The following is a 461,373-nucleotide window of genomic DNA, read 5'->3' as shown; positions in this document are numbered from 1 at the left end:
GAGCATCCAACAGCAACTGGCGGTCGCGTTCACGAATTCTCTGGGGTTGGGACGCGGCGTAGACAGGCCGCCCTAGGCGCGCGCCCGGCGCGTGTGGATCGCCCAGTTCGCTCAAGATTGCCGCCTCGGTTCCCAGCACCACGTAACGCTTCATCAGGTTCTCGAGCTCCCGCACATTTCCCGGCCAGAAATAGTCCTTCATCTGCGTCACGCAAGACTGCGAAACCGGGGGCATGGACCGCAAAAATTCAGTGTTATAGAGGCCCACAAAGTAGTTCATCAGCAGTTCGAGATCCTCAAGACGCTCTCGCAGAGGGGGAAGCTGGAGCACCAGTCCCGTCATGCGGAAGTAGAGGTCCTGGCGAAAACGCCCCTGCTCAATCTCTGGTTGTAACTGCTGGCTGGTAGAGCAAACTACTCGAACTTGAACTGCTCTTGCGTCTGGCGCGTCAAGCGGCCGGAATTCTCCGCTTTGCAGCACCTGAAGGAGCCGGAACTGGAGGGCAAGATTCAGCTCCGCGACTTCATCGACGAACAGAGTACCACTCTCTTCGCGCTGCGCAGCCCCACTCTTTTGCGGGCTTTCCTCAAGCACGGAGCCGCCATTCCCGGCGAACAATTCGCTCTCCAGCCGCGTGCCTGCCAACGCCGGACAGCTCACCTTCACGAACGGCCCTGCAGCCCACCGTGAATGCCGGTGCAGGTAACGGCAGATCAGTTCTTTTCCGGTGCCGCTTTCGCCGGTGATCAACACCGGGATGTTTGTGTCCGCAACAGTGAGAAGGCTCTGCCGTATGACGTCCATCCGCTCTGTACGCCCGAATAGAACGGACTCCGGCGGCGTCTTCTCCCGTGCCAGCAGCGAGTTTGTGCCCGAGTCGCTCATAGCCAACCCGATGAATGCAATTCAGCCGCCATCCGCGCGGGGCACAACCGCCACACCGAACTAAAAACTAACCTGCGGAGAATCAATAGCTTGTTCAGGATTGCCCCCATCGCCGCCACCTCGCCGTCCCGAAGAGGGAACTTCATTTCACTGTTGGGAACGACTTTTCCGTTCCAAGGCTCTGCAAAATGGAAAGTAATTTCCATTCGATTACCAAGGTTCGTTCCTGTAGTTCGATATCTATTGGCTACTTTTCTGCATCGAATGAGAATAAGAGCACGTTTACACTCCGCCCATTCGGCCACGGGCTCCTTGATAGATCGGGCATTCAATAAAGAGGTACTATGTCCTGCTTTTTGCTGATCGATGACGACCCGGCCACGCAGCGGCACCTTCACAGCCTGCTGGAACCTCGCGGTCACCTGCTCCGCGTGGCCCAGACTCTGGAAGAGATTTCGGATCGGTTGCGCGATCCCGCCAGCCTTGATCTTGCGCTGCTTTCTCTGGCAGGCCACGGCTTTGACGCACTGAACGTGCTCGCCCGCCTGCGCGACACAGCGCCGGCGTTGAAGGTCTATTTGCTGGCCTCCCCGGCCGACTCCGCGCTCGTGGTAGAGGCGATCAAGCTGGGAGCTAGTGGCTTTGTTATGAAGCCATTACAGGACGATCAGATACTGGCCTCACTGCAGGATGCACTGGCCGGAACCGCCCCGCTCGAGGAGCCGCAGATTGTGGAGGAGCTGGATGACGAGAGCTTCTTTCTGGCCGCATCGCCCGCCATGCGCAGCGTCTTCGAGCAGGTGCAGCGTATCGCCCGCGTCGACATCCCGGTGCTGATCACCGGCGAGAGTGGCACCGGAAAAGAAGTGATTGCCAAGCTGCTCCACCAGCACTCCCCGCGATCCAACAAGCGCTTCCTCAAGGTGAACTGTGCGGCCATCCCCGATGAACTGCTGGAGAGCGAGCTGTTCGGTTACGAGGCCGGAGCCTTCACCGGAGCGAGCACAAGCAAGCCCGGCTACTTTGAGCAGTGCAACCACGGCACAATTCTGCTGGATGAAATTGGCGAAATGGCCCCCCGCTTGCAAGCTAAGCTCTTGCAGGTGCTCCAGGACCAGGTGTTTTTCCGCCTGGGAGGCCGGAGTCCCGTGGCGGTTGACGTTCGCGTGCTGGCCGCAACGAACGTGAACGTCAAGCAGGCGATTGCTGAGGGCAAGCTGCGTTTGGACCTTTATTACCGTCTGAACGCGCTGGCCGTTGCGCTGCCGCCGTTGCGCGAACGGAAGGAGGAGATTCTTCCTCTGTTCGAGCAGTTCAGCCGCCGCATGGCCCTCACCTATCGCCAGGCAATGCGTTCGCTCACCCCGGCGATGACGGAGTCCCTGCTTGCCTACGGCTGGCCGGGGAACCTGCGCGAGTTGCAGAACACGGCCAAGAGGTATTTGATCCTGGGCGAAGAGGCCCTCACGACAGGGCGGCGTCCGGAGCCGGTTGCAAAGCCCGCGGGAATTCATCGCGAGTTTCGGCCCTCCGGTGGTACCCTGAAGCAAATTTTGCGGGAGCTGAAGAAGAAGGCTGAAGCAGAGGCCATCCGCAACGCGCTGGAGCAGACGCACGGCCAATGCAAGGAAGCCGCCGATATGCTCGGCATCTGCTATAAGGCCTTGATGTATAAGTCCCGCCAGTATGGAATACTGGCCCCCTCCAACCGCGCGCGGAAGCATGTACGCTCGGCGGCGGTGGAGATCACGGGCAGAAAGTTGTATGAGGCCCCGGCTCGAACCATCGCGGGAGGCAGCCGCATCGCGGCCCTCAAGCCGATGGAGTAATTGCTGCCGGCAGGCTGGCACCGCCGCCTGCGGCCAGAGGTGTGGTCATGCGCAAGACTATTTTGATCCTGTCCTGTCTGTGCCTTGGGCTCCTTGCGGTATTGGGCGTAAAGATCTGGCATCGCTGGCAGGTAGAGGTTCTCAACATACAGCCGCCCAAAATGCAGTTCCGCGCGGCCCGGCAGACCTTCCAGTTCTCGGTCATCCCCGGCGGCCTCATGGATACGCAGGAGCTGGCCGACTCCATGAAGCAGGACCCCGTGGTGCGCGAGCACTACAAGGACATTCAGTTGACCGGCATGTACTTCATGCGCCTGCAGAAGCCGATGATGGCCTATGTCTCCTGGCGCAAGGACAAGCACGTTGGCTGGACCTCGCACCCGGTCATACTGCCGGCCAACGAACTGGTGCTCACCGACGGCAAGAAGATGATCCGCGCCCGCTGCGGCAACCGCATTGAGATCAAGAAGCCGGAGCCGTTGCCGACCAAGGTGGTTCCGCCCGAGGTGCCGCCGCCGGACGTTGCAATTGAGACGAGCCTGCCCGCGCTGGCTCCTCCGACCTTCACCGCCGCACCGCCGCCGGGCACGCAGATTGCCTCGCTGGCCAAGCCCACCGACCGCATTGCCACGCCGCCCACCACATGGTGCTGCAGCCTGGTGGAAACTCCGTCGAACGTGCCGGAGCCGGGCTCCATCGTGCTCGTGGGCGCCGGGTTGCTCGGCCTGTTGCTGCTGGGACGCAACCGCCTGTTCTAGTTTTTTCTGAAGCGCAAAAGGAAACGCCGGACTTCGGTCCGGCGTTTTTGCGTCTGCGATATTTGATTCGCCGCGCCTGCTACTTCTTTACCGGCGTGATGCGCAGGATGTCGTACTTCACCTCGACCTCTCGGCCGGGGAAGTGCTGGTGTATGTGCTCGGTCAGGGCCGGAATGCTGAGGCGGCCCTCTTCGCCGTTGAGCGCGTGCGCGTCGTCCATCAGCACCACGTGGTCGGGACGGTCGGAGAGGATGGCCTCGAATTCGGCCGCCAGCCGCGACTTGTCGGGATTCAGATTCGACCAGCCGTAGTAGCCGGCGTCGAGCCAGAACAGCACCGGCCCGGTGAGCTGCTTGAGAATCTCCGGCACCATCACTTTGCTGTCGCCCTCGTAAACATGCACGTTCGGATAGGCTGCAAAGCGCTTGCGCGCCAGCGCCGCCAGGTTCGGCATGTATTCCACGGTATAGATGGCTTCAAAGCGGAGCTTTTGCGCGCTGACCATCTCGCCGTAATAGGTGCCGGTCTCCACCAGCGTGGTCATGCCATAGCGCTCGGCATATTCGGTGACGGTACGCTGCTTCTGCAGGTGGGGTGTGCGCTTGGGCTTTCCGCGCAGCAGCCAGTACCAGTAGTCCGGATACCAGCCGAGTTCTTTCCATTGAGCGTAAAACGGCGTGCGTTTGAGCAGGTTGCGTGCGGCTTTCACAGGATTCGACATGAGTGCAGTACCGCTATTCAGGGTATCAGAGCGGGAGCGGGGTTTCGAAAGGTTTCGGCGGGATTCGGAAAAGCCGTGTGAGTGAGAGCAGGGATTTCGATTTCCAGTTTCGAGTTTTAGGTTTCGAGTTTCGAGACACGACCGGGTGCCCCAGGTTCGCCGAGCGGAGCGAGGCTAACCTGGGATGGCGTTCGCATCCCACGTTTTGACCCTGTGCACCGAACGTGTGGTGCACGCCCCCCAGACTTTACACGAAACTTGAAACCTGCAACTCGAAACTGAAGGCTTGAAACTTATCCCTTTGCCGCCTGCACCAGTAACCACACGTTCAGCACGGCGATCAGGATGGCGGCGGCCCAGCTCACCAGCTTCAGCAGCGGCCCGTTGACGAACTCGCCCATCTTGGCGCGGCTGCTGGTGAAGGCCACCAGCGGAAAGACCGCGAAGCTCAACTGCATGCTCAGCACCACCTGGCTGAAGATGAGCAGCCTGGCCGTGCCGTGCTCGCCGGAGATGGCCGTGACGATGACGGCCGGAATGATGGCGATCAGCCGCGTGACCAGCCGGCGCACCCAAGGCCGCAGGCGCATGTTGATGAAGCCTTCCATCACAATCTGCCCGGCGAGCGTGCCGGTCAGCGTCGAGTTCTGTCCGCTGGCCAGCAGCGCCACGGCGAACAGGAGGCTGGCGGCCTTCACTCCGAGCAGCGGTGAAATAAGCTGGTAGGCCTGCTGAATCTCCGAGACATCGTGCTGTCCGCTGCGATAGAAGACGGCGGCGGCCACCATCAGGATGGCGGCGTTGATGAACAGCGCCACCGTCAGGGCAAAGGCCGAATCGATGTTGCAGAAGCGCAGCGCCTCGCGGCGGCCTTCGGGCGTGCGGTCGTAGTCGCGCGTCTGCACAATGGCCGAGTGCAGATAGAGATTGTGCGGCATCACCGTGGCGCCCAGGATGCCCACGGCAATGTAAAGCATGCCAACGTCGCTGAAGGTGCCGCTGGCTGGCACCACAAGGCTCTTGAGCGCCAGCGCGTAATCCGGACGCGAGAACAGGATCTCCAGCCCGAAGCAGACGGCGATGGTGGCGGTGAAGGCAATAACGATGCGTTCGATGTAGCGGAAGCCGCGGTTCTCCAGCAGCAGAAGCAGAATGACGTCAAAGCCCGTAATGCCGACTCCGACCACCAGTGGCAAGCCGAAGAGCAGTTGCAGCGCAATGGCCGAGCCGATGACCTCCGCCAGATCGCAGGCGGCGATGGCAATTTCAGCCAGAATCCACAGGAACCACGCAACGGGCAGGGGGAAGCTGTCTCGGCAGGCCTGTGCCAGGTCTCGTCCGCTGACCACGCCGAGCTTGATGGAGAGGCTTTGCAGCAGGATTGCCAGCAGGTTGCTGAGGGTGATGACCCACAGCAGCGAGTAGTTGTAGCGCGCCCCGGCGGCAATGTCCGTAGCCCAGTTGCCGGGGTCCATGTAGCCGACCGCCACCAGAAAGCCGGGGCCGGCAAAGGCCATGAGCTTGCCCAGGAACCCCGGTTTGCGGGGTACCGGCAGGCTGGAGTGTATCTCCGGCAGAGACGGATTATCGGCGATGCTTCGCCAGCCGTTCGTTTCGCTGCTCATGATGAATCCAGGCCGTGCGCGAAACTTTCTCGCGCCATCAGACTAGCACGCAGGCCGCGTCTTTGGCCTGCCGCAGCCGCCCTTGGGAGGCCAAAATGAGAACACTCCGCGCCTTCCGTTGACATTGCACCCCGCAAAAACATACCCTTTGCCCATTATGAAAGTTTTGGTTTTTGGCGGCGGTGGCCGCGAGCATGCCTTGGTTTGGAAGTTGAAGCAGTCGCCCCGCGTCACCGAGGTGATCTGCGCCCCCGGCAACGCCGGCATCGCGCAGGAGGCGACCTGCGTGCCCTGCGACCTGACGAGCCTGGACGCGATGGTTGAAGTGGCCAACCGCTTCCGCCCCGATCTGACCGTGGTTGGCCCCGAAGCGCCGCTGATGCTTGGCGTGGTGGACGAGTTCCGCCGCCGCGGCTTCCGCATCTTTGGCCCCACGCAGGCAGCCGCGCAGCTTGAATCGAGCAAGAGCTTTGCCAAGGCCTTCATGCAGCGCTTCCGCATACCGTCAGCGCGCTATGCCGTGTGCAAGTCGGCGGCTGAGCTGAAGAGCTCGCTCGACTACTTCCACCCGCCCATCGTGGTGAAGGCCGATGGTCTCGCCGCAGGCAAGGGCGTCGTCATCGCCAAGACGAAGGAAGAAGCCTTGGCGGCCGGAACCGAGATGCTGCAGGGCAAAATGGTAGGCGACGCCGGACGCACCGTGGTGCTCGAAGAGTTCCTGAAGGGCGAGGAGGTTTCCTTCCTCGTGCTCAGTGACGGCGAACGTGTGGTGCCGCTGGTGGCCGCGCAGGACCACAAGTGCGTCTTTGATGGCGACACCGGCCCGAACACGGGCGGTATGGGCGCCTACTGCACGCCCACGCTTCTGGACGAGAAGATGCCCGAGTGGCTCGTCGCGCGCATTGCCAAGCCTGTCATCGACGGCATGCGCGATGAAGGCATGCCGTACAGCGGCATCCTTTATTGCGGCCTGATGATGACCGCCAAAGGGCCGCAGGTGCTCGAGTTCAATTGCCGCTTTGGCGACCCGGAGACACAGCCGATCCTGATGCGGCTCGACAGCGACCTGGTCGACGCCTTCGAGGCCGCCATCGACGGCCGCCTCAGCGAGGGTGTCATGCGCTGGTCGGAGGATTCGACCGCCTGCGTCGTCATGGCCAGTGGCGGCTACCCCGGACACTACGAGACGGGCAAGCCGATCATCGGATTGGACGAAGCCGCGAAGGTCGAGGGCGCCAAGGTCTTCCACGCCGGCACGGCCGAGCAGGATGGCCAGATCGTCACCGCCGGAGGGCGAGTGCTGGGTGTGACCGCCCGTGGCGCTACGTTGCGCGATGCCGTCGACCGCGCTTATCAGGCCGTCGACGCCATTAAGTTCGAGGGCGCGCACTTCCGCAAGGACATTGCGCACCGCGGGCTGAAGCACTAGGCACGCGGGGCGCACAGCGTCCGGCTCGCCGTGCTGTTGCAAGAATTGCAGCCGGAGCGGGAATCAGGGACTCCAATAGAGAAGAGGCGCTTTCAGCGCCGCCAACCATGCGGGCTATAGATTGTGCGCCCGCAGCCTGACGTGCAAGAGCAAGCACCCGGTGGAGGGCAAAGGTCCGTAGAGGGTTTCTGCGGACGCCATCTTGCCATTGAGATTGAAAATAGCGCCGCACTCCGCCACGGCGTCATTTTCCAACTTCTGGAGAAGAGTCTGTAAATGAGCAATCCGCAAGTCCTCATCCTGATGGGAAGCGACAGCGACTTTGAGATCATGCGCGAAGTCGGCGTGGCGCTTGACCAGTTCGGCATCGCCTATGAGATGGAAGTGGCTTCGGCGCACCGTTCGCCGCAGCGCACCTCCAAGCTGACGCGGGAAGCGCTCGGCCGCGGCATCAAGTGCATTGTGGCTGGAGCCGGTGGCGCCGCGCACCTGGCAGGTGTCATCGCCGCAGAAACCACGCTGCCGGTCATTGCTGTGCCCATTGCCAGCACGCCGCTGAACGGTCTGGATTCGCTGCTGGCCATGGTGCAAATGCCTTCGGGCATTCCGGTGGCCACGGTCGCCATCGGCAAGGCCGGAGCCACCAACGCCGGCATCCTTGCCGCGCAGATCATCGGCCTCGGCGATGCAAAGGTAGCTGCCAAGCTGGTGGCTCACAAGGAAAAGCTCGCCGCTGGCGTTGAGGCAAAGTCGAAGAAGCTTCAGGAGAAGCTGAAGCAGTAGCGCAGAAAATCTTTTGGAATTGAAAATCCCGGCCGAGGCCGGGATTTTTCTTGTGCGATGGTTTTGTCCTCCCAGGTTAGCCACGCCAACAGCAGGCCTGCCGAACCTGGGGCACCCGGCATCGCAGCGATGCCCCTTCATTGCGGCGTCATCCTGAGCGCAGCGAAGGATCTGCTGTTCAGCGCCATGGGATGAAGCTTGGTGCCCTCCGTGGTGGAGTCAACCGGAACCAGCCAGCCCTACGCGCGGCGGCGATAGTAGACAGCGAACTCGAAGCCCGTCGGGGCCGGGAACAGCGCGGAGATCTTCCGCAGGCGTTCGGCCAGCGCCGAGGGCGCCAGCAGCGGATAATCGCGCTCGCGCAGTTCGTAGTAATCCACGTCGAGATAAATCGACAGAAGATAGATGGCGATGGCGTCAGCGAAGGTGGCCTCAAAGTACTCGTGCTTGGCTTTGTCGGCGTCAGGCATGGAGGAGGTGGCGATCTTGCGCAACTCGTGCGCGTCCAGCGAGGTCTCGCCCTTGGCCTTGTCCGTCACCTGCTTCCACACCAGATCGGCAAACTCCGCCGAGAAGCCCGCATGCTCCACGAACGCGTGCGCCACGTTAATGAAGAATTCAAAGGCCAGCGAGAAGCGCTCGTCCATCAGGCGGGTGGAGATGAAGATGCACTGCGCGTCGCCCAGCGTCAGCTCGCGATGGCAGACCGCCTGGTCGCTCAGCGCCACGTCGTAGCGGTCGGCAAGGATGATCTCCTCGCCGCGCGCCACCGTGAGCGGCACAAAGTAGAAGGCCTTGCGCTTGAGCGCGTCGGCAATGGCCGTCGGCACGGCCGACACCATGTGCTCCAGGTCTTTGGCGGAAAGGTTGATCTCGCCGGTGCTGGCGTAGCAGATGCCATTGGCGGCCTGCTGCACCTGGGCGAGCCGGGTCACTTCGGCGGGCGTGTACGTGGTTGCGTGTGCGGTCTGCTGCATAAGGACACCTTATTTTAGTGCAGCCCCGGTTTTACCGCCTTTGAATTCGCTCGCGCACCACGCTCGGCAACCTGAGAGCTTCCCGCCGCGGTTTACAATGGGCCGGTGATCGCTCATCTTCACGGCCAGCTTCTGGAAATGCACGTGGGCACCTACCCCACGGCCATCGTTGACTGCCACGGCGTCGGCTACGAGGTGGCACTCTCCGCGCTCGACTACGGCCTGCTGCCCAAAATCGGCGCGGAGGTTTCGCTGCACATCCACACCCATGTGCGCGAAGACCAGTTCGCGCTTTACGGCTTTCTGGAGCCGATGGCCAAGGCGCTGTTCCTCAAACTCATCAACGTCACCGGCGTTGGCCCAAAGGCGGCTATGGACATGATGAGCAGCATGACCGTCACCGAAATTGTGGCGGCGCTGCGCGGCAATGACCTGGCACGGCTGGTGAAGTTGAAGGGCGTGGGCAAGAAGACCGCCGAGCGGCTGGTGCTGGAGCTTCGCGGCAAACTCGATGAGTTTGGCGTGGCCGCTGCCGTCGCGCCGAAGGCTTCTCCGCTGGAGGAAGACGTGCTCTCCGCGCTGGTGAACCTTGGCTATCAGCGTCCGGCGGCGGAGAAGGCGTTGGAGCGCGTGAAGAGCGACGTGCCCAATGGCGGCTTTGAAGCGCTGTTCCGCCGCACGCTTGAGATGCTCTCGCGCGCCTGAGCACAACACATAGGATTCAAGGATTTTTCCGCCTGCGACCGGAGCAGACGCGATGCGGCGCGTCTATCGCGGGCGCAATGACCGTTCCACCCTGCCCAGCACCTCGACGCAACCTGCGATATCTAGGTCTTCCTTCACGTTGGCCTTCAGCAGGCGCTCCCAGAACGCGCGATGCTGCTCAAGGTTTTTCTCGGCCTTCTCTGTCACGTAGAGCTGCATGCTGCGGCGGTCCTGCGGATCGGGTTCCACGCGCAGCAGTCCGCGGCTGCGCAGGTTGCGCAGCGCCACGCTGAAGTTGCTGCGCTTGAGATCAAGCGTTTCCGCCACCTCTTTGGGCATGCTCCCGGGATGGAAGGTGACAAAGCGCAAAATGTTGATCTCCGTCGCCGCGAGGCGTAGCAGCTTGTTGTCGCGATCGGCGCGCAGCGTGATCTCACGCGCAATGCTGAGCACGATCTCCGCCAGATCCGCGAGGGGCCGGGACGGTTCTTTCCGTGCGGCGCGGCGATGATGAGAAGCAGCGGATACAGAGGTCGGATTCATACTTGCCCGGCTTTCTAACTTCTTATGAATTGGTATTGCGACAGCGAAGGACCGGTCCCACGGATATAGTACGCGCCGCGCGGAAGGCCGCGCCAGAATTGGAGTAAGCGCGCTGCCTGCGTACACCGCTGCCATGCGGCACGGCGGATTTCCATACAGGCTGGCGCCGGCTGGAACGCCTGAGTCCACGCCCGGAGCCTGTGTTGCGGTTCGGCAGAACGGCAGGGAAAGAAAGAGCGCCACGATGCTCCGTGGCGCTCCGATGTGCAGGTTGCGAATTACGGCAGATAGAAACGGATGGTCGAGTAGCCAACCACGTCGTTACCCGTCGGAGCCGTGCCATTGCCGCTCCACAGCGAGCGGTGGAAATACACAATCTGGTTGCCGTACTGCAGGGTTCCGAACGGACCCTTGAAGAAGCGGTACCAGAAGCCGCCGGTGAACTCATAGATGTCCCGGTTGGAGCCGGAGCAGGAGTTCATCGTCACTTCGCTGGCGGAGTTGCAGGCCGTCGCGTAGGGGGCCAGGCGCGTGCCGTAGCCAGCGCCCGTGGTGGAGGTTGGAACCAGCGAGCTCAGGTCGTAGCGCCAGGTGTATTCGTTGCCGCCGTAGGCGTAAATGTCCAGCTTGGGCGACGGGTGGGTTTCAATACCGGCCATGAAGTGCGCCGCGCGCAGCGGCAGCAGCTTCGCCGTCAGCGGGTTCACAGTCACGTCCGCCATGCTGCCCGTGGCGTAGCGGCCAATGCCGCGTCCGTACAGGCCTTCCACGACAATATCCACCTTCTTGGGAGCCACCGGCAGGATGGCGCCGAAGCCGATACCGCCGCCGTAGCTGACGTTGGTGCTGCCCGCCGTGGTGGCCGTGGCTGCAACGCGGTCACGGAAGATGCGGCCGATGGCCTTGATTTCATAGTGGCCGAACTTCGGATCGAAGGCCACTTTGCCAATCAGGTCAGGCGCGATGTTGGTGGAGTTGCCCGCGCTGTATCCGGCAAGGTAGTTGGACATCAGCACGCCGCTGACTGCGTTCGGGCTGCTGGCCAGTCCCTGCACGTTCGCCGGCATGTAAGCCGCCGCGTAGGTCTGTTCGGAGTTGGCGATTTCAAACGCCGCGGTGACCGTCGGATTGAACTTCTTGGTCACGCGCAGAGCGGTCTGGCGCACGAAGTTGAAGCCCACTTCGTAGTTGCCATCCGAGACGTTCGGAATGAACTCGCCGCGCAGGGCGATGCCCTTGCGGTTGGTGGTCAGCAGCGTCCAGAACTGGCCGGCGGAAATCGTCCAGCCGCCGGGCAGCTCGGCCTGGCCCCACGCCTGACGCAGACGCGGCAGGAAGGCGTTGGTTTGCGCCTGGTTCGAGGTCGGGCCGGCGCCGAGGAAGTCCATCTCGTAGTAACCGCTCCAGCCGATCTTGCCAGCCTTGCCGGTGGCCAGCAGGGTCATGCGCGAAGCGCGTGCCGTGCCGCGGAACTCGGTAAGGTTGGAGTTGCTGGTGCCGTTGAGCGGCGCGCCACCGTAGCTGTTGGCCACGTCGGCGTTCTCGTTGCGGCTGCGGGCGATGAAGGTGGTCTCAAAGAATCCGCCCGGCTGCAGCGTGATGCCCTTGAAGCGGATCGCCGTCGGGTTCTCCAGGTCCTTCATGCGCTTTTCGGTGGCCTTGGTGGTCTCCGTGGTGGTGGCCACAAGGGTCTTGACGTTGGCCAGCTCGTTGCTGGTCTGCGCAGCCTGCTCCTTGGCCGTGTCGGCCTTGGTGGTCGCGGTCTGCACGTCGGCCTTCTGCGTCTGAATGGCGTCAATGCTCTGCTTCAGCATCTGCTGGAGCTGGTCAATCTGGTTCTGCTGCTTGTCGATCTTGTTTTCAGCGGCAGCCAGCTGGTCTTTCAACGCCTTCACTTCTTCGGCTTTCACCGTCTGCTCGACCTTGACGGCCTTCTTGACGGGCTTCTTCTTCGCTGCGCCTTCGGCGCCAAACGCAAGCGAGGCCGTCAGAGTCAGCACCATGAACAATACGAGTGCTTTGATCTTCATGAATCCTCCTGCATGAATCTTTTTTCTGTATGAATTCCGTTTGCCCTGCGTATGTATATCGTCCGGATCAGTTCCGATGTTTATTCACCGGGGATGTTGAGCTTCCAAAGCTTGTGGCAGCCGGCGCACATCACTTCGGCCGAGGCATGCGCGTGGTGACAGCTGGTGCACGCGATGTCCGAGCCGTAGTGCGAGGCATGCGGGTTGCGCTTCGGGAACTCCTTGTTGGCGGACTTTTCCGCCAGCTTCTCGATCGGGCCGTGGCACGACAGGCAGCGCGCGTTCTCGACGTTGGCGTCGGAAACCGGCGCTTCCTTGGCGTGGCAACCGGCACAGTCCACCTTCGCCTTGAAGTGCATGTTGTCGGTGAACTTCGAGGTGCCCCAGGAAGTCATCTTGTCCTTCATCAGCGTGAGGTCGTCCTTGCTGACCGGGCCCCAGTTGGCAGAGGTGCCAATCAGGCCGAAGCTCTTGCCGGGTTCCACCGTATGGCAGGTGGTGCACTCCAGCTTCTGCTCGACCGCGTGACGCTGGTGAATGGCGGTGGAGAACCCGTTGGGCTTGGCCTCCCCGCCTTGTCCGATGTTGTGGCAGGCGACGCACTGCTGCAATCCGCCCTGCACGGCCGCGTGGTTCTTCGGCAGTACCTTGGTGAAGTCCTGGTGGCAGCCCGCGCACGGATCCGCCGCGGCCGCCATCATCGTCCCGCACAAAGCCAGCACGAACCAGAGGGAGAGAAGAACGACAGAAAATCTCTTCATAGTCTCAAATCCAATTCCGGCGGGACCGGCCCCCGTGATGAGCCGGCCACGCACGCAAGAGTGACTGCTATCAATCCGCGGAAGGACGCATCTGAAAAGAGGCGCTGCGTGTGGGCGCAGCGCCCCTCAGCAGGAGGTCAACCGTGGATTTACCCTCAGTCAACAGCTAGCTCTGGACCGGCTCCTTGGCGGCGTTGGTGCCGGCCACGCGGCCAAACACCGTGGCGTCGATGACAGCGTTGCCGCCGAGGCGGTTGGCGCCGTGGATGCCGCCGGTGATTTCGCCGGCCGCGTAGAAGCGCGGAATCGGTTTCGACCAGATGTCCAGCACCTGGGCCTTGGCGTTGATGCGAACGCCGCCCATGGTGTGGTGAACAGCAGGCCACTGCGGAATGCCGTAGAACGGACCCTGCTCGATCGGGATCATGACCTTGGTGAAGTTGCGGCCGAAATCGGGATCCTTGCCGTCCTTCATGTACTGGTTGTGGGTCTTGATCGTTTCCTGCAGAGTGTCGGCAGGGAGGCCCAGCTGGTTGGCCAGCTCGGCCAGGGTGTCCGCCTTCTTGATGCGGCCGCGCTGCACGCCCGCCTCGACTTCTTCCTTCAAGCCCATGTGCGGAACCATGGCTTCGCAGAAGATCGAGAAGGTCGGCTTCATGCCGGTGTTCAGTTCGGCGCGGGAAACCACGTCGCGGCGCTCCATCTCATTGACGAAACGCTTGGCCTTCTTGTCCACGTAGACGATGCCGAAGCCGGGTCCACGGAACGGGTACACAGCCGTCGAATCCAGCATGCCGGTCTCCGGCTCAGCGTACGGATAGAGCTGGATGAAGGCCATCTGGATGGCTTCGGCGCCCACAGCCTGCGCGTAGCGCATGGTTTCGCCGGTCGCGCCCGGGTGGTTGGTGGAGCTGTAGCCCGGACCCAGCGACGGGTTGTAGATCATGCGCATCGGAACGTCGCGGCTGAAGCCGCCCGAGGCCAGAACCAGGGCACGGGAGGCCTTGATGTTCAGGACCTTCTTGCCGCGCTTCACTTCCACGCCAAGCACCGGGCTGGTCGGCTCGGAGTCGGCACGATAGATCCAGGTGATGGTGGTGTTCAGGGCAATCTTGGCGCCGCGCTTTTCGGCAATCTTGCGCAGAGCTTCCGTGTAGCCACGGCCCACGCCCTCCACGCAGGTGTGCGTGCGGTACTTGGAGTGGCCGCCGGTGCGGTTGACCAGGTTGCGCAGCTTCAGGCCGCCTTCGTCGATCATCCAGTTCAGCGCCGGGGTGGCGCCTTCGGTCATGATCTTCACCAGCTCAGGGTTGCCGTAGAAGTCGCCGCCCTTGAGCGTGTCGGCCGTGTGAATGTCGGCGCTGTCATCGCCCAGGTTCAGCTTCTGGCGGAGATGGAACTCATCGTCCCAGGAGTTGTACTCGCCGCCGTTGATGATCGAGTTGCCGCCGTAGACCGGCATCTTCTCGAGCACGACAACCTTGGCGCCGGCGCCCGCAGCTTCTGCCGCCGCGGCCAGTCCTGCAAAACCGGAACCCACCACCACCACATCCCACGTCTCGTCCCACTTGGTCGGCAGCTTGCGCGATTCGGCCTGCGCAATGCCGGGAACAGCCAGGTTCAACGCCAGTCCACCACCCACGGCGGCTGCGCCTACTGCCAGCGACTTCAATACCGAACGACGGCTCACTTCATGAGAATTATTAGACATGTATTCCTCTCCATATAAATCCGAATACCCCGGGAGCCCGGGTTGGCCCTTACTACCTGGCCACGGGTACCACAGGATTCGGCAAAACCTGACAAATACCCGAGCACAAGCCTACCCGCCGTTTCCTCAAGCACAGAGATGAAACATTGGTGCCTTTTCGGGTATTGCGAAGTACCCGATATGTGCCAATCTATAATTTTGTATCGATCTGTTTTTGGTGTAGCTTATTGCGTAGGCAAAGGGTTAAACCTTGCCGGAATGCTTTATGTAGGCATAAATACCCTATCCAGATCTCTCCGGCTGGTTGGCGGAACTTTGCACTCGCTGCCGGAAGAACTGGAAACTGCAGTACTTTTTTAACGGCCCCGGGCAGGGCCGCGGTCTGATGCAGGGATTGTGGGGACGTTGCGCTCTGGCGCAGCGGCGTTTGGAACCTGACTTCTGTGTTTTGCAAAGACTAGCTCTTGAGCAACTCAGAGGTGGGTATGAGCAACGCTGTGATGCCGGCCGTAGGCACCCGTCATTCGTCTGTCTTCGAGCGAGCTTTCGATTCGTTGATGGATGCTCTATTGATCTGCGACAGCCACGGGTCCATCCTACGGACCAATCAGCGGGCGGAACGCCTGTTTCCGAATCAATCCGCCATCGGCAGACCCTTCTGGAATACCCTCGAGCTGAAATGCTTTGACCTTGAGGGCGCGCGCACGCAGCTTGCCAACGACAGCCTCGCGCCCGGCTCCACGGAAAGAACCTACACCTGCAAGTCGACAAATCTTCTGTTCGACATACGCCTGGTTGAACTTGGAACGGCCGGCGAGGATGGCGAAGGCTACCTGATCATCCTCCACGACATCACGTACCTCTCAACCTACCGTGCCCGTCTGGAACGCCACATACAGGAACGCACCGAGGGGCTGGAGCGCTCGCAAAAGCTGCTGCAAACCGTTTTTCAGGGCGTGGGCAAAGGCATTGTGCTGGTGGACGAAGACCTCGAGATCGTCGAATCCAACCAGAAGGCCTGCGAGATTTTCGGGCGCAATGAGAACAATCTGGTGGGCGCCAATATACTGTCTCTGTGCGGCGAGGGCGAACAGCGGTTGCTGGGCGATCTGCTTGAAAACCTGACCGAGTACCAGATCAGCAGCAAGGAGCTGACCGGCGTCTACTTCGACAAGAGCGCCTTCCCCGCCGTGTTTACGGTCAGCGCCATCACGCATCACGAGAAGAAGTTCTGGATTGTGATCACCGAGGACATCTCCGAACAGAAGCGGCTGGAACAGCAACTATTGACGGAAAAGGTCCTGACCGAGGAAGCTAATATAACGCTACGTAACGTCTTGAAAAACATTCAGACCGAGCAGAGCGACCTGACCGGGCGGATTTCGCGGGCCATCGTCAACGACATCATCCCGGCGCTGCACAAACTGGAATGTGATTTCCGGAGCGAGTCGAATGCCAACTCGCTGCGTTATATAGAAGGGCTGCTTGTCTCGCTGACGCACGGAACCGAGAATGAAATTTCTCCGGCCGTGCTCCGGTTGAGCAAGACAGAGCTTAAGGTATGTAAGTTCATCCAAGCCGGTCTCGGCAGCAAGGAGATATGCTCGGAGATGAATTTGTCGTTTGACACCATACAGACGCACCGGAGAAACATCCGCAAGAAGCTCGGCCTCTCCGGCGCACGCGACGTCAGCCTGTATGGCTTTCTGGCGACTTGCAATCTTTGATGGTCATGTGGAATTTAGTGGGCGAGAGGGTGGTTCAGCGTGTTTGACGAAGAGTACGACGTAATCGTGATCGGATCCGGGTTTGCCGGCTTGTCTGCTGCGATTGAAGCACGGCGTGCGGGCTGCAAGGTCGTCGTCATCGAAAAAATGGGCGTTCCCGGCGGAAACTCCGCCATCAGTGCCGGTATGACGGCCGTGGCCGACTCCCCTCTGCAGGCCGCCCTGAATATCGTCGACTCGCCGGTGCGGCTGGCCAATGACATGTTTGCCGCCGGCAAGGGACTGAATGACCCGTCGCTCGTGAAGGTGGTCACCGAAGAGTCCTGCGGCGCCCTGCTCTGGATGCAGGATTATCTGGGCATCACCTTCAACAACACGCTTCTGCATGGCGGCGGACACTCCGTGCCGCGCACGTATAACATCGCTTCCAGCCTCGGCGGCGGCGCAACCATTGTGCAGGCCATGCTGGTGAAGTGCCGCGAGCTTGGCATCACGGTGCGCATGCGTTGCGCCTTGAAGAGCCTGGTGCGCGACGAGCACGACCGTGTCATCGGCGTTGACGTCGCCGACGACTACATCTTCCCCAACAGCGACTCCGGTGAGCGGCGCACGTTGAAGGCTGTCAAAGGCGTCATCCTCGCCTGCGGCGGCTTCCTGCGCGATGTGGCATTCCGCCTCACCCAGGACCCGCGCCTGAGCACCGACTTCGACACCACGAACCATCCGGGCGCAACTTCAGAGGCATTGATTCTGGCGCTCAAAGCCGGTGCAACTCCCGTCCATCTTTCGTGGATCCAGCTTGGCCCGTGGACTTCGCCGGATGAGAAGGGCTTTGGCGTAGGCGCATTGTTCGGTGTTTGCATCGGCTTCCCGCACGGCATCCTGGTGGACGCCGCAACCGGCAAGCGCTTCATCAACGAGTTGACCGACCGCCTGTCCCGCACGCAGCACATGTCCATGGCCGGGCGCATTCCCATCCTGATCGTCGGTGGCGAGGCCGCGCAGCAGTACCGCTATCTGCGGCAGGGAATCAAGCGGAATGTGATCCGGCAGTACGGCTCGCTGGACGAGCTTGTGCAAGCACAGTCCGTCTGCAAAGAGAGCTTGCAGCGCACTATCGAGGCTTACAACCAGTCCGTGCTGAGCGGTACGGACGCCGAGATGGGCAAGCCCCTGACCTCGCGGCAGCGCTATACGATTGCGCCGCCCTTCTACGTCATGCGCCTTCGCCCGAAGCTGCATTACTGCAACGGCGGCATCCAGACCAATACACAGGCACAAGTGCTCGACATTGAGACCCATGAGCCAATCCCCGGCCTCTACGCGGCGGGCGAGATGGCCGGTGGCATCAACGGCGCGTGCCGCGTGGCTGGCATGGCAACCACCGAATGCGTCGTCTTCGGACGCATTGCCGGAGCCAACGCCGCAAAGGAAAACTGAGGATTCCCCGCCGAACGGGCGCCTCACGGGTCGCAGTGACCATCCAAGAACCCCTATCCGCGAGCCCAAGCACGCAATACTGGCTCTGATCTCACCCTGCGTCCGTGCCGGATCCCCCAGCCCAAGATTATTTTCCGATGCAGAAGGTTGAGAAGATCAGGTTCAAGATGTCGTCAGCGGTGGTGGCGCCGGTCAGCTCGTCGAGAGCGTGCAGCGCGTTGTAGAGGTCAAGCAGCAGCATCTCATGCGGAATGCTGGCCGCGGCGGCAGCAGTTGCGGCGTCGAGTGCGGCAAGCGTTTTGTTGAGCTGGTCGTGCTGACGCGCGTTGGTGACAAACCCCGCCTCCGGCTGCGAGCCGCCCGGCCCGGCCACGCGCGCCACAATCGCACGGCGCAGCTCGGCAATACCTTCGCCGGTCAGCGCCGAGGTGTGAACCACGGGGAGCTTCTGGACAAGATCGACGGTTGTCGATTCTTCCGTCGAGGCGGAGTCGGCTAGGTCGCTCTTGTTGAGCACCACGATGGCCGCGCGCGCGGCAACGTCATGCAGCAACTCGCGGTCACGGGCATCCGGCGTGGTTGAGCCGTCGAGCACCACCAGCACCAGGTCGGCGTCGGCAAGCGCCTCCATGGATTTACGAATGCCAATATTCTCCGCCTCATCGATGGCCTGCCGCAGACCGGCGGTATCCACCAGCCGCAACGGAATGCCCTCGATCGCGATGCTCTCCGAAACAAGGTCGCGCGTGGTGCCGGGCGTAGCGGTGACGATGGCGCGTTCGCTCTGCACGAGCTGATTAAACAAGCTGCTTTTGCCCACGTTCGGCCGCCCGACAATGGCAAGCGTGACGCCCTGCTGCACCAAACGCCCGAAAGCGAAGCTCTCCGCCAGCCTGGCCAGCGGCGCGCGCAACTCCGCAATGCGCCGCGTGATCTCCTCGCCGGGCATCACCGCCACGTCATCATCGGCAAAGTCGATGCCAGCCTCAAGCGCCGCCACCAGTTCCACCAACTGATGCTTGGGCTGCTGCAAGCGGTGCGAGAGCGCACCCTGCAACTGTTGCGCCGCCACCTTGGCCTGGTAGACGGTCTGCGCGTCGATCAGGTCGCGCACCGCCTCGGCCTGTGTCAGGTCCATACGCCCGTTGAGGAAGGCGCGCATGGTGTACTCGCCCGGATCCGCCATGCGGGCACCCGCCGCCAGTGCCAGTTCGAGCACGCGTTGCAGCACGACAGGAGAGCCGTGGCAACTGATCTCAACAATGTCGTCGGTGGTGTAGGAGTGCGGTTTGGCAAAATAGGTGGCCACCACTTCGTCGAGCCGCTCGCCCGATGCACCTTCGCGCAATTCGCAGAAGACGGCACGGTTCGCTGTGAGCACGACCGGCTGCGGCGTGCACGCATCCGTCTGCCCGGAGCGCTGGGGAGCAAACAGTATGCCGCGTGCAATGGCCACGGCTTCCGGCCCCGCTAGGCGCACCACGCCAATACCTCCGCGACCGGGCGGCGTGGCTACCGCAATGATGGTGTCATCGAGGTTCATACAAGACGCATTGTAAGGGAATCGGAATGGCGATGCGGTCTACTTCACCGGCGCAGAGCCGAGAAAGTCCGGGATCACTGCGACCGACTCCTGCGGGTTATGCGGGTTGTAGCGAACCTCAATGCTTGCTCCGCCCGGCAGAACGCGTTGAACATCGTCTTCGCTGCGGATGGTGGCTGATTTCTCCACTGGCATCTCTCCCGAGAAGTACTCGCCACTCACCTGGTAGGCATAGCGCATGGTCGTGATGCCGTGGCCCTGTTCCTCCAACCGCGCATAGCTGTGGACTGTGCCCCAAACCGTTGGCCAGTGAACCGAGCGTGACAGAGCAAGCCGCCGCGCAAACCAACTCAGGAACGCCAGCAGACAGACAAACGCGAGCTTTTCGGCGAGTGGAAGGAATGGCTTCACAAACTCAAGGTCTGGAGACATTGGTGCACTATACCAGCGCAAAAAGGAAGGAGCCATGAACTCTGCCTGAATTCATGGCTCCCTCGAAAGTTGATTTGTATCGGCCTATCGCCGTCCGCGTCCACGCGGGCCACGACGATCTCCGTGCCCGCCACGATCGCCATCGCGGCGAGGACCGCGATCGCGCCCACCGCCGCCGCCGCGTCCACCACGGCGAGGCACGGTCGGCTCGGGCAACTTGCCCTTGAAGTCCTTGGGCACCACCACCAGGTGGCGAGACGGGCCTTCGCCGGTGCTCTCCGTGCGCAGGTCGTCGGCGTCACGCAGCGCCAGATGCACAATGCGGCGCTCGCGGCTGCTCATGGGGGCGAACGGGTAGGGCACGCCGGTCTTGCGGACCTTCTCGGCGGCCACTTCGGCGGCCATCTTCAGCTCGTCAAAGCGGGCGGCGCGGAAGCCCATGGCGTCGAAGGCGATCTTCTCGTGGTCGTCGATGCCGACCTTGACGGCCTCGAGCGCGATGGTCTCCAGCGCGCGCAGCAACTCACCGCCGCGCTCCAGCAGCATGCCGGCATCGGAGCCGCTGAAGTCCACGAGGATGACCGGCTTCTCCCAGTCCTGGTCGTGCGCCTGTGCCGGCGGGTCAACCGTGATCTTGTACTTCAGCTTGAAGCCGCCGAGCTTGATGATGCTGGTCAGCAGTTCGTGGATGCGCTTTGCTTTTTCGATCTTGTCCTGAATGGCCATACGCTCTCCCTCTCGCGGTTCCGGGGACTTCTTAATTCTCATCGGTGCCGCCGCCGGCCCTGCAGCCGACGGCGGTCCGGACTGCTAATTCTTACCCTTGCCCTGCTGCTTGCGCACGCGCTTTTCGGCGATGGCACGCATCTCCTTGCCCAGTGCGCTGTGGTTCATGATGTACTGCTGCCCGATGCCGACGATGGTGCCGGTGACCCAGTACAGTGCCAGGCCGCTCGGGTAAGCGTAGCTCATGGAGCCGAAGATAATCGGCATCATGAAGTTCATCATGCGCTGCTGTTCGGCGCTCATGCCCGTATTCGGCGTCATGCGCTGCATCAGGAACATGCTGGCCACAATCAGCACCGGCAACACAAAGAAGCGGTCCGGCTGGGAAAGATCGTTGAGCCAGTAGAAGTTGGCCTGGCGCATTTCAAACGCGTTGGCCAGCATGCCGTAGAAGGCGAACAGGAACGGCATCTGGATGAGCAGCGGCAGGCAGCCTGCAGCAGGGTTGATGTTGTGCTCGGCGTAGATGGCGTTGATCTCCTGCGTCATCTCCGCCCGCCGCGGATCATTCAGCTTGAACTGCTTGTACTTCTGCTGAATCTGCTGGATGTGCGGCGAGACCTTCTGCATCTCCAGGGCTGAGCGCATGCTCTTCCAACGCAGCGGCATCAGCACCAGGTTGATGATGACGGTCAGGACAATGATGGTCCAGCCCCAGTTGGGGATGAACTTCTTCTCCGTCCAGCGCGCCCAGGCAAACAGCGGCTTGGCAATCAGCGACCAGAAGCCGAAATCCTGCACGGCCTCAATGCTGTTGCCCGAAGCGGTCTTCACCGAGGCGAGCACGTCGACCGACTTCGGTCCGACGTAGAGGCGCTGGCTGACCGGGCCGCCAATGCTGCCCACGGCCGTGCCGAGCAGATCAACATCCACCTTGTCGGCCGTCGGCTTCGACGGGTCCTTGGGAACCTGGAGTCCGTTGCGCAACTGCACCAGGGTCGCCGACTGCGGCGTCACCGGCATAAAGACGGCGGCAAAGTACTGGTCGCTGGAGGCGGCCCACTCAAACGGACCATTCAGCACGTGACCGGTGCCAATGTCCTTGCCCTTGCGGTCGGCCTTCAGGCGTTCAAGCTTGCTGCCGGTGAAGTAGTCGATGTGCTGGTTGACGTAGCTGGCGGCCTGCGTCATGTCGCCAAGGCCGGAGGGCCAGGCAACCAGCGCGGTCTCATAGTGGCCGTTGCGCTGCACGCTGGTGTCAATCTTCACGACGTAGGTGTCGTCGAAGCTGAACGTCTTCTTCACCACCAGGCCGCCTTCCGAGAACTGGAAGGTCAGCGAGCGCGGCAGCGGGCCGCTGCCATCGGTGGAGGCAACGTAGAGCGCCGAGTTCAACTGCGTGGTCAGCGCCGTGTCCCAACTCCAGAAGGAGAGCGGGGAGCCGTACTGCGCCGAAGCCGCATGAACCAGTTCGAGCGGCTTGCCGGCTTCATCCTTGTGTTGCTTGAGCTGCCAGCTCTTTACCAGGCCGCCGCGGTTGGTGAACGTAATGCGGTAAACGCTGTTCTCCACCACCGTTTCGGCTTCACTGGAGGCCTGCACCGTGGCCACAGGTGCCGCAGGCGCGGTGGCTGCCGCCTGCTGCATGCTGGCCGGAGCCTGGGACGGTTGCTGCGTCTGCTGCGCCGCGGCTTTCTGCGCCTGCTCCGCCGGCTTCTGCGAGCGGAACATCTGCTGCATCAGCAGCAGGGCGACAAACAGGACAACAAAGGAGACAAGGAGCCGCTTTTCGGCTCCGGGTTCATTCTGCGGGTTGCGATACTCGGTCAAGGGATTGCCTATCCTTTTGCCAATCTTGTGTCACAGCCGCCGTCGTGCTGGTGGGCGCGCGGAGGCACCGGGTCATAGCCATGTCCGCCGAACGGATGGCAGCGGAGAATGCGTTTCAATGCGAGCCAGCTTCCGGCCAGCGCGCCGTGCTCGGTAATGGCCTCGGCGGCATACTCCGAACAGGTCGGCGTATAGCGGCAGGCGGGCGGCAGCGCGGGGGAAAGCCAGCGCTTATAGATACGCAGAAGAGCCAGCAGAAGATCGGCCATCATCGGCGGACCTGCCTTTTCTCACGCGGCAGCCGTGGACGCGCCGGAGCGCCGCCACGGTCGAGCACAACACGGAAAGCGCGCTCCACCTCCGCCGTAATTCCGGCAAAGTCGGTGGTCAGCGCGCTCCGCTTGGGGTTGATGACAATGTCGACCGGCTCAGTGAGCGGGGCCAGCATGGCCAGATGAAAGCGTACAGCTTCGCGCAGGCGCCGCCGTATACGGTTGCGCTCCACGCTGTTGCCGACCGCTTTGGGCACCGTGAAACCGACGCGCACGGCGGAAACAGCTCCGCCCGGCTGCGCGCAGCCCGCCTCCGCTTCGCCACTGGGCGAGATGACGGGGGCCGGCTGGTTTCGCAGATAAAAGACGTTCATATTCCCGGAGAAGTGACGCTTGCCTTGCTGATAGACGCGTTGAAAGTCCGCGCGTTTGAGCAGGTGCGACGATTTCGGGAACTTGCCTTTCGGTGTGCCGCTCACAAGTGATGTTCCGCCTCAGAGGCCGCCTGAGCGGCCCGCTGAAAATCTGGTGCATCTGGCATCAAGCCCGCCGGTCGCACCGCTCGCGGAACCTGGCTAGTCGCGGTAGCCCGGGTTTACCGAGACGCGCTTGCGTCCCTTGGCACGACGCCGGGAAAGGACCGCCTGGCCGCTCTTGGTCTTCATACGCTGCCGGAATCCGTGCACCTTGGCGCGTTTGCGGCGATTAGGTTGAAATGTGCGCTTGGGCATGACTGGTTACTGCGCTCCTACCTACTGGAAATGACTTGAGACAAAGGGAAAGTATACAGGATGAACCGTCATCACGCCAAACCGGGGGCGCTTCACGCTTCCTCCGGCATTCCCGTCGCCATGCTGACGGTGCGGCAACAGGCTCACACACAACAAAAGTTGGCGCGGCGGAAAGATTTTTTTCGTGGCCTTCGGCGACGCTGGTGGACGCGGTTTCGCACAGGCATGGGTGCAATTTCCTGAGCGGCGGAGCACGAAAGACGCGGATGAAAAGATTTATGCACCATGCGTGCGACAGTTAGCAACTCAGCACTTGACACATCGCCCGCCGGAGCGCAAAACATTTCAATCGTCGTTCATGTTTGTTCGTGGCTCGCGTCCCCCGGCCCCACGAATTCGTGCTAGCATTCGATACGGTCGTACGAGTTCCGGCCCGCATTCCCCGTAAGTGTTGCCTCGTAGCGGAAAGTCTCGAGTCCCCGGGTGTGCCTGCGCGATTGCTTCGAATTTTGACGACGACATTTTGATAACTGGTTCCATGCTGGGCCACGCTCCGGGCTGTGCATTTCCGCCCGGATTTTCATGCTCGCGAAACCAGTCTTTGGGTTCTGAAAATTCATGTCCACTTTGTACGCATCTGCGCCTAATCCCTGGACTCGCATCCTGGACGCGCTGGAAAAGAAGGTCAACCGCCACTCTTACGACGTGTGGCTGAAGCCCACCCGCTTCTCGCACTCTGCCGATAACAAGCTGTTCGTGCAGGTGCCCAACGCCGAGTTCCAACAAATTGGCGAGCGTTATAACGATCTGATTCTGGAAGCCATCGACGACCTGGGACTTGAGTTCCAGGACGTGGAGTTCGTGCTGCCTCCGGCGGAGGACCCGGCGGCCACCGCCGTGGTGCACAACGGCGGGCTGAACGCCCCGGCGGCTGCCGGCGCGCGTCCGGCGCAGTCGCGCTTTGACTTTGACGGAGCCTCGCAGCTCAACCAGCGTTACACCTTCGATGCCTTCGTCATCGGCAGTGGCAACCAGTTTGCCCATGCCGCTGCACAGGCCGCCGCCGAGCGGCCCGGCAAGGCTTACAACCCTCTGTTCCTGTATGGCGGTGTCGGCATGGGCAAAACCCACCTGATGCAGGCCATTGGACACGAGGTGAAGCGCCGCCAGCCGGACGCGGCCATCTACTACTGCTCGACCGAGAAGTTCACCAACGAGATGATCAACTCGATCAAGCACGACAAGATGGTGAGCTTCCGCGACCGCTTCCGCGGTGTGGACGTGCTGCTGATCGACGACATCCAGTTCCTGGCCCAGAAGGAGCGCACGCAGGAGGAGTTCTTCCACACCTTCAATGCGCTGCATGACGCCAACAAACAGATCGTCATCGCCAGCGACCGTCCGCCGAAAGAGCTGGCCGAGATCGAGGACCGCCTGCGCTCGCGCTTTGAGTGGGGCCTCATCGCCGACATTCAGCCGCCCGACCTCGAAACCAAGATCGCCATTTTGCAGAAGAAGGCCGAGACCGAGCACGTGGTGCTGCCCGACGATTGCGCGCAGTTCATCGCCAGCAACATCCGCAGCAACGTGCGCGAGCTGGAAGGCGCACTGATTCGCCTGGTCGCCTACGCTTCGCTGACCGGCGTCAGCATCAGCCTGCAGACGGCGCAGCAGGTGCTCAAGAACTTTATCGACCAGCAGAGCCGCAAGGTCTCCATCGAGGCCATCCAGAAGACGGTGAGCGAGCAGTTCGGCCTGCGCGTGCCGGAGATCAAGGCGAAGAACAACTCGCGGCAGATTGTCTTCCCGCGCCAGATCGCCATGTATCTGGCCAAGCACCTGACCGAGGCTTCGCTGCCGGAAATTGGACGCCAGTTCGGCGGCAAGCACCACACCACCGTGCTGCACTCCATTGAGAAGATTGAGAACCAGCGCAAGGACGACAAGGACCTGAACCGGCTGCTCAACAAGCTGACCGAGACGCTCAGCAACTAGACTTGCTTGGCAGAAATTCCACGGGGCGCGGCTACGGTCGCGCCCCTTCGCATTTGCGCATGAACGAGCGGGTGCCCCAGGTTCGGCTCGCGCAGCGAGGCTAACCTGGGATGCGATTCCTTCCCACCGTCGAATGACGGATTCCCGCTCAACAGATCACGGCATCCCAGGTTAACGCCCGACAACTGGGCGTGAACCTGGGGCACCCGGGGCAACTTGCCTCTCATACTGATCTGTCATGGTGAGCGAAGCGCGCGCCCCGCTCGGGCGCACGCGGAGTCGAACCACCCTGTGTTTGCCCGGCGCTTCCGCAGAAGAGCAACACACAGGGGTCCTCCGCTCCGCGCCTGTAACGCTCCGGTCGGAATGACATTTCCGGAGCATCCGGGGCAACCCGGCCCGGAAACGCATGTTTTCCGCGTCAATTGCGGTTCTGCACCACTATCTGCAGTTTCTGACAGCTTTTGCACGCCTTTTCCAGAGGACCTTTTGTTAATACTGGTCTTTCAGGATTTTCTTTTGATATAAGTGCAAGCGTAAGAATGCCGTAGAATCTTTGGAAGCGATTTTGCGGGCATTTTCCACCGCCTGATCCAGGCGGGCTAGAGAGGGCGGAGAACAATGGCTGAGACAGCGATCGCACAGGGGACTGCTATGGAGATTACGGTCAGCAAGTTTGATCTGCTGAAGGAACTCACCGCGACCCAGGGCGTGGTGGAACGCAAGACGACGATTCCGATTCTCTCCAACTTCCTCTTTGAGGCCATCGAAGGCGCGCTGACCATCACCGCCACCGACCTTGACCTGAGCCTGCGCACCTCGTGCGCGGCCAACGTCAAGAAGGCCGGCTCCTGCACTATCCCCGCGCGCAAGCTCTACGACTACGTAAAACTGCTCGGCGACGGCGACATCTCGCTCAAGCTGCTGGAGAACCACTGGGTCAACATCCGCAGCGGCCGCTCCAACACCAAGATGGTCGGCATGGCGCGCTCCAACTTCCCCAGCGTGCCGCAGTTCCCGGAAAACGACGCCGTCAAGATTCCGGCCGACGTGCTGCACAACATGATCGCCAAGACGATCTTCGCCATCTCCAACGAGGAGAGCCGCTACACGCTGAACGGCGCGCTGCTGCTGTTGAAGCCCGAGTCGATCACGATGGTGGCCACCGACGGACACCGCCTGGCCCACGTGGTGAAGGAAGGCGTTGAATTCGCCGTGCAGGGTGAGCAGAAGACGCTGGTGCCGCGCAAGGCCATGAGCGAGCTGATGTCGCTCATCAACGCCAGCGACGAAGAGTTCATCGAGTTCGCCAAGGACGACTCCACGCTGTTCTTCCGCGTGGGTTCTCGCCTGCTGACCTCACGCCAGCTCACCGGCCAGTTCCCGAACTACGAGGCCGTTCTTCCCAAGGACAACCCGCGCTCCATCACGGTCAGCGCCGCCGAACTGGCTTCAGCCATTCAGCGCGTGGCGCAGTTCGCCGACGAGCGCTCGGGCGCCATCAAGGTTCGCCTGGAAAGGAACGAGCTGCGCATCTCCTCGAGCTCGACCGAAACCGGCGAGTCCGAGGATTCAATCGAGACGCCGTACGATGGCGAGGCCATGACCATCGGCTTCAACTCGCATTACCTGCTCGACTTCCTCAAGTCCTCCGAGACGCCCGAGGTCCGCATCGAGTTCAAGGACGCGCAGTCGGCCGGTCAGCTCCGCCCCGGCGAAGGCGACGACTACAAGTACCGCTACGTCGTCATGCCCATGCGCATCTGAGGCCAGAAGATTATGAGAAACCCAAAGTGGACGAAGGACGAGCTGATATTGGCGTTGAATCTCTACTTTGAAGTGCCGCGGTCACAGATCAACGCAGGCAACCCAAAAGTCGTTGAGCTTAGCGAGATTCTCAACAAGCTGCGTGCAGCTACACCTGATGACGAGTTGAAATACAGAAACCCTAACGGCGTAGCGATGAAGCTCCACAATTTCAGCAGATGGGATTCGTCGATTCATGGTTCTGGACTCTCTCATGGCAACAAGCTAGAGAAGGTTGTTTGGGAAGAGTTTTCTCAGAGTAGATCGGCACTTGCAGAGCTTGCCGCGACACTGAGTTCAAAAGTATCGCAGGCAAGTTAGTCCTACGGTTTGTAGGTTAAAAGGCGCTCCCCGTAAGCGCCTTTTCTATTTTGCCGGTTGACGCCTCACTGAGGACTGCCTAGACTTCCGCGCATGATCCGCCCGGCGATTTTTGCAGCACTTTTCAGTTTGCTCCTTTCGACCACAGGCCTTTCGGCGCAGTCATCCACTGCAGTATCCCCTGCCTCTGAGACCCTGGAGTTATTCATAGGCTGCTACAGCGAGAAGCCGCCTACTCCGGTTCTCACACTGGAAAAGATAACGGCAACGGGTGCCGGGTTGAAGAGGTTGACGGCTCTCCCCGCGGAAACAGCGCTCGATTATGTGGTGTTGTTCGACGTCAGCTCGTCGGCAAAGCAGGTGTTGGGCGTGCAGGATGCGATTGCGGCAAGCCTTCTCCATTCGATCGTTCGCGCGGGACGCGATCGTGGGACGATCGTATTCATCCAGTCGACTCCGCTGGCGGCCAGTGGCTTTACCACGGATCCTGAGTTGATCTTGAAGGCTCTGCATTCGGCAGGGGCGCAGGATGGCACCGCCTTTTACGAAGCGCTTTCCCTGGCTGCCGACAAGTTGATGGCCCTCCCCTCCCCGGGCCCGCGCTTCGTCTTTGCCGCCACCGACGGTGAGGACACCTGGAGCAAACTGTCGCTGGAGGAGATCACAAAGAAGCTGATGACGGCCGGAATTCATGTCATCGCCGTTTCCCCCTCAGACTCGCCAGCGGGCTCGCGGGGTGAAAGAGTTCTGCGCGAACTCACTACAAAGACCGGCGGATTTTACTTTTCTGCTGGAGGAGCAGCCTCGGAGGAAAAGCTGAAGAAGTCCTCTCAAAAGGAACTTGCCCAGCTCACCTCGCTCTTCCAGCACTGGTACAGGTTGGAAGTCGAACGCCCGGCTCCAGCAGGTAGCGCACACAAACTCGGCCTGAAGGAGAAGGCCGGGTGCAAGCTGGTCGCGCCAGCGGTGTTGCCTGCCAACTAACTTGAGAAATTCTTCTGTACTGTCATGGTGAGCGGAGCGCGCGCCTCACCAGGCGCACGCGGAGCCGAACCACCTTGTGTTTGTTGCGCTCTTTCGCAAAAGAGCAACACACAAGGTTCCTCCACTCCGCGCCTGCGGCGCTGCGGTCGGAATGACATTCCGCGAGAGGGATGCGCAGTGTCAGGCGTGCAGTCTGTGCAGGAATTCAGCGGCAATTGCAACGGCCTTACACTTTCCCTGTTGCGCTCTGCGCGCGTGACCGTTACTCTTTCGCCATCGCATTGGGGACGCTGCTTACGCACCTCAGGAGGGTCGGATGCTCAAGGGATTTCGTGATTTCATCATGCGCGGCAACGTGGTGGACCTGGCGGTCGGCGTCGTGATCGGCGCGGCCTTCGGAGCCGTGGTCACCTCGTTCACCAAGGACCTGCTGACGCCGGCCATCGCGGCCATTGTCGGCAAACCGGACTTCTCCGCCGTGGCCATTACGCTGAACGGCAGCAAGCTGATGGTGGGTAACTTCCTGAACGCGCTGATCAGCTTCCTGCTGGTGGCGGGCGCCGTCTACTTTGCCGTAGTGGTGCCGATGAACGCCTTTATGAAGCGCTTTGCCGCCGCTCCCGAGGCCGCACCCGCTACGAAGAAGTGTCCTGAGTGCGCCATGGAGATTGCGGTGGAAGCGCGCCGCTGCCCGCACTGCACCAGCCAAATCGGGTAGTACAGCGTCCCAGGTTAGCGCCAACAACAGGCGCGAACCTGGGGCACCCGAAGGCGCATTCAATCCCGCCAGGCTGTCATGGTGAGCGAAGCACGCGCCTCGCAGAGATCCGCGCGGAGTCGAACCATCTTGTGTTTTTCCGCCGCGGCCACACAGACCACCCGAACACAAGGTTCCTCCACTCCGCGCCTGCGGCGCTCCGGTCGGAATGACATTCCAAGGCGAAACGCAACCGAGGATAAGCGGAATTGAGCGCGAATTTAGATGCGCCTTTTCTTCGCCTGTCATCCTCTCGGCGCAACCTCTGTCAACAAAACCTGGACGCCCTGTTTCGACCACCCGTAAGCTATTGTTCCCCATATATTTATGAGCTTTCGGCAGAGACCGAAATATGGTAGAATTGTTGTGGAAAATAAATGTCTTCAAAGCCTGCAAACTCTGTCGGAAAAGAGAACAACAACATCGTGGAAGAAACCAAGAAGAACAACGGAACCAACGGTGAGAACGGCTACACAGCCGACTCGATCAAAGTTCTGGGCGGCATGGAAGCTGTGCGTAAGCGCCCGGCCATGTACATCGGTTCGACCGGTGAAATGGGCCTGCACCACCTTGTCTATGAAGTCGTAGACAACTCGGTGGACGAGGCGCTGGCCGGCTTTGCCTCCAAGATTTCCGTCACCATCCACGACGACAACTCCATCACCGTGGACGACGATGGACGCGGCATTCCGGTTGGTCCGATGGAGCACGACGGCGAGATGGTTCCGGCCGTGCAGGTGGTGCTCACCGTGCTGCACGCGGGCGGCAAGTTCGATAGCTCCACCTACAAGGTTTCCGGCGGTCTGCACGGCGTCGGCGTCAGCTGCGTCAACGCGCTGAGCGACGAATTCAACGTGGAGATCTGGCGTCCGGATGAGAAGGGCGAAGGCCCCTACGTGTGGACGCAGGATTACTCGCGCGGCGTGCCGCAGACGAAGCTGAAGCGCGGCGGCGCCACCAAGAAGACCGGCACGCGCATTCATTTCCATCCCGACCCGGAGATCTTCACGGTCACCGAGTACAGCTTTGACACGCTGGCCAACCGCCTGCGCGAACTCGCCTTTCTGAATAAGGGCCTCATCATCACGCTGACCGACGAGCGCACGATGGACGCCAAGACCGGCGAGGCCAAGCACGCCGAGTTCAAGTACATGGGCGGCATCGCCGAGTTCATCAAGCACCTGAACCGCGGCAAGAATGTGCTGCATGAAAAGCCGATCTACATGGAAGCCGAGCGCGACGGCGTGGCCATGGAAATCGCCATGCAGTACAACGACGCTTACAGCGAAACGGTCTTCAGCTTCGCCAACAACATCAACACCATTGACGGTGGCACGCACCTCTCCGGCTTCCGCACCTCGCTGACGCGCACCATCAACGCCGCCGGCCAGTCGCTGGGGCTGTTCAAGGACGTGAAGGAAAACCTCTCGGGCGATGATGTTCGCGAGGGCCTGGTGGCGGTGGTCAGCGTGAAGCTGCCGCAGCCGCAGTTTGAAGGCCAGACCAAGGGTAAGCTCAACTCCGACATCGCCGGCATTGTGCAGGCGTTCGTGAATGAGCGGCTGGGCGCGTTCTTTGAGCAGAACCCGACGGTGGCCCGCAAGATCATCAACAAGGCGATTGAAGCCAGCCGCGCGCGCGAAGCTGCACGCAAGGCCCGCGACCTCACGCGCCGCAAGGGCGCGCTCGACGGCGGCGGACTGCCGGGCAAACTGGCCGATTGCAGCGAACGCGACCCGCAGCGCTGCGAAGTCTACCTGGTCGAGGGCGAGAGCGCAGGCGGCACCGCCAAGCAGGGCCGCGACCGCCGCTTCCAGGCCATTCTGCCGCTGCGCGGCAAAATCCTGAACGTGGAGAAGGCGCGCTACGACAAAATGCTGGGCCACGAGGAAATCCGCTCGATGATCACCGCCTTTGGCGCGGGCATCGGCAAGGAAGACTTCGATGTTGCCAAGCTGCGCTACGGCAAAATCATCCTGATGACCGATGCCGACGTCGACGGCTCGCACATCCGCACGCTGCTGCTGACGTTCTTCTTCCGCCACATGACGGAGCTGATCAAGCGCGGCAACGTCTACATTGCGCAGCCGCCGCTCTACCGCATCAAGAAGGGCAAATTCGAGCAGTACATCAAGAACGAAGGCGAGTTTGTGAAAGTGATGGTCAAGCGCGCCTCCGAGGGCATCATTGTCCGCTACGGAGAAGGCGCGGCCAAGCTGGAAGGTGCGGCGCTGGCTTCGTTCATGACCAGCCTGAACGAGTACCTGGCCTTCTACGAGAAGGTGAACAAGCGCGTCCGCAACGAGATCATCACCGAGATGCTGCCTGAACTCGGCCTGACGAAGAAGGAAGACTTCAGCGGCACGGCCGACGCGGCTCCGGAAAAGATCCTGAAGCTGGAAGCCGAGGTGCAGAAGCTGGAGAAGCAGTTCGAGTTCCTGTCGAAGCCGGAGAAGTACTTTGACGAGGAGCACGAGTTGTGGGGCGTGCGCTTTGTGAACGCGCAGGGCTCCGAGCATAAGCTGAACTGGGAGCTGTGCGCTTCGCCCGAGTACCGGCAGATGATGCACAAGTTCGACAAGATCAAACAGTACATGCAGGCTCCGTATGTGGTGGAGACCGTGGGCAAGGCCGCCAAGGAGAACCACGACGAGGAGCTGAGCGACGCCGAGAAGGCCGATCTGGCCAAGGCCGAGGCGAAGAACATCCGCGCCCCGCGCCGCAAGTCGGGCGAGCCGGAGATCGTCGAGAAGCAGACGGTGCGCGAGCTGTTCGAGTACGTACTCGGCGAAGGCAAGAAGGAGTACAGCGTGCAGCGCTACAAAGGGCTGGGCGAAATGACCGCCGAGCAACTGTGGCAGACCACGATGGACCCCGAACGCCGCACGCTGCTGGAAGTGAAGCTCGAGGACCTGACCGAAACGGAGAACATCTTCTCCACGCTGATGGGCGAAGACGTGGAATCACGCCGCAAGTTCATCGAGGAGAATGCGCTCGAGGTCAAGAACCTGGATATCTAACCCGAGTCTGTTTGCAGAAGTTGGAGACGGCCGCCGCACACGCAGCGGCCGTTTTCTATTGCAGGCTTTTCTCTCCGCAAAGAGCCGTTGGGAATGCTTGCACTCGCCGCGAAACCGGTGCGGTATAGTGGGCCGTATGGCAGCCCTGGGGCCGCGGGAGATAGTCAGCGAGCATTCGGAGCCGGTGCATGCAGCCCCGGCCGCACCGCGCCATGCCGTGCTGACATGGATGTTTGCCGCGTTTGCAATTCAGGCGATGGTGCTTGTGGCGTTGCTTCTGCTGCCCGGCGCAGCCAGGGCGCTGGCGGAGCACCTCAGCTTTGGCCTCGACTATCGCGACTTTTATCTGGCAGCCGAAGACTACAGTAAAGGGATCGATCCGTATTTGCGCGGGCGATTGTTTTCGCCGCCGTTTTCCTTCCTGCCGGGTTTCCTCTTCCAGTGGGCAACGCTGCAATGGGCGGTGCGGCTGTTCGCGGTGGTCAACCTGGCGCTCGTGGTTGGCTCCGCCCATTGGTTAGGCCGCCATTTTCAACTGAGCCGCTGGAACCTGTATCTACTCGACGGCGTGGTGCTGCTGTTCTACCCGCTTCATTTTCTGGTGGAGCGCGGAAACACCGATGGCATCGTGCTGGCTCTGCTGAGCGGGTTTCTCATCGCGCGCCGCCCCGTCGTCCGCGCACTTCTGCTGGGACTGAGCGTTGCAGTGAAAATCTACAGCGCGCTGTTTGTTGCGGTGCTGCTGTGGAGAAGGCAATGGAAGTCAGCGCTGATTTCCATGACAACGCTCGTTGTGGTGCAGCTTCCGTTCGCATGGCTGCTGCCATCGTTTGCGCACGCGGTTCTGGGGCGCTCAGGCGTATGGCGCGCGGATGAGAATCTGAGCCCGGCGGTTTATTTCTCGCTGCTTTTTGGCGGACAGCCGCCGTGGAAGATGGTGTACGGTGCGGTGTGGATCGCTGCTGCTCTCTTTGTGCTGGTCCGTACACGCGTTGCCGCTGAAAAATTCGATTGGACGCGATTCCTCCCGCTCATGATCTCCTTTCCGGCGCTGGTGTACAGCTATTCGGCCGTGGTGACGTTGCCGCTTCTGGTAAAGATTGCCGCCAACTGCCAGCAGCGTAGAGCAACGGATGCCGAACGCCTGATGGTTGCAGGATTTCTCCTGCTGGGCTTCCAGGAAGTGCCCTGGTTCAGCTGCCTCTCGGTTCTGACGCCGCTTGCCGCGATCACACATCTTGCTTGCCCGCTTGGGACGTTGTTGCTGTTGGCGGGTGTTTGCCGCATGCGCGAAGAAGATGTGCCAGGCGCCGTTCTGTCGGCTGCGAGTGCGCGCTGAACTTTTCTCCGCCACCGGCCGTATCAGCCATCAGCCTCGCTAAGTACAGCCTGAAACACTTTCGGGGCCGGCGAACGACATAGGCGCCGCGCCCCGTTTTCGCGCGCCTGCGAGTATGGCGCGAGCGGATGGCCGTTTGTGCGTGGCATCACCCTAGGTTAGGTTTCCATGCGCCGCAGAAGTTCTGCGTCAGCGCGGCGCAATCGTGGCATGGTTCCGGCGCGGGCTTTGTTGTAGGCTGTTGGCATGACACCCTCCGACGCAGCCGCCGTGCGCCAGCCGAGCTGGTTCGTGCGCTTTCTGATGGCGCTGGTTCGCATCCTGTTCCTCACCGTTTTGTTCGCCGCCCTGGGCATGGCTCTCGGGTTGGCCACCGGCATCTTCCTCACCATCTTCGGCGCGGCCATTCACGGCTCGCAGCCGGACATGCGGCAGGCCTACCTGCGCTTCGCCATTCCGTTCGCCTCTGTCTGCGGCGGAGCCACGTTCCTGTTCCAGGTGGTGAACACCTTGCGCCGGGCGGGGAAGCGATAGCCGTGGCCAGCTACCTGACGCAAGCGCCCAAGGGTATGTTCCGCGTGCTGACCACGGAGGACGGCCAGCAACTTCTGCTGGGCGATTTTGGCGGCTTCCGCGAAGCCTGCCTGGCGGCCGCCCGCAAAATGGACAGCCCTCAGGACGCCGCTCGGGTCTACGACGATGAGGGCCGCGAGGTGGGAAGGCTCGGGCAGTAAAGGAGTTAACCCGCTTGAAACGGGCTGCGGGTTGCGCGTGCGGGGCAAAACACGGTATCATCAGATGTTTGCACCAGAGGTTCGAATAGACATGAAAGCAGCGATTCACCCCAATTATCACGAGGTTAAGGTGGTTTGCGCGTGTGGCAACACGTTTGTGACGCGCTCTACCAACCCGGAAGATCTCCACGTTGAAATCTGCTCTGCCTGCCACCCGTTCTTTACGGGCAAGCAGAAGATGCTCGACACCGCTGGCCGTATCGAGCGCTTCCGCCGCAAGTACGCGAAGAAAGAGCAGAAGTAACGCCCAAGGGCGGCGGCCAATTTGGCTGCCCGGCCCCGTTGTGGATGAGACGAGAGTTGTAGTTGGCATGCAGGGCGCTGGGCGCGCCTTGTCCTAACCGTGCAGCCCAGCTGCCGCAACAAAGATCAAAGCCTCCGCTTGGCGGAGGCTTTTCTGTTTTGCGTCTGCTTTTGGGGAGGACGAGAAGTTATCGCAGGTCGAGCGGATGGATGACGCTCTCTTCCGGCTTTTTGACACCGAGCGCGATCGGCCGCGGCGGCCCCTGTTTCGGTACCGTGGCCAGCACCCAGAGCTGCTCGTCGCGATGCTCACGAAGCGGGTCTTTGGCGGTGTCAGGAATGAAGTAGAGCACCGGGGCGCGAAGATACAGCTCGTAGCTTCCTGGGCGGTAGATGGCCTCAAAGCGCAGGTGTTCCGGGCAATTCCACTGCTTATCGCTCACAACGTCGGCGATGGGCTGTGCGTAAGACCGGGGAACATTGAGGTCGCCACATTTTGTCTCGGATGTGAACTGAAGCTGGACATCCTGTTTTCTCACCGACTTCAACATCCGCTCGGTTTCGGCGGCGATCACTTCCTGCGGACGAGGATCGTTGACTTCGAGTTGCAGGCTCAGGTAGCGGCCCCGTATGGGCAGGTCGGGGTCGAACTGGCGCGCCTTGAACCAGGTGCGCGGGCAGTGCTGGCGGTCATAGAGCAGCTTGGCACCGACCGACGCCACGAGCAGCACATGGATGAGCGCCACGGCCACGGCCTTCGTCATCGGACTCATCTTGGAGAGCTTCATCGCGCTACCTCCCGCGTCTTTGCCGTCAGCTTGCGGCGGAACTGTTCGAGCTTCCAGCCGCCGAGCAGGAACAGCAGGCCGAACGCAATCAGCGAGGCTGAGCGCCCGAGCTTGTCCATGACCGTGGAGAAGTAGAAGGCGCAGATGGTGATGGCGAAGCCGGCCACGCCAAGGTTGATGCGCTCATTGCGCGCCTCTCGCACGCCCCAGTAGACCAGCGCAATGGAGCCGAGGGCGCACCAGGCGTAGGCGAACAGGTCGGAAAAGACGTCATCTTTCGGCACCTGCGCCATCACCAGCACCCACACTGCAAAACCAATTGGCCAGATGGCTGACTTCCGGCGCAGGAGCCACACCAGGCCAAGCGGCAGCAGGTACGCGCACAGGTATCCGAAGAAGAGCATTGCCGGTGAGAGTGGCCGGCTCATTCGCCAGTAGTAAGACTCACCTCGCCAAACCGCGAGCCAGATGGTGGCAGGCAGCAAAGCAATGGTTCCGATGACGTTCAGCGATCGGCGGAACGAACTGTTCTCTCCGGGGAGCACGGCGCCCATGTAGACAAGGGCCAGCACGGTAAGAAACTGCGTGATGAGTGCTTCTTCCTTTGGGGAGTGGAGGGCGCGCTGCGACCACTCGGAGATCATCCAGGCAGGGAAGAGCAGCGCGGCGATGGTTGACTGCACTACGTCGCGAAGAATTGCCCACGCAATGAGCGCCCCGATGGCCCACATCAGTACCGCGTTGGGCCAGTGCTCCTGCATGTTGAAGATCTGCCCGGCGAGAAAGATTCCAGCACCAAGCGTTGCGGTTCCGACGCCGTGCAGCGCCGTGGCCAGCAGCTTCATGCGGTCGGCAACGGCTCCAGCCGCCAGGTGGAAGGCTGCGGTCAGAATGATGACCAGGGTAAAGCGCTGACCGGGCGAAAGCTCGTCCCAGTGCGCGGCCACGAAGAGCAGCACGCCGGCGGCGACCATGATGGCTCCAAAGGTGATGGCCAGCCATACCTGCCAGCGTGCGGTTCCGTGCGTCTCGGCCTCTTCGTAGGCACGAATCCGCGCGGCTGTGGCTTCATCAATGACTGCCGCCTGCTGCCAGCTTGCGAGTTTCTGTTCGAGAGAATGAGAGATGGGCATAGGTAATGTGCGCTTGCGCGCGGCCGGGGGTGCGTTTGCGCAGGTGGATCATTCTCGCACCGGGCGGAGAAGCAGACGAATGAAATCTCACCGTTCGCGCTTGTCACACCCGGCTGTGATTTCCTGGCGTGCTCCACGGTAGAATAGAAGCGTGCATAAGTACTTCACCGAGCCCGTTGGGTTGACCGCGCCGCCCGAAGCGCGTGTGCCCGCAGAGTTCCACATTGGCGGCGTGCGCATTGCTCCGGCCACCGTGCTGGCGCCCATGGCGGGCGTTACCGACACGGTCTTCCGCCGGTTCATCCGCGAGATGGGCGGCTGCGGACTGCTGATGACCGAGTTCACCTCGGCCGACGGCTTTGTGCGCCGCCGCAACAAGCAGAAGGAACGATACCTGCACTTCTCCGAAGACGAGCGGCCGATCTCCGCGCAGTTGTTCGGCAGCAAGCCGGAGACGTTGGGCGAAGCCGCACGGTTGATTGAGGCCCTTGGCTTTGACCTGGTGGACTTGAACCTCGGCTGCCCGGCCAAGAAGGTTGTGAAGTGCAACGGCGGCAGTGGACTGCTGCGCGATCTGCCGCTGATCCAGAAGATTTTTGAGACGGTGCGCGCCTCGGTCAAAATCCCCTTCACCGTGAAGTTCCGCGCCGGCTGGAGCGAGAACGAGCTGGTCTTCCGCGAGCTGGCAAAGATGGCCGAAGGTTGCGGGCTGAACGCCGTGGCCATGCACGCGCGCACGCGTGAGCAGGGTTACAGCGGACAGGCGCAGTGGCAGTGGATTGCCGAGCTGAAGGCGCAGGTGAAGATTCCGGTGATCGGCAATGGCGACGTGCGCACGCCCGAGGACGCCGCCGCGATGGTGGCGCACACCGGTTGCGACGCCGTCATGATCGGGCGGGCTGCCGCGTCGAACCCGTGGCTCTTCCGCCAGATTGAGCAATACACGGCCAGCGGCCGTTACGAGCTGCCCACGGAAGAAGACCGCTACAAGATGATTCGCCGCTACTTCAGCATGCTGCTGGAAGGTGAGTACTACGACGTCTCGGGCAAGATGAAGCAGTTTGCCTCGTGGTTCACGCATGGCGTTGTGGGCGGCAGTCATCTGCGCAAGGCCATTTATGAGGCCAAGGAAGCACCCTCGATCCTGAACGCTGTCGACGAGTTCTTTACCCGCTCACTGGGAGATCGTCAGGCACCGTAACCCTCGACTACCGGTTCGTGTGGTTACTTTCGATTTGCGCACAGGCCTCTGTTTTCCCCGCTTGAGTTGTTTACGGCAAGTGCTGCGCGATAGCATGGCTCTCATCCTTCCGTAAACGTACCTGGGACTCAGATGGAACCGTTCTCTCCTCAGTGGAATTCGCCTCGGCGCTTTACGCGCTTCGCCATTGATCTGCGCGTGGTGCTCGTGTTGTCCGGGCCGGATAGGAAACGGGTATCCGTGCGCGGTACCGATATCTCCGAGGGAGGAATCGGACTGCTGTCTCCTTCCGACTTGCCGTTGGACACGCTGGCCGCGTTGGAATTTGCGTTGCCCGGTTCGAACGTGCCGGTGAAAGTCTCTGGACGAATCTGCAACCGCAACGGTTTTCGCTTCGGCGTGGAGTTCATTCCTCGACTGTGCGAAGAGGGCATGAAAGCTGTGCGGCGTTACTGCGGATTGGCGCAGGTGTCACGGTAGCAGCAAATCCGGCTGTTCACCGGGGTGCGTGCGCCTGCATACCACCGGCTCCGTTGTTATGCACAGGACAGGACCTTTCGTGACCTCCAAGGTTGTACTTCCTCGCAAGCTTCCACAAGGCAATGGGTCGTAGACTAGGCGCGGACGTTTCGCTGGGCAGCGTGGCGGCAAATTGCCGCGCGTGACCGGTGAGAGCGTGGTTCGCGGGCTGGGCTTGGCAGTTGAGATCTCCCGGGCAATGGATTCTCCTTGGAATCCGCGGCTCTTCTGGTATCCTTCCGTCGCGTTCAGCTGGGCGAACTAGATTGATGGAAATCGATGGAGTTGGGCCATGAATTCCCCCAAACCGGTCCGGCGTTATGTTCGTCATCGCGCGGATTTCCGCGTGAAGCTCTTCTTCCGCGAAGACGGCACCATGCAGTCGGCTGTCGTCCGCACCTATGAGCTGAGTGCGGGAGGACTATCGGTTTACGCCCCCGTAGAGTTGCCTTCCGACGAAGAAGTGTTGCTGGAGTTCGCATTGCCCGGCGTGGAGGAGACGATTCGCGTCGGTGCCTCTGTGCGCAACCGCATGGGATTCCGCTATGGAATGCAGTTCGAGTCGCTGACGATTGCGCAACGGGCAACGATTGAACAGTTCTGCGAGGGGCTCCCAACGGAATAGAACCGGCTGCAGTGGGCGAACCGTTCCGGAGATGCCTAAGTGGGCAGGGCTCGCAATTCTTCGCTTATTCTTCCCTTTTTGTCTGCTGCCCGGCGTCTTCCCTACATCCCAGATGAGCTTCAACGCATCTCAAGATATAATGCTGCGCGTACCCGGGGCGAGGAATGGCCCGCCATTCGCTACGCGCAGGGACCAAGGAGAAGATTGAGGATGATGAAGCGGATTTTCGCCATGATGGTGCTTGCGTCGGTCAGCCTGTGGGCCCAGGCCAATACGCCGGCCCCCGAAAACAAACCGGCCGATGGCCAGAAGCCGATGTGCAGCAAGATGGCGCACGAGAAGGGCAAGGCCGACGGCAAGATGGCCTGCTGCAAGAAGCACAAGGACGGCAAGGAGTCCAAAGAGTGCTGCGGCAAGTGCTCGAAGATGAAGCACGACCACGAGAAGATGGGCGATGGAAAGATGGGCGAAGAGAAGAAGAGCTAGTTCGCCCTTAATTGCAATAGAAAGGCGCGCCACGCGGCGCGCCTTTTACTTTAGGGAGCGATGCGGAGACCGCATGTTTATTGGGTTAAATAATATAGCGATACATGTCGATATAAAGAGAACCCTATTTACCTGCGCTCAGCACTTCCAGCACACGATCGAAATCTTCGAGCGACTTGTACTGGATGACGATCTTACCCTTCCCCTTCTTGTCCTCTATCTGCACCTTCACGCCCAGTGAGCGCTCCAGCTCCTTTTCGGCTTCGCGGACATTGGGATCGACCACGCGCTCGGCCTTTTCATCCTTCGGCTCCGGGTTCATTAGGTTCTGAACCGCACTTTCAACCTGGCGGACGGAAAGATTGAGGGCCACGGTGCGCTGCGCCAGCTTCAACATGGCATCCTGAGAGTCGAGGCCCATCAGGGCCTTGGCGTGGCCGAAGCTCAGCTTTTCGGTCTCCACCATCTGCTGCACACCGGCTGGCAGCTTGAGCAGGCGCAGGAAGTTTGAGACCGACGAGCGATCCTTGCCCGTGCGCTGCGCCATCTGCTCCTGAGTCAGGCCGAACTCGCGCCCGAGGCGCTCATAGGCGCGTGCCTGCTCCATCGCGTTCAGGTCTTCGCGTTGCAGGTTCTCGACGATGGTGATCTCCATCGCCTTTTCGTCCGTGACCTGACGAACGATGGCCGGAACCGTGGTCTTCCCTGCCTTCTGGGAAGCCAACCAGCGCCGCTCGCCGGCAATCAACTGGAAACGCCCATTGGCGCCGGGACGAACCATGATCGGCTGCAAGACGCCACTCGCCTTGATGGACTCGGCAAGCTCCGCCAGAGCCGTCTCGTCGAACTTCATGCGCGTCTGGTAGGGGTTGCGGTCAATGTGGCCGACAGGAACCTCGCGAACCGTGTCGCCGGGCTGGTGCTGCGCGGGTGCCGTGGCGGATCCGCTGCGCGCTCCGGGCAGCAGGCTGTCGAGTCCCCGACCTAAAACCTTTTTCTTATCAATATGTTGGCTCATTATTTCGTTTCCATATCCTGGGCGGCTGGCTGGTTATGAACGGCCTTCGCCAGTTTCTCTCCGGCAGCTTCGCGACGGGTGTGACGGTCCATGATCTCCTTGGCCAGGCGAATATAGGACTCGGCGCCGCGGGATTTCGGGTCGTACATCAGTACGGGGCGTCCGTGGCTCGGTGCTTCTGCCAGTCGTACATTGCGCGGGATTGCCGTCTCTAGAAAAAGCTCGCCAAAGAAGCTCTTAAGTTCGGTGACCACGCTCTGGGCAAGGTTCGTGCGGTCATCGAACATGGTCATCACGACGCCTTCGACGACCAGACTGGGATTCAGGTTCTCGCGGATGCGGTCGATGGTGTCGAGCAGTTCGCTGACTCCCTCGAGGGCGAAGTACTCGGCCTGCATCGGCACCAGGACGCTATCGCAAGCGACCAGGGCGTTCAGCGTGAGGAAGTCGAGAGCCGGCGGGCAGTCCAGCACGATGTACTCGAACTGGTCACGAACCTCGGCCAAGGCGTTTCGTAGCCGGAATTCCCTCTCTTCGGCCTGAATCAGCTCGAGATTGGCTCCGATTAGGTTCTTGGTGGCGGCAATGACCGAGAGATTTTCCATTTCCGTCGGGTGAATGACCTCGGCGGCCGACACTTCTCCCATCAAAACCTGGTAGGTTCCCAGGCGCGTTGGGTCTTTCGGCAATCCGACACCGCTGGAACTGTTGGATTGCGGATCACAATCCACGAGCAAAGTCGGGACCTCGGCGGCAGCGAAGCTGGCGGCAAGGTTGATGGCAGTTGTGGTTTTGCCAACTCCACCCTTCTGGTTGGCAATGGCGATAACCCGGGCCATGATTTCTCCCGCGGGCGATGTACAACCCGCAATGCTGTTTCACCGGATGCGATGACCGCAGCAAACTCAGCGTAGACGAGCGAATGAGGTGGGGCAAGTGTGACTTTGTGTGCAAGGCTGTGGAAAGGGTGGATAAGCGGGTTCGGAAGATGAATTTTCTGTTCGAGGGAGAGTTTTCCGAGAAGATTCGGTTCTTATGCCGCGTTTGTTCCACGTGGAACATTTCTTTCGAGCGCTGCTCGATGTTCCACGTGGAACATTATGAAACTAGAAAGGATTTGAGAACTCGATTGGTTCAACACGCACGCGAAGCTCTTCACATTCGAGTACGCCGCCAAGCCCGGACTCACCTTCGATCTCAAGACTCCAGACCGCAATATCCCCCACCCGGCTCCTGCCGACCGTCAGGCTCCGCAAAAAATTCTGCTCGGCAAAGCCATTCAGCGATACCCTCCGTACCTTGCGCAACCAGAACTCCACTGTGGCCGACGATCCTGCGGGGTAAAGGCGAAGTTGCGCTTCCCCTTTTCGTGCAAGGTTCAGGTAGATAATCTCGGCAGCCTCAAAACACGGCCACCCTCCGAACCACTTGCTCACCGTCTCGTTACCACTGATCTCCGGAATCCCATTCTCCAACGCCGTCATTCCAATCTCCCAACAATCACGCCTGGCCAGCCCTAGCCGGCAACAATTCCTCTCGCGGCTGCGCTCTTTGCAACCAGCACTACCCTCGACTCGGCCTTGGGCATCTGCGAAACTTCAACGCTGAAACCCTCGAGCAGAAGCTTCGCCCGCTCCACCTGTCCCGCACCAATCAGTAATCCCAAGCGTCCGCCCGCAGCGCATAGACTCCTGGCGACAGCGAGTGCCCCTTCAAACTTCTCAACCGCCCGCATGGTCACCAATTCTGCCTGCTGTCCAAGTGCCTCGCCGCGCACATGCGCCACTTCGGCACCGTCCATGTCTAGCGCCCGAATCACCTCGCGGAGGAAGGTCACCTTCTTATTTTGCGATTCGACCAGCGTCAGATGAACTCCACGCGCCCAAATCTTCAGAGGAAGCCCGGGAAAACCGGCACCTGAGCCAAGGTCGATTACACTCTCCGTAGAATCGCGCGCCAGCAGTACTTGTGCGGCAAACAGCGATTCGCCAAAGTGACGCTGCACCATCTCGCGAGCGTCGCGCACCGCGGTAAGGTTGGTGCGCTCATTCCAGCGGATCAATATATCGATATATGTCGATATACTATCCAAGACTGCATGATTGGCGGTCCAAAACACATCCGGTGCGCCACTCATATCGAGGTATGGCGCAAGCAAGTCCTGAATTTCCGAGTGCTCCATTCTTCCCTTTCAGAATAGCCCAGCGAGCACCACCCGCGTCAAAAGCAAAACGTGAGCCATTCCTCTCAAAAGTACCCCACCGTTCGGGTACGGGGCACTCGCGCAAAACACAACAGCGGAGTCCGAAGACTCCGCTGTTAACTTTTCTTTCGACGGCACTGTTACTCGGCCGCAGGCGCGGGCTGGTTCCCTTGTGCCGCCTGGCCAATCAATTCCATGTACACATTGTCAGGCACGCGCGTTTGCCATTGTCCCCGCAGCTTGGCATAACCAACCATTCCACAGAACAACACAATCAGAACTGCGGCAACCAGCACCGGCTTCAAACGACGACCGCCCCACCGCTCCGCCACACTGCTTCCCTGTTTTGCTGGCAGTGCGAACTGCAACGCACCTTCCACCTTGCAAGACGCTACGCACTCCATACACGCTGTGCACTCCGCCGACCGCACCTGCACCAACTGCGAGACTGGCAATTTCTGAGGACACGCCTTTGAGCAGCTACCACAACTGCTGCACGCTTCCACATCGCGGCGGATCTTCGCCGGACTCACAAGAGAAACCAAGCCCATCAGCGCGCCATACGGGCAAGCGTACCGGCACCAGAAATTCCGGATCAACACGGAACCCAGCGCGAGCACGCCGAAAATAGCCAGCGCCGTCGTGCTCATGTGGCGGAAGAAGTACAACATCTTCACATCCGCCAGAATGCCGTCCGGCTGCATCATGAACTCCTGCAGCATCGGGCCGCTCATCGTTACGCCGACGAAGAAGACAAAGAACGCAAGCAGCAGGTACTTCACGCCGCGCAGCGCCAGATCCAACCAGCGCGGCAGCTCCAGGTTTCTCCCCAGCAGCCGTTTTCCAACTTTCCACAAGTTTTCCGAAAGCAGCCCCACCGGGCACAGCCAGGAACAGAATGCCTTCTTCAGCAGTACACTGATGGCAACAAACAGAACGAACAGGAAAAATGCCGCTGGATGAATCTTCGGGATCAGTCCCGTCACCAACACGTACTTCACGTTGATCAGTCCCGCGATCGGCAGCCATCCATCCACACCTGCCGGCCTGGAAACATGAGTACCCTGCCCACCCTGCTCAAACCAACGCACCCACAGATAGAACTGCGCACAGAGCAGAACATTCAGCGCAGCAAAGCTCCACTGAACAATCTTCCGAACCTTCTGTGAATTGTCTGCTTCCTGGCGCTTCACGGACTTCCGCTTAACGGGTTCCTCCGGCATAAGTTCGGAGTTACCGCTTTCCACCAAATCCACACCCATAAGACTGCCAACCCCTTATTAAATAAATACTTCCTTACTGATTACAGTAAACGTGCAAATTTCCAACGGCTATGACATCGGTCACAATTCCGCGCCGGCTATTGCAACTGTTTCCACCACGATGCTGCTGACTTCTGCTTCTAAAAGAATTTAAAAACCTAATTACTCACAGTCGTAACCGCAGGGCCCGTGGAAAAGTGAAAAACACGGTACTAATTGTGCATTTTCAGTCAGTTACAACTTCAACAGCCGAGCAATACTGGTCCCGATTTCAGTCGACGAGATACCAAAACGCGGTACAAACTGAAAAACCTCCCTGGTCTTAGACGTGTGTCCACAGAGATTCCACACTTGGCCTGGAGAAAACTCAGGCTTTTGGTGGAAAAAACGGCTAACTGCAATTCGGTCACACGGCTGGAACCGTCAACCGGTTGAGGAGCGTCTGTGCGAAAAATGGTTTGAACCGTATTTTCAACAGGATTTACAACTGGGAAGCTTGCGAGCGGCGGCGCGACTGAATCTCAATGTAGACATTGACGAGCGAAACAGCCGCTGGAGTCACGCCGGGGATCCGGCTCGCCTGGCCAATCGTTCGCGGACGCACGCGCGTGAGTTTCTCCCGCATCTCCCGCGAGAGACCACTGACGGCGGTGTAGTCGAACCACTCAGGGATTGTGCGTTCCTCGGATTTCTTCAAGCGCTCGATGGCCTTCTGTTGCTGGCCGAGGTAGCCGGAGTACTTCACCTCTGTCTCCACCGACTTCAATTCGTTGCGAACCTCAATCGGAAGAGAAGATTTACACAACAAATCATCAGTTGTGGATTCTACTGAGCCAGTTGCGTTTGAGCTAGTAAACATGCGGTCTTCATGCATGAAGAACTGTGGAAAGAGTGTGGAAAGCTCGCCGATCAACTGCTCGATTGCGAACTCCGGACGCCGTAAGAGTTGCGCAAGTGTCTGCCCGGCGACCGGCCCCAACTTCTCCAGCAACGCATCTGTCAGCGTGACTGTACGCGGTGTGGAATCGTTCGCGGCAGGCTCCGGAGTTTTCCTTATTTCCACATAATCATCCACAGCCCCGGTGCCCTGCTCCACATCCATGCGTTCGGAAGGAGCTGCATTCCGTGCTCCAGCGACGCGCGTGTTCTCGATGATCGAGCGCAGGCGCTCCATGCGCTGCTGCTTGGCCTCAAACTCCGCCCACGCCTCATCGCTGATAAGGCCAACGCGGCGGCCGTAGGGCGTCAGGCGGCGGTCGGCGTTGTCGATTCGCAGATGCAGGCGAAATTCTGCCCGCGAGGTGAACATGCGATAAGGCTCGTCGGTTCCCTTGCTGATGAGGTCGTCGATGAGGATGCCGGTATAGGCTTCGGTGCGGTCGAGCGTCAGCGGTGGCTCGTCCTTGACGGCCAGCGCCGCGTTGATGCCGGCCATCAGGCCCTGGCATCCGGCTTCTTCGTAGCCGCTGGTGCCGTTGATCTGCCCGGCAAGGAAGAGGCGAGCAATCTGCTTGGTCTCCAGCGTGCGCTCCAGCTCGCGCGGGTCCACCGAGTCGTACTCGATGGCGTAGCCCGGCCGCAGCATCTCGGCATTCTCAAGGCCGGGCAGCGAGGCAATCATTGCCGCCTGCACGTCCACCGGCAGCGAGGTGCTCATGCCGTTGAGGTAGATCTCGTGCGTGTGCAGGCCCTCCGGCTCCAGGTAGAGCTGGTGCGTCTCCTTGTCTGGAAACTTCACAATCTTGTCTTCAATCGACGGACAGTAGCGTGGACCGATCGATTTGATCTGTCCGCTATACATCGGCGAGCGGTGCACGTTCTCGCGGATAATGCGGTGCGTCTCCGGCGTGGTGTTCACGATGTAGCAGCAGATCTGTGGCTGCGTGATGCGCCGCGTGCGGAAGCTGAACGGTGTTGGCTCGGCGTCGCCGGGCTGCTGCTGGAAACGCGAAAAGTCGATGGTGCGTCCGTCGAGGCGCGCTGGCGTACCGGTCTTCAGACGGCAGGTGCGCAGGCCGAGCGCGCGAAGCTGCTCACCAAGCAATACGGACGCAGGCTCACCATTGCGGCCGGCGGGGTACTGCTGCTCGCCGCAGTGGATGAGGCCGTTCAAAAATGTTCCGGTCGTGACGATGACGGCTTCAGCGTGAACCGTTCGGCCGTCGCGCAGGCGGACGCCACGGATGACGCGGCGCGGTGTGGCGGAATCTTCAGGCGTATCGCTGACGAGAGGCGCGTATTCGTTCGCGCCGTCGCCGTGAGCGCAGGCGTCACCGTGCTCGTGCTCGCCGCAGGAGCGAGCAGCGCAGGCGCAGATACCTTCCGGCTTCAAACCCATGAGGGCGGCAAAAGCCTCATGCGGAGGAATTGGGGAGGCCTGCTCATCCTGCCCGGTGCCGACAGCAGATCCTTCGCTGCGCTCAGGATGATGCGCCGTTGAAGCTGCAAAGGACGGGCGCGGCGCAATCTCCTCGATGATCAGCTCGGCAACTTCCGCCTGCTTGAGCGCCAGGTTCGGCTGCGACTCAAGGACCTCGCGCATCTTGGCGCGGTAGGCGGCCTTGTCGCACTGCGCACGCGGAGACCAGACGGCCGGGCCGCGCGAGGTGTTGAGCAGTCGGAACTGAATGCCGACGGCGTCGGTGACCTCGCCCATGATGCCGCCGAGGGCGTCGATCTCGCGGACGAGGTGCCCCTTGGCAATGCCGCCGATGGCGGGGTTGCAGGACATCTGCGCGATCAGGTCAAGGTTCAGGGTGTAGAGCGCGGTGCGCAGGCCCATGCGCGCGGCGGCCATGGCGGCCTCGCAACCAGCGTGTCCGGCGCCGACCACAACAACGTCGTAATGTTCGGTGAAGCGCTCCATCCCCGTAGTTAGATTCTACCAAGGAGAGGGCGGTGCAGCGGTGCCGAATGGCGTGCGAGGACGCCGATTGGCAGGGCGCAGACAGGAAACAGGGGCAGATCACAAAACGTCATGCAGAGAGGGCGCAGCCTCCATGCCCTGTGCATGAAAATGCCGGAGGCCGCTCGCGAGGAGCAGCCGTCCGGCTTTCGGAGAGAAACTGCTACTTGATCACCTTCTCGCCGTGGAACTGCTCCTCCTCCGTAGAGCCGGTGAGCGCGGTGGTGCTGCTGGCTCCGGCGGCGATCACCTGCGTGACTTCGTCGAAATAGCCGGTGCCGACAAAGGCCTGATGCTTGACGGCGCGGTAGCCGACTGCCTCGTCGCGGAACTCCTTCTCCTGTAGCTCGGCGTAGGCGCTCATACCGCTCTTGGCGTAGCCCCGAGCGAGGTCAAAGATGCTGTAGTTGAGCGCGTGCCAACCCGCCAGGGTGATGAACTGGAACTTGTAGCCCATGGCGCCGAGTTCGCGCTGGAAGCGGGCGATGTCGGTGTCGCTGAGCTTCTTCTTCCAGTTGAACGAGGGCGAGCAGTTGTAGGCCAGGCGTTTGCCGGGGAACTGCTTGTGGATAGCCTCGGCGAAGCGACGTGCTTCGTCCATGTTGGGCTCGCTGGTCTCGCACCAGATCATGTCGGCATAGGGCGCGTAGGCCAGGCCGCGCGCAATCGCCGTGTCGAGCCCGCTCTTGATGCGGTAGAAGCCCTCGCTGGTGCGCGGCTCGCCGGTCAGGAACGGGTGGTCGCGCTCGTCGCAATCGCTGGTGAGCAGCTTGGCGCCGTTGGCGTCGGTGCGGGCGATGAGGATGGTGGGCACACCGCAGACGTCGGCAGCCAGGCGGGCGGCCACCAGCTTTTGAATGGCCTCCTGCGTGGAAACGAGCACCTTGCCACCCATGTGTCCGCACTTTTTGGCCGAGGAGAGCTGGTCCTCAAAGTGCACGGCGGCGGCGCCGGCTTCGATCATGGCCTTCATCAGCTCAAAGGCGTTGAGCGTGCCGCCAAAACCGGCTTCGGCGTCGGCGACGAGCGGGGCCATCCAGTAGCGCGAGTTCCTGCCCTCCTGCTTCCATATCTGGTCGGCGCGGAGAAGCGCGTTGTTGATGCGGCGAACCATGGAGGGAACGCTGTCGACGGGGTAGAGGCTCTGGTCGGGATAGACCTGCCCGGCGGTGTTGGCGTCACCGGCAACCTGCCAGCCGCTGACGTAGATGGCTTGCAGCCCGGCCTCAACCATCTCCATGGCCTGGTTGCCGGTCATGGCGCCGAGGGCGTTGACGTAGCCTTCGGTGCCGGTCAGCTCCCAGAGGCGTTCGGCGCCAAGGCGCGCCAGGGAATGTTCGATGTAGACGGTACCGCGCAGACGGTCAACGTCAGCGGGCGTGTAGGGACGTTCAATGCCGCTCCAACGCGCATCGGTCTTCCAGGTTTCGGTGATGTCGTAAGGGTGTTTGCTGGCAGTCACTGTCGTCAAGGTCCTTTCGCAAAGGGTGAACGTTGCGCTCCCGGCTGTTGTCCAGGACGCGATGAGGGGCCCGGCGTTTACATGGATGCCGCTATGAGTTCGGGACCGTGCGAAAGGGCAGAGCGCACAGAACGCCTTGCGCACAGCAAGGCTGCACGCAGGCCGCGAAGGCCAGGTTCTGAGTTCCCTGAAAGACGCGGCGCTGGTTGGCGCCGGTTCGCCATTGGCCTGCTATCCCTGAGGCCGAAGGGTTGTGCCGCTGGCAGGGTCCGACCGGTTGCCATTTCCGGCGCGGAGTCCCCCACACTGTACCCCACACGGATGCGGTCCGCGGACGGGAACCGCTCCGTACTAGTGCGCGGTACAGTACATCGGCATAAGATTTCCGCACAAGCCGGAAGGTTGTACTTTTTTTGTAAAGGCGCCGAAGTGGAACCAGCCAATGGGGGACCGGCCAGTGCCGGAGTATGCTTTCCGAGGGTTTTCAACGATTCCCACAGCTTGTGCACAGGCCCGGGGCGCCAGGCACTTGCGCAGGAGGGGCGGAGAGGGCAGAGTCAAGGTATGGCAAACGTGGACGAAAACGGCTTTGCGCCCGAACGGAAGCCGGAAGGCGATCCGGCATGCAAGATCTGCAGCGGCACCGGCTGGCAGCAGGTAAAGGAATTCCGCAACGGCCGCGCCGTCACCAGCTCAACGCGCTGTGAGTGCGTACGTCGGCTGAAGACCGGCAAGTTGCTGGAGCAGGCGCGCATTCCGGCGCGCTATGAGCATTGCGAGCTCTCCAACTTTGAGCATGAAGGGCCGCTGAAATCGGTGGCCTCGGCCTATCTGGCGGCAACGCGCTTTGTCGCGGAATATCCCGTGGAGAGCGCTGGGCTGATGCTGATTGGGCCGATTGGCGTGGGCAAAACGCACTTGGCAGTGGGCATCCTGCGCGAGCTGATTACGCAGAAGGGCGCGCAGTGTCTCTTCTACGACTACCGCGAGCTGCTGAAGGAAATCCAGAACTCCTGGAACCCGCAGGTGCAGGTGACGGAGATGGAAGTGCTGCGCCCGGTCTTTGAGGCCGAGGTGCTGGTGCTGGACGAGTTGGGCGCAGTGCGGCCGAGCGAGTGGGTGTGGGACACGGTTTCGCACATTCTGAACACGCGCTACAACGACCGCCGCACCACCATCATCACCACCAACCACCAGGACCTGGCGCCGGGCGGCACGGTCATCAAGAGCAACGAGGGCGGCAACCGCCGGGAGGACACGCTGGGCGACCGCATTGGCGAGCGCATGCGCTCCCGCCTGCATGAAATGTGCCGCATCATCAGCGTGCAGGGTGAAGACTTCCGTATGAAGTACAGCAGCGCCAACCCGCGTTAGAAATTGCGCTGGCGCAGAAACGACAAAGCCGGGCCGAGGCCCGGCTTTTCCATTGCAGCGAAGATTGTGGCAAAAGAAAACGCCAGCCACAGAGAGGCTGGCGCAAGGAGGTCGTGTTCATGAGAGAGAACTGGTGCGCGCCAATTGCGCGCGAAACTGTTTATGCGGCGGCGCCGGTAAAGCGGCGCAGTTGCAGCATGGCCGGCACATGTCCACGGCGCGCGGCGCGCTCATACCAGAGCTGCGCTTCCACCTCGTCATCGGCCGCGTCATAGGCGCTGGCAACGAGGAACTCTGCGCGGGGATGTCCGCTGATGGCGGCGACGGCAAGCGCCATACACTCTTCTTCCGGCAGCTCCAGCCGGTAGAAGCCCGTCAAGAACTGCACCAGGTACTTGAGAGACGAAACGAACGACGCGTGGCTTTCCGGCTGGTTCTGACTCAGATGCACGCAATCGGCGGAAGTCATCAGGAACATTCTCCTCACTCCTTGTACGATCCTGCATACAAGGTGCCTGTCATTTAGACGCCGCGCAGTGACCAGTGTGTGCAGAGAAATGTTCGTTGTGTCACAAATATTCTGCAACCACGCCGCGTCTGCCAGTTTGCGAGTTTGAGATTTCCGCAGCGAATGAGCCGCACTCGTCGCGGCCGCTTGCGATGCGGTACATTAGGGCGACCATGCTTGCAACGCTGCTCCATGACGAACTCGCCTTCGACCCCATGGCTTCGGCCGAGACCGAAGAAGCGTTCTTTGCCGCGCTGCCAGCGGCTTCGGCGGTCTTCCTGCTGGAGCCGAACGCGGAGGACGCCGAGCCGTATGTGGCCAAGAGCAGCAACCTGCGCCGACGCATGCAGAGGCTGCTTGCAAAGCCCGAGGGCCTGACTCGCAAGCTCAACCTGCGCGAGCGCGTGGCGCGCGTGCGCTACCAGCGGGTGGGTTCCGACTTTGAAGCGCAGCTTGTGCTCTACCGCGTGCTGCGCCAGGTCTTCCCCAAGAGCTATGAGAAGCGTCTGCGCCTGCGCGCCGCGCCGCTGGTGCGGATGCTGATGGAGAACCCATACCCACGCGTGGCGGTGACCACTCGCATCGCCAGCCTCCGCGGAGAGGGCCGCTACTATGGGCCATTTCCCACGCGAGCGGCAGCCGAGGAGTTCACCAACGATGCGCTCGATTTCTTCAAGCTCCGCCGCTGTACCGACGAACTTGCGCCCGACCCGGCCTTCCCCGGTTGCATCTACTCGGAGATGAAGATGTGCATGGCGCCGTGCTTCAAGGGTTGTACGGACGCCGAGTACGCCGCCGAGGCTCTGCGCGTGGAGCAGTTCTTCTCCACCGGCGGCCACTCGTTGGAGCTGGAGTTGACGCGGGCGCGCGATGAAGCCAGTGAGCAATTGGATTTTGAGCGCGCCGCGGCTGTGCATACCGCAGTGGAAAAGTTGAAAAAGCTGCGCGCGCAACTGCCGGAGATTGTGCGCCGGATCGACCTGCTGGACGGCGTGATGGTGCAGCCCTCGCACCTGCCTGAGTCGGTCACGCTGATCCGCGTGCGCTGGGGACGCCTGTGCGCGCCGGTGCAACTGAGCCTCGCGAGCAAGCTCGTGGTGGGCGAAGTGAAGACGCCATCCTCGATGGAGGCGCGCATCAGCGCCGCGCTGGAGCTGGCGCCCGCGCCCGAGGTGGGCTCGGCGCAGGAGGCAATGGAGCACCTCGCGCTGCTCAAGCGCTGGTACTACCGCACGGCCAAGGTCGGTGAGATCTTCTTCGCCGATGAGAAGGGCGAGTTGCCCATGCGTCGCGTGGTGCGCGGCGTCTCGCGGGTCTACAAAGGCGAGAAGCCACAGGCCGACCTGAGCGAGACGGCCGGTGAGTACTGGGCCTTCCGCGCCAAAGAGCGAGGGATTGAGTGACAAGGCCTTCGCCGAGAATCCGGTAATTTCGGCTAAGTCACACGTCCCAGGTTAGACGCCAAAAGATGGCGGGAACCTGGGGCACCCGGCATACCCCCTTCTTCATATCATCGTTCTTACGTGTGATCGTCTACTTCACAAGGTCGGCGGGGCGCTTGCGGAAGATGACGCGCACCCCGTCGCGCCAGTGCTCGTCAAGGCCGATGAGCTGCCAGTCAATTTCCGGCGATAGGTAGCGCAGCACGGTGGCCGTGGCCGGATGTACGTGCAGCGAAGGCGCTGCCAGGATCAACAGCGGATCGCGTGGGGAGAGCTCGCGTCCGGGGAAGTAGCCGTGTTGCTGCAACTCTCCGCGGCGGTGGTGCCAGCGCACGCGCGCCCAGTAGTCCAGCCCTTGGATTGGCAAATGTAAATCTTCTTCCGCCTTCAGCTCGATGACGGCAAGGCGGCCGTCGCGTGTGACGCCGAGCAGGTCGATCATGGCGCGGTCTCCGGCGGCAAAGGCGGGCACCTGCTCGTAAACGCAGCTCGGGTCGAGCCGCTCGTCGAGCAGACTGACGTCTCGGCGCGCGATGGACTCCAGCCAGCGCTCGCTGGCCATGCGGTAGAACGGGTGGTTGCGCTGGCGGTAGGTGCGCGTTTCAACCAGCCGCGCCACAAGCTGGCGCAGCAGCGGCGCGGTCTCCGGCGTCAGCTCGTCTTCGGCGGGCGCGGCGCCAAAGACAATGGTTTCGCCAGGGCGGAAGTTGTTGCCGGCCACGCCGAGGCTGGCACGCGCAAACTCCAAACCTTCAATCCGGAACGCTACCTCGCTGGTGGACACAACAACACTTTGCGCTCGCGGGGCCAGCTCCTTCATCCTCGCAATGGAGGCAGCAAAGCGCTCGCGGGTGCGCGCCTCGTCGGGAGAGTGCACGAGGCGGGTGGCAAGGTTTGCCGGCGGCGCCAGGTCGCACTCGAGCGCGGACTCCGAATGCGCATCCACCTCGAACAAGCGCCACTTCGCAGCCTGTGGGTTCAGATGTGCCAGCCGAAGCACCAGTGCGGAAGCCCGGCCCTGCGGTGCAAAGACGGCGACGCCCTCGACATGTCCTTTGTCGGCGAGGCGCTCGCGGCAACGCTCAAGCCACAGCACGGCCACCGTGGCCAGGCCCTCGATGACGGGCTGCTGCTCGGTGTGCGCCGCGCCAACCACGGCGAAGTAACGCCGCCCGACGTGCACGATGCCGCGCGCATAGGCCGGGCCGAAGGAATGCTCAAGATCGGCGGCGCTGTTCACGCGCTCCACCGTCCAGCCAGGAAATTCCTTGCGACAGAGTCTCTGCATCAGCCCCGCGAACTGCGCGCGGGCTGCCTTCTTTGCCGAGGGCGACTGCCCTTCGGGGCGCTCACAGAGTTCGAGGAGCGCGGGCTTGGTTTGACCGAAGCGCACGACGCTCAGGCGCAGTGTACCGGACTTGAGTTGCGCGCCGACGATGCGGCGCACGATGTTGCGCTCCTCGGACCACACCTGCAGCACGCAGCGCTCGCGCTCCGGCGTGAGGCTGTAACGCGCGCCGCCCTCGGGTCCGAAGTAGAACGCAGCCTGCCCATCCTCGATCAGCATTGCGTGCGTGTGCTCGGCAAGGTACTCGCTGATCTGCGCGGCAAGGGCCTCGGCGTTGACGGCGGATTGTGGCGGCGCGGCCATGGAAGGACGCATTCTACCCGCGTGCTCAGCGGCGGCAAACAGAAATGCGGATGAAATTCGCGGCGCGCTCTTACTTCACGGGGCGCACGATCGGCGGGCCGGGAGGAAGTGCTTCAAGAAGCTGACGCACGGTGCGGTGCAGCGCAGGATGCAGCACGTCGGGCGCAATCTCCGCCAGCGGCGCCAGCACAAAGCGTCGCTCGTGCATCGCCGGATGCGGGATGGTCAGCTCGGCGGTCTCGACAATGGAGTTGCCGAAGAGAAGGATGTCGAGGTCGATGATGCGCGGGCCTTTGGCGATGATGCGCCGGCGGCCCATCTCGCGCTCAATGGCCAGGCATGCGGCCAGCAGCGCACGCGGCATCTTCTCCGTCTGCAGTTCGGCCGCGCAGTTCAGGAACCACGGTTGGTCCAGGTAGTCGACCGGCTCGGTCTCGTAGAAGGAGCTGACACGCGTGAGTTCGCCGAGCGTTGCAAGCTGCATGAGCGCCGCGCGCAGATTCGCTTCGCGGTCTCCGAGGTTGCTTCCGAGCGAGAGATAAACGGTCTTGCGCATGGTTGCCGGTGGCCTTCCAGGCTGAAGAATGATTGTATTCGCGGGCCGGAAGAAGGCGCAAAGCCGCATGTTTGGCGGCTGAAAAGCCTACTACGGATTGTGGTCACAAAGCCCCATGAATTGAGAAGCACAATGGGTAGTGGCCACCGGGTGCGCGAAAGGGGCATAAACAGCCGACGGAAACGACCCCATCTGTGGAAAACCCGCGAAAAAACTGGCGAAAATGCTTGTGCGGGTTCCGGCCTTTTGATTAATATGTGCCCAACTGAATGTGCAAGCGTTGTACGTTCAGACCTTCAAGGAGGAATATTCCAATGGCAGCTGGCTTGACGAAGACCGCTCTGGTGCGTCTCCTGGCGGAGAAGCTGGAACTCACCAACAAGCAGTCGGCCGCATTCCTGGCCACCTTGGCCGAAGTGGCCGTGAAAGAGACGAAGAAGAACGGCGTGTTCGTTCTGCCCGGACTGGGCCGTCTGAAGAAGTCTGCCCGCAAGGCTCGTGTGGGCCGCAACCCGCAGACCGGCGCCCCCATCAAGATCCCGGCGAAGACCGTGGTGAAGTTCTACGTGGCTAAGGCCGTGAAGGACGCCATCGCGCCCAAGAAGTAAGTTTCCCCCTCGGGAAGTGCGAAGGCCGGCGATAAGCCGGCCTTTTGCTTTGCCTTGAATCTTGCAGGCGAACCGCAACTGCGGCGTCACCTCAGTCGTTCAGCTTCTTCACCAGCTCGGCCACGTTGGCGGCAAAGTGGCGCACGGTCTGCACGCCCTCTTCGTCATTCATGGCGTCGCCGGGCAGGCGGCCAAACACCATGTTCCAGTAGCTGGAGCCGGGCACGATCATGTCGTTAATCAGGTAGAACATCAGCATCTCCTGCAGCGTGAGCGTCTGTCCGCCTCGGCGAGCCACCGCCACCGGGCCGCCCACCTTGCCCGCCAGATAATTGTCCGAGTTGCGCGAGACGTAGCCGATGCGCTGCAGGGCACACATTACGTCTCCGCGCGCGGTGCCGAAGTAGACCGGCGTGCCCACGATGAAGCCATCGGATTCGCGCAGCTTGGCGATGATCTCGTTCAGGCCGTCATTGAGTCCGCACTTGCCTGTCTTCTTGCAGTGCAGGCAGCCGATGCACGATTCAATCTTGTGTCCGGCGAGCGAAAGCACCTCGGCCTCCACGCCGCGCTCCTCAATCACCTTGGCGCACTCGTTCATCAACTGCATGGTGTTGCCGTCCTTCTTCGGACTGCCGCTGATCAAAAGAACCTTCATGAGTTAAGACTCCCGTTGGAATGATGACGCTCTCAGCTTACTCCGCAATACTCTGATCTTCGTGGCGCGGCTTTGCGATTGGCGCGGCCTGCAAGCCCCGCTCACTCGATGGGCAGGTGGTGCATCTTGAGGAAGCTAAGCTTGTCCCAGTAGCCGCGCTGGAAGGCGATGAGCCCGTTGCGCACGGTAAAGAAGCCGCAGCCGCGTAGCCCGAGCGGATCGCGCCACTCCAAGATGGCGACCTCGCCATCCTCATACATGGCTTCGACGATGCAGACCATGTTGGCGGCGGCGAACTCGCGGCGGAACATCTCGTGGATGGCGGCGCGGCCGGCGATTGGCTCCTGCGTGACCTGGTGGTTCACGGCGTCTTCGGCGTACAAGGCGGCCAGCGCGTCGGCGTCGGCGTGGTTGAAGGCCTCCACCCACGTTTGCAGCACCTGCTTCGGCGTTGCGCTCATTGGGTTGCTCCCGCCCGCATGGTTTGCGGGTGGCGGCATTATGCCATAGGGGCGGCGTGTGCCTGCGCGGAGGTGATGAGGCAGGCAATCCAAAGCCCGGCATGCGGCGCGCAAACAACAATCCCCACTTCGGAAGCGAAGTGGGGACACAAGTTGAGCGCTCGCATGGCGTTCACGCTACTTTTTCTTCGACGCCGACTTGGACTGCATGTGGGCCTTGTTGGCGTCGCCCTTGTGCTTGCGGTTGTGGCGCTCCAGGGCCTTGGCAATTTCCTCGGCGCTCAAATCCGTGTGGTGTTCCCCTTGTAAAACGTCACCTGCAAGATTCTCTGACATAAACCCTCCTAGGTTCGCGCGAGCTTGCGCAGCCGGCTTTGGCACAGGTCTTCACCCATGAGCGGCGGAGGTTTTGGGGCGGGCCAGGCGGGAGCCTGGGGCGCTCAGAGCCGTGGCCGCTGAGCAGCATCGCCACTTATTACGATAGTCCTTTTTCACCGGCCCGGCGCAGGCAATCACAATTTGCAACAGCCCTGCGTACCGCGTGCGTGACGCCAAGGCCCCGGATGAAGCAAACTAGAAGTATCATGGCCGATCACACCTCCGCACCGCTCACCCCTATTCACGGCGTCATCTTCGACTACGGCAAAGTGCTCTCGCTGCCTCCAACGGCAGAGGACTGGAAGCGGCTGGCTGCCGCCTGCTGCATCGCGCCGGTCGAGCGCTTTGAACAGCTCTACTGGGAGTTCCGCGACGGCTACGATGTGAACGAGTGCGACGGCGCGGGCTACTGGCAGCAGGTGGGCGCCGCCGGCGGCGTAAAGCCCACGGACTACCAGCGCTACCCCACGGCCGCCGACGCGCATGTGGGCAGCGGCCCGTATGACGCGGTGCGCATCAAGCACATCATCGCGCTCGATAACGTGCAGTGGACGCGCCCGAACGACAGCATGATCGAGCTGGCGCGCCGCCTGCGCAGCGCCGGGCTGAAGACCGCCGTGCTCAGCAACATTCAGTGGGACATGCTCTCGGTGATGCGCGCCAAGTTTCCCTGGCTCGACGAGTTTGCCACGCGCACCTACACCTGCGAGGTGCTGATGGTGAAGCCCGCCGCCGAGGTCTACCTGATGACCTGCCGCAACATGGGATTGAAGCCGGAGAACGTGCTGTTCATCGACGACAAGCAGGTCAACATCGACGGCGCGCTGCGCGCCGGCCTGCAAGGCTGCCTGTTCGATTCCCCCGCCCGCCAGAGCGAGGTCGAGAGCTACCTGAAGGAGAGAGGGTTCAGGGAGTAGAACGCCTCTCGAATAAGTTTTCCCGGATTTTCGTTGTGCGTCCAAGATGTAAAGTCCCCACGTCTGCCAATAACGGGCAGACCTGGGGCACGGAGTGCGGAACCCATCCATTTTCATAAAGCCAGCGAACTCTCTGAGAACCTGGAACTGAGAACTGGGAACATGCCGTTATACAATCAGCGGCATGAAAGCCATTGTGGTTACCGCAACCAGCGGGCCTGAGGGCCTTGCTCTGCAGAATGTTCCCGAGCCGGCTCCGCGCGCGGGCGAAGTCGTCGTCAACGTGGAAGCCGTGGGCATCAACTTTGCCGACGCGCTCGGTGCCAAGGGCCGCTACCCCGGCGGGCCCAAGCCTCCCTACATTTGCGGACGCGAATTTGCCGGCACCATTGCCGGAACCAACGAGCGCGTGATGGGCTACTGCCAGTACGGCGCCTGCGCCGAGCGCGTGGCCATTGCCCGCGACGCGCTGTGGCCGCAGTATGAAGGCTGGTCGTCGTCGCAGTCGGCGGCCTTCCCCGTCAACTTCTTGACCGCGTGGCTGCTCTACTGGAAGGCTGGACTGGCTAAGGCTCCGGCTGACCTTCCCGCCGATCCCAGCCCAACGGGGCACGCCGGACGCAGGCCGCGCGCGCTCATCCATGCCGCCGCCGGTGGCGTAGGCACGGCTGCCGTGCAGGTGGGCCGCCTGCTCGGCGTGGAGACCTTCGGTACCGCCAGCAGCGATGAGAAGCTAGCCAAGCTCGCCGACCTTGGGCTGAACCACGCCATCAACTACACGCGCGACGACTACGAAGAACGCATCCTGGCCGCCACGCGCGGCGAAGGCGTGGACGCCGTCTTTGACAGCCTGGGCGGCGAGCACACGGCCAAGAGCCTGCGCTGCTGCGCCTTCCTCGGGCGCGTCATCCTGTTCGGCACCGCCACCGGCGAGCGCCCAAAGTTTGATACGCTCGCGCTCTATAACAAGGGCGCCAGCGCGCACGGCCTGTGGCTGAGCCGCCTGGCGGAGAACAAGCCGCTGATTGCCGCGGCGCTCAAGGCCATGGAGCCGTGGGTGCTCGAAGGAAAGCTGAAGCCCGTCATCGGCGCCAAGTTCCCGCTGGCCTCCACGGCCGACGCCTTCAAACTGCTGCTCGAGCGCAAGAGCTTCGGCAAGCTGGTGGTGACGATCTAAATCGCAGGGGGTAGGGATTAGGGGCCAGGGATTAGAACATCGATGGTGGTCGAACTCTCGCTGCAAAATCACAACCCCACGCTCATCGGGCGTGGGGTTTTCCTCTGTCTGAGGAAATGGTGTGGAAAGCGCGGAGGGCTAGGCGGTCCAGCGCCCGTTGGTCAGCGAAGCGGCCCAGCGGCGCAGGCGGTCGGCCTCGGCGCGCAGCAAGGAGGCGGCTGCGGCGTCATTCTGCTCTTCGGCAAACTGCTCGCACTCGGAGGCCTTGACCTCAAGCTCGGCCACCGTGGGCAGCGGAGAAACAAAGCGGTGATTCATGGTGATCTTGTCCCCGGCTTCTATTTTACCTTGAGGTTCAGGAAGCGGAAGTCGGGCTGCGCCTGGTTCCAGTCCATGGAGACGTGCTCAACGGTGAGGCGGATGGTGGCGCTTTTGCCCGGTGCGATGGGCGAGCGCGCCAGCTCCTGCTGGTCGTCATAGCCGCCCAGCGGGTTCTTGACCATGGCGCGCATGGGGAAGACTTCCTTCTGCACAATTTCGCCGAGGGTGTTGCGGAAGGTGGCCTCGACGAGACCGCCCATCAGCTTCTTGGAGCCGGTGTTGGTGAGCGTGAAGTCGACGTAGGTGACGGTGGCGCCGACAAAGTTATCGGCGGAGCTCATGCGCGAGTCGCTCACCTGGAGGTATTGCGCGTAAGGGTCGGCCTGCGCGGGCGCCGACTGGCGCGTGCGGCTGAAGACGGCCAGCCCGATCACCACCACAATCACCAGCGCCAGACCCACCACGGTGGGCACCCAGTTGCGGCCATCCGGTTCGCGCGCGGGCGCACCGGCGCTGAACAAGGGCTCGGGTGTGGAGGGCGTCTGCGGAGTGGGGGTCGTCTCTGCCATAGGGGTCAATTGTAGACCAGGTGGGCAAGCGCGGGCAGAGGGGCGGAGCTAAATCGAAGTCAGCGAGAATTCAGTTGACCCTTCACTACGCAAGACTAGACTTGCGTAGTTTCAACTGAATAACTTTTGGGAGGCATCTGCATGAAGAGGGCAGCTTGGGCAGCTATGTCGCTGCTATTTCTAGCCGGGATTTATTTGTTTGGACAGTCACAACCGACCACTCCAGCTCCGGAGCAGAAACCGTATGTATTCATTACGGACAGCCAGTCTTGGGAAACGCGCGGCGGCGGCGGCGGATCCAATGGCAGTTGGGGGGCAGCCTCAACAGGCGGTGCGCGTCCTCAGACTGCGGAGATCATCAAGACCTTTGGAGAGCGTTGCCCAAACGTGACTGTGAACAACATCTCAACAAGGGCCGACTATATCGTGGAGCTTGATCACGAGGGCGGAAAGGGATTGCTGCAACACAAGAACAAAGTCGCAGTGTTCGAGCGCATCGCCGGAGACATTGTTGTCAGCAAATCGACCCTGTCGTTAGGGGGCTCAGTGCAAGAAGCCTGCGACGCGATCTCGAAGCACTGGACAAGCAATGCTGCACGGATGCGCGCAGCTGCGGAGAAGGCCGCCGTACCCGCGACCGGAACTCCCGTGCCACCCGCCTCGGTTGCTGCTCCGATTGCACCATCCATCTCCGTGGCCTCTATTCCGGAGGGAGCCGATATCGAAATTGACGGCGCATTCGTAGGCAACACGCCGTCAAACGTCGAGGTCACGCCAGGTGAGCACGTGGTTGTGATCAGTAAGAAAGGGTTCAAACCCTGGCAGCGGAAACTGAAGGTCTCGGGTGGGCAGATCAAGTTGAGTGCAGAACTTGAAGCTAACGCACAGTAGGGCGGAGAGTGCGACATTCACCAAGCCGGGCACTGTGCCCGGCTTTCTCTTTGCGGGAATCTGCACCTTGGCGATACATTCATTCCTCCAGCATGTCATGGTGAGCGGAGCGCGGGCCTCGACGAGGCACGCGCGGAATCGAACCACCTTTTGTTTTCCCTTCCACGCAAGGTCAGAACAAAAGGTTCCTCGACTGCGCCTGTACGCGCGGTGCGCCCATAGGCTGTGCTCGGAATGACAGTCGTGGAATTGTGAGGGACTCCGCAACCTAGGTTAGCTTCGCTGGAACGCGCCGAACCCTCGGCAGGCTCAGGATAGGCGCGGGGCACCGAAGCGGCTATCGCGTCGGGCGCAAGAAAAAGGGAGGCGCGAAGCCTCCCTTTCTGATTGCAACCGAGAACCGCTCTTATTCGCCTGCGACGGTCATGCCCTCGATGCGGAGGGTGGGGCAGGCGATGGAGCCGCGCCACTCGAGGTCGTTGCCGATCTCGCTGATGTTGGAGAACATGTCGCCGAGGTTGCCGGCGACGGTGATCTCCTCGACCGGGAAGGCCAGCTCACCGTTCTCAATCCACATGCCGCTGGCACCGCGAGAGAAGTCGCCCGTCACCAGGTTCACGCCAAAGCCGAGGAACTCGGTGACCAGCAGCCCCTGCTTCACTTCGCGGATCATCTCCTCGGGCGTCTTTGTGCCCGGCTCCAGGTAGAAGTTTCCATTCGAGATGCCGGGCGTTCCGGCCAGTCCTCGGGCGGCGTTGCCGGTGGTGGCCAAGCCGAGCTTGCGGGCGGTGTAGGTGTTCAGCAGGTAGCTCTTCAGCTCGCCGTTCTCAAGGATGGTGGTGCGCCGCGTGGGCACGCCCTCGCCGTCAAACGGGCTGGAGCCGAAACCGCCGACCATGGTTCCGTCGTCGATGACGGTGATGTTCGCGCCGGCCACCTTCTGCCCGAGCTTGCCGGCCAGGTACGAGGCGTGGCGGTAGACGGCGTCGCCGTTAATGGCCTCGGCAATGTGGTCGAGCAGCGCCTTCGAGGTCTGGCGGTCGAAGAGGATGGGCACCTTCTGCGTTTTGACCTTGCGCGCGCCCAAACGGCGTAGCGTGCGCTCGGCGGCAATGCGCCCCACTTCCTCGGGAGACTCGAGCGTCTTCAGCGTGCGCGAGACCGAGTACCAGTAGTCGCGCTGCATGTTGCCCTGCTCGTCCTGCGCAATGGGCACGGCGGAAATCGAACAATAGCTGCGCTGAAACTCGCCGACAAAGCCGTGCGAATTGGCCAGCACCTTGCGCCCGGTGGCGCAGTCAAAGGTGCCTCCCTCGCTGTTCTTGATGCGCGGATCGCCGGAGGTTGCGGCCTTCTCCGCGCGGCGCGCCCAGTCAATGCGCTCGGCGGTGGGCAGCGAGTTTACGTCGTCATAATAAAGATCGAGATCAGTCGATATTTGTCCCAGCAGCTCCGGCTCGGGGATGCCCGCGTGCGGGTCCTCGCTGGTGAGCCGCGCCAGCTCGCAGGCCGAGCGCACCATCTGCTCAATGCCCTGCGGAGATAGATCGCTGGTCATGGTGGAGGCCGAACGCTTGCCGAAAAAGACACGCACGCCCAGCGCCTTGCTGCCGGATTCCTTCAGGGTCTCGACCTCGCCGAGACGGACGACCGTAGAGAACTCGTCGCCATCGCGCACCACGCACTCGGCGCTGGTAGCTCCCTGCTTCATTGCCTGCGCCACCACGCCGGTGGCAATTTCCTTCAGGTCAATCTGTGTCGCTGTCGTCGCCATTACTCTGCACCTCCGGTGCCGCCGACGGTCAGCCGGTCCACCTTCAGGGTGGGGATGCCGACGCCGACCGGAACGCTCTGTCCGTCCTTGCCGCAGGTGCCCACGCCCTCGTCGAGCTTCAAATCATTGCCCACCATGCTCACGCGGGTGAGCACGTCAGGGCCGTTGCCGATCAGGGTTGCGTCCTTGAGCGGCGCGGTGATGCGTCCGTCCTCGATCAGGTAGGCCTCGCTGGCGGCAAAGACGAACTTGCCGTTGGTGATGTCCACCTGCCCGCCGCCGAAGTTGACGGCGTACAGGCCACGCTTGACCGAGCGGATGATGTCTTCGGGCGAATCCTCGCCGGCCAGCATGTAGGTGTTCGTCATGCGCGGCATGGGGATGTGCTCGTAGCTCTCGCGGCGTCCGTTGCCGGTGTTGGGCAGGCCCATCAGGTGCGCGGAGAGCTTGTCGCTCATGTAGTTCTTCAGGATGCCCTTTTCAATCAGCACCGTGTTGTTGGTCGCGTTGCCCTCGTCATCCACGTTGATGGAGCCGCGGCGTCCGGGCATGGTTCCGTTATCGACCACCGTGCACTTGTCGCTGGCCACGCGCTTGTTCAGCAGCTCGCTGAAAGCCGAGGTCTTCTTGCGGTTGAAGTCCGCCTCCAGGCCGTGGCCGATGGCTTCATGCAACAGAATTCCGGGCCAGCCAGGGCCGAGCACAACCTCCATCTCGCCGGCCGGGGCGGGGCGCGCATCCAACTGAATGATGGCCTGCCGCACAGCCTCTTCGGCAAAGTGCTCCGGTGTCTTCTCGGTCAGGAAGATGTCGAACGAGTGGCGTCCGCCGCCACCAGCCGAGCCGCGCGAACTGGTGCCATCGTCTTTGCGGGCGATGACCGAAACGTTCAACCGCGCGAGCGGCTGCACGTCCTCGGCAAAGCTGCCGTCGCTGCCAATCACAAGCACGCGGCGCAGTTCGTCGGCATAGCTGGCGCGCACTTCCTTAATGCGCGGATCGTGGGCGCGGGCAAAGCGGTCGGCGCGGCGCAGCAGCTCCACCTTGGCGTCAAGCTCGGTGTCGCTGGCGGCAGCCGGGTACAGGTCGTGCGCGCGATGGTCCTTCAGGTCCACCACCGGCGTTTTGGCCGGGCCGCTGGCAATCAGCGCGGCGGTGCGCGCGGCATTCAAAATCTTTTCGGGCGCAAGGTCGTCGGTGTAGGCGTAGCCGGTGCGCTCGCCGGTAACAACGCGCACGCCGCATCCGGCCGAGATGCCCTGCGAGGCCGACTTGATCATCGACTCGTCGAGGCTCAGCCCGGTCGAGGTGACGTACTCGAAGTAGAGGTCGGCGTAGTCGCCGCCAGCCGACAGCGCGGCGCCAAGATACTTCTCCAGGTCCGCGGACGTCAGCCCGTATTTCTGGAAGAAGAACTGCTTTTCGTAGCTCTGCAACGTAGCGTTTTGCATGGAATTCTTCACACTCTATTGGATGCCCGCCGGTCGGTGAGGACTCGGCACAGGGCTCCAGAGGGTGATTATTCCACACCTGAGGAAAGCAAGTGCAAAACAGGGAAGGAGTTAGTCGGCGACCGGTTCCAGTTCGGCAGGCGAGGCGTCGAGCGTGGTCAACTCGGCCAGCGTCTGGTCCTTGAGCAGGCGCTGCACCAAGGCGGCGTGCATGGCGTGTCCGGCGCGTTCGGCTACCACACGGCCCAGCATGTGCCGCCCCAGCAGGGCCAGATCGCCGATCAGGTCCAGCACCTTGTGGCGCACAAATTCGTCGGGGAAGCGCAACGGCGGATTGACGATCTCCTGCCGCTCTCGGCTGAGGATAACGGCGTTCTGCTCCGAGCAGCCGCGGATGAGGCCCATGTTGCGCAGCGTCTTCTCGTCCTCGACAAAGCCAAAGGTGCGGGCCGGGGCAATCTGGTCGAGGTAGGTGGCATCGCCGATCTTGATCTCAATCGACTGCTCGCCGATCGGTGGCGGGAACGTGATGTGGTAGCTGACCGAGTAGTTTTCCGCCGGATAGACGGCGATGAACTTGTCGCCCTCGCGGATTTCGACCTCGCGCAGCACGCGCAGGTAGGTGCGGCGGCGGCGTTGGCGGCGCAACCCGGCGCGCAGAATCTCCTCCACCACGAGCTTGGCCGAGCCGTCGAGAATCGGAACTTCCAGCGCGTTGACCTCGACGACTGCGTTGTCCAACCCCACGCCCATGAAGGCCGAGAGCACATGCTCAGTGGTGGAGATGAGCACGCCCTTCTTCATCAGACTGGTGGCGTAGCTCACCTTGGCCACATTGCGGCCGTTGGCTTCGATCACAAAATCATCGAGGTCCGTGCGGCGGAATTGAATGCCGGTGCCGACCGGAGCGGGCAGCACACGCATGGTGGTGGGCACGCCGCTATGCAGCCCCACGCCGGTGAATTCAATGGCCGAACGGATTGTGTTCTCGAAACTCATGCAATCAAGATCCTGCAAACTAAATAGCCTACAAGTCTGAGGCGGGGATTTCCTGTGGCATTCTTGCCACTTGCGTTGTAAATATCAATTTCTCGATTGAAAACTGCTGGTGTTGTATTTTTGCAACATTTGTTACGACAAGCAAACCGCGCGGAAAATATCGATAAGAAGACTCTGGAGCGCCCGGGCAAGGAAGCGCATCTCTTTGTAATATAGGAGCATAGCTTCCAGGGGCTGTGTTATATACTGCACCGTACTTTTTTCCGTCCGCAAGCGGAGCATGCGGAGGGAGTTGTGCAGTAGGGCACGATCATTCAGCAAGCTGGAACTGCTCCGCTTTCTTTAATGGAAGTAGTGCCGTGGGCAGGAAAGCAACTGCCTTCCGGTTGGAGGACATGCTTGGATCTCATCATCATACGGGTCTTATTCGTCTTTGCCGTTGCCATGATCTGCGCCACCCTGCACCCGTTCGGGATGCGGAATCCGGCGCTGGAAGCGGCGGCGGGCACCATCATCGGCCTTGCCGTTATCGTCTTTGAAATCCGTCTGCGCCGCATTACCCTGCGGCGGCTGATCGGCGCCTTGCTGGGGAGCATTTCAGGCATCGTTGGCGCCTACATGTTCAGCCTGGTGATCCGCAGCAGCATTGAGAACGAGGCGTTGCGGAACTTCCTCCAGCTCTTCGTGATCATGCTGATGGCCTACATCGGCCTGATTGTGGGCGCGGCCAAGGGCGACCTGCTGAACCTGAACGCCCTGGGCGGCATCTTCGGCGGCGAGAAGCAGAGTAAGCGCACCTACAAGCTGCTGGATACCTCGGTCATCATCGACGGCCGCATTGCGGACATTGCCGAGACCGGCTTCCTTGACGGCGTGCTTACCATTCCGTCGTTTGTGCTGCGCGAGCTGCAACTGGTGGCCGATTCGGCCGACTCGCTCAAGCGCAACCGCGGCCGCCGCGGCCTCGACATTCTGCAGCGCATCCAGAAGATCACCACATTGCAGGTGCAGATCGTTGAAGACGATTTCCCGGCCATCCGCGAAGTCGACATGAAGTTGATCGAGCTGGCCAAGCTGTACGAGGCCAAGATCGTCACCAACGATTTCAACCTGAACAAGGTGGCGCAACTGCACGGCGTCGACGTGCTGAACATCAACGAGTTGGCCAACGCGCTGAAGCCGATCGTGCTGCCCGGCGAAATCATGAAGGTCTTTATCCTGAAGGAAGGCAAGGAATACAACCAGGGCGTTGCCTATCTGGATGACGGAACCATGGTAGTGGTGGACAACGCGCGCAAGATGATCGGCAAGACGATCGAGATCAGCGTAACGAGCGTGCTGCAGACCACGGCCGGCAAAATGATTTTCGGCAAGTTCGACGAGCGCGGGCAGACCGGCATGGCCAAGCCTGAAACGCGTCCGCCCGACCACCGCAAGAGCAATCCGCAGCCGGCCATGCTGCCGGAGAACGGCAACCCGCACAACAACAAGCCCGAAGGGCAGGGTCCGAGCCAGCACTAACCGATACGGAACTCATCTCTGATACGAAGGCCCATCCATTTGGATGGGCCTTTGATTTTTCCCGCTGTTTGCGGCGTGCAGGCGAAGAGGATGCTGGCGGCCGGCAGCATTCTCCTCGCTGGGTGTTGCAGGCACGGGGAGGCTGCGGCTTGACAGAAGGGCGGAGAGGGGCGTAGTTTTTCTATGTTTTGAACATGAATTTCAATTTCATTTTCAATTACAAATAAACTTCAGGAGTACCCCACGCCGTATGCCCCATCGTCGCCCCAGGCTCTCCCCTGCCGTTCTGCTCGTGCTGCTCTTCCTTCTGCTTCCCTCCGCGGTGTTCGCCGTCACGGGCGAACCTGCTGCCTCCGCAGCCGTCGCCGTCACAGAGGCTCCGGCTGCGGAGCCTCCCGACAGCGTTTGCCGCGTTGACGCCGATGCTGCTGAAGTTCATCTCAGCGGACAGATTTCCGATCCCAGGGGCGCTGCTGTATCGGGAGCCTTTCTTGCGCTCTCCTGCAATCGTACTCAATTTCGCGCCGTAACCGGGCCGGACGGGCGTTATCGCATTAGCGTCCCAGCCGGCATCTATCAGTTGACTGCCAGCTCGCCGGGCCTCGCGTTGCCAGCCTCGCATGTGGAGCTGCGCGGCGCGGAGGTGACGCGAGATCTCACGCTGCAACTCAATCATGTCCTCAGTGAAGTGACCGTGACCGACACGGACAGCTTCGTGGCCGTGGAGGCGCAGTCGGCCAACAAGACCGACACGCCGCTGCTGGAGACGCCGCAGATGGTCTCGGTCATCACCAATGACCAGATGACTGCGCAGGGCGTGCACGCCGTCAGTGACGCGCTACGTTACACACCGGGCGTGAACGCAGAGCCTTACGGCAACGACCCGCGCTACGACTGGATGTTGATCCGCGGCTTCACCGAGGGCGCCTATGGCGTCTTTCTCGACGGCATGAACTGGGCTGGCGGCAGCATGGGCGGCCGTTATGAACCGTATGGCCTTGAACAGATCGACGTGTTGAAGGGACCGAGTTCGGTGCTCTACGGTCAGAATGCGCCGGGCGGACTAGTGAACATGACCACCAAGCGTCCACAGGCGCTGCGCATGAACGAGCTGGGTATGGAGTTCGGCAGCTTCGACCGCAAGCAGTTGACGGGTGACTTCATGGGCGCGCTCGACGCGAAGAACCGGCTGCTCTACCGCGTGACCGGCCTTGCCCGCCTCAGCAACACACAGGTGCGTCACGTACCGGATGACCGCCTGTTCATTGCGCCGGCACTGACCTGGAACCCGACGGCGAGGACCTCCATCACCTTGCTCGGGAGCTACCAGAAGGACCGCACCAACTGGGAGCAGTTCATGCCCGCCTACGGCACGCTGCTGCCGAACCCCAATGGCAAGGTTCCGGTGGACGCCTTCTATGGCGAGCCGGGCTGGGACAACTTCCACCGCAAGTCCTCCACCATCGGTTACCTGGCGACGCACCGTTTTAATTCGGTGTGGACCGTGCGGCAGAATTTCCGCAAGACGCATGCGGCGTGGGACGGCAACGTGACCTACGGCTACAACCTCGAGAACGACATGCGCACCTTCGACCGGCTCGCTGACCACAGCCTCTACAAGCTTGACCTCTACACCCTCGACAATCAGGCGCAGGCGAGCTTTGCCACCGGACGCGTGCGCCACAATGCTCTCTTCGGCGTGGACTACACGAACTCCACCACCAACCAGGGTTATGCCTATAACCTCGGCTCGCCCATCGACTTGTTCAACCCAGTCTATGGAAATATCGTCAGCAACCTTCCGTATTCCTCGTTGACGGAGACTTCCACGCACCAGACAGGCTTCTACGTGCAGGACCAGGTGAAGCTCACTTCGCGGCTGATTGTGACCGCCGCCGGGCGCTATGACACGGCGCACACCGACCCGCTTACCATGGGCGTGGGCCACCAGGTGCACGACGACCACAAGCTGACCGGCAAGATCGGCGCGAGCTATGTGACCTCCGTTGGGCTTGCTCCGTATTTCAGCGTGGCCACGTCGTTTCTGCCAACCGATGGCGTCAACGCAACAAACACGCCCTTCAAGCCGACGACCGGCATCCAGTACGAAGCGGGTGTGAAGTACCAGCCGCGTGGCATGAACAGCTTTGTCACGGTCTCGTTCTTCAACCTGCGGCAGCAGAACGTGGTGACCAGCGATCCGGCGAATCCAACGCTCCAGCGGCAGACGGGCGAGACGCGCTCGCGCGGCGTGGAGCTGGAAGGAACGCTTGCGCTCAGCAGAGCGTTCAAGCTACGCGGAGCCTACACCTTCGACGACGTGGCGGTGACGAAGAGCGATGATGCCTCGGAGATTGGCAAGCGCCCGACTCTGGTGCCGGAAAATACTGCTTCGCTGTGGGCGGAGTATTCGCAGCCGCGCGGGCGGCTGGCGGGGCTGGGTGTGAACGCGGGCGTGCGCTTCACGGGCATCATGGCCGGCAGCGATAACAACTCCTTCTGGGTGCCTTCGCATGGGCTGGTGGATGCCGCGCTGTTCTACGAGTGGCGCAATTACCGGCTGGCGGTGAATACCGCCAATCTGTTCGACCGTACCTACGTTGGAAGCTGTCTGAGCCTGAGCTACTGCAATTATGGATACGGACGCAACGTGACCGGCAGTCTTCGCTACCGCTGGGGTGGCGAGGCCGAGCAGAAATAATGGCCGAGACGCACTGGCTTGCAACCTACTGGAAGGAACCCCGTCGCACGTGGCTGCGGCGGGCGGCCTTCCAGGTGCATCTGTGGGCGGGGCTGATCATCGGACTCTATGCGCTGGCCATTGGCGTCAGCGGCAGTGTGCTGGTCTTTCAGAATGAGTTGCACGCGTGGGCGGAGCCTGCGGTCTATCGCGTAGAGGCTGCTTCTACACAAGCCTCACTGGATGCAATGGTGCGCAACACCGCCGCAAGTGTGCAGGGCTATCGCGTTGGAGGCTTCGAGTTCCCCAGTGAGCCGGGCGAAGCCATCCATGCCTGGACATTGCCGGTCAAAACGTCCAAGCACCCCTACGGCCCGAATGTCTACCTGAACCAGTACACGGGGACGGTGCTTGGAGTGCGCGCCCCATACGCAGGTGTGATTGGCTGGATGGCGCGGCTGCACTATTTCCTCCTTGCGGGCGAGACCGGTGAGAAGGTCAACGGTGCGCTGGCGGCAGTGCTGCTGCTGCTGTGCATGACGGGAGTGATCGCATGGTGGCCGGGCCGCGCGCATTGGCGTCGCGGACTGACCATGAAATTGCGCGCGCGATGGAAGCGTGTGAATTACGACCTGCACACCACGTGCGGCTTCTGGCTGGCAGGGGTGTTACTGGCCATGAGCTTTACCGGGGTGTTCTTTGTCTACCCGGTGCCGATGGCGGCGGCCTTGGCCACGCTCACGCGCACGCCCATGCAGCGGCTGACCTGGCTGCTGAACTATCCTCCGTCGAAGGCCAGTGGAGGAAAGCCGGTTGCGATCGATGCGGCCTTTGCCAGTGCCCGCGCGCAAATGTGCTCCGATTGCCGCCCCAAGTACCTCATCCTTCCGCCGGACGCAAAAGGCTCCATCACGCTCGTGGCCGAACACACCGGCTGGGCGCTGCTCGCCGGACGCGTGCAAATCCATGTGGATCAGTACACAGGCGACGTTCTGAAGGTGGTTGACTCCCGCGACCAAGGCGCGCTGGCCGCCACCATCCTTGCCTTTTACCCCCTGCACTTTGGCCAGTGGGGAGCCTTGCCCGTGAAACTGGTGTGGGTGCTCCTGGGCCTGACGCCGGGCGTGCTGTTCGCTACCGGCTTTGTGATGTGGTGGAACCGCGTGCTGCGGAAGCGGCTGAAAGCAAGCTCTATGACATGCAATCATTCCGCTGCGTTCTTCTCTGGGCGCTGACGCCTTTCGGTTTACAACGCTCGTGTTACCTCCGGAATTTGGAAAATCTGGCCCTGCCGCTCTATACTGACAAGCCCTTATGAAAGTATTTGTCATCATTCCTGCGGCTGGCCTTGGGACGCGCATGAGCGGCGTCTCGAAACCGACGGGCGCTTTGCGCTCCAAGCAGTTTCTGGAGCTGGCGGGCGTGCCCATCCTGATCCACACGCTGCGCAAGTTTGCTTCCTGCGCGGCGGTCGACTCCATCACCGTTGCCATGCGCAAGAGTGAGGCAGAGGCCTTTGCGCCCGAGCTGGAGAAGGCCAAGCTAGGCAAGCCGGTGAAGGTTGTGGAAGGCGGCGAGCACCGCCAGCAGTCGGTGGCCAACGCGCTCGATTCGCTCCAGGCCGAGGCCGACGACGTGGTGCTGGTGCATGACGCGGTGCGTCCGTTCATTGAGCCCGCCACCATCGACGGCGTGGTTGAAGCAGTGAAGCGCTACGGCGCGGCCATTGCGGGCGTACCGGCTGTCGATACCATCAAGCGCGTGGAGCGCACACAGGACGGCGCAATCATCCGCACCACCATTCCCCGCGAGCAGGTGGTGCAGGCGCAGACGCCGCAGGGCTTCCATTACGGAGAGCTGAAGCAGGTGTTTGACGATGCCCGCGCCGAAGGCTTCCAGGGTACCGATGAAGCCAGCCTCTTCGAGCGCGCCGGCAAGGCCGTGCACGTGGTGATGGGCAGCGCACGGAATATCAAGATCACCACTCCGGCCGATCTCGAACTGGCCGAGTTCCTGATGAAAGGAAGCAGGGCTTAGAGGCCTCGGTTCAGGGATGCAACCTCAGCGTTGATGCTGCATTTGATTTCCCTGATCCCCGACCGCTAATCCCCAGCCCCCGCGTTTCATGATTCGCATTGGCTACGGATTCGACTCGCACTCTTTTGCGCCGGACATTCCGCTGAAGATTGGCGGCGTGGAGCTGCCGCACACGCACGGCCTGGCCGGGCACAGCGACGGCGACGTGCTGCTGCACGCGCTGACCGACGCGCTGCTGGGCGCCATCGCCGCCGGTGACATTGGCGGCTACTTCCCTCCGAGCGACCCGAAGTGGAAGGGCGCGAACTCCGTGACCTTCATTGAGGAAGCCATGCGTCAGGTGAGCAAGGCGGGCTTCCAGGTGGTGAACGTGGACGCCACGCTGATTCTGGAGCGTCCGAAGATTGGCCCGCATGCGCTGCGGATTCGCCAGAGTGTGGCCGAGTTGCTGCATGTGGAGGTGGGCGCCGTGAGCGTGAAGGCCAAGACGCCCGAAGGCATGAACCTGGAGAACGCCGCACTGGCGCATGCCGTGGTGCTGCTGGAGAACAGTTCAGACCCGGAAGCCGTGGAGCGCGAGTGGGAGGCCATGCAGGAACTGCTGGTCTGAGCAGAGGGCAAAAAGTAAAGACTTCGCATGAGGCGGGCGCAAGGGCGTCCGCCTTTCTGTTTATAGTTGTTGGCACTGGTCCTGGAGGGTATGGAATGAAGCGAGTGTTGTTGGCTGTGGCGGTGGTTGGGACGTTGGTTACAGGTGCGTGGGCGCAGGCGCTGCCCAACGCGGAGCTGCTGGCGCAGCCTCCGCAGGTGGCTTCGGCCGCGACCTGCCCGAAGCTGGATGCATGGTCGACTCCGGCGGAGCAGAGCTGCTACCGCACTACGCCGCGTTATGACGAAACGCGCGCCTTCGCCGAACGGCTGGTGAAGGCCGCACCCAAACAGGTGAAGCTGGAAGCGTGGGGCCGCACCGGCGAAGGCCGCGAACTGTATGCTCTCATCGTTTCGCGCGACGGCCAGTTTGACCCGGCAAAGCTGCACGCCGCCAAACGCCCCATCGTCTACATACAGAATTCGATTCACGCAGGCGAAATGGACGGTAAGGACGCTTCGCTCGCGCTGATCCGCGACATCGTCGTCAACAAGACGCAGGCAAAGCTTATCGACCGCGCCGTGCTGGTGGTCACGCTCATCTATAACGCCGACGGGCATGAGCACTTCGGCCCCTACAACCGCATCAACCAGAACGGACCGGAGCAGATGGGCTGGCGCACCAACGCACGCCAGCAGAACCTGAACCGCGATTACATGAAGGCCGAGGCGTCGGAGACGCGCGCCTTCCTTGCCTACTGGAACAAGTGGCTGCCCGATTTCTTTGTTGATGACCATGTGACCGACGGCGCCGATTATCAGGCCGACGTGACCTACTTTGCCGACACCGACCTGAGCACCTACCCGCCGTTGGCAAAGTGGATGGATGAGGTGCTGTCGCCTGAGCTGGAGCGGCAGGTGAACGCCAGCGGCCACGTTGCCTCGCCTTATATCGACTTTAACGGACGCACGCCCGACACCGGCATCAGCAAGGGACAGAGCACGCCACGCTTCTCCACCGGCTACGTGAATTTGCAGAACCGCCCCGCCGTGCTGATTGAGATGCACATGCTCAAGGACTACCGCACGCGCGTGACCGGCAACTACGAGGCGCTGAAGGCGATGCTGGCGGTGGTGAACCGCGACGCGGACACGCTCGTGGAGATGAACCGCGGGGCCGATTCAGAAACGGATGCCTACATGAAGTCGGCATTCAAACTGCCTCTGCGCGAGGAGTGGACGGGCCAGTCGGTGCCGATGGAGTTCAAGGGCTTCAAGTGGACGGTGGAGAAGAGCGCGATCAGCGGCGGAGAATGGATTCAGTATCACGAGGACCAGCCGATGACGATGACCGTGCAGCGCGCCGTGGGGCTGAAGCCGACTCTCACGGTGACAGCGCCTGCGGGCTACATTGTTCCCGCCGAGTGGACGCCGGTCATCCACGTGCTGGAGGCGCATGGGCTGCAGTTGGAGCGCACCACGCGCCCGTGGACGGCGAAGGTCGGCGTCTACCGCTGCCAGTCACCACAGTGGGCGCAGCAGCCTTTTGAAGGACATCATGTGGCGGGCTGGGGAGCGGAGCGTCGTGAATCCGGCGCGCCGCAGGCGGGCGACGCGAAGACCGCCGAGCGTGCCTGCCGACTGAGCGAAGAGGAAGTGACCTTCCCGGCAGGTTCGGTGGTGGTGCCGGCGGCGCAGCGGGCCTTCAAGGTTGCCATGCACTGGCTGGAGCCGGAGGCGCCGGATTCGGCGTTGCAGTGGGGATACTTCGATTCCATCTTCGAGCAGAAGGAATATGGCGAGGGCTACGTGCTGGAGCGGCTGGCGCACAAGCTTGCCGAAGCCGACCCAAAGCTGAAGGCTGAGTTCGACGCAAAGGTCGCCGCCGATGCAAAGTTTGCAGCCAACTCCTACGCGCGCTTGAACTGGTGGTACCAGCATTCTCCGTGGTGGGACGCGCGAATCGGTCTGTACCCGGTTGGCCGCCTGCAGTCGCTCGAAGACGTGCCGGTGAAGTAGCGGCTTCCAGCATTAAAGCCTCGTTCTCTCCGCCATAGGCGGGGAAAACATGCAGGAGCACAACCCCTGACAGGCGTCTGACGATGGCGCTTGTCAGGGGAGTGCAACATCCGTTGCCCGCCAAAACACTTCCGCTGCACCTCCACGCCGATAGACTTCCACCTTTTGATGGCCGCTGCATTGGTTACTCTGGCACGCGGCGTGTGACGCTTTTCACACTGCGCGCGGCGGTTTCCGGGTATCATTCCTAGACTAGTTTCACGAAACGAGCAGTCCGCGCCGCTGCCGGGGTTCTCTGCCTGGCGGAAATTCGCGGTCTGCGTTTGTTCGGAAACGGCTCGAATCGCGACTTCATGACCCGAGTCTTCAGTTTCGTTGCCTTGCTGCTGGTTGCCGCGGCGGTGCTGTATTTGTACAGCGCGCAGATCCGCAGTTTCTCACCAGCCGGCCCGGCCACGCCCAAGGAAGCTGCAGAGCTGACCGGCGTGCGCTCCGACCTGATTCAATTCCAGAAAATTGAGCAGCAGCACCTGGCCAGCGACGGTCATTACCTGACGCTGGACCAGATGCATGAGGCCAACGATGAGGGGCTTCCGCCCGCGCAGCGCGGCAACTACCGCTATGACGTGACGGTGGAAGACGGCCGTTTCACGGCCACGGCGAGTTATGTGGGAACTCCGCCGGAAGGCACGCCGCGTGCGCTGCACATTGGACCCGAGGGCATGTTGTCGCAGGAGTAGACTGATTCGCGCGCACAGGGCCATCGATGTAGGATGAGGGGCGCGCGATTCGCAAGTGGGGCTCAGTTATGTCAACAACTTCAACCAACGGAAACGTGAGCAACACGGGCCGCCCGGCGATCAAGGTATTCGTCGCCACCACGGTCATGCTCAGTTTCATCAGCTTCTGGCGTGCGGCAGCCATCGTGCTGTCCGACCTGGCTTCGTCGGCCTACTACGTGGGCGGCGACGCGGAAAAGGTCATTGGAAAGAGCGCGCCCTGGTTCGTGCTGGCGGTCATGCTGTTCAGCTACGCGGTGCGGGCCATCTATATCGAATCCAGCGCGATGTTCGTGCGCGGCGGCGTTTACCGCGTGGTCAAAGAGGCCATGGGCGGCACGTTGGCCAAGCTCTCGGTTTCCGCGCTGCTGTTCGACTACATCCTGACCGGCCCAATCAGTTCGGTTTCCGCCGGCCAGTACCTTGCCGGACTGATCGTCGACCTCTGCAACCGCCTCGGCTTCCGTGTGCATCCGACGGACGCGCAGGAGGGCTACTTTGCGGCAGCCTTCGCCGTCTGCGTCACGTTGTACTTCTGGCACAAGAACACGCAGGGTATTCACGAATCGAGTGAGAAGGCGCTTTCGATCATGAAGATCACTACCGTGATGGTGGTGGTGTTGCTGGTCTGGTGCTTCATCACGGTCATTCACAACGGCGCGCACCTGCCGCCGATGCCGACGCGCGACGCCATCCTGGTGGCGAACCAGGCCAATCACGGCGAGACGCTCGGCTGGCTCGCGCACTTCAGCTGGCTCACGCAGTTGCCCTTCATCCTGATGATCGTCGGCTTCGGCCACTCCGTGCTGGCCATGAGCGGCGAGGAATCGCTGGCGCAGGTCAACCGCGAAATCGAGCACCCGAAGTTGAAGAACCTGGAGAAGGCCGGACTGGTCATCTTCATCTACAGCCTTCTGTTTACGGCGCTGGTTTCGTTCTTCGCCGTGATGATCATTCCGGACGGCGTGCGTTCGCAGTACTTCGCCAACCTCATCAGCGGACTGGCCATGAACCTGGTTGGCCCCTACACGTTGCGCCTGTTCTTCCAGGCCTTCGTGGTGATGGTGGGCGTGCTGATCCTTTCGGGCGCGGTAAACACGGCCATTGTGGGCGCCAACGGCGTGCTCAACCGCATCAGTGAAGACGGCGTGCTGACCCCCTGGTTCCGCAAGCCGCACGCGCGCTACGGCACCAGCTACCGGCTCATCAACCTGATTGTCGGCCTGCAACTGCTGACCATCATCCTCTCGCGCGGCGACGTGTACCTGCTGGCTTCGCTCTACGCCTTCGGTGTCATCTGGAGCTTCGCCTTCAACGGCCTCTCGGTCACGGTGCTGCGCTTTACCGAGCCGCAGAAGCGCGAGTTCAAGGTGCCGGGCAACCTGCGCATCGGCAAGATCGAGCTGCCGATCGGCCTCGGCCTGATCACGATCTTCCTGTTCACGATCGCCATCCTCAACCTGTTCACCAAACCGCTGGCGACCAAGTCCGGACTGGCATTCTCGGCAATCTTCCTCGTCATCTTCTACATCAGCGAACGGCGCACGCACCGAGCGATGGCCGGCAAGACGGAGATGAAGGAAGAGTTCCGCGTGGCCGCGCAGCCGCTCATCAGCCGTGAGGAGATGGCGGTGCGTCCGGGCAATACGCTGGTCGCCATTCGCGACCCGCGCAACCTGTATTACCTCAAGGACATTCTGAAGGGCACCGACACCACGCGCACCGACGTGGTGGTGATGACCGCCCGCATCTATCATCGCGAGTACGCCTTCAGCGGCAACGCCCGGTATGACACCGACGAGCTGTTCGAGGAATACGAGCAGGAGCTGTTCACCAAGGTTGTCGAGATGGCCGAGAAGGAGGGCAAGACCGTCAAGCTGATGGTGGTGCCCACGGCCAACGTCTTTGACGCCATTATTCAGACGGCGCAACGGCTGGAGTCGCGCCTGATCGTCTGCGGCCTGAGCAACAAGCTCACGCTCGACGAGCAGGGCAAGCTGACGGGCGATGCCTGGGAGCGCGCGCCGGAGCCGCGTCCGCGTCTGCGGTTGCAGATCCACGCGCCCGACGGCACGGTGCAACAGTACCGGCTGGGCCCGCACTCTCCGCGGTTGCGTCCGCAGGACCTGGCGCTGCTGCATGAGATGTGGCTGGAGATCACGACCGATCCGGAGTTCGCCACGCTGCACCACTACCACATCGTGGGCGCGTCGCTGGAGCGGCTGAAGCAGATCATGCACTCCGACCCTGAGGGGCGGAAACGCGTGCTCCAGTTGCTGCGCGAGGAGATGAAGCGTCCCAACCAGCTTCCTCCGGGGCAGCAGGAATAAGCGGGACTGGCAACTTCGCGGTAAACGATGAGGGCGGCGCTGGATGCGCCGCCCTTTTCTGTTATGTGTGATTGGTTGAGGCCGCTTGCGAGCGTGGGCCCGAACTGCGGTTGGTTGGTTCAGTTCAGGTGAGTTGACGACTCGGGCGTAACAAACGTGTGCGTCATGCGGTCATGCCAGCAGAGCAGGTCCTCGTCAACCAGCGCCCAGAGGAAGCCCATGCCCATGGAGGCCGCCGAGAGCAGCGTGGCCAGCGCGCGGCGGCGGCGTGCGCCACGGCGTACCGGCTCGCCATCAAAGCTGCCCAGCCGCAGACGCAGCAGGCTCATGCCGGGCGTCTGCCCGGACCAAGTCATAAAAACGTACTCGTAGGCCGCCCACATCAGCGCGGGCAGCGCGCCGAGCGCCGACCAGAAATACTTGGTGTGCGGCGCCGTCAGCAGAATCTCGCGGTTCAACGCAGCGAACAGCGCGCTTGAAACCGCCACCAGCAGCACGTCCACCACTGCGGCCGCGCAGCGCGGGCCGATGAACGCCACCGGGATCGGAACCTCGATACGCGCCTGGTCGCTGAGCGGTGCGTCGCCGGCGTCGATATGAACCTCGGTAAATAGGGGGCCATCGACAGTGGGCACAACGTCTTCGGGCACGTCGAGAATGCGCGGAATCCGCGTGATGTTCTCCGCCAGCTCGTCGCGCGCCGGAGGCTCCACAATGGGGGGCTGCACCAGCGGCCGCGGAAACACAATCACCTTGGGCCGCACCGGCTCGGGTTCCGGTTCCGGCACAGGCGCAAAGGTGATCACCTGCGGCTGCGGCATCGCCTGCGGGGCGATTGGTTCAGGCTCCGGTTCCGGAACAGCCTCACGCTCAAAGGCGAAAGCCGGGTCCAGCTCCGGCTGCGGCAGCGCCGAAGGACTCGCGCACAGCTCCACGGCAGGGCTTGCAGGCTCGGCCGGAGGCGGTGCCAGAAGCTCTTCCGGCGCATGGAAAACCGGCTTGGGTGCAAAGCTCTCGTGGTTGGCGCGACGGTAATAGTCGGTATCGCAAACCTGCGGCGTGGTCACCGGCGGCTCCGGCTCGGGTTCCACCGGAAGCTGCGGTGCGGCGGCGCCGTCGAAGTTCAGGCTCATGGAGCCTTCCGAGCGGCGACGCTTGCGCGCGCGGTAGCGGTTGACGCGCGAGGTCATCTCATCGCGCCACATTTCGGGTTCCGAAGATGAATCGTAAGGTTCGTAAGACATTTGGGCCCTGCACTCACTGCTGAAACTGGGGACACGGCAGGCGTCGTCGACGCCGCCGGTCGCTTCGTCCTGTGGGGGAAGAGAGGACGCGACCGAAGCTGGCACGGAGCACATGCAATGCGTACCGCAAAGCAGGCAAGCCATTCCGGATTGTGAGAATGCCGAGAGCCACGGGACTGACGGTAGCGCAGCGGTTGCCAGGACTTTGTGAAGCAGGTTGCCGCGTGCTACCTTCGCATGAGGCGATCTGCCCGCAGGAGTCCGGGCCGCTTTCGCGAACCATGAGTTCCCGTATTCGAAGAATTAACACACTCGCGCTGGCAAGTCACCTGTTTCTGGTGATTCTGCTGTTGGCAATGCGAATGCCCGCCCAGGTTGCGGAGGGCAGCGCCCTCTCCACGCCCATCGTCACAGCCTCAGCCCCCGCAAATGATGAGGCCGTCATCAAGGCCCGCCATCAGGAAAAGCAGGGCAACCTCTATCAGCTCGATGGCGATGTCGAGATCGAGTACCAGGGCTACACGCTGCGCGCCGAGCACGTCACTTATGACGCGGAGACCGGCGCCTCGCTGGCCACTGGATCCGTAGTGCTCGATGGCGGCCCGCACGACGCCCACCTGGAAGCCGCCCGCGCCAACTACAACGTCAAGACCGAAACCGGCACGTTCTATGACGTGGTCGGCTCGTTCGGTGCGCTGGTCAAGGGCCGCAACGTGGTGCTGACCTCGGACAACCCGTTCATGGTCACCGGACGCGAGGTGCAGAAGACCGGGCGTAACCGTTACATCGTGCTGCACGGCACCATCACCAGTTGCAACCTTCCCAGCCCTGACTGGACGTTCAACGCCGAAAAGATCGACGTCGAGGCCGGCGAGGACGCCAAGGTCTACCACGCCACCTTCCGCCTGCGGAAGATTCCGCTCTTCTACTTTCCTTACATGCAGCACCCGGCGGACACCCTGGGACGGCAGACCGGCTTCCTGATTCCTTCGTTCGGACAGAGTTCGAGCAAGGGCTTCATCTTCGGAGATTCGCTCTACTGGGCCATCAACCGCAGCATGGATGCCACCATTGGCGCCGAGTACTGGTCCAAACGCGGCTGGTCGCAGCATGGCGAATTCCGCTCGCGTCCGAGCCAAAATTCTTCCTTGAATGTCCACTATTTTGGCGTGCTCGACCGTGGCCTACCCAGCAGTGGTCAGGACCAGAGCGGCCAGGAAGTGAAGCTGGACGGCGCACTCACGCGCGGCAGCTGGCGCGCGGTCGCCGACATCGATTACCTCTCCAGCTTCCTGTTCCGCGAGGCCTTTGCCGAAAGCTACACGCAGGCCGTGAACTCGGAGGTGACCTCGGTGGCGTTCGTCACGCGCAACCGCAAGGGTCTCTCCTGGAACCTGATGGGCGAGCGGTACCAGAACTTCAGCATCACGCAGAGCTCGAACTCGGTGAAGATCATGCACGAGCCGGCGTTCGAAGTCAGCTCAATCGACCGCTACCTCGGGCGCACGCCTTTCACGGGCAGCTTTGACGTTTCATTGACCGGCCTGTCGCGCCATCAGGGAGGCTTTGCCACAGACCGCGTCGTCGGCCGGTTTGACGTTGCGCCGCGTGTGGCCCTGCCTATGGAGTGGAAGGGCTTCTCGGTGCGCCCGGAGCTGACGCTGCGCAACACCTATTACACGCAGGAGCAGAGCGCGGCAACCACTACGGCGGACGGCGTGCCGCTCTCTTCGGCCATCAACCGCCGCTCGCTGGAGGCCAGCGTTGAGGTGCATCCTCCGTCGCTGGAGCGCGTCTTTAAGACCGAAGTGCGCGGACGCATGATCAAGCACGTACTTGAGCCGCGCGTGGAGTACCACTTCGTCACCGGCATCGACCGCTTCCTGAACGTCATACGCTTTGACGAGCGCGACATCCTCTCCAACACCAACCATGTGGAGTACGGCCTGACGCAGCGACTTTACGCGCGCCGCCGCGACGCGCAGCGCGATCCTCGGTGCGATGTGCAGGCGGCGGGAACCCGCACGGCGCAGCCCGGCTCATCCCTGCCCGGCACCAGCGCAACTCCGGTGCGCTGCGACGCGCCAGGCGCCAATACGCGCGAGATCCTGACCTGGGAAATAGTGCAGCGCTACTACGCCGATACGACCTTCGGCGGGGCGGTGCTCAATGGCCGCCGCAACGTGGTGGCTGCCAGCGAGGACTTGACGGGCATCGCCTTCCTGAGCGGCGAACGCCACTTTTCACCCATCATTTCGCGCCTGCGCGTCTCCACCACGGTCAACACCGACGTGCAGTGGCAGCTCGATTACGACACGCAGAAGGGACGCATCAACAGCTCCACGGCGTTGCTCGATTACCGCATCGGCCCGATCTTCGTGGGCGCCAGCCATGCCTTCCTGCGCATGCCGGAAGATGTGACCACGCTGGCCACCACGGCGCCGACGGTCTTCAACCAGTTCCGCGGCCTGCTCGGCTACGGGCACCCCAACAAACGCGGATTGAGCGCGGGCGTCAGCATCGGCTATGACCAGCACTTCGACTACGTGCAGTACGGAGCCGTGCAGAGCAGCTACAACTGGGACTGCTGCGGTGTGAACGTGGAGTACCGGCGCTTTGCGCTGCCGGGCGTGCGTAATGAGAACAGCTTCCGCTTTGCCTTCACACTGGCCAACTTCGGAACCTTCGGCAACCTGCGCCGCCAGGAGCGGATCTACTAGGACGGGCACGCACGCTTGGCTGGCGGGAACTTATCTGCAGGTCCACGTCGAAGAGTCCCGGGACGTCTGGTTCCAGACAATACAACGGACAAAAGAAAACCCGCGGCGTGTGGCCGCGGGTTTTATCTTGCGCTGAGCGCCAGTTACTTCTTGTGGCACTCCATGCACTTCTGCGGACCCTTGCCCGACGCCTTGTGGCAGTCGATGCAATTCTTGTGGAAGGCGGTCTTGGCGTCGCTCTTCATCGGAGCCGCGGCAGCCTTGGTGTGGCAGTCGGTGCACTTCTGGAACTTGCCGGACATCGCCTTCTCAGGCTTCGAAGCGTGGTGGCAAGCATCGCACTTGTGGCCCTTCATGTGAGCGGCGTGATCGAAGGTGACAGCGCCCGGAGCGGCAGCCAGCGTGACCTTCTCCGGCGGCTTCTGGGCGAACGCAGCGCTGCTCATCATCGCCACAACGGCGACGAGCAACACGAGAATGAGAGTACGAGAAACTTTCACATTGCCTCCTGCAAAAAATGAAACAGAATTTACCGCAACCGCAACTTACGCGAGGGTCGATTATAAGGAAGCTCCGCACGCCGGAATGTGACCGGCAACCAGCAGAAAAGTGACAAACGTGACTTTGGGGAGACCTGCGTCTCGTTTGGGAAACAAATCTGGAGCCGATGGCCCACGTTCATATTGAATCTTGAGCGAAGCCTCCATTTGTACACTGATTGCTGCAGGCGCAGGGCAGAAGAAAGGCCGCATCCGGAGACGCGGCCTCAAGTGTGAGCGTCAGACCTTATCAGTAGTCGAAGCCGCCGTTGATGGTGCTGAGCGTGTCGGCATAGGCATTGAGCAGGGCACGCTTGGGCGCATCCTTCATCGGGCCGAGCGGCACCTTGGCGTGCTGTGTGCTGTTGCCGATCAGCGTCATCAACCCCAGCCGCCGCAGCTTGCCATCGGCAAACTCCAGGTAGACCGGCACGGCGTTCTTGAAGCTCTTGCTGACCCGCGACTGTGTCACCGTCAGGTCCATGACGACGTCACTGCCCTCGCGGGCGAATTTGGCATCGATGGTGTAGTCGGGAATCTCCGTGCCGTAGACCCAGTTGTTGAAGAACCAGTCCATGGTGTGGTTGCCGTCCAGATTCATCTGCGGCGTCATGTGTTTTTCCACCATGTGCTTAAAGTCCTCGGTGGAAGCCGGGTGGTTGGCGTAGGTCTTGGCGAAGTCGTGCATCATCGCCTTGAAGCGCTCGTCGTTATTGTCAGTGTTCATCATCAGCATGCGCAGCATGTGAAGCACGTAGCCGCCCTTCGGGTAGATGAGCTGCCGGGTAATCCAGTCGCCGGTGCGCGAGTTGCTCAGCCGGTAGCCCATCACCAGAGGGCCCGCGTCGATGGCGCGCACGCCGAATTCATTCTTCTCCAGCATCATTCGCCGTTGATCGCGCCAGATCTTCAAGAACTCCTTCGGATCGCGGCGCACAATCTGCACGTAGAGCGATGCGGAAAACTCGGCGAAACCTTCGCTCATCCATTGGTCGCGATAGCTGCTCCAGCCGACGGTGTGTCCCCACCACTCGTGCGCGACTTCGTGGGGTTCCACCGTGCGGAAGTAAGGGATGTTTTCATTCCAATTGAACGCATGGCGCTGCGTGGTGTCCATGAAGTAGAGCAGGGGCAGGTAAACCAGCCCGGGCCACGCCTGCCCGGAGGTGCCTGTGTTCTGCTGCGTCAGGAAGACACTCTTGTAGGCCAGCGGTCCGTAATAGCTGCTGTAGAGGCTGATCGCCATCTCCGCCTCGGCCAGTGCCTTCTTGGCGTAGGGTGCGGTGGAGAGGCTCTGCAGCATCGTGGCTTCCATGCTTTGGGTGTGGCTGCCGTTCAGTGGTTGTGGCTGCTGTGTATCCACCTCCACCTGTGCAGCCCTTAGCCAGTCGGGCAGTTCCTGATTTGCATAAGCCTTTACTTCAAGACCTAGCTTGTCGAGCTTTCCGGACTCCTCGCGGAAATTCCCGAAGTTAAAGCCCGCCACGGCCAGTGGCACCTCCGATTTCCAGACCGTTGTGTTCCGGCCGTTCTCGGTCTTATTGGAGACCAGCGTTCCGGTGGCGGCCATGATGTTGCCCTTCGGGATGTGAAAGGTCAGGTCGTAATTGGCGTATGCCCAATGGTGGACATTGGGATACCAGGTGGAGCGCGCCACAGGCATGTAGTTGCCAACGCCCTCGTGGCGAACAGCGTCTTTGCCGCTGTAGGTGGTTGTCAGCGTGAACGCCTGCCCCTTCTTGAGCGGCTGCGGAAGAACGACGAAGAAATCCGGGTCCTCATCCTTGCCCTCCTGTATCCAGCTCAACGCCGTGCCATGTGCATCCACCACCTTCTGCACGCGCAGCGTGGGGAACAGATCGAGCGGAAGCACGCGGATGCCATCGGCGCGCGCGGTGAAGGTTGCCGTTGCGACGCCGTCGAGCGTGGCGTTCTTAGCCAGGCTCGCCTCGATGTTGTACGAAAAAGGCATGAGGTAGCCATTCTCGTGGTTTGCCGGCAGCTTTGCGGAAGCCTCACGCAGCAGGTGCTGGGCGTACCAGACTCCGTAATTGTTGTCCTGGTCGGTAAACAGCGCCACCTCTTCCGGCGCGACATCGCCAAACTTCACGCCGAGCGGGTCAATGAAGAAATAGAGGCGGTCGCTGAAGTGGCGTCCGCGGATGGCGGCGAAGAACAATCCATCGGGCGCGCCAGCCAGCACGGGTTGCAGCAGGCGTCCGTGAAGGTTGTAGTGCAAACGGTCCTTGAGCTGCTTCTGCAGGTCGTCGAGCAGTCCGGCTTCGCAGGTGCCGCCCGGCTTGACCGAAGGGCTTTTGCGAACCTCATCGGGCGTCGCATCGGCAAAGCGCAGCACCAGCCTGTCAAAGTCTTCCCTCATCGGCTGGTTCTTGGTCAGGCGCGCCAGTTGACCGAGTTCAATCGCGTCACGCGTGGTCAGTTCAAAGCTGCCTGACCCCTTAAAGACCGCGCCGGTTACCATGCCATTGACCGGCTCCAGCAGGCAGATTGTGCCGCTGGCAAGCGTGAAGGTGCCGACGTCGCGCTTGAGTACCAGGTTGCTGACCTCAAAGGCCTCGCCCGAGACCTTGACATGGCGTAGCGCTTGGTAGGTTGGGTCGGTGTTGGCGGCCGGCGTCTGCGCCACAGAAAATGCTGTCAGTATGCCAATAAGGAAGAATGCGGCACAGACCGATCCGATACATCGCGAAAGATTCATGAGGGCCCCTTGAGCGGAGTTCCGCCGTGTTTGCATGGCGGGGGTTGGTGAAAATACAACCGTTGCCGCCCAACATTCTGAGCATGCCACTGTAAAAACGCGAATGAATTTTCGTGGCGGAAATCGCTACGCGCCTTCCGTTGCTTGCGGCTCGCGGGGGCCGGGTGCAATCTGATAGGCTGAATCGCGGAACCATGCAGATGAAGACACCACGTTTACTGCTTCTGGGCGCGGCCTGTGCGCTGATGGCGCTGGCTGGCTGCGCCAGTCCGGGCGCTCCGCAGCCGCCCTCGCTGAACCTGCCCAAACAGGTCAACGATCTCACCGCCGTCCGCAAGGGAGACCGCGTGGTGCTGACGTGGGCCCCGCCCTCGAGCACCACCGACCGCGGCCCCATCCGTCATGCGGGTGTCACGCGCATTTGCCGGGTGGTGAACCAGTTCCCCATGGCGAGCTGCGAGTATGTGGTGAAGGAGCTGCGCCCATCGGATCTGCCATCGGCATCGCCCGAGGCGCGCACGCCGCGCGTGGTGTTTGAAGATGTGCTGCCGGCACGGCTGCTGGCGGCAAGCGCGCAGGCCACCTACGCGGTGGAAGTGCTGAATCCGCGCGGACGCAGTGCCGGACTCTCCAACCAGGTGATTGTGCCGCTGGCTGCTTCGCTGGCGCCTCCGGCGGAAGTGCAGGGCGTGGTGGGCGCGCAGGGCGTGACCATCACCTGGAGCGCGGTGGCTCCGGCGCCCGCACCGGCTGGCATCAGCTATCGCTATACACTGTGGCGTCGCGCGCAGGGCACCAATGAGTACTCGGAGATTGAACGCGTGCCGCTGAACGGCGAGCGCAGCGTGCAGGACCCGAGCTTTGAGTGGGAGCACATCTACGAGTACAAGGTATCGGCCATCACGGTGATTGCCCAGCCGGGCCACGCACCGCTGGAAGTGGCGGGCGACGACTCGCCGGTGATCAGGGTCTACGCGCATGACACATTCCCGCCGGAGCGTCCGTCGGGCCTGCAGGCAGTCTTCAGCAGCGTGGGCCAGAAGCCGTTTGTGGACCTGAGCTGGGAGCCGAACATGGAGGCCGACCTCGCCGGGTACGATGTGTACCGCCGCGCTCCGGGCGAGGCCGAGCACAAACTGAACCGTGAGCTGCTGAAGGCCCCAAGCTTCCGCGATGAAAACGTCGCGGCCGGAACCACCTACACTTACAGCGTCGAGGCTGTGGACGCGCGCGGCAACCGCAGCCCGCGTTCTGACAACTCGACCGAGAGCATTCCGAAATAAGATGAAATTCTGCCGATATGCCGCTCCTGAAGGCACCCGTTATGGACTGGTTGAAACCGTCGACGGGCGCGAGATGATCACCCGCGAAATCAGCGGACCGCAATTGCAGGTCTCGCAGGCGGGCGTGCCGCAGCGCATTGTGATGCCGAAGCCCGAGGAAGCCACGCCGCTCGCGCAGCCGCTGCCCCTCGATGAAGCCAAGGTGCTGACGCCGCTGCCGCTGCTGAGCAAGGTGATGTGCGTGGGCAAGAACTACGCCGCGCATGTGAAGGAGTTCGACGGCGAGGTGCCCAAGGAGCCGATCATCTTCAGCAAGCCGCCCTCGGCGCTGCTCTCGCATGGCGGCATTATTGTGCGGCCCAAGATCAGCGAGCGCGTCGACTACGAAGGCGAGCTGGCAATCGTGATCGGGCGCACCTGCCGCGATTTAAAAGAGACGGACAATGCGCGCGACTACATTCTGGGCTACACCTGCCTGAATGACGTGACCGCGCGCGACCTGCAACGCAAGGACGGCCAGTGGACGCGTGCCAAGGGCTTCGATACCTTCTGCCCCGTCGGCCCGGTCATCCAGACCGAGCTCGATCCGTGGGCCGGTGTGACGGTGGAGACGCGCGTTAACGGTGAGGTGAAGCAGAAGGGCAACACGCGAGACATGATCTTTGCGCTCGACCGCGTGCTGCGCCACATCTCGCAGTTCTGCACCCTGCTGCCCGGCGACGTGATCGCCACTGGAACACCCGAAGGCGTGGGTCCGCTCGTGGATGGCGATTTCGTGGAAGTCACCGTTGAGGGCGTTGGCACGCTGCGCAACAACGTGATGGACCAGTTCTGGGACTAACAGAAATCGCACAATCAATTGCGGAACGCGCAGTGTGCCGGAGACGGCGGCTGCGCGTTTTTCCTGCGTGTAGCAAGGGCGGCATGTGCAGCGGACGCGCGGCTCGGTGTATCGTTAAAAGAGTAGAAATCTAAAACAGGTTCGTGCTGGAAACAATGCAAGGCTTGAAAGTCTTTTCACTGGTCATGGGGGGTGGAGTTGCTGCGGTGATCGTGCTGGCCACGGTCTGGACGCGCTCGCGCCACAAAAACGATGGCCAGCAGGAACGCGAACGCTGCGAGCGCATCGAGTCTACCGGCCGTATCACCGATGGCACCGTCATCAACGTGCAGGAGCTGGAAGACGCCGCAGGGCAGCAGTCGCAACTGGTCGTCTATACCTATGACGTCGCGGGCGTGCAGTACGAGTGCTCGCAGGACGTGACGCGCCTGCGCCACCTGGTCGACATCCAGAGCTGCAAGCTCGGCCTGCCCACCAATATCAAGTACGATCCGCAGAACCCCGGCAACTCTATCGTGGTCTCCCGCCGTTGGAACGGCCTGCGCCGCTAAGGCAGACTCTTCTCTTCCAAAATTACTGTCTCTAGCTTTTCCGCTGATAGAAGCTCAACGCTGAGTCGCCCTGCGCGAGCGTGCGGTAGCGCGCCAGTTGCGCAGGGCCGTCGCCGGGGTCGAAGCGCTTTTCGTGCTCGGCCACCACAATGCCGCCGGGCACCAGCAGCGCGGGTGCGCCGCTCTCTGTGGAGCGCGAGATGTTCTCCGAAACAAAGCGCAGCAGCTGCTCGTAGGCACCCTGCAACTTGTAAGGCGGATCGAGGAAGATGATGTGGAAGCTCTGCCCCTGTTGTGCAAGCCGGCGCAGCGCGTCGCTCACATCGCTTTCCAGCAGTTCGGTTTTGCTGGCTGCAATGCCGAGCGTAGCCAGGTTCTGGCGGATGACCTTCGCCGCCCGGCGGTTGCTCTCCACCAGCACGGCACGCGCAGCGCCACGGCTCAGGGCCTCAATCGCGACCGAGCCGGTGCCGGCGTAGAGGTCGAGGAATGCGGCGCCCTCCACGGTTCCGGCCGCGCCGAGCACGTTGAACAGCGTCTCTTTCAGGCGGTCGTAAGTGGGACGCGTCTGCTGGCCTTCGAGCGAAACCAGGTTACGACTGCGAAACTTTCCTGCAATGACTCTCATCCAAATTTCCAACCTGTCACACGGGCTGCAAAGTCGCGCAAACTCGCGTAGTGTAGTAGTAGCAGCGCCCGTGGGGCGGCCGCAAGAGCACGCATGAGAACCTGGTCAATTTCCGCCGGACACATCTTCGGCATCGAGCTGCGCATCCACTTCACCTTCCCGGTGATGCTCATCTTCATCTGGCTGATGGAGTCGGAAAAGCTCGGCTCGCAGGCGGGCTGGCGCGCCGTGGCCCTTACGCTGCTGCTGTTTGTCAGCGTGCTGGGGCATGAGCTGGCGCACGCCATGGTGGGCGCGGCCAACGGGTTGCATGTGCGCTCCATTCTGCTGCTGCCCATCGGCGGCATGACCAACGTGGAAGACGACGTGTACCGCAGTCCCAACCCGCAACGCGACCTGCGCGTAGCGTTGGCTGGGCCGCTCGTCAATTTGCTCATCGCCGTTTTTGCCGGAAGCGCTCTTCTGCTGTTTGCGCCGCAGGTGCAGTTGTTCCATCAGCCGTGGCTCAGCATCACTAACCTGCCGCGCAGCTTTGTGTGGGGCAACTTCTTCCTCGGTGCGTTCAACCTGCTGCCCGCCTATCCGCTCGACGGCGGACGCATTCTGCGCGCATGGTGGGCGGCCAAGAGCAATTACGCCTACGCCACGCGGCGCGCCGTCATCGTCGGTCAGGTTATCGCCATGGGCCTCATTCTGGCTGGCGCGCTTGGCGACCACTGGCTGCTGCTGCTGGGCTGCATCATCTTCGTGGGCGCGCAGATGGAGGACCGCAACGCCGTCTTCCAGAACGTGCTCGAAAGCATCCGCATGGATGAGGTGATGCTGACGGATTTCTCCACGCTTTCCCCGGCAGACACGCTGGAGGACGCGCTGCACAAGGCCGTGCACACGCTGCAGGAAGATTTTCCTGTCGTGCGCGGCTGCGACATGGTCGGCATCATTTCCCGGCAGAACATTGTGGAAGCGCTGCGCGCCGACGGCAACGGCTACGTGCAGGGTGCCATGAACCGCCTCTTCCAGGTGGCGCATCGCACGGAGACCCTCGCGAGCGTGCTGCGCCGCGTGGGCCGCAGCGGCATGGCTCTGGTCCCGGTGGTGGACAATGAACGCCTGGTTGGCATTGTCACCCTGCAGAACCTGATGCACAGCATTGCCACGCTGGCGGAAACCCGCCGCCTGCGCCAGATGAACGCCGAAGAGTAATCCACTCCTTTCTGTTCATTTTTCCCACAATTGATTTGCAGTGGCCTCGTGGTGCAAGTTTGTTTTCCACCGCGCCGGCCGCAAGCCCCGCACTCCCTTGGCAGCGTGATTGCATCAGAAATCATTCGTCGTGCGCGTTCGCGCACGGTAAGATGCCAGCGTCACGAAAGAGGACGAATGAAAGCGGAAGAGAAGCTCTGCGGCGTGGTACTGTCCGCAGGGGCGTCATCGCGCATGGGGCGCACCAAGGCGCTGCTGCCGTGGCCCGCGGGCAACGCGGACGGCCGCACCATGCTGAGCGAAGCCGTGCGCACATTGCGCGCCGTGGCGCAGGAGGTCGTCGTGGTTGCCGGACACAACCGCGAGGAGCTTGCGCCGTTCATCGCCGAGTGCGGTGCACACCTTGTCCATAACCCGGAGCCTGAGCGCGGACACTTCAGCTCCATGCAGCTTGGCTTGGCCGCTGTTGCGCAGGTTGGCTGTGACACTGCGTTGCTTACTCCGGTGGACCGTCCGCCGATGCACGCGGAAAACCTCGCGCTGCTTTGCCGCGTCTGGCGTGAGTCGGATGAGAGTGTGTGGGGATTGGTGCCAACCTACAAAGGCCATCGCGGGCATCCGCTGATCGCCGGGCCGCAGCTCATTGCGCGCATGCTGCGCGAGCCGGTGGAGAGCAACGCCCACATGGTGCTCACCTCCTGCGCGGCGCACCTGCGCACGCTTGCCCTCGACGACGCCTCCGTCACGCTCAACGTGAATACCCCTGAAGAGTACGAGCAACTCTCGAAGATGCAGAACTGGGAGTAGTTTCAACCGCACGAAAAAGGGCCACCGTCCGGTGAGGCGGTGGCCTGAGTGTTGGGCGCGGCAACAACAACTGCTGCGGAATCGCGAAGTCTCCGGCGTGGCGGCGCGTGGGTTGCAGACGCGCCCCCGGCCGAAGACTCTGTGCGACTCCGGCTTACTTCTTCTTGAAGTAGTCGGCGTTGATCTGCGCGAACTGCTTGAACTCTTCCGGCAGTTCCTCGATGGCGAAGATCGCCTTGTATTCACAGACCGCGATGCAATCACCGCAGCTCAGGCACTTCTTCGGGTTAATGTAGAGCTGGGGCACGCTGGCGTAGTCCGGATCGCTCTCGCGCGGGCGGATGGCCTTGCGCTGACAAACCTGCACGCACTTGTTGTCCTTCTTGCAACGGTCGGTGATAACGCTATAGCTGGGCATAATTCCTATTGGCTCCTCTAATCAGTCAAAAGTCGGTGTTACGGTTACGAACCATTCCTAGCGATCCGTGCAGGAATAGCAGGGATCGATGGAAGCTTGGATCAACGGCACGTCGGCGAGGCGAGCGCCTTTGACCATGTAGCGGACCGACGGCATGTTGGCGTAGGTCGGGGTGCGCACATGGACGCGTGCCGGGTTGTACTCCTCCTCCTGCCAGAGCACGGTGTAGAAGACCTCGCCGCGAGGGGCCTCGATGCGGCTGAAGCCGCGGCCCTCGGGGAACTCGAAGTCCTCGCTGCCCGTGTTGATTTCGCCGGGAGGAAGCTTGCTGAGAGCCTGGCGCAGGATGCGGCAGCTCTCCAGAATTTCCAGCGCGCGCACCAGCAGACGGGCGCGAACGTCACCGGCGGTCTCCACCGGAACGTCGAACTCCATCTCCGCGTACGCCGCGTAGGGAGCGGACTTACGGATGTCCTGCGCAAGTCCGGAGGCGCGGGCCGTGGGGCCGACTGCACCGCAGGCCAGCGCCTGCTCGCGGGTCAGCACACCAACGCCGGTGCAGCGCGAGAGCGCGCTGCGGCTGGTGGTAAAGACCGGGATGATGGTTTTCACCATGCCCTGCTCCAGCTCTTCCACCATCTTGAGAATGGCCGCCGGGTCTGCGATGTCGCGGTTGACGCCGCCCACGCGGTTCATGGCGTAGTTGACGCGGTTGCCGCTGATGGCCTGCAGCACGTCCATCACCTGTTCGCGCACGGCAAAGCAGGTCATGAACATCGTCTTGAAGCCGATCAGCTTGCCGGCCACGCCCGCCCACAGCACGTGCGAGTGCAGGCGCTCCAGCTCGGCCATGATGGTGCGGATGTAGAGCGCGCGCGGCGGAACTTCCAGCCCGAGCACGTTCTCCATGGCCTGACAGATCGAGAGCGTGTGAATGTTCGAGCAGATGCCGCAGACGCGCTCCATCAGTGCCACAACCTGAATGAAGTTGCGTCCTTCGGCCAGTTGCTCAATGCCGCGGAAGTTGAAGCCGATATTCAGCTTCGCGTCGCGGACCTCCTCGCCCTCGCAAACCAGGTCCAGCTTGTAGGGTTCCTCCAGCGCGGGGTGGTAAGGCCCCATGGGAATGCGGTAGCTCATTAGTCCTCCTCGCGCAGGTTCACGCCGGTCTTGAACCCTTGGCGCAGCAACAGCGGCTCGTAGTCGCGGCCGGTGAAATTGATTTCGTATTGCTCGTGAATTTCACGCTCGTGCCAGTCGGCTCCCTCGCACAGGTCCACAATGCTGGCCATCGTCTTGTCCACCACGGGGATCTCGAAGGTGAGCAGCTTGTCTTCGAGGTCCCAGTGATAGTCGATGACGATGTCCTCCTCACCGGGCACCTGGATGGCGGTCAGCGCGATCAGCCGCGCGTGGTGCGCCATCATGATTTCGGTAAGCTTGCGGGGGTCGATGGCGTCAGAGGCGAGCCACTCGGAGCCGCCTTTCTGCTCAAACGCCTCTTCCAGCCCAAGCTCGTTCGGAATTGTTGCCAGTGTGCTCATTACGCTCCTCCTTCAACGGTCTTGGGTTTCTTCTCCTTACGGGCCGAAGTGTGCGTGACCTTCAGCTCGCCCGGATGGAAGTAGATGGGCGGGCACTGCTCCTCCTGCGAGAGCGCGTGGTCCTCGCAGCCGTCAACGCAGCGTCCGCAGTAGGTGCACTGCCCCGGCTCGTAGCTCCAGGTGTACTGCGTGCGCGAGTTGCGGAAGTCGATGGCGCGCGACGTACAGCGGAAGGCGCACATGCCGCAGCCCGTGCACTTCTCCGGGTCATAAATCACCAGGCCGCGGTAGCCGGGGGCCACCGCCGGACGCTCCGGAAAGCGTAGCGTCACGGCCTTGCTGGAAAGGTTGCTAAACAACAGACCAAAGATGTTCATAGCTTCATCCTCACGAGCAGGGCCGAGGCCACACCAATCACGAGCAGCACCAGGGCGGCGTTCACGTAGAAGCTGACCGAGGAATCAAGCGCCAGTCGCGCCGTGCCGGCCGCCACCGCCGAAAGTGCGAAGACCACCGCCAGCGAAATGGCGAAGAAGACCACGGCCGCCACCAGCGGATTAGCAATTGCCGGAGCCAGCAGCACTGCCACCAGTCCGGTCACCGCCACCCACTCCAGCCCATGCGCCAACTCGAACATTGCCAGCTCGGCGCCGACGTATTCGGTGGTTGCGCCGGCATAGATTTCCTGCTCGGCGTTGGCCACGGAGAACGGATTCAGGTGCAGCTTGGCGGGCAGGCAGATCAGGATGGCCACCACGCCAATCCAGCGCATCGGAGTGAACGGCGCTTTGGCCAGCTCCTGCAGGCTGAAGGTGTGCTGTGCCACCGCGACGCCGACCACGGCCATCAGGAAGACGACGCTGTAAGCGACGCTCATGGTGGCCTCACGCGCCGAACCCAGCTCGCCCCACAGCGAACGCGTGGAGAAGCCGGCGGCGATGAGGAACATCGACGGCAGCTCCAGCAGCGTCAGCAGCAGGATGAGGTCTCCGTTGAAGCCCGTGTCGGTGTGAATGGCCGGCAGCAGGCCGCAGGCGCCGATGGCGGAGGCGACCGACAGAATCGGCCACATACGCATCAGCAAGCCGCCAAGGCCCGGACGCTCGGGAACCTCTTTGCCCATCAGCTTGAAGAAGTCGAACATCGGCTGCATGAACGGAGGCCCGATGCGTTGCTGCATGCGCGCCACCGCCTTGCGCTCCATCCACACGTAGAACCACGCGGCTGGAACCGCAAAGACCACGCCGGGGAAGATGAGGAAACGGAACAACAGACTTGTCAGGTTCATTACGCCTGCACCTCCTCGGAGGATTTTTCCGGCTCCGGCATGGGGGCATGCTCGCCCTTTTCGGCGCGCTCGGCCAAGATGGCTGCGGCCTTGGCAACGCCTTCCAGAATCGCGTCCGGCCGCGGCGGACAGCCGGGCACAAAGACGTCGACCGGAATGTGCTTGTGCAGAGGACCCACCAGAACGCGTGAATCAATGAAGACGTTGGTCGAGGCCGGGCACGATCCGATGGCCACCACGGCCTTCGGATGCGGCACCTGGCCGTAGACGGTCTTCACTGCGTCGACCGCCGTCTGCGTCACCGGACCGGAGATGCAGATGATGTCGGCGTGGCGCGGGCTGGGCTCCAGCTTGACGCCCAACTGCTCGGCGTCATAGCGCGGCGTCAGGCCCGCAATGATCTCAATGTCACAACCGTTACAGCTTCCCGAGTTCATGTGGAACAGCCACGGGCTCTTGCGGCGTCCGAGGCACATCAGTTTCTTCCAAAGACTCACCGCACACCTCCAAGCGTGTTGAGCAGGCTGGGCCAGAAGCCGCATGCCAGAATCAGAACCACCAGAACCACAATCACCGCCTTCACCGCCACAGGCTCCGTGCCCTTGGTTGCACCTTCCGGCGCCGGTCCCCACCAGAAGCGGGTCAACGCCAGGATGTAGGTGATCAACGCGAAGGCCGAACCGATGGCGAAGGCCGCCAGCACCCACGGACCAAAGTTCGCGGCGACTTCATAGAGGCGCCAGCGTCCCAGGTAGCCCATGGTCGGCGGAACGCCCAGCACGGTCAGCATGCCGAAGACGAAGCCGAAGCCGCTGACCGGATACCGCGCGGTCAGCCCGGTGCTCTCGGTGCTCAGCGCGCCGTCGGCCTCGGGCGAGCTGAGGCAGATGAACAGCAGTGCCTTGGCCAGCGAGTGGGCCACGGCGCCAAGCAGCGCGCCGCTCAGGCCGATGGTGTCAACCGCAACCAGTCCCAGCATCAGGAAGCCGATGTCCTCGACCGTGGAGAGCACCAGGATGTGCTTGAGTGCTTTCTGCGAGAGCATCAGCAGGCCGCTGAGGAAGACCGTGACGGCAGCGAAGCCGACCCAGAGTGCGACCGGCGATGCCAGCCATGGCATGGCTTCCACGTGCGAGGCCAGTTCGCCGAAAGCGGCGATATCGACCACGGCGATGATGACGCCGAGCACCGTGGCGGGCAACTCATCGGCCAGCTTCAGCAGCCACACAAAGCAGGGCACCACGGCCAGCTTCACGCACAGGCTGGTGAACAGCAGCGCGCGAGCCGTGTCGAGGTCGCCCTTGCCGAGCATGAAGTCGGCACCCACCAGCGTGGCAGCCGAAATCACCACCACCGCCAGGTAAGCGAGGCGAACCTGCAACTGCTTCGACGCCTGCCACACCAGAGCCAGCGCAAAGACCGCACCCAGCTCCAGCAGGCCCGTGCGGGCCGTTGCGCCCGGCACGGCCATGCCGGCCACCGAAGCGGCAACCGACAACAGGATCAGCGTTGAGTAGCGGCGCGTGTTGGCCGAGGCCAGCGACGCCAGCAGCAGCGCCACGCCTGCAATTGCGCAGGCGGCGAACACAAGGAGAGAAATGTGCTCGCCGTTCCCTGCGGCACCGGCGGTCGCGGCCGGAGCAAGCGTGCGGACAGCACCGAAGATCGCGGCGGCAAACACTACGGTCCACAACGCAGCCTGGTTCTTGAACGCGGTGAAGACGCGATCAAGCGCGGATGAAATGCCGCGCAGCACGCCCCACACCGCAAGGTAGTAGTCGTCCACATTGGAGTACTTGAAGAACGTGCTCCAGTTGTGCGAGATCAGGTGCGAGAAGTCGTGGGCTTCCAAGCGCCCCGGCCCGGAGAGCGGTTCGCCGCCGGTGAAAACGCCGGTGCCGCCACCCTGTACCACAACGGCGCTGGTGGCCATCGGGCGTCCCAAGCCCGCCATGGCATAAACCAGCACGCCGAAGATCAATGAAATTACGGCCAGCACAAGGCCCCAGGTGGTGAACCAGCTTCCGGCCGAAGCCGTCATGCCGAACCAGGAAACCTCAACGCCCGTACCGAGGCCGAGCGTGGCCAGCACCGGATTCAGGAAGTAGTTCACCGCAAGCTGCGGCGCCACGCCCAGAACCACGCTGCCCAGCGCGATCAACCCAAGACCAAGCTGCATGGTGAACGGAGCCTCATGCGCGTGCTCGGTGGCTTCGGTGGTCGAGCCGAGGAAGACCGTGTCGGTGGCCTTCACGCAGGAGAAGACCGTGCCCAGGCTGACGATCCAGGCGGCCAGCGCCGGAATGACCCAGCCCGCCTGCAACGCTGCCGTGTAGAGCAGCCACTTGCTGGCAAAGCCGCTCATCAGCGGAATGCCCATCATGCTGCCCACGCTGATCATCCAGGCCAGCGTGGTGCGCGGCATCCGCGAGGCCAACCCGCCCAGCTTGTTCATGTCGCGCGTGCCGCATGCATGCTGCACGCTTCCGGCGGAGAGGAACAGCCCGCCCTTGAAGAAGCCGTGGTTCAGGCAGTGCAGCAAACCGGCGGTCACGGCCAGCGGCGTTCCAATGCCAATGCCGGTGATCATGTAGCCGATCTGGCTGACGGTGTGGAAGGCCAGCATGCGCTTCAGGTCGGTCTGCACCATGGCGTACATCACGCCGATCACCATGGTCACGGTGCCGATCCAGACAACGAGTGCGGTGCCGTGCGCCGGGAAGGCGCCAAAGCTATAGAGTCGCGCGGCGAGGTAGACGCCAGCCTTCACGTAACAGGCGGCGTGCAGCAGCGCGCTGACCGGAGTCGGCGCCGCCATCGCCTCGGGGATCCAGGTGTGCAACGGGAACTGCACCGACTTGGCCACCAGCGAGACCACCATCAGCACGAACAAGCCGCCGGTGAGCGCGTGCGCCACCTTCGGGTCCGTCCACAGAGCGCTGCCCGCACGGTGGTAGAGCACGATGATGGCGGCCAGCAGGCCGTAGCCCGCCAAGTGGGTCATCATCAGAACTTTTCGTGCGCCGCGTACCGCCTCGGGGTTGGTGTACCAGAAGCCGACTAAGCCAAAGGAGCACAAGCCGACCAATTCCCAGAAGAAATAGAGAAGGAAGAGGTTGGCGCTGTAAACCAGTCCGACGAAGCCCCCGATGAAAACCATCATGATGGCGTAGAAGCGGGTAGCGGCCGGGTCTTCAGCCATGTAGCCAATGGAATACAGCAACACGATGCCACCCAGCGCCGTGCCCATGAAGGCGAACAGCGCGCTGAGCGCGTCCACGTGGATCACCAGTGCGAGTGGTCCGTCCCAAGGCACCAGCGTGAGGTCAATTGGTGTTCCGCCCATGACCTTGGGGATAAGAAGTAAGACAGAGGCCAAGGCGGGCACACAGCAAAGAACTGCAAGCACACCCTTCCCTCGCGGAGCCAGAACGCGGGCCAGCAGAAGCTGGAGCACGGCCCCGGCAAGGAGCAGGCAAGGCGCAAGTAGTAAGACCGTTGCGTATGTCATGCCCTTTGGCCGTGCAAATCAGTAGCCAAAATTTGGCAGGCCAATTGCTGCTCAATAATGGGACACATCGCGGACTGCCGTGATATGCATCCTTGTTCTGGCTGTGCATTCAGTGGATAATCCCGGTCAGGTGTAGTTCAGACCGCAGGAGCAAGTTCATGTCGCAGCACCTACTGTCGCTCGGGAAGAAAGCTTGGGAACTCTTTCTGAGCCAACAGATCCTCGATAAACGCCTGGTGCGTACCGAGGTCGCCGAATCCTGGCAGCGATGTCTTGACCTGAAGGTCAATCCTGAACAAGCACAAGAACTTACCGAAGTTTCCAGCGCCTACCTCGAAGAGCGCTTCTACCAGAAACAGCAGCTCATCCGCATCGCACGGCCTTTCATGGCCGACCTCCATCGCTTCTTCAGCGGCTCGGAATTTCAGGTGGTTCTTACGGATGAGAGCGGCGTGTTGCTGGAGGTGGTTGGCGACCGCCAGATTGTTTCCCGGGCGCGCGAGGTGCATCTTTGCCCCGGCGGCGACTGGAGCGAGAAGAGCGTTGGAACCAACGCCATCGGCACCGCGCTGGTGGAGAGCGCCCCGGTTCAAATTTTTGCCTGGGAACACTTTTGCGAGCGCAATCAGTTCCTGACCTGCGCCGCCGCCCCCATCCGCGATCCGGAAGGCAACGTCATTGGCTGCATAGATTTAAGTGGTGACCACAAGCAGGCCAACCCGCACACCATGGCCATGGTGGTGGCGGCCGTGCGCGCCATTGAGTATCAGCTCCGGCTGGAGCAGGCCACCCATAAGCTCTACATGGCGTCGCGCTTCTCGAATGCGGTCTCTCACGGCATCGCAGAGGGTCTGGTGGCCATCAATCGTGATGGCATGGTCACGGACATGAATGCCCGTGGCGGAGAGATTTTCGGCGTCAACCCGGCGCTGGTGAAGGGCAAGGCTTACACGCTGTTCGGCAACAAGAACGCGCCAATTCTCAATGTCTTGCGCGACGGCAAAGAGTACGAGAATCAGGAGATACTGGTCGACCGCCTGGGCAAGCGCATCCGCAGTTCGGCCTCTCCCATCCGTGACGAATCGGGCGACATTGTTGGTGCCATTGCCTTCTTCCATGAGATTACCGAGCGCGGCATCAAGCCGACGCCGATGGTGGTCACCCACCGCCATACGCTCGACGATATCTGCGGTGACAGCTCGGCCATGAAGGTTGCCAAGGAATGGGCGCTGCTGGCCACTACGTGCAGCTCTACGGTGCTGATTACGGGCGAGAGCGGTACGGGTAAAGAGTTGTTTGCCAACGCGATACACAACGGAAGCCCGCGCGCGCGCGGCCCGTTCATCGCCATCAACTGCGCAGCGATTCCTGAAACGCTGATTGAAAGCGAACTGTTCGGCTACGTCGATGGCTCATTCACCGGTGCCAGAAAAGGCGGGCAGCCGGGCAAGTTCGAGATGGCCGGCGGCGGCAGTATCTTCCTCGATGAGATCGGCGAAATGTCATTGAGCGTGCAGGCAAAGCTGCTGCGCGTGCTGCAGCAGCGCACGATCATGCGCATCGGCTCGTCGAAGGAAATCGACGTTGATCTGCGCATCATCGCCGCTACGCACCGTGACCTGGCAAAAGAAGTGGAGGCCGGCCGTTTCCGCGAGGACCTTTATTACCGGCTGGCCGTGCTGGAAGTGAAGGTGCCGCCGCTGCGTGAGCGCCGTCAGGATATTCCAGCGCTGGTCAACACGCTGATTACAAAGATCTCCGCGCGTCTGCACAAGCCGCGCGTCACGATCGACGACGAATGTATGCACCGCATCTGCGGACATAGCTGGCCGGGCAATGTACGCGCTTTGGAGAACGTTCTCGAGCGCGGATTGGTCTGCATGGGAGATTCGCGCATTCTCCGCCTGGAACACATCCACCTGGGTTTGCCCATGGACGTCTCCGCCCCGGTTCCAGCAATCTCGCCGCTGGCACCGCCCCACGAGCGTGCGCGTGGTGAGGCTTCCATTCGCTCTCTTCGCGACATCGAGCGCGACGCCATTGCCGAGGCCCTGAGCCTCTGTGGCGGAAACATCAAGAAGGCTGCTTCTCGCCTCGGCATCGCGCGCAATACCCTCTATCGCAAGATGGAAGAGTACAGCCTGATGTCGGAAGGCCACGCTGCGGATTCGGCTCCTGCCGAATAGTTCAATTTTTGATCTCCCTTTTACACATGTTCCAACATTGAGCACGCGTTTGTGCTCCATTCCTGAACAACTAAATTTCCTGCCTTCCACGCTTGTTGCTACGTTCTCATTCCAGCGCGCGTGAAGTGCTGTCGTGCGTACCGAACAGCCGGGTTGTGAAGATTCGCAGCGTTGCAGGCTGCCAGCAGCCACCTCGGTGTTGCGCGTAATGCGCCGTCGATCGCCGTGGCAGCGCGATTGCAGCATCCGCTTCCGAAGTGATCACGAGGAACCCGGGAGTGCCCGCTCTGCGGAACCAGCGAAGACGGGCACTCTTTACCTCACACGCCAACGGCGCGCCGTTGCGGAGAGGAGGGGCACCTTGCGGAGGAAGAGGAATGATCCCCTACATAAATGAGAAGCAGACGGCCCCCTGGCGCTCGCGTTTTCTGGCAGTGGCGATGATGTTCGCGCTGTTGCTGCTTGTCTGCGGCTCGTCCACTCCGGCCCATGCACAGGCACTGGGCTGGGAAGGTGAAACTGGTGTGTTCGTGACGCCGCTGGCGTACACGGCGGGCGTACCGAACAAGAAGATTCACGCGGTTGCGGCGTATCACTACTTCAACGCCGGCTCTGTGATCGGCGATTTCCACGAGACGTCGATTGAAGTTGCGGTTGGCAAGCGTGTGGAGTTTGGCTACACGCACGAGTTCCACAACCTGGGCGGCGATGCGCAGCTGAGCCGTCTGTGGCAGAACGGCTTTGACATCTTCAACGGCAAAGTGAACGTGGTGCCGGAGAACTACAACAAGCAGAACTGGGTACCGGCGATCTCGGTGGGCTTCATTGCGCGCACCGGCGTCCGCAACGTTGGCAACTATGTGGAATGGGACCCGACGACGAATAACGGCAAGTCGAACGGCGACATCTACCTCGTGGGTTCCAAGACGGTTCCGGTGAAGAACGCGGGACCGCTGGCGGCTCTGCTTCTGACGGCGGGCGTTCGCGGCACCAATGCCGAGCTGTGGGGCATGGGCGGCAACGCGCCGGACTGGCAGGCGCACGCGTTTGGATCGGCGGCGCTGGTATTCAAGGGACCGGGCAAGACGATGTTCGCGTTGGCCTCGGAAGCGGCGCACCAGCCGCATCATCCGGAGAACTTCCCGGGATTGAACATTCCGACGACGCTGACCTATTGCGCACGTCTGATCCCGAGCCCGAAGCACAACCTGAACTTTGACTTCGGCATCGCGCAGGTGGCCGGGCAGGTGGCGCCTGGCGTCAACCTCAAGGCTCGCCACACCTACGGCTTCCAGATGTCCTACGGCTTCTAACGACAACAAACGAGACGGACGCAAACGATTCGCAGGGTAAACGGGGCCGTTTTGCAAGACGGCCAGCAAGCTTCGCCCAAAAGCCTGAAGTTGCAACCCATGTTTGAAGCTGGCCGGACGCGAAGCCAGCCGGAGGAAGAAAGGAAAAGGTCTAGTTCATGCTGAAGAGAAATCTGAATGTGAACGGTGTGGATCGCACCGTCATTATCGATCCGGAGAAGAGCCTCGCGACAGTGCTGCGCGAGCAGCTTCTGATGACGGGCTGCAAGGAATGCTGCAGTGAGGGCCAGTGCGGAACCTGCACGGTCATCATGGACGGCGAGCCCGTACGCGCCTGTATGGTCATGATGGAGGACGTCGAACCGGCGGCCAAAATCTCCACCATCGAAAGCCTTGGAACGCCTGAGAACCTGCATCCGCTGCAGGTGGCCTGGATGGCGCACGGTGCCGCGCAGTGCGGCGTCTGCACCCCCGGCTTCCTGATGTCGGCCAAGGTTCTGCTTGACCAGAACAACAACCCGACGCGCGAGGAAGTGCGCGACTGGTTCCAAGCCAACAAGAATGCCTGCCGCTGCACCGGCTACAAGCCGCTGGTGGACTCCGTGATGGATGCCGCCGCTGTGCTGCGTGGCGAAAAGAAGAAGGAAGACCTGCTGTGGGAGCCGCCGGAAAACGGTTCCATCCTTGGCTCCAGCTATCGCCGTCCGTCGGCCGTGGCGAAGGTCACCGGCCAGTGGGACTTCGGTGCCGACGTTGCCCTGCACATGCCGCCTGACACGCTGCGTCTGGCTCTGGTGCAGGCGGAAGTTTCGCACGCCAACATCAAGGGCATCGACACCAGCGCGGCGGAGAAGATGCCGGGCGTGGCGAAGGTTGTGACCTGGAAGGACGTGAAAGGCAAGAACGCCATCACCGGCCTCATCACCTTCCCGACCAACAAGGGCGACGGCTGGGACCGTCCGATTCTGTGCAAGGACAAGGTCTTCCAGTTTGGCGACGCCATCGCCATCGTTTGCGCTGACACCGTTGAGCATGCGCGCGCCGCAGCCGCCGAGGTGAAGGTTGACCTCGAAGTGCTGCCCGCCTACATGAGCGGCGATGCTGCCATGGCTCCCGACGCCATCGAGATTCACCCGGGAACCCCCAACGTGTACTTTGAGCAGGGCGTGAAGAAGGGCGAGGAAACTGGCCCGATCATGGCCAAGGCCGACTACACGGTGGAAATGGAAGCCTATTGCAGCCGCCAGCCGCACCTCCACCTGGAGCCGGATTGCGGCGAAGCGTATCTGGACGATGAAGGCCGCCTGACGATTCTCTCCAAGAGCATTGGCCTGCACCTGCATCACGCCATGATCTGCCCCGGCATTGGCATTGCGCCGGAAAAACTGCGCATCATCCAGAACGGCACCGGCGGTACGTTCGGCTATAAGTTCAGCCCGACGATGGAAGCTCTGCTCGGCGTGGCCTGCCTGGCTACCCAGCGCCCGGTTTCGCTGGTCTACACGCAGTTCCAGAACATCACCTACACCGGCAAGCGTTCGCCGGTGAACAACAAGGTGAAGCTCGGCGCCGACAAGAACGGCAAGCTGCTGGCGATGGAGCTGGAGTGGTGGATGGATCACGGCCCGTACTCCGAGTTCGGCGACTTGGTCACCTCGCGTCAGGGCCAGTACACCGGCTCCGGCTACGAGATCGACAACATCCGCGGCCACGGCGTGACGGTTTGCACCAACCACGCCTGGGGTTCGGCGTTCCGCGCTTTCGGCTCTCCGCAGTCGTTCCTGGCCTCCGAAATCGCCATGGACATGCTGGCCGAGAAGATGGGTGTGGATCCGTTCGACCTGCGTTACAAGAACATCAACCGCCCGGGTTCGACCTTCCCGTTCGGACAAGAACTGGACGTCTATTGCCTGGAGAGCATGTTCGACAAGCTGCGCCCGAAGTACGAAGAGGCGAAGAAGCGCTGCAAGCAGCTCTCGACGCCGAAGAAGAAGCGCGGCGTGGGCATTGCCCTTGGCCTGTACGGTTGCGGCCTTGACGGTCCAGACGGTTCGGAAGCTGCCATCGAGATGACGCCGGACGGCGTGCTGGTGCTCAACTCCTGGCAGGATCACGGTCAGGGTTCCGATCTGTCGGCGCTGACCATCACTCACGAAGTGCTGCGTCCGACGGGCATCAAGCCGGAGCAGATCAAGCTGCGCATGAACGATACCGACCTGCCGAACAGCGGTCCTTCGGGCGGCAGCCGCTCCAACGTGTTCACCGGCAACGCGACCAAGATCGCCGCGGAAATGCTGCTGAACGCCATGCGCAAGAAGGATGGCACCTACCGCACGTACGCCGAGATGGTGGCGGAGAAGATTCCGCTGCACTACGACGGCAAGTGGGTGGCTACCGACTGCACGGCCTGCGACCCGGATACCTGCCAGGGCAAGCCGTTCCCGGTCTACATGTACGAACTGTTCATGCCGGAAGTGGAAGTCGATATGGAAACCGGCAAGGTGACCTGCGTGAAGTTCACCACGGTGGTCGACGTGGGCACGCTGATCAACCGCACGACGGTGGAAGGCCAGGTTTACGGCGGTCTGGCGCAGGGCATCGGCCTGGCGCTGACCGAAGACTTCGACGATCTGAAGAAGCACACCTCGTTGAAGAACTGCGGTCTGCCGTACATCAAGGACATTCCAGACGATATGGAGATCATCTTCCAGGAAACTCCTCGTCCTCTGGGACCGTTCGGCGCGGCGGGCGTCGGCGAAGCACCGCTAACCGCTCCGCACCCGGCCATCATGAACGCGATCCACAACGCCTGCGGCGTCTGGATCACCCGCATCCCGGCTCTGCCGGAAATCGTCAAGGCGGCAATCGACGCCAAGGCGAAGGAAGCGGTGCACGCATAGCCTGAGTTGAGGAGGCGGCCGGAATTGTAAACGCAGTTCCGGCCGCCTTTTCTACCTCCCCCAAACGGTGGGTTGTCACGCGGAACGATCGGGCGGGCGTGTACACCTCCGTCAGGTCTCTTCCTGCGGACAGGGCTGATGTGCAACGTAAAACGAGTGTTGTGAAGCAGTCATTCTCGTGTAGTGGAGGAAACGCGGTACATGAAACCTCTCGTTGCGCTAAGCATTTCCCTGGCAATCCTAGCTGCAGTTGCAACCTGGATCAGCCTTACGGTGGGTCTGTCGGTGTGGGCCGTATTTGTGGCCTGGGCCAGCTTCTTCCATTGTGGCGGCGATACAGGAGCACTCAAGAACTCCATCATCAACAACCTGTTCGGCATCGTCTGCGGCTGGGTCGCAGCCATGCTGATCGTTTCCATTCCCGCACCCGGACTGGTGCTGCGGGCTGCTCTCGTGGTGGGTGTCACGGTGTTCGTGCTGGTTTCGGCCGCCAACATCAAGTTGCTCAGTGCCATTCCCGCGGGCTTTTACGGTTATGCCGCAACCTTCGCCTTCCTGCTGATGACCAAGGATGCGCTGACGGCTTCGGCCATGACAAAGATCAACATGCAGAACGGCTTGATCGCAGTGGCAGTGGCGATGATTCTCGGCAACATCTTCGGCATCGTCTCCGCCAAGTTCTCAGCCGTGTTGCAGCCCGCGCCCAAACAGGCGTAGGCAATAGCTCGCCGGAGCAGGAGTTGCTCCGCGCCCGGCGAAACGATGTGGGCCCAGGTTCCAGGTTCTTGCTGTAAGGTGGCAGAGCTGACCGGGGCGGCTGGAAGATGAAGAACCGTCTTTCAACCGCTCCCTCAAGACGGACAACTGGGGCCGCACCATGTGTGAGTTGAGAAGGACTGAACTCTATGGAAGGCGACCGCGTCAGGCAATGGGAAGCGCAATGTATTGAGGAGCAGCCACCCGCGTGCAATGCCGCCTGCCCCGTGCATGTGGATGCGCGCAAGATGGCGCAGTCCATCGGCAAGGGCAACTTCTCCGCGGCTCTCAAGACATTCCAGCGTGTGATTCCGCTGCCGCGCATTATTGCGCACGCCTGCGACCGTCCCTGCCAGAAGGTCTGCCGCCGCAGCGAAGCCGGTGACGCACTCAAGCTCGGCGCACTGGAACTGGCAACCATTCGTTATGGTGGCGCCATCGCCACCCCGCGCAAGTTTGGCTCGCGCGAACACAAGATCATCATCGCCGGTGGCGGCCTGCGCGGCGTTACCGCAGCCATCGACCTCGCCACCAAGGGATATCAGGTTTCACTCTACGAAGCTTCTCCGGAACTGCTGCCGCATGTGCGCCAGTTTCCGCCGAGTCTGCTTCCGCCGGAAGCCATCGAGCAGGATCTCGCGGTGCTCGACGCGCTGGGTGTCGAAGTCTACGGCGCCGCGCACATTGGCCGCGAGGAATTGCTCAGCCTGCTGAATGACTGCGATGCGCTGTACGTCGCCTTTGGCGATGCAGCCACGCTGGCCAGCTATTTTGGCGGCGAGTTTACTGTCGATCCGCTGACCTGCACCACGAGCGTTCCGAAGCTCTTTGCGGGCCGCACGCCGCGCGATGTCGCGCAGCCATATTCGCCCATAACTTCGTTACACGATGGTCGCAGCGCGGCAACCTCTATCGATCGCAGTTTGCAGGGTGCAAAGATTGAGGTAGGGCGTGAAGGCCAGGGGCCGCAGCAGTCTCGCCTTTATACCAACACTTCCGTCTTTGAGCCGCTGCCGCAGGTGCTGCCCGCGGATGCCATCGCAGGGTACACGCGCGAGGAGGCGCAGCAGGAGGCCGCGCGCTGTTTCCCGTGCTCCTGCATGGAGTGCGTCAAAGTCTGCCAGTACCTCGAGGACTACAAGGGCTATCCTAAACGCTACGCCCGGGAGATTTACAACAACCTGTGCATCGTAATGGGCACGCGGAACCTGAACCGCATGATCAATTCGTGCACCCTGTGCGGGTTGTGTGAGACCGTCTGCCCCGAGAAGATGAGCATGGCGGACGTTTGCATGGACGCGCGGCAGACCATGGTGGCCACGCGCAAAATGCCGGTCTCCGCGCATGATTTTGCCCTGCGCGATATGGCGTTCAGTACCAGCGAGGCGTGTGCGATGGCCAAACACCAGCCCGGCCACCAGAAGAGCAAATACCTGTTCTTCCCCGGTTGCCAGCTCGCGGCTTCTTCTCCCGAGCATGTTCAATCCTGTTATGAATTTCTCTGCAAACAGTACACGGGCGGTGTGGGGCTGCTGTTGAATTGCTGCGGTGCGCCGGCACTGTGGGCCGGACGCAATGACCTGTTCGCGAAGAACCAGGAGGCGCTGCGGCGGACCTGGAATGAGATGGGCCAGCCGACGATCATCACGGCCTGCTCCTCGTGCTTCCGCACGTTGAAGGAACAGTTGCCGGAGCTGGCCGTCGAGTCATTGTGGCCGCACATGAACACCGCCGAAGCGCAGCAGCGCAGCGCCGTGCTGGGCGGCCGCGCGTATGCCATTCACGATCCCTGCTCGACGCGCGCCTATCCCGAAGTGGAAGACGCAGTGCGGAACCTTCTGCAGAACATGGGGGTCCACGCCGCCGAGCTGAATCCGCGCGGGGAAACCACCTGCTGCGGCTACGGTGGCCTGGCCAGCTTCGTCAATCCCGAACTGGAGGCAAAGTCCGTACAACGCCGCGCCGCCGAAAGTGATGCCGACTACATCACCTACTGCGCCATGTGCCGGGACAACTTTGCCAAGCAGGGCAAGCGCGCCGTGCACGTGCTGGATCTGCTCTTCGACGATGAAAAGGGAAAGGCGGCTGAGCGACCCGACCCCGGCTTCTCGCGACGACAGGACAACCGCGCGCACCTGAAGTCGAAGATGCTGCGGCTCTGGGGCGAAGATCGTCCGGCGGCCGAGCGCATGACGCTGGCCATCAGCGCCGAGGTTCGCAAGGTGCTGGAGACCCGCATGATTCTTGAAGAGGACATACGCAAGACGCTGGCGGCGGCCGAAGACGGCGGCAACAAATTCCTGATGCCCAACGGACACTTGCTGGCTACGCACTGCCCGGGCTGCGTCACCTATTGGGTGGAATACACGCCCGCCGAGCGCGGCTTCACTGTCCATAACGCGTACTCGCACAGAATGCAGGTGCAATGATGCAGCTTCCGGAAATTGGCAACGAATCTCCACTCGTCTGCTGCCGGTGCAACCAGCCGTTCGTGAAGGGCAAGGTCATGGCCTCGTATCTCGGCAACGCCTTCCCGGTGGAGTTGTGGAAGTGCCCCGGCTGCGGCGTGGTCTATATCTCGGAGTCTCTGGCGCTGGGCAAAATGCTGCGCGTGGAGCAGGCGCTGGAGGACAAATGAGCTGTGCCAGGCCACATCATGCGGGCGCCTACGCCACGGGCTACCTGCGCTCGGGCTGCCGCATCGCGCATCCGGGCGGTGAGGGCCTGACGATTCGTGCGCTGCAACTGGCGGAGGTGCAGCCACCGGCGCGCGTGCTCGACCTTGGGTGTGGTGCCGGAGAGACCGTGCAGTTATTGCGCGGCCTTGGCTTTGACGCCTACGGCGTGGACCCGGCCCGGGCGGAACGTGCCTGTGATGAGCCGTACATCATGACCGCTTTTGCCGACGAGTTGCCGTTCGCCACGGCGTCGTTCGATGCTGTGATCGCCGAGTGCAGCCTGTCGTTGATGCCACGGCAGCCGAAGGTGCTGGGCGAATGCGCGCGCATCGTGCGTCCCGGCGGCAGCCTGATGCTGTGCGATTTATACGCACGCAATCCGGAAGCCATCGGCGTGGTGCGGCGGCTGGCCGATACCTGCGTCTCCGGCCTTCTGGTGCAGGAGGAGTTGGAAGCCTGGTTGCAACAGGAAGGGTTCGAGGTGACCTGCTTCGAGGACCACTCGCGGGCGCTGCGCGAATCGCTCGCACGCTTCCTCTTTGAGCAGGAGACGGCCGAGCCGCTCTGGGGCGGAGAAGATGCCGAGGCGAGCCAACGCATCGACGATGCCATGCGCCAGGCGCGCGCGGGATATTTCATGTTAACGGCTGTTCGCACTGACGAGTGGCCCGGAGAGGAAACGGACGACCATGGCAGATGAAACCTTCCGCATCATGGAACTTGCGATGCAGGGCTTCAAGTGCAGCCAGATTCTTGCCCTGATGGCGCTGGAAGCGCAGGGGCATGAGAATCCCGAGCTGGTGAAGGCCATGACCGGACTGCTTGCCGGTTGCGGCTGCGGCAAAACCTGCGGCGCACTCACCGGCGGCTGCTGCGTGCTCGGCATGTATGCCGGCAAAGGCAGCGCGGAAACCAACGCCGATCCCCGGCTGCAAACCATGCTGCGCCAGTTTGTGGAGTGGTTTGAGGTCGAATACACCAAGCGCTTCGGCGGCATCAATTGCGCGGAGATCGTGCAGGATGATCCGCGCGCACAGATGACGCGCTGCTCGCTCATCATCATTGAGAGCGTTGAGAAGCTCCGTGAAATTCTGGCGGAAAACGATTTTGACTGGAACGGCGAGCCGCAGGAAGCCTGACCGCAAGCCCGGCAATGACGACGTATGCAGAACCGACGGCAACCCGAGACACGTGCCAATTTTCAACCGCACCTGCCTGAGCGCTACAAGGGCGAAGGTGGGGAAGTCCTCAGCTACACCGAGAGCGTCTGCCCGGTCTGCCTGCTGCGGCTGAGCGCCGCACGCGTGCGCCGTGGCGAAGATATTTACCTCTGCAAGAACTGTCCTGAGCACGGCGAATTCGAGACCATCGTGTGGCGTGGTTTTGACCTCTATCAGGACTGGTCGAAGAAGCGCATCATGCCCTCGCAGCCACCGGCCTGCTCCGGCGGCGTGCAGCGTGGCTGCCCCTATGATTGCGGACTCTGCACCGACCATCGCCAGCACACCTGCTGCGTGGTGCTGGAGGTGACGCAGCGCTGCAACCTGCATTGCCCCGTCTGCTTTGCCAGCGCGAACTCTTACGCTGGCGGCGCCGAGCCGAGCCTGAGTGAAATCGACGCCTGGTGCTGCGCGCTACTGGAGCGTGGCGGCCCGTTCAACATACAACTTTCCGGCGGCGAGCCCACCATGCGCGAAGACCTCGAAGACGTCATACGCATCGTTCGAGGCCGCGGTTTTCCGTTCCAGCAGCTCAACACCAACGGCCTGCGCCTGGCGGCGGAGCCGGACTATGCGGCGCGTCTGCGCGAGGCCGGGCTGGGCTGCGCGTTCCTGCAATTCGATGGCGTCACCGACAACGTCTACCGTCAGATACGCGGCCGCGACCTGTTGGAGATCAAGCTGCGGGCAATAGAGAACTGCGCGCATGGCGGCCTTGGCGTGGTACTGGTGCCAACCCTTGTGCCCGGCGTGAACACCAGCGAAATCGGCGATTTGTTGCGCCTGGCGCTGGCGCACGCGCCCGTGGTGCGTGCCGTGCACTTCCAGCCGGTCAGCTATTTTGGACGCTACCCGGAGCCGCCGCGCGACAAGGATCGCATCACCATTCCGGAAGTGATGCAGCAGATCGAGCGGCAAACCGAAGGGCTCTTCCATGTGAAGGATTTCTATCCGGCATCTGGCGAGAACGCCTTCTGCGAATTTCATGGCAAGTTCTGGATACGGCCATCGGGCGTGGTCGAGGCAGCGCCGCGCCCGGTGAGCACCTGTTGTGCGCCTCCGCCCGATGCAGGGTTGGTGCAGCTTGGCGCAGCGATGGGGCATGGCGAGGGCGCACGCGCCGCGCGCAAGTTCGTGGCGCAGAACTGGTCGCTGCCACGGCCGCAGCCGGAGACCTTCGCCGACGATCCGTCGCTCGATCTCAGCAGCCTCGATACGTTTCTGGCGCAGAAGGGCGAATCGTTCTGCATCTCGGGCATGGCCTTTCAGGACGCATGGAACCTCGACCTCGACCGCCTGCGCGAGTGCTTCCTGCATGTGCTTTCACCGTCGCAGAAGCTGGTGCCGCTGTGTGCCTACAACCTGTCGTCCTCAACGGGACACACGTTGTATCGCCCGGAGCCGGCACGCAGGAAAGGGGCACACGCATGATTGCCGAACTGGCCACCGTGCCCATGACGCCGCTGCATGACTGGATTGCCGCGCGTGTCGGCCTGCGCGCCGGACACCTGCGCCGCTCGGACATTACACTCCACCAGTTGCATGCGTTGCGTGAAACCATCCGCCGCGTGCAGCAGCACAGCACCTTCTACGCCGAACATCTTGCAGGCGTCGACGTTGATGACATTCGTACGCTCGACGACCTAGCGCACATACCGTTCACCACGCCGCAACAACTCGCCGAGTACTCGGCCGGAATGCTCTGTGTCTCGCAGGAGCAAGTGAACCGCGTGGTAACGCTCTCCAGCAGCGGCACCAGCGGCCCGCCCAAGCGCCTGTTTTTCAGCGCCGCCGATCAACAGTCTTCCCTTGAATTCTTCGAGCATGGTGTGGCCACGCTCACACAGCCGGGTGACCGCATGCTGATTGCTTTGCCCTGTGAGCGCGAAGGAAGCGTAGGCCGGCTGCTTGGCGAAGGCATTGAGCGCGCTGGCGTGCACGCAATTCCGTTCGGGCTCATCGGCGTGCCGGAGCGTGCGTTGGAAGCCATGCTGCGCGAGCGTGCCACCAGCATCATCGGCTTCCCGGTGCAACTGGCGCAGTTGTTTGCCCTGCGCGGAGAGCGTGCAGATGAGGCATTCGCGCGGCTCACCAGCATTGTGTTGTGCAGCGACTATGTTTCTCCCGCGCTCATTGAGCGCCTGCGCAGCCGCGCCGGGTGTGAGGTCTTCCAGCATTACGGCATGACCGAAACCGGCCTTGGCGGCGGTGTGGATTGCCGCGCGCATGAGGGTTACCACCTGCGCGAGTGCGACCTGCTGTTTGAAATTATTGATCCGCAGAGCGGGGTTCCTCTGCCCGATGGCGAGACCGGTGAGTTGGTCTTTTCGACGCTCACGCGCGAAGCCATGCCGCTCATCCGCTACCGTACCGGAGACCTCGCCAGCTTTGCGGCCACGCCGTGCGCGTGCGGCACCTGTCTGCGCACGCTGCGCTACCTGCGCGGACGCGTGGGCGGCGGAGTCGAGCTCGGCGCAGGCAACCGGCTCACGCTCGCGGACATTGAAGATGCGCTCTACACGCTGCCGGAAGTCTGCGACCTGCAGTGCAAGCTTGTTCGCGGCAAGGTGGACCAACTGGAAGTGCTGGTGGGCTGCGCCGCAGGAGACGAGCGTGCGCTGCCCTCTCGGGCGCGCCGGCAATTGCTCGAAGTTCCGGCCATCCTGAACGCATGCGGCGGTGGGCGCCTAGCAATTCAAGTTACAGCGACTGCGGAACGCGCAGCCTTCACCGGCGCCAAGCGGCGGCTGGAGGTGTGTGCGCGATGAAGACGACGTTCCTTTATCTCGTGCGCCACGGGGCCATCATCGAGGTCAACGGCAAGCGCTATATTGGCCAGACGGAAGCTCCGCTGAGCGAGGCAGGCGTGGAGCAGGCATGGGCGTTGCGAGACTGGCTGCAGGAGGTGCCGTTCCAGCGCGTGCTGTGCAGCGACCTGACGCGCTCGGTGCGGACCACGCAGATCATTCTCGGTGCGCGTGGCCTGGTGCCGGAGCCGCATCGCGAATTGCGCGAGATTCATCTCGGAAGCTGGGAGGGTTATGCCTTCCGCGAGATCCGCGAGAAGTTTCCGGAGCAATTTGCCGCGCGCGGTGCGGATATTGAAAACTGGCGTCCGCCGGAGGGCGAGAGCTTTGCCGACTGCCGCACGCGCGTGTGGAACTTCCTGCATCCGGTTCTGGAAGAGACCGAAGGCCACCTGCTGCTGGTGGGCCACGCGGGCGTCAACCGCACCATCCTCTGCGAGGCCCTTGGCCTGCCGACCGCGCAACTGATGCACATCGGGCAGACTTACGGCTGCCTTAACATTATCGAGTTCAACGAGCGCCGCGCCCGCGTGCACCTGCTGAACTTCACTCCTGGTGGCCCTTCAAGTGCAGTCCTGCATGAGGGTACCGGCATTCCCGGCACTCCCCCGGAAACAACGGTGAGGCGCCATGATCTACCTCGACAATAACGGAACCACCCCTCTGCTGCCGGAAGTGCGCGATGCCATGCTGCCGTACTTCATTGAGCAGTTCGGCAACGCATCTTCCATGCATGAATCCGGCCGCCGCGCCCTGGCTGCGCTCAAGCAGGCGCGCAGTACAGTGGCGGAGTTCCTTGGCTGCAAGCCCAGCGAAGTGCTGTTCACCAGTGGCGGCACCGAGGGTGACAACAACGCCCTGGTGGGCATGGTGCAGCCCGGCGACCACATCATCACCAGCGCCATTGAGCACAGCGCCATCCTGCAGACGTGCTTGTATTTAAAGCACCTCGGCTGCGAAGTGACGCGGGTGGGCGTCAATGGGCGCGGCGAAGTAGTGCCGGAGGAAGTTCGTCGCGCCCTGCGTCCCAACACCAAACTGATCTCGATCATGATGGCCAACAACGAGACCGGCGTGCTGCAACCGGTCGAAGAGATTGGCCGCATCGCCCGCGAAGCCGACGTCTGGTTCCACACCGACGCCGTGCAGGCCGCCGGCAAGGTTCCCATCGACGTCAACCGCATCGGCTGCGACCTGCTGACCATCACCGCGCACAAAATCCATGGCCCGCAAGGCACCGGTGCGCTGTTCATCCGGCGCGGAACGCCGCTGAAGGCTCTACTCCACGGCGGACACCAGGAGACCGGGCGCCGACCAGGCACGGAGAACGTCCCCGGCATCGTCGGGCTGGCCAAGGCCTGCGAGATTGCGCAAAAGGGTCTGACCGACGGTTCTGTGGATCGCCTGCGCCAGTGGCGCGACAGACTGGAAGCCGCCGTGCTTACCAAGATTCCGGAGACCGGAGTCAACGGCCGGGAAGCCGTCCGCGTGGCCAACACCTCCAACATTTACTTTGATCGCGTTGGAGGCGATGCCCTGGTGCTGGCGCTCGATGAGCGCGGCATTGCGGTGTCACGCGGGGCGGCCTGCAACGCCGGAGAGGCCGAACCATCGAGCATCTTGATGGCGATGGGCCTCAGCGGCGAGCGTTCCCGTTCAAGCGTGCGCTTCAGCCTCGGCAAGGCGAACACCGAGAAGGAGATCGACGAGGTGATTGCCGTGCTGCCCGAGGTGGTGGCAAAGCTGAGGGAACGGCTGGGCGCGGCCCGCGAGCAGTGGGAAGCGGCAGGCTCAAAGCACTGATCCGGCTCCACATAGAGGACTTAGTCATGGATGTGTATCAGGAGATTTGCAATCTTCAGCGCCAGGGACGGCGCGCCGCCCTTGCCACCATCGTCAATGTTCGCGGCTCCATCCCCTCGGCCAAGGCGGCCAAGATGCTGATTCGCGACGATGGAACGATTCTCGGCACCATCGGCGGCGGCTGCGTGGAGAACGAAGTCCGCAAGGGGGCCATGCAGGTTATGAGCGAAGAAAAGCCCAACACGTTGCACTTCAACCTGGACCAGAACCCGGACGATGACACCGGGCTGGTCTGCGGTGGATCGCTCGAAGTCTTTGTAGAACCAGTGATTCCCGCGCCCCTGCTATACATCTTCGGCGCCGGGCACGTGGGCCTGAATATCTACAAGGTCGGCATGCTGGCCGGTTTCCAGACCATCGTTGCCGATGATCGCGACATCTACGCCAACCGCGAGCGCTTCCCAGAGGCCCTCGACGTGCTAAGTGGAGATATGGATCAGATCATGGCCGAGCTGGATCCGCCCGACAGCGCCTACATCGCGATTGTCACCCGCGGACACCGCCACGACCTGAAGGTTCTGCGCTGGGCCATTGAGACCCGCGCGCGTTACATCGGCATGATTGGCTCGGCCCGTAAGGTGTTGACGCTCTACGAACAACTGGAGCGCGAAGGGTTCGACCGCAGTCTGCTGGAAAAGGTTTACGCGCCTATCGGCTTGCAGTTGAACGCGGTGACCCCCGAGGAGATTGCGGTCTCCGTGGTGGCGGAGCTGATCGGCCTGCGGCGGCATACGGAAGCAGCGCTACCGCATTCGGCCAACCGGGTCCGCAAGGTCCTGAATAAGCCAAAGCCGGAGCCGGCGGCGGAGACTGTGGCCGCCAGCTAGATCGAGACAAGGCGTCCGGGTTGCAAGACAGAACACTGCTCCGAAATTGAGCACAATTTGTGCGCAACTATGGAACATATCGGTGCCAACACGAGTTCATCCTCCCGCTTCGGCGGTTTCTCCTGTGCGCGCAGGTCCGGAGATCCAGCTCTGGGCCTGCATTTTTTAAGGAGCATGTTGGACCGGTTGGTTCCCCGCAAATCGGCACCGCCTGCCGTAGTGGCAGCCCACGGAAAACCGATTGCAAAGCTATCAGTGCTGAACTGCCCATCTGAAGGAGGCAAAGTGACACCCACTGCCAATCCACTGCACTTTGCCTCCGTTTTTTGGGGAGAGCACGTCCCGTTCTCTCCCGCGCAGCGCCGCCTGCGCATGCTGCGCCTTTCCATCACGGATAAGTGCAACTTCCGTTGCTGCTATTGCAGCCCGGAAGACGGCGTGAAGCGCGCGCAGCATGACGACCTGCTCCGGCTGGAGCGGCTGGCGGAGATGGTCCGCTGGCTGACGCAGGAGACCGGCATCCATCGCGTGCGGCTGACCGGCGGCGAGCCTCTGCTGCGCCGCGGCGTGGTGGAGCTGGTGCAGACGCTCTCCGGGTTTCCGCAGATTGATGAAGTGACGTTGACGACCAACGGCGCGTTGCTGGCGGAGATGGCCCCGGCGCTGAAGGCCGCCGGGCTTGGCCGCGTCAACGTCTCTCTCGACTCGCTCGACGAGCAGCGCTTTGAGGTCATCACGCGCGGCGGCAAGCTGCGCAAAACGCTCGACGGAATTGATGCGGCGCTGCGCTACGGCCTCGGCCCGGTCAAGATCAACGCCGTGCTCCAGCGCAGTTCGTGGGAGCGCGATGTTCCGCGCCTGCTCGACTACGCGCTTACCCGCCAGCTTGAGGTGCGCTTCATTGAACTTATGCGTACCGGTACCGAGCGCGCCTGGTGCGACTCGGAATTTATCTCCGCCGAAGAGGTGCGCGCGGGGCTGCGCCTGGAGAGCTTTGACGCCGAGACCCCGACGAACTCCTCCGCGCAGCGCCTGCTGGTCGGCTGGCGCGGTGCGCTGCTCACCACCGGATGGATTACACCGCGCTCGCACCCGTTCTGCGCGCGCTGTGAACGGCTCCGCATGGACGCGCGCGGACGCGTGCGCCGCTGCCTGATGGACGACACGACGCTCGACCTCCACGGCGTGCTGGCCACCCAGGGGCAATTGGCCGCCGAGCGGCAGTTCCGCTGCTTCATGGCCGGCAAGCGTCCGCCACGCGCCATGGATAACATCATTCCCATGAGCCAGGTCGGCGGGTAAGCCCCCCGCCGACAGCCCCACCTTCCTTCCTTTCATTCCAAGCACAATTCATTCGCGCCAGACGGCCCCGGCGGTTAGTCTGTTGCGCATAAGGCATGGCGCCCCCCACATTTGCGAACACCGCGCAAATGTGGGCCACCCGCGGGAGTCTCCAAGATAAGAGGCGGGTGGCCCGGACACCATTTTGCTCGTTGTCCGGGGCAGTTGAGCGGCTATGCTGCGGCACCCGAAGAACTATGAACGATGAGTACAAGGCGAAAGGGTGCGCCGCCCGCCGGGTAGCAGATTGTGTGCTGGGGCAGGTAAGGTAGATCCTCGCGCTACAAGGTGTTTACGAAGTCTTTGTGGAGGCCGGAGTACTGAATGTCGAGGACAGAAAAAAGGTTGTTCTCCAGAAATATTAATTATATTCGTGATCTATTTCTTGTTTGGCAATTCGTGCTTTTCTCGATCATCAGTGTGGCTAATATCGATAATGTCGCGAATAGGTATCTGGTTATCAGATGCTCCATCGGAGCAATAATCTCGCTCCTGTTAGCGCGTGAAAGAGTGATCCTGGTGTTCTGCTCGCTTGGATTTGTCGCTACGCAGAGCGCGATTGCTCTGGTCCTTTATTCGTGGGATTGGAAAACGTTTGTAGTTGGCGCTGTATCATGCTGCGTGTTTCTATGCGGACAGCATCGATTGAATAAATCCGATCTGGCTTATGAACTGCCTGATGACATCGGAGCTATTGATATGCTGATCAGTGTCGTGTCGTTTGCGGGATTTGGGACGTTGTTGCACTGGTTTAGTCAGGGTAGGTGAAATGGGCGGCGTTTCGTTCAACTTGATCCGCTGTTGGGCTGGAGTGGAATTGTTTGTCGCAGGGCGGGTGGCGCAGTCTTTCGGAAATGAATGATTCGGGTGCCCCATCCTTCTCGCGGAATGAGAGGGTGGGGGAGTTAGCTGTTTCGCTGGTAACGTAGATTTTGTGATCGACAAGATCGGTGGCCTGAACACCTTTCCGGGCGCTGTCAGGGGTAGTTGAATGGCTATGCCGCTGGTTTCCCGCTCGCGAGAATTGCTCACGGCATTGCAACAGCGGTGTGTGCATCCCCAATGCCGCTCTGTAATATGGGCCACAACGTAACCAAGCAAGACCCAGACTTGCTGAAATTCGCCACCAGCATCAACGTCCTGTCTTAACGAAAGTGATGAAGTCCCTGTTAAAGAATTCCGGCCTCATGCAGGAGCCTCTCGTCACGCAGAAGTTTCTCAATAGGAGCATCGCGCGCGATGCGGCCAGAATTCAGCAGGATCGCGCGTGAGGCGACTGCCGCTGCAAACGCGAGGTCGTGGGTGGCAACGAGCAAGGTTATGGGAAGGCTCAAAAGAGTCTGCTTCAATTCGCGCGTTGAGCGTCCATCGAGTTCCGCCGTCGGCTCATCGAGCAGGAGCATTTCCGGGCTCTGCACAAGAGCCGCAGCAATGGCGGCACGCTTGCGCTGTCCCACACTGAGTTTCCGAGCTGGCCGGTCAGAGCACGCGGCAAGCCCCACCTTATCCAATAGCTCGGTGGCAATGGAACGTGCCGGTTGTTCCGGCAAGTCACGATTGACCTGAGGGAGGATCAGGTCCTCTTCGATCGTTGGCATGAATAGTTGGTCTTCCGGATTCTGAAACAGCAAGCCGATCTTTCCGTGTGCCAGCCGTGGCTCCTGACCGAAGATGCTCATGCGGCCTTGCGCCGGGTGAAGTCCGGCGAGACACCAGAGAAGCGTGCTCTTTCCTGCGCCATTTCCACCAAGCAGGGCAACGCGCTCACCGGCTTCGACGCGGAAGCTGATGTGATCGAGAGCCCGCTGCTCACGCTCATATCCGAAACTCAGATCACGGACCTCCAGAGCCAGCGTCAAGCGTCGAGCCCTTTCAGGCACTGCGCCGCATAGAAGTTCTCTGCGCGTGTCAACGACCTTTGCAGGGTGGACGCCAGCGCGAAACTGAGACTACGGAACCCTCCATTTGAATACAGGCGCGGCGCGGCAACTTTGCGCGCAATCAGCAGGCGCTCGGTTTCTCCAAGAAGAATCTGCGCAAAGTGACGAAGAAAGTGGAGAAATAGAAAGAACCTGAACAGCAGACGATTGCGCGGAATTGGAGTAGCTCCCTGCAGGCAGAGCCGTGCACCCATCAGCGTGCCTAGATAGATGAATAGAATGCGGAGTAGAAACCGCACATCCCACGCCGCCGCATACCCGCGAAGAACGTAGGCAGTACCCGCAAACAGAAGAACAGGAATATTCCGCATTGCCACGAGCCGCAGGCTGCGAAGCTGCCGGATTTGCGCTCCAAACAGCAATACGATCAACGCGAGCAAAACTGACGTGGGCAGGATTGGGCAACCCAGCGCCACAACCGTCACGATTGCGACCATGGCCAATATTCGAATTGGAAAGCTCACAGAATGCCCTTCTCTACTTTGACTTGTGCGCCGCGCCACTTGAAGTGCCTTCGCCGGTTTTTTCCGCCATCACGAAGTACCAGCCAGCGTGTTCCTGTGCCTCCAGCACGGTGAGTCCCGCCGTCGAGAGCAGCTTGCAGAGGGCTAGTGCCGAAGGCAGGTGATCGTGCGCAACCGGTCCCGTGAGAGCACCGTGAAAAGTATTCAACTCGTCGCTGCTCATCAGGTGCCCGATGGCGATGCGCCCGCCAGCCTGCAGCAGCTTTGCGCAACGTGCGAGCGCCCGCGAGACATCGAAATGCGGCAATGCGTTGAAGCAGAGGATGAGATCGAAGGTATCCGGCGCCAGGTCGCAGGACTCGATGGCCCCACAGAGGTACTCGACACTATGGTTGCCGTGCTTACTGCGGTTCACCTCCAGCATCGCCATGGAAAAGTCCATCTCCGTCAGCCGCGCATTTGGGCAAACGGAGCGCACAAACGGCACCAGAACACCCGTGCCGCAACCAAGGTCGAGGATGCGCGCCGGTTGATGTTGTGTGGCGCGCAATATGTAGATGCGCTGCTTTTCGGCTGCGTCGGCGGGGCCGGGAAAGCCGTCCCACTGCGCGGCAATGCTGTCAAAGTATTCGCGCTTGTCATTCATCATCGGTTCCAAATAGCAGACTCTTTCTCTTGTGGAGGCTCTTCAACACCAGCGGAATGACCACCAGTTGCAATGCAATCCCCGGCATTCCGTGAACGAAGGTTGCAACTGCCACTACGCGCGGCGGGAGATGGAAATACGTGGACATCGCATACATCATCACGAACGCTGTCAGGCGGTCTGCGAGGATACCCGCGATCAGAGCAGGAGCAACATGCTTGCTGGCGCGGCGTACCAGAGCCACAGCCAGCACCATCGCCATCGCCTCCCCACTCATTACCAACGCAACCGGCGGATAGACTGGCGGCATGCCGGTGGTGAATGCGGAGATCCACGGCACCAGAATCGCGGTCAAAGCTGCCCAGCCTACCGTGGACAGCAATGCATTCAACAGCAGCGGCAGGAGCATAGGGAGGAAGTGGCTCCCCAGCCCGACGGCGTGAAAAACCATGGGCAGCACGATGGCCAGCGCTCCCAACGCGGCGCTGACCACCATGGAACGAAGTTGATGATTCTGTGCAGCCATCAGAAGCGGATCGAGAGGCCGCCCGCTCCATTGACCTTTGGCATCGGGTAGCCGGACAGGACCTGGTAGTCACGGTTCAGCAGGTTGTCGACCGTAGCAAAAACGCTGACGTTTTGCTGAATCGGAACGCTGAGCTTCATCGTGGCTACTGCGTAGCCAGCAAGCTCCGTGGTGTGTGCACTGCTGGTGTAACGGCGGCCAATGCACTGCACGCCTGCGTAGAGCATCGCCTTCTTCAGGTCCACATCCATCGTCAGCGTTATCTTGTTTCGCGGCACCAGCGGTTGCAGGTTGGAAGAATGCAGGTATGCATAGCCTGCCGTGCCCGAGATGCGTCGCTGGATCTTCCAGCGGAGAGACGTCTCCACGCCGCGGTTGTTGGCTTTGCCTTGGTTGACTACGAGCATGTTGGGCCAGTAGCCGGTCGTTGCCATCTGGTTGCGCAGGTGCGCGTAATAGAACGTGGTGGAGGCACCCAGGCTCGAGGAGACGCGGTACTGCAGGGAGGTTTCACCGCTCCACATGCGAACGGGCTTCAGGTCCGGGTTCGGACCGGGAAACAGGTAGAGTTCGCGAAGCGTCGGATTGCGGAAGCCTTCGCCGCCGGAGACGGAGCATGTCAGGCGGTTGGTCACCATCCAGCTCAGCCCTGCTTCCGGCACCGCCAAGTCTCCAAACTGCGAGTTTGACTGGTAGCGAATGCCTGCGTTGAGCATGACGCCCGAAACAGGCACCCAACGCCCGCGCACGAAACCTGCAGCATCCGTAATCTGGTGGTCGCCGCCATAGGCGTCCGGATTGGTTGCGGTTCGCGCTGTGCCGCCGTAGTTCACAACGTCGGTGCCGAAGTCCACGCTCACATTCTTCGGCAACAGCAGTGACTGGTAGACACGCCCACCGGTGATGCGATCCACCGAACGGAATCCATCTGAGATGAAGTTGTGCCCATACGTGGAATAGACGCGCGTGTAGCCGTTGAGTCGATTCGTCGCGTTTGCCAGATCGACGCTGAAGCCCCCGCGGCCAACCGCGGCGTAGCTGCCACGGAGCGGCGCTGTGATAGGGCCGGGATCGTCGACCATGAAGTGCCCGTAGTTGCCGTCGAGCGAAAGCTTCCACAGGTTGTTAAGCGTGTAGCTGGTGCCAAGCGAAACATTCTGCGAGCGGAAGCCCGACTGTGTGCGGTCACCATTCGTGTGGTTGACGCTGGCAGCAAGGTTATAGACGCCGCGCCCTTCACGGATTCCCGCCGAGAAGCGATGCTGTCCTGTCGTGTAAGAACCGAGGCTTGAGGTCAACTCGAACTCATGCGCCTTGGCCGGCGTACGAGGCTCAATCTCCACCACACCGCCCATGGCGTTGGTGCCATAAAGCACCGAGGAGGGGCCCTCAATCACGCGAATGCTGCCGACACCCGACAGGTCATAGAAATCCGGAAGCGGATGCCCCATTTCGCCCTGATAGTCCGGTCGGCCGTTCATCACGATGAGAACATCCGTGTTCGGCGAACCGGAGATTCCACGGATGCTCACTCCGCCGGTTCCGTTGGTGGAAATGCCATAGCCCATCACCCCGCGCCGCGTGACATAGACGCTGGGGGAAAGATCTTCCACCGCATCGAAGACGGTTCTTGCCGCGGTGCGGTCAATCTCCGTCGCGGTGGAACTGGCTGTCGCCGTGGTCGCCACGCCCGGGTCGGTGAGAACCACGTTCAGCGTGGTGTGAACGGTTGCCGGCGCAAGCTTCAACACCAGCGGAGAGGAGCAATTTTCTACGGAGACCGATTGCGACTCGAAACCAATGACACTGACAATCAGGCGGGCGCCGGGCTGGCACTGCCAAGCATACTGCCCTGTCTGGTCGGTGCGAATGGACTGGACAGATTTACCGCTGCGAATCTCAATGCTGGCGTTGGCGATGGGGATACCGGAAGAGTCTTGCACGCGCAGCGGAACCTGCTGAGCCGCGGCGTTCACTCCGAGAAGAATGCAGAATGCAGAAAACAACAGGACAGAACGGGACAACGCAACCTCCTTGGGGAACGGCTATGTCCACGAAATGAAGTGGAGTAATGGTAGCACGAAATATAAAATCGTGTTATCTAGTTTTGACGCGCTTTTCCATCCAGGAGCTCTGCCACCCGCCGCTCGAAACTACCGCCGTGCTTCGCTACAATGCAGAGGGCAAAGGAGACGATCATGGCGGAGCTGGTTCGAACAGGCGTTTCACTGGAAGAAGATCTGCTGGAGAAGTTCGACGCGCTGATTGAACGGCGCGGCTATGGAAATCGCTCGGAGGCCATTCGAGACCTGATTCGCGATGCGCTGGTGGCCGAGGAAGCCAGCAGTAACAGCCCTGTGGTCGCCACACTCTCCATGATCTATGACCACCATCGCCCCGAGCTTTCACGCAAGCTTACGGACGCCCAGCACCATCACCATGGCAACATCCTTGCGGCAACCCACATCCACTTGGACGAAAAGAACTGCTTCGAGGTGGTCATCATGCGCGGCCCTGCCGGCGAGGTGAAGCACCTGGCCGACCACATGCTCAGTATGAAGGGCGTCAAGCACGGCAAGTTTGTGATGACCTCCACCGGGAAGAACCTCTAGCGCGTTCGCCGCCTGAAGCAGCCAGAAAAAATGGCCGGGGACGCTGAATCCCCGGCTCCGCACAGGTTGCACAAAGAAGCAGTTCGTCGATCCGTCCTTACTTGTTCAGGCCGAAAACATAGTGCAATCCGAATCGCACCTGGAAGGGTTCCACGGGATGCGAGACGTTGGAGAATACTGACGTTGTGCCCGGCGTAATCCGCGATTCATAGGCGTAGGTGATGTCGTCATCGCGGCGGTTCAACAGGTTCAGGAACTCGGCGGAGATGCGCCACGCCTTGTTGATTCGATACCCCAGTTCTCCATTGAGTAACGCCGTAGTCTTGGAGCGGAAGAGTCCGTCCGAGGTCAGATCGCGCGGGCCGAAGTAGCGCAAACGCAAGCTCCCGGAAAAGCGATGGAGATCATGCAGTGTCACGCCCGAGGCAATGACCAATCCCACCGCTTCGGGAACTCGCCGCCCACCGTTACTGTTTGGTGCCGCATCATCGCCATCAATAGAAGTGAACAGCGCTTTGGAATTCGCCAGGTCAAAGTCAAAAGCCAGGTGTTGCGTCGGCGTGTAATAGTTTGCCCACTCCACGCCGTAGCGGTCGCTCGGCTGCCGGGAAGCCGTCGTGCCGCCCGTGTCGCCCGACTGCTGCAGTTCGGAGGCGCTGTGGAGATACCAAATGGAGACCGTGCTTTGCAGGTGCGGAATGGACAGGGTGCGCACACCAACTTCCGCGCCCTTGGTGGGGATCATGGGCGGAATCTTATTGGCTGGCGTGTTGGGATAGGGGTTCTCCCCCGAGACCGGCTCCACCATCTGCGTTGTGCCGCGCCCGTCGTTGCTGTGGAAGCTGGCTCCGCCCTGAATATAGAACTCCGTGTTGGCCCACGGGCCAAAGATCAAACTTGCCTTCGGGCTGGGAAGCATCTTGCTGGCCGTACCGCTGTTGGCTGCGGTCACCAGGCTGGTGACGCCGAAGCGTTGCACGTCACCGCGCAGCGCCACCACAGAGCGGAATTTGGGAGCCCACTGGATTTTGTCCTCCGCATAAAGACCCACCTGCGTATCGGTAAAGTGATCCGCTTGCGTCACCGCCGGCAGAGTCATGCCAGTGTCAACATCCGTCTTATCGACACGCACGCGGTTCTCCACCTGGTAAAGGCCGTTGTGAATCCAGTCATTGCGCAATTGCACGCCGAAGGTGTTTTCCATCTTGCGGCCAAACCAATCGCTGAAGATCGTGTGGCGCGCGTCCATCCCTCCCACCCAGCGCTTGTCTGCCTGCTCAAACTGATCGCCCTTCACGGGGTCATCCAGGTAGTAGGTGAAATCAGAAAATAGATCGAGATCGTAATAGAAGCCGTAGGCCATGATCTTCGTCAGGGAGCTTGCCCCCTGTCGATGCCACTCTGACTGCAGGCTATAGCGCTGTGAATGGCCGCCATCGGTCGGATTCAGCGTGCCGTAATATCCCACGAGGGATTGGGCCGGCACGGGGATCTGGTCGCTCGAGTGCCAGTTTCCGTGGTACCCACGGGCCGTGATGCTGAAGCCATTGGCGATACCGCCCCGGCTGTAATTAAGAAATCCATTGAACTTGTAGTAGTTGTCAGGATGCGTCCAGGGGCCGTCGTCGTGGTATGCCTCGCCGCCATACAGCAGGTTGCCATTGCCGAGTTTCTGCGATATGCCGAAAACCGCCCGGCCAAATCCATACATACCGCCTTCGACCGTGAAGAAGTTCTTCGGCAGCGTTTTGAAGAACACCAGATGCGCATTTCCCGCCGAGCCATAGTTCCCTACGTCCGCGGAATACGGACCCTTCTGAAAGTCCACCCGCTCCACAAACTCCGGAATGACAGTGTTCATGTCCGAGTAGCCTTCCCCGTGCGCGTGCGACGGCAGGTTCAGCGGCATTCCGTCGAGGAAGATGGCAAAGTCCGTGCCGTGGTCGAGACTGAAGCCCCGCAGGAAGTACTGGTTTGCCTTTCCGCCACCGGCATGCTGCGTAATGATGACGCCGGGCACCATCTCCAAGACTTCTCCCGAGCGAAGGATGGGACGGCTCTGAATCTGCGCTGCACCCACCGTTCCCTGCGTTGCGGATTGGGCAATTCCAATCAGGCTATCTTCTCGCCCTTGGACATTCACAGTGGTGCTCACCGAGCCCACCGCCAGGGAGATACGTAGCGGGGACAGCGGCTTGCTATTTCCGAGGCTGACAGAGATCTCCTTGGTTTCAAACCCAGGATTTGACACAACGAGGCGGTAAACTCCTGCCGGAACTCCGGCAATCATGAACGAACCGTTCGTGTCCGCCTCAGCCGACTTTTGCACTGCGCCGTTCGCATTCAGAAGCTGAACAGTCGCCCCGGAGATCATCGCGCCGGAAGCATCCACAACCGTTCCGGACAACTGAGTGCTTCCTTGCCCGAACAACAGACAGGGAACGAGCACCAGCAACCCAATCCCATAAACCAATTTCATTGCGACAACACTCTCCTGCGGACGCAACGTGCAACCGGACTTCAGATTCCACCCGGAATGCCCCTGCAACCCGAGGAAGATGAATCGGCGCAGCGGGAACACAGCATTGACGTCACAGGAAAGATTGTTGCATTGGTAGCACGTTTTTGTAAATCGTATGTACCAGAGAAGCAGTTCAACGCATGATGCACGGCGCTATTTCTCAAAGATGCCGCTCGTAGCAGGAGGCTCCCAGCAAGCGAATTTCTGATTCACACCAACGGAGGAGCCATCCAGCGCTTCTCCCATACCGCGTGTGAACTCGTAACGTCTTGCGGCGCCGAGGACCAGTTTGGCTTTATCACGGATGAGTCGGTTGGGCCAGTTGGATCAAAGCGTTGTTTGGCTCCGGCAGTGAGAGTGCGATGTAGATGAAATTGTGCTGGTCAAAGCACTCAAGCACAACATGCCCCAATAGCGTTCACACGTATCAGCACATCATGTCGGGAATGAATGTGATGGAAGCTGGCCAATCCAGGGAGCTTAGCGAAAATGCCGGAATGCAATCCGAGGCCAGGGTCGGCATTTCACATCTTCCCGTGCCTCACAAATCCTTCCTTCAATTCCAAGCACAATTCATTCGCGTTGAAATTGCTGTTGCACTACGCTGTGAGGATGCCGCAGAGGCCAACACAGTGTGTGAACGTGTACCCATTGCAGGGCGCGAGCAGTTCCCCGCTCAAGCTATAAGAGGCCTGAACGGGCTACCCGCCAGCTTTCGACATTATGCGACAGAGATTGATGGAGTAGTTGAGATCGAATGGGAGTGGATGGCGAGGCGAAGAGAACGGATGGGTTTCGTGCTTTGTGATCGTGAGGTCCCCCCCCCCTCTCGCTTCGCGAGAAGGGTAGGGCACCCGAGGAATTATGAACGATGAGTACAAACCGAAAGGGTGCGCCACCCGCCAAGACAGCCCCGCTCAAGCCATAAATGGCTTGAACGGGCCACCCGCCTATGCGCGTACAGAGATTCTGGTACCACTGGAATGAGAAATCACCATGTCCTCATTGCAAAAAATAACGACGATCGCAGCACTGTTGATGCTTGTCGGCTGTACTTCTCGGCCTGTCCTTCGTGGAGATCATCCCGCTGAACTCGTGGGGACTTGGCGACTCTTTATGGGGAAGGATTGTGCCGGATACGGGATTGCATCGGATGTTTTGGTTTTGCAAGCAAATGGGACACTGGAACAACACGTCGTTTCGAAGAGTGGTCAACAGTTCAACTCGAGTGATCAAACGTGGAGATATCTGAGCCCCAATTCGATTGCACTAAATGCGCGATTCAATTTCTTCACATCGCAAGTACAGAGCAGGCTAATTGGCGTGCCGGAAACTGAGGTGCTTCTGCTAGAGAGACGATTGCCTCTTCGAATACTGCTGAACCCAGATAGCGATTGCCTCTATGAGAGAGAATGAAACCTGATTCAACGTGGGCAGTACGGTGATGTTGCCTATAATCCTGTTCATGTAGCTCCGCTGTTACGGCGGGTGGCGCAGTCTTTCGGAAATGAATGATTCGGGTGCCCCATCCTTCCGCCTCCTATTGGAAGAGGAGGTGGCTGCCAGGCTGTCTGTGCGCTTGGCGCCCGGCGTGGCCTATAATCCTTCGCATGAGCATCAGCGAGCAAGTACAGAAAGACATGATTGCGGCGATGAAGGCCAAGGCCGAGCTGCCGCTCTCCACCCTGCGCATGGTCAAGAGTGCGCTCAAGAACAAAGAGATCGACAAGCGCGCGCCGCTCGACGAGAAGGAGGAGATGCAGGTGCTCTCCACCATGATCAAGCAGCGCAAGGATTCGGCCGAGCAGTTCACCAACGGCAACCGCCCCGAGCTGGCCAAGAAGGAGCTTGAGGAGATCACGATCATCGAGGGCTATTTGCCGAAGGCCGTGGGCGAGGCCGAAATTGCCGAGGCTGTTGCCGCCACCATCGCGGAGATGGGTTCGCCGACCATGAAGGACATGGGCCACGTGATGAAGGCCGCCATGGCGAAGTTCACCGGCGCGCGCGTGGACGGCAAGCTGGTGAGCGAGGCCGTCAAGAAGGCGCTCAGCAAGTAGGTCTAGAACAGATTGCCGCCGAAGTTGGTGGAGATGAGCGTGGCTGAAGCGCGCTCAGACAAAAGGTGGTTCGACTGAAACGCCCCGGCCATGGCCGGGGCGTTTCGCTCACCATGACATTCTGCTCGTGATGAGCTAATCCTTCCTTGCCGGGCGCACGTAGACGAAGATGCCGTCGGGCAGTGCTTCGCCGGTGAACTCCACGCGGCCGTTGCTGACAAAGCCGCGCACTTCCTTCAACGCTTCAGGCGCGTTCTGTGCGGGGCGGGTGGATGCCGCCGTCACGCTTGCCGGGCGCAGGCCCACGGCAGGCATGCCCGCCGGAGGCTTGGCGTAGGCATCGGCGCGGTCGGTGCGCAGGCCCTTGGTGCCACGGTCCATCGCCTCGTTCGCCAGCCGGTCGGCGTCCTTGTTCATGTGGCGAAGTACGTGTTTGATCTGGAAGGCGTCGAGCTTGCGGATGAGCGCCGTGGCCTCCTGGTAGATCGCCAGCAGGCTCTCACTGCGAACCTTGTAAAAGCCCTTGATCTGCTTCACCAGCAGTTCGCTGTCGCTGATGATGCGGACGGCGCGGTAGCCGTGCGCCACGGCGTACTCCAGGGCCGCGACCAGGCCGGAGTACTCGGCAAAGTTGTTGGTCTGCGAGCCGAGGAACTCGCTCAGCTCGGCCAGCACCTTTCCATCCTGATCCTGTATGTAGGCGCCAAAGCCCGAGGGGCCGGGGTTGCCGCGCGCGCCGCCATCGATATGCGCCACCATGTGCTCGGCGGGAAAGTCTGTGACCTCCGAGCGGGACTCGAATAGGGATGCGGCGGTGGTGGGGCGGAACTTCGGACGATAAGGCATGGGGAAAGTCTACCGAATCCCGCGCCTCACCGCCGTGGAGATTTCTGTGGAGAACTGCGGAGCGGCCACGGAGATCGCACTGAGGCGCGAAGCGGGGCGTCGAATTTTCTCGCCTCACGCCTGCTGTGCGGTACCGCAGGCTTACGTCAATTTCTGACGATACTTGGGAATGTTCTATCGGCCTTCGGCCAGCCGCAGCGCCAGCCGGTCGGGCAGCCCGGCGGAGATGATCTTCTGCTGCGCTAGATCGAGGTTGTACCTGACGCGGAAGAATTCAATGGTCGCGGTGCCAGAGTCGTAGAGGGCGAAGGAGGCGCGCCAGTCTCCGTCGCGCGGCTGGCCCACTGAGCCGGGGTTCACCAAATAGCGAATTCCAGGCTGCATCGCGTGGAGCCACCGGCTTGCACCTCTGCCTTCGGTATGGCGTGGCGAGAGGTGATTCACAAGGCTTCCATCGAGCGTGAACGCGCCCTGTATGTGCGTATGTCCGAAGAAGGTGAGCTGTGCTTCCGTCTGCTCCAGTACCGCACGTGCGGAATGTTGGTGGAGGACGTACTCATCCTCGTTGAGCGGCGAACCGTGCACGAACTGCACGCCTGCAAGCTCCGGCAGTGATACGGGGCCGATGGGCAGGGCGGCCAGCCACTGACGCTGCTCCTCCGTCAGGTGCTCGCGCGTCCAGCGGGCGGCGCGGGCAGCCATTGGATTGAAGCCCCAGGCCGTCTCCTCTTCGCCGCTGCAGATGCGGTCATGATTGCCACGTACGAACACCGTACCCAGGGGGCGCAATCGCTTCAGCACCTCGCCGGGCGAGGCGCCGTAGCCGACAATATCGCCCAGCACGGCCACCGCATCAAACGGCGACGCAGCGTTCAGGCAGGCATCCAGCGCTTCCAGATTGGAGTGGACATCACTGAGGAGAAGGACTCGCACCCGTGGCCCCCGAAAGGCTGCATTCTAACGCGAAGTGGCGAACCCCGGTGTTAAGAAATACGCAAGTCATCAGGAACCACACCGGTTGGCTACGGGTGAGCAGCTAGGTTCCCGCCCGGTGCGCTCGTGCGGGTTTCAGTCTAGAGTAGTGCCATGCGCACCGCCACACGCTCCGTCCTCTTCTGTTTCGCCTGCCTTCTGCTGACCGGCGTACTGGCCGCGCAATCGGCCCCAGCGCAGTTGCCGCCGCAACCAGCGGCCGCAGCCAACCCTCCGGGCCTCGACTTCGCCGCACTACTGGCGCAGGAATTCGGTCCGGACTTCACGCTGTCGAAGAAGTATTCGCCGCTGGTGGCTGACCTGGATCACGACGGACGAGAAGACCTGATTCTCGTTGCCAACAGCTCCAGCAGCCCGTTGGGACTCTCGGAAAAGATGCACTACACGGTGCAGGACCCGTACGGCAAATACTTCGGCTTCTCCAATCCTTCCATGAGCCTGGGGTATGGCAGCATCGATCCGAAATTTGTTCCGACGTATCTGCTCATCATCCACAACTGGCGCAGCAAGCCCATGGGCAATAAGTATGTGCTCATCAACATTCCGTTCGATCGCATCAAGATCGGCTACAGCCTGTTGAAGAAGAAGACCGTGCAGGTCATCGAGACGGAAGATGAGATCGGCGTGCAGGCCGCCATCTACTGGGATGGCAAACGCTATCGCTGGGAAGCGACCGCGATGAACCAGATGAAGTAGCACGGCAAGGAGCTTTCAGCGGAATTCATCGAGTGCTTCGTTGTATGCCCCTGCGTGCACTGGTAGGATGCAAGCCATGCAGATCAGCTACCAGATGACGGAACAGGATTTCCGCGACGGACTCAGTGTTCATCAGAACCGCAGTTTTTTCTCACGCTGGTCGCGCCGTTACATTCTGGCCATTCTGGCATTCGTTCTGGTGTTGTCAATTGCACTGCTTATACACGACCCCTCGTCAAATACCATACGGCAGGTGTGGCCGGTCTTTGGACTTGCCGCAATTTGGGGGCTGTTGTTTGTTGTGCTGCCACGCTGGGCCGCGCGCAAGCAGTATGAGTCGCAACCCGCCGCGCATAGCACGCAATTCTTGGAGATAACCGACATAGGTCTCCGCTCCAAGTGCGACGTGATCTCCTCGGAATCGGCTTGGGGAGCCTACACGCACTGGCGGGAAGGCAATCGGATTTTTGTGCTCTACACCTCGAACGTCAAGCTCAGCATTATTCCCAAGCGCGCCTTCACCGGAGAGCAACTGGCGGAGTTTCGTGCGTTGCTGACGGAGAAGGTTCCGCACAAATAGCAGATAACCGCAGGCTCTGGCGGAGTCTCTGCAATCGCTCAAAATCCCTCGAATTCACAGGCGCGAAATCTTGCCTGCACGGCACAATTGTCGCTTGGTGCAAGCAACACTCACCGATATAATTTCCCGCCATGAACCTGGAACAAAAACTTGCCGAACTGAAGCGTAGGGATGAGCTGGCCGAGGCCGGGGGTGGCCCCGAGCGTCGCGCCCGCGAACACAAACTGGGCAAAATGACCGCCCGCGAACGCATTGAATTCCTGCTCGACGAAGGCACCTTCGAAGAGACCGACAAGTTTGTCACCCATCGCACCACGGAATTCGGCATGGCCGACCAGGTGATCTATGGCGATGGGTTCGTCACCGGCTACGGCCGCATCGAAGGCCGTCTGGTCTTCGTCTTCGCGCAGGATTTCACCGTCTTTGGCGGCTCGCTGTCGGAGACCAACGCCGCCAAGATCGTCAAAATGATGGATATGGCCGCAAAGGTCGGCGCGCCGGTGATCGGGCTGAATGATTCGGGCGGTGCGCGCATTCAGGAAGGCGTGCGCTCGTTGGCGGGTTACGCCGATATCTTCCTCCGCAATGTTCTGTCGTCGGGCGTGGTGCCGCAGATCTCCGCTATCCTTGGTCCCTGCGCCGGTGGCGCGGTCTATTCCCCGGCCATGACCGACTTCATCCTCATGGTTGATAAGACCAGTTACATGTTCATCACTGGCCCGGACGTCATCAAGGCCGTGACGCATGAAGAGGTCAGCAAGGACGAGCTGGGCGGCGCCGAGGCCCACAACATGAAGAGCGGCGTGGCGCACTTCCTCGCCCATGACGATGCCGAGTGCCTCTCCATGGTGCGCGAGCTGCTGAGCTTCATTCCGTCGAACAACCTTGAGGAGCCTCCGCGGAAGCCCTGTACCGACCCGGTGGACCGCGCCGACGCCGAGCTGGATACGGTGGTTCCAAACGAGAGCAATATTCCGTATGACATCAAGGACGTCATCACCCGCGTGGTTGACGATGGCTACTTCTTTGAGGTGCAAGAGCATTACGCCAAGAACATCGTCATCGGCTTTGCCCGCATGAATGGCCGCCCGGTCGGCATCGTGGCCAATCAGCCGAACTTCCTGGCCGGTGTGCTCGACATCAATTCGTCCATCAAGGGCGCTCGCTTCGTGCGCTTCTGCGACTGCTTCAACATCCCGCTGATTACGTTTGAGGATGTGCCCGGCTTCCTGCCCGGCGTGCAGCAGGAGCATGGCGGCATCATCATGCACGGCGCCAAGCTGCTGTTCGCCTTCGCGGAAGCCACCGTGCCGAAGATCACGGTGATTACCCGCAAGGCTTATGGCGGTGCCTACTGCGTCATGGCCAGCAAGCACATTCGCGCGGACGTGAACTACGCCTGGCCGACGGCGGAGATCGCCGTCATGGGGCCGGAAGGCGCGGTGAACATCGTCTACAAGCGCGAACTGGAGGCAGCCACCAAGGCGGGCGAAAACGTGGAAGGCGTCCGCAAGGAGAAGATCGACGAATTCCGTGACAAGTTCGCCAACCCGTACGTAGCGGCCGAGCGCGGATATGTCGATGCCGTCATCAAGCCGCGTGAGACGCGCCGCAGGATCATTCAGGCGCTGGAGATGCTGGACACAAAACGAGAGAAGCTGCCGGCCAAGAAGCACGGTAACATTCCGCTTTAAGCGGGGTTGGTCGTCCGATCGGACAGCCCCGGTCACGTCCGGGGCTGTCCTTTTGCGCTGAATCGTAACCGGGTGGATTCAGCATCAATATGGCAAGTGTGGATGGTTGCACATACGGTAAACTTGCTGCACACTCAATCAACGAATTCAGAGTGCAGTTGATTCTGCGGGGCGGTATGTCTTTGCCCCAACCCAAGGTGAGGTTTCCGTGAGCGAAGTACCAGAGCAATTTGAGCCACGGCCCCCGGAGAGTGAAGTCCCCCAAGCTCTGCCAGCGGACCCCTATGCGGTCGAACGCGCCCGGCAGGAGCGCAAACTGAAGCGCTTTGTTCTGACGTTTGCCGTGACGATTGTGGTGATTTCAGGGCTGCTGTTCGTCACGTTCCTGCGGCAGAGCAATCGCATCAAAACGCCTCCGATGAATGACGGAGCCAAAGGAAAGCCGGCACCGGAGTTCACCTTGAAGGATACTTCCGGCAAAGTGGTGCGGCTCTCCGACTTCCGCGGTAAAGCCGTGGTGCTGAACTTCTGGGCGACATGGTGCGCGCCCTGCCGTGAAGAGATGCCTTGGTTCGTTGAGATGCAGAACCGGTACGGCACCGACGGGCTGGCGGTGATTGGTGTCTCAATGGATGACGACCTGCCTCCAGCCAAGGTCGCCGAGTTTGTCCAGCAGAAGGGCATCAATTACACCATTCTGATGGGAAACGATGAGACCGCCAAGCGCTATGGCGGCATCGACGGCCTGCCCACCACGTTTTATATTGATCGTCGCGGCAATATCCTGGACGCCATTGAGGGCCTGCCCGAACGCAGCGAGATGGAACTGCATGTGAAGCAGGTGCTCGCCGTGGGGCGCTCGCCAATCTCCAGCGATGTACGCATGCCACACTTTTAGAAGGAGCTTGATCGCAATGATGCGGCGTTACAGGCGGCTGATTCTGGCCGCCATCGTTTTTTGTTCCTCCGTCACGCTGGCTCAGAGCCGTCCGGTGACTGTTTCTCCGATTGCGCCGGTGCGCGTGGCGCGCGGCAAGAGCGCGACCGTTACCGTCGAAGTGCATATCCCCGCCGGAATGCACATCAATAGCCACGAGGTGACCAGCGAGCTGTTGCGTCCCACGGAGTTGAAGCTGCAGCCGCCCACGGAACTGATGACCGGCTACGTGCAATACCCCGCCGGGGAGGATTACATTTCACCCGCCATGCCGGACGAAAAACTGAATGTGTATTCAGGCACTGTGCGGTTACAGGCGATGGTGCGAGCCATGAACAACGCTTCGACCGGCACCTTCCGCATCCACGGCGAGCTTCGCTACCAGGCGTGCAGCGACCGCCAGTGCCTCCCCCCGCGCAGCGTTCCCATACAGTTTGACGCGCACGTTACGCGCTGAGCACGCGGCCCTGTGTGCGAGTTTGTCTGCTGATTGATTGGTTCGAACGAAAGATGGTTGGCGTGGGACGGAAGAATTTGGGCTGGAAATAGATTCTCCCGGAGGCCCCCCACAGGCGCTCCGGGAGATAATCCACAGCACGAGTCTACGTGCCTCGAGAACATAGATATTCCGAGGCTCGCTTGCGATTCAGAAAAAATTAAGATCTTACGGTTTCGGGATGCCGTGCTTTTCGAGGAACGGATCCAGGGCGACGATAGAGCGCGTAATGGTGCCGCGGCCCAGCTCCGTTTTACCCTCGTGAGCGATCACCTTCATGGTGATAAAGCGGCCATCCACCTCGGAGACCACGGCCTCGGCGCGAACCAGCGAATTCATCCCGGCCGGGGCGCGATGCTCCACATGGACCGCGGTTCCGACGGAGATCTCGCCGGGCTCGCAGAAGGGTTGCAGGGCGGTAAAGCCCGCCGACTCCATCAGCCGTATCATGTCCGGCGTGGAATAGATGGGTGGAAGAGAGTGATGATGAGCCTTGAGCGTGTTCTCAAACTTCACCCGCTCTTCGGCCATACCTTTGGCACCAATGGAGACCGTTTTTGCCATAGCGGGACAATGTACCCGCACGGCCGTATCTAGGCAAGTGAGTTATGTCACTGGAGTGGGTGCGCTGCGGACAAAGTCCGGGTGCCGCCGGAAAGGACGAATATGAACCGTTCCCAGAGGGTGTTTCTGCTCGGAGTTTTCTTCTTTTTCGCCCTCACCGCCTGGGCGCAGGAGCCGTCCGGAGCCGTCACCGGAGCGGCCAACGCGTCCCACAACGCCGCCAGCAGCGCGGATGAGACCGCAATTCGCCAAGTGATTGACCGCCAGGTGGAGGCGTGGAACCGGGGAGATCTGGTGGGCTACATGGATGGCTACTGGAAGAGCGAGGAGCTGACCTTCTCCTCCGGCGTTACGGAAACCCACGGCTGGCAGACCACGCTGCAGCGCTACCGCGCCAGCTACCAGAAGAATCCTCGTGGCATGGGGCGGCTTACCATCGACCATGCGCGGGTGGAGATGCTCGGCCCGGTGGCGGCGCTGGTGCGCGCCGAGTGGCGGCTGCGTATGGCTGACAAAAGCTCTCCCCACGGCGTTACCACGCTCATCTTCCGCAAGCTTCCGGAAGGCTGGCGCATCATCCACGACCACTCCTCGGGCGAGTGAGCCGGATCGTCGGATTGTTGAATTTCAGAATTTGAACATTTGGGCGACACTAGCCCGCCCGGCGAGGCTGATTCCTCAAGACCTGCCCACGCTCGAAGGCGTCATTCTGAGGAGCCTGCCATGCGGGCGACGAAGAATCGGCTTCTCTCCCCCTGCCACAAAGCCAACTGCGTGCCATGCCGAACAGCAGATCCTTCGCTGCGCTCAGGATGACGCCTGCGCGGGGCCGGAGGGACGCAAGACGACCAGGGAACGTGCTCGCGCCGGGGGCTAGCTGGGGAAGTGGAAGTGCACGTCCTGGCGGGAGGCGACTGAGACGCCGTCAACCTTGGCGGGGGTGAAGCGCCATTGAAGCAGGGTGGCGCGCACGGTCTCTTCCAGTCCGTAGCCGACGGTCTGGAGCACGCGCGTCTCGGTCACCTTGCCCTGCTCGTCGATGGTGACCTCCACAATGACGTCGCCGCGAATCCACTCCGGCAGCTTGTTGCGGAGGATTGGCGGGTCGGGCGAATAAACCGGCAGCGCAATTCTTACATCATGGTCATTGGCATAGCCGCTGGCCAGCGAGCCAAGCATATAGCCGGGCATTCCGGGGCGGAGTGACTGCTGCGCGGCGGCGGGCATGGGTGCCGGTTCCGAAACAGGCGCGGTCTTCTGCCGTGATTTCTTCGACAATTCGGATTTCAGCAGTTCGCGCGGAGCGGCCTTTTCCTGCGGCACCACACTGGCGCCCGGGGCGATTAGAGCCGTTAACGTGGAGCCTCCGCCATTGCCGCGCAGCGAGCCGGAAGGCCGCAGGATGGGTGGCTCGGGCCGGTAAAGCAGCGCGCCAAGCACCGCCGCGTGCAGCGCCACCGAGCAAACCAGCCAGAGCGGTCTGCGGGAGGCGGCGGGTTGGAGCGGCGCGAACATGCGGCTGATTCTACCGCGCGGAGCCTGACCGGCGCGCGGCTGGTACGGTTACAGACGCGGAACCCCTCGGGCCGGAAGCGGAAAATTATTGGATTAACCGATATGGATCATGAACTGGTGCCGGGTGGGAATGTCCTGTCCGTTCATGTTGGCCGGAACAAAGCGCCACTGCAGAATAGCTTGGATGAGCTGTTGCTCAATGGCGGTGCCAGCCGGCTCCAGCACCTTCACGTCGCTGACCCGGCCATCGGTGCCGATGGTGAACTCCACCATCACGTGCCCGTTAGCTTCCGGCGGCAGCTTGCCTTTCAGCTCCGGCGGCAGGGGACTGTAGATGGCCTGAGGGTCGTGGATCTGGTGATGCTGCTTCATGTAGGCGATCATGGCCGACATGTCTGGCATGGCGGGCGCGGGCCGGGCCATGGGCGTTCCTTCGTAACTTTGTGTCTGAGCAGCCTCGGTGGCGGCAGGCTTCGGTTCCTCGGGCTTGGGGGATACTTCCTTGGCAGGCTCCGGAAGCGGTTGCTGCTCGGCGTCCTTGGCGGGCGCGGGCAGCGGATCGTCCTTGGGGGCCGGAGCGGGAGCGGACAGGGCGTGGGAACTCAACTCCGGAGGCATGTACACGTCCATGGAGTTCATCATCTCCGGAGACATCATGTGCACGGCCGAGCGACCGTGCATGGATAGGCCGAAGAGCAGGATCACTCCGCCAAGGATGTGCACCAGCAGGGAGCCGAAGTAAGCAGCCGGATTGTTGTGACGCGATTCAGGTCCAACGTGCGTAAACATATTCACAACCAGCGAGCCGGATCTCAGGTTGGGCAATACTGCCGTGGGGAATCCACAGAGATGCGCGCGGAAACCTCCGCTACAGCCGCACTGCGGCGCAGCCCACATTAAGAATACCGCGTTTTTTGTAGCGATCGTAAGCCGCAGGCACCTTCCCTGAGAGCAAAAATGACTGCGGAGATCCGCTTTGCGCGTTATCTAAACTGTTGAATCTACATCCAGATCAATCGCTACGCTCCCAGCCGTAGCGATCATGCAGCAGGCGGTAAAGCCGCGGACGATAGAGCAGGTTCCAAGCCAGTTCCTTGCCGGGAAACATCGCCAGTGCCGCCGTGCGGGCGTCGGTGACCATGCCGGTCGCCTGCTCCAGCGTCAGCTCGGGGTCCTGCGCAATTACGGACATCACAAGATCCACCATGATCTGCAGACGCCGCAATCTGCGAGCTTCTTCCAGGCGCTCGTCAGGCCGTGCTCCGGGATTTCCCGCTTCGTTCGCCATCCCTCCAGATTCGATGCCGGCGGGGAAGGGGCAGGACGCGAAAATCTACAGACGGCCGAGCAATGCATTCCCGCCGCGCGCCGCCGGGAGTATGATTCATCGTTCCCCGGGAGAGGCGCCGCCGGTGGCGGAGCCGTCACCTGGGCGAGGAGGAGCCATGGCCCTGAAAGAGAAAGACACGCTGGTTGCGGTGTTCGATACGGAGCAGGAGTCGGAGGCAATGGTGGTGCAGGGCTTGCTCGAAAGCGCCGGCATCGAGTCGCTTGTGCGCTCGCTCGACGCACCTCAGGACGTGCTGCCAGTGGGCGGCGTGGAGGTGCTGGTGGCCCCGGCGAACGAAGAGGAAGCACGCCAGATCATTGCCGAGTCCATGACTGCGCGTGAAGCTGAGTCCGAGGGAAACGATGAAGACGAGGAGGAGACCTCCGCGTAATCAGCTCATTCGCTCACGAACTGCTTTCATTGTGGCTGCGGCTGGTAGTGCACGCCGTCAGCCCCGAGTATGAACGTCACCGGACCGAGCAGATCGGTCCGGTACGTCTTTATGTGGGCTTCTTCAAGCCGCTCCAGAACCTCCGGGCGCGGGTGCTTGTAGCTGTTGTGGCGTCCGGAGGAGACGACGGCAAAGCCGGGCCGCACGGCTGCGAGAAATTCTTCTGTGGTCGAGGTCTTGGAGCCGTGGTGCGGCACTTTCAGCAAATCCGCCTTGAGCGGTTCGTGGCTGGCAATCAGAGCCAACTCAATCTTCTTGTGAATGTCGCCGGGAAACAGCGCGTTCGCCCCGGCGTAGGAGGCTCGCAGCACGAGCGAATTGTCGTCCTGCACCTTGGGGTTGGGCGCAATCTCCGGCAGGGGCGTGAGCGCCTGGAACTCGACCGAGCCAAACTGCCAGCGGTCTCCGGCATGGCGCAGCACGGCCCCGGTGTGCGCCTCCGTGGCGGCGTTCATCAACTTCAGGAACTCGTGCGTCGGCAGGTTCGGTGCCAGCCACAGTTCAGGCGGGCGGAAGTTGTGCACCACGGCGCTCATGCCGCCGACGTGGTCTGAGTGCGCGTGGCTGAAGGCGACGGCGTCGAGATGATCGATGCCGCGCGACCACAGGTAGGGCGAGACTACCTCCTCCCCTACATCAAACTCCGAGTGCGAGAAGCCCGATGGCCCGCCGGAGTCGAGCAGCAGCGTGCGTCCTTCGGGCGAGATCATCAGCAGTGAATCGCCCTGGCCGATATCGATGGCCGTGACCTCCAGCTTGCCAGGCGCGTGCATGAGTGGGCGGTGCCACGCCACCGACGCCCACGCCGATAGCGCCAGCAACGCAATCCCAACGCCGCACAGCCAGCGGTTCCGCCACGCCAACAGCAACGCCACGGCAAAGGCCGCAAAGACGAATGCCACCGCTCCGGCGGCGGGCATGGCCACGCGCACATCGCGAACCGTGTGGCCGCCCATCAGGTGGACTGTACCGGTAATGCCTCCCAGCGACCACGCGGCCATCACTGCGAGCGGCTTGGCCAGCCCAACCCACAAATAGCTGAGGGTGACGGCCAGCACCGCCGAGGGCATAAAGACCGAGGTCAGCGGAATGACCACGAGGTTGGCCCACACGCCGTGCACGGCCACCCGGTGGAAGTACCACGCAGTCGGCAGCGCCATCGCCAACTGCATCAGCACGGAGACCACTGCGAGTTCATACAGCCCAAAGGCGGCGCGCAGCGACCACGGAATGGCGCGGTAAGCGACGGCTTCCGGCAGCAGGCGTGCCAGCTTCTTCGAGAGCAGGCGGATATCGAGCCGGTACTGCGCGATGGCCGGGGGCAGCGTGGGATCGATGCCGGTGACCCAGAGTTGGTCGAGCGCGCGATGACGCTCGAGCGAGGTGCGCTCCAGAATTGGGATTGCCAAACCGCTGATGACCACGACGGCGAGAAACGTCAGTTGGAAGCTGGCGTCGAAAAGCGGGCGCGTCTCCCAGGCCAGCAGCGCGAGCGCCGCCAGGCCAACGCCATTGAGCGCGTGGCGTTCGCGGTAGAAGAGGCTGGCCAGTTGCGAGGCGGCGATCATCAGCACGGAACGCAGGATGGGCGCGCCAAGGTCGGTGAGCCACGCATAACCGGCGGTGATGAGCAGCGTAAGCAGCACAGCCCACTCCATGCGCGCGCGCATGCGCCGGAAGAGCCAGAACAGAAACGCAGCGAAGATTGAAACGTTCATCCCGCTGACGACGAGCAGATGAAACGTGCTGCTGCGCTGGAATTCGACAAGCCGCTCGCGGTTCACCAGACCGTGCTCGCCCAGCAGCATGGCATCAAAGAGCGCAGCCTCTCGGTCGGCCCACAGGCGGTGTATGTGCGCGAAGACCGAATTGCGGGCGCGGCTGCGCAGGCGGCCGAGCCGCGTGCCGCCAGTCCCGGGCAATATATTGACATCTGTCGATTTTGCGGAGCCGAGGACGGAGACGCCCTGCTGATGCAGGTAGGCGATGTAGTCCATGCTGCCCGCGTTGCGGTAGTTGAGTGGCTCGTGCAGCTTGGCCGTCAGCTTCAGCCGTTCGCCATAGCGGTAGCCGCGGAAGGTTCCGGTCGCGGGCGCATCGTTTTCCTCAAAGTACTCAGCCACCTCCGGCGGAGGGCCGGAGCGTGAAGGCTGGTAAAGCGTGAGGCGCACAGTGTCATGGAGTGCAACCGGCGCTTCGCCGGCGCGCGCCACCTGTTCCACCCTCAGGTCCAGCGACTCGCGCGGGTCCTGCGTGGCGGAGCGGCGCAAGGAGCCATCGCGCACGACCCAGCCGGTCAGCTCCACGGTGCCGGTGTCAGCGTAGGTGAGCAGTGGCCGCGGAGGCTCTGGCTGCGCCTGCTGCAACTGCGCGCAGAAAGCTCCAGCCAAGGCGAATACCGCCAGCGTGGTTGCGCGCGCGATCAGCGGCCTGCGGTGCAACAGGAACCATGCGGCGCAGCCGAGTGCGAGCATGGCCGCGCACCACGCCCACGGCGGATGCCACAGCCATCGCGCGGCCAAAATGCCCGCACCAAAAGCGACGGCGGCGTGGAACATCGGCGCCGCCGGGCGTACAAGTTTGAATTCCGGGGGAAACGGCGACACTTCGGCTGCGGCGTGCGTGGGGCCCGCCGCGGGTGTCGCCGATGGGGTCATTTGAGAGTGTCGAGACCGTCCTTGCCGATCACCACGTTCCAGCGCACCAGCTCGTAATTGGCCAGTCCAAGCTGCCAGAACGGGTCGCCGTCGCGCAGCCGCTCCAGGGCCGCGTTGGCATCCTCATCGGGCACGCGGTACAGCAGCACGCCGCCCGAGCGCGGGTCCATGGGGCCGCTGGCCACGAGCATGCCCTGCTCCTTCAACTGGCGCAGGTAGGCGCGGTGCTGGTCGGTCGCCTTGGCGACCTCCTCCAATGGAACCCGATAGCGCAGAATGGCCAATGCGTACATAACAACTCCTGGGGGATGGATTGCCGCGTGGTCGCGCGCGCAAGCTCAGCCGCGCACGAGGTGGAGCACGCTCTCCATGTGGAAGGTCTGGGGGAACAGGTCCACCATGGCGGCGCGCTCAACGCGGAAGCCCAATTCTAGCAGCACACGCAAGTCGCGGGAGAGCGTCGAGGGATCGCAGGAGACATACACAATGCGCGGTGTGCGCAGCGCGCCCAGCGCCCGCGCCGTGCGTTCGCCAAGCCCTGCGCGTGGCGGATCCACCACCACGAGGTCGTAGGCGTCCTTGGCTGATTGCAGGAAAGACATGACATCACGCCCGAGGGCCTTGATGTTGCTCTTCTCCACGTTGGCGCGCAGGTCGGCGCCGCTGAAGGGCGAGGACTCGACGGCCGTAACTCGCTGGAAGCGCGGGGCCAGCGCCAGCGAGAACAAGCCGGTGCCGGCAAACAGATCAAGCACGTTCTGGCCCGTGTAATCGGCGGTCACGGCCTGCACCAGCCGCTCCCCAAGAAAGCGGTTGGTCTGGAAGAAGGCTCCGGCGGAGACCCGGTAAGCGTGCTCGCCCACGGTGTAGCGCAGGGAGCGTTCGCCAAAGGTGCAAACCACGCGGCTGCGCGCGGCCTGGAGCTGTTCGTCCTCTTCTCCGCGCGACGCATAGTACTGGAAGACCGTAAGCCCGGCCAGTTCGGGCAGAGCCGTGTTCAAGGCGCGGTGCAGCAGGGCAAACAGCGATCCGTTTCCGGCGCGCTCGGCGTAGAGTTCCAGCATCAACTGGCTGTCGTCGTGATTGGCGAACAACTGCACTTCGCGCACGGGAGGCACGCGGGCAAAGTCCTTTGCGCAGGACCACAGCGCGGCAATGGCGCGGTTGATCACTGGCGAGCTGATGGGGCACTCGTGCACCGGCAGCAACTCATGCGAGGCGTTGCGGAAATATCCGACGGCAAATTCCGGCTCCGTCTGCAACTTGAGCCGCGCGCGGTTGCGGAACTGCCACGGCTCGCCGGAGATAACCTCCAGCTCGCACGGCAGCTCGAGTTTTGCCGTGCGCCGCAGCGTTTCCAGCAGGATCTGCTTCTTCGCCGCCAACTGATGCGCATAATCCGTGTGCTGATAATGGCAGCCGCCACAGTTGCCGAAGTGCTGGCAGCGCGGTGCAACACGCTCAGGCGAAGGCGTGACGACTTTGAGGGCGCGAGCGCGGGCAAAGCCCGGGCGCTCCTCGGTCAGTTCCGCTTCGATCTCTTCTCCGGCAAGCACAAAAGGAACGAAGACGGCCTTGCCTTTGCCGCTCGCGTCGGGCGCCAGGCGAGCCAGCCCGTCACCGCCATAGATAAGTTTTTCAATGGTTATCCGCACAATCCAAGGATACAGGAGTGGGCAAATCCGGGCACCATCACTGTCGGCTACAGCATGTAGTAGAGGCTCAGGCGTGGCAGGGCGTAGAACTCAATCAGCTTCTTGTTGGTGTACTGCTTCAGAAGCTGGTCAATCTGCGCGGCGTTCATTTTGCCGCGGTAGGGCGACAGTTCACGCTCGGCCTGCGCACGAATGGTGAGCAACTGTTCGTCACCGGTGGAGGTCAGCAGCGCCGCGAAGAGCTTCTCTTCCATCACGGTCATGCGCATCTCAAGCTCTTCGAGCGAATCGGCGGCGCCACCGGCTGCTTCGGGCGCGGAGAACTTTGCGGCCAGTTCGCGCAAGACGCGCGCATCGTCGGCGAGCAGCGTGTGCACGGCCTCTGGGGATTTGGCGGCGGCCTTCTCGAATTGCTCGGCGTTGCGTGTGAAATACGCGGCGAGCCGGTCGCGCTCCAGGCCGCTGTCATGCTGCGGACGCGCCGAGCCCACGGCGGCCTCATTCATCTCCTCGGCGGCGGCCAGCACTTCCTGCGAGCACCAGCCGAGGCCGTTGATCTTGCGCGATTTGTGCGGACGCCGTTCCCAGCGGTCAAAGGCCGCGTCAATGCCGCGGAGCACTGCCTCCAGCGGAATGCCCGCATCCTTCCAGCTCTCGATCAGCGACCAGTCGAGCGTGGAGAGCAGCAGCAGAGTGCCGCGCCGCCGCTGAAAGTGTTCCTCGATTTCCGTGAAGTAGTTGAAATAGCTTTCCACTGCCATGCCTTCTGCGCACAGGTTAGCAGAACAGGCGCTGTGGAAGCAGTGAGGAAGGGCGGGAGCAGGGGCTAGGGATTAGGGACTAGAGACCAGAGATCAGGAGGGTGGTTGGCAGAGGAAGGAGCGAGTCGCGGGACTCGCTCCTTCCTCATGTTCACAGCCGTTGCCGAAGCTTAGGCTTTGGGTTTGGCTTCGGCGGCCTTGTGAAGCTCGGCCTTGCGGCGCAGGTGCTGCGCGTTGCGATCCCAGATGATGCGCATGCCTTCGAGCGTCAGCAACTCGTCAATGTGGTTGATAAAGCGCGAGCCGCCGCCGATGAGCGAAGCCAGCCCTCCGGTGGCCACCACCTGCTGCGCTCCCAACTCGGCCGTCATGCGCTCCAGAATGCCATCCACCAGCCCGATGTAGCCGTGGAAGAGTCCGCTTTGCACGCTGGCTACAGTGTTGGTGCCGATGACCTTCGCGGTCTTGCGGATATCGACCTTGGGCAGCCGTGCCGTGCGCGTGTAAAGCGCTTCCGCCGAGATGCCAAGGCCCGGCGCAATGACCCCGCCCATGTATTCGCCCTTGGCGCTGACGGCGTCAAAGATGGTGGCGGTGCCGAAATCGACGACCACGCAGGGGCCGCCGAATTTCTCAAAGGCGCCCACGGCGTTGACAATGCGGTCGGCGCCAACCTCCGACGGATTGTCGTAGTGAATGGGCATGCCGGTTTTTACGCCGGGCTCGATGAACAGCGGGCGGGTGTGGAAGTAGCGCTCGCAGACCTCGCGCAGTGTGCTGTCCATGGGCGGCACCACGGAGCTGATGATGATGCCGCGGATAGCCGAAAAATCAATGTCGTTCATCGCAAACAGATTGCGGAACAACACGCCGTATTCATCCACAGTCTGCGTGCGTGCGCTGCTCACGCTCCAGTGGGCCGCCAGCGGGCCGCTGCTGAGGGCGGGAACGTGGTCGTTGACGGCAGTGTCCGGCTCCTCCGCCGTGGGGAAAACGCCAAGATGAGTATCAGTATTGCCAACGTCGAGAACGAAGAGCATAAGAGCCTTCCTTGGCCCGTTGCAGCCGCAATCTGCCGCGTGCCGCCGGGCCACCGGCTATTGTAGCGGCGGGCCTCCAACGGGGCGAGCGTTTTCCGTGCTCCCATCGGAGGCCTCCCCCGGCAGCTTCTGTTTCGGCTGGTAGCTCTTGTGGCGGACGTAGATCAGCTTGTCGACCTCGGCCACCACCTCGCCCTCAAGGTCGCGGATAAAGACCGTGAAGGTGCGCTCGCACTTGCCGAACTCCGCGACGGTGGCACGCACGTCGTCAATCTGCTCCTGATGCAGCCGGAACTCGGCACGCACGGTGCCGCGTCCCGGTTTGCGGAAGCGTATGGTGGCGGCCTTGTCCCACACGATGTAGTCGCGCCCAAGGTTCTCCATCAGCAACAGCATGTAGAAGGCGTCACTCATCGCGAACAGAGAGCCGCCGAAGTGCGCTCCCACGTAATTGCGATTCCAGAAGCGCAGGCGCATCTCCACGTCGGCCTCGCGGAAGTCCTCGGAGATTCGGTGGACGCGGATGCCGGCGCCCAGGAAGGGCGGCCACAGGTTGACGAACGGCAGCAGACGGCGTTTCAGGGCACGGCCCATGGTGAGTCGGAGGCTCCTTGCGGTGGTGTCGACTATTGGATGATGCGACCGCCCTCAACGGCTCGCACGCCGCCACTGAGCACTGTGCGCAGGCCCTCGGCAGTGCGCACGCGCAGGAAGCCGCGCTCGTCGAGACCCTCGGTGACGCCCTGGTAGCCACCATCCTCGGGCACATGCACGTGTTTGCCTGTGGCGAAGCTGGAGTGCTGCTCAAAGCGGCGCAGGATGGAGGCGCGAGCCTCGGAGGGCGCGTCCACCAGCGCGCGGTATTCGCGATGCAGCGCGCGCAGCAATGCTCCGGCCAGCAGCACGCGCGACTGCGTCTCCCCGGTGCCCAGGCATAGCGACGTTGCGAGCGAAGCAATTGGCTCGGGGAACTCCACGTGGTTCACGTTGATGCCGATGCCGATGACGACGTAGCGCACGCGTGTGACTTCGGCGTTCAACTCAATCAGGATGCCGCAGATTTTGCGGTCGCCGAGCATGACGTCATTGGGCCAGCGCAAGTCGGCCCCGAGGCCGGTGGTCTCCTGCACCGCTGCATGCACGGCCAGCCCCGTGGCCAGCGAGAGGATGATGACGTCTGTGGGCGGCAGCTCCGGACGCAACAGCGTGGAGAGATACAGTCCCTGGCTCGGCGGAGAGGTCCAGTCGTGTCCGCCGCGCCCACGGCCCGCAGTCTGGCTCTCGGCGACGAACACCGCACCGCCGGGCTCGCCCTCGGCCCCGGCCTGCATGGCCGCGTTGTTGGTGGAGTCCGTGCGGAAGTAATGATGGATATGTTCAGCGAACACGGTGCCGCGCACCAGCGGCGCCAGTGCCTCGGGCAGCAGCAGGTCCGGCACGGTTTCAAGCTGGTAGCCGGTGGAGGGGTGCCCGGCAATGTCGACGCCGAGCTGACGCAGTTGCTCAATGTCGCGCCAGACCTCGCTGCGGCTGACGCCGACTTCTTCGGCGATGCGCGAGCCGCTGACGATCAGCATGGGCGTGGAGGCCAGCAGCCGCACAATGCGGCGCAACCGCTCTTCCGTGGCGGAGAAGCCGCTGAGGGCATGCTCTTTCATGCCGAGTATTGTACCGGGAGTGTAAAGCGCAGGGGGTCAGGAGAGCGAGATCGGCTCGAAGTGGGGCGTCACACCGCCGAGAGCTTCCAGGGCTTCCGCCTCAGTGTGCACCACGTGAATGCCGGTGCGCCGGGCATCACTGATGAGTTCAAACATGCGCGCCAGACCATACATGTGCTGGGAGCCGGCAATGATGGCTCGAATGGCCCCTTGGGGAAATATCGGATCACTGTGGGCGAGCATCTGCACGGTCGCGGGCGTCAGATTGATGGACGTGGCATGAGTGAAGTCCATGATGCCGTACTGTGGTTTCAAGATCTGGTATAGCTTGCGGCCACGTTCGTAGGCGGCGTGGATGGCATCGTCATTCACCTCGCCGTGCCAGCGCACCATCAGGATGGCATGGCCATAGTCAAACTCGACGGAGTATGGAAGCACCTCGCCGGGGTCTCCGCTCATCGGAAGTTCACTCATGGCCGTATCCTTGCCTAAGAACCCTCATTCCACTTTTAGCATCTGTGTTCAAGCCCGTGAATAGGTGGCTCTGCAGGTTTGCACTTTTTAACACTTCTCGTATTTCCAGTTCCGGCCCTTGTTTTCCGCAATCCACTCAATTGCCGTGGCCAGGCGCCGCTCCCGCGTCGCGGTGGTCTTTGCCTCGGTCAGCCACTCCACGTAATCCTTCTGCTTGCTGTAGGTGAACGCCTTGAAGTTGGCGGCAGCCTGCTTGTTCCTGCGGAGCGCGCCGGTGAGATCCGCCGGCACTTCCAGCGTGCGTTCCTCTTTCGGGCGGGGACGGCGCGGCGGAGCCTTGATGCCTTCATCGTGCATCTTGACGGCTTTCCGCACCAGCGCCAGCAACTGCTTCTTCGGCGGCAGGTCTTTGAGCGAGGTGATGCGGCCGAATTGGCCCATAGCCTCGCCGGAGCCGCCACCTTCTCCCATTACCAGTGTGCCCTTCCAGAAGCCGAAGCCGCAGTGCTGCTTAAAGGCCGACATGAAGCAGAGAATGCCCTTGTACTCAAAGCAGGGGAAACTCCACTTGATCGTCTCGGTCACTTCGGGACAGCCCTCATGCACCACATCGCGCAGGTATTCAAGGATGGGGCGGGCGAACTCCGCCGACTTGGCAATGTAGGCATCAACGCGCGAGTCGTGGGAGGCAGGAAAACCCATGCGCCGATGGTGAACGGAGTCGCGCTCCGGCGCAAGCCAAAAAACAAAACGGGCGCAGCCGCAGCCGCGCCCTGTCTCGAAAACGATACAGTCCTTACTTCGTCTGGTTTGCTTCCACGTCGAGTTCGATATTGATCTGCTTGGACACGCCCATGCCGGTCGGGTCATAGCTGACGTGGTATTCCGTGCGGTCGATGGAGAAGTGCGCTTCCACGCCGATCATCGGGCCACCCTTCATGTTCTTGCCCTGCGCAAGCGTAAACGGAATCTCAACCTGCTTGGTTACGTCCTTGATGGTCAGGTTGCCGATGGCAACGTACTGGTTGGCGCCGGTCTTGCGCACGCTGGTGCTCTGGAACTTCAGTTCCGGATACTTGGCGGTGTCGAAGAAGTCGGGGCTCGAGAGGTGCTTGTCGCGCATCGAGTTGTCGGTGTTCACGCTGGCCGCCTTGATGATTGCGGTGACCGACGACTTGGCCGGGTTAGCCGGGTCGAACAGAATCGTGCCGCTGACTTCCGAGAAGCGGCCGCGCACGGTCGAAACCGACAGGTGCTTGACGGTGAAGTTGGCCGACGAGTGAGCGCCGTCAATGGTGTAGGTGTCGGCGGCGAAGGCTCCGAGCGAAAGAGCCAGAACAGCGGTGAGAACCAGCAGGTGCTTGCGCATTTCAAATCTCCTTTTGCAGCGGATATGGCGGCCGGTCCGCCTTCAACGATATCCGTTGTAACAAGTAATTCGACGCGCGCACCCCGCCGGACGATTCAGAAATTTCCTGTGGCGAAAGATCTTCTTTCTGGCAGGTTCCCGCCCGTGAGGCGCACCGAGTGTCCGGTCGTTTGCGGGCTTGCGGCTGAGGGAATACGGGAACAGGCAGATGCCGCAAAAGCAAAAGTCCGGAAGCAGAGTTCCGGACTTTCAGCGAAGCGTAACGCTCTTCTTACTCAGCCAGTGGCTGAATGCGCATGCTGAGGTCGACGGCCTTGGCCGAGTGTGTGAGCGCGCCAACCGAGATGAAGTCGACGCCCGCATCGGCGTATTGCCGCACGTTCTCCAGCGTGATGCCTCCGGAGGACTCGATGGACATATGGCGCGAGTGGGCGCGGATGCGTTTGACGGCCTCTCGCGTGTCCTCTGGCGTGTAGTTGTCCAGCAGGATGGCCTCGGCGCCGTAACGCAACGCATCCTCCAGCTCCTGCGCGTTGCGCACCTCAACCTCAATGGGTTGCGTGCCGCGGCGGTTCATCAGCGCGCGCGCCAGCGCCTGCTCCACGCCGCCCGAAAGGTCGATGTGGTTGTTCTTGATCAGGATGCCGTCGGCAAGGTCGAGCCGATGGTTCTTGCCGCCGCCGCAGCTTACCGAGTACTTGTCCAGCAGGCGCAGGCCCGGCACGGTCTTCCGCGTATCGAGGATGTGCGTGTTGGTGCCGGCAATGGCGTCCACGTACCTGCGTGTCTCGGTGGCAATGCCGCTCATGCGCTGCAGCAGGTTCAGAATCACACGCTCGCAACTGAGCAGCACGCGCGCGTTGTGCTGGATGGTGGCGATGGCCTGGCCCTTGCGCAGCCGCACGCCGTCGAAGATCTCCGGGTGTGTGGTGACCTCCGGATGTGCGCTCACCGTGCCGTCGAGTTCGGCGAAGACCTCGAAGATACGCTGTACGCAGCCAATGCCGGCCAGCACGCAATCCTGCTTGGCCAGAACCGTGGCCATGGCGCGCTGCCGCGGCGGAATGCAGGCATAGGTGGTTGCATCGCTCGTCGCGTGGTCCTCGTTCAGGGCCGTCTCAAGGATCGCGGTAATGCGTCGGCTAGTCCAGTCCATGATGTCCTCGTGGTTACTTCCCGGCGAGCGCCTCCAGCGCGGCATTCGCCTTTTCCAGCAAAGCCTTCACTTCCACCTGGCGCGACTTCAAGCCCTCCACAACCTTGGCCGGGGCCTTGGCCAGGAAGTTCTCATTGCCCAACTGCTTCTGACCACGTTCCTGCTCGCCCTTGAGCTTGTCGATCTCCTTGGTCAGGCGCTCGCGTTCGGCGGCCACGTCAATCTTCAACTCGTAGACCACGCGCACGTCGAAGCGTGCCGTGGAACGCGAGTTCGATTCCTTCGCCAGCGAGCGGTCCACAAACTCAAAGCTGCTGACGTTGGCCAGCCGCGTGATGGCCGCCGCGTTGCTCTCCAGCAGCGTGCGGATTTCGGCGTCGCAGTGAATTTCGATGGCCAGCGGCTCCTTGGGCGAAACCTTGATCTCGGCGCGCACGTTGCGCACGGCCACAATCAGGTCCTGCACAATGGCCATCTCGCGCTCGGCCTCGTCGGAGAGCTGCGCGGCGTCGGCGGTCGGGTACTTGGCCAGCGCAATCGACTTCAGCGCGGGCTTGCCGTCGAAGACCGCGTGCCAGATCTCCTCGGTGATGAACGGCATGAACGGCGCCAGCAGGCGCAGCGAGCCTTCAAAGATCAAGCCCACGTTGGTGAAGGCCGTGCGCGCTTCGTCGCGGTTCTCCGAGGCCAGCCGCGCCTTCATCAGCTCGATGTACCAGTCGCAGAACTCGCCCCAGAAGAAGTGGTAGACCACATGCGCCGCCTCATGGAAGCGGTACTCGGCCAGCGACTCGGAGACCTGCTGCGCCACGCGGTTGAAGCGCGAAAGAATCCAGCGGTCCTCGAGCGTTGCCGGCGTAAAGCCCGCGAGGCCAGCGGCGTCAGAGGGCTTCAGCTCGCTGAGCGACCAGACGCCCTTCTCCTCGGCCTGATCCACGTTCATGAAGATGAAGCGCGAGGCGTTCCAGATCTTGTTGGCAAAGGCCCGGTAGCTTTCGGTGCGGCTGTCGCTGAAGGCGATGTCCGTGCCGGGCGCGGCCATGGAGGCCAGCGTGAAGCGCACCGCGTCGGTGCCGTACTTCTCCAGCACCTCAATCGGGTCCACCACGTTGCCCTTGGTCTTGGACATCTTCTGGCGCTCAGCGTCACGCACCAGCGAGTGTATGTAGACCTCTTTGAACGGCACGATGCCCTGCGGATGGTCGGCCATGAAGTGGCAGCCCATCATGATCATGCGCGCTACCCAGAAGAACAGGATGTCAAAGGCCGTCAGCAGCAGCGAGGTCGGGTAGAAAGCTTCAAGGTCTTTGGTCTTGTCCGGCCAGCCGAGCGAGGTGAACGGCAGCAGGCCCGAGCTGAACCAGGTGTCGAGCACGTCGGTGTCCTGCTCAATCTTTGTGGAACCGCAGTGCGCGCACTTCTCCGGAGTCTCGCGGGCGACGGTGTCTTTGCCGCACTCGGCGCAATGCCAGGCCGGAATGCGGTGTCCCCACCAGAGCTGGCGCGAGATGCACCAGTCGTGGATGTTCTCCATCCACTGCAGGTAGATGTGCTTGTAGTTGTCCGGGGTGAAGCGGATGCGTCCGTCTTCCACCACTTCGCGCGCCACCTGCGCCAGCGACGGACGTCCGTCGTTGGTCGCCTTGTTGACGGCCAGGAACCACTGCTCGGAGAGGCGCGGCTCCACAATGGTCTTGCAACGGTCGCACTTGCCGAGCGGCACCACGTAATCCTTGATGGCGACGAGGAAGCCCTGAGCTTCCAGGTCGGCCACAATCTTTTCGCGCGCCTCGTAACGGTCCAGGCCCGCGTATGCGCCGGCCTCTTCGTTCATGTGCGCGTGCTCGTCCATCACCGTAATCTGCGGCAGGTTGTGGCGCTGGCCGGCAAGGAAGTCGTTGGGGTCGTGCGCCGGAGTCACCTTGACGGCGCCGGTGCCGAACTCGGGCTGTGCCAGCTCGTCGAGGATGAGCGGGATCTCGCGGCCCACCAGCGGCAGCTTCAGCATCTTGCCGTGCAAGTGCTTGTAGCGCTCGTCGCGCGGGTTCACGGCCACGGCCGTATCGCCCAGCATCGTTTCCGGGCGCGTGGTGGCCACGGTAATGTACTCGTCGGTGCCGATGACGGGATAGCGGATCTCCCACAGCTTGCCCTGCGTCTCCTCGTGAACAACCTCGAGGTCGCTGAGCGCCGTAAGGCAGCGCGGACACCAGTTGACGATGTACTTGCCGCGATAGATCAGCCCTTCTTCATAGAAGCGCACGAAGGCTTCGCGCACCGCGCGAGAGAGACCGTCGTTCATGGTGAAGTACTCGCGGCCCCAGTCCACCGAGTCGCCAATGCGGCGCATCTGCGAGGTGATGGCTCCGCCGTACTGCTCCTTCCACTCCCACACGCGTTCCTGGAACTTTTCGCGGCCCAGCTCAAGGCGCTTCTTGCCTTCCTTGGCCAGCTGGCGCTCCACCATCATCTGGGTGGCGATGCCGGCGTGGTCCGTGCCCGGTACCCACACGGTCGTCTTCCCCAACATGCGCTGCCAGCGGATGATGATGTCCATCTCCGTGTGGTTGAGCATGTGTCCCATGTGCAGGCGGCCGGTTACGTTGGGCGGCGGCAGCAGCAGCGAGTAGGCGGAAGCAGGGGACGTGGTGGGCGTGTCGACGTGGAACAGCTTTTCGCCGACCCAGTATTCGGCCCAGCGTTGTTCAATCTCGCTCGGGTCGTAAGCTTTGGGCAGATCGTGCGGCATGGTTGTCTGTTGTCCTGCGTGAAAATAGGTCTAAATATTGAGTTTAGCACCGGACGGCCGTGGCCGGAGCGAGGGTGTCTCCCTCGCGTACCCGCCACGGGCAGAGCAAAGGCTGAGCTGCACACCCGTGGCGTACCCGTCGCCAACCAGCAAAGCTCCCGGGTAGCACCGGGCTTCAGCCCGGTGAATCGCGGCACCACGAAACGCGGGGCTTCAGCCCCTGAGGAAGCTACATGCAGAACGGCCCGGCAGCGTGTGCCACCGGGCCGGAATGGATGAGCGTGCGCTCTGCTACCGCTGGCGCTCGGCCAGTTCGCGCACAATGTCCGAGATGATCTGCGCCTTGTAGCGCTCAAAGACCGCGTTGACGATGTTGGCGACCATAGTGGAGTCCACCGACAAGGGCGTAGCGGCCTCAACCGGGGCGGCAGACGCCACAGGGTGCTCGTTCAGCTCCAGCGGCTCCAGAAACTCCGGCGTGGTCTCGCCGTTGTTCTCCAGCGGCTCCAGCGTGACATCGCTCGACGGAATCTGCTCGGGGACAATGTTCTCCGCATCGCGCACGCGCTCCAGAATTTCCGGCGTTGCGGCGATGAACTCATGTCCGGAGGCCAGCGCCGGGTCCGGCGCAACCATTCTGGGGACCTCGACGGTCTCGAAGTGCTCGGCAGGGATTTCGCCGATCACCAGCGGCTCTGGCGAGGCATCCTCAAGAGGGCTGATCTCCGAGTTCGGCTGAAATTCGGGAACCGCCAGCGGAATTTCTGCTGCGGCCTCAAGAGCCGATGGCATAGGTTCCGGGGTCACGGGCGTCTCCGGAAGCTCGAGGTCGAAGATTGGGCTTTCGGAGGGCTCAAAGGCTGGCATCTCAGAGGCGGCCATCGCCGGGGGCGCGGGTTCCTCAGCGGCAGGCTCCGGTTCCGCTGGCAACTCGACTTGTGTGGAAAGGTCAAGCAGAGGGTCCATTGCCGGGGCAACTTCGGCGGCAGGAGTCTCAACCGTGGGCATGGGAATGGCGGGCAGTTCCAGCTCTGCCAGCGGCTCGGGCGCAACGGTTTCCGCCGCAGCGGCCTCTTCTGCCGGAGCCGGTTCGGCACCCCAGGAGAGAGGCACCGCCGGAGTCGGCACATTGCGGTCTGTCAGGCCGGGTATGGGGGTGTCAGCCGCCGGTGCCAGATTGAAGACTGGCAGCTCGGAGTCCACCGCCGGTATTGCGGCGGTTTCCGGCTCAGGGGCTGGTGCCGGAGTTAGTTCGGCCGGAGGTGCTGCTTCCACCCCCTGGGAGAGCATGGCGAAATCGTCATCGGTCAGGGGCGGCAGTTCGCCAATATCCATAACCGGAATTGCGGGCTGCGCCGCCGGGGGTTCCGCAGCAGCGGAAGCCTGAGAGGTCTCCACCATCTCCGGTTCCTGGTGCGAGTAGTAATCAACCTGGCTTCCGTGGGCGGCTGGCTCCGGTGCAGCGGGCTGTCCCTGGAGCAGGAACGCCATGTCTTCCTCAGAAATTTCAGCCGGGGCCGCAGGTGCCGGAGGTTCCGGCGCGGCGGCAACCGCAACGGCAGGAGCAACTTCCGGGGCAACCGGGGCGACCGCCGGGGTGGGCGCGGTTTCGTGGTGCTCAGCGAGCTTCCGCACCGTGTTGATCAGGTCGGTAGCTTCGAACGGCTTCACGATGACGCCGGAGGCCTGAACGCGGTCGCCATCCTGCTGGTCGTAAGGCTCCAGCTTGCCCACGGTGAGCAGCACGGGGATTGCCTTGTCGGTCGCCCGGACGCGCTCGCACACCTCCAACCCGTTGTATCCGGGCATGTAGATATCCAGGATGAGGATGTCGGGGCGGACCTCGGCGAACTTCTTCATGGCGGCGGCCCCATTGCTTACCGCCGTAACGTCAAAGCCCGCGTCGGCAAGAATCTTGCGGCCCATATTCTGGGCGGTCATGCTGTCGTCAGCTAACAGGACTCGCAGCGCCAATGTGTACGCACCCTTCTGGGGAGTTTAATGCTGGAACGTTAACGCGTTCGCCGCGTAAGGTCAACGTGGCGAAGGGACAGTCTCCAGACAATGGCCCGATGGTGCGTTTCTGGTCACAAACAAAACCCCCGCCTGTAACAGGCGGGGTGGGTGAAACCGGAAAGAGTGCTCTAGAAAATCACCAGCTTCTTTTTCTTCTTCTTGCTGGTGGAAGCTTCCTTGTCCTTTTTGGCAGGCTTGGCGCCGACGTCGTCCGTCTTGTGGCCGGAGGCTTCATTGATCTGCTCCGGAGCCTCTGCAGGCTTTTCGTCGTTGGCGGCCTGGTTGGTATCCGAGCGCGGCGGAGCCTGTATCTTGGGAGGCTCGTTGCCGGTAACCTGCTCAGCTTTCACGCTGCCCGTGCCGCCGCTTCGTCCTTCCATATCAGCCTTCACGGCCTCGTTGACGCCACGGACGAGCGCGGAAGCATCGGTCCGCGGCGGGTCCGTCAACTGCGGCTCGCCGACCTTGGTCGCCGGGGCAAAGTCCGGGTGGCGCACAAGGTTCAGCTTCACGCGGCCCCAACGGCTGGTGGTGCCACGGCTGGCCAGTTCGCGCTTGTTCAACTCGACGGCTTCCGGAGTCGGCTGCGGCACCTGGCGCTCGAGCGCGGCCAGGCGTGCGCGTGCGTCGTTGTAGCGCGGCATCGCCGGATAGCGGGTCACAATCTTCGAGTAGGCTTCCGCCGCTTCGTCGGAGTACTTCTTTACCAGCTTCTGCTTCAGGCTGTCGGGAGCCTTGCTCTCACGCAGCAGATCCATCTGCCGCTCGTGGCACTGGCCCAGCATGTAGAGCGCTTCGTCGGCCTTGCTGTAGAGCGGGTAGGTGTCGGTCAGGGTCTTCAGGCGGGCGTTGGCCGCCATCCACGAGCCGCGCAGGTAGTAGAAGCGCCCGATGCGGTACTCGCGTTCGGCCAGCACTTCCTGCACCTCCAGCAGACGCAGGCGGGCTTTTTCCGCCAGCTTGCTGTCGGGGTACTGCGTCAGCATGGTGCGGTATTCGTCTTCGGCGCGCTTGGCGTGCGTGTAGTCGCGGTCAGCCTTTTCAATCTGCTGGTAATGGATGTCGGCGATCTTCAACTGCGCTTCGGCCGCTTCCGCCATGTTGGGGAAGAAGGTGATGAAGTCGCGGTATTCGCTTTCGGCCTGGGCCAGCGCGGTGGAGCCGCCTTCGGCGTACCAGGAGTCGCCGACCGACAGCTTGGCGCGGGCCACGAACTCGGAATCCGGGTAGGTGTTGATCAGCGTTTGGAGCGTCAGGCGGGCCACGTCATACTTGCGCTCGCGCATGGCCTTCATGGCGCGGTCATAGAGCACCTTGTCGGGCTGCTTGGAGTCGACGTGGGCGATCGGGTTCTTGACCTTGTGGTTTGTGCAGCCGACGCCGGCCAGCAGGGCAACGCCCGCCACCAGCACCACCGCAGTGCGACGCAGCATGCGCGGCATGCGCACCAGACCTGGATTCGTAATCTGATTCATGAAGACCTTTTCCGAAGCAGCGGCCTTACGCCCTCTGCAAAGTGGCCGACTGCGCGGCTGCCAACAGTTGCTGCACGTTCTGGCGGATGTCTCCGCGGCCAAAGACCGCGTTGCCCGCCACCAGGACCTCGGCCCCGGCGCGCACGATCTCCGCAATGGTGTCCATGGCAACGCCGCCATCAACCTCAATGCGGAAGTTCAAATGGCGCTCCTCGCGCAGCGTCACCAGCCGGCGGAGCTTGTCGAGCGAGCGGGGAATGAACTTCTGCCCGCCAAAGCCCGGGTTCACCGACATGATGAGCACAAAATCCAGCATGTCGAGCACGTCGGTCAGCACATCAACCGGCGTTGCCGGGTTCAGCACCACGCCCGCCAGCGCTCCGTGGGACTTGATGAGCGACAGCGTGCGGTGCAGATGCACGCAGGCTTCCTGGTGCACGGAAATCCAGTTCGCGCCCGCCTCGGCAAAGGCCGGAATGTACAGGTCAGGCTGCTCGATCATCAGGTGAACGTCGAGCGGCACACGGCCCTGCACGGCCTTGTTCAGAGACTTCACGACCGGCGGGCCGATGGTCAGGTTCGGGACGAAGTGTCCGTCCATGACGTCAACATGCAGCACCGTCGCCCCGGCCTCGATGGCAGGCAGCACCTGCTCGGCCAGGCGGGCAAAGTCAGCGGACAAAATGGAAGGCGCAATTTCGATCAAAACCGGTTCTCTCAGCCTGAGGAAATCCTGCCCGATTCTAGCACGCGCCCCCCTGCAAATGCCTCAAAAGCGAGCTGGTTGGAGCCGTTCGCCGATACCTCCGCCCGGAGGGCCATGAAACAGAAGCCAGTTGCCGGCAGCGCGGGCCTCTGAATTTGCATTTCACAGTTCCGCCGAGCCTCTCCCGAAGCTGAAGGAGAGGTATTCCGACCCGCTTCCGCGCCGCGTGCCGTTGAATTTCCCGGCCGGCAAACGTAGTCTCCTAACATGCCGCTGCTGGAAGCCGAACATCTGGTGAAGGTCTACGACGGAGGAACGCGTGCCGTCGATGACGTTTCGCTCTCCATTGAGCCGGGCGAGACGCTTGGGCTGGTGGGCGAAAGCGGCAGCGGCAAGAGCACGCTGGGGCGGCTGCTGCTGCGGCTGATTGAGCCAACCGGCGGGAGCATACGCTTTGACGGCCGCGAGCTGACCACGCTCCCCGCGCGCGAGCTGCGCCATGCCCGCCGCGACATGCAGATCATTTTTCAGGACCCGTTCGGCTCGCTCGACCCACGCTTCACCGTCGAGCAGGTGATCGCCGAGCCGCTGGTCATCCACGGCGAGGATGGCCGGAAACTCACGCGGGCCGAGCTGCACACGCGCTCGGCGGAATTGCTGCGTGCGGTCGGGCTTGATGGCTCGGCCCTGGCGCGGTATCCGCACGAATTCAGCGGAGGCCAGCGCCAGCGCATCGGCATTGCCAGGGCCCTCGCGCTGCGGCCACGCTTCATCGTCGCCGACGAGCCGGTCTCGGCGCTCGACGTCAGCGTGGGAGCGCAGATCATCAACCTGCTGCGTCAGCTTCAGCGCGACTTCTCGCTGACCTACCTGTTCATCTCGCACTCCATGCCCGTGGTGCGCTACCTGGCCACGCGCATCGCCGTGATGCAGAAGGGGCGCATTCTTGAAGTCGGCGCGGCCGAGCAGATCTGCTCGCATCCCGCGCATCCCTACACGCAGGCGCTGATGGCCGCCACGCCCGTGCTGCGGGCATAGAACGACACGGGTTTTTGGGCAGGTCTCCGTCTCATCCATCCATCGTTACCGCGCGCTGATTCCTGCCGGAGAAGTTCCACGAATATTACCCGTGCGCAATCAAGCGTGCGTGCTACACTCCCGCTAATTTCATTCCGAGGAATTGCATGAGCACTCCTGAAATTGCACCGCCGCCGATGGCTCCCGAGCCACAGGGTATGAGCGAGTTCGACCGCCTTAGCTCCACGTTCTTTGCGCCTTCGCGCACCATGGAAGACATTGCACGCAACAGCAGTTGGTGGGTGCCGTGGCTGGTCACCGCCATCATCAGCCTGTGCTTTGTGTTGGCCATTGGCCAGCGCGTTACCTGGGAGACGGCGATTGAAACCCAGATGCGCGCCGACCCGGCCGCGGCCGAAAAGCTCGACAAGATGCCTCCCGAGCAGCGCGACAAAATTGTCGGCATGTCGGTCGCTGTCGGCAAAGGGCTTGCCTACGCCACGCCGGTCACGGGCCTGGTGGCTGGCGCCATCGTTGCCGGAGTTCTACTGGGCATCTTCAATTTCGGCTTTGGAGCACAACTGCGTTTTGCCCAGGCCATGGCCATCTATTTCTACGCTACCCTGATCTCCTGCGTGAAGGCCCTCCTGGCGGTCGTCACCATGTACCTGACCGAGCCGGATGCGTTCAACATCAAGAACCCCGTGGCATCCAACCTCGGGGCGCTTGTCGATCCGGCGAGCAAGTACCTCTACCGCTTTGCGTCGGCCTTCGACATCTTCACCATCTGGATGCTTGCGGTGATCGCCATTGGCATCAGCCGCAACAGCAAGGTCAAGTGGACGCCAGCGTTCGTGACCATGTTTCTTCTCACCATGTTGTTGAAGCTGAGCGGCATGGTATAAGCGCGCATCGTTCCAACAGGAAGAGCAAAGCCCCGGAGTGTTCCGGGGCTTTTGTCTTTTCCGTAATTCCAGAAGCTTCAGGATTCGCGAACGCCGCGAGGCTAGAGCGGGATACGAACCGCTCCAAACACAGCGGCGCTACGCGCTCTGCTCTTCCACTGGCACCATGCCTTCGGTGGCTTTGCGCAGGGCGGCGCGCGCCAGAATGCGCGTGGAATCCAGCGTGGGCAGCGGCGAGCGCTCGGGCGTAATCAGCAGAGGAATCTCCGTGCAGCCCAGCACCACGGCCTCGCAGCCTTCCGACTTCAGCCGCTCGATAATGAGCCGGTAAGCCTCCTGCGATTCCGAGCGCAGCACGCCGTACACCAACTCGTCGAAGATGATCTGGTCGACGCGGCCGCGGTCAAGCGGCGAGGGGATGGCCATCTCCATGCCGAACTGCTTCAAGGTCTCGGCGTAGACGGGGCCTTCCATGAGGAAGCGCGTGCCCAGCACGGCCAGCTTGTGGAAGCCGCGCTCGGCGGCCTCGTGCGCCACTTCCCGCGCAATGTGCAGCCATGGCAGGCGCGAGCGCTTCTGCACCTCGTCAAAGACCTGGTGGATGGTGTTGTCCGGAGAGATGAGCAGTTCGGCGCCACAGCTTTCCAGCTTCTTTGCCGAATCCAGCATCAGTTCCACCACGCCCTCCCACTGGTTGCGGCGGATGAACTCCATGTACTTGGAGAGCGGGTGCGTGTGAAGAGAAATCTCCGGGTGCGCGTGGCGGCCCATGATGGCGGCGCCTTCCGTGCAGATGGTGCGATAGCAAAGCGCAGCGCCCTCTGCGCTGCAAGCGACAATCCCTATATGCATTGCGTCAAATCACCGCCGCAATTTCCGTGAGCAACGCCTGCTTGTATTCCGCGGGCAGGAACGACGCGCGCACGGAGTTCGCAGCCAACTGCCGCAGCTCTTCGCGGCTGAACCCAAAGACATCTTGCGCCAACTGATATTCGCGCAACAAGCTGGTTTCAAACATCGCCGGGTCGTCGGTATTCAATGTGACAACAGCCCCGGCGTCGAACAAGCGCCGCAGCGGATGCTCCTCCAGCCGCGCACAGCAGCCCGTGCGCACGTTGCTGGTCAGGCAGATTTCCAGCGGAACTTGCTCGCGCACGCAGCGCGCCAGCAGCGCCTCATCCTGCGCCAGAGAGAGCGCGTGGCCGAGCCTCTCGGAGTGCAGCAGGTCGAGCGTGGCGCGGATCGTCTCCGGGCCTGTGGTCTCGCCGGCATGGCATGTCAGGCGAAGGCCCGCCTGCTTGGCACGGGCATAGACTTCGGTGAACCATTCGGGCGGCCCCTTGCGCTCGTCGCCGCCAATGCCAAAGCCAATGACGTTGCGCCCGCGCAACTCAATTGCCTTCTCCACCACCTTCATCGCGGCCTCGGCACCGAACTGCCGCACCGCGTCGGGAATCCAGTAGAGCGAGACGCCGAACTCCTGCTCGCCGCGCTGGCGGCCGCGTTCCAGGCCCTCAAACAGCGGGTCAAACGCCTGTCCGCGGAAGAACAGCACGCCCACCGAGAGGTAGACCTCGGCGTGGCGCACGCTCTGTGCGGCCAGCTCCTCGCAAAGCCGGTAGGTGATGAACTCGTAATCCTCCGGTGCGCGCAGTCGCTCGGTCACCGCCTTGAAGGCCATCAGAAAGCCGGTGAAGTCCTTGTACTCGTAGAGCGCGCGAACGTCGTCCTCACTCAGAAAGCGCGCCGAGCCCTCCACGTTGCGGTACTTGGCGTTGGAGGTCTCAATCGGTGTGGAGTACTTGGCGGAAAGCTCGGAGAGCGTGCGCGGAGAAACCGAGCCCTCCAGATGCAGGTGCAGTTCGGCCTTGGGCAGGCGGCGAAGAAAATCCAGCGTTTCGTCGGTCACCCGGATATTTCACCACAACTGCGGTTACCTCATCTCGAGAACCTTGCGTTCCTGCTTGGCGGCTCCGGCAGTCAGCGCTTCATCCAGGGTCGTGGAAAGCAGCGGAAACCAATGCGCATCACGCAGAGCAACCATGCGACCAAGAATGCCTGCTTGCGCGGGAATTCGCTGCCAACGAAACCAGCCTTCCTCGTCGCGCACCAATCGCAGCTTGAACACCGAACATGAAGTTTTAATGTGCCCGGAGCCGAAACAACCGGAAGAAGAAATCTTCCGCTTCAGGTACGTGAGGGCTTTCCCGTTGACATGCACCGAGTATTCAAGCGGAAGGTCCTATTTTTGCTTTTCGAGTGTCCCGAGGTACATCAAGAGTTGCTCACACGCTTCGCTCGGCGTACTTCCCTTGAAGTCCATATCCTCCGCTGCTCCCTATTTCGTGCGTGCGAACTCGCTGTGCTTGCGGCTGAAGAAGTAGTAGACGAACAGGCCGAGGAACAGCCAGGCAAAGAAGCGCACCCAGGTGATCACCGTCAGGCCCGTCATCAGGCCGCCGCAGAGCACCACGGCGATGAGCGGGAACAGCGGCACCAGCGGCACACGGAAGCCGCGCGGACGCTCCGGCTGCGTATGGCGCAGGAAGATGACGCCGAGCGAGACGAGCACGAAGGCGAACAGCGTGCCGATGTTCGAAAGATCTGCGGCGTCGCCAATATCGACAAGCCCCGAGGGCAGGCCCACGACGATGCCAGCAATCCAGGTGGACCAGTGCGGCGTCTGGTGCGTGTGGTGCACGGCGGAGAAGAATTTGGGCAGCAACCCGTCGCGCGACATGGCAAACCAGATGCGCGTTTGCCCGTACTGGAAGACCAGCAGCGAGCTGAGCATGCCCATCATGGCGCCGATGATGACCACGGCCTGCAGCCAGCGGTTGGCGCCGAGCGCGGCCAGCGCGTAGGCCACGGGGGCCTCGGCGGCGCTATCCACGGAGCTGTGGCGGACAGCGGCGCCACCGGCGGCGGCCACCTGCGTCATTTTGGCCAGCGCCTCTTTTGCGGTGTCGGAGTTGCCGTCATAGACCACGCGGTACAGGTTGCCCTGCTGCTCGCTGACGTAGCCGATCTTGTCGATGGCCTTCACCTGCTCGCCAAAGCCGGCCACCGGGCGGTCAAGCTGCACCTGCACCACCTGCGTGCCCGAGCGGAAGAGCGGATAGGGCATCATGCCGAGCAGCACCAGGGCCACGCCCACGTAAAGGATGGTGCAAACGATCAGCGAGGCGATGATGCCGAGCGGAATGTCGCGCTGCGGGTTCTTGGCCTCTTCGGCGGCGGTGGAGACGGAATCAAAGCCGATATAGGTGAAGAAGATGATGGCGCCGCCGGTGATTACGCCGCCCACGCCCGAAGGCAGGAACGGATGGAAGTTGGCGCCGCGCACAAAGGTTCCGCCCACCACCAGGAACAGCACGATGGCCGCGATCTTCACCAGCACCATGATGTTGTTGGTCTTGGCGGATTCGCGCACGCCCTTCACCAGCAGCCAGCTCAGCAACATCACCACGAGGAAGGCAGGCACGTTGAAGTAAGCGCCCGTCCAATGTCCGCCGGCCCAGACCGGCGAAGACCATTTGTCGGGGAGATCAACGCCAAATTGTGCGAGCTGTGCTTTGAGGTATCCGGAGAAGCTGACGCAGACGGCAACGTTACTGACCGCGTATTCGAGGATGAGGTCCCAGCCGATGATCCAGGCGAAGATTTCGCCGAGCGTGGCGTAAGAGTACGTGTAGGCGGAACCGGCGATGGGGATCATCGATGCCAGCTCCGCGTAACAGAGACCGGCGAACGAACAGGCCAGCGCCACCAGGATGAACGAGAGCGCGATGCCCGGCCCTGCCGGAGGCCTGCCGTGCATGAGCACGTTGTGCAGGTTGCCGTCGCGCATAAAGTTCGTTAATAGGTCCAGCACCTGCGCGTGCAGCAGGTTTTCCGCGGAGAAGAACTCACCGGCGGCGGCCGTTCCGGTCAGGACAAAGATGCCCGAGCCGATAATGGCGCCGATGCCGAGCGCGGTCAGCGACCAGGGCCCCAGTGTCTTGCTTAACCGATGTTCGGGGTTCTCGGCTTCCGAGATGAGCTTGTCGATGGACTTGCGCGCAAGTAATTGGCTGGCCAGCTTCGTGCTCCTAGGTGAACGACGGTCCCTGCCGCCGCAGGCGGTCACGGTCTGTGCATGTCGTTCTGAGAGTGTGCGGTCCCACGCGTGCTGCTTGGGTTGTTTCGCCGAGAAGGCAATCAGCAGCGCGACCGGGCGGTGTGTGTCCGGCCCGAACCGGCAGACTCCATCCTCTTTGAAACTGTGCTAATGGGGAATATACAGCAACGGGCGCGGATTCCGATGGAGAAACTCCATGGACCGCGCCCGTATTGAGTTGTTGCCAGAACGCCATGCCGCCGGACGATGCCGCGCTGCCGCGTGCGGCAGGCGAGGCGTGCCCCGGCGCTTAACGCTTGGACTGGCCGCGGACGGCCTTCTTCACCTTGCTCTTCATGCTGCCGCGAGGCTCGGTGCGCTTGGCCTTGGGTGCGGCCTTCTTGCGTGCCGTGCGCTTCGCTGCTTTGCGTTCTTCCTTGGGCAGTGCCTTTGTGTTTGCCATTCGTGTTCCTTCCAAAATTTCTCCGGCTCGCAGCCGGTGGCTACGCCTTCTCAAGCTGCGCGTACTTCGCCACCAGCTTCTTCAGACCGTATCTTGCAAATTGTACCGTAATCTTCGCATCTTCCCCATCCCCTTCGCGCAGGTAGACAACACCTTCGCCATATTTGGGGTGCTTCACGCGGTCGCCCTTGCGCAATCCGCGCTTGCCCGAGGGGGCTTCCGGCTCCACGTTGGGGCGGGTGAACTGCTTGCCGCGCGAGGCAAAAAACTCCGCAATATTGTCGATGGAGTTATAGCTGGGGCCCTTGTATCCACCGCGCGATTTGGCACTGTACGAACTGCGGGGGTAGCCGTCATAGGTGCGCGACTGGTCCTCGTTCTCGTAGTCGTAGTGCGTCGAGGTGCCGTATTCGCCCGTGCTGCGTTGCGGGCTGCCCATGTCCTCGATCAGCGCCGGAGGAATTTCTTCCAGGAAGCGCGAGGGCGTCGAAGGCTCGGCCGACTCGGTCCCGTAGCGGCGGCGGTAGTGCGCGCGCGTCAGCACCAGGGTGTCCATGGCGCGGGTCATGCCCACGTAGCACAGGCGGCGCTCCTCCTCAATTTCATCGGGATTCATCAGCGTGCGCGAGTGCGGGAACAGACCTTCTTCCATGCCCACCAGCACCACCAGCGGAAACTCCAGGCCCTTGGCGGCGTGCAGCGTCATCAGCGTGATCTGCTGCGCCTCGTCGAACTTGTCGGTGTCGCTTACCAGCGCGGCGTGGTCCAGAAACTCGCCGACGCTCTCACCGCGGTCGCGCGAATCCATCGCGGCGTTCAGCAGTTCCTTCAGGTTTTCAATGCGCGCCTGCGCTTCGGGCGAGTCCTCCGCCTCAAGCTGGCGCAGGTAGCCGGTGCGGTCAAAGAGGAACTTCAGCAGGTCGGAGGTGAAGACCGCCTCCTGCGGCGGCTCCAGCGGAATCTCCGCTGCATCCACTTCCATCGCCTCGGGCGAAAAGTCCGTGTCGCCGCCCGCGCCGCTGGTGGCGAACTCCTCGGGGTTGAAGTCGAGGTCGTTGTCGCTGACTTCGGTGGCTCCGGCTTCCAGCTCCTGAAGGTCGCCAAAGTCGAAGCCGTGCTGCGCGCTCTCTTCCGGTGCGGGCGCAGGTTCCGGCTCAGGCAGCGCAATCGCCGCAGGCGGTGCTTCTTTCACAATCTTCTTTGCGGCCTTCGTCTCCGGCGCGTTCTCTTCGGCGGAGGCAGCCATGCGCTCAGCGTAAGTGCCGTCAAGCATGGCGCGGGCGTCCAGAATCAGGTCGCGGAACTGCTGCAGCGCATAGAGCGCGCGTGCCGAGAGCAGCTTGCGTTCGAGCACCTCTTCGATGGCGCCCCAGATGGAGCGGCCGGTTTCGAGCGCGATGCGCTCCACGGTCTCCATCGTGGTTTTGCCAATGCCGCGCGTCGGAGTGTTGATGACCCGCTGCAGGGCGACCGAATCCTCGGTGTTCAGCACCAGCTTCAGGTAGGAGATCATGTCCTTGATCTCCGCGCGCTCGTAGAAGCTGAAACCGCCGACCACGTTGTACTTCAGCCCGTAGCGGCGCAGTGCCTCTTCCAGCAGGCGCGACTGCGAATTGGTGCGGTAGAGGATGGCGGACTTGTTCTCCTTGCCCTCCTGCGCGCAGCGTTGCTGGTATTTCGAGATGGTTTCGGCGGCAAACAGCGCCTCGTTCTCGCCGTCGGGCGCCTCGTAGTAGCCGATCTTGGCGCCGCCGTCGCGCGCGGTCCACAGGTTCTTGCCCTTGCGGTGGACGTTGTGCCCGACCACGGCGCTGGCTGCCTGCAGAATCGGCTGCGTGGAGCGGTAGTTCTGCTCCAGGCGGATGATCTTTGCCTCGGGAAAGTGCTGCTCAAAGTCGAGAATGTTGTGGATGTCGGCGCCGCGCCAGCTGTAAATCGACTGGTCCTCATCGCCGACGGCGCAGACGTTATGCCGCAGCCCGCTGAGCGCGCGCATGATCTCGTACTGCGGGCGGTTCGTGTCCTGATATTCGTCCACCAGCAGGTAGTGATACTTGCGCTGATACTTCTCGCGCGTCTTCGAGTCGGACTTCAGCAGCCGGACCGTCTCCAGCAGCAGGTCGTCGAAGTCGAGCGCGTTGGCCTTGGCCAGCTCCTGCTTGTAAATCTGATAGATCTGCGCAATCTTCTCCGTCTTTGGGTCGCCGGAGTTCAGGTACACGTCCTGCGGGTCCATCATGCGGTTCTTGGCCGAAGAGATGTAGGAGAGGATGGAGCGCGGCGTCAGCTTCTTGTCGTCCAGGCCAAGGCGGCGCAGCGCGGCCTTCACCAGCATCTGCTGGTCGGCCTCGTCGTAGATGACGAAGTCCCGGGTATAGCCGTGGCCGTTGACGCGCAGGGCCTCAATGTCACGCCGCAGCATGCGCACACAGAACGAGTGGAAGGTGGCGATGGTGGGCCGCCTCATCTTGAGTCCCGATTCCCGATCAGGGTTTGTCGGAAGGCGCAGAATCTCTGAGACGCGCGCAGCCATCTCCGTCGCCGCTTTATTAGTAAAAGTGACGGCAAGGATTGATTCGGGGTCGACCTTTTCGCGCAAGATCAGGTTCGCAATGCGGTAGGTGATGACACGCGTTTTGCCCGAGCCCGCTCCGGCCAGAATCAGCACCGGTCCGTTGACGGTCTCCACCGCCTCCCGCTGCTGGGGATTGAGTTTTGCCAGGAATTCCATAGGAAAAAGTCTCAGGCGAAGCGTCAGGCGGCCACCACGGCCGCGCGCGTTGCCCGCTGGTTTCAGGGTATCAGGTTTAGCACGGTGTATGCAGGGTGGGGAGACGGCGGCAGAAGGCGAATTGCCTTGTGTCAGGGCAGGGCTTTAGCCCTGCCGTCAAAGCCTGGCAATTCCGGGGGCTTCAGCCCTTGAGGAAAGCCCTCTGATTGAGACCAGCGAATTGCGCGGACTGTTTGGAGCCGCGCTACGGCAGCGCGATGCGGCGGGGCTTCTTCTCCGGCGGCGCGCTCAGCTTGCCGCTCTGCACGCCGGCCCAGTAGATGAGGCCGCAGGCGCGCGCGTCTTCCAGCGCGTCGTGGTGCTGGAAGTGAATGCCGAGATGGTGGGCCACGGTGTGCAGCTTGTGGTTGGGAAGCTCGGGCCATACGCGGCGTGAAATCTGGCAGCTATCGAACCAGCGCGAGAGGTCGCAGCCGTTCAGCCCGCCCCAAAGCTCCGTGCACGCGCCGTTGATGCTGCCGCGGTCAAAGTAGGTGTGCGAGACAATGGCCGCCCCGTGTAGGCGCGGCGCCAGTTGCTGCCACACCTCCGCCCAGCGCGGCGCGTTGCGCACCGCTTCGGGCGTAATGCCGTGAACACCAATGTTGAACTGGCTGAAGTAGCGCTGGTGAACCAGCGAAGAGAAGGTCTCCACCAGCTCGCCGTCTCGAAAATACGCCAGACCGATCTGGCAGATCGAACTCACCTGCGAGTTCGCCGTCTCTACGTCCAGGGCTATGAAATCCAACTCAGCTCCCCGCCGTTAGTTCGGCTTCTTTGTCTGGTGGGCGGCAATGTCCTCTTCCAGCCCGGCGGTGGAGTCGCGCAGGGCCTTGCACTCGGCGCACTGGCACAGCTCGCGGAAGTACGTCCAGGTGTAGACGCCGTGCTTGTGGCCGTCATTCCAGACGAAGCGCACCGCGTAGTTGCCCATCGGCTCAATTTCCGTGGGGCGCGCAATGGGCGTGAACATGGGCAGAGCGCCCGGCTTGGGCTTGGCGGGCTCGCCCGGCTGGCGGCCGCTCTTTTCGCGTTCTTCATTGCAGAGGGCGCAGGGGCAGGCGTCGCGCAGGAAGGGGAACTCCAGATGGGTCTGGTGCCCATCCTTCCACTCAATATCCACGCCGGCGCCGGTGGACTTATGAATCTTGATCGATTTCGGGTCAGTAGCGGATGACATGCCGGAAGTATAAATCGGGTGCAGGCAGTCCAGCGATGGGAAGCTGCAGCCAGACTTTCAGAAGCAGGCAAGGCCATCGGGCACGGCTGCGCACGGCCTGTGAGTTCAGACCGTGGTGCTCGCTGAATGAACGTTGATAGAATTTACTATTTGGTTAGCAACTCTCTCGCCCGCTCCACATCGTTTGGGAACAGGTCGCCGGGCGGCATCTTGCCGGAATTAATGAGGATATAGCGGGCGCAATGGGACTTGTCGTCCAGGCAATAAGTATCCTTCAGAAGGTTGGAGACTGCCGGCATGTTTACCATCTTACCGGCAAAAAACGGACACTGATCCAGCCGTTCACAGGAAGACATGGGGGACCTCCTACTCGCAAGCACCGCCTGCCCGGCGCGCTACCGTGGCACAGCTTACACCCGGCCGGCGGCGGTTGGCGAGAGTCGTATGGAGGGGGAGTTCCCGATTGTGAACGGCAGGGTTTTTTGCCGCCGGGTTGCCGAAATCCACAGGCTTCGGTTATCATCAATCGTTGGCTGAACCCGGCTGTTGGCATTTGTGTGCCTTCGCGTAAGGGTTCCGGCAGCGCCCTCGAGAGCACTGCCGCAGGCCGAGAAATTAGTTCATTCCAGGTTCCGCGTTTCGTTTGCATGCCGCCCCGCACAGATGAGGCCATCAGGTCGGGCATCGGCTGAAAGCCCTTGCGGTTCCAGAAAATTTGGAGTCAGTGCCATGGCACAGGTTTGTGATATCTGCGGCAAGGGTCCGCAGTTCGGCAATAACGTCTCGCACGCGCACAACGTCACCCGTCGTCGTTGGAACGTCAACCTGCAGCCGGTGAAGGCCAAGGTTGAGGGCAGCCCGAACGCGAAGAAGATTCGCGTCTGCACCAGCTGCATCCGCGCCGGCAAGGTCACCAAGGCGTAGTTCCGCCCCGCGTGGGCACCCCGGTGTTGCTCCAGAGCTTAGCTAACATTTCGCCGAGCCTGCATGCAGCAAACGCAGGGTGACCTGCATTCAGCGGGCGTAGTCCATTCAATTTCTCCCTAAAGTCGAAGAGGCCTCCGCTACGGCGGAGGCCTTTTCGCGTGTGCCGCCCTCAGTTGAACTGAATGCTAGTCTTAGTCTCAACCTCAACCGGATTACCGAGTACGAGGAATGGTGCGAAGACCCATTGACGGGCCGCTTCCTCGCAGGCTTTGTGAGCTTCCTTGGGTTCACCACTGGCGGTCGCAGACTTCACATGGCCGTCCTTGCCAATGACAAGAACAAGGTCGATTTTGAAACGCTTCCCACGCAATGAATCCGGCAGGCGAGGGAACGAACGCGTCAACGGCGTAGTCATGGGAGCAACAATCCGGTCGCCGATGAGAATGGCATCTTGGGGCGGCACGAAGAGCGAACTGTCATCCGGCATCGCTTCCAGGCGGTCGACGTGAAGCCGGAGTTGCAGTTTGCCGCCCCGGAAGGCGGTGATTGTGCGGGCTATGCTGCGCCCCTCAAAGGTGAACGGGTCGTTGTACGAAACCTGGTCGGCCCAAGCGTCCTCCGCGTAGCGTAACATCGAGGTCCCGGGCTCAAAGCAATACTGAAGTGGCGGGTTCATCACAACCGGCGAACCACCACTGGAACTCGGAGCTACCTCAAAGAGAACACAGGAGAGAGTGTTGCTTCCAAAAGCGTTCTCCCGGGTTCGTGGCTCCCACCGGGCGCTGAATTTCGCAGCCGCAGTGAAGGGCAGGATGACGCGGTTACGAACAGAAATCTCCGCAGAGTGTTCCGTGAGCCAGCGCTGATCCCCCGCGCGGTAGAGTTGATGGCCGTCCGCAATGTCGGTCTGTTTCAGAGTTCCGCTGGTATAGCTTCGCCGGTAATTCTTTGGCCCGGCGTAAAACTCTTCGTACACGCCGCTGTTGAAGTTGTCGCCGTCCTCATCAAACTGATCATAGGAAACCACGATGTGCCAGGGCCGGGTCTCCTCCGTCGGGATTCCGTTCTTCGAGCGAACCTCAGCAAGCCAATTATCAAAATCTACGGGCTTACCGGAGATATGTCCTTTTAATGGCTGAAATCGGACTCCGGGATGCGGGGGGATGGTGATCACCGTTGCCGGTTGCACCGCCGGAGAGATGACAACGTCCTTATGCTGGGCGGAAGAAGATTGACCGAAGAGGCTGGAAGCAAGCAGAAGAACGCCCAAGCTCAAGAAGATCGCGCGTAACTTCACAGGTATCCTTTCCGTAGACAGGAATTTAGACAAGGCTACAACCGTTGCCAAAAGGAAGGGAATGAAGTTTCACTGAATTGTGCTGACCCACTGGCGCGGGTCGGGGACGGACTCGGTCTGGCCGGTCCAGGCGTCGATGGGGCTGAAGTCGAGCCGCACGCGCACCAGCCAGCCAACCTCGGCGTTGCCCACCAGCACGCTCTGCGCATGCTCCAGCCAAGTCTGCGGGACGACCAGCATCCCGGCCAGCGCCACCTCGGAGTCAAAGTTCAGCGGCTCGTCTAGCGGGCCTTCTTCGCCGAGCACGGCGATATCTTCCACGTAGGGGACGTGTTCCAAATCTGTGTAGACAAGCTCCAGCCGCCAGCGTCGCAGGCGGAAGGGCTCAATGGGAGCGAGCTTCAAGGCGACGGCCACACGCAGGTGGTCGCCGTGGTCGGTAATGACCTGATGAAATTCGGCGGAGGCCAGCAGTTGCCCCAAGGCGCGGCGGCGCTGCGCCCGCACCGCCAGAAACAGCGCGCAGGGCAGCAGCACGGCCAGCCCGAAGATAGGGTCTTTGAGGGTGGAGAGCGCGCCCACCACGGCGCCGAGGGCGCACAGCGTCGCCAGCCAGCTCAGGCGGGGCTCGGCGCGGAAGCGGAGTGGGCGCGTCGTGGCTTACTCCGTGGCGATGACGTCGATTTCGACCAGACAATCCTTCGGCAGCCGCGCCACCTCAACCGTGCTGCGCGCGGGCGGCTCGGCGGGGAAGAACTTGGCGTAGACGGCGTTCATGGCCGCAAAGTCGTTCATGTCCTTGAGGAAGACGCCGCAGCGCACAACCTTGGAGAGGTCGGAACCGGCGGTCTTCAGCACGGCGTCCAGGTTCTTGAGCACCTGCTCGGTCTGCTCGGCCACGCCACCGGGGACAAACTGCTGCGTCGCCGGGTCGGTCGGCGTTTGTCCGCTGAGGAAGAGGAAGCCGTTGGCGCGAATGGCCTGCGAGTACGGCCCAATGGCCTTGGGAGCGTTATCCGTGGCAATCACTTTGGACATGAAAGCATTCTCCTTTTTGTGTAGAGCCGATGATAGTGGAGCGGTGCGCGGGGCACAACCTGTGCGCGGGAGCCAGAGCGCCCGCATTCGCACTAGAATATCCGCATGAGCAAGACGAACGCCTGCCGCATTCTCGACTCGCTCGGCATCCAGTACAAGACGCTGGAGTACCCGGTGGACCCCAACGATCTGGCGGCGGAAACCGTGGCCGCAAAGGTCGGCATGCCCGCCGAGCAGATCTTCAAGACCCTCGCCGTCGAAGGCGACCGCAACGGCATCTGCTTTGCCGTCATTCCCGGCAGCTACGAGCTGGACTTCAAGGCGCTGGCCAAAATCACCGGCGACCGCAAGATGGACATGGTGCCGCTGAAGGACGTGCAGCACGTCACCGGCTACATACGCGGCGGCGTCACCGCCATGGGCGCCAAGAAGGATTACCCGGTGGTGCTCGACGAGACCGCCATCCTGTGGGAGACGATTTCAGTCTCAGCCGGCATGCGCGGCATGCAGATCATCATCGCCCCCGACGACTACGTGAAGGCCACCAATGCCACCATGGCCGAGATCGCGCGGGAAAAGCAGAAGTAAAGTTTAAGAATGATGTGTCTCGCGTGTGACACGCGAAAGTAACTGGTAAAAGGCCAACGTGTTCTCCTCCTTAGAGAAGAAGAACTCTCCCGCAGCCCGCAGCCCGTTGCGGGTGTCCAGAGGCATGCATTTCACCCCAAAGTATTCATCGATACAGAGGCTCGATTGACCGCCGATGTTGACAACCCTCTTCGGCATTCGCAAATAGTCGCTGGCTATCATTGCGATTCGTTTATCGGGGGAAGAAGCTTTCAACTGAAGTGCTTGAAGATATTCCTTCCCAGAAGGATCGGTCCTTCCGACCTCAAAGCTGACTGAGCCGGAGCGCAATCGCCCAGGCAGAAGGTCAATGCTTACTTCGTTGGGGCCGTAGCGGTGCTCCGGGCGCACCCAAAAGGAAACCGGCACGCGGAACTCTCCCACTGTTACTTGATTCCCGTGGCGCAGATGCCAGGCGAAAGCATTGAGTGGGTACCAGTCGAGTTCATTCCATACAAAGCCGCCAAGTGCAATTCCGACGATCAAGATGACCGCCAAAGAAATGCGGCCGACGGAGAACAAAACTGCCCGGGCATTCATGCCGCAAATTCTAGCGGTCGCATCTGCAACTGACGAATGAAATCTCATCCGATAGGGTTACGAGTGGGTGTAGGAAGAAGGTTGCTTGGGGATTTTGCGCGGGCCTATTGCGCGGCCTGGTGCTCGGCCACGTGGTCGAAGGCGGAGCGGCCGGCACGCGCTCCGGCGCTGAGCGTTCCGCCGGATTCAGGCATTTCCTCGGTGACCGACTGCCGGTTCACCACGGCGGCGATATCCAGCACCTCGGCCTTGGGACGCGGGTTGAAGCGTCCGCCGGTGAAGTAGGCGACGGCCACCGTGCCGCCCACCCAGGGTTGAATCACGGTCAGCGGCAGCGCGTAGCGCTTCGACTTCAGCAGGCCCTCCATGATGCCGCGCGTCGGCTTGCTTGGCGTGGTGCCGGGCACCTGCGGAATCTTGAAGACCTCCAGCCCCACCTCGGGGTGCTTCTTCGCATACTTCACCAGGGACTTTGCGGCCTGCTTCGGCGTCATCACGCCAAGGTCGCCGAGCTTGCTGGCACGCACCGATCGCGGCTCGTAGAAATTTATGACGTCGGCGGCGAAGTCGGCACAGTTGTTCAGGAAGAGGCTGTAGCGCGTGCGGTTGCGCTGGTCGTTGTAGCGCGCAATCAGCGCCTCGTCCTGTTCGAGGGTGGTGGCCACGCGGAAGCCGTAGAACGTGCGCAGATAGCTGGCGCCGACAAGCTGGTACCAGTCGCCGGGCGGAATCGAGCCGTCGGGCGTGTCGGGCGCAATGGATTGCAAGTGCGCGTGGCGGTACTTGTCGCGCAGGCGCCAGGCATCGTCGGAGGAAGCTATGGTCGGAATGTCCTCCACGCGCTCCACGGCGTAGAAGTACGGCACCAGCGGAATGGCCAACCAGTCGAGGCCCGCCACGCGATGGTAGCGGCTGATGACGACGCCGGTTTCACCGGGACGACACAGGCGCAGTTGCGTTGGCGTGGCCGTGCAGACGTTGGTCAAATAGACCGCGGCGTGGCCGGTCGGGTTCCATCCGCCGTAGCTGCCATAAGGCTCGGCCAGCAGGTAGATGGCGTCTGCGCGCGCCGCGCCCGCAAGCGCGAAAAGCGCAAACAATACCGCATACAACCCGCGTTGGAAGGTCCAGTTCAAATCAGTTTCTCTTGCCCAAATGTTTTACGGCCGAGGGGGAACCGAAACTTCTATCTGCCTAGTTAAACGCGCGAAAGGCGGAAAAGTTGCAGAAAGGCCCCGCTCCCGGCAGAGCGGAAGCGGGGGATGTTGAAAATCAAACTACTTTCCTGCACTCCAGTGGCGGATGCGCGTGATCTCGTCGGCGGAAATGTGCAGGTATTCGAGGAACTGCTGGTGGTCATCGGGCGCGTTGCGCTCGAACTCGCGGTGCCAGCGATGCATGTCGTCGTCACTGAAACCGGCGGCGCGCAGGATGGACACCCACTTGTCTTTGGTCATCATCTCTGTTCTCCAGTTGGCCCCCTTGGCGCTGAGCAGCCGCAGAATGGCCTGTTGATGCTCGCGAAGCTCCGTCACCTCTCGATCCAGCTCCAGCAGGCGGCGTTGCAGAATTTCCGCCGCGTGGTTTGGATGCGCGCCCAGCCTGTTTCCATCAAGCAGCAATCGAACGTCGGCCAGCGCCAGCCCCGCGTTGCGGTAGGCGCAGATCTGCCGCAGGCGAGCCAGTTGCTGCTCGCCGTAGGTGCGGTAGTTGGCGCCGGTGCGCTGTGCGGGCTTCAGCAGGCCCAGCCGCTCGTAGTACAGGATGGTGCTGCGGCTCAGTCCGCAGCAGCGCGCGAGTTGGGTGACGGTCAGCATCGGAGAACACTTACTTTGAACCCTATCGCGATAGACAGGTCAACGGGATTTTTGGGGATCGTCGAATTTCAATATTTTCGAATTTGAGAGCCGATCTTTCACCGCGCTGACCGGGTGACTGGGAAAAGTACGAAATGATGAAAGTACGAAATGACGAAATGAAAAGTCCTGTGCGCGGACCGTCGGTTTTCCGCTGCTACTCTCCGAGCACCGCGCGGAGGGCGGCCTTCAGCTCGGCGTCATGGAAGCGATAGCCCGACGCGGCAAGCTTGACGGGCGCGACGCGCTGGCCGGCCAGGATGGTCTCCACGCCCATCTGCCCGAAGGCGAGCCGGATGGCGGCCGCCGGCATGGGCACCACCGCCGGGCGGTGCAGGGTGCGGGCCAGCGCGTGGGTGAACTCCGCGTTGGTTACCGGGATGGGCGCCACAAGGTTCACCGGCCCGCGCAGGGTGGGAGTGGCGAGGATGTGCAGCAGCGCGCCCACCACGTCGCGCAGGGTGATCCAGCTCCAGTACTGGCGTCCGCTGCCCATGCGCCCGGCCACTCCGGCGCGGAAGGCTGGCAACATCTTTCCGAGCGCGCCGCCTTCGCTGGCCAGCACCAGCCCGATTCGCGGATGCACCACGCGCGCGCCCGCCAGGCGGGCGCTGTCGGCTGCATGCTCCCACTCACGGCAGACCTCGGCGAGGAAGCCGGTGCCGGTCGTACTCTCCTCGGTCAGCGACTCGTCGGCGCGGCTGCCGTAAAAACCGATGGCGCTGGCCGAAACCAGCGTGATGCTCTGTCCGGCGCGTGTGGCGGCTGCCACGGCATCAGCCAGCGTGCGTGTGCCCTCAACACGGCTGGCAAGAATCTGTTTCCTGCGGGCCTTGGTCCAGCGCGAGCCCACGTTGACGCCCGCCAGATGCACGATGGCGTCCACACCCGCCAATAATGCGGGGTCGAGCATCGCGCCGGGCTGCCAGCGCACGTCTCCCGCGTGCTCGGCGGGGCCGCGCACCAGACGATGGGCGGTGTGACCGGCCTCGGCCAGCGCCGGCATCAAGGCCGAACCAATCAACCCCGTGCTACCACTGACGAGTACGCGCATCTATTAACCAGGCCTCCCGTTTGGGCGAACAATGTAGCAGATGCCGGGGCCATTGGCACGGATTCTGCGCACACTGTTGGCGGGCTAGTGATTTTGAACCGGAGGGAAAACCGCGGACGGAGTCTGGTCTTGTGGGGAACGGAGAGGGATTGAGCGCCTTTTGACCGGCCATTTGCTGAACCGGCAAAGAGGGCGCATATAATGGCCTATGGCGAGCTTCCGCGAACAACTCGCGACCAACCTGCTGACGGTCACAAAGTTCCGTGACCTGCAGAAGCTCGTCCGTGAGAACCGCCCCAACGACGACCTCGATCTGGTCCGCCGCGCCTACGAATATTCCCAGGAACATCATGCCGGGCAGCTTCGCGATTCCGGCGAGCCCTACGTCATTCATCCGCTGGAAGTGGCCATCATCCTGGCCGGAATGAAGCTGGACACGACGGCCATTGCCGCCGGCCTGCTGCATGATTCGGTTGAGGACACCTCGGTCACCATCGAGCAGATTGAGCAGAACTTTGGGCCGCAGGTGGCGCACATCGTCGAAGGCGTCACCAAGATCAGCAAGATCGACTTCGCCAGCCGCGAAGAGGCGCAGGCCGAGAACGTCCGCAAGATGATGCTGGCAATGGTTGATGACATCCGCGTGGTGCTCATCAAGCTGGCCGACCGCCTGCACAACATGCGCACGCTCCAGCCCCTGAGCAAGGAGCGGCAGCTCAAGATCGCCAAGGAAACCCTGGAGATTTACGCGCCGCTCGCGCACCGGCTCGGCATGGGCAAAATGCGCGGCGAACTTGAGGACCTGGCCTTCCCGTATGTCGATCCGGTCGGCTACGCCATGGTTACCGAGCAGGTGGAGCGCAACCGCAAGGACGGCGAACGCCTGCTGGCGCAGATGGAAGAGGTCATCCGCCAGAAGCTGCGCGAGAACCACATTGAGGGCTACGTCAGCTCGCGCATCAAGCGGCTCTATTCCATCTATCAAAAGGTTCTGAAGCAGAAGATCAACGCCGACCAGATGTATGACCTGCTGGCCCTGCGCGTCATCACCAAGTCGGTGAACGATTGCTACGCCGTGCTCGGCATCATCCACAACGCATGGCGGCCGGTGCCGGGGCGCATCAAGGACTTCATCGCCATGCCCCGCCCCAACCTCTACCAGTCTCTGCACACCACCATCATTGCGGAGAACGGCCATCCCTTCGAGGTGCAGATCCGCACCGAAGAGATGCACAAGATGGCGGAAGAGGGCATTGCCGCGCACTGGAAGTACAAGGACGGGCCGATCTCCGCGCGCGATGAGCAGCGGCTGAGCTGGCTGCGGCAGGTCGTGGAGTGGCAACGCGAGATGGCCGATCCGGGTGAATTCCTTTCGACCCTCAAGATCGACCTTTACCCGGAAGAGGTCTACACCTTTACCCCGAAGGGTAAGGTCGTCATCCTGCCCCGCGACGCCAGTCCCATTGATTTTGCCTACACCATTCACTCGCAGGTCGGCGACAGCTGCATCGGCGCCAAAGTCAACGGACGCATCGTCCCGCTGCGCTACAAGCTGCGCTCCGGCGACATTATCGAAATTCTGACGCAGACCGGGCACACGCCCAGCCGCGACTGGCTGGCTATCGCCAAGAGTTCGCGCGCTCGGCAGAAGATCAAGCACTGGCTGAACGTGCACCAGCGTGAGCGCGCCATCGAGATCGGCAAAAAGCTGATTGAAAAAGAGGCGCGCAAGTACCGCGTCGCGCTCAAGGACATCAAGGACGCCGACCTGCAGAAGGTGGCCGCCGAGTACGGCATGGCGCGCGTGGATGACCTGCTGGCCAGCCTTGGCTACGGCAAGTACTCGGCCAAGACCGTGCTGGGCAAGGTGGCGCCGTCCATCACCGCTGCGGGCGAAGAGGAAAAGCCCGGTGTCATCAGCTCGGTAGTCAAGCGCGTCTTCGGCACGGACAAGGGCGCGGCCATCCAGGTGAAGGGCCACGACGACCTGCTGGTCTACCGCGCGCGATGTTGCAACCCAATCCGCGGCGAGCAGATTGTGGGCTACGTCACGCGCGGCAAGGGCGTGGCCGTGCACTCCATCAACTGCCCGAACGTGCAGAACCTGATGTACGAACCGGAGCGGCGCATTGCCGTGGAGTGGACCGCGAGCGAGCCGCGCATTGCGGGTGGAGCAGCCTCCTACCCGGTACGGCTTACCGTCTTCTCCGACGACCGCGCCGGCATGCTGAAGCAGATCACCACCATCATCGGCGACGACAACACCAATATCCGCAATATCAACAGCACCAGCACCGATGGCATGGCCACCATCGATCTCACCATCGAGATCAACGACCTCAATCACCTGACCCGCATCATCAACGGCCTCCGCAAAATCCCCGGCGTGCGCGACGTCGAACGCGTGCAGAAGCTCGCCAACTAATTCTTGGATTTCGGAATCTTCAGTTTGCAGAGATAGAGTGAGCGCGTCTCGCCATGGATACGTTCCACGTAGCTGTCATCCTGAGCGAAGCGAAGGACCCCTATATCTTTTCCCTAACAATTAGGCGAAGAGATTCGATTCGTAACGCCAATCAAGCGCGCGGAGAGAAAGCCTGAAGTACTACAGGGAGAGCGCAGGGTTCGGAGATCCTTCACGTCGGCGCGCAACCCGCCGTTGCGCGCCTCGTTCGGGATGACACAGGGGGAAGAGGGTTGTTATTTGTCGCGCGCCTGCTGGATCAGTGCGTTCTGTTTGCGCTCGTTTTCCATTTGCTTCTGCTGTTGCTTCGCGGCCTTCTGGCGGGCCTTGAGTGCCTTGCGTTCGGCCTTCTGCTGTTCCTTCATGGCCTTGCGCTGCTGCTTGGCCTGCTGTTCGGCGGCAATCTCGGCGCCGGTCTTGGTGCTGGCCATGGCCACCATGGGCGAGAGCAGGGCAAAGCCCAGCATGAGAGCGGAAGCGGTGCGGGTAACTCGATTCATGGCCAATCTCCTGGGCGCACGCGGCGCGGCCTAGCTGCATGGTACTCGCAAGGCCGCTGCCGGGGAACTGCACGGAAGGACGTGTAGCCAGTTGGTTACCGAGGGTGGTTGCCGCCGTGGCCTTCCCTTGCGCCTGTTAGAATCGCTCTGCCATGAACCTGCTGGAACGCAACTACCAAAGCCTTCGCCTGATGCAGTTGGGCATGGTCGCCTCGGTGGTGGCCTACGCCATCATTGGCGAGTTCGTGCTGCGTCCCCGGGTGCACGCCTTGGGTTCCACGGCGCTGGTCATCGTCATCGTCGCCAGCTCGGCCCTGACGTTCGCCTACTCCGTGCGCAACAGCATGGTGCTACCGGCGGAGGAGCAGGCCTTCCGTCAGCGAGACGATGCGCCGTCGGTGTTGCGCTGGCGTAGCGCCATGGTCATGTCGCTGATGCTGTGCGAAGCCGTCGGGCTGATGGGCTTCCTGCTGCGGCTGCTCGGCGGCCAACCGATCGTGACCTGGATCATGTACGCCATCAGCATCTTCTACCTGTTTCTGCTCGGCCCGCGCCGTCCGTAACCCGCGCCGGACAACGCCTGCGGTGACGTTGACACCCGCGCGTGTTCTGTCAGACTGAAATCAGCACTCGCGCAGGAGATTCATGACGGGCCTCAGCGCCGCGCAGCTACGAACGATTCCGCAACGCCTCGGCCAGCCGCGCATGGCTGCGGCCGCAATGGCGTTCGTTGTCTTCGGCTTGGCCTGCCTGGGCACGGCCTCTGCCGACACCTGGTGGCATCTGGCGGCCGGGCGCTGGATCGTGGAGCATCACGCGATTCCACGCACGGACCCGTTCTCCTTTACCGCCGCCGGGCATCCGTGGGTGGCGCATGAGTACCTCTCTGAAATTGTGATGTACGGTCTCTACCGTCTGGGCGGTCTCACCGTCCTGACGCTGGTGAACGCGGTGCTGCTGACCGCAGCATTTGTGCTGACATGGATGCGTCGCCGTTCGCAGGCTTGGGCCGCGGCGGCAGCCACGCTGCTGGCGGCGGTGGCCGCGCGTCCGGCCTTCGCCATACGCCCCAGCTCGGTCAGCCTGTTCCTCGCGGCGCTCACCTTGTGGCTCGCCACCGAATACCTGGCCGACAGGCTGCGGACACGCTGGTTGTGCGCGCTCCCGTTCATCACGCTGCTTTGGGTGCAGTTTCACGCGGGCTTCCTGCTGGGCATTGCGTTGGTGGTGGCTGTGGCCGCCGCGGAGGCGCTCGATATCGTCACCAGCCGTGTGGAAGGTTCGCTGCATCGCTGCGCCGCGCTGCTGGCGGCCGCGGGCGGCATGGTTCTTGCGGTGGGGCTGAACCCGAACGGCTACGCCATGCTGCGTTATCCCATCGACGTGATGTCGATGAAGGTGAACGCCTACATTCTGGAGTGGCGTCCGCCGGTGCTGAGCGTGCCGCGCTTCTACCCCTACATTGCGCTGATGGTGCTTACGCTGCTGGCCATGCTGTTCAGCAAGGCAAAGTACCGGGCGGGCGAATTTCTGCTGTGCATTGTGGCCATCCTGGCGTCGTTCCGCTCGGGGCGCAACATCGGCATCGCCACCCTGCTGCTGGCTCCATTGCTGGCATCGCACTTGCGCATGGACTGGCTGGAGCACCAGTTGGAGCGGTTGGCTCCGCGTTGGCGTCAGATGCTGGCCGTGGCCGTGCTCTTCTGCGCGGGCTGCATGGGCGTGGTCTACGCGCGCAACGGAGTGGTGTTTGAGCGCACCGCCGAGCGCGCGCTTTACCCGGCCGCTGCGGCCGACTACATTGAGGCCCACAACCTTCCGCCAAATCTCTTCAATGACTACGCCTACGGCGGCTATCTCATCTGGCGCTTCTATCCGCGCTACAAGGTCTACGTCGACGGCCGCGCCGACCTCTACGGCGACGACTTCCTGCTCAATTACATTGAGCTGTATCAGGGCCGCACGCCGCCTATCCCGCTGTTTGAGCATGACAAGGTGAACACCGTGATGGTGGAGCCGCACAGCGAACTGGTGGGTCTGCTGGAGATGATGTGCGGCAACCACGCGTGGCAGCGTGTCTACTCCGACCCGAAGGCGGTCATCTACGTCCGCACCTCAGCTCTGGAGGCGCGACTGCATGGCGTGCCCGACGGCGGCAGCCGGTAACGCACTTCTGAAATCTGGAGCCATCGGCGCCAGCATGAATTTTCAGAAACTGCGCTGAGGAAAACCGTGCGCGACCGCTGTTTATGCGGCTTTGACGCAGGTCAAAAGCTGTAATTGAACGTTCATATTCCCGCGTGCTAGCATTCCGGTGATTTTCAGTTCTCCGCCGCAGGCCCAAAAAGTCTGCGGGGTTCCTGCCCTTCCGCCCCTGGGCGGGTGCAGGGAGTGAGACACAGCTCCCGAAAGCTCCACGCGACCGTGCGTGGCTGGCCGGAGTATGAGTTGGGTACCGGCGGCAGCGGAAAGAGTCGCGGGAGTAGGCCCGGACAGGGTTCCCTGACAGCGCTTCATGCGTGAGTTGGGTGGCAGTTCGGAGACCCAAATCGCGCAGGTCATAGCTGCACTGCGCAAGAATGCCTCCTCGCGCCCGGAGGCCGCGGCGGGCTCCACCGCCCGCACGGACAACTGACGCGCGCCGGCAAGCGGAATGGCACCATCTTTGAAGGAGCTATTTTCGTGAAGACCTACGAAGGCGCGAATATCCGTAACGTGGCCGTCATCGGCCACTCGCACAGCGGCAAAACCTCTCTTGTCTCCGCCATGCTGTATACGGCCGGCTCCACGCAGCGATTGGGCCGGGTTGATGATGGCTCCACCGTCACCGACTATGACGAAGAAGAAATTGCCCGGCAAATGACCATCTCCTCCTCGCTCGCCCCTCTGGAGTGGGGAAAGACCAAGATCAACCTCATCGACACGCCAGGTTTCAACATGTTCGTGCATGAGGCCGAGATGGCCCTGCCCGCCGTCGAAGCCGCATTGGTTGTTGTCGACGCTGTCAGCGGCGCCCAGGTCGTAACCGAAAAACTCTGGGGCTTTGCCGAAGCGGTCAACATGCCGCGCGTGATCGTGTGTACGCGCATGGACCGCGAGCGCGCGGATTTCGGGCGCTGCATGGATTCGCTGACCTCGGCCTTCGGGCGCACCGTGGTTCCGGTGCAACTGCCCATCGGCGCCGAGAAGAACTTCAAGGGCGTCATCGACCTGGTGAAGATGAAGGCCTATCTCTACGACATGGGCGGCAACGGCAAGGCCAAGGTTGCCGACATTCCCGCCGAGATGGCCGACCAGGCCAAGGAAGCCCACGACAAGCTGATTGAGACCGTGGCCGAGGGCGACGACGAGCTGATGAGTGAGTTCTTCGAGAACGGCACGCTTGCCGAAGAACACATCACCAACGGTCTGCACAACGCCATCCGCGACGACAAGATCTTCCCGGTCATGTTCGCCAGTGGTTTGGGTAACATGGGCACCGACGAAGTGCTCGACTTCATCGCCGATTACATGCCGAGCCCGCTTGAACGCGGCACGGTGAAGACCGCTGCGGGCGCCGAGCGCAAGGTTGCCGACAGCGAGCCGCTTTCCATCTTCGTCTTCAAAACGCTCAGTGACGCCTTTGCCGGGCGCATCACGCTCTTCAAGGTCGTCAGCGGCGTGCTGAAGAACGACGCCACGCTGCTGAACTTCACGCGCAACACGGCGGAGAAGTTCGCACACCTCTCTACCCTGCAGGGCAAGACGGCAATTCCTGTGCAGGAGCTGCACGCTGGCGACATCGGTGTGGTGGCCAAGCTGAAGGACACACTCACCGGTGACTCACTCGGCGACAAGGCCGGCCTGATTGCCTTTGACACCGTGAAACTGCCCGAGCCGGCCATCACCTTCGCCATTGAACCCAAGACGCGCGCCGACGAAGACAAGATCGGCCAGGGCGTCCACAAGCTGATGGAAGAGGACGCCATGCTTCGCTTCTACCGCGACCCGCAGACGAAGGATTTCCTCATCGCGGGCACCGGCCAGCAGCACATCGAGGTCGTGGTCAGCAAGCTGAAGAAGCGCTTCCACACCGAGGTGAACCTGAAGGCGCCGAAGGTGCCGTACCGCGAAACCATCCGCGGCAAGGCCGACGTGCAGGGGCGCCACAAGAAGCAGTCCGGCGGACACGGCCAGTACGGCGATTGCAAAATCCGGATGGAGCCCATGCCGCGCGGCGGCAAGTTCCAGTTCGTCAACTCCATCTTCGGCGGCGCCATCCCGAAGAACTTCATCCCGGCCGTGGAGAAGGGCATTGTCGAGGCGGCCGCGCGCGGCTACCTCGCCGGTTACCCGGTCGTCGACTTCAAGGTCGAACTCTACGACGGCAGCTACCACGACGTGGACTCGAACGAAATGTCGTTCAAGACCGCCGGCCGCATCGCCTTCAAAAAGGCGATGGAAGTGGCCAAGCCGACGCTGCTGGAGCCGGTCATGGTGGCGGTCATCACCATCCCCGACGAATTCGCCGGGGCCATCATGGGCGACCTCAACTCGCGTCGCGGACGCATTCAGGGCATGGACAACAAGGGCGGCACCACCGTGGTCAAGGCCATGGTGCCCATGTCGGAGATGCTCACCTACGGCACCGACCTCACGTCGATGACGCAGGGCCGCGGCTCGTTCAGCATGGAAATGGACCACTACGACATGGTGCCCGCGGCGCAGCAGGAAAAGATCGTTGCTGCTGCCAAGGCTGCCGGTGCCGGAGCCGTCGAGGAAGAGGAAGAGGAGTAGTAGGAACAAGAATCATGGATGCCCCAGGTTCGCGCCCGTTGTTGGCGCTAACCTGGGACGCAAAGCTTGTAGCGCGTTTCTCCCCCGAGAACGCAAAAGCCAAGGGCAGCCGCGAGGCTGCCCTTCGTGCTAGACTTCCCGGGTTGTCGGCCCCCCCGCCCGATAGCCACTCTCATACGAACAAGGAACGCAGTGATTCAGGTCGAGACGAAGCATCATGCTTTTGTCCGCACGGTTGCGCTGGTGTTTCTGCTTGCGGCCGCCTCCGTGCCGCTCTTCGCGCAGCACGTGCAGCAAGGAGAAGATGGTCGGATCATTCCGCAGGCCGGTGACGTGCGTATGTCGCCGGAGGAGCAAATCGCGCTGGGCGAGCGTGTCGGCGCCCGGATCCGCTTGAAGTTGCCCTTGCTTCCGGACTCGCACCCGGTTTCGAAATTCGTGCAGTCCATGGGGCATCGCCTGGCCGAAAAGGCTCCCGGCTATGCCTGGCCGTACCGGTTCCACGTGCTGGCGAGCAAGGAGGTCAATGCGTTTGCGCTCCCCGGAGGAAACATTTACGTCAACCTGGGCACGATCCAAACGACGAGCGAGAGCGAGTTGGCCAGCGTGATCGCGCACGAGATTGGGCACGTTGTGTTGCAGCACACGGCGCGCGAGGTCGGCAAGCGGAAGACTGCGCGCACCATGGGCGTTGTCGGCTCGGTCGCCCTCGGGGCAACGCTTGGGCCGGTAGGCGGCCTGCTGGCCTCCGAAGCGCTGCAGTTGGGCACGAACGCATTTGTGCTGAAGTACTCCCGGGAGGATGAGAGCGAAGCTGACCTGCTCGCCGCGCAGATCATGTACGACGCGAATTACGATCCCTTCGCGTCCCCGGAATTTTTCCAGCGCATGGCGGACCAGAATGGCCGCCCCATCGCGTTCCTGAGTGACCATCCCAGCGCCGGCGCACGCGCCGAAAATGTGGGCCAGGCAATTCAGAAATTTCCGCCGAAGAGTTACTCCAAAATAGACAGCGAGGGATTTCGCGCTGCAAAGCGTCTGGCGGATTCGATACGCACTTTCGACGCCGAAGAGATTGCGCGCCATACAGGAGTTTGGAATTTCGACTCCACAGCCAATCCAGCGCTGTCGGCCACGCTGGACAACCTGAGATTCGAGCAGGTCCGCCCGCTTGGTGATTGGGCGAAGCAGGAGCAGTCTGGCTTGACGTTCTCCTGTCCTGGAAATTGGGAAGTCACTCGGAGTGGAACGAAGACGGTGGTCGCGCCGCACGGGGCGGTGTCACGGGCAGGTGCCATTGCTTACGGGCTCAGCATTCAGCCGGCAGCTGAGAGGCAGTTGAATGAAGCCAGCCGGACGGCGGCGCTCGCCGTGGTACGAGAGTTTCCGGGCACGACCATTATCAGCGTGCCCGATCATCTGACCGTGAGTGGCCGGGAGGCTGTTGCCTATGAGCTTGCGGGCGACAGCCCAATCCATGCCGGTGCCAAACCGCTCCGCGAGCACAAATGGCTGGTGACGGTGCAACGGAGCGACAGCACATTTTTGAACCTGCTGTTCGTGGCCCCGGAAAGAGATTACAGCGCACTGAAGGAGACGTACAGGCGGATACTGGGCAGCGTGCATCTCGACTGACGCACGGCCCGGCAGGTGCATTTCAACGCTTCTTCTTTTTCGCCTGGCGGGACCAGTACTGGAACTCGTCGGCGTAGAGTTCGCCGGAGAGATCGCTGAGGCGGGTGGCGAGCTGCGCCTGTGCGTCGGCAATGGCCTGGTTGTAGATGCTGGGGCCGATCTCCTCCAGCAGGTAGTTCAGCAGCAGTCCGGCCTGCAGGTCGCCGATCGGTTCCGGCAGGTTCTCCTCAAAGTATCGGCGCAGGGAGGCGATGGCCTCGGCGCGCGCCTGCTTGGAAAGCTCAAGGCTTGTCATGGCCACCATCGTACCTGAACTGCCGGCGCGACCGTGTCCCCGGTCGGTGCTGGCGGTTGCTCCGGCGCGCGTTCGCATTTACCATCCGAAACATGGCCGGTTCTCAGGACATGGATGAACGCTCCCGCATCGTCAGCGGCGCACCCGTTGGCGACGAAGATGTTTTCGAGCTGAAGCTGCGTCCGCAGCGCCTGCAGGAGTTTATCGGCCAGTCGAAGGTGAAGGAAAACCTGGCGGTGGCCATTGCCGCCGCGCGTGAGCGCGGAGAAGCCCTGGACCACGTGCTGCTCTACGGCCCTCCAGGTCTGGGCAAGACCACGCTGGCCACCATCATCGCCAACGAGATGCAGTCGGCCTTCCAGCAGACCTCCGGCCCCACCCTGGCGATCAAGGGCGACCTGACGGCCATCCTGACCAATGTGCAGCCCAAGCAGGTGCTGTTCATCGATGAAGTCCACCGGCTGCAGCCGGCGCTGGAAGAGCTGCTCTATTCGGCGCTGGAAGACTACAAGCTGGACATCATGATCGGGCAGGGGCCCTCGGCGCGCACGCACACCTTTGAGATTGCGCCATTTACTTTTGTGGGCGCCACCACGCGCGTCGGCCTGCTCTCGGCGCCGCTGCGTTCACGGCTCGGCCTGGTGCTAAGGCTGGAGTTCTACACCCACGACGAATTGCGCTTCATCCTTGAGCGCTCGGCGGACATCCTCAAGGTTGGCATCGACCGCGATGCCGCGCTGGAGATGGCCTCGCGCTGCCGTGGAACACCGCGCATTGCCAACCGGCTGCTGCGCCGCGTGCGCGACTACGCACAGGTGCGTGGCACTGGACATATCGATCTGGCTACCGCCAAAGCCGCGCTTGAAATGCTCGAAGTCGACGAGCATGGCTTTGACGAAGTCGACCGCCGCCTGCTGCTCACCATTATTGAGAAGTACCAGGGCGGGCCGGTCGGACTGAACACGCTGGCCGCGGCGCTGGCTGAAGAGCCCGACGCGATTGAAGAGATTTACGAGCCGTTCCTGATTCAGATCGGCTTCCTCGACCGCACACCGCGCGGCCGCGTGGCCACCCTGCTTGCCTACCAGCACTTTGGCATGGAACCGCCACGTCGCCAGACACCGCTCTTCTAAGAATCCAACGTCGCTCCATCCTCAGACCCTGCGCACCACTGTGCAGTAGCAATACCTTAACGTCGCATCGCCTGCTTTATAGAAATCGATAAATGTGAACCGATTATGCCGACGAAAGCGGAAGCATGTGGCGTCTACCAATATTGGTAGAAAGAAAAATTGCGATTCATAAATATTGTAAATTGCGAATCCTTGCATTTACCAAAGTGATTGATTCTATAAGGGTTCCTCCCCCGGCACTTTGGTGATCAAAGTGCAATATTTCTTCACAATCTCTTGATACTCCCGCGATAGATGAAAGATACCGGATCCGGCTCAATGTCTGGACTGGGTGTTTCAGGTGCTGGAGGATCGAGGAAATCTCAGGAGGAACTGCATGATTCAGAGCAAGAGGATCGGCCTTTTCGTAGGTCTCCTCGCCTTCGTACTGTTGGCTGCCTCTGTCCTGTTGGCGCAGGAGACGACCGGCGGTATCCAAGGTACTGTGAAGGATCCCAACGGCGCTGTCGTTACAAAAGCGACCGTTGAGATCACCGGCACGTCACTGGTCGGCGGTAAGAAGCTGGAAACGGATAGCTCTGGCTATTATCGTTTTGCCAATTTGCCGCCAGGCGTTTATGCCATAACGGTGAAGGCCGCCGGTTTCAGCACGTTGAAGCGTGATGGCATTACGCTTGAAACCGGCCACTTACCGACGTTGGACCTCGTGTTGAAGGTCGGCGGTAGTGAGACTGTCGTCGAGGTTACCGGCGCTGCGCCGCTTATCGACGTTTCGACCACCCACACATTGACCAATATCACTGAGGATGTGGTTCAGGATGTTCCGCACGGACGTTCGTACCAGTCAGTGATTCAGTTTGCACCTTCGGCCCGCAATGAACCTCTCGCCGGCAGCGCAGTTACCGCGCAGAGTGCCGGTGGTTCTGGCAACGGCGGCAACTCTCCGGGCAACGGCGGCAACGGCCAGACGTATGGCTTCTCGGTTTCCGGCGGTGCTGACTCGGAAAACTCCTACCTCGTGGAAGGCCAGAATACGGCCAGCCCGATTGGCGGTACCGCGCACACCGACGTTCCCTTTGAGTTCATTCAGGAAGTTCAGGTCAAGAGCTCGGGCATCGGGGCTGAGTACGGTGGCGCGATGGGTGGCGTTGTCAACGTCATCATGAAGAAGGGCAGCAACCAGTGGCACGGTGCCTTGGGCCTGAGCTTTGAAAACGATGCTCTTGACGCCGGGGATACCGCATCGGCATCGTATGTCCGTTACGATCCGCAGGGGACGCAAACGTCACCCGGTTGGCTTCTGGACCGCAAGATGGACACCGCGGTTCAGACCTACTCGCCGAAAAAGGACAATTTCAAGACCATCCTGCCGTCGGTTACCGTGGGTGGCGCGCTCATTAAGGACCGTCTCTTTGCCTTTGTGGGCTTCGCTCCGCAATACTTCACCCGCACGCGTACGGTGGATTATTCAAAAACAACGTCCTACAATCCGAGTCTTGGTATCCAGCAGTTTGGCCGGGACCAGCAGACCTACTACGCCAACGCGAGACTCGACTACAAGGCAACCAGCAAGCTGAATCTATTCGCGTCGTGGATCTCCGAGTATCAGCGCGAGACCGGCGCAGCTCTGCCGAATGCCGACTCTGTCAATGGCTTGTATAACGTATCTACATCGAATGCGCTAACCAACTACATGCGTAGTGCTGGCTTTGCCGCGCCGAATGCAACTTACAACTTCGGCGGCGATTTCACGTTCACTCCGCAGCTCGTCGCAACCACGCGATTTGGTTACTTCTTCGAGAACTACCACGACTTTGGCTATCCGACCGGAACCATCTTCCGCTGGATGACCTCCGGAAAGTTGCTTTACCCGGATACCTCCTTGGCGCACGACGCTGGATACAACTCCGCCCTTTACAACGGCACCTTCACGAACAAGGACGCGGACAAGACCTATTCACTCGACCAGGACGTGGCGTGGTTTAAGTCGGGCTGGTGGGGAACTCACAACTTCAAGTTCGGCTATCAGTATTACCGGGCGGAGAACGACATCAATCAAACGTCCAACGGGCCTGAAGTTAGAATCTATACGGGAACCCAAACCTCCCCGAATGACAACGTCGGCATTTCGGGCGCCTTTGGTCAGCTGGAGGTGTTTGACTCCGGCAACGGCGGAAAGGTGCACAGCTACAATAACGCCTTCTACGCGCAGGATGCCTGGAAGATGGGCAAGGGCCTGACGGTCAATGCCGGCATCCGCTTCGAAAACGAAAACGTTCCGCTCTCTTCGTTTGCAAAAGAGAGTGGCACTCTTCCGTTGTCGTTCGATTGGGGCAGCAAGATCACGACTCGAGTCGGCGCGGCCTGGGATGTCTTCCAGAATGGCAAGCTGAAGATCTTTGGCAGCTACGGCCAGTTTGTCGACCAGATGAAACTGAATCTGGCCATCAGCTCCTTCGGCGGACAGTGGTGGAACAGCTGTTTCTACCAGTTGAACAATTCTGACATCTCACTGATTCAGGTTACGCCTGGCGCCGATGGACGTTACTGCAGCGGCACTAGCGGCACAGCGCCAGCCCTCGGAATCTATAACCTGGCGACAGATGCCAATGCCGTGGCACCGTACAACGCCTTTGGCTATAACGTGAACTTCCGCGAACCCGTTCCCGGATTGAGCTACTTTGCAGCTGGTCTGAAGCCCTACCGTCAGCACGAGACGGTTTTTGGTGCGGACTACCAACTCAAAAAGGACCTCGCTCTGGAAGTTCGCTGGGATCGCCGCCGCCTCGATCACGCGATCGAAGATACGGCTGTCAGCATCACCGACAACAACGAAAATTGGCAGGTGGTCAACCCCGGCGAAGGCATCAACGCAATTCGCCCTTGCCCGGACTGCCCGATGAACATCAAGCCGGAACGCAGCTATGATGGCTTTGAGGTTCGTCTTACAAAGTCACCCTCCCATGGCTTCGGTGGAATGTTCAGCTACACCTGGAGCCGTTTGTACGGTAACTACTCCGGCCTGACCAACACCGACCAGACGGACGGCGGCGGCGGACGCAACTCGCCGAACAACGGCCGCGCCTTTGACGAGCCGTACTTCCAGTTCGATGCCTACGGAAAGTCCTCCTCGGGCTTGCTGCAGACGGACCGTCCGAACACCTTCAAGGGCTTTGCGTATTACAGGCTGAATGAAGGAAAGCGTCTCACGACGACGTTCGGTATCTTCCAGACCATGTATCAGGGCACCCCGCTCAGCACCTATATCGGCGTGGGTGGCGCTGGTGGAGGCTATAACATTTTCCCTGAAGGTCGCGCCAAGTGGGCCGACGTCACTCAGGACTCGGCCACGGGAATGTTGACGGTTGGAAAGATCAGCAACCGCCGCACTCCTTGGTACAACCAGAGTGATCTCAACTTTTCTCAGGAGTTCAAGACCAATAGCAACAATGAACGGCAGGCCCTAGCGTTCGAAGCAACGATCGGGAACCTGTTCAATCAGCATGCGCCACTCGTCTATGGCAGCCAGGTTAACTCAAGGACTGGATCAAGCTACCTGACTCCGAGTGGTAGACGCTTGTATGGACCGGATACGATTGCTTCCTATAGTGCCTACGAGCATGCTTACGACTGGAAGACCTTACTGAACACTAACGTTGTTACGGACAATGCTCCGGCGGCTCCCTTGGTCAAGCCGATCATCCTTAACAACCAGTACGGCAAGGCATTGGCGTGGCAGCTGCCGCGTACCATCCGTCTGACGCTGCGCTACACGTTCTAACTTGATTGTGTTCTCACTCCTTCAGGGGCCGGGCAACCGGCCCCATTTTTGTTGCCGTGCAATCTCTGCTCCCCCACTCTCAAAAGCTCTGCACCCCAAGCTTGCGGCTTTTCGATACAATTTCCTTCGCATGGCTGTCAGCGTACGTTCGTTTGCCAAGATCAATCTCGGGCTGGCCATTGGGCCGGCGCGGCCGGATAAATTTCACGGCCTGCGCACCATCTACCAGACCGTCGCGGTGCATGACGTCATTACCGTCTCCGCCACGGCGGGCGAGGGCATTGAGCTGCGGTGTGCCGACCCTCGCGTGCCTACCGATACCACCAACACCTGTTACAAGGTGGCGGAGCGCGTGCTGCGCGCTCTGGGCCGCAAGACTGGGCTGGTCATTGAGATTGATAAGCGGCTGCCTGTGCAGGGCGGCATCGGCGGAGGCTCCTCAAACGGCGTGGCTACGTTGTTTGCCATTGAGCGCGAACTCGGCGTTGAACTGCCGGGGCGTGAGCGCCTGCGAATTGCTGCCGAAGTCGGCAGTGACCTGCCATTGTTTGTGCCCGGCGGCACCGTGCTCGGCTGTGGACGAGGCGAGGAAGTCTATCCCCTGCCGGACCTTCCAGCGATCCCATGCGTGCTACTGACGCCCCCGGTGGCGGTGAGCACCCCCCAGGCCTTCCGGGACTGGGACGCCCTGGTTGAGGCCGGATTGACCTCTTCCGGCGGGTTGGATACAATAACTAGGTTCAGCTACTCGGCTTTTGAGTGGCTGAGCGGCAAGAGCTTATCCGGTGTTCCCGCCAAGGGCGGGGACCGGGCCGAGACACTGCTTCTCGACCTTGTCCGAGCCGGGGTTGAGAATGACTTCGAACGCGTAGTCTTTCCACAAATCCCTGAACTCAGAGACTTGAAGCAGGCCTTGGAGCGCGAAGGTGCAGTGTATGCCTCGCTCTCCGGCTCCGGTTCCACCCTGTACGGGCTTTTCGGCAGCCAGGCGGCTGCGGAAGAGGCGAGCAGACATCTGGTGGCGGCAGGCATTGCCGCCGTGGCAACCACAACGTTGCCGCGCGCGGACTACCGCAGTCAGATGTTCCTGTAAGGACCGGCAAGCGACTGGGTCTTTGACTTTGCTTTGGGCGGTCGACTAATGGCAGGTCAAGTGCCTTTGGAGCACTTTGTCCAGGTTCGAATCCTGGCCGCCCAGCCAAGTTTTCAGGGACGTGAGAGAGAAACACGCCAGCGTTGGCGCATCCCCCCACCATCCCGCGAACTGTGACCCCGCACCTGTGTGCGGACATGTTTCAACCTTGGGAATAACCCGTCCCGGAGGAACGAACGATGGATGCATCCGCCAAACCGAGTACTACCACAGCCGTGGCGCCGGCCGCCGTGGCTGAGAGTGTGACTGAACCAGCCGGTGCCGCCGCGGTGAAGACCGCCGACAAGACCGAGAAAAAGCCTGTGCGCAAGGACGACAAGTTCCGCGTCTTCAGTGGAACCAGCAACCGCGCACTGGCCGAAGAGATTTGCACGCACCTGGGACTTCCGCTGGGCCAGACTCACCTGACGCAGTTCTCCGACGGTGAAATCTACGTTCAGATCCTGGAGAACGTGCGCGGCGCCGATGTATTCGTGGTTCAGCCCACCTGTGACCCGGTGGCGCACAACCTGATGCAGTTGCTGCTGATGATCGATGCGCTCAAGCGCGCCTCGGCACGCCGCATCACGGTGGTGGTTCCTTATTTCGGCTACGCCCGGCAGGACCGCAAGGACAAGCCGCGCGTTCCGATCAGCAGCAAGCTGGTGGCGGACATTCTGACCACGGCCGGCGCCAACCGCGCGCTGGTGGTGGATTTGCACGCACCGCAGATTCAGGGCTTCTTTAATATTCCGGTCGATCACCTGTTTGCTTCGCCCGTGCTGGTGGATTACTTCCGCAAGCTGGCGCTGCCGGATCTGACCGTGGTTTCGCCCGACGCCGGTGGCGTGGAGCGCGCCCGCTTCTTTGCCAAGAAGGTTGACGCGCCGATGGCGATCGTCGACAAGCGCCGTACCGACATCAACGTCACGGAAGTGATGCACGTGATCGGCGATGTGAAGGGCCGCACCTGCCTCATCATCGACGACATCATCGACACGGCTGGCACGCTGGTGAAGACCGCCGACGCGCTGAAGGCCAACGGAGCCAAGGCTGTTTACTCCTGCGCCTCGCACGCCGTGCTGAGTGGCCCGGCGCTGCAGCGCATCTCCGAGTCGTGCCTGACGGAAGTTGTTGTGACCAACACCATCCCGCTCACTGAAAAGGGCCGGATGGAACCCAAGATCAAGGTTCTCTCGATTGCCGGACTGATCGCACGTGCCATCCAGTCCATTCACGAGGAGACCTCGGTTAGCAAGCTGTTCCTGTAGGCCGGATTCGCGGAAGGGGCATCCCGTGTAGCAGCCGCGCGCAGTCTGCGCGGCGGTGAAGTAAAACGATGCGCCTGCTTTGAGTCCCCTGTAGTTCATATGTCCGGGCGGGTGTGAACGCGCCCATTGAGAAGGAAGAAACTATGGCAACCCCAACGCAAACTCTGGTGGAAGCAAAGCCGCGCGAGGCCGCTGACAAGAACGCGGCGCGCCGCCTGCGCACGACCGGCCTGATTCCGGCCGTCATCTACGGCGCGGGCAAGGAGCCTTGCCCCGTCTCCGTCGACCCCAAGCAGATCACCAAGATTCTGCTTTCCGCAGCGGGTCACAACACTATTTTCGACGTCACCCTGGGCGCCGAGCAGGCCAAGGCCATGGTGGTTGACTGGCAGCGCGACCCGATCAAGGGCCACCTGCTGCACGTTGACCTGAAGCGCATCGCCATGGACAAGAAGATGCGCCTGCACGTGCCTCTGGTGCTCAAGGGCGAAGCCCCGGGCGTCAAGAGCGAAGGCGGCGTGCTCGACTTCGTCCTGCGCGAGATCGAAATCGAGTGTCTGCCGGCCGATATTCCGGCGAACGTCGAGATCGACATCTCCGGCGTGGTCTTTGCCAACCCGACGATCCGCGTGGCCGACCTGAAGGTCAGCGATGCGATTGCCGTGCTGAGCGATGCCGACCTGGCGGTCGTGCACCTGACCTCGATCAAGGAAGAAGTCGCTCCGACTCCGGAAGCCGCTGCTGCCGATGCTGCCGCGGGTCCTGCCGAGCCCGAAGTTATCAAGAAGGGCAAGCAGGAGACCGAGGAAGCCGCTCCGGCCGACGAGAAGAAGAAGAAGTAACAACCCGCCGCGCACCGGCTTTTGCCGGTGCCGGCAACTCCCTTGCGGTGGGCGCCTGAAGTTGGGAAGACGCCCGGAGTGCCAAAGGCACAGGACGCAGCTTCCGCTGAGTCATCCATCGCACGGGGCCTGGCAGAGCGTACGAGGCAGGGCCGGAGTAAGGCCAAGCCTCAGGAGCATCAAAGCCCGCCTAAGCGGGTGGCGATGGAAATGACACACCGGCAACTTAGGGTGTCATTCAGGAGACAGTGGGTGAAGCTGATCGTCGGGCTCGGAAACCCGGGCATCGAATACCAGTTCACACCGCACAACATGGGGTTCCTGGCGGTGGATCGCATCGCCGAGGAGTGCGGAGCAAGGGTCACCAACCGGCACTGCCGGGCGTTGACGGCACGCACCACGTTTGGCGGGCACGAAGTGGTGCTGGCCAAGCCGGAAACCTACATGAACCTCAGCGGTGTCTCCGTACGCGAGCTGGTGGCTGAGTATGCGGTGGATGTGGCGCAGGATCTGGTGGTGATTTACGACGAGTTGGATTTGCCGTTTGGCTCGTTGAAGGTTCGCCCCAAGGGAAGCGCCGCCGGGCACAACGGGATCAAGTCGATCCTGAGTGCGCTCAGCACCGAGGAGTTCATAAGGGTCCGGCTGGGCATAGCCCCCGAACACAAGATCTCCAGCGGCGCGCAGTACGTGTTGGCGCCGTTCCGCAAAGCGCAGCAGGCCACGGTGGTGGAGGTGCTCGACAAGGCCATGGAGGCCGTCGAAGTCATCCTCCGAGAGGGAGTCGGGCCCGCCATGAACCGCTTCAACCGCCGCGAGAAGGATGGCGATGAGGCGAACGGCGAGGGCCAGAAGAAGTAGGGTTCGTGGATTCCGGCTTTGGTTGCCGGCACCACAGCAGATTTGAGAAGCAGGGTGAGCACAGGCCCGCGGCCGGCGCAGCCCCAGGAGAAAATAGATGGATCGCAAATACGAAGTGATGTTCATCGTTCGTCCGGACACCACGGAGGAAGACCTTGAGAAGCTCCTCCAGACCATGCAGACGAACGTTGCCAATACTGGCGGCCGCGTAACCAACGTCGAAAAGATGGGCAAGCGCCGCCTGGCCTACACCGTCGGCAAGTTCCAGGAAGGCATCTACACCCTGGCCTTTGTCGAAGGTCCGGGCCACATGCTGAAGGAGCTGGAGCGCCGCCTCCGCGTGCAGGAACTGGTGATCAAGTTCATCACCATCCGCACCGACGAGGAGGAGCACCGCCTTGCCAAGATCAAGAAGCTGCGCGATAGCAAGGTGAAGGGTCAGGGAACGCACGCTGCTGCCGCCCGCGAAGCTGCTGCTGCCGCCGCTGCGGAAGCGTCCACTGGTTCGGAACCGGCCGCCACGGTCTAACCGGGGCTGGTGCCAGAGTTTGGTCCGCTTGGCGGGCCTGTGAATTGAGCAACACGGAGCGCCAGTGGCGCTCCCCCAAGGAGAGTTATGGCAGACGAGACCACGAAACCCGCAGCCACTGAGGCTGCTGCCACCGAGACCCCCGCGGCGGCTCCCGAAGCGCGTCCGGCGCGTCCGGCTGGCCCCCGTCAGGGCGGTCGCCCCGGCGGTCGTCCGGGCGGCCCGCGTGAAGGCGGACGCAAGTTCTTCCGTCGCAAGAAGGTGTGCAAGTTCTGCACCGAGAAGATCGACAACATTAACTACAAGGACGTTCGCCTGCTTTCGCAGTTCATCGCCGAAAGCGGAAAGATCGTTCCCCGGCGTTTGACCGGCGTTTGCACGCCGCACCAGCGCCGCCTCAGCGATGCCATCAAGCAGGCCCGGAACATCGCCCTGCTGCCCTTCGCGGCTGGCCACTAGCCAGATCGCGGAAGGCGCTGCCCCGTGTTGCGCAACCTGGTTGCGCGCATGGTCGGGAGCTTCCCTCCGCTGATCGTTTTCAACCGCCGCTCTACGCGCTTCGGCGCGCAGCGGTATGCGGCATAAACTTGGCCGCAGAAATTCAGGGAGTGTGTGAGATGGAAGTCATTCTGAAAGAAGATGTGCCCAAACTGGGCCACCGCGGCGACGTTGTGAAGGTCGCCGCCGGTTATGGTCGCAACTACCTGTTGCCCCAGAAACTAGCAATCGAAGCCACGGAGGCCAACAAGGCTGTCATCGAGCAGATGAAGGCCGCCGCCGTCCGCAAGCTGGCCAAGGAAAAGGCCGATGCCGAGCTGCTGGCAAAGCAGTTCGACGGCGTCAGCCTGCTGTTCACCCGCAAGGCCGGCGAAAACGATCAGCTCTTCGGCTCCGTCACCAACGTTGACATCGCTGCCGAGCTGGAGCGCCGCGGCTTCAACGTCGACCGCCGCAAGCTGGAACTCGAACACCCGATCAAGACGGTGGGCGAGTACACGGTTGCGATCGCCCTGCACCGCGAGGTGAAGGCCCTGATCAAGGTCACCGTTGCCAAGGAAGCCGAGGAGGCACCCGCCGCCGAAGCACCGGCTGCGGAAGCTGCTCCGGCCGCCGAGACGACCGAAGCCTAAGCACTCGTAAGACCCCGCAAAGGCCCTTGCTCTTTCAGGAGCAGGGGCCTTGCTATTTGCGCGCAAGCTCAAGCCTTCGCGCATGTGTTTGGCACGGATAACCTGCGATTCATATGTCTTCCTTTCTCATTGCCCACTGCGACAGTAGTCGTTCGCGGGTTTACATCTGTGCGCGGAGCCAATAGGCTGGAAGCATGGCGCTGCGCATCAAGCTCGTGAATCTGGAAGAGGGCTACCCCACGGTGGATCAGGGCTTGCTCCGCCTGGAGCGCGCGCTGGTGGCCGCGCGCAACGAGGGCTTTGAGGTGGTCAAGCTCATCCACGGCTACGGCTCCACCGGCAGCGGCGGACGCCTGCGCACGGAGACCTGGAAGGTGCTGGGACGCTACCAGCGCGCCGGCATGATTGAGGCCTTCGTGCAGGGCGAGGAGTTCCGCATCTCCAACGAGACCACCTGGGAGTGGCTTAAACGCTGGCCCGAGCTGAAGCAGGACCGCGACCTCGGCCGCGCCAATCGCGGCATCTCCATCGTCGTCTTCTAACTGATTACCATCTCACACACTGCTGTCTGCACCTCTGCGCCGTTGCCAAGCCGCGTGGCTTACAATGTCGGTGATGGCAGAGGAGCGCCCAATTCGGTTGACGGAGACGGTCAAGGCTGCGGGTTGAGCAAGCAAGCTGAGTCCGGCGGCGCTGGACCAAGTGCTTGGGAAATTAGCCCGGCAACAAGACCCGAACGTGCTGGTTGGCTTTGATAAAGCCGACGACGCCGGAGTGTACCTTGTGGCGCCCAACCTGGCGCTGGTGCAGACCGTCGACTTCTTCACCCCCATCGTCGACGACCCCTACACCTTCGGACAGATCGCGGCAGTCAACGCACTCAGCGACGTCTACGCCATGGGCGGGCGTCCAGTCTCGGCGCTGACGATGGTCTGCTTCCCGGACAAGGGCGACCTCGCGGTTCTCGAACGCATCCTTGCCGGTGGCCTCAGCAAAATGATGGAGGCCAACTGCACGGTGGTTGGCGGGCACTCCATTCGCGATCCGGAGATCAAGTTCGGCTACGCCGTCACCGGCGTGATCGATCCGACGAAGGTGAAGGCCAACGCAGGCGCACGCGCTGGCGACGCGCTGGTGTTCACCAAGGCGCTGGGCACCGGAGTGATCTCCACGGCCGCCAAGAAGCAGCAGGCGGAGCCCGCATGGATTGAGGCCTCCATTGCCAGCATGACCACCTTGAATAAGACCGCAGGTGAGCTGGCGCTGAAGCACGATGCGCACGGCATCACCGACGTGACCGGCTTCGGTTTTATCGGACACGCGCGCGAGGTAGCGCTGGCAAGCAACGTGAGCCTGCGCATCAACGCGTCTACAATTCAGGCGCTGCCCGGTGCTCTCGAGTGCATCGAGCGCAAGTTCATCCCTGGCGGGCTGAACAACAATTTCGACTTCGCGGGCTGCTGCGCCGAGTTTGCGCCATCCGTTCCGGAGACGCTGCGCACGTTGCTGTTTGACCCGCAGACAGCGGGCGGGCTGCTCATCTCGCTCCCGGCGGAAAATGCCGATGCACTGGTAAGCGATTTGCGCGCTGCGAGTGTTACGGCCGCGCGCGTCGGCGAAGTGGTGGAGCGCACCAGCCCCCTGATCTACGTGGAGTAGAGAATTCGCGCAAGTCCCCGTCGCGTTCTCAACGCTCTTGCTTTCTTGATCCTTCCCATGTTGTCATGCTGAGCGCAGCGAAGCATCCCTCCGCACTCTGCCGGAGCCACCCGTGAGCTACTGGACCTACATCATGGCCAGCGAATCCGATACCCTCTACACCGGAATGACCAACAATCTTGCCCGCCGGGTCTTTCAGCATAAGCACCATCTACTCGAAGGCTTCTCCTCAAAGTACGGCTGCACCAAGCTGGTGTGGTTCGCGGAACATCAGGATGTTCGCGACGCGATCGACCAGGAGAAGCGCATCAAGGGATGGACGCGTGCCAAGAAGGAGGCGCTGATTCGCCTGGAGAACCCTCACTGGAATGACCTGGCGGAGCATTGGGGTGCGCAAATGCTCCCGCCATACCAGAGCATTCGCGATCAGGAGAAGTAAGTGCGGAGGGATGCTTCGCTGCGCTCAGCATGACAGTGGCAGGGTTTTTGCGGGAAGCACGAAGGGCGGCCATTTGGCCGCCCTTCACAGTTTCCACAGCTTTTCCGAAAAACGCTCGGCAGCTTATTCCGGGTGCGTTGTCGCAAACTGCACAACACCGCACCACGCAACAAGGCTGCGCCTTGCCGGGCTTATGCCGGGCTCGGACGCTCGCCGGGGTTCAGGCCCGGAGTGCGGCCCGGTTCCGGCTTCAGCACCTGCTGCACGCTGCCCTTGTCATTGCCGGAGTTCGGCGTGACGCGGGCCGGAAGCGGCTTGCCGTCAATGAGCATCTGCAGCTCGTGCGAGTCCAGTACTTCGCGCTCGAGCAGCGCCTGCGCAATGGCGTCCATCACGTCGTGGTTCTGCTCAAGGATGTCATAGGCCGTCTTGTAGGCGGTGTCGATGAAGCGGCGCACTTCGGCGTCGATCTCGCGAGCCGTCTCCTCCGAGTAGTCGCGATGCTGCGAAAGCTCGCGGCCCAGGAAGATCTGCTCCTCCTTCTTGCCGAAGGTGAGCGGACCAAGCTGGCTCATACCCCACTCGCAGACCATCTTGCGGGCCATCTCGCTGGCACGCTCAATGTCGTTGCCGGCGCCGGTGGTCATCGTCTTCAGGAAGATTTCCTCGGCCACGCGGCCGCCCATCAGGATGGCCAGTTCGCTTTCCAGATAGATGCGGTCGTAGGTGTGCTTGTCGTCGATGGGCAACTGCATGGTGACGCCCAGGGCCATGCCGCGGGGAATGATCGTCACCTTGTGCAGAGGATCGGCGTGCGGAACCTTGGCCGCCACCAGCGCGTGTCCGCCCTCGTGGTAAGCCGTGTTGCGCTTTTCCTCGTCGCTCAGGATCATCGACTTGCGCTCGGCGCCCATCAGCACCTTGTCCTTCGCCAGTTCAAAGTCGTACATCAGTACCGACTTGCGGTTCTGGCGGGCGGCGTTCAGCGCGGCCTCATTGACCATGTTGGCCAGGTCGGCGCCGCTGAAGCCCGGTGTTCCGCGGGCCAGCACGCTCAGGTCAACATCGTCGGCCAAAGGAATCTTGCGGGTGTGCACGTGCAGAATCTCTTCGCGTCCGCGCACGTCAGGCCGTGCAACCACCACGCGGCGGTCAAAGCGGCCGGGGCGCAGCAGCGCCGGGTCGAGCACGTCAGGGCGGTTGGTGGCCGCCACCAGGATGACGCCTTCGTTCGATTCGAAGCCGTCCATTTCAACCAGCAACTGGTTCAGCGTCTGCTCACGCTCATCGTGTCCGCCGCCCAGGCCTGCGCCACGATGGCGGCCCACGGCGTCGATCTCATCGATGAAGATGATGCAAGGGGCGTTCTTCTTGCCCTGCTCGAACAGGTCGCGCACGCGGCTTGCGCCCACGCCCACGAACATCTCGACAAAGTCGGAGCCGGAGATGGAGAAGAACGGCACGTTGGCCTCACCGGCCACGGCGCGCGCCAGCAGGGTCTTGCCGGTGCCCGGAGGTCCGACGAGCAGCACGCCCTTCGGAATGCGTCCGCCAAGCTTCTGGAACTTCTGCGCCTCGCGCAGGAATTCAATGATCTCCTTCAGCTCTTCCTTGGCCTCGTCCACGCCGGCAACGTCCTTGAACGTCACCTTCTTCTGCTGCATGCTGAGCAGGCGGGCGCGGCTCTTGCCGAAGCTGAGCGCCTTGTTGCCGCCGGTCTGCATCTGGCGGATCATGACAAACCAGAGCACGACGAGCAACCCGATCGGGGCCAGCTGAATCAGCAGCGTCCAGCCGCTGTTGCCGCTGTTGTCCTTCACGGTGATCATGACGTTCTTGTCGCGCAGCGTCTTGATCAGGTCCGGGTAGTTCGGGTAGACCGTGGTGTGGAACTTACCCTTGTCACCGTTGTAGTTACCGGTGACCTCCGAACCTTGGATGGTCACGTCGTGGACCTGGCCGGAGTCCACCTCGGAGAGAAACTCCGAGAAGTTCTTGGCCACATCCTTGGTGCCGGCGCCGTTCATGCCATGCACCAACTGCCAGAGCAAAAGCCCGGACACGAGGATCGCGAGCCAGAACAAGAGCTGTTTCCCAGTTGAATTCACAAAAGCTCCTCAATCAGGACCGAATAAAACCGTTCCTTAGGCATTCCTGCCTGAACAGTTAGATGCCTGAACCACAGTGTTGACCTATGTTTTTCAGCCCAGGGTCTTCCGTCCCATTAGAAATTGTACTCGTTTTCGGCAGTACAAGTCCCCGGCCCATCCCCACATAAAACACTAGACGTCGCAGAAGGCATTTCGGTTCCCGCTCTTCTTCGGAGGCCCCAGAAGCTTCGCCCGCTGCTCCGATTGAACCTGTTGATTTCCCGAAGGTTATCTTCTCTTCGCCCGTTTGCGGCGCGTTCTGCCAGCCGCACCGAAATGGGCCGGGCCTCGCATCGCCTCCAGCGCCCAGTGGCGCAGGTTACTGGCAACTGAGGCGAAGTGCCCGCTCGGCATCCTCTGCGGCTGCGTGCCGCCGCGAAACTTTGAGGCCGCGTACCCACACGATTTCGCCATCCAACTCCGCCACAGGCCATTGCCGCCGCTGCCGGGCCGAGATCCGCAACGGTTCCAGCAGACGCTTGAGCGGCTGCGGCTCGGAGGAATGCGCTGGCTGAAAACGGTCGCCCGGGCGCGCGTTGCGCACCAGCAGGCGACGGCCACCGAGCGCGGCGTCGAGCAGGGAGCCCGGCTCGCTACGTTCTATGGTCTTGCGAGTTTCCAGCAGGTCGGCGTGCAGCGTCAGCCCGAGCCCTGGCAGTGCAATCTCGCCTGGCAGGGGCAATTCAACCTCGTAATCAGCGTCCGCCGGCAGGTGGGCGCGCAGGCAGAGCGAGGAGCCCTCGCTTGGCGAGCGGCGCAGCTCGGCCTCCACCTTGCCCGGAAGCTGGCACAGCCCGGCGCGGCCGCGGTTGGAGAATTCCCGCAGGCGCTCCAAGTGCTCAAAGTCGAGGGCGCAGCCATTGCGCTCGGCAAAGGCGCGCAGCAGGCGGCGCTGCAGGGCCACGGCATGTTGCGCAAAGCCTTCGAGGGCGAACCAGTCCTCGTCGTCACGGGTGAGCAGCCGCAGGCCCAGTTCGCGCTCGCAGATGCCGGACCAGAACATCTCCTCGTCGTGCGCCAGCTCGGCGGTCTGCGAGAGCAACTGGCGAATCTTCGGGTTGAACTCGCGCTCCAGCAGCGGCAGCAGTTCGTGGCGAACGCGGTTGCGCAGGAAGGCCGGATCGCGGTTGGTCGCATCCTCACGCCACGGCTGCCCGAGCGCGCTCAGGTACTCCTCAATCTCTTTGCGGGTGGTGTAGAGCAGTGGGCGCACCACGCGCGCGGCGCCGGCGTCGTCCACCACCGAGCGGTAGACACCGGCAATGCCGCTGAGGCCGGAGCCGCGCAGCAGCCGCAGCAGAACCGTCTCCGCCTGGTCGTCGCGGGTATGCGCCGTGGCCACCTTGTCGAGCACGCCGGAGGCGATCAGTTCATGGAAGAAGCGGTAGCGCAGTTCGCGTCCGGCGGCCTCAATCGAGAGGCCCGCACCGGTGGAGAAGCCGCGCACGTCGCGGTGCGCCACGTGGTAGGGTAAGCCGAACTTCGCGGCCAGCTCGCGCACAAAGGCCTCGTCATCCGCGGCCTCCGAGCGCAGTCCGTGGTGAACATGCACCACGTGCAGCACCACGCCCAGCTCGCTGCGAAGCTCCACCAATGCGCGCAGCAGGGCGACCGAGTCGGCTCCGCCGGAGACGGCCAGCCCCAGGCGATCGCCTGCGTGCAGCAAGGCGTGCGAGCGGATTGTCTCTTTCAGCGAGCGCAGCACGGCAAGTAGTGTACGGCAGGTGAGCGTGGCGGTCGCAAGAGAATGAGAATGACGCGCGCGCAAGGCGGGAAAGCTTCGGCGGCAGGCAAAACGGGCGAGGCCCAGGCCCCGCCCGTTCGCGATCTCGGAAGACTGCGGAATTACTTCACGGGCATTGCCGGATCGATCTTCTGCGCCCAGGCCATGATGCCGCCGGTCAGGTTCTTGACGTTCTTGTAGCCTGCGGCGGCGAGAAACTCGGCGGCCTGCGTGGAGCGCCCGCCCATGCGGCAGTGGATGACCATCTCGGTCTCCTTGCCGATGCCTGCGGCCGTCAGCTCGCTGACGCGCTTGGGCAGCTCACCCAGAGGAATCAGGGTTCCGCCCAGGTTGGAAACCTTGTATTCATCGGGCTCGCGCACGTCGAGCAAAAACGGAGAGGTGCCGGCGTCGCGGCGTTGTTTCAGTTCTTCCACGCTGATCTGTGCAATGTTGCTCAAGGGTGTCATCCTCCACGGGAACAGCCTAATTACGATTGCCGGGTTGCGCAACTGTTGGATTTGCCACCGCACCGGGCGGTGTGCGAAAGTGTTGGGTTCGCGGTGTGGGGGCCGCTGGACAGGCCGTACCAATTCCCCCATCAGGGACGCACAATGGCCAACAAGCTCGCTGTGAAACCGTTTGAAGAATCTCTGGAGTGGCTGCGCACACACGGCTATGAAGTAAAGGATGCCGCCGAGGGCACGCAGGTTGCGAAATACGGCTGCGTGGCCACCATCGCACGGAACGCGGAAGGCGCGGGCCGCATCACGGCCTACCCGGCAGTCGTCGTCGGCGGAGAAGCCTCACTGCTGGTGGACCACGGCTACCAGAAGCTGCTGCAGACGCCGAAACTGACCATTGCGGCCACCGCCGACCACCTGCACGCGCTGCACAGCTTTACCGAAGAGTTGAAGGAAGCGCTCGGCCTCCTCAGCCTTTATAACGAAAGCCTCGGCTCGGTGAACGAGAGCTGCCACTACGACCGCGTGAAAGACCGCGACCTTCCGGCAGAGAAGAAGCCAGCACCAGCGTGGGAGTAGCACCTTTCGCGCAGCGGCGCGAGTGAAGGCAGTTGGCTTGCAGCGGTATCACTCTGGATGACGCGCGCCTGGTCGTCCTTTTAAACCTTGCCCAGCTCGACTCTCTCCCCGGGCTGCAAAATTCATTCGGAATTTGTGCGTGGCGCAGTATGATGCCGCCACCATGCTCCGCGACGAAGACACTCCCGTTCAGGAGAGTCCGCCGAAAAGGCCGCCGGGTGCAGTGCGCATCATTCTGCTGGTGCTCGGCGGAGGCGTTGGCGCGCTGTTCCTCTACGCCGCCATTGGCATGGCGTTCCTCGTCGAATATCCCAAGGATGACCTGGTGGCCTTCTGGTGGCCGCCGCTTACCTGCCTGTTGTTCTCCCAGTTGATCTGCTTCGCCGTGGTGCAGGAGTTACGCAAACGCTTCACCTTCAGCCTCCGTAGAGCCGTGACCTTTGCCGAAGGCGGCGTGCTGCTGGGCGCGGGCGCTTTGCTGCTGATGGTGCTTATCTCCGGCTCGTAGCATCCGCGCGGAAACTCTGCTCTGGCAATGCAAAGGGCAGGCCGCGTGGCCTGCCCTTTGTGTTCTGCGTAGTGCGAGTTTCAGTCAATCGCCTGGCTATGCCAGAGCGGTTGATTTGTTTTCGTTCAGCCGCTTCACGCGCTCGACGAAGTCCGCGAGCTTCATGCTGCCCTCGGCCTTCTCCTGTCCACGGACGCGCACGTTGACCTCGTTGGCTTCGGCTTCCTTGTCGCCCACCACGAGGATGAACGGAACCTTCTGCAAGGCGTGCTCGCGGATTTTCGCGTTCATCTTCTCGCTGCGCGTATCAATTTCCACGCGCAGGCCGGCGGCCTTCAGAGCCTCGCCCACCTTGTTGGCGTACTCGGTGTGGCGTTCGGCAATCGGCACCACGGCCACCTGCGTCGGAGACAGCCACACGGGGAAGGCTCCGGCGTAGTGCTCAATCAGCACGCCGAAGAAGCGCTCCACCGAGCCGTACAGCGCACGGTGCACCATCAGCGGCTGATGGCGGTTGCCGTCCTCGCCCACGTACTCCAGTTCGAAGCGCTTGGGCAGGTTGAAGTCAAACTGCACGGTTGAGAGCTGCCACAGGCGGCCGATGGCATCCACCAGCTTGACGTCGATCTTCGGCCCGTAGAACGCGGCTTCGCCCGGGATGCACTTGTAGGGGATGCCCTTGCGGTTGAGCACGTTCTTCAGCGAATCCTGCGCCAGCTTCCACTGGTCCTCGCTGCCCACGTAGTGCGCGCGGTCTTCCGGGTCCCACTCGCTGAGTTCGACCTTGTATTCCTGGAAGCCGTAGGTGTGCAGCACGCTCTCGGCAAAGTCGATGCAGCCGTCGATTTCCGCCTCAATCTGCTGCGGCGTGCAGAAGATGTGGGCGTCATCCTGCGTAAAGCCGCGGACGCGCATCAGTCCGTGCATTACGCCGCTGCGCTCGTAGCGGTAGACCGTTCCCAGCTCACCCAGACGGATCGGCAGGTCGCGATAGCTGCGAAGCTGGTCCTTATAGATGAGGATGTGGAACGGGCAGTTCATGGGCTTCATGCGGTATTCCGCATCGTCCAGCTCCATGACGGTGAACATGTTCTCGGCGTAGAAGCCTTCGTGTCCGCTGGTCTGCCAGAGCTGGCGGCGCGCCACGTGCGGCGTAAACACCAGCGAGTAGCCGCGCTTCTGGTACTCCGCGCGCAGCCAGTCTTCCATGATGGTGCGGATCAAGCCGCCCTTCGGGTGCCAGAAGATCAGGCCCGGTCCGGCCAGTTCCTGAATCGAGAACAGGTCGAGCTGCTTGCCGATGGCGCGATGGTCGCGGCGCTTGGCCTCTTCCTGCGCCTTCATCCACTCGTCCATCTCCTTCTTGCTGTAGAACGAGACGCCGTAGATGCGCTGCAGTTGCGGGTTGCCTTCCTTGCCCAGCCAGTAGGCGCCGGCAATGTTGAGCAGCTTGAAGGCCTTGATTTTTCCGGTCGACGGAATGTGCGGGCCGCGGCAGAAGTCGACGAACTTGCCGGTCTTGTAGAGCGAGACCTTTTCACCGGGCTGCACAAATTGCTCGATGAAGTGGCACTTCATGAAGTCGCCGTCGGTCTTGAACTGTTCAAGGCCCTTGTCGCGCTCGATGAAGTCGCGGGCGAACGGCTCGTTGCGCTGCACAATCTCCTGCATCTTCTTTTCGATCGTCACCAGGTCTTCCGGGGTGAACGGAGTCTCGCGCAGGAAGTCGTAGAAAAAGCCGTTTTCGGTGGCTGGGCCGTGGCCGAGCTTGGTCTCCGGGAACAGCTCAAGCACGGCGGCCGCCATCAGGTGGGCCGAGGAGTGGTGGAAGACGTCGAGCGCTTCCGGGTCCTTCTCGGTCAGCAGGCGCAGGCGCACGTCGCTCTCAAGCGGACGCGCAAGGTCGACGAGCGCGGGCTTGGCCGTCGCATCGTCGAGCGGCGCGGTTTCGGCCACCAGCGCAGCGTCTGCCAGGCGCGGAGAAATGCTCTTGGCAACGTCATAGGCACTGGAGCCTTGTGGAACAACTTTGATGCTTCCGTCGGGGAGTTGAACTTTTATGTCAGACATAGGTAGGTCTCCGGTCGCACGTACGGGTGTGCAATCCAGATGGATTGGAGTCTTCAGTGTAGAGCAGGCCGCCAAGGGTGGCAAACCCAGAGCAAGTACGAAGGGACGAAAGTACGAAAGTGCGAATTGGAAACCGGAGCTAACAGACGATTTTGGAACTCTGCTGCGGGCCGGAGAGCCAGAGGCGTAGCCGTTCAACTTCCCCGGACAACGAGCGGAACGTTGTCTGAGCCACCCGGCCAATCTCGTGCTCCTCATTGTTCTTCTTGCTCTCGGCTCAGTTCGAAGGACCGCAAACCCTATATAAGAACCATCCGATGAAACACCCGCCCGCTAGGTAATACGTTGCGGCCACCAACCAAAATACAACCGGCTCTTTGGCGCGGTAGACCCAGCAAAAACGGGCGCTTATCTTCCCGGTCAAAGTCGAAAACACTGCAATGGAGAGCAAAAAGCCTCCCATAAGCAAGTAAAGGTTCGGCGGTTTAAGAAGTGAATACAAGTTGCGCATTTGATCTAGTTCCAATAGCGGCTTGGTGGGCCATACTTGCGCGCTGTTCGCAAGGGTGGGGCTTTTGCCAGCCGCGCCCCCCATCTCGCTACGCGAGAAGGGTAGGGCACCCGAAACATTCATTTCCGCAAGGCTTCGCCGCCCGACGACTAACTCTGGACCTGTAACAGAAAACGGGGACCGATCACTCCCCATCGGGTCACAACCTCAATATGCCAGAAGTTGGAGGCTGGCAGGGCCTGAGCCTAGGAGGAGCAAAGTGCATTGTCCAGAACACGACCACGAACATCACAGGGAGCCAAGTCAAGACAATCACAAGTACAAGGTTCACGCCTCTCATCCCAAACAAGAAGCCGATGAATCCAGCAATGACAAGCGACGCCAGAATCTGAAAGCGCGAATATGCGTGGGATACGCAGAGATATCGTTCGCATGTCGGACACTGAAAAGGCGAATCTATGGTGACAAATCGCCTTTCAACTTCTGATCCGCATATTGGGCATATTGGCAACTGAGGGCGGGTAGCGCACCCTTTCGTTTTGTACTCATCGTTCATAGTTCTTCGGGTGCCCCATCCTTCTCGCGAAGCGAGAGGATGGGGTTGTTGACTTTACGAACACGAAGCACCAAGCCCATCCGTTCTCTTCGCCTCGCCGTCCACTCCAATTCGATCTCAACTGCTCCATCAATTCCTCTCGCATCGTGTCGAAGGCTGGAGGGCGTTCAAGCCTTCTGTTGGCTTGAGCGGGGCGAGTCTGCGTTTAGCCCGAAATCGCTCGCTCCGCACACCATGCCGCTTTCCGAAGCATCGTCACAGCGTAGTGCAACAGCGAATTCAACGCGAATGAATTGTGGATGGAAGTGAGTAAAGCTAGAACTGCTCGGCGCGGCCGGGTTTGATAGTGCTGCTGCGCGCAACGCAGCGACGGTTGAGTTACCGGGTTCCTTTGCTGCGCGCAGGTTGACAGGGGCGGAGATGCCGGCCTGCCATTTACAATCACTGCATGTCGTTCTCGTTTCAGGTAGAGGCCACCTCCGGCGCGGCGCGCGCGGGGCGCTTTGTAACGCCGCACGGCGTGGTGGAAACGCCCGTCTTCATGCCCGTGGGCACCGTCGGCTCGGTCAAGGGCGTGCCCCAGCAGATGCTCGAAGAGCTGGGCGTCGAGATTCTGCTCAACAACACCTATCACCTCTATCTGCGTCCGGGCGTGGAGACCGTGCGCGCCCTGGGCGGCTCGCAGCGCTTCATGCGCTGGGACAAGCCGATCCTGACCGACTCGGGCGGCTTCCAGGTCTTCAGCCTGAGCGAGCTGCGCAAGCTCACCGAGGAGGGCGTGCAATTCCGCTCGCATCTTGACGGCTCGCTGCACATGTTCTCGCCGGAAAGCTCGATGGCGGCGCAGATCGGCCTTGGCGCCGACATCATCATGGCCTTTGACGAGTGCACGGAGACCCCGGCGACCGAGGCCCGCACCCGCGAATCCATGGAGCTGACGCTGCGCTGGGCGGGCCGCAGCCGACAGTACTTTGAAGATCACAAGCACGAGGTGCCGTGGTTCGGCAGCGAACTGGTGGATGCCGGGAACCTCGGCGCAGGCACGCGCACCGGGCAGTCGCAAGCCCTGTTTGGCATTGTGCAGGGAGGCATGTACGCCAACCTGCGGCGGGAGAGTGCGGAGCGCACGGTGGAGATGGACTTTCCGGGCTACGCCATTGGCGGGCTGAGCGTGGGCGAGGCGCGCGACACCACCTGGCAGATGGTGGAGGTGACCGCGCCGCTGCTGCCGCAGAACAAGCCCCGCTACGTGATGGGCGTGGGCACGCCGGAGGAGATTGTGCGCTATGTCTCCATGGGCGTGGACATGATGGATTGCGTGCTGCCCACGCGGGCGGCGCGCCATGGGCTGCTGTTCACCAGCGAAGGCAAGGTCAACATCAAGCAGGCCCGCTATATCCGCGACGAAAGTCCGCTGGACCCCGCGTGCTCCTGCCCAACCTGCTCGCGCTACACCAAGGCTTACCTGCGGCACCTGTTTGCCAGCGGCGAGCTGCTGGGGCAGTTGCTGAACACGATCCACAACATCGCGTTCTATATGCAGCTCATGCGCACGCTGCGCGCGAAGATCCGCCGCGGCGAGCCTCTGACGGCATAGACCTCCGGCCCAGCCGAGGGGGAGTAGAATGCGGTTTCGAGGCTCTGGATTTGGCGGGCAAAGGGCCGCCAAATCTGGGAAATCCTTGACTTACCTGTTCGGAATCCGGCAAGCTATACATCTTGGGGAGTTCGTGTTCCCGACTGCTGTCTGACCCGTTCCGGCCCCGCACCTTCGAATCGCATGGCCCATCCGGTTCAGCGCCAGCAACCTGCGACCAGCCAATGAGTTGGCGTTCCTTCCAGAGGAGCGTTGATGCGTTGCCTGGCGAGGCGAGCGAAGGTTTCCGATCTCCCTGATACCCCGGCAAGAGCGACGAGCAGCGCCCGAACGGCGGCGACGCCGAATTATTCTGTGCGCGCATCGCAAAGGCCGTGGGCAGTGGTCCGCCGAGGCGCCGAGCGCCCCGGAGTGGGAGTAAGCGGCACGTTATGACGTCTTCTTTCGCGTTGTTTGTGTTTCAAGCTGGCGGCCCGGGTGGCATGTCGTTCGTACTCACCATGGGCTTTGTCATGCTCGTCTTCTATTTGCTGCTGATCCTCCCTCAACAGCGGCGGCAGAAGAAGTGGCAGCAGATGCTGAGCCAGTTGAAGGCCGGCGACCGCGTTACCACCAGCGGCGGTCTGCAGGGCATCATTGTTTCCATCAAGAATTCCGACGGCGCCGGCGCGGACACGGTTGTGATCCGCGTGGCTCCCGATAACCTGCGGCTGGAGTTCAGCCGTGCAGCCATCGTCTCGGTGCAAACCGAGGATGGCGCCAAGTCCTAACAGGCGGTCGCGGTTTCCATGAAGAAGAACCTGCTCTGGAAAGTCATCCTGATCCTGGCCACGCTGATCGTGTTTGTCTGGGGAATCTTCCTCGGCACCGATCCGCAGAAGAGCCTGGATGCCATTAAGGCGCACGGCGTGCTGGCCGGTCTCCAGCAGAACATCCACCTCGGCCTCGATCTCCGGGGCGGCACCCACCTGATCCTTCAGGTGAAGGTGAATGACGCCATTTCGGCCGATACCGACCAGGCGGTCGAGCGGCTGAAGGACGGCCTGAAGCGCGAGAACGTCGCCTATGGCGACATCGTGAAGCTGGACGCCGAGCGTCCCGAGGTCATCACCATCAAGGGCATTACCAATGATGGCGTCAGCGGCCTCCGCAAGGTTGTGCAGGACAGCTACACCGACTACGACCTGACGGCCGTGGGTGACAGCTGGAACCTGACGATGAAGACGCAGGTGGTGCGCGCCCTGAAGGAGCGCGCCGTCGCGCAGGCCATTGAGACCATCCGCAACCGAATTGACCAGCTCGGCGTGAGCGAGCCGATCATCCAGGAGCACGGCTTGGGCGAGTACCAGATCCTGGTGCAGTTGCCCGGCGTCGACGACCCGGCCCGCGTAAAGGACATCATGCAGTCGACCGCCATGCTGGACATCCGCCTGGCGACCGACGCGAATCCGTATCCGAGCGAGCAGGCTGCGCTGGCCGCGCATGGCGGCGTGTTGCCCTCCGACTCGATCATCGTCAAGGGCAAGACGGTTTCCGCCGGTGACGGCAGCGAGCCGACGACCCAGTACTACGTGCTGGCGCGCGCTTCGGCCGTGAGCGGCCGCGATCTGCGCGGTGCCGAGCCGGGCCGCGACGAGAACGGACGCCCCGACGTGACCTTTACCCTGACCCGCGCTGGTGGCGATGCCTTCTACAAGTTCACCAGCGAGCACGTGGGCCAGCCGTTGGCCATCGTGCTCGACGGCAAGGTGCAGGAAGTTGCCAACATTCACGAAGCCATCCGCGACTCGGGCCGCATCAGCGGCAGCTTTACCGAGCAGCAGGTGCAGGACCTTTCGATGACGCTGCGTTCCGGCGCGCTGCCGGCCGGCATCAAGTACCTGGAAGAGCGCACGGTTGGTCCGTCGCTCGGTATGGACTCCATCCGCCAGGGCGTGAAGGCTGCGCTCTACGGCATGGCCGCGGTCATGATCTTCATGCTCGTCTACTACAAGTTCGCGGGCGTGAACGCTGATCTGGCGCTGGTCCTGAACCTGGTCATTCTGCTTGGCTTCCTCGGCTTCACCGGCGCAACCCTGACGCTGCCCGGCATTGCCGGTCTCATCCTGACGGTCGGCATGGGCGTTGACTCCAACGTGCTGATCTTCGAGCGTATCCGTGAAGAGCTGCGGGCCGGCAAGACGCCGCCCTCGGCTGTGGAGCAGGGCTTCGGCCACGCCTGGGTCACGATCATCGACACCCACGTGACGACGATCGTTTCGGCGGCCATCCTGTTCATGTTCGGCACCGGCCCGGTCAAGGGCTTTGCAGTCACCCTGACCTTCGGTCTGTTGGCCAACCTGTTCACGGCGGTGTTTGTCTCGCGCGTCATCTTTGACGCCATCCTGAACAAGCACCAGCGCGGTGAGGCGTTGAGCATCTAGCGTTTTCGAGCGGCGGAGGCCTTGCCTCCGCCCTCCTCCGTTGCGAGTCAGCTTGCGCTGATAGACAAGATTGAAGAGGGTTTTCCGTGGAACTGTTCCATAATCCGCAAATCGACTTCATGAGCAAGAAGTGGTTCTTTCTTGCTCTCTCGCTGGTGCTGAGCATTGCCGGAGTTTGCTCCATGCTGTTCTGGCACCACATCCCGCTCGGCGTTGACTTCCGCGGTGGCACGCTGGTGTACGTGAAGTTCACCGCGCCGCCGCAGCTTGATCAGATCCGCACGGAACTGGATCGCGCCGGCATCAAGAATCCGCGCATCCAGGCCTACGGCCCGGCCTCCAACAATGAACTGCTGATCGCGCTCGACATTCCGAGCGAGCAGGCGCTGGATCGCAGCAAGACCGAGATCATCCACGCCCTGCAGACGCAGGCCCAGGAAGGCAAGACCGACCTGAACAACGTCGGTTACAGCAGCCTGCAGCAGTACCTGATGCAGAAGGACCCGCTGCACGCCGGCTCCGACGCCGACAAGCAGTATGGCAACCTGGCGCGCGCCATCATGGACTACAAGGACCAGCAGCGCGGTGGCGTGCTCTCCAGCGTGAGCGAGATATCTTCCGTCGCCCCCGGTGCCGTGGTACAGGTGATGCAGCAGGACTACTTCACCTCGAACTTTGCCGTGCGCAACGTGGAAATCGTGGGTGCGCAGGTTGGTTCGCAGTTGCGCAAGCAGGCCCTGCTGGCGACGCTGTATTCGCTGGCCGGCATGCTGGTTTACCTGTGGTTCCGCTTCGAGCTGATCTACGGCGTGGCCGCCGTCGTCGCCTGCTTCCATGACACCATCATCACCGTGGGCTTTTTCTCGTTGATGAATGTGGAGATTTCTCTTACAGTCATTGCAGCGATCCTGACCTTGGTGGGCTACTCGATGAACGATACGATCGTGGTATTTGATCGTATTCGTGAGAACATCAAGACCCTGCGCCGTGACAACCTCACCGAGATTGTCAACAAGAGCATCAACCAGACGCTGAGCCGAACCGTGCTGACCTCCGGTCTGACGTTCCTGACCGTGTTGAGCTTGTTCATCTTCGGCGGAGAAGTGCTGCACGGCTTCTCGCTGGCCCTGGTGATTGGCATTTTGATCGGTACTTACTCTTCGATCTTCATTGCCTCGCCGATGCTGGTGGCTTACACCGACTGGCGCGGTTCGAAGGCGATTCCGGTTGCCGCCCAGGCGGCTCCGAAGAAGGGCAAGAACTAGGGTTTCTCGCAGGAATTTGAACTGGGGGGCGGGTGCCGGCACAAGCACCCGCCCTTGTTGTAAAGTAGTGAAAGTGCACCATGAAGTGGGCAATTCCGTCTGTGGGGGCGGGATTGTGTGGTCGTCTCAGAGATTTTGTGACGGCGATACGAATTATTTTTGGAATTTAGGCGTTTGTCGGGAGCAAAACGTGCTGCCCCGGTGTCTATGCATTTAGTACGACGGAGAACCGGCATATGTTTGAAGACAGCCTTTTGGAATCTGGCGGCAGACTGAAGAAAGGGAATCCCTGGACGACCTTCCTGTCGTTCATTCTTCAGGCTTGCTTGATTGGCGTACTGGTGTTGATCCCTCTGATCTACACCGATGCGCTGCCAAAGCAGCAGTTGATGTCCATGTTGACGGCGCCTCCGCCGCCTCCTCCGCCACCGCCGCCGCCGGCTGCCGTGACGCCGGTGAAGGTTGTGAAGGTCCAGACGGAACTGGACAACGGCCAGTTGCGCACCCCGGTGGCGATTCCGAAGAAGATTGCGATCATTAAGGAAGACGAGGCTCCGCCGCCATCGGCTGGCGTGGGCGTCGTGGGTGGTGTGGCTGGTGGCATCCCGGGTGGTTCTGCCGGTGGCGTGCTGGGCGGCGTGCTCGGCTCCATCGCGCAAACGCAGACTGCGGCAGTGCCGAAGGTTGCCACTCCGCAGCGCGTGCGTGTGAGCCAGGGCGTCAGCCAAGGCATGCTGATCAACCGCGTGAATCCGGTTTATCCGCCGCTGGCCAAGTCGGCCCGTATTCAGGGATCGGTGGTGCTGCAGGCCGTCATCGGCAAGGACGGCACCATTCAGAACCTGCGTGCCATCAGTGGTCACCCGATGCTGACCCCCAACGCGATTGATGCCGTCCGGCAGTGGCGCTACAAGCCCTACTTCCTGAACGGTGAGCCGGTCGAGGTGGACACCCAGATTACGGTGAACTTCTCGCTTTCGGGCGGAGCATAACCCAAGCTTGGCGGGGCGGCGGACCGCAAGGTCTTCCGCCTCGCTGCTGAGTTTCCGCCACAGGCGGGCCATGTCGGCCGGTCTGGCAACCGTCCACAGTTCGCTGTGGGCACGAACCCAAGTTCGCACCGTCTAACCACGGTACATTTGCAACGCGACCGCATGGCGCCCAAGGCTCCGGCGTTCGGAACCCAAGAAGAGAAGAGTTTCTGAGGAGGAAAATCAGCTCATGTTTCTCGCTAACGTAGTCATCAGCAGCCTGCACACTGCCGCCCTTTATCTGCAGGAAGGTGGCGCTCCGGGATTCGACCTGGTGTCGATGTGGAACCAGATGGGCATTCTGGCCAAGGCCGTTGCCATCCTGTTGTTCATCATGTCGGGCTGGTCGATCGGCGTCATGATCGATCGCGCCATGGCTTTCAGCGCTGCCCGCAGCCAGTCGCGCGCCTTTGCTCCGGCCGTTGCCACCGCCCTGCGCGACGGCAAGATCGACGAAGCCATCAAGGTTGCTGAGCGCAACAAGAAGAGCCACTTGGCCAAGGTTGTCACTGCCGGTCTGCAGGAGTTCCGTGCGCACGGCGAGTCCAGCGACATCCCGGGCGAGCAGATTGAAGCCAGCCGCCGCGCCCTCGAGCGCGCCGAAGCCATTGTTCACGCCGAGCTGAAGCGCGGCCTGACCAGCCTGGCCACCATCGGTTCCACCGCTCCGTTCGTCGGACTGTTCGGCACCGTCGTCGGCATCTTGAACGCCTTCCAGTCGATCTCGCAGAACAAGGCCACTGGTCTGGGCGCCGTTGCCGGTGGTATTTCGGAAGCTCTGGTCACGACCGCTCTGGGGCTGTTCGTCGCCATCCCGGCCGTCTGGATGTTCAACTACTTCACCGGTCGCGTGGAAGCCTTCGACGTCGAAATGGACAACAGCTCCAGCGAGCTGATCGATTACTTCCTGAAGAAGCGCGGCAACAAGTAGTCAAAGGAGCCTGAGCAAATGGCGATGGTGAAAGTTAAAAACCGGGATTCCGGGAGCGTCAACTCGGACATCAACGTGACCCCGATGGTCGACGTGATGCTCGTGCTCCTGATCATCTTCATGGTGATCACGCCAATGCTGCAGAAGGGCATCAGCGTGAACATGGCGAAGACGGATAGCCCGATGGCGATGCCCGATGCCGACAAGGAAGATTCCTTGCTGGTGGCGGTGACGCACACCGGAGACATCTTCTTCGGCTCGGACAAAGTAAGCGCCGAGCAGCTGACCTCGAAGGTGAAGGACAAGTTGGCCAATAGCACCGCCGACAAGCGCGTGTTCGTGAAAGCAGATGCGCGCGCGAAGTACGGCACGGTTGTGGACGTCATCGATAATGTTCGCTCGGCCGGTGTGGACCAGTTGGGTCTGCTGACCGAGGCGCGCAAGACGAGCGTTCCGCCGCCGCCGACGCCGGTGAAGTAGGGAGGATTCACTATGGGAATGTCAACGGGAGGCGGCGCAAACATCAACGTCACGCCGCTGATCGACGTTCTGCTGGTGCTGCTGATCATCTTCATGGTGATCACGCCGCTGACCCCGAAGGGCCTGGACGCACTCGTGCCCCAGCCCCCGAAGGACAAGCCTCAGCAAAGCACCCCCTCGAACGATCGCACAATCGTCGTTCAGGTGATGCGTGGCGGTGGAGACCATCCCTCGCTGAAAATCAACCAGGACGATGTGACCTGGGACAACCTGCAAGGGCAGTTGGCCGACATCTTCAAGACGCGCGCCGAAAAGGTTGCGTTCGTGAAGGGTGATCCGGAGCTGAACTTTGAAGAGGTTGCGCAGGTCATCGACAAGGTGCACGCCGCCGGCGTGGACAAGGTCGGATTGATCACGGCCCGCATCGAAGCAGGCCAGTAGTTCGCAACACCACCGTGAGCTGATGTGGGAGCGTGCGGCGAGCGCGCTCCCGCTCAACCTTATCCCGGTGCGCAAATGGGCCGGCTTCCGGAAGAGACGCCGGAGAGGATACGGCCATCGAAGTCGCCCGACACGGGCACACCGTTGCAACGGAAGGTGACATCCATGAACAGAATCGTACGCGTGCTGGTGGGCCTGGCAGTGCTTGTCGCGATGCTCTCGGCTGCTGGCTGCACGAAGCTGAAAGCGCGTGACCAACTCAACAAGGGCGTGCAATCTTACAAGAACAACAAATACGAGGACGCGATCAACCACTTCCAGAAGGCAGTGGAACTGGATCCGTCGCTGGTGAACGCCCGCCTCTACCTGGCGACCGCTTACGCCACGCAGTATGTTCCGGGATCTGATACTTCGGACAACCTGCGCCTCGCCAACTCTGCCATCGAAGAGTTCAAGAAGGTTCTTGAGAACGACCCGAAGAACGTCAACTCGATCAAGGGCGTCGCTTCGCTCTACCTGCAGATGAAGAAGTGGGACGAAGCCAAGGATTACTACAACAAGGGCATCGCGGCCGATCCGAACGATCCCGAGTTGTATTACTCCATCGCCTTCATCGATTGGACCCGTGCCTACGGTCCGCGCATGGAAGCGCGCGCCAAGCTGGGCATGAAGCCGCTGGATTCGCTCAAGGACAAGAAAGTCTGCGACGAGATCAAGGGCAAGAATCAGGAAGCCGTTGAAGAAGGCATCAAGATGCTGGACAAGGCATTGCAGCTGCGTCCGGATTACGACGATGCCATGGCGTACATGAACCTCATGTACCGCGAGCGCGCCGACTATGAGTGCGACGACGCGGCTGCCCGCACGGCCGACCTGAAGACCGCCGACGACTGGGTCGACAAGACCATGGCCACCAAAAAGGCCAAGGCCGACAAGGCCGCCCAGAAAGCCGGTGGCGTCGTGATGGACGAGAACAAGTAACCGACGTTTCTGCAACATTGCAAAGGCCTCTCCTCGCGAGAGGCCTTTGTTATTTCCGCCGCAGCCAACCTCCCTCATGCTTCCCCTGAAAATCGGTAAGAAAATTCCGGCCTCGTGATCTTGAGAATCCTTGGAGCGCGGCTCGTAACCTGATACGATGCTGCGCTATATCTCAAAAAGGGGTCAGGGGTTTCCCACCGGAAACAGGATCATGTTCAAACGCATTTTGATAGCAAACCGCGGCGAAATCGCAGTGCGCGTTCTGCGCGCCTGCCGTGAAATGGATATCGAGTCGGTGGCGGTCTATTCCGACGTGGACCGGCGGGCGCTGCACGTCCGCAAGGCCGACTATGCGGTGCACCTTGGGCCGGCGCAGGCCAGCGAGTCATACCTGAATATTCCCAAGATTCTGAAGGCGGCGAAGGAAACCGGAGCCGAGGCCATCCATCCCGGGTACGGCTTCCTCTCGGAAAACGCCAAGTTTGCCCGCGCCTGCCGAGAGGCTGGCATCGTATTCATCGGACCGGCACCGGAGTCGATGGAGATGATGGGCTCCAAGACCAAGGCCCGCCAGAACATGAAGAAGGCTGGCGTACCGTTTGTGCCGGGTACGGAAAAGGGCTTGGAGAGCGTGGAGCAGGGGCTGGAGATTGCCGAGCAGATCGGCTATCCGGTGATGCTGAAGGCCGCCGCCGGTGGCGGCGGTAAGGGGATGCGCCTCGTCCACAGCCCTGAGGAACTGCGCTCTGGCTTCGAGGCTGCACGCAGCGAGGCGGAACGCTCCTTCGGCGATAGCGAAGTGTACATCGAGAAGTTCATCGTCAATCCACGCCACGTGGAGATGCAGATCTTCGGTGACAGCTTCGGCAACGTCGTCTACCTGGGCGAGCGCGAGTGCTCCATTCAGCGCCGTCATCAGAAGGTTATGGAGGAAGCGCCTTCGCCCATCGTTGACCCCGACATGCGCCGCCGGATGGGCGAGGTGGCAGTGCAGGTGGGCAAGGCAGCCAATTACTGCAACGCCGGTACGGTCGAGTTCCTTGTCGACCAGCAGAAGAACTTCTACTTCCTTGAGATGAACACGCGCCTGCAGGTGGAACATCCTGTGACGGAGTTCATCACCGGGCTTGATTTGGTGCAGATGCAGATTCGCGTCGCCGCCGGCGAGCCACTGCCGATCAAGCAGGAAGACGTTACGATCCGCGGACACGCCATCGAATGCCGCATCTACGCCGAGGACCCGGACAACAATTTCTTCCCGTCGCCAGGGCGCATCACGCGCCTGATTTCGCCTTCTGGCCCAGGCGTGCGGCGCGACAGCGGCATGTATGAAGGCTGGATTGTTCCGATGGAATACGACCCGCTGCTGGCAAAGCTGATCGGCTACGGCGAGACGCGCCAGCAGGCGATCAACCGCCTGCGCCGCGCACTGGTGGAATACTTCATCGGCGGCATCAAGACCAACGCGTCGCTCTTCCGCCGCATCCTTCTCAGCCCGGAATTCCAACGGGCGGAGCTGGACACAGGTTTTCTCGACCGTTTGCTGACGCAGCACCGCGCGACCGATGAACGCACGGTGCGCCGTACTCCGATTGCGGCCATTGCCGCAGCCATCTTCTCCCAGGCGTTGCCGCCACCGCTCAAGCCGCAATCGAGCGGCGCCATTGCCGAGCCTCCCAAGGCCGCCATTCCGGTGAACAACGGCTCGTCCCACACCAACGCATGGAAGCGCGCGGCGCGTGAGGAGGCGGTAGGCAAATGAACAAGTACGAGGTTCTGATCGACGGGGTGGTGCACAAGGTCGAGCTGGAGCAGGATGGCGCGATCTGGAAGTGCAAGGTGGATGAGGAGAGCCATGTGCTGGACGTGGCTGTGACCGCGCGCGACGTGCTCAGCGTGGTGGAAGGCCATCGGCATTACGAGATCAAGCGCGAGTATTCTCTGGCGGGCGAGATGCACATGATCCTCGGCTCGGAGCGCTTTGGTGCCGAGGTTCGCGATCCGCGCTCACTGCGCAGCCGCAAGGCGGCAGCCGCGGGTACGGCCGGCCCGGCAAAGATCACCGCGCCCATGTCCGGCAAAGTAGTGCGCATTATGGCTGCCGAAGGCGCGGAAGTAGAGGCGGGTGCGGGCGTGATCGTGGTGGAGGCGATGAAGATGCAGAATGAAATCAAGTCGCCGAAGAAGGGCACCGTGCGCAAGCTGACGGTGAAGGAAGGCGCTACGGTCAACGCCGGAGAAACGCTGGCAGTGGTCGAATAAGGAACGCAGTTTTCAGCCAACAATCTTCAGCAACAAAAAGCCCCGCTCGCGAGCGGGGCTTTTACATTGCAGCGATGATCGCGAACTACTTGCCGGCGCCTTTCAGAATCTGGTCGGCAAGGTAGTTCTCGACCTTGGCGCTGTTGCGCAGCGACTCGTAGTAGGCGCTCTTGAGCAACTGCTCGCGGCGCTCGCGGAGCTGTTCGCGGATGGCCTGCTGCACGCGCGGGTCGTTCAGGTCGCGCTGTCCGGAGGGCTCCTTCGAGATCAGCTTGATGATGCGGTAGGCGAAGGCTTTGCCGCTATCCATGTCGATCATCGGCGCGGTGAACTGGTCGCGCTTGAGCTTGCCGATGGCCTCGGCCGCCTGCTTGTTGTCGCGGAAGGCCGACTCAGGGATCATGCCGAGGTCGCCGCCGGAGGGCGCCGTGTTCGGGTCTTCGCTGTAGTTCATGGCGACGGTGGCGAAGTCCTCGCCGTTCTCCAGCCGCTGCATGATCTGCTGCACCTTCTTCTTGGCGTCGGCGTCGCTCTGCGCCTTGTCATTCTTCAGGTTGCGCACCTGCGGGTTCGGCTGCGTGGTCACCACGATCTGCGCCAGATGGTACTGCGGCTCAATCAGGTTGAACTCGGCCTTGTGCTGGTTGTAGTAGCCGGAGATGTCGGCGTCGGAGATGTTGATCTTCGAGGTGATCTCCTTGTTCAGCACCTTGTCGACGGTGATGGAGCGGCGCAGGTCGCGCTTGAAGTCGTCGATGGTGATATTGCGCTCCTTCAGGCGCTTGTCGAATTCTTCCTTGGTGAAGGGCGCGCGGATTTCATTGAGCTTGCTGTCGACTTCCTCGTCGGTGGCCAGCAGGCCGAGCTTCTCGGCGCGCTGCATCAGGATCTCGTTGTCGATGAGTTCCTTGAGGATGCTGAGGCGCAGACTGTCGGCCTGCTCCTCGCTCGGCGTCTGGTTGGCGCCCTCGGTCTGGTTGCGATAGTACTTCTCAACCTCGGAGCGGGAGATCTTGTGTCCGTTGACCTTGGCCAGCACGTCATCGCCGGCACCCTTGCGATTGCAACCCAGCCCGAGCCCCAGCGCGAGCGCAAGCACCACGACGGTAGCCTGCTTCGGGCCCACCCAGCGCGAGAGTTGGTTCCTGAATCCTTCGTTAGAAGTGCGATTGCTCATGGTTTCTATCATCTCACTTTACGGGGCTTGGTACAGCAGGCGATTCGAGCACAACCGGCGGCGTCACGCCGGCATCGCGCAGCGCCTTGTTCAACACCTGGCGGAATTCCTTGGCCGGAACGTAGCCTTCAAGCTTCTCACCGTTCACAAAGATCGCGGGTGTTCCGGTGATGCCAAGCGCCTCGGCTTCCTTCACGCTGGCGTCCACGGCATCGTGCGGCTGCGTCTTCAGGCAATCGGCGAGCTTTGCCAGATCGAGGGCATGGCGCTTGCCGATGTCGGTGGTCACGCGGTCAAGCTCGGCAATCTGGCCTTCGACCGGACGCTGGTTGCCGCTGATGCTGCGGCCATTGTCATGAACATAGTCGGCGTAGTCCCAGTAGGCACCAACGCTCTGCACATTCAGGCAGTTGGAATTGTTGGCGGCGTGTCCGGCCCAGGGATGAATCTCAAACAGCGGGAAGTCCTTGTAGTAGACCTTCACCTTGTCGCCGTAGATCTTCATCACGTCCTTGAACAGCTCGTTGTGCATCTTGGAGCAGTACGGGCACTGGAAGTCGTCATAAACAACGACGGTGACCTTGGCGTCCTTGGCACCGCGCATGGGGCGTCCGGCAATGTCGATCTTCGACATGGTCTCCGTGTACGGGTCGGAGCTGAGGTCCATCTTCGTCGTGGAGACCAGCGTCTTGTTGTCCTTGGAGATGAGGAACTGGTGCGTGTTGGTCTTCTCGCCCAGGCTCATCGTTACGGTGATCTCATCGTAGCCGGGGAAATCAGCGCTCGGCTTGCGGGAGCTGACGGCCAAATTCACATAAGCCGGAATCGTATACGTGGCGCGCACCTGGCGCTCAATGCGGCGGTTCAGGTCCGAGGGCGCAGACTCCTGCGCAACGGCCACGCAGCCGAGCAGTAACACACAGACACCAAGAAGACGGCAGAATTTGAAATTCAACATGGGGTGACGGCACACGCCTTTCACGGACGACATAGCAAACACCTGATTATCTCATGCGGCCAGACGCAAGCACAGGCGTTTCCGTGGTTGTGGAACCCGCATAAACACTGGCCGCCAGAGGGATGGCAGTGTTACGGACGGCGGGTGAGCAGCTCGGCGGGCAGCAGGCTGTTCATGGAGCCGGAACGGAAGCCGTCCACGTCGAGCGCTACAAACTTGAAGCCCAGTTCGTGGAAGCGAGCACTGAAGGCCGCGAACATTTCGGGCGTCATTGCCTTTGCCAGCTCCTCGCGGGCGATCTCAATGCGGGCCATTTCTCCGTGGTGGCGCACGCGGAACTGCCGGAAGCCAAGCGCGCGGAGATGATCCTCGGCCTGTTCCACCTGCAGCAGCGCCTCGCGGGTGACCGGGCGGCCGTATTCGATGCGCGAGGAGAGGCAGGCCGAAGCGGGCTTGTCCCACACACGCAGACCGGCCTCGTGGGCCAGCGCACGGATGTCGGCCTTGGTGAGGCCGCAGTCGAGCAGCGGCGCGGCCACGCCGTGCTGGCGCGCCGCTTTCTGGCCGGGGCGGAAGTCGCCCTGATCGTCAAAATTCACGCCGTAGGCAACCTGCGTGTAGCCGCGTGCGGTGCAGAAGCGCTCCATCACGGTGAACAACTCGTCCTTGCAGTGGAAGCAGCGCATGGAGTCGTTGCGCTGATAGTCGGCGTTGGCCAACTCCTCGGTCTGTATGACCTCGACGGGGAAGCCCTGCTCGCGGGCGAAGGCGAGCGCGTCATTCATCTGCGCGCGGGCCAGCGAGGGCGAATCGGCCATCACGGCCAGCATCTTTTCGCCCAGCACATGGTGCGCGGCCCACGCCAGGTAGGCGGAGTCGACGCCGCCGGAGTAAGCCACCAGCAGCGGCCCAAGCTCGCGCAGGCGAGCATAGAGAGCCTCGCGCTTGGCGTGCAATTCCTCGGGGGAAGTTGCGGCGGAAACGGTGCTGGTAACTGCGTTGCTGGCTTCAGACTGCATGCTTCTAGTGTAGCGGAGAGCGGCTGTTTTCGCAGGTTTTGGCGTGATTTGCAGAAGCCATATTCCTTCCCGCGCGTCTAAGATACTTCTACAAATCCCGCCAGGAAAAGAGAGTGGCTTGAAACATTGCAGACAGAGTCTTCGGCGCTTATCGATTGTCTCCTTCGGAGTGTTCGCACTGGCCCTCATTCCCTCGTGGGCGCAGGTGGCGGAGCAGACGTTCAAGGTCACGCCGCTGCGTCCGATTGCGGAGCTGCGCGCGGAGGCGCTGAAGGCCACGCCACCGCATGAAGACGGCGCGTTCCATCGGCCCGAACTGGTGGAGCTGACCAAACTCGACCCGGCCATCCGGCTCGACATTCATTACGCCAGCACGAACAACTTCCTCGGCACGCCGCTCTATACGCAGGCGCGGGCGTTTCTGCAGCGTCCGGCGGCGGAGGCCCTCGCACGAGTGAGCCGCAAGCTGCGCGCGCATGGCGTGGGGCTGCTCATCTTTGACGGCTACCGCCCGTGGTACGTCACGCGCATCCTCTGGGAGGCGACGCCAGCCTCGCTGCACGACTTTGTGGCCGATCCGGCGAGGGGCTCGCGGCACAACCGTGGCTGCGCCGTCGACCTGACGCTCTACGACCTGAAGACCGGGCAGCCCGTGCCCATGCCAAGCGGCTATGACGAGATGAGCGAGCGCGCCTACCCGAACTATGCGGGCGGCACCGCAGAAGAGCGCGCCAACCGCGAGCGGCTGCGCCACGCGATGGAGGCCGAAGGCTTCGCCGTCTACAACTCCGAGTGGTGGCACTTCGACTACAAGGACTGGCGCAAGTACCCGATCAGCAACATTCCGTTCGAGAAGCTATAAGCCGGACGACCGGCAGGCCTGAATGCTACCGCGTACATTCGCTCCAGGCCGTCTCATTCTCCGATGGGCAGAGCTTGCGCACCGTGCCGCTGCCGTCGTGCACGTAGAGCGTGTGGACGCCCGTGTTCTGCGCTACGGCAGGTACGGGCGAAGTCGCCGAAGCCGAGGCGCCGATCGTGATCATGTTGGAGATAACGTCGGAGTAAGCGCGGTTCAGCGAGCCGCGCCGCGGTGCCTTCACAAAGTCGGCGGAAGCATCGGCAATAGCCTGGATGCGAAAGACGTAGTAATAGCCGTCTTGCAGGATTGCGGTGGGGATGGTGAGGGATTTTGCGCTGGTGAATAACTGCGTTACCGAGCCGGCGCCGAGGCAAGTCGAATTCCCGTTACAGGTTGCAATGGAGTACTGAAAAATCTGCACCTTGTAACCGCTGGGTGCAATCCCTGCGGGTGCGCTCCAACTGAGTTGAACCGGCTGCTGGATGCTGCTGGCCGTGAACAGGCTGGAGCCGTTGATCTGGGGGCTCTGAACGTTGCCCATGGGCAGGTCAAGCGGATTGGCCGCGCCCGGGGCTGTCGTTGTCATGTATCCGGACGTGCCGATCTCCATCCATTCCGAATTTCCAGACTGATAAATGAGGACGCTGGAAATCTGGTCGGCTTCGTAGAAAACCTGCGAGGGCGAGGGGAACGGGTTGATGAAAGGTATATCGCCGGAGTCGTAATCGGCAACCTGCTGGGTGGAAGTGAGGTGCGCGAGTACCACTCCCGCGTTGCTGGCGCCGATGCTGGTCGGCAGCAGCGCTAGGAAAACGCGCGACGGCGCATAGCGGTCAGCCGTGTAGGGCGCCACAGCCATGGCGCCGAATTCACTGATCACCCCGGAGCTCGCAGCCGGATTGGTTCCAGCAATGGAGTTCACGAAGCCCGCGCTTTTGATGTTGAAGCGAGCGGTGCCTGCGGTGGTGGCGGAAAAATCACCGCTGATGCCGACCGTGGAAGTGCTCGCGTCGAGCGTGAGTGGCAGAGGGCCAAGCGACTTCACGGCCCGTCCGGTCAGCCAATTGCCGCTGTAGTAAGAATTGGATTGCAGGATGTAACTGGTGTCTCCCGCGGCTGCCTCGACGGGAAAATACCCCAGCGCGACGGGGAGTTGTCCGCTGAATGCCGTCGAACCGGCGGTGATGGGGGGCGTGGCACCGGAGATGATGGGGCCGGCATTGGTTGTGATGCCGATTCGTGCCGTGCTCTCGGGCGATACTCCCTGCAGGGTGCTGTAGTAGCTGCTGGAAGAGGAGGGTGGGTAGCTGAGATTGAGCCAGGGATCAAGCCCTGTGAGGTCAAAGTTGCCGGTGATGCTGGAATTAATCACCAGCTCGCTGCTCGGGTGTCCGCTGAGGTCGAGGCCAAGATCAACATCGCTGCTGTTGGTCCAGAAAAGTATGCTGGCCGGTGCCTGCAGCCAGAAGTAGCCGGCGGGAACGTTGGGGATGCTGAAGCTGCCGTCTGCGGCACCCTGCCCGGCGCAAGTGATGTAGTTGCCATTGCCATCCGGTACCTGCGCCTGCACCACCGTGCTGGCTGCGGAGAAATCCAGTGGCACCTGCACGCTGCTGCCGCCGCTCCAGTAGGAGACGATGGCCGTGCCGCGCACGGTTCCCGCTGGCGTAATGCTGAACGAGGCGGTGGCGCTGCCGCCTCTGCTGGTCTGTGCCTGCACCGTAAAGTTGTTTGCCTGGCGCGCCTGATCGTGGGTCGGTGTCCAGGTGATGGTTGAGCCGGAGAGGGTGGCTCCAGCCGGCGCGGAGAGCAGCGTGAAGCTGATGCTGCTGCCGTCCCGCGTGGTCGCCGTAAGCGTGTACGTGAACTGCACGCCCTCGCTCGCTGTGCCGGGTGATGAGAGCGCAAATACAGGAGAAGCAGGTGCCGACGAAGAAGATCCGCCGCATCCGCAACAAATCAACAGCATGATGCACGCAACAACCAGCAACCCAGCCCGAAACCCAGTTTTCATTGATGCCCGCCCGATCAGGTATAAAAAGCCACCAACACCCTACCACCGGGGCGGCAGAAGTCCGCTGCATTTTGAATGAAATCTTCGGGTGCTGCTCTTACTTCTGGTTTGCCACCGGGCAGCGGGCAAAGTGCGCGGGGGAGACTTCCGCGAGCGGAGGCAGCGCGGCGTCACAGGCGTCGATGTGATGTTCGCAGCGTGGCGCAAACGTGCAGCCGCAGGGCAGTGCCGTGGCCGCAGGAACCGAGCCTTCAATGGTCCGAAGCGGCTGCTGGCGGTTGCTTGCGAGGCTGGGGACCGAGTGCAGCAGGCCGCGTGTGTACGGATGCGCGGGGCGGGTGAACAGCTCGCGCGCCGGGCCGCATTCCACAATGCTGCCCGCGTACATCACGGCCGTACGGTCGCTTACCTGGCTGACCACGGCGAGGTCATGCGAGATAAAGAGCATGGCCAGCCCGAAGCGGTGGCGAAGATCGTTCAGCAAATCCAGAATCTGCGCCTGCACGGTCACGTCGAGCGCCGTGGTGGGCTCGTCGGCAATAAGCAGCGCCGGCCGGTTGACGATGGCCATGGCGATCATGATGCGCTGGCGCTGGCCGCCGGAGAACTGGTGCGGATAGTCGCGGGCGCGGTGCTCGGCGTCAGGAATGGCAACGTCGTTGAGGGCCTCGACGGCGCGCTGCCAGGCGTCCTTGCGGCTGACGCCGCCATGAGCGCGCACGGCCTCGGCCACCTGGTCGCCCACGCGCATCACCGGGTTCAAGGCGGTCATCGGCTCCTGAAAGATCATGGAAAGCTTTGCCCCTCGGAACTGCCGCAATTCTTCGGGGCTGGCGGTGAGCAGGTCGCGCCCTGCAAACAGCACTTCGCCCTGCACCTCGGCCTGCGGAGCCAGCAACCCCATCACAGCCAGCGAGGTCACGCTCTTGCCTGAGCCGGATTCCCCCACCAGCCCGAGCACCTCGCCCTCATCGAGCGCGAAGCTGGTCTCGCGCACGGCCAGCGCGCGGCCGCGCGGCGTGGGAAAGCTCACGTTCAGGTTGCGTACCTCAAGCAGCGCCATACACAGGATGCTATCGCACTATGGCGTTGGTTGTTCGCCGCTTTCGCCAACTTCCCACATCAGCAGGCGATGCGGGAAGTTCAAGCACTGTTGACGCAGTCTGCATTCTGTAAGTGCATCTTTTCCGAACTTTAAGGAACTTTTCCGGCCCTGTGGCGTCTAGTCAAACAGAGGGTGTTGGAGTAATCTTTTCGTTCTTATTTTTATCGCGCACTGGAGTCTTACTTCGTTATGAGCATTATGGATTATTGTGTGGCGGACCCGGCGGCGGTCTCCTTGACCGCGACGGCCGCCGAAGCGATTGACGCGATGCTGGAACGGCGCATGGGCGCCGCCGCCATCGTGGACGAAAACAACGTGGTGGCCGGCATTTTTACCGAGCGCGACGTGATGCGCCGCCTTGCGGCCAAAGGGCTTGACCCGAAGCAGGTCGCCGTCCGCGACGTGATGACCACGCCAGTGCTGATGGCCACGCGCCAGACCGGCATTGCCGAGGCCCTGCAGGTGATGATTGAACACAAGCGCCGCCACCTTCCAGTGGTGGAGGAGGACGGCCGGTTGATCGGCATCCTCAGCATCCGCCACGTTCTGGAGCGCCGTGTGGATGAGCTGACCCGCCAACTGGAGGAGTCCATCCGCGCCTGAGAACAACCGGGCCGCGCCACCCGATGCAAGCTCTGTACGCCCCGCAGCAAGCCGTTCCCGCCAACGCGGTATCCGGCGCGCCGCGGGGCGTTCGCATTCGGCGCGGTTTTCGGCTGATATAATGAGAGTTCTAGACATGTCGAAAACACTAGCTGTACGCACGCAATCCGCGAATTCGGAAACCTCGCAGCGCATACGCTCCACCACGGTCCTGTGCGTCCGCCGGGACGGCCACGTTGTGATGATGGCCGACGGCCAGGTGACGATGGGCGACCACGTCATGAAGCACACGGCGCGCAAGATCCGACGCCTGTACCAAGAGAAGGTGCTGGCAGGCTTTGCCGGCTCCACCGCCGACGCCTTTGCGCTGTTCACGCGCTTTGAGGCCAAGCTGGAGCAGTTCCATGGCAACCTGGGCCGCGCCGCCGTCGAGCTGGCCAAGGACTGGCGCACCGAGAAGTCTCTGCGGCAGTTGGAAGCCCTGCTGCTAGTGGCCGACAAGGAACAGACCTTCCTGCTGAGTGGCACTGGCGACGTGATTGAGCCGGATAACGGCATTGCCGCCATCGGCAGCGGCGGCCCGTTTGCACTGTGCGCCGCCGAGGCCTTGATGAACCATACGCAGCTTGCGGCCCGGCAGATTGCCGATGAAGCCATGCACATTGCTGCGCGCACCTGCATCTATACCAACGACCAGTTCACCGTCGAAGAACTGTAGCAGGGCGCCCGTCGCACCCTTTTGGAGTTACAAGTGGCTATTTACCTTCCCCAAACGCTCGAAGAAGACGCGATCACGCTGGATGAGCTGACGCCGCGCGAGATCGTTACCGAGCTGGACAAGTACGTTGTGGGTCAGCACGAAGCCAAGCGCGCCGTGGCCATTGCGCTGCGCAACCGCATGCGTCGGCAGAAGCTTTCGCCCGAGATGGCGGAAGAGATCATGCCGAAGAACATCATCATGATCGGCCCCACCGGCGTGGGCAAAACCGAGATCGCACGCCGCCTGGCCAAGCTGGCGAATTCGCCCTTCCTGAAAGTGGAAGCCAGCAAGTTCACCGAGGTCGGCTATGTGGGCCGCGACGTCGAATCGATGATCCGCGACCTGATCGAAATCGCCATCGATATGGTGCGCGAAGAGAAGCTTGAGGACGTGGAAGACAAGGCCGAGATGAACGCCGAGGAGCGTCTGCTCGACCTTCTGCTGCCCGCCTCTCCGCAGCCCGCGCCCACACCGGCCGCGGCTCCGGCCGCTGACGGCCAGGGGCAGCCGTTGGGCTTCACGCCTCCGCCGGCGATCACACCGGCTCCGAGCGACAGCAATTCGCGCACCCGCGAAAAGCTTCGCCAGCAACTGCGCGAAGGCAAGCTCGATGACCGCATCGTCGAAATCGAACTGGCCGACCGCAACGTGCCGTCGTTCGAGATTATCTCCAACCAGGGCGTGGAGGAGATGGGCGTCAACATCAAGGACATGCTGCCCAACCTCTTCGGCCAGCGCACCAAGAAGCGGAAGATGAAGGTCAGCGAGGCGCTCGAATACCTGATTCAGGAAGAGGAAGCGCGCCTGATCGATATGGACCAGGTGACGCGCACGGCCTTGGAGCGCGTGGAGCAGAGCGGCATCATATTCCTCGACGAGATCGATAAGATCGCCGGGCGCGAGGGCGGCCACGGGCCGGACGTATCACGCGAAGGCGTGCAGCGCGACATTCTGCCCATCGTCGAAGGCACCACGATCAACACGCGCTACGGCATGCTGCGCACGGACCACATCCTGTTCATCGCCGCCGGAGCGTTCCATGTCTCCAAGCCGAGCGATCTGATTCCGGAGTTGCAGGGCCGCTTCCCCATCCGCGTGGAGCTGAAGTCGCTGACGGTGGAAGACTTCATCAAGATCCTGACGGAGCCGAAGTCGTCGCTGGTGAAGCAGTACACCGAGCTGCTCGGCACCGAGGGAATCAAGCTGGAGTTCACGCGCGACGCGCTGGAGGAGATTGCCGGCTTCGCCGCCCGCGTCAACGAGGGTACGGAGAACATTGGCGCCCGCCGCTTGCACACCATCATGGAGCGCGTGCTCGACGAGATCAGCTTTACGGCGCCGGAGATCAAGGACAAGGACGTGAAGGTTGACGCTGAATACGTGCGCAAGGCGCTGGCCGATATCGTCAAGGACCAGGACCTGTCGCGCTACATCCTGTAGCGCGCACGGCTGCTTCAGTTTTGAAGGCCGCTCTTATGAGCGGCCTTTTGCTTTTGCGGAAGACGCAGCCCTTTCGAGTCCGCGTGTGCCGGAATTCATTCGCGCTGCGAAAATCGCATGCTATAGTCACAAGCTTGGAAGCGCCGCAGGCGAGTTTGTGCTGCTTGGGCAGAAGGCGGATTTGCTCCGCCGCCGGCGTTTCGAGTCGTTGTCTCCCCCAACAAGCGAACGGGAGTCGAAATGACGGAACCACTACGGCCTCTCTCCACGGGTGAACTGCTCGACCGCACCTTTGCGCTTTATCGCCGCAATTTCAAACTCTTTGTCACCATCGCCACGCCGGTTCCCGCGGCCTGGCTGGTCTTCCGCATCATCATCCAGTCGTCTTCTCTGGCTCCGGCGACAAACTCCCGCGACTTTGGGAAGCTATATGCCTACATCGCCGTCTTCTACCTGGCATTGTTCTTTATCAGCGCGCTGGGCGCAATTGCCAATGCCGCCACGTTGAAGGCGGTGGCCGCGGTCTACCTGGGGCGCACTTGTTCGTTCCGTGAAGCCTACGCCGCACTTCAGGGACGTTATTGGCGCATCCTGCGTTTGTTCTGGGCGATCTTCCTTCGCGTCGTTGGCGGAGCCATCCTTCTGCTCGGGGTTGGCGGGGCAATCGGTGCGCTCGCCATCGCGGCTGGGGAGAAAGGCGGTCTGGGTGGGCGCATTCTTGGTGTGATTGTGCTGCTGGTTGCGGTGGTCGCGGCAGCGCTGCTCAGCGTCACGCTCTTTGTGCGTTACTCGCTGGCGGTGCCGGCCTGCATTGTCGAAGATCTTCCGGTGAAGCAGGCGTTGAAACGCAGCGTGTTTCTGGCCAAGGGCAGCCGCTCGCGCATCCTCTCGGTGTATAGCGTCTGTGTCGTTCTTGCTTGGGTGATGAGCGCCATCGCCAGCGCCATCGGCGGCGGGTTGAGCGGGGCCATCGGCTCGGTGCTTGGTGCCCACGCCCAGGTGCTTCGTTTTGTCATCGTCGACCTGTTTGCCTTTGTCGGCGGCTGTGTGGCTACGCCGCCCATGACGCTTGGCATGGCACTGGTCTATTACGATGAGCGCGTTCGCAAGGAAGCCTACGACCTGCAATTGATGATGGAGATGCTGGAGCCGGTGCCGCAGCCTGCGGTCGCCTCGGAGCCTGTCCCGCTGGGCACGACCTTCGCACCCATCGCGTCCGCCGTGAATTCCACCGGAATGATGCCGCCTGATGGCGGCATTTCCCCGGTGAAGCCCGAATGAGGTTCCGCCTGCACACTGCGGCGCTGGCGCTGTTGCTGGCCTCCGCGCTGTGGGCGCAGCCGCCAAACAGGCCCGGCCTGCCGCGTGAGCGGGACGGGGTAGTGGTGGTGCGAACCTCCGCGCCGGACAGCGTGCCGATGAGTGTGGAGCAGTTCGCGGCCGAGTTGCTCGCGGTGCGCGCGCGCGTGGCGACCCTCGGGGAGCGTCCGCAGGACGGCCCCGCTCTCATTGCCAGCCTGCCAAAGAACTGGGTCATCCGAAGCGGCGCGGGCGAGATGAAAACCTCCGCCGACTGGGTTCGCGAAGGTGTGGATGCCTTTCTCAAGGCGGAGCCGAAAGCGAAGCCCGCAATCCTCGCCAGTCTGAAGACGCAGCTCAGCGCCCTGCATGATGAGGCCGTGCGCTATCCGCAGGCGGCGGGTTTTCCTGCCGATTCGCGCCAGAAGATCGCCAGCATTCTTGCTGCCCGCGAATTTCGCGGCCTGCGCGGGGCGTCGCCGCTTGAGACATTCTGGCAGCGCGTCCTTAACTGGCTGCGCGAGAAACTGGACAAACTTAGCCCGAATATCGGCGAAGCGGACCTCTCCGGGCCGATCTTTGCCTGGGTCATGATTGCCATTGCCTGCGCCATTGCGGGCGTGTGGATCTTCCGCCGTGCGCGGCAGGCGGAGCTTGAAGTGCCGCGCGAGATTGTGCCCTTCGCCCCGGGCGACAAGAGTTGGCGCCTGTGGCTGAACGAGGCCGAGAGCGAAGCTGGAAATCAGCGTTGGCGTGAGGCCATGCACTTGGCTTTCTGGGCCGGGGTCAGCCGCCTGGAGTCGGAGGGCATGTGGCGTCCGGACCGTGCGCGCACGCCCCGCGAATACCTGCGCGCGGTGCCCGGCGGCAACGCGGCGCGCGAGCCGTTTGCCTCGGCGGTGCGGCGTTTTGAGCGTGCCTGGTACGGCGGGCGCGCGGCCAGCGGAGAAGACTATGCGGCCATCCTTGCCGACTTGGAGAAGATGGGATGCCGCTAGATTCGCAGACTTTCCGCGCGTGGCGCGCGCCAGTCGCGGCCGGGGTGCTGGTGCTGGCGCTGGCGGTAACGCTCGCCGTGCTGACCAGCCAGAACCAGCAGGGCAATGGCGAGCCTTCCAGCTACAACACGCAGAAGTATGGCGGCAAGGTGGCTTATCTGCTGCTGTTGCAGTCGGGCTACCCGGTGGAGCGCTGGGAGCGCTCGACGAAGGAGCTTCCGCAGGAGGCCGAAGGCGTCACGCTGATTCTTGCCGATCCCAGTTCCGGACCTGCGCCGGAGGACCTGCCGCGCGTGCGCCAGTTCGTGAGCCGCGGTGGGCATGTGCTCGTGACCGGCGATGGACTCGCCGACTTTGGCCTGCCCGATAGTTCGGATGCAACAACGCGCCTGCGCGTGGGGCACGAAGTCTGCCGCCCGGCGGCGCCCACCCGCCTGACGCGCTCGGGGCTTATCACTATGGAGGGCGCACAGCGCTGGCGTCCGCACGCACGTAATGCCGTGGTGCACTATCGCGACACGGGAGGCAACCCGGTTGTGGTCAGCTATGCGCTCGGAAAAGGCGAAGTCATCTGGTGGGCGGATTCGCTGCCGCTCACCAATACCGGGCTGCGCGACGAGCACAATGCGGAATTGCTGTTTGCCTCGGTGGAAGGCAGCCGGCGCATCCTGTGGGATGAGTATTCGCATCAGCTACATGAACGGCAGAGCGGAGACCAGAGCTATCGCGAGGCATTCCGCTGGGCGCGCTGGCAGATTCTGGCGCTGGCCGCGGCGCTCGTCTTCGCCTACTCGCGGCGTAGCGGGCCGGTTGTACCGTTGCAGCGCCCGTCGCGCCTTTCGCCGCTGGAATTTGTGCAGACCATGGGTGAGGTCTTTCACAAGGCGGACGCGCGGCAGGCAGCGCTGGAGATTGCCTTCGCGCGGCTGCGCGTGGTGGCCACGCGGCGTCTCTCTCTGCCACCGGAGGCCACGGCCGACGCCATCATCACGCGCATGGCCGAGCGCAACTGGAGGCTGACAGAGGAACTGGCGCGCAACCTTCGCGAGGCCGAGGCTGCCATGTCCGACCCCGATCTCAAGGACCAGACTGCGATCTTCCACGCGCGCAGCATCAACAAGGTTCTGGCAATTCTGGAAGCGGAGCACAAACTGTATGGCGGAAGCGGAACGAACAATGGACGCGATTGAGACTCTCATTACCCACGGGCGCCGCGAGATGGCGAAGGTCATTGTTGGCCAGCCGGAGCTGGTTGACGGCGTGTTGATTGCGCTTGTCTGCGGCGGCCACGCGCTGGTGGAAGGCGTGCCCGGCCTGGGCAAGACGCTGGCCGTCAAGTCGCTGGCGCGCATTCTGCAGGTCAACTTTCAGCGCGTGCAGTGCACCAGTGATCTGATGCCGGCCGACCTGCTCGGGACCAACGTGCTCAACCTGCAGAGCGGCACCTTCACTTTGCACAAGGGGCCTATGTTCACCGACCTGCTACTGGTGGACGAGGTGAACCGTATGCCACCCCGCACGCAGGCCTCGCTGCTGGAGTCGATGGAGGAGCGGCAGGTAACCATTGACGGTGTGCGCCACACGCTCTCGCCGTTCTTTACCGTGCTGGCCACGCAGAACCCCGTGGAGTTCGAGGGGACCTACCCGTTGCCGGAGGCGCAGCTTGACCGCTTCCTGCTGAAGATCAAGATTGGCTACCCTTCGGCAGAGGAAGAGATCAAGGTGCTGGAGGCGCACCAGTCGGATGCGCCTGCAACGGGCTCGGAAGCTGTGCTGGAGCCGATTGCGGCCGAGGTGCTGGCGGCGGCGCGGGCGCAGTTGCGCTCGGTGCGTGTGGAGCAATCGCTGCTGCGCTACATTACGGAACTGGTGCGGCGCACGCGTGCGTGGCCGGCGGTTTCGCTGGGCGCCAGTCCGCGCGCGGCCATCAGCCTCATGCTGGTCTCCAAGGCGGTGGCGGCGCTGGAAGGGCGCGACTACGTTGTGCCGGATGACGTGAAAGCAGCAGCGCTGCCGACGCTCCGCCATCGCATGGTGCTGCGCCCGGAGGCTGAGTTGGAAGGCCTCGACGCCGATCGCGTGGTCACCGACATCATTGCCGCCGTCGAGGTTCCCCGGTGAGCCTGCTGCAGCCACTCGCGCCGCCGCCGGTCTCCGGCACGGCTGCGCGTCAGCGTGGCCTGAGCGAAGGACTTGGCCCGCGCCTGCTTGTGCTGTGGTTTGTGGGGCTGGCGTGGATTATCCCTGCGCTGTGGGATCGGCATTACCTGTATGGCATTCTGGCCTGGGATGGGCTGCTGGCGGCTGCATGGTTCATTGATTGGCTCACCCTGCCTGCGGCGGAGGCGCTCTCGGTCACGCGCAGCATCTGCGATCCGCTGAGCCTGGGCGTGAAGAACCGCATGCGGTTGCAGGTCCGCAACGCAAGCCGTCACGCGCTCTGGGTGGCCGCCGCCGATCATCAGCCTCCGGCGTTGGTTGACGAACTGGCGAGCATGGAGATGACGATTGCGGCGGGCGACACCCATTCCGCCGAGTACGACTTCACCCCGCGCGAGCGCGGCGACCATGAATGCGGCGGCGTCTATCTGCGCTACCGCAGCATGCTTGGATTGGCTGAGCGCTGGGCTGTGGTGGAGTTACGTCAGCCGGTGCGCATTTATCCGAACTTTGAACACGCGCGCGAGCACTCGCTCTACCTGGGGCGCAGCCGCCAAATTGAGTTGCAGATGCGCATGACGCGCCTGCGCGGGCAGGGCAGCGAGTTCGAGAGCCTGCGCGACTACCGCGAGACCGACGAGGCGCGCGCCATCTGCTGGACGGCGACCGCCCGGCGCGGCAAGCTGGTGAGCCGCACCTGGCAGGTGGAGCGCAGCCAGGCCGTGTGGGCGGTGCTCGATTGCGGCCGCCTGATGCGCACGCGTACCGAAGGCTTCAGCAAGCTGGACCGCGCGGTGGACGCCGCGCTTTGTCTGTCGCAGCTTGCACTTTATTCCGGCGACCGCTTTGGGCTGCTGGCTTACGGGCGCAACATCACGCACCGGCTGCTGCCCGGACGCGGCCCGGCGCATCTGCGGCAGGTGCTGGAGACGCTGGCGCAACTCCGCGAAGAGGCTCCCGAGGCCGACCATGTGCGCGCCTCCTCCACGCTTCTCAGCATGCAGAAGCATCGCGGCCTGGTGGTGTGGATTACCGACCTGGCCGAGACCGCGATGAATCCCGAGGTGATTGAAGCCGCCAATCAGTTGACCGCGCGCCATCTGCTGGCCTTTGTGATGGTGGCGCAGCCGGAACTGCGGCGTAAAGCGGCGGAACTGCCTGCGAGCGTGGAGCAGATGTATGAAGTGGCCGCCGCCCAGGAGTTGGTGACGCGCCGCGAAATGCTGCTGGGGCGTCTCCGCGAACGCGGTGCGCTCGCTATTGAGAGCCTGCCCGGCCACCTCACCACCGCCGTGCTGAACCAGTATCTGCAGGTGAAAGAGAAGAACCTGATTTAGACGCCGTTATCGTCGATATGGACGAGAGCCACCGCGTGCTGACGCACGAGGTCATCTCGCCGAACGCGTGATCAAGCCCCGCCGGACTCACTCTTCTTCCCGCGTCCCACCCATCCCAGGTACGCAACCAGCACGGAGAACATCAGCGCGGCAAAGCCGAACTTCAGCACCAGCGGCGGATGCGTCGGGCTGAAGAAACCTTCGATGATGCCAGCCAGAATCAGCATGGGAATGATTCCGACAAGAAGCTTTGCGGCTTCGGTGCCACCCACGCCAAGCGCATCGCGCCGTGGCATCGCGCCGGGGAAGAGCAGCGCCTGCGCGAGCCGCAACCCGGCGGCTCCGGCGATAAAGATGGCGGGCAGCTCCAGCACGCCGTGCGGCGCCACAAAGCCCCACAGTTTGTCGCTCATGCCGCTGAGCCAGCAGGCCGCTCCAATCACGCCGATGAGCTGACCGTTAAAGAAGAGAAGGTAAAGCGTTCCAAGCCCTCCGGTGACACCGGCGGCAAAGGTCAGGAAGCTGACGGAAAGATTGTTGGTCATGATGCCGCTGGACTGTTGCGGCTCTGTGCCCAGAATCGAGTCCGTCCACATTTGGCGGCGCTCAATGGTGTCGACCATGCGATGGCCCAGCATCTGCCGCATGTAGTCCGGGTGGCTGAGTGTGAGCACCATGCCGAAGACGGCGCCGATGATGAACAGCAGCGTGGAGGCGGCTACGTAGCGCCACATGCGCCGGAAGATGCACGGGTATTCGGTGGAGAAAAAACGCAGAATGCTGCGAACACTCGATTTCTGCCCGGAATAGATGGTATTGTGGGCGCGTCCAAGCAGTTGATTGAGATAGAGCGCCTGCTGGCGGCTGGCGTCATCGCCGCGCACGGCCGAAAGGTCCGTGGCGGTCTGGCGGTAGAGCAGTCCCAGTTCGCGTAACTCGGAGCGGGCGAGTCCGCGCAGGCCAAACTTCTGCGTGCGGGCCAGCAACTCTTCCAAACGGCTCCAATATGGCTGACGGCGTCGTAACCAGGCAGTGGAGATCATAGTGGCGGACCTATACGAAAAGCTTTCGGTAGAAACTCCCGAACAGATTGCCTTGGAATTCCCGCTGGCCGGGTTGGGGAGCCGCAGCCTTGCGTTCCTGACAGATTCCATCATCCAGCTTGTTCTGCTGCTGGTTTCGAGCTTCGTGTTAGCGTACTACGGCCAGGCTCTTGGGCGGTACTGGGAAACAGCAAGCAACTGGCTGATTGCGATCTACATCTTCCTCGCCTTCTGCCTCTACTGGGGATACTTTGCCCTGTTTGAGATCTTCTGGAACGGTCAAACGCCAGGAAAGCGACAGGCGAAGATTCGCGTCATCAGCATCACCGGGCGCCCTATCACGGTCTTTGAGGGCGTTGCACGGAATTTCCTCCGCATTGTGGATAGCCTCCCGGGCTTCTACCTGGTTGGTGTCATCGCTATCGCCGTAGATAGCCAGAACCGGCGGCTGGGAGACCTGGTGGCGGGAACCGTGGTGGTGCATGAAACGCCGGAAGCCTCCGACACGATGTGGTACTCCGACAGTACGCGCGAGCCACAGGTGCTGGGCGCCGTTGCGCCCCGGCTGTCGTCCTCCGAATTTCAGCTGATTGAAACCTTCCTGGCGCGGCGCCTGGACCTGACACTGGAACGGCGCCAGCAGGCGGCCCGCACCATCGCCGACCGCATCGGCGCCAGCTTGAACATCGTGCGCGAGGCGCGTCCCAAGGACGAGGATTTTCTGGAGGATGTCGTCCGGCAATATCGCGACCAGGCGCGATATCACTGAGCGGGGTGAGTGGCCGGAGCCTGAGGCTTGAGCGCCTGCAACAGCGGGCGCAGAAGCAACTCGCAGGTGCGGTCCACGAAATCATCCGTCAATGCGTCGTGGCGGATGAGGAAGCGGAAGTAAACGGCTCCGTACAACGCGTCGAGGAGCAAATCGAAATCAACGCCGGGCGCCAGTTCGCCACGCTCGATGGCGCGCTGCAGGGTGGCGTAGGCTTCGGCGCGTCGCGGTTTCAGGAAGCGGTCGCGGAAGGCGGCAATCAGCGTTGGGTCGCTCTGTCCGGCTCCGAGCATGGCGGAAACAATGCGTCCGCGGCGTCCGCGCAGAATGCGAATCAACTGCCGCACCTGATGGCTCATATCGCCCACGAGCGAACCCGTATCCGGAAAGTGCAACTTGTCATTTGAGCTGTGGAAGAAGGCATCGGCCACCAGAGAAGCCTTGTTCGGCCACCAGCGGTAGACCGTGGCCTTGCCAACGCCGGCGGTGGAGGCAATGGCCTCAATCGTCAGATCCGGATACCCGCGCTGTTCCAGAAACTTCAGGGTGGTACGCAAGATGGCAAGGCGGGCCTGCTCACTGCGAGGCCGGCCCGGGGCGCGTTTCACTAGCCCCTCTTCAACATCGCGGCTGGCGGACCATGGCGTTTTGAGCATGAGATAACCTACCATAAGTTACAAGATTCACTTGCCAGAACCTGAACCATTGTGCGTCAATAAGGGCACCGTGCGCAGTAAAATTCCGATACGATAAGTATCAGAATTGAATCCAATGGGTAGTGGAGTCCCGCCCCGGGACTTCTCCGCCGATATTTGTCCCTGCGGAAGCCGGCCGGGTGGCCGTCCCCCGTAGTCTGGAGTGCGCACCTTCATGTGGATTGTAGCCCTCGCTCTGAGGCGTCCGTATACCTTTATCGTCATGGCGATCAGCATCCTGCTGCTGAGCGTGGTCACGCTGCTGCGCATGCCGGTCGACATTTTTCCGGAAATCAATATCCCCGTCGTCTCCGTCATCTGGTTCTACAACGGCCTGTCGCCGCAGGAGATGTCGGAGCGCATGATCACCAATGCCGAGCGCGGCCTGACCACGACCGTCAACGAGATCGAACACATGGAGTCGCAGTCGGTCAACGGCATGGGCATCATCAAGGTCTTTTTCCATCCGGGGACTAACGTTGCCGCCGCTGTGGCGCAGGTCACGGCCATGTCGCAGATTACGGTGCGCAGCATGCCGCCCGGAGCCACGCCGCCGCTGGTGGTTTCCTATAACGCCTCCAGCACCCCGATCCTGCAACTCGGCCTGAGCAGCAAGACGCTGGCCGAGCAGCAGTTGTATGACTATGGCCAGAACTTCCTGAGACTCTCGTTGGCGACCGTGCATGGTGCCGCCACGCCGTATCCGTATGGCGGCAAGACGCGCCAGATTCAGGTGGACCTGGACCTGACCAAGTTGCAGGCCTACGGCCTCACGCCGGTCGATATCGTCAACGCCGTCAACGCGCAGAACGTCATCGTGCCCTCCGGCACCGCCAAGTTCGGAAGCACCGACTTCGGCATTGAGATGAACGGCGCAGCGCAGACGATGGTCGACCTGAACAACATGCCGGTGCGCACCGTCAATGGGGCCACGCTCTACCTGCGCGACGTTGCTCACGTCCGTGACGGCTTTGCTCCGCAAACCAACATCGTGCGGCAGGACGGCAACCGTGGCACGCTGATGTCGATCTACAAGAGCGGCAGCGCTTCCACCCTCAGCATTGTGGACGACATCAAGAGCATTGTTCCGCAGGCGGCAAAGAGTCTGCCCAAGGAGCTGAAGATCAGCTCCCTGTTCGACCAGTCGCTGTTTGTGCGTGCCTCCATCAAGGGTGTCATCTTTGAGGCTGGCATTGCCGCCGTCCTCACCGGGTTGATGATTCTTCTGTTCCTAGGCGACTGGCGTCCGGTGCTCGTCATCTGGGTCTCCATCCCGCTGTCGATCTGCTGCTCCATCCTGGCGTTGAGCGCGCTGGGTGAGACGTTGAACATCATGACCCTGGGCGGACTGGCGCTGGCGGTCGGCATCCTGGTCGATGACGCCACAGTGACCATCGAGAACATTGAGCGCAACATCGCCATGGGCAAGGAGATGATGCAGGCCATTCTCGACGGCGCTTCACAGATCGCCGTGCCTGCCTTGGTCTCCACGCTCTGCATCTGCATCGTGTTCGTGCCGATGTTCTTCCTCACCGGCGTGGCGCGCTTCCTGTTTGTGCCCATGGCGGAGGCCGTCTGCTTTGCCATGCTGGCCAGCTACTTCCTGTCGCGAACCCTGATTCCGACGCTCGTCATGTACATCATGCGCGGGCACGAGCACAAAGCGCAGGGACCGAAGACGATCTTCGGCCGCTTCCAGCGCGGCTTTGAGCGGAGCTTTGAAAGCCTGCGCCTCGGCTACCTGTCCCTGCTGAGGACCGTGCTGGAGCATCGCGCCGCGTTTGCCGCAAGCTTCCTGCTCTTCTGCGTGCTCTCACTCGGACTGCTGGCCGTGCTCGGCCAGGACTTCTTCCCCTACGTCGATGCCGGCATGATCCGCCTGCATGTGCGCGCGCAGCCCGGCTTGCGCGTGGAGGAGACGGCCCGGCTCTGTGACGACGTGGAGGCCGAACTGCGCCGTCAACTGCCTCCGGGGGAGGTGGAGACGGTGCTCGATAACATCGGCCTGCCCACCTCGGGCATGAACCAGGTCTACAGCACCGCCGGAACCGTCGGCTCGCATGACGCCGACATTCTGGTTTCGCTCCGGCATGACCACCGCCCCACGGCCGAGCACGTGAAGCTGTTGCGGCGCGTGCTGCCGCAGAAGTTCCCCGGCGTTGACTTCTTCTTCCAGCCTGCCGACATCGTGACGCAGATTCTTAACTTCGGCTTGCCGTCACCGATTGACGTGCAGGTGGTGGGCAAGGACCTGGCCTCGAACTACCGCATTGCACAACAGATTGCGGAGCGGCTGGATCGCATTCCGGGCGCCACCGACGTTCACGTGCAGCAGTTGATGTCGCAACCCACGGTGCATCTCGATATCGACCGCACCCGCGTCAACCAGGTGGGGCTGACCACGCGCGATGTAGCGCAGAGCGTGCTCGTTTCGCTCAGCGGCAGCTTCCAGACGGCGCCGAACTTCTGGCTCAACCCGAAGAACGGCGTCAGCTACCAGGTGGCCGTGCAGGCGCCGCAGTATCGCATCACTAGCCTTGACGACCTGATGGCGCTGCCGGTCTCTTCCAAGGATGGCGAACTGTTGAGCAACGTGGCGCAGGTCAGCCCGGTGGCACGGCCTTCGGTGGTGAGCCACTACAACGTACAGCCGGTGATTGACGTGCTGGCGGGCACGCAGGGGCGCGACCTCGGCAGCGTGGCCTCGGAGGTCACGCGCATTACCGATGAATTCTCCGCCAAGGCGCCGACCGGGACAAAGATCGTGGTGCGCGGACAGATCAGCACCATGCGCTCCTCGTTCCTCGGTCTCGGCTTCGGCCTATTGGGTGCAATTGTGCTGGTCTACCTGCTGATCGTCGTCAACTTCCAGTCGTGGCTTGACCCGTTCATCATCATCACCGCGTTGCCCGGCGCACTGGCTGGCATCTGCTGGCTGCTGCTGCTGACGCACACCACGCTGAGTGTGCCGTCGCTCACCGGAGCTGTGATGTGCATGGGCGTGGCCACCGCCAACTCAATCCTGGTGGTTTCCTTTGCCCGCGAGCAGATGGACTTGGGCGTGCCCGCGGCGCAGGCGGCCCTGGCCGCCGGCTACACACGCATCCGGCCGGTGCTGATGACCGCGCTGGCCATGGTCATCGGCATGGTGCCCATGTCATTGGGGCTGGGCGAAGGCGGTGAGCAGAATGCGCCGCTGGGCCGCGCCGTTATTGGCGGGCTGCTGTTCGCCACCGTCGCCACGCTGTTCTTTGTGCCCAGCGTGTTTGCAATGTTCCACGGACGGCGTGAACAACGCCGCATCAAGCAGGCGTAGTCCGCCAGAAGATTGGTAGAGGAATCAAACATGAGTCAGGACAACAACAAGTTCGGCAATGACGAAGCCCGCACCCCACAGGCGCCGGGCGATCACCAGAAGTCGAAGCTGGAAATTGACGATGAAATTGAAGCGATGGAGCAACGTTCGCGCCATCAGCAGAGCGAACTGGTGACACCTCCCGATCGTCCGCCGGTGCCTGCGGGCAAGGCGCTGATGTACGTTGGCGCGCTGCTGGTGGTGCTGCTGGTTGCTGGCGGCGTCACGCTGGCCCTGCGCGCCAGCCAGGAGCGGGCTCTCGCCAAGGAGACCAGCATGGAGGCCATCCCGACGGTGGCCGTCGTGCATCCCACCACATCCAAGGCGGAAGAGGAATTGGCGCTGCCCGGCACGCTGAAAGCCGACGTTGAATCGCCGATCTATGCCCGCACCAACGGCTACCTGGTGCGCTGGTACAAGGACATTGGCGCCAAGGTGAAGAAGGGCGAGCTGCTGGCGCGCATTGACACGCCGGAAGTGGATCAGGAACTGAATCAGGCCCGCGCCACGCGTCAGCAGATTGTGGCGCAGATGGAACTGGCCCGCATCAGCGCCGAGCGCTGGCAGAACCTGCGCAAGACCGATTCGGTCTCCGCGCAGGAAGCCGACCAGCAGGCCAGCGCCTACAAGCAGGCACAGGCCAACCTCGCCGCTGCCGATGCCAACGTTCGCCGCCTCGAACAGCTTGAGTCCTTCAAGAACGTCTACGCGCCGTTTGCCGGCGTGCTTACCAAGCGCAATGTCGATACCGGTGCGCTTATCAACGCCGGTGCCAACGGCGCAGCCATGTTCACGCTCGCGCAGGTGGACGTGCTTCGCGTCTTCGTCAGCGTGCCGCAGGCGTATGCGCCGTCCATCAAGATCGGGCTGAAGGCGACGCTCACGCTGCAGGAGTTTGCTGGCGAGAAGTTCCTGGGCACGGTGGCGCGCACGGCCGATTCGATCGACCCAGCAACCCGCACGCTGCTGACTGAAGTTGACGTGCCGAACAAGGAAGGCCAGTTGCTGCCCGGCTCGTTCGGGCAGGTTCACTTCAACATCGGCAATAACGTGCCGCGGCTGGTGGTGCCGGTCAACACCATGCTGTTCCGCTCGGAAGGCCCGCGCGTGGGCGTCGTCGGCCAAGGCGGCAAGGTGCAGTTGAAGGCCATCAATATCGGCCGTGACTTTGGTGCGACTCTGGAGATTCTGGGCGGCATCAACGCTGACGACCAGATCATCATCAATCCGTCGGACTCGCTCGAAGACGGACAGCAGGTGAACGTGGCCAAGCCGCAGGCTCCCGCGCAACAGGGCGCCGCGCAGCAGAAAGGCAAAGCGTCGTGAGAAGTCTGCTGACAGCCCTGGCCCTTGGCGGTGCGCTTTGCGCCGCCGGATGCACCGTTGGCCCGCGCTACGCACGCCCGGCGGCTCCCAGCGCTCCGGAGTGGAAGACTCCCGCGCCCTGGCATCAGGCCGCGCCGAATGATGCGCTCGCGCGCGGCGCATGGTGGGAGACCTTCGGCGACGCGCAACTAAATTCGCTTGAGCAGGAGCTGCTGAAGTCGAACCAGTCGCTGGCTGCCTCACGCGAGCGGCTGGAGCAGTCGCGTTCGCTGGCCCGCGTTTCAACGGCGGCCATGTTCCCGCAGCTTACCGCTGATCCGGGCGGCTACGGGCAGCGCATCTCCGCCAACCGCCTGACGAACGGCTCCACGCCGCCCACCAACCCGTATTCACAGTACGTGGTGAACGTGCCGTTTGCGTTGAGCTATGAGGCCGACCTGTTCGGCCGCGTGCGCAAGAACGTGGAAGCGGCGAATGCTTCTTTGCAGGCGACGGCCGCCGATCAGGCAAACGTACAACTGGTGTTGAGCGCCGAACTGGCGGCGGACTATTTCACACTGCGTGAGCTTGATGCGGAACTGCTCGTGGTGCAGGAGTCGGTCGGCTACCAGCAGAAGGGCCTTGAACTGGTGCAGCGCCGTCACGATGGCGGCGTGGCCAGCGGCCTGGAAGTAGCTCAACAGGCCGCGCTGCTGGACGCGACGAAAACGCAGCTCTCGTTGATTCGCCAGTCGCGCGCGCAGTATGAACACGCCATCGCAACGCTTGTCGGACAGCCCGCTTCGCTGTTTGCCGTTGCCGCCGAGCCGCTGCGCAGCACACCGCCGCCGGTACCGCTTGGCGTGCCGTCGGAGGTGCTGGAGCGCCGCCCGGACATTGCCTTTGCCGAGCGTCAGATGGCGTTCCAGAACGCGCAGGTCGGCATCGCCCGCGCCGCGTTCTATCCGCACATCACGCTGGGCGCGGCCGGTGGTTTGCAGAGCCGTGCCTTCAGTGAACTGATGACGGCGCCGAGCCTCGTCTGGTCGCTTGGCGGGGACGCGCTGACGCCGGTCTTCAGCGGCGGAAAGAACCGCGCCACGCTCGCCGCCGCGCAGAGTGCCTACAAGCAGTCGGTGGCCTCTTATCGCCAGACGGTGCTGACCAGCTTCCAGCAGGTGGAGGACGGTCTGAGCAACCTGAATGCACTGTCGTCGGCGTCGGAGACGCAGGCGGCAGCCGTTGAGGAGGCGCGCAAGCAACTGGAGATTGCCAACAGCCGTTACGTTGGCGGCGTCACCACGTATCTTGACGTCATCACCGCGCAGAGCACGCTGCTGGCCAACCAGCGGTTGGCTTCGCAACTGCTCGGACAGCGCATGGTCGCCTCCGTCTATTTGGTGAAGGCGCTGGGCGGCGGCTGGGACGCACGGCAGCTTGAAAAGCAGCAGGCGAAGCCGGAAGCCCGGCAGGTGCTCCAACCGTAGAGAGCGGTGCCATCATTGCAACAGGAAAAGCCTCGCCGCGGCGAGGCTTTCTCTTTCCCTGTAATTCTGCTAAAGGCGCTTCATCAGCAGCGCGAAAATGAACAGCCCGATCAGGAAGGCTATGCCCAATCCTGTCAGGAACGTGGTGCGCGCCGCACCCGGCTCTTCCGCGCGTCCGCTTTCAAGCGTGAACGCGCCGAGGATGCGTATGACCACCACGAAGGCACCGAACAAAAGAAAATATCGAATCAATCAACACATCCCTGTGTGAGCTAGAAGGGCAGCACCTTGTCGGCTTGCTGCGTCCATTCGGTCAGGTCGTCGAGCGTGCGGACCTTCACGGCGGGCAGGATCATCGCTTCGCCCAGCCCGCGCTGCTCCAGACAGGTTTTGCACGCGCCCAACTCGGAGCCGCCGCTGGCCAGCTGATTCAGCATCTCCTGCGGGTTGTAGGCAGCGCTTGCGGGAACAGCTCCGGCGAGCGCCGACGTTACGCCGTCACCGAAAAGGAACACGCGCACCGAAGCTTCCGCCTTACGCTGGAGCGCCGTCGCCAGGCGAAGCGCATTATAAGTACGCTGCGAACCATACGGAGAATCATTCAGGATGAATAGATATTGCATGAGTGTCCCTCCGAGGTGAGTGTAAACCAATCATCCCGGCCACGCACCGGGAACCCTTGGGGGCAATTGCGCGTACTGCAATTTGCACGCCTCTGTGCCTTCGTGGACAATAAGGCCACCGTGCAATCGGGCAGCGCATCAACAGGATCACTTCATGCCAACCTTGGAATTGAAGCAAGTCTGTAAGAGTTACGAGACACACCTTGCCGTCGACCATCTCTCGTTCGCCATTGAACCGGGCTCGGTCTTTGGCTTGCTCGGCCCCAACGGCGCGGGCAAAACGAGCAGCATCCGCATGATGATGGGCATTACCGCGCCGGATAGCGGCGAGGTCAGCATCTTCGGTGAGCCCTTCCGCCGCTCGCATCTTGACCGCATCGGCTACCTGCCGGAAGAACGCGGTTTGTACAAGAAGATGAAGGTCATGGAACTGCTCGTCTTCCTGGCGCAACTGAAGGGCGTGTCGCAGTCCGAGGCTGAAAGGCGCGCCACCGCGTGGATGCGGCGCATGGAACTTGGCGACTGGCTCACCGCGAAGGTGGAGGACCTCTCCAAGGGCATGCAGCAGAAGGTGCAGTTCATTGCCGCCGTGCTGCATGAGCCGGACTTCCTCGTGCTCGACGAGCCGTTCAGCGGGCTCGACCCGGCCAGCTCGCTCGTGCTGAAAGACGCGCTGCTGGAGCTGAAGAAGCAGGGAAAAACCATCCTGTTCTCCACGCATCGCATGGACACCGTCGAGCGCCTCTGCGACACCATCTGCCTCATCAACAACGCTCGCAGCGTGCTCTACGGCGACCTGAAGCAGGTGAAGGCCGGCTACGGCAAGAGCGCCATCCAACTGGAGTACGAAGGCACGCTGCCGTTCCTCTCGAACCCGGCGCTGGTGGCCGCTTCCAACGATTTCGGCAACTACGTGGAGCTGAAACCCGCTGCGGGCGTGGATTCGCAGGACCTGCTGCGTGAGGCCATGAAGACGGCGCGCATCAACCGCTTTGAGTGGGTTGAGCCTTCGCTGGAATCGATCTTCGTAGACATCGTGAATTCGTCGAAGGCGGTGGAACATGCATAAAATCTGGCTCATCGTGAAACGCGAGTACCTGCAGCGTGTCCGCACCAAGGCCTTCATCCTGTTTACCGTGCTCATGCCGGCATTCATCTTTGGCATTGTGGTGCTGCCGGCCAAGCTGATGATGATGCGCTCCGGAGGCACGCGGCACATCGTTATTGTCGCCAGCGATACGAACATGGCCGAGGCCGTGAAGGCGCGCCTGAATCAGCATGACGAGGGGAAAAAGTCGGAGTTGGAAAAGGCGGCGGACGACAAGCAGGGCGCGTTGCCGACCATCGAGGCCACGATCAACGGCGACGTGAGCGAGCAGACCGATCGCGAACTCACCGACCAGGTGAGCGCTGGCAAACTCGATGGCTATCTCTGGCTGAGTGATGACGCCATCCAGCAGCGCAAGGTTAGTTACACCACGAAGAACACCAGCGACTTCCTTGAGAAAGCCGCCGTGCAGAGTGCTGTTCGCTCGGCACTCACGCGCGCACAGCTTGAGAAGAAGGGCCTGAAAGCCGAGGAAATCGCCAACGTGCTGACGCCGGTCGAGGTCGAAACCGTTGCGCTCAAGCAGGGGCAAAAGAAGAAGAGTGACGACTACGCGGCGCTCATGCTGCCGTTTCTGATGATGATGATGATTTATATGGCGCTCATCATCTACGGCGTCGGCGTCATGCGTTCGGTCATCGAGGAGAAGACCACGCGCGTGGTGGAGGTGCTGCTCTCTTCGGTGACGCCGCAGCAGTTGATGGCCGGCAAAATCCTCGGCGTCGGCGGCGCAGGTTTCACGCAGATGCTCATCTGGACAGCCTCCGGAGCGGTGCTTGGAACGCCCGCCGGGCTGGCCGTGCGCCAGGCGTTGCACCTAGAGCTGCCGGTGCTCGCGCTCGCAACGCTCCCGTTGTTCTTCATCTTCGGCTACCTGTTTTACAGCACGCTTTACGCGGCCATGGGCGCCATGTGCAACAGTGACGAGGAAGCGCAGCAGTTGCAGTGGCCCGTGCTGATGCCGATCATCTTCTGCACGGTCTTTGCCATGAGCGTCATCCGCGATCCGAACTCACAGCTTGCGTTCTGGCTTTCCATCTTCCCCATGACGTCGCCGCTCATCATGTTCGCGCGCGTCTGCGTCAGCACGCCGCCCGCATGGCAGTTGGGTGCGAGCTTCGCGTTGCTCGCGCTGGCCATCTGGGGCGTGCTCTGGCTCGCCGGACGCATCTACCGCGTGGGCATCCTGATGTATGGCAAGCGGCCTACACTGCCGGAGATCATTAAGTGGATCCGGTACGCATAAACACTGGTCGAAGTGACCAAGGGGCCGCCGCGCGCGGCCCTTTTCTTGTGCGCTCCATCGCCAACCGCAAAGTCCTTGCGCCTGGACTTCTTGTGCCGTGTGAGCTTCGCACTCCGCATGCCGTAGAATGTCGGCATGGCTGCCGAGCCACAATCCGCGCAGAGTTCCGGCGAGCGCCGCTTTACCTGGCGCCAGCGTTTGATGCTGTGGCTCATCTCGACGCTCGGCTACTGGGCCATCCGCATCATCTGCTCCACTGTGCGTTACCATGTCAGCAGTGAAGTGGAGGGCGAAGATCCGGCCTCAATTCCGCATTCGCGCTGTGTGGCGCCCTTCTGGCACCGCTGCGTCTTTGCCGCCACCTACCTCTATCGTGGCTGCGACATCGCGGTCATGACCAGCAGCAGCTTTGACGGCGAATACATCGCGCGCATCATTCACCGTTTCGGCTTCGAGCCGGTGCGCGGCTCCAGCTCGCGCGGCGGCGTGCGCGCGCTGCTCGGCATGCACAAGGTGCTGGCACGCGGCGGCGTTGCGGCCTTCACCATCGACGGCCCGCGCGGCCCGCGTTACGTGGCCAAGCCCGGCCCCGTGCTGTTGGCTCGCAACACGCAGGCGCCCATCCGCTGTTTCTACGTCGCGTTGGAAAATTGCTGGGAACTGAATTCGTGGGACCGCTTCATGATCCCGAAGCCGTTCTCGCGGGCCTGGGCTCGTTTTGCCGCGCCCATCATGGTGGAAGAGGGAGCCGATGCCGCGCGCATGGAGCAGTTGCACGCGCAGATGCAGGCCGCTCTGGAGCGCGTGACAACTTATGCGGAAGCGCAGGCTGGGCGCGGAAATTAACGGCTTCCACAGCCTTATCCACAAGCGCCAAGGTTGACACTCCCGTACATCGGACGTAGATTCAAAACCAGTGGCGCCTGCCACACCAGTTCTTTCGCAACCAAACCACGTTCGCGCGTTTGACCGGCTTCGTGCCGGTCCCGTGGCGCAATGCCACGTGAGGGAAGCGGGTGCAAGTCCCGCGCTGCCGCGCAACTGTAAACCGGAGATTCCGACAAGGCCACTGTGCAATTGCATGGGAAGGCCCGGAGGCGGGAGGCCGCGCATGAGCGCGCCATCCGGTGAGCCAGGAGACCGGCGCGAACATTTCATTCACCCCTTTCGCGTGCAAAGGAGGCATGTGTGCGAACGTTTCGCGTCGCAATCGTTTTCCTTCTAGTTTTCTCCGCTGTTTCGCTGTTTGCTGCCGACCTCAAGGTCCGTGTGGTTGATCCGTCGCAGTTGCCGGTGGCCAATGCCCAGGTCACGCTGCTCACCGTGGAAGGCGGGCGTGCGCTGGCGATTGCCCGCACCAACGGCTCCGGCCTCGCGACATTTGCAAATGTCAATATTTTGGTACGGGTGCGCGTGCTTGCCCCGGGCTTTGCGCCGCTGGAGCTTCAGGCGGGCGCCGCCGGACCCGTTGCCGTGGCACAGTTGCGCGTGGCTCCGCAGTCGGAGACGGTCGTTGTCACCGCCGATGCCTCCGCTGTGCCGGCGGAGAAGGCGGGCGCCGCAACCTCCAGCCTGGACGCGCAAACGCTGAAGCTGCTCAACCTGACGGAGCTGAACGACGCATTGCGCTTCGTGCCCGGTACGTATATTTCCACCAGCGGCGAGCGCGGCGGCATCAGCACCATGTTCGTGCGCGGCGGTTCCTCCAGTTACAACAAAGTGGAGATCGACGGCGTGCCAGTGAACGAGGACGGCGGTACCAGCTCGGCCTTCAACTTCGGCGTGCTGCCCACCACGGGCCTGGAACGCGTGGAACTGGTGCGCGGCGCAGAGACCACTCTCTACGGCGCGGATGCCATGACCAGCATGACGCAGATGTGGTCGGCCACCGGCGCTACACGCACGCCCGAGCTGCGCTTTGGCGCCGAAGGCGGCACCTTCGCCACGGCTCGCGGTTTCGCTTCACTAGCCGGCGCGCGCAGCCGCTACGATTACAACTTTTATGGCGAGCAGTCCAACGCCGACGGACAGGGATTGAACAATGCGTTCTCCTCGAGCCTGCAGGGCGCAAACGTCGGTGCGCAGTTCACGCCCGGAACCTCGCTGCGCCTTCGCCTGCGCCACTTCAATTCGCGCGTCGGCGTGCCCGGTGACTGGCAGTTCCCCGGTGTTGGCGACCTGCCTGCGGATAGCGACGCTTACGCGCGGCAGAACACTTTTCTCGGCAGCGTGGCGCTGACCTTTACGCCGCGCGCCAACTGGCGCAACACGCTCACCGGTTTTGAGTACAACCAGCGCCTGCGCAACGCCGATTTCGTCTTCGACGCGGGCCGCCCCTACGACTATCCCTATGACAGCCGCGACCATTTCAATCGCGCGGGCTTCGACTATCAGTCGGAAATCGCCGAGCGCTCCTGGGCACGTACCATCGCGGGCTTTCGCTTTGAAGATGAGAATGCCTACCTCACCGATCCGGTGAACTACTCCTACGCGCACGGCCTGCGCCGCAACAGCGCGCTCTACGCCGAGCAGCTGTTCGACTTCACGCGCCTGACGTTCACGGCGGGTTTGCGCTGGGAGCACAACGAGAATTTCGGCGATCGTGCCGTGCCTCGCGTCACTGCCAGCTACCTGCTCTCGCCGGGCAGCGGTAGCCTGGTGGGCAGCACGCGCCTGCGCGCCAGCTACTCCGAGGGACTCCACGCTCCGACCTTTGAACAGAACGTCGGCATCGCGTCGTATGGCACCGTGGGCGCGCCGGACCTGAAGCCGGAGAAGGCCGAAGCCGTCGAGGCCGGCCTGGTGCAGTCGCTGTTCAACCGCAACTGGACGCTCTCGGCGCTCTACTTCCACAACCGCTTCAGCGACCAGATCGCCTACACCACGCTGGCTCTCACCGATCCGCGCTGCGCCGGCCTCTACTACTGCTCCACCTACGTCAACGTGAACCACGCCGTTGCGCAGGGCGCGGAGGTGGAACTGGATGGCCGCGTGACACGCCATCTCAAACTGGGCGGTAGCTATACGTACACCAGCCTGACCTCGACGAACGCGAACCTGCTGCTGCGCCGGCCCAAGCATCTCGGCACGCTGCAAGCGTCTTACGTGGCGTCAAAGTGGGGCGCCTCGCTGGCTGGCAGCTTTGTGGGCCGCCGCAGCGACTACGATTACCAGCACTACGTTTCGCTCTTCGATGCCGGCTATGCGCGCTTCGACCTTTCCGGCTATTACGATTTCACGCGCCACATCACGGCCTTCGCCTCGGCGCAGAATCTGCTCAACCGCAAGTATCAGGAAGTGGCGGGCTATCCCGCAATGCGCGCCAACTTCCGTGCCGGACTGCGCTTCCGCCTCGGTGGCGAATAGCGCGGCCGCGCCAACAAGTGTTCAGTGCCTACTCTCGGCGGTCCTTCGGGGCCGCCTTTTTTGTTTCCCCGCGCGCGCCTGTTCCGCATCTTCTACAATCACTGCATGACGCTGAAAGAGGCGCTCACACAGGCTATCGCGCGGCTTGAGGCCAACGATGTCGGCTCGCCGCGCATGAACGCCGAGCTGTTGCTGATGTTCACGCTCGGCTGCGACCGCGCGCATCTCTACGCGCATCCCGAGCGCGAGCTGACCGTTGACGAGTCGGCGCGCTACAGCGAATGCATCACCCGCCGCGCTTCCGGCGTGCCCGCGCAGTACATCACGGGGCACCAGGAGTTCTGGGGACTCGACTTCATCGTCTCGCCCGCCGTGCTCATCCCCCGGCCGGAGACCGAGCACATCATCGAAGTCGTCGTTGACCTGCTGAAGAAGAATCCTTCGGCCCCCGCGCAGCCGCGCATCGTCGATGTTGGCACCGGCTCCGGTGCCATCGCGCTCACCCTCGCGCACGAACTGCCGCAGGCTTGCGTGCTGGCTGTCGATCTTTCTCCGGACGCGCTGGAGATTGCGCGCGCCAACGCCGCACGGCTTCAACTTGAGCGTGTCGAGTTCCGCCAGAGTGATGTATTGACGAATGTCGATCAGGATGCGAGCTTTGATTTCGTCGTCAGCAACCCGCCCTACGTCGCACTTACCGAAGCCGACAAGGTGCAGGACGTAGTGAAGAAGTTCGAGCCGCAGATGGCGGTCTTCGCCGGGCAGCATGGCCTCGACGTGATCAACCGCCTCATCCCGCAGGCGTGCGCCGCACTCAAGCCCGGCGGCTGGCTGGTGATGGAGATCGGCTTCTCCATGAGCGAGGCGGTGATGGCGCTGCTTTCAGCGTGGGCAAGCGTGCACGCCGTGCCGGACCTTGCCGGAATCCCGCGTGTTATCGTCGCGCAGAAACCTCAGGAATAACGGCCACTAAAAAAGGGGCGGGAGGTGCCGCCCCAAAAAATGCAGGTGAGTTGCCGTTGTGCGTTGGCTGCCACAAATGTCTTTCGTCGGTGCAACAGCTCCACGTTCGGCGATCTTTGCCTCGTAACTGCCTTCGAGGACTTTAAGCGAGCGTAGTCTGCGCTAGATCATGCGGCGCTTCTGTGACCGCTGGCACATTCGTGTGTGTTGGCCGTTAACCGCCGTGGTGACCGCGCAACGCGCAAAATGAACGGGCCGGAAGCTCCGGCCCGTGTGCCTTGCAAACTGCTTTCAGTTTAGTGGCGGAAGTGGCGCACGCCGGTGAAGACCATCGCCAGTCCGAGCTTGTCGGCGGCCTCGATCACCTCGGGGTCACGCACGCTGCCGCCCGGCTGGATGATGGCCGTCGCACCATTGGCGGCGATGACCTCCACTCCGTCGGGGAAGGGGAAGAAGGCGTCGCTGGCGGCCACGGTGCCCTTCACGGGCAGCACGGCCTTCTCGGCGCCGATGCGGGCGGAGTCCACGCGGCTCATCTGTCCGGCGCCCACGCCCACACTCTGTCCGTCGCGCGCGTAAAGGATGGCGTTCGACTTCACGTGCTTGCAGATCTTCCATGCGAACAGCAGCGCACGCATTTCTTCCGCAGTCGGCGCGCGCTTGCTCACAACCTTCAGGTCGGCGTCGGTCAGAGGACGCTGGTCGTTATCCTGCACCAGCACGCCGCCGGAGACGTTCTTCAGCACCCACTTCTGTTCGAGCGCGGCAATCTCCACAAGGCGGACGTTCTTCTTCTTTTCCAGGATTGCCAGCGCGTCGGCGTCGAAGCTGGGGGCGGCAATGGCCTCCACGAACAGCTTGGCCATCTCGGTGGCCGCCGCGGCATCGACCGGGCGGTTCACGCCAATCACGCCGCCGAAGGCCGAAACCGGATCGCACTCGAGCGCGCGCACGTAAGCCTCCGCCAGCGTTTTGCCGGTAGCGGTGCCGCACGGGTTGGTGTGCTTGATGATGGCGCACACCGGCTCGGCAAACTCCTGCGCCAGATCCCACGCCGCCTGCAGGTCCACGATGTTGTTGAAGCTGAGTTCCTTGCCGTGGAGCTGCTTGGCGTTGGCCACGCCGCGTCCGCTGCCGTCGCTGTAGAGCGCGGCCGCCTGATGCGGGTTCTCGCCGTAACGCAGATCCATGGCCTTGCCAAAGCTCAGACGCAGGGTTTCAGGGAAGCCCTTGGGCTTGTTGACGGCGCTGATGTCGAACTTCTCTTCGGCAACCGTGATGCGCTCCAGGGATGACGCGATAGCCGAGTCATAGGCGGCGGTAGTGGCAAAGGCCTTCTGCGCCAGCTTCCACTTGGTGGCCAGGGAGAGTGTGCCCTTGTTCTGCTCCATCTCGGTGGCAATGGCGTCGTAGTCGGCCACGGAGGTGACGATGGCGACGTCCTGGAAGTTCTTGGCCGCCGAGCGCACCATGCTTGGCCCGCCGATGTCGATGTTCTCGATGATCTCCTGGAACTCCACGCCCGGCTTGGCCGCGGTCTTCTCAAAGGCGTAGAGGTTGACCACCACCATATCGATGGGCGCGATGCCGTGCTCGCGGACGGCCTTCACGTGCTCCGGGTTGCTGCGCATGTGCAGAATGCCGCCGTGAACCTTGGGGTGCAGGGTCTTCACGCGGCCGTCGAGCATCTCGGGGAAGCCCGTCAGGTCGCTGATGTCGCGAACGGTGAGTCCTGCCTCACGCAGCACGCGCGAGGTGCCGCCGGTGGAGATCAACTCCACGCCCATTGCGGCCAGCCGCCGCGCAAACTCTACCAGTCCGCTCTTGTCGGTAACGCTCAGTATTGCCCTCTGAATGGCCATTGCTTCCTCGGGGAGGGATTTTGTGCGGAAGGGAAGATGTGGGTTGGAGGTAAAAACAGCGCGAACCGGATCGCAAAGTGTAATAGCGCGAGCCGGCAGCCTGTCAAAAACCGCCTGTCACGCCGGAGTCCCCACTCGCGGAATCGTACTAGTGCGCGCGCGCCTTCAGGCGCACCGCCCCATCCTGCACTTCTACAGTGTACTCGACTGCGTGGCAGGAATACTGCTGACGGATCTGCTGGGTCTTGCGGTGGACGAAGTTTGCGAAGGTTTCCCAATTGGCGGAAGGCACCCCGGCGCGCTCCTGAGCCTGGCTCATGGCGCGGAACAGCAGGCGGACAGGGCCTTCGTCGCCACCGTCCACGGTGAAGCTGCCGCGCTGGCGCTTCACGTGCGACTGGTCATCGCGCACGCCGGTCACGCCGAGCAATTCGTCCTGCTTGCGGCGGTAGCCTTCTTCCTTGATTTTCATCTTCTGACGCCACAAGTCGCTGTAAAGAGCGTACTTCTGCGCCAGCGAGTTGTAGCGGAAGCGCTGGGAATAGGCCATGCCGCGGGCATCGGAGTACTTCTTGAGGAAGGCCTGCACGCGCCACTCCGTGTCGGCGGGCGGCTTCTTGGTGCCGCCTCCGAAGAAGGCGTCATACTCCACCTTGAGGCGGCGTATCGAGTCTTCCAGTAGCGTTAGTTCCTCATCAATGGTCACGGCGCATCCACCTCGCGAGCCCTGCCCGGGCATATCGCTCATCGAGCTTATAGCATGATGGTCAACGTTTCCGGCGCATGCAATGTACTTTGGTAATCAGTGCCGCTTTCGGCACCCCTATTTGGGAACGGTGCCGCGGAGGCTTCTCAAGGAGTTCGCCGGAAGTCCATGAAAAAGGGACGCCGTGGCGTCCCTTGGGAAACTTGTGTGGCTGTGGCCGGGTGGTTACCGAGGAGTGCTTCCGGCCATTTTCTTCACCATGGCCAGTACCAGCTTGCGGTCGCTTTCGCTCAGGTTGGCGGAGTAGCGGCGCACCTGCGAGAAGAAGCGCACCTCATCCTCGCTCAACTGCGGCAGCACCTTGGCTGCGCCGTCGCCGTTGCCGTCCTGGAAGAACTGCGCCAGCGGCACGTCGAGCGCGCCGGCAATCTTGGCCAGCGTGTCCAGTGAAGGGATGGTGTGGCCGTTTTCAACGCGCGAGAGGTAGCAGCGCAGCAGCCCCGTGCGCTTTTCAATGTCGCCCTGCGACATGCCTTTTTGCAGGCGGAAATTCCGAATCGTCTCGCCGATGTTCATGATCGCCTTTTGCCGATCCTTTGAGAGTGTCTGCATAGTAATCAGAGTGCAAACCACAGCGCAAGGAGTATTTCAGCATGGAATGTGCAAAAGGACATGTACCACCGGAAAACATGCGTCAAAACGGAGCAAACTGCACAGTGAACCCACGCGGCAGTTTTTACATCAGTTACCCTGTGCCACAACCCCGGCTTCGTTGCTGTCTCCCGGCTCGCGCAGGGCGGCCATGGCGCGGTCGTGCCAGCCGCGCATGACGGTCAGGGCCACGCTGGCACCCACAAAGCAGGTCAGCATGTCATTCTGCGTGTCCCAAACGTCACCCTGGGTGCCGAGAAAGTTGTCGGCGGCGGTGCCGGAAGTCATGGCCGTGGCGTACTCCAACAGCTCATACCAGGCGCTGACGGCCATGCAAAGGCACAGTGCTAGGAACCCTACCCAGCCGCGCTTGACGATCCGGCGGCGCAGAAAGACTTCACGCGCCACCAACGCCGGCACAAAGCCCTGGGCAAAGTGTCCAACGCGGTCGTAGTAGTTGCGCGTCAGGTGCAGCGCCGCGCTGATCCAGTCGAACAGCGGCACGCGCGCGTAGGTGTAATGCCCGCCCACCATCAGGATGATGCAGTGCAGGCAGATCAGCGTGTAGACCAGCGTGGTGAACCGGAAGCGCCGCCAGGTGGCGGCCAGCACCGCCAAGCCAATCAGCGCCGGTGCTACTTCGAGAAGCCAGGTGAAAAAATCGTAGGGATGGATGCCCGACCAGAGCAGCACAACAGCCCAGGCGCCCAGCAGCACATAGTGCGTGGGCGCCAGCGCGGGTGTTTCCGGTGACAGGGCGTCGGTCGCCAAGGGCTAGCCCATCAGCAGGCCACCGTTCACGTTCAGCACGTGTCCGGTGATGTAGCCCGCCTCGTCGGAGGCGAGGAAGCAGACGGCGGCGGCAACGTCCTTGTCCTGTCCGGCGCGGCCGAGCGGCACGTTCTTCAGCATCTCGTTGCGCGTCTCCTCAGGCAGCACGGAGGTCATGGCCGTCTCAATAAAGCCCGGAGCCACTGCGTTGGCAGTGATGTTGCGCGAGGCCACCTCGCGTGCCACCGACATGGTCAGGCCGATCACGCCGGCCTTCGAGGCCGCATAGTTGGCCTGCCCCGGCGCGCCCATCTGCCCGTTCACCGAGCTGATGTTGATGATGCGTCCCCAGCGCTGCTTGAGCATGGGGGTGATCGCTGCCTGCGTCATCAGGAAGGTGGCGGTCAGGTTGGTGTGCAGCACGTCGTCCCAGTCGGCGCGCTTCATGCGCATCAGCAGCGTGTCGCGCGTGACGCCCGCGTTGTTCACCAGAATTTCCAGCTTGCCGTGCGCCGCAACCACGGCCTTTACCGTGGCCTTGATGGCGTCATCGTTGGTCACGTCCAGCGGATAGCAGGCGGCCTGCCCACCGGCGGCCACGATTTCAGCGGCAACTTCTTCCAGCTTCTGCTGGTTGCGCGCGGCCAGCGCCACGGTTGCACCGGCCTTCGCCAGCTCCAGGGCAACTGCCCGGCCAATCCCCTGCGATGCGCCGGTCACCAGCGCCACACGCCCTTGCAAAGAGAACATGTCCTACTCCTCCAAACGAAAATTGATTATATCCGGGGCGCCAAGCATTCCTGATGACAGCCCATCCGCAAGGTTCTTGGCCCGCCACTCGAAACTTGAAAACTGTCTCTCTTAACCCAGTCGTCCCCGGCGGCCGACTTCGGCTTCCAGCTCCGAGGATTGCTGCGGAACCTCGTCTTTGACTTCCGAACGGTAGAGCAGGCGCAGCAGCGGCGGAGGCAGCACGGTGGTCACCGCCGTCATGAACAGCACCACGGCGTAGGCGCGCTGGCTGATCATCTGCATGTTCAGGCCCATCAGCGCGACGATCAGTGCAACTTCGCCGCGCGGCGTCATGCCCACGCCCACCTGCGCCATAAACTGCCAGCCGTGGCGGAAGAGCGGCAGTCCACAGCCGATCAACTTGCTGACCACGGCAAGCACGCTGATGATCGCGGCCATTACGAGCACGTCACCGTGGAAGACCGAGAGGTCGAGTTGCGCGCCCATGCTGAAGAAGAAGAATGGCGAAAGGAACTGCGTAATAGCCAGCACACGCGGCTGCAGGTTCCACTCTTCGGAGAAGTCGGCGAAGGCCAGCCCGGCAAAGAACGCGCCGATAATGGCCGCCATGCCGATCTTTGTCGAAATCACCGAGAGGCCCAGGCAGATGCCCAGCGCCAGCGCCAACGGCGCATCGTGCGTCTGCATGCGGGCCAGTCCCGGACGCATGCGCCGTACCAGCCGTGGCCCGATGAAGATCATGAACAGCGCGAAGAATGCGGCTTCCAGCGTCACCAGCCCGAGATGCAACCACTGGATGCCTGCGCCCTGCGCCAGGCTGACAACCACTCCCAGCAGCACCATGCCGAGAATGTCGTCAAAAACGGCAGCTCCCAGAATGATCTGCGACGAGCGGCGCTTGAGCACATTCATGTCTCGCAGCACGCGCGCCGTGATGCCGACCGAGGTGGCAACCATGGCGGCTGCCACAAAGATCGCTTCGTGCGCCGGTTCCTTATGCCACAGCAAAAAGCCCGCGCCGAGTCCGAACGGCACAATCACGCCCGCCAGCGCGACAGCGAGTGCCGAGGGGCCGACCGCAACCAACTCACGCGGCGACGTTTCCAGCCCGACGGTAAACAGCAGGAAGATGGCGCCGATCTCGGCAATGGAGGTCACGGTTTCGGAAGGATGAATCCAGCCCGCAGCGTAGGGGCCGAGCACCACGCCCGCCAGAATTTCTCCCAGCACCGCCGGCAGCTTCAGCCGCTCAAACACCTCGCCAAACACCTTGGCGGAGACAAAAATGATGAACAGCTCCAGCAATAGCTTGTCGGCTTGGTGCATGGGTCCCCTTTGCGTGACAAAAGATATTTCTATTTTGACCGAGACGGGGCTGTTGTTACAAAGAAAACCGGCACAATCGTGCCGGATTCCGAGGCGCAGGCTAAGGCTTTTCCGCCGACCAGAGCAGCATGCGCAGGCTGCGGGCGCAGACCACATTCTGCGGCTGGGCGGGAAGCATGAAGCCCAGCGGCTCGGTCAGCGTGTTGACCGAAATCTGCGCGGCGGCCGTTTGCACGTTGTACGGCAGGTGGTGGTTCTCCATGCGGTAGAGACGGTCCTTCAACTGCGTATAGGAGCAGTAGCGATCGAGCAGGAACTGCTCCAGCGTGCCGGGGCGCGGAGTGAACGGTGTGCCGGTGGCTCCGTAACGCACGGAAATTTTCGGGGCTCCCGTCGGCCCCTGCGGGCCATGCAGCCGCTGGCTGCGGAAGGCTACGGCCACCGGCGGCGCATCGGCGCTCCATTCCGGCGGTGTTGTGACCGGAGCCAGTTGCGTGGCGGCGTGCCAGAAGGGCAGACGCAGGAAGACCCGTGCGGTCCACACGGCGCTCAGGTTGCCCACGTCATAGCTCAGGTGCAGGTAGCCGGGCTTGCCGTCGCAGGTGACAAACGTGCGTACGCCGGCGGCAAGGAATTTCGACAGGAACGGCAAAGCTGGCGTGCCGTTGCCGCGCAGGCCGCTGATCTCCTGGCAGACGACGGTGACCCACGCGCTGCCCTGGTAGAGATCGAGGCTGCAACGCTCCGGTATGAGTGGCGCCAGAATCTCAGGCGGAACGGCGTAGCTGGCGAACAGCACATGCTGAAAGGTCTGGGAGACGGCCCACGGCCGGTCTGGCGGCAGCCACGGGCGGTGCGAGACCGCGTACAGCAGGCTGTCGGCCGTAACGTAACTCGTGCTGACGTCCAATTCCATCGGGCGAGACTCTACCGCAACTTCCTGTGCAAGGGGAAATGAAGTTATTGCGCTGTTGCCAGCGCGGCCTGCGTCGCTGCTTCGGGGGCGGGATTGGCGGCGGTCAGGCGATAGCTGCTGTGCACAATGCTGACAAGGGCACGGCCCACAATGTGGGCCCGGGCCGTCGAGTGCAGTTCGGTCGGCACCGTAAAGCCGTCGATGTCGGCGAAGTCCTGCACAAAATCAATGCGGCGCAGGAAGAACGACGGCGTTTTACTCACGGAGCCTTCCATGCGGCAGAGGCTGCCGGTGCGCGCGTCGATGTAGATCTTGCCCTTGAACAGGCCGGAGGCCTTGCGGCGCGGTTTCAAGGCAAAGACGTGCACCATGCGTCCGTTGAGCGTCTCGTGGCCTTTGTACTTGAACTCGTAGTTCTGTTCGCTGATGGCCGTAGAGGCGCGGTCGCCCTTCTCCACCTGCTCCACTTCCGACTGGAGCATCTTGATGATGACCGTGCTCTTGATGAAGCCGTCGCCTTCAAACTTGACGCTGGCATAGTGCAGCGTGCGCGGCTGGGCAGTGTAGCTGCGCAGCAGTTCGTAGTCGCCCTTCTGGGCCGTGGAGGGCAGTTCGGCGTGGATCACGGTATTGTCTTCGGAGCTCACCAGCCGCGAGATCTGTTCGTCGGCGCGCTTTTGGTAGGTGCGCAGCGCCACATCCGGCAACAGATATTCCGGGCCGATCTCGGCTGCCTCCCCATCCGCGAGCGCGACCGTGTGCGGCTCCGCCGCCCAGGCAGACAACCCGGTGACGAGCAAAACCCACATCAGACAGAAAATCGCGGTGTGCTTCAAACGGAGCAAAAGTCGGGAAACCCTCTGTAAGTGATATCCTAAACGGTAAGCAACTGCTTACTAATGTACACGAATCCCCTGAAATTGGGAATCCGTGGGGGATTCTCGACCGCCCCTCTGGCCGGCCAGAATCAGTGGCATCGTGATGAGTGAGAACAACTTAGAGCCTGAAGCCGCATTGTCCGCAGAGGGCGTCGCGGAGGAAGAACCGGTATGGGTGCCCTCGGCCAAGCCGTGGGTCATCGCCGGGTCTGTCATGCTCTCCACCTTCATGGTGGTGTTGGACTCCTCGGTGGCGAACGTGGCGCTGCCTCACATTGCCGGCTCGCTTTCGGCCTCCACAGACGAATCCACCTGGGTGTTGACCAGCTACCTGGTCTCCAATGCGGTGATGCTGCCGGCGACGGGCTGGCTGGCGCGGCGCATCGGGCGGCGCAACCTCATGTTGCTCTCGATTGCCCTGTTCACCCTCACCAGCGTCATGTGCGGCGCGGCCATCTCCATGCCCATGCTGATTCTGGCGCGCGTGCTGCAGGGCATTGGCGGCGGAGGCATGCAGCCGCTGGCGCAGGCCATCCTGCTGGAGAGTTTTCCGTTGCATAAGCGCGGTCCGGCCATGGCCGCCTATGGCGTCGGCGTGATTGTGGCACCGGTCATCGGCCCGGTGCTCGGCGGCTGGATTACCGACTCGTATTCCTGGCGCTGGATCTTCTACGTCAACCTGCCCATCGGCGTGCTGGCTTACTTCCTTGTGCGCGCCTTTGTGGAAGACCCGCCCTACCTGCGCAAGCACGACACCTCGCGTATCGACTACATCGGGTTCAGCCTGATGGCGCTCGGGCTGGGCGCGTTGCAACTGGTGCTCGATAAGGGGCAGGAGTCCGACTGGTTCGGCTCCGACTGGATCATCTGGGGCACGGTCATTGCCGTCGGCGGCTTGATTGCGTTTGTTGCATGGGAGCTGTCGGTGGAGCAGCCGATTGTGGATCTGCGTGTGCTCGGCGACCGCAATTTCCTTGTCGGCACGGCCATCATGACGCTCTATGGCGGCGTGCTCTACGGCATCACCTCATCGCTGCCGCTGTTCCTGCAGACGGTCATGGGTTACTCGGCCTATGACAGCGGCATGACCGTGAGTCCTCGCGGCTTTGGAGCCATGGTTGGCACCATCATTGTCGGGCGGCTGGTCGGCTTTCTCGACAACCGCATGATGCTGACCATCAGCTTCTCGCTATTTGCCGTCACGGCCTTCCTGTTCTCCGGTATCACGCTCGATATCGGAGCGGCCTCCGTGGCCTGGCCGAACATCTTCAACGGTTTTGCCGCGGGCACCATCTTTGTCCCGCTGACGATGATGACCATGGCCACGCTGGAAAACCACGAGATGGGCAACGCCACTGGCATCTACAACCTGATGCGCAACATGGGTGGCTCCATCGGCATTGCCACCATCAGCACCATGCTGGCGCGGCGTGCGCAGGTGCACCAGGCCGTGCTGGCGCAGCACATCACGCCCTATGACCTGCCGGTGCAGAACGCGCTCAGCGCCACCAGCTCGGCGGTTGCGCACGGCGGCGGCGGACAGCTTGCCACCAGTTCGCAGCAGGCCATCGGGCTGCTCTACCACCAGGTGCAGCAGCAGGCCTCGCTGGCCGCCTATCTCGATGTATTTCAGGGGCTGGCCACCGCCGCCGGAGTTTGCGTGCTGCTGGTGCTGTTCTTCCACCGTCGCCACTACCACCCGCCCACGGACGCGCAGAAATCCTAGATTTTGCCCTCCTGCTGCAATGAGGTTGATTGCAGACTCCGGCGCGGTTACGATTCGGGCATGCCCGCAGCCAAGCCAGAAGCTTTCCACCAGTCCGCCCCCGCCAACACCACCGATGTTTACTGCGTCTACGGCGCGGACCCCGAGGTGCAGGCCTATGCCATGGCCAAGTACTCGCGCTCGGCGCTGTCGATGCGCGAATCGCTGGCGGAGCTGAACGAGCAGAAGGCTGAAAAGTTTCTCGACACGTTCTACTTCCAGTACGGGCACCGCTCCATTGCCGACCTTGCGCACGTGGCCATCGCCATTGAACGGCTCTCGCTGCTGGCGGCCACCGTGGTGGTCGACGAGACGCGCTGGGACGGGCAGGAGCGCTCCACGCGCTACCAGGACTTCAACAAGAGCGGCACCTACACGCCGTCGTTTGCCTCCGCCGAGGCGCTCACGCTCTACCGCGAGACCATCGACTTCCTCTTTGCCGAGTACCGCGACTTCAGCCAGGGGATGTTCGAGCACCTGGTGGCAAAGACTCCGCGTCCGGCTGAGATGAAGCCGGAGGCCTACGAGCGCACGCTGCGCGCCCGTGCCTTTGACATCGCCCGCTACCTGCTGCCGATGGCGACCAACACCTCACTTGGGCAGATTGTGAACGCGCGCACGCTGGAGACGCAGGTCTCGCGCCTGCTGACCGACCCGCACCCGGAGATTCGCGAGCTGGGCGCCCTGTTGAAGCAGGCGGGCCGAGGCTCCGCGTGGAACGTGAACGGCAAGGCCTACGAAGAACTTGTGGCGGCCATCCGCGCGGAGAACGCCGAGCTGGGCGCGAAGGCCGAAGGGCTGCTGCTGCGGCCGGTGAAGGTCTCGCCCACGCTGGTGAAGTACGCCGAGCCAAACGTCTACGCCGAGGAGAGCCGTCGCGAGCTGGCGCAGGCCGCGCGCGAGCTGATGCATGACGCCGCGCCGGAGTCGGCTCCGATGGTCGACCTGCTGGAGCCGGAGCCGCTGGAGGTGGAGCTGGCGACCACGCTGCTCTACGAGCACTCCATCTATCCCTACCGGCAGCTTCGCAAAGTTGTGGAGTCGCTCTCGGCCATCGAGCGCAGTGAGATCATCGCGCTCGGCGTGCACCACCGCGGACGTCACGATGAACTGCTGCGCGCCTTCCAGAGCGGCCACGCCTTCCGCTTCGACATTCTCATGGATATTGGCGGCTTCCGCGATCTGCATCGTCATCGCCGCTGCGTGCAGATTCTGCAGGCCTACACCACAGCGCACGGCTTTGAGATGCCAAAGGAATACGCTGAGGCCGGGCTTGCCACGCGCTATGAGGCCGCGATGCAACGTGCAGCCAGCGCGGCGTCGAAGCTGACCGGAGAGGCCGCGCCGGGTGTCGTCTCGCCGGAGGCGCAGTACCTGATTCCGCTGGCTTATCGCAAGCGCGCGCTGTTCAAAATGGATTTTGCCGAAGCCGTCTACATCACCGAGTTGCGCACCGGACCGGCAGGGCACTTCAGCTACCGTGAGGCGGCGTACAAGATGTATGAAGCGGTGGCCCAACGCTATCCGGCGCTGGCGCGCCACTTCCGCGTCACCGACGTGAACGAGCCGGTCGACCTGCTGAAGCGGTGAGAGCACGGAAGCTCCACCCCGGCGATGAACGGAGTCTCAAGATGAAGGCGCTTCTGCTTGCTCTCGTTTGTGCGCTTGCCATTCCGTCCGTGGCGCAGACGTATATTCCGGCGAAGTCCGCGCGCGAGCGCCTGAAGTCCGCCGAGCAGGCGTTGCAGCGCCGCGATGTGGAGCGCGCCCTGCACTACTACCTGGAAACCGCGCTGGCCGACCCGAACTGGGCCGCGCCGCACGTGGGGTTGGCCGAGCTGTACACCATGACGAAGAAGTATTCGGGCGCGGCAGAGGAGTACGAGAAGGCGCGCAAGTGCGATGACGCGCATCCGCAGCTTAGCTCCGACGAGCGACACGGCGTGCGCGACGGCGAGATTATTTCGCTCGGTTTGGCCTGGGAGCTGAACCGTTCCATCGCCGCCGCGCGTGAGGCCATTGCCGAAGACCCAGAGTATCCGCTCTACCACTACAACCTTGCCTGTGGACTGGCGGAGAAGGACAACCTCGACGGCGCCATTGCCGAGTTGCAGAAGGCCTGGGCCACGCGCGCCAACCTGCCTCGCGGACAGCGCTTCCCAGACATCCACCGCGATCCGTCCTTCGACTCCTACCTCGGCAATCCGAAGTTTGAAGACGCCGTGCGCGACATGGTGGACTGAAGAAGAGTTCCCAGTTCTCAGTTCCCCGTAATTCTCTTCTCCCCAGCAGCGTCATCCTGAGGCGCCAGGCGCCGAAGGATCTGTTTCTCCTTCTTCGCTGCGGCGGTCGCGGCGTGCGTGCAGAAAGCTGATCCTTCGCGGCGAAGCCGCAGCGTGTGCTGCGCACCGCGCTCAGGATGACGCAATGTGCAGGCGGGGGCGCAGACGGGAAAGGGAAGAAGTGACAAAGCGCGGGCAAACGAATGCCCCATCCTGCATGCTCGCCATGAGCCGCAACGATGGGGCATTTGATTCTCAGCCTCAAGTCTCGAGACTCAAAACTTGAAACTCTGTTTCCTTACTTCGCGTTCACGAACTCCAGCGCCGAGTTGAGGATCTCCTCGACCAGCTCCGGCGTGGCGGCTTCGCAGTAGACGCGCAACAGTGGCTCGGTGCCGGAGCCGCGCACGAGCACCCAGGCCTCCATGTCGCGGCCATCGTGGTTCGGCGCGTCCAGGTAGAACTTGTAGCCATCCAGGTCTCCGCTGCGAACCACCTTGTAGCGGCCAAACGTCTTCGGGCCTTCGGCACAGCGCTTCAGCGCGTTCTGCTTCACCTCTTCGGTCAGGCGCAGGTCGCGGCGGCCATAAGCCTGTCGTCCGTAGGTCTTCTGCAGGTCCTCAATCAATTCGCCCAGCGACTTGCCTTCCTCGGCCATGGCAGTGGCCAGCAGCAACGAGTTCAGCACGCCGTCGCGCTCGGGCAGGAAGCGCGGAATGCCGATGCCGCCCGACTCCTCGCCGCCGATGAGCACCTCGCGGCCGCTCAGGACGATATCGGCCACATACTTGAAGCCGATGCCGTGCTCGATCAGTTCGCGTCCGTGCGCCTTGGCAATGCGGTCGAGCATGCCGGTGGTGTTGAAGGCGCGCGTGACCACGCCACCCCACTCCGGACGATGGCGCAGCAGCCATTGCAGCAGCACGGCGTAGCACATGTGCGAGGTGACGTACTCGCCCTTTTCGGTGGCCGCGCCAATGCGGTCGGCATCGCCGTCGGTGATGAACGCGCCCTGGCAGTGGTTGGCCACCACGGCCTCCATGGCGGCCTTCACGTGCGGCAGAATCGGTTCGGGGTTGATGCCGGGGAAGAGCGGATTCAGCTCGCTGCGGATTTCAACGTGCGGAATGCCTGCCTCGGTGAACATGCCCTTCAACACGCCGCGGCCCGCGCCGTACATCACGTCGATGAGCAGCTTCATGCCGCTCTTGGCGATGACGGAGAGATCGACAAACTGCTTCAGGCCCTCGATGTAAGGCGTCTTGAAGTCCAGCTCGGTGACCTTGCCGCCCGGCTTGGTGATGGGTGTTGCGTCAATGTAGCTCTCAATCTGCTTGATGATCGCCGGGGTGGCCGAGCCGCCGTAGGTGGCCTTCCACTTCACGCCGTTCCAGTTCCATGGGTTGTGACTGCTGGTGATCATGACGGCGCCGGCCGTGCCGAGCTTCTTCACCATGTAGGAGACGGCGGGCGTTGGCGTGATCTCATTGGCCAACTGCACGTGCAGGCCGCTGGCCGCCAGCGCCTCGGCCGTAAGCTCGGCAAAGTTGCGCGAGCCAAAGCGCGTGTCGTAGCCAACCAGCACGCTGCGCGAGGGGTCTTCATGCTTATGAACGTAATGGGCAATGGCGTGCGCCACGCGGCGCACGTTGGCGTAGGTGTAGTCGTCGGCGATTACGCCGCGCCAGCCATCCGTGCCGAACTTGATATCGCTAGCCATGAGTCTCGGAGTCCTTAAGTGAGTTTGTTCAGTTTCTTTTCGTCCAGATGTTTCACAACCTTGCCCACGTCCTGCGCGCGGTCGCGGCGCGTGATCAGCAGCGCGTCACCGGAGTCGACCACCACGAGGTCTTCCACTCCGATGGCGGCAACGAACTTGCCCGGCGCGTGAATGTAGTTGCGCGCGGCGTCGAGCAGGAACTCGTCCTTAGCGGTGATGACGTTGCCCTGGGCGTTGGGCTGCTGCGCCAGTCGGTGCTCATAGTGCGCCGACCAGGAACCCAGGTCATTCCAGCCGAAATCGGCCGGGATGCAGTAGATATTGCTCTTGTCTTCACCCAGCGCGGAGCGCGGCTCAAGGATGCCGTAGTCAACGCTCTTGTCAATGCACTTGGGGTAGAGGCGGCGGAAGGTGGCTTCGAACTTCTTCGTCCCGTAGGTGACGGCGATGTCGTCGAGCAGTGCGGCCGTCTCGGGCAGGTATTCCATCAGCGCGCCCGCCAGAGTGGAAGCCGACCAGACGAACATGCCGCTGTTCCAGAAGAAATTGCCGGCAGCCAGGTATTGCCCGGCCACCTCAGCCTTCGGCTTCTCCACAAAGCGGCGGACTTTGAGCACGCCCTTCTGCGCCTCGGCGCCGGTCTCAATGTAGCCATAACCGGTCTCGGGCCGCGTGGGCTTGACGCCCATGACGACGATGTTCTCGCCTTCGGAGGCAATCTTCACCGCCAGCCGCAGGTCGCGCTGGAAGCGGCGCTCGTTTTCGATGACGTGGTCGCTGGGAAAGAGTCCGAGGATGGCGTCGGGATCGTGGTGCAACAGGATGAACGCCATCAGCCCGATGGCGGGCGCTGTGTTGCGGCCCATGGGTTCGGCAAGAATCTGCTTCTTGTTCAGTGCACGCAACTGTCGCGAGATGTTGGCGTAGAGCGCGCCGTTACTCACCACCCAGACGTTCTTTGCGTCGGTCACCGGCAGCAGGCGGTCCACCGTCTCCTGAATCATCGAGCGCGAGCTGTTCAGCGGCAGCAGTTGCTTGGCAAAGGCCCGGCGGCTCAGCGGCCAGAAGCGCGTGCCGCGCCCTCCGGCCAGAATCACGGGATAAAACTGCGGGCGGCCAAGTTTGACCGGGCTGGTGCGGGCAGAGGCGGTCTTCTTCTTCGGAGTGGCGTTCTTTCGGGTGGCCAAAGTGTCCTCGCGCGAATGCGCCTGCCGCGTGCTTACAACACGCTGCGGCAACGCAGGTCTTGCTCATCGGGCATCCGCATGCGCAACAGCTTCATGGCCCACTGCGGATGCACGCGGTATTCGCCCAGCGCGGCGGGCATCACAATGGCCTCTCCGCACTGCAGCGTTACCGGCGAGCCTTTCCATTCCACAACACCAACGCCCTCGGAGGCAACCAGCACGTGCGCGGAAGCGGAAGAAACCACTCCGGTGCGGCTCTCGCCGGGGCCAAGCACCAGTTCTTCCACCATAAAGCAGCGGCACTGCACCAGCACATCGCAATCCTCACCCTCCTGCCGAGGTATCAGCCCGGCGGAGGTGTGCTCGTGCATGGCGGCCATGCCTTTTTCCAGGTGAAGCTGGCGCGGGCGTCCGTAATCGTACAACCGGTAGGTGGTGTCGGAGTTCTGCTGCGTCTCCACGATGATGCTGTCGGGGCCGATGGCGTGTACGGTGCCGGCATCAACGTAGACCATGTCCCCGGCCTTCACTTCCAGCCAGTCAAGGCACTGCTCGGCGCGGTTTTCGGCAATGGCCTGGCGGAACTGCTCTTTGGTCGTGCCCGGCTTCAGGCCCAGGCCCACCTGCGCGCCTTCCTTGGCGCGCACCACGTACCAGCACTCGGTTTTGCCGCAGGGCTCGCCTTCGCAGCGTGCGTCGGTGTCGTCCGGGTGAACCTGCACACTCAGCCGCTCGCGAGGAAAAAGGAACTTGATGAGCAGGGGGAAACGGTCACTGTGCGCGGCCTTGCCACCCACCAATGCGGCGCCGAACTCGCGGCAGAGCTCGCCAAGCGTGCGTCCGGCCAGCGGGCCGTTCGTCACGCGGCAGTCGTCGGCGGCAACCCACGACTCGCCGATCGCCTCATGGCTGACCACGCGCGTGTAGATGGGCCGCAGGTCATGCGAGCCCCAGATGCGCTCTCGAAATTCCGGCTGCAGCAGCAGGGGGTAAAGGTCGGCCATCAAGGTAACACTCTAGCAGGAGGCGCCAGCGTGGAAAAGCGTTCGTCGCCGGCGTCGAGCAGGGAACCCGCCGACCTTGGCCGCCAAGCCGTCGCGCCCAATGTTCCACCATTTCCCCAGCGGCAAAAGCAAAGCCCCCGGCACACCGGGGGCTCGCGGGAAACCATGCAGCCTTAGAAGCTGGTGAAGAACTTCTTCATGCGCGCCAGACCCTCACGAATGACCTTTTCCGAGGTGGCATAAGAGAGGCGGATGTGCGCGGTGGTGCCAAAGGCCTCGCCCGGAACCACGGCCACGTGCGCATCGTTCAGCAGCTTGGTGGCCACGTCAGAGCTGTTCTGCATGCCGCCCTTGCCAAAGTACGACGAGATGTTCGGGTAGACGTAGAAGGCGCCTTCGGGCTTGTGACACTTGATCCCTGGAATGTCATTCATTCCGTCAACGATAATGTCGCGCAGGCGGATGTAGTCGGCCTTCATCTCGGCCACGCACTCCTGCGGGCCGGTCAGGGCCGCCACCGCCGCCTTCTGCACAATCGAGGTCGGGTTCGAGGTCGACTGGCTCTGCAGCTTCTGGAACTGCTTGATGAGCGGTGCCGGGGCCAGCGTGAAGCCGAGTCGCCAGCCGGTCATGGCATAGGTCTTGGAGAGCGACCCGACGATGATCAGGTTCTCCTTGTACTCGGTGAGCGAGCCCAGCGAGAAGTTGTCGCCGCCGTAGTTCAGGTAGACGTAGCACTCGTCGCTGAGCAGGTAGATGCCGCGCTCGGCTGCCAGCTTGGCAATCTTCTTCAACTCTTCCGGCGGGAAGACCGCGCCCGACGGGTTCGAGGGCGAGTTGACGAGGATGACCTTGGTCTTCGGCGTAATGGCCTTCTCAACCATCTCGGCCGTCAGCATGAAGCCGCGCGACTCGTCGCACTGCACGAAGACGCACTTGCCGCCGCCGTACTCCACAATGTCCTTGAACGAGACCCAGTACGGCACCGGGATGATGACCTCGTCACCGTGATCGACAAGCACCTGGAAGGCGTTGAACAGCGCGTGCTTGCCGCCGGTGGAGGCAATGGCCTCCTCGCGCGTGTAGCTGGAGCCGAAGTCCTCGGCGTGGCGCTTGGCAATGGCCTCGCGCAGCTCGAGCGTGCCCGGAACGGCGGTGTAGCGGGTGAAGTCCGCGTTGATGGCCGCAATGGCGGCGTCCTTAATGTGCTTCGGGGTGGAGAAGTGCGGCTCACCGGCGCCGAAGTTGGCCACGTCGATGCCCTGCTGCCGCAGCTTGTCTGCGGCGGCAACCACGGCCATGGTGGCGGAAGGGGCGATGCGTTGGATGCGTGCGGACAATTGCGTCTTCGGTGCGGTGCTGACGGACATGGTGACTCTTTCCTTCTTCTATGAAATTGAGGGGACTTGCCTGACTGCTGTGCGCCATCCTCTTGCGGGACGGTCGCCTCGATCTTGTGTACGGCGTGCGTTACTTGTTCTGTTCGTACTTTGCGCGCAGCCGCTCGGCCACGCTGGCCGGTACAAATTCCTTGACGTTGCCGCCGAAGGCCGCCACCTGCCGCACCAGCCGCGAGCTGAGGAACGAGTAGGCTTCCGAGGGCATCATGAAGATGGTTTCCAGCGACGGGTCCAGCTTGCGGTTGGCCCACACCATCTGCATTTCGTATTCGTAGTCGCTGACGGCGCGTATGCCGCGCAGCACGGCCTGTGCGTTCACCTGGCGGACGTAATCCACCAGCAGGCCCTGGAACCAGTCGACGCGCACATTCGCGAACGGCGCGGTCAGCTCGCGCAGCATGTCCACGCGCTCTTCCACGGTGAACAGCGGTTGCTTGTCCTTGTTCTTCAGCACCGCGACCACCACTTCGTCGAACATCCGCGTGCTGCGATGGATCAGATCCAGGTGCCCGTTCGTGGGCGGGTCAAACGTGCCGGGATAAACCGCGATGACTTTTTTCAACGGACCTCTCGTGGGCGCAAAGCTGCTTGCCGCTTGGGAAACACCACTATTGGGTCGAATCAACGATGGCGGGTCGAGTCGCCCGCCTTGGGCTTGCATTCTACGGCTGCGCGCGGGGCATTCGCAACCCGCCGTGGCCGCGCGGAACCGGCTCCGGCCCGTGTCGTGGGTGGTTGCCGGTCGGCTTGAGCGCCCGCAGGCCCTATAATGCTGCCATTCTTATGTCCTGGCTGGATCGCACAACTCTTCGCGTGGCGCTCACCCTGCTGTTCCTGGCGGCGGTGCTGGCCTTTCTGTGGACGGCACGCAAAACGCTGCTCATCGTCCTGTTCTCCATGTTGTTTGCCTACCTGCTGGAGCCCCTTGTGGGCCGCCTGCAACAGCTCTACCGCGGACGCCGCGGCCTGGCCATCGGTACCGTCTATCTGCTGATGCTGGCCCTGCTGGTGACACTCGGCGCCGCTGCCGGTCCGCGCGTGGAGAGCGAAGCACAGAACCTGCTCACACTGGCGCCGGATTTTTACGCCAAGGTGGCCAACGGGCAGATTGTGGAGCAACTCGGACAGCAGCGCGGCTGGAGCCTGCAAACCCAGCAGCGCCTTCAGGGCTTCCTCATGTCGCACCGCGAGGAGGCCGTGGCGCGCATACAGACGGCCAGCGCCCGCATTGGCGAAGTGGCCGCCAACAGCTTCTGGATCGTGCTGATCCCGATCCTCGCCGTCTTCTTCCTCTCCGGTCGCGGCGAAATGCTGGAGGCAATTTCCCGGCTGGCTGAACGCGGACGGCACCGCGAACTGCTGCGCGGCGTGCTCAATGACCTGGACGAGATGCTGGCGCACTTTGTGCGCGCACAACTCTACGTGGCGGCCATCTCCGCCGCCAGCTACATGATCGTGCTCAGCGTCATGCGCGTGCCGTATGCCTTCGCGCTTGGCGTCATCGGCGGCGTCATGGAGTTCATTCCGCTGGTCGGCCCCATGACGGCTGGTGCGCTCATCCTCTGCGTCAGCTTTGCCACCAACTATCCGCACCTGTGGATGGTGCTGGCCTTCCTTGTGATCTGGCGGCTGCTGCAGGACTACCTAGTGCAGCCGCACGTGCTTGGCAGCCGCGTTGACATCTCGCCGCTGGCCTCGATCCTCGGCGTGCTGATCGGCGGCGAAATGGCGGGTGTCGCCGGCATCTATCTCTCCGTGCCCGCCATCGCCACCATACGAATCTTGTGGAAGCGGCTGAAGCAGTACGCCGCCGACGGCGCAGCGCAGGACTAGAGCCGAACGGTTTCGGGTTTCAAGTTTCGAGTTTTCAGATATCAAACGAAAGCCCCGCACCTGCGGGGCTTTCATTTTCACAACTCTGTGCAAAGAACCCGGCGCACAGAATGACTTGCCGCATCACCCTGCAGAAGCGTCATCCTGAGGCGCGTGCGCCGAAGGATGACGCTGTTCGCTGTCCGGCGTCCAAGGCGTGCGCAGATGGAGCCGCGTCTCCCGTTCGGCATTAAGCTCCGCAAAATCGAGGTGTGTCCTAGTTCCCGTTCTTTGGGGAGACACGCACCGCCCCGTTCGGCGTGATCTTCATGGCGTAGCCTTTTCCCAGGATTCGTATGCCCCACGGCTCCAACGTCAGCTTCTTCAGCGATACGGGGCCGCCCGGTCGCTTGAACGGCTCGTCGGTCTTCAGGTCGGGCGTCACGTTCAGCCACTCATCGTGCGGTGCGTCCACCGTCACCGTGACCGGCACGCCCGAGGTGTTCACCACCACGGCGGACTCGTTGCGGCCGTCCGTGCGCAGATAGCTGACCACGTGCGCCTCGTCGCTGTTGTGCAGCCACACCATTTTGCCTTCGCGGAAGTCATTCCCGCGTATGGAGCAGAGCTTGCGGTAGAAGCGCGCAAACTGCGGACGCTTCCGCTGGATGTCCCAGGTGATGGGCACGCGCTCGAACAGCGCCGGGTCGGCTGACTCCGCCGTGTCGCCTACCTCCATGCCGTTGTAAACCAGCGGCAGGCCGTCCATGGTGAAGACCAGTGCCTGCGCGGCCAGTGCGGCGCGCTCGCCCACCACGCCGATCAACCGCAGTTCGTCATGATCATCGGCCACGCGCATGTGCAGCGTGCCCTGCGGAAACTTCGCCCGCTCGGCCTCCCACGCTTCGCGGATGGCGCTTGCCGGGCGCTTGGCCTGGAAGGCGTCGCGGATGGCGTGCATCACGCCCCACGAGTATCCGGCGTCAAAGGCCTTCACCACCAGCTCGGGTTTGTCGGCCTCCGCCAGCAGGAACAGGTCCGGCTTCACGCGGTCAAGTTCCTCGCGCGCCTGCTCCCAGAAGTCTGTGGAGATCATTCCCGCCACGTCGCAGCGGAAGCCGTCCACGTCATACTCCTTCACCCAGTAGCGCAGCACGTCGATCATCTCCGCACGCAACTGTGGATTGCGATAGTCGAGTCCGGCCACGTCGGTCCAATCCTGGGGATAGGTGACGTTGCCCTTGGCGTCGTGCAGGTAATACTCCGGGTGCGCGGTAATCATTGGGTTGTCCCACGCCGTGTGGTTGAAGACCACATCGAGGATGACGTGCATCTTGCGGGCGTGGGCCTCGCGCACCAGCCGCTTCAGGTCTTCCGGCGCGCCGTAATCGGGGTTCACACCGCGGTAGTCGCGCACCGCATAAGGCGAGCCGAGCGTGCCCTTCCTGCCCTTTTCGCCGAGCGGGTTCACCGGCATCAGCCACAGGATGGTGATGCCATCTTCCTTCAGGCGATCCAGCCGCGCGGTCACGCTGGCAAAGTTGCCGCCGGGCGCGTAGGCACGCTCCCAAACTTCGTAAATGACGCCGTGGCGCGCCCAGTCGGGCGTTGTCCGGGCGTGATCTTTTGTCCAGTCATGGACGGGTGTACCAATTTGTGCGAACGAAAGCGAGGCGGCCAGCGTAACAAGCACTGCGAGCGAAGCAAGGCGCTTCATCGGAGTCTCCTAAGCCCGCAGAAACGGCGAGGGGGAAAGCAGCGCGCGGGCATTCGCGGAAATTTTACACGCCGGACCGTGCGATTGAACAAGCTCCGGTGCAAGGCGCAGGCGAACTGGGTGAGCGTTCATTCAGAGTCGCGGAGTTAACAGAAATTCATCAGCAGTTCAGCGGAAATTTCGCTACCGGCCGCCGGTGGGCGGCGTCCAAGGTTGGTGAGGAGGAGTGCCATGAGTTTTGAACTGCACCTGAGAACCCGTGAACAGGGAACCGTGCTCGAATGCCGCGGTCAGTTGGTGGCAGGTTCGGAACTGGACTCCTTGCGGATCGCCCTCGAATCGCTGATGCGCTTTGAAAAGCGCGTCGTCCTCAATCTTGGCGGGCTGCAATCCATCGACGCCGCCGGGCTCGGCGTGCTGGCTGCCGCCGCCGAAGCCGCACGCCAGCGCGGCTGCATGGTCGTGCTCTGCGGGCTGAATAAGCGCCTGAACAAGCTGCTGCGGCTCACGCGGCTGGATTCCGTCCTGCTGCAGAGCGAAAGCGAAATTGCCGCGCTGACCGTGACCCGCACGGCCGCCGCATAACAACCTCATTCCTGATTGTTCGATAGCCGTGTGCATCCGAAGCGCTCTCAGCGCTTGGGCGTCGCGTCCTGCAGTCTTCCAATGTGCCCCTTGGGACCCACGGCAAAGGGCAGCGAAAGAGCATTCCAGTTGCCGTCGTCCAGCGCGCGCCAGGTGCGTCCGTCGTCGAAGGAGATGTCCGCGCCCGTGGTGCCGGCGGCAATCCATGCCTTGCGCGCCGCATCGTAGGCCACGGCCGAACGGTATCCGCGCGGCGGTTTGGTGGAGGCCGTCCAGCGGCGTCCGCCATCGGTGGTGAACGCCGCTGTGCCTGCGGCTTCCGTGGGCCTCTGATAATCGCCGCCAACCACCACGCCATGCTTCGTGTCGCGGAAGGCCACCGAGAACGCTCCGGCCGACTCCGCGCCGGAGGCCAGCGGCAGCGCGGCTTCGCCGCATCCCTTGTCGCCTTCCTTCGCGGTCAACAACGCAGAGCGCAAAGCGCGCGGCCCGCCCTTGCCGCCAGTGACGAGCAGGTATTGCTGCGGCGCAAAGACAAACACCGAACTGTTCGAGGCCGCAAAGGCCGATTCGTCTTTGCGTGCCGCGCAGCCCTCCGCGTCGCGTGACCAGTTCATGCCCGGCGCGGCAGTCAGCGTATCGAAGTGGCCATGCAGCGGATCGCCCAGCACGAGGCCGATGCGCTGTTCGGCCAGCGCGGCAAAGCCCGGCGCCGCGTAGGCCAGCGCATCCCAGAAACCGTCCTTCTCACGATTGCGCGCGGCTTCCGTCCAGTGCTGGCAGCCGTCGGAGGTGCGGTAGATGCGCGACTGCTCGCCCGGTCCTGCGGCCAGCACCTCGGCCGAATCGGCGTCCCAGGCCCAAACGGCGCGGAAGTCGAGCGACTCCGCTTCGGGCGGCGTGGCGCAGCGCGTCCAGCTCTGCCCGCCGTCGAGCGTGCGCAGCACCGTGCCCTGCGTGCCGCTCACCCACGCCACGCGGTCACTCACGGCGTGCACGCCTCGGAAGCTGGCCGTGCTGCGTGACTCCTGCATCTCAAACTGCGCGAGCGCCGAAAGCGGGAGTGTGAGGACGGCGAAGACAATTGTGACGAAGCGTGCGGCGTTTTTCATGGCTGTGCCGTGGATTGTAGCAAGCATGGGGCGCGGGTGTGTGATGAGTCCGGAACCTTTCGCTCGCGAGGCGTCATGCTGAGCGCAGCGAAGCATCTGCTGTCGGCCTGCGCAGGGCGAGCACGAAGAGAGCCAGAAGAAAGAACAGCAGATCCTTCGGCGCAGAGCGCCTCAGGATGACGCTTGAGAGTGGAGAGGAAAACGATCGGACGCCGCATGATTGCGCCTCCCCTGCGAGCACTCCAGTGCATAAGCGCGAAAGCGCAAAAGCAAAAGCCCCACTCTCGCAGGGCTTTGCTCTTGAAACTTAAAACTGGAAAACCTGAAACTCGAGTTCCTACTTCTTTCCCACCGTGGCGCGAGCGGCTGCGGCTTCCTTCGGGCTGACCGGCGGCGGCTCGGGTACGGCTTTTTCAGGATCTTTGGTCAGGCCCAGTTCCTTGCGTACTGCCACGTCGATCTTGGCCGCAGTCTCCGGGTTGTCCTTGAGGAACTGCTTGGCGTTTTCGCGGCCCTGGCCGATGCGTTCCCCCTCATAGCTGTACCAAGCGCCGGATTTCTCAACAATATTGCGGTCAACGGCGATGTCGAGCATATCGCCTTCCTTGCTGATGCCTTCGCCGTACATGATGTCGAACTCGGCTTCGCGGAACGGCGCGGCCACCTTGTTCTTCACCACCTTCACCTTGGTGCGCGAGCCCACTACTCGGTCGCCGTCCTTGATGGCCGCAATGCGGCGGATGTCGATGCGAACCGAGCTGTAGAACTTCAGCGCGCGGCCGCCCGTCGTGGTTTCCGGGTTGCCGAACATGACGCCGATCTTTTCGCGGATCTGGTTGATGAAGATGAGACAGGTGCGCGACTTGCTGACCGTGCCGGTCAGCTTGCGCAGCGCCTGAGACATCAGGCGGGCCTGCAGGCCCACGTGGCTGTCACCCATCTCGCCGTCGAGTTCGGCCTTCGGCACCAGCGCTGCCACGGAGTCGACCACCAGCACGTCGATGGCGCCCGAGCGCACAAGGGCCTCGGTGATTTCCAGCGCCTGCTCGCCGTAGTCCGGCTGTGAAACCAGCAGGTTGTCCACATCCACGCCCAGCTTCTTGGCGTAGATCGGGTCGAGCGCGTGCTCGGCGTCCACGAAGGCGGCCATGCCGCCGGCCTTCTGTGCCTCGGCAATCACCTGCAGGGTGATGGTCGTCTTGCCGCTCGATTCCGGCCCGTACACCTCCACCACGCGTCCACGGGGAAAGCCGCCCACACCCAGCGCCGAGTCAAACGAGATGCTGCCGGTGGAGATGACGGCGATGGGAACAATGGCCTCCTTGTTCCCCAACCGCATGATGGAACCCTTGCCGAACTGCTTTTCAATCTGTGAAAGTGCGAGATCAATTGCCCGCGAGCGCTCGTCGGCCATTTGGCGACTCCTTGAGGTGAAAATTCAGCTTCAACTGCCCGACAACGGACTCAATGATGGACCCCGGGGGCACTTGCAACCATTCAGTTTACGCAATAAAACGCGGGCTGCCACGACGAACCCGCCCATGTCCGCAAACTTTTGATCAGACTGTCGGCAAAGGATACCACGAAGGGCCGCCGAGGGGCGAAGAAAAAACAAAAGAGGGCGAAGGGGACTCCGCGCGGGGCGCGAAAGCGCTGCCTTCAGTTTCGAGTTTCCAGTTTCATGTTTCGAGACCGGACCCTGCGCTTTCGAGAAGAGGGCGAGCGCCCCGGCAAAAGGATTCGAGCGACACCACCGGGCGCAGAATTCATCGCCGCAGCCACGCACTTTCCGTTAAGGTGGAGCGCATGAAATCAGCGGCCCGGACTTCTCACCTCTTTTTCCTGCTGTTTGCAGTGGTTGGCTTGTTCCCCGCACTTGTGGCCTCCTCCGCGTTCGCGCAGGAAGCCAAGCCCGCCAGCGAGCCTTCGCCGCAGTCCCCCATGGTCTATCGCGTAGGCGGCGGCGTAACGGCGCCAATAGCGCTGAAGAAACCAGCTCCTCCATACTCGAACATTGCCGAGCGGGCTCGATGGGAAGGTGTCGTAGTCCTTTACGCAGAAATCTGGCCAGACGGCCGGGCTCACAATGTCCGCGTTCGGCGTTCCCTTGGATACGGATTGGATGAAAACGCGATAAGAACCGTCACGAAAGAATGGCGTTTCAAGCCGGGCGAAAAAGACGGAGTTCCGGTGGCGGTAGCGGTCAACATTGAAATCTCGTTCAACCTGTAAGCCATTCTGAGTCCCGCAACATGCGTGATTTGCGATGAACTTTCGTAAAGGTTTCGGCATGTCCCATCGTTCTTTCAGTATTCCAATGCCAAAGTGTGCGGCGCTTCTGCTGCTGGCAGCTTTGGTAAGTGCACACGCAGAGTCGCCGCAGGCGGCCGCCCACAACGCCCTGGAGTCAACGCTCCGCCACCAGTACAACGGGCAGATGCTGACGCTGCGCCACTTCTACGCGGAGCCGAAGCAGGAATACGACGCCGATGGCCTGCCTCTGGGGTCGATGCACGAAGGCTCTTGGACCACGAGCGCCTTCGTGAAGATCGAAGACGTTCGCCTCAAGGAACAGGAACTTGAGATGCAGGGCCAGCGGTATTGGATCGGGTTCCATAAAGGAAACCCGGTTTTTGTGCCAGCAAAGGCCAAGGTGGTCGTGAGGATCGCAACCGCTCCGGGAGCGGACCAGGCAAAGGCGCTCGCGCATGCCCTCCAGAGCGTGTTCCTTGCCACGGACGAGAAGCTCTTTGATCATCTTCCGCCTCATTGGGACCTGTTTGTGAAAGCCCAGGAGAGCCATCAGGACTTGCTCCAAATGACCAAGAAGGTGGAATACCTGAAGCAGGTGGGCGCTGTGCGGGTTCGGGGCAGTGGTGAGGACGGGAGCAAAGATGGAGCCTCGGTGCCTCCGCAGGTATTGTCGAAGCCGGAGCCAAAATACACTCCGGAGGCCCGCGCGCAGAGTATACGGGGAGCACTCAGCGTTGCCGCCGTTGTCGATAAGAGTGGCCACCTGCGTGACATTCAGGTGGTGAAGCCATTGGGGTTTGGGGTAGACGACAAGGCGGTGGAGGCGTTAAAGACCTGGAGTTTCCTGCCGGGGAAGCGCGGCAGCACCGCCGTGGATGTTGCGATAACGATTGAGATCAACTTTGATCTCTATTAGAACTCGAGATTGAGCAAAGGGCGGAGGCTATGGCCTCCGCCCTTGTACGTATTCATTCGAAGTTTTCCGATGCTCCCATCCCCAAGCCGGGAACTGGGAACTGAGAACCGGGAACGTATCTATTCGTATGCCAGCGCGTCGATGGGGTCCTTCTGTGCGGCCTTTAGCGCCGGGTAGAGTGCGCCAAAGACGGCGCCGGCCACGGCGATAATCGCCGCGCGCAGCACCCAGTGGTTGTCCCATGCAACCGGCACGACCGGGAACTTCTTTGCGAAGATAATGCGCGCCGTGGCGCTGATGCCCACGCCAAGCGCAAAGCCTGCCAGCGCCAGCAGCAGCGTTTCACGCAGCACCACGTTGACGATATAGAACTTGGTTGCGCCCAGCGACTTGAGGATGCCGATCTCGCGCGTGCGTTCCATCACCGCCGTGTACATCGACTGGAAGATGACGATGAAGCCGATGATGACTGAGACGCCGATGACGACCGAAATGAAGTAGTTCAGGCCGGGCATGTTGTCCACCGACATCAGCGTGCTGTATTCGCCGATGGAGCGCACCGTGTACTGCTCCATGCCGGGCACCTGCTTGATGGAGGCCACCACGGCGTCAATGTTCCGCTCGTCGTCCACCTTGACGTAGAACATGCTGGCCTTGCCGGTGGAGCCGAGCAGGTCCTGCAGCGTGGCCATGGGGAAGAAGCGGCGTGCGCCCTTGCCGTGCTCGACAATGCCGGAGACGCGGAATTGCTGGTTCAGCACGTCGAGCGTCTGGCCGACTTTGACTTTCTTCTGGCTGGCGAACAGATCGTCGATGATGACGTCGTTCGGTCCCTGGAACGGCCCGCCCTCAAGGTACTTGAAGGGGCGGCCCATCCTGTTGAAGTCGTTCGGGGAGTTCGGGTCGAGTTCCACGCCGTCGATGACTTCAAGGCGGCCGGAGCTGATCATGTGCATCACGATCGGCGTGGCCACGGCCACGTGCGGCACCTCGCGCAGGCGGTCGGCCACCTTCACGGAAACCGGAGCGCCGGTCATGCCGGTGAAAATCGAGGAGCCCGGCGGCAGCACCATGACGTCAAACCCAATACCCTTCTGGCGGTCCTTGGTGTCGTTCAGCATGCCCATGCAGAGGCCGACGATCAGCAGGATCAGGGTGACTTCCACGGCGATGGCGACCACGCTGATGAGCGAGCGCAGAGGCCGGTGGAGCAAATTGGCAATCACCATCTTATTCATGCGGCTTTCAGGATAACAAAACCGACGTGCCGAACGCCCGGTTCCGGAGCGGCAGGCCGTCGCGTTTTGTCCGCCGAAGAAATTTCCGCATCCCTTGCGCGCCTCTCACATCTGTTACCGTAGAAGGTACGAATGAACGTCAGCACACGATTCACGGTCGCATTGCACATCCTGACCCTGTTGGCCTCGAAGCGTGAGGAGCCAATGACGTCGGAGTTCATTGCAGGCAGCGTCAACACCAACCCGGCCTTTGTGCGGAGGTTGATGGGCTCGCTGCGCAAGGCTAGGCTGGTGAGCTCGCAGCCGGGCAACGGCGGCGGGTGGGAGCTGGCGGCAGACCCGGAGAAGCTGACGCTGACGCAGGTGCGGCACGCGGTCAATGAAGGCTCGCCCTTCCAGATGCACTCGCAGCCGCCCAACCCGCGATGTCCCGTGGGGCGCAACATACAGCGCGCGCTGGGGCCGATTTACCGCGACGCCGAGCAGGCGATGGAAGCCCGGTTGGGCCAGACCACGATTGCCAGCCTGCTGCGTTCGGTGGAGGCCCGGGGCCGTTGAGTTTTTTTTGAATAAAACTGTAACCGTAACGGATACGAATCATCCAACTACACGAACCGAAGAAAGGGAAGGAACAAGTCATGAAGATCGCCATCACTGGAGCCACCGGCCAACTGGGCCAACTGGTCGTCAATCAATTGAAGCAGCGCACCGCCGCTGCAAACCTGGTCGCAGTGGTGCGCACCCCGGCCAAGGCCGCGGCGCTCGGCATTGAGGCCCGTCCGGCTGACTACACCAAGCCGGAGACTCTGGAGAAGGCGTTCGCCGGCATCGACACGGTTCTTCTCATCTCCTCCAATGAGATTGGCCAGCGCCAGGCGCAGCACAAGAACGTCATTGACGCCGCCAAGAAGGCGGGCGTGAAGTGGCTGGTCTACACCAGCCTGCTGCATGCCGAGACCTCGGCCATCACCGTGCTGGCCAACGAGCACATTGCCACAGAAGCTGACCTGAGGGCCTCCGGCATTCCCTACACCATTCTTCGCAACGGCTGGTACACCCAGAACTACACGGCCTCTGTGCCGGGTGCGGTCAAGGGCGGCGCGTTCCTGGGCGCGGCTGGCGAAGGCAAGATCAGCTCGGCTCCGCGTGCGGACTACGCCGAAGCGACGGCCATTGTGCTGACCACCACGGGACACGAGAACAAGGTGTATGAACTGGCGGGCGACGAGGCCTACACGCTGACTGACCTGGCGGCGGAGATTTCCCGCCAGACCGGCAAGAACATTCCGTACAAGAACCTGACCGAAGCCGAGTATGCCAAGACCTTGGAAGGCTTCGGTCTACCGGCCCCGATGGCGGGCGCCTACGCAGCCTTTGATACCGGCGCCGCCAAGGGCGCGCTCTATGACAACGGCCGCCAACTCTCCAAGCTGCTGGGCCGCCCGACCACACCGCTCTCCGCAGTGGTGGCCGAAGCGCTAAAGGCGTAATCGTCCGGTAGAAACTCGAAGGCCCGCATCGCGATCGACGGTGCGGGCCTTCTGCTGTTTTAATTTGGTTGCGAGCCGTGCAGCGACCTACTTCTTCCGGTCCTTGCGGCGCGGGTTCACCGGCATGTCGTAGAGATGGAATGGCACGTCAACCTTGACGGCGGCGTTGACGGCGCGGCCCTGATACTGCGCGGGCGTGAACCGCCACTGCTCTACGCACTTGATGGCTTCTTCTTCCAGGCCGTATCCGACTGGCGTGAACACCTGTGTGCCCGCCACAGTGCCGTCGACCTTCACCACCACCCAGAGTGTTACGGTTCCTTCCTTGCGGGCGATGCGGGCGGCCGCGGGGAAACTCGGTTTGATGCTGGTGGCGATTGCAGGGGAGACCAGGCCCGCCTCGGTGCTGTAGATCGGCTCGCCCCGGTAGTTGTTTGGCAGCGGCACCGGGATGGAGGGCTTGCCCTCCGCGATCTCAACTTTGCCAGCGAAATATTTCCAGTAGTTCGGCACGATGCGCGTAATGGATTCGGTGCTGCTGACGAAGATTTGTGAAAGCGCGTCGATGGTCTGCTGCTCCTGTACCGGATCGCGGCGGACATGGAGCACAATATCGGCGCCCCGCGAATATTCGCGACGGGGCTCTCCGTTGGGGAAGCTGATGATCTGGCGGTGGCCGAAGATTTCGATGCGGGTGGCCTCGATGGCCACGTCGGTGATCTCGATGGCGCTGTCCATGGTCCACAGGCCGGGCCGTGGATTCAGCAGTGTGCCTTGCTCGTCATAGGTGAGCGACGTGCCGGCAGGGAAGTCGCGCAGCACCAGTGTCTTGTGCAGCAGCCGGCTTGAAAGTTCGTACTCCAGCTTGGCGGAGCCAAGTTGGGCGTGGATGGCCGGAGCGGCCAGTATCAGCAGCAGGGCAAAGGTAAAGAAGTGTTTCATCCGGCGCATGTCAATAAGGAAGGGTATTCCGTGGCGTGCTTTCTGTCTATGGGGCGAATATTCACGAACCATGGACCGGCGCGCGCCGTACTCTGGTGTGCACGCATTCGTGCCGGAGAACGATTCTTGGCGGAACATCACGTTTGTCCCTGGTGGATGGGATACCTGTTGGCAAGTCCTTTGCGCCGTCTGTGGCATAACCCGGAAAGGATTCTCGGTCCGCATCTTCGTGCGGGCATGAGAGTTTTTGAGCCCGGCCCGGGCATGGGCTATTTCACGCTTCCGGCAGCGCGGCTGGTCGGCGCCGATGGACGGGTGGTGGCCGTCGACATTCAGCCGAAGATGCTGGAGGGATTGCGGCGGCGGGCGGTCAAAGCTGGCGTAGGCCCACAGGTGGAGACACGCCTGGCGACAGAAGGCCTTGGCTTGACGGACCTCTCCGGCGGCATTGATTTTGCGCTGCTGTTTGCCATGGTGCATGAGGTGCCAGAGCCGCAACGGTTGTTTGCCGAGGTGAGTGCCACGCTGAAGCCGGGCGGGCGCGTTCTGTTTGCCGAGCCGGCAGGCCATGTGACCGCCGAGGCCTTCGCGCGCGAGCTTGGCTGGGCTGCCGAGTGCGGGCTGGAATCGGTGCAGAAGCTGGAAATCCCCCGCAGCCAAGCCATGTTGCTGGAGAAAATCCAAGGATAAGCCTGTTTTTGCTAGGCACTGAGAGCGGGGTTCGGTACAATTTGCACAGCCGAAGACGATTGGTCTGCGCAGTGGCTCAAAGGCCGCTGGCAGGAGCCTTGTGCGCCCGGAGCGTTTGACAGTAAGCCTCCAGTTGCGCTACGCTCAAGGTTCGGCTGTCCTGCGGTTGCCCGCCTGACGGTCCCCGTTGCGGAGAAGTTCTGCTGACGGGTAGACGCCCAGAGCACCCCGGTCTTTATTTGCAAGGGTACACAGGGAATCCTGCGCGGCTGAGCGCTGCACGGGAAGTCTTGGAACGAGCGGTCTTCTCGTCTGGTTTTTCAATACTGAGCGGATCTCAAGTCGGAGTCTCCTTCGATTTTGCTGCCACATGGAGTAGGTGCGGCGGTGTTTCGGAGGGACCTTTCACGAATCCGGTCTGGGAGATTTAGGAATGTCTACGTATTTCCCCAAGGGGGAGATTGCGCGCAAGTGGTACGTGGTTGATGCGGATGGTCAGACGCTGGGTCGTCTGGCTTCGCGCGTGGCCCGCATTCTTGCCGGCAAGGATAACCCCCAGTACACGCCCTTTATCGACACTGGCGATCACGTCGTGGTCATCAACGCCGCCAAGGTGAAGGTGACCGGCCTGAAGGCCACCGACAAGGTCTATCGCCGCTACACGGGTTTCCCGGGCGGACTGCGCGAGGAAGAGTTCCAGAAGCGCCTGGAGCGCAAGCCGGAACTGATCGTGCAGGAAGCCGTCGAGGGCATGCTGCCCAAGTCGAAGCTGGGCCGCGCCATGGCCAAGAAGCTGAAGGTTTACCCCGGCGCCGAGCACACCCAGCAGGCGCAGAAGCCGGAAGCCAAGGCAGCCGGCCGCAGAGATTAAGAGAGAAGAGTATCTATGGCTGATCTGGTTCAGTATTACGGTACGGGGCGCCGCAAGTCGAGCGTAGCCCGCGTGTTTCTGCGCCCCGGCACGGGCAACTTCACGGTCAACGGCAAGCCGGCTGACGAGTATTTCGTCACCGACGCGCAGCGCATCATCGCGCGTCAGGCTCTGAACCTGACCGAGACCCTGTCGAGCTTTGACGTGGTCGCCAACTGCTCCGGCGGTGGCGTGACCGCTCAGGCCGGCGCGGTTCGCATGGGCACCGCCCGCGCGCTGCAGGAGTTCAATCCTGAGCTGCGTTCCAAGATGAAGGCCGAAGGCTTCATGATGCGCGATGCGCGTCAGAAGGAGCGCAAGAAGTACGGCCAGAAGGGCGCCCGCAAGCGCTTCCAGTTCAGCAAGCGTTAATCGCTTCACCGGGCTGCGCTCGGCGGTTTTCCGCCGAGCGCGCTTTGGTGTCTGCTTCCCAAACGCTGCTGCTGGTTTTACAGGTTTGCCGCCGGATGCGTGGTTCCGGCTCCGCGCGGCATGAAACATCAACCGGGACCAAATCTTCCCGCACCCGTTGTCAGCAGACACGCAGGGGCGGGCTACGGGAATTGAATTCCAGGGCGGCTGTCTCGCGCCAGGGAATGCAATCCAAGGAGAAGGAGGTTCAGTGGCGAATATCACTATGAAAGAGCTGCTCGAAGCGGGCGTCCACTTCGGGCACCAGACGAAGCGCTGGAACCCCAAGATGAAGGAATTCATCTTTGGTGAGCGCAATGGCATTTACATCATTGACCTGCAGAAGACGCTGAAGATGTTCAAAGAAGCGTCCAAGTTCGTCACGGACCAGGCTGCCGAAGGCAAGACGGTGCTGTTCGTTGGCACCAAGCGCCAGGCGCAGGAAGCCATCGCCGAAGAGGCGAACCGCTGCGGGATGTTCTACATCAACCAGCGCTGGCTCGGTGGATTGCTGACCAACTGGGTGACCGTCCAGAAGTCGGTGAAGCGGCTGAAGGAACTGGACGAAATGGCCACCGATGGCCGTTACGAACTGCTGCCGAAGAAGGAAGTCGTCAAGCTGGAGCGCGAGCGCAAGCACCTGCAGGCGAACCTGGCTGGCATCAAGAACCTGAGCCGCCTGCCGGACGTTCTGTTCGTGATCGACTCGAACAAGGAAGGCATCGCCGTGAAGGAAGCCCGCAAGCTGGGCATCCCGGTGGTTGCCGTCGTCGATACCAACTGCGACCCGAGCGAAGTCGACTACGTGATTCCGGGCAACGATGACGCACTGCGCGCCATCCGTTTGTTCGCCTCCAAGGTCGCCGATTCCTGCGTGGAAGGCAACGCCGCCGCCAGCGACAAGCAGGCCGCCGATCTGGCTGCCGGCATGGCCGCTGAGGCTGCCGCCGCGCCTGTCGCGGAAGGTGTGGCTGTCACCACCTCGGCCGAAGACGTCAGCATGGAAGACGTTCTGGGCAAGGGCGTGCGCAAGCAGCCGGCCGCTGCAGCCGAGACCAGCAACGAGCAGGTCGAGAGCCGCTAGTCGCGAAGTAATTCTCACGACGGCCCGCGCTGCTTCCGGCAGTCGCGGGTCGTTTTGTGAGAGGCCAGTTTTTCCGGGCGCCATTCATGGCCCCGCAATCAGAATCTGTCACTCTGGCCGTTGACGGCCGGAGAGCCGTGCAGGATCGACGCGGCCCTGCCGCGAAATTGATAGGGAATTCAACGAAGGAAAGGTTTCAGAAATGGCTGAGATTACCGCAGCAATGGTGAAGGACCTGCGCGAGAAGTCGGGCGCGCCAATGATGGACTGCAAGAACGCACTGACCGAGGCCAAGGGCGACCTGGAGCAGGCCTTCGTCGTCCTGCGCAAGAAGGGCATGGCTTCGGCCGCCAAGAAGTCTTCGCGCACCACCAGCGAAGGCGCCGTCACCAGCTACATCCACGCTGGCGGCAAGATCGGCGTGCTGCTGGAGATCAACTGCGAGAGCGACTTTGTGGCCCGCACCACTGAGTTCCAGCAGTTGTCGCATGACATTGCCATGCACATCGCCGCCGTGGACCCGAAGTACATCCGCCGCGAAGATGTTTCGCCCGAGGCCTACGAGAAGGAAAAGGACATCTACCGCGCGCAGGCCGCCGCAACCGGCAAGCCGGCGCAGGTCGTCGAGAAGATCGTCGAGGGCAAGATGGCCAAGTTCTACGAGGAAGTCTGCCTGCTTGACCAGCCGTTCATCAAGGAGCAGAGCACCTCGGTGAGCCAGTTGATCGGCGCCGTGGTCGGCAAGCTGGGTGAGAACATCACCGTTCGCCGTTTCGCCCGCTTCAAGGTTGGCGACACGACCGAAACGGTCGCCATCACCAAGCCGGCCGCTGAGGCCGCCGCCGAGTAATCGGCGCTCACAAGCAAGTTGCAATCAGCACGGGGCGGACATTGTCCGCCCCGTTTTGTTTTGAATCGTGTAAGATCGCGTGCCTATGAAGGTCCTCCCCGGCATTCGCACCTGGATCGCCGCGAAGATCAAGAACATTCAGGGAGAGGAGCCTGCCCATACGCGTTCGGAGGACCGGCCTCTGTCAGAGGATGAATTGAAGCTGATTCTCTGGCTGATTGAGCACGGGGAGCCCGATGCCAAGCGGTTTTCGGAGCAGGTGTCCTCTATTCGAGTCACCGGCTCATGCAGTTGTGGCTGTCCGACGATTGACCTAACTGTGCCGAATGCTCTGCCCCAAGGCGGTTCGGCTCCGCGCACCCTTTCCGATTTTGTCGGTCACACTCCAGAAGGGTGGCAAGTGGGAGTCATGCTCTTCCAAGCCGGCGGGCGGCTCTCATGTCTTGAGGTTTATAACCTCTCCGAGCATGAAGGGGCGTTCGGGCTTCCCGAGATTTCAACATTGCAGGCCTTTGAGTCTCGCTGATTCCTGCTGGAGCTACATGCGGCGCATGGCGCCCCGCGTGGCAGTGCCTCGCATCTCCCGTCATTTTCCGGCGGAATTCCCCGAATAGTGCCCGCATCGTTTACACTTGTCGGGGTAGCCCTGCAACGTGGCTCCCGCTCAATTCCGGCGCTGCAACGGCGCCCACGACAGGATGGGACATGGCGGAACCAGTCTATAAGCGCATACTTCTGAAGCTTTCAGGTGAAGCATTGGCGGCCGGCCAGGGCTTTGGCGTCGACGGCGACCGCGTGAACGAGATTGCGGCCGAGGTGGCCGCGGTTCACAACATGGGCGTACAGGTAGGTATTGTGGTGGGCGGCGGAAACTTCTTCCGCGGCGCCGAGAGCCAGTACATGGACCGCGTGCAGGCCGACCACATGGGCATGCTGGCGACGGTCATCAACTCGCTCGCGCTGCAGAGCGCCATTGAGAAGGCCGGTGTTTACACCCGCGTGATGAGCGCCATTGAGATGCACCAGGTCTGCGAGCCGTACATCCGCCGCCGCGCCATCCGCCACCTTGAGAAAGAGCGCGTTGTCATCTTCGGCGCCGGAACCGGCAACCCGTACTTCTCCACCGACACGGCCGCATCTCTGCGCGCCGTGGAAATCAACGCCGACGTCATCATGAAGGCCACCAAGGTCGACGGCATCTACGACGCCGACCCGATGAAGGTGCCCACGGCCAAGATGTTCCAGGAGATTACCTTCAGCGAAGTGCTGAACAAGGGACTGAAGGTGATGGACGCCACGGCCATCAGCCTGTGCCGCGAAAACAAGCTGCCCATCCTGGTCTTCAACCTGAACACGCGCGGCAATATTGAACGCGTGGTGACCGGGGAAAAGGTCGGCTCGCTGGTCAAGGGCTAGCCCGCCGGACGAAGCGATTGGAGCGGCGCGCACGGCGCCCCGGCCGGGTGCTGGCGCGTGCCTTTCTCCACAGACGCGGGGGCTTGCCCGCTCGTATATAATCACTGTTCGTTTACGCGGGGAGGACCCCGCGAGGAGCAATTATGGCGCAAATCAGCATGGCCACCGTGCCCGCACTCAAAGACACTTCCACCCAACTCAGAGCCCGCATGCAAAAGGCGGTGGAGGACTTCCGCCAGGACCTCGCTTCGCAGCGTACCGGCCGCGCCTCCGTGCACCTGTTGGACACGGTGCAGGTGGAGGCCTATGGTTCGCCCATGCCGATCAACCAGGTGGGCAACGTCAGCGCTCCCGAGCCGCAGTTGATCACCGTGCAGCCCTGGGATGTGAGCCTGATCGGCGCGATTGAGAAGGCGATCCGCAACGCCGGCCTCGGCCTGAATCCGATGAACGACGGCAAACTCATCCGCGTGCCGGTGCCGGCGCTGACCGAAGAACGCCGCAAGGAGATGGTGAAGGGCCTGGGCAAGATGCTCGAGAACCATCGCACCGCCGTCCGCAACATTCGCCGCGACGGCAACGACGCCATCAAGAAGGCGCTCAAGGACAAGACGATCACCGAGGACGAAGAGCGCGGCTGCATGGAGACCCTGCAGAAGCTCACTGACGAAGAGATCAAGAAGATGGAAGAGATGTGCAAGACCAAGGAAAAGGAAATCATGCAGGTGTAACGCCTGGTTTCATGGTCTGAAAGTTCAAGCCCCTGCCGAGTGCGGGGGCTTTGCTTTTGCATGCAACTTGGTTGTACAAAAACGTCCGGAGTGCGCGCGCCTACCAAAGTCACAGGCCGGTGTGACGAAGCCGATATAATCGCAGGATGAAGCGAGTGGTTCACGCGGCCTGCCCGCACGACTGTCCGGACGCCTGCTCGGTGCTCATCACCGTGGAGGATGGCCGCGCCACGCGCATTCAGGGGGACCCGTTGCACCCGGTGACGCGCGGCTTTCTGTGCGCCAAGGTTGCCAAGTATCTCGACCGCGTCTACTCGCCGCAGCGGCTGCTTCATCCGATGAAGCGCGTGGCTCCCAAGGGGCAGCGCGGCCTTGAGTGCTTCGAGCCGATTGGATGGGATGAGGCACTCAGCCTCGTGGCGTCTCGCTTGAAAGACATTGCCGCCAAGCACGGGCCGGAGTCGATTTTGCCGTACAGCTACGGCGGCACGCTCGGCGCCATCCAGAGCAGCTCGATGGATCGCCGATTCTTTCATCGTCTCGGCGCCTCGCAGCTTGACCGCACCATCTGCTCGGAGGCTGGCGAAGTCGGCTACATGAGCGTGGTCGGGCGCAAGCTCGGTACGGAGCCGGAGCAGTTCCGCCACGCGCGCACCATCCTGGCCTGGGGCGCAAACATTCACGGGAACAACATTCATCTGTGGCCGTTCATCGAAGAAGCGCGGCGCAGTGGTGCGCGGCTCATCGTCATTGACCCCTACCAGACGCGCACGGCGCGTGCCGCCGACTGGCACCTGCAAATAAATCCGGGCACCGACGTTGCGCTGGCGCTCGGCATGATGCACGTCATCTTCGCCGAGGGCCTCGCCGATGAAGACTACATTGCCCGCTACACGGTGGGCAGTCAACAGTTGAGGTCGAAGGCCGTTGAATACCCGCCAGAGCTCGTAGCGGAGATCACGGGCATTGCGGCCGAGGACGTTCGACGCCTCGCGCGTGAATACGCAACGGCGCAGCCATCGGTCATCCGCGCCAATTACGGCTTGCAGCGCTCGCAGAACGGCGGCATGGCCATGAGGGCCATCACAATGCTGCCCTGCATCACTGGCGCGTGGCGGCACGCGGGTGGCGGCCTGTTGATGTCCACTAGCGGGGCATTTGCGCTGAACAAGCAGGGGCTGCGGCGCACCGAACTGATGCACAAGGCGCTGGGCCGCACGGCCCGCACGCTCAACATGAACGAGCTGGGTAAGGTGCTGACCAGCGAGCTCACGCCTCCGGTGAAGGCCCTGTTTGTTTACGCCTCGAACCCTGCGGCGGTGGCGCCGAACCAGCGGCTGGTGCTCGAAGGACTGCGACGCATGGACCTGTTCACCGTGGTGCACGAGCAGTTCCTGACCGAAAGCTGCGACTACGCCGACGTAGTGCTTCCGGCTACGACGTTTTTCGAGCACGCCGACCTTGTCACCGCCTACGGACACTATTACGTGCAGCGCAGCGAGCCGGCGATTGCCCCTCTCGGCGAGGCCCGCTCGAACACCGCGCTCTTCCGTGCGCTGGCCGAGCGCATGGGATTTGATGAGCCGTGCTTCCGCCAGAGTGATGAAGAGCTGATCGCCGAAGCCCTCGCGGTGGACGATGCGTGGATGCAGGGCATCACGCCCGAGACGCTGGTGGAGAAGAAGTGGCAGCGGCTGAATTTCCGCGGAGTAGAGGAGTGCGAAAACTCCACTGATGACAACGCGGCCGCGAACAGCGGAGAAGCGAAGCCGTTCCTGCCTTTTGCCGAAGGCGGCTTTGCCACCGCGAGAGGCAAGGCCGAGCTCTACAGTGCAGAGCTGGCCGCGCAGGGGCATGACGGAGTAGCGGAGTTTGTGCCGCCGGTGGAGTCGCGCCACGGCGAGCCGTCGCCGTACCCGCTGGAATTGCTGCCGCGCAAGCATGACAACTTCCTGAATTCGACTTTTACGAACCTGCCGGGGCACCGCGCGCTGGAGCGCACGGGCGAGCTGGCGATGCACGCGCAGGATGCGACGGCCAGGGGTATCTCCGAGGGTGACCGGGTAAGAATTTTCAATACGCGGGGAGAGCTTTTTCTGCGGGCGCGCGTCGGCTACACTGTAGCTGCGGGCGTGGTTGCCGCAGGGTTGGACGGCTTTGCGCCCTCGGGTGCGAAGAACGTCAACCTGCTCACCAGCGACCGCCTGAGCGACATGGGCGGAGGCGCAACTTTCTATTCGACTCTGGTCGAGGTAGAGAGGGCCTGAACGGGGCCAGGGGCAGCCGGTCCAAGGTTTTCACCCAGCGAAGGGCTGGGTACATTCCGGGTTGGAGTTCCATGCGCCCGGAAGGTATAATTGGCCCTTCCGGTTTGAGTTTTCAATTACTTGAGGGTCTTCCTATTTTCCGCCTGTCGAAATACTGCCCAGCGTCCCCGGTAGCTCCCCTGCGGAGCGTGGCAAAGGCCATGCGCTTCGTGGTGGTGATGTGCCTGCTTGCCGCGTTTGCCTATGCGCAGCAGGGGGTGATTGAAGACATACGCATCCATGGCAACCGGCGTATTCCGGCGGATACCATCAAGGCCCGCATGTTCACACGTGCCGGTGATGTCTACGACGTCAATGCGATGCAGCGCGACTTCCACGCCTTGTGGAACGCCGGCTATTTTGACGATCTGCGCATCGAGCGTGAAGAAAGCCCGAAGGGCTGGGTGCTGCACGTCTACGTCAAGGAAAAGCCGACCATCCGCGAGATCAAGTACGTGGGCCTGAATGCGGTCACGCAGTCGGACGTGCTCGACAAGTTCAAGGAACTCAAGGTCGGCCTCTCGCAGGAGAGCCAATTTGACCCGACCAAGGTCAAGAAGGCCGAAGTGGTGCTGAAGGAATTGCTGGCCGCGCACGGTCACCAGTTCGCCACCATCCGCACGGAAATCCGCCAGATCCCTCCGGCCGCCGTCGGCGTCACCTTCAACATCAAGGAAGGACCGAAGGTGAAGGTCGGCAAGATCCGCTTTGAGGGCCTGCACCACGTCAAGAAGCGCCTGCTGCGCGACGCCATGAAGAATTCCAAGCCCATCGGCATTCCGCACAGCCCGGTGCTGGGGTCCATTTTTGCGCGCACCTTTGACGCCACCAAGTTGAACGAGGATGCCGAGCGTGTGCGCCTGGCCTTCCAGGATGAAGGCTACTACCGCGCCATCGTGCAGGACCCGAAGACGAAGATCCGCGACACGCATCCGATCCTCTGGTACAAGCCCTACAAGCGCGGCCACGGCAAGGTTGTCGATATCACCATGCCGGTCGAAGAAGGCGAGCGCTACAAGCTGAAGGAGATCACCTTCAGCGGCAACAAGTCGATCACCAACAACGCGGCGCTGCGCAAGCTGTTCAAGCTCAAGGACGGCGAATGGTTCAATCGCACCGCGATCGGCAAGGGTCTGGAAGAAATGCGCAAGGCCTACGGTTCGCTCGGCTACATCAACTTCACGCCGATTCCAGACACGGTCTTTGATGAAGAGCACAAGTCCATCACGCTGAAGATCGATGTGGACGAGGGCAAGCAGTTCTTTGTCCGCCGCATTGAGTTCAGCGGCAACACCACCACGCGTGACAAGGTCATCCGCCGCGAACTGGCGCTGGAAGAAGGCCAGGTCTACAACAGCCAGCTCTGGGAAATGAGCCTGCTGCGCCTGAACCAGCTCAATTACTTTGAGACCTTGAAGCCGGAGCAGGATTCGACCGTCCACCAGGATGTGGCCTCCAACTCGGTCGACATTGACCTGAAGGTGAAGGAGAAGGGCAAGAACAGCATCGGCCTCACCGGCGGTGTCAGCGGCTTGTCCGGTTCGTTCATCGGCCTCACCTACGAGACCAATAACTTCCTCGGCATGGGCGAAACGCTCAGCGTCTCGTTCAACATCGGCAGCCGCCAGCGCGACATCATGTTCGGCTTTACCGAGCCGTACGTTTTCGATCGTCCTCTGCAACTCGGCTTCACTGTGTTCTCGCGCCGGTTCAAGTATGACCAGGCGCAGCAGGCTTCCATCAGCAGCGGCCAGAAGCTGAACCTTCCTTCGAGCTACCTGAACGCACTGCAGAACTACACGCAGTCGAGCACGGGCTTTACCCTGAGCGGCAGCTATCCGCTGCGCCGGTCGTTCAAGCGCGTGGGCCTCACCTATTCATGGGACCGCTCGTCGATCACGACCTATTCGGACGCCTCCAAGCAGTACTTTGAGTACCTGGCATTCCGCAACGTCAGCGGCCCGAACGCGCTGGAAGGCATCATCACCAGCAAGATCGTTCCCAGCCTGTCGAAGAACACCATTGACCGTCCGATGAACCCGCATCGCGGCAGCAGCTATTTCATCGGCTTGGATTTTGCCGGCTTGGGCGGCACCGTGAACATGATTCGTCCGGTGGCGGAGTACAAGCGCTTCATTCCGATGAAGGGCTTCCATCCGAACGCGAATGGCTCACAGACGCTGGGCTTCCGCCTGCAGAGCTCGTTTGTCACCGGCTATGGCAGCAGCAGCTATAACGGCAAGAGCTACTCGCGTGTGGCCCCGCCGACCGAGCGCTCCTACCTGGGCGGCGATACTGACCTGCGCGGCTTTGATATCCGCGCGGTTTCGCCGGTGGGCTGGATTGCCGATAAGGTCAACTACTCGATCAAAAATCCGGACGGTACCTCGGTTCTGATCAATCCCAGCAATCCGAGATCCGGTTATCAAACGGTGACGCTGCCGATCTACCGCCTGGTCTATCCGGGTGGTGATACCAGCGTGGTTGCCAACGTCGAGTATCGCATCCCGATCGCTGGCCCCGTGACCCTGTCGTTCTTCACCGACTTCGGCATGAACATGGCGGTCCGCCAGTCGCAGTTGCAGTTGAGCGCGCAGCAGGTGGAAGCCTTGAATGCCTCGAATTACGGATGCACGGGCTACTACGAGAATTCGTTGGGCGAGGGCGTATGTCTGGGTTCTGTGCACCAGAGTTACGGACGCGACCTGAAGCCGCTGGCGCACACCAACTACGTTCCGCGCATGTCCAATGGCGTGGAGTTGCAGGTGGTGATGCCGGTGATCAACGCCCCGTTCCGCATCTATTACGCGTACAACCCACTGCGCATGAACACAGAGGTTCATCCTCCGTCGGAGATCAGCTGCTCGCTGTTCCCGCAGAGTTCTTCGCCGACCTATAACTGTGCGCAGGCGAACGCTTCTTACAGCTCGAGTTATAAGTTGATCGAGCCGAGGAAGACGTTCCGCTTCACGGTGGCGACTACGTTCTAGTTCACAGAAGCAGCCCTGTGGAGTTGGCACAGGGCCGCAGCGATGGGCAGTTCTGGCAAGCAAAAATGGGCCGAAAGTGGCATCAGCAAAGGTTTGACGCTGTTTCCGGCCCACAACTATAATTTGATTACCGAAAAGGACTTTTTCTTCTGGGTTGGAGCCATCGCAGCCGCATCGAGCTCGCCCGCATCGGAAAGGTTTTTGCGGAATCTCCGAAACACACGCTCCCAAGGAGTCACAGCTAATCCCATGAGCCGCAACTTCGCACGTTTTCTCCCTGTTCTGGTTCTGGCGCTTGCCATCCCTATGTTCGGACAGGCTCCCGCCGCTGCACCGACCAAGGTAGGCATCATTGATATCCAGCAGGCCATCCTTCGCAGCAACGAAGGTCAGCGCGACTTCGAGGCTCTGGCGAAGAAGTTTGACCCCAAGCGCACCGAACTCGAAGGCACCAACAAAGAGATCGAAGAGCTGAAGAAGCGCCTGCAGACCACCCAGGACAAGTTGAGCGATGACGCCCGCAACACCCTGGTGAAGGAAATCGAGGCCAAGAGCAAGACCTTCCAGCGCAATCTGGAAGACTCCAACAACGATTTCCAGGCGCAGCAGAATGAGATCGCGCAGCGCATTGGCCAGAAGATGATGCAGACCGTGGACAAGTACTCCAAGGAAAACGGCTTCGCTCTCATCATCGACGTGGGCGGACAGCAGAGCCCGGTTCTGTGGGCGTCTCCGGCGGCGGACATCACGCAGCCGGTCATCGATGCCTACAATACGGCGTCCGGCGTTGCCGCTCCGGCCAAGCCTGCCACTCCCGCCAAGGCTCCGGCCAAGCCGGCCGCGAAGTAATCGAGCAAACTCGGCAATGGAAGGCCACCCCGCGCGGGTGGCCTTTTTGTTTTTCCGCCCGTGTGAGACTCCGTTTTCAGCAGAAAAGTTCCTGACATATTTTTGTTCCGCGCGGAACAAATGCATTGCCCGGCGGTGTCCAAGGTTACATCACGGCTGGGAGGTGCCCGATGTTCGATACCCTGGACCGCTCCATGCGCAACCCGCGCAGCAGATGGACCGCTGCGTTGTCGTTCACCCTGCAGGCAGCCGGAGTCTGCGTGCTGCTCCTCATCCCATTGCTCTACACCGAAGCGTTGCCCGTGGTGCGCGCAGATGCCGCACTGCCGCCGCCACCGCGCCGCGCCGAGTTCGACAACCAGCGCGTTACGGAAATCGTCTCCGCGCGCCATGAGACTCCGAGCGAAGTCCGGGACGGCCACGTCATGCTGCCCACGCGGATTCCCGATCGAATTGATCGCACGGTTGATCCGGTTGAGCCGCAGATGGGCAGCACGATGCCCGGCGCCATCCCGAACGGGGTTGGTGCTGGCGACGACCGTCTGCGCGCACTGACCGCCCTGCTGCCGCCGGAACCGCCGCGGCCAACTGTCGCCACGCCGAACGTCGCACCGAGAACTCTGCGGTTGTCTCATCTTGATGCGGGCATGCTCATCAAGCGCGTGGATCCCTCTTATCCGAGCCGTGCCCGCCTCACCCGAACGCAGGGCATCGTGCGGCTGCACGCGGTGGTGGACCGCAGGGGAGAAGTGGCGGAGCTGAGCGTCATCTCCGGCCATCCATTCCTTGTTGCCGCCGCCATCGATGCCGTCCGCCAGTGGCGGTACCGCCCCTACCTGCTAAACGGGGAGCCGGTTCCGGTGGAGACCGAGATCACCGTGAACTTCATTCTGGGGCAGTAAGAGAAGCCCTCCAACGGGCGGATGCACGAGGCCTATCCTCACTCCGCCCGACTGTTTCGTTGTGAAACAATTTGCCGATGAAATTTTCTGCCATCCTGTGGAAATTTCTGTGGAGAACAATGGACGGGGCAATCCAGAAAAATGTCAGAAGTTGGCAGCCTGCCCTCAAACTGATGCGACTGTTGTTGTAACAGATTGTTAGTCAGGCACTTGTGGAGCTGCTCAAAATTCATTTGACGGAAATAGAGAGACGAATCCTGCCGTTCGAAAAATTGAGTTTTGCACAAATTTCTAAACTGTGAATGCGTATGAGCGTTGGCCAGCGCTGAATCCAAGTTCAGAAAAATCAGCAGCTTACTAACGTAACCCGTAACACAAATGCAACATTGCTGACGTTTGTCGACAGGGGCCGTTCCGTGAACAAGACACTGAATTCTAGACGCCGAGTGCCAATTCCCGGGGGCGTTGCGCGTAGCCATCCGGCGCGGGGAGCGCACGAAAGTGCCTTGCCAGACGTGGGAGATACTCCGCAAGCGGCGTGTAGTTCATCGCAAGCTCGCGCCTGCTGCGCTGGTTGTCGAGCGCGCTCATCCAGGGATCGCTGAAGGGTGAGCAGGCAGGCAGCAGTCCGGCTGCCTGCAGCTTCTGCGCGGAGACCCGCCGCACGGCGGCGCGGGTGCCAAGAGCCTCCGCCAACTGACCGAGGAAGTCTTCGAGCGTCAGGCTCTCATCCTGCGAAATGTTGTAGCCGCGTCCGACGATGTCCGGATGGGTGGCGGCGATTGCGATGGCCTCAATCACGTCGCTGCCATAGATGTGGCGCAACAGCGGATGAGGAATATCTGGAATGACAATGGGGCCGCCGTCGAGCAGCCGCGCAACGTAGTTGTGGATGCGCGAGAAGTGGTCGCGTTCACTGTTGACCATCGGCAGCCGCAGTGTGACCACCGGAAAGCCGAACTCGGCATGTGCCGCGTTGAGGGCGTCTTCGGCAGCGCGTTTCGCCACGCCGTAGAGCCAGTCCTTCAGGTCATGAGCTTCGCCGGGCTGCGCCATCACCGGTCCCGCGTAGTCCTCTTCGAGGAACGGTCGCTCAAGGCCCTCGCGCACGAGGTAGACCTGCCCGGTGCTGATGAAGATATAGCGGCCCACGCGCCCGCGCAGCGCGGCAACGGTGGTTTGAGCGTCGGGGCCGTTGTAGAGCGTGGTATCCACGACCAGGTCGAAGTCGCGCATGGCGAGCGCGTCGCGGAGCTGTTGCGGATCGCTGCGGTCGGCGTGCAAGCGCTCCACGGAGGCAGGCAGTTCGCCCGGGGTGATGCCGCGATTGAGCACCGAGACTGTATGCCCAAGCTCCAGCATGCGCCCGGCAATGCCCGGTCCAAGGTTGCGAGTTCCGCCGATGATGAGTACGCGCATGCTGCCAGGCCCCACTGCTTGCTAGCTGTTCTCTTCGTTGACCTTCAGGACCGCGAGGAAGGCCTCTTGCGGAATCTGCACACGGCCCACCTGCTTCATGCGGCGCTTGCCTTCCTTCTGCTTTTCCAGCAGCTTGCGCTTACGGCTGATGTCGCCGCCATAGCACTTGGCGAGCACGTTCTTGCGCAGGGCCGCGACGGTTTCGCGGGCAATGATCTTGGCTCCGACGGCGGCCTGAATGGGCACCTCGAACTGCTGGCGCGGAATCAGTTCGCGCATCTTGCTGACCAGCGAGCGTCCGCGATCATAGGCAAGGTCTTTGTGCACGATGATGGAGAGCGCGTCGACGGGATCGCCGGCCACAAGAATATCGAGCTTCACCATCGGAGACTCCCACCATCCGGAGAGATGGTAGTCGAGCGAGGCGTAGCCACGCGAAACAGTCTTCAGGCGGTCGTAGAAGTCGAGCACAATCTCATTCAGCGGCAGCTCATAGGTAAGCATGACGCGGTTGGTGCCCACGTATTCAAAGTTCTTCTGGCGTCCGCGCTTTTCTTCCACCAGCTTCAGAATGGCGCCGACGTACTCTTCCGCCGTAAGGATGGTGGCGGTGATGACCGGCTCTTCAATTTTCTCAATCAGCGTTGGGTCCGGCCACTTCGAAGGATTGTCCACTTCGAGGTGCTGGCCGTCGGTCAGCTCAATCTTGTAGCGCACGCTGGGCGCGGTAACGATGAGATCGACGTTGAACTCGCGCTCCAGCCGCTCCTGAATGATCTCCATGTGGAGCAGGCCGAGGAAGCCGCAGCGGAAGCCGAAGCCGAGCGCCACCGAACTCTCCGGCTCGAAGAAGAACGACGAGTCATTGAGGCGCAGTTTTTCAAGCGCATCGCGCAGCAGGCCGTGCTCGTGGCTGTCGACCGTGTAAAGCCCGGCGAAGACCATCGGCTTGATGTCCTCAAAGCCGGGCATTGCCTCCAGCGCCGGACGGGCATCGTCGGTGATGGTGTCGCCAATCTTGGTGTCGCCCACGTTCTTCATGGTGGCGAAGAAGAAGCCGACTTCACCGGCCGTAAGCTCGTCAATGGCCACCGGCTTGGGCGTAAGCACGCCCATGGTCTCCACCTGGAAGGCCTTGCCGTTGGACATCAGACGGATCTTCTGGCCGACCGCCATGCGTCCGTTGACAATGCGGGCGAGCACGCCAACGCCGCGATAGGGGTCGAACCAGCTATCGAAGATCAGTGCCTGCAGCGGCGCGTCCGGGTTGCCCTTGGGCGGCGGAATGCGCTGCACGATGGCTTCGAGCAACTCCGGCACGCCGACGCCGGTCTTGGCCGAAATTGGCAGCGCGTTTGAGGCATCGAGGCCGACGGCGTTCTCCACCATCTCCTTGGTGCGCTCAATGTCGCTCGAAGGCAGGTCAATCTTGTTGATGACCGGCAGAATTTCCAGGCCGTGATTGATGGCGATGTAGCTGTTGGCCAGCGTCTGGGCCTCGACGCCCTGGGTGGCATCCACCACCAACAGCGCGCCTTCGCACGAGGCCAGCGACCGCGAGACTTCGTAGCTGAAGTCGACGTGGCCGGGCGTGTCGATGAGGTTGAGCTGATAGGTGACGCCGTCATGCGCGGTGTACATCATGCGCACGGCGTGGGCCTTGATGGTGATGCCGCGCTCGCGCTCCAGCTCCATGGCGTCAAGCACCTGCTCCTGACCCTGCATCTCACGGGCGCTCAAGGCTCCGGTCAGCTCCAACATGCGGTCGGAGAGCGTCGTTTTCCCATGGTCGATATGGGCGATGATGGCGAAATTTCGGATCAGTGAACGGTCCATGAGTGGGCACACAGGGCCGCCGGGCCGTTGCTGGCGCAGGGCGGACTACTGAAGCAATTTTAGCATTGCTGGCCGCTTCCGGCGCGGGGAAGCAGGTGATCGGCAGACCCGGCTGCAAGCAGTTTTCTGGTGACTCACCTGGAATGAAGGGCCGTGCCGCGAAAGTGTTCTGTTTGCAGAAGGACCATATCCGAAGTAACCATGCTTTCAGCCGGAACAAGCCGGAGCGCGGTGGCGGCGATGCTAGTGTGAAAGAGAGGGAACAACTTTCACGGCATGGATTCGAGGCGCAGGACCTTATCCTCGAATCTCCGAAGAAAGCTTGTTCCATTGGCGTGCCAGCAGTTTCCTGGGAAGGGTCGGATATGTACCTGATGCGGATTGTGTCGAAGAAGTGTCCCCGGTGCGACAGCCACAACGTGCACAAGTCTCGTCGGCGCACAGAGGACTTTGCCTGGTTATTTCCGCTGCTGCTGCCTCTCCGCTGCCATGACTGCCTGGAGCGCTTCCATATCCCGTTCTACCTCCGCCCGTTTGTGACGGGCAGGAACACGCGGCGGCAACCCACATCGGTTGCAAACTGACGCCCTCTGAATCGGTAATCCGAGAACTTTCCGGCGTTGGGTCGTCTCATGTGGCGCATTCTCAGCGCCGCAGGGAGAGTCCAATCAACACCTTTACGGCGACCGGGCGGCCGTCGATTTGTGCCGGCTGGAAACGCCATCCCCGCAGTGTCTCCACGGCCAGCGGGCCAAGAGCCTGATTCGGCTGCGCCACGCGCAAATTTTGCGGTACGCCCGCTTCGTCAATAACGCACGACAAAAACACCTTCTGGTAGCCACCGGCATTCGGCGACGTAGGCGGCATGGGCTTGCTCTGCGGATACGGTGGTGTCAGCAGGCCATTGCCGCCAACGTTGCCAACCACGGCGTACTGCATGGGCCAGTCGGGCCCGCCACCTGCGTCCGCCATGCTGATGTGGACCGTGTAGACAGTTTCCTCGCGGCGGAAGACGCCGAGATCCTGAATGGCTCCTCCGCTTGCGCCGGAGGAGATGATGGTCAGGTCGTAATGCTGTGCTCCGCTGCGCGTGGAGGACGCATGGGCCGTTGAGCCGCGCCCCGAGGTGCCGCCGAGGATCATGATGCCGGGCATGGACGTGCCACCGCCAGAGCCTGAACTGCTTCCGCCTGCCGCGCCGGAGCCTGTCCCTGAGCCATCGCCAGAGGAATGTCCTTTCCCATTGCCGGAGCCGCTCGCGCCGCTTCCTGCATGAGCGTTCTTTCCACTTCCGGTGCCTGTGCCATTGCCAGTGCTGCCCGAGCCAGCCTTTGCTGTGTTCTTACCGCTTCCGTGAGAAGGCGAGGCGGCACCGTGAGCCGCTCCGGCTCCGCCGCTTGCGCTCTTTTCGCCGGGAGGCTCAACGGCGAAGCTGCCGGAGAGTTCTGCTTCGGGCAGCACCGTGGTGTCCGAGAAAGGCACGCTGACGGCGTTCAATACCAATGCAGAGACCGTGCTCGGCTTCGCCTCAGTCTCCAGCCGGGGCTGCGCGCGTGGCGTTTCGGCAACCTTCGGCATTGCCGCGCTGGCGTGCGGTGACGGCATGGGCAGCGACGGAGTGCTGCGGCGGTTCGGATCGTCGGGCAGGACGTTGATGGGCGACTTGGGCTCGGCGGGCGCGAAGGCCGGAAGCACCGCGGCGGCCAGCACGGCCATGCTCGGAAGCCGAAGCGGAAACTTCAGCTTGGGTGGCTGCACAAGGTCCGGGCGGCGAATCGTCTGCACAGAGTTCGTCGCGTCCGGCAGCACGGTGACAATGCGCTGCGGGCCGGAATAGACGGCATTGGGCTTGAGTGCTGGCTCGGGGGCTTTGGCGACCGCGCGCTTCGCTGGAGCAGGTGCCTGCAATTTGCCGCTTCCGGCGCTTTCCGAGCCACCGTTGGCTTTGGGCAGGATGGTGGGCAACTCCAGCGCCGCGTGCTCGCGCTCCGGCTGCTTCAGCTCAAGGGCGAGCGAAGTCTGCGGCAGACGAAGCTCCACTCTCGGCGCCGGAGGCAGAAAGTACCAGAACCAGACGATGGCGCCGAAGACCACGACGTGCATCAACGCGGAGCAGCAGAGGCCGGTGACCGGCACCAACGGCGGCACCCGCTCGAAGCTCAACGTCACATCATCCTGACCGGGCAGCACGTACGGGGGCCAGTTCTCCGCGTTGTGGTACACCACACGGCAATGGGTCTGGAAGATCACCGTAATAGCTGCGGCCGCAGGATGGGGTAGGCCGAGGTCGGGTTCAGCACCATCTTCAGCGTGGAGTTGCCGCCGAACTGGATTTGATCCGCCACGATGCTGCCCAGTGCGAAGCTGCTGCCTCCCGATCCGCCCTGGAAGGACAAGGCGTCTGCATTGGGGGAGGCGCTGACCCCCGAACTGGTGAAGTACATGAAGCCCGAGAAGATGAAGCTGCCGCCGCCGCCAAGGGACGGCGAGGCAACCACCTTCCGTGACTGGAAGAACAGGAATCCGTGATCCTTGCCAGTGCTGGATCCGTAGGTGCTACTGCACGGGCCGTACAGGATGTTTCCATCAATTGCAGTAGGCACGGCTGAAGGCACAGCGGTGCCGCCCGGGCATTGCAGTCCGGTACTTGGCAACGACCAGCTATTGCCGGAGGTCGTCGCTCCGTCCGTGCGATAGGACACGAGGCAGCCGGAGGCTCCCCAGGTGGTTCCCGAAGGAGTGATCGCAGAGGTGGTGCACGCGCTGGTCTTGCCGGTGTTGCTGCCGAAGTTGACCGTGCTTGACGTGGTGAAGAAGAACGTTGCTCCCTGCGTGCCATCGCCGGTGGCGGTGCTCATGCGGGTTGTGGTGTTGGAGCCGGGAGTGAAATCCGCGCCCAGATAGTAGAGCCCCGGATCAAAGAGGAACGTGGAAGAGGAGGTGCCTACCGGCCCCATGTTCTTCCAGGAAATTCCGTTATCGCTCACCGTCCCCGCAACGCTGGAGGTGCTCCACTTTGGGGGAGTCGTGGCGTTGGAAGTTCCTGCATTCAGCGCCTGGAACATGTAGTTGTTGCTGTTGTTGGAGGTAGGAACAAGGAGTGCCCCGGCGGCATACGCCGTGGAAGCCGTCCAATCGGTGCCATACGGCGATTTGAAACTGTTGCTCATCAGGCAGGCATTGCCCCCGGCGGCAACCTTGTTGCTTGTGCAGGAGGTGTAATCGCCCGCGCTGAATTCCACGCAGCCGGAAGGGTCCGGGCAGCCGTTGATGGTGAAGGCCACGGGGCGGGCGCTTCCCAGCGTCGAGGGTTTGGAGGGTTCGGCGATTTCGGCCCAGGGGTCACCGAACGGAGCTCCCTGCTTGTACCAGGTTCCGGAGCCGAGTGAGACACCGCCCGGCTGGCTCTCATTGCCAACCACCCCGAAGTCGCCTCCGGTGCTGCTGGTGCCAGCTTGCGTGAGGTTAATCAAAGCGTTGCCGGAAACAACCACGGCGCTGGTGTTACTGGAGTCGACCTGGATGGAGCGCTGCGGACCGCCGAGGATTTGAACAGTCGGCGTGCCCTTGGTGGAGAGCGAACTGCTGATGCTCGGGTTCAACACCACGAGAGGAACCGGGAAATTTACGGCAGCCATGCCGCAGGTGGCCGAGGCCGTAACCGTGTAGCTGGACGACTTGGTGGCCAGACGGGTGAGGATGGTGGGCACCGCGTCGGAGACCACGACCTTGATGTACGGGTTCGGGATGGAGTAGGCGCTCAGGTCGTACCCGCTCACGGTGGAAGGGAAGCTGACGCTGACGCTCTTGCCGCTGTACCCGTTCAGCGAGGCATAAACACAGGGGGAGGACGAGGTGTTGCTGGAACAGTCGTAGGCCGTGCCGATCCAGGAGAACGTGAGGCCGGAATAGTTCTTGTACTTGGCGAACAGGTCGGCCGCGCCAGCCTGGCAGGAAGCGTCGGCGGCGGCCTGCGCCATCTGGCGATGCGCCCAGATCTGGGTGTAATCGGTGGCGATGCCAACAGCGGCCAACAGGAACGCAGCCATCAGCACCACGATGACGATCATGCTCTGACCGCGCTCACGGGACGAACCATTCACGAATTGACAGGGCAGCTTCATGGTCTCTAGGGCGCCGCGTTGACGATGCGGCCTTCGGCATAGGCGTTCATGGTCGGCGGCGACTTCATCACAAGGTTGATGTACGGGATGTAGCTGTAGGCAACCTGCACGACCACTCGCTGCGAAGCCAGCGGAGCGCTGGAGCCGGAGTCCGGGTAGGTGATCGTAACGGTCAGCGCGTTGGTGTTGTGCAGTGAAGCCTTGGCAAAGTTTCTCACCACGGCGGTTGTGTTGGTGGTCAGCGTGGTCTGGCTGTTGACGTTGTGCACGATGGCGTAGCGGACGCCCTCGTTGGCAGCGTCGGCCATGACCGTGTAGGTGTACATCAGCATGCAGATTTCGAAGATCCAGAAGACGAGCGTCACCAGCACCACGAGCGTGATGGTGCTCTCAATGGTTGCCTGTCCACGCTCACCGCGCCGCCGGATTGGAGTTGCCAGTTTCATCGTCAGAAGTAGAGAGAGCGCATGGTCACGCGCCGGTAAAACGTCAGGTTTGAAGGCAACACCACCCGGAACAGCGCGCCGGGAACCAGGGGCTTGACGGTATAGGCCACGGCCACGCGCCGCAGCACAAACCGGGAATTCTCCGGGTCCGCAGGCATGACCGGGAAGCTGTACCCTGTCCGGTTGACGCTGCAAGTAGCGGTGCCTCCGCCGATGGGCGTGCTGCACGACTGCACGTAGGCCTTGGTGCTGGCATTGGTATCCAGCGAATGCGCCAGGTTCTCAACCACCAGCGCGATGACGTCCGAATTCGACGGCGCCGTTGGAACCTGGGCCATGCCTGCGCCCCCCTGAGAGGCATACTCGGCACCCAGCCGCGGGGCCGAGGACAGGTTGACGATGGCAAACCAGAAGTAGCCGTAGTTGAAGGCGTTGAACGCAATGCCAAGCAGCAACGGCAGCAGCAGTGCCATCTCCAGCAGGTTCTGTCCACTTTCGCGCGACTTGGTCCTGCGCCATACCTTCATAGGAGTGATCCTTGCCACGCACCCGGAGAAGACAGGCTCCCCTCAGGCGCGCACGAAATCAAAACAATCGCCGATCTGCGTTCCGCTGGCCGCTAGCGCGCCGCTGGGAAGCTCCAGCACCGCATAGGCTCCCCAGTAGACGGGCGTGACGCGGAAGGGCGGCATGGCGGGCCGCAGGGCCAGCACCTTCCAATCCCCGTCCAGCACCACCACATCGATGGGGAACATCATCCCCAGCGTGTGGACGCCTTGCGAAGGCGTAATCAGCAGGCCGTCACCGGACTGGAGGCCGCGCTCTCCCAACAAGCCAAAGATGCGCGTCAGTCCGTTATCAGCCACGCGAACCTTGTCTCCCAGCACCGTGCCGCGCGTCTGGTTCAAGGCCCGAACCGTTTTCTTCTGCCAGCGCATGAATCGTTACGACACCCTGCGGCCGCGCGACGCCATGCGCTTGCGGCGCGTGACGATGATGGCTACCACGATGACGAACATGACACCGGCGATAATGCGAAGGGTTTCAGCAGACATGTTTTCCACCTCGTTCCGAGAGTTACTTCAAAAAGTTGTCCAGATTGCGTGAAATGTTCAAAATCGCGGGCAGCAGCAGCACCACGAAAATGCTCGGGAAAATGAACAGCACCAGGGGGAACAACAGCTTGATGCCGGCCTTGGCGGCAACTTCTTCCGCCATCTGTGTGCGGCGCAGGCGCAGGCCATCGGAGAACTGACCGAGGGCATTGGCGATCGGCGTTCCGAACCGCTCAGTCTGCACCAGCATGGTCACGAATTGCCAGACAAAATCGATATCGAGCCGTTCGGCCATGCCGCGCCAGGCGTCGAGGCGGGTCTTGCCCGCGCGCTGCTCGCGGCTGACGATAAGCAGCTCGTCGGACAACTCCGGCGAGGTGAGCCTCACCTCCTCACCCACGCGCACCAGCGACTGGTCGATGCCGAGGCCGGCCTCCATGCAGATGACCAGCAGGTCGATGGCGTCCGGCAGGGCGCGGCGGATGGCGTCACGGCGGCGGTTGATAAGCTGCGTCACCACCAGGTCCGGACCGAAGAAACCGACCGCGCCGCCCACCAGGGCGAGGGCGACGATGTTGGAGCCCGCGAAGCTGGCCGCCAGAACGAACACGACGGGCGCGAGCATCTTTGCCGAAGCGAAGACCTCCACATGCTCCGGCTTGCGGAAGCCTGCCAGCGAAAGCCGGTATGACAGCTCGCTGTCGTTCGACGTGATGAGATCGCGGATCGGCTTCACCAGGCTGGTGAAGATGGAGGCAATGTTGCCCACTCCGGTCGGCGCGTCATGCAGCAGGTTGCTCTCGACGGGGACATGGGCGGCGACGTCGGCCAGGCGTTCGTCGACCGTCTCCTTGCCGCCCCACCACACGAAGAGCAGCGCCATCAGGAGAAATACCGAAACCATCACGGAAATGAGCAGTAGCAGCATTGCCCTCGTCCTCTGTCCTAAACCTTGACCGTTACGATCTTGCGAATCACAAGTACGCCGAAGAACATGGAAATCACGGCACCGAGCACCCAGCGCTGTCCGGTGGGATCTTCAAAAAGGATCTTGCCGTAGCCCGGGTTGACCGCGTTCATGATGAAGAACATGGCGACCGGCAGCATGCAGAGAACCCATCCGGTGGCGCGGCCTTGGGCGGTGCGGATGCGCACCTGACCCTCCACGCGTCCGCGGTCGCGGATGACCTGCGAAGTCTTGTCGAGCAGTTGCGCCAGGTTGCCGCCGGTCTCCTTCTGCACCAGGATGGCAGTGACCAGGAACTGCAAATCCGGCAGCGGCATGCGACGGCAAAGGTTCAGCATGGCCTCGCGGAAGGGGAGGCCGAAGCTCTGCTCATCGGCCGCGCGGCGGAACTCGCTTCCGAGCGGAGCGGGAATCTCCTTGGCTACCAGTTCGAGGCAGGTGCTCAGCGCCTGTCCCGCGCGCAGGCTGCGAGCCATCAGGTCGATGGCCTCCGGCAGCGCATTGGCAAACTTGCGGAAGCGGAGATTGCGCTTCTGTACCAGAACCAGATAAGGAATTGCGCCAAAGGCCAGGCCGGGGATCCAGCCGACGAGATTCGGTGCAATCCACCAGTTGCCGAGCATGGCGCCGATGGCGATGGAGATGAACGTGGCGAACGCAACGCGGCCCACGGTCCAATCAACGTCGGCCTGCTGAATCAGCAGTTGCAGGTGAAGCGCGAAGCGGTTATGGCGCAGGAACCGGTCCAGCGAAGGAATGCGGCTGAACGCAACTTCCTGCTTGAGAATGCCGTAATCGTCTTCGCCCGCGTAGTTCAGCTTGTGGTCGAGCGCAACCAGGCGCGCATGAATGCGCTTGTCCTCCTTGGAGGGCTCCGTGAAGAACGCGACCGCCGCGAACACGGTGACCAGCACGATTAAGAAGACGCTTACGTAGGACACGGTTAGACCTCGACGACGTGCTCAAACAAGTTCGATGGAAGCTGGATGCCGGAGGCGCGCAGCCGGTCCATGAAGCCCGGGCGGATTCCGGTTGCGCGGAAGCGGCCGAGAACGCGGCCATTCGGGCCGATCCCGAGACGCTCCAGCACGAAGATATCCTGCAATCCGACCATCTCATCGGAGACGCCGGAGACTTCCGAAATGTGTGTGACGCGGCGCGTGCCGTCGCTGAGTCGCGCAATCTGCACAATGATGCTGATGGCCGAAGCCACCTGCTGGCGGATGGCGCGATCCGGCAGGTTGACCTCCGACATGAGCGACATGGTCTCCATGCGGGCAATGGCGTCGCGCGGATTGTTGGCGTGAACCGTGGTCAGCGAGCCGTCGTGACCGGTATTCATCGCCTGCAGCATGTCCAGCGCTTCACCGCCGCGGACTTCGCCCACCACAATGCGGTCTGGACGCATACGCAGGGAGTTGATGACCAGCTCGCGCTGGCGCACCGCGCCCTTGCCTTCTACGTTCGGCGGACGGCATTCCAGGCGAACCACGTGCGGCTGCTGCAACTGCAACTCGGCCGAGTCTTCAATGGTGACGATGCGCTCGGTTGCGGGAATGAAGCTGGAGAGCGCATTCAGCAGCGTGGTTTTGCCCGCGCCGGTGCCGCCGGAGACCACGATGTTCAACCGCGCCGCCACGGCTCCCTTCAGCAATTCCAGCATGGGCTGCGTCAGGGTGCGGTTGGCGAGCAGCTGCTCCACGCCAATCGGCGTGCGGCCAAAGCGGCGGATGGAGAGGATGGGGCCATCGACCGCCAGCGGCGGAATGATGACGTTGACGCGCGAGCCGTCTTCCAGGCGGGCATCGCACATCGGCGAACCTTCATCGATGCGCCGCCCCATCGCGGAGACGATCTTGTCGATGATGTGGCGCAGGTGCGCGGAGTCCTTGAAGGTGACGTCGGTCAGCTCCAGGCGTCCGTTGCGCTCAATGTAGACCTGGCGGTGGGTGTTCACCAGGATGTCGCTGATGTTCGGGTCCTGCAGCAGCGGCTCCAGCGGGCCAAGGCCAAAGACCTCATGCAGCACTTCGCGGCAGAGGCGGTCTTTCTCCGAGGCGCTGAGCGGCACGCTGAGGGCGGAGATCAGTTCGAAGATGACGCCCTGGACCTGGGTGCGGGCACGCACGTCCTGCAACGAGGTCAACTTTTCCAAGTCGACCTTGTTGAGCAGGTCGCGGTGCAGACTGGTCTTCAGGTCCTGATATGACTCGAAGACCTGAGGATTGCCCTTGCCCGCCATGACTGCTGACCCGTTGCCAAATCCGAACGCCATACGACTGCCTCCTGCGGAATGTCCCACTTTCCGTGGGGACGCTTAACGAATCATGCGGCGGAAGAATCCACCCTGCTGCGGCTCCTGCGCGGAACTGCGGCTGGAGGATTGAGACAGTAGCTCGCGCGCCCACTCCTCGATCGACTGTGCAAACTCGGAGCGCCTGCCTGCCTCAACCGGCATGCCGGAGTTGATGGCGCGGATGACCTCGTTGTAGCTGTTGGGCACCTTCAGCCAGATGGACTGATGCAGTGCCTGCTCAATCTTGTCGTCCTGCAGCGGTCCCTTCTTCGAGTGGCGGTTGAGCACGATCGAAACGGTCTGGCTGCTGTAGCCGAGCTTCAACAGATGCTCCAGGTAGCGTGCGGCGTTGCGCACTGCCGGAAGCTCTGCGGTGATGACCACGGCAACCTGGTCGGACTGCGCAATGCTGGCCAGCGTCACATCGGTCAGCCCCGGAGGGCAATCCAGCACGACGAACGGGTAGATGTCGGCGAGGAAGCGAAGCGTCTGCTCCACCGCCGCCGGTGAGGCAAAGCGGGTGGCGTCGAGCGCCTCAGGGGAATCCAGCACGTCGAGCTGCGAACCTTCATAGTGCGAGACAAAGCCCTGCAACAGCTCTTCATCCAGGCGGTCCGTGTTGCCCGCCAACTCATAGAAGCTGTACTGGTGACGCGGCGTTCCCAGGTAGAGCGAGACGTCGCCGAGCGCGGGATGCTGATCCACCAGCAGGGTGCGTCCGTCGCCGAGCTTGGACAGGCTCAGCGCCAGGTGCATTGCCAGCGACGTGGTGCCGGTGCCGCCCTTGGCGCCGATCACGGTGATGATCTTGCCGCGGACGCGCGAGCGAATTCTTTCCTTCTGCTTCGCCTCCACGTGGGCAAGGGCTTCCATCACGCGCTCCGACTGCAACGGCTTGATCAGGTATTCCGTGCATCCGCTGCGCATGGCGCTGATGATCCGGTCCGGGGCCGAAGACGACGACACCGCGAAGATGTACATGTCGGAGCAGTCGACAAGCAGGCGCTGCACCAGCCAGCTGGCCTCGTCCGGATTCTGGTCCATGTCGATGAGGCAGATGCGGCTTTGCGCGTGCTCCAGTGCGTAGGCAACTTCACGCTCGGCGCCAACATAACGCTCGGCGTTGCCGGCGACTGCGCCGCCCGGAACGCTCATCACGATGTGAGCCAGCGCTTTGTAGGAAGCCGGGTCCAGACACACACCCATCAGGGAAATGCGTCCGGCGGCGGCAGAGGCAGTGGTTGTGCTGGGTGTGCTCATGGCTACTTCTTTCCCTCGCCGTTGCCGGGCAGAGTCTTGTCAAACGATGGCGCTTCCATCGGTGGCAGCGCCGTCTTGGGATCCGCAGTTGCCGGGGTGCCTGGGGCGGCCGCCGGGTCCACAATCGATGGCGTAACCAGTACCACCAGCTCGGTCATGGTCTTCTGCGTGGAACGTGAACGGAAAAACTGGCCCAGGATCGGAATGTCTCCAATGCCGGGCATCTTCTCAAAGGTTGCGGTGGTGCGGTTGTCGAGCAATCCGGCAATGCCGAAGCTCTGGCCGTCCTTCAGTTCGACCACGGTTTCGGCGCGGCGCGTAGAAAGTGCCGGCAGCACAAAGCCGCTGATCGTCACGGAATTGGTGTAATCGAGCGCGCTCACTTCCGGCGCCACTTTCAGGCGGATGGTGCCGTCGTTGTGGACGTTGGCCGTGAATTCCAGCTTCACGCCATAGGGGCGGAACTGAATGGTCACCGAGCTGCTCGTTCCGGCCGTTCCACCCTGCACCACGGGGTAGGGGAACTCACCGCCCGCGAGGAAGCGGGCCGGTTCGCCGTCAATGGCCAGCAGGTTGGGCTCTGCCAGAATCTGCAGCACATTCTTCTGCTGCAGGTCGCGGATGGAGAGTCCGAGATTGATGTCCGAGCGATAGACGAAGACGTTGAGCAGGTCGGAGAGGGTGAAGACCGACGAGGAGGTGGTGGTGCTGCCGGTGCTGGCTCCGCCGAGCTTGCCGCTGTTGCCCAGGGCCACTCCGCCGAACTGCTGCGTGCCGATGGAGCCAATGGTGTTGGCCGCGCCGGTGCTCAGCAGGTTGATGCCGAACTGATCGAGCTTGGTGCGGTCGACTTCGGCAAAGCGCACCTTGAGCAGAACCTGCTTCTGGCGCGGAGCCGCCATCACCTGCAGAGAATTCACCACGTCCTTGGCGAAGGGCGCGGCGATCTTGCTCATCTGTTCCACCACGCTGAGGGAAGAGACGTTGCCGCTCAGCACGACTTTGCCTTCCTCGGCTTCCACCTGGATGGCTTCCTTGGGGAAGGCGCGGCTGACGGCATCGCGCAGCATCGCCACGTCCACATCGGCGTAAACCTCCACCAGGCGGGCCTGACCATCTTCGGTCCACATGATGAGGCTGCTGGTGCCGGGCGTGTTGGCCGTCACCACCAGTTCATTGGGCGCCGTGGTGGCCGAGGTCAGCACGTTGGGGTTGCCAATGAGGACGCGCTTCAGTCGCGCCTCGGTGCGGATGACCAGCGAATGGCCGGCCAGCAGGTGCACTACCTGGCTGGCGTTGGCGCTCTGCGGAAACGTCTGCGGAGCGGTGGCCGGAGCCGCGGTGTCTGCGGAGGTCTGCGCCAGCGAGGCGGCACAAAGCCCAGTGGCAAGCAGGGCAATAGCGAAACAGCGTCGAGTGTTGCGCATCAGGCGAGGCATGGCATTCCTTCGGCTACTGGGCAGTGGTCTCAAACTTCGACACCGTGGATTTATTGCCCGCAATGGTTTCCACCGAATACGCGGGCGACTTTAACTTGGCAATAATCTTCCGGACCGGTTTTTCCGCAGCGGGTGCGGCCTTGGCGGCGCCCAGCGAAGCCAGATCCACCGGCGTGCTGGCCAGCTGCTGGGAGTCTCCGCCGTTGCGGAGCACCAGCTGGATGTTGCCCTGCTGCTGCGCCAGCGCCAGCTTCTCAGCCTCATCCGGCGAAACCAGAAGGGTGGCGATCGCCACGTTCTCCGGCTTGGCCTGCGGGTCGGCCACCAGCTTGGCGCCGGTGGAAAGCACGCGGATGTTCTGCAGAACGGTGCGGGTGCTCATGGTGTTGTTGTCACCGCGCAGCGTCACCAGCACGTCCACGCGGGCACCGGGCACCAGCAGTCCGGCAAGATTGCTGACTTCGTTGGTGCGCACGGCCACGGCGCGCATTCCGTCCGGAATGTTGGCGGCCAGGCCAAACGTGGAGGGCGAGGCGATGGCGTTTTTCGCCAGCGGCTGTCCGGCAGAGATCGGATAGAGCAGGACGCGGCCAACCACGTCTTCTTTCTTCTGCACCATGCCGTCGGGCGAGATGCTTGCGGGCCAGTCGATTTCCTTCACCTGCTCCGCCGTGATCGGCGTGGCGGGCTGGAGTTCGGCGGTGGCCGCCATGACCTTCACCGTCTTCGGCTTGGCCGCAGCCTGCTGGCGGGTCATCTTCACGTAGAACACCGAGGTGATGGCCAGTGAGACGACCAATGCAATAACGAGCGCGATACCTAATCTTCGAGTGTCCGTAAGTCACCTCACAAACCCGGTCTCTGCCAATCGATCGGCGGGCCTGTGGCCCGGTCCAGCATCAGGCGAGACGCGACAATGCGGCCCAGACAAGAGTTCCTGCGGCGAATGCGAGCGCATACGGCATTCGAACCGTTTGGGAGTTCTCCAGATTGATCGTGGGATGAGATTCCAATCCGTGACGGGCGTGATGTACGGCCACCACGGCGGTGTTGCGAAACGTCTGCAGCAGCTGGCCGCGGCGGATTACGTAAATCACCGCCAGCACGCCGCCGCAGATGGCGGTGCAGACCAGTACGGGCATCGCGCTGGATACGCCCACGACGCACCCCAGCGCTGCGGCGAGCTTCACGTCGCCCGCGCCCATGGCCCGAACCACGTAGAACACCATAAAAATGCCGCCCAGCAGAAGTCCGCCTTCCAGTGACTGCAACGCGCCCCGAACCCCGCCGAAGATGCCGTTGACCAGCAGCCCGGCAAGCATGGCGAAATAGGTCAGGCGATTCGGAATGCGGCGCTCGCGTACGTCCACTACCGCGGCCATGACGGCCAGGGCCAGAGCGAGAGCGAGCGTGACTTGCGAAGCGTGCATACTCAGATCCACAGACAACGGTTAAGCACCGGAGACCGCGTCGGCGGCCTCCGGCGCGGGTGAACTAGGAAACAGCGGTGATCGCGCTCTGGATCTTGGTGTTGATCGCGCTCAGAGCGTTGGTCAGAACACTGGCAAGGCTGCCGGAACCGGCAACCACGGCAAAAGCGATCGCAGCCAGCACCAGGGCGTATTCAACGAGATCCTGGCCGGACTCTTCACGATGGAAATTCTGGACAAACTGGACAAGCTTCATGGACGTGCTCCTTTTTTTGTGCAGGTGACGGATCCTGCAAACTTGCCTTGTTCCCTTGTTACGATCGCGAGAGTCAAGCCCCCGAGATTCAACCCAGACTCGTTACAAGGCTGTCTCGTATAAGTGCAGGTCGCTTGCCAAGGTCGGCCCGAGTGGCCAATCTCTGTAAATGGCTGAATAGGAATGCCATGATGTCCAACAGGACAGTGCCCGCTTTCCTCATGTGTGCAAGAAAATGCACATCCAACACACCGGATGTGCACATCGCTCCGTTTTCCCTCAGGCGGACTCCAGAAAACCGGCCTTATTACCGCGAAATCTTTCCTGAATTCGTGCCGTGGCAGTCCTGAAAATGATTCCCGCAAAAGCCACTTATATGCTGGGTCTCTCTGTGGCAGAATGTGGCCCTCGAAAAGGAGGGCGGAAGTTGGAAGACCAGCGTGCAGACGAAGCTGTCCGAGAGGCCCCGGGGCGGCGGTGTCCGGTTTTGCTTTCCTTCCCGGCTGCCATCCTGGCGCTGGTCGGCTTTTTTATTGCGTATGTCTGCCGGAGCCGGCTGGCGGAGCCTGACATCTGGTGGCACCTGAAGAATGCTGAACAATTGTTCAGCAAACAGGGCATTGCCCGGGTGGACCAGTATTCCTTCACGGCGGCGGGCGCTCCCTGGATCGACCATGAGTGGCTCTCGGAGGTGGCCTATTACCTCGCCTTCCGGCTGATGGGGCTGCGCGGCCTCATGGTGCTGTACACCCTTCTGTGCCTGGCAATCAGCTTCCTGCTCTATTACCTGTGCCTCCGCGCCCACGCCAATCCGAAGACCTCCTCCATCCTTCTGATCCTCGGCATCATGCTGGCGAGCGTGTCCTATGGGCCGCGCATGCTCCTCTTCGGCTGGCTCTGCCTGCTGGTGGAGTTCATCCTGCTGGAGCGCTTCATGGCCGGCGAGAAGGTCTGGCTGTGGCTGCTGGGACCGCTGTTTGCCCTCTGGGTGAATCTGCATGGCTCGTGGGTGTTCGGCCTGGTGGTGTTCGGTGGGTTCCTGGCGGGGGGTGCGCTTGAGGTGGACCGGGGGCTGATCGAGTCGCACCGTCTGAGCTGGCGGCAATGGAAGCAGGCGTTCACAGCCGCAGCGCTGGCGGTGGCGGGGTTGTTCGTCAATCCATTTGGATACCGCCTTGTGTTCTATCCCTTCGACCTGATGTTCAAGCAGCAGATCAATATGGAGAACATCGAGGAGTGGAGCTCCGTCAATTTCCACGATGGCCGGGGCAAGATGGTGCTGGTGTTCCTGCTGCTCATTCTGGCGACGGCGCTGATTTCAAAGAAACGCTGGAAGCTCTATGAGGTTCTGCTGGGGGCCTTCGCCCTGTACTCTGGCCTGACGTATGCCCGCATGCAGTTCTTTATGGCCATTGTCTTCGTGCCCATCCTTGCCTCGCGGGTTGAGTTGTTCCCTCCCTACGATGAAGACAAGGAAAAGCCAATCCTGAACGGCATCATCATCGCCGTGGTGCTGCTGGTGCTGGTGGCACGCTTCCCCAGCGAGGCAAAGTTAAAGGCAGAGTTGAGCACCTCGTATCCGGACGCAGCGCTGGCGGCCATGAAGAGCCAGGGTATCCACGACCGCGTCTTCAACGAGTACCTGTGGGGCGGCTACATGATCTGGGCCGCGCCGGAGATCAAGACCTTCATCGACGGGCGCGCCGACCTGTTCGTCTACAACGGAACGTTCGCGGACTACATCCATATTTCGGTGGTGGAGCAGCCGTTTGAGCTTCTGGACAAGTACCAGATCAAAGGCGCGTTGCTGGCGGCGAGCGGGCGTCCGGCCTATCTGCTGAGTCACAGCCCCTGCTGGCATGAGGCCTATCGCGACAAGCTGGCCGTGGTCTTTACTCGAGTGGAGTCCGCGCAGGGGGCGTGCCAGTTGCTGCCGCGAGCGGGAGAGAAGTAGCCGTGACCGGGCCGGAGCAGTGGAACCAGCCAGAACGCTGCTGGAAAGACCTGCTGCTGGCCCTCATGCTGGCGGCGCTTGCGGCCTGGTGGACATCGCCATTCCTGCACTTCGCAAGTCTGCAAATTGATGAAGGCATTCTGCTGCAGGGCGCCGTGCGGGTGCTGCAAGGCCAGCTGCCGTATCGTGACTTCTTTTCCTTCTACACGCCGGGGTCGTACTACCTCTACGCCGCAATCTTTCATTATTTCGGAATCACATTGGCAGCAGCGCGCAGCATGTTGCTGGTCTATGCCGGGCTGTTCGCCGCTCTGAACTACCTGTTGGCCCGGCGCGTTTCGGGCCGGCTGGCATCCGTGTTTGTGGCGGTGATGGTGGGTCTCACCTGCCCGTGGTTCTATGGCATGGTTCTGCATGGGTGGGACAGCAGCGCGGCAGTGGTACTTTCCATCTATTGCGCCGTCTGGTATCTGCAATCCGGGCGTCTGCCCTGGATGCTGGGCACCGGAGTCTGTGCCGGTCTCACGCTCGTCATCGAACAGTCGAAAGGGGCGGGGCTGCTGCTTGGGTTTGCCCTGGCGCTCGCTCTCCTCTGGAAACTTGGCGCGCTGCGCGTCAACGTGCGGCACCTGCTCGCCGGAGCGCTGGGGGTGATGGCGCCGCCTGCCATCGTGGTGGCGTACTTTGGCGCCAAGGGCGGTCTGGGCGACATGTATGGCGGGCTCCTCTGGCCGTTCCACAATTACTCCAAGGCCAATCATGTGCCGTACGGACACATGCTCTTTCTGGAGGCACTCAAGCCGCTCTTCCTTCACGGATCGGCATTTGAGCGTGTCTACCTGGTGCTGGCGGCGAGTGCGCAGTTCCTGCTCGTACTGCTGCCCGTGGTGATTGTGGGTTTTGCTGCGTTGACCGTGGCCCGCAGGCAGAACAACTCACAGGCCGCCGCTCCGGAACAGACGTTTCTTGGCTTTTCCGCAGCAGTACTGACGGGGTTGGTGCTGGCGCTGAACTTCACCGGGCGCGCGGAATTCTTCCACATGCTTTTTCTGGCTCCGGCATTCCTATTTGCCACGCCGCTGCTGGTGGACGCGCGGCTGGTTCGAACGTCATGGCTACCGCGACTGGCACCGCTGATCGCTCTTTATACGAGCGTGGCAATGCTCGCCTGCATGCCTCACCTGGGCTATCCGGGCAGGCTCAGTGTGCATGCGGTGGAAACCCGTGCCGGCCGGATCGAGATCTCAAAGGATGAGGACATACTGCCGTATCTGATGCGGCATACGAGACCCGGGCAGGAACTGCTCATTTACCCTTACTTGCCCACCTATTCGTTCCTTACCCGCACGATAAGCCCGACGCGCTATGAATATCTCCAGTACGGCATGCACACGCCCGGCCAGTTCGACGAAGCGCAGCGGGAGCTGCAGGCCAGCCGGGCTGAGAGTGTGCTGATGGAGATTGGGGTTCAGTCCTGGACGCCCGAGGTCTGGCCAGCGACTCCTGCAGAAGCTCTCGCCCGCGATCCGATGGCGGACTATATCCTCACCAACTATCAACCGTGCCAGCGGCTGCACCTGGCCAAGAGGCCGTTTGTCTTTCTGGTGCGGAAAGACCTGACGTGCCCGGTGGAGGGAGCGGCCACGCACTGATCCGGCTAGAGCGTGCGCGGTGCGGGGTGCGCCAATGCGGACAGCGCTTCCAAAACCCGCCGCCCGTCGGTGCCCCTGATGGGCAGCAGGTTGGCCACGCCCAGCACCAGGTTCAACTGCATCAGCCACGCCAGTACTCCGGCATTCAGGTTCCAGAGGCAGGCCGCAATCACCAGGTTCACCAGCGGGCCGGCGGAGGCGATCAGCAGCTCTGCCTGCGGCTCCACGCGCTCGCGGCGCAGGTAGGCTCCCAGCCCGCAGAGTCCGATGCCCGAGACGCGAACCTGCAGCAGCCGTGCCACCAGAAGATGTCCACCTTCATGCAACAGCACGCAGGCAATAAACAACGCGGCAGCCAACACCCCGGCACGCGGACCAAAGCGCGCAACCGCGATGGTGGCAATGGCCGCAACCGGAAGCAACGCCCGGTGAGAGATTTCCAATTGCATGTTTCTGATATGCCGCGTCATGTGCTTGACCTCTGTGGGAGCCGCTGCGGAGCGCAGGGCGGAATTCGCATTCACTCGGGAAATCGACTGGACGCAAAGCCTGGATGAGCGATTGTTTGTCGCGGGCGTGTGCGGCGTTCCAAGCTGCATCGCAGTCGCAGGATGGGAATAAGCGCCCCTTGCGGCGGCACTCGGAAGTGCTACGACTCGGGGCGAACATGAGATTTCATCGGCGATTCCGCGACCATGGTCGAACGCTGCGGTATGCTTGCGGGCATGCTTTCCAAGGCGATGAAGTGCGTGTTTGTCCTGTTGCTGCTGGGGTGGATGGCTGCAGCGCAGCCCCCCTGTGCGCAAACTGTGGCACGCCATGCAGGCGAAGCGAAGAAGATTCAGGCGGAGTTGCTGGCCGTGAAGTTGCGGGACGAGATGGATGTCGATGTGACTCCGGCGACGCAGAAACGGATTCGCGAGCTAAAGGATTCTTTGGCATCGGTCAGCGACGTGTATATGGGCTGCGCGGAGAGTGCGCAGGCCGAGCCGTCGGTGATGGAGCAGACCCTGGCTGCTGCCGTGGGAGCGAACCAGAAGTCGCAATCGGTGCAGCCACAGACGGCCGGGAATGCGGTTCTGCTTGACGGAATCTATGGGAATGCACTGGAGGTGCACGTTAAGCACTTGGAAGGCCACCCGGCGCTGCGTGCGGTGGAATGGACGTTCGGCATTCCGTGCAGCTTTGATTCCGTGCTGCTGGTCTATCAGCACGAAGGGGCGGGATGGCGCCAGGTAATTCGCTGGCAGAGCAAGGACTATGAGGAGATCAGCGGCGCCTACGGAGACTTCCTGCAATATGCGGCAGTGCCACTGGGCAAAGGCTGGGCGCTGGCGGCTGCGCACGGTACGCCTTGGTGTACCTCGCGCATGAGTCTCTTTGTTCTTGATGTGATGACTTTCCGATCTGCTCAAGGCGCGCAGAAGACGGCATTTCACAAAGAACGGGGCTACAGCCGGGGAGACATCGTTCCTGTGATGAAGCCGCGCGCAGACGGTTTTGACCTGCGGCTGGAAGTGAACATGAAGGACACAACCGTTCTCGTTCGTAAGGGCGTTTACCGCTACAGTACCGCTGATGGCACCGTGCGCCGCGTGCAGCCGGTGGCGATGAATGGACGCGACTTCGTGGATGAGTGGCTACAGGTGCCGTGGAGCGAGGCTGGCGAGTGGTCTGCTCCGGAACACGCTGCGGCGCTCCAGCAATGGCACGACAACTTCGAGCGGCGGGAGAAGTCGGAGAAAGACTATCCGTCCGTAGAATACGGAGCGGTGCGCGCCTGCGGGGACTCGCCAAAGCACTTCCAAGCGGAAGTACAAATCGACCAGAAGCCTGCCTACTTCCAACTTCTGCAGGGGACAAATTCCTTTACCATGCAGCAAATGACGCAACAGCCTGCGGCGGCGTGCAAGAGCGCGGACCTGATGCGGAAGTCAAAGTAGGGAAGAGCGAACAGGTCACAAGCAACGATTTAGAGCGGGGTGCGCATGACCAGGGGGCGTTTGGAGGCGTTCAGCGATGGCGTGATCGCCATCATTATCACCATCATGGTGCTGGAGATGAAGGTGCCGCACGGCAGCGATCTGGCGTCGCTGCGTCCGCTGTGGCCTGTCTTCGTCAGCTATCTGCTCAGCTTTGTTTACGTGGGCATTTACTGGAACAACCACCATCACCTGCTGCACGCGGCCTCGCACGTGACGGGCGCCATGCTGTGGGCGAACCTGCACCTGCTCTTCTGGCTGTCGCTGTTCCCGTTCGCCACCGGCTGGATGGGCGAGAACCACTTTGCTCCGGCAACCCTGATGCTCTACGGCGCGGTGCTGCTGATGGCCGCCATCGCCTACTGGATTCTGCAGCGGGTCATCCTCAACACCGAGGGCTGCGACTCGGCGTTGCGGCAGGCGCTGGGCCGCGACTGGAAGGGAAAGCTCTCGCCGCTCTTCTACCTCGCGGGCATGGTGAGCGCGTGGTGGACGCCGTGGGCCGCAGCAGCCCTGTACGTGTTTGTCGCGCTGATGTGGCTGGTGCCCGATCGCAGAATCGAGCGAATGCTGTCATCGCAGCACCGGTAGGCCTCTGCGTCCGCATAAAAAAGCCCCAACCGGAAATTCCGGATGGGGCTGTTGCGTTCAGCGGAGAAACGTTAGACGGCGGCCAGCTCCTGCTCGCGCTGCGCGGCCACCCATGCTTCGCGCATCTTGAACTTCTGGATTTTGCCCGAACCGGTCATGGGGAAGCTGTCGACGAAGGTGATGTGGCGCGGGATTTTGAAGCTGGCGATCTGGCCGTGGCAGAACTCCCAGACCTGTTCGACGGTCATGGCCGAGCCAAGCTTCAGCTTGATCCACGCGGCAACTTCCTCGCCGTACTTCTCGCTGGGGATGCCGAAGACCTGCACGTCGATGATCTCCGGGCAGGTGTGCAGGAACTCTTCGATCTCGCGCGGATAAATGTTTTCGCCGCCGCGGATGATCATCTCCTTGATGCGTCCGGTGACGCGGACGTAGCCGCGCTTGTCCATCGTGCCCAGGTCGCCCGAGTGCAGCCAGCCATCGGGTTCCACTGTCTTGGCCGTGCTCTCCGCATCATTCCAGTAGCCGTTCATCACCAGGTAGCCGCGGGTGCAGATTTCGCCGACTTTGCCGTGCGGAACAATCTGGCCGGTCTGCGGATCGGCAATCTTGATTTCCGTGTGCGGCAGCGCGCGGCCCACGGTGGTAACGCGCAGGTCGAGCGAATCGTCGACGCGCGTCTGCGTCATGCCGGGCGAAGACTCGGTCAGTCCGTAGACGGTGGTCAGCTCGGGGCAGTGCATCTCCTCCACCACGCGGCGCATAAGCTCGATGGGGCAGTTGGCTCCGGCCATGATGCCGGTGCGGATGCAGGAGAGGTCGAACTCCTTGAAGCGCGGATGCTGGAACTGAGCGATGAACATCGTCGGCACGCCGTAGATGGAGGTGCAGCGCTCCTCATGGATGGCTTCCAGCGTGGCCAGCGGATCAAAGGCCTCCGACGGGATGACCATGGCGGCGCCGCTGGCGAGCGAACTCATGTTGGCCAGCACCATGCCGAAGCAGTGGTAGAACGGCACCGGAATGCAGATGGAGTCCTTGCCGGTGTAGCGCATGGTGTGGGCTATGAGCACGCCGTTGTTGCCCACGTTGCCGTGCGAAAGCGTGGCGCCCTTGGGGAAGCCGGTGGTGCCGCTGGTGTACTGAATGTTGATGGGGTCGAGATAGCTAAGCGTGGCTTCGCGCGCGGCTAATTCGTCCAGGCTGACCTGCTCGGAGAGTCGAAGAAGTTCCCCCCAGGCGAGCATGGATTCCGGACGGTCCTGGCCAATGTAGATGACGTGGCGCAGGTCGGGCAGGGACTCGGAGTGGAACTGGCCGGAGCGGCCGTGGCGCAGTTCAGGCGCAATCGTGAACAGGCTCTCCACGTAGTCGCAATCATGGAAGCCGCGAATGAGCACCAGCGCTTTGCAGCCGGACTGCTTCAGCGCGTAGTGCAGCTCGGCCGAGCGGTAGCGGATGTTGAGGTTGACCAGGATGGCGCCAATGCGCGCGGTGGCAAACTGCGTCAGCACCCACTCGGCGCAGTTGGTGGCCCACAGGCCCACGCGGTCGCCCTTCTTAATGCCGAGCGCCATCAGCCCGCGGGCAATGCGGTCCACTTCCTGCTGAAGCTGGCGCCAGGTGTAACGGATGTTCTGGGGACGCGAGATGAGGGCGGGGCGGTCGGGGTTGAGCGAAGTCGTACGGTCCAGTCGCTGGCCCAGGGTCAATTCCAGCAGCTCGGGAGCCTTGCCCCCGGCTGTGTAGCTCAACATCGCATCGGTAAATTCCATCGGGTCTCCTGTGCAAGGGAGCTTTTCGCGGTCCACACCACGGCACAATCTGCTACCAGCATCCGGCGTGGTCGAATAGAAAGCAAACTAATAATTTTTCACATAGTAGTACTGCGGCTGATGCAATTAGGCGGGAAGGTGGTGGCAGAAGCAGTGCTCTCTCGGCAGGGAAAGCACCGGAGGAGGCGGCAGGCTCTAGAACTTCGTGCTGGGAGCGCTCCAGGCGACGGTGCCGCCCGTGGAGAGTTGCTGCCGCAACGCGCTCAGAAGAAAGCGCCGCCGCTGGCCGTTGAGCATGCCGCCGAAGGTGACCTGGCGGGTACCCATGGTGATCACGATCTGTTCCTGACGGTTGCGCGATGAGGAATAGTTGCCGCTTCCGAAGCCCAGGCCGATCTGCGCGGAGTTCAGTTGCGACCACTCCAGGCGGCGCGACCATCCGACCGGGCCAATCCCGGTAAAGATCGTGAGTGAGTTTCCGCGCAGTGTGAGCTGGACCTTTCCGGCGACCATCAGAAGGCACAAGCTGATGAGGACGATGCTGCCGATGAGGAACGGAATGCCAAACAGCGACATGCCGGGATTAAATTTTCCGGAGCGAAACTGCGTGCCATAGATGCCCGTCAGCGAACCGCCAGCCCACACGCAGGTGAACGGCACCAGAAACAGAGCGGCCCAGGAGCGCGTGCTGGCGCCCGCCCGGAAGCCGTCGGAGAGAGGCTCATACCACGTGCCTTGCGGCGGATTGGAAAGATCGGCATAGCCGGGGCCTTCGGGGCTGAGCAACTCGGCCAGGGAAAATGTTTTCCCGCAGCGACGGCACAGCGCGATGTCGGTGGAAACGTTCACGTCTTCCAGCGGAATGGTGGCGCTGCAGATCGGGCAGATTGGGGCCATAGGCGGCAGGATGCCACAGCCCGCCGGGAGGGTCAAAAGAAAGCCGTATGAAATCCTCGCGCATCACGCAGCAGCGCCAATTCACAGGAGATGTGCCTGTAGAATGAACGGCATGATCATTCTGGCATCGGGGTCTCCGCGGAGGGCGGAGTTGTTGCGCAACGCGGGAATCGCGTTTGAAGTGCAGGTGGCGGACATACCGGAAGAGCACCAGGCGGGCGAGCCGGCGGCGGAATACGTGCAGCGGCTGGCTCGCGGCAAAGCCATGAAGGTTCTGGCGCAGCGTCCGGGGGCACTTGTGCTGGGTGCGGACACCACAGTGGTACTGGATGAGTTCACAACTTCGCACGGCGAGTTGCCCGAAGGCGCGCGAGAGACTCTGCTGGAAAAGCCGAAGAATCCGGAAGATGCAAAACAGATGCTGCGGTTGTTGAGTGGACGCGAGCATCGCGTGTTGACTGGCGTTTGCCTGGCGTGGCATGAGGCGGATGAGCCGAAGTGCGATGTGCGCGTGGAGACCACGCTGGTGCGCTTTGCCGAACTGGCGGAGAGCGAGATCGACGAGTACGTGGCCAGCGGCGAGCCGATGGATAAGGCTGGAGCCTACGGCATCCAGGGCCGGGCCTCAAAGTTCGTGACCGGAGTAATTGGCTGCTATTTCAATGTGATGGGGTTGCCGGTGCAGAAGGTGTACCAGATGCTGGCCGGGCGCTGGCTGGTGATCTAAGAGAAGAGAAAGCCGAAAAAGCAAAAGGCCCCCGAAAACGGGGGCTTTCTTTGCGATGAACCACTTGAGGCCGTCGCCAGAAACTTAAGGCGATATCCCGGGACCGGTCACGGGTAGCGCTGGATGGCGCTCCGGCCGCGGGTACCGTATGCAAAAGCGCCTCGCAAGGGAGGCGCCGGGTGAATGCTTACTTCTTCTCGCCGTCCTTGGGTGCCGGTGTCTCCGAACCTTCCTTGACCGCAGTCTTGAAGTTCCGGATACCTTCGCCGAGACCCTTGCCCAGGTCAGCCAGCTTAGAGGGGCCGAAGATCAACAGGGCGATCACGAGAATCACCAACAGATGCATCGGCTGGAAAAGGCCTTCAAACATAATTCGCTCCGAGCGCCCGTCGGGTGACGTCCATGAAATGAACTCCTGCGAATGGGCGACAGAAACAGTCTAGGTCAGTGGGGCAAGCGGAGTCAAAGGAAGAACGCACACGAAAGTCGGGTTTTGATGCTGGCGGCGCAACGCACGGGGAGAGCGGCTCCGAAGCTCGGCAGAATGATGGAGTTACAAGGCGCCTTCCTCAGTAGAAGAGGAAAGCGCCCTTCCTAAATTAAAAAGATCAGGCCTGCAGCAGCAGCGCCAGCAGGGCGGCGCGGCGTGGCAGTTCGCGGGCGACGATGTATTCGCCAATGTTGTGCGCGTGGTCGCCCACCATGCCAAGACCGTCGAGCGTGGGGCGGCCAAGCGCGGCGGTAAAGTTGCCGTCGGAGGCTCCGCCCACGGCGGTCTGCTTCAGTTCAAAACCAAGCTGCTTTGCGCAGGCGGCGGCGTGCTTGTAGAGGGCGCTTCCGGCGGCGCTGCGCTCGAAGGGTGGGCGGTTCAATCCGCCGGTCAACTCAAGCTGGCAGCGGCGGTCGACCGGGCGCAGCGCGCGCAGACGGCGGTCAATGGCGCGGGCCTGTGTGGCGCTGACCACGCGCACGTCAAGCCGGGCTTCGGCCCACTCAGGCACCACGTTTACACGCGTGCCGCCGCTGACGATGCCCGCGTTGATGGTGAGGCCCTTTTCCGGAGACGAGAGCTGGCTAATGCGCGTGAGCTGCTGCGCCAGTTCGGTGATGGCGCTGGCACCGCGCGTGAAGTCCAGCCCCGCGTGCGAGGGAATGCCATGTACGCGCAGGGTATAGAGCGCGATGCCCTTGCGCGCGGTCTTGGCTGCGCCCTCTGCGCCTGCCGCGGGTTCCAGCACGCAGACCTTTGCCGCACTTTGCGCGGCGCGCTCCACGATGGGCCGCGAGTTGACGCTACCGATTTCTTCGTCCGGCGTGAGCAGCACGGTGACCGGCGCGGTGAAGCGGCCTTCAACGGCCAGAGCGCGCAGGGCAAAGATGGCCTGCACCAGGCCGCCCTTCATGTCGAAGACGCCGGGGCCGTAGAGCTTTCCGGCGCGTTCGCGCCAGGGCATCGTGGCCAGCGTGCCGCGGTCGTAGACGGTGTCAAGATGGCCGAGCAGCAGCGCGCGCGGGGCGCGGCTGGCGGGCGCAAAGATGAATTCCAGTGCATCACCGCAGCCGCTCTGTTTGTGGCGGCGTACGCGCGCGCCGAGGGCGGCGAAGTGCGGTGCCACCAGGGCGCCGAAGGCGTCCACGTCTGCCTTGGAGGTCGAGGGCGATTCGCACTCGACAAACTGGCGCAGCAGTTGCACCATTTCACCGCGCTGCGCGTGGAGCGTGCGCAGCAGGGACGCGCTGGAGACCGGAACTTTGTGCGTGGGTTTCATCGCAAGTAGAAAGCTACCGCAAACGGGCCGGGCGGGGCCAGCGGAGGCGCAGGCGGGGAGGAATCGACCCGCCACTCAAGTGTATAATTTTGGTTTCCCGCGAGATTTTCCATGAGTGAAGAAAAGAAGACATTACCTGAACAACCTGCGGCCGGTGGCATCACCGTACCGCTTGACGTGGTGGGCATCCAGCAGATTCTGCCGCACCGCTATCCGTTCCTGCTGATCGACCGCGTGATCGAGGTCGAGCGCATGAAGCGCATCGTGGCCATCAAGAACGTGACGGCCAACGAGCCGTTCTTCCAGGGACATTTCCCGGGCAACCCGGTGATGCCGGGCGTTCTGCTGGTGGAAGCCATGGCGCAGGCAGGCGGCACGCTGCTGCTGACCGAAATTCCCGAGCGCGACAAGATGCTGATGCTGTTTACCAGCATTGAGCGGGCCAAGTTCCGCCGCCCCGTGGTGCCCGGTGACCAGGTGCGCATCGAGGTCAACGTGATTGTGTGGCGCTACACGGCCACCAAGATGGCGTGCAAGGCGCTGGTGGATGGCAAGGTCGCGGCCGAGGCCGTGGTGAGCTGCCAAATTGTGCCGCGCGAGCGCGTAAAGTAGCGAGCCGAGACCATGAGCATTCATCCGCTGGCCGTGGTTGAGGCCGGAGCCAAGATTCCCGAAAGCTGCACCATCGGGCCGTTCTGTTATGTGGGCGCCGACGTGGAGATGGGCGAGCGTTGCCAGCTCATTTCGCACGTGGTGCTCAACGGGCCTACCACGCTCGGTGACGATAACTGCGTCTACCCGTTTGCCACGCTGGGCGTGGGGCCGCAGGATTTGACCTTCAAGGGCGAAAAGACCCGCCTGGAGATCGGCCAACGCAACCAGATCCGCGAGTACGTCACCATCCACCGCGGCACGCTGAAGGGCGTGGGCGTTACGCGGGTGGGCAGCGACTGCCTCATCATGGCCTATTCGCACATTGCGCACGACTGCCAGATCGGCGACCACGTCATCATGGCCAACGCCGCCACCCTGGCGGGCCACGTTACGGTGGAGGACTGGGCCACCGTGGGCGCGCTCTGCCCGGTGCACCAGTTTGTGAAGGTGGGCGCGCACAGCTACATCGGCGGCGGCACCACCATCACGCGTGACGTGCTGCCATTCAGCAAGACGAGCGCTTCGCGCGAAGTGGGAGCCTACGGCGCCAACGCCATCGGCCTCGAACGCCGTGGTTTCACGCCGGAACGCATCCGCAAGATCCAGCATGCCTTCCGCGTGCTGCTGGCGAGCAAGCTGAACACTTCGCAGGCGCTGGAGAAGCTGCGCAGCGAAGGCCCGCTGGGCGAGGACGTGGAGATGCTGGTGCGCTTCATCGAAACCAGCGAGCGCGGAGTCATCAAGTAGGCCCCCAGGAGCCCTAGAATGCTGGACCGCAAACAGGCAATTCGGGAGTTCAAGGAACGCAAGGTGGAGCGGGGCGTATTTGCCGTGCGTTGCTCCGTAAGCGGTGGCGCATGGGTTGGTTCCTCCCGCAACCTGGATGCAACGCGCAATCTGACGTTCTTTTCGCTGAAGGCGGGGAACCATCGTGCGGGCAGCCTGCAAACCGCCTGGAATACACATGGCGAGGCTGCCTTCAGCTATGAAGTCCTGGCCAAGCTGGAAGATGACGTTCACGAGTTGGAGCTGAACGATCGCCTGAAGGAAGCGAAAAACACCTGGGTGAGCCGCCTCTCCGCCGAGCCGCTCCTCTAGGACGATCCCCGGAAAGACGAAGGGCACACTATGCCGAAGCTTGGACTGATTGCCGGAAATGGAAAGTTCCCGCTGCTGGTGCTGGAAGCCGCGCGGGCACATGGATACGAAGTTGTCGTGGCGGCGATCAAGGAAGAGACGTTTCCGGAGATCGAAAAGCACGGCGCGGCCAGCGTGCACTGGCTCAGCCTGGGCGAGCTGTCAAAGCTGATTGAGACCTTCCAGAAGGAGGGCGTCAGCGAGGCGGTGATGGCCGGGCAGGTGAAGCACAAGCAGATCTTCAGCTCCATACGCCCGGACTGGCGGCTGGCCAAGCTGCTGCTCTCGCTGGGCACCCGCAACACGGATTCGCTGATTGGCGCGGTGGCCAAGGTGCTCGGCGATGAAGGCATCCACCTCATCAATTCCACGGCGCTGCTGGAGCCGCTGCTGGCGGGCGAAGGCGTGCTGACCGAGCGCGCGCCCACCGATCAGGAGATGACAAACATCACCTATGGACGGGCGGTGGCGCACCACGTGGCGCGCTTTGACATTGGCCAGACGGTGGTGATTGCCGAGGCGGCCTGCGTGGCCATTGAGGCCATGGAGGGCACCGACGCGGCCATTCTGCGCGCGGGCGAGCTGATGGCCAGCCTGAAGGGTGAAAGCGCCGTGCTGAGCCGGGCGCTGACCGTGGTGAAGGTCTCCAAGCCGAACCAGGACATGCGCTTTGACGTGCCGGTGGTGGGCATGCACACCATGGAGACAATGATCAAAGCGGGCGCAAGCTGCCTGGCGCTGGATGCCAACAAGTGCCTGATGCTCGACAAGGCGGCGATGCTGAAGGTGGCCAACGAGCACGGCATCACCATTGTGGCCGAGGAGCCGGCGGTACCGCATCACGCGGGGTAAGTTTGAGATCGAAATGCAAAAGGCCGCGACGAGTGTCGCGGCCTTTTGCATGTGAGTGAGTGCTTCCGCGTGGTCGCCAGCTGAGGACGATCAAGTCGGGGCAGCAGAAATTGTGTTCCAGATGCCAGACGGCGGCGAACGGTCTGCGACCGGCTCGCGCTAGCTGTCCTTGCGGTAGAGAAGGTTCTTCATCGCCTGGCGGCGGGCGGCGTCCAGGTCGCGGTTGCCGGATTCTTTGAAGGAATCGCCGCTGGCTTCGGCCTCGTCTTCGGTGCAGTCAGGGCAGCGGTTGGCAAAGCCGGGTTTGTTCGGGCGGAGCTCGAATTCCTCTCCGCAGACAACGCATTTTTTAATCGGATACAACGGCATAACGCTCTCTATTTTAGCTGAGAGCGGGGCGGAATTTCATGTGTCCGTGCAGCGGATTTCTGCGGCAGGTTCTTGGGTGGGAATAACGCGATGCGGAAAAAGGGCGTCGCATCCCAGGTTAGCCTCGCCAACCGCGCTCGGCGAACCTGGGGCACCCGATACACGGATCTCGGCGAATCCTTCGGCAAGTTCAGGACAGGCCTGGGGCACCCGACTGCGGTGCAATACGTGCGCGAGAAAGCCGATGCGCGATGGCGGGGCCGCTGGTAATCTGGTCTGTTCATACCCCAGCCGAGGAGGACGACCGTGGCTGTCGTTGCAGGAGTGGATCTTGGCGGTACCGCCGTTAATTACACATTCATCACGGAAGACGAGAAGTTTCTGATCGAGGGGCTGTGCGAGTATCCGGCGCGCGCCAAGGAAGGGCCGGAGATTTGCCTGCAGCAGATTGCCGACGGCCTGAAGGTCGCAGCCGACCGCGCCGGCGTCAAGGTGGAAGATGTGGTCGCCGTCGGGCTGGACACGCCCGGACCGGCCAGCGCCTCGGGCCAGTTGAGCACCAAGGGATCGACCAACTTTGTGCATCCGGGCTGGGCGGGCTTTGACATTCGCGAAGGTCTGGCGAAGAAGCTGTGCAAGCCGGTCACCTACCTGAACGACGCGAACGCGGCGGCCCTGTGGGGGCATTATTCGATCTTTGGCGCGTGCAATAAGCAGACCTCGATTTCGATCGTGGTGGGCACGGGCAATGGCGGCGGCGTCATCGTCGATGGCCAGGTGGTGAAGGGCAAGAACGGATTTGGCGGCGAGCTGGGGCACGCGCTGGTGCCATATCAGGCGATTGCCGGCATTGAAGGGCTGGTGCCCAAGTGCAACTGCGGACGCATTGGCGATCTGGAGTCGCTCTGCTCGCTGACGGCGATTGAGAAGAGCCTGCTGCCGTATTTCCTGAAGCAGTATCCGGGGCACGAACTGGGCAAGCTGGACGCGCACACGGCGGCGAAGGCCGTGCGCGGGCTGGCCGACAAGGGCGACCCGATGTGCCGCGAAATTTTCCGCGTGGAGGCGCACGCGCTGGGCCTGTTCTTTGACGGCATGATCAACACCTTCGACCCGGATGCGCTCATCGTCGGCGGAGGCGTGCTGGAGGCGTCGAAGGCCTTGCAGGATTGGTTCATCGACGAGGTTCGCAAGGCGATGCCTCCGCAGCGCGACGAGCAGAAGGACCTGCCGATTTACGTGATGCCCAACGGCGATACGGCGGGCGCGCGCGGCGCGGCTATTGAAGCTCTGTCGCTGGCCAAGCAAAGCGGCCTGGCAAAGTAGCGGCAGCATATTGTGAGTGATGCGCAAGGGAGGCTGCGGCCTCCCTTGCGTTTTGCGCGCCGCAGCGGAAGCGTGCGGCATGGGCGGTCATCTGCGAGAATAGAAACGTGAACAACGAACAGGTTTTGCGCGTGGCGGTGGTGGGCGTCGGCTCCTTCGGGCGCAATCACGCCAGAATTTTCCGTGAACTTTCAGGCGAACAGCCGCTGGAACTGGCGGCGGTCGTCGATGGAGACCCGGCGCGGGCAGCCGCGGCTGCGGCCGAATTCGGCACGCGTGGATACACCTCGGTGGACGCGCTGCTGGCGGCGGAGAAGCTCGACGCCTGCGTGGTGGCCGTGCCGACGGTGGGGCACCTGACGGTGGCCCGTCAGCTCATGCAGGCCGGCGTTGACGTGATGATCGAGAAGCCACTGGCGGTGAACCTGGCGCAGGCCGATGAACTGATGGCGCTGGCGCAGGAGCATGGCCGCGTGGCGCAGGTCGGGCACTTGGAGCGCTTCAACCCGGCGGTGCGCGCGGTGCTGCCGCTTATCACCACGCCCATGTTTTTTGAGGTGCACCGGCTCAGCGTTTTCACTCCGCGTTCGCTTGACGTGGACGTGGTGCTGGATCTGATGATCCACGATCTTGACGTGGTGCTGAAGCTGGCCAAGAGCCCGGTGCGCACGCTGCATGCGGCAGGGCTGCCGGTGCTTTCGCACAAGGTGGATATCGCCAATGTGCGGATTGAGTTCGAGAGCGGCTGCATTGCCAACTTCACGGCCAGCCGCGTCAGCACGGAGAAGGTGCGCAAACTGCGTTTCTTCCAGCCCTACCAGTACGTTTCGGTGGACTACTCGCGGCGCGACGTGTTTTCGCTGACGGTGCGTCCGACCGACGGCCCTGTGCCGGAGATCTTCCCGGCCAAGCCCTCGGTGGTGCAGGAAGAACCTTTGAAGAGCGAGCTGAAGAGCTTTGTGAACGCCGTGCGCACGCGCTCCACGCCGGAAGTGACGCTGCAGGATGGTCGCAATGCGCTGGAACTGGCCCTGGAGATTCAGCAGCAGATGGCCGAGCACGCCGAGCGAGCGCACCTGGCGGACTTGATGAAACAGGTTCCGCCGCTGCCGCGCTAGAGGCGCTTACAAAGCTTTACATTTGTGGCGCAAGATGCCAGTGGAAGCCCGCAGACTTTCGCGCGCGAAACGCGTCTAATAGACCATAGGCAAAACATGCGGCTCCGGGCACCTGAGTGCCATGACATACATCGGAGCGGGCAGAGAGACTGTAAGAGAGCAAGAGAACTCAGGCAGGGCGGGCGGTGATTGCGTTCGCGGAACCTGCTGATCACCGTGACCCTGATGGACGAAGCTGAAATCCAGAGATCGAACCGGAACGGCGCAAGGCCGTTGCCGAGCGCTGCCGACGAGCGGGCGGAGTTTGAACCCGTGATGGTGCTGCAGCTTCGCGATGACCTGTCGCGCTCGCGTATGCGCGAGGCCTTCTGGATTTCACTGGTGGTGCACCTGGTCGCCATCATCGTCATTGCACTCTCTCCCAAGTGGATGCCCAGGGGCGTGCCGGTGCGTTTGCGCTCGGCCGAGCAGTTGCTGGCGGACAAGAACCTGACCTACACGGAGATGCCGAAGGACAATCAAACGGCTCCGAAGGAAGTGCCCAACGCCAAGCATCTCTCCGACAAGAACCGCATTGCCATGACCAAAACGCCGGAGCTGGACAAGAAGACGCTCGAAGACCTGCGGGACACGCATCGTCCGGGCGCTCCCGGCATGCAGGCTCCGCAGGGCATGTCGCAGCAGCCGCAGGCGGCACAGGCACCCGCGCCGCAGGGCGGCCAGGGGCAGCGTGGCGGCGGACAGCCGCAGGCTCCGACTCCGCAGCAGAATCCGATGCTGGCCATGAACACGCAGCAGCGTCCGAACCCGTTTGCCACCTCCGGCAGCGTCGGCTCCATGATCAACCAGGCGGCGCGCAACAGCATCCATGCGGGCAGCCGCGTGGGCGGCGGCGGAGATTACGGTCTTGGCGCTACGCCGGGCTCGGGACGCGTGCGCGGCAACCTTGAGGTGCTCAGCGACACACAGGGCGTCGACTTTGGGCCCTACCTTGAGCGCGTGGTGCACACCGTCCGCCAGAACTGGTACACGCTGATTCCGGAAGAGGCGCGTCCGCCGCTGCTCAAGCGCGGCAAGGTCGCCATCGAATTCGCCATTACGCCCGAGGGCAAGGTGGTGGGGCTGCGCTACGCGGGCTACTCAGGCGACGTGCCGCTGGACCGCGCGGCCTATGGCAGCATTACCGCCTCCAACCCGTTTTCGCCGCTGCCGCACGAATTTCACGGGCCGTACCTCGCGCTGCGCTTCTACTTCTTCTACAACCCGGAGAAGGGCGAACTCGAGTAGCTTCGGCGCGACCGCATTTCTTCCCTCGTTGCCGCCCCTTCCACACGCGTGCAGGCTGTATCATCTCTGCCGTGGACCCAAAGACCAAATGGCAACAGCAGGCTCCGCGGACGCTGGGCATGCTCCTGATTGCGGCGCTGATTGTGCTGCTGACGCTCGCGCGTTATTGGCGCGGCGCGCACTGGGGGCTGCGATGAGCGCGCTGAAGCCGCTGATTGCGCTGGTGGGCCCGACCGCAAGCGGCAAAACGGCGCTGGCCGTCTCGCTGGCGCGCCACTTCGACGGCGAGATTGTCAGTTGCGACTCGGTCGCCGTTTACCGCGAAATTGAGATTGGCACGGCCAAGCCTTCGGCGGAACAGCGCGTGGCGGCGCCGCACCACCTGCTCGACGTGGCGGCTCCGGACGAGGAGTTTACTGCCGGCGAGTATGCGCGGCAGGCGCGAGCGGCCATTGCGGAGATCAGCGCGCGCGAGCATCTGCCCATCATCGCCGGGGGCACCGGGTTGTATCTGCGGGCGACGATTGAAGGCCTGTTCTCGGGGCCGGAGCGCTCGGAGGAGTTGCGCGAGCGCTTGCGGGCCGCCAGCGCAAAACATGGCACCGGGCATCTGCACAAAATTCTGACGCGACTCGACCCACAGGCGGCCGGGCGCATCCACGCCAATGATGAGGCGAAGATCATCCGCGCCGTGGAAGTGAGCCTGGCGGCGCGGAAGCCGATGAGCGAGCTGTGGCAGCAGGGACGCGACCAGCTTGAAGGTTATCGCGTGCTCAAGCTGGGTCTGAACCCGCCGCGCGAGGCGCTCTACGAACGGATCAACCAGCGCGCGCAGGCGATGTTCGAGCACGGGCTGGTGGAGGAGACCGAAGCGCTGCTGGCGAAATATGGTGCGCGGGCCGTGGCGCCGCTGAAGTCGCTGGGCTACCGGCAGGCCGCGCAGTTGCTGGCTGGCGAGCTGACGCGCGAGCAGGCAATTGCCGCGGCCCAGCAGGGCCACCGCAACTTTGCCAAGCGCCAACTGACGTGGTTCCGGCGTGAAGAAGGGCTGGCGTGGCTCGAAGGTTTCGGTGACGACGCGGCCATTGAGCGCGAGGCCGTGCGCCGTGTGATGCGCTTCACGCTGTCCGAATAGGAAACACCGCGCGGCCGCTCCGGCAGCGAAGCATTTATTGATGGCTCCGGTTCTGGTATCGTCGGCGCATGCGTGCCCCAAGAAGAATCCTGGTTTCCCTGCTGTTGGTTTCTCTGTCGTTGACCGTGTTCAGTTCGCTGGCTTCGGCGCAGGCGGCGCCGCTCAAGCTCGACCCGGAGGGCGAGCGCTGGGCCAACGACACGTTGAAGCGCCTGTCGCTCGAAGAGAAGATCGGGCAGATGCTGATGGTGTGGGCGCGGGCTGAGTTCCTGAACGTGAACGGCCCTGAGTATCAGCGCCTGCGCGAGTGGCAGAAGACCTACCACCTGGGCGGCTGGGGGCTGACCGTGCCGGTGGAGGGCGCGTACCTGAACCGCACGCAGCCGTTCGAGGCCGCGGCGTTGACCAACCAGTTGCAGCGCGATAGCGACCTGCCGCTGCTGTTTGCCGCCGACTTCGAGCGCGGGTTGTCGATGCGGCTGAGCGGCGTCACCGTATTCCCGCACGCCATGGCCTTTGGCGCGGCGGGCAAGAAGCAACTGGCTTACGACTTCGGACGCATCACGGCCATGGAGTCGCGCGCCATCGGTGTGCAGTGGAACTTCTTCCCCGACGCCGACGTCAACTCGAACCCGGCGAACCCGATCATCAATACCCGTTCGTTCAGCGAAGATCCGCAGCAGGTCTCCGAAATGGTTGAGGCCTACATTGCGGGCGCGCATGCCGGCGGCATGATGACGACGGCCAAGCATTTCCCCGGCCACGGCGATACGGATTCCGACACGCACCTTTCGGCGGCGCGCGTGAACGGCGACCGCGCGCGTCTGGAGAAGATTGAGCTGGTTCCGTTCCGCGCGGCCATCGCCGCCGGGGTGGATTCGGTGATGATCTCGCACGTGACGGCCCCGGCGCTCGATCCGGACCCCGAGCATGTTTCCACCATTTCGCCGGCGATTGTGACCGGCGTGCTGCGCAATGAGCTGGGCTTCAAGGGCATTGCCGTTACGGACGCGATGGACATGAACGGCGTGACGCGGCTTTACCACGGCACCCCGGCGCAGGTGAGCGCGCAGTCAACGGTAGCGGCGGTGAAGGCGGGCGAGGACCTGATCATCATTCCGTCGGACCTCGACGGTGCCTACAACGGCCTGCTGGCGGCGGTGCGCAGCGGAGAGATACCGGAGAGCCGCATTGACGAGAGCGTGCTGAAGCTGCTGCGGGCGAAGGCCTCGCTGGGCCTGCACAAGAACCGCCTGGTGGATTTGAATGCCCTGCCCGAGTTGATTCTGAAGCCGGAGAGCGTGGCGGTGGCGCACGAGGTTGCCGATGACGCGGTGACGCTTGTACGCAACAACCAGCAGATTCTTCCGCTGAAGCCCTCGACGGCGGGAACCGTGGCGCGCACGCTTACGTATACCGCTGAGAAGGACAAGCCGGGCGAGAAGCTGCTGCTGGCGGTTTTTGTCGACGACATCCGCAGCGAGTATGGCAGGCAGTTCGCGCGTGAGGTTCGGCGGCGCGTGCCGGACGCGAACGTGGTGTTCATCGACGAGGCGAATGCAGAGTTTCTGAACAGCCAAGTGGTGAAGGCGGCAAAGAAGGCGGAGCGGGTGGTGGCGGCCGTCTACGTTACGCCGAGCGCCGGGCGCACGGTGGATGGGAAGAAAAAAGGTTCACTCGACCTGGGCAAAGGGCCGGGCGACGTGCTGAAGGGCGTGCTCAAGAACGCAGCGCGCAAGACGGTGGTGATCGCCTTCGGCAGTCCGTACCTGGCGCAGGTTTACCCGGAGACGCAGACGTACCTGTGCACGTTCTCCAACGCGCCGGTCTCGGAATTGAGTGCGGTGAAGGCAATCTTTGGAGAGGACCCGATTACGGGACACCTTCCGGTCACCATTCCTGGCGTGGCGGAGCGCGGAGCGGGGCTGGAGCTGAAACACTAGCCGGAAGCTGAGGGGCTTCCGCAGACGCGGCGGGCAGGCCGCGGGAGAGATGACGATGAAGGCAACGAAACTCTGGGTTGCGCTGGCGGCAACAGCCTTGATGCTGGTGGCGGCTTCGTGCGTGAAGGTGGAGAAGAACGGCGACAACGGCGAGAAGAAGGTCGAGGTCAGCACGCCGTTCGGCGGCCTGAAGGTGAACGAGCAGGTGGACCCGAAGGATCTCGGCATGGCGGTCTATCCGGGCTCCACGCCGGTGCCAAAGGAAGGCAAGGGTGACAGCCACGCCGATGTCTCGATGGGCTTCGGCGGCTTTGGCATGAAGGTTGTCACGCTGAAATACACCAGCAACGACGCGCCGGCCAAGCTGGCGGACTTCTACCGCGACCAGCTCAAGGCCTACGGCAAGGTGATTGAGTGCCACGGCGAAAAGAGCGACAACGAGAACATCAACAAGGGCGATCAGGTGGACCAGCCAGTCTTCTGCGAGTCAAACGACCCGAACAGCCCGATTCTGGTGTTGAAGGTGGGCAAGCGCGGCAACCAGCATCTGGCCAAGATTGAGCCGGAGGGCAAGGGGACGAAGTTCACGCTGCTCTACCTGAAGCTGAAGATGAAGGACGACGAGAAGAAAGACGCCGTGTAGCGATTGCTGTGTCCACACGGAGCGCGGCTGCGGCCGCGCTTCCTTTTTGCGCGGAAGCCGGAGGCTGACCGGCGTGCCTTGTGACTTGCGCGGGGACTGCGCGGGCTGCTACCGTCGAGGCATGGAGCACGCCTGTCCAAGCTGCGGGAAGATGGTTGAGGACGGCACGCCGTTCTGCGAATGCGGCGAGCCACAGATTCACGTCAGCGTTCCTTCGCCGTATGAGCCCGCTCCGGGCGCCGCGGAGCCGCAGCCCGAGGGGCAGCGCCCGAGTCCGGCGGTCGATCTTTCCGAGTTCAACCTGACGCGCACGGGTGGCGTGGTCTGGAGCAAGGCGTGGATGTCCGCCGCCATGGGTGGCGTGCTGGCCTTCTTCCTGTTCCGCATTGCGCCCGTTCCGGCCTTCCTGCTGCTGTGCATGGTGGCTGGAGGAGGCGTGGCCGTCACGCTCTATCGCCGCCGGGTGCACGCGCCGTTCCTTTCCACGGGACAGGGCTTCCGCATTGGCGCGGTGGCCGGACTGTTCAGCTTCGCAGTCATGGGCGTGGAGGCCCTGGTGGCCTTCATGGCGCAGCCGAAAGGCTCGCTATCCAAGACCATGCAGCAGACGCTGCAACAGGCGGCGCAGCAGTCTTCCGCCAGCGCCGACCCCGCGGCGCAGCAGAAGATGCAGGAGATCATCAAGATGGCGGGCACGCCGGACGGCGCGGCCGCGCTGCTTGGGTTGACGTTGCTGCTGATGTTCATCCTGTTCGTGGTGTTGAGCGGGGCGGGCGGCGCATTGAGCGCGCGCCTGTTCGGCGGTTCGCAATCCCGGCACTAATTCGCGTTTTCCCCGGTATTTTAGCCACCCGGCGCGGGGCAGTTGCCCGCGGACGCCGGGCCAGCGTATCTTTAAAGAGCTATGAACGTCATTTCGCGTCCTCCACACCTGCGTGAAAAGGGCCAGCTGATGTCGGCCTCGGAAATCGAGCGCACGCTGGTTCGACTCGCGCATGAAATCGTCGAGAAGAACAACGGCACGGCCAACCTGGGTCTGATCGGCATTCGCCGCCGGGGAATCCCCTTGGCGCAGCGGCTGGCCAAGCACATCGAGCGCATTGAGAAGTCTCCGGTGCCGGTGGGTACGCTGGACATCACGCTCTATCGCGATGACCTCTCCACCGTGGGTCCCAAGCCGGTGGTGGAGCCCCGCCCGATCGAGTTCAACATCACGGGCAAAGACATTGTCCTGTGCGATGACGTGCTCTACACCGGACGCACCGTGCGTGCCGCGCTCGACGCCCTGTTCGATCAGGGCCGCCCGCGCCGCGTGCAGTTGCTGGTGTTGATCGACCGCGGACACCGCGAGCTGCCCATTGAGGCCAGCTTTGTGGGCCGCCGCGTGCAGACCAGCGACCTTGAGATCATCGAGGTCAAGTTCCAGGAGACCGACCAGTTGGAGAAGGTGCTCCTGGTGGAACGCACGCCGGACGAAGAACAGCCCGCGCAGTAAACAGGATTTTGCAGTAACGGTTTGCGACGGAACCTGCCGCCTCCGGGCGGCAGCTTTCCCGACCGGACCGGGCCGGACCACGGCCGGGATGAAAAACATGATGACTGGTAAGGCCCGCTCTCTGCTGGGGATTGAACCTTTGAATCCGCGGCAGATCATGGACTTCCTGAAGTTGGCAAGGACCATGAATCCTTCGCGTCCACGCACCACGTTGCGCGGACGCCGCATTGCCCTCCTTTTTTACGAAAACTCCACCCGCACCCGCAGCAGTTTTGAAATCGCCGCCAAGTCGCTGGGCGCTACCACTATCGTCATCCACACCGTCTCCACCAGCGTGGAGAAGGGCGAATCGCTGAAGGACACTGGCCTGACGCTGCGCTCGATTGTGGACGCCATCGTGGTGCGGCATCCATCGTCAGGCGCGCCCAACCTGCTGGAGCGCGTTTTGGGCATTCCCATCATCAACGCCGGTGACGGCATGCACGAGCATCCCTCTCAGGGCCTGCTCGATGCGTTCACCATCCTCCAGCACAAGAAATCGCTGAAGGGGCTGAAGATCGTCACCATCGGCGACATCTTCCACAGCCGCGTGGCGCGCAGTGACGCGCACTTGTTCACCAAGCTGGGCGCGCAGGTCGTCTTCTGCGGGCCGGAGGTGCTGCTGCCGGAGACCGCCGCGCAGCTTGCGCCGGGCGTCACCATTGAGCGCGACATGGACGTGGCGCTGAAGGGCGCCGACGTGGTGATGATGCTTCGCGTGCAGCAGGAGCGGCTCTCCGGGTTGCAGATTCTCATTGATGAATACGTCCGCCGCTACCAGTTGACCGCGCAGCGGTTGAAGCTGGCCAAAAAGGACGCCATCGTGATGCATCCGGGGCCGATGATCCGCGGCATGGAGATGACCGACGACGTGGCCGACTGCGGCCAGAGCGTGGTGCTGGAGCAGGTGCTCAACGGGGTGAAGGTGCGCATGGCCATCCTGGAGTCACTGCTGGGGAGGCGCAAATGACGCACACACCGAGCATTCTCATCAAGGGCGGCAAGCTCATCGATCCGGCGCAGAACATCGAGGGCAACTTCGATCTGCTGCTGCGCGATGGCAAAGTCGCCGAGGTTGCTGCACCGGGCGCCGTCAAAGGCCCCGCCGAGCAGACGATCAACGCCAAGGGCCTGATTGTTGCGCCCGGATTGATTGACCTGCACACTCATCTGCGCGAGCCGGGCAAGGCCTACAAGGAAACCATTGCGACCGGAACGGCTGCGGCCGCGGCCGGTGGTTTCACTTCGGTCTGCGCCATGCCGAACACTACGCCGGTGAATGATTCGCCGGCCATTACGCGCTGGATGCAGGACCCCGAGCGCGGCGCAGTGGTGAACGTGTTCCCCATCGCAGCGGCCACCATTGCCAGCGCGGGCGAACGCATTCCCGACTATCGCAGCCTGCAGGAAGCGGGAGCGGTTGCCGTCAGCGATGACGGACGCCCGATTCTGGATGACCACGTCATGCGGCAGGCGCTGGTGACGGCGCATCGGCTGGGCATGGTGGTGATTCAGCACGCGGAGGACACGCGCCTGAGCCACAACAACCCGATGCATGAAGGCGTCATGTCCTTCCGGCTCGGCATGCGCGGGCAGTCGGCGGAGAGCGAGTGGCGGCTGGTGGAGCGCGACATACGGCTGGCGGCTGCAACCGAGGCGCGCCTGCATGTGGCGCACATCTCCACGGCCAAGGCCATGGAATTGGTGCAGTACGGCAAGCAGAGCGGCGTGCAGGTTACCGCCGAGGTTTGTCCGCACCACTTCCTGTTCACCGACGAAGACTGCGCCAGCTACGATCCACGCTACAAGATGAATCCGCCGCTGCGCACCGCGGAAGACCGGGCGGCGCTGCGCAAGGCCGTGGCCGATGGCTCGCTCGATGTGATTGCCACCGACCATGCGCCGCACGCGCTGTTCGAGAAGGAAGTCGAGTTCGACAAGGCGGCCTTCGGCATCACCGGGCTGGAAGTGGCGCTGGCGGCCACGCTGACGCTCTTCCATCACGAGGCCAAGGTGCCGCTGGCAAGGCTGATCGCCATGCTCTCCACCAACCCGGCAAGAATCGCGAACCTTGCGGGACGCGGCACGCTGAAGGCCGGCTCGGCGGCGGACGTGACGCTCATCGACGTGAAGAAGAAGTGGACCTACGACGTGACCAAGACGAAGTCGAAGGCGCGCAACTGCCCCTACGGCGGCATGAACTTCATCGGCGCGCCGGTGGCGACCATCGTCGGCGGCCACGTGGTGGAAAACAACCTGTAGCCATTCCTAACGGGCCTGCCGAGGCTGTAATCTAAAGGCAGGCCCATGCCGTTTCCCATCGACGAAATTCTGCGCAAAGTTTTCGGACACGAAGCGTTCCGTCCGCACCAGCGGGAGGTGATTGAAGACCTTCTGGCGGGCGGCGACGTGCTGTGCGTGATGCCGACCGGCGCTGGCAAGAGCCTGTGCTTCCAGCTTCCGGCGGTGGCGCTGCGCGGGCTGACGGTCATTGTTTCGCCGCTGATCTCGCTGATGGCCGATCAGGTCCACCACCTGCGCCGACTGCGCATTCCGGCCATGCTGTTGAACAGCTCGCAGTCTCCGGAAGAACAGCGCGAGGTGCGCGAGCGGCTGCGCGACGGTTTCCGCGGACTGCTCTACATTGCGCCCGAGCGCTTTGCCGCGCCCTCGTTCATGAACCTTCTGCCGAGGCTGAAGACCAACCTGTTCGTTGTGGACGAGGCGCACTGCGTCAGCTTCTGGGGGCACGACTTCCGCCCGGAATACATGCAGCTTGGCGAGGTGCGCCAGCGGCTCGGCAACCCGCTGACCATCGCAGTGACGGCCACGGCGACCGTCGAGGTGCAGAAGGACATTGTGGCCGCGCTCGGACTGCGCCAGCCGAAGGTGCACGTCACCGGCTTCGACCGCCCGAACCTTGCTTATGAGGCGCGCTGCTTCTCGCGCATTGCGGAGAAGGATGCGGCGCTGGAGCGCTTTGTGCGCGGACAGAAGGGCAGCGGCATTGTCTACTGCTCCACGCGCAAGGCCGTGGAGGAGATTGCCGCGCTGTTCGAGGATGAATTCCGCGACCGCGCCGTGTGCGCCTATCATGCGGGCCTCACGCAGGAGGAGCGCCGGCGTAACCAGCAGCGCTTTGTGGAATCCGAGAACGTGATTGTGGTGGCGACCAACGCCTTCGGCATGGGCATCAACAAGCCGAACGTGCGCTTTGTGGCGCATTACAACCTGCCGGGAAGTCTGGAAGCCTACTACCAGGAGGCGGGCCGCGCCGGACGCGATGGCCAGCCCGCGCGCTGCGCGCTGCTGTGGAGCCGCAACGACCTGCGCACGCAGCAATTCTTCATCGACCGCATTGGCGAGAACAATCCAGCGCTCGGCGAACGCGACGTTAAGCGGCTGAAGCGCATGGCGCATAGCAAACTCGACCTGATGCTGCGCTACGCCGAGACTCTGCACTGCCGCCGCGCGCAGATCATCGAATACTTTGGCGAAAAGCACTCCATCAGCGGCTGCGAGTGCGATATCTGCTTCGGCGAGCGGCATCGTCCGCCGGCCACGGCGCTGTCGAAGGGCGGTCGCGTGATGGCGGTTCCGGCGCGTCAAGTGCGCGCACACGCGCCAGTTTCGCGCAGCCGTGCGTCCGAGCCACGCACCGTCCACAGCGGGGAAGTGGTGATTCCGGAGTGGCGCATGCAGCAGTTGGAGCGCGCACGGCAAAGGTCCGCCGAGGAGAGCTTTGAGGATTCATTGAAGCAGCCGGGCGCGCCCCGGCTGTGGAGCGACGAAGCACCAACGGCGAAGAAGCCGCGCAGCCGCCGCCAGCGCGCGGACGCCGATGACGACCTGCTGGAAGGCGCGGCACAGGCGCGTTTTGAGCGGTTGAGCGCCGTGCGCAAAAAGCTGGCCGAGGCCAAGGGATGGCCCGCCTACTGCGTGATGCAGAATTCGACCCTGCGCGAGGTGGCGCGTGTGGCTCCAAAAACGCTGGAGGAGCTGGCGGCCATCAAGGGCGTGGGCGAGCTGCGTGCGCAGCGCTATGGCGAGGCGCTGCTGCGGGCGATGCGCTAGGGCTTCCGCCCGGTTGCCGCCCTGCGGCCCGCGTGGTAGCTTTGGGGCGGACGATTTTCGGGCCTGGGACGGCCCGCCTGGCTGGATTCGCGGAAGCCCGCGAATTTATAGCGCCAGCCAAAGGTCCCCCGGAGGCTCCGCACCCCTCCGCGTGCAAGCAGCATCATAACGGTGTTTGGGCGGACGAACTCATTTAGAAGGAGATTCCCATGCCTCTGGTTTCGATGCGGCAGTTGCTCGACGAAGCCGCCAAGGGTGGTTACGGCGTTGGCGCGTTCAACGTAAACAACATGGAGCAGATCCAGGCGATCATGGAAGCAGCGCGTGAGACGCAGTCGCCGGTCATCATCCAGGCCAGCCGCGGCGCGCGCGCCTACTCGCAGGATAAGTACCTGTATCACCTGATGCTGGCCGCCGCCGAGCTGTATCCGGAGATTCCGCTGGTGATGCACCTGGACCACGGCAACAGCGTGGAGACCTGCAAGACGGCCATCGACCTGGGCTTCACCTCGGTGATGATGGACGGCTCGCTGATGGAAGACGGCAAGACGCCGTCGACCTTTGCGCACAACGTGGAAGTCACGCGCACGGTCGTTGAAATGGCGCACGCCAAGGGCGTCACCGTCGAAGGCGAAATCGGCGTGCTGGGCGGCATTGAAGACGGCCACGGCGCAGGTGGCTCGGGGCTGGAGCACGTGACCGATCCCGACCAGGCCGTGGAGTTTGCAGAGAAGACCGGCGTGGACGCTCTGGCGCTCGCCATCGGCACCAGCCACGGCGCGTACAAATTCAGCAAAAAGCCGGATGGCTCGGTGCTGAAGATGGATCTGCTCATTGAAATCCACAAGCGCCTGCCTTCCACGCACCTTGTGATGCACGGCTCGTCGAGCGTGCCCAAGGATCTGCAGGACATCATCAACCAGTACGGCGGCAAGCTGAAGCCGACCTGGGGCGTGCCCGTCGAAGAGATTCAGCTCGGCATCCGCAACGGCGTGCGCAAGATCAACGTGGACACCGACAACCGTCTGGCCATCACCGGCGCCATCCGCAAGGTGTTTGCGGAAACGCCCGAGAAGTTCGATCCGCGCGACTACCTGAAGCCGGCCCGCGAGGCCATGAAGAAGGTGGTTGCCCTGCGCATGACGCAATTCGGACAGGCCGGACACGCCGGCGATTACGCGCCGCTGCCGCTCAGCGAGATGCAGAAGCGCTACGCCGAAGGCAAGGTCGCGAAGTAAGCCTGAAGCGTGAGAAGCAAGACCGGCGGTCCGTTGCCAGTGCAGCGGGCCGCCATTTTTATGCGTGAATGCGCCAATGGCGCGGACGGAGCGGAAGAGATGATTCAGTCGCAGACGGTTGATGCCATCGGCATTCTCACCATGGATCACATGGCCAAGCGCAACGCGTTGAGCAGCGCGCTGATTGAAGAACTCGTTGCCGCCATGGATGCGATGGCCGAGGCGCGCGTGCGTGCGCTCATTCTTCGCGCACCCGCCGGATGCAAAACCTGGTCGGCGGGACATGACGTGCATGAGCTGCCGACTTCCGGCCGCGACCCGCTCACCTACAACGACCCGTTGCGCACCGTGGTCCGCGAGATTGAATACTTTCCCGCGCCGGTCATCGCCATGGTGGAGGGCGGTGTGTGGGGCGGCGCGTGCGAACTGGTGATGAGTTGCGACCTTGTGATTGCCGCCAGCAACATGACGCTGGCGGCCACGCCCGCCAAACTCGGTGTGCCTTACAACATGGCCGGCGTGCTGAATATGGCCAAGGCTGTCACGCCGGTCATCATCAAGGAGATGTTCTTTACTGCGCAGCCCATGACGGCCGTCCGCGCGCATGAAGTGGGCATTGTGAACTACGTGGTGGAACCCGCCGAGCTGGAGAGCTTCACGCTCGGGCTGGCGCGCACCATCGCGGAGAATTCTCCGTTGGTGATCTCCGCGCTGAAGGAAGAACTGCGCGTGCTCTCGCATGCCTACCCGCTCACACCGGAGACCTTCGAGCGCGTGCAGGGCCTGCGCCGCAAGGTGTATGACAGCAAGGATTACCAGGAAGGAATCCGCTCGTTCTTTGAACGCCGCAAGCCTGTGTTTACGGGCGAGTGAGACACTTTGGAACACTGCGGTGCTCCAAAATTGACCAACCAATTTCACTTTCAAAATCGCGTGCAACTGCGCTAGTCTCCGGTCTTTACGCAAGCAGAAAAAGGAGACCGCGGTGATCGCACGTCCAATTCTTCCCGGAGTCTTTGCCATCTGCGGCATTGACTGGGACCGGCGTTATTTTGACGAACTTGTTCCACTGCCGCATGGCACCACCTACAACTCCTACCTGGTGCAGGGGAGCGAGAAGACCGCTCTGATTGACACGATGTATCCGGCGCGCACGGAGGAGTACCTGGCTGCGCTGCGCCGCATGAACATTGAGCGAGTCGATTATGTGATCGCCAATCACGGCGAGCAGGATCACTCCGGCTCCATTCCTGCGGTGCTCAAGCTGTGGCCGAAAGCGAAGGTGGTGACTAACTCGGTCTGCAAGGAACTGGTGACCGACGCGCTCGCCGTCCCCGAGGAGAGCTTCCAGGTCATCGACGAGGGTGACACGATCTCACTGGGCAATCGCACGCTGCGCTTTCACATGACGCCGCGCGTGCACTGGCCGGACACAATGTTCACCGAACTGGTGGAGGATCGCGTGCTGTTCACCTGCGACCTGTTCGGCTCGCACCTGGCAACCACCGACCTGTTCGCCACCGATGAAGCAGCGGTGCTGGCCTCCGCACGCCGCTACTATGCGGAAATCATGATGCCGTTCCATCTCTACGTGGGAAAGTATCTTGGCCTGGTGGACCGCATTGCCCCGCACATCATCGGAGCCAGCCACGGCCCGGTGTACAACCGTCCGGCACTCATTCTTGATGCATACCGCCACTGGAACTCGCGCACGCCGGATGCCGAGGTGCTGATTCCGCACGTCTCCATGTACAACAACACGAACACCATGGTGGGCTACCTGACCGATGCGCTGATGGAGCGCGGTCTGAAGGTGGTGCCGTACAACGTGGTGGACGGCGACCCGGGCGAGCTGGCGTCGGCGCTGGTCACGGCCTCCACGCTGGTGGTGGCGGCCTCCATCGTGCTGGGCGGGCCGCACCCGGTCATCGCCGGAGCCCTCAACCTGATCAACGTGCTCAAGCCGAAACTGAAGTACGTGGCGGCACTCGGCTCCTATGGTTGGGGTTCGGCGCTCGATGAAGATGTGAGGAATGCGCTGCCCATGGTGCAGGCCGAGTACCTTGAGCCGGTGCTGGTGAAGGGCAAGCCGAAGGCGGAAGACTTTGCCTCACTCGACCGGCTGGCCGATGCGATTCTTGCGGCGAACCGGCAGTTCATGCACGAACCGGTTGCGGCGCAGTAGATTTGTATCTCTGCAAAACAAGAGCGGCGCTTGTGGGCGCCGCTCTTTCCGTTTGTCTTCCGGCAAAATTCTTCTAAAGCACCTGCTATTTGCCCAGCGCCTGCTTCTGCAGCGTGATCAGCTCGTGGATGCCTTTGCGAGCGAGCGCGGTCATGGCGGCCAGTTGGTCGTCATTGAATGGATTGTGCTCGGCGGTTGCCTGCACTTCGATGAACTGGTCGCTGCCGGTGAGAACGAAGTTCATATCGACCTCGGCGCGCGAATCCTCCTCGTAAGCCAGGTCGAGCATGGGCGTGCCGTCCACAATGCCCACGCTGATGGCGGCCACGCCGTCGCGCATGGGCAGCTTGGGCAGCGTGCCGCAGGCAACCAGCTTGTTGAGCGCCAGCGCCAGCGCCACGTAGCCGCCGGTAATGGAGGCCGTGCGCGTGCCGCCGTCGGCCTGGATGACGTCGCAGTCGATCCAGACGGTGCGTTCCCCGAGGGCTTCCATATCCACCACCGCGCGCATGGAGCGGCCAATGAGGCGCTGGATTTCGTGGGTGCGTCCGCCCTGCTTGCCCTTGCTGGCCTCGCGCGGCGTGCGGGTGAGCGTGGCGCGCGGCAGCATGCCGTATTCGCCGGTGACCCAGCCCTTGCCCTGGTTGCGCATCCAGCCGGGCACGCTCTCTTCAATGGAGGCGGTGCAGATGACGCGCGTGTTGCCGACTTCGATGAGGCAGGAGCCTTCGGCCGTGCGGATGAATTCAGGGGTGATCTTTGCCGGACGCATCTGGTCCGGCTGACGGTTGTCGGAGCGAAAAATCATTCTTGAGTTCCTTGGTGAGTTGCTCTTCCAGTTTACTTCGCGCAGACGGTCTTTACGTCGGTAACAATCCACATCATCAGCCGGTAGGTGCCGGCCCAGGGTAGCAGCCACTCGGGTTTCTGCAGCGTCAGCTCGGTGTGCGGGCCCTTGGCGGCGCCGCAGGAGAAGGTTTGCGCGCGGTCGTCACCGCGGAGAGCCACGGCTGCAGGCAGCTTGAGCGACTGGCACTCGCGGACGGCAACCTCTTTGGCGTCGAGCCGCCAAGGCTCCTTATAGCTGTTCACCTTGGCCACCTGCAGGTTCTGCATGGCGGTGTGGTCGAGCTTGCGGTGCTCGCCCGTTGGCTTGCACGGCGCTTGCGCAAACAGTGAGGCGGAGAGCAGAAGAAGGCAGAGTGCGGTTCTCATGGCGCGTCGATTGTAAACCGGGGGCGGTTGTGACGGCAGTGTTAAAGCCCGGCGCAATAGGATTTTGCCTGTCGCACGCGCCGCAATGCTCGTAGCATACTGGTGCGGGGATGGAGCGCGCATACAAAATGCTGACCGAGAGCCGGATTCTGAAACAGATTGAGCGCCAGCCGCGCCGCGTTGCGGGCTACAAGCAGTTGATTCGCGAGCTTGGGCTGCGCGGTGCCGAGCGGCGCAAGCTCGACGAGATTCTGCGCGACCTTGTGCAGCGCGGCAAGCTGGTTGAGACCGAGCGCGAGCGTTATGCGCTGCCCGCCGAAGCCGCCTCGCGAAACCTGCTCATCGGGCGGCTGAACATGCACCGCGACGGCTACGGCTTTGTGCGTCCGCAGGAAGAAGCCATGCGGCGTCAACTGGGCGGAGACGTCTTCATCGCGCCACCGGAGATTGGCAACGCCATGCAGGGCGACCAGGTACTGGTGGAACTGCGCGCGCAGCGCGATGGCCGCACCGAGGGCCACATCCTGCGCATTATGGAGCGCGCCCAGCAGACGGTCGTCGGCGTCTTCCATTACGGCAACCGTGTGAACTACGTGCGGCCCATGGACGAAAAGATCACCATGGACATCGTGATCCCTCGCGGCGCGGAAATTCCGCCGGAGTTGCACGAGACGGAGAAGAAGGCACGCGCCCTGCGCGATGATTCGCGCTCTCCCTGGGCTGCCGACCCGGATCGTGTCATCGGCAGCGAGGCGCGCCGCCGCGAGTTCGACGATCTCGAGGGCGTGGTGGTCGACGTGGCAATCACCGACTGGCCCACGGCGACGCAGAACCCGAAGGGCCGCGTAATGGAGGTGATCGGCTACGAGGATGATTTCGGCGTCGACGTGGAAATCATCATCCGCAAACACCACCTGCCGCACCGCTTTCCGCTCGATGTGCTGGCCGAAGCGCAGGCCATCGACCCCATTATTCCGCAACGTGAATTGCGCAGGCGGCGCGACTTCCGCACACTGCCCATCGTGACCATTGATGGCGAAACCGCACGCGACTTTGACGACGCCGTGTACGTGGAGAAGTTCGCCGACGGCAACTGGGAACTGCAGGTGCACATTGCCGACGTGGCGCAGTATGTGGTCCCCGCGACGCCCATCGACCTGGAAGCCGTGATCCGCGGCACCTCCGTTTACTTCCCGGACCGTGCGATTCCGATGCTGCCTCAGCAGCTTTCCACCGACCTCTGCTCGCTGCGTCCGCACCTGGACCGGCTGACGATGTCGGCGATTCTGCAACTCGACGCCACGGGCGAAATCACGAGTTACGAGCTGTGTCCAGGCGTCATACGCTCGGCCGAGCGCATGACCTACACGGCGGTGGCGGCCATTCTCGATAGCGACGAGGCCACGCGGACGCGCTACGCGCCGCTGGTACAGAACTTTGAGAACATGGCCGAGCTGGCGCAGATACTGACGGCGAAGCGTCACCGTCGCGGCTCCATCGACTTCGACCTGCCGGAGCCGGTCATTGAATTCGACGAGAACGGCATGATGAAGGGCGTGACACGCAGCGAGCGCAACCAGGCGCACCGGCTGATTGAGGAGTTCATGCTGGCGGCCAACGAAAGCGTGGCGCACTATCTGCACCACCGCGGCGTGGGCGCGCTCTACCGCGTGCATGAGAAGCCGGAGCCGAAGCGCGTGATGGATTTTGAAACCGTGGCGGCCGCCTTTGGCTATTCGCTCGGTGTCGGCGCCATTCCGGTTGAGAAGTTCCGCATGAAGACCGACTACCGCGCCGCGCGCGGCACCGGCAAGCGCGCCCGAGACGTGGAGATTCCGGAAGAAGTGCACATTACGCCGCGCATGTATCAGAAGCTCGCAGAGAAGATTGCGGGCAAGCCCGAAGAACGCATTCTGAGCTACCTGATGCTGCGCTCGCTGCGGCAGGCACGTTACAGCGAGCAGGCGCTGGGGCACTTTGCGCTGGCCGCCACCGACTACACGCACTTCACTTCGCCCATTCGCCGCTACCCGGACCTGATTGTGCATCGCGTGCTGAAGCAGGTGCTGACGGAGTCTCCTGAGCGGCGCGACGGCGAAGTGAGCGTGGGCATGGGCGGGCCGGTGGAGCAGGGGCGCGATGCCGCGTGGAGCAAGCGCACCGAAGGCCGCAAGTATGACCCGAACCGCGAGCCTCTGCCGGGGCCAATTTCCGAGGCCGAGTTGCACAACATTGCCGAGGACAGCAGCATGGCGGAGCGCCGCGCCGATGAGGCCGAGCGCGAGCTGCTGGAATGGAAGAAGGTCAAGTTCATGGTCGACCGCGTGGGCGAGGACTTCACCGGCATGATCAGTTCAATCACCAAGTTCGGCATCTTTGTCGAGCTTGACTCGCTCTTCATCGAGGGCCTTGTGCCGCTGGTGACCATGCGCGACGACCGCTACGTCTTCCACGAGAACACGCGGCAGATCATTGGCCAGCGCACGCGCAAAACCTACTCGCTGGGCGACCGCGTGGAGGTGCTGGTGGACCGCATCGACCGCAACGAGCGCAAGATTCAATTCGCACTGCTGGAAGAGGCTCCGCCACCAAGGCCGAAGCGCACAAAGGCCACCGCGAAGAGCAAAGCGGCCAAGGGCAAGAAGGGGCGCCGGTAGCTGCTCGGCAGCGGGCTTTGGGATGAACTCCGCCCCATCGCCGGAACATGCGTGGGTTTAGTACAATCAGGAGTCGCAGTTCGAGGAAGAGAGGATTTTGCAGATGGCCCACATGGTGCAGTGTGTGAAGCTCGGCATCCAGGCGGAAGGCCTTGAGGAGCCGCCGTTCGACAGCCCGCTCGGGCAGAAGATTTACGAAAACGTGAGCCAGCAGGCGTGGCAGCAGTGGCAGGACCACATGAAAATGCTGCTCAATGAGTATCGCCTGCAGCCGTGGCGCAAGGAGCATCAGGACTTCATCGTGCAGCAGATGGAGCAGTACTTCTTCGGCGCCGGCGCGGAAAAGCCGAAGGACTTCGTTCCTCCGGCGCAGTAAGCACCTTTCTATGACACATCGACTCCGGCTCGCGGCTGTTACGCTCGTGGCGGTATTGTCGTTGCTCGGCTCCTGCCTGGCGCAGGAGCCGAAAGCCCCTGCCACGGTAAAAGATGTAAAGGCATTCGCCCAGAACGGGCGCAAACTCTATTACAACCTTCGTTCGGAAGGCCTGGTGCGCTACCAGTGTTCGCTGGAGCCTGACTGGGACGCGTTGTTCGCCAGCCTTGGCGCAACGGGTCCGCAGGTGCAGGAGCGGATCGAATTACTGAAGAAGGTGAAATTCCAGTTTGCCTTGGGCTCCTCCAACGATGTGCAGTTGACGCATGGCGATGTGGAGGTTTCCAGCGATCAGGAGCGCCGGAACCTGGTGCAGCTTTACTCCGGCCTGAACCAGATGGTGAGCGGCTTCTTCCAAAGCTGGTCTGAGTTGATGCTGAACAACGTGTTTGACTCGCTAAGCCCCGCCGACAAGATTATTGAAGAGGGGGACCATTACCGGTTGGAAGGCGACAGCAACGGCACGCATGCCGTCATCTTCATCGGAAAGGATTACGTGATCCGCGAAATGGATGCCTCAAGCCCCGCGTTTTCCGGCGCGGTCAAGCCCGTGTTTTCCCCGAGCAGCAATGGATTGCTGGCAACTGAGTTCCGTGCCAACTATGAAAGCGATGGTACCCCAGCGGAGCTCGTTGCGAAGTTCGACTATCAGGAAGTGAACCATCTGCAGATTCCGAGGGAAGTTCTCTTTCGCCTGAAACAGGGAGGACAAGACATCAAGATGGGGTTGCTCTTCAGCAATTGCACGGCGGAAAGGCATTAGTTTGTTGCCGCGCGCGCAATCGCGCGTTGGTAGTGTAAAATACATTTGACCCCAGCGGAGGAGCGAACGGTGCCAACCGTGAATCCTTCGCATTGAACGACCGTCGGGACGTGGCTCAGCCTGGTAGAGCACTCGCTTGGGGTGCGAGGGGTCGGCAGTTCAAATCTGCCCGTCCCGACCATTTCTTTCCCCCTGCTGCTCACTATCCTTTACATTCCAACCACAATTCATTCGCGTTGATCCGCTGAGGCGATTAGTCTGTTGCGCAAAGGGCACGGAGTCCCCACATTTGCGAACACCGCGCAAATGTGGGCCACCCGCCACAAGCGCCTGCGGTATTTCTGCGACCTATCCAATCAGTGCTGTTGGTGCACACGTCCCGTAGCCTAGGAGAACGCCGATGCGACTACTGATTCCAGCAATCATTTTGGGAACATTGACTATCGGAACGCTCGCGGGGTGGCGGTCCGAACGCCATCCCACCTCAGTACGGATGTACCTTCTGCGGTTCAGCTTGGTCTGTTGTAGCCTGAGTGCTTTTTTGGCATTTGTTTTCTTTTCGTGCGAGTTCTCTATCTTCGGATTCCATCGGACCACGGCGCAACTAGGGGGGCACGGCTTTCAGGTTGTCAAGTTCATGATTCGGCTAAGTTCCGTTGGCGTCATTACATCAATTCTGGCAGCCGTAGGAGCGATCGTCGCCCCCCCTGGAGTTGCGCGACGGTGGTGTTGGGGCCTTGGCATCGGCATGGCGCTGATCTGGCTCATAATGAATTTGGGGTACGCAGAAATGCTTATGGTTAGGACGCAACATCCATGACTGCTCATCTGCGGTTGTTCCCGCAAACAACGCGCCTAAGACCAACGAACGAGTTGAACGCTTGAAGAACTGTGCTTTGGCGTATTACGGGCGGGTGGCGCAGCTTTTCGGGAAGGAATGTTTCGGGTGCCCTACCCTTCTCGCGCAGCGAGAGGGTGGGGCGGTTAGCAGTTTGACTGGACGGGTGGCCGGGCGACGTTCTGTTCGTTGTCCGGGTTAGTTGAACGGCTATGCCGCTGGTTCTCCGGCCCGCAGGAGAGTTCTAAAATCGTCTGCTAAGGCCGACCATTTTTTTCAATAAGATACCGCCATTCCGAAACAATCGAAAAATCCACTGTAGACGATTTTGTAGACGGTCAATTCCTCCCAACCCATCCGCCTTCAATAACTTCCGCACTTCATTTCCACGTACTTGGGCGCAGTTGGGCAAGGGGATAATGAGCATCCCAAAAGTTAATACATGTTGAGAGTTAGTTTTGGGCAGAGTCTCTGGACAAATGGGAGCAGGTCATTGCGCACCCGGCAACTTGCAGGATTTTTCCGTTGCAAGGAATGCTACGAGGATTTGCAGCGGCCTGTTCTCATGGAAGCGCGAAACCCAGCAAGTAAGAGTCGATGCTATTTTGCCCGCAGCCGATGATTGCCACCATGAATTTTGAATCGGGCGTAAGGTGCAGGCTGGATAAATAGCAGGACTCGGTTCCGCTACTGGAAGGATTGATGCGCAGAGGGCCCCAGCGCACGTTGCCGGACTCATCCAGCGAAAGCAGAATTGCATCGGTAGCGTTGGCGCTGCCGGCAAGCAACTGTACTGCTTTTCCGCCGAGAATTACCCCGCCCTCCGGGGCGGACTCCAGGGCGAGCGGTTCGCTCATGGCACTTGTGTCCGGCCATCGCTTTGTCCACGCAACGTCCAGTGCGCCGGTGAGCTTCTTGACCGTCCAGACATCCCCGCCATTGTTTAAGTCATGTCCTGCAAGATAGAAGAACGCTCCCTCACTTTCCTGAATCAGGGGGGAGACGCGAATATCGGCGAGATCGGGATATTCTGCCGAAGCCAATTCTGCTCCAGACAGCGCATTCAACTTGACGAAGCCGGTAACATTCCCTGCGGCGATGTAATGGCCTCCACTGATGATGCCGAGTGGCGTTGCATGAAGGCTCCAGACCCAGGGAACCTTGCTGATCTCGGACGTCGATTCCATGAACGGAATTGCGGCAGGGCAATTGAGCTGGTAATTACTGCTGTCAATGAGGATTCGCGAGGCCGAGTTGTTCCCGCTCCATGCGCCCCATAGTTGATGAGCGGCATTATCGTAGGTGACGGCCGTCAGCATACCCGCGCTTGAGCAGCCGCTTTCGGTCCTCATGTTCGGCGTCGAATCCGCAGTGACCAGCAACGGAGATAGCCCTGAGGTTGAAGAACTGCCTCCGGCAAAGACGGGGCGCTGATCTACGATTGCCGCCGCGGGGAGTAAGGCGTCTTGTGCCAAAGCTGCGGTCTTCGGCTGGCGCGCCCAGAAGTCCATGCTGAACAATTCCCCTTGCGGCATCTCTCCCGATGACCATCCAGCGCTATAGAGCTGAAGCGAATCGTCCAAGACAAAATCCCATAGGGCTGTTCCGTGAGTGGCGGGAATCGTGAAGATGAGACCGGGTGCCCCGGCAGGTTTTTCAAATGGAAGACTCAGTTGCAGAGGCGAAAAAGAAATTCCAGTTGCTGAATTTGGTGCGGCGTTCACACTAAGAGTAACCGCATTCGTAACTTTCGATAGAACTCCCTTCTCGTCGATCACTCCAGACGAAGCGCTCCACTCAACCGGCACGGAACGGCCATTTACCAACACCACACACTGAAGCGCCTGCCCGACGAAATATGGCGGTGTCGTTGGCTGTCCGGAAACGGGGACACATCGGAGAGATGCCGGTGCAGAATTCGCCGATGGCGAATTCTGCCCATTTCCCGCAGAGGAAGCCGGTGCAGAAACATTCCCACATCCAGTTACCAGAACACAAACAATTCCCATTGTGGCAAAGAGCACTTTTGTGACTGATCGCATGGTTTTTCCTCGCAGGAACCATCGGCAGTCATTCCACGGTGCTTTACCAGAAGGTGACAGAAATTGTCATAGTTGAGGAAGCAGGTAACCTATAACCCATGTAAATTCAAGCAATAAGGTTACTAAGCGTTACGAGTGTGATTTTTTCCTCAAGAGAGTTTTGTAGATAATTCTTGCGACGTTCCAAACTGAAGTACATGCCCTTGAGTACAAGATTGGGACGGTATGAAAGAGGTAAATGCGTGAGAAAGCTAAAGTCTTTTCTGGTGGTAGCCGGCGTTCTCGTCCTTTTGGCGGGATTTGCGTCCGCGCAGAAGCCCAACGAACCGCTCAAAGTGGTGATGAGCGCAAGCAAGGTCGTCATCCAGAACGGCAGTGAGGCGAAGCAGCCGGCACATACCGTGAAACCGGGTGACACGGTTGAATACACGGTCGAGTACACCAATCAGTCTTCCAACGCGCTGCGCGATGTTCGCGGAGTTCTGCCGATTCCGTCCGGCACGAGCTACGAGGGCGGAACGGCATCGCCGGCGAAGTTCTGGGCCAGCACGGATGGCAAGAACTTTTCTCCCGCACCTCTCATGCATCGCGTGAAAAACGCCAAGGGCGTCGAGTCGGAAGTGCCCGTTCCGCTGGATGAGTATCGCGTGCTGCGGTGGGACCTGGGCGAAATCGCCCCTCATCGCACGGTCACGGTTCACGCCCGCGTAAAAGTTCTAAGTTCCACAGCGTCGGTTGAAGCGCCCCGCGCGCACTGACAAAACCACAATTTCTGCAGTTAACCAAATTCGGATTCTCAAGGAAATCAAGGAGAGCTAAGGCATGAACAGCAAGTACACAACGCGGATGAGCGCTGTGGCCGTGGTTCTGTCGGTGATGCTGCTGCTGTGCGCTTCGGTATTCGCACAGCAGGCACCCGCCGCCGGCACGACGATCGGCAACCAGGCGTCCGCCACTTACACAGACGGATCGAGTGTGGTTCGTACCGCGACATCGAATCTCGTTGTCACCACCGTTCAGCAGGTTGCAGCCTTTACCCTGACGGCCAACAACGCCAAGACGGCCACGCCGGGCGCGCAGGTCATTTATTCGCACATCCTGACCAACACCGGCAACGGTGCTGATAACTTCACCATCGGACTGACTGCCACGGGCGCATTCACGCACACGGGGCTCGCTGTTTATATCGATGCGAACAACGACGGCATTCCTGACAACAGCGTGAACCTGGTGGGCACGGGCACGGTTCCTTTGGCCGCCGGAGCCTCCGTTCACCTGTTGGTGGTTGGCACCGTTCCGGCTTCTGCAACCTCCGGCCAGACGGGAACCATGAGCGTGACCGCCAGCTCGGTCTTTGATACGAGCGTGACCGCTGTGTCCAACGTGGATACGACGACGGTTACGGGCAACGCCGTGGTCAACCTGACCAAGTCGTTGAGCGCCACCTCGGGCGCGGCCGGCAGCGGACCGTACACCGTTACCTTGAACTACACCAACAACGGCAACGCGACGGCGTCGACGGTGAAGATCATCGACGCTCTGCCCGCGGGCATGACCTATGTTGCCGGCAGCGGCCGCTGGAGCGTGACCGGTCTCGGAACCTCCGGCACCGCTCTGACCGATGCCACTGGCGATGTGCAGCCTTCGAGCGGCTCGCCGAACATCGATTACAGCTACACCACTGGAACCATCACCGCGATCATCAATAGCATTCCGGCTGGAACCTCCGGCACGTTGACCTTCTCCGTGAACATCGCCTCCGGCCTTGCTCCGGGAAGCATCAACAACACGGGCACCATCCAGTACAACGACGGCACTTCGAATGTTGGTCCGTTCAACTCCAACACAACCACCTTTACCGTTACCCAGACCGCGGGCGTGACCCTCAGCGATACCGGTACCTCGGCCACGGGCGACTCGGATAACTCCGTCAACGGCGTTCAGCTAGTGGCTTCGGCCACGCAGGGTGCGACCGTCTCCTTCACCAACGTGGTGAAGAACACGGGCAACGGCACGGATGCCTTCAACATCAGCCTCTCGGGCAGCACGTTCCCCGCGGGCACCACCTTTGTCCTTTACAAGAGCGACGGTGTGACTCCGCTGGCTGATTCCAACGGCGACGGCGTTGCCGACAGCGGTCCGCTGGCTGCGGACGCAACCTACAATGTCGTGATCAAGGCGACCCTGCCGGCTTCGGCCAGTGGCGCAGGTCCGTACAACGTGGTTGCAACGGCCACCTCGGTGTTCAGCTCCTCAACCACGGCGACGGTGACCGAGCGTTTGGCCGCCATTACCGCCAACACGGTCGATTTGACCAACAACAGCGCGGCCGCCACCGGCGTCCCGGGCTATGGCGTGGGTCCGGAAGGAACTGCCCAGGTGACCAACACGGCCAACCCGGGTGCGACCACGGTCTTCACTCTGTACGTAAACAACACCTCGGCGACTGCCGACAGCTATGACATGCTGGTTTCCACCAGCACCACGTTCAGCGGAAACACGCTGCCGACCGGATGGTCGATTGCCTTCCAGAACAGCGCGAACGGCACCGACTGCTCGAGCCTCGGCTCGACCATCACCAACACCGGTGTGGTGAATGCCGCCAGCAACAAGCTGGTTTGCGCGGTCATCACGATTCCCAGCGGCTATGCGGCTGGCACGCAGCAGATCTACTTCCGCTCCCTGTCCTCCACCAGCAACGCGGTCGATGTGCTGCATGACGCCGTGACGGTCAACACCGTTCACAACGTCACGCTGACCCCGAACAACACCGGCCAGGTTTACGCGGGTGGCTCGGTCGTCTATACCCACACCCTGAAGAACGCGGGCAACGTTTCGGAAACCGTGACCTTCCCGGGCACCTGGATCTCGGACAGCCAGGCCAACTGGGCCTCGACCCTGTACCAGGACAACGGCACCACTGCGAACTCGCTGGATTCCGGCGATTCGCCGGTGACCACCACCACTACCGTTACGTTGACTGCCGGCCAGAGCGTTGTGGTTCTGGTGAAGGTGATTGCTCCTTCTGCGGCGGCGGCGGGCGCGGTGGATACCACCACGGTTGTTGCCACCTATAACAGCGGCGCCTCGACGGCCACCGCCAACGATCAGTCCACGGTGATTGCCGGTGAGCTGCGCTTGAACAAGCTGCAGGCCACCAGCAAGAACTGCGACGGCACGCCGGATTCGGCGTTCGCTGCCGCCACGCTGAGCGCCAAGCCGGGCGCCTGCCTGGTGTACCAGATCACGGCTCAGAACCAGGGCACGGCAAACGTCACCAGCGTAGTGGTGAGCGATGCCACGCCGAGCAACACCTCGTACTTCGACAACTCGGGCGCGTTCAAGGCTGCCACGACGGTGGGCACAGTTACCAATCCCACCAGCGGCACCACGGGCACGATTTCGGCCACCGTCGGAACTTTGACGCCCGGCCAGTCGGCGGTCGTCACCTTCATGGTGAAGATCGACTAACAACAACTTCGAGGGGCAGCGAAAGCTTCCCCTCGTGCTGAACCAAGGGGCGGGCAGTCCATTACGGACTGTCCGCCTTCTTCCCCCCAGATTGGTATGGCAGTGAGAGACACGCGCATAAAATGGCTGATGTCCACCATCGTTCTGATGGTGCTCTTTTCCATTTGTGCGTGGGCCAGCACTCCCCCGGCAGTTGGCACGGTTCTCACCAACGAGGCCTTCGCAACTTTCCGGGACAGCAACACCGGCATCATTTCGCAGCTGAATTCGAACATCGTCATGGCGCAGATTGACCTTCTGGAGTCGGTGCAACTGACTTCGGATAACCAGTTGGTTCGCGCCCCGGGCTCATCCTTCCAGCTTCTGCACGTCCTCACCAATAGCGGCAACGCCGTAACGCAATATTCCGTTTCACTGGCGGCGGTTGCGGGAGGCACGGCAAGTCTGCAGGTTCTTACCGGCTATTGGGATTCCAACAAGAACGGCGTGGTCGATCCCGGTGAGCCCGTGGTGAACGGAACGTTCACGATCACGTTGCAGCCGGGCGAATCCACCAATCTGATCGTCTACGGTGTGGTGAGCGGAGACTCACCGAACGGTTCCTCCGTTCAGGTGAAGCTTTCAGCCGTCTCCGCTGACCAGACCGCACAGGCGTCAGATCTGGATACGATTCAGGTGCAGGCCGGGCTCGCTTCTTTGCAGGTAGTCAAAAGCACCAATGTCAGCACTTCGACGCCGGGCTCGGACATTACGTTCACGCTTTCGGCGGGGAACAACGGCAGCGCCAGCGCCTCGGGCACCGTGGTCACCGTCGATGGCTCAACGCAGTCGCTGGTAGTACTGAGCGATGCGATTCCGCCCAACACGGTGTTTGCCTCTGTGGTCTCAAGCGGAAGCGGCACAGCGCTCTACCATCGCGCGGGCGATCCGGCATCGCAGTATGTAACGACGCAGCCGGCGGACAAGACCACGGTTGACGGCGTTGCGTTCAGCTTCTCGAAGCTGGACATCGGCCAGACGGTCACCGCCGCCTTCAAAGTCACCGTGGCGGCCGACGCCAGCGGCAGCGTGACCAACGTCGCGGCGATCGATGCCACGAGCGGCACAACCAGCCTGCATGTTGCCTCCAACCAGGTCAACGTAACGCTGCCCAGTGTGCCTCCGTCCATTGCGTTCTTCGGCGATTCAACGTTTGGACACACGACGGCGGTTACGCTGGTGGGCTCGCCTCTCTATGTGCAGGCCACGGCCGCACAGTGCAACCTGAATTCCGGGGTGGCGGAGACGCATCCGATTATCATCACCTCGCGCTTGAGCTCGGACAATGAGACATTCACGGCGACGGAAACCGGCGCGAACACCGGCATCTTCCGGGTGCTGCCCAGTGTTCCCACACGCGACGCCAACACAAACCAGGTCATCAGCGGCAACGGAATCATCGAAACGATGCGCGGTGACACGCTCACGGCCACTCTGCAAGGCTGTGGCAATGCCACCGTGCAGGCAACCATGCTGGTTGATCCGGGTGGCGTTGTTTTTGACAGCCGCACCAATTCGGCGGTGGCCAGCGCCAATGTGACGCTGATCGACGTGACAGGGCAGGGAAACGGCGGGCATCCGGGAGAAGCCGCAACGGTTCTTGCTCCCGATGGTGTGACCGTCGCGCCCAGCACCGTGACCACTTCATCCGACGGACGGTTTACCTTCCCGCTGGTGGCCGCCAGCACTTATAAGCTGGTGGTCAGCGTTCCGGTCGGGTATACGTTCCCTTCGGTGCTGCCCACTTCGCAACTGCCAGCCGGACACAATATCGATCCGAACGGCTCCTATGAGCGCAGCTTTGTGATCTCCGGCGAATCGTCCATCCAGATCGACCTGCCCGTGGACCGCTCCACGCAGGGGACGATGATGATCGAAAAGACGGCGAGCAAGAGCACGGCGGAGATTGGCGACTTCATCGATTACACGGTGACGCTGAAGAACACGTCGACCGTCGCCACGGCGGCCATCACCCTCACCGACACGTTGCCCCACGGCTTCACGTATGAACCGGGCACCACGCGCGTCAACGGCACTAAGGCTTCAGATCCGCAGGGTGGGCGTGGTCCGAAATTGCAGTTTGCGCTCGACAGCGTTGCCGCGGGCGCTTCGGTCACGGTGACCTACCGTGTGCACATCAGCCAGGCGGCGCGCATTGGCAACAATGCGAACTCGGCTTTTGCCACCGATGGAATCACCAAGTCCAACGTAGCCTCGGCTATCGTGAGCGTGCAGGGCGGCGCCTTCCATCAGGAGGGGTTCATCTTCGGCAAGGTCTACATGGACTGCAACGGCAACCACCGCCAGGACCCGGGAGAGAAGGGCGTGCCCGGTGTTCGCGTGGTGCTGGAGGACCAGACCTACGCCATCACCGACGGCGAGGGCAAGTACAGCCTTTATGGCGTGACTGCTCACACGCACATCGTCAAGCTCGATCGCACGACGTTCCCCGAGGGCTTCCATGCGGAGGTGCTTTCCAATCGCAATGCGGGGGATGCCGAGAGTGTCTTCGCCGATTTGAGATCGGGAGAAATGTTCAAGGCGGACTTCGCCACGAGCTGTTCCGACGAGCTGCTGAAAGATGTTGAGAAGCGTCGCAAACTGCCTGAGTACAGCAGCAACCATAACGATGATGCCGTGCTCGGCATGACCTTCAATTACGACTCAACGCATAAGGGAACCACGGAGGCAAAGGCCGCCAACGCGTCTGGAATTCTTGGCCAATCAAACGGGAACCAGGCAAACCCGGGCCAGGCAAACGCCGGGCAATCACCTTCGGCCAGCGGCGACACCACGAGACAGACGATGCCGCAGGGTGCGAATGCGGCGCCGGACAGCAGTGCCTCCGCCAAGCCGGCCGTTCCAATGATTCCCCTGGAAGAGCAGATACGCGGCGCGGACAAGATGCTGGAGTTCGTGAACCTGCACTACGGGCAGGTGATTCCTTACGCGCAGACGGATGTGCGCGTGAAAGGCAAAAAGGACTCGCTCTTCAAGTTGCAGGTGAATGGGGAGGAAGTCAGCGACAAGCGCGTGGGCAAGAAGGTCTCCGACGCCGAGCGGGGAATTGAAGCCTGGGAGTTTGTGGGCGTTGCACTGAAACCTGGCGTGAACATGCTGCTGGTGATGCAGTTCGATCAGTTCGGCAACGAGCGTGGACGTTCGGAAATCAAGGTGACGGTTCCGAAGCAGCTCTACAACGTGGTGATTGAGCCGCCCAAGGAAGCGGTTGCCGACGGCAAAACGCCGGCGAAGGTTCTGGTTCGCCTGTTCGACGCGGACCATGTGCCCGTGATGGTTCCGACCGAAGTGACGCTGGAAACCACGGACGGCGAATGGCAGGTGAAGGACATCAATCCGAAAGAGCCGGGCGTGCAGGTGTTTGTGGAAGGCGGCAGCGCGGAATTTGCGCTGCGTCCGCCCACGGAGCCGGTGGCCGCCAAAATCCGCGTGAGCGCCGGAACCGTGCAGAGCGATGCGACGGTGGACTTTGTGCCCGCGCTACGGCCGATCATCGCGCTCGGCGTGGTGGACGAGACGGTGAATTTCCGCAGGCTGAGCGGTGCTTCAGCATCGAGCTCGGCCAGTTCGTTTGAGCAGTCGTTGAGCAACTTCTCGCTCTCAAACGCGAGCGGAAGCACCAACCTTCAGTCTCATACGGCGCTCTCCTTGAAAGGCACCGTGTGGCAGAAGTATCTGGTGACATTCGCCTACGACTCCGACAAGAACCAGAACGAGCGCCTGTTCCGCGACATACAGCCGGATGATTACTACCCGGTTTATGGCGATTCCTCGGTGCGCGGCTATGATGCACAATCAACGAGCCGCATGTACTTCCGCATTGACCGTGGACGCAACTATGCGCTGTTCGGCGACTTCACCACGCAGGAGAATGATCCTTCCCGGTACCTCTCGATCTACACGCGCTCGGCCACCGGCACCAAGGACCATTATCAGAACGATCATTTCTCGGTGACGACCTTCGCGAGCTATGACACGCGCACGCAGTTTGTCGAAGAGATCGCGGCAAACGGCACGTCCGGCCCGTACATGCTCAAGCACGCAAATGGCGTGGTGAACAGCGAAACGGTTGAAATCCTGGTACGCGACCGCAATCAGCCCGCGCTGGTGCTTTCCTCCACGCAGGCTTCGCGCTTCTCGGACTACGAGTTCGATAACACGACGGGCGAAATCATCTTCAAGGCGCCGGTCAGCAGCCTGGATTCAAACCTGAACCCGGTGTCGATTCGGGTGACTTACGAAGTCGACCAGGGAGGCGCGAAGTTCTGGTTGAGCGGTATTGACGGCAGCGTCAAGGTGAACAACCGCGTCAAGGTCGGCGCCATGTACGTGGCGGATTTGAACCCATCGGATGAGTTCCGGCTGATGGGCGTGAACTCCACGGTGAAGGTGGCGCGGGGAACCACGGCCACCGCCGAATTCGCCACCACCAGCAAGGACTCCGTCGGTGACGGCACTGGCTACCACTTCGAGGTGCAGCGCGAAACGTCGACGATGAAAATGCGTACGTACTTCGGACGCACTACGGTCAACTTCTCGAATACGAGTGCGCTGCTCAACAGCGGACGCGGTGAGGGCGGCATGAAGCTGGATTGGAAGTTCACGCCGAAGAACCGCTTCATTATCGACGCCATTCGCACCGAGGGCACCACGACCGGCGGAACGCAGGTGGGAGCGCAGGCCAGCCTTGAGCACACGCTGGCGGGAGGAGCGCTGTTTGAGGTGGGCGTGAAGCATGTGCAGACCAGCACCACCACCACCGGCACCTCGACCGACGCTGCGGCGGGAACCACCGTCACCACCCTGCGCTCGCGCTTCACGCTGACGGCCCCGTACCTGCAGAAGCTGCGCATCTACACCGAGGTGGAGCAGGACGTGGAGACCACGGAAAAACACAACATCTCCGTCGGCGCCACGTATCAGTTGTTCCAGCGCGGCAAGTTGTATATGCGTCACAACCTGATCTCGTCGCTGGGCAGCACCTATTCCCTGAATTCGCAGCAGCAGCAGGCGGTGACCGTGTTTGGCATCGACACGAACTACCTGAAGTCAGCGCATGTGTTCAGCGAGTACCGCGGCAACGATTCATTCTCCAGCCGTGATACGGAAGCCGCCATCGGTCTGCGCAACGTGTGGTCTCTGCGGCCCGGCCTGAAGGTGAACACCGGCATTGAAAGCGTGAAGGTGCTGAGCGGCTCCAACACCACGGACAATCTTGCGCTCACGGCTTCAGGGGAGTACACGGCCAGTTCCTTGTGGAAGGGGACGGGACGCGTGGAGTGGCGCACCTCCTCATCGACGCGCAGCTTCATGAATACGCTGGGCGCTTCAGTGCGTTTGACCCAGACGTGGACGTTCCTCGGACGCAGCCTGCTGAATTATTCCAGTTCCAACAACAGCACGAAGAACGACAGCAACCAACAGCGCTTGCAGTTTGGTTTCGCGTATCGCGACAGTTCCACCAGCACCTTTAATGCGCTGGCCATGGTGGAACTCAAGTCCCAGACGACGGCGACGGCCACGCTCTCCACGCGCAACACGGTGTCGCTGTTCGCGGCGAACCTCAACTACCAGCCGGCGGGACCCTGGGTGCTGACAACCCGCTATGCCACGCGTTTGACGGTGGACAACTCGGATGGCATCAGGAGCAACGCCAACGACAATTTGTTGAGCGGGCGCGTGACCTACGATGTGGCGCGCAACTGGGATCTCGGGTTTGACGCGACGATCGGGTTCAGCCGAGGCTTTGCCTCGCGCCAGTACGGATTCGGACCGGAGATTGGCCGGATGATTGCCAGGAACCTCTGGCTGTCGGTTGGATATAACGTTTTCGGATTCTCCGATGCCGACCTGGCGAGTGACAAGGAAACCAATCGCGGAGCGTTTATTCGCTTCCGCTACAAGTTTGACGAACGATCCTTCAAGAGGAACAGGACCACGGATTGATCAAGGGGCTCAAACTCGGCGGGAGTCTCTCGGCGGTTGTGCTGGCCTGTGTGTTTGTGGCCGCGCTGGCTACTCCGCGCGTATTCGCGCAGACGTGTGGTATTCCTGGCAATGATGGTCCGGTGAGTGCCAGCGGAATTGTGAATACTTACTATCCGCCGGCAAGCACTTCGCAAACCTCGAGCGGTACATCGATCGCGCTCGGCGCGGCCTCCGCGAGCGGGGCCAGCACCCCCATTGCCGTGGGTGATCTCGTCCTGATTGTGCAGATACAGGATGCGACGATCAATCGCAACAACTCCACTTCCTATGGGAGTGGAAGCAGCAGCAATGGTGGCTCCGGATATACGGGTGGCACGGTCGGAAACTATGAATTCGCAGTTGCCGCCAGCGCTGTCCCGATCTCGGGGGGAACACTAACGCTTGCGGCGTCCCTGACGAATACCTATTATTCCGCGGCAGCCACGAGCACACAGGGACAGAAGCGTTTCCAGGTGGTTCGTGTTCCGCAGTATTCCAGCGTAACGTTGGGAGCAGTGCGCGCCGCACCTTGGGACGGAACCAGTGGTGGCATCGTCGTACTGGATGTTGCGGGCGTGCTGAACCTGAATGGCGGTACCATCGACGTCAGCGGAACAGGGTTTCGTGGTGGCGGTGGACTGAACCAGGGCGGAGGCAGCACGGGCTCAGCCACGGACTATCGCGATGTTTCGACGGTTGGATGGGGTGGCTCGAAAGGCGAGGGCATTGCTGGCACACCCCGTTATGTTTTTGACTCCACCTCGACCTCAGTACTCAACACCGGCGCAGAAGGTTACCCGAGCGGCAGTTTCATGCGCGGTGCGCCTGGCAATGCAGGCGGTGGCGGTAATGACGGCGATCCTGCCGGCAATTCTGAGAACAGCGGTGGCGGCGGCGGCGGCAACGGCGGCGCTGGCGGAGTCGGCGGCAACACGTGGAGTTCGGGCTATGCCTACGGCGGCAAGGGCGGCGCAAAATTCACCGGCTCGGCCACCAAGATTGTAATGGGTGGCGGCGGTGGTTCGGGCACGGCCAACAACTCCACCGGCTACCTGACCAGCGGCGCTGCGGGCGGTGGCATCGTGATCGTACGTGCCGGCAGTGTTTCGGGGGCGGGCACCATCAACGCCAACGGTGCAACCGCGCTTGATATTGACCAGGACGGCGCGGGTGGTGGCGGCGCGGGTGGCAGTGTCATCGTAACGGTCAAGAGCGGTACGCTGTCCGGGCTGACCATCAACGCCAACGGCGGCGATGGCGGCAATACGTGGCCAGACTATGCAGCGGGTTCCAACAATATCAATGAGCACGGGCCGGGCGGTGGCGGCGGTGGCGGTGTTGTATATCAATCGGGCGGCGCCACGGTTTCAGTCAGCGCCGGAGCACACGGAACGTCAACTACCAGCCAGTTGCAGTATGGGTCTGCCGACGGAAGCAGTGGCGTTTCCAGCTCTGCGACATCTGCCAGCCTGCCAGGAGCGTCGTCAGGTTCGGCCTGCGTACCGGTCCTGACAGTCACGAAGTCCACTTCAACGGCAAGTGTGTTGCAGGGTGCTACGGCGACGTACACGATCACGGTGAAGAATGCTTCGGGAGTGGCCACCGCGCAGAAGGTGAGCATTTCGGATCCACTGCCGCAGCCGGTGACGCCGGGTTTTACGTATGCTTCAACGGGCAGTTACGCCGTAAGCGGCAATGCCACGCGCACTTCCACAACAAACCCCAGTGTGGGCGACACGACCCCAACCTGGGGTGTGGCCACGATCCCCGCCGGTGGCCAGGTAACGGTCACGTTTACCGTGAACGTGGGTTCCCTTGTGCCGGCGGCGACGTATCAGAACAGCGCCGTAGCCACTTACCTGGACCCCGCGCGCACCACCGCAGCCGGCACCACAACTGCGACCTACAATTCCAGTTCGAGCACGGCAGAAGATGTGACGGTCACGTCCGCCACCTCCATCAGCGGCTATGTGTTTGCCGACACGAATCACAACGGATCGCTGGACTCCGGCGAAAGCTGGACGAGCGGCACAAGCGTTTACGTGAACCTTATCTCAGGGACCACGGTGAAGCAGTCGGTGCAAGTGGCGGCCGGTACCGGCACATATACGTTCGGAGCCGTCGTCGCGGGTAGCTACACCGTGGTGGTCACCAACTCAGCTTCATCCACCACGGCCTCAATTCCGACCGGATGGATTGCAACTTCTCCTTCCGCGGGCTCACTCAGCGTGACCGTGGGAAGCAGCAGCCTGGTCAACCAGAATTTTGGGCTCTTTGCCGGAAGCAAGGTTGCAGGCACCGTGTTTGTCGACAACGGTGCCGGTAGTGGCACAGCCAACGACGGAAAGCTGAATGGCTCAGAGGCAGGACTGCCTTCGGTTGCAGTTGTTGCGACCAACGGATCTTCGACGACGTACGATTCGGCATCCAGCGATGCCAACGGAGCCTTCGTCCTCTGGATTCCAAGCACGGCTGGTTCTGTAACGATTGCGGAGACCGTGCCAGCCGGATACGTGGCAACGGGTGGAGATGTTGGCACCAGCAGCGGAACCTACAGCCGTTCGAGCACGTCCATCGTGTTCACCTATGTCTCCACCACGAGTTACACCGGCTTGCGCTTCGGGCAAGTCCCGGTCAATACCTTTGTGGCCGATAACGCCCTGAGCGGAACACCTGGCAGCACGGTCTTATATCCACACACGTTTACGGCTTTCACTGGCGGGCAGGTGACATTTTCGACCTCCGCGTCTTCCGGCACGGCGGCGTCATTTACCGAGTTAATCTACCGGGACACGGATTGCAGCGGGACGCTGACAGGTGCGGACACTTTGTTGACCGGCTCAGTTACGGTCAACTCTGGCGGCACGGTTTGCATCCTCGTGAAGGAGATGATCTCCGCTTCCGCTGGGTATGACGCAGTCAACGCCGTTACGGTGAAGGCGCAGTTTACCTATACAAACGCTAGCCCCGCCTTGAGCGCCAGCTACACGCGCACGGATACCACCACGGTTTCCAGTTCTACGAACTCCGGACTGCGGCTGACGAAGGCGGTGGATAAGAGCGCGGCAAAGTCCGGTGATACGCTGGTCTACACCATCACGTACAGCAACGTGACCAGTGGCACGGTTTCAAACATCGTGGTGAATGACAGCACCCCGTCCTACACCACGTTTGTGAGTGCATCCTGCGGCAGTCTTCCTTCGGGCATCACGGCCTGCACGGTATCAACACAGCCATCCTCCGGAGGAACAGGCGCCATTCAGTGGACACTGACAGGCGCTCTCGGCTCCAGCGCGGCCGGACAAGTCACCTTTACCGTACGCATCCAGTAGAGACTGTTGTTTTTCACTTCAGTTCTCATCGCGACCTCCAAAGGAGTCATGTTGGAGGTCGGATTGTTTGTTCCTGTAACGTTTGGCCTGGCGAGCGAGAGCGTGCATGGCTAAACGTTCATGGGAGAAGCGATGTGGAGATGGGATCGTCTGTTGGACTCCTGGATGAGGGAGTACAGTGTTCGCGGAGTGTGCGAGGCGACAGTGTTGGCGGCGGAGGGCCGACTGCACCGGTGGGGAGATGGTTGAAGCATCATCCCCCTCTCTGGCCTCAACGGCCGCCGGGTTAGACTGCCGCAGCGAGCGCAGACGATCTAACCCGGCGGCCATCGATGAGACGATTGCTCATCATAGTATGTCAGTTAGACGTGATGCGGATGCACGCAGGGTGAGAAAATCGGCAGAAGGGGCTCAAGGCATTGCGTGATCAATGTAGATAGAATTGTGTTGGATAAAGCACTGAAGGCCAACATGTCTCAACAGGGTTCAACTTGCTTCAACACAACTTGCGCCGAATCAAAGCGATAAAAACTGCTGAATCCAGGAGGCTTAGCAGAAATGGCTGAATGCGGTTCGGGCGCAGGGGGGCGGAGGTTCAAATCCTCTCTCTCCCCGACCATTAATTCCCACAGAATCACTGAATTACAGACGTTATCAATTTTCCAAACTCAGAAACTTGGGTCCTTTTGGGTCCAATAAGCGCTTCCACCGAGCGGGCCGCCTTGCGCGCGTCCTCCGGAACCGCGTGCAGATAAACATCGCGCGTGATTTCCGAAGATGCGTGTCCGAGGGTCTGCTGAATCGTTCCGAGAGGCGTTCCCACCGAACTTTGCAGCGTAGCGTTTGCGTGCCGGAACCAGTGCCAGTTGACGCCCTTCAAGCCGAGCTTTTCGCAAACCGGTTTCAGTTGCCGGTTGAGAAGATTGCGTCGGCTGAGTGGCGAACCCACGGACGCCTCCACCAGACCTTCAACATGTCAGCCTGCGAGAGCTGGTTGTGCCGCTCGGCCACGATCTGGCTCCACTCCTTCTTGCGCCGCGCCTGCTCTTCGTCTGGCCGCGCGGCTGCGCTCTTCCCCCCCAAGTGCAGCCATGGCGCCTTTCTCCACCTCGTCTTTCCAGCGGTTATACAGCGTGGAAGAGATCTTGTGCGTGCAGCCGGTCTCGGCCACGTTGCCGGACTTCCGTCCTTCCATCACGATCTAATACTTCTCTTCCAGACTTCTCTGTGCCTTCGGCATCCGTGCCTCCTCGGGGGAGGTACTGATCCTAACAATCAACTCTGTCCAGTTTGAGTGGGGGCACTACACTACATCACACAAGTATCCTCTAGCGAAATTTGGATGCTTACTGATTTTCCCCTCACAAACCGTTGCATCGAAGTCCAGTCTCCACCCGCTTGCGAGACGTAACCAAGCGTCGAAATCGTCGGGGTGGGTTGTAGTGAGTTGAGTCTTTTAAAGCACTAATCAAGGTTCGTTGAGTAGTTGGATATTGCTTTTGTCGCCGAACGCGACCCATTTTGCGACGATCCATGCCGTATCAAGATACGAGCCGCCGTCAAACATACGCACATTCTATTCGGATACTCGAGCTGATCTACCGTGCCCGAAAATATGTCATGGATGCGCGGGGCTTGCTCGGCTGGTTCGTGCATAATTGCGCCTGGCATTAGCCGGGACTGTGGTAACCGCCACTGTGTGACGCTAGTCACCAGTCAGGTAAGCTGCTGGTTGTTATAGTTTTCTGTTCCCCCTAAAGACCATCACGCTGCGCTACATAGGAAGGGAGTTTGTAAGTCCAATGATTCGAACCGGGGCTGTCCGTTGGATGCTGGTTGTACTATTCCTAGTTTCTAGCTGTTTCCTTGCCCGCGCTCAATCTAAACAAGTCAGTCCAGATTTGGCGTCTGACGGCGGCTCTGGTCACAGAGTCATCGTGAAATTTCGCAGCACGTTTGCGTCGCAGCTGGAGCAATCGCTGCCGTCAAGCGACGTGTTGACCGCGGAGATGGCCGCCAATCCGAGCATAAGCAGTTTTATGGGACGTTATGCGGTGAGTGCTGTTGCGCCGTTGCATCGCGGTATTGTGAACGCCAAACGGCGTAAGCTGGTTTCCGCCGCTTCGCTTGCGCAAGAGGTGCGCAGCCGATTTGCGGCCCGGGCACGCCGTGCTACCGGAGCATTTCTTCCGCCCGACCTGTCGCGCACATATGTTCTGAACGTGGACCAGACAGCAACGATGGATAGTCTGATCAGCGCATTGCGAGCAGATACGAACGTCGAGTACGCCGAACCAGAGAAGGTCTATCGTACCAATATCAGTCCGAATGACCCTTACTTGAACAGCAGCGGCAGTTGGGGACAGACTTACGACGACCTCTGGGGCATCAAGGCAGTCGCAGCGCCAACCGCTTGGCAGACATCCACTGGCAGCGGCATAGTCGTGGCCGTGGTCGATACAGGCATCGATTACAACCATCCTGACATTGCCTGCAACATCTGGACAAACTCAGCCGAGGCCGCTGGCAATGGCGTGGATGACGACGGCAATGGATATATCGATGACGTTCGCGGCTGGAATTTTGTCAGCAACACGAACGAGGTTATTGATGACCATGGGCACGGGACGCACGTCGCTGGAACGATAGCGGGATGCGGCGACAATGGGATCGGGGTGATCGGCGTCGCGTGGCAGACGAAGATCATGCCGCTCAAAGGACTGAACAGCACTGGCTCCGGCTATGACACCGATCTCGCCAAAGCGATCGTGTACGCGGCTGACAATGGGGCGGACATCATCAGCATTTCCTGGGGTGCGCAAGGCTCGTCACAGACGATCGCCGATTCAATCTCATACGCGTACAACCTGGGCGTGGTGATTGTTGCGGCGGCAGGGAACGATGGAGTAGATGCCCGCAACTTTACCCCGGCGAACTTGGCGCAGGTGATCACCGTGGCAGCCACTACGCCATCAGGGAGCTTGGCGGTATTTTCCAACTCCGGCCCGAAAATCGACGTCGCTGCGCCGGGCGTAGATATTCTCTCTTTGCGCGCGAATGGCACCTCGATGGGCACGCCTGTCGGTACCGACTACACGCGCGCGAGCGGCACCAGCATGGCAACTCCTCACGTCTCAGGCGTGGCAGCGCTTGTGTTGTCAGGACATCCCGCCTACACGAATGAGCAGGTCAGGGCAGTGCTTCGTTCTTCCGCTACCGATCTCGGGACCAGCGGATTCGATCTTACCTACGGGTACGGCCTGGTAAACTCGGCCGCCTCATTGACCATTAGCGGTCCGCTGGAAGCGAGGATCCAATCACTGCAATACGGAAGTAACCCGCTGGACCCGATTGGGATTTCCGGCGTAGCGCGTGGCGCAGGGTTCGTGCGCTACACCTTGGAATACGGTTCGGGCACGCAGCCAACATCCTGGTCACTTTTCCAGACTGGGGTGGCGCCTGTTGCCGGTCTGTTGGGGCAATTCGACCCCAGTTTGGTCGCAAATGGCGTTTACACGGTTCGGCTGACCGTGTTCAACGCGAGCGGGTTCGGGTTCGCTGACCAAACGCAGATCTCGGTGAACACCCTCACCATACTTGCACCGGTACCTTCGCCTTATACAACGTCTGCAACTACATTCAAGCCCGGCAAGGTTATTTCTGTGATCGGAACCGCGGTCGCAGCAGGTTTCAGAAACTTCCAGTTGCAATGGGCGGCAGGAGCAAGCCCAACTTCCGGCTGGCAAACGACGGGCATCATGCTTGCCGGCGGAGGGCTTTCGCCCCTGACGAACACTCAATTGGGGACGTGGGACACGTCCTCGATCACGCAAGCGGGTTACTACACTATTCGGCTAACCGCCACCGGGACATATACGACGAGCACATCTACGCTTGTCTATCTGGAACCGGATCTGGTCTCGACAAACTGGCCAGTGTGGCTCGATCAGGGGCCATACTTCAATGCTGGCGTGATTCCTGTATCCAATCCCGACGGCACCATTCGATTCGCGTTGGCCAGTCCAAACGTCGGTGCCGTTCCGGGCGCCCTCTGGATGTTGAACCTTGACGGCACAGCACAGAAGACACCTCTTCCGAGCTATGGCAGCTTTCACCAGCCATCGGCCGCACAACTCACCGAAGGGAGCGGACAGGACCTCGTGGTCGTCGACTTCGGAGTCGTGCGCATCTTCGATCAGACCAACGCGCCTACGGAATTCACTCCGTTTGCAACGATCGATCTGATGAAACATCCGCTCGTTGTTGAGAACCTCGGCGGAGATTCCCGTCTCCAAACAGTTGCCATCGGCAACAACTACGCCAACCACACCGCTGACCTTTACGCCTGGCAGCCTGATGGAACTCTATTTGCCTCGAAGTTCCCGATCCACCTCGCCGACAACAATTCGCTCTCAAGTTGGTACAACCACGTCCGGCTGTTGGTCGGTGATTTCCGAGGCGACGGACAGAAAGAGATTGTCGCCCAAGAGGGACTCAGTTCGACGACGTACACGCTGCGTATATTCGCCAGCGATGGCACGCCCCAAACATGGAGCGTCCCCGTGCTTACCGGAATTCCCTTTGCGATGATCGCAGCGGACCTGGACCATAACGGCAAACTCGAGACCATCCTGGTTTCCTACTCCGGCACGCAGGTCACAGTTCATGTGTTTCAAGCGGATGGCTCCGAACGTCCCGGCTGGCCCTATCAGTTTGTTGCTTCAAACCAGTACAGCCAGGCGTTTCTCGCTGTCGGAGACCTGGACCGCGATGGTCAAGAGGAGATCGTCTTTTCCCACGAAACTGAGATGTACCTCTTCAGGCCGAATGGCACTTTGTTTTCGAGTGCATGGCCACTCCGCACGTCCATCCTTGGCTACGGCTCGGTTGTCATCGGAGATGTGGACGGTGACGGTCGCGCGGAAATCGTCACTACCCGTAACGACTGCTTTGGAAGCTACAACCCGAAACTGCTGGCCCTCCGAAGTGACGGTACTATCTCCCGCTCATGGCAGTTGACGGGAATGAACGGTTATGACGCGTATGCTTATCCGCAGCCTGCGATCGGCGACTTCGATCAGAACGGGACGACTGACATCGCCGTCGCGTATGAAGTCACCGGACCTGGAGGACTCATCCCCGGGGTCGTGACGCTGATCAACACCGGAGCACGCTTCAATGCCGATGCGAACGACTGGCCGTATCTGCTGCACGACGTTCGGAATACCGGCGTTCTGGCGCCGAAACTGTCCGCGACGATTCATTTGGTTTCCTCTCAGAATCCTTCAGTAATTGGGCAGCAGCTGACATTCTCCATAACTGTCATTCCTCCGGGTGCTGTCACCCCAACGGGAGTCGCGACGATTACGGATTCCGGCGAACTCGTTGGAACCTGCACCTTGTCTGCGGGCCAGTGCAACATCACGGCAACACTGGCAGCAGGCAGCCATAACCTGCTCGCAAGCTACGCCGGTGATACAAAATATCTTTCGGCCACGTCTGGTCCCCTTACCCAAGTCGTGAATGAGGGCAGCACGACCGTGACGGTGATTTGCCCGGAAAGCGTGCCGTACAGCGGTGCAGAGATCAAGCCTTGCACGGCCGTGGTAAGTGGCACGAACCTGAATCAAGCGGTTGACGTAACGTATACGAACAATCTCAATGCTGGAACGGCAACGGCATCGGCGACATTCGCCGGCGACGAGAACCACGCAGCCAGTAGCGGCTCTGCGAGTTTCACCATCACCAAGCTGGCACCTGCTATCGCATGGGCAACACCTTCGGCGATCACCTATGGAACCGCGCTAAGCGGAACGCAACTGAACGCCAATGCAACCGGGGCTACTGGCACGCTGAACTATGAGCCGCCGCTTGGAACGGTGCTGCACGGTGGTCTGCAGACACTTAAGGTGACATTCGTCCCCGCTGACACGGCGAACTACAGTACGGTCGCGAGCACTGTTCAGCTGCAGGTGAACAGGGCGACTCCAGCGCTCACATGGGCGACCCCGGCTGCAATTGCATATGGCACGGCCCTTAGTGCTGCGCAGTTGAATGCATCCGCTGGAAATTTGGCAGGAAGCTTTACGTACTCGCCTGCAGCGGGCTCGGTGCTACAAACGGGCGTGCAAACACTGAACGTCATTTTTACGGCCGATAACATCACGGACTACACGACCGCGAGTGCATCGGTAAGCCTCACGGTAACGCCATCGACTGTGGCTGCCACACCATCGATCACACCGGGTTTCGGCACGTTCACCTCGCCAACCTCTGTGAAGATCACGGATACGACGCCTGGCGTGACGATCTACTACACGACGGACGGCTCGATGCCGACGACCAGCTCGAGTGTGTACAGCGGGCCGATCACGGTTTCGCAGTCGATGACCATCCACGCGATAGCAGTGGGCGGAAGCTATGGCACAAGCGCCGTGGCCTCGGCATTGTTTACCGTGGTGGCTGCCACACCATCGATCACACCGGGTTTCGGCACGTTCACCTCGCCAACCGCTGTGAAGATCGCGGATACGACGCCTGGCGTGACGATCTACTACACGACGGACGGCTCGATGCCGACGACCAGCTCGAGTGTGTATAGCGGGCCGATCACGGTTTCGCAGTCGATGACCATCCACGCGATAGCAGTGGGCGGAAGCTACCGCACAAGCGCCGTTGCCTCGGCATTGTTTACCGTGGTGGCTGCCACACCATCGATCACACCGGGGTTCGGCACGTTCACCTCGCCAACCGCTGTGAAGATCACGGATACGACGCCTGGCGTGACGATCTACTACACGACGGACGGCTCGATGCCGATGACCAGCTCGAGTGTGTACAGCGGGCCGATCACGGTTTCGCAGTCGATGACCATCCACGCGATAGCAGTGGGCGGAAGCTACCGCACAAGCGCCGTTGCCTCGGCATTGTTTACCGTGGTGGCTGCCACACCATCGATCACACCGGGTTTCGGCACGTTCACCTCGCCAACCGCTGTGAAGATCGCGGATACGACGCCTGGCGTGACGATCTACTACACGACGGACGGCTCGATGCCGACGACCAGCTCGAGTGTGTATAGCGGGCCGATCACGGTTTCGCAGTCGATGACCATCCACGCGATAGCAGTGGGCGGAAGCTATGGCACAAGCGCCGTTGCCTCGGCATTGTTTACCGTTAAGATGTGACGATTTTCACACTTGATAGACGTGAGGTTTCGGGGCTGGATGAGGTCATCCAGCCCCAGCTATTTGGTGTACCGAACTTACTTGCGCGTGCTTGGTCAACTCGCTAATAGCGCTCACATAGGTTCTAAAATCGTTCTCTATGGCCGATCATTTCCTCTTCGGATGTTCTCTTCGTTTTCCATCATCCACAATTCATTCGCGTTGGAATTGCTGTTGCACTACGCTGTGAGGATGCCGCAGAGGCAGGCATGGTGTGCGAAGGGAGCGACTCCGGGCCGCAAGAAGCACCGCCCTGCTCAAGCGAACAGAGGTCTTGAACGTTTCCCGCCCGCCTTCGATACTATGCGAGAGAGACTGATGAAGTAGTTGAGAGCGAATCGGAGTGGACGGCGAGGCGAAGAGAACGGATGGGTTTAGTATTTCGTGTTCGTGAGGTCAACACCCCGTCCCTCTCGCTTCGCGAGAAGGATGGGGCACCCGAAGAACGATGAACGATGTGTACTGCCGAAAGGGGGCTCCACCCGCCAGAGGGGTGTGGTGTCAGCAGGGGAGCGAATTTATGACTGGTAACAAGACAACGATTAAGAGCTCTCTGGAGATCACGCAGGTGATGACGCCTCAGTTGCCAAGATGCCCGATATGCGGATCAGAAGTTGAAAGGCGATTTATTAGCATCGATTCGCCCTTTCAGTGCCCGATCTGCGAGCGATATCTCTTTGTATCGCCCTCATACTCGCGCCTTCAGATTCTGGCTTCGCTTGCTATCGCTGGATTCATCGGCTTGTTGTTTGGGGCGAGAGGCGTCAACCTTGTTCTTGTGATTGTCTTGACTTGGCTCCCGGTGATGTTCATGGTCGTGTTCTGGACAATGCACCTTGCTCCTCCCAAGCTCAAGCCCTGCCAGCCTCCAGCTTCTGGCATATTGAGACTGTGACCCGATGGGAGGGTGATCGGTCTCCGTCTTCTGCTACAGGCTCAGGGCTAGTCTTCAGCAGGTTGCTACATCAGGGAGATCACGGCTAGCCGCAACCTCCCTGATGAAGTCGTAGGGTGTCCTCTCCCCGAGAGATCGGTGAGGACGGTTCCCAGTGTCCTCAGGTCGCCATCCCTCGATGAGCTGCTTTGTTTCGGCCAGCGTCCCGAACCAGTGGGCATCGAGACACTCGGCCCGAAGGCGGGAGGTGCACCCTTTCATGAATGAAAGTTTTGGGTGGCGGATAGCGGACCCCAAGAGCTGCGAACGATGAGTATAGACCGAAAGGGTATGCCACCTGCCGGGGCGGTCGGAGTCCAGACTTCACATAATTCCAGCGGTTTCGCTGCAGGTAACAGTATGGGGACTGCGAGTATAAACCTGAGAGTTTCCTATTCTATTTGTCTTTGATCTTGATTCTGGGGGGGGGCTGATGGAACACGCGTTTAGGGCTTCCTTGTTGGTTCTAATAGGCGCAGCTGCTTTTTTGATGGCCTTTTATCCTCATGTAATGCCGAGCCTCACCAATTCGTACTATTCCCTTATCCGGGCAAAGACGAGAGTGGCGGTAGAGGACTATGAAAAATTGTCGGTGCGAATAGCCGGTGGTGGCATATTGGCTGTAGAAATAGTCTGGTTTGTGTATAGGTTTTCTCTGGGAAAAGGGTTCTAAATAGTCGGTCGGCCCGGACAACGTTCTGTTTGTTGTCCGGGGGAGGTGAACGGCTATGCTGCTGGTTCTCCAGCCCGCAGGAGAGTTCTAAAATCGTCTGCTAAGGCCGACCATTCTTTCCTTCTCTTCTCCACATTTTCTTGTAACTCACTGTGCGGAGGCCGCGAGGCTGGCGCTTGGATCGTTGTATCAAGAGTCGCCGGGATGCGGGCCTGTAAGCAGAGGTACCCATGTCCGTCCGGGGAGGACAGACATGGGCGTTGCCGCGGGAGCCTAACACGGGGCTGACACGGAAGCCCGAGTGACTAGAACTTGAAGACCACTCCGACGCAATACCGGAAGTTGTTCTGATTCTCGCCACCGTGACGTGTCATAAAGTAGTCGAGCTGTGCGACGCGGATTGACACCCGCTTGCCGGCATTGACGTCGATGCCGCCGCCGAGGGCGGTTGCAAAGGCGTCATCGGAACCGGAGCCGAGCCCGAACGCGCTGGCGTCCACGGAGGCGTGGCTCAAGCCGAACAACGCGTGGGCGAACGGACTGACCCGGCCGTTGCGCGCGCGGACCGTGGGGCCAAACAGGAAGGCGTGATCCTTCAGCGTTGCGCCGGATTCGCTCTTATAGCTGCCACTGATCTCGCCCGTGATGCCGAAGTTCTTGGTCACGTATCCCGTAAACTGCGCGTCCCAACCATTCAGGTTAATGCCGTCAGCGCCACTGACGTTGAGGCGGACATAGGAGTAACCTCCGAAGACCTCTGCCTTATCCTGCGCCACTAGGAAAGCGGAGCAGGCAAGCAGCGCGACAAGAAGCACCAATACTTTTCGCATACTTGATCTCCATAAGGAAGTTTGGGACCGAGGGGAAACAGGCCCGCCTATTCCTTTCCGCATCTCCGGGGCCCAAGGGCCGGAACAGAGCCGGGCCCGGCGCGGGAGTATAGCACGCAAGGCCGCGTTCTTAGCGGCCCATATTGGACTCGCGTTTGTCCCCAGTCGAAGCAAATGCTTGACACGCGTTTCCAAGCGCATGGCAGGCGGTTCGCGCTATTCTTAGGGCCTCGCGAGGTGCCGGGATGCCAATTGCGTGGCGTCAGCGCGGAAGCACAAGCTTGCTGCTGGCATGGCTCGCAGCCGGAGCACTGGCGGTGCCGGTCTGTGCGGCCGAACTGAAGCCGGCAACCGCCGCTGCGTTTGACCGCTACGTGCGCGTGACGGAAGCACAACAGGCGGAGGATCTGCGCGATGGCCACTTCCTTGCCGTGGACCGTCTGGCGGAAGAGAAGCGCAACGAGGCCTACGCGAAGCTCCGCCAATACCGGCTCTACATTGAGCAGCAGCGCACCAGAGAGGATGGGCATTCCATCTCCGTTCCGGGCGGACTTCTTCATCACTGGGTAGGCATCATTTATATTCCCGGCGTAACGCTCGCACAGGTGCTGCCGCTTCTGCAGGACTACGGCAACTACGCGAAGCTCTACAAGCCTGATATCCGCCGCTCGGAGTTGCGCGAACGCACGGGAGATGATTTTAAGGTCCATTTTCAGCTGTACCAGAAGTCGCTGGTGACCGTGATTCTCAACGCAGACTTTGACATTCACTACACGCTGAACGGGGCCTCGCGCGTGATGAGCGAGATGCGCTCGCGGCGCATTGCGGAAGTTGAAAATGCGGACACGCCCGGCGAACATGAGTTGCCACTGGAGAACGACTCCGGTTTTCTCTGGCGTCTGAACACGTATTGGCGCGTGGAAGAGAAAGATGGCGGCGTGTACTTGCAGATTGAGTCGGTGGGCCTGAGCCGCAGCATTCCTGCAATCTTCGCGTGGCTGGTCAATCCGTTGGTGAAGAAGATTCCGCGCACCGTGCTCTCGAATTTGTTGAACTCAACGCGCAAGGCACTGGTGAAGGATGCTCGAGAAGATCGCAATGATTCATCGCCCTCGAGTGCGCTGCATTTGCCGCCCCAGTGCAGTGTGAAACCGACTGGGCCATGTTTGTATGCAGAATTATTTTGTGTTCCGCATTTGGAATGCTTGCGCTGGGCACTTTCTATACAGCACCTAGAGGCTTCGTCGTTTTGAGTTGGAAATCTGCAAAGAGTGTATATACTGACACTCCGAAGTTTCCCCATCTAGGTTGTACCCATCGGAAATCATAAATTCTGCGAGGCCGCAGGTGAGGGCCATATGGATGTTGGTACGCAGAAAGACCGCACTACTCCTTCATTGAATGAAGATAGTTGTTCCGTACTTGAAACCGGGTTCACGGAACAGATGCTGCTTGATCCGCTCGCGCCGGTGATCTCCGATCTGCCAGTCGGAATCATTGTCGCGGATGTGCAGGGAAGGTTTGTCTTGTTCAACCATGAGGCGGAACAGATTCTCGGAGTGGGGCGGACGCAGGTCGCGCTGGACCAGTGGCCGGATGTTTACGGATGCTACCTGCCGGACAAGACGACACCATTTCCGCCGGAGCGATTGCCGCTGGCCCGTGCGTTGCGTGGCGAGCCGGTCCGCGATGAATTGATCTACATCAAAAACCCAGCGCATCCGGAAGGTGCATGGATTCGTGTCTCCGCAAAGCCGCTGAAGAGCGTGGACGCAAAGAGCGGAAGTGCCGTGGTGGTGCTGAAGGACGTGAGCGAGCACCGCAAGGCGATCGAGAGCATTGAGCTGCTCTCGCGAGTGGTGGAGCAGACGGCGGACGGGGTGGTAGTGACCGACACCAGCGGACGGATTGAGTATGTCAATCCGGCTTTTGAGCAGACCACCGGATACTCAAGCGCCGAGGTGCTCGGCTGCAACCCGCGCATTCTCCGGAGCGGAGAACACTCGCAGGAGTTCTATGCGGAGATGTGGCAGCAGATTCTCTCCGGCGAACCATTTCGTGGCACCCTGCTGAACCGCAAGAAAAACGGCGAGCTGTTCTGGGCGGAGCAAACGATTACGCCTGTCAGAGACTCAGGCGGGATTGTGAGTCACTTTGTCTCGCTCATCAAAGATGTGACTGAAACACGGAAACAGCAGGAACATGAAATTCAAATGAGGCTGGCGCGCCAGGTTCAGCAACGCTTCTACATGCCGTGCGTCCGTTTGCCGGGACTTGATCTGGGGGCGGCGGTTTTCCCGGCGGCGGAGACTGCCGGTGATTGCGTGGACTTCATTCGCCGTTCGGATGTTTGCGTGGACATTGCGGTGGGAGATGTGAGCGGACACGGTTTCGACGCGGCACTGGTGATGTCGCTGACGCGCGCGTACGTCCGCGCCCTTTCGGCGCACTTGCCCGGACTGAGTGAAACCCTCGTTGCGCTGAACCAGATGTTCCGCGAGGATCTTCAGGAAGACCGCTACGTCACGATGGTCTTCGCACGCGTTGACATGGAGACGCGGACCATTTCTTATGTCAGCGCCGGTCACGTGCCGGGGCTGCTTCTGGATGAATCTGGTGTGATTCAGGCCCGCATCGACAGCACGGCACGCCCGTTGGGACTGTTCGATGACGGTAAGTTTGCGTCCTGCGCGTTTTCTCTGCATTCAGGAAGCACGGTGGTGCTGCTGACCGACGGAGTGACGGAAGCAGAAAATGGGGCCGGTGAATGGCTCTCGCTGGAGCAGGTGGCGGAGTATGTACATTCGCAGCGTGACCTGCCTGCGCAGCAGATTGCCGAAGGGCTTTGCCGCCGGGCGCAGCAATTCGAGGCTCATGAACAGCAACGCGACGATATTTCCGCAGTGATTGTGAAAGTTCGCTGAAACATGTGGTGAGCAGACGCCCGCCGATGAAGCATGATGGCGGCACATGCGGAGTGTTCCGCCGTAGTCGACTGCGGCCAGAGATTCCGCGGTCTTGCGGCAGATTCATTCTTCCGGCACCAGCAACAAATTGCTATACTTCTGGCAGTTCGCGCATGGAGGAAGTGTCTTCGCCTCGTACTGCAGGGCGAACCGCAGAATTGACTCCCCCATCTTCGCGCGCTCAGTACCGCCGAATGCGGTTCGGCAATCGCGGACAATCGAGTAATCAAAGTGTCGCTCCTGCTGGGAAATAGAGGGGGGAGATACTTTGCCATCTCACACCGCAAGTCTTCTTCTCGTGAAGTTTCTGGAAGGCCGCTGTGCAGTGCGATTGGCGCGCGGGTGATGACGGAAGGGCCAGGCCGATGGCATCAGGGAAAGGCTGTGAACCCAGGGCGCGCTTCGGAAACCTCTCCATTATCCTTTCCGTCATCAATGAAAGAATCTTGTTGGAGCACCGCACCTCGGAAGGCCCGGATGAGCAGGAGAAGTGCGAGCTGGCAATGTCCGAAGCGCCGGACTTCCGGTGCAACATCGACTTCCGCAACGGCCTTCAGCGCGCCATGCAGCATTGCGAATCAGCACAGGTGGTCATGCGAAAGGTTTCGGAGTGTCAAACACGCTCGGCATCTTTGGGACAGGAGAAAAGTCGGAAATGAAGTTGAAAGGCAAGGCGTTCTGGACGTACGCGGGGCTCTGCCTGTCGGCGGTGCTGTTTGCAGGAATCAATCTTGTTCTAGGGCGCTCCGAGTTCGGTGGCTACGACCTGAGTGTGTTGATCGACGGGGCCTGGCGCGTACTGAATGGCCAGGTGCCGGGGACCGATTTTCCGTGTCCGTTTCCGCCCACTTTCTATCTGTTTGGTGCTTGGGCTTTTCGTGCATTTGGCTTGAACTGGATGGCGCTTCTCTATGCGGAGGACATTCTGTTCCTCCTGCTGACTGCGGCGGGCCTGCGTCTTTGTTGGATGCTGCGGCGAGAAGATCATCCTGAGAACCTCTCGCTGGCGGCGATCTACGTCGCGGCGCAGTCCGTGCCGCTGCTGGCCGTCAACCACCTGTGGCACTCCACAACGGCCTCGGCGTTTGCGGCCTACGCGGTGCTGGCCTGCTACGTGCTGCTGCGGCTGGAGGGCGAGCGCGTCCGGCAGTGGGAAGCAACGTTGCACCTTGCCTTCGCGTTTACCTTCCTGGTGTTGAGCAAGCCCAACACTGCATGGCCTGCGTTGCTGCTGTGTCTGTTCTGTCTGCTGTGGGAGAAACGGACGCGCATCCACGCACTGGTTGCCCTGGCGGCGGGACTGGTCGCATCCACGTGGATTCTGACGCTGTATCACGTCAGTCTGCATAGCATGCTGGCTGGCTATGCAGCGGTCTCCGGCCGCGCCAAGCCGAAACTATTTTTCGCCGGCATCTACCCGGACCCCAATTGGGAGGTCGGCCTCTCCGTCGTCGCCATTTACCTGGCTATCGGATTCCCCCTGGCGTTGTTGTCTGTACTCGTGTGGCGCGAACGCAAGACGATTTGGCGCTCAGCCACGGACCTGCTTTGCCTGGGTGCAGTCTTCGTCACCATTCTTGGCTTGGGAACAAACTGGGACTTGAAGATTTGCGATGTTCTGCCGTTGATGGTCGGGATGGCGCTGCTGAGTGGGAGTTCCGCGGAGCGCACTGCAAAGTTGCTGCGTCCGGTGCGGATTGGGGCAATTCTCCTGCTTTGCCTTGCGTTGTTCCTGGGTACGGAGCGCACGCGCATGAAGGGGGTTGGAGCGTGGGCTGGCGAAGCCTACGGACCGAAGACGACGATCCGGGATCCTTTCTTCGGGACATTTGATACTCGTCTGGCATTCGATGTTTTGCTGGGAGAATCAGACTGGGTGGTGAAGAATCTGAAGGGCAAGCAAATCTTCTTCGGGCCGCGTATGGAGTTTCTGTATGCGCGCGAAGGTCTTGCCTCTCCGAAACAGCTGCCTTTGTGCTGGCACCCGGGAACGTCATATGGGCAGAAGGACGAGCCGTTGGTTGTGCAAGGGTGGACTGCCGCGAGGTTCGACGTGCTTATTTTTGCGAAGCGCGATTACACGCGAATTCCGGTGCCAGTTGTTCGGGAGATCTTGCGGGATTATGTCTACGACCCTCGCTTCCAGACGATCGGCGTCTTCTATCGCAAGCCGGAGAATTCCGACAAATGAAGGCCTGACAGCCGGCCCATCCCCAACTGCAGAGGAATCCTGATTTTGGGAGTGCCGAGGCTTGCCTCGGCATTCCCATTTGTGAGCAGATTTCGTGTGGCCGCAATCCGCGATTGCTTTACTCTCTCCGCGGACTCTGCTGGAATATGCGGAGAAAATGGAGAAGAATCTTTGTAAAGCTATTTGCGGAGTACTCTCATGCATACAAGTTCGAAGCACTTCGTCTTCTTTGCCATCCTTCTTGTTCTACTTTTCACAATTCCAATCGCAGTAGCTGACACGCCGAAATCCGCCACCGCTCCAGTACTGGCGGAGATACACAAGGCGAAAGGCGTAGGCTGTGACTCCTGCCACGACGTGCAGAAGCAGAAGAAGATCACCGTCGACGACAGTGAAAACTCGGTTTCGATGAAGTGCACCTCCTGCCACGGCGCGCTGGCCGATCTTGGCGCCAAGAGCAAGGAGGAGATCAACCCGCACAAGTCTCACTTTGGCGAGATGAACTGCACTGCCTGCCATCATGGGCATGAAGCCTCGAAGGCCTACTGTCTGAATTGCCACTCGTTCGAGATGAAGATTCCGGGCGGTGAGGCAATGGCTGCGGCCAAGCCCGCGGTGAAACCCGTTGCAAGTCACAACAAGACGGTGGTGAAGGCTGATGAAGCCGATGTGATCGTGGTCGGCTCCGGTGCGGCCGGGTTGACGGCGGCGATCACCGCGCACGACCTCGGTGCGAAGGTGATAGTGCTCGAGAAGCAGCCGGTCAGCGGAGGCAACTCAATGCTGGCCGCCGGAGGCATGAACGCCGCCGACACGCGCTTCCAGCGAGAGAAGGGAATCAAGGATTCGCCCGAGCTGATGTACAAAGACACAATGACCGGCGGGCAGAACCTGAATGATCCCGCGCTGGTGAAGATTCTGGCGGATAACTCGGCGGCCTCGATCGACTGGCTGACCTCGATTGGCGCCGATGTAAGCGATGTGGGCCGCATGGGCGGCGCCAGTGTGGCGCGCACGCATCGCCCCAAGGGCGGCGGCGCCGTGGGCGCGGAAGTGACCGGCACGCTGAAGCGCAACGCCGCCAAGCGCAACATTGACGTGCGCTTGAACAGCAAGGTCGTGCGGCTGCTCCAGGCCAAGGATGGCCGGGTGTACGGCGTTGAGGTTGAAGGCAAGCATCGCGGGCTGTATACCATTCGCGCAAAGACCGTTGTGCTGGCCTCCGGCGGATTCTCCGCAAATGCCAATAAGGTCGCCTTCTATCGCCCGGAGTTCAAGGGCATGACGACCTCCAACCAGCCGGGCGCCACCGGTGATGGTGTTGACATGGGCGCCGCCATCGGCGCGGCCACGCGCGACATGAAGCAGATTCAGATCCACCCGACGATTGCCGCCGGAAGCCGCATTCTCATCTCGGAATCCGTGCGCGGCAACGGCGCCATCCTCGTGAATCACGAGGGGCACCGGTTTGTGAATGAACTCACTACGCGCGATAAGGCTTCGGCGGCGATTTTGGCGCAGCCCGGGCAGTCGGCGTACCTCGTCTTTGACGACAAGGTGCGCAAGAGCCTGAAGCAGATCGAAGGATACTTCCATCTTGGGCTGGTGATTGAAGGTGCGACGAGCGACGAACTAGCAACGAAGCTGAAGATGCCTCCGGCATCGCTGGCCTCTACGCTCGAGAGCTATCAGAAGGCCTTCGACGCCAAGGAGGACGCGGAGTTCCACCGTCCGGAGATGCCGCAGCGCATTGACACGCCACACTTCTACGCCATTGAGGTGAAGCCCGGTGTGCACTACACAATGGGCGGACTGCAGATCAACACGAACTCGCAGGTGCTCAGTGAGAAGGGGCAGCCGATCACGGGCCTGTATGCCACCGGTGAAGTGAGCGGCGGCGTGCATGGTGCCAACCGGCTGGGCGGCAATTCCATCTCGCAAACCATCACCTTCGGCCGCATCGCAGGCCAGAAGGCGGCAGAAGCAGTAGGCGTGAAGAAGTAGAGACTCCCGCAAATCCGGCCTGATTTACTCAGACGGTCGTTACAACAAAGCCCCACGCAGGTGAAATGCTTGCGTGGGGCTTTTGCATTGTGTGTTTGCTATGCGCGGAATCGAAGCTCTAGCGGCTGGTGTTTACCGGGCCGGTGGAGGCGCGGACGACCAGAGACGGTTTGAGGACGATGCGCTGGTTGATGGGGCCTTCGTTGATGGCACGCACCAGTTCGCGCGCGGCGGTGGCTCCCATTTCACGCAGTGGCTGCCGAACGGTAGTCAGCGCCGGGAAGGTGATGCGCGCCGCCGGAATGTCGTCGAAGCCGACCACGGAGACGTCTCCGGGGACGCTGAGTCCGGCGTCGTGCAGTTTCTTCATCACGCCCATGGCGGAAACGTCGTTGAAAGCGACCACGGCGGTAAACGGTTTTCCGCTCTTGAGCAAGGTTTCAGCGCAGGTCTCGCCTTCCTCAATGCCGGAGGTTTGCTGCGAGCCCTGGCGCTCGAGTTGCACCACCAGCGCCTGGTCAAGCGTCATCTCCAGCGCCTTGACGCCGCGCTGGACGGCGCGCCAGCGAATCTCGGTGTCGGCGCTGTCCTGATGCCCTCGGACAACGGCGATGTTGCGATGTCCGAGCGAGTGCAGATGCTTGAGAGTTTCGCGGATACCGATTTCGTTGTCGATGGAAACGCGGGTGCCGGTGTCGCTGGGGCTACGGCCACCTACACGAACGACCGGGACGTTGATCTCCGTGCCGTGCTCGGTGTTGATCAGGATGATGCCTTCGGCGCCGCGCTCCAGAAACAGTTGCGCGTTCTGCCGGACCCGGCCCTCCTCCCACTGATGGCTGGCCACGAAGAAATTGAATTCCGTGTCGAGCAGATACTCCTCGATGCCGGAGAGCACGCCGGCATCGTAGCCTTCGGCCAGATCGGGCGAAATCACCCCGAGCAGGTAGCTGCGGCCCTCATTCAGGGAGCGGGCAAAGTAGTTGGGCTTGTAATGTAACTCCCGCGCGGCCTTGAGGATACGCTCACGTGTCTGGGCGGCAATGGTGGCCGCCAGCGGTGAGTTGTTCAGCACCACAGAGATGGTCGTTCGGGAAAGCCCAAGATGCTGAGCCAGGTCTTTCAGGGTGACCTTGCGGGGGCCTGCCGGCGAATTTTTCGCGCCCGGAGCCATGGAACCAACAGCCTAGCACAGCCGGGGGAGGGAACCAAGAAAAGCGTTACTGAACCGGTTTAGAAATTTCTTGACAGACTTTTGTAACCGGGATTTAATGGCCGACGGCTTATCTAAACCGGTTCAGATGAGACCGCAGACAGAATTGAGACTGGTGCCCCGGGGACGCAGGGTCCACAAGGAGGCACCGGCAGGAGCGGCGGCTCACGGATCGAGAACGATAAGAACTGTTTCTCGCAGTTGAAAGACAGGAGGCGTCCGATGAGAAGTATTCGCACCATCGTCTGCTTACTGCTGCTGAGTCTGTGTGGCGGGCTGCTGTTTGCCCAGTCCGACCGTGCCACACTTACAGGAACCGTTCAGGACCCCTCAGGAGCGGTAGTTCCCGATGTGAAAGTACAAGTCAAGAACGTTGGCACCAATGACGTTCAGACCGTGACCACCAGCGGCGCTGGTTTGTACACGGTGAAAAACCTTCCGATTGGCTCTTACGCCATCACATTCAGCAAGAATGGTTTCCGCACTCTGGAGCGCAAGGGCATCACGCTCGGCGTGAGCCAGACGGCGGAAATCGATGTGAAGCTGCAATTGGGCGCCGCGGCTGAGACCGTTGTGGTCACTGCTGAAGCCCCGGTGCTGCAGACGGAAACCCCGAACATCACCACTAACATTCAGAATGAGGACGTCAACAAGCTGCCGATTTCGGTTTCCGGCGGCCGCAGCCTCGCCCAGGTCATGTTCAATTTCGTGCCCGGCGTCGAGGGCAGCGATTACTCCTCGCACATCAACGGCTCAATGGCGTTGAGCAAGGAAGTCATGATCGACGGCACCTCGGCCGTGGCGCAGCTCGGCGGTTACATCTCCGAGCAGCAGCCCCCGTTCGAGGGCGTGCAGGAGTTCCAGGTGGAGACGGCCGGCATCAGCGCCGATGCGGGACGCACCGGCGGCGGCATCTTCCGCTATGAAATGAAGTCCGGCACCAACAACTGGCACGGCAGCCTGTTCGGCTTTGCCCGCAATAAGAACCTGGACGCGCTGAGCGCGAACCAGCACCTGTGCGCTGCACAAGCCACCACGGCCGACCAGATTCCGGTCTGCCTGGATAAGTCGGCTTCCATGTCCGATTGGGGCGTCAGCGGTGGCGGCCCGATCATCAAGAACAAGTTGTTCTTCTATGCGGCGTATGAGCGCTTCATGCAGAGCAACTGGAACCTTGGTGCACCAGGCTCTTCGGTTCCGACCGATGCCATGATGGGCATGGATGCGAACGGCAACTGGTTGACCTATGCCGACCTGAGCACGCTGACTTCGGCTTCGATTCACGACCCCAATCTGGGTGTGAATTACGCCAGCAACGCGGTTCCGACGGCGGCCTTCAGCTCGGTCACCAAGCAGATTCTGCAGATCTATCACCAATACTATGCGCCGGAGAACGATCGTCCGCAGAACAACGCGATGCCGGCGAATACGTTGCCGTGGAACCACATCAACGAAACGAGCATCAAGCTGGACTACAACATCAGCGATAAACATCGCATGAATGGCTCGTTCATCTATAACTTCTATCCCCGCATCCTGGCCGATCAGGGCGGCATCTGGTCTACCAAGCTTCCGGCCGGCGGCCCGCTGGCCAACAGCTACCAGCACAACACCAAGTCTCCCGCTGTGCGCGTGGCGGATATCTACAACTTCACGCCCAACGTGATGAACTCCTTCCGCTTCACCATGAACCGCTTCTACAACCCGTCGATCGCCAAGTCGCAGGCGGGCAAGTGGAATGAGGTTCTTGGCCTGGGTGAAGGCGTTGGCAATTTCCCGAAGATCAGCTTCAACAATGCCGGCTGGTACGGCAACTGCTGCGTCGCGGGACAGAACCAGTCGTGGGGCTTCGGCGGCCTCGGCAGCCAGTTCAACGACTTCTATGCGGGCAACACTTTCATCTACAACGACGACGTGACCTGGGTGAAGGGGCGCCACACCATGAAGTTCGGCGCCGAATTCCGCTCCATGCAGTTCAACAGCCATGCGGATGAAGGTGGCTACAGCATGACCTTCGACCCGCGCGCCACCGGTACCAGCTACAACGCCGACGGCAACGTGTGGGCCAGCTTCCTGCTCGGGAATGCTTCGCAGGGCGGGCTCAGCACGCGCGACTGGACGTATGGCCGCCGCAAGGCCTTCTCCGTCTACGCTTCGGACAACATCAAGGTCACCCCGAAGCTGACCGTCAACGTCGACCTGCGTTGGGACTACAACAGCCCCTACAAGGAAAAGTTCGGTCACTGGTCGACCTTCAACATCAAGCAGCTGAATCCGGTCACCGGTCTGATGGGCACCATGAACTATCTGACCGATGGCGGCCAGTCGTTTGAGAAGAACCAGAACTGGTACAACTACGCTCCGCACGTGGGCGCTGCCTACCAGGTCACGCCGAAGACGGTCATCCGCGGCACGGCGTCGATCTTCTACGTTCCGCTGAACATGAATACCTGGGGCGCTGTGCCTTACAGCTTCAACCCCGGTTACCATGATTCCAACGCCAACAACAACGGCTTCCAGTGGGACGGCGGCTATTCCGGAACCATCACCAATTCCAAGACTCCGGACTATACGCAGTGGGGCATGGTCTACGTTGATCCTCGCGCGTTGACGCCGGGCAACACCATGCAGTACACCCTCGGTGTGCAGCGTGAGTTGACCAAGGACACCAAGGTCGATGTGAGCTGGATTCAGAGCTTCAGCCATCACCTGCAGAGCGGCACGCTGGAAACCAACCAGCCGACTCCCGCAGCCATGCAGGCCTACATGCGCAACGGCACGATTCCCAGCAGCTACAACGGCTACTACGGCTATGGCAGCCAGGGACCGTGGTACCTGCCGGTACTGCCGTACCCGGGTGCAGGCGTTCAATGGGGACCGCTCTTCTCGGTGGGCGCTCCGTTGGGCAACAGCACCTATAAAGCCTTGCAGATTTCGGCCACCAAGCGTGCCTCGCACGGTCTCTCGTTCCAGGGCAGCTACGTCTGGTCGCGTACGCGCGGCGACGTGGAAACCTCGATGAGTGAACTGTGGTGGGCGGGCAACCTGCAGAACATCTACGACCTGAAGAACGAACGCAAGGGCCTTTCCAGCTTCGACGTGACCCATGTGGTGAAGGGCTACGTTGTCTATGACCTGCCGTTCGGCCGTGGCAAGTGGGTCGGCTCCAACGCGGGCAATGTCATGAATCAGGTCATTGGCGGGTGGACGGTCGACCTTGGCTTCCACTACAACACCGGCACGCCGATTTCGGTGCACTCCAGCAATTCGTACCCGGGCTTCAACTCGGTGTACGTGAACCTGGCGCCGGGATGCAAGATGACCAACGGTTCGCGAAAGCTGAATTCGGTGTACCTGAATTCGGCCTGCTTCCTGAACCCGACAAACTACGACCTTGGTACTGCGGGCAATTACATCGAAAACCTGCGCTACCCCGGTATGGCAACCGAAGACATGTCGCTGCATAAGGCCTTCGGGTTCGGCCCTGGCGAGCGTTACAAGCTGACGGTCCGCGCCGACTTCTTTAACGTCTTCAACCGCCACCAGGCCGGCAGCCCCAACACCAATCTCTCCGACAGCAATTTCGGAAAGATCACGGACTTTGGTGGCCAGGGCGGACGCTACGGACAGGTGGGCGCTCGCTTCACCTTCTAACCTTCACGAACCATCAACTGGAATTCCGGGCGGTCGAAAGGCCGCCCGGGACTCCGCAGACCGCCGCGGAGCACACAGACACGCAACGCGTCCTCCGGCGTGGCAAGATCAATAGCTGACACTCGCTCCACGGAGATTGCACTGTGAACGCAGTCGCGAACCAAGCCCCCGCATCCGTCGACCAGACCGGCAAAGTTTCCTTCTTCGAAAAAGTCGGCTATGGCCTCGGCGACACTGCCTCGAATTTCTACTGGCAGATGTTCCTGAACTTCCTGGCGTTCTATTACACGGACATCTTCGGGCTTCCTGCGGCGGCGCTGGCCACCATGCTGCTCGTGGTCCGTATTACCGATATCTTTGTCGATCCCTTCATGGGTGTGACGGCCGACCGCACCAGCACGCGCTGGGGGCACTACCGGCCTTACCTGCTGTGGGGCTGCCTGCCGCTGGCCATCATGGGCGTGCTCACGTTCACCACGCCGAACTTTGGGCCGCAGGGCAAGCTGATTTACGCCTATCTGACGTATGGCGGCATCATGCTCGCCTACACGTTCATCAATATTCCGTACGGCGCGCTGATGGGCGTCATCTCGCCGAACTCGTTGGAGCGCACCAGCGTTTCCAGCTACCGCTTTGTGCTCGCCTACGGCGGCCTCTTCATGGTGCAGGGGCTCACCATCCCGATGGTGAAGGCCTTCGGCGGCGGCAACGACCAGCGCGGCTTCCAGCTTGCCATGGTCGTCTACGGCGTGCTGGCCATCGCGCTGTTTATGGTCACGTTCCTTACCACGCGTGAGCGCGTGCAGCCGGTAAAGCAGGAGTCGAACGAACTCCAGAGCGACCTGCGCGATCTGTTCCGGAACGTGCCGTGGATCATGGTCTGCTTCATCGGCGTCTTCGCCGTCTTCTATATTTCCATCCGCATGGGCGCCATCCTGTACTACTTCAAGTATTGCGTGGCCCGGCCCGGCGAGCTTTATCACCTGCAATATAACCTGCTGTGGTGGCATATCGACAAGATGATCAGCCCCGAGGCTCTGGCATCGCTGTTCATGAGCTTTGGCACGGCTGGCGTTATCTTCGGCGCAGCCATGGCCACGCCGCTCTCAAGACTGCTGGGCGGCAAGCGCCGGGCATACATCATCCTGATGACCACGGCGAGCGTGCTGACCGTGCTGTTCTACTTTGTGCCGCTCAGCAACGTGCCGCTGATCTTCATCACGCACATTGCCATCTCCACGCTGTTTGCGCCGACTTCGCCGTTGCTGTGGGCGTTCTACGCTGACACAGCCGATTATTCGGAGTGGTGCACCGGGCGTCGTGCGACGGGGCTGGTTTTCAGCGCCGCCTCGTTCTCGCAGAAGCTGGGATGGGCCGTCGGCAGCTCACTGTTCCTCGCGCTGCTAGGCTACATTGGCTTCCACGCCAACGTGGCGCAGCCGGAGCAGGTGCAGCACGGCATTCGCTACATGATGAGTTTCTTCCCCGCCATCGTCGGCTTTCTCTCCGCCGGCGCGGTGCTGCTCTACAAATTGGATGACAGCACGATGGTGCAGATTGAAGCCGATTTGAAAGCGCGGCGCGCTGCCGCAGAGCTTGAGGCAAAGGACAGACAATGAGCACCGCGCTGAACGACACAGACGCAGCGGCGCGCGCTGAAGCCACGGGCAGCTTCGTCGATCTCGACGGGGAACGCTATTACCGCATCGCCAATTATGACGCGATGCCGCCGTTCCTGATGAGTGTGGTCAGCGACAGCGACCACTGGATGTTCCTCTCCAGCAATGGCGGCCTCACCTGCGGCCGCCGCAGCCCGGACCACGCGCTGTTTCCCTATTACACCGACGACCGCCTGCACGACGGCAGCGAGCATACAGGCACAAAGACCGTGCTGCTGGTGTGGCACGGAGCACGCACCACGCTGTGGGAACCGTTTGCAACTTCACCCACGCCCGGTGCCAGCATCTCCCGCGCGCTCTACAAGAACCTGTGTGGCAACCGCGTGCGCTTTGAGGAGACCAACCACGCGCTGAGCCTGCGCTTCAGCTACGAGTGGATGAACAGCGAGCGTTTTGGCTTTGTGCGCCGCGCTACGCTGGAGAACCTCAGCACAGCGACGGCACAGGTGCGCGTTCTCGATGGCATTCAGAATGTGCTTCCCAGCGGCATCTCGCGCCGCTTCCAACTCGAATACAGCACACTCGTCGATGGTTATAAGCGCTCGGAGATGGTGGCCGACACCGGCCTCGCGCTGTTCCGCCTGACTTCCATTCCTGTGGATCGCGCTGAACCCAGTGAGGCCTTGCGCGTGAATATCGCTTGGTCGCTTGGGCTGGAGCAGCCCATCCGGCTGCTTACCTCCGCACAGATCGAGGCGTTCCGGCGCGGGGAGGCGTTGCAGGACGAGCTTGAACGCCACGGCCAGCGCGGCGCATATTTCGTCTCCAGCGATTTGACGCTTGCGCCGGAGTCCGAGCAGAAGTGGTGGCTGGTCGCCGATCTCGACCAGGACGCGGTCCGCGTGCACGACCTGTTGCATCTGCTGCGAACGGCCACGGATCTTGAAGCACAGATTGAGGCCGACGTGCGCCGTGGCACCGACAATCTGAAGCGTATTGTCGCCAACTCCGACGGCCTGCAGATGAGCGAAGACGAGCCGAGCCTGTGGCATCACTTCGCGAGCACGCTGTTCAACGTGATGCGCGGCGGCCTGCCGGAAGCCGATTACACCGTGCGCGGCGCGGACTTCCGCAAGTTTGTCTCGGCCTCAAATCGCGCGGTCGCGGAGCACCACGAAGCATTCCTGAGGGCGCTGCCTGAGCGGGTGGATTACAGCGAGCTGCTGCGCCGAGCCACGGCGGAGGGCGACGTCGATCTCGAACGCTTGGCGAGCGAATACCTGCCGCTCACCTTCAGCCGCCGCCATGGCGACCCGAGCCGTCCGTGGAATGAATTCGAGATCAAGTTGCGCGATGAGCGCGGCGAGAAAGTTCTGAACTACCAAGGCAACTGGCGCGACATCTTCCAGAACTGGGACGCGCTGAGCTTGTCGTTCCCTGGCTTCACGCGCAGCATGCTCTTCAAGTTCCTCGACTCGTCGACCGCCGACGGCTACAACCCGTATCGCGTGTACTCCACCGGCTATGACTGGGAAGTGCTGGACCCGCACGATGCATGGTCGTACATCGGCTACTGGCAGGACCATCAGCTGATCTACCTGCTCAAGCTGCTGGAGCGCGCTGCGGAGCATGACCGCCGCCTGCTGGCCGAGTTATTTTCGCACCGGGTTTTCACCTTCGCCAACGTTCCGTACCGCATCCGGCCTTACCGTGAGATGCTGGGCGATCCGCGCAACACCATCGTCTTCGATCAGGCGGCGCACCGTCGCCTGATGGCCGCGGCCTCGCAGCAGGGCAATGACGGCAAGGCACTGCGCAGTGCCGAAGGCATTCTCGAACACGCCAATCTCGCGGAGAAGTTGCTGGTCGTCATCCTTCCCAAACTCGCCAACTTCATTCCGGAAGCCGGACTCTGGATGAATACGCAGCGGCCCGAATGGAATGACGCGAACAACGCTCTGGTCGGTTTCGGCGCGTCGATGGTCACGCTGTGCCAGTTGCGGCGGTTCCTTGTCTTTACCCGCGAGCAGATCAGAAATGCCTGGCTGGAGAAGCTGGAACTGAGCAGCGAGTTATGCGACTTCCTGGTGGCAGTTTCCAGCGCTCTGCACGCACATCAACCGGTGGCTGGAACAAAGGTTGGCGACGTTTCGCGCAAGGAACTGGCTGACCTGTTGGGTGAAGCGGCCTCAGCCTACCGGGCGCGGGTTTACGAGCACGGCTTCAGCGGCAAACGTGTGATGCTGGAGACGGGCAAGGTTCAGGATCTGTTCGCCGCCGCCCTCACGCACATTGAGCATTCCATCGCCTCCAATCGTCGCGGCGACGGCCTCTACCATTCCTATAATTTGCTGAGCTTTGCGGAGGACGGCATCGGCATTCGCCGGTTGAGCGAGATGCTGGAAGGCCAGGTAGCGGTGCTCGAATCAGGCGCTCTTTCGGCGGAGGAGTCGGCGGAGTTGCTGGATGCACTGGCGGCGAGCCGTCTCTACCGCGCCGACCAGCAGAGCTACATGCTCTACCCGGCGCGCGCGCTGCCGAACTTCCTCGACAAGAACAACCTCACGCGTCAGGAGGCCGAACGCTCCGCGTTGTTGAAGGCGATGCTGGAGGCCGGCGATACGCACATCGTCGCCGCCGACAGCGAGGGAAGCATCCACTTCAACGCCGCCTTCCGTAATGCCTCCGTGCTGGAGCATGCGTTGCGCGAACTGCGGAACACCGCGTGGGCCGCGCTGGCGGAACGTGACAGTCTTCTTGTGCTCGAGCTCTACGAGAAGGTCTTCGACCATCGTTCCTTCACCGGCCGCTCCGGAACGCTCTACAAGTACGAAGGCCTCGGCTGCATCTACTGGCACATGGTTTCCAAGTTGCTTCTGGCGGTGCAGCAGGTGTTGGCGCACGCCATTCATGGCGGCGCGGAGGCCGGAGTGATTGAGCGGCTGAAGGCGCATTACAACGCCATTCGCGATGGCCTCGGTACTCACAAGTCCCCGGCGGTCTGGGGCGCCGTACCCTTTGATCCGTATTCGCACACGCCGTCGTTCATTGGCGCGCAGCAACCGGGCATGACCGGGCAGGCGAAGGAAGACTTTCTCTCGCGCCTGGGCGAACTCACCGTTGAGGTGCATGGCGGCGTGCTCGCCTTCAATCCGAAAGCCCTTGTCCGCGACGAGTTTCTCCGCGCGCCACGCGTGTTCCGGTACTTTGACCACGCGGGCGCGGAGCAGAACATAGATGCTCCCGCTGGGAGCCTGGCCTTCACCTTGTGCCAGACGCCGGTGCTGCTCTTTAAGAGCGGTCCTGAGCTGATCGAAGTCCGGTTCAAGGATGGCACTCGCCAGACATTTGCCGAACTGCGCCTGCCGGTTGCGTTGAGTGCCAGCGTGTTTGCGCGCAGCGGCCAGGTGGATCGCATCGAAGTTTATTTGGGACTCTCTTAACCCGCGCAGGGCACTTGCCGGCGCATTGCAACGGAGGCAGTCATGCGGTATGCAATCTTAGAATCCAGTTTTCAGGCGATGACTCTGTGTGCTTCGCAGCAGTTGCGCAGGCGTGCCGCAGCCTTGATGTGCGCCATGCTGTTGCTGCTGGCAACCGTGTCCTGCGGAGGCTCCAGCGGCAGCTCCAGTTCCTCCGGCGGTTCAGGCTCTGGCGACAGCAGCTACAACTGGAGCGGAACGTGGACGCTTACGTGGAGCGACGAATTCAACGGCACCAACGGCAGCTCACCGGACTCCACCAAGTGGGTCTTTGATACCGGCGCGGGCAGCAGCGGCTGGGGCAATAACGAACTGGAAACCTACACGAACCGCACCGACAATGCCGTCATACAGGATGGCAACCTGGTCATCACCGCCAAGCAGGAGACTTACACGGGCACCGACGGCGTCACGCGCAACTACACCTCGGCGCGAATGAAGACACTCGGGCTGTTCAGCCAGAAGTACGGCAAGTTTGAAGCGCGCATCAAGATCCCAACCGGGCAGGGCATCTGGCCCGCGTTCTGGCTATTGGGCGCCAACATCAATTCCGTGAGTTGGCCGGCCTGCGGCGAGCTGGACATCATGGAGAACATCGGCAGCGTTCCCAAGACGGTTTACGGCACTCTGCACGGGCCGCAAGGCTCGGGATCATACAGCATTGGTGGGTCCTCCACGCTCTCCAGCAACTTCAGCGACGACTTCCATATCTACGGCGTGGAGTGGGAGCCCAATGTTGTGCGCTTCTATGTGGACGGCACGCTGTACAAGACGGTGAACTCCACGGATCTTGGCAGCAACCAGACGTGGGCGTTCGATCACAATTTCTTCATCCTTCTGAATCTGGCGGTGGGCGGAAACTGGCCGGGAAGCCCCGACTCGACCACCTCCTTCCCGCAGACGATGCTGGTGGATTACGTGCGCGTGTATTCGCGCCAGTAACAAGTTCCTCTCCAATCAGGGTAGGTTGTGCACTGCGACGGCCATCTTCGGATGGCCGTATTTTTCTGCGTGAAGCTCACGGAAGAGAGTTGGTGGCAGCCTGTGGATAATATAGGCCACTGCCGCACGTAGTCCTGTATACTTCGGCAATACCTATGGACGTTCTGAACTACAACCACCTCTACTATTTCTGGACGGTGGCGCGGCACGGCTCGGTGCGCGGTGCCTCGGAGGAACTGGGCCTCTCCCAGCCCACGGTCAGCGAGCAGATGCACAAGTTGGAGGAGACGCTCGGTGTGAAACTGTTCGAGCGCGCCGGCCGCGGGCTGCTGCTGAGTCCGAACGGACAGTTGCTGCTGCGCTATGCCGAGCCCATGTTCCGCATCGGGCGGGAGATGCATGCGGCGCTGGCAGGAGCCGAAGCCTCCGGGAGCGTGCCTCGGCTGGCCGTCGGCATCACGCAGGAAGTTCCGGCGTTGCTGGCACACCAATGGCTGGCAGCCACCACGCGGGCATGCAAGGGGCTGAGGCTCCATTGCGTGGAGGACCGGCTGGAGGCATTGGCGGCGCGTCTGGCGCAGCGGCAGGTCGATGTCATCCTGTCGGCGGGGCCGCTTCCGGAGCACGTGCCGGTGCGCGCGCACAGCCGCAAGTTGTGCGAGTGCGGCGTGTCATTTCTGACAGCCAGAACCATCAAAGGAAGCTTCCCGCGCTCACTGGATGGTGCACTTCTATTGATGCCCGCGCCGGACTCTGCACTGCGACGCGCGCTGGAGCGCTGGCTGGAGAAGAGCGAACTCCGGCCGGTGGTTGCCGGAGAGTTTGGCGTCAGCACCATGCGGGAGCGTTTTGCACAGCAGGGTGCAGGCGTGCTTGCCGTGGCCACCGCGGTGGAGCGCGAAACGCGAAACCAGTACGGGCTGGAATTGCTGGGGCGCACGGAACAGGTTCGGCTTCAATTTCATGCCATCACGCTGGAACGGAGTGTTCCGCCGGTGGTGGAAACGCTGGTGCGCCTGGCCAGTGGAGCGCCAAAGGCTGCGAAGCCGCAGCCGTCACGGGCGTAACTGTAAGCGCAAAAGAAACGGCGCGGGAACCTGTCCCGCGCCGCCGAAAACTTCCCAAAGCGATCGTTCTATTGGGGCCTCAGCACCACAGTGTTGCGCTCGTCGGTGAGGATGAGCCGGTAGAAGCGCTTCAGCTCATTGATCCTTGCCACCGGCACGCTCAACTCCTTGATCTCCATGGAGCGGTGATAGACCACCTTGTTGTCCTTCAGCTCTGACTTTGCATGGTAGCTGCCGAAGCTGTATTCAAGGTCGACAGCAGGTGGCAATTCATCAACAACATAGCCAGCAGGAAGCGTGAACTCATAGGTGTCAGACAGGCGCTCCGGGCCGTCAAACTCGAAAGGAAATTTGCGCGGCTCCTTGGTTTCCAGCACGCCGGAGCTCCAGCTGCCAAGCACGCGCGGACGGAACAACATCAGGCCGCCTGCGCGCTTGGCGTATTCGGTGGTCTCGAATGCGTACTTCCAGCCGAAGGGCATGTTCATCTCGTCGCGGTTGATGATGGAGGCCCGCGTGATGTGGAAGTTGGAGACCGAGTCGGCCAGCAGAGATTCGAGCGGCTTGATGCGGTCGGCGTCGCTGTTCAGCGAATGCAGATGGCTGCGTGCCCTCCACGCAAAATCTCCGGTCTGCGTTTGCTCCACCGCACCGGTAAGCCTGCCCGTGTCGCTGACTGTGAATTGTCCACTGCGCTCGAGCTTGCTGGCCGTCGTCGGCAATTGCGGCAGAGGCATCAGCTCGCCATCATTTGGCGGAGCCAGCAATCCGTAATTTGCCTGCAGGTATCCGTTCAGCGAACCGAACGGCGTCCAGCGGTCGGTGGGATCGAAGAACAGCAGGGCGCCGTATTTGGGGTGCTGGTACACGGCGGCGTAGCGCGTGACATCCGCTCCAGCGGGCAACTTGATCGCCAGAATGACGTGGTTAAAAGCGTCATGCGCGGGGGTGGTGGGCCCAACGGAGCCGCGCTCGGTATTGACCACAAAGTGATAGGACTCGATGCCCGTCTCGGCAAGCATGGCAGAGAGCAGCGTGGCCTTGTCCTTGCAGTCTCCATAGCGATGCCGGAAGGTGTCGGCCGCTGGATGCGGCAATACGCCTCCGATGCCGATTTCAATGGCAACGTAGCGGATGTCCTGCTGCACAAACCTGGCAAGTGCCTCGATCTTGTCCATCGGCGAGGTCATGCCCGCAGTCAGCGCGGCCACTTTGTCCTTGATCTCCGGCGAAGCCGCACGTGTCGGGGCCACCAGTTCGGAGTACCACTGCCCCATGCCCTTCCAATTGGTGAAAGCGTTATTGGGTGCGGCGTTGGCGGGGTGGAAGGTGATCAGCGCCGCCTGGGCCAGTCCGGTCCACGGAGGCATTTCCTTTTCAGCCCGCAGAGCGGGAACATCGTTGACCACCCACTCCACCTGATTGCTGTTGGACGCGCGTGGCGCAACCTCCGGGTGGTTCATCCAAGCGGCGTGGTACTCCCAGCCCGCGGGCAGTTGAATCTGAAAGTGGGCCTCACGCACCGGCACTTCCTCCTGAAAGCGCCATTTCTCCTTCAGGTAGAGCGTGTGGTCATCCCGGTCGTACTCATAGCCGACGATGTTGCCGACTTCTGGCGCGGGGATGCGCAACACTTTGGTGCGCACGTCGTTCACCAACTCGCTGCCGTCCACATCCGGCAGGGCTATTTCGATGACCGACTTTTCGTTGACTTCAAAGTCCTTGCCGTCGGCTGGAATGCACCAGGCCTTCATGTTGCTGACCTTCGACAGCGAATTGTAGGAGACGGCGACGGTTCCCTTGTCGCGCCCGTTGGGGCGCAGAATCTTGTAGGCTTCGCGCACATGGGTGTGCACACGGTCGGCGGACTGCACGCTGACGGAAATTTCCGAGTAGAGCAGTACGGCCTCGGTCTTCTCATCGTAAGCGGGCAATGAGGCGGCCGAGGCGGCCGCATTGTGCATCCACTGCGGTGCGGTGGGCGAGCCGGCGAAGGCCTGAGTGCAGAGCAGCACGCCCGCCACCAGGCCGGGCAACAACCTTTGAATCAGGAACCTCATCCCTAGTCCTCCACCAACTGCACGCCGGGCTGCAACAGCACGGACTCTTCATCGCCGGTCTTGATTGCGCTGAAGAACTTGCGGAACGCGTCGTAGTACTTGAGGTCCAGCATCTGGATGTCGACTTTCACCGTCCGCTGCAGGTGCAGCTTACCGTCCGCATAGGTGGCGCTGTTGGTATAAGCCACAACGTGCTTGCCATCGTCGGTGAACGGCGTGAACAGCGAGGTCACTTTCCAGCCCTGCGGAAGCGTGATCGTGACGTCATCCTTCTTCATCGCGGCGAATTCAAAATAGATCGGGTGCACGCGGTGCTGGTTATCGAAGGTATGCTTTTCGCTCTGGCTGAACAGTGCGCTGGGGAGAATGACGCGCTTGCCCGAGCCTTGCGCCCAGCCAGGAACCTTGAGCTTGAATTCGGCCACCAGCGGCGGTTCCGAATGCTTCCAGTCCGGCTTGTTGGTCAACTCCAAGTCGATACCAACCGGGATCATCGACTTCACGTCGTCTTCAATGTACTTCTTGCGGGCGACCTCGTCGGCCTTGCGCTCTTCGGTACGGCGCGAGCTGGCTTCCATGCCGGTGTAGGTCACCTTCAGCGTGCCCTCCAGTTCGCCGTTCGTAGTCAGCGTCAGGTTGGCATTGCGCTGAATCTGGCTGTCGGCCGCCGCAGGCAGTGGCGTATGAATCCAAGCGAAGTTGCCCTTGTCGAGTTTCATGGCGACCACGCCCGTTTCATACCAGTTCAACATGCCGAAAGGCGTGAACGGGTTGCCGGGGTTGAAGAACAAATCCTTGCCGTCGACCTTTACCATCACCACGGCGACATCGAGCTTGCGGCTCTGCATCGAGCGCGGATCGAAGAAGAAGTTGGAACGGTCCGCAACCCAGCAGCCGGTGGCGTCCATGCCCGCCGAGCGAACCAGGGCCAGGAACAGCCAGGCCAGTTCGGTGCGGTCGCCGGAGCCCTTCTTCCAGACGTCCTCAACGTTGTTGGTGGTCTTTTCCTTGGCGCGCTTGCGTTCCTCTTCCGTCTTGTCGTCTTCGTAGTCAGTGTTCCGCAGGGACTGCACCTTGTCATAAATCTTGCGGAGCTTGACCTCCGGACTGTCGCTCGGAGAGACAATTTGCGCGAGAGCTTCGGCCATGGCTTTGTTCTTGCCGGTAAAGCTCTGCATCCGGTTGTACTTCTCCTTGGCAATCTCCTTCCAGTAATCCTCCAGCCGGTTGGACAGGTAATGGTCCTCGTACACGAAGTCAACGCGCGACTCCATCTCCTGGCGTGGGGGCATATAGTCTTCAACTACGAAGGCGGGCACGTTCTCCACCGTCAGCCGGACCAGTGAATCGTTGACGTTCTCCGGCTTCGTGTTTCCCGGCAGCCAGGTCCATACCCAGCGTAGGGTGAAGTTCTCATCGCCGTGATAACGCTTGAGTGAGAAAGCCGCCTTGCGCGTAAACAACTCGTGGCTCACCACCCAGTGCGAGGAATACAGCGTATATTCCTCGAAATCCTCGGTGTAGTAGTACTCGATGATCGACCCGATCTGCACATCCGGCAGGGTGAAGGTCTTGGCCTGATATTTGACGCCTTTGGCCTTCACGATGGTGCTGGTGTAGGCCTTGCCCTCGAAGTTGGCGATGGTACCGTCGGGCCGGATGGTGCGCGCTCGCAAATTGACGATGTTGGAGATGCTGGTGTCGTAGGGGATCTCGACATTGGCGTATTTGCGCCCTTCTTCGGTGAGGACCTTGATGCGGATGTAATTGTCCTCATGCGAGGTGCGCCCGTTGTCGTCCCGGTCCACCTGCCGGTAGAGGATCACGGCCGCAGCGCCCGGAGAGTTGGGCTCGCTCTGCATCTTGAGTTCATCCGGATTCACCGGTTGGAAGGAAATGGCATGAGCCATGGGCGTGGATAGCGCCACAACGGCCAGCACGGAAAGAAAGAAATAGATCGCAAATGCACGAGCGTAACGACCGGCAGATCTCACGGCGAGTCTCCTTCGCGTACTACGGCACATCAGACTGAGTTGTATTTGGGGGATTTGGGCTGTGTTGATCGCTTGCAGAGATTCGACTGTGCCCGGCGCGGGGGTCTACGGGCACCCGCGATAGATAGAGTATCGCCAAAAAGTCCCGGCGAAGGAAGCACTATTTGGGTACGGTTGTTGCAGTAACCCTTTTATCTGGATGGTTCGCGCGTGCTCTCTCCTAAACTCTATCGTCTTAAGTGCCGATGACCCAGATAGACATTCCGGTGAACGTGATGCGCCGGAATGGCGGGCGTCGATGCCACGACGCCGGAGGAGCACTTGTCGAGTCCGGCTGCCAGTCTCATACCGAAGCTTCGCCTGCCCGCATGGCCGGATCTTACGGCCCGGCTGCGCCACGTTCCTGGCATGCTCTGGGGACTGATTCTTGCCGTGATCAGTGGTTCCATCCTGTTCTGCATCTTTGAGCTGCGTGTCGAGTTCGTCAAGGTGGGCGAGAGCGAAAGTGAACTGGTGCGCCATCTGAGCAAGCGGCTGGAAGATAGTCTGCTCCCCGCGCGCGACGATCTGCTCCTGATGGCGGATGATCCCGTGCTGTGCGCCTGGGTGGAGAATCCCAGCGAGCCTGCCCGCGAGGAACTAGGCCGGCGCCTTGGCTGGTGGTCCCGGCACCGGAGGCAGTATCTTCGCCTACGTGTCTTTGATCTCCAAGGCCGGGAGGTGGCAGCCGCAGAAAATCGCGGCGGCATCGTGGAACTTGTCGCAGACGCCGATCTTCAGGACAAGTCTCAGCAGTATTTCTTTGCCGACGCTCTCCGCCTGCGTCGCGGAGAGGTTGGCATCTCTCATCTGGATCTGAGAGCCAATGCGGGCCGGGTTCTGCTGCCCTACCGTCCCACGCTGCGCTTCAGTACGCCGCTGTTCAACTCTTCAGGCGCGATGGTGGGCGTGGTAAGCCTGAACCTTGATGCCAGGCCATTCCTCAATGAAGTGGTGAGCACCTCGGCCGCGTCGGCCGGCAGTATTCAACTGCTGAACGCGGATGGCTATTGGCTCGTCGGCGGTGGCGACCGCGATTGGGCGTTCATGTTGCCACAGAACAAGGCGGAGACCTTCGGCACCCGAAATCCGTGGGCCTGGCAGCAGATCGCCCATCAATGGAGTGGTTCATTCAACAAACATGACGATCTCTTTACTTTCATAACAGCCTCCACCACCGCACTGCTGAACGCCTCTCCGGGGTTGCCTGCAACATCTAGGACTCATGTGGAAAACTGGAAACTGGTTTCACGGGTCTCCAAGGCACGCGTGGTACGGCGCGTGCTACCCACTGTGCTATTCACCGCCGGCGTGGATGTGCTGCTTCTGCTGCCTCTCGGCTGGGTCTCGTTCTCGTTCGCGCGAGTGCGCATGCAGGAGGAAGGAACACTTCAGGAGGTTCGCGAACAGACACGCGTTCTTGACCTGGCGACCGACGCTGTCTTCATCTTCGATCGCAACACGCGGATCGTCCGGTTCTGGAATCGCGGGGCGGAGCGGCTGTTTGGATGGCCGCGCCGCGAGGTGCTCGGCCGGAGTGTCGACGAGATTTCGCAATGGTTGCAGGTCCGCCTTCCGGCTCCGGCCAAACAGTTGCACTTCATCCTTGACCGGACCGGATGCTGGGAAGGAGAGATCAGCCACACCACCCGATGGGGACAGACACTGACCACCTCCACCACTTGGGCGCTGCAACGCAACGAGCGCGGTGAGCCAATCTCCGTGCTGGCCATCAACCGTGATATCACGGCGCGCAAACGTGCGGAGATCGAGCTGCGCTCCGCCAATGAGACCACTGAAATGCTGTTGAACGCGATTCCATCGCTGCTGATCAGCGTCAACGAGCAACGGGAGATCAAGCGTTGGAACCCGGCCGCGGCCTGCATCTTCGGTCTCAGTGCCGAGCAGGTGCAGGGACAGACGCTCGGTGGCTGCGGCGTGCAATGGGTAGGCGCCAATCCGGACGAGCAGATCGAGACCTCCATGCGGGACGCCGACACCGCAACCATCGACAACCTGCAATTCACGCGCGATGGTGAGAACCACTTCCTCGCCATGCGCATGACGCGCCTGTTCAAGGGCGGTCAGCCGGCAGGCATGCTCATGGTCGGGGCCGATACTACCGAACGCATGATGCTGGAAGCGCAACTCCGCCAGGCGCAGAAGCTGGAAGCCATCGGCCAGCTTGCCGCCGGGGTGGCGCATGAAATCAACACGCCCACCCAATACGTGGGTGACAACACGGTCTTCCTGCAACAGTCGTGGAAGAGCGTGGCGCAACTGCTGGAACTGGGCAAGGAACTGCACCGGCGCGCGCGCAGCGGCGAGTTAAACGAGGAATTCCTCGGCCACTTTGAAAGCATGAACGACGCGCTGGATATCAATTACCTGATGGAGGAAGTTCCCCGCGCGCTGGATCAATCGCTGGAGGGCCTGCAGGCTGTGGCCAAAATCGTCCGCGCCATGAAGGAGTTTTCGCATCCTGGGCAGGAGGCGAAGAAGGCAATCGACCTGAACCATGCCATTGAAACCACTGTGACCGTTACGCGCAACGAGTGGAAGTACGTGGCGGAGATGGAAACCCTCTTTGACCGCGAACTGCCGCTGGTGCCGTGCCTGCCGGCGGAACTCAACCAGGTGATGCTGAACCTGATTGTGAACGCAGCGCATGCCATCGGCGAGGCTGCCTCGCAGCATCACTCCAGCGAGAAGGGGCGCATCACCATCCGCACCAGCCGCAGCAATGAGTGGGCGGAGATCGCCGTCAGCGATACCGGCTGCGGCATTCCCGAGGAGCACCGCAACCGCGTCTACGATCTGTTCTTTACCACCAAGGAAGTGGGCAAGGGGACGGGGCAGGGGCTGGCCCTCGCGCACACGGTCGTGGTGCAGCGGCACGGCGGGCAAATCTGGTTTGAGACCGAAGTCGGCAAGGGCACCACCTTCCATATACGTCTGCCGTTGGAGGCCCCGGAGTGTGCGCCGTCCGCGGCGCGGGAGAAGTTGAGCCATGAATGAGAAGATCCTGTTCGTCGACGATGTGCCAGCTGTGCTGGAAGGTTACAAGCGGCTGCTCCGCGGTGTGTATGCGATTGAGACTGCAGTCGGTCCCGAGGAGGGATTGCAGGCGGTGTCGGCGCGTGGGCCGTATGCAGTGGTGGTCTCCGACATGCGTATGCCGAAGATGAGCGGCGCGGAGTTCCTTGCGGCCGTCAAAGTGCGCTCCCCGGAGACCGTGCGCATGACCCTGACCGGTTACGCCGACATTGAGACCGCGACGCACGCAGTCAATGAAGGCAACGTCTTTCGCTTTCTGGCCAAGCCCTGCACGCGCGAAGCGCTGACGGAGGCACTTGGCGCGGCGCTGGAGAAGTACCGTGCCGCATCGACCGAACGGGAGTTGCTGGAAGACACGCTGCGCGGCTGCGTGCAGGCCATGAGCGAGATGCTGAGCGTCGTCAACCCGGCGGCTTATGCACGCAGCAAGCGTCTCCAGCGTTGCCTGCGGTTCATTGTCGATCAGCTGCACATCGCGCATCACTGGGAATATGACGCGGCGGCGCTGCTCTCGCAGATTGGCTGCGTCACGGTTCCGCCGGAGACCCTGGACGCCGTCAACGCCGGGAAGAAGATATCGCCGGAGGAGGAGCTTCGGTTCAACCGCCATCCCGCGGTTGCGGCGGAGATGCTCGCTTTCATCCCTCGCATGGAGCCGGTCATCGCCATCATTCTCCAGCAGGAAGCGCCGGACCCGAAGCTGGAGGAAGGCGCGGCTGAGTTTATCGTTTCCGGTTCGCAAATTCTGCGCACAGCTTTGCATTACGACCGACTGCTCAGCAGCGGCATCGGCCGCGATGTTGCGCTGGAAAAGCTGAGGGCGGGCGCGAAACACCTGGAGTTCAGCGTGGCAAGCGTGCTGGAGCAGTATCGCGGAGAAGACGCCGACATGTCGTCCAGTGTGTGTGAAGTCTCGGACCTGTCCGCCGGAATGCTGGTGGACGAGGAGATCCGCACCGTGACCGGGACACTCATCGCCTCGCGCGGGCAGGAACTCTCTTCGGCGCTGGCCTTGCGCATCGTCACCTTCGCGCAGCAGGGGTTGCTGCACGGGATGGTGCGGGTCCGTTTGCCGAAGGCGTCCGCAGCGGGCAACGCGGCTATGGCGGGGACGCGCGCCATGCGCCACGCGGAAGGATTTTAGCCATGCCGCGCAGCCTGTTGTTTGTCGATGATGAGTCCATGGTGTTGCAGGCGCTCCAGCGTGTGCTGCGGCCCATGCGCTCCGAGTGGGATTTCGCCTTTGCCAGCAGCGGCGCGGAGGCGCTGGAGATTCTGTCACGCAAGGCGTTTGACGCGGTGGTGACCGACATGCGCATGCCGGGTATGAGCGGCGCCGAGCTGCTGGAAGAAATCCGACGCCGCTATCCACGCAGCATTCGCTTTGTGCTCAGTGGGGAAAGTGACCGTGAGAGTGCACTGCGCGCCGCCAACGCCGCACATCAGTATCTGGCCAAACCCTGCGATATTGGGGAATTGAAACTGGCGCTCACACAGGCGCTGGCGCTGCGCGATGTGCTGGACAATGACCGCTTGAAAGAGGTCGTCTCCCAGATTACGGACCTGCCCTGCATTCCGTCTCTCTATGTGGAACTGCTGCACGAACTGCAGTCGCCCTCGGCCGCCGACCATCGTTTTGGCGAGATTATCGAGCGCGACATTGCCATGACGAGCAAGCTGCTGAAGATTGCCAACTCATCGCTGTTCGGTCTGCGCAGCCAAGTCTCCAGCGCGGCGCGCGCCGTGGCGGTGCTGGGTACGGAGACTGTGAAGTCCCTGGTGCTCTCCATCGGCATCTTCTCCGCCGTGCCGGATTCGATGGCCTATGACCATGCGCTGCGTTCTCTCTGGGAGCACAGCGTGCAGGTGAGCGTGGCCTGCCGGCGCATGGCCGAGGCCGCTGGCCTGAGCGAGCGCGAGAAAGAGAATGCCTTCACCGCCGGACTCCTGCATGACATCGGGAAACTCGTTCTCTGCTGGAAACTGCCCGATCAGTGGGCCGCCATTCAGGCGCTTGCGCAGAGAGAGAACATTCCTCCCCGCGTGGCCGAGCACGAACTGCTGATGTGCACCCACGCCGAGATTGGCGCGTACCTGATGGGCTCATGGAGCCTGCCGTATCCGATCATCGAGGCGACCGCGTGGCATCATCGTCCCTCGCAGAGCCTGCAAAAGCGCATCAGTGCGCTCTTATTTGTGCACCTGGCGGACAGCCTGCTTCCCAGCACATGCGAGGGAGCCGCGAAGCAGGAGGTCGACCAGAATTTTCTTGAGTACTGCGGAGCCGCAGGCAGGGTAGAGGGCTGGATTCAGGCTGCGATCCCATCCTGCGAGACTGCCGCCGAAGGCGCACCGAGTACGGCGCCGGTGAGCTTGCCGGGCTAGCCGAGCCGGAGCGTGAATGAAAACACCGAGCCGCTGCCCGGCTGGCTGACCACGGAGATCTGGCCGCCGTGCGCCTCCACCAGCACCTTGCAAATGGCCAGCCCCATGCCGGTGCCAGGCGCAGTGTAGCGTTGGTCCCGTCCGCGATAGAACTTGTCGAAGATCAGCGCCTGCTCGAAGCTGTCAATGCCGGGGCCGCGGTCCGCCACGCTGATGTTTACGTGGTCTCCCTCCTGTTTGGCGCTGACCCGTACCGGTGTGCCCGCCGGGCAGTACTTGCCGGCGTTCTCCAGCAGGTGCACCAACACCTGTCGAATGCGGCTGAAGTCAAAGCGCACTGCGGGAAGTTCATTCGGTATATCAAGGGTCACCGGGTGGTCTTTCAGCGCAATCCGCGCGTCGGCCACCGCGGCTTCAATCACCTCGGGGATTGCGTTCATCTCGATCTGCAGGTCGAGCTTGCCGGCATCAAGTTGCGCCATCTCCGCGGCTTCGCCCACCAGCCGGTTCAGCCGGTCGGTTTCCTCTTCAATGATGGTCAGCAGTTCGCGCCGCTGTTCTTCGTCGAGTGCTGGGCCGTCGAGCAGTCCGGTGACGCTGGCCTTGATGCCGGTCAGCGGTGTACGCAGCTCATGCGTCACGGAGTCGAGCAGCGCCGTTCGCAGCCGTTCGCTCACCTGCTCGGCCTGGCTCTTGGTCAGGTCCTCCATGGCGCTGGCGCGCTCAATGGCCAGCCCGATGAGGCTGCCAACAGCGTCAAGTGACTCGCGCGAGAGGGGACTGCCCTCGATGGCAATGGCTCCGATCACACGCAACCCCACACGCAGCGGGACATACTCGAACTCGCCCTGCGTGGCGAACTCGCCGCGCGCGCAGGATGCGGCGAGCCGCCCGGTGTCGACCGTCAGGTCCGGACGCGAGCGGTAGACAGTGGCACGATTGTTCAGCAACAGCGCAGCGCCCTGGGCTCCGAAGGTGCTCACCATCTCGGAAGGTATCGCGTTGAGCAACGCGGCGCTGCTTTCGCTGCTCAGCAACTGCTGGCTCAGCGCGTAGAGGCGTTCCACCTCAAAGCGCCGCTGCGTGGCCTTGGCGGCCTCGGCCCGCGCGCGCTCGGAGAGATTACTTGCCATGAGTGCCGTTACCAGGAATGAGAAGAGCGCCACCCAGTTCTGCGGGTCCGCGATGGTGAACGTGCCGGTCGGCGGCAGAAAGTAATAGTTGAATGCCGCCGTCGCCGCCAGCGACTGCGCCAGCGCGACGCGGAAGCCCCAGAAGCTGGAGACCAGCAGCACCGCCAGCAGGAAACTCAGCGCGACGGTGGTCGGGTTGACAAGCAGCAGCGCACGTTCCACCAAAGTGATGATGACGATGGCGCCGACGGCAGTCAGGTAGCGGAGGGCCAAGGATTGCAGGCGGTTCTTCACGCGCCGATTGTACTCCGGCTTTTCAATTTTCAAACTCCGCATACAATAGCTGCGATGACAAAGACGCCCGAGCAATGGCTGGAGGAGATCTCGCCGGAAAAACAGGCGGGCGTGCTGAAGCTGTTTCTCGGTTACGCACCCGGTGTGGGCAAGACCTACAACATGTTGAGCGAGGCAATCCGCCGCGCCAGCCGAGGCGAGGACGTAGTCATCGGCATGATTGAGACGCACGGCCGCAAGGCCACCGCCGACCTCGCCGCAAAGCTCGAAGCCGTGCCGCGCCGCAAGCTCGAATACAAGGGCACGCTGTTCGAGGAGATGGATATTGACGCCATTCTCGCGCGCAAGCCGCAGGTAGTGCTTGTCGACGAGCTGGCGCACACAAACATCGAGGGCAGCCGCAACGCCAAGCGTTATGCCGACGTGATGGAACTGCTCGATGCGAAGATCGACGTGCTGAGCACGATGAACGTGCAGCACATTGAGAGCCTCGGCCCGCAGGTGCAGCAGATTACCGGCGTGCAGGTGCGCGAGACCGTACCCGACTGGGTGATGCAGCGCGTGGATGAAATTGTGCTGGCGGACGTGACCCCGCAGGCGCTGCAGAAGCGCATGAAGCGTGGCGATGTGTATCCCAGTGAGCGTGCCGAGCGTGCGCTCTCGCACTTCTTCCGCCCCGGCAACCTCATCGCCCTGCGCGAGCTTGCGCTCCGGCAGGTGACGCAGGTGGTCGACCGCAGCCTCGACTCCTACCTGACGGCCTCGGGCGAGAAGAGCGCCGCCAGCGTGCGCGAGCGCATCGCCGTCTGCATCAGTTCCAACCCTATGGCTCAGAGCCTGATTGCGCGCGGCTCGCGCATGGCGCGCGCAATCGAGGGGGATTTCTTCGTCATCTACGTGGACGTGGGTCGCGACACGCGCCCAGAGGACCAACGCACACTGGCGGAAAATCTCCGTTTTGCAGGCAACCTTGGCGCGCAGATCGTGCGTATGCAGGGGCGCAGCGTTGCCGGCGAGGTCGCGGCCTTCGTGCGCGAAAAGCACATCACGCAGGTTATCTTCGGGCGCTCCGCGCAGAAGGGATTGCGCCGCTACCTGTACCTCTCGGCCATCCAGCGCTTCCTGCGCGATGCGCCGCCCGTGGACGTTCACATTGTGACGCAGGAGATGCGATGAGCGAGCATTCTCACATCCTGCTGGTCGATGATGAGACGCAGATCACACGCGCGCTGCGTACCACGCTGACCGCTGCCGGATACGAGACGCGCGTGGCCAACGACGGCGAGATGGCGCTGGAGATCATGAAGGACTGGCAGCCGCACCTGATCGTCACCGACCTGGCAATGCCGCACCTGAATGGCGTGGAGCTTTGCCGCCGCGTGCGCAGCTTCTCCGCCGTGCCCATCATCGTGCTCAGCGTGCGCGACCAGGAGCGGCAGAAGATTGAGGCGCTCGACGCCGGCGCCGACGATTACATCACCAAGCCGTTCAGCATGAATGAACTTCAGGCGCGCATCCGAGCCCACCTGCGCCGTGCGCCATCGGGTGAGAGCCAGCCGAAAGAGGTCATCACCAGCGGTCCGTTCCACATTGATCTGGCGGCGCGCACCGTCAGCGTCAATGATGCCGAGGTCAAGCTGACGCCCAAGGAGTTCGACCTGCTCAGCTATCTGGCACAGCATCCGCGCCGGGTTATTCCGCATCGCACGCTGCTGGCCGCCATCTGGGGAGACGTCTTTACCGAGCAGCCCGAATACCTGCGTGTCTTCATCGGGCAGTTGCGCAAGAAGATTGAGCCGGACGCCGCCAATCCACGCTATCTGCTGACCGAGCGGTGGGTTGGCTACCGCTTCGAGCCGGGCGAGTAATCTTTACGAACTCTTTATCTTTGCCTTATTCCCGCTTTACCCCCGCCGGATTCCAATACCGTTAGCGCGATCGTGCGCGGGCGGTGTCTATGTTTCCACTGTACTTTGCGGCCGCACTCGGCCTAGCATGTCTCCTCCACTCGCTGTGGACCCTTGCGCGCATCGCGCGCGCGGAACTGCGTGCGCGCAGGAGCCAGCCCCTGGGGTCTTCCAACCTGCTCCCCTTCCGGAGCGACCACGGTCCGTTCCGCGGAAAGGCGGCCTGAAATGCAGGACCTCCTGATGCTCGCGTTCACCCTGCTTCTATTCACGCTGATGTTTGTGTATACCCACGGCTGCGACCGTCTCCGCTGAGGCCCTTCATGAATATCGAGACCATTGCGCTGCTTGCCGTCACCCTGCTGCTTGCGGTGTACCTGCTGTTCGCCCTGCTGAAACCGGAGAGGTTCTAGCCATGACATCTGTTGGCTGGTTGCAGATCATTCTGTTCCTGGCGCTGGTGGCGGCCATCACTCGGCCGCTCGGCGCCTACATGGCGCGCGTGTTCGCCGGTGAGCGCACATTCTTCGACCCCATCGCTCGTCCGGTCGAGCGCCTCATTTATCGCCTCTGCCACATCGACGCCGAAAGCGAAATGCGCTGGACCGTCTATGGCGCGGCCATGCTCATGTTCAGCGTGGTCTCCATGCTGTTGCTTTACGGCATGGAGCGCGTGCAGCATTTGCTGCCGCTGAACCCGCAGCACCTGACGGCGGTGGACCCGAGGCTGGCCTTCAACACCGCGGCCTCATTCACCACCAACACCAACTGGCAGTCCTACTCGCCGGAAACGACGATGAGCTACCTGACGCAGATGGCCGGGCTTGCCTACCACAACTTCGCATCCGCCGCCGTAGGCATCGCGCTGGCCGTTGCGCTCATCCGCGGCATCTCGCGCCGTCAGGCGGAGACCATCGGCAATTTCTGGGTGGACATGACGCGTGCCACCCTCTGGCTGCTGTTGCCCGCTTCATTCGTCTTTGCGCTCGTGCTGGTTTCGCAGGGCGTGGTACAGAACTTGCGTCCCTATGACACTGTGCAATTGGTGGAGCCGCAACACGCACCACGGTTGAACGCCGATGGCAGCCCTGCGCTCGACGCCAGCGGCAGGCCGGTACTCGACACCGTGAGCACGCAGACCATCGCGCAGGGGCCGGCAGCTTCACAGGAAGCCATCAAGATGCTGGGCACCAACGGTGGCGGATTCTTCAATGCCAACTCGGCGCATCCGTTTGAGAACCCCACGCCGCTTACAAACTTTCTGCAGATGCTCGCGATCTTCGCCATTCCTGCCGGGTTGACGCACACGCTTGGCCGTATGACCGGCTCGCCGCGCCATGGCTGGGCCGTGTGGGCTGCCATGGCCGTGCTGTTCCTTGGGGGAGTCACCACGGCCTACTGGGCGGAGGCGCAGGGCAATCCGCTGTTGAAAGGTGTGGATCAGGCGGCCAGCGCGATGCAGCCGGGCGGCAACATGGAGGGCAAGGAACTTCGCTTCGGCGTCGCAGGCAGCGCTCTGTTTGCCACGGTCACCACGGACGCCAGTTGCGGTGCGGTCAACTCGATGCATGATTCGTTCACGCCTCTCGGCGGCCTGGTGCCGATGGTCAACATCATGTTGGGGGAGGTGGTCTTTGGCGGCGTCGGCGCCGGGCTGTACGGCATGCTGATCTTTGTTGTGCTCACAGTATTCATTGCCGGCCTCATGGTGGGCCGCACGCCGGAGTATCTCGGTAAGAAGATTGAAGCCTTTGACGTAAAGATGGCGATGCTGGCCGTGCTGATCTTCCCGCTCGTCGTACTCGGTTTCACGGCCATTGCTAGCGTCTCGCCGCAGTTCGGCACCAGTTCATTGAGCAACACCGGGCCGCACGGCCTCTCGCAGATTCTCTACGCCTACACCTCGGCGGCGGGCAACAATGGTTCGGCCTTTGCCGGGCTGAATGCGAACACGCCCTGGTACAACCTGACGTTGGGACTCGCCATGCTGGTCGGTCGTTTCTTCGTCATCGTGCCGGTGCTGGCCATTGCCGGTAATCTGGCGGCAAAAAAGTATGTGCCGCCCTCGCTCGGCACCTTCCCGGTGACCACCGCGACATTCACCGTGCTGCTCGTCGGCGTGGTTGTCATCGTCGGAGCGCTCACGTTCTTCCCCGCGCTCAGCCTCGGCCCCGTGCTCGAACACCTCCAGATGCACGCCGGAAAGGTCTTCTAAGATGAGCAGAAATACGTCAAATTCGCGTGCCATCTGGGATGCGGGCATCATCCGCCGCGCCGCCGTGGATGCGTTGCGCAAGCTCGACCCGCGCACCATGATGCGCAACCCCGTGATGTTTGTTGTGGAAGTGGGTAGCGTGCTCACCACCGTGCTGCTGCTGCGCGACGCCGCACACGGCAGCGCCCACCTGGGCTTTAACTTGCAGATCACCCTCTGGTTGTGGTTCACCGTGCTGTTCGCCAACTTTGCCGAAGCCATGGCGGAAGGCCGCGGCAAAGCGCAGGCGGAGACCCTTCGCCGCGCGCGTTCGGAGACCATGGCCAACCTGATTCGTCCGGATGGCTCTTTTGCGCAGGTGGCGAGCGCCAAGCTGCGTGCCGGAGACATCGTGCATGTCTCGGCAGGAGAGTTCATCCCCGGTGACGGCGAGATTCTCGAAGGTGTCGCCTCGGTCGACGAGTCGGCCATTACCGGCGAGTCTGCTCCGGTCATTCGTGAAGCGGGTGGCGACCGCTCGGCCGTCACCGGCGGCACGCGCGTGCTTAGCGATTCGCTGAAAATCCGCATCACCTCCAACCCGGGCGAGACCTTCCTTGACCGCATGATCTCCTTGGTGGAAGGAGCCTCGCGGCAGAAGACGCCGAATGAGATTGCGCTGAACATTCTTCTGGCCGGGCTGACCATCATCTTCCTGCTCGCGGTGGTCACTCTGCAGCCGTTCGCGATCTACTCCGGCGCGCCGCAAACGGTGTTTGTCCTGGTCTCGCTGCTGGTGTGCCTCATCCCGACCACCATCGGCGGACTTCTCTCCGCGATCGGTATTGCGGGCATGGACCGGCTGGTGCAGCACAACGTGCTCGCCATGTCCGGCCGGGCGGTGGAAGCCGCGGGCGACGTGAACACCCTGCTGCTCGACAAGACCGGCACCATCACCTTTGGCAACCGTCAGGCCTCGGAGTTCCTGCCCGCGACGGGCGTGACCACCGCGCAACTGGCGGACGCCGCGCAGCTCTCTTCGCTCGCCGATGAAACTCCTGAAGGCCGCAGCATTGTGGTGCTGGCAAAAGAGAAGTACGGCCTGCGCGGGCGCGAACTGGCGCAGGTGGCCGCGCAGTTCATTCCATTCACGGCGCAGACGCGCATGTCGGGCTTGAATGTTGAGGGTCGCGAGATCCGCAAAGGCGCCGCTGAAGCCATTGAGCGTTACCTGCGCCAGTTGGGAGCCGAGTTGCCGCCGGAGGTTCGCGGATACGTGCAGTCCATTGCCAGCAGCGGAGGCACTCCGCTGGTGGTTGCCGAGAACGGCCGCGCCATCGGCGTCATACATCTCAAGGACGTGGTCAAGGGCGGGATGCGTGAGCGCTTCTCGCAGTTGCGCGCCATGGGAATCCGCACCGTCATGATTACCGGTGACAATCCGCTGACCGCAGCGGCCATTGCGCGTGAAGCTGGTGTCGATGACTTCCTTGCCGAAGCCACGCCGGAAGAGAAGATGAAGCTTATCCGCCGCGAGCAGGCCGAAGGCAAGCTGGTGGCCATGACCGGCGATGGCACCAATGACGCGCCCGCGCTGGCGCAGGCCGACGTGGGCGTGGCCATGAACACCGGCACGCAGGCCGCCAAGGAGGCCGGCAACATGGTCGACCTCGACTCAAACCCGACAAAGCTCATTGAGATCGTCGAGATTGGCAAGCAGTTGCTGATGACGCGCGGCGCGCTGACAACGTTTTCCATCGCCAACGATGTGGCCAAGTATTTCGCCATCATTCCCGCCATGTTTGCCGCCACCTTCCCGGTGCTGAACGCGCTGAACATCATGCGGCTACACACGCCGCAATCGGCTGTCCTTTCGGCCGTCATTTTCAACGCGCTCATCATCATCGCGCTAGTGCCGCTGGCGCTGAGCGGCGTGCGCTATCGCGCCATGGGCGCCGAAGTGCTGCTGCGGCGCAACCTGCTGGTCTACGGCGTGGGCGGGCTGATCGCGCCGTTCCTCGGCATCAAGCTGATTGACCTTCTGATTACCGCGGCAAAGCTTGCGTGAGGCTCGTATGAAGAAGCTGCTGATTCAATCCGTGCTCGTGACTGTGGTGACGACCGTGCTGCTCGGCATTCTCTATCCACTGGCGGTGACCGCCATCGCGCAGCTTGCTTTTCATGAAAAGGCCAATGGGCAACTGGTGACGCGGGATGGCTCTGCCATTGGCTCACGCATCATCGGCCAGCCGTTCACAGGAGACCGGTATTTTCACTCGCGACCCTCGTCGGCCGGTAACGGTTACGACGCGGTCAGCTCGGGCGGCTCGAACCTGGCGCCGACGAACCGGAAGCTCGTCGAGCGGGTTGCGCAGGAGGTGGCGACACTGCATGCGGAGAACTTCAACGCGCCGGTGCCTGTCGATTTGGTCACAACGTCCGGATCGGGACTTGACCCGCACATATCTCCGGCAGCGGCACTGTTTCAAGTGCCGCGCGTGGCCCGCGTCCGTAATCTAGCGGAGGCGCAGGTCCGCTCGCTGGTCTTGGAACACGTGGAGGGCCGCCAGCTTGGGTTGCTCGGCGAGCCGCGCGTGAATGTTCTCGAGCTGAACCTGGCGCTGGACACTTTGAAGCACTGACAGGATTACGAATGAAGCTCCGTTCCCCTCGCTCCACCCATGCAGCCTGCGCGCTGTGCCTGCTGCTGGCTGTGTGTGCAGTTCCACTGTGCGCGCAGCAGACGATCTTCAACGTGCCCAGCGCAGATGTGCTGGACCGCGGCAAGATTTACACAGAACTCGATTTCACTTACCGACATTCCGATGGCGTGGTCGGCGTCACCCCCCGCTTTGTCATTGGTGCGGGACACAATGTTGAAGCCGGATTGAATCTGAATGGCCTTGGCTCCCCTGGCCCGCAACATGCAACGCCCACACCAACCGTGAAGTGGCGTTTCTATAACGGCAAGGAAAATGGCTGGGTCGCGCTGGCGGGAGATGACGTTTTTCTTCCAGCGCAGAATCGCACCTATGACGCGGGAAACTACTTCTACGCGGAGTTGGCGCACACCTGGAAGCGTGGTACGCGCGCGACCTTTGGGGCCTACCACTTCACGCGGGATGTGGTGGACCGTGCGCAACGTACAGGCGGGCAGTTCGGCATCGAGCAGCCGCTGAGCAAACGCATCACCTTCGCTGCAGATTGGTACACGGGCGCGCACTCTGCCGGATACGTTACTCCCGGCGTGGTCGTCAAGCTCACTTCCACGCTGAGTTGCTATGCAACGTACCAGATCGGCAACCGGGGCGTGCGAGATGGCAATCATCAGTTGCTGCTTGAGATTGGGTGGAACCCGAACTAACGCCACGCGCGGTCATTTGCAGACGAACGTTTCACGCAGAAAAAAGCGCCAGCCGAAGCTGGCGCTTTCCTGTTTCCAAGCAGCGAAGGCTAGAACTGCACGCGCGCGCCCAACTGCAACACGCGCGGCCCGCCGCCGCCCAGTCCCGGGTTGCCCTGCGCCACATCCGGGGTTTGTGAAATCACGCCCATCGGATACGGGTTGCCGGTGCTCGGGTCGGTGCCGAACGAGAGCGAGCCGTTGGGCAGCGCATAGTTCGGATGGTTGAAGAGGTTGAAGGCTTCGGCGCGCAATTGCAGGTCGAGATGCTCGCGCAGGCGCGTCGTTTTGATCAGCGACAGGTCGGCATTCCAGAAGCCGGGGCCGTAGATCGCGTTGCGTCCCAGGTTGCCGAAGGTGCCCCAATCCGGCTGCGTAAAGGCTGCCGGGTTCAGGTAGCCGGTGCTCGGAGACCAGTGCTTCAGGATCGGGTCCACGCCCGCCACAAGGTTCGGACGCTGTCGGTAGTTCCAGCGGCCGGTCGTGTCGTTGGAGGTCACGATCGGGATCGGGCGGCCGGTCTGGATGGAGACAATCGTGTTCAACTGCCATCCATTGCCGAGCCACGTGGGCACCACCGGCAGCTTGGGAGCCGTGTAGTTGAGCGCGGCCGTAAAGCGCTGGCGCGTGTCAAAGGTGGAGTTGCCGTGCTCGGCGCGCAGGTTGAACGAATCCTGCGGGAACGCCGCGCCCGCCGTGAAGTCGATGCCGTCGCTGGCATCGTCGATCGAGTGCGACCACGCGTAGGTGGCAAAGCCGGAGAGGCCGTGGTAGTTGCGCACGCGCAGCGTGGTCTGCAGGCCGTCATAATTCGACGCCGCGTTGGTGCCCAGCACGGCAATCTGCGCGTAGTTCGAGTTCGGGTAGTTGCCGTTCGCGTCGGTCTGGTTGGCGTCGAACAGGCGCGTCAGGTGTGTGCCCTTCGAGCCGACGTAGCCGACTTCGAGCGAAGCGCCACGGCCAAGCTCGCGCTGCACATTCAGGTTCCAGCTCTGCGTGTACGGCGTGTCAAAGTGCTTGTCGGTGGTAAAGATGCTCTGCGCGTAATCGGATGCGACATAGGCCGAGCCGCTGCCCGTCGCCCACGCCGCGCTGTCGAAGCCGAGCGAGTTGACCGGCTTGGAGCCAATCGGGTTGGTGGTGATGCCCGCCGCGTTGGTGTAGTTGGCAATCAGCAGGTTCTGCGGAACGTAGTCGAAGTACAGTCCGTAGCCGCCGCGCACCACGGTTTGCCCGCCCAAGCGGTAGGCAAAGCCAAAGCGCGGGGAGAAGTTGGTGAACACGCGTCCGTAGCCGCGCCCGGTGGAAAGCTGGCCGGTGTAGAAGTTGTAGTTCGAGAGCAGCCCGTCCTTTTCGCCGAGCGGCCCGAAGTACTCCCAGCGCAGGCCCATGTTCAGCGTCAGCCGGTCGGTCGCGCGCCAGTCGTCCTGCAGGAAGGTGGCAAAGGCGTTGTTGGTGGTGGTGCGCTGCGTGTTGCCCGTGTTGATGCCCGTGTAGAAGTCGCCGAGGTAGAAGCTGACCAGCGAGTTCACCACGGAATCGGCGGAGTAGAGGTTGGCGCCCGTCTCGTCAGTCTCAAAGTTCACGTCGAGCAGGCCGCGTTCCAGGTTGTCGTTATAGGAGTTGACGATGGCGCGGCGGTATTCGGCGCCGGCCTTGAGCGAGTGTTTGCCCTCGGTCCAGGAGAAGTTGTCGAGCACCTGCGCCGTCTGGCTGGTGCGGGCGCGCGGAATGCTGTACGCCGAAGCGCCCAGGTTCTCCATGATGCCGTTGAAGTCGATCTCCGGCAGGCCGTTCTTGCCGTTGCCAAGGTCGAGGCCGATCGACGTCGGGTCCCAATTGGAGTCCGCGCCGCGGAAGGAAGTGTGATAGCGCGAATAGCCAAAGCGCAGCTCGTTCAGCTTGCTGCCGCCCAGCGTGGAAAGCAGCCCGGCGGAAACCACCTGCACCTGCGTCGGCGAAACCTGCGCAAAGCGCGCAATACGCGAGCCGGCGCCGTAGCCGAGTCCGCCCAGCGGGAACGTCTGGTCGCTGGAGCTGTAAACATAGTTGGCGAACAAGCTCTGGTTGGCGTTGAACTGGTGGTCGATCTTGCCGATCACGCTGTTCAGGTCGTTCTTGTCATTCACCGTGCCGTTAAGCGTGCCGCTGCTGGAGGTCGGGAAGAAGGACAGCACCTTGTCGAGCGCCGGGTTCACACTGCTGACGTAGCTGTAGCCGAGGTTCGGGTTCTCAGGATTCTCCGGGTTGATGGCGATCGCCTTGGCCTGCGCAATCTGCGCGGCCGTGGGAACCGTTAGCGCAAAGTCGCTGGTCACGCGCTCGCGCTGGCCCTCGTAGGCGGCAAAGAAGAAGGTCTTGCCCTTCACCACCGGGCCGCCGAGCGAGCCGCCAAACTGGTTGTTCTTGAACGGGCTTTGCGGGTTCGCCGAGCCGTCGCTGTTGGTGCGCGTGTTGAAGGCATTGCGCGCGTCAAACGCCGAGTTGCGCAGGTATTCAAACACCGTACCGTGGAACTGGTTGGTGCCGGACTTGGTGAGGATGTTCACCGTGGCGCCGCTGTTGCGTCCATATTCGGCCGCCGCCTGTGTCTCCAGGTTGAATTCCTGTATGGCATCGATGGGCAGCAGCGAAGCCGGTGCGCCGGTGATGCCGACCTGGTTGAGCGCGGAGTTGTTGAAGAATGGGTCGTTGTTGTCCGTGCCGTCGAGCAGGTAGTTGTTCGAGCGGTCGCGGTTGCCGTTGATGTTGAACTGGCCGAATCCCTTCTCGGTTCCGGCCACGCCGGAGCCTTCGACGGTCACGCCCGGCGTCAGGGCCACCAGCTTGCCAAAGTCGCGGCCATTTAGCGGCAGGTCCACCACCAGCTTGTTCTCGATGACCTGTGAAAGGGTGTCGCGCGTGGGCTCAATCAGCGGAGCCACGGCCTCCACCTGCACCTGAAGCTCGACCTGCTTCACGCGTGCCAGTTCGAACTGAACATTGGTTTCCAGTCCGACGCTGACCTTCACCTGCTTCTTCACCGGCTGCAGGCCGTTGCTTTCGGCGGAGACTTCGTAGTCACCGGCGGGCAACTCACGGATGGCGAAGTTGCCGTCTTCGGCGGCCGTAACGGTGCGCGTGGCATTGGTGGCAAGGTTGCGCGCGGTCACGTTGCTGTTTGCCAGCACGGCGCCCGTCGTGTCTCGTACCTGCCCGGTAATGCCTCCACGGAATGATTGCGCGCTCACTCCCAGCACGAGCGCGATCAAGAGAAACGGTAAAAGCAGAAACTCTATTTTGCTTGTCTTTTCCACTTGGTTGCTCCTTCGAGCGGTTGTGGTCTGCACTGGATTCAGAGAAGAGGCTTCCGATGCCGCCGCAAATTTCTCACAGCGGCTTGGCCCCGGAGACCTTGCCTCTGAACTGCCCTAGCGCGAAACCGGTTTCGCCGGAATGGCAATCGGTGCCGGAATGCGCACCGGGAAGCGCGCGGCAAAGCTGCCCTGGTTTACTGCCAATCCGAGGCGTCCACGCGAATCGATATAGAACAGCGGCGAGCCCACCGGCACGTCGCTGAAGGTCTTCACAAACGGGAACTCATAATCCTTGCCGTCGATCTTGACCGGCACCTTATCATCCAGCGCGTAGCCAAGCTTCGCAAAGTCGGCGCGCAGAGTGTTGGTCACAAGGTTTCCGAACGGGCCATCGGTTCCGATCACGGACGCCGTGAGGCCGTTGGCGCCGACTGTGGCCTTGGCCACATCCAGACGCACCAGCTTGTTCACGTCGAGCGCCGGGCCAACCTTCGTCCAGTCCTCGCCGTGCGCAATGTGCGCGCCCACCGGGGAGAAGATGTCGCGGCCATGGAAGGTGGAGGAAAGCTGCGCGCCGATCATCCACTTCGGGTTGGTGATCTCGCGGGCGGCCGCAATGCCGTCGTTATCGGCAACGAGCGTGATCAGCCCATTGTCCGGAATTACGAAGTACTGGCCGCGCTTGGTCAGCACCACAATCGCCTTGCGCGTGCTGCCCACCGTTGGGTCCACCACGCCCACGAACACAGCGCCCTTTGCATAATAAGGAGCGGTTCCAGCCAGGAAACGTGCACCCTCGAGAATGCTGAACGGCGTTACATCATGCGTCAGGTCCACCAGACGCAGGTGCGGCTCAATCCCGTACATCACGCCCTTGCAGATGGGAACCGCATCGTCCACGTGACCGAAGTCGGTCATGAAGACCACGGTCGGCTGTGCGGTGGCCTTGCTCTGGGCCGTGGCGGCTGTCAGCGACAGCAACAGGAAGAGCGCAACGGCCGCGCAGGTACGGAAATAACGCTGCAATGTCTTTGGCTGCAAAATAGAGATCCTTTCTTGGGAATTCACCCAATACGACAAAGCCCACGAGCCTGCGAGGCGCGTGGGCAACACTGAATGCAATACCTCGGAGAGGAAACTACCAGCTCACGCGCAGGGCCATAGGTGTGCAACCACTGTTGCTACACATTCGACAGGTCCAGCCGCGAACAACCATCTCATTCTCCACTGCCGTGGGTACAGGCAGCTATCCTTCCAAATTTAAGCCACTGGCGCGGCTTTGTCGAGAACGCCTCCTCCGCGCCCTTGCAAATGCTGCATGAAACGCATGTGGTGTTCATTGCGTCGGAATTTCTGGAGCGTGCGCTCACAGTTCCTCTGCGGAAATGCACAAGGCTGGTAGTCTGGCAGCCCTTCCTTCCTGAGCCTCCTGCCAGACTTCGGCTGCCTCTGGTGGCTACTCGGTCGCTCTTGAGATCAGTGCAATTCCCAAATCTGTACTGGATGGTTCCGCATCAGGGTGAGGTTCAAAAAATGGCTAGGGAATTGTTGCTTAAATTGAAGGATGCATTCTAGCAACTAATTACTTATCAATCGGATACGCTGAAATTTTATATCTGGATCGTAGCCGGTAAGCTGCCGTTCAGCCCCTACCTGATTGACCAAAGGTTCAATATTGTAGGCTCGAAATTGTCACATTAGTGTCATATTTAAGTTACCAATGGCCATGCGTCTTTCGTAATTTTTACCAATATGAATCACTGGCGTAACGTGGCCGTACTCAAGGGGAAAATTTAAGAAGTTTTAACAAACTGACCGGCGGCTTTCTGAAAAAAGTGGCCGACAGTCGGGCAGGGAGTAGTGTGCGCAAGCGGGTTTTGGTGGTAGATGATTCGAAGATCGCTCTGAATTTGCTGTGCTCCGCCGTGGCAAAGCAGTACGAAGTGCTGACCGCCCTGGATGGCGAGGAAGCCGTTGAATCGGCCCTGCGCCTTCGCCCCGACCTCATCCTGATGGACGTCGTGATGCCGCACATGACCGGCATCGAGGCCTGTCGCGAGCTGCGCCAGAATCCCGAAACCGCCGACATTCCGATCATTCTGCTTAGTACACAGCGCGAAACCGATTTTGTTGAGCAAGGTTTTGTCTCGGGCTGCACCGAATACCTGACCAAGCCGGTTCAACTGGAAGACCTGAAGAAGGTTGTGGAGGCCTACCTTGACTGTTGACCTGCCTAGCCTCCCGCTGGAGCCCCGACGGGGAAGACGTCGAAGAAGGGGCCGAAAATGATCAAGGATGGCCCCCGCTACCCCCAAGTGCCGCGGCCTCCAGTCAAAGCTGTTCCGGTCTTGCATCTGCATCCCGGGCAGATGGCTGTTTTCGACGAACCCAAGGTACTTACAACAATTCTTGGCTCCTGCGTGGCTGTGTGCCTGTGGGATCCGATCCGCCGTGCCGGCGGCATGATCCACTACCTGCTTCCTCAGTGGGAGCCGGGCAGCGGAACCGACCCATTGCGCTACGGCGATGCCGCCGTGGACTCCCTGATCCGCGAAATGCTGCGCCTTGGCTGCCGCAAGAGCCAAATACAGGCGCACGTCTACGGTGGCGCCTGCGTGCTCGGCGTCTTCCGCCGCGAAGGGCAACTGCATCTTGGCGAGCGCAACGCCGAGATGGCGCTGCGCAAGTTGGCCGTGCACCAGATTCCGGTACGGGAGTGCGACATTGCGGGCACCCAGCCACGCAAGCTGCTCTTTGATCTGGCGACCGGCTCGGTCGTGATGAAACGCCTGGAGGCGAGCCATGGAAATTGATCGCGAAGCCATTGTGCAGGGGTTTGTTGCCGAAAGCGAAGAGAACCTTGCGTCGATGGAGTCCGACCTCCTGCAACTGGAAACTCACCCCCAGCAGGACGATCTGGTGGGTGGAATCTTCCGCTGCATACACACCCTGAAGGGCAACGCCCTGCTGCTCGGCTTTGAGTCGCTGTCGCATCTCGCGCATGAAGTGGAGAACGTGCTGCAAGCTGTCCGCTCAAAGCAGCTGCCCGTCAACTCGCAGGTGACTTCAGCGCTGCTGGCGTCCGTGGATGCACTGCGCGGGGCGGTGAAGGCCGCCGTTGCGGGCAGCGAGGACGTGCTGACACCCAACGAGGGTTTGCGCCGCCAGCTTGCTACGTTGCAGGCACCGGCTTCGGCTGCGAAATCAGCTGAGGCCAACGCGGCGGTCACGCAGGAGGCGGCGAAGGACAGCTCGCGCAGCAAAACCTTGCGCGTCACGGTCGAAAAGCTGGACCGGATGCTGAACCTGACGGGAGAAATCAGCATTGCCCGCGGTCACTTGCGCCAGATGTTGGGCAACGCCGGGCAAAACTATGCCGACGCAATGCTTGATGCGCAGGGAACGCTCGACCGCCTCTGTCTGGAACTACAGGAGACGATTCTGCGCGCGCGCATGGTGCCCGTCGGACCGCTGTTCCGGCAGTGCTCGCGTGCGGCGCGCGACCTGGCCATCAAACTGGGCAAGCAGGTGGAGGTTTCCATCTCGGGCGAGAGCGTAGAGGTGGATACCAGCATCACCGAATTGATCCGCGATCCACTGATTCACATGGTGCGCAACGCTCTCGATCACGGCATTGAACTACCCCAGCAGCGCCGCGCGGCCGGGAAGCATCCACGCGGTCACCTGGAATTGAAGGCCGAGCATGTGGGCGGCAACATCGTCATTGAACTGCGCGATGACGGGCGCGGCATTGACGTGGAGGCCATCCGTGCCAAAGCCCGCGCCGAGCACCTGCTAGGAGAAGACGAAGAGGCCAGCGCGCAGGACCTCTACCGGCTGATGTTCCAGGCGGGCTTCTCCACCGCGCGCAAAGTCACAGAAGTTTCCGGGCGCGGCGTGGGTATGGAAGTAGTGCGCCGCAACGTGGAAGCCCTGCGCGGCAGCGTGCAGGTCTTCAGCAAGCCCGGCGAGGGCACCACCATACGCATGCGCGTGCCGCTCACGCTGGCCATCATGGAAGGCTTCCTGCTGGGCGTTGGCGGAGAGCAGTTCGTGGTGCCCATGGAATCCGCCGTGGAGTGTCTCGACCTGCCAGCGGATCACGTGGTGGGCGCCAACGGATCGGCGGTTATCAATTTCCGCGGCGCGCCGCTGCCGGTGCTGCGCCTGCGCAACGTCATGGACGTTCCCGGCACGCGCGGGCAGCGCGAAAAAGTGTTGGTCGTCCGCGAGCACGATGTGCTTGCCGGACTGGTTGTAGATGCGTTTTACGGGCAGTGGCAGGTGGTCATCAAACCCCTCGGACCGCTGACACCGATGGCTTACGGAGTTTCCGGCTCCACCATTCTTGGAGACGGAAAGGTCGGGCTCCTGCTCGACGTTCCACGGCTGTTACAGGATGCAGTTCGGTTGACCCAAGCTGAAAAACAAGGAGTAGCAGTATGAAAAGTATGCCCATCAGCATGAGGCTGGGACTTTGCCTGGCCGTGTTGATTCTCGTGTTCTGCGGCGTCACCTTCATGGCGGCCGACCGTATGCACTCGCTCTATTCTGATTTTGAAGATGTGGTTGCCGTCCAGATGTCCAATGCAGTATCGGCAGCCGAAGCCGCCAGCATCAATGGCGACAATGCACGCCTGACGGCGCAGGCCCTTGCGGAAGGTAGTATTTCTGTCGCGCTTGAGTCGGAGATGCAGTTGCAATCCTCCGATCTGAGCAAGCTGCTGGAGACCCTCGATAAGGGCGTGAGTGACACGCGTTCGCGCGAGACGCTGAAAAAGATCAAGGAACTGCGCCCGGTTTATGTGGAGGCCCGCAAGCAATCGCTCGAACTGCTGCGCGCCGGACATCAGGAAGAGGCGCGCGCCAAGTTTGAGACCGCCGTGCTGCCTGCTCTCAAGGAGTATCGTGCTGCGCTCACAGAGCTCTCCAGTAATCAGGACGACCACGCGCACGCAGCGGTGAAGGATGCTGGCGAGATGTATGCCAGCAGCCGCAACACCATGATCGCGGTCTCAATCGTCAGTTTGATTGTTGCGGTCCTGTTGGGCCTTATGGTGACCCGCAGCATCACGGTTCCGGTGGCCGAGGTCGTCGCGGCTGCCGAGCGCATTGCCGCCGGCGATCTGCGCGAGCCTGTGCGCGTGACGATGGGCGACGAGATCGGTCGCCTGCAGATTTCCATGAGCAAGATGAGCGAGAAGCTGGCGCAGGTGATCGGCGAAGTTCGTTCCGGCGCCGATGCACTCAGCTCGGCAGCCTCGCAGGTTTCCAGCAGCTCGCAGATGCTCTCGCAGGGCACCAGTGAACAGGCGGCCTCGGTGGAAGAGACCACAGCCAGCCTGGAAGAGATGAGTGCTTCGATTCAGCAGAACGCCGAGAACAGCCACCAGACCGAGCAGATGGCGACCAAGGGTTCGACCGAAGCGAACGAGGCCGGTGACGCTGTTCGCGAAACCGTCGGCGCCATGAAAACCATTGCCGGCAAAATCTCCATCATCGAAGAGATTGCCTACCAGACGAACCTGCTGGCGCTCAATGCCGCCATTGAAGCGGCGCGCGCCGGTGAGCATGGCCGCGGCTTTGCCGTGGTGGCCACTGAAGTCCGCAAGCTGGCCGAGCGCAGCCAGACTTCGGCCAAGGAGATCAGCTCCATCGCCGAATCCAGCGTGCAGGTGGCCGAACGCTCCGGCGAGAAGCTGCATGCGCTTGTGCCCGCCATCCAGAAGACGGCCGAGTTGGTGCAGGAAGTGGCCGCTGCTTCGCACGAGCAGTCGTCGGGCGTCGACCAGATCAACCGCGCCATGGGGCAGGTTGACCAGATCACGCAGCGCAACGCCTCGGCTGCGGAAGAACTGGCCTCCACGGCGGAAGAGATGGCGTCGCAGGCAGAGAGCCTGCAGCAGTTGATGCGCTTCTTCCAAACGTCGAGCGACGACCGCGGAGCACATCGCGAAGTTCGCCTGCCGCATCCTGCCGCCAACGTTGCCAAGAACACTCCGGCCCCGGTCTGGAACAAGACCGCCGCTGTGCCGCACTCCGTGAAAGCGAAGGATGCGGGCGGCGAGGGCAGCTACACGCACTTCTAGGAGCAAGCCTTTGGCGACGCAGACGATTGTTGTACCAACGCAGCAGTACCTCACCTTCCAGGTGGCGGGTGAGGAGTATGCCATCGGCATTGACCGTGTGCGCGAGATCATCGAATGCACGGCCATTACCCGCGTGCCCAAATTGCCCAGCTTCATTCGCGGCGTCATCAACCTGCGCGGCACCGTGGTGCCCACGCTGGACCTGGCGGTGAAGTTCGGGTTGCCGGAGAGTCCGCTCACCCGCACCACCTGCATTGTGGTGCTTGACCTGACCTCCAACGGCGAAACGGCCACGATGGGCCTGATTGCCGATTCGGTGAACCAGGTGCTTGAGCTCCCGGCCAGTGAGGTGGAAGCCGTGCCCTCGTTCGGTACCCCGGTGGATACCAGCTACCTGCTCGGCATGGTCCGGCAGGGAGCGAAGTTCGCCCTCATTCTCAACGTCGACCGCGTGCTTTCGCTGGAGGAGCTGCAACAGGTCTCCGGTGTGGCGCAGGTCGCAGAGGATGAGGTCGCAACTCCAGCACAAGCGGAAGAGGATTCGCATGGAAGCAGCAGTTCCCCGGATTGTTCCGGAGATCCATCCGATCACTGACGCTGAATTTCAGCAGTTCCAGGCGCTCATCCAGCGCGAGGCCGGCATATTCCTGTCGGATGTAAAACGCGCGTTGCTGGTTGGGCGCCTGGTACGGCGTCTCCGTGAGCTGGGCTTCACGTCGTTCGGCAAGTACTACCGCTACGTGCGCGAGCACGGCGAGAAGGAAATGCGTCTGCTGCTGGATGCGGTCAGCACCAACGAGACGCACTTCTTCCGCGAGCCGGTGCACTTTGAGTACCTGCGCAATCGTCTTCTCCCGGCGTGGAAGGCCTCGGTTGCCGAGAGCCGTGGTTCGCGGCAACTGCGCATCTGGAGTGCGGCTTGCTCCAGCGGCGAGGAACCGTATTCGATTGCGATGACCGTGCTCGATGCGTTCCGCGACACGCAGGGCTTCACCTTCGAGGTGATTGCCTCCGATATTTCGACGCGGGTGCTGGCCAAGGCTCAGGCCGGGGTCTACCCCATCCAGAAGGCGGAGGAAATTCCCGAAGCCTACCGGAAGGCCTACATGCTGAAGGGGCAGCGCGAGAGCGCCGGCTCCATGAAGGTGCGTCCGGAGCTGCGGGCATGTGTCAGCTTCCAGCGCGCCAACCTGGTGGGAGAGATGCACGAAGTGACAGGTAGCTTCGACGCAATCTTCTGCCGTAACGTGCTGATCTATTTTCAGGTGGAAACCCGGCGGCGCGTGCTCGCGGCTCTCGCTGCACGGCTGCGTCCAGGCGGACACCTGTTCCTGGGACACGCAGAAACCATGCACGGTGCGGATGTGCGCACCAGTTGTCCGGTCCCGAATGTGTATCTCTGCAATCCTGCAAGCAATGCGCCCGCGGGAAGCAAGTGAGGTAGAACGTGGAAGTACTCGTTGTTGATGATTCAGCCGTAGTGCGCAACGTGATGACGTTGGTGCTGACGCAGGCGGGCATGAATGTGACCTGTGCCAGCGATCCGATCATTGCCATGGCCAAGATGCAGACCCTCCGTCCGGATGTAATTCTGCTGGACGTGGAGATGCCGCGCATGGATGGCATCACCTTTCTGCGGACGCTCATGGCCAAAGACGCCATCCCTGTGGTGATCTGTTCCAGCCTGGCGGAGAAGGGCAGTGAAGTGGCATTGACCGCGCTGCGCGAAGGCGCGGTGGCCGTGATGGAAAAGCCCAAGCTCAACTTGCGCAGCTCGCTCGAGGATATGGGCACCGGCGTAGTGGACACCGTGCGCGAAGCGGCACAGGCGCGCCCGCGTGCGCGAACCACCGCTGCTCCCCGTCCGCTGGATGCAACTCACCTACCTTTCGCGCAGACCACCGATCAGGTCATCGCCATCGGCGCCAGCATCGGCGGCACCGAGGCCGTTCAGTTCCTTTTGGAGCAGTTGCCGGTGAACATGCCGGGCATGGTCGTGGTGCAGCACATGCCGAAGGCGTTTACTCCGGCTTTTGCGCGTCATCTGAATGACAACAGCAAGCTGCTGGTGAAGGAGGCCGCCGACGGCGACCGCATTATGAGTGGCCGCGTCCTCATCGCTCCGGGTGACATGCACACTATGATCCGCCGCAGCGGCGCGCACTACATTGTGGAGGTGAGCAACGGCCCGCTGGTGTGCCGCCACCGCCCCAGTGCCGACGTGCTGTTTGAATCCGCCGCTACCTCGGCCGGCTCCAACGCCATCGGCGTCATCCTCACCGGCATGGGTGATGATGGGGCCAACGGACTGCTCCAGATGAAGCAGCGCGGCGCGCTCACCTTTGCCCAGGATGAGGCCAGCAGCGTTGTCTTTGGTATGGCCAAGGAAGCCATTCGCCGTGGCGCCGTTGTCGAAAGCAATGTGATGTCTCTGCAGCGGATTCCTGAAGCGCTGGTGATGGCTGTTTCGCGCAAGGCCGCGTTCCCGCGTTAGGAGGCGCGCAGCTGCGCGAATCGCTCACGCACATTCCGGTCGCCGCGCTCTTTGCGAGGGCGGCCTCCGAAATGTCGGTGATTCTCACGCGGAAAAGTATCGTGCTTCGGCCCGGGCGAAATCTTCGCAATGCTCGTGCGAGACGCTACAGGATCTCCGCCCATTGGGGCGAGACCGCGAATGCCGCGTGGATCAGGCCGACATGCGAGTAGGTCTGTGGGAAGTTTCCCCACATGCGCGAGGTGTTCGGGTCGTAATCCTCCGAGAGCAGTCCGAGGCTGGAGAATGCGCTCTGGGCGCGGCGCAACACTTCGCGTGCTTCCTCGCGTCGGCCGAGAGCCGCCAGAGCCTCCACCAGCCAGAAAGTGCAGATGACGAACGCCACCGAGGGCTTGCCGAAGCCATCGTTCAGGCTGTAGCGCTGGAGCCAGCCTTCCATGGAAAGGTCCTTGTGGATCGCGTCGACCGTGCGGATGATGCGCGAATCCTGCGGCGGCAGAAAGCGCAGACGCACCATCTGCAGCAATGAAGCATCCAGGTCCTCTCCGCCATAGTGCCCCACAAAACTGCCGCGCGGTTCATTCCATGATTGCTTCAGCACCTCACCATGGATGCGCTCGGCTGCCGCGCGGAATTCCGCAACATGCTGTGGCGCGTGCAGGACTGCAATGCGCGTCATGCGCTCGGCCGCCGACCAGCACATCAGGCTGGAGAAGGTCTGCGGCTTCCAAGTGGTGCGGTATTCCCAGATGCCCGCATCGGGCACGCCGGAAACCGAGATGGCCTTGCGGGTGAGCGCTTCCACCAGCTTGAGCGCCTCGGGAGAGCGTTCGGCACTCAGCCGTTCGTCGAGAAAGATGGGCGTGAGCGCCAGCACCATTTCGCCAAAAATGTCATGCTGCAATTGAGGCGCGGCGCCATTGCCGATGCGCACCGGCTTCTCATCGTTGTAGCCGGGCCAGGTGTCAAGAATCGACTCCTCAAGGCTCTGGGAGCCGTCCACGCGATAGAGCGGCGAGAGATTCAGGTTCCGCGCGCCGCCAGCCAGGTTCAGCAGAAACTGCACAAAGTTCTCACGCTCTTCATACTGACCCAGCAGCCCAAACGCGCTCAGCACGTAGTAGGAGTCGCGCAGCCAGCAATAACGGTAGTCCCAGTTGCGGCCGCTTCCCGGAGACTCCGGAATCGAAGTCGTCATGGCCGCGATGATCGCGCCGGTGTCCTCAAAGCAGTGCAGCTTCAGGGTCAGGGCCGAGCGAATGACCTCTTGCTGAAAGAGCGGAGGAATGTCGCAGCGTTTGACCCACTGCTCCCAGTAACGCGTGGTCTCATTCAGAAAGCGTTCGCACAGCGGCGTCAACGGCTCCTCAATGGGAGCGCCCCAGGCCAGGATCAGATGGCGCCGTCCGGTCAACGTAAACGGGCGGCCATCCAGATAGGAAAGCGGAATGTCGGTGGTCAGCCGCAACTGGCTGTCAAAGCCCTCGAAGCGAACGTGGTGCGAGCCTTGCAGCCGCGTCGGAGCCTTCTGTGTCCAGCCCAGCCTCGGGTCGCAGTCGACGGTGATACGCGGCGTTCCCTCCAGCGGCTCAATGATGCGGTAGAGCTGCACGGGCAGGAAGGCGCGGTTGTAGTGCATGAAGCGCGGGGCAAAGTCGATGATCTTGAATGAGCCGGATTCGGTATGGAACACCGTCTCCAGAATGTTCGTGTTAGCGCGGTAGCTCTGCTCGCCCAGCTTTCCGCTGGCGGGCGCAATGCGGAATCGGCCGCCATTTTCTTCATCCAAAAGCGTCGAAAACACCGGATCGGAATCAAATCTTGGCAGGCAGCACCAGACGACCTCGCCGCTCTTGTGGATCAGCGCGGAAAACTGGCAGTTACCGATCAGTCCCAGGTCCTCAAGCCTCATCCGGCACCCCTTTGGCTCCGTATGGCACTTTAGTGTGGTTCAATATAAGTATGACACGAGTAGCCCGCTTCATTCTCGCCCTGCTCATCGGACTTGCGCTGTTAACCTGGGCGGCCTCCGGCGTCATAGAGACCACGGTGCAGCGCTGGTTCGAGCATGATGTCAGCTCGCGCGCGGAATTGGTTCTGGCCGGTGCCCGGCAGTCGCTGGCCGACGCCTGGTCGGCGCCCGCAAGTCTCCAGGCACAACTTGCAATCCTGGCTCGCGATGAGCGCGTGCTTGGCGTAACGGCCTGCGGCAGCGACCTGAAGCAGCGCGCCAGCACCGGAGGTTTTCCCGCTGAATTCGGCTGCACGGAAGTCGGCACCCGCCTGCGCGGCGATCTCGACGGTGCCAAGTCCAAGTACGGCGAATTCCGCGTCTGGAATAACGTTGCCGCACTGCCCACCGGCCGTGTGCTGGTCAGCGCCATGCCAGTAGAGATGCAGGGCGAGGAGCTGGGGTTCGTGATTCTTGTGCACGACCTTGGGTACATTGACCGCCGCGAGGCGCGTGCGCAGAATTTCTTGCTCGGCGCGTTCTGCCTGCTCGCGCTGGTGGCGTTCGGCGTGCCATTGATCATCGCGCGCGGCGTTCGCTCCGATTGGAGCGGCGAATTGCGCGGCATGTTGCGCGGGAACCGAAAACATAGTCAGGAATTCCAGCCGATTCTGAACGACGTGCGTGAGCTGATGACGCGCATGGACGCCGAGCGGGAGGACTCTCCCGACGCCTGGACTGCGGACCGCTTGCGGCAGACGATGAACCGCCATCTCCACGGAGAGAAGATCGTGATTCTCGCCAACCGCGAGCCCTACATCCATCAGCACACCGCCGATGGCAGTATTACCGTGCAGCACCCGGCCAGCGGCCTGGTGACCGCTCTGGAGCCGGTGATGCGCGCATGCAGCGGCGTGTGGGTGGCGCATGGCAGCGGCAGCGCCGACCGCGCGACGGTCGACCGCAACGACCATGTGAGCGTTCCGCCGGGTGAAGAGTCGTATCTTGTCCGCCGCGTCTGGCTCTCCGACGAGGAGCAGCAGGGATACTACTACGGGTTCTCCAACGAAGGTTTGTGGCCGTTGTGCCACGTGGCCCATGCGCGCCCCATCTTCCGCGCCGAAGACTGGCGGCAGTACAAGGCCGTGAACCAGAAATTCGCCGACGCCGTATGCAATGAGGTTGACTCCAAGGATCCGATCATTCTGGTGCAGGATTATCACTTTGCACTGGCCCCGGCGATGATCCGCGAGAAACTGCCTTCGGCGACGGTGCTCATGTTCTGGCATATTCCGTGGCCCAACGGCGAGCGCATCGGCATCTGCCCGTGGCGCAATGAGCTGCTGGAGGGGCTGCTTGGCAGCAGCATCCTCGGGTTCCACACCCAGTTGCACTGCAACAATTTTCTGGAATCGGTGGACCGCTACCTGGAGACACGAATTGACCGCGAGCAGAACGCCGTTGTTCGGCAGGGACGTCGCACGCTCGTGCGACCGTACCCGATTTCCATTGAGTGGCCGGTGCACTGGGCGGAGCAGTCGCCCAGCGTGGAAGAGTGCCGCGCCCAGGTGTGGCGAGACCTTCACCTGAAGCCGGATGCGCTCCTCGGCATTGGCATCGACCGCCTCGATTACACCAAGGGAATTGAAGAGCGCCTGCTCGCCGTGGAGGCCCTGCTCGAAAATCATCCCGAGTACCGGGGACGGTTAAGCTTTGCGCAACTGGCCGCGCCGAGCCGTACCAAGATTGCGCGCTATCGCGAGTTGAATGAGGCGGTGGAGCAGTTGTCGGCGCGTATCAACCAGCGCTTCTGCACCGACGACTATCGCCCGATCATCCTGCTGCGCTCGCACCACGAGCCGCCGGAGGTCTTCCGCTACTATCGCGCCGCCGATCTGTGCTACGTCAGCAGCCTGCATGACGGCATGAACCTGGTGGCGAAGGAATTTGTGGCGGCGCGCACCGATCTGAAGGGCGTGCTCATCCTGAGCGAGTTCACCGGTGCCGCGCGCGAGCTGACCGAGGCGCTCGTGGTTAATCCGTATGACCTTGAAGCAAGCAGCGAGGCGATGGACTTTGCGCTGAAGATGCCGGAAAGTGAGCAGCGGGACCGCATGTGGGCCATGCGCTCGCTCCTGAAGCAATTCAATGTGTACCGCTGGGCCGGCAGAATGCTGGTGGATGCGGCACGGCTGCGCAGCCAGGAACGCGTCTCAGGAAGACTGAGCAATCGCCACGAGACGAATTCGGGCAGGGCACTGTGAAATACATTCTGGCGAAGACAGCGCTTCCAATTCTGGAGAAGCTGAAGAGCGAGCGAACGCTGTGCGCCTTTGATTTTGACGGTACGCTGGCGCCGATTGCGACCCACCCGAGCAGGGTTCGGCCGCGACGCCGTACGCTGGCACTGCTGGCGAAGTTGTGCGAACGCTTCCCCTGCATTGTCATCTCCGGACGCGCCCGGCGAGACATCACCGGAATGCTCCAGGGCGTACCGCTACGCGCCATCATCGGCAACCACGGGGCCGAGACAGAGGCCGCCCGCGAGCCCCATGCGCTCATCCGCTCATGGCGAACCATACTGGCGACGCAGCTCGCGGACCTTCCGGGCGTGTGGGTGGAAGACAAAGGCTTCTCACTCGCGGTCCATTACCGTCAAGCGCAGCGGAAGCGCGCAGTGCATGCGCGAATCCTGCAGGCAGCGCAGAGCTTGAGCCACGCGCACATCTTCGGTGGAAAGCAGGTGGTCAACATCGCTCCGGTCAACGCCCCCAACAAGGGCACGGCGCTGGCGGCACAACGCGACCGTCTGCAATGCGACTGGGTGTTGTATGTCGGCGATGATGACAATGACGAGGCGGCGTTTGCGATTGGCGGCAACCTGGTCGCCGTCAGGGTCGGAGCCAACCGGCATTCAGCGGCTCAGTTCTATCTTCGGGGGCAAACGGAAGTAGACCAGCTTATGGCGAGCCTGTCACGCAGCAAGCGGTCAGCGGTCAATCGTACGATGCGGCCTTCGGCTCAGAAGCAAGCCCGAATGGCAGAGCGCCCGGATTGACGCCTGTGTACTGCGTATCAAATGAGGATATCTGTCCGGAACGACGGAGCTAGCTGCCCTTGTTGGCTTCCGTGTGAAATACGCCAACTTTGCGAACCAGGGCCTGAAAGCGCGGAGATTGTGCGAGGAAATCATAGGCGGGATTGACGCCGAGCTTCAAGGCTTCCGGGCTGTGTTCGTTCACCAGCGCGTCAATGGAATCGAGCGAGGCCTGTTCATTACCGGCGAACGCCTGCCACTCGGCTTCAACAAAATCGGAGTCCTTGCGTTTCCGACCTTCTTGATTCTTGAGAATCGATGCGAGTTTGTAGCGTGCGTAATCCTGCGCGCCCCGCTTGCGCAGCACTTCCAGCCCCTCTGTCTCAAGACGCAGGCTGAAATCGTCGCTCTGCAGCCTGGCTGCTTTCTGCCAGTTCAGGACAGCATCTTCTTTGTTCCCGGCATACCAGAGGGCCCAGCCCAGTTGTGAATAGGCGCGGCCCCACTCCGGACGCGCGTGCACCAGCGCCTGTCCATCGGCAACGGCCCGGGGATAGTTGCGCGCGGCGATCGAAACATACATATCGGTTCCGTATACAACGCCCCACAGAGGATCGATCTGGTGCGCGAGGTCCACTTCGCTGAGTGCCTCGCGGGTGCGGCCGGAATCTGCCAGCAGCACGGCAAGTCGCATGTGGTGGGCCGCCGATCCGCCGTCGAGTTCCACGGCCTTCCGCAGTTGCTGCTCCGCCAGGGGAACGTCCCAATGCGCCTCAAGGTAGGCCAGCCCGAGCACCGAGTGCGCCAGCGGACTCTCACTGTTGTAGTGGATCGCCGAAAGTGCATAGCGCTCTGCCTCAGCCAGAGCTGCGAAGGATTCCTTCGTGTCGCTGTAGTTGGCCAGAACCAGGTGAACTTCCCCCAATCCGGCATAGGCTGAAGCGAACATGGGGTCCAGTTGGATGGCCTGCTGAAAGCCATTTTTTGCCCGCTCCAGCGATTCGAGACTTCGCTCCGCCAGATCGTGGTTGGCGCGCAGGTACAGCTCATATGCCTGCGGATTGTTCGTGCTGCCATGCAGGCTCTGCGCCGTGCGCGCGGTTCCCAGCGCCGGGTAGAGTTCCTCCCGGAACCGGCTGGGCACCGTGGGCAGTGTCTTACGGTCTCCGCGGTAGACGAACGACGCAAGGTGCACCGCGTCGCGGCCCCGAACCAGCTCCAGCCGCACCTCAAACTGGTCGCCCTGCAACTTCATGGTGCCGATGATGAGGTAGGTCAGGTGCATCTCCTGCGCAATCTTCTTCAAGTCTGTCGCAGGTGTCACTTGGATGCCGGTGAGCGAATTGGCGGCGCGCTCTTCCACCTGCGGAAGCTGCGCCACAGCCTCAATCAATTCGAGACGCAGGCTCTCTGCAAGCACGCTGGAATCGGGGTCGGACGTCGACAGCGGCAGGATGCCGATTACATACGGCCCGGTCTCCGTGTGCCTCCAATACCGGGTGGCCAGGAACGCAAAAATTGCAGCCAGCACGATTGCACTGAGTGCGACGGCCAGGTATCTTTTGCGGCGCGAGGCGGCGGGGAGAGCAGAAGGTTTCGGCTCTGCTGATGGAGCGTGTGGTTCTGCGGCACTCTCCACCGGCACGGCGGCACCAGCGTCCACGGAAGCTGGCAGTGCGGAGGACGGCGACAAGGCTTGGCGCACCTGCACGGCACTCTCCGTTGTGAATCGGTAGCCGAGCTTGGGAAGTGTCCGTATATAGCGCGGATCGCGCGCATCGTCGCGCAGGTAGCGGCGTAGGCGGCTGATGACGTTGTTTATGGCGCGGTCGGCGTCAAATGGAACGCTGTCTTCCCAGAGTGCGCGGGTCAGTTGCTCGCGGGAAACAACCTGGTTGGCATGTTCGAGCAGGTACGCAAAGAGTTTGGCTTCCTGTTCTGGAAGCTGGAAACGCAAGTCTTCCCGCCACAGTTCGCGGCTGAAGCCGTCGAACACAAACTCGTCAAATGAGTAGACTGGGCCGGGCGATTCGTTGCTGCGTCCGTTCATCTCTGCCGTATGAGCCCTTCGGCCTGCATGCTCGGCCGGTTGGGGTTGTGCCCCTCCTGATGGAATATGAGTGTACACTACCGGCCCGCCCGCGCCGTGCAGCGCCGGCTGGGTGCCCCCAAACAAAAAAGCCCTGTGCGGAGTGTTCCGCACAGGGCGAGAGTTGTGAGACAGCTTAGGGATTGACTTTTACAAAGATGGTGGACGACTGACTGGCAGCGGAGTTGGACGGCGTGGCCGTCACCGTCACCGAGTACGATCCGGGCGTGGAGGCCTTGGTTCCGCCGCCGCTGCAACCGGACATCATCGCCAGCGCCGCGAAGGCCGACAGCATTGCCACGGCCAGCAGCTTCCGGCTGCGGCGTCCGCCGAAGACCGGAATCAGCAGGGTTCCGAAGCAAAGTCCGGCACCCATCCAGCCCATCGGAGCCGTGTGCGCGGCCGAGGCCGTCGAGTTCGCGGTGTTGATGGTCAGCGTCGTGCTGGCCGTCGAACCCGGCGTCAAAGTCAGTTTCTGCTGGCTGAAGCTGCAGCTTGCGTAGTCCGGCAGGCCGGAGCAGCTCAGGGAAACCGTACCGTTAAAGGATGCGTTGGCCGCAAAGTTCAGCGTGGTGCTGACCGTGCCGCCGCGCTGCACCGTGAGCGTCGTGTTGCTGTTGCTCATGGTGAAGGCTGCGGTCACGGCGTTGACCGTCACCGAGACTGTGTTGGCCACCGAATTCGCGGTGTAGACGGTGTCCCCGGCGTAGCTGGCAGTGAACGTGTAGGTCCCCGCCGACAGGCCGCTGGCCGTGTAATAGGCCGTGCCCGTCGCGTCCAGCGTGGCCGTGGAAACCGCTGCGCCGTTCTCGTAGAAGGTGATGGTTCCGGTTGCAACGCCGCTGCTGGCGACACGCGGCATCACGCTGGCCGCAATGGTCACGCTGCCACCGTAGGAAATGGCGGAGGCCGAAGTGCTCACCGTCAGTGAGGAGCCGCCCTTGTTCTCCAGCAGCGTGCTGCCATAGCTGGAATACGTGAACAGGCTCTTGACGCCGGTGCCTGCCAGGTCAATCGGCAGCAACAGGCCGCTCGACGGATAGACGTTGAAGTTCACCGGCGCGGCGAAGGTGCCATCCCCAAGGCCGCGGTGGATGTTTACGCCCATCACGGCATCGGTTGCGTCGGTAAAGCTCGATTCGTAATTGACGGCAGCGATGTCCGGCACCCCGTCATTGTTGAGGTCCTCTACCGCGATGGCATACGGCACATAGGCACGGGTCACAGCGGTTGGCGTGGCAAAGTTGCCTGCACCATCGCCGAGCGCCGTATACAGGCCCGTGTAGCTGCCCGACTGCACGCCAAGCACGAGATCCAGTTTGCCGTCACCGTTCAGGTCTGCCGAGTAGATCAGGCCCGTCGGATAGGTAAAGTTGGGAATCGCGATCGGCGTCACCGCAGTGAAGTTGCCGTTGCCCGGGTTCAGGTACACGGCAATTGTTGTGGCCGAGTAGCTGCCGTAGCAGACGATCACGTCAGGATAGCCGTCACCGTTCACGTCCTTCACGTGCAGCGCGTACACCGTGCCCGTGGTGGAGGTGCTGCCGGTGCTGACGAACGAACCCGCCGTCAGGTTGCCGAGTTTGTCATTAAAGAACGTGTAGAAGCCGTACATGTTGGTGGAGTAGTTGTAGACCGACAGAACCATGTCGGCATACCCGTCTCCGTTCAGGTCCGCCAGTTGCACCTTGGGGGAGGAGAGCTGCGCGTAAGGAAGGCTCACTTCGGTCGTGTTGAAAGTTCCATCGCCGTTCGAGAGCACCACCCACGGATGGTAGTGGTAGGACGAATCGGCGGTGATCAACACCGTGTCAGCTTTGCCGTCATTGTTGAAGTCCGCGTGGACCGCGGGGATGGACGACATGCTGGCGACGGGTACGGACGCCTTGAAGGTGAAGTTGCCCTTGCCGTCGTTAAAGCCTGTTGCCAGGCCATACGGCGTATAGGCAAGCACATCCTGCGTGCCGTTGCCGTCCAGGTCGAGCACGTTGTAGATGATCGCGGTATTGGTTGGGATTTCGCTGTCCGGACCGATGAAGACAGCCGGAGCGGCAACGAATGAACCATCGCCACGGCCACGCAGCAGGCTCAACGTGCGCTGCGTGATGTCCGGATACAGCACATCGAGTTTGCCGTCTCCATCCCAGTCCTCCACCATCGGAGAAATTTCCGGAACGGTGAGGCCGGAGAGCGAGATAAAGCCCGCGCCTTCCACATAGGACTGCTTCGGAGCGTTGAAGGTTCCGTCGCCGTTGCCGGGGAAAACCTCCAGCACCGAGCCACCCGGAACCACGAGGTCAAGGTTGCCATCCCCGTCAATGTCGGCCACTTTGATGACCGCCGTCTTGACCGCATACTGTGCAGAAATGACATTGTTGGCCGCAGCGTATGTGCCGTCGGAGTTGCCCAGCGCCACATAGATGTAGCCGTTGCAGTTGTTGAAGATCAGGTCATCGATGCCGTCGCCGTTGAGGTCGGCAAACTGCATAAAGACCGCGAACTGGCCACTGAATATCTGACCAATGTCGGATATCTGCGCCGCACTGAAGTTCGCGCTGCCAGTGGAGGCCAGCGGGACCTCATAAATCTTGGTGCGGTATGACGGGCTCGACCATGACAGCGGGAAGACCACCGTCGGCGTTCCGTTGATGGACTTAACTTCTACTGCGTTGCCCCAGCCCATCATCGGCTTGGCATCCACGGTGGTATCGGTCTCAATGGCGCTGGCGGGCGTAAAAGTGCCGTCGCCGTTGTTGAGAACCGTTTCCACGATCAGGTTGGTGTAGGTCTGTATGTCCTGCGTGCCGATGGAGACCATCACAACATCGGGATGGCCGTCGCCGTTCACGTCGTAGACGGCGAAATCCTGCACGCCGGAGTAGATGCCGTTCAGAGAGTGGAACGTTGTGCCGGGTTTGACGGAAACCGGAGCGGCAAAGGTTCCATCCTTTTTGTTAATGAAGACCACCGGGGTGCCCATATAGCTTGGCGCCGTCTGCAGCGCCACGATGTCCGGGTACCCGTCGCCGTTCATGTCGACGGCAATTGCCTTGTACACAAGGCCAACGTTGGTCATCGACGTTCCAGCGGTGAAGTTTCCTGCCCCGTCGCCGTTCATCACCAGCATCTTGTACGAGGCGTAGAAGAGCACCACGTCGAGATGCCCATCCTGATTGAAGTCGGCGGCCACCGTTGCGTAGATCTTGTTGCTGTCTCCCGAGATGTGCGCCGGTGTGTATGGCGCCGTCTGGAAGCCGCTGAAGTTGGAGCTTGGCGTGGTGCTTGCGGCGCGAACGCCCGTGCTCCGCGTTGTGCGGACCGAGGCAGTCGCGGCTCCTGAGGCTTCTGCCGCCGCAGCCGCCTTGGCCGAGACCTCATCCAGCAACGGCGTTGCGTCTCCCTTGGGAGCGTTCTTCATCCAGTTCGGGTCATATGCCGCCTTCTGTGCGAACACTGGAACCACGCACAGCAGCAGCAACAGGAACATCAGGGAGCAGGCGTGCTGACGCTGAAGGTTCATTCTGTTGTTGTTTCTCGCAAGATTATTCAACTCGCTTCCTCCCCTACTGAAGTGTGACCGTCAAAGGCGCGGTCACGGTGTAGCCACTGGCGTCGGTGGCGCTGACTTCTAGGCTCGTCTGGTAGCTGACGGCAACGGCCGCAGCGGCCGAGGTGCTGACCGGGTGCACGCCATCTCCGTTGTAAACAGCCGTGTAGGAATGGCTGCCCAGCGCGGGCTTGCTGATGGTGTACGTTGCGGAGCCGCCGCTGAGCGATGCCGAGCCCAGCGTGCTGCTCGCGCCGCTCAGCGTGTCGATGAAGTTGACGGAGCCGGACGGAGTCTTGTTGTCCAGGCTGCTGACCTGCGCCGTGAGCGTTACCGGGTTGCCGTAAGTGAGGGAAGAAGACGACGCCGAAAGTGCAACCGACGTCGTGTGGTTGCTTCCGCCGCAGGCAATCAGCGCCAGCAGCGCCACAACCAGCATGGAGGTGAAGACCGCCCTTACGGTGCGCTTGCGGCCGAAGAGACAGATGCCGACAACCATCATGCCCGAGAGCCCCAGAGCAAGCGAGGTCGGCATGGCTCCACCGCTGCCGGGCAGCGCGCGGTTCTGTGCCAGCGTCGGACTGTAGGAAACCGTAACCGTTGCGGTGGTCACACCGGAAGCCAGAACGCTGGTGCTGACATTGCAGGCGGCTCCGGCCGGGAGCGTCCCCGTGCACTTCAGCGAGATCGGCCAGGTGGCCGTGCCGCTGTTGGCGCCGCTGATGGTGAGCGTGCTCTGCGCAGAGCTGCCCGCCGTGCTGCCCACGGAGAGCGAGCTGCTGGAGAGCGTCAGCGCAAAGGGTGCCGCAAAGGTCAGGCTGGTGCTGTTGGAGGAGGACTTGTAATTGTCGTCACCGGCGTAGCTGATGGCGATGGTGTTGCTGCCATTCTGCAGGCCGGTTGCCGGAATGTTGAGCTGGGCGGTGCTGACCGGGTAGCTCACTGCGGTGAGCGTGGCCGTGCCGAGCACAGTGCCCGTGGTGCTGTTGGTGAAGGTGACGGTGCCAGTGGGCGGCAGGCCCGTGCCAGCGGCGGAAACCGTCGCCGTCAGCGTGGAGCTTTGCCCCGTGCCAAGCGTGCTGCGGCTGGCGGAAACCGCAATCGTGCTCGCTGCCTTGTTGATGGTGACGCTGGCGCTGGTGGACGTGCTGGCCGCGAAGTTCTCGTCGCCGCCATAGCGCGCGTAGATGGAGTAGGTGCCGACTGGCAGGAAGGCCATGCTGACCGGCGCGCTGCCGTTGCTGAGCGTCACGGTTTCTTCCGTCGCCCAGTCCGGCGTGCTGCTGGTGGTCATGAGCGCCACGTCGCCGGTTGGAACGCTGGAGGTGCTGGAAGCGCCAGCGACTGCAACCGTACCCGCAATGCCAGTGCCGTAGGTGGCCGTGGTGCTGCCCGTCACGGTCAGCGTGGTGTTGGAAGCCGTAAGCGTGCTGGCCGTCGTGTTCCAGTGGCTCACCAGGTTGTAGATATCGACCGAGCCGAGGCCGCTGGCCAAATCATAGCCAGTGCCCGTGCTGTAGCCATCGGTGGTGCCCCAGGTGCTCGTGGTGGTTGGCCGCGTGCAGTTTGGCGTGTTCTTGTAGCAGACCACGGAGTTCGAGCCGAGGTCCACGTCATGGAAGATGCAGCTGCTATCCGGAATGGAAGAGCTGGAGGAGCAACTGGTGCCGCTCGCGTACTGCGTGGCCGCCATCTTGTAGAAGATGGGGTTGGGGTTGCCCTGCGTGCTGCCGGCCGACTGGTTGATGAGCGCCATGACGCCCGCAAATGCCGGAGACGCGAACGACGTGCCGCCAGCGCCCTGCAGGTTTGAGATCGAGCTCAGATCGCAGGTGCCGGAGACAGTGACGTCACTGCGGCAATAGATGTAGAAGGAGCCGAAGATGCCGTCGGCCGCAAACAGCGAAACGTCTGGCAGGTTGCGCACGGTGTTATCCGGCAGTCCGGCAACGCCCGTCTGCCACGACGGCCGTGGATAGCCGCCGGTGCAACCCGCAATGGTGCCATCGGTGCTCGAAAGGCAATTGCTGGCGCCGCCACCCGCGCCCACCACGCCAAAGTACGAGGTGTAGCGGATGGAGGAGTTGTTGCACATCAGCGCCGGGGTGCTGCCGGCATAGCCTTTGTTGACCAGTGCCTGCTGCACCAGCGGATTGGCGCAGGTATCGTCCCAGGAGGATTCAGGAATATAGGACAGTGCCGACGCCATGTTCGAGTCGTTCGTGCTCGACCAGTAGGTGCTGGAGCCGGAGAGATAGTTGCCGTAGAAGTCCGTGCCGCCGACCGCCACGTTGTACGGTGTCGAAGCCAGTCCGTTGACGCTCAGGCCGTTCGAGGCATACGACGCGCCCTGATCGCAGGTGGCCGCTCCGGCGTCGCCACTGGCAACAAAGACGCTCTGGCCCTGCGCCGCAGCCTGCTGCCACAGGTAGTAGTAGAAGGCGTTGCCCGATTCGCCGAGCCCGGCTTCGCAGGAGCCATAGCTCACGTTGATGATCGGCGCGATGTTGTTGTTTACCGCATAGAGCGCGGCCAGGTCCACGCCGTCCGTGGTGTAGCTGCTGCCGGCGACCACCAGGTCGATGGTGGCGTTGCGCGCCACGGCGCCCGACCACTGCACGTCCAGCGCGTTCTCCGCTTCATCGGCGGAGTAGCCCGGATCGGGACCGGCCAGGATCGTGTTCATCTTCGTCGCGGGCAGTCCAAACTCGCTGCGGAAGTAATCCACATCGGCAGGGCGCACGCGCGAGCGGCCGATGATGGCAATCTTCTGGTTGCTGCCATCAATGCCGGAGTCCCACAGGGACTTCAGGTTGTAGATGGTCGCAAAGTCGTAGGGGGAGACCACGTGATATGTGGTGGTGCTGCCGGTCAGCGTGGTGTTTGCGGAAACTCCGCTGGCGGGCGAGTCGCCGCCGACCTTGCTGATAGCCTTGGTAGGCAGAATGGTGTTCGACGAAGGCACGGAAACTTCGCGCGTCTTCTTGTCCACGTAGACGTCGCCGAGGTCTGTGTGCTGGCCAACCTTGCGGATGCTGGTCAGCGAGACCACGCCCTTGACGACCGAGGCGAGCGCCGCCGGAATCTGCGGATCGGAACTGTTGGCGACCAACTCAACGCCGCCCACCGTGTACTTGTGCAACGTGGTGTGGAACGCCGCCTGGAACTGGGCGTGGCTGCCGGAGAATACGATGACATTCTTACCCGCCGAAATCTGGTCCACCGACAAGCCGTGGCCTTTCAGCCAGGTGGAGAGCACCAGAAGGTCGGAATCCGACAACCCGTAGGTGGCGCCAAACTCCGAGGGCGTCAACCATTGGTGATAATAAGGTGATGATTTGTCGTACTGCTGCGCTACCAAAGCCTTCAGCGCCGCCTGCTGCTCTGCGCTCGGCTGCAGCAGAAGAATCATGCTCTGCAGGGCCTGGCCATCGGCGACGGCGCCGCCGTCCGCCGTGGCCATCTGCGCCACGCGCGTAGTGCCCTTCAATGTTGTCAGGTTATTCTCAACCACCGCTTGCGTGATGCGCGGCTTGACGGTGATATGCGGCACGGAAACCTGCGCCCATCCGCAGATGCATAGAAGCAAGGTTGAGAAGATCCACGTCCCCAACCAACGGAATATGCAATTCGTAATGGATTTCAATCTTCGCTCCATCGACTACTTGGCCAGAACTCTGGAAAAACGGTGAAGGACTGAATGACGCTGCCACCCTGACAGCGAGCCACTCATATCATCTTCTTTGGTTGTCGTCTGTGTCGTTGTGCGTGCTGGCCGGCGGAATCGTTGCCCCCGTCGATCCGGCTCCGCTTACTGTTTTGTGTGGTCACACTCTGTGCCTGATCGCCGCTGTGCGCAATCACCGCATTGCAGTTTTAATGTATGTTTTTTATATCTTTCTAACCTGTTGATATGGAGCTACTTCCATCACGAGGCTTCTTGCGGAAACGCGCTTTCCTCATCCGCCTTTTCACGCCGTTTTTCGGCCTAGAGTATCCGATGCCACAGAGACAAACCCCAAAAGTCGCCGCTTCGTCTTGTGGATGACCGATCCTCCGCAGGTCAAACAGCCGGCAGTACCTTCTCGGCTGCCCCTCGGGGCCGCTTCCATAGGGCGGCAGAGCGTACGCGCTGAGGCGGCAACTCGATGAGCTTCGTGAAACGCCATTGTAGAGATGAATACTAGGCGGGGGACGGAGATAGTTCGGAGTGTCCGTTTTACTGCCGCCATGAGGCGCGGCGCGCAGGAGCCAACACAGTCTGGGGCAGGAAGCATTGGAAGGCAGGATCCGATTGATGCCAATCGGACACCAAATCGCCCACGACACGCTTCAGCGCGTCCAGCATCTCATTTTTCTTGTAAGAGATTGAAAAGGGTAGGACTGGCGGAGAGGGGGGGATTCGAACCCCCGGTACAGCTTTAAGGCCGTACAACGGTTTAGCAAACCGCCGCCTTCAGCCACTCGGCCACCTCTCCGCGAGGTATTGCGGCTGTTTGTGATTATAACGGAAGAGGGCGTATCTGGCGAATGCTTCCGAAAAATCCTGTGGAACACTGCCGGATGCCCCGGTCGTCGAGCAAATTGCCGCAAGAGTTGCGGCATTTCTTCCGGCCAGTTACCCTGCTTGCCATTGGGAGGAGACATGGCCGAACAGAACTATGCCAATCACGCGCGCACGGACGCGCCCTACCACTACTTTGCAATTCCGGTCGTACTGGTGGCGTTTGTTGCCGCACTGGTGCACGTGGTGATGTGGCCCAGCTGGCACTCGCTGGCGGCGCTGCTGCTGGCCACCGCCGCCGTCATTCTTGCCTTCAAAATCCGGCTCTATGCTCTGAAGGTGCAGGATCGTGTGATCCGCCTGGAGGAGCGGTTGCGCTTGGCAACGCTGTTGCCGGAGCCGTTGCGCGTCCGCATTGGCGAGTTGAGCGAGGCGCAGTTGATCGCGCTGCGCTTTGCCTCGGATGCCGAGCTGCCTGCGCTGGCCGGGCGCGCGATGAACGCGCAGCTCGACGCGAAGCAGATCAAGCAATCCATCCAGAACTGGCGGGCCGATAACTGGCGCGTGTGATCCGCACGGCTTCCTCTGTTCTACAATCGCAGGCGGAGGCGGAACGTGATTACGGCCATCACCGCAGCGGAACTGTTCAGCGGCAACACGCGCATCACCGCGCCCGTGCTGCTTATAGAAGACGGCGTGATTGTGCGCGTGGGCGCGCGCAGCGAGGTTGAGATCCCCGTCGGTGCCCGCGTGCTCGACTTCGACGGCGCGGCCATCGGACCCGGTCTGCTCGACCTTCATATTCACGGGGCCGCAGGCTACGACGTGATGCAGGGCACCGACGACGGCCTGCGCCGCATGGCCGTGTTTCTTGCCTCGCGCGGTGTGGCGAATTTTCTGGCCACCACCGTCACCGCTGCGCCCACTGTGCTGGAAGATGCCGTGGCGCGGTTGGCCGAGCAGCTTGATGCCTGGCCGGCGGACGCCGCTCTGGCACGCCCCATTGGCATCCATCTGGAAGGCCCCTGCATCAGTTCTGCGCGCCGCGGCGTGCATCCCCGAGAGCACGTGGTGAACCCCACGCTCGAGCTGCTGGATCGTTACGCCATCGCCGCCCGCGGACATCTGAAGCTCATCACCATGGCACCCGAGTTGCCCGGCGCGCTTGAGGTCATTCGTGCCGCAGTTGCGCGCGGCATCACCGTCAGCATCGGGCACACGGACGGCACGGCTGCCGACGCCGAAGCCGCCATTGCCGCCGGTGCCACGCACGTCACGCACGCTTTCAACGCCATGCGAGGGCTGGAGCACCGTGCCCCCAACGTGCTCGGCGTTGCGCTCAGCGACGATCGCTTGTTTACCGAGATCATTGCCGACGGCGTGCACGTCGATCCCCGCGTGGTGAAGATTTTCCTGCGTGCCAAGGGGCGCGAGCGTGCCGTGCTGGTGACCGACGCGATGAGCGCCACCGGCATGCCCGATGGCGTCTACCGTCTCGGAGAGTTTGACGTGACCGTGCGCGGCCCGCGCGCGGAGGCCGATGGCAAGCTCGCCGGCAGCGTGCTCACGCTCGACCGCGCTGTGCACAATGTGATGGAGTTTGCCGCCTGGCCGCTACGCGACGCTGTGACGCTGGCCAGCACCAATCCGGCCCGCGTGCTGCGCCAGCCGGAGCTTGGCGCGCTGGCCGCAGGTGCCCGCGCCGACTTCAACATCTTTGCCGCGCACGGCACCATCATGCAGACGTTCCTCGCCGGACACGCTGTCCGCGCCTAGCAGAATCGCGAATCGAAAGAGAAAGGCATGGCCGAGGCCATGCCTTTTCCATTAGGAGAGAGGTGTGCTCTTAATCCGCGTGCGGCTTGGCCATGTTGTGCGTAGCAAACAGGTGGTCCAGGTAGCGCGACTTCATCTGCTTGCTGGCCATGGCCTGCTTCAGCGGCGGCAGCTTCAGAATCACGCCGAGAATGGCGGCCATGGCGCGGTGGCTGGCCAGCGCGTGGTTGTCGAAGATGAGGTTCTCCAGGCCGCCACGCTCAATGGCCATCAGCACGGTTCGGTGTGCGGTGCTCACCGGCGTCAGCACGCGCTGGGCGCGCGGCGTGAGCTTCAACGCCTGCTGCTTGCAGGTGCGCACGCACACGCCGCAGCCAAGGCAAACTCCTGCGTCGAGCTTGGCGGTTTTGCGGTTGGCTTTGTGCGGGTCGCAGGTGGAAACCATGCCCATGGCTTCCACAGGGCACACCTGCGCGCACAGCCCGCAACCATTGCACTTTGCGCGGTCCACTTCAGGCAGAAAGTTCGTGGTCGCAATTGGGTTCAGCGAGGCAAAGCGCTTGGCGCCCAGCATGGCCTCGCAACAGCAGCCGCAGCAGTTGCAGATGAATGAGACCTGTTCGCGCACGTTCTCGCCAAACTGCACAAGGTTGTGCTGCTGAGCCTTGGCCAGCAGCTCCATGCACTCTGCCGGCTCCACCTGGCGGGCGATGCCGTGCTTGATGAGCGAGTGCGCGGTGGAGTTGAAGGTCATGCAGATGTCGATGGGCGCGGAGCAGGCGCGGCCGAGGTGCTGCATTTTGTGGCGGCAGTAACAGGTGCCAACGCCAATGTGCGACGCCGTATGAATGACCTGGCTGGCACGCTCATAGTCGAGCACGTGCACGGTGTTTTCCGGCAGTGCAGGCTCGTTCACAAAGGTGCGCCCAAGCTGCGTGGGTCCGCCCGCAAAGAGCACGCGCACAAATTCTTCTTCGACGTTCAGGTACTGGTAGAACAGCTCAGCCAGCAGCTTCTGGTCGTACTGGTTGCCAATGCGCATCATCGAGAACTCGAAGAAGCCGGCCATTGGCGGTGGCATCACAAAGGTGCGGCCCTCGCGCGTGGTGGTGTCCAGAATCATGCCGCGGTCGGCCAGATTGTCGAGAATCTTTTCCGCCTCGGCCTCGCTCTTCTTCCATGCGTGCGCGGCGGCTGCCACGCGGAACGGCTTGATGGGCAGCAGTGAAACCAGCTCCGCCTCTTCGGGGCTGAACAGTACGGAGAGAATCTGGTAGAGCGTTTCCGAAGGCGGCGCACCCTGCGGGAAGCGGTTCAGCCGCTCGGTCAACTTGCGGTAGCTTTCGCGTGCGGTATGGTGTGCCATCCGGTGATCCTCCCATAAGTATCTTTGGCCCAGTTGGGGCCATGGCGCGGTGACCGCAATCACAAATTGCGGCCCGTGGCGGTCGTGCTCGCCTCGCGGGGCCGTGGCGCGTTACCATGGTGGGTCGCACCAATGACGAAAGGGAGCGTGGCAATGACACCTGCACTGGAAGGTCTTGAACCGAAAGTTTTGTGGAAGTACTTCGACGCCGTGGCGGCGATTCCGCGCGCCTCGACCAAGGAAGCCGCCCTGCGTGAGTTCATCCTGGGCGAAGCCAAGCGCCTGGGACTGGAGACGATCATCGACCATGCCGGCAACGTCGTCGTCCGCAAGCCGGCGCGTCCGGGCCGCGAGAACGCGACGCCTGCGCTGCTGCAGGGACACCTCGACATGGTGTGCGAGAAGAACGAAGGCACGCCGCATAACTTCGATACCGACCCCATCAAGATCCTCCGCGACGGCGATTACATTCACGCCGACGGCACCACGCTCGGCGCCGATAACGGCCTTGGCGTGGCAGCCGCGCTGGCCGTTATGTCCAGCACGGACATTGCGCACGGCCCACTTGAATTCGTCTTCACCATTGAAGAAGAGACCACGCTGCGTGGCGCAAGTGAGTTCAAGCCCGGCATCCTGAAGTCCAAGTTCTATCTCAACCTCGACAGCGAGGAAGACGGCACGCTGTGTATCGGTTGCGCCGGCGGCATCGGCACCAAGGCCCGCCTCACGCCCGTCATGCGTTCGCCCAAGGGCGAAGCCGCCTATCGCATCAAGGTCTCCGGCCTCAAGGGCGGCCACTCCGGCGTCGACATTCATCTCGGCCGCGGCAACGCGCTGCGCATCCTCGGCAACACGTTGCTGGTGGCGGCGGAGAAGGCTGGAATCGAGCTGGCAGAGCTGAAGGGCGGCAGTGCGCACAACGCCATTCCGCGTGAGGCCTCGGCTATCGTCGTCGTTGATCCGGCGAAGGGTTCAGCTCTCAAGGCCGCCGTCGCGGCGGTTGAGAATGAGTTCAAGGTCGACCTCGGCGGATTCGATCCGGGCCTGCAGATTTCGGTGGAGAAAGTGGCGATTCCGGCCCGCGTAATGGCGGAAACCGACGCGAAGAAGGTCATCGCGTTGTTCACCACCATCCCGCACGGCATCCTTGCCATGAGCCCCGACGTTCCGGGACTGGTGCAGGATTCCACCAACTTTGCCACCGCAACATTCAAGGACGGCGCGGTGGAGATCGTCACCAGCCAGCGCAGCGCCATCGACACCAGCAAAATGCTGGCAGCGCGTCTGGTTGGCACCGCCTGCAAACTGGCGGGCTTTGAGGTGGAGCACGGGGAAGGCTACCCGGGCTGGAAGCCGGAGCCGGACAGCGACATCGTCACCCAGTTGACCGCCATTTATAAGGACGTGGTGGGCAAGCCGGCGCGGTTGATTGCCATGCACGCCGGACTCGAGTGCGGCGTCATTGGCGCACAGTACCCGGGAATGCAGCTCATCTCGTTCGGCCCGCAGATCGAGCATCCGCACAGCCCGCACGAGCGCGCGCAGATCTCCACGGTGGAAACCTTCTGGAAGTTCCTGGTCGCGGTGCTGGAGAAGATCTAGCGACTCGGAAGAAGCAGCAGAATCATGGCGGCGGCCTTCGGGTCGCCGCTTTCTTTTCAGGGGGTGTCCACATGGTGAACCATCTTTCTTGTGGAACCTGTGAAGTTTCTTTGCGCCGGCGGCACTGTCGCACTATGCTGTGTGCGCCGAGGAGCGTGCATGCGCGGAGAAACGCGGACACCCATCAATGTTCCCGTACGTATCTCTGGCTTGGATTCACATGGGCAGGGGTACTCGCAGACAGTACAGACCATCGATGTTTCAAGACATGGCATGCGTGTTCTGCATGGCGGCCTGCTGCGGAGGGAAGGCGAACTGGTCACCGTCGTCTACGGCGTGAAGCGGCTTCGCTTCCGTGTGGTGTGGATTGGAGGAGAGGGCAGCAAGCTGTACAACCAGGCTGCTCTGGCTGTTGAATCGGCCACCCAGGAGGACGTGCGCGACCTGTGCCTTCCGGTGACGATCTCCGCGAAGCCGGACGATTCCGCGGATGAGCCTCCCAAGCCGGAAACCGCTGCCAACGAGCAGCGCTGCTCGCCGCGCTACACCTGTGATCGCGGTGTGCAGATCTGGAAAATGGGCGAGATAACCCCCGTCTTCGGCAAGCTCCGCGACCTCAGCATGACCGGCTGCTTCATCGAAACTCCCCATCCGTTTGCCGTCGATACCGAGGTGCGGCTGGTGCTCTCGCTGTTCGGCATGCAGGTGCGTGCACAGGGCATGGTGCGCAACAGCCTTCCGGAAAAGGGCATGGGAATTCAGCTCACCACCGTGCGTCCGGCCGACCTCAAGCTGTTGCAATCGGTCATCGGACGCCTGGCGCAGCAATAGGCTCCCGTCTCTTTCGCGCCGCGCTTTTGTCGCCGACTTGCACGCAAAACGGCGGCCCGCAGGCCGCCGCACGTGAAACTCGAAACTCTGAAACCCGAAACTGTTTTTGTTACGCCGTCACTTCTTCCTTCAGGCGTTCGGCCTGGAAGTGCGTGACCAGCGCTTCGACCAGCGGTTGCAGCTTGCCGTCCATCACGTCGCCGAGCTGGTGCAGGGTCAGGCCGATGCGGTGGTCGGTGATGCGGTTCTGCGGGAAGTTGTAGGTGCGAATCTTCTCCGAGCGGTCACCGCTGCCGACCATCTGCTTGCGCTCCTTGGCCAGCGCCTCCTGTTGCTTGGCCTGCTCCATTTCGTAGAGGCGCGAACGAAGCACGCGCATGGCCTTCTCGCGGTTCTTGATCTGCGACTTTTCGTCCTGGCAGCTCACCACGGTGTTGGTGGGCAGGTGCGTGATGCGCACGGCCGAGTAGGTCGTGTTCACCGACTGTCCGCCGGGGCCGGAGGAGCAGAAGGTGTCAATGCGAATGTCCTTGGCTTCGATCTTGACGTCGACGTCTTCGGCTTCCGGCATCACCGCCACGGTGATGGCCGAAGTGTGCACGCGGCCCTGTGTTTCCGTGGCCGGAACGCGCTGCACGCGGTGCACGCCGCTCTCATACTTCATCTGCGAGTAGACGTTCTGGCCTTCGATGATGGCGATGACTTCCTTCAGTCCGCCCACGCTCGAATCCGACGACGACATCACCTCGACCTTCCAGCGCTGCGCTTCGGCATAGCGCATGTACATGCGGAAGATCTCGGAGGCGAACAGCGTGGCCTCGTCGCCGCCCGTGCCGGCGCGGATTTCCAGCACCACGTTCTTCGCGTCGTTCGGGTCCTTGGGCAGCAGCAGGACCTTCAGTTCGGCGTCGGCCGCGGCAATCTTCTGCTCCAGCGCGGTCACTTCCTCCTGCGCCATGGCCTTCATCTCGGCGTCGGTTTCCGTCTCCAGCAGGGCGCGGCTGTCGGTGAGTTCCTTGGTCAGCTCGCGGTATTCGCGATACTTCTCAACGATGGGCGCAATTTCGCTGTGCGCCTTCGCCGTCTTCTGGTACTTGGTGGAGTCGCCGGTAATCTCAGGCGAGGCGAGTTGCTGGGTCAGCTCCTCGTAGCGGGCTTCAATCTGGTCCAGGCGTTCAAACATGGTCGTCCATTCTCTGTTCCCGGTTCGCTGCTCCCGGAACGATGCACGGGAGGAACCGCTGGCAATCTGGTTGTCGTATGTTGCGGATGTTATTTGAGCGCAGAAATGCGTGTCGGCCTGGGGCCGCTAGAGCTCGCCGGGGAGGTGCTGCAGGCTGATTGTGGTTGCAGCGTTCATCGTCATACCTATTCTACTTTGAAACCGGCCGGAATCGCGCATGTTGCGTGAATGTTCCGGCCCCTGATCCGAATCCTGGTTCTCTAACCCCTAATCCCTGATCCCTGTCCTACGCAATCACCATGTCGCCGCCGTGCTGCTGCTCCAGCTCCATGGCCTTGTTGAGGGCCTCGATGGCACACTCGACCTGGCTGTCGTCGCAGGGTTTGGTGGTGATGCGTTGCAGCCACAGGCCCGGACGCGTCATCAGCGCGAACAGCGAACTCTTGTGCTTGGCCGCAAAACGGATGATCTCGTAGCTGGCGCCGGCAATGACCGGCAGCAGCAGAATACGGATGGCGAACTTGGCCGCAAAACCCTGCACCGGGATCAGCATGTAGACCACCATGGAGAACAGCATCACGGTGATCAGGAAGCTGGTGCCGCAGCGCGGGTGGAAGGTTGAATACTTCTGCACGTTCACCGGCGCGAGCTGTTCGTGCTGCTCAAAGGCAAAAACCGTTTTGTGCTCGGCGCCGTGGTATTCAAACACCCGCCGCATGTCCTTCCACAGGGACATGAACCACATGAAGGCGATGAAAATTATCAGGCGCACAATGCCATCCACCAAGTTGAACAGAATCTGGTTGCCAAAGGCCGGATGCGTGCGCTTCACTTCGGTGGCCGCCAGCAGCGGCAGTAGCTTGTACATCACGATGAAGAAGCCGAGCGAGAGGATGACGTTTACAGTCATCATCCAGCCGCTGATCTGGAGCTTCTTGCCGTCGTCGTCGGCGGGCGCGTCATCCAGCGCCACATTGCTGCTGAAGCGCAGGGCCTTCATGCCGAGCGCCATAGCCTGACCCAGGGTGATGCAGCCGCGGACCATCGGCCAGCCCATCCACTTGTGTTTTTCGCTGGGGCGTCCCAGCAGCTCCGAGTGCGTCACCATCTCGCCGTTTTCGCGGCGCACGGCAATGCCCCACGCATGCGGAGAGCGCATCATCACGCCTTCCAGCACTGCCTGGCCACCGACCAGGGTTTCCTCGTTGGCTTCCAGCGCGAACATCAACTGGAGCTGGGCCTGGAGCCGTAAAAACTTTTGAAGCAGAGACATATATTTGTTTTGGATGATCAGTCAGGGGGCGGGGATTCGCACCACACTGCCGCACCTTCTAGGGTATGCGCGTGATTTTCTTGTGTCAAACCGCCGAACCGTGTAGATTTTTGCCTAACTGCGTAAGCCGTTAAAGGATGGCCTCTTCGTGTCCGACATGCTTGAACGCATCAGCCGAGTTCTGGAAGACCTGCGCGCCATTGAGGCCGAACTTACCTCTATGACGGCAAAGGATTTCGACGAGTTCGACCGCCTTGCACAGTTCGACCTTGTGCTCCAGAACGGCCTGATCCAGCAATTCAAGGACACGGTGGACAGCCTGCGCCACCTGCTGTGGGCCTATATCGAGAAGATCTCCGAGGCGCACGACATTTCGCCCGAGGAAGCCCTGCAGAATTACCGCATTCAGCGTGTCACGGCCATGCTCAATGCCATCAAGCAGAGCAAAAAGAGCCTGAGCGAGCTGCCGGCCAGCGGCACCGAGAGCTTCCTGAGCGAAATTCTGAGCTTCGCCTGCTACGTCACCGACACGCGCCGCGCCGAGGTGGTGCTCGACAAACTCGGCAAGGACGCCGAAAAGCCGCCGGAAGGCAAGCCGTAGCCGCGCTACTCCGGAATCTCCAGCTTCACCTCAGACTTCATCGTTTTGCCGCCGCTCTGCACTGCAAGCTCGATCTTCCACGGGCCGCCCATGCTGAACTGCGTGGAGGCCTCGTAGATGCCTGCGCCCGCAGGCTTGAAATCCAACTCGGTCTTGCCCATGTCCATGGTCACCATGTTCTGCGTGCCGTGGATGGCGGCGCCTTCGAGCGGCTTGCCGTCGAGAGCCACGTGCAGGCGCACGGTGGCGGGCTTTTCGGCCTTTGCGCCGGGGGCCTCAGCCGTTACTTGCAGAGTCGAGGAAGTGGCGGGAGCCGGTTGGGGTTTGGAACTATTGCAGGCCGTCCACAGCAGCAGCCCGCACAGGGCGAACAACAGAGCAGTCTTCCGCAAGCTGGTTCTCCTTAGTGGCAATGTCCTTCGTGGCCGTACCCGGAGTGCAAGGGCAACTGGCATTCGCAGGCCGCGTCGCAATCGGCGCTTTCAAACTGGATGGTGGTGTGGAAGATCTCAAAGCGCTCGGCCAGCACCTGCTTCACCTTCTCAAGAATCGCTTCGCTCTCCGAGGGCGGAATGTCGGCGATGCAGATATGGCAGGAGAGCGCGTGCGAGTGCGAGCCGATGCTCCAGACGTGCAGGTCGTGCACGCCCTGCACATCGTCCAGCCCGAGCAGAGCGGCTTCAATGTCGTCCAACTGCACGCCGCGTGGCGTGCCTTCCAGCAGAATGTTCAGGCTCTCACGGATGATGTCATAGCTCGACCACAGAATGAGCGCGGCAATCACCATGGAAAGCGCCGGGTCGATCCAGTCATGTCCGGTTACCTTGATGGCCCAGCCGCCGAGGATCACCGCGGCCGTCGAGAGCGTGTCGCCAATCTCGTGCACCAGTACGCTGCGCAGGTTCAAGTCGCGCTGGCCGCGCATCAGCATCAGCGTGATGGCGCCGTTGAGCAGCACACCGGCAAAGGCCGCCCACATCATCAGCGTGGGCTGCACCGGCTCCGGGCGGTAGAAGCGGCGCACCGCCTCATAGAAGATGAGCAGCGAGATCAGCACCAGCGAACTGGCGTTGACGAACGCAGCCAGCACGCCTGCCCGCTGATAGCCGTAGGTCTTGCGGGCGTCCGCCGGGCGTGAGCTGAAGTACACGGCAGCCCAGGAGAGCAGCAGCGCCAGAAAGTCGCTGACGTTGTGGCCGGCTTCGGAGAGCAGGGCCAAGGACCGGGCCTTCACGCCCGTCACCACCAGCATCACGATGTAGGCCGCCGTCAGGACGAGCGAGATCTTCAGCACGCGCCCGGTGGCGTGTCCGTGGTGCTCGTGGCTGTGTCCGGCGTGCAAGTGCATGGGCCTGTCGCTTTCTAGGCTGATGACCCTTGAGTCTACGTTCTGGGAGTGCTCCGGTTCAAGCCTCGGGCAGCGGATGGCAGGGCAGGGTGGGAGAAGTGTGTCAGTCGAGCATCAGCCGCATCTGGGGCTGCTCCACGCGGTGGTTGCGGAAGCGTGCTCCCTCCAGCGTGAGCAGGAATTCCTTGGCTTCCAATCCGCCGCCGTAACCGCCCAGCTCGCGCGCGCTGGTGATGACCCTGTGGCAGGGCACGATGATGGCGATGGGGTTGTGGTGGTTGGCCTGGCCTACGGCGCGGAACGCCTGCGGGCTGCCCACGCGGTGCGCCAGTTCGGCATAGCTCTGCGTGTGTCCGTAGGGAATTTCCAGCAGGCCATGCCAGCAGCGCAGGTGAAACTCCGGACCGCGCATGTCGAGTTGCAGGGTGAACTCGCGGCGCTTGCCCTCAAAATATTCGTGGAGTTGCGTGGCCGCCGGTTCCAGCGCTTCATCGTCGCGCATCCACTGCACGCGCCCGGCAAAGGTCGCCGGCTCCTGCGGGGTGCGCGCGAACTCCACCACGGCCAGCCCCTGGTCGCTCAGGCCGAGCCAGAGCGGACCCACGGGCGATTCCATGCGCGAATAGACGAGCCGTTCCACGAAAGGTACGATAACATCCCTGCGGTTTCGCTTCACAGGAGATTGCTTGCACCCGACGCGCAGTTTTGTTTCTCCGGAAGTCTCTCATCGGCTGGAATTGGCGGAGATTCTGCCGTCAGTGGAGCTTGTGCGCAGAAAACTGGCGCGTCACCCCGGCTCCGGAGTGTGCGCGGAGCCGCTGGCGGGTGGCTGGATGGCCTTTGCCGGTGTCAGCTCGCCGCTGAATCACCTGATCGGCGCGGGTTTCGCCGGGCCGGTGACGGACGAAGAGTTCGACCGCTTCGAGGATTTTTACCGCTCGCGCAACTCCACCGCCGAGGTGGTCATCTCGCCGTTGGCAGACCAGTCGCTCGTCACTTTGGCTTGTGCGCGCGGCTACCACATCACGGAGTTCAACAGCGTGCTGTGGCAGGAGTTGGGCAGCGGCGTGGACCAAGCATCCGCGCCGGGCGTGACCATCCGCAGCGTTTCGCCAAGTGAGGCGCTGTTGTGGGCGCAGGTTGTGGCCCGCGGTTTTGCCGAATTCGGCGAAGTGCCACCGGAGATGTTTGTGCCCTTTGCTGAAAGTCCGGACTCGCTCTGCGTGCTGGCCGAGCTGGATGGGCAGCCGGTTGGCGGTGGCGGCGGGTGTGTGATTCCCGAACTGAAGATCGCCGCCATCTTTGGCGACTCCACGCTTCCGGAATTTCGCGGACGCGGCGTGCAGGGAAGCCTGCTTCGCGGGCGGCTGGCGGAGGCCGTGCGCCGGGGCGTCGAGTGCGCCATGGTCTGCACGCAGCCAGGAACGACCTCACAGCGCAACATGGAACGCAACGGCTTCCGCCTGGCTTACACCAAGCTGGCCATGCAGAAGCAATGGGAGTAAAAAGCTGCCATGAACTTTGATGCCGCGCGTGAATTCTGCCTGCGCCTGCCGCATGCCACCGAGGAGGTGCAGTGGGAGGACCATCTGCTGCTCAAAGTCGGCGGCAAGATCTTCGCCCTGTTTGCACTGGAGCCGCCCGGCCCGGTGCTCTCGCTGAAGACCACGCCCGAGCAGTACGCGGAATTGGTGGAGTGCGAAGGCTTCACGCCGACCTCGCACAACATGTGGAAGTACCAATGGATCTCCCTGGAGAGCTATGAGGTGGCGCGTGACGATGAGTTGCGCGGCATGATTCAGACCTCCTACGAGCTGATCTACGCCGGACTGACGAAGAAGAAGCGTGCCGAGCTGGAGGGCATTGCGCCGCTCGCCCCTGCGAAAAAGAAGACAGCGAAAGCCTCGAAGGCAGGGACAAAGAAGCCCGCGAAGAAAGCCGCCCGCAAGTCTGCAAAGACCAGCGCCCGCAAACCGTTGGCGAAGAAGACAGCCAAGCCGACGAAGAGCGGCAAAGCCAGACGCTAGTCTGCCTTTACTCCGAACCAGCGCATAAATCTGCGGCATGCCGCGCATCTTGCGCTGGGGTTCCGCCTGCCGCGCTCTTGTTCCCCGCAATCCGCTCCGGCGCGGCTACAATATCTCCCAAGCTGAACCCACGAGGGCACAATGAAGGTCTTTCTTGTTCTTGCTCATCCAGAGCCAAAGAGCTTTAACGGCGCGTTGTTTCAAACGGCGGTTGAGAGCCTGTCGCAGGCCGGCCATCAGGTTCAGGTCAGTGACCTTTACCGCATGAGCTTCAATCCCGTCTCTTCGCGGAGCAACTTCACCACCGTGCGTGACGCCGACTACTTCAAGCCGCAGCTTGAGGAGATGCTGGCCACCGAGCAGCACGGCTTCGCCGCCGACGTCGAAGCGGAGATCGCCAAGGTCGAGTGGTGCGACCTTATGATCTGGCAGTTTCCGTTATGGTGGTTTTCGGTCCCCGCTGTCCTGAAGGGCTGGGTGGACCGCGTCTTTGCCATGGGCCGCGCGTATGGCGGCGGACATATTTATGAGACGGGCATGTTCTGCGGCAAGCGTGCGCTGCTCTCGCTCACCACGGGCGGCGCGCCGGAGAATTACCTGGCCGATGGGTTCAATGGAGATATCGAGGCCATCCTCCGCCCCCTCCAGCGCGGCATGCTGCAGTTCACGGGCTTTGAGGTGCTGTCCCCGGCAATTCATTACAGTCCGGTGCGGCAGGAACCTGCGGTGCGCGAGCAATGGCTGGCGGCGTGGAAGCAGCGCCTCGGACGCATCGAGAATGAGGCCCCTATCGAAGTGGGGCGCTACTGAGCGCGCCCTTTCATTCGTTTAAGACTTGAGTTTTGCATGGCATACGTTTCCGGAGATCCGATGAGCCGTCGTCTTTCGCAATGCTGTACCTCCGCAATCTTTGTTTTCATCGCGCTGCTGGCCATTGCGCAGCCGCTGGCCGCCTCGGGCTTTCGCCCGGAGCACGGCGAAAAGGCGATGGTCACCAGCATTCACGCGGAGGCTTCGCGCGCGGGCGTTGAGGTTCTGCGGCAGGGCGGCAATGCCGTCGACGCCGCCAATGCCGTGGGCTTCGCCCTGGCCGTGGTGCATCCCGCGGCGGGCAACCTTGGCGGCGGAGGCTTTCTGCTGCTGCGCACCGCGAAGGGTGACGTGCACTTCCTCGACTACCGCGAGAAGGCTCCGGCGGCGGCCTCGAAGAACATGTACCTGGACGCCAAGGGCGACGTCATCCCCGACTCCAGCCGCATCGGCTATCGCTCCGTCGGCGTACCCGGCTCGGTGGCCGGCATGGTTTACGCGCAGAAGAAGTGGGGCCACCTGACGCTCAAGCAGGTGATGGCCCCGGCCATACGGCTGGCGCGCGAAGGCGTGGTGCTCACCTACGAAGAGAGCCAGATGATGCACGATCGCGGCCTCGGCCTCTTCCCGGAAACCAAGCGCATCTTCCAGCGTGACGGCCAGTTCTATAAACACGGCGAGCTGTTCAAGCAGCCGGAGCTGGCGCGCACGCTCGAACGCATTGCCGCCAATCCCGACGACTTCTACCACGGCGCCATGGCGCGCGAGCTGGCGGCGGACGTGCAGAAGGGCGGCGGCCTCATCACCGAGAAGGACCTGGCCAACTACCAGCCTGTGGAGCGCTCGGCGCTGAAGGGCAGCTATCGCGGCCTTGAGGTTTACAGCGCACCGCCGCCGTCGAGCGGTGGCGTGGCCCTGCTGGAGACCCTGAACATTCTCGAAGGCTACGACCTTGGCAAGCTCGGCCGCGACTCCGCCGCGCACGTGCATCTGGTGGCTGAGTCTTACCGCCGCGCCTTCTTCGATCGCGCCGAGTTTCTTGGCGACCCGGACTTCGCGCAGGTTCCCGTGGCGCAGTTGACGGACAAGCGCTACGCCGCCGCATGGCGCGAGTCGATTGACCCGGAGAAGGCCAGCGTGAGTTCGTCGCTCAAGCGCCCGGCGTTTGCCGAACTGGACCGCATGGCCGAGCTGCGCGCGCCCTACATCGGCCCCGAGCCGGAGAACACCACGCACTATTCAGTGGTTGACGCCGAGGGCAACGCCGTCTCGGTCACCACCACGCTCAATGATTCGTTCGGCTCGCGCGTCACTGCCAAAGACCTGGGTTTCCTGCTCAATGACGAGATGGATGACTTCGCCGCCAAGGTGGGCGTGCCCAACATGTTCGGCCTCATACAGGGTGAGGCCAACGCCATCGCCCCGGGCAAGCGTCCGCTCTCGAGTATGACGCCGACCATCGTGGTCAAAGACGGAAGGCCGCTGCTCGTGCTCGGCTCGCCGGGCGGGCCAACCATCATCACCACCGTGGCCAACGTGCTGCTGGATGCGGTCGATTTCGGCAGCGACATTCAGCGGGCGGTTAACGCCCCGCGCTTCCACCAGCAGTGGATGCCGGACGAGCTGCGCGTCGAGGCCTGGCAGTTTTCTCCGGATACGCTGGCCTTGCTGGAGAAGATGGGCTATAAGGTTGTGCGGAGCGGTTCCTGGGGAGACGCCGAGTGTATTGCGGTGGACCCGAAGAAACAGGAGCGCTGGGGCGCCGCCGACGCGCGCAATGGCGGCAGAGCCATCGGCTATTAGGAGCAGGTTCCGGCTACAACAGGAATGCCGGGTGCCCCAGGTTCGCGCCCGTAGTTGGCGCTAACCTGGGATGCGACAGTCAGTGGTCGGCGACGTTGGAACAGCAAGCTGCGTGCGTCCCGGGTTAACCTCGCTTGGCTCGGCGAACCCGGGGCACCCGGCGGTTCGGACAGGATAAAGGACAGTCATGATCAAGGGCATTTCCACCTACGTGCACATTCGTCAGCGGTTGCACCCCGGGCTGCTTGACGGCTTTGTGCGCGGCGGCGCGCAGGCCGTCGAAGTGTTTGCCGCGCGCGGACACTTTGACTACACCAGTCCGCACCAGGTGCGCGAACTGGCTGCGTGGTTCCGCGCCAATGAAGGCGTCCTGTTCCACTCCATGCACGCGCCCATGTATGCCGACGAGGATTGGGGGCGCTTTACGCGCTCGCTCAACGTGGTGGCCCCGGAGCGCAAGGACCGCATCGCCGCCATGGACGAGATCAAGCGCGCCATCGAAGTGGCCGAGCAGATCCCGTTCCGCTATCTCATCCTCCACCTTGGCGACGCCAACGAGCAGGCCGACGGCCGCACCTTTGACGAGTCGCTGACCGCCGTGGAGCACCTGCGGGCCTTTGCCCGCCCGCTCGGCGTGCGGCTGCTGCTGGAGAACATTCCCAACGAGCTGACCACGCCCGAGCAACTCTCCGAACTCATCCGCGTTTCGCACTTTGACGATGTGGGCGTCTGCTTCGACTTCGGCCACGCGCACATGGGCCTCGGCGTGCGGGAGACCTTCGAGGGCGTTGCTCCGCTGGTGCGCTCCTGCCACGTGCATGACAATGCCGGCGACCGAGACACGCACTCCGTCCCCGGCACCGGCACCATCGACTGGGAGGACGCCATGCAGCTTGTGCGCTCGGCCCAGCACGTTCCGGCGCTCGTGCTCGAACTGGATGGCGACCCGCAGGGGGCGCCCGAGTTCGACGCCAAAGTCCCCGGCATGGCCCAACAGGCATGGGACGCGCTGAAGGCGTAGGCGAGGTCGAAGGTTTCGAGAAGTTTCGGTAGGTTTCGCGTTTCGAAATGTTGAAGCTTTGGCAGGTTGCGATCTGCCGGGGCTAATCGCAGCCGTGTGCCCGGCTCGCGCGTGCAGTTCGCGCCCATGGGCGGCACCAATCGGGGCGCTACCCGGGAGCGACATATTTCTTCAAACCGAATCGAAACCTGCCGCAACCTTCTGAAACCTTTCGGTACCTTTCAAAACCAGCCTCCATTCGCCATCCCCCGCCTGAACGGCTACAATCAGAGGTTGCTGCAAACCCCAGTATTGGAAGCGTTCATGTCGATTCCTGTTACTACCATCGCAAAGCTCGGCGAGCACAACGGAGAAGAAGTCATCCTCCGTGGCTGGCTCTACAACCTGCGCGAGAGCGGCAAGCTGCTCTTTCCCATCTTCCGTGACGGCTCCGGCACCGTGCAGGGTGTCATCTTCAAAAAGGCCGTCTCGCCGGAGATGTTTGAGGCGGTCAAGACGCTGACCCAGGAGTCCAGCGTCATCGTCACCGGCAAGGTGCGTGCCGATGAGCGCGCCCCCGGCGGCTTCGAACTCGACGTCTCGAACGTCGAGGTCGTTCAGCGCGTGCCGGATGACGATCCCTACCCGATCTCCCTGAAGGAGCACGGCGTTGACTTCCTGATGGAGCATCGCCATCTGTGGATGCGTACGCCCCGTCAGGCGGCCATCCTGCGCATCCGCTCGGAGATCGAGCGCGCGATGCACGACTTTTTTGATTCGCGCGATTTCACGCGCACCGATCCGCCCATCCTGACCCCGGCGGCCTGCGAAGGCACCAGCACGCTCTTCCCGGTCGAGTACTTCGGCGACGAAGCCTTCCTGACCCAGAGCGGCCAGCTTTACATTGAAGCCACCGCTATGGCGCTGGGCAAGGTCTACAGCTTCGGCCCCACGTTCCGCGCGGAGAAGTCGAAGACCCGCCGCCACCTCACCGAGTTCTGGATGGTGGAGCCGGAGGTTGCCTTCCTCGAACTGGATGGACTCATGTCGCTGGCCGAGGACTTCATCACCTTCATCGTCAAGCGGGTGCTGGAGCGCCGCCGTCACGAGCTGGAGGTGATTGGCCGCGATATCAGCAAGCTTGAGCTGATCGATGCGCCCTTCCCGCGCCTGAGTTATGACGATGCGGTGAAGATGCTCGACGAAGGTTTCGCCAAGGGCGAGATCGAGAACAAGTTCGAGTACGGCAACGATTTCGGCTCGCCGGATGAGACCTACATCTCCTCGAAGTTCGACCGCCCCGTGATGGTGCATCGCTATCCTTCGGCGGTGAAGGCCTTCTACATGGAGCCGGACCCGAAGGATCTGACCAAGGCCCTGTGCGTCGACGTGCTGGCGCCGGAAGGCTACGGCGAGGTCATCGGCGGCTCGCAGCGTATTGGCAACTACCAGCAGTTGCTGGCTCGCATCAAGGAGCACAACCTGCCGGAAGATGCCTTCAAGTGGTATCTGGACCTGCGCAAGTACGGCGGCGTGCCGCACTCCGGCTTTGGTATGGGCCTGGAGCGCGCGGTGGCTTGGATTTGCGGGCTCGACCATGTGCGTGAGACCATTCCGTTCGCGCGCACGCTGCACCGCATCTATCCGTAAGCAGCTTCAGGTTCCTCAGTTCGGAACTTGAAAGAGAACATTCGGGTGTCCCAGGTTCGCGTCTTCTGTTGACGCCAGCTTGGGACACCGAGCAGCCCAGAATCAACGGCTCCGCTTCTTACAACGCAGAGCAGCAGCGGGGCACAGCCAAAATCAATGCCCCGGCCGCAATGGCCGCCGGGCAACCCCTCAACGGAACGAGCGTCGATCGGACAATCGTATGGTTAGCACTCCCGCATCCGCAGCAGATATCACCGCAAAGAACATTCGTGTCATTGGCGTGCCGCTCGATCTCGGGCAGCAGCGCCGTGGCGTAGACATGGGCCCCAGCGCCGTGCGCGTCGCAGGCCTGGAGTCAAAGCTCGAGGCCATTGGCCACAACGTGGACGACGCCGGCAACGTGCCCGTTACGCTGGCCGAGCAGAACGCGCCCGGCGATTTGAGTGCGCGCTATCTCAGCGAGATCACCGCCACCTGCCAGAAGCTGGCCGAGATGGAGATTGCCGCGCTCGAAGAGCACCGCGTGCCGCTCGCCATTGGTGGCGACCACTCGATGGCGGCTGGTTCCGTCAGCGGCGTGGCCGAGTTCTACCGCCGCCAGGGACACGCCATCGGCCTCATCTGGATCGATGCGCACTCGGACATCAACACCCCGGACACCTCGCCGAGCGGCAATGTGCACGGCATGCCGTTGGGCGCGCTGATGGGCCTCGGCCTGTCGCCGCTGGCGAACATCTTTGATTTTTCGCCCAAGGTGCGGCCGGAGAACTGCGTGCTGGTCGGCGTGCGCGACATTGACATGGCGGAGCGCGAAAACATCCGCCGCGCCGGTATCGAGGTCTTTACCATGCGCGACATTGATGAGCGCGGCATGCGCGCCGTCATGGAAGAAGCCCTGCGCATGGCCGGACGCGGCACCGTCGGCTATCACGTTTCGCTCGACATGGATTGGGTGGACCCGGAGGATGCGCCCGGCGTGGGCACGCCCGTGCGCGGCGGCGCCACCTACCGCGAGGCGCACCTCGCCATGGAGATCATCGCCGACCACGGCCGCATGACGTCGATGGATATCGTCGAGGTCAACCCGGTCATTGACGAGCACAACCGCACGGCGGAGCTGGCGGTCGAGCTGGCCATGTCGGCCTTTGGAAAAAAGATTCTGTAGTCGGAAGGGATAGGAATGGCGAAGAAGATTCGCGTGGCGGTACTGTTTGGCGGGCGCAGCGGCGAGCATGAAGTCTCCCTGCGCTCGGCTGCCTCGGTGATTGAGGCGACGGACAAGAAGAAGTACGACGTGGTGCCTGTGGGCATCACCAAAAAGGGCGAGTGGCTCACCGGCGACGATGCCGTGGCGCTGCTCAACGGCCTCTACAAGGGCAAGGGTACGCCGCAGTCTCCGCAGGCCGTGCTGGCCAGCGGTGTCGATGTGGTCTTCCCGGTGCTGCACGGCACCTTCGGCGAAGACGGCACCATTCAGGGCCTTCTGGAGCTGGCGGGCGTCGCCTACGTCGGCTCCGGCGTGCTCGGTTCCTCGGCTGGCATGGACAAGGACGTGATGAAGCGCCTGTTCCGCGATGCCAAGCTGCCGCAGACCAAGCACGTCACCGTGCTGCGTTCGGAGTGGGAAGCCTCGCCGCGCAAGGTGAAGGCGAAGATTGAGGCGGCGATGAAGTATCCGTTGTTTGTGAAGCCCGCGAACCTCGGCAGCTCGGTCGGCATCAGCAAGGTGCATGACGCGGGCGAGCTGAAGGCCGCGATGAACGAGGCCGCCAAGTACGACCGTAAGCTCGTGGTGGAGCAGGGCGTAGGCGGCAAGCGCCACAAGGCCCGCGAGATCGAGTGCGCGGTGCTCGGCAATGACGCGCCCAAGGCCTCCATCTGCGGCGAAATCGTGCCGGCCAAGGAGTTCTACGACTACGACGCCAAATACAGCGACGCCGCCTCCAAGCTGCTCATTCCGGCGGCCATCACCAAGGCGCAGCAGAAGCAGGTGCAGAAGATGGCCATCGAAGCCTTTGCCGCCTGCGATTGCGCCGGGCTCTCCCGCGTCGACTTCCTGCTCGATCCCGGTACCGGCAAGTTCTACCTCAATGAGGTGAACACCATGCCCGGCTTCACCTCCATCAGCATGTACCCCAAGCTGTGGGCCGCCACCGGCATTGAGTACACCGACCTGATCGACCGTCTCATCCAGTTGGGCCTGGAACGCCACGCCGAACGCAGCCGCAACCGCTACTCCAAGGAGTAGTCTGGCCAATAGCTTCTAATGTATTGAAAACGCTGGCGATTTGGAGATGATCCGGTCGCCGGCGTTTTTCGTGCTCTCGGGTGCGCCATCTGCTCCGCTCCAAGGTCCTGTTCGTTCACTTGTGTTCTCGCAACAATTCGCCGAATTACTCCCATGCTTTTCCACTGAAACACAAAGAATTCACGGACTTTTCGCTTCTGACTTCGTGACCTTGGTGTTACAACCAAGGTGCTAAGTGTTGGGCTGAGCCATCAGCGCCTCACCGGCCTTGATCTTTCTGTCCTGGGCCAGACCTGCCTCCGTGCGGATCCTCGTGTGCGCTGACCGGCTTTTACTTCCTCGCGAGGTCTGGATTTGAAAACAACAAGATTGCACCGTCTGCTCTGGCTCTCCGTGTGCCTGTTGGCAATGCTGTCCTCTGCCACGGCGCAGGTTGTGATCTCACAGGTCTATGGTGGTGGCGGAAACTCGGGCGCCACCTACAAGAATGATTTTGTCGAACTCTATAACTCCGGCTCGGCAGCTGTTTCGCTCAGCGGATATTCGGTGCAGTACGCCAGCGCAACGGGCACGAGCTGGCAGGTCACGAGCCTGACTGGCTCTGTTCCGGCCCACTCGTACTTCCTCGTGCAGGAAGCTGCCGGTTCCGGCGGCACCACCAGCCTGCCCACTCCGGACTCCACCGGCTCGATCGCCATGGCTGGCGCCGCCGGCAAGGTAGCGCTGGTCAGCAGCACCACGGCGCTCAGCGGGGGCTGCCCCACGGGCGCCGTCATCGTGGATTTTGTGGGCTTCGGCACCGCCAACTGTTACGAAGGCACCGTGGCTCCGGCTCCGAGCAACACCACCTCCATCTCCCGCTCGCTGAGCGGTATGACGATGGTGGACACCAACAACAACAGCGTTGACTTCCTCGCTGGTACGGTCAATCCGCACAATTCCAGCGTTACCACCGATCCGAGTGCGCTGCGCGCGTCAGGCTCTGCCTCGCCCGCCACGGTCACCGCTGGTTCTACTTCAACGGTGTTGAGCGTGACCGTCTCTCCCGCCACCAGTCCGACCGTGAGCACCGGCATTGCCGTCACGGCCGACCTCAGCTCCATCGGCGGCAGCGCCACCCAGCAGTTCTATGACGACGGCACCAACGGCGACGCCACGGCCGGCGACAACATCTTCTCTTTCACCATCACTCCGGTCACCAACACAAATGGCACGGTCACGGTGCAGGCGACAGCCTCTGACGCCCAAGGCCGCACGGCCATCGGTACCATCTCGCTGGTCGTCAACCAGCCGGTTTACACCGTCACCATTCATGACATTCATGGCCCGAAGTCTTTGACCGCGACTTCGCCCGCAGCTTATGCAGGCAAGTACGTGCAGACCACCGGCATCGTCACCGGCGTTGGCTCAGTCGGCTACTTCCTGCAGACAGCCGACGCGGAAGCCGACAGCGATCCGCTGACTCCCGAAGGCATCTACGTTTACTGCGGCAGCGGCAATGTGCCGGCCTCGGCCGTGATTGGCAACAAAGTGCAGGTCACCGGTCTGGTCAGCCTCTATCCGACGCTGGCCAACAGCCACACCCCGGCGGCGGAGATCACCACGCCGACCACCACGCTGCAGAGCACCGGCAATGCGCTTCCGGCGGCCATCGACATCACCTCGAAGGTCACGCCTGCGGGCGGTCTCTACCAGCTCACGCCGTATGAGGGCATGCGTGTCGTTGTTCCTTCGATGACCGTGGTGGCTCCCACCGACGGCTCGCTCTCGAGCGAAGCCAATGCGACCACCACAAGCAATGGCCGCTTCTATGCGGTTGTCACCGGCACCGCCCGTCCGTTCCGCGAGCCAGGCATCGACATTCGCGACACGCCGCCCGCTACCATGCCCGCCAATGTTGCGCGCTTTGATGACAATCCGGAGCGCATCATTGTCGATTCCACCTTCCTCAAGGGAAGCGCGCTGAACCTGACCACCAACACCGTGCTGGCAAACGCCACCGGCATTCTGGACTTCACCTACAGCAGCGACTCTTACTACGATCCCAGCCGCCTGCTGCTTGACTCGACTTACAGCAGCACGAACATCAGCGGCGGCATGACCCTGACGGCGATCACGGTTCCGGCCAGCAATGAACTGACCGTGGCGGCCTTCAACGTGGAGCGCTTCTTCAACACCTCCTCGTCGGACAATGTCTACTACAACCCGGGTACCGGCAGCACGGGCACGTCGTCGGCGGTGAATTTGAGCGCCGCTGCCTACGCTCTGCGCCTCTCCAAGGTGTCGCAGGCCATCCGCAACGTGCTCGGCAATCCGGACATCGTCGCGCTGGAAGAAGTTGAAAACCAGACGGTGGCTGCCGATATCGCCGCGCAGATCAGCACGGATGCCTCGACCGCCGGTCAAACCGATCCTGGCTACATCGCCTTTGGCACCGGCACCAGCTACGCGCCGTATACCAACGACATCGGCGGCATCTCGGTCGGCTTCCTGGTCAAGGCCAGCCGCGTGAACCAGAACACGCTGGCGGTGACGCAGTACGGCGCCACGGACACGATGCTCAGCGCAAGCGGCAGCACGGTGCCCCTCAATGACCGTCCGCCGCTCGTGCTCAAGGCGGCCATCCTGCGCGCCAACGCCACCGATTACCCGGTGACGGTCATCGTCAACCACATGCGTTCGCTGTCGGGCATCAGTGACAGCGCTGACTACGTTCGCAGGAAGAAGGAGCTTCAGGCCGAGTACCTAGCGAACCTGATTCAGAGCTTCCAGGCGGCGGGCGAGAAGGTCGTCTCCGTCGGCGACTACAACGTCTTCGAGTTCTCCGATGGCTACACCGATGTGATGGCGACGGTCACCGGACAGGGTGCTCTGGCGAGCGACCAGGTCTACCAGCCGGCTGCCACCGGGCTCGTTACTCCGGCGGCCACCGACCTGGTGACACTGCTGCCGGCCACCGAGCGTTACTCCTATACGGAGTCCGGCAACGCTCAGGTTCTGGACCACATCGTGGCCACCTCGAACCTGATCGCCAACGGCGCGCGTGTGGAGTATGCGCACCTCGACGCCGACTTCCCGATGATCTACTACAGTGACGCCACCACGGCGGCGCACGTCTCCGACCACGACCCGGCGGTGGGCTACTTCACCGTGCCCGCCCCGGTGCTGAGCGCCAGCCTGACGCCCAGCAGCAGCGACTTCGGCACGCTGATACTCAGCCACTCCTCCACCGGTGCGGTCTTCACAATTACCAACACCGGCGAGGGCCTGTTGACCTTCAGCGATCTATCCGTGACGGGCGACTACGCGGAGACCACCGATTGCGGCAGCACGCTGGCCATCGGCGCCTCCTGCTCGGTGAACGTGGTCTTTACGCCCACGGCCACCGGCACCCGCACCGGCACGCTGACGGCGGCCTTCGGCAGCACGCTCAGCTACACCTCGTCGCTCACCGGCGTGGGCCGCGATGCGGTGCTGAGCGCCACGCTGTCTCCCGCGAGCGCTGCCTTCGGTACCATCAATGTGGGCAGCACCTCGGCGGCCACCACCTTTACCGTTACCAACACCGGTGAGGCTGCGCTGACCGTCAACAACATCAGCGCCGGTAGCCAGTTCAGCCAGACGAACGACTGCGGCAGCACGTTGGCCATCAGCGGCAGCTGCACCGTCAACGTCACCTTCGCTCCCACCTCCAAGGGCGCCAAGACGGCGTCGCTGACGGTGGCACTGTCCTCCGGCAACTACACGGCCGCGCTTAGCGGCACGGGCCTGCAGCCGGACTTCACCGTCACCAACTCCGGTGGCACCAGCAGCACGTCGCTGGGCGTGGTGGCGGGCAACTCCGTCACTCTGCCCTTGACCTTCACCTCGGTTGACACCTTTGGCGCGACGGTGACTATCACCTGCGCGGCGGTCGGCACGGCTCCCGCAGGCGTCACCTGCACGGTGCCGGATCCGTTCACGGTTCCGGCCGGTGGCAGCATCACCAAGAGCGTGACCTTTACCACCACGGGCAAGTACGTGGCGGGCCTCAGCACGCCGCAGGGCCACAAGCCCTGGCAGACGGCGCTGGCCTTTGCCGTACTGGGCGTCGTTGTGGGCGGAGCAGCCCACAACCGCCGTATGCGCGCCCGTCTGGTCGTGCTCGCGGTGCTCGCGCTGATGGTCTTTGCCCTTGGCTGCGGCAATGACCGCACGCGCAACGCGAACGCCACGCCAGCCGGTGTCTACACCTACACGGTTACGGCTACCAGCGGTACGCTCTCGCACGCGCAGACCGTCACGCTGACCGTGATTCAGTAAATACGAACGCAACACCTTCCGGGGCACGCCGCGCGCGTGCCCCTTTTCTGTGCCCGAACGGGTGCAGAACCGGCCGGGAACCTCCGGACAATCCTGTGCGTACTACCAGATGGAGTAGTCCGCAGGAGGGACCAGATGCAAAGTTTGAAGTGGATGGCGGCAGGGGCCTTGATGCTGTTGAGCGTCGTGCTTCCGGCTTCGGCCGAAGAGTGGAAGAAGGATTACGCGGTGGGTGCCAAGCCGCAGTTGCAGGTGCAGACCAACGACGCGTCGATTGAGGTCCACGCCGTTCCGGGCAACACCATCTCCGCGCGCGTCACCACCAACCGCTACAGCATTGGCGGGGATGGTGTGCGCATCACGGAAAGCCAGACCGGCGATCATGTCTCCATCAACGTGCGCATTCCGAGCCGCCATTTCGGCATCGTCGTTGGCAACGGCCGTAGCGTGCGCATCGAGGTCACCGTGCCGGCCAGTACGGCGGTCGCGCTGACCTCCTCCGATGGCAGCCTGCATGTGGCCGGTGTACGCGGTCCCTTGGCGCTGATCACCAGCGACGGCTCCATTCGCGCCGAAGACGCCGAGGGCGCACTGTCGGCGCGCACCTCCGACGGCAGCATCCACGTCAACGGACGCTTTGATGCGCTCGACTTGGCTACCAGCGACGGCTCCATTCAATGCGAGGCGCGGCCCGGTTCGCGCATGAGCGGGCCGTGGAATATGCGCACTTCGGACGGTAGCGTGACCCTGCGCATCCCCGGCGACCTCGCGGCGGACCTCGAGGCCTGGACCAGCGATGGGCGCGTGACGGTGAATCTGCCGATGATGGTGGAGGGCACCCAGTCGCGCAATCGCGTGCGCGGCAGGCTCAACGGCGGCGGCCAGCAGCTCAAGGTGCATACCAGCGACGGCTCTATCACCGTCGAGCGTTTTTAGATCGTCTTGCTGTTCGTAGCAGCGTAAAGCTTCGGCAAGGCCGAACTTGTTTTCGTGCCCGGCCCGCAGGAGATTCTCTCTGCGGGCCGTTTGCCGTTTTGGCGTGCGGCATTGCGATCCGCGGTTCGCGCGGTTTTGAGCTCGGCCGCGAAAAGGGTAGAGTAGTAAACAGCACGGGCAGCGAAACCTTCGCGGCGCCGTCCAACCGATATGGCCACCACACTGTTCGATAACAAACCGTACGACCCGGAAAAAGAGAAGCGGAAGAAGATTCGCATCGCCTCCGCCATTCTCGTGCTGCTCATCGTCGCCGGACTGGGCTGGTACTTCCGCTACTGGCAATACGAGCACCGCGTCGACCTGCTGTTCCGCGCAATCGAGGCCAAGGACTTCGACAAGGCCTACGGCATCTGGTTCAACGATCCGGCCTGGAAGCAGCATCCCGAGCGCTACGCCAGCTACACCTCCGGTCAGTTCTATCTCGACTGGGGACCGGGCGGCGAGTGGGGCCTCATCAAGACGCATAAGGTCATCGGCACGGCCAAGCCGCCAGGCAAGGGCGACGGCACGGGCGTGATCGTCGGCATCATCGTCAATGACCGCGCCGAGCAGTGCCACATCTGGATGGAGAAGAAAGACAAGACCATGCACTTCTCGCCGTACTAAACGCGAGCGTGCGCTGAGATTTGAAAAGCCCGGCTTCGGCCGGGCTTTTTCGTCCATCTAGGGTCCCTTAGAGTTCCTCGGGGTCGCTGCTGGCGATGTGTTCGCGCACCCAGGCTGTCAGCTTGACCTCGCTGAGCTTGCCGGCCGCCAGTGCCTGCATGGTGTGTACGCACTCGGCGTCCGTTGCCTTGAGCTCGTATCCGTTCAAAACAAGAAACAGTTCCAGCAGCACGAGCGCGACCCGCTTGTTGCCGTCAACAAACGGATGATTGCGGGCAATGGCAAACGCATAGGCGGCGGCCAGAGCCGGGGCGTCGGGCGCAGAGCCATACTCGGCAAGATGCCGTGGCCGAGCGAGCGCGGAACTGAGCAGTCCGGCATCGCGCATACCCGGTGCTCCGCCATGCTCGGCCAGTTGCGCCTCATGGATGGCCAGCGCGGCCTTTTCGGAAATCCAGCGCCAGCTCACTTGGCAAGCGCACGCAGGGCATTGCGGCGCTTCTTCATCACGCGCTCGGCCGCCTGCATCTCCTGCTCAAACTCCGGATCGTAGGCGGTAATGCGGTAGCCGTCGGCGGCCTCCGTCAGGTAAACAATGTCACCCTTTTCCACGCGCAGTTTTGCCGCGGCCTCCTTGGGCAGCACAAAACCGAGCGAGTTGCCGATCTGCGTAAGCTTCATGGAGATCATGCGGCACCTCGATGTACATACAAATGTTATAACGACCTCGGCGCTCGCGCAATCCAGTTCTGCGGAGGGGCGCGCAAAACAAAGCCCGCGCATGAGCGCGGGCTTTATCTAGAATCTGTTAGCGTGCTTACTTCTTGGCCAGCTCGGCGAAGTGCTCTTTCGCCTTCTTGACCGAGGCGACGTCGTTCACGCTGACGCAGCTTTTCGTCTTGTCGATCTGGCGCAGCAGACCGGCCAGCACCGCGCCGGGACCTACTTCCACAAACTCGCTCACGCCCATGGCAATCATCTTGGCCATGCTCTCGTGCCAGCGCACGGCGCCGGTCACCTGGCGGATGAGCACGTCGCGGCTGATTTCGCCGTAGCCGATCAGGGCTGCGTCCACGTTGCACAGGATGGGCATGCGCGGCATGCTGAAAGGCAATGCCTTCAGGTCCTCGGCAAGGCGATCCTGCGCGGGCTGCATCATGGTGCAATGGAAGGGGGCGCTCACGGGCAGCATGACGGCGCGCTTCGCGCCTTTGGCCTTGCAAAGTTCGGCAGCCTTTTCGACCGCAGCCTTGCTGCCGCTGATCACAACCTGTCCGGGGGAATTGATATTGGCCGGCTGGCAGACTTCGCCCTCGCCGGTGGCGGCCAGCGCTTCGGCGCAGGCTTCCTTGATGGTCTCGATCGGCAGGTTCAGGATGGCGGCCATTGCGCCGACGCCGACTGGCACGGCCTCCTGCATGTACTTGCCGCGGTTGCGCACCGTGCGAACGGCATCGGAGAACTTCAGTGTTCCGGCCGCGACGTTGGCGCTGTACTCACCCAGGCTGTGTCCGGCAACCACGGTCGGACGGATACCTTCGGTTTCCAGCACGCGGAATGCGGCGGTGGAGACGGTCAGGATGGCAGGCTGGGTGATCTCGGTCAGCCGCAGTTGATCGTCCGGGCCCTCAAAGCACAGCTTGGAGAGCTTGTAGCCGAGCGCGTCGTCGGCCTCTTCGAAGACCTGCTGTGCCACCGGGTACTTGTCGGCAAGTTCCTTGCCCATGCCGGCAGCCTGGGATCCTTGTCCCGGGAAGAGAAATGCAACCTGATTCGTAGGGGTAGCCATGTTCACTTCCTTTGCGCCCCGTGGGGGCGCGCGCTAATCCGCCGAGGCGCTTTCGCTTTCGGCCAGCACGCCGGTCGCGGCCTGCACCTGCTGCGCAATCTTCTGGTTCATGCCCGAGCGCGCAAATTCAGCAGCCACGCGGATGGCGTTCTTGATGGCGTTGGCGTTGCTGGAGCCGTGGCCGACGATGGCCACGCCCTTGACGCCGAGCAGCGGTGCTCCGCCGTACTCGGAGTAATCCAGGCGCTTTTTGAAGTCATTGAATGCGCCGCGGGCGAGCAGCGCTCCGGCCTGGCGCGTGATGGTCGCCGTCAGGCTCTCCTTGAGCATGGCGCGAACCGTGCCCACAAGCCCCTCGCTGACCTTCAGCGCCACGTTGCCGACAAAGCCATCGCAAACGATGACCTCGACGCGGCCGTTGTAGAAATCGCGGCCCTCGACGTTGCCAATGAAGTTCAGTGGAAGCAGCTTGAGCAGCTTGAAGGCTTCGCGCGTCAGCTCGTTGCCCTTGCCTTCTTCTTCGCCAATGGAGAGCAGGCCCACGCGGGGGTGAGGCACTGTCTTGCCGAAGATGGCCCGGTAATAGATGTCGCCCATGATGGCGAACTGCTGCAGGTTATGAGGCTTGCTGTCGACGTTGGCGCCGACATCGAGAACCACCGTGGCGGTTCCGGCAGAAGTCGGAAACACCTGCGCCAGCGCCGGACGATCCACGCCCGGCAGCGAGCCCAGCACCATCTTGGCCGTGGCCATGGCGGCACCGGTATTGCCGGCGGAGACAAAGCCCTGTGCACGGCCTTCGCGGACCATGCGCAAGCCTACACGCATGGAGCTGTCGCGCTTGGTGCGGACGGCATGGGCCGCCTTTTCGTCCATCGCGATGAACTCGCTGGCATGGACAAACTCAATGGGCAGGCTGGCAATGGCCGGGTGCAGACGCATCTCCGGCAACACAACCTTCTCCTGTCCCACCAGGATGACGTGCACGTCGTAATTGCGCGCCGCCTGGATTGCACCTTCGACTTCAGGCTTGGGCGCGCGGTCCGAGCCCATAGCATCTACAACAATTGTGATCGCCATTGCGAATCGTCAGTCCCGGTTCGCTTAGCTGGCTTTCTCGACTTCCACAACTTCGCGGTCCTTGTAGTGGCCGCACTTGGGGCAAGCGCGATGCGGCAGCTTGGCCTCGTGGCAGTTGGGGCAGTGGCTGACGCCCTTCGCGGTCAAAAAGTCGTGCGCGCGGCGGGTGGAGGTGCGGCGCTTGGAATGACGCCGTTTCGGATTTGCCATGACGAATACCTTTCTCGCTGGGCCTTTGCGGCCCGAAATTCGTTCTTTCCTGAAGCAGCCTTGCGGCCTACTTCAGGTCTTTCTTCAACTCACGCAGAGCAGACCAGCGTGTGTCCGTCTCCTGCGTTGTGCAGCCGCAGCTTCCTTCGTTCAGGTTCTTGCCGCAATGCGGGCACAGGCCCTTGCAGTTTTCACGGCAAACCACACGCAACGGAAGCTGCAACAGCATCAGCTCGCGGACGACATCATTGAATTCCATGCCGTCGCCGCTGTAGTAGCCAATCTCCGTCTCGGCCTTGCTGATCGAGACATCATCCCCCCGCTCGGACGGCAAAGGCCGGTAGAGCAGGTCGAACGACTGGTTAACCGGCTGTTCCACCGGCTCCAGGCAGCGCGCGCAATTCATTTCCACGCGTCCGGAAAACTTCCCGACCAGCCGTATATCCTCGGTGACCTCTCGGCCTTCGTGCTCGCGCACAATCTCCGCGCGGCCACGGGCCTTCAACTCACCAAGCTGGCGAATCTCGCTGCCGAAGTCAATTTCCCCCGGCGCGAACGCCTCGTCGAAGTCCTGCTTGCGGACTTCCAAATCCTTCAGACGAATAAACATTGCGCAACACACCTTGAGGCCCAAGGCATACGCCAAGGGCAGAGCACCGCAGGGGCTTGTAAGCGCGTGAGGCTACAGGGCTGCCTGGCGGGGAAATCTCCTCAGGGCAAAATATAAGCATAATGGCGTAACTGCTGGCCTGTCAATCAGGCCAGCTCGCCGAATTCGCCCCTCAGAAGGATTACTTCAGCGGTATCGTGCAGTTGGTGCCGCCGTCGGGATCGTAGTTTACAGGGTTCATGCGGTTGGAGCAGAAACCGCGCTGGCCGCTGGTTCCAGGGATGGCTGGCACGCCGAAAACCGAATATGCGGTGACGTTGGGGCTGCCCGTAAGCTCTGAGATGTAGAACTTGTATCCACTCTTCGCGCAAGGCTGTGTGCTGCAACCCAGCACCCAGTCGAGCAGGCCGGCGTGCGCCGAGCTGGCAACTCCATTGGAACTGTCCGAGCCGAGGCTGGCCAAGTCGGCGGCGTAACCCACGTCCGGGTAAGTGACCGCATAGGTCACCTGTGCCGTGTTGATGGTGCGGATCGAATACACCGCGGACGCTTCATTGGCGGAGATCTTGCTACGCATCAGGTTAGGAATGGCGATGGCGGCGATGATCAATATGATCGCCACGACAATCAGTAGTTCGAGCAGTGAGAAACCAGCCTGACGCTTCATCGTTCGCTCCAAGGTCTTTGCCCATCGTGATTCCGCGCACGAAAACACGACGACCGCTGGAAGTTGGCAATGTGCGAGGTCCCTGGGGAGGGTGAAACAGACTATATCACAGCCCACCCAAAACACCGCGAAACATTCCCTGGGCGAACCCGGAAGGGGAAGCCCTCGCAAGGTGGGAAAAACGAAAGGCGCCCCGCAGGGCGCCTTCTGGAAAAACGATTCCGGTTACTGCTTCTGGCTCAACTGGCGCTTGCCGGCTTCGCCAATGTCGGCGCCGATGCCCTTGGGGTCGTCCTTGATCATCTGATCGAACAGGGCGGCGGCGGCAGCTGGCTGCTTCTTCATGTACACGCTGGAGAGCACCAGCTCGGCGCGCGCCTTGGGAACCAGCACCGTCGGATGATCGATGATCTCCTTCAGCGTCTTGATGGCTTCGTCGTCACGGCCCTGTGCGGTGAAGACGCCGGCCAGGCTCAGTTTGGCCAGCGCGGCCACTTCCTTGTCGTGCTCGCCGGCAATCTGCTTCAGCTGCTCTTCGGCAACCTTGTAGTTGCCCAGCTCCATCTCGGAGTCTTCGGCCAGGAAGTGGGCAAACTTGCCCGCATGCGTATAGCCGTACTTGGAGCTGATGGCGTAAAAGGCGTTCTTGGAGGCGATGGCGCGCTCCTGCGCCGAAGCGAACTGAACCTGATCGCCTTCCTTCGGCGTGCCGGCGGGAACGACCGGCGCGTTGTAGATCAGCAACGCCTTGCTCAGTTCCTGCGACGCCAAATCGTTCTGGTGCTTCACAAACCAGAAGCCACCAGCCACCAGCGCGAGCACAACCACCACTGCGACGATGGAGAAGGTGATCGGCGAGCGGTGCTCGGCGGTCCAGTTAGCCGCATCAGCGGCGGTTTCGGCGATCTTGTCTTGCTTCAAATCATGGCGGGTATAACGCACGGTAGGTCCTTGTGGGCGCGGAACGCTCGAAAGGGGAAGTTTAGCAGCCCGCCAAGTGCAGCGTCAACGACGCCTGTGGAGAGGAGAAGGAGACTGAGGGGGCGAAGGAGGGCATATCGGTTTACCGACCGCCTGCTCTGGATAGTGTGAGTCGCACTTAGTGCCTCCCCGGTTCCAGTGAGAGTTGACACCCTGACTGCATCAGGGCAAATCACGCCACCGCGCGCGAAATGCCGCAGTTGGTGGCTCACCGCGGAGATTGCAAGCCCCCCGCTCTAGCGGTATCCGCTTGTATTTACGACTCTTACTATTTCATCGTGCCTTCTTCATGTTTGGCCCAATAAGTGCACTTTGCGTCTTGTATTTCTGGGAGTGTTTGTGGAACCGACATTGGTCGTCATCGGAATCAGCTACCGCACCGCCTCGCTGGCCGTGCGCGAGCGGTTCTGGGTTGGCGAGTCGCGCCGGTTCGACGCCCTGACCCACCTGGTCCGCTCCGAAGGCATCGACGAAGTCATGGTCATCTCCAACTGCAACCGGACGGAGTTCTACGTCTGGACGCAGAATGCTGGAGAGGCCGCCAACTCGGTGTTACGCTTCCTGACCCGCGCCTACGATCTCAAGCTCAGCGAATGGTCCAGCTTCTACCGCCTGGTGGATGACGCGGCCATGGAACATGTAGTGCGCGTTGCCAGCGGGCAGGATGCCTCCATTTTCGGGGAGCCGGAGGTCACCACCTCCGTCGCTCACGCCTGGCATCAGGCGCAGAAGGCCGGAACCACCGGACGTTTCCTGAACGCCGTCTTGAAGAAGGCGCTGGCGGTGGCGGTGCGCGTGAAGCAATACTGCCCGAGCGCCTCCACGGTTGCCACCGTGGCCAACGCAGTCGTGGAAACCTCCTTGGAAAGCCTGCGGGAAGTGCGCACGCCCAAGGCAGTGGTTCTCGGCGCCGGGGCCATGGGGGAGGCGACCGCGCGCGCACTGCTGGAAGCGCGATTTGGCGAAGTCGTCATCATCAACCGCACCTTCGATCACGGCCTGCAACTGGCGGAGAAGCTCGGTGCCCGCGCTGTCCACATGGAAGAATTGTGGCAGCACCTGGTGGATGCCGACCTGCTTGTTTCCGCCACGGCATCGCGCATGTTGCTGTGCCGCTCGGAACTGGACTCGGTCCTGCGTGTGCGCGGCGAAAAGCCGCTTCTGATTACCGACCTCGGTGTGCCGCGCAACATTGATCCTGCCATCCGGGCGCTGCCCGGCGTTGTGCTGCAGGATATCGACGATCTCTGCGAAGTGGCCGAGCGCCATCCCAACCGCATGGCCAGCCTGGAAATGGGCGACCGCGTGGTTCGCGAAGAGGTCTCCGGCTTCCGCCGCAAGCTGCTTTCCGAGAATGTCCTGCCGACGCTGACCGCACTGCGCGCCCGTCTGGAGCAGATTTGCGCACAGGAGATGGAGAACCTCGCCGAGGAATTTGGCCCGTTCACCGAAGATCAGGAGGCCGCGCTGCGCAGCCTCGCCTCACACATTACGCAGCGCATCTCCGCCACCTTGGCGCGCCAACTGAAAGAGCTTCCCGATCAGGCGCAGCAGGATCCTCTGGCGACGGCGCTCGAACAGCTCTTCCAGCTGGAGATCCAACAGGCTCCGGCGGTGATCAAGAACCAGCTCGCGGGCCATTAATCCGTCCACTCCTGTTTTCCTGTCCCCCCACTGTCCTGCCAGCATTCCCGCCACTTCCGCGCCTTGGTCGCGGGGACACGCCCCATAAACACAAGGATTCGAGCGGAACTTTCCGCTACACTTCCGGGTTTGTTGCCGAGGGCCGGTGGCATACTCGTTTTTATGTGTGCATCGTCCGGCAGGGACTCCCGATTGGGCAGCGGGCCGCCGGCTCCAACCTGCCGGCGTGGCTTCGCCCCTCACGTCTTCCAAAGGAGCGAATTGGCATGCACACGAAGTTCTCGCGTTTCGCGTTGTTCCTTGCTGTCTCCCTGGCGCTGATTTTGACAGGGTGCGGCGGCGGTTCCAGTTCTTCCAGTTCCGGCCCCACCTCCAATGCCAAAGGCACGGTCAACCTCACCATCAGCGATGATGCCAATGAGAACTGGTCGGTCATTGGCGTCAAATTGCTTA

390 protein-coding genes, 3 tRNA genes, 1 pseudogene and 1 riboswitch (2 of these 395 running past the window's edge) are annotated in these 461,373 nt (G+C 61.9%); of the genes and pseudogenes, 219 read left to right on the top strand and 175 right to left on the bottom strand.

The features are described 5' to 3' along the window. On the bottom strand, positions 1 to 886 hold the 5' portion of the coding sequence (locus AC6IZO_RS14245) for a sigma 54-interacting transcriptional regulator (RefSeq protein ID WP_497805765.1). 152 nt of this gene lie to the left of the window's left edge; only the first 886 of its 1,038 coding nucleotides appear in the window; it begins with the start codon at positions 884 to 886; its stop codon lies beyond the left edge, outside the window. Between the two features lie 344 nt (positions 887 to 1,230). Here AC6IZO_RS14245 and AC6IZO_RS14240 point away from each other — a divergent pair, with 344 nt between their 5' ends. Together AC6IZO_RS14240 and AC6IZO_RS14235 are read left to right on the top strand one after the other, a co-directional pair. Further along, positions 1,231 to 2,715, top strand: coding sequence for a sigma-54-dependent transcriptional regulator (locus AC6IZO_RS14240; protein ID WP_497805763.1), 1,485 nt, complete (start codon positions 1,231 to 1,233; stop codon positions 2,713 to 2,715). A gap of 47 nt (positions 2,716 to 2,762) precedes the next feature. Further along, the gene (locus AC6IZO_RS14235) at positions 2,763 to 3,473 is read left to right on the top strand and encodes a PEP-CTERM sorting domain-containing protein (protein WP_497805761.1); all 711 of its coding nucleotides are present in this window, start codon (positions 2,763 to 2,765) and stop codon (positions 3,471 to 3,473) included. 79 nt (positions 3,474 to 3,552) lie between these two features. Here the strand turns inward: AC6IZO_RS14235 and AC6IZO_RS14230 are convergent, their stop codons facing one another. Further along, a complete protein-coding gene (locus tag AC6IZO_RS14230) occupies positions 3,553 to 4,194 on the bottom strand; it encodes an O-methyltransferase (RefSeq protein WP_497805759.1) in 642 nt (213 codons plus the stop codon). Positions 4,195 to 4,487: 293 nt separating this feature from the next. Then, entirely contained in the window at positions 4,488 to 5,819 is a 1,332-nt protein-coding gene (locus AC6IZO_RS14225) for an Nramp family divalent metal transporter (RefSeq protein WP_497805757.1), read from the bottom strand. A 157-nt stretch (positions 5,820 to 5,976) separates the two neighbouring features. On the opposite strand from AC6IZO_RS14225, the gene purD reads away from it, so the two are divergent. Both purD and purE read left to right on the top strand, forming a co-directional pair. Further along, a complete protein-coding gene (purD, locus tag AC6IZO_RS14220; RefSeq protein ID WP_497805755.1) occupies positions 5,977 to 7,248 on the top strand; it encodes a phosphoribosylamine--glycine ligase in 1,272 nt (423 codons plus the stop codon). 276 nt (positions 7,249 to 7,524) lie between these two features. After that, the gene (gene purE, locus AC6IZO_RS14215; RefSeq protein ID WP_497805753.1) at positions 7,525 to 8,031 is read left to right on the top strand and encodes a 5-(carboxyamino)imidazole ribonucleotide mutase; all 507 of its coding nucleotides are present in this window, start codon (positions 7,525 to 7,527) and stop codon (positions 8,029 to 8,031) included. Positions 8,032 to 8,270: 239 nt separating this feature from the next. Here purE and AC6IZO_RS14210 read toward each other — a convergent pair whose 3' ends face one another. After that, positions 8,271 to 9,008: a hypothetical protein gene (locus AC6IZO_RS14210; protein ID WP_497805751.1), complete on the bottom strand. Its 738-nt coding sequence runs from the start codon at positions 9,006 to 9,008 to the stop codon at positions 8,271 to 8,273. 105 nt (positions 9,009 to 9,113) lie between these two features. Between AC6IZO_RS14210 and ruvA the strand changes: the two genes are divergently transcribed. After that, the gene (ruvA, locus tag AC6IZO_RS14205) at positions 9,114 to 9,713 is read left to right on the top strand and encodes a Holliday junction branch migration protein RuvA (RefSeq protein WP_497805750.1); all 600 of its coding nucleotides are present in this window, start codon (positions 9,114 to 9,116) and stop codon (positions 9,711 to 9,713) included. A gap of 63 nt (positions 9,714 to 9,776) precedes the next feature. Here ruvA and AC6IZO_RS14200 read toward each other — a convergent pair whose 3' ends face one another. The 4 genes from AC6IZO_RS14200 to AC6IZO_RS14185 form a co-directional block, all read right to left on the bottom strand. Then, the gene (locus AC6IZO_RS14200) at positions 9,777 to 10,391 is read right to left on the bottom strand and encodes a MarR family winged helix-turn-helix transcriptional regulator (protein ID WP_497805749.1); all 615 of its coding nucleotides are present in this window, start codon (positions 10,389 to 10,391) and stop codon (positions 9,777 to 9,779) included. A 143-nt stretch (positions 10,392 to 10,534) separates the two neighbouring features. Further along, positions 10,535 to 12,286 (bottom strand): hypothetical protein, encoded by a 1,752-nt coding sequence (locus tag AC6IZO_RS14195; protein ID WP_497805747.1) that lies wholly within the window; start codon positions 12,284 to 12,286, stop codon positions 10,535 to 10,537. A gap of 80 nt (positions 12,287 to 12,366) precedes the next feature. Then, a complete protein-coding gene (locus tag AC6IZO_RS14190; protein ID WP_497805745.1) occupies positions 12,367 to 13,047 on the bottom strand; it encodes a cytochrome c3 family protein in 681 nt (226 codons plus the stop codon). 166 nt (positions 13,048 to 13,213) lie between these two features. Continuing rightward, on the bottom strand, positions 13,214 to 14,758 hold the full coding sequence (locus AC6IZO_RS14185; protein WP_497805743.1) for an FAD-dependent oxidoreductase: 1,545 nt from the start codon (positions 14,756 to 14,758) through the stop codon (positions 13,214 to 13,216). Between the two features lie 485 nt (positions 14,759 to 15,243). On the opposite strand from AC6IZO_RS14185, the gene AC6IZO_RS14180 reads away from it, so the two are divergent. Continuing rightward, a complete protein-coding gene (locus AC6IZO_RS14180) occupies positions 15,244 to 16,485 on the top strand; it encodes a PAS domain S-box protein (RefSeq protein ID WP_497805741.1) in 1,242 nt (413 codons plus the stop codon). A 39-nt stretch (positions 16,486 to 16,524) separates the two neighbouring features. Next, positions 16,525 to 17,925: a flavocytochrome c gene (locus tag AC6IZO_RS14175; RefSeq protein WP_497805739.1), complete on the top strand. Its 1,401-nt coding sequence runs from the start codon at positions 16,525 to 16,527 to the stop codon at positions 17,923 to 17,925. Positions 17,926 to 18,052: 127 nt separating this feature from the next. Here the strand turns inward: AC6IZO_RS14175 and mnmE are convergent, their stop codons facing one another. The 7 genes from mnmE to rpmH all read right to left on the bottom strand — a co-directional run bounded on the left by mnmE (position 18,053) and on the right by rpmH (position 23,459). Further along, positions 18,053 to 19,468: a tRNA uridine-5-carboxymethylaminomethyl(34) synthesis GTPase MnmE gene (gene mnmE, locus AC6IZO_RS14170; RefSeq protein ID WP_497805737.1), complete on the bottom strand. Its 1,416-nt coding sequence runs from the start codon at positions 19,466 to 19,468 to the stop codon at positions 18,053 to 18,055. 39 nt (positions 19,469 to 19,507) lie between these two features. Next, complete coding sequence (locus AC6IZO_RS14165; RefSeq protein ID WP_497805735.1) at positions 19,508 to 19,900, bottom strand: DUF3592 domain-containing protein; 393 nt, start codon at positions 19,898 to 19,900, stop codon at positions 19,508 to 19,510. An 84-nt stretch (positions 19,901 to 19,984) separates the two neighbouring features. Continuing rightward, positions 19,985 to 20,626: a Jag family protein gene (locus AC6IZO_RS14160; protein WP_497805733.1), complete on the bottom strand. Its 642-nt coding sequence runs from the start codon at positions 20,624 to 20,626 to the stop codon at positions 19,985 to 19,987. 84 nt (positions 20,627 to 20,710) lie between these two features. Continuing rightward, on the bottom strand, positions 20,711 to 22,456 hold the full coding sequence (gene yidC, locus AC6IZO_RS14155; protein WP_497805731.1) for a membrane protein insertase YidC: 1,746 nt from the start codon (positions 22,454 to 22,456) through the stop codon (positions 20,711 to 20,713). 8 nt (positions 22,457 to 22,464) lie between these two features. After that, entirely contained in the window at positions 22,465 to 22,728 is a 264-nt protein-coding gene (yidD, locus tag AC6IZO_RS14150; RefSeq protein WP_497805729.1) for a membrane protein insertion efficiency factor YidD, read from the bottom strand. Next, positions 22,725 to 23,207, bottom strand: coding sequence for a ribonuclease P protein component (rnpA, locus tag AC6IZO_RS14145; RefSeq protein WP_497805727.1), 483 nt, complete (start codon positions 23,205 to 23,207; stop codon positions 22,725 to 22,727). Before rnpA ends, yidD begins: the two co-directional genes overlap by 4 nt. Positions 23,208 to 23,303: 96 nt before the next feature. Then, positions 23,304 to 23,459, bottom strand: coding sequence for a 50S ribosomal protein L34 (gene rpmH, locus AC6IZO_RS14140; protein WP_497805725.1), 156 nt, complete (start codon positions 23,457 to 23,459; stop codon positions 23,304 to 23,306). A gap of 618 nt (positions 23,460 to 24,077) precedes the next feature. On the opposite strand from rpmH, the gene dnaA reads away from it, so the two are divergent. The 10 genes from dnaA to rpmE all read left to right on the top strand — a co-directional run bounded on the left by dnaA (position 24,078) and on the right by rpmE (position 34,719). Next, positions 24,078 to 25,454, top strand: coding sequence for a chromosomal replication initiator protein DnaA (gene dnaA, locus AC6IZO_RS14135; protein ID WP_497805723.1), 1,377 nt, complete (start codon positions 24,078 to 24,080; stop codon positions 25,452 to 25,454). 621 nt (positions 25,455 to 26,075) lie between these two features. Then, positions 26,076 to 27,221 (top strand): DNA polymerase III subunit beta, encoded by a 1,146-nt coding sequence (dnaN, locus tag AC6IZO_RS14130; RefSeq protein WP_497805721.1) that lies wholly within the window; start codon positions 26,076 to 26,078, stop codon positions 27,219 to 27,221. 12 nt (positions 27,222 to 27,233) lie between these two features. Further along, positions 27,234 to 27,581 (top strand): hypothetical protein, encoded by a 348-nt coding sequence (locus AC6IZO_RS14125; RefSeq protein ID WP_497805719.1) that lies wholly within the window; start codon positions 27,234 to 27,236, stop codon positions 27,579 to 27,581. A gap of 93 nt (positions 27,582 to 27,674) precedes the next feature. Further along, entirely contained in the window at positions 27,675 to 28,565 is an 891-nt protein-coding gene (locus tag AC6IZO_RS14120) for a vWA domain-containing protein (protein WP_497805717.1), read from the top strand. Positions 28,566 to 28,881: 316 nt separating this feature from the next. Beyond that, a complete protein-coding gene (gene mscL, locus AC6IZO_RS14115) occupies positions 28,882 to 29,283 on the top strand; it encodes a large conductance mechanosensitive channel protein MscL (protein ID WP_497805715.1) in 402 nt (133 codons plus the stop codon). Positions 29,284 to 29,699: 416 nt separating this feature from the next. After that, entirely contained in the window at positions 29,700 to 32,342 is a 2,643-nt protein-coding gene (gene gyrB, locus AC6IZO_RS14110; RefSeq protein WP_497805713.1) for a DNA topoisomerase (ATP-hydrolyzing) subunit B, read from the top strand. 136 nt (positions 32,343 to 32,478) lie between these two features. Then, positions 32,479 to 33,681 carry a glycosyltransferase family 87 protein gene (locus tag AC6IZO_RS14105; RefSeq protein ID WP_497805711.1) on the top strand — a complete coding sequence of 401 codons (1,203 nt, stop codon included), beginning with the start codon at positions 32,479 to 32,481 and terminating at the stop codon, positions 33,679 to 33,681. A gap of 246 nt (positions 33,682 to 33,927) precedes the next feature. After that, positions 33,928 to 34,215, top strand: a complete 288-nt coding sequence (locus tag AC6IZO_RS14100; protein ID WP_497805709.1) for a hypothetical protein — start codon at positions 33,928 to 33,930, stop codon at positions 34,213 to 34,215. 2 nt (positions 34,216 to 34,217) lie between these two features. Next, entirely contained in the window at positions 34,218 to 34,415 is a 198-nt protein-coding gene (locus AC6IZO_RS14095; protein WP_497805707.1) for a hypothetical protein, read from the top strand. Between the two features lie 91 nt (positions 34,416 to 34,506). Further along, positions 34,507 to 34,719 carry a 50S ribosomal protein L31 gene (rpmE, locus tag AC6IZO_RS14090; protein ID WP_497805705.1) on the top strand — a complete coding sequence of 71 codons (213 nt, stop codon included), beginning with the start codon at positions 34,507 to 34,509 and terminating at the stop codon, positions 34,717 to 34,719. A 187-nt stretch (positions 34,720 to 34,906) separates the two neighbouring features. On the opposite strand, the gene AC6IZO_RS14085 is transcribed toward rpmE, so the two are convergent. After that, positions 34,907 to 35,506, bottom strand: a complete 600-nt coding sequence (locus tag AC6IZO_RS14085) for a hypothetical protein (RefSeq protein ID WP_497805703.1) — start codon at positions 35,504 to 35,506, stop codon at positions 34,907 to 34,909. Further along, complete coding sequence (locus tag AC6IZO_RS14080; RefSeq protein ID WP_497805701.1) at positions 35,503 to 36,639, bottom strand: DUF2157 domain-containing protein; 1,137 nt, start codon at positions 36,637 to 36,639, stop codon at positions 35,503 to 35,505. Before AC6IZO_RS14080 ends, AC6IZO_RS14085 begins: the two co-directional genes overlap by 4 nt. 151 nt (positions 36,640 to 36,790) lie before the next feature. On the opposite strand from AC6IZO_RS14080, the gene dusB reads away from it, so the two are divergent. From dusB to AC6IZO_RS14060, 4 genes are all read left to right on the top strand, one after another. Next, complete coding sequence (dusB, locus tag AC6IZO_RS14075) at positions 36,791 to 37,840, top strand: tRNA dihydrouridine synthase DusB (RefSeq protein ID WP_497805699.1); 1,050 nt, start codon at positions 36,791 to 36,793, stop codon at positions 37,838 to 37,840. A 132-nt stretch (positions 37,841 to 37,972) separates the two neighbouring features. After that, a complete protein-coding gene (locus tag AC6IZO_RS14070) occupies positions 37,973 to 38,320 on the top strand; it encodes a PilZ domain-containing protein (RefSeq protein WP_497805697.1) in 348 nt (115 codons plus the stop codon). 331 nt (positions 38,321 to 38,651) lie between these two features. Beyond that, positions 38,652 to 38,984, top strand: coding sequence for a PilZ domain-containing protein (locus tag AC6IZO_RS14065; RefSeq protein WP_497805695.1), 333 nt, complete (start codon positions 38,652 to 38,654; stop codon positions 38,982 to 38,984). 210 nt (positions 38,985 to 39,194) lie between these two features. Then, entirely contained in the window at positions 39,195 to 39,470 is a 276-nt protein-coding gene (locus AC6IZO_RS14060; RefSeq protein WP_497805693.1) for a hypothetical protein, read from the top strand. Between the two features lie 124 nt (positions 39,471 to 39,594). Here AC6IZO_RS14060 and AC6IZO_RS14055 read toward each other — a convergent pair whose 3' ends face one another. From AC6IZO_RS14055 to aceA, 7 genes are all read right to left on the bottom strand, one after another. Beyond that, the gene (locus AC6IZO_RS14055; protein WP_497805691.1) at positions 39,595 to 40,488 is read right to left on the bottom strand and encodes a ParB/RepB/Spo0J family partition protein; all 894 of its coding nucleotides are present in this window, start codon (positions 40,486 to 40,488) and stop codon (positions 39,595 to 39,597) included. After that, positions 40,488 to 41,327, bottom strand: a complete 840-nt coding sequence (locus AC6IZO_RS14050; RefSeq protein ID WP_497805689.1) for a ParA family protein — start codon at positions 41,325 to 41,327, stop codon at positions 40,488 to 40,490. Before AC6IZO_RS14050 ends, AC6IZO_RS14055 begins: the two co-directional genes overlap by 1 nt. A 267-nt stretch (positions 41,328 to 41,594) precedes the next feature. After that, positions 41,595 to 41,972, bottom strand: a complete 378-nt coding sequence (locus tag AC6IZO_RS14045) for a hypothetical protein (protein ID WP_497805687.1) — start codon at positions 41,970 to 41,972, stop codon at positions 41,595 to 41,597. Positions 41,973 to 42,004: 32 nt separating this feature from the next. Beyond that, positions 42,005 to 42,670 (bottom strand): 16S rRNA (guanine(527)-N(7))-methyltransferase RsmG, encoded by a 666-nt coding sequence (gene rsmG / locus AC6IZO_RS14040; RefSeq protein ID WP_497805685.1) that lies wholly within the window; start codon positions 42,668 to 42,670, stop codon positions 42,005 to 42,007. A 161-nt stretch (positions 42,671 to 42,831) separates the two neighbouring features. Further along, entirely contained in the window at positions 42,832 to 43,884 is a 1,053-nt protein-coding gene (locus AC6IZO_RS14035) for a 4Fe-4S binding protein (RefSeq protein ID WP_497805683.1), read from the bottom strand. A gap of 550 nt (positions 43,885 to 44,434) precedes the next feature. Next, positions 44,435 to 46,819, bottom strand: coding sequence for a tRNA uridine-5-carboxymethylaminomethyl(34) synthesis enzyme MnmG (gene mnmG / locus AC6IZO_RS14030; RefSeq protein ID WP_497805681.1), 2,385 nt, complete (start codon positions 46,817 to 46,819; stop codon positions 44,435 to 44,437). 202 nt (positions 46,820 to 47,021) lie between these two features. Further along, the gene (aceA, locus tag AC6IZO_RS14025) at positions 47,022 to 48,320 is read right to left on the bottom strand and encodes an isocitrate lyase (RefSeq protein ID WP_497809968.1); all 1,299 of its coding nucleotides are present in this window, start codon (positions 48,318 to 48,320) and stop codon (positions 47,022 to 47,024) included. A gap of 564 nt (positions 48,321 to 48,884) precedes the next feature. Here aceA and AC6IZO_RS14020 point away from each other — a divergent pair. Further along, a complete protein-coding gene (locus AC6IZO_RS14020) occupies positions 48,885 to 49,694 on the top strand; it encodes an ATP-binding protein (RefSeq protein WP_497805679.1) in 810 nt (269 codons plus the stop codon). A 160-nt stretch (positions 49,695 to 49,854) separates the two neighbouring features. Here the strand turns inward: AC6IZO_RS14020 and AC6IZO_RS14015 are convergent, their stop codons facing one another. Next, a complete protein-coding gene (locus AC6IZO_RS14015; protein ID WP_497805677.1) occupies positions 49,855 to 50,172 on the bottom strand; it encodes a hypothetical protein in 318 nt (105 codons plus the stop codon). A gap of 203 nt (positions 50,173 to 50,375) precedes the next feature. Here AC6IZO_RS14015 and AC6IZO_RS14010 point away from each other — a divergent pair, with 203 nt between their 5' ends. Beyond that, complete coding sequence (locus AC6IZO_RS14010; RefSeq protein ID WP_497805675.1) at positions 50,376 to 51,605, top strand: hypothetical protein; 1,230 nt, start codon at positions 50,376 to 50,378, stop codon at positions 51,603 to 51,605. Positions 51,606 to 51,735: 130 nt separating this feature from the next. Here the strand turns inward: AC6IZO_RS14010 and AC6IZO_RS14005 are convergent, their stop codons facing one another. Together AC6IZO_RS14005 and folK are read right to left on the bottom strand one after the other, a co-directional pair. Beyond that, the gene (locus AC6IZO_RS14005) at positions 51,736 to 53,295 is read right to left on the bottom strand and encodes a hypothetical protein (protein ID WP_497805674.1); all 1,560 of its coding nucleotides are present in this window, start codon (positions 53,293 to 53,295) and stop codon (positions 51,736 to 51,738) included. Between the two features lie 70 nt (positions 53,296 to 53,365). After that, entirely contained in the window at positions 53,366 to 53,851 is a 486-nt protein-coding gene (folK, locus tag AC6IZO_RS14000; RefSeq protein WP_497805672.1) for a 2-amino-4-hydroxy-6-hydroxymethyldihydropteridine diphosphokinase, read from the bottom strand. A 314-nt stretch (positions 53,852 to 54,165) separates the two neighbouring features. Here folK and AC6IZO_RS13995 point away from each other — a divergent pair, with 314 nt between their 5' ends. After that, positions 54,166 to 54,459 carry an HU family DNA-binding protein gene (locus tag AC6IZO_RS13995; RefSeq protein ID WP_497805670.1) on the top strand — a complete coding sequence of 98 codons (294 nt, stop codon included), beginning with the start codon at positions 54,166 to 54,168 and terminating at the stop codon, positions 54,457 to 54,459. A gap of 91 nt (positions 54,460 to 54,550) precedes the next feature. Here the strand turns inward: AC6IZO_RS13995 and AC6IZO_RS13990 are convergent, their stop codons facing one another. The 3 genes from AC6IZO_RS13990 to AC6IZO_RS13980 all read right to left on the bottom strand — a co-directional run bounded on the left by AC6IZO_RS13990 (position 54,551) and on the right by AC6IZO_RS13980 (position 55,914). Continuing rightward, positions 54,551 to 55,117 (bottom strand): flavodoxin family protein, encoded by a 567-nt coding sequence (locus tag AC6IZO_RS13990; RefSeq protein ID WP_497805668.1) that lies wholly within the window; start codon positions 55,115 to 55,117, stop codon positions 54,551 to 54,553. A gap of 101 nt (positions 55,118 to 55,218) precedes the next feature. After that, a complete protein-coding gene (locus AC6IZO_RS13985; protein WP_497805666.1) occupies positions 55,219 to 55,578 on the bottom strand; it encodes a nuclear transport factor 2 family protein in 360 nt (119 codons plus the stop codon). Positions 55,579 to 55,755: 177 nt separating this feature from the next. Next, positions 55,756 to 55,914 carry a hypothetical protein gene (locus AC6IZO_RS13980; RefSeq protein ID WP_497805664.1) on the bottom strand — a complete coding sequence of 53 codons (159 nt, stop codon included), beginning with the start codon at positions 55,912 to 55,914 and terminating at the stop codon, positions 55,756 to 55,758. A 248-nt stretch (positions 55,915 to 56,162) separates the two neighbouring features. Between AC6IZO_RS13980 and AC6IZO_RS13975 the strand changes: the two genes are divergently transcribed. Both AC6IZO_RS13975 and AC6IZO_RS13970 read left to right on the top strand, forming a co-directional pair. Continuing rightward, positions 56,163 to 56,873, top strand: a complete 711-nt coding sequence (locus AC6IZO_RS13975; protein WP_497805662.1) for an HAD-IA family hydrolase — start codon at positions 56,163 to 56,165, stop codon at positions 56,871 to 56,873. 184 nt (positions 56,874 to 57,057) lie between these two features. Next, entirely contained in the window at positions 57,058 to 58,050 is a 993-nt protein-coding gene (locus tag AC6IZO_RS13970; RefSeq protein ID WP_497805660.1) for an NADPH:quinone oxidoreductase family protein, read from the top strand. A gap of 138 nt (positions 58,051 to 58,188) precedes the next feature. Here the strand turns inward: AC6IZO_RS13970 and AC6IZO_RS13965 are convergent, their stop codons facing one another. Both AC6IZO_RS13965 and AC6IZO_RS13960 read right to left on the bottom strand, forming a co-directional pair. After that, the gene (locus AC6IZO_RS13965) at positions 58,189 to 58,368 is read right to left on the bottom strand and encodes a hypothetical protein (protein WP_497805658.1); all 180 of its coding nucleotides are present in this window, start codon (positions 58,366 to 58,368) and stop codon (positions 58,189 to 58,191) included. Between the two features lie 20 nt (positions 58,369 to 58,388). Next, entirely contained in the window at positions 58,389 to 58,940 is a 552-nt protein-coding gene (locus tag AC6IZO_RS13960; protein ID WP_497805656.1) for a hypothetical protein, read from the bottom strand. Between the two features lie 141 nt (positions 58,941 to 59,081). Here AC6IZO_RS13960 and AC6IZO_RS13955 point away from each other — a divergent pair, with 141 nt between their 5' ends. Continuing rightward, positions 59,082 to 59,831 carry a PEGA domain-containing protein gene (locus AC6IZO_RS13955; RefSeq protein WP_497805654.1) on the top strand — a complete coding sequence of 250 codons (750 nt, stop codon included), beginning with the start codon at positions 59,082 to 59,084 and terminating at the stop codon, positions 59,829 to 59,831. Between the two features lie 406 nt (positions 59,832 to 60,237). On the opposite strand, the gene AC6IZO_RS13950 is transcribed toward AC6IZO_RS13955, so the two are convergent. The 3 genes from AC6IZO_RS13950 to lpxC form a co-directional block, all read right to left on the bottom strand. Continuing rightward, a complete protein-coding gene (locus AC6IZO_RS13950) occupies positions 60,238 to 61,605 on the bottom strand; it encodes a TldD/PmbA family protein (RefSeq protein ID WP_497805652.1) in 1,368 nt (455 codons plus the stop codon). Further along, the gene (tldD, locus tag AC6IZO_RS13945) at positions 61,605 to 63,056 is read right to left on the bottom strand and encodes a metalloprotease TldD (RefSeq protein WP_497805650.1); all 1,452 of its coding nucleotides are present in this window, start codon (positions 63,054 to 63,056) and stop codon (positions 61,605 to 61,607) included. Before tldD ends, AC6IZO_RS13950 begins: the two co-directional genes overlap by 1 nt. Positions 63,057 to 63,167: 111 nt before the next feature. Beyond that, entirely contained in the window at positions 63,168 to 64,055 is an 888-nt protein-coding gene (gene lpxC, locus AC6IZO_RS13940) for a UDP-3-O-acyl-N-acetylglucosamine deacetylase (RefSeq protein ID WP_497805649.1), read from the bottom strand. A 399-nt stretch (positions 64,056 to 64,454) separates the two neighbouring features. Here lpxC and AC6IZO_RS13935 point away from each other — a divergent pair, with 399 nt between their 5' ends. From AC6IZO_RS13935 to AC6IZO_RS13900, 8 genes are all read left to right on the top strand, one after another. Next, a complete protein-coding gene (locus tag AC6IZO_RS13935; RefSeq protein ID WP_497805647.1) occupies positions 64,455 to 65,576 on the top strand; it encodes a PIN/TRAM domain-containing protein in 1,122 nt (373 codons plus the stop codon). A gap of 250 nt (positions 65,577 to 65,826) precedes the next feature. Next, complete coding sequence (locus tag AC6IZO_RS13930) at positions 65,827 to 68,277, top strand: TonB-dependent siderophore receptor (protein WP_497805645.1); 2,451 nt, start codon at positions 65,827 to 65,829, stop codon at positions 68,275 to 68,277. After that, the gene (locus AC6IZO_RS13925; protein WP_497805643.1) at positions 68,277 to 69,491 is read left to right on the top strand and encodes a PepSY-associated TM helix domain-containing protein; all 1,215 of its coding nucleotides are present in this window, start codon (positions 68,277 to 68,279) and stop codon (positions 69,489 to 69,491) included. Before AC6IZO_RS13930 ends, AC6IZO_RS13925 begins: the two co-directional genes overlap by 1 nt. 79 nt (positions 69,492 to 69,570) lie before the next feature. Beyond that, positions 69,571 to 70,293 (top strand): 2-C-methyl-D-erythritol 4-phosphate cytidylyltransferase, encoded by a 723-nt coding sequence (gene ispD / locus AC6IZO_RS13920; RefSeq protein WP_497805641.1) that lies wholly within the window; start codon positions 69,571 to 69,573, stop codon positions 70,291 to 70,293. A gap of 88 nt (positions 70,294 to 70,381) precedes the next feature. Then, the gene (ispF, locus tag AC6IZO_RS13915) at positions 70,382 to 70,903 is read left to right on the top strand and encodes a 2-C-methyl-D-erythritol 2,4-cyclodiphosphate synthase (protein WP_497805639.1); all 522 of its coding nucleotides are present in this window, start codon (positions 70,382 to 70,384) and stop codon (positions 70,901 to 70,903) included. Positions 70,904 to 70,998: 95 nt separating this feature from the next. Continuing rightward, positions 70,999 to 72,900 carry a M14 family metallopeptidase gene (locus AC6IZO_RS13910; RefSeq protein WP_497805637.1) on the top strand — a complete coding sequence of 634 codons (1,902 nt, stop codon included), beginning with the start codon at positions 70,999 to 71,001 and terminating at the stop codon, positions 72,898 to 72,900. 353 nt (positions 72,901 to 73,253) lie between these two features. Further along, complete coding sequence (locus AC6IZO_RS13905) at positions 73,254 to 73,640, top strand: hypothetical protein (RefSeq protein ID WP_497805635.1); 387 nt, start codon at positions 73,254 to 73,256, stop codon at positions 73,638 to 73,640. Positions 73,641 to 73,708: 68 nt separating this feature from the next. Beyond that, positions 73,709 to 76,009, top strand: coding sequence for an APC family permease (locus AC6IZO_RS13900; RefSeq protein ID WP_497805633.1), 2,301 nt, complete (start codon positions 73,709 to 73,711; stop codon positions 76,007 to 76,009). A gap of 119 nt (positions 76,010 to 76,128) precedes the next feature. On the opposite strand, the gene AC6IZO_RS13895 is transcribed toward AC6IZO_RS13900, so the two are convergent. Then, entirely contained in the window at positions 76,129 to 77,253 is a 1,125-nt protein-coding gene (locus tag AC6IZO_RS13895; protein ID WP_497805631.1) for an RDD family protein, read from the bottom strand. A 362-nt stretch (positions 77,254 to 77,615) separates the two neighbouring features. On the opposite strand from AC6IZO_RS13895, the gene AC6IZO_RS13890 reads away from it, so the two are divergent. Continuing rightward, positions 77,616 to 79,973 carry an LPS-assembly protein LptD gene (locus tag AC6IZO_RS13890; protein ID WP_497805629.1) on the top strand — a complete coding sequence of 786 codons (2,358 nt, stop codon included), beginning with the start codon at positions 77,616 to 77,618 and terminating at the stop codon, positions 79,971 to 79,973. 143 nt (positions 79,974 to 80,116) lie between these two features. Here the strand turns inward: AC6IZO_RS13890 and AC6IZO_RS13885 are convergent, their stop codons facing one another. Continuing rightward, entirely contained in the window at positions 80,117 to 80,473 is a 357-nt protein-coding gene (locus tag AC6IZO_RS13885) for a cytochrome c3 family protein (RefSeq protein WP_497805627.1), read from the bottom strand. A 289-nt stretch (positions 80,474 to 80,762) separates the two neighbouring features. Beyond that, the gene (locus tag AC6IZO_RS13880; RefSeq protein ID WP_497805625.1) at positions 80,763 to 83,159 is read right to left on the bottom strand and encodes a M1 family aminopeptidase; all 2,397 of its coding nucleotides are present in this window, start codon (positions 83,157 to 83,159) and stop codon (positions 80,763 to 80,765) included. A gap of 272 nt (positions 83,160 to 83,431) precedes the next feature. Between AC6IZO_RS13880 and AC6IZO_RS13875 the strand changes: the two genes are divergently transcribed. From AC6IZO_RS13875 to AC6IZO_RS13865, 3 genes are all read left to right on the top strand, one after another. Continuing rightward, on the top strand, positions 83,432 to 84,514 hold the full coding sequence (locus AC6IZO_RS13875; RefSeq protein WP_497805623.1) for a fibronectin type III domain-containing protein: 1,083 nt from the start codon (positions 83,432 to 83,434) through the stop codon (positions 84,512 to 84,514). Position 84,515: 1 nt separating this feature from the next. Next, positions 84,516 to 85,355 carry a fumarylacetoacetate hydrolase family protein gene (locus AC6IZO_RS13870; protein WP_497805621.1) on the top strand — a complete coding sequence of 280 codons (840 nt, stop codon included), beginning with the start codon at positions 84,516 to 84,518 and terminating at the stop codon, positions 85,353 to 85,355. A gap of 164 nt (positions 85,356 to 85,519) precedes the next feature. Then, positions 85,520 to 85,906, top strand: coding sequence for a DUF3592 domain-containing protein (locus AC6IZO_RS13865; RefSeq protein WP_497805619.1), 387 nt, complete (start codon positions 85,520 to 85,522; stop codon positions 85,904 to 85,906). 31 nt (positions 85,907 to 85,937) lie between these two features. Here AC6IZO_RS13865 and rsmD read toward each other — a convergent pair whose 3' ends face one another. Then, positions 85,938 to 86,534 (bottom strand): 16S rRNA (guanine(966)-N(2))-methyltransferase RsmD, encoded by a 597-nt coding sequence (gene rsmD, locus AC6IZO_RS13860; RefSeq protein ID WP_497805617.1) that lies wholly within the window; start codon positions 86,532 to 86,534, stop codon positions 85,938 to 85,940. Between the two features lie 93 nt (positions 86,535 to 86,627). On the opposite strand from rsmD, the gene AC6IZO_RS13855 reads away from it, so the two are divergent. Both AC6IZO_RS13855 and AC6IZO_RS13850 read left to right on the top strand, forming a co-directional pair. Continuing rightward, positions 86,628 to 87,737: a site-2 protease family protein gene (locus AC6IZO_RS13855; RefSeq protein ID WP_497805615.1), complete on the top strand. Its 1,110-nt coding sequence runs from the start codon at positions 86,628 to 86,630 to the stop codon at positions 87,735 to 87,737. A gap of 177 nt (positions 87,738 to 87,914) precedes the next feature. Then, complete coding sequence (locus AC6IZO_RS13850; RefSeq protein WP_497805613.1) at positions 87,915 to 88,544, top strand: nucleotidyltransferase family protein; 630 nt, start codon at positions 87,915 to 87,917, stop codon at positions 88,542 to 88,544. A 154-nt stretch (positions 88,545 to 88,698) separates the two neighbouring features. On the opposite strand, the gene AC6IZO_RS13845 is transcribed toward AC6IZO_RS13850, so the two are convergent. The 7 genes from AC6IZO_RS13845 to AC6IZO_RS13815 are packed head-to-tail and all read right to left on the bottom strand — an operon-like array spanning position 88,699 to position 95,140. Next, positions 88,699 to 88,962, bottom strand: coding sequence for an ATP-binding protein (locus tag AC6IZO_RS13845; RefSeq protein ID WP_497805611.1), 264 nt, complete (start codon positions 88,960 to 88,962; stop codon positions 88,699 to 88,701). A 57-nt stretch (positions 88,963 to 89,019) separates the two neighbouring features. Next, positions 89,020 to 90,102 (bottom strand): hydrogenase large subunit, encoded by a 1,083-nt coding sequence (locus AC6IZO_RS13840; RefSeq protein ID WP_497805609.1) that lies wholly within the window; start codon positions 90,100 to 90,102, stop codon positions 89,020 to 89,022. Beyond that, positions 90,102 to 90,506 (bottom strand): NADH-quinone oxidoreductase subunit C, encoded by a 405-nt coding sequence (locus AC6IZO_RS13835; protein ID WP_497805607.1) that lies wholly within the window; start codon positions 90,504 to 90,506, stop codon positions 90,102 to 90,104. The genes AC6IZO_RS13840 and AC6IZO_RS13835 overlap by 1 nt, the downstream gene beginning before the upstream one ends. Beyond that, complete coding sequence (locus AC6IZO_RS13830; protein WP_497805605.1) at positions 90,506 to 90,883, bottom strand: 4Fe-4S dicluster domain-containing protein; 378 nt, start codon at positions 90,881 to 90,883, stop codon at positions 90,506 to 90,508. Before AC6IZO_RS13830 ends, AC6IZO_RS13835 begins: the two co-directional genes overlap by 1 nt. Continuing rightward, complete coding sequence (locus AC6IZO_RS13825) at positions 90,880 to 91,794, bottom strand: respiratory chain complex I subunit 1 family protein (protein WP_497805603.1); 915 nt, start codon at positions 91,792 to 91,794, stop codon at positions 90,880 to 90,882. The genes AC6IZO_RS13830 and AC6IZO_RS13825 overlap by 4 nt, the downstream gene beginning before the upstream one ends. After that, a complete protein-coding gene (locus AC6IZO_RS13820; protein WP_497805601.1) occupies positions 91,794 to 92,291 on the bottom strand; it encodes an NADH-quinone oxidoreductase subunit B family protein in 498 nt (165 codons plus the stop codon). Before AC6IZO_RS13820 ends, AC6IZO_RS13825 begins: the two co-directional genes overlap by 1 nt. Further along, the gene (locus AC6IZO_RS13815; RefSeq protein ID WP_497805599.1) at positions 92,288 to 95,140 is read right to left on the bottom strand and encodes a proton-conducting transporter transmembrane domain-containing protein; all 2,853 of its coding nucleotides are present in this window, start codon (positions 95,138 to 95,140) and stop codon (positions 92,288 to 92,290) included. The genes AC6IZO_RS13820 and AC6IZO_RS13815 overlap by 4 nt, the downstream gene beginning before the upstream one ends. A 257-nt stretch (positions 95,141 to 95,397) precedes the next feature. Here AC6IZO_RS13815 and AC6IZO_RS13810 point away from each other — a divergent pair, with 257 nt between their 5' ends. The 15 genes from AC6IZO_RS13810 (at position 95,398) to AC6IZO_RS13740 (ending at position 113,964) form a co-directional block, all read left to right on the top strand. Continuing rightward, the gene (locus AC6IZO_RS13810) at positions 95,398 to 97,491 is read left to right on the top strand and encodes a sigma-54-dependent Fis family transcriptional regulator (protein ID WP_497805597.1); all 2,094 of its coding nucleotides are present in this window, start codon (positions 95,398 to 95,400) and stop codon (positions 97,489 to 97,491) included. A 377-nt stretch (positions 97,492 to 97,868) separates the two neighbouring features. Next, a complete protein-coding gene (locus AC6IZO_RS13805) occupies positions 97,869 to 98,804 on the top strand; it encodes a hypothetical protein (protein ID WP_497805595.1) in 936 nt (311 codons plus the stop codon). A gap of 158 nt (positions 98,805 to 98,962) precedes the next feature. After that, a complete protein-coding gene (locus AC6IZO_RS13800; RefSeq protein WP_497805593.1) occupies positions 98,963 to 101,704 on the top strand; it encodes a molybdopterin-dependent aldehyde oxidoreductase in 2,742 nt (913 codons plus the stop codon). A gap of 201 nt (positions 101,705 to 101,905) precedes the next feature. After that, positions 101,906 to 102,421: a DUF1097 domain-containing protein gene (locus AC6IZO_RS13795; RefSeq protein WP_497805591.1), complete on the top strand. Its 516-nt coding sequence runs from the start codon at positions 101,906 to 101,908 to the stop codon at positions 102,419 to 102,421. Positions 102,422 to 102,609: 188 nt separating this feature from the next. Beyond that, complete coding sequence (locus AC6IZO_RS13790) at positions 102,610 to 104,889, top strand: pyridine nucleotide-disulfide oxidoreductase/dicluster-binding protein (protein WP_497805589.1); 2,280 nt, start codon at positions 102,610 to 102,612, stop codon at positions 104,887 to 104,889. Continuing rightward, on the top strand, positions 104,886 to 105,098 hold the full coding sequence (locus tag AC6IZO_RS13785) for a DVU_1557 family redox protein (protein ID WP_497805588.1): 213 nt from the start codon (positions 104,886 to 104,888) through the stop codon (positions 105,096 to 105,098). The genes AC6IZO_RS13790 and AC6IZO_RS13785 overlap by 4 nt, the downstream gene beginning before the upstream one ends. After that, complete coding sequence (gene trsM, locus AC6IZO_RS13780) at positions 105,095 to 105,838, top strand: DVU_1556 family methyltransferase (protein WP_497805586.1); 744 nt, start codon at positions 105,095 to 105,097, stop codon at positions 105,836 to 105,838. The genes AC6IZO_RS13785 and trsM overlap by 4 nt, the downstream gene beginning before the upstream one ends. Continuing rightward, a complete protein-coding gene (locus AC6IZO_RS13775) occupies positions 105,828 to 106,277 on the top strand; it encodes a DVU_1555 family C-GCAxxG-C-C protein (RefSeq protein ID WP_497805585.1) in 450 nt (149 codons plus the stop codon). The genes trsM and AC6IZO_RS13775 overlap by 11 nt, the downstream gene beginning before the upstream one ends. Before the next feature lie 24 nt (positions 106,278 to 106,301). Next, a complete protein-coding gene (trsS, locus tag AC6IZO_RS13770; RefSeq protein WP_497805583.1) occupies positions 106,302 to 107,789 on the top strand; it encodes a radical SAM (seleno)protein TrsS in 1,488 nt (495 codons plus the stop codon). Further along, positions 107,786 to 109,126, top strand: a complete 1,341-nt coding sequence (locus AC6IZO_RS13765; RefSeq protein WP_497805581.1) for a DVU_1553 family AMP-dependent CoA ligase — start codon at positions 107,786 to 107,788, stop codon at positions 109,124 to 109,126. Before trsS ends, AC6IZO_RS13765 begins: the two co-directional genes overlap by 4 nt. Next, entirely contained in the window at positions 109,123 to 109,815 is a 693-nt protein-coding gene (locus AC6IZO_RS13760) for a histidine phosphatase family protein (protein ID WP_497805579.1), read from the top strand. Before AC6IZO_RS13765 ends, AC6IZO_RS13760 begins: the two co-directional genes overlap by 4 nt. Then, positions 109,796 to 110,968: a cysteine desulfurase family protein gene (locus AC6IZO_RS13755; protein WP_497805577.1), complete on the top strand. Its 1,173-nt coding sequence runs from the start codon at positions 109,796 to 109,798 to the stop codon at positions 110,966 to 110,968. Before AC6IZO_RS13760 ends, AC6IZO_RS13755 begins: the two co-directional genes overlap by 20 nt. A 26-nt stretch (positions 110,969 to 110,994) precedes the next feature. Further along, positions 110,995 to 111,855 carry an XdhC family protein gene (locus AC6IZO_RS13750; RefSeq protein ID WP_497805575.1) on the top strand — a complete coding sequence of 287 codons (861 nt, stop codon included), beginning with the start codon at positions 110,995 to 110,997 and terminating at the stop codon, positions 111,853 to 111,855. Between the two features lie 285 nt (positions 111,856 to 112,140). Next, positions 112,141 to 113,157: a GTP 3',8-cyclase MoaA gene (moaA, locus tag AC6IZO_RS13745; RefSeq protein WP_497805573.1), complete on the top strand. Its 1,017-nt coding sequence runs from the start codon at positions 112,141 to 112,143 to the stop codon at positions 113,155 to 113,157. Between the two features lie 363 nt (positions 113,158 to 113,520). After that, a complete protein-coding gene (locus AC6IZO_RS13740; protein WP_497805571.1) occupies positions 113,521 to 113,964 on the top strand; it encodes a hypothetical protein in 444 nt (147 codons plus the stop codon). A gap of 401 nt (positions 113,965 to 114,365) precedes the next feature. Here AC6IZO_RS13740 and AC6IZO_RS13735 read toward each other — a convergent pair whose 3' ends face one another. Genes AC6IZO_RS13735 through AC6IZO_RS13715 form a run of 5 tightly spaced genes read right to left on the bottom strand, consistent with a single transcriptional unit; the run spans position 114,366 to position 118,796 of the window. Next, the gene (locus AC6IZO_RS13735) at positions 114,366 to 115,055 is read right to left on the bottom strand and encodes an energy-coupling factor ABC transporter ATP-binding protein (RefSeq protein ID WP_497805569.1); all 690 of its coding nucleotides are present in this window, start codon (positions 115,053 to 115,055) and stop codon (positions 114,366 to 114,368) included. Continuing rightward, complete coding sequence (locus AC6IZO_RS13730; protein WP_497805567.1) at positions 115,052 to 115,573, bottom strand: hypothetical protein; 522 nt, start codon at positions 115,571 to 115,573, stop codon at positions 115,052 to 115,054. Before AC6IZO_RS13730 ends, AC6IZO_RS13735 begins: the two co-directional genes overlap by 4 nt. Positions 115,574 to 115,613: 40 nt before the next feature. Then, entirely contained in the window at positions 115,614 to 116,249 is a 636-nt protein-coding gene (locus AC6IZO_RS13725) for a class I SAM-dependent DNA methyltransferase (RefSeq protein WP_497805565.1), read from the bottom strand. Next, complete coding sequence (locus AC6IZO_RS13720; protein ID WP_497805563.1) at positions 116,239 to 116,772, bottom strand: ECF transporter S component; 534 nt, start codon at positions 116,770 to 116,772, stop codon at positions 116,239 to 116,241. Before AC6IZO_RS13720 ends, AC6IZO_RS13725 begins: the two co-directional genes overlap by 11 nt. After that, positions 116,772 to 118,796 carry a TonB-dependent receptor gene (locus tag AC6IZO_RS13715; RefSeq protein WP_497805561.1) on the bottom strand — a complete coding sequence of 675 codons (2,025 nt, stop codon included), beginning with the start codon at positions 118,794 to 118,796 and terminating at the stop codon, positions 116,772 to 116,774. The genes AC6IZO_RS13720 and AC6IZO_RS13715 overlap by 1 nt, the downstream gene beginning before the upstream one ends. Before the next feature lie 174 nt (positions 118,797 to 118,970). Between AC6IZO_RS13715 and nikR the strand changes: the two genes are divergently transcribed. Beyond that, positions 118,971 to 119,384: a nickel-responsive transcriptional regulator NikR gene (gene nikR, locus AC6IZO_RS13710; protein ID WP_497805559.1), complete on the top strand. Its 414-nt coding sequence runs from the start codon at positions 118,971 to 118,973 to the stop codon at positions 119,382 to 119,384. 97 nt (positions 119,385 to 119,481) lie between these two features. Here the strand turns inward: nikR and AC6IZO_RS13705 are convergent, their stop codons facing one another. Further along, a complete protein-coding gene (locus tag AC6IZO_RS13705; protein WP_497805557.1) occupies positions 119,482 to 121,863 on the bottom strand; it encodes a TonB-dependent receptor in 2,382 nt (793 codons plus the stop codon). A 1,652-nt stretch (positions 121,864 to 123,515) separates the two neighbouring features. Between AC6IZO_RS13705 and AC6IZO_RS13700 the strand changes: the two genes are divergently transcribed. Beyond that, complete coding sequence (locus tag AC6IZO_RS13700; protein WP_497805554.1) at positions 123,516 to 123,965, top strand: GatB/YqeY domain-containing protein; 450 nt, start codon at positions 123,516 to 123,518, stop codon at positions 123,963 to 123,965. A gap of 135 nt (positions 123,966 to 124,100) precedes the next feature. Here the strand turns inward: AC6IZO_RS13700 and AC6IZO_RS13695 are convergent, their stop codons facing one another. After that, positions 124,101 to 124,811, bottom strand: a complete 711-nt coding sequence (locus tag AC6IZO_RS13695) for a ribonuclease HI family protein (RefSeq protein ID WP_497805552.1) — start codon at positions 124,809 to 124,811, stop codon at positions 124,101 to 124,103. 174 nt (positions 124,812 to 124,985) lie between these two features. Continuing rightward, positions 124,986 to 125,744 (bottom strand): metallophosphoesterase family protein, encoded by a 759-nt coding sequence (locus AC6IZO_RS13690; protein ID WP_497805550.1) that lies wholly within the window; start codon positions 125,742 to 125,744, stop codon positions 124,986 to 124,988. Positions 125,745 to 125,897: 153 nt separating this feature from the next. Between AC6IZO_RS13690 and AC6IZO_RS13685 the strand changes: the two genes are divergently transcribed. The 5 genes from AC6IZO_RS13685 (at position 125,898) to AC6IZO_RS13665 (ending at position 130,168) form a co-directional block, all read left to right on the top strand. Further along, positions 125,898 to 126,500, top strand: a complete 603-nt coding sequence (locus tag AC6IZO_RS13685) for a hypothetical protein (protein ID WP_497805548.1) — start codon at positions 125,898 to 125,900, stop codon at positions 126,498 to 126,500. A 76-nt stretch (positions 126,501 to 126,576) separates the two neighbouring features. Further along, positions 126,577 to 127,080, top strand: coding sequence for a YcxB family protein (locus tag AC6IZO_RS13680; RefSeq protein WP_497805546.1), 504 nt, complete (start codon positions 126,577 to 126,579; stop codon positions 127,078 to 127,080). 131 nt (positions 127,081 to 127,211) lie between these two features. Then, on the top strand, positions 127,212 to 128,774 hold the full coding sequence (locus AC6IZO_RS13675; RefSeq protein ID WP_497805544.1) for an acyl-CoA carboxylase subunit beta: 1,563 nt from the start codon (positions 127,212 to 127,214) through the stop codon (positions 128,772 to 128,774). Positions 128,775 to 128,982: 208 nt separating this feature from the next. Next, a complete protein-coding gene (locus AC6IZO_RS13670) occupies positions 128,983 to 129,672 on the top strand; it encodes a TlpA family protein disulfide reductase (RefSeq protein ID WP_497805542.1) in 690 nt (229 codons plus the stop codon). 16 nt (positions 129,673 to 129,688) lie between these two features. Continuing rightward, on the top strand, positions 129,689 to 130,168 hold the full coding sequence (locus tag AC6IZO_RS13665; RefSeq protein ID WP_497805540.1) for a protein-disulfide reductase DsbD domain-containing protein: 480 nt from the start codon (positions 129,689 to 129,691) through the stop codon (positions 130,166 to 130,168). A 207-nt stretch (positions 130,169 to 130,375) separates the two neighbouring features. Here the strand turns inward: AC6IZO_RS13665 and AC6IZO_RS13660 are convergent, their stop codons facing one another. Next, positions 130,376 to 130,771: a thioesterase family protein gene (locus AC6IZO_RS13660; protein WP_497805538.1), complete on the bottom strand. Its 396-nt coding sequence runs from the start codon at positions 130,769 to 130,771 to the stop codon at positions 130,376 to 130,378. Positions 130,772 to 130,873: 102 nt separating this feature from the next. On the opposite strand from AC6IZO_RS13660, the gene AC6IZO_RS13655 reads away from it, so the two are divergent. Beyond that, positions 130,874 to 131,374, top strand: coding sequence for a YybH family protein (locus tag AC6IZO_RS13655; protein ID WP_497805536.1), 501 nt, complete (start codon positions 130,874 to 130,876; stop codon positions 131,372 to 131,374). A gap of 270 nt (positions 131,375 to 131,644) precedes the next feature. On the opposite strand, the gene AC6IZO_RS13650 is transcribed toward AC6IZO_RS13655, so the two are convergent. The 3 genes from AC6IZO_RS13650 to AC6IZO_RS13640 form a co-directional block, all read right to left on the bottom strand. After that, positions 131,645 to 132,286, bottom strand: coding sequence for an energy transducer TonB (locus tag AC6IZO_RS13650; protein ID WP_497805534.1), 642 nt, complete (start codon positions 132,284 to 132,286; stop codon positions 131,645 to 131,647). Positions 132,287 to 132,379: 93 nt separating this feature from the next. Continuing rightward, positions 132,380 to 133,075: an energy transducer TonB gene (locus AC6IZO_RS13645; RefSeq protein WP_497805532.1), complete on the bottom strand. Its 696-nt coding sequence runs from the start codon at positions 133,073 to 133,075 to the stop codon at positions 132,380 to 132,382. 223 nt (positions 133,076 to 133,298) lie between these two features. Next, complete coding sequence (locus AC6IZO_RS13640) at positions 133,299 to 133,574, bottom strand: hypothetical protein (RefSeq protein ID WP_497805530.1); 276 nt, start codon at positions 133,572 to 133,574, stop codon at positions 133,299 to 133,301. A 157-nt stretch (positions 133,575 to 133,731) separates the two neighbouring features. Here AC6IZO_RS13640 and AC6IZO_RS13635 point away from each other — a divergent pair, with 157 nt between their 5' ends. After that, a complete protein-coding gene (locus tag AC6IZO_RS13635; protein WP_497805528.1) occupies positions 133,732 to 134,007 on the top strand; it encodes a putative signal transducing protein in 276 nt (91 codons plus the stop codon). Between the two features lie 26 nt (positions 134,008 to 134,033). On the opposite strand, the gene AC6IZO_RS13630 is transcribed toward AC6IZO_RS13635, so the two are convergent. The 15 genes from AC6IZO_RS13630 to rpe all read right to left on the bottom strand — a co-directional run bounded on the left by AC6IZO_RS13630 (position 134,034) and on the right by rpe (position 151,783). Next, the gene (locus AC6IZO_RS13630) at positions 134,034 to 136,625 is read right to left on the bottom strand and encodes a DNA internalization-related competence protein ComEC/Rec2 (protein WP_497805526.1); all 2,592 of its coding nucleotides are present in this window, start codon (positions 136,623 to 136,625) and stop codon (positions 134,034 to 134,036) included. Between the two features lie 95 nt (positions 136,626 to 136,720). Continuing rightward, positions 136,721 to 137,017 (bottom strand): YciI family protein, encoded by a 297-nt coding sequence (locus AC6IZO_RS13625; RefSeq protein ID WP_497805524.1) that lies wholly within the window; start codon positions 137,015 to 137,017, stop codon positions 136,721 to 136,723. A gap of 45 nt (positions 137,018 to 137,062) precedes the next feature. Then, positions 137,063 to 138,379 carry a 23S rRNA (uracil(1939)-C(5))-methyltransferase RlmD gene (gene rlmD / locus AC6IZO_RS13620; protein ID WP_497805522.1) on the bottom strand — a complete coding sequence of 439 codons (1,317 nt, stop codon included), beginning with the start codon at positions 138,377 to 138,379 and terminating at the stop codon, positions 137,063 to 137,065. A gap of 47 nt (positions 138,380 to 138,426) precedes the next feature. Continuing rightward, a complete protein-coding gene (locus AC6IZO_RS13615; RefSeq protein ID WP_497805520.1) occupies positions 138,427 to 139,140 on the bottom strand; it encodes a hypothetical protein in 714 nt (237 codons plus the stop codon). A gap of 170 nt (positions 139,141 to 139,310) precedes the next feature. Then, a complete protein-coding gene (locus tag AC6IZO_RS13610; protein WP_497805518.1) occupies positions 139,311 to 140,180 on the bottom strand; it encodes a type III pantothenate kinase in 870 nt (289 codons plus the stop codon). 57 nt (positions 140,181 to 140,237) lie between these two features. Further along, positions 140,238 to 140,774: a DUF4442 domain-containing protein gene (locus AC6IZO_RS13605; protein WP_497805516.1), complete on the bottom strand. Its 537-nt coding sequence runs from the start codon at positions 140,772 to 140,774 to the stop codon at positions 140,238 to 140,240. 32 nt (positions 140,775 to 140,806) lie between these two features. Further along, positions 140,807 to 141,838 carry a biotin--[acetyl-CoA-carboxylase] ligase gene (locus tag AC6IZO_RS13600; protein ID WP_497805514.1) on the bottom strand — a complete coding sequence of 344 codons (1,032 nt, stop codon included), beginning with the start codon at positions 141,836 to 141,838 and terminating at the stop codon, positions 140,807 to 140,809. Between the two features lie 36 nt (positions 141,839 to 141,874). Beyond that, positions 141,875 to 142,312 (bottom strand): hypothetical protein, encoded by a 438-nt coding sequence (locus AC6IZO_RS13595; protein ID WP_497805512.1) that lies wholly within the window; start codon positions 142,310 to 142,312, stop codon positions 141,875 to 141,877. A gap of 87 nt (positions 142,313 to 142,399) precedes the next feature. Continuing rightward, the gene (locus AC6IZO_RS13590; protein WP_497805510.1) at positions 142,400 to 143,014 is read right to left on the bottom strand and encodes a YdeI/OmpD-associated family protein; all 615 of its coding nucleotides are present in this window, start codon (positions 143,012 to 143,014) and stop codon (positions 142,400 to 142,402) included. 94 nt (positions 143,015 to 143,108) lie between these two features. Then, positions 143,109 to 143,681 carry a YceI family protein gene (locus tag AC6IZO_RS13585; RefSeq protein WP_497805508.1) on the bottom strand — a complete coding sequence of 191 codons (573 nt, stop codon included), beginning with the start codon at positions 143,679 to 143,681 and terminating at the stop codon, positions 143,109 to 143,111. Positions 143,682 to 143,952: 271 nt separating this feature from the next. Then, positions 143,953 to 144,837 (bottom strand): carboxylating nicotinate-nucleotide diphosphorylase, encoded by an 885-nt coding sequence (gene nadC / locus AC6IZO_RS13580; protein WP_497805506.1) that lies wholly within the window; start codon positions 144,835 to 144,837, stop codon positions 143,953 to 143,955. Positions 144,838 to 144,850: 13 nt separating this feature from the next. Further along, positions 144,851 to 147,586: a valine--tRNA ligase gene (locus tag AC6IZO_RS13575; RefSeq protein ID WP_497805504.1), complete on the bottom strand. Its 2,736-nt coding sequence runs from the start codon at positions 147,584 to 147,586 to the stop codon at positions 144,851 to 144,853. Between the two features lie 291 nt (positions 147,587 to 147,877). Beyond that, a complete protein-coding gene (locus AC6IZO_RS13570; protein ID WP_497805502.1) occupies positions 147,878 to 149,560 on the bottom strand; it encodes a response regulator in 1,683 nt (560 codons plus the stop codon). 170 nt (positions 149,561 to 149,730) lie between these two features. Continuing rightward, positions 149,731 to 151,077 (bottom strand): outer membrane protein assembly factor BamD, encoded by a 1,347-nt coding sequence (gene bamD, locus AC6IZO_RS13565; RefSeq protein ID WP_497805500.1) that lies wholly within the window; start codon positions 151,075 to 151,077, stop codon positions 149,731 to 149,733. A 25-nt stretch (positions 151,078 to 151,102) separates the two neighbouring features. Beyond that, complete coding sequence (gene rpe / locus AC6IZO_RS13560; RefSeq protein ID WP_497805498.1) at positions 151,103 to 151,783, bottom strand: ribulose-phosphate 3-epimerase; 681 nt, start codon at positions 151,781 to 151,783, stop codon at positions 151,103 to 151,105. Between the two features lie 267 nt (positions 151,784 to 152,050). Here rpe and AC6IZO_RS13555 point away from each other — a divergent pair, with 267 nt between their 5' ends. Further along, positions 152,051 to 152,821 carry an ATP-binding cassette domain-containing protein gene (locus tag AC6IZO_RS13555; protein ID WP_497805496.1) on the top strand — a complete coding sequence of 257 codons (771 nt, stop codon included), beginning with the start codon at positions 152,051 to 152,053 and terminating at the stop codon, positions 152,819 to 152,821. A gap of 146 nt (positions 152,822 to 152,967) precedes the next feature. Then, entirely contained in the window at positions 152,968 to 153,705 is a 738-nt protein-coding gene (locus tag AC6IZO_RS13550) for a YIP1 family protein (protein WP_497805494.1), read from the top strand. Positions 153,706 to 153,843: 138 nt separating this feature from the next. On the opposite strand, the gene AC6IZO_RS13545 is transcribed toward AC6IZO_RS13550, so the two are convergent. The 9 genes from AC6IZO_RS13545 to AC6IZO_RS13505 form a co-directional block, all read right to left on the bottom strand. Continuing rightward, complete coding sequence (locus tag AC6IZO_RS13545; RefSeq protein ID WP_497805492.1) at positions 153,844 to 154,557, bottom strand: aspartate/glutamate racemase family protein; 714 nt, start codon at positions 154,555 to 154,557, stop codon at positions 153,844 to 153,846. A 4-nt stretch (positions 154,558 to 154,561) separates the two neighbouring features. Beyond that, a complete protein-coding gene (gene add / locus AC6IZO_RS13540) occupies positions 154,562 to 155,614 on the bottom strand; it encodes an adenosine deaminase (RefSeq protein WP_497805490.1) in 1,053 nt (350 codons plus the stop codon). 24 nt (positions 155,615 to 155,638) lie between these two features. Next, a complete protein-coding gene (locus AC6IZO_RS13535) occupies positions 155,639 to 155,926 on the bottom strand; it encodes a hypothetical protein (RefSeq protein WP_497805489.1) in 288 nt (95 codons plus the stop codon). 117 nt (positions 155,927 to 156,043) lie between these two features. After that, a complete protein-coding gene (locus AC6IZO_RS13530) occupies positions 156,044 to 157,834 on the bottom strand; it encodes an amino acid permease (RefSeq protein WP_497805488.1) in 1,791 nt (596 codons plus the stop codon). Positions 157,835 to 158,114: 280 nt separating this feature from the next. Further along, entirely contained in the window at positions 158,115 to 158,267 is a 153-nt protein-coding gene (locus tag AC6IZO_RS13525; RefSeq protein ID WP_497805486.1) for a hypothetical protein, read from the bottom strand. A 40-nt stretch (positions 158,268 to 158,307) separates the two neighbouring features. Continuing rightward, the gene (locus AC6IZO_RS13520; protein ID WP_497805484.1) at positions 158,308 to 160,998 is read right to left on the bottom strand and encodes an ATP-dependent helicase; all 2,691 of its coding nucleotides are present in this window, start codon (positions 160,996 to 160,998) and stop codon (positions 158,308 to 158,310) included. Between the two features lie 244 nt (positions 160,999 to 161,242). Continuing rightward, positions 161,243 to 161,785 (bottom strand): 3'-5' exonuclease, encoded by a 543-nt coding sequence (locus AC6IZO_RS13515; protein WP_497805482.1) that lies wholly within the window; start codon positions 161,783 to 161,785, stop codon positions 161,243 to 161,245. A gap of 15 nt (positions 161,786 to 161,800) precedes the next feature. Continuing rightward, complete coding sequence (locus AC6IZO_RS13510; protein ID WP_497805480.1) at positions 161,801 to 162,217, bottom strand: gamma-butyrobetaine hydroxylase-like domain-containing protein; 417 nt, start codon at positions 162,215 to 162,217, stop codon at positions 161,801 to 161,803. A gap of 146 nt (positions 162,218 to 162,363) precedes the next feature. Further along, the gene (locus AC6IZO_RS13505; RefSeq protein WP_497805478.1) at positions 162,364 to 162,573 is read right to left on the bottom strand and encodes a hypothetical protein; all 210 of its coding nucleotides are present in this window, start codon (positions 162,571 to 162,573) and stop codon (positions 162,364 to 162,366) included. 373 nt (positions 162,574 to 162,946) lie between these two features. On the opposite strand from AC6IZO_RS13505, the gene rpmB reads away from it, so the two are divergent. Continuing rightward, on the top strand, positions 162,947 to 163,141 hold the full coding sequence (gene rpmB / locus AC6IZO_RS13500; protein ID WP_497805476.1) for a 50S ribosomal protein L28: 195 nt from the start codon (positions 162,947 to 162,949) through the stop codon (positions 163,139 to 163,141). 172 nt (positions 163,142 to 163,313) lie between these two features. Here rpmB and AC6IZO_RS13495 read toward each other — a convergent pair whose 3' ends face one another. The 3 genes from AC6IZO_RS13495 to AC6IZO_RS13485 form a co-directional block, all read right to left on the bottom strand. Further along, on the bottom strand, positions 163,314 to 164,474 hold the full coding sequence (locus AC6IZO_RS13495; protein ID WP_497805474.1) for an energy transducer TonB: 1,161 nt from the start codon (positions 164,472 to 164,474) through the stop codon (positions 163,314 to 163,316). Positions 164,475 to 164,510: 36 nt separating this feature from the next. Then, positions 164,511 to 165,023: a hypothetical protein gene (locus tag AC6IZO_RS13490; RefSeq protein WP_497805472.1), complete on the bottom strand. Its 513-nt coding sequence runs from the start codon at positions 165,021 to 165,023 to the stop codon at positions 164,511 to 164,513. A 78-nt stretch (positions 165,024 to 165,101) separates the two neighbouring features. Next, positions 165,102 to 165,479, bottom strand: coding sequence for a RidA family protein (locus tag AC6IZO_RS13485; protein ID WP_497805470.1), 378 nt, complete (start codon positions 165,477 to 165,479; stop codon positions 165,102 to 165,104). Between the two features lie 105 nt (positions 165,480 to 165,584). Between AC6IZO_RS13485 and ybaK the strand changes: the two genes are divergently transcribed. Beyond that, positions 165,585 to 166,067: a Cys-tRNA(Pro) deacylase gene (gene ybaK / locus AC6IZO_RS13480; protein ID WP_497805468.1), complete on the top strand. Its 483-nt coding sequence runs from the start codon at positions 165,585 to 165,587 to the stop codon at positions 166,065 to 166,067. Between the two features lie 3 nt (positions 166,068 to 166,070). On the opposite strand, the gene AC6IZO_RS13475 is transcribed toward ybaK, so the two are convergent. The 4 genes from AC6IZO_RS13475 to AC6IZO_RS13460 form a co-directional block, all read right to left on the bottom strand. Continuing rightward, positions 166,071 to 166,646, bottom strand: coding sequence for a hypothetical protein (locus AC6IZO_RS13475; RefSeq protein WP_497805466.1), 576 nt, complete (start codon positions 166,644 to 166,646; stop codon positions 166,071 to 166,073). A 104-nt stretch (positions 166,647 to 166,750) separates the two neighbouring features. Beyond that, positions 166,751 to 167,782 carry a hypothetical protein gene (locus AC6IZO_RS13470; RefSeq protein ID WP_497805464.1) on the bottom strand — a complete coding sequence of 344 codons (1,032 nt, stop codon included), beginning with the start codon at positions 167,780 to 167,782 and terminating at the stop codon, positions 166,751 to 166,753. Positions 167,783 to 167,923: 141 nt separating this feature from the next. After that, positions 167,924 to 168,463, bottom strand: coding sequence for a MerR family transcriptional regulator (locus AC6IZO_RS13465; RefSeq protein ID WP_497805462.1), 540 nt, complete (start codon positions 168,461 to 168,463; stop codon positions 167,924 to 167,926). Between the two features lie 196 nt (positions 168,464 to 168,659). After that, positions 168,660 to 169,556 carry a TIGR01777 family oxidoreductase gene (locus AC6IZO_RS13460; protein ID WP_497805460.1) on the bottom strand — a complete coding sequence of 299 codons (897 nt, stop codon included), beginning with the start codon at positions 169,554 to 169,556 and terminating at the stop codon, positions 168,660 to 168,662. Positions 169,557 to 169,764: 208 nt separating this feature from the next. Between AC6IZO_RS13460 and AC6IZO_RS13455 the strand changes: the two genes are divergently transcribed. Beyond that, positions 169,765 to 171,981 carry a RelA/SpoT family protein gene (locus AC6IZO_RS13455; protein ID WP_497805458.1) on the top strand — a complete coding sequence of 739 codons (2,217 nt, stop codon included), beginning with the start codon at positions 169,765 to 169,767 and terminating at the stop codon, positions 171,979 to 171,981. Between the two features lie 275 nt (positions 171,982 to 172,256). On the opposite strand, the gene AC6IZO_RS13450 is transcribed toward AC6IZO_RS13455, so the two are convergent. Further along, positions 172,257 to 172,520, bottom strand: coding sequence for a hypothetical protein (locus AC6IZO_RS13450; RefSeq protein WP_497805456.1), 264 nt, complete (start codon positions 172,518 to 172,520; stop codon positions 172,257 to 172,259). A gap of 152 nt (positions 172,521 to 172,672) precedes the next feature. Between AC6IZO_RS13450 and AC6IZO_RS13445 the strand changes: the two genes are divergently transcribed. From AC6IZO_RS13445 to AC6IZO_RS13430, 4 genes are all read left to right on the top strand, one after another. Continuing rightward, positions 172,673 to 173,083 carry a hypothetical protein gene (locus AC6IZO_RS13445; RefSeq protein ID WP_497805454.1) on the top strand — a complete coding sequence of 137 codons (411 nt, stop codon included), beginning with the start codon at positions 172,673 to 172,675 and terminating at the stop codon, positions 173,081 to 173,083. Between the two features lie 82 nt (positions 173,084 to 173,165). Then, on the top strand, positions 173,166 to 174,686 hold the full coding sequence (locus AC6IZO_RS13440) for a hypothetical protein (protein WP_497805452.1): 1,521 nt from the start codon (positions 173,166 to 173,168) through the stop codon (positions 174,684 to 174,686). A 516-nt stretch (positions 174,687 to 175,202) separates the two neighbouring features. After that, a complete protein-coding gene (gene fusA, locus AC6IZO_RS13435; protein WP_497805450.1) occupies positions 175,203 to 177,296 on the top strand; it encodes an elongation factor G in 2,094 nt (697 codons plus the stop codon). 192 nt (positions 177,297 to 177,488) lie between these two features. Continuing rightward, entirely contained in the window at positions 177,489 to 178,931 is a 1,443-nt protein-coding gene (locus tag AC6IZO_RS13430; protein WP_497805448.1) for a M48 family metalloprotease, read from the top strand. Between the two features lie 22 nt (positions 178,932 to 178,953). Here AC6IZO_RS13430 and AC6IZO_RS13425 read toward each other — a convergent pair whose 3' ends face one another. Further along, positions 178,954 to 179,304, bottom strand: a complete 351-nt coding sequence (locus AC6IZO_RS13425; protein ID WP_497805446.1) for a DUF2164 domain-containing protein — start codon at positions 179,302 to 179,304, stop codon at positions 178,954 to 178,956. Between the two features lie 14 nt (positions 179,305 to 179,318). Between AC6IZO_RS13425 and ruvB the strand changes: the two genes are divergently transcribed. The 13 genes from ruvB (at position 179,319) to AC6IZO_RS13360 (ending at position 192,003) form a co-directional block, all read left to right on the top strand. Next, positions 179,319 to 180,359, top strand: coding sequence for a Holliday junction branch migration DNA helicase RuvB (gene ruvB, locus AC6IZO_RS13420; protein ID WP_497805444.1), 1,041 nt, complete (start codon positions 179,319 to 179,321; stop codon positions 180,357 to 180,359). A 376-nt stretch (positions 180,360 to 180,735) separates the two neighbouring features. Then, positions 180,736 to 184,140: a TonB-dependent receptor gene (locus AC6IZO_RS13415; protein ID WP_497805442.1), complete on the top strand. Its 3,405-nt coding sequence runs from the start codon at positions 180,736 to 180,738 to the stop codon at positions 184,138 to 184,140. Positions 184,141 to 184,270: 130 nt separating this feature from the next. Next, entirely contained in the window at positions 184,271 to 185,233 is a 963-nt protein-coding gene (gene ispE / locus AC6IZO_RS13410; RefSeq protein WP_497805440.1) for a 4-(cytidine 5'-diphospho)-2-C-methyl-D-erythritol kinase, read from the top strand. Between the two features lie 34 nt (positions 185,234 to 185,267). Then, positions 185,268 to 185,341 (top strand) — tRNA-Gln (locus AC6IZO_RS13405). Between the two features lie 131 nt (positions 185,342 to 185,472). After that, positions 185,473 to 186,543, top strand: coding sequence for a ribose-phosphate diphosphokinase (locus AC6IZO_RS13400; RefSeq protein ID WP_497805438.1), 1,071 nt, complete (start codon positions 185,473 to 185,475; stop codon positions 186,541 to 186,543). A gap of 143 nt (positions 186,544 to 186,686) precedes the next feature. Next, positions 186,687 to 187,385, top strand: a complete 699-nt coding sequence (locus AC6IZO_RS13395; RefSeq protein WP_497805436.1) for a 50S ribosomal protein L25 — start codon at positions 186,687 to 186,689, stop codon at positions 187,383 to 187,385. A 252-nt stretch (positions 187,386 to 187,637) separates the two neighbouring features. After that, positions 187,638 to 188,246: an aminoacyl-tRNA hydrolase gene (gene pth / locus AC6IZO_RS13390; RefSeq protein ID WP_497805434.1), complete on the top strand. Its 609-nt coding sequence runs from the start codon at positions 187,638 to 187,640 to the stop codon at positions 188,244 to 188,246. Between the two features lie 97 nt (positions 188,247 to 188,343). Further along, positions 188,344 to 188,775, top strand: coding sequence for a 30S ribosomal protein S6 (rpsF, locus tag AC6IZO_RS13385; protein WP_497805432.1), 432 nt, complete (start codon positions 188,344 to 188,346; stop codon positions 188,773 to 188,775). Between the two features lie 87 nt (positions 188,776 to 188,862). Further along, positions 188,863 to 189,234 (top strand): 30S ribosomal protein S18, encoded by a 372-nt coding sequence (rpsR, locus tag AC6IZO_RS13380; RefSeq protein ID WP_497805430.1) that lies wholly within the window; start codon positions 188,863 to 188,865, stop codon positions 189,232 to 189,234. A 158-nt stretch (positions 189,235 to 189,392) separates the two neighbouring features. Beyond that, the gene (rplI, locus tag AC6IZO_RS13375) at positions 189,393 to 189,905 is read left to right on the top strand and encodes a 50S ribosomal protein L9 (RefSeq protein WP_497805428.1); all 513 of its coding nucleotides are present in this window, start codon (positions 189,393 to 189,395) and stop codon (positions 189,903 to 189,905) included. A 194-nt stretch (positions 189,906 to 190,099) separates the two neighbouring features. Continuing rightward, positions 190,100 to 190,447 (top strand): Smr/MutS family protein, encoded by a 348-nt coding sequence (locus AC6IZO_RS13370; RefSeq protein ID WP_497805426.1) that lies wholly within the window; start codon positions 190,100 to 190,102, stop codon positions 190,445 to 190,447. A 136-nt stretch (positions 190,448 to 190,583) separates the two neighbouring features. Next, entirely contained in the window at positions 190,584 to 191,564 is a 981-nt protein-coding gene (gene selD, locus AC6IZO_RS13365; protein ID WP_497809966.1) for a selenide, water dikinase SelD, read from the top strand. Positions 191,565 to 191,676: 112 nt separating this feature from the next. Beyond that, positions 191,677 to 192,003: a GIY-YIG nuclease family protein gene (locus AC6IZO_RS13360; RefSeq protein WP_497805424.1), complete on the top strand. Its 327-nt coding sequence runs from the start codon at positions 191,677 to 191,679 to the stop codon at positions 192,001 to 192,003. Between the two features lie 191 nt (positions 192,004 to 192,194). Here AC6IZO_RS13360 and ftsH read toward each other — a convergent pair whose 3' ends face one another. The 3 genes from ftsH to AC6IZO_RS13345 all read right to left on the bottom strand — a co-directional run bounded on the left by ftsH (position 192,195) and on the right by AC6IZO_RS13345 (position 196,337). Beyond that, entirely contained in the window at positions 192,195 to 194,111 is a 1,917-nt protein-coding gene (gene ftsH, locus AC6IZO_RS13355; protein ID WP_497805422.1) for an ATP-dependent zinc metalloprotease FtsH, read from the bottom strand. 361 nt (positions 194,112 to 194,472) lie between these two features. Next, positions 194,473 to 195,858 carry a tRNA lysidine(34) synthetase TilS gene (tilS, locus tag AC6IZO_RS13350; RefSeq protein ID WP_497805420.1) on the bottom strand — a complete coding sequence of 462 codons (1,386 nt, stop codon included), beginning with the start codon at positions 195,856 to 195,858 and terminating at the stop codon, positions 194,473 to 194,475. A gap of 140 nt (positions 195,859 to 195,998) precedes the next feature. After that, the gene (locus AC6IZO_RS13345) at positions 195,999 to 196,337 is read right to left on the bottom strand and encodes a rhodanese-like domain-containing protein (RefSeq protein ID WP_497805418.1); all 339 of its coding nucleotides are present in this window, start codon (positions 196,335 to 196,337) and stop codon (positions 195,999 to 196,001) included. Between the two features lie 171 nt (positions 196,338 to 196,508). Here AC6IZO_RS13345 and AC6IZO_RS13340 point away from each other — a divergent pair, with 171 nt between their 5' ends. Beyond that, positions 196,509 to 196,919: a hypothetical protein gene (locus tag AC6IZO_RS13340; RefSeq protein ID WP_497805416.1), complete on the top strand. Its 411-nt coding sequence runs from the start codon at positions 196,509 to 196,511 to the stop codon at positions 196,917 to 196,919. A gap of 139 nt (positions 196,920 to 197,058) precedes the next feature. Next, positions 197,059 to 197,427, top strand: coding sequence for a hypothetical protein (locus AC6IZO_RS13335; protein WP_497805414.1), 369 nt, complete (start codon positions 197,059 to 197,061; stop codon positions 197,425 to 197,427). Positions 197,428 to 197,523: 96 nt separating this feature from the next. Here the strand turns inward: AC6IZO_RS13335 and thrS are convergent, their stop codons facing one another. Then, entirely contained in the window at positions 197,524 to 199,497 is a 1,974-nt protein-coding gene (gene thrS / locus AC6IZO_RS13330; RefSeq protein WP_497805412.1) for a threonine--tRNA ligase, read from the bottom strand. Positions 199,498 to 201,012: 1,515 nt separating this feature from the next. On the opposite strand from thrS, the gene AC6IZO_RS13325 reads away from it, so the two are divergent. The 11 genes from AC6IZO_RS13325 (at position 201,013) to AC6IZO_RS13275 (ending at position 211,975) form a co-directional block, all read left to right on the top strand. Continuing rightward, positions 201,013 to 202,161: a tRNA guanosine(34) transglycosylase Tgt gene (locus tag AC6IZO_RS13325; protein WP_497805410.1), complete on the top strand. Its 1,149-nt coding sequence runs from the start codon at positions 201,013 to 201,015 to the stop codon at positions 202,159 to 202,161. Positions 202,162 to 202,592: 431 nt separating this feature from the next. After that, positions 202,593 to 202,931, top strand: a complete 339-nt coding sequence (yajC, locus tag AC6IZO_RS13320; protein WP_497805408.1) for a preprotein translocase subunit YajC — start codon at positions 202,593 to 202,595, stop codon at positions 202,929 to 202,931. An 18-nt stretch (positions 202,932 to 202,949) separates the two neighbouring features. After that, the gene (gene secD, locus AC6IZO_RS13315; protein ID WP_497805406.1) at positions 202,950 to 204,584 is read left to right on the top strand and encodes a protein translocase subunit SecD; all 1,635 of its coding nucleotides are present in this window, start codon (positions 202,950 to 202,952) and stop codon (positions 204,582 to 204,584) included. Positions 204,585 to 204,670: 86 nt separating this feature from the next. After that, entirely contained in the window at positions 204,671 to 205,849 is a 1,179-nt protein-coding gene (secF, locus tag AC6IZO_RS13310) for a protein translocase subunit SecF (RefSeq protein WP_497805404.1), read from the top strand. 341 nt (positions 205,850 to 206,190) lie between these two features. Next, complete coding sequence (locus AC6IZO_RS13305; protein WP_497805402.1) at positions 206,191 to 206,841, top strand: energy transducer TonB; 651 nt, start codon at positions 206,191 to 206,193, stop codon at positions 206,839 to 206,841. 229 nt (positions 206,842 to 207,070) lie between these two features. Continuing rightward, positions 207,071 to 207,811: a MotA/TolQ/ExbB proton channel family protein gene (locus tag AC6IZO_RS13300; RefSeq protein ID WP_497805400.1), complete on the top strand. Its 741-nt coding sequence runs from the start codon at positions 207,071 to 207,073 to the stop codon at positions 207,809 to 207,811. 18 nt (positions 207,812 to 207,829) lie between these two features. Continuing rightward, complete coding sequence (locus AC6IZO_RS13295; protein WP_497805398.1) at positions 207,830 to 208,291, top strand: ExbD/TolR family protein; 462 nt, start codon at positions 207,830 to 207,832, stop codon at positions 208,289 to 208,291. 12 nt (positions 208,292 to 208,303) lie between these two features. Beyond that, positions 208,304 to 208,732 (top strand): ExbD/TolR family protein, encoded by a 429-nt coding sequence (locus AC6IZO_RS13290; protein WP_497805396.1) that lies wholly within the window; start codon positions 208,304 to 208,306, stop codon positions 208,730 to 208,732. 165 nt (positions 208,733 to 208,897) lie between these two features. Further along, positions 208,898 to 209,713, top strand: a complete 816-nt coding sequence (locus tag AC6IZO_RS13285; RefSeq protein WP_497805394.1) for a tetratricopeptide repeat protein — start codon at positions 208,898 to 208,900, stop codon at positions 209,711 to 209,713. 211 nt (positions 209,714 to 209,924) lie between these two features. Beyond that, a complete protein-coding gene (gene accC, locus AC6IZO_RS13280) occupies positions 209,925 to 211,475 on the top strand; it encodes an acetyl-CoA carboxylase biotin carboxylase subunit (RefSeq protein ID WP_497805392.1) in 1,551 nt (516 codons plus the stop codon). Beyond that, positions 211,472 to 211,975: an acyl-CoA carboxylase biotin carboxyl carrier protein subunit gene (locus AC6IZO_RS13275; protein ID WP_497805390.1), complete on the top strand. Its 504-nt coding sequence runs from the start codon at positions 211,472 to 211,474 to the stop codon at positions 211,973 to 211,975. Before accC ends, AC6IZO_RS13275 begins: the two co-directional genes overlap by 4 nt. 85 nt (positions 211,976 to 212,060) lie before the next feature. Here the strand turns inward: AC6IZO_RS13275 and AC6IZO_RS13270 are convergent, their stop codons facing one another. The 3 genes from AC6IZO_RS13270 to larE form a co-directional block, all read right to left on the bottom strand. Continuing rightward, complete coding sequence (locus AC6IZO_RS13270; RefSeq protein ID WP_497805388.1) at positions 212,061 to 213,152, bottom strand: SurA N-terminal domain-containing protein; 1,092 nt, start codon at positions 213,150 to 213,152, stop codon at positions 212,061 to 212,063. A 13-nt stretch (positions 213,153 to 213,165) separates the two neighbouring features. Next, the gene (locus AC6IZO_RS13265; protein ID WP_497805386.1) at positions 213,166 to 214,071 is read right to left on the bottom strand and encodes a DsbA family protein; all 906 of its coding nucleotides are present in this window, start codon (positions 214,069 to 214,071) and stop codon (positions 213,166 to 213,168) included. 170 nt (positions 214,072 to 214,241) lie between these two features. Continuing rightward, the gene (larE, locus tag AC6IZO_RS13260; RefSeq protein WP_497805384.1) at positions 214,242 to 215,129 is read right to left on the bottom strand and encodes an ATP-dependent sacrificial sulfur transferase LarE; all 888 of its coding nucleotides are present in this window, start codon (positions 215,127 to 215,129) and stop codon (positions 214,242 to 214,244) included. A gap of 169 nt (positions 215,130 to 215,298) precedes the next feature. On the opposite strand from larE, the gene AC6IZO_RS13255 reads away from it, so the two are divergent. Beyond that, positions 215,299 to 215,991, top strand: a complete 693-nt coding sequence (locus AC6IZO_RS13255; protein WP_497805382.1) for a M15 family metallopeptidase — start codon at positions 215,299 to 215,301, stop codon at positions 215,989 to 215,991. A 25-nt stretch (positions 215,992 to 216,016) separates the two neighbouring features. On the opposite strand, the gene AC6IZO_RS13250 is transcribed toward AC6IZO_RS13255, so the two are convergent. Together AC6IZO_RS13250 and AC6IZO_RS13245 are read right to left on the bottom strand one after the other, a co-directional pair. Next, entirely contained in the window at positions 216,017 to 217,960 is a 1,944-nt protein-coding gene (locus AC6IZO_RS13250) for a putative Ig domain-containing protein (protein WP_497805380.1), read from the bottom strand. A gap of 142 nt (positions 217,961 to 218,102) precedes the next feature. Beyond that, entirely contained in the window at positions 218,103 to 219,068 is a 966-nt protein-coding gene (locus AC6IZO_RS13245; RefSeq protein ID WP_497805378.1) for an ABC transporter ATP-binding protein, read from the bottom strand. Between the two features lie 231 nt (positions 219,069 to 219,299). Here AC6IZO_RS13245 and AC6IZO_RS13240 point away from each other — a divergent pair, with 231 nt between their 5' ends. The 8 genes from AC6IZO_RS13240 (at position 219,300) to AC6IZO_RS13205 (ending at position 227,707) form a co-directional block, all read left to right on the top strand. Further along, the gene (locus AC6IZO_RS13240; protein WP_497805376.1) at positions 219,300 to 219,713 is read left to right on the top strand and encodes a CBS domain-containing protein; all 414 of its coding nucleotides are present in this window, start codon (positions 219,300 to 219,302) and stop codon (positions 219,711 to 219,713) included. 136 nt (positions 219,714 to 219,849) lie between these two features. Further along, positions 219,850 to 220,431, top strand: a complete 582-nt coding sequence (gene hslV, locus AC6IZO_RS13235) for an ATP-dependent protease subunit HslV (protein WP_497805374.1) — start codon at positions 219,850 to 219,852, stop codon at positions 220,429 to 220,431. Positions 220,432 to 220,464: 33 nt separating this feature from the next. Then, positions 220,465 to 221,913 (top strand): ATP-dependent protease ATPase subunit HslU, encoded by a 1,449-nt coding sequence (gene hslU / locus AC6IZO_RS13230; protein ID WP_497805372.1) that lies wholly within the window; start codon positions 220,465 to 220,467, stop codon positions 221,911 to 221,913. A 240-nt stretch (positions 221,914 to 222,153) separates the two neighbouring features. After that, on the top strand, positions 222,154 to 223,194 hold the full coding sequence (locus AC6IZO_RS13225; protein ID WP_497805370.1) for a hypothetical protein: 1,041 nt from the start codon (positions 222,154 to 222,156) through the stop codon (positions 223,192 to 223,194). Further along, complete coding sequence (locus tag AC6IZO_RS13220) at positions 223,191 to 224,210, top strand: DUF4129 domain-containing protein (protein ID WP_497805368.1); 1,020 nt, start codon at positions 223,191 to 223,193, stop codon at positions 224,208 to 224,210. Before AC6IZO_RS13225 ends, AC6IZO_RS13220 begins: the two co-directional genes overlap by 4 nt. Continuing rightward, the gene (locus AC6IZO_RS13215; RefSeq protein ID WP_497805366.1) at positions 224,201 to 225,400 is read left to right on the top strand and encodes a DUF4350 domain-containing protein; all 1,200 of its coding nucleotides are present in this window, start codon (positions 224,201 to 224,203) and stop codon (positions 225,398 to 225,400) included. Before AC6IZO_RS13220 ends, AC6IZO_RS13215 begins: the two co-directional genes overlap by 10 nt. After that, positions 225,387 to 226,331 (top strand): AAA family ATPase, encoded by a 945-nt coding sequence (locus AC6IZO_RS13210; RefSeq protein ID WP_497805364.1) that lies wholly within the window; start codon positions 225,387 to 225,389, stop codon positions 226,329 to 226,331. The genes AC6IZO_RS13215 and AC6IZO_RS13210 overlap by 14 nt, the downstream gene beginning before the upstream one ends. Beyond that, positions 226,328 to 227,707: a DUF58 domain-containing protein gene (locus AC6IZO_RS13205; RefSeq protein ID WP_497805362.1), complete on the top strand. Its 1,380-nt coding sequence runs from the start codon at positions 226,328 to 226,330 to the stop codon at positions 227,705 to 227,707. Before AC6IZO_RS13210 ends, AC6IZO_RS13205 begins: the two co-directional genes overlap by 4 nt. 71 nt (positions 227,708 to 227,778) lie before the next feature. Here AC6IZO_RS13205 and AC6IZO_RS13200 read toward each other — a convergent pair whose 3' ends face one another. Continuing rightward, positions 227,779 to 228,750, bottom strand: a complete 972-nt coding sequence (locus tag AC6IZO_RS13200) for a stage II sporulation protein M (protein ID WP_497805360.1) — start codon at positions 228,748 to 228,750, stop codon at positions 227,779 to 227,781. Between AC6IZO_RS13200 and AC6IZO_RS13195 the strand changes: the two genes are divergently transcribed. Then, positions 228,740 to 229,519 (top strand): RDD family protein, encoded by a 780-nt coding sequence (locus AC6IZO_RS13195; protein WP_497805359.1) that lies wholly within the window; start codon positions 228,740 to 228,742, stop codon positions 229,517 to 229,519. The two genes, AC6IZO_RS13200 and AC6IZO_RS13195, sit on opposite strands and share 11 nt — an antisense overlap. Here the strand turns inward: AC6IZO_RS13195 and AC6IZO_RS13190 are convergent. Next, complete coding sequence (locus AC6IZO_RS13190) at positions 229,513 to 230,076, bottom strand: TetR/AcrR family transcriptional regulator (RefSeq protein ID WP_497805357.1); 564 nt, start codon at positions 230,074 to 230,076, stop codon at positions 229,513 to 229,515. The genes AC6IZO_RS13195 and AC6IZO_RS13190 overlap by 7 nt on opposite strands. Before the next feature lie 313 nt (positions 230,077 to 230,389). Here AC6IZO_RS13190 and AC6IZO_RS13185 point away from each other — a divergent pair, with 313 nt between their 5' ends. Genes AC6IZO_RS13185 through AC6IZO_RS13175 form a run of 3 tightly spaced genes read left to right on the top strand, consistent with a single transcriptional unit; the run spans position 230,390 to position 236,361 of the window. Further along, a complete protein-coding gene (locus tag AC6IZO_RS13185; protein ID WP_497805355.1) occupies positions 230,390 to 233,530 on the top strand; it encodes an efflux RND transporter permease subunit in 3,141 nt (1,046 codons plus the stop codon). Between the two features lie 30 nt (positions 233,531 to 233,560). After that, positions 233,561 to 234,895: an efflux RND transporter periplasmic adaptor subunit gene (locus AC6IZO_RS13180; protein WP_497805353.1), complete on the top strand. Its 1,335-nt coding sequence runs from the start codon at positions 233,561 to 233,563 to the stop codon at positions 234,893 to 234,895. Beyond that, positions 234,892 to 236,361, top strand: a complete 1,470-nt coding sequence (locus AC6IZO_RS13175; RefSeq protein ID WP_497805351.1) for an efflux transporter outer membrane subunit — start codon at positions 234,892 to 234,894, stop codon at positions 236,359 to 236,361. The genes AC6IZO_RS13180 and AC6IZO_RS13175 overlap by 4 nt, the downstream gene beginning before the upstream one ends. 69 nt (positions 236,362 to 236,430) lie before the next feature. Here AC6IZO_RS13175 and AC6IZO_RS13170 read toward each other — a convergent pair whose 3' ends face one another. Together AC6IZO_RS13170 and AC6IZO_RS13165 are read right to left on the bottom strand one after the other, a co-directional pair. Continuing rightward, positions 236,431 to 236,613, bottom strand: a complete 183-nt coding sequence (locus AC6IZO_RS13170; RefSeq protein ID WP_497805349.1) for a hypothetical protein — start codon at positions 236,611 to 236,613, stop codon at positions 236,431 to 236,433. A 20-nt stretch (positions 236,614 to 236,633) separates the two neighbouring features. Then, on the bottom strand, positions 236,634 to 236,984 hold the full coding sequence (locus tag AC6IZO_RS13165; protein ID WP_497805347.1) for a DsrE/DsrF/TusD sulfur relay family protein: 351 nt from the start codon (positions 236,982 to 236,984) through the stop codon (positions 236,634 to 236,636). Positions 236,985 to 237,138: 154 nt separating this feature from the next. On the opposite strand from AC6IZO_RS13165, the gene AC6IZO_RS13160 reads away from it, so the two are divergent. The 5 genes from AC6IZO_RS13160 to prmC all read left to right on the top strand — a co-directional run bounded on the left by AC6IZO_RS13160 (position 237,139) and on the right by prmC (position 243,667). Then, positions 237,139 to 238,053, top strand: a complete 915-nt coding sequence (locus tag AC6IZO_RS13160; RefSeq protein WP_497805345.1) for an ABC transporter ATP-binding protein — start codon at positions 237,139 to 237,141, stop codon at positions 238,051 to 238,053. Next, positions 238,046 to 239,338, top strand: coding sequence for an ABC transporter permease (locus AC6IZO_RS13155; protein WP_497805343.1), 1,293 nt, complete (start codon positions 238,046 to 238,048; stop codon positions 239,336 to 239,338). The genes AC6IZO_RS13160 and AC6IZO_RS13155 overlap by 8 nt, the downstream gene beginning before the upstream one ends. A 135-nt stretch (positions 239,339 to 239,473) precedes the next feature. Further along, complete coding sequence (locus AC6IZO_RS13150; RefSeq protein ID WP_497805341.1) at positions 239,474 to 240,184, top strand: lysophospholipid acyltransferase family protein; 711 nt, start codon at positions 239,474 to 239,476, stop codon at positions 240,182 to 240,184. A 118-nt stretch (positions 240,185 to 240,302) separates the two neighbouring features. Next, positions 240,303 to 240,501: riboswitch (cobalamin riboswitch) on the top strand. A gap of 25 nt (positions 240,502 to 240,526) precedes the next feature. Beyond that, the gene (locus AC6IZO_RS13145) at positions 240,527 to 242,704 is read left to right on the top strand and encodes a TonB-dependent receptor (protein ID WP_497805339.1); all 2,178 of its coding nucleotides are present in this window, start codon (positions 240,527 to 240,529) and stop codon (positions 242,702 to 242,704) included. A 105-nt stretch (positions 242,705 to 242,809) separates the two neighbouring features. Next, a complete protein-coding gene (gene prmC, locus AC6IZO_RS13140; protein WP_497805337.1) occupies positions 242,810 to 243,667 on the top strand; it encodes a peptide chain release factor N(5)-glutamine methyltransferase in 858 nt (285 codons plus the stop codon). A 296-nt stretch (positions 243,668 to 243,963) separates the two neighbouring features. On the opposite strand, the gene purH is transcribed toward prmC, so the two are convergent. From purH to AC6IZO_RS13100, 8 genes are all read right to left on the bottom strand, one after another. Next, the gene (gene purH / locus AC6IZO_RS13135; protein ID WP_497805335.1) at positions 243,964 to 245,529 is read right to left on the bottom strand and encodes a bifunctional phosphoribosylaminoimidazolecarboxamide formyltransferase/IMP cyclohydrolase; all 1,566 of its coding nucleotides are present in this window, start codon (positions 245,527 to 245,529) and stop codon (positions 243,964 to 243,966) included. A 148-nt stretch (positions 245,530 to 245,677) separates the two neighbouring features. Continuing rightward, complete coding sequence (locus AC6IZO_RS13130; RefSeq protein WP_497805333.1) at positions 245,678 to 246,235, bottom strand: MXAN_5187 C-terminal domain-containing protein; 558 nt, start codon at positions 246,233 to 246,235, stop codon at positions 245,678 to 245,680. Between the two features lie 225 nt (positions 246,236 to 246,460). Continuing rightward, on the bottom strand, positions 246,461 to 246,811 hold the full coding sequence (locus AC6IZO_RS13125; protein WP_497805331.1) for a helix-turn-helix domain-containing protein: 351 nt from the start codon (positions 246,809 to 246,811) through the stop codon (positions 246,461 to 246,463). Positions 246,812 to 246,976: 165 nt separating this feature from the next. After that, entirely contained in the window at positions 246,977 to 247,657 is a 681-nt protein-coding gene (locus AC6IZO_RS13120; RefSeq protein WP_497805330.1) for a DUF2238 domain-containing protein, read from the bottom strand. A gap of 3 nt (positions 247,658 to 247,660) precedes the next feature. Continuing rightward, positions 247,661 to 248,407 (bottom strand): 3-oxoacyl-[acyl-carrier-protein] reductase, encoded by a 747-nt coding sequence (fabG, locus tag AC6IZO_RS13115; protein ID WP_497805329.1) that lies wholly within the window; start codon positions 248,405 to 248,407, stop codon positions 247,661 to 247,663. Positions 248,408 to 248,518: 111 nt separating this feature from the next. Continuing rightward, a complete protein-coding gene (locus AC6IZO_RS13110) occupies positions 248,519 to 249,736 on the bottom strand; it encodes a cation:proton antiporter (protein ID WP_497805327.1) in 1,218 nt (405 codons plus the stop codon). Positions 249,737 to 249,836: 100 nt separating this feature from the next. Then, entirely contained in the window at positions 249,837 to 250,652 is an 816-nt protein-coding gene (locus tag AC6IZO_RS13105; RefSeq protein ID WP_497805325.1) for a YqjF family protein, read from the bottom strand. 44 nt (positions 250,653 to 250,696) lie between these two features. Then, the gene (locus AC6IZO_RS13100; RefSeq protein ID WP_497805323.1) at positions 250,697 to 251,461 is read right to left on the bottom strand and encodes a DUF5686 family protein; all 765 of its coding nucleotides are present in this window, start codon (positions 251,459 to 251,461) and stop codon (positions 250,697 to 250,699) included. Positions 251,462 to 251,633: 172 nt separating this feature from the next. On the opposite strand from AC6IZO_RS13100, the gene AC6IZO_RS13095 reads away from it, so the two are divergent. Genes AC6IZO_RS13095 through AC6IZO_RS13085 form a run of 3 tightly spaced genes read left to right on the top strand, consistent with a single transcriptional unit; the run spans position 251,634 to position 255,538 of the window. Then, positions 251,634 to 253,256: a DHA2 family efflux MFS transporter permease subunit gene (locus AC6IZO_RS13095; protein ID WP_497805321.1), complete on the top strand. Its 1,623-nt coding sequence runs from the start codon at positions 251,634 to 251,636 to the stop codon at positions 253,254 to 253,256. 60 nt (positions 253,257 to 253,316) lie between these two features. Next, entirely contained in the window at positions 253,317 to 254,885 is a 1,569-nt protein-coding gene (locus AC6IZO_RS13090; protein WP_497805319.1) for an FAD-dependent thymidylate synthase, read from the top strand. Positions 254,886 to 254,926: 41 nt separating this feature from the next. Then, positions 254,927 to 255,538 carry a hypothetical protein gene (locus AC6IZO_RS13085; RefSeq protein ID WP_497805317.1) on the top strand — a complete coding sequence of 204 codons (612 nt, stop codon included), beginning with the start codon at positions 254,927 to 254,929 and terminating at the stop codon, positions 255,536 to 255,538. Positions 255,539 to 255,875: 337 nt separating this feature from the next. Here AC6IZO_RS13085 and AC6IZO_RS13080 read toward each other — a convergent pair whose 3' ends face one another. The 5 genes from AC6IZO_RS13080 to coaD form a co-directional block, all read right to left on the bottom strand. Next, positions 255,876 to 257,297: a phosphohexomutase domain-containing protein gene (locus AC6IZO_RS13080; protein ID WP_497805315.1), complete on the bottom strand. Its 1,422-nt coding sequence runs from the start codon at positions 257,295 to 257,297 to the stop codon at positions 255,876 to 255,878. Between the two features lie 14 nt (positions 257,298 to 257,311). Next, positions 257,312 to 258,484, bottom strand: coding sequence for a mannose-1-phosphate guanylyltransferase (locus tag AC6IZO_RS13075; protein ID WP_497805313.1), 1,173 nt, complete (start codon positions 258,482 to 258,484; stop codon positions 257,312 to 257,314). A gap of 32 nt (positions 258,485 to 258,516) precedes the next feature. Beyond that, positions 258,517 to 259,488, bottom strand: coding sequence for a type I phosphomannose isomerase catalytic subunit (locus AC6IZO_RS13070; RefSeq protein ID WP_497805311.1), 972 nt, complete (start codon positions 259,486 to 259,488; stop codon positions 258,517 to 258,519). Positions 259,489 to 259,661: 173 nt separating this feature from the next. After that, positions 259,662 to 260,858 carry a pyridoxal phosphate-dependent aminotransferase gene (locus tag AC6IZO_RS13065; protein ID WP_497805309.1) on the bottom strand — a complete coding sequence of 399 codons (1,197 nt, stop codon included), beginning with the start codon at positions 260,856 to 260,858 and terminating at the stop codon, positions 259,662 to 259,664. A 100-nt stretch (positions 260,859 to 260,958) separates the two neighbouring features. Next, positions 260,959 to 261,450, bottom strand: a complete 492-nt coding sequence (gene coaD, locus AC6IZO_RS13060) for a pantetheine-phosphate adenylyltransferase (RefSeq protein ID WP_497805307.1) — start codon at positions 261,448 to 261,450, stop codon at positions 260,959 to 260,961. Positions 261,451 to 261,671: 221 nt separating this feature from the next. Between coaD and AC6IZO_RS13055 the strand changes: the two genes are divergently transcribed. Beyond that, positions 261,672 to 262,721, top strand: a complete 1,050-nt coding sequence (locus AC6IZO_RS13055) for an AI-2E family transporter (protein WP_497805305.1) — start codon at positions 261,672 to 261,674, stop codon at positions 262,719 to 262,721. A 256-nt stretch (positions 262,722 to 262,977) separates the two neighbouring features. Here AC6IZO_RS13055 and AC6IZO_RS13050 read toward each other — a convergent pair whose 3' ends face one another. Then, positions 262,978 to 264,417, bottom strand: a complete 1,440-nt coding sequence (locus tag AC6IZO_RS13050) for an alpha-amylase family glycosyl hydrolase (RefSeq protein WP_497805303.1) — start codon at positions 264,415 to 264,417, stop codon at positions 262,978 to 262,980. A gap of 231 nt (positions 264,418 to 264,648) precedes the next feature. On the opposite strand from AC6IZO_RS13050, the gene AC6IZO_RS13045 reads away from it, so the two are divergent. Further along, positions 264,649 to 265,002, top strand: a complete 354-nt coding sequence (locus tag AC6IZO_RS13045; RefSeq protein WP_497805301.1) for an anti-sigma factor antagonist — start codon at positions 264,649 to 264,651, stop codon at positions 265,000 to 265,002. A 47-nt stretch (positions 265,003 to 265,049) separates the two neighbouring features. Here the strand turns inward: AC6IZO_RS13045 and AC6IZO_RS13040 are convergent, their stop codons facing one another. Together AC6IZO_RS13040 and recA are read right to left on the bottom strand one after the other, a co-directional pair. Then, positions 265,050 to 266,114 (bottom strand): hypothetical protein, encoded by a 1,065-nt coding sequence (locus tag AC6IZO_RS13040; protein WP_497805299.1) that lies wholly within the window; start codon positions 266,112 to 266,114, stop codon positions 265,050 to 265,052. 337 nt (positions 266,115 to 266,451) lie between these two features. Further along, positions 266,452 to 267,528, bottom strand: a complete 1,077-nt coding sequence (recA, locus tag AC6IZO_RS13035) for a recombinase RecA (RefSeq protein ID WP_497805298.1) — start codon at positions 267,526 to 267,528, stop codon at positions 266,452 to 266,454. A gap of 392 nt (positions 267,529 to 267,920) precedes the next feature. On the opposite strand from recA, the gene AC6IZO_RS13030 reads away from it, so the two are divergent. Both AC6IZO_RS13030 and AC6IZO_RS13025 read left to right on the top strand, forming a co-directional pair. Continuing rightward, entirely contained in the window at positions 267,921 to 268,346 is a 426-nt protein-coding gene (locus AC6IZO_RS13030) for an energy transducer TonB (RefSeq protein WP_497805296.1), read from the top strand. 85 nt (positions 268,347 to 268,431) lie between these two features. Further along, the gene (locus AC6IZO_RS13025) at positions 268,432 to 269,283 is read left to right on the top strand and encodes an energy transducer TonB (RefSeq protein ID WP_497805294.1); all 852 of its coding nucleotides are present in this window, start codon (positions 268,432 to 268,434) and stop codon (positions 269,281 to 269,283) included. A 119-nt stretch (positions 269,284 to 269,402) separates the two neighbouring features. Here the strand turns inward: AC6IZO_RS13025 and AC6IZO_RS13020 are convergent, their stop codons facing one another. Next, positions 269,403 to 270,521, bottom strand: coding sequence for an ABC transporter permease (locus AC6IZO_RS13020; protein WP_497805292.1), 1,119 nt, complete (start codon positions 270,519 to 270,521; stop codon positions 269,403 to 269,405). Positions 270,522 to 270,653: 132 nt separating this feature from the next. Between AC6IZO_RS13020 and AC6IZO_RS13015 the strand changes: the two genes are divergently transcribed. Together AC6IZO_RS13015 and AC6IZO_RS13010 are read left to right on the top strand one after the other, a co-directional pair. Beyond that, positions 270,654 to 271,079 carry an Rrf2 family transcriptional regulator gene (locus AC6IZO_RS13015; protein ID WP_497805290.1) on the top strand — a complete coding sequence of 142 codons (426 nt, stop codon included), beginning with the start codon at positions 270,654 to 270,656 and terminating at the stop codon, positions 271,077 to 271,079. An 80-nt stretch (positions 271,080 to 271,159) separates the two neighbouring features. After that, positions 271,160 to 272,011, top strand: coding sequence for an SDR family oxidoreductase (locus AC6IZO_RS13010; protein WP_497805288.1), 852 nt, complete (start codon positions 271,160 to 271,162; stop codon positions 272,009 to 272,011). Positions 272,012 to 272,098: 87 nt separating this feature from the next. Here the strand turns inward: AC6IZO_RS13010 and AC6IZO_RS13005 are convergent, their stop codons facing one another. Further along, complete coding sequence (locus AC6IZO_RS13005; RefSeq protein ID WP_497805286.1) at positions 272,099 to 272,953, bottom strand: energy transducer TonB; 855 nt, start codon at positions 272,951 to 272,953, stop codon at positions 272,099 to 272,101. Between the two features lie 48 nt (positions 272,954 to 273,001). Here AC6IZO_RS13005 and AC6IZO_RS13000 point away from each other — a divergent pair, with 48 nt between their 5' ends. The 12 genes from AC6IZO_RS13000 to AC6IZO_RS12945 all read left to right on the top strand — a co-directional run bounded on the left by AC6IZO_RS13000 (position 273,002) and on the right by AC6IZO_RS12945 (position 286,092). Beyond that, positions 273,002 to 273,643 carry a class I SAM-dependent methyltransferase gene (locus AC6IZO_RS13000; RefSeq protein WP_497809964.1) on the top strand — a complete coding sequence of 214 codons (642 nt, stop codon included), beginning with the start codon at positions 273,002 to 273,004 and terminating at the stop codon, positions 273,641 to 273,643. A 433-nt stretch (positions 273,644 to 274,076) separates the two neighbouring features. Next, entirely contained in the window at positions 274,077 to 274,514 is a 438-nt protein-coding gene (gene rplM, locus AC6IZO_RS12995) for a 50S ribosomal protein L13 (RefSeq protein WP_497805284.1), read from the top strand. A 15-nt stretch (positions 274,515 to 274,529) separates the two neighbouring features. Beyond that, a complete protein-coding gene (gene rpsI / locus AC6IZO_RS12990; RefSeq protein WP_497805282.1) occupies positions 274,530 to 274,925 on the top strand; it encodes a 30S ribosomal protein S9 in 396 nt (131 codons plus the stop codon). A gap of 250 nt (positions 274,926 to 275,175) precedes the next feature. Beyond that, positions 275,176 to 276,048, top strand: a complete 873-nt coding sequence (gene rpsB / locus AC6IZO_RS12985; RefSeq protein WP_497805280.1) for a 30S ribosomal protein S2 — start codon at positions 275,176 to 275,178, stop codon at positions 276,046 to 276,048. Positions 276,049 to 276,250: 202 nt separating this feature from the next. Then, positions 276,251 to 276,898: a translation elongation factor Ts gene (tsf, locus tag AC6IZO_RS12980; RefSeq protein WP_497805278.1), complete on the top strand. Its 648-nt coding sequence runs from the start codon at positions 276,251 to 276,253 to the stop codon at positions 276,896 to 276,898. Between the two features lie 85 nt (positions 276,899 to 276,983). Beyond that, positions 276,984 to 277,424 carry a hypothetical protein gene (locus AC6IZO_RS12975; protein ID WP_497805276.1) on the top strand — a complete coding sequence of 147 codons (441 nt, stop codon included), beginning with the start codon at positions 276,984 to 276,986 and terminating at the stop codon, positions 277,422 to 277,424. A gap of 179 nt (positions 277,425 to 277,603) precedes the next feature. Beyond that, complete coding sequence (gene pyrH / locus AC6IZO_RS12970) at positions 277,604 to 278,314, top strand: UMP kinase (RefSeq protein WP_497805274.1); 711 nt, start codon at positions 277,604 to 277,606, stop codon at positions 278,312 to 278,314. Positions 278,315 to 278,457: 143 nt separating this feature from the next. Next, positions 278,458 to 279,045, top strand: coding sequence for a ribosome recycling factor (frr, locus tag AC6IZO_RS12965; protein WP_497805272.1), 588 nt, complete (start codon positions 278,458 to 278,460; stop codon positions 279,043 to 279,045). A 146-nt stretch (positions 279,046 to 279,191) separates the two neighbouring features. Beyond that, a complete protein-coding gene (locus tag AC6IZO_RS12960; protein WP_497805270.1) occupies positions 279,192 to 281,312 on the top strand; it encodes a molybdopterin-containing oxidoreductase family protein in 2,121 nt (706 codons plus the stop codon). A gap of 188 nt (positions 281,313 to 281,500) precedes the next feature. Next, entirely contained in the window at positions 281,501 to 284,341 is a 2,841-nt protein-coding gene (bamA, locus tag AC6IZO_RS12955; protein ID WP_497805268.1) for an outer membrane protein assembly factor BamA, read from the top strand. Between the two features lie 249 nt (positions 284,342 to 284,590). Beyond that, positions 284,591 to 285,190 carry an OmpH/Skp family outer membrane protein gene (locus AC6IZO_RS12950; RefSeq protein WP_497805266.1) on the top strand — a complete coding sequence of 200 codons (600 nt, stop codon included), beginning with the start codon at positions 284,591 to 284,593 and terminating at the stop codon, positions 285,188 to 285,190. A gap of 170 nt (positions 285,191 to 285,360) precedes the next feature. Next, the gene (locus tag AC6IZO_RS12945; RefSeq protein ID WP_497805264.1) at positions 285,361 to 286,092 is read left to right on the top strand and encodes an energy transducer TonB; all 732 of its coding nucleotides are present in this window, start codon (positions 285,361 to 285,363) and stop codon (positions 286,090 to 286,092) included. 435 nt (positions 286,093 to 286,527) lie between these two features. On the opposite strand, the gene AC6IZO_RS12940 is transcribed toward AC6IZO_RS12945, so the two are convergent. Further along, positions 286,528 to 287,511, bottom strand: coding sequence for an NAD-dependent epimerase/dehydratase family protein (locus tag AC6IZO_RS12940; protein ID WP_497805262.1), 984 nt, complete (start codon positions 287,509 to 287,511; stop codon positions 286,528 to 286,530). Between the two features lie 21 nt (positions 287,512 to 287,532). Beyond that, on the bottom strand, positions 287,533 to 289,347 hold the full coding sequence (gene lepA / locus AC6IZO_RS12935) for a translation elongation factor 4 (RefSeq protein ID WP_497805260.1): 1,815 nt from the start codon (positions 289,345 to 289,347) through the stop codon (positions 287,533 to 287,535). A 65-nt stretch (positions 289,348 to 289,412) separates the two neighbouring features. Between lepA and AC6IZO_RS12930 the strand changes: the two genes are divergently transcribed. Further along, positions 289,413 to 289,931, top strand: a complete 519-nt coding sequence (locus AC6IZO_RS12930; RefSeq protein WP_497805258.1) for a hypothetical protein — start codon at positions 289,413 to 289,415, stop codon at positions 289,929 to 289,931. A 61-nt stretch (positions 289,932 to 289,992) separates the two neighbouring features. Here AC6IZO_RS12930 and AC6IZO_RS12925 read toward each other — a convergent pair whose 3' ends face one another. The 13 genes from AC6IZO_RS12925 to AC6IZO_RS12865 form a co-directional block, all read right to left on the bottom strand. After that, positions 289,993 to 291,597 (bottom strand): energy transducer TonB, encoded by a 1,605-nt coding sequence (locus AC6IZO_RS12925; protein WP_497805256.1) that lies wholly within the window; start codon positions 291,595 to 291,597, stop codon positions 289,993 to 289,995. Then, positions 291,594 to 293,471, bottom strand: a complete 1,878-nt coding sequence (locus AC6IZO_RS12920) for a pilus assembly protein TadG-related protein (RefSeq protein ID WP_497805254.1) — start codon at positions 293,469 to 293,471, stop codon at positions 291,594 to 291,596. The genes AC6IZO_RS12925 and AC6IZO_RS12920 overlap by 4 nt, the downstream gene beginning before the upstream one ends. Positions 293,472 to 293,476: 5 nt before the next feature. Further along, positions 293,477 to 293,917, bottom strand: coding sequence for a TadE/TadG family type IV pilus assembly protein (locus AC6IZO_RS12915; RefSeq protein WP_497805252.1), 441 nt, complete (start codon positions 293,915 to 293,917; stop codon positions 293,477 to 293,479). A gap of 2 nt (positions 293,918 to 293,919) precedes the next feature. Beyond that, a complete protein-coding gene (locus tag AC6IZO_RS12910) occupies positions 293,920 to 294,444 on the bottom strand; it encodes a hypothetical protein (protein WP_497805250.1) in 525 nt (174 codons plus the stop codon). A 42-nt stretch (positions 294,445 to 294,486) separates the two neighbouring features. Continuing rightward, positions 294,487 to 294,825 carry a DUF192 domain-containing protein gene (locus tag AC6IZO_RS12905; RefSeq protein ID WP_497805248.1) on the bottom strand — a complete coding sequence of 113 codons (339 nt, stop codon included), beginning with the start codon at positions 294,823 to 294,825 and terminating at the stop codon, positions 294,487 to 294,489. 169 nt (positions 294,826 to 294,994) lie between these two features. Further along, positions 294,995 to 295,900: a type II secretion system F family protein gene (locus AC6IZO_RS12900; RefSeq protein WP_497805246.1), complete on the bottom strand. Its 906-nt coding sequence runs from the start codon at positions 295,898 to 295,900 to the stop codon at positions 294,995 to 294,997. Between the two features lie 17 nt (positions 295,901 to 295,917). Next, positions 295,918 to 296,880: a type II secretion system F family protein gene (locus tag AC6IZO_RS12895; protein WP_497805244.1), complete on the bottom strand. Its 963-nt coding sequence runs from the start codon at positions 296,878 to 296,880 to the stop codon at positions 295,918 to 295,920. A 2-nt stretch (positions 296,881 to 296,882) separates the two neighbouring features. Continuing rightward, entirely contained in the window at positions 296,883 to 298,214 is a 1,332-nt protein-coding gene (locus AC6IZO_RS12890) for a TadA family conjugal transfer-associated ATPase (protein ID WP_497805242.1), read from the bottom strand. Positions 298,215 to 298,256: 42 nt separating this feature from the next. Then, positions 298,257 to 299,495, bottom strand: coding sequence for a CpaE/TadZ family protein (locus AC6IZO_RS12885; protein WP_497805240.1), 1,239 nt, complete (start codon positions 299,493 to 299,495; stop codon positions 298,257 to 298,259). A gap of 2 nt (positions 299,496 to 299,497) precedes the next feature. Beyond that, positions 299,498 to 300,934 carry a type II and III secretion system protein family protein gene (locus tag AC6IZO_RS12880; protein ID WP_497805238.1) on the bottom strand — a complete coding sequence of 479 codons (1,437 nt, stop codon included), beginning with the start codon at positions 300,932 to 300,934 and terminating at the stop codon, positions 299,498 to 299,500. A gap of 13 nt (positions 300,935 to 300,947) precedes the next feature. Next, positions 300,948 to 301,739 (bottom strand): Flp pilus assembly protein CpaB, encoded by a 792-nt coding sequence (gene cpaB / locus AC6IZO_RS12875; protein WP_497809962.1) that lies wholly within the window; start codon positions 301,737 to 301,739, stop codon positions 300,948 to 300,950. Between the two features lie 94 nt (positions 301,740 to 301,833). Next, a complete protein-coding gene (locus tag AC6IZO_RS12870) occupies positions 301,834 to 302,364 on the bottom strand; it encodes an A24 family peptidase (RefSeq protein WP_497805236.1) in 531 nt (176 codons plus the stop codon). Positions 302,365 to 302,428: 64 nt separating this feature from the next. Next, on the bottom strand, positions 302,429 to 302,620 hold the full coding sequence (locus AC6IZO_RS12865) for a Flp family type IVb pilin (RefSeq protein ID WP_497805234.1): 192 nt from the start codon (positions 302,618 to 302,620) through the stop codon (positions 302,429 to 302,431). A 601-nt stretch (positions 302,621 to 303,221) separates the two neighbouring features. On the opposite strand from AC6IZO_RS12865, the gene AC6IZO_RS12860 reads away from it, so the two are divergent. Together AC6IZO_RS12860 and AC6IZO_RS12855 are read left to right on the top strand one after the other, a co-directional pair. Then, positions 303,222 to 304,574: a hypothetical protein gene (locus AC6IZO_RS12860; RefSeq protein WP_497805232.1), complete on the top strand. Its 1,353-nt coding sequence runs from the start codon at positions 303,222 to 303,224 to the stop codon at positions 304,572 to 304,574. 2 nt (positions 304,575 to 304,576) lie between these two features. Further along, on the top strand, positions 304,577 to 306,226 hold the full coding sequence (locus AC6IZO_RS12855; protein ID WP_497805230.1) for an ArnT family glycosyltransferase: 1,650 nt from the start codon (positions 304,577 to 304,579) through the stop codon (positions 306,224 to 306,226). A gap of 5 nt (positions 306,227 to 306,231) precedes the next feature. On the opposite strand, the gene AC6IZO_RS12850 is transcribed toward AC6IZO_RS12855, so the two are convergent. Continuing rightward, positions 306,232 to 306,675, bottom strand: coding sequence for a site-2 protease family protein (locus tag AC6IZO_RS12850; RefSeq protein ID WP_497805228.1), 444 nt, complete (start codon positions 306,673 to 306,675; stop codon positions 306,232 to 306,234). Positions 306,676 to 306,921: 246 nt separating this feature from the next. Here AC6IZO_RS12850 and AC6IZO_RS12845 point away from each other — a divergent pair, with 246 nt between their 5' ends. Together AC6IZO_RS12845 and AC6IZO_RS12840 are read left to right on the top strand one after the other, a co-directional pair. Next, on the top strand, positions 306,922 to 308,169 hold the full coding sequence (locus tag AC6IZO_RS12845; protein ID WP_497805226.1) for a hypothetical protein: 1,248 nt from the start codon (positions 306,922 to 306,924) through the stop codon (positions 308,167 to 308,169). A 45-nt stretch (positions 308,170 to 308,214) separates the two neighbouring features. After that, entirely contained in the window at positions 308,215 to 308,799 is a 585-nt protein-coding gene (locus AC6IZO_RS12840) for a TMEM175 family protein (RefSeq protein ID WP_497805224.1), read from the top strand. A 71-nt stretch (positions 308,800 to 308,870) separates the two neighbouring features. On the opposite strand, the gene AC6IZO_RS12835 is transcribed toward AC6IZO_RS12840, so the two are convergent. Next, positions 308,871 to 310,574 carry an AMP-binding protein gene (locus AC6IZO_RS12835; protein WP_497805222.1) on the bottom strand — a complete coding sequence of 568 codons (1,704 nt, stop codon included), beginning with the start codon at positions 310,572 to 310,574 and terminating at the stop codon, positions 308,871 to 308,873. A 195-nt stretch (positions 310,575 to 310,769) separates the two neighbouring features. Next, positions 310,770 to 311,471 (bottom strand): hypothetical protein, encoded by a 702-nt coding sequence (locus AC6IZO_RS12830; protein WP_497805220.1) that lies wholly within the window; start codon positions 311,469 to 311,471, stop codon positions 310,770 to 310,772. A 103-nt stretch (positions 311,472 to 311,574) separates the two neighbouring features. Here AC6IZO_RS12830 and AC6IZO_RS12825 point away from each other — a divergent pair, with 103 nt between their 5' ends. Continuing rightward, positions 311,575 to 312,198: a Maf family protein gene (locus tag AC6IZO_RS12825; RefSeq protein WP_497805218.1), complete on the top strand. Its 624-nt coding sequence runs from the start codon at positions 311,575 to 311,577 to the stop codon at positions 312,196 to 312,198. A gap of 187 nt (positions 312,199 to 312,385) precedes the next feature. On the opposite strand, the gene tatA is transcribed toward AC6IZO_RS12825, so the two are convergent. Both tatA and AC6IZO_RS12815 read right to left on the bottom strand, forming a co-directional pair. Further along, complete coding sequence (gene tatA / locus AC6IZO_RS12820; protein ID WP_497805216.1) at positions 312,386 to 312,568, bottom strand: twin-arginine translocase TatA/TatE family subunit; 183 nt, start codon at positions 312,566 to 312,568, stop codon at positions 312,386 to 312,388. Between the two features lie 238 nt (positions 312,569 to 312,806). After that, positions 312,807 to 313,967: a M20 family metallopeptidase gene (locus tag AC6IZO_RS12815; RefSeq protein ID WP_497805214.1), complete on the bottom strand. Its 1,161-nt coding sequence runs from the start codon at positions 313,965 to 313,967 to the stop codon at positions 312,807 to 312,809. 111 nt (positions 313,968 to 314,078) lie between these two features. On the opposite strand from AC6IZO_RS12815, the gene fabZ reads away from it, so the two are divergent. From fabZ to AC6IZO_RS12795, 4 genes are read left to right on the top strand one after another with little or no spacing between them, the layout of a single operon-like run. After that, on the top strand, positions 314,079 to 314,579 hold the full coding sequence (fabZ, locus tag AC6IZO_RS12810) for a 3-hydroxyacyl-ACP dehydratase FabZ (protein WP_497805212.1): 501 nt from the start codon (positions 314,079 to 314,081) through the stop codon (positions 314,577 to 314,579). A 12-nt stretch (positions 314,580 to 314,591) separates the two neighbouring features. Then, entirely contained in the window at positions 314,592 to 315,368 is a 777-nt protein-coding gene (lpxA, locus tag AC6IZO_RS12805; RefSeq protein ID WP_497805210.1) for an acyl-ACP--UDP-N-acetylglucosamine O-acyltransferase, read from the top strand. A gap of 18 nt (positions 315,369 to 315,386) precedes the next feature. Then, positions 315,387 to 315,719 carry a GIY-YIG nuclease family protein gene (locus tag AC6IZO_RS12800; protein ID WP_497805208.1) on the top strand — a complete coding sequence of 111 codons (333 nt, stop codon included), beginning with the start codon at positions 315,387 to 315,389 and terminating at the stop codon, positions 315,717 to 315,719. A gap of 30 nt (positions 315,720 to 315,749) precedes the next feature. Further along, positions 315,750 to 316,610, top strand: a complete 861-nt coding sequence (locus AC6IZO_RS12795) for an LpxI family protein (protein WP_497805206.1) — start codon at positions 315,750 to 315,752, stop codon at positions 316,608 to 316,610. 159 nt (positions 316,611 to 316,769) lie between these two features. Here AC6IZO_RS12795 and AC6IZO_RS12790 read toward each other — a convergent pair whose 3' ends face one another. Continuing rightward, positions 316,770 to 316,979, bottom strand: a complete 210-nt coding sequence (locus AC6IZO_RS12790; protein ID WP_497805204.1) for a hypothetical protein — start codon at positions 316,977 to 316,979, stop codon at positions 316,770 to 316,772. Between the two features lie 306 nt (positions 316,980 to 317,285). Between AC6IZO_RS12790 and AC6IZO_RS12785 the strand changes: the two genes are divergently transcribed. The 14 genes from AC6IZO_RS12785 to AC6IZO_RS12720 all read left to right on the top strand — a co-directional run bounded on the left by AC6IZO_RS12785 (position 317,286) and on the right by AC6IZO_RS12720 (position 333,462). Continuing rightward, positions 317,286 to 318,305, top strand: a complete 1,020-nt coding sequence (locus AC6IZO_RS12785) for an ROK family protein (RefSeq protein WP_497805202.1) — start codon at positions 317,286 to 317,288, stop codon at positions 318,303 to 318,305. 107 nt (positions 318,306 to 318,412) lie between these two features. Then, positions 318,413 to 319,423: a Gfo/Idh/MocA family protein gene (locus tag AC6IZO_RS12780; RefSeq protein WP_497805200.1), complete on the top strand. Its 1,011-nt coding sequence runs from the start codon at positions 318,413 to 318,415 to the stop codon at positions 319,421 to 319,423. 189 nt (positions 319,424 to 319,612) lie between these two features. After that, positions 319,613 to 320,710: a TonB C-terminal domain-containing protein gene (locus AC6IZO_RS12775; RefSeq protein ID WP_497805198.1), complete on the top strand. Its 1,098-nt coding sequence runs from the start codon at positions 319,613 to 319,615 to the stop codon at positions 320,708 to 320,710. Positions 320,711 to 320,903: 193 nt separating this feature from the next. After that, entirely contained in the window at positions 320,904 to 321,845 is a 942-nt protein-coding gene (gene miaA, locus AC6IZO_RS12770; RefSeq protein ID WP_497805196.1) for a tRNA (adenosine(37)-N6)-dimethylallyltransferase MiaA, read from the top strand. Positions 321,846 to 321,970: 125 nt separating this feature from the next. Beyond that, positions 321,971 to 323,788: a glycoside hydrolase family 3 protein gene (locus AC6IZO_RS12765; protein WP_497809960.1), complete on the top strand. Its 1,818-nt coding sequence runs from the start codon at positions 321,971 to 321,973 to the stop codon at positions 323,786 to 323,788. 55 nt (positions 323,789 to 323,843) lie between these two features. Then, positions 323,844 to 324,431, top strand: coding sequence for a hypothetical protein (locus AC6IZO_RS12760; protein ID WP_497805194.1), 588 nt, complete (start codon positions 323,844 to 323,846; stop codon positions 324,429 to 324,431). Positions 324,432 to 324,552: 121 nt separating this feature from the next. Continuing rightward, on the top strand, positions 324,553 to 325,254 hold the full coding sequence (locus tag AC6IZO_RS12755; protein ID WP_497805192.1) for a hypothetical protein: 702 nt from the start codon (positions 324,553 to 324,555) through the stop codon (positions 325,252 to 325,254). A gap of 81 nt (positions 325,255 to 325,335) precedes the next feature. Beyond that, positions 325,336 to 325,926, top strand: a complete 591-nt coding sequence (gene pyrR, locus AC6IZO_RS12750; RefSeq protein ID WP_497805190.1) for a bifunctional pyr operon transcriptional regulator/uracil phosphoribosyltransferase PyrR — start codon at positions 325,336 to 325,338, stop codon at positions 325,924 to 325,926. A gap of 97 nt (positions 325,927 to 326,023) precedes the next feature. Then, positions 326,024 to 326,935, top strand: coding sequence for an aspartate carbamoyltransferase catalytic subunit (locus tag AC6IZO_RS12745; protein ID WP_497805188.1), 912 nt, complete (start codon positions 326,024 to 326,026; stop codon positions 326,933 to 326,935). Beyond that, positions 326,932 to 328,227: a dihydroorotase gene (locus AC6IZO_RS12740; protein WP_497805186.1), complete on the top strand. Its 1,296-nt coding sequence runs from the start codon at positions 326,932 to 326,934 to the stop codon at positions 328,225 to 328,227. The genes AC6IZO_RS12745 and AC6IZO_RS12740 overlap by 4 nt, the downstream gene beginning before the upstream one ends. Before the next feature lie 45 nt (positions 328,228 to 328,272). Beyond that, positions 328,273 to 330,039: a RecQ family ATP-dependent DNA helicase gene (locus AC6IZO_RS12735; RefSeq protein WP_497805184.1), complete on the top strand. Its 1,767-nt coding sequence runs from the start codon at positions 328,273 to 328,275 to the stop codon at positions 330,037 to 330,039. Between the two features lie 209 nt (positions 330,040 to 330,248). Then, positions 330,249 to 331,277: a class II fructose-bisphosphate aldolase gene (fba, locus tag AC6IZO_RS12730; RefSeq protein WP_497805182.1), complete on the top strand. Its 1,029-nt coding sequence runs from the start codon at positions 330,249 to 330,251 to the stop codon at positions 331,275 to 331,277. A 99-nt stretch (positions 331,278 to 331,376) separates the two neighbouring features. Continuing rightward, positions 331,377 to 332,150, top strand: coding sequence for a methylmalonyl-CoA decarboxylase (scpB, locus tag AC6IZO_RS12725; RefSeq protein WP_497805180.1), 774 nt, complete (start codon positions 331,377 to 331,379; stop codon positions 332,148 to 332,150). 112 nt (positions 332,151 to 332,262) lie between these two features. Further along, positions 332,263 to 333,462 (top strand): FprA family A-type flavoprotein, encoded by a 1,200-nt coding sequence (locus AC6IZO_RS12720; protein WP_497805178.1) that lies wholly within the window; start codon positions 332,263 to 332,265, stop codon positions 333,460 to 333,462. A gap of 85 nt (positions 333,463 to 333,547) precedes the next feature. Here the strand turns inward: AC6IZO_RS12720 and rph are convergent, their stop codons facing one another. After that, on the bottom strand, positions 333,548 to 334,270 hold the full coding sequence (gene rph, locus AC6IZO_RS12715) for a ribonuclease PH (protein ID WP_497805176.1): 723 nt from the start codon (positions 334,268 to 334,270) through the stop codon (positions 333,548 to 333,550). A 32-nt stretch (positions 334,271 to 334,302) separates the two neighbouring features. Beyond that, positions 334,303 to 334,677 (bottom strand): hypothetical protein, encoded by a 375-nt coding sequence (locus AC6IZO_RS12710; RefSeq protein WP_497805174.1) that lies wholly within the window; start codon positions 334,675 to 334,677, stop codon positions 334,303 to 334,305. 128 nt (positions 334,678 to 334,805) lie between these two features. Here AC6IZO_RS12710 and AC6IZO_RS12705 point away from each other — a divergent pair, with 128 nt between their 5' ends. The 4 genes from AC6IZO_RS12705 to AC6IZO_RS12690 all read left to right on the top strand — a co-directional run bounded on the left by AC6IZO_RS12705 (position 334,806) and on the right by AC6IZO_RS12690 (position 338,714). Continuing rightward, positions 334,806 to 337,334 (top strand): ribonuclease R family protein, encoded by a 2,529-nt coding sequence (locus AC6IZO_RS12705; RefSeq protein WP_497805172.1) that lies wholly within the window; start codon positions 334,806 to 334,808, stop codon positions 337,332 to 337,334. 103 nt (positions 337,335 to 337,437) lie between these two features. Further along, positions 337,438 to 337,710, top strand: coding sequence for an oxidative damage protection protein (locus AC6IZO_RS12700; RefSeq protein WP_497805170.1), 273 nt, complete (start codon positions 337,438 to 337,440; stop codon positions 337,708 to 337,710). A gap of 10 nt (positions 337,711 to 337,720) precedes the next feature. Further along, the gene (locus tag AC6IZO_RS12695; RefSeq protein ID WP_497805168.1) at positions 337,721 to 338,533 is read left to right on the top strand and encodes a hypothetical protein; all 813 of its coding nucleotides are present in this window, start codon (positions 337,721 to 337,723) and stop codon (positions 338,531 to 338,533) included. Between the two features lie 104 nt (positions 338,534 to 338,637). Beyond that, positions 338,638 to 338,714: transfer RNA gene (locus tag AC6IZO_RS12690), tRNA-Pro, on the top strand. A gap of 1,220 nt (positions 338,715 to 339,934) precedes the next feature. Here AC6IZO_RS12690 and AC6IZO_RS12685 read toward each other — a convergent pair. Next, positions 339,935 to 341,149 carry a hypothetical protein gene (locus AC6IZO_RS12685; protein ID WP_497805167.1) on the bottom strand — a complete coding sequence of 405 codons (1,215 nt, stop codon included), beginning with the start codon at positions 341,147 to 341,149 and terminating at the stop codon, positions 339,935 to 339,937. A gap of 605 nt (positions 341,150 to 341,754) precedes the next feature. On the opposite strand from AC6IZO_RS12685, the gene AC6IZO_RS12680 reads away from it, so the two are divergent. The 4 genes from AC6IZO_RS12680 (at position 341,755) to AC6IZO_RS12665 (ending at position 354,243) form a co-directional block, all read left to right on the top strand. Further along, entirely contained in the window at positions 341,755 to 342,171 is a 417-nt protein-coding gene (locus AC6IZO_RS12680; RefSeq protein ID WP_497805166.1) for a hypothetical protein, read from the top strand. Positions 342,172 to 342,235: 64 nt separating this feature from the next. After that, the gene (locus AC6IZO_RS12675; RefSeq protein WP_497805165.1) at positions 342,236 to 344,884 is read left to right on the top strand and encodes a beta strand repeat-containing protein; all 2,649 of its coding nucleotides are present in this window, start codon (positions 342,236 to 342,238) and stop codon (positions 344,882 to 344,884) included. A gap of 129 nt (positions 344,885 to 345,013) precedes the next feature. Further along, on the top strand, positions 345,014 to 350,890 hold the full coding sequence (locus AC6IZO_RS12670) for a hypothetical protein (protein ID WP_497805164.1): 5,877 nt from the start codon (positions 345,014 to 345,016) through the stop codon (positions 350,888 to 350,890). Then, the gene (locus AC6IZO_RS12665; protein WP_497805163.1) at positions 350,887 to 354,243 is read left to right on the top strand and encodes an SdrD B-like domain-containing protein; all 3,357 of its coding nucleotides are present in this window, start codon (positions 350,887 to 350,889) and stop codon (positions 354,241 to 354,243) included. The genes AC6IZO_RS12670 and AC6IZO_RS12665 overlap by 4 nt, the downstream gene beginning before the upstream one ends. A 634-nt stretch (positions 354,244 to 354,877) precedes the next feature. On the opposite strand, the gene AC6IZO_RS12660 is transcribed toward AC6IZO_RS12665, so the two are convergent. Next, entirely contained in the window at positions 354,878 to 355,192 is a 315-nt protein-coding gene (locus tag AC6IZO_RS12660; protein ID WP_497805162.1) for a tyrosine-type recombinase/integrase, read from the bottom strand. Continuing rightward, positions 355,147 to 355,326: a hypothetical protein gene (locus tag AC6IZO_RS12655; protein ID WP_497810000.1), complete on the bottom strand. Its 180-nt coding sequence runs from the start codon at positions 355,324 to 355,326 to the stop codon at positions 355,147 to 355,149. Before AC6IZO_RS12655 ends, AC6IZO_RS12660 begins: the two co-directional genes overlap by 46 nt. An 854-nt stretch (positions 355,327 to 356,180) precedes the next feature. Between AC6IZO_RS12655 and AC6IZO_RS12650 the strand changes: the two genes are divergently transcribed. Beyond that, complete coding sequence (locus AC6IZO_RS12650; RefSeq protein ID WP_497805161.1) at positions 356,181 to 361,430, top strand: chitobiase/beta-hexosaminidase C-terminal domain-containing protein; 5,250 nt, start codon at positions 356,181 to 356,183, stop codon at positions 361,428 to 361,430. A 988-nt stretch (positions 361,431 to 362,418) separates the two neighbouring features. On the opposite strand, the gene AC6IZO_RS12645 is transcribed toward AC6IZO_RS12650, so the two are convergent. Both AC6IZO_RS12645 and AC6IZO_RS12640 read right to left on the bottom strand, forming a co-directional pair. Continuing rightward, positions 362,419 to 362,625: an integrase core domain-containing protein gene (locus AC6IZO_RS12645; RefSeq protein ID WP_497805160.1), complete on the bottom strand. Its 207-nt coding sequence runs from the start codon at positions 362,623 to 362,625 to the stop codon at positions 362,419 to 362,421. A gap of 756 nt (positions 362,626 to 363,381) precedes the next feature. Continuing rightward, positions 363,382 to 363,906, bottom strand: coding sequence for an outer membrane beta-barrel protein (locus tag AC6IZO_RS12640; protein ID WP_497805159.1), 525 nt, complete (start codon positions 363,904 to 363,906; stop codon positions 363,382 to 363,384). 281 nt (positions 363,907 to 364,187) lie between these two features. Between AC6IZO_RS12640 and AC6IZO_RS12635 the strand changes: the two genes are divergently transcribed. The 5 genes and pseudogenes from AC6IZO_RS12635 (at position 364,188) to AC6IZO_RS12615 (ending at position 371,067) form a co-directional block, all read left to right on the top strand. Beyond that, positions 364,188 to 365,159, top strand: coding sequence for a hypothetical protein (locus tag AC6IZO_RS12635; protein WP_497805158.1), 972 nt, complete (start codon positions 364,188 to 364,190; stop codon positions 365,157 to 365,159). A gap of 105 nt (positions 365,160 to 365,264) precedes the next feature. Further along, a pseudogene (locus AC6IZO_RS12630) lies at positions 365,265 to 365,678 on the top strand (PAS domain-containing protein); the annotation flags it as partial. Positions 365,679 to 365,696: 18 nt separating this feature from the next. Further along, positions 365,697 to 366,830, top strand: coding sequence for a SpoIIE family protein phosphatase (locus AC6IZO_RS12625; RefSeq protein ID WP_497809958.1), 1,134 nt, complete (start codon positions 365,697 to 365,699; stop codon positions 366,828 to 366,830). Positions 366,831 to 367,527: 697 nt separating this feature from the next. Continuing rightward, positions 367,528 to 369,063, top strand: coding sequence for a hypothetical protein (locus AC6IZO_RS12620; RefSeq protein WP_497805157.1), 1,536 nt, complete (start codon positions 367,528 to 367,530; stop codon positions 369,061 to 369,063). A gap of 198 nt (positions 369,064 to 369,261) precedes the next feature. Next, complete coding sequence (locus AC6IZO_RS12615) at positions 369,262 to 371,067, top strand: flavocytochrome c (protein ID WP_497805156.1); 1,806 nt, start codon at positions 369,262 to 369,264, stop codon at positions 371,065 to 371,067. Between the two features lie 118 nt (positions 371,068 to 371,185). Here the strand turns inward: AC6IZO_RS12615 and AC6IZO_RS12610 are convergent, their stop codons facing one another. Continuing rightward, positions 371,186 to 372,241: a LacI family DNA-binding transcriptional regulator gene (locus AC6IZO_RS12610; RefSeq protein WP_497805155.1), complete on the bottom strand. Its 1,056-nt coding sequence runs from the start codon at positions 372,239 to 372,241 to the stop codon at positions 371,186 to 371,188. A 261-nt stretch (positions 372,242 to 372,502) separates the two neighbouring features. Between AC6IZO_RS12610 and AC6IZO_RS12605 the strand changes: the two genes are divergently transcribed. The 5 genes from AC6IZO_RS12605 (at position 372,503) to AC6IZO_RS12585 (ending at position 383,044) form a co-directional block, all read left to right on the top strand. Next, the gene (locus AC6IZO_RS12605; RefSeq protein ID WP_497805154.1) at positions 372,503 to 375,934 is read left to right on the top strand and encodes an outer membrane beta-barrel protein; all 3,432 of its coding nucleotides are present in this window, start codon (positions 372,503 to 372,505) and stop codon (positions 375,932 to 375,934) included. A 143-nt stretch (positions 375,935 to 376,077) separates the two neighbouring features. Continuing rightward, on the top strand, positions 376,078 to 377,553 hold the full coding sequence (locus tag AC6IZO_RS12600) for an MFS transporter (protein WP_497805153.1): 1,476 nt from the start codon (positions 376,078 to 376,080) through the stop codon (positions 377,551 to 377,553). Continuing rightward, complete coding sequence (locus AC6IZO_RS12595) at positions 377,550 to 380,996, top strand: 1,3-beta-D-glucan phosphorylase, GH149 family (protein ID WP_497805152.1); 3,447 nt, start codon at positions 377,550 to 377,552, stop codon at positions 380,994 to 380,996. The genes AC6IZO_RS12600 and AC6IZO_RS12595 overlap by 4 nt, the downstream gene beginning before the upstream one ends. Positions 380,997 to 381,074: 78 nt before the next feature. Then, complete coding sequence (locus AC6IZO_RS12590) at positions 381,075 to 381,977, top strand: glycoside hydrolase family 16 protein (RefSeq protein ID WP_497805151.1); 903 nt, start codon at positions 381,075 to 381,077, stop codon at positions 381,975 to 381,977. Positions 381,978 to 382,132: 155 nt separating this feature from the next. Next, positions 382,133 to 383,044, top strand: a complete 912-nt coding sequence (locus tag AC6IZO_RS12585; RefSeq protein ID WP_497805150.1) for a LysR family transcriptional regulator — start codon at positions 382,133 to 382,135, stop codon at positions 383,042 to 383,044. Between the two features lie 68 nt (positions 383,045 to 383,112). Here the strand turns inward: AC6IZO_RS12585 and AC6IZO_RS12580 are convergent, their stop codons facing one another. Then, positions 383,113 to 385,104, bottom strand: coding sequence for a DUF3857 domain-containing transglutaminase family protein (locus tag AC6IZO_RS12580; protein WP_497805149.1), 1,992 nt, complete (start codon positions 385,102 to 385,104; stop codon positions 383,113 to 383,115). Positions 385,105 to 385,106: 2 nt separating this feature from the next. Further along, positions 385,107 to 387,098, bottom strand: coding sequence for a DUF3858 domain-containing protein (locus AC6IZO_RS12575; RefSeq protein ID WP_497805148.1), 1,992 nt, complete (start codon positions 387,096 to 387,098; stop codon positions 385,107 to 385,109). Positions 387,099 to 387,383: 285 nt separating this feature from the next. On the opposite strand from AC6IZO_RS12575, the gene AC6IZO_RS12570 reads away from it, so the two are divergent. Genes AC6IZO_RS12570 through AC6IZO_RS12560 form a run of 3 tightly spaced genes read left to right on the top strand, consistent with a single transcriptional unit; the run spans position 387,384 to position 392,579 of the window. Then, positions 387,384 to 390,155: an ATP-binding protein gene (locus tag AC6IZO_RS12570; protein ID WP_497805147.1), complete on the top strand. Its 2,772-nt coding sequence runs from the start codon at positions 387,384 to 387,386 to the stop codon at positions 390,153 to 390,155. After that, the gene (locus AC6IZO_RS12565; RefSeq protein WP_497805146.1) at positions 390,148 to 391,338 is read left to right on the top strand and encodes a response regulator; all 1,191 of its coding nucleotides are present in this window, start codon (positions 390,148 to 390,150) and stop codon (positions 391,336 to 391,338) included. The genes AC6IZO_RS12570 and AC6IZO_RS12565 overlap by 8 nt, the downstream gene beginning before the upstream one ends. A 2-nt stretch (positions 391,339 to 391,340) precedes the next feature. Beyond that, complete coding sequence (locus AC6IZO_RS12560) at positions 391,341 to 392,579, top strand: response regulator (protein ID WP_497805145.1); 1,239 nt, start codon at positions 391,341 to 391,343, stop codon at positions 392,577 to 392,579. Here the strand turns inward: AC6IZO_RS12560 and AC6IZO_RS12555 are convergent. Next, positions 392,576 to 394,048: an ATP-binding protein gene (locus AC6IZO_RS12555; RefSeq protein ID WP_497805144.1), complete on the bottom strand. Its 1,473-nt coding sequence runs from the start codon at positions 394,046 to 394,048 to the stop codon at positions 392,576 to 392,578. The two genes, AC6IZO_RS12560 and AC6IZO_RS12555, sit on opposite strands and share 4 nt — an antisense overlap. 12 nt (positions 394,049 to 394,060) lie before the next feature. Between AC6IZO_RS12555 and AC6IZO_RS12550 the strand changes: the two genes are divergently transcribed. From AC6IZO_RS12550 to AC6IZO_RS12520, 7 genes are all read left to right on the top strand, one after another. Beyond that, positions 394,061 to 395,182 (top strand): histidine kinase, encoded by a 1,122-nt coding sequence (locus tag AC6IZO_RS12550; RefSeq protein ID WP_497805143.1) that lies wholly within the window; start codon positions 394,061 to 394,063, stop codon positions 395,180 to 395,182. Further along, a complete protein-coding gene (locus AC6IZO_RS12545) occupies positions 395,179 to 395,874 on the top strand; it encodes a response regulator transcription factor (protein ID WP_497805142.1) in 696 nt (231 codons plus the stop codon). Before AC6IZO_RS12550 ends, AC6IZO_RS12545 begins: the two co-directional genes overlap by 4 nt. A gap of 362 nt (positions 395,875 to 396,236) precedes the next feature. Then, positions 396,237 to 396,326, top strand: coding sequence for a K(+)-transporting ATPase subunit F (gene kdpF / locus AC6IZO_RS12540; protein ID WP_497805141.1), 90 nt, complete (start codon positions 396,237 to 396,239; stop codon positions 396,324 to 396,326). 2 nt (positions 396,327 to 396,328) lie between these two features. Further along, on the top strand, positions 396,329 to 398,128 hold the full coding sequence (gene kdpA / locus AC6IZO_RS12535) for a potassium-transporting ATPase subunit KdpA (protein ID WP_497805140.1): 1,800 nt from the start codon (positions 396,329 to 396,331) through the stop codon (positions 398,126 to 398,128). A gap of 1 nt (position 398,129) precedes the next feature. Beyond that, positions 398,130 to 400,175, top strand: coding sequence for a potassium-transporting ATPase subunit KdpB (gene kdpB, locus AC6IZO_RS12530; RefSeq protein ID WP_497805139.1), 2,046 nt, complete (start codon positions 398,130 to 398,132; stop codon positions 400,173 to 400,175). A gap of 7 nt (positions 400,176 to 400,182) precedes the next feature. Then, positions 400,183 to 400,749, top strand: coding sequence for a potassium-transporting ATPase subunit KdpC (gene kdpC, locus AC6IZO_RS12525; protein WP_497805138.1), 567 nt, complete (start codon positions 400,183 to 400,185; stop codon positions 400,747 to 400,749). Positions 400,750 to 400,760: 11 nt separating this feature from the next. Continuing rightward, a complete protein-coding gene (locus AC6IZO_RS12520) occupies positions 400,761 to 401,471 on the top strand; it encodes a hypothetical protein (RefSeq protein WP_497805137.1) in 711 nt (236 codons plus the stop codon). A gap of 89 nt (positions 401,472 to 401,560) precedes the next feature. Here AC6IZO_RS12520 and AC6IZO_RS12515 read toward each other — a convergent pair whose 3' ends face one another. Further along, entirely contained in the window at positions 401,561 to 404,806 is a 3,246-nt protein-coding gene (locus AC6IZO_RS12515) for a TonB-dependent receptor (protein ID WP_497805136.1), read from the bottom strand. A gap of 114 nt (positions 404,807 to 404,920) precedes the next feature. Then, positions 404,921 to 405,847: an SAM hydrolase/SAM-dependent halogenase family protein gene (locus AC6IZO_RS12510; protein ID WP_497805135.1), complete on the bottom strand. Its 927-nt coding sequence runs from the start codon at positions 405,845 to 405,847 to the stop codon at positions 404,921 to 404,923. A gap of 821 nt (positions 405,848 to 406,668) precedes the next feature. On the opposite strand from AC6IZO_RS12510, the gene AC6IZO_RS12505 reads away from it, so the two are divergent. From AC6IZO_RS12505 to AC6IZO_RS12475, 7 genes are all read left to right on the top strand, one after another. Further along, positions 406,669 to 407,034 carry a response regulator gene (locus AC6IZO_RS12505; protein ID WP_497805134.1) on the top strand — a complete coding sequence of 122 codons (366 nt, stop codon included), beginning with the start codon at positions 406,669 to 406,671 and terminating at the stop codon, positions 407,032 to 407,034. 141 nt (positions 407,035 to 407,175) lie between these two features. Continuing rightward, entirely contained in the window at positions 407,176 to 407,619 is a 444-nt protein-coding gene (locus AC6IZO_RS12500) for a chemotaxis protein CheD (protein WP_497805133.1), read from the top strand. Further along, positions 407,609 to 409,252 (top strand): chemotaxis protein CheA, encoded by a 1,644-nt coding sequence (locus AC6IZO_RS12495; RefSeq protein ID WP_497805132.1) that lies wholly within the window; start codon positions 407,609 to 407,611, stop codon positions 409,250 to 409,252. The genes AC6IZO_RS12500 and AC6IZO_RS12495 overlap by 11 nt, the downstream gene beginning before the upstream one ends. Continuing rightward, positions 409,249 to 410,895 (top strand): methyl-accepting chemotaxis protein, encoded by a 1,647-nt coding sequence (locus AC6IZO_RS12490; protein ID WP_497805131.1) that lies wholly within the window; start codon positions 409,249 to 409,251, stop codon positions 410,893 to 410,895. The genes AC6IZO_RS12495 and AC6IZO_RS12490 overlap by 4 nt, the downstream gene beginning before the upstream one ends. Positions 410,896 to 410,905: 10 nt before the next feature. Next, positions 410,906 to 411,490 carry a chemotaxis protein CheW gene (locus AC6IZO_RS12485; RefSeq protein WP_497805130.1) on the top strand — a complete coding sequence of 195 codons (585 nt, stop codon included), beginning with the start codon at positions 410,906 to 410,908 and terminating at the stop codon, positions 411,488 to 411,490. Beyond that, positions 411,441 to 412,334, top strand: coding sequence for a CheR family methyltransferase (locus AC6IZO_RS12480; RefSeq protein ID WP_497805129.1), 894 nt, complete (start codon positions 411,441 to 411,443; stop codon positions 412,332 to 412,334). The genes AC6IZO_RS12485 and AC6IZO_RS12480 overlap by 50 nt, the downstream gene beginning before the upstream one ends. An 8-nt stretch (positions 412,335 to 412,342) precedes the next feature. Then, complete coding sequence (locus AC6IZO_RS12475) at positions 412,343 to 413,389, top strand: protein-glutamate methylesterase/protein-glutamine glutaminase (protein ID WP_497805128.1); 1,047 nt, start codon at positions 412,343 to 412,345, stop codon at positions 413,387 to 413,389. Positions 413,390 to 413,534: 145 nt separating this feature from the next. Here the strand turns inward: AC6IZO_RS12475 and AC6IZO_RS12470 are convergent, their stop codons facing one another. Continuing rightward, a complete protein-coding gene (locus tag AC6IZO_RS12470; RefSeq protein WP_497805127.1) occupies positions 413,535 to 415,301 on the bottom strand; it encodes a glycoside hydrolase family 15 protein in 1,767 nt (588 codons plus the stop codon). Between the two features lie 50 nt (positions 415,302 to 415,351). On the opposite strand from AC6IZO_RS12470, the gene AC6IZO_RS12465 reads away from it, so the two are divergent. Both AC6IZO_RS12465 and otsB read left to right on the top strand, forming a co-directional pair. Next, positions 415,352 to 417,604 carry an alpha,alpha-trehalose-phosphate synthase (UDP-forming) gene (locus AC6IZO_RS12465; RefSeq protein ID WP_497805126.1) on the top strand — a complete coding sequence of 751 codons (2,253 nt, stop codon included), beginning with the start codon at positions 415,352 to 415,354 and terminating at the stop codon, positions 417,602 to 417,604. Next, entirely contained in the window at positions 417,601 to 418,398 is a 798-nt protein-coding gene (gene otsB / locus AC6IZO_RS12460) for a trehalose-phosphatase (protein ID WP_497805125.1), read from the top strand. Before AC6IZO_RS12465 ends, otsB begins: the two co-directional genes overlap by 4 nt. A 49-nt stretch (positions 418,399 to 418,447) precedes the next feature. On the opposite strand, the gene AC6IZO_RS12455 is transcribed toward otsB, so the two are convergent. The 4 genes from AC6IZO_RS12455 to AC6IZO_RS12440 form a co-directional block, all read right to left on the bottom strand. Continuing rightward, the gene (locus tag AC6IZO_RS12455; RefSeq protein WP_497805124.1) at positions 418,448 to 420,427 is read right to left on the bottom strand and encodes a winged helix-turn-helix domain-containing protein; all 1,980 of its coding nucleotides are present in this window, start codon (positions 420,425 to 420,427) and stop codon (positions 418,448 to 418,450) included. A gap of 175 nt (positions 420,428 to 420,602) precedes the next feature. Further along, the gene (locus AC6IZO_RS12450; protein WP_497805123.1) at positions 420,603 to 423,986 is read right to left on the bottom strand and encodes an FG-GAP-like repeat-containing protein; all 3,384 of its coding nucleotides are present in this window, start codon (positions 423,984 to 423,986) and stop codon (positions 420,603 to 420,605) included. Positions 423,987 to 424,029: 43 nt separating this feature from the next. Further along, entirely contained in the window at positions 424,030 to 427,602 is a 3,573-nt protein-coding gene (locus AC6IZO_RS12445; RefSeq protein ID WP_497805122.1) for an Ig-like domain repeat protein, read from the bottom strand. A gap of 795 nt (positions 427,603 to 428,397) precedes the next feature. Further along, positions 428,398 to 428,491, bottom strand: a tRNA-Ser gene (locus tag AC6IZO_RS12440). A gap of 167 nt (positions 428,492 to 428,658) precedes the next feature. Here AC6IZO_RS12440 and AC6IZO_RS12435 point away from each other — a divergent pair. Then, on the top strand, positions 428,659 to 429,087 hold the full coding sequence (locus AC6IZO_RS12435) for a DUF6526 family protein (RefSeq protein ID WP_497805121.1): 429 nt from the start codon (positions 428,659 to 428,661) through the stop codon (positions 429,085 to 429,087). Between the two features lie 45 nt (positions 429,088 to 429,132). Next, on the top strand, positions 429,133 to 430,293 hold the full coding sequence (gene nagA / locus AC6IZO_RS12430) for an N-acetylglucosamine-6-phosphate deacetylase (protein ID WP_497805120.1): 1,161 nt from the start codon (positions 429,133 to 429,135) through the stop codon (positions 430,291 to 430,293). A 70-nt stretch (positions 430,294 to 430,363) separates the two neighbouring features. Here the strand turns inward: nagA and AC6IZO_RS12425 are convergent, their stop codons facing one another. Continuing rightward, a complete protein-coding gene (locus tag AC6IZO_RS12425) occupies positions 430,364 to 431,659 on the bottom strand; it encodes a 4Fe-4S dicluster domain-containing protein (protein WP_497805119.1) in 1,296 nt (431 codons plus the stop codon). 153 nt (positions 431,660 to 431,812) lie between these two features. On the opposite strand from AC6IZO_RS12425, the gene AC6IZO_RS12420 reads away from it, so the two are divergent. Continuing rightward, entirely contained in the window at positions 431,813 to 433,261 is a 1,449-nt protein-coding gene (locus AC6IZO_RS12420; protein WP_497805118.1) for an aminoacyl-histidine dipeptidase, read from the top strand. 273 nt (positions 433,262 to 433,534) lie between these two features. Further along, positions 433,535 to 434,092 carry a PilZ domain-containing protein gene (locus AC6IZO_RS12415; RefSeq protein WP_497805117.1) on the top strand — a complete coding sequence of 186 codons (558 nt, stop codon included), beginning with the start codon at positions 433,535 to 433,537 and terminating at the stop codon, positions 434,090 to 434,092. A gap of 109 nt (positions 434,093 to 434,201) precedes the next feature. Here the strand turns inward: AC6IZO_RS12415 and prfA are convergent, their stop codons facing one another. Both prfA and AC6IZO_RS12405 read right to left on the bottom strand, forming a co-directional pair. Next, positions 434,202 to 435,275 (bottom strand): peptide chain release factor 1, encoded by a 1,074-nt coding sequence (gene prfA / locus AC6IZO_RS12410; protein WP_497805116.1) that lies wholly within the window; start codon positions 435,273 to 435,275, stop codon positions 434,202 to 434,204. A gap of 286 nt (positions 435,276 to 435,561) precedes the next feature. Then, positions 435,562 to 436,548, bottom strand: a complete 987-nt coding sequence (locus AC6IZO_RS12405) for a DUF1385 domain-containing protein (RefSeq protein ID WP_497805115.1) — start codon at positions 436,546 to 436,548, stop codon at positions 435,562 to 435,564. Between the two features lie 148 nt (positions 436,549 to 436,696). On the opposite strand from AC6IZO_RS12405, the gene AC6IZO_RS12400 reads away from it, so the two are divergent. Beyond that, positions 436,697 to 437,149 (top strand): hypothetical protein, encoded by a 453-nt coding sequence (locus tag AC6IZO_RS12400; protein WP_497805114.1) that lies wholly within the window; start codon positions 436,697 to 436,699, stop codon positions 437,147 to 437,149. A gap of 5 nt (positions 437,150 to 437,154) precedes the next feature. On the opposite strand, the gene AC6IZO_RS12395 is transcribed toward AC6IZO_RS12400, so the two are convergent. From AC6IZO_RS12395 to AC6IZO_RS12385, 3 genes are all read right to left on the bottom strand, one after another. Continuing rightward, a complete protein-coding gene (locus tag AC6IZO_RS12395) occupies positions 437,155 to 437,541 on the bottom strand; it encodes a FixH family protein (RefSeq protein ID WP_497805113.1) in 387 nt (128 codons plus the stop codon). 11 nt (positions 437,542 to 437,552) lie between these two features. Next, positions 437,553 to 438,497, bottom strand: coding sequence for a cation diffusion facilitator family transporter (locus AC6IZO_RS12390; RefSeq protein WP_497805112.1), 945 nt, complete (start codon positions 438,495 to 438,497; stop codon positions 437,553 to 437,555). A gap of 103 nt (positions 438,498 to 438,600) precedes the next feature. Beyond that, positions 438,601 to 439,137 (bottom strand): methylated-DNA--[protein]-cysteine S-methyltransferase, encoded by a 537-nt coding sequence (locus tag AC6IZO_RS12385; protein WP_497805111.1) that lies wholly within the window; start codon positions 439,135 to 439,137, stop codon positions 438,601 to 438,603. Between the two features lie 46 nt (positions 439,138 to 439,183). On the opposite strand from AC6IZO_RS12385, the gene AC6IZO_RS12380 reads away from it, so the two are divergent. From AC6IZO_RS12380 to AC6IZO_RS12330, 11 genes are all read left to right on the top strand, one after another. Beyond that, positions 439,184 to 440,002, top strand: a complete 819-nt coding sequence (locus tag AC6IZO_RS12380; RefSeq protein ID WP_497805110.1) for a GNAT family N-acetyltransferase — start codon at positions 439,184 to 439,186, stop codon at positions 440,000 to 440,002. 9 nt (positions 440,003 to 440,011) lie between these two features. Next, positions 440,012 to 440,524 carry an MmcQ/YjbR family DNA-binding protein gene (locus tag AC6IZO_RS12375; protein ID WP_497805109.1) on the top strand — a complete coding sequence of 171 codons (513 nt, stop codon included), beginning with the start codon at positions 440,012 to 440,014 and terminating at the stop codon, positions 440,522 to 440,524. A gap of 141 nt (positions 440,525 to 440,665) precedes the next feature. Continuing rightward, complete coding sequence (locus AC6IZO_RS12370; protein ID WP_497805108.1) at positions 440,666 to 441,334, top strand: NAD(P)H-dependent oxidoreductase; 669 nt, start codon at positions 440,666 to 440,668, stop codon at positions 441,332 to 441,334. 60 nt (positions 441,335 to 441,394) lie between these two features. Further along, positions 441,395 to 443,137, top strand: coding sequence for a gamma-glutamyltransferase (ggt, locus tag AC6IZO_RS12365; protein WP_497805107.1), 1,743 nt, complete (start codon positions 441,395 to 441,397; stop codon positions 443,135 to 443,137). 187 nt (positions 443,138 to 443,324) lie between these two features. Beyond that, complete coding sequence (locus tag AC6IZO_RS12360; RefSeq protein WP_497805106.1) at positions 443,325 to 444,158, top strand: sugar phosphate isomerase/epimerase family protein; 834 nt, start codon at positions 443,325 to 443,327, stop codon at positions 444,156 to 444,158. A 303-nt stretch (positions 444,159 to 444,461) separates the two neighbouring features. After that, positions 444,462 to 445,787 (top strand): asparagine--tRNA ligase, encoded by a 1,326-nt coding sequence (gene asnS / locus AC6IZO_RS12355; RefSeq protein WP_497805105.1) that lies wholly within the window; start codon positions 444,462 to 444,464, stop codon positions 445,785 to 445,787. A 220-nt stretch (positions 445,788 to 446,007) separates the two neighbouring features. Continuing rightward, positions 446,008 to 446,952, top strand: a complete 945-nt coding sequence (rocF, locus tag AC6IZO_RS12350; RefSeq protein ID WP_497805104.1) for an arginase — start codon at positions 446,008 to 446,010, stop codon at positions 446,950 to 446,952. A 15-nt stretch (positions 446,953 to 446,967) separates the two neighbouring features. After that, the gene (locus AC6IZO_RS12345) at positions 446,968 to 448,035 is read left to right on the top strand and encodes a D-alanine--D-alanine ligase family protein (RefSeq protein WP_497805103.1); all 1,068 of its coding nucleotides are present in this window, start codon (positions 446,968 to 446,970) and stop codon (positions 448,033 to 448,035) included. A gap of 369 nt (positions 448,036 to 448,404) precedes the next feature. After that, complete coding sequence (locus tag AC6IZO_RS12340) at positions 448,405 to 452,337, top strand: choice-of-anchor D domain-containing protein (protein WP_497805102.1); 3,933 nt, start codon at positions 448,405 to 448,407, stop codon at positions 452,335 to 452,337. A 135-nt stretch (positions 452,338 to 452,472) separates the two neighbouring features. Further along, complete coding sequence (locus AC6IZO_RS12335; RefSeq protein WP_497805101.1) at positions 452,473 to 453,273, top strand: DUF4097 family beta strand repeat-containing protein; 801 nt, start codon at positions 452,473 to 452,475, stop codon at positions 453,271 to 453,273. 210 nt (positions 453,274 to 453,483) lie between these two features. Continuing rightward, positions 453,484 to 453,939, top strand: coding sequence for a hypothetical protein (locus tag AC6IZO_RS12330; RefSeq protein WP_497805100.1), 456 nt, complete (start codon positions 453,484 to 453,486; stop codon positions 453,937 to 453,939). A gap of 67 nt (positions 453,940 to 454,006) precedes the next feature. Here AC6IZO_RS12330 and AC6IZO_RS12325 read toward each other — a convergent pair whose 3' ends face one another. The 8 genes from AC6IZO_RS12325 to AC6IZO_RS12290 form a co-directional block, all read right to left on the bottom strand. Beyond that, complete coding sequence (locus AC6IZO_RS12325) at positions 454,007 to 454,408, bottom strand: type II toxin-antitoxin system death-on-curing family toxin (protein WP_497805099.1); 402 nt, start codon at positions 454,406 to 454,408, stop codon at positions 454,007 to 454,009. Next, positions 454,405 to 454,629, bottom strand: a complete 225-nt coding sequence (locus tag AC6IZO_RS12320; protein ID WP_497805098.1) for an AbrB/MazE/SpoVT family DNA-binding domain-containing protein — start codon at positions 454,627 to 454,629, stop codon at positions 454,405 to 454,407. The genes AC6IZO_RS12325 and AC6IZO_RS12320 overlap by 4 nt, the downstream gene beginning before the upstream one ends. A 127-nt stretch (positions 454,630 to 454,756) precedes the next feature. Further along, positions 454,757 to 455,728, bottom strand: coding sequence for an ACP S-malonyltransferase (gene fabD / locus AC6IZO_RS12315; RefSeq protein ID WP_497805097.1), 972 nt, complete (start codon positions 455,726 to 455,728; stop codon positions 454,757 to 454,759). Positions 455,729 to 455,761: 33 nt separating this feature from the next. After that, entirely contained in the window at positions 455,762 to 456,808 is a 1,047-nt protein-coding gene (gene plsX, locus AC6IZO_RS12310; RefSeq protein ID WP_497805096.1) for a phosphate acyltransferase PlsX, read from the bottom strand. A 24-nt stretch (positions 456,809 to 456,832) separates the two neighbouring features. Then, a complete protein-coding gene (rpmF, locus tag AC6IZO_RS12305; RefSeq protein WP_497805095.1) occupies positions 456,833 to 457,018 on the bottom strand; it encodes a 50S ribosomal protein L32 in 186 nt (61 codons plus the stop codon). Positions 457,019 to 457,085: 67 nt separating this feature from the next. Then, entirely contained in the window at positions 457,086 to 457,628 is a 543-nt protein-coding gene (locus AC6IZO_RS12300) for a YceD family protein (protein ID WP_497805094.1), read from the bottom strand. Between the two features lie 181 nt (positions 457,629 to 457,809). Continuing rightward, positions 457,810 to 458,295 carry a prepilin-type N-terminal cleavage/methylation domain-containing protein gene (locus AC6IZO_RS12295; RefSeq protein ID WP_497805093.1) on the bottom strand — a complete coding sequence of 162 codons (486 nt, stop codon included), beginning with the start codon at positions 458,293 to 458,295 and terminating at the stop codon, positions 457,810 to 457,812. A 225-nt stretch (positions 458,296 to 458,520) separates the two neighbouring features. Further along, on the bottom strand, positions 458,521 to 459,237 hold the full coding sequence (locus AC6IZO_RS12290) for a tetratricopeptide repeat protein (RefSeq protein WP_497805092.1): 717 nt from the start codon (positions 459,235 to 459,237) through the stop codon (positions 458,521 to 458,523). A gap of 378 nt (positions 459,238 to 459,615) precedes the next feature. On the opposite strand from AC6IZO_RS12290, the gene hemA reads away from it, so the two are divergent. Next, positions 459,616 to 460,920 (top strand): glutamyl-tRNA reductase, encoded by a 1,305-nt coding sequence (gene hemA, locus AC6IZO_RS12285; protein ID WP_497805091.1) that lies wholly within the window; start codon positions 459,616 to 459,618, stop codon positions 460,918 to 460,920. Between the two features lie 266 nt (positions 460,921 to 461,186). Beyond that, on the top strand, positions 461,187 to 461,373 hold the start of the coding sequence (locus tag AC6IZO_RS12280) for a DUF4382 domain-containing protein (protein ID WP_497805090.1). The gene runs 1,775 nt beyond the window's last position; the window shows 187 of its 1,962 coding nt (coding positions 1-187); it begins with the start codon at positions 461,187 to 461,189; its stop codon lies beyond the right edge, outside the window.

Source organism: Oryzophilus luti, from assembly GCF_059726245.1.
Note: the sequence above shows the minus strand (reverse complement) of the source record. Positions and strands in the feature narration are given on the sequence as shown.

What these genes read in the sequence shown, in the direction of transcription:
- AC6IZO_RS14240 (WP_497805763.1), top strand. Translation starts at nt 1,231, where the DNA reads ATGTCCTGCTTTTTGCTGATCGATGACGACCCGGCCACGCAGCGGCAC.
- AC6IZO_RS14235 (WP_497805761.1), top strand. Translation starts at nt 2,763, where the DNA reads ATGCGCAAGACTATTTTGATCCTGTCCTGTCTGTGCCTTGGGCTCCTT.
- AC6IZO_RS14230 (WP_497805759.1), bottom strand. Translation starts at nt 4,194, where the DNA reads ATGTCGAATCCTGTGAAAGCCGCACGCAACCTGCTCAAACGCACGCCG.
- AC6IZO_RS14225 (WP_497805757.1), bottom strand. Translation starts at nt 5,819, where the DNA reads ATGAGCAGCGAAACGAACGGCTGGCGAAGCATCGCCGATAATCCGTCT.
- purD (WP_497805755.1), top strand. Translation starts at nt 5,977, where the DNA reads ATGAAAGTTTTGGTTTTTGGCGGCGGTGGCCGCGAGCATGCCTTGGTT.
- purE (WP_497805753.1), top strand. Translation starts at nt 7,525, where the DNA reads ATGAGCAATCCGCAAGTCCTCATCCTGATGGGAAGCGACAGCGACTTT.
- AC6IZO_RS14210 (WP_497805751.1), bottom strand. Translation starts at nt 9,008, where the DNA reads ATGCAGCAGACCGCACACGCAACCACGTACACGCCCGCCGAAGTGACC.
- AC6IZO_RS14200 (WP_497805749.1), bottom strand. Translation starts at nt 10,391, where the DNA reads ATGGCAGCGGTGTACGCAGGCAGCGCGCTTACTCCAATTCTGGCGCGG.
- AC6IZO_RS14195 (WP_497805747.1), bottom strand. Translation starts at nt 12,286, where the DNA reads ATGAAGATCAAAGCACTCGTATTGTTCATGGTGCTGACTCTGACGGCC.
- AC6IZO_RS14190 (WP_497805745.1), bottom strand. Translation starts at nt 13,047, where the DNA reads ATGAAGAGATTTTCTGTCGTTCTTCTCTCCCTCTGGTTCGTGCTGGCT.
- AC6IZO_RS14185 (WP_497805743.1), bottom strand. Translation starts at nt 14,758, where the DNA reads ATGTCTAATAATTCTCATGAAGTGAGCCGTCGTTCGGTATTGAAGTCG.
- AC6IZO_RS14180 (WP_497805741.1), top strand. Translation starts at nt 15,244, where the DNA reads ATGAGCAACGCTGTGATGCCGGCCGTAGGCACCCGTCATTCGTCTGTC.
- mnmE (WP_497805737.1), bottom strand. Translation starts at nt 19,468, where the DNA reads ATGAACCTCGATGACACCATCATTGCGGTAGCCACGCCGCCCGGTCGC.
- AC6IZO_RS14165 (WP_497805735.1), bottom strand. Translation starts at nt 19,900, where the DNA reads ATGTCTCCAGACCTTGAGTTTGTGAAGCCATTCCTTCCACTCGCCGAA.
- AC6IZO_RS14160 (WP_497805733.1), bottom strand. Translation starts at nt 20,626, where the DNA reads ATGGCCATTCAGGACAAGATCGAAAAAGCAAAGCGCATCCACGAACTG.
- yidD (WP_497805729.1), bottom strand. Translation starts at nt 22,728, where the DNA reads ATGATGGCCGATCTTCTGCTGGCTCTTCTGCGTATCTATAAGCGCTGG.
- rpmH (WP_497805725.1), bottom strand. Translation starts at nt 23,459, where the DNA reads ATGCCCAAGCGCACATTTCAACCTAATCGCCGCAAACGCGCCAAGGTG.
- dnaA (WP_497805723.1), top strand. Translation starts at nt 24,078, where the DNA reads ATGTCCACTTTGTACGCATCTGCGCCTAATCCCTGGACTCGCATCCTG.
- dnaN (WP_497805721.1), top strand. Translation starts at nt 26,076, where the DNA reads ATGGCTGAGACAGCGATCGCACAGGGGACTGCTATGGAGATTACGGTC.
- AC6IZO_RS14125 (WP_497805719.1), top strand. Translation starts at nt 27,234, where the DNA reads ATGAGAAACCCAAAGTGGACGAAGGACGAGCTGATATTGGCGTTGAAT.
- AC6IZO_RS14120 (WP_497805717.1), top strand. Translation starts at nt 27,675, where the DNA reads ATGATCCGCCCGGCGATTTTTGCAGCACTTTTCAGTTTGCTCCTTTCG.
- mscL (WP_497805715.1), top strand. Translation starts at nt 28,882, where the DNA reads ATGCTCAAGGGATTTCGTGATTTCATCATGCGCGGCAACGTGGTGGAC.
- gyrB (WP_497805713.1), top strand. Translation starts at nt 29,700, where the DNA reads ATGTCTTCAAAGCCTGCAAACTCTGTCGGAAAAGAGAACAACAACATC.
- AC6IZO_RS14105 (WP_497805711.1), top strand. Translation starts at nt 32,479, where the DNA reads ATGGCAGCCCTGGGGCCGCGGGAGATAGTCAGCGAGCATTCGGAGCCG.
- AC6IZO_RS14100 (WP_497805709.1), top strand. Translation starts at nt 33,928, where the DNA reads ATGACACCCTCCGACGCAGCCGCCGTGCGCCAGCCGAGCTGGTTCGTG.
- rpmE (WP_497805705.1), top strand. Translation starts at nt 34,507, where the DNA reads ATGAAAGCAGCGATTCACCCCAATTATCACGAGGTTAAGGTGGTTTGC.
- AC6IZO_RS14085 (WP_497805703.1), bottom strand. Translation starts at nt 35,506, where the DNA reads ATGAAGCTCTCCAAGATGAGTCCGATGACGAAGGCCGTGGCCGTGGCG.
- AC6IZO_RS14080 (WP_497805701.1), bottom strand. Translation starts at nt 36,639, where the DNA reads ATGCCCATCTCTCATTCTCTCGAACAGAAACTCGCAAGCTGGCAGCAG.
- AC6IZO_RS14070 (WP_497805697.1), top strand. Translation starts at nt 37,973, where the DNA reads ATGGAACCGTTCTCTCCTCAGTGGAATTCGCCTCGGCGCTTTACGCGC.
- AC6IZO_RS14065 (WP_497805695.1), top strand. Translation starts at nt 38,652, where the DNA reads ATGAATTCCCCCAAACCGGTCCGGCGTTATGTTCGTCATCGCGCGGAT.
- AC6IZO_RS14060 (WP_497805693.1), top strand. Translation starts at nt 39,195, where the DNA reads ATGATGAAGCGGATTTTCGCCATGATGGTGCTTGCGTCGGTCAGCCTG.
- AC6IZO_RS14055 (WP_497805691.1), bottom strand. Translation starts at nt 40,488, where the DNA reads ATGAGCCAACATATTGATAAGAAAAAGGTTTTAGGTCGGGGACTCGAC.
- AC6IZO_RS14050 (WP_497805689.1), bottom strand. Translation starts at nt 41,327, where the DNA reads ATGGCCCGGGTTATCGCCATTGCCAACCAGAAGGGTGGAGTTGGCAAA.
- AC6IZO_RS14045 (WP_497805687.1), bottom strand. Translation starts at nt 41,972, where the DNA reads ATGACGGCGTTGGAGAATGGGATTCCGGAGATCAGTGGTAACGAGACG.
- rsmG (WP_497805685.1), bottom strand. Translation starts at nt 42,670, where the DNA reads ATGGAGCACTCGGAAATTCAGGACTTGCTTGCGCCATACCTCGATATG.
- mnmG (WP_497805681.1), bottom strand. Translation starts at nt 46,819, where the DNA reads ATGGAGCGCTTCACCGAACATTACGACGTTGTTGTGGTCGGCGCCGGA.
- AC6IZO_RS14020 (WP_497805679.1), top strand. Translation starts at nt 48,885, where the DNA reads ATGGCAAACGTGGACGAAAACGGCTTTGCGCCCGAACGGAAGCCGGAA.
- AC6IZO_RS14015 (WP_497805677.1), bottom strand. Translation starts at nt 50,172, where the DNA reads ATGTTCCTGATGACTTCCGCCGATTGCGTGCATCTGAGTCAGAACCAG.
- AC6IZO_RS14010 (WP_497805675.1), top strand. Translation starts at nt 50,376, where the DNA reads ATGCTTGCAACGCTGCTCCATGACGAACTCGCCTTCGACCCCATGGCT.
- AC6IZO_RS14005 (WP_497805674.1), bottom strand. Translation starts at nt 53,295, where the DNA reads ATGGCCGCGCCGCCACAATCCGCCGTCAACGCCGAGGCCCTTGCCGCG.
- folK (WP_497805672.1), bottom strand. Translation starts at nt 53,851, where the DNA reads ATGCGCAAGACCGTTTATCTCTCGCTCGGAAGCAACCTCGGAGACCGC.
- AC6IZO_RS13995 (WP_497805670.1), top strand. Translation starts at nt 54,166, where the DNA reads ATGGCAGCTGGCTTGACGAAGACCGCTCTGGTGCGTCTCCTGGCGGAG.
- AC6IZO_RS13990 (WP_497805668.1), bottom strand. Translation starts at nt 55,117, where the DNA reads ATGAAGGTTCTTTTGATCAGCGGCAGTCCGAAGAAGGACGGCAACACC.
- AC6IZO_RS13985 (WP_497805666.1), bottom strand. Translation starts at nt 55,578, where the DNA reads ATGAGCGCAACGCCGAAGCAGGTGCTGCAAACGTGGGTGGAGGCCTTC.
- AC6IZO_RS13980 (WP_497805664.1), bottom strand. Translation starts at nt 55,914, where the DNA reads ATGTCAGAGAATCTTGCAGGTGACGTTTTACAAGGGGAACACCACACG.
- AC6IZO_RS13975 (WP_497805662.1), top strand. Translation starts at nt 56,163, where the DNA reads ATGGCCGATCACACCTCCGCACCGCTCACCCCTATTCACGGCGTCATC.
- AC6IZO_RS13970 (WP_497805660.1), top strand. Translation starts at nt 57,058, where the DNA reads ATGAAAGCCATTGTGGTTACCGCAACCAGCGGGCCTGAGGGCCTTGCT.
- AC6IZO_RS13965 (WP_497805658.1), bottom strand. Translation starts at nt 58,368, where the DNA reads ATGAATCACCGCTTTGTTTCTCCGCTGCCCACGGTGGCCGAGCTTGAG.
- AC6IZO_RS13960 (WP_497805656.1), bottom strand. Translation starts at nt 58,940, where the DNA reads ATGGCAGAGACGACCCCCACTCCGCAGACGCCCTCCACACCCGAGCCC.
- AC6IZO_RS13955 (WP_497805654.1), top strand. Translation starts at nt 59,082, where the DNA reads ATGAAGAGGGCAGCTTGGGCAGCTATGTCGCTGCTATTTCTAGCCGGG.
- AC6IZO_RS13950 (WP_497805652.1), bottom strand. Translation starts at nt 61,605, where the DNA reads ATGGCGACGACAGCGACACAGATTGACCTGAAGGAAATTGCCACCGGC.
- tldD (WP_497805650.1), bottom strand. Translation starts at nt 63,056, where the DNA reads ATGCAAAACGCTACGTTGCAGAGCTACGAAAAGCAGTTCTTCTTCCAG.
- lpxC (WP_497805649.1), bottom strand. Translation starts at nt 64,055, where the DNA reads ATGAGTTTCGAGAACACAATCCGTTCGGCCATTGAATTCACCGGCGTG.
- AC6IZO_RS13930 (WP_497805645.1), top strand. Translation starts at nt 65,827, where the DNA reads ATGCCCCATCGTCGCCCCAGGCTCTCCCCTGCCGTTCTGCTCGTGCTG.
- AC6IZO_RS13925 (WP_497805643.1), top strand. Translation starts at nt 68,277, where the DNA reads ATGGCCGAGACGCACTGGCTTGCAACCTACTGGAAGGAACCCCGTCGC.
- ispD (WP_497805641.1), top strand. Translation starts at nt 69,571, where the DNA reads ATGAAAGTATTTGTCATCATTCCTGCGGCTGGCCTTGGGACGCGCATG.
- ispF (WP_497805639.1), top strand. Translation starts at nt 70,382, where the DNA reads ATGATTCGCATTGGCTACGGATTCGACTCGCACTCTTTTGCGCCGGAC.
- AC6IZO_RS13910 (WP_497805637.1), top strand. Translation starts at nt 70,999, where the DNA reads ATGAAGCGAGTGTTGTTGGCTGTGGCGGTGGTTGGGACGTTGGTTACA.
- AC6IZO_RS13905 (WP_497805635.1), top strand. Translation starts at nt 73,254, where the DNA reads ATGACCCGAGTCTTCAGTTTCGTTGCCTTGCTGCTGGTTGCCGCGGCG.
- AC6IZO_RS13900 (WP_497805633.1), top strand. Translation starts at nt 73,709, where the DNA reads ATGTCAACAACTTCAACCAACGGAAACGTGAGCAACACGGGCCGCCCG.
- AC6IZO_RS13895 (WP_497805631.1), bottom strand. Translation starts at nt 77,253, where the DNA reads ATGTCTTACGAACCTTACGATTCATCTTCGGAACCCGAAATGTGGCGC.
- AC6IZO_RS13890 (WP_497805629.1), top strand. Translation starts at nt 77,616, where the DNA reads ATGCCCGCCCAGGTTGCGGAGGGCAGCGCCCTCTCCACGCCCATCGTC.
- AC6IZO_RS13875 (WP_497805623.1), top strand. Translation starts at nt 83,432, where the DNA reads ATGAAGACACCACGTTTACTGCTTCTGGGCGCGGCCTGTGCGCTGATG.
- AC6IZO_RS13870 (WP_497805621.1), top strand. Translation starts at nt 84,516, where the DNA reads ATGAAATTCTGCCGATATGCCGCTCCTGAAGGCACCCGTTATGGACTG.
- rsmD (WP_497805617.1), bottom strand. Translation starts at nt 86,534, where the DNA reads ATGAGAGTCATTGCAGGAAAGTTTCGCAGTCGTAACCTGGTTTCGCTC.
- AC6IZO_RS13855 (WP_497805615.1), top strand. Translation starts at nt 86,628, where the DNA reads ATGAGAACCTGGTCAATTTCCGCCGGACACATCTTCGGCATCGAGCTG.
- AC6IZO_RS13850 (WP_497805613.1), top strand. Translation starts at nt 87,915, where the DNA reads ATGAAAGCGGAAGAGAAGCTCTGCGGCGTGGTACTGTCCGCAGGGGCG.
- AC6IZO_RS13845 (WP_497805611.1), bottom strand. Translation starts at nt 88,962, where the DNA reads ATGCCCAGCTATAGCGTTATCACCGACCGTTGCAAGAAGGACAACAAG.
- AC6IZO_RS13840 (WP_497805609.1), bottom strand. Translation starts at nt 90,102, where the DNA reads ATGAGCTACCGCATTCCCATGGGGCCTTACCACCCCGCGCTGGAGGAA.
- AC6IZO_RS13835 (WP_497805607.1), bottom strand. Translation starts at nt 90,506, where the DNA reads ATGAGCACACTGGCAACAATTCCGAACGAGCTTGGGCTGGAAGAGGCG.
- AC6IZO_RS13830 (WP_497805605.1), bottom strand. Translation starts at nt 90,883, where the DNA reads ATGAACATCTTTGGTCTGTTGTTTAGCAACCTTTCCAGCAAGGCCGTG.
- AC6IZO_RS13825 (WP_497805603.1), bottom strand. Translation starts at nt 91,794, where the DNA reads ATGAACCTGACAAGTCTGTTGTTCCGTTTCCTCATCTTCCCCGGCGTG.
- AC6IZO_RS13815 (WP_497805599.1), bottom strand. Translation starts at nt 95,140, where the DNA reads ATGGGCGGAACACCAATTGACCTCACGCTGGTGCCTTGGGACGGACCA.
- AC6IZO_RS13805 (WP_497805595.1), top strand. Translation starts at nt 97,869, where the DNA reads ATGATCCCCTACATAAATGAGAAGCAGACGGCCCCCTGGCGCTCGCGT.
- AC6IZO_RS13800 (WP_497805593.1), top strand. Translation starts at nt 98,963, where the DNA reads ATGCTGAAGAGAAATCTGAATGTGAACGGTGTGGATCGCACCGTCATT.
- AC6IZO_RS13795 (WP_497805591.1), top strand. Translation starts at nt 101,906, where the DNA reads ATGAAACCTCTCGTTGCGCTAAGCATTTCCCTGGCAATCCTAGCTGCA.
- AC6IZO_RS13790 (WP_497805589.1), top strand. Translation starts at nt 102,610, where the DNA reads ATGGAAGGCGACCGCGTCAGGCAATGGGAAGCGCAATGTATTGAGGAG.
- AC6IZO_RS13785 (WP_497805588.1), top strand. Translation starts at nt 104,886, where the DNA reads ATGATGCAGCTTCCGGAAATTGGCAACGAATCTCCACTCGTCTGCTGC.
- trsM (WP_497805586.1), top strand. Translation starts at nt 105,095, where the DNA reads ATGAGCTGTGCCAGGCCACATCATGCGGGCGCCTACGCCACGGGCTAC.
- AC6IZO_RS13775 (WP_497805585.1), top strand. Translation starts at nt 105,828, where the DNA reads ATGGCAGATGAAACCTTCCGCATCATGGAACTTGCGATGCAGGGCTTC.
- trsS (WP_497805583.1), top strand. Translation starts at nt 106,302, where the DNA reads ATGCAGAACCGACGGCAACCCGAGACACGTGCCAATTTTCAACCGCAC.
- AC6IZO_RS13765 (WP_497805581.1), top strand. Translation starts at nt 107,786, where the DNA reads ATGATTGCCGAACTGGCCACCGTGCCCATGACGCCGCTGCATGACTGG.
- AC6IZO_RS13760 (WP_497805579.1), top strand. Translation starts at nt 109,123, where the DNA reads ATGAAGACGACGTTCCTTTATCTCGTGCGCCACGGGGCCATCATCGAG.
- AC6IZO_RS13755 (WP_497805577.1), top strand. Translation starts at nt 109,796, where the DNA reads ATGATCTACCTCGACAATAACGGAACCACCCCTCTGCTGCCGGAAGTG.
- AC6IZO_RS13750 (WP_497805575.1), top strand. Translation starts at nt 110,995, where the DNA reads ATGGATGTGTATCAGGAGATTTGCAATCTTCAGCGCCAGGGACGGCGC.
- AC6IZO_RS13740 (WP_497805571.1), top strand. Translation starts at nt 113,521, where the DNA reads ATGTCGAGGACAGAAAAAAGGTTGTTCTCCAGAAATATTAATTATATT.
- AC6IZO_RS13730 (WP_497805567.1), bottom strand. Translation starts at nt 115,573, where the DNA reads ATGGTCGCAATCGTGACGGTTGTGGCGCTGGGTTGCCCAATCCTGCCC.
- AC6IZO_RS13725 (WP_497805565.1), bottom strand. Translation starts at nt 116,249, where the DNA reads ATGATGAATGACAAGCGCGAATACTTTGACAGCATTGCCGCGCAGTGG.
- AC6IZO_RS13720 (WP_497805563.1), bottom strand. Translation starts at nt 116,772, where the DNA reads ATGGCTGCACAGAATCATCAACTTCGTTCCATGGTGGTCAGCGCCGCG.
- nikR (WP_497805559.1), top strand. Translation starts at nt 118,971, where the DNA reads ATGGCGGAGCTGGTTCGAACAGGCGTTTCACTGGAAGAAGATCTGCTG.
- AC6IZO_RS13705 (WP_497805557.1), bottom strand. Translation starts at nt 121,863, where the DNA reads ATGAAATTGGTTTATGGGATTGGGTTGCTGGTGCTCGTTCCCTGTCTG.
- AC6IZO_RS13700 (WP_497805554.1), top strand. Translation starts at nt 123,516, where the DNA reads ATGAGCATCAGCGAGCAAGTACAGAAAGACATGATTGCGGCGATGAAG.
- AC6IZO_RS13695 (WP_497805552.1), bottom strand. Translation starts at nt 124,811, where the DNA reads ATGCCTTATCGTCCGAAGTTCCGCCCCACCACCGCCGCATCCCTATTC.
- AC6IZO_RS13685 (WP_497805548.1), top strand. Translation starts at nt 125,898, where the DNA reads ATGCGCACCGCCACACGCTCCGTCCTCTTCTGTTTCGCCTGCCTTCTG.
- AC6IZO_RS13680 (WP_497805546.1), top strand. Translation starts at nt 126,577, where the DNA reads ATGCAGATCAGCTACCAGATGACGGAACAGGATTTCCGCGACGGACTC.
- AC6IZO_RS13675 (WP_497805544.1), top strand. Translation starts at nt 127,212, where the DNA reads ATGAACCTGGAACAAAAACTTGCCGAACTGAAGCGTAGGGATGAGCTG.
- AC6IZO_RS13665 (WP_497805540.1), top strand. Translation starts at nt 129,689, where the DNA reads ATGATGCGGCGTTACAGGCGGCTGATTCTGGCCGCCATCGTTTTTTGT.
- AC6IZO_RS13660 (WP_497805538.1), bottom strand. Translation starts at nt 130,771, where the DNA reads ATGGCAAAAACGGTCTCCATTGGTGCCAAAGGTATGGCCGAAGAGCGG.
- AC6IZO_RS13655 (WP_497805536.1), top strand. Translation starts at nt 130,874, where the DNA reads ATGAACCGTTCCCAGAGGGTGTTTCTGCTCGGAGTTTTCTTCTTTTTC.
- AC6IZO_RS13650 (WP_497805534.1), bottom strand. Translation starts at nt 132,286, where the DNA reads ATGTTCGCGCCGCTCCAACCCGCCGCCTCCCGCAGACCGCTCTGGCTG.
- AC6IZO_RS13645 (WP_497805532.1), bottom strand. Translation starts at nt 133,075, where the DNA reads ATGTTTACGCACGTTGGACCTGAATCGCGTCACAACAATCCGGCTGCT.
- AC6IZO_RS13640 (WP_497805530.1), bottom strand. Translation starts at nt 133,574, where the DNA reads ATGGCGAACGAAGCGGGAAATCCCGGAGCACGGCCTGACGAGCGCCTG.
- AC6IZO_RS13635 (WP_497805528.1), top strand. Translation starts at nt 133,732, where the DNA reads ATGGCCCTGAAAGAGAAAGACACGCTGGTTGCGGTGTTCGATACGGAG.
- AC6IZO_RS13630 (WP_497805526.1), bottom strand. Translation starts at nt 136,625, where the DNA reads ATGTTCCACGCCGCCGTCGCTTTTGGTGCGGGCATTTTGGCCGCGCGA.
- AC6IZO_RS13625 (WP_497805524.1), bottom strand. Translation starts at nt 137,017, where the DNA reads ATGTACGCATTGGCCATTCTGCGCTATCGGGTTCCATTGGAGGAGGTC.
- AC6IZO_RS13615 (WP_497805520.1), bottom strand. Translation starts at nt 139,140, where the DNA reads ATGGCAGTGGAAAGCTATTTCAACTACTTCACGGAAATCGAGGAACAC.
- AC6IZO_RS13610 (WP_497805518.1), bottom strand. Translation starts at nt 140,180, where the DNA reads ATGCTCTTCGTTCTCGACGTTGGCAATACTGATACTCATCTTGGCGTT.
- AC6IZO_RS13605 (WP_497805516.1), bottom strand. Translation starts at nt 140,774, where the DNA reads ATGGGCCGTGCCCTGAAACGCCGTCTGCTGCCGTTCGTCAACCTGTGG.
- AC6IZO_RS13600 (WP_497805514.1), bottom strand. Translation starts at nt 141,838, where the DNA reads ATGAAAGAGCATGCCCTCAGCGGCTTCTCCGCCACGGAAGAGCGGTTG.
- AC6IZO_RS13595 (WP_497805512.1), bottom strand. Translation starts at nt 142,312, where the DNA reads ATGAGTGAACTTCCGATGAGCGGAGACCCCGGCGAGGTGCTTCCATAC.
- AC6IZO_RS13590 (WP_497805510.1), bottom strand. Translation starts at nt 143,014, where the DNA reads ATGGGTTTTCCTGCCTCCCACGACTCGCGCGTTGATGCCTACATTGCC.
- AC6IZO_RS13585 (WP_497805508.1), bottom strand. Translation starts at nt 143,681, where the DNA reads ATGCGCAAGCACCTGCTGGTTCTCACCGCTGTTCTGGCTCTTTCGCTC.
- nadC (WP_497805506.1), bottom strand. Translation starts at nt 144,837, where the DNA reads ATGGACTGGACTAGCCGACGCATTACCGCGATCCTTGAGACGGCCCTG.
- AC6IZO_RS13575 (WP_497805504.1), bottom strand. Translation starts at nt 147,586, where the DNA reads ATGCCGCACGATCTGCCCAAAGCTTACGACCCGAGCGAGATTGAACAA.
- bamD (WP_497805500.1), bottom strand. Translation starts at nt 151,077, where the DNA reads ATGAATCAGATTACGAATCCAGGTCTGGTGCGCATGCCGCGCATGCTG.
- AC6IZO_RS13555 (WP_497805496.1), top strand. Translation starts at nt 152,051, where the DNA reads ATGCCGCTGCTGGAAGCCGAACATCTGGTGAAGGTCTACGACGGAGGA.
- AC6IZO_RS13550 (WP_497805494.1), top strand. Translation starts at nt 152,968, where the DNA reads ATGAGCACTCCTGAAATTGCACCGCCGCCGATGGCTCCCGAGCCACAG.
- AC6IZO_RS13545 (WP_497805492.1), bottom strand. Translation starts at nt 154,557, where the DNA reads ATGCATATAGGGATTGTCGCTTGCAGCGCAGAGGGCGCTGCGCTTTGC.
- AC6IZO_RS13525 (WP_497805486.1), bottom strand. Translation starts at nt 158,267, where the DNA reads ATGGCAAACACAAAGGCACTGCCCAAGGAAGAACGCAAAGCAGCGAAG.
- AC6IZO_RS13520 (WP_497805484.1), bottom strand. Translation starts at nt 160,998, where the DNA reads ATGGAATTCCTGGCAAAACTCAATCCCCAGCAGCGGGAGGCGGTGGAG.
- AC6IZO_RS13510 (WP_497805480.1), bottom strand. Translation starts at nt 162,217, where the DNA reads ATGTCATCCGCTACTGACCCGAAATCGATCAAGATTCATAAGTCCACC.
- AC6IZO_RS13505 (WP_497805478.1), bottom strand. Translation starts at nt 162,573, where the DNA reads ATGTCTTCCTGTGAACGGCTGGATCAGTGTCCGTTTTTTGCCGGTAAG.
- rpmB (WP_497805476.1), top strand. Translation starts at nt 162,947, where the DNA reads ATGGCACAGGTTTGTGATATCTGCGGCAAGGGTCCGCAGTTCGGCAAT.
- AC6IZO_RS13485 (WP_497805470.1), bottom strand. Translation starts at nt 165,479, where the DNA reads ATGTCCAAAGTGATTGCCACGGATAACGCTCCCAAGGCCATTGGGCCG.
- ybaK (WP_497805468.1), top strand. Translation starts at nt 165,585, where the DNA reads ATGAGCAAGACGAACGCCTGCCGCATTCTCGACTCGCTCGGCATCCAG.
- AC6IZO_RS13475 (WP_497805466.1), bottom strand. Translation starts at nt 166,646, where the DNA reads ATGAATGCCCGGGCAGTTTTGTTCTCCGTCGGCCGCATTTCTTTGGCG.
- AC6IZO_RS13465 (WP_497805462.1), bottom strand. Translation starts at nt 168,463, where the DNA reads ATGCTGACCGTCACCCAACTCGCGCGCTGCTGCGGACTGAGCCGCAGC.
- AC6IZO_RS13460 (WP_497805460.1), bottom strand. Translation starts at nt 169,556, where the DNA reads ATGCGCGTACTCGTCAGTGGTAGCACGGGGTTGATTGGTTCGGCCTTG.
- AC6IZO_RS13455 (WP_497805458.1), top strand. Translation starts at nt 169,765, where the DNA reads ATGGCGAGCTTCCGCGAACAACTCGCGACCAACCTGCTGACGGTCACA.
- AC6IZO_RS13450 (WP_497805456.1), bottom strand. Translation starts at nt 172,520, where the DNA reads ATGAATCGAGTTACCCGCACCGCTTCCGCTCTCATGCTGGGCTTTGCC.
- AC6IZO_RS13445 (WP_497805454.1), top strand. Translation starts at nt 172,673, where the DNA reads ATGAACCTGCTGGAACGCAACTACCAAAGCCTTCGCCTGATGCAGTTG.
- AC6IZO_RS13440 (WP_497805452.1), top strand. Translation starts at nt 173,166, where the DNA reads ATGACGGGCCTCAGCGCCGCGCAGCTACGAACGATTCCGCAACGCCTC.
- AC6IZO_RS13425 (WP_497805446.1), bottom strand. Translation starts at nt 179,304, where the DNA reads ATGCGAACGCGCGCCGGAGCAACCGCCAGCACCGACCGGGGACACGGT.
- ruvB (WP_497805444.1), top strand. Translation starts at nt 179,319, where the DNA reads ATGGCCGGTTCTCAGGACATGGATGAACGCTCCCGCATCGTCAGCGGC.
- AC6IZO_RS13415 (WP_497805442.1), top strand. Translation starts at nt 180,736, where the DNA reads ATGATTCAGAGCAAGAGGATCGGCCTTTTCGTAGGTCTCCTCGCCTTC.
- ispE (WP_497805440.1), top strand. Translation starts at nt 184,271, where the DNA reads ATGGCTGTCAGCGTACGTTCGTTTGCCAAGATCAATCTCGGGCTGGCC.
- AC6IZO_RS13400 (WP_497805438.1), top strand. Translation starts at nt 185,473, where the DNA reads ATGGATGCATCCGCCAAACCGAGTACTACCACAGCCGTGGCGCCGGCC.
- AC6IZO_RS13395 (WP_497805436.1), top strand. Translation starts at nt 186,687, where the DNA reads ATGGCAACCCCAACGCAAACTCTGGTGGAAGCAAAGCCGCGCGAGGCC.
- rpsF (WP_497805432.1), top strand. Translation starts at nt 188,344, where the DNA reads ATGGATCGCAAATACGAAGTGATGTTCATCGTTCGTCCGGACACCACG.
- rpsR (WP_497805430.1), top strand. Translation starts at nt 188,863, where the DNA reads ATGGCAGACGAGACCACGAAACCCGCAGCCACTGAGGCTGCTGCCACC.
- rplI (WP_497805428.1), top strand. Translation starts at nt 189,393, where the DNA reads ATGGAAGTCATTCTGAAAGAAGATGTGCCCAAACTGGGCCACCGCGGC.
- AC6IZO_RS13370 (WP_497805426.1), top strand. Translation starts at nt 190,100, where the DNA reads ATGGCGCTGCGCATCAAGCTCGTGAATCTGGAAGAGGGCTACCCCACG.
- thrS (WP_497805412.1), bottom strand. Translation starts at nt 199,497, where the DNA reads ATGTCTGACATAAAAGTTCAACTCCCCGACGGAAGCATCAAAGTTGTT.
- AC6IZO_RS13325 (WP_497805410.1), top strand. Translation starts at nt 201,013, where the DNA reads ATGTCGTTCTCGTTTCAGGTAGAGGCCACCTCCGGCGCGGCGCGCGCG.
- yajC (WP_497805408.1), top strand. Translation starts at nt 202,593, where the DNA reads ATGACGTCTTCTTTCGCGTTGTTTGTGTTTCAAGCTGGCGGCCCGGGT.
- secD (WP_497805406.1), top strand. Translation starts at nt 202,950, where the DNA reads ATGAAGAAGAACCTGCTCTGGAAAGTCATCCTGATCCTGGCCACGCTG.
- AC6IZO_RS13300 (WP_497805400.1), top strand. Translation starts at nt 207,071, where the DNA reads ATGTTTCTCGCTAACGTAGTCATCAGCAGCCTGCACACTGCCGCCCTT.
- AC6IZO_RS13295 (WP_497805398.1), top strand. Translation starts at nt 207,830, where the DNA reads ATGGCGATGGTGAAAGTTAAAAACCGGGATTCCGGGAGCGTCAACTCG.
- AC6IZO_RS13290 (WP_497805396.1), top strand. Translation starts at nt 208,304, where the DNA reads ATGGGAATGTCAACGGGAGGCGGCGCAAACATCAACGTCACGCCGCTG.
- AC6IZO_RS13285 (WP_497805394.1), top strand. Translation starts at nt 208,898, where the DNA reads ATGAACAGAATCGTACGCGTGCTGGTGGGCCTGGCAGTGCTTGTCGCG.
- accC (WP_497805392.1), top strand. Translation starts at nt 209,925, where the DNA reads ATGTTCAAACGCATTTTGATAGCAAACCGCGGCGAAATCGCAGTGCGC.
- AC6IZO_RS13275 (WP_497805390.1), top strand. Translation starts at nt 211,472, where the DNA reads ATGAACAAGTACGAGGTTCTGATCGACGGGGTGGTGCACAAGGTCGAG.
- AC6IZO_RS13270 (WP_497805388.1), bottom strand. Translation starts at nt 213,152, where the DNA reads ATGAGCAATCGCACTTCTAACGAAGGATTCAGGAACCAACTCTCGCGC.
- larE (WP_497805384.1), bottom strand. Translation starts at nt 215,129, where the DNA reads ATGCAGTCTGAAGCCAGCAACGCAGTTACCAGCACCGTTTCCGCCGCA.
- AC6IZO_RS13250 (WP_497805380.1), bottom strand. Translation starts at nt 217,960, where the DNA reads ATGCTGTTGATTTGTTGCGGATGCGGCGGATCTTCTTCGTCGGCACCT.
- AC6IZO_RS13245 (WP_497805378.1), bottom strand. Translation starts at nt 219,068, where the DNA reads ATGGCGCTGCTTGAGGTACGCAACCTGAACGTGAGCTTTCCCACGCCG.
- AC6IZO_RS13240 (WP_497805376.1), top strand. Translation starts at nt 219,300, where the DNA reads ATGAGCATTATGGATTATTGTGTGGCGGACCCGGCGGCGGTCTCCTTG.
- hslV (WP_497805374.1), top strand. Translation starts at nt 219,850, where the DNA reads ATGTCGAAAACACTAGCTGTACGCACGCAATCCGCGAATTCGGAAACC.
- AC6IZO_RS13225 (WP_497805370.1), top strand. Translation starts at nt 222,154, where the DNA reads ATGACGGAACCACTACGGCCTCTCTCCACGGGTGAACTGCTCGACCGC.
- AC6IZO_RS13220 (WP_497805368.1), top strand. Translation starts at nt 223,191, where the DNA reads ATGAGGTTCCGCCTGCACACTGCGGCGCTGGCGCTGTTGCTGGCCTCC.
- AC6IZO_RS13215 (WP_497805366.1), top strand. Translation starts at nt 224,201, where the DNA reads ATGCCGCTAGATTCGCAGACTTTCCGCGCGTGGCGCGCGCCAGTCGCG.
- AC6IZO_RS13210 (WP_497805364.1), top strand. Translation starts at nt 225,387, where the DNA reads ATGGACGCGATTGAGACTCTCATTACCCACGGGCGCCGCGAGATGGCG.
- AC6IZO_RS13200 (WP_497805360.1), bottom strand. Translation starts at nt 228,750, where the DNA reads ATGATCTCCACTGCCTGGTTACGACGCCGTCAGCCATATTGGAGCCGT.
- AC6IZO_RS13185 (WP_497805355.1), top strand. Translation starts at nt 230,390, where the DNA reads ATGTGGATTGTAGCCCTCGCTCTGAGGCGTCCGTATACCTTTATCGTC.
- AC6IZO_RS13180 (WP_497805353.1), top strand. Translation starts at nt 233,561, where the DNA reads ATGAGTCAGGACAACAACAAGTTCGGCAATGACGAAGCCCGCACCCCA.
- AC6IZO_RS13165 (WP_497805347.1), bottom strand. Translation starts at nt 236,984, where the DNA reads ATGCAATATCTATTCATCCTGAATGATTCTCCGTATGGTTCGCAGCGT.
- AC6IZO_RS13160 (WP_497805345.1), top strand. Translation starts at nt 237,139, where the DNA reads ATGCCAACCTTGGAATTGAAGCAAGTCTGTAAGAGTTACGAGACACAC.
- AC6IZO_RS13155 (WP_497805343.1), top strand. Translation starts at nt 238,046, where the DNA reads ATGCATAAAATCTGGCTCATCGTGAAACGCGAGTACCTGCAGCGTGTC.
- AC6IZO_RS13150 (WP_497805341.1), top strand. Translation starts at nt 239,474, where the DNA reads ATGGCTGCCGAGCCACAATCCGCGCAGAGTTCCGGCGAGCGCCGCTTT.
- prmC (WP_497805337.1), top strand. Translation starts at nt 242,810, where the DNA reads ATGACGCTGAAAGAGGCGCTCACACAGGCTATCGCGCGGCTTGAGGCC.
- purH (WP_497805335.1), bottom strand. Translation starts at nt 245,529, where the DNA reads ATGGCCATTCAGAGGGCAATACTGAGCGTTACCGACAAGAGCGGACTG.
- AC6IZO_RS13125 (WP_497805331.1), bottom strand. Translation starts at nt 246,811, where the DNA reads ATGAACATCGGCGAGACGATTCGGAATTTCCGCCTGCAAAAAGGCATG.
- fabG (WP_497805329.1), bottom strand. Translation starts at nt 248,407, where the DNA reads ATGTTCTCTTTGCAAGGGCGTGTGGCGCTGGTGACCGGCGCATCGCAG.
- AC6IZO_RS13110 (WP_497805327.1), bottom strand. Translation starts at nt 249,736, where the DNA reads ATGCACCAAGCCGACAAGCTATTGCTGGAGCTGTTCATCATTTTTGTC.
- AC6IZO_RS13105 (WP_497805325.1), bottom strand. Translation starts at nt 250,652, where the DNA reads ATGGAATTGGACGTCAGCACGAGTTACGTTACGGCCGACAGCCTGCTG.
- AC6IZO_RS13100 (WP_497805323.1), bottom strand. Translation starts at nt 251,461, where the DNA reads ATGTGGGTTTTGCTCGTCACCGGGTTGTCTGCCTGGGCGGCGGAGCCG.
- AC6IZO_RS13095 (WP_497805321.1), top strand. Translation starts at nt 251,634, where the DNA reads ATGAGTGAGAACAACTTAGAGCCTGAAGCCGCATTGTCCGCAGAGGGC.
- AC6IZO_RS13090 (WP_497805319.1), top strand. Translation starts at nt 253,317, where the DNA reads ATGCCCGCAGCCAAGCCAGAAGCTTTCCACCAGTCCGCCCCCGCCAAC.
- AC6IZO_RS13085 (WP_497805317.1), top strand. Translation starts at nt 254,927, where the DNA reads ATGAAGGCGCTTCTGCTTGCTCTCGTTTGTGCGCTTGCCATTCCGTCC.
- AC6IZO_RS13080 (WP_497805315.1), bottom strand. Translation starts at nt 257,297, where the DNA reads ATGGCTAGCGATATCAAGTTCGGCACGGATGGCTGGCGCGGCGTAATC.
- AC6IZO_RS13070 (WP_497805311.1), bottom strand. Translation starts at nt 259,488, where the DNA reads ATGGCCGACCTTTACCCCCTGCTGCTGCAGCCGGAATTTCGAGAGCGC.
- AC6IZO_RS13065 (WP_497805309.1), bottom strand. Translation starts at nt 260,858, where the DNA reads ATGTCCGTCAGCACCGCACCGAAGACGCAATTGTCCGCACGCATCCAA.
- AC6IZO_RS13055 (WP_497805305.1), top strand. Translation starts at nt 261,672, where the DNA reads ATGTCCTGGCTGGATCGCACAACTCTTCGCGTGGCGCTCACCCTGCTG.
- AC6IZO_RS13050 (WP_497805303.1), bottom strand. Translation starts at nt 264,417, where the DNA reads ATGAAGCGCCTTGCTTCGCTCGCAGTGCTTGTTACGCTGGCCGCCTCG.
- AC6IZO_RS13045 (WP_497805301.1), top strand. Translation starts at nt 264,649, where the DNA reads ATGAGTTTTGAACTGCACCTGAGAACCCGTGAACAGGGAACCGTGCTC.
- AC6IZO_RS13040 (WP_497805299.1), bottom strand. Translation starts at nt 266,114, where the DNA reads ATGAAAAACGCCGCACGCTTCGTCACAATTGTCTTCGCCGTCCTCACA.
- recA (WP_497805298.1), bottom strand. Translation starts at nt 267,528, where the DNA reads ATGGCCGACGAGCGCTCGCGGGCAATTGATCTCGCACTTTCACAGATT.
- AC6IZO_RS13030 (WP_497805296.1), top strand. Translation starts at nt 267,921, where the DNA reads ATGAAATCAGCGGCCCGGACTTCTCACCTCTTTTTCCTGCTGTTTGCA.
- AC6IZO_RS13025 (WP_497805294.1), top strand. Translation starts at nt 268,432, where the DNA reads ATGCCAAAGTGTGCGGCGCTTCTGCTGCTGGCAGCTTTGGTAAGTGCA.
- AC6IZO_RS13020 (WP_497805292.1), bottom strand. Translation starts at nt 270,521, where the DNA reads ATGAATAAGATGGTGATTGCCAATTTGCTCCACCGGCCTCTGCGCTCG.
- AC6IZO_RS13015 (WP_497805290.1), top strand. Translation starts at nt 270,654, where the DNA reads ATGAACGTCAGCACACGATTCACGGTCGCATTGCACATCCTGACCCTG.
- AC6IZO_RS13010 (WP_497805288.1), top strand. Translation starts at nt 271,160, where the DNA reads ATGAAGATCGCCATCACTGGAGCCACCGGCCAACTGGGCCAACTGGTC.
- AC6IZO_RS13005 (WP_497805286.1), bottom strand. Translation starts at nt 272,953, where the DNA reads ATGAAACACTTCTTTACCTTTGCCCTGCTGCTGATACTGGCCGCTCCG.
- AC6IZO_RS13000 (WP_497809964.1), top strand. Translation starts at nt 273,002, where the DNA reads ATGGGGCGAATATTCACGAACCATGGACCGGCGCGCGCCGTACTCTGG.
- rplM (WP_497805284.1), top strand. Translation starts at nt 274,077, where the DNA reads ATGTCTACGTATTTCCCCAAGGGGGAGATTGCGCGCAAGTGGTACGTG.
- rpsI (WP_497805282.1), top strand. Translation starts at nt 274,530, where the DNA reads ATGGCTGATCTGGTTCAGTATTACGGTACGGGGCGCCGCAAGTCGAGC.
- tsf (WP_497805278.1), top strand. Translation starts at nt 276,251, where the DNA reads ATGGCTGAGATTACCGCAGCAATGGTGAAGGACCTGCGCGAGAAGTCG.
- AC6IZO_RS12975 (WP_497805276.1), top strand. Translation starts at nt 276,984, where the DNA reads ATGAAGGTCCTCCCCGGCATTCGCACCTGGATCGCCGCGAAGATCAAG.
- pyrH (WP_497805274.1), top strand. Translation starts at nt 277,604, where the DNA reads ATGGCGGAACCAGTCTATAAGCGCATACTTCTGAAGCTTTCAGGTGAA.
- frr (WP_497805272.1), top strand. Translation starts at nt 278,458, where the DNA reads ATGGCGCAAATCAGCATGGCCACCGTGCCCGCACTCAAAGACACTTCC.
- AC6IZO_RS12960 (WP_497805270.1), top strand. Translation starts at nt 279,192, where the DNA reads ATGAAGCGAGTGGTTCACGCGGCCTGCCCGCACGACTGTCCGGACGCC.
- AC6IZO_RS12950 (WP_497805266.1), top strand. Translation starts at nt 284,591, where the DNA reads ATGAGCCGCAACTTCGCACGTTTTCTCCCTGTTCTGGTTCTGGCGCTT.
- AC6IZO_RS12945 (WP_497805264.1), top strand. Translation starts at nt 285,361, where the DNA reads ATGTTCGATACCCTGGACCGCTCCATGCGCAACCCGCGCAGCAGATGG.
- AC6IZO_RS12940 (WP_497805262.1), bottom strand. Translation starts at nt 287,511, where the DNA reads ATGCGCGTACTCATCATCGGCGGAACTCGCAACCTTGGACCGGGCATT.
- lepA (WP_497805260.1), bottom strand. Translation starts at nt 289,347, where the DNA reads ATGGACCGTTCACTGATCCGAAATTTCGCCATCATCGCCCATATCGAC.
- AC6IZO_RS12920 (WP_497805254.1), bottom strand. Translation starts at nt 293,471, where the DNA reads ATGAAGCTGCCCTGTCAATTCGTGAATGGTTCGTCCCGTGAGCGCGGT.
- AC6IZO_RS12915 (WP_497805252.1), bottom strand. Translation starts at nt 293,917, where the DNA reads ATGAAACTGGCAACTCCAATCCGGCGGCGCGGTGAGCGTGGACAGGCA.
- AC6IZO_RS12910 (WP_497805250.1), bottom strand. Translation starts at nt 294,444, where the DNA reads ATGAAGGTATGGCGCAGGACCAAGTCGCGCGAAAGTGGACAGAACCTG.
- AC6IZO_RS12900 (WP_497805246.1), bottom strand. Translation starts at nt 295,900, where the DNA reads ATGCTGCTACTGCTCATTTCCGTGATGGTTTCGGTATTTCTCCTGATG.
- AC6IZO_RS12890 (WP_497805242.1), bottom strand. Translation starts at nt 298,214, where the DNA reads ATGGCGTTCGGATTTGGCAACGGGTCAGCAGTCATGGCGGGCAAGGGC.
- AC6IZO_RS12885 (WP_497805240.1), bottom strand. Translation starts at nt 299,495, where the DNA reads ATGAGCACACCCAGCACAACCACTGCCTCTGCCGCCGCCGGACGCATT.
- AC6IZO_RS12880 (WP_497805238.1), bottom strand. Translation starts at nt 300,934, where the DNA reads ATGCCTCGCCTGATGCGCAACACTCGACGCTGTTTCGCTATTGCCCTG.
- AC6IZO_RS12870 (WP_497805236.1), bottom strand. Translation starts at nt 302,364, where the DNA reads ATGCACGCTTCGCAAGTCACGCTCGCTCTCGCTCTGGCCCTGGCCGTC.
- AC6IZO_RS12865 (WP_497805234.1), bottom strand. Translation starts at nt 302,620, where the DNA reads ATGAAGCTTGTCCAGTTTGTCCAGAATTTCCATCGTGAAGAGTCCGGC.
- AC6IZO_RS12850 (WP_497805228.1), bottom strand. Translation starts at nt 306,675, where the DNA reads ATGCAATTGGAAATCTCTCACCGGGCGTTGCTTCCGGTTGCGGCCATT.
- AC6IZO_RS12845 (WP_497805226.1), top strand. Translation starts at nt 306,922, where the DNA reads ATGGTCGAACGCTGCGGTATGCTTGCGGGCATGCTTTCCAAGGCGATG.
- AC6IZO_RS12840 (WP_497805224.1), top strand. Translation starts at nt 308,215, where the DNA reads ATGACCAGGGGGCGTTTGGAGGCGTTCAGCGATGGCGTGATCGCCATC.
- AC6IZO_RS12835 (WP_497805222.1), bottom strand. Translation starts at nt 310,574, where the DNA reads ATGGAATTTACCGATGCGATGTTGAGCTACACAGCCGGGGGCAAGGCT.
- AC6IZO_RS12830 (WP_497805220.1), bottom strand. Translation starts at nt 311,471, where the DNA reads ATGGCCCCAATCTGCCCGATCTGCAGCGCCACCATTCCGCTGGAAGAC.
- AC6IZO_RS12825 (WP_497805218.1), top strand. Translation starts at nt 311,575, where the DNA reads ATGAACGGCATGATCATTCTGGCATCGGGGTCTCCGCGGAGGGCGGAG.
- tatA (WP_497805216.1), bottom strand. Translation starts at nt 312,568, where the DNA reads ATGTTTGAAGGCCTTTTCCAGCCGATGCATCTGTTGGTGATTCTCGTG.
- AC6IZO_RS12815 (WP_497805214.1), bottom strand. Translation starts at nt 313,967, where the DNA reads ATGAAACCCACGCACAAAGTTCCGGTCTCCAGCGCGTCCCTGCTGCGC.
- fabZ (WP_497805212.1), top strand. Translation starts at nt 314,079, where the DNA reads ATGAGTGAAGAAAAGAAGACATTACCTGAACAACCTGCGGCCGGTGGC.
- lpxA (WP_497805210.1), top strand. Translation starts at nt 314,592, where the DNA reads ATGAGCATTCATCCGCTGGCCGTGGTTGAGGCCGGAGCCAAGATTCCC.
- AC6IZO_RS12800 (WP_497805208.1), top strand. Translation starts at nt 315,387, where the DNA reads ATGCTGGACCGCAAACAGGCAATTCGGGAGTTCAAGGAACGCAAGGTG.
- AC6IZO_RS12795 (WP_497805206.1), top strand. Translation starts at nt 315,750, where the DNA reads ATGCCGAAGCTTGGACTGATTGCCGGAAATGGAAAGTTCCCGCTGCTG.
- AC6IZO_RS12790 (WP_497805204.1), bottom strand. Translation starts at nt 316,979, where the DNA reads ATGCCGTTGTATCCGATTAAAAAATGCGTTGTCTGCGGAGAGGAATTC.
- miaA (WP_497805196.1), top strand. Translation starts at nt 320,904, where the DNA reads ATGAGCGCGCTGAAGCCGCTGATTGCGCTGGTGGGCCCGACCGCAAGC.
- AC6IZO_RS12760 (WP_497805194.1), top strand. Translation starts at nt 323,844, where the DNA reads ATGAAGGCAACGAAACTCTGGGTTGCGCTGGCGGCAACAGCCTTGATG.
- AC6IZO_RS12755 (WP_497805192.1), top strand. Translation starts at nt 324,553, where the DNA reads ATGGAGCACGCCTGTCCAAGCTGCGGGAAGATGGTTGAGGACGGCACG.
- pyrR (WP_497805190.1), top strand. Translation starts at nt 325,336, where the DNA reads ATGAACGTCATTTCGCGTCCTCCACACCTGCGTGAAAAGGGCCAGCTG.
- AC6IZO_RS12745 (WP_497805188.1), top strand. Translation starts at nt 326,024, where the DNA reads ATGATGACTGGTAAGGCCCGCTCTCTGCTGGGGATTGAACCTTTGAAT.
- AC6IZO_RS12740 (WP_497805186.1), top strand. Translation starts at nt 326,932, where the DNA reads ATGACGCACACACCGAGCATTCTCATCAAGGGCGGCAAGCTCATCGAT.
- AC6IZO_RS12735 (WP_497805184.1), top strand. Translation starts at nt 328,273, where the DNA reads ATGCCGTTTCCCATCGACGAAATTCTGCGCAAAGTTTTCGGACACGAA.
- fba (WP_497805182.1), top strand. Translation starts at nt 330,249, where the DNA reads ATGCCTCTGGTTTCGATGCGGCAGTTGCTCGACGAAGCCGCCAAGGGT.
- scpB (WP_497805180.1), top strand. Translation starts at nt 331,377, where the DNA reads ATGATTCAGTCGCAGACGGTTGATGCCATCGGCATTCTCACCATGGAT.
- rph (WP_497805176.1), bottom strand. Translation starts at nt 334,270, where the DNA reads ATGATTTTTCGCTCCGACAACCGTCAGCCGGACCAGATGCGTCCGGCA.
- AC6IZO_RS12710 (WP_497805174.1), bottom strand. Translation starts at nt 334,677, where the DNA reads ATGAGAACCGCACTCTGCCTTCTTCTGCTCTCCGCCTCACTGTTTGCG.
- AC6IZO_RS12705 (WP_497805172.1), top strand. Translation starts at nt 334,806, where the DNA reads ATGCTGACCGAGAGCCGGATTCTGAAACAGATTGAGCGCCAGCCGCGC.
- AC6IZO_RS12700 (WP_497805170.1), top strand. Translation starts at nt 337,438, where the DNA reads ATGGCCCACATGGTGCAGTGTGTGAAGCTCGGCATCCAGGCGGAAGGC.
- AC6IZO_RS12695 (WP_497805168.1), top strand. Translation starts at nt 337,721, where the DNA reads ATGACACATCGACTCCGGCTCGCGGCTGTTACGCTCGTGGCGGTATTG.
- AC6IZO_RS12680 (WP_497805166.1), top strand. Translation starts at nt 341,755, where the DNA reads ATGAGCGCAAGCAAGGTCGTCATCCAGAACGGCAGTGAGGCGAAGCAG.
- AC6IZO_RS12675 (WP_497805165.1), top strand. Translation starts at nt 342,236, where the DNA reads ATGAACAGCAAGTACACAACGCGGATGAGCGCTGTGGCCGTGGTTCTG.
- AC6IZO_RS12670 (WP_497805164.1), top strand. Translation starts at nt 345,014, where the DNA reads ATGTCCACCATCGTTCTGATGGTGCTCTTTTCCATTTGTGCGTGGGCC.
- AC6IZO_RS12645 (WP_497805160.1), bottom strand. Translation starts at nt 362,625, where the DNA reads ATGAAAGGGTGCACCTCCCGCCTTCGGGCCGAGTGTCTCGATGCCCAC.
- AC6IZO_RS12640 (WP_497805159.1), bottom strand. Translation starts at nt 363,906, where the DNA reads ATGCGAAAAGTATTGGTGCTTCTTGTCGCGCTGCTTGCCTGCTCCGCT.
- AC6IZO_RS12620 (WP_497805157.1), top strand. Translation starts at nt 367,528, where the DNA reads ATGAAGTTGAAAGGCAAGGCGTTCTGGACGTACGCGGGGCTCTGCCTG.
- AC6IZO_RS12615 (WP_497805156.1), top strand. Translation starts at nt 369,262, where the DNA reads ATGCATACAAGTTCGAAGCACTTCGTCTTCTTTGCCATCCTTCTTGTT.
- AC6IZO_RS12610 (WP_497805155.1), bottom strand. Translation starts at nt 372,241, where the DNA reads ATGGCTCCGGGCGCGAAAAATTCGCCGGCAGGCCCCCGCAAGGTCACC.
- AC6IZO_RS12605 (WP_497805154.1), top strand. Translation starts at nt 372,503, where the DNA reads ATGAGAAGTATTCGCACCATCGTCTGCTTACTGCTGCTGAGTCTGTGT.
- AC6IZO_RS12595 (WP_497805152.1), top strand. Translation starts at nt 377,550, where the DNA reads ATGAGCACCGCGCTGAACGACACAGACGCAGCGGCGCGCGCTGAAGCC.
- AC6IZO_RS12590 (WP_497805151.1), top strand. Translation starts at nt 381,075, where the DNA reads ATGACTCTGTGTGCTTCGCAGCAGTTGCGCAGGCGTGCCGCAGCCTTG.
- AC6IZO_RS12585 (WP_497805150.1), top strand. Translation starts at nt 382,133, where the DNA reads ATGGACGTTCTGAACTACAACCACCTCTACTATTTCTGGACGGTGGCG.
- AC6IZO_RS12580 (WP_497805149.1), bottom strand. Translation starts at nt 385,104, where the DNA reads ATGAGGTTCCTGATTCAAAGGTTGTTGCCCGGCCTGGTGGCGGGCGTG.
- AC6IZO_RS12570 (WP_497805147.1), top strand. Translation starts at nt 387,384, where the DNA reads ATGGCGGGCGTCGATGCCACGACGCCGGAGGAGCACTTGTCGAGTCCG.
- AC6IZO_RS12565 (WP_497805146.1), top strand. Translation starts at nt 390,148, where the DNA reads ATGAATGAGAAGATCCTGTTCGTCGACGATGTGCCAGCTGTGCTGGAA.
- AC6IZO_RS12560 (WP_497805145.1), top strand. Translation starts at nt 391,341, where the DNA reads ATGCCGCGCAGCCTGTTGTTTGTCGATGATGAGTCCATGGTGTTGCAG.
- AC6IZO_RS12555 (WP_497805144.1), bottom strand. Translation starts at nt 394,048, where the DNA reads ATGCGGAGTTTGAAAATTGAAAAGCCGGAGTACAATCGGCGCGTGAAG.
- AC6IZO_RS12550 (WP_497805143.1), top strand. Translation starts at nt 394,061, where the DNA reads ATGACAAAGACGCCCGAGCAATGGCTGGAGGAGATCTCGCCGGAAAAA.
- AC6IZO_RS12545 (WP_497805142.1), top strand. Translation starts at nt 395,179, where the DNA reads ATGAGCGAGCATTCTCACATCCTGCTGGTCGATGATGAGACGCAGATC.
- kdpF (WP_497805141.1), top strand. Translation starts at nt 396,237, where the DNA reads ATGAATATCGAGACCATTGCGCTGCTTGCCGTCACCCTGCTGCTTGCG.
- kdpA (WP_497805140.1), top strand. Translation starts at nt 396,329, where the DNA reads ATGACATCTGTTGGCTGGTTGCAGATCATTCTGTTCCTGGCGCTGGTG.
- kdpB (WP_497805139.1), top strand. Translation starts at nt 398,130, where the DNA reads ATGAGCAGAAATACGTCAAATTCGCGTGCCATCTGGGATGCGGGCATC.
- kdpC (WP_497805138.1), top strand. Translation starts at nt 400,183, where the DNA reads ATGAAGAAGCTGCTGATTCAATCCGTGCTCGTGACTGTGGTGACGACC.
- AC6IZO_RS12520 (WP_497805137.1), top strand. Translation starts at nt 400,761, where the DNA reads ATGAAGCTCCGTTCCCCTCGCTCCACCCATGCAGCCTGCGCGCTGTGC.
- AC6IZO_RS12500 (WP_497805133.1), top strand. Translation starts at nt 407,176, where the DNA reads ATGGCTGTTTTCGACGAACCCAAGGTACTTACAACAATTCTTGGCTCC.
- AC6IZO_RS12495 (WP_497805132.1), top strand. Translation starts at nt 407,609, where the DNA reads ATGGAAATTGATCGCGAAGCCATTGTGCAGGGGTTTGTTGCCGAAAGC.
- AC6IZO_RS12490 (WP_497805131.1), top strand. Translation starts at nt 409,249, where the DNA reads ATGAAAAGTATGCCCATCAGCATGAGGCTGGGACTTTGCCTGGCCGTG.
- AC6IZO_RS12480 (WP_497805129.1), top strand. Translation starts at nt 411,441, where the DNA reads ATGGAAGCAGCAGTTCCCCGGATTGTTCCGGAGATCCATCCGATCACT.
- AC6IZO_RS12470 (WP_497805127.1), bottom strand. Translation starts at nt 415,301, where the DNA reads ATGAGGCTTGAGGACCTGGGACTGATCGGTAACTGCCAGTTTTCCGCG.
- AC6IZO_RS12465 (WP_497805126.1), top strand. Translation starts at nt 415,352, where the DNA reads ATGACACGAGTAGCCCGCTTCATTCTCGCCCTGCTCATCGGACTTGCG.
- AC6IZO_RS12455 (WP_497805124.1), bottom strand. Translation starts at nt 420,427, where the DNA reads ATGAACGGACGCAGCAACGAATCGCCCGGCCCAGTCTACTCATTTGAC.
- AC6IZO_RS12450 (WP_497805123.1), bottom strand. Translation starts at nt 423,986, where the DNA reads ATGAACCTTCAGCGTCAGCACGCCTGCTCCCTGATGTTCCTGTTGCTG.
- AC6IZO_RS12435 (WP_497805121.1), top strand. Translation starts at nt 428,659, where the DNA reads ATGGCCGAACAGAACTATGCCAATCACGCGCGCACGGACGCGCCCTAC.
- AC6IZO_RS12425 (WP_497805119.1), bottom strand. Translation starts at nt 431,659, where the DNA reads ATGGCACACCATACCGCACGCGAAAGCTACCGCAAGTTGACCGAGCGG.
- AC6IZO_RS12420 (WP_497805118.1), top strand. Translation starts at nt 431,813, where the DNA reads ATGACACCTGCACTGGAAGGTCTTGAACCGAAAGTTTTGTGGAAGTAC.
- AC6IZO_RS12415 (WP_497805117.1), top strand. Translation starts at nt 433,535, where the DNA reads ATGCGTGTTCTGCATGGCGGCCTGCTGCGGAGGGAAGGCGAACTGGTC.
- prfA (WP_497805116.1), bottom strand. Translation starts at nt 435,275, where the DNA reads ATGTTTGAACGCCTGGACCAGATTGAAGCCCGCTACGAGGAGCTGACC.
- AC6IZO_RS12405 (WP_497805115.1), bottom strand. Translation starts at nt 436,548, where the DNA reads ATGTCTCTGCTTCAAAAGTTTTTACGGCTCCAGGCCCAGCTCCAGTTG.
- AC6IZO_RS12390 (WP_497805112.1), bottom strand. Translation starts at nt 438,497, where the DNA reads ATGCACTTGCACGCCGGACACAGCCACGAGCACCACGGACACGCCACC.
- AC6IZO_RS12375 (WP_497805109.1), top strand. Translation starts at nt 440,012, where the DNA reads ATGAACTTTGATGCCGCGCGTGAATTCTGCCTGCGCCTGCCGCATGCC.
- AC6IZO_RS12370 (WP_497805108.1), top strand. Translation starts at nt 440,666, where the DNA reads ATGAAGGTCTTTCTTGTTCTTGCTCATCCAGAGCCAAAGAGCTTTAAC.
- ggt (WP_497805107.1), top strand. Translation starts at nt 441,395, where the DNA reads ATGAGCCGTCGTCTTTCGCAATGCTGTACCTCCGCAATCTTTGTTTTC.
- AC6IZO_RS12360 (WP_497805106.1), top strand. Translation starts at nt 443,325, where the DNA reads ATGATCAAGGGCATTTCCACCTACGTGCACATTCGTCAGCGGTTGCAC.
- asnS (WP_497805105.1), top strand. Translation starts at nt 444,462, where the DNA reads ATGTCGATTCCTGTTACTACCATCGCAAAGCTCGGCGAGCACAACGGA.
- rocF (WP_497805104.1), top strand. Translation starts at nt 446,008, where the DNA reads ATGGTTAGCACTCCCGCATCCGCAGCAGATATCACCGCAAAGAACATT.
- AC6IZO_RS12345 (WP_497805103.1), top strand. Translation starts at nt 446,968, where the DNA reads ATGGCGAAGAAGATTCGCGTGGCGGTACTGTTTGGCGGGCGCAGCGGC.
- AC6IZO_RS12335 (WP_497805101.1), top strand. Translation starts at nt 452,473, where the DNA reads ATGCAAAGTTTGAAGTGGATGGCGGCAGGGGCCTTGATGCTGTTGAGC.
- AC6IZO_RS12330 (WP_497805100.1), top strand. Translation starts at nt 453,484, where the DNA reads ATGGCCACCACACTGTTCGATAACAAACCGTACGACCCGGAAAAAGAG.
- AC6IZO_RS12320 (WP_497805098.1), bottom strand. Translation starts at nt 454,629, where the DNA reads ATGATCTCCATGAAGCTTACGCAGATCGGCAACTCGCTCGGTTTTGTG.
- fabD (WP_497805097.1), bottom strand. Translation starts at nt 455,728, where the DNA reads ATGGCTACCCCTACGAATCAGGTTGCATTTCTCTTCCCGGGACAAGGA.
- plsX (WP_497805096.1), bottom strand. Translation starts at nt 456,808, where the DNA reads ATGGCGATCACAATTGTTGTAGATGCTATGGGCTCGGACCGCGCGCCC.
- rpmF (WP_497805095.1), bottom strand. Translation starts at nt 457,018, where the DNA reads ATGGCAAATCCGAAACGGCGTCATTCCAAGCGCCGCACCTCCACCCGC.
- AC6IZO_RS12300 (WP_497805094.1), bottom strand. Translation starts at nt 457,628, where the DNA reads ATGTTTATTCGTCTGAAGGATTTGGAAGTCCGCAAGCAGGACTTCGAC.
- AC6IZO_RS12295 (WP_497805093.1), bottom strand. Translation starts at nt 458,295, where the DNA reads ATGAAGCGTCAGGCTGGTTTCTCACTGCTCGAACTACTGATTGTCGTG.